Here is a 454,137-nt window from a genome sequence, read left to right on the forward strand (position 1 = left end):
TTGGCGTTGCTCCTCGACGTGATCTCGACAACGAGCAGCGCTTCGGCGGCGTCCACGGGGTCGCTGGTGTCGGGGTCGGCCGCAGCGATGAGCGACTTCGGCATGACGACCAGATCGGGAACGTACAGCTTGCCCAGGGGGGCAATGTGGATGCCGAGGGTCTGGTAGATGCCCAGATCCTCGGCGAGTGTCCGGTACAGGACGCGCTGGATGGATTCCGCGATGCCGTTGTGATGTGCGTGTGGCGGCGGTACCAAGGCGATCTGCCCTCCGTCGATCTCGGCGCGCCACCCCTCGGGCACGTCCAGCTCCCGCCAGGCCCGCAGCAGGTCGTCCCACGGACGACGGTGCGGCATCCGGTCGTTCTCGGCCATCGCGGCGGTCATCGCGACTCCCTTCTTCGGTGGCCCGACGGGGCGAGCGTAGATCGACAGCGGTGGCCGGTCGCACCGCTTTGCTCAGCGTCCCACGAACGAGTGAGCGCCGCAGCAACCCTGACCCGGCAGGTCAGGCGGTCTCCGTCGCCACTGCTTCCGCTGCCTTCGCTTCCGCTGCCGGGGCGAGGTCCGAGGAGCGGGCCACTACCCGCGACTGGGACCTGTGCAGCCGCAGTGAGGCCGTCACCGCGATGATCGCCACCACTGTCATGGCCGCGCCCGCCCACGCCGTAGCCGCGAAGCCGAAGCCTCCGCTGATCACCGCGCCGCCCAGCCAGGGGCCGCCCGCGTTGCCCAGGTTGAAGGAGGCCGTGGTGGTGGCGCCCGCCAGGGTGGGGGCCGCGCCCGCCACGTTGAACATGCGGGCGTTCAGCGCCGGGGCCGTGTAGAAGGCCGAAGTCCCCAGCAGGAACGAGAGGACCACCGCAGCGGCCGGGTTGTGGGCCAGCAGGGCCAGGGCCACCAGGAAGACCGTCGAAGCCGCGATGCCGGTCAGCAGGACACCGAAGAGGTGCGCGTCCGCGACCCGGCCGCCCACCGTCGTACCGACCAGCGCACCCACGCCGAAGAGCGCCAGCACCGTCGGGACCCAGCTGTCGGCCAGCCCCGCCACGTCCGTGAGCAGCGGTGCCAGATAGCTGAACGCGCAGAAGACACCGCCGGCGGCGAGCGCCGTAATGACGATGGACAGCCAGACCTGGCGGTCGCGGTAGATGCTCAGCTCGGTACGGAGCCGGGGCCGTTCGGCGGGCAGCGGGATCCGGGGGATCAGCGTGGCCACCCCGACGAGGGCGATGGCCGATGCCAGGCCCACCGCCCAGAACGCCGAGCGCCAGCCCAGGTGCTCGCCGAGGAACGCGCCGGCGGGGACCCCGAGGACGTTCGCGATGGACAGGCCGCCGATCATCACCGCCATGGCGCGGGCGCGGGCGTTCACCGGCACCATCGCGATGGCCACCGCCGCGCCGACGGCCCAGAAGCCCGCGCAGGCGAAGGCGCTGATGACGCGCGAGGCGAACAGCAGCGCGTAGTTCGGGGCGAGCGCGCCCGCCACCTGGCCCAGGCCGAAGACGGTGATGAGGGAGATCAGGGTGGTGCGGCGGGGCAGCCGCAGGGTGGCGACGGCGAGCAGCGGGGCGCCGACCACCATGCCGATCGCGAAGGCCGATATCAGCAGGCCGGCCTGCGGGATGGACACGTTCATGTCGTCGGCTATGTCGGGCAGCAGCCCGGACAGCATGAACTCACTGGTGCCCAGCGCAAAGACCGCGAGCCCCAGGATGTGGACGGCGAGCGGCATACGGGCACGTTCGGTGGTAGCGGGCATACCAGGTGGCAACGACGGCGTAAGAGATCACATTCCCGCGCCGGGGGCCCACGCCGGGGCGGTGCGAGGCCCGCGCCCGGGGCGGGTTCGTGACGCCTTGTGAGCGTGGTGCGGGCGGGGCCGCTGGAGCGGGGGACGGGCTCCGGTGTGGCCGGATGGTGTGGCTGAGTGGTGCAGGTCTGGTGTTCCCAGGTGGTGCGGGTGGGTGGTGCATGGTCACGCTGTGCATGTCACGGGGGAGTTGGGGGAGGAGCACAGGCATGACGGTGAGCACAGAAGCCCAGGAGGCGGACGACGGGCCGGTGAACGGCGCGTACGTCATGGACACCCGGCATGGCCAGGTCGGCGAGGTCATCGGGCACGGTGCCGGGTTCGTAAGGCTGCGGCCGCCGGCGGGCGGCGCCGAGTGGGAGTGCCCCGAGGACGCACTCCGGGCGGTCACCGCACGTGAGCAGCTGATCGCCCGCACCGCGCTGGCCAACGCGCGCAGCCGGGGCGACGTCTGCCGGTGACCGGTTGACGTGGCTGACCCGGTTGGCCCCGGCTGGATCGGCTGCGTCAGGGCGTCAGAGCGTCAGCAGTTCCAGTTCCGTGGCCAGGTTCTGGCGTGCCCTCGGCTCCCACTGCGCCTGACCGTGGTCCGTGTGGAACAGTCTCGGCAGCCCGAGCAGTTCACGCAGGACCGCCGAGCGGCCCTCGCGGAAAGCCTGGTCCGGCACGAACGCGTACTCCTCCCGTACAGCCGCCGCGTACTGCCCGTACACGGCGGGGGTCGCCGCCAGGATCGCCAGGTCCGCGTCGGACAGCACCTCACCGTTGGTGTCGCCGGGCTGCGGATCGTGGCCGGCGGTCAGCCGGACCAGACGGGCCACCTCCGCCGTACGGGCCTCCGGCACCCCCGCCTCGGTGAGCGCCCGCTCGGCCAGTTGGGCGCTGCGCTCCTCGTTCTCCGAGCGGTCCGGCCGGTACACCGCGTCGTGGAACCAGGCGGCGAGCCGCACGGCCGCCGGGTCGGCCGCGTGCCCGGCGAGGGTGTCGATGTGATCCAGCACGGCAGTGAGATGGGCGGTCGTGTGGTACCGCCGGTGGGGCTCGGCCCAGCGCGCGAGCAGGTTCTCGGCGTACGGACCCGGATCGGGCGCCTCGGGCGCGGCGGAGCCTTCGCGGGCGGCGATGAGGGCCTGGTGCCAGCGGGTGGCGAGGTCGTGGGGCGCGTCCTGGGGCATGGGGCCATTGTGCCGGTGCCGGGCATGGTCCTGTACGTCCTTGGTACGGCCTTGGCGCCGCCTCGTACGTCCTCGGCACCGCCCTGTGGAGCCGGATCCGGGCTGCGGAGGCATGGGGCCGGGCCGTAGGGTGTCCACTGGACTAGACCTGTAGCCCGAAGCCCGAAGCCCGAAGCCCGCGAAGATGGGGAATTGATGAGCAACCGTGCAGTTCTGGAGGTGATCGCGCTCTCAGTCGAGGACGCGATCGCCGCCCAGGCCGGTGGTGCCGACCGCCTTGAACTCGTCACCGACATGGCGGCCGACGGACTGACACCGTCCCGTGAGACGTTCGCGGCGATCCGCGCGGCCGTCGACATCCCGCTGCGCGTGATGCTGCGGCTCGCCGACGGGTTCGCTGCCGGTGACATCGACGCGCTCGTGGCGGTGGCACGGAACCTGCGGGCCGAGGGCGCCGACCAGTTCGTGCTCGGTTTCCTGGACGCCGACGGCAACCCCGACCTGGTGGCGGTCGAGCGGATCGTCGCCGAGATCGAGGGCTGCCCGTGGACGTTCCACCGGGCGATCGACCGCGCGGCCGACCGCGACGCGCTCCGCAAGGAGCTCGCCGACCTGCCGGGGCTCGACACCTTCCTCACGGCGGGCTCGCCCACCGGGGTCTCCGACGGGATGCCGACCCTGCTCGCCGAGGCGGCGCGCAGCGGTCAGCCGGGGTACGAGGCGCAGATCCTGGTCGGTGGCGGGCTGCAGCTCGAACACCTTCCGCGGCTGCTGGGCGCGGGGGTCGACGCCGTACACATCGGGGGCGCGGCCCGGCCGGGTGGCTGGGAGCTGCCGGTCGACGCGAGTGCGGTGCGGGAGTGGCGGGGCGCGCTGGACGCCGGCTGAGGCTGTCCGGGGCTCCGGCCCGGACCCCCGCTCGGGGCTCCGGCCCGAATCCCGCGCCGGACCCGCTCCGGACCCCGCCCGGCCCCCGCTCCCGGCGCTCCGCCCGCGAGGCCGGCGCCGCCTCAGCCCAGTTGCTCCGGCAGCGGCAGTGCGTGCGTCACGACCAGGCCCGACACCGCCCTGGTGAGCGCAACGTACAGGCGGCGCAGGCCCGTTCGTACGTCGGGTTCGCCCGCCACCACCGCCGCCGGTTCGTCCAGGACCACGTAGTCGTACTCCAGGCCCTTGGCGAGCGAGGCCGGTACCAGCGTCAGCCGGGAATCGGCGCTGGTCTCCTGCCCCGGTTCCAGATGCGCGAGGCCCGCCGCCGTCAGTGCCGCCGACAGGGCGGGGATGCGGGCGTCGGCCGCGATCAGGCCCGTCGAGCCCTCGTGGCGCAGCGAGTCCCGGCAGGCGGTGACGGCCGCCGCGTCCAGGCCGTCGGGGTCCGGGACCGTCCGTACCTCCAGCGAGCCCGGGTTCTCCCGTACGGAGGAGACGGGCGCCAGCCCCGGTGACATGTGCGGCAGCAGCCGGGACGCGTACGCGATGACCTCGCGCGGTACGCGGAAACCGGCCGTCAGCTCCTCCACGTGCGCGTCGCCCTTGCCCAGGTGGTGCAGCGCCTCGGCCCAGCCGGACGTCGCCCAGGGCGTGGTGCCCTGCGCCAGGTCGCCGAGGATCGTCGCCGATCCGGTCGTGCAGCGGCGGCCGACCGCGCGGTACTGCATCGGGGAGAGGTCCTGCGCCTCGTCGAGGACGACATGGCCGAGCGAGTGCGTACGGGCGACCAGATCGCCCGCCTCGTCGATCAGTACGGCGTCCGCCAGGGACCACTTGGCGGACTTCACCGATCTGGCCGGCTTCGCCCACAGGATCGTCCGCTGCTCGTCGCCGGTCAGGATGCCCTCCGCGTGCACGGCGAGGAACTCCGCGTCGCAGAGCAGCCGCAGCACCAGCTTGTCCGGATCGACCTGCGGCCAGGCCGCCTTGACCACGGCCTTCACCGCGGGGTTGCGGGCCACCGCGTCCTGTACCCGGTCGTCGGGCGCCTCGCCCGCCTGTTCCATCCGGACCAGGACGGCGTGCGCGATGCGCTGCGGGAGCGCGTCGCGGGCGGCGCCGTAGCGGATGTCGCGGGCCAGCAACTCGTTGACGATCTCCTCCAGTTCGTACGCCGGGATCCGCCAGCGGCGCGAGCCCCGTACGACCATCGTGGGCTCGGTGGGCAGCGTCACATGCGAGCGCAGGGCCCGGCGCAGCACCTCCGCCATCCGGGCGTCGCCCTTGATGACGGCGGCCTCGGCGGTGTCGGTGCCCCTGATCTCGACGCCCGCGACCAGATCGTCGACCGTGGCCTGCTTGACCTCCAACTCGCCCAGGGCGGGCAGGACTTGCTCGATGTAGTGCAGGAAGGACCGGTTCGGCCCGATGACCAGGGTGCCGGTGCGGGCCAGCCGCTCGCGGTGCGCGTACAGGAGGTACGCGACCCGGTGCAGCCCCACGGCGGTCTTCCCGGTGCCGGGGCCGCCCTGGACACACACGGTGCCGCCGAGGTCGGACCGTACGATCTCGTCCTGCTCGGGCTGGATGGTCGCCACGATGTCCCGCATCGGTCCGACGCGGGGCCGCTCGATCTCGGCCTGGAGCAGCTTGCTGGTGGTGTGCTGGTCGGACGCGGCCGGGGAGGTCAGATGCTCGTCCTCGTACGCGGTCAGCTCACCGCCGGTGTAGCCGAAGCGGCGGCGCAGCCCGATGTCCATCGGGTTCTTGGTGGACGCCCGGTAGAACGGCTGCGAGACGGGGGCGCGCCAGTCGATGACCATCGGGTCGCCCTCGGCGTCGTGCACATGGCGGCGCCCGATGTAGAAGCGCTCGCCCTCGCCGCCCTCGGCGAGGTCCGCGCCGGGAGCGTGCTGGTAGTCGAGCCGGCCGAAGAAGAGCGGGGTGTGCGAGAGGTCGGCGAGCGCCTTGATGCGGTCGTCGATCTGCGCCTGCAGGACAGCGGCGTTGACCCAGTTCGCGGTGACGTCGCGGATGTCGAGCCCCTCGACGTCCTCGCGCATCGCGCGCAGGGCCGCGCGGGAGCCGGAGAGGTGCGCCCGTTCCCGGCCGAGCGGGTCGGCGGCCGTCTCGTCGAGTACGTCGTCGAGTACGTCGTCGGGAATGTCCTCGGGAATGTCCTGCGTGACGTGCGTGGGCACGGTGTGGCCTCCGGGCGGGTACGGCTGAGCGCGGCGTGACAGCCTCCGGTACCGGCCGGACGGCGACGCTCCCTGGGGGAGGCGGGGAAGCGACGATTGTAGTCACCTGGTGAGGGCGGGGGCCAACGGTTTTTTAGGGGCCTTTCTACGGATCGACGGAGGTCCCTTTCCGGAGACCGCTGTACGGGGACCGCTTCACGGGGACCCACGGCGATCCACGGGGACCGCGCCCCCGCACGGGAGGCTCAGCCGTGGGCCTGCTGGGCGTGCTGGGGCAGCAGGCCCACCAGCAGCAGTGTCAGGAGGCCCAGACCGGCGGTGATGCCGAAGACCAGTTCGGCGGCGGCGAGGCAGGAAGGGAGGGACAGCTGTCCGGCGCGGGCGAAGAACACCGTGCCGAGGGCGGCGACGCCGATGGCGCCGGCGAACTGCTGGACGGCGTTGAGCAGGCCCGCGCCGGTGCCGACTTCCTCGGCGGTGGCATCGCCGATGATGAAGTCGACCAGTGGGACGAACACCAGCCCGGAGCCGAAGCCGGTGAACAGCAGCGCGGGCGCCAGGTTCCAGACGGTGATGCCGGCGCCCCAGTGAGCGACGGACCACCACAGGGCCAGCAGGCCGATGACGGCGATGGACAGCCCCAGGTGCAGGGTGGTGCGTCCCAGCTTCTCGGCGAGCACGGCGCCCGCGAGCAGGACGGCGACGGCGGTGCCGAGGGCCCAGGGGATCAGGGTGAGGCCGGTGCGCAGCGGCGTCCAGTGCAGGCCCTGCTGCAGCAGCAGGTTGATGACCAGGACGAACGCGCTCAGTGACGCGTAGAACCCGGCCACGATCACCAGGCCGACGACGAAGCTGCGCTTGCGGAACAGCGACGGTGTGATGACCGGGTGCTCGCTGTGCCGTTGGGAGACGACGAACAGTCCGAGCAGGACGACCGCGGCGGCCATCATGACGTAGGTCCAGGCGGGCCAGCCGAGGTCGCGCCCCTGGATGAGCGGGACGATGAGCAGGGCCGAGGCCGCGGTGAGCAGGCCGACGCCGGTGAGGTCGAGGCGGGCCGCCGGATCCTCCCCGCCGCGGTGCGGCAGGACGCGCCAGGCGAGCGCGCCGGCGACGGTGCCGAGCGGGACGTTGATCAGGAAGATGGAGCGCCACTGGCTGCCGAACAGGTCCAGGTGGAGCAGCCAGCCCGCCAGGATGGGCCCGGCCACCATGGTCAGGCCCATCAGCGGGCCGACCGGGGTCAGCGCCTTGCGCAGGTGCCGGGGCGGGAAGACGACCTTCACCAGGGCCAGCCCCTGCGGGATCATGACCGACCCGCACAGGCCCTGGAGTGTGCGGGCGACGATCAGGAAGACCACGTGGGGGGCGAGACCGCAGGCCAGTGAGGCCAGGGTGAAGCCGGTCATGCCGAGCAGGAAGAGCCGCCGGCGACCGAGCAGGTCTCCGAGCCGCCCCGAGGTGACCAGGCCGAGTGCGAAGGCCGCGGTGTAGGCGCTGAGCACCCACTGCACCGTCACCTGGCCGCCGCCGAGGTCGGCGCGGATGGACGGGCCGGCGAGGTTGGCGACGCTGGAGTCGATCAGATCCATGAGGTCGGCCGTGACCACGACGATCAGGACGAGCCATGCGGTGCGCATCGGCAGTTCGGTGGGGGCGGGCGCTTGGGATGTGCGTTCGGTAATGGACACGAACACTGTTCTACAGTGGATCGGTGTTCCTGCCAATACGAACACTGTTCTTTGTGTTGTGGAACACCGTTCCCCGGCTCGCTAGACTTGCCCGTATGTCACCGACCCCGCAGCAACGGCGCGCAGCGCGGCACCAGCTCGGCACCGGCTCCGGCGCACCCGCGGCCCGACGTGGACCGTCCGGCGGGCGCAAGAAGCCGATCACGGTCGATGCCATCATCAGCACCGCGTTCGGCATCGTGGAGAGAGAGGGCTACGGAGCCCTGACGATGCGGCGCGTGGCCACCGAGCTGGAGACGGGACCGTCGTCGCTCTACGCCCACGTGGTCAACAAGGAAGACCTGGACGAGCTGCTCATCGGCCGTCTGTGCGCCGAGGTCGACCTGCCCGAGCCGGACCCCGCTGTCTGGCGTCGGCAGCTCATCGATGTCTGCACCCAGCTGCGCGACCAGTATCTGCGGTACCCGGGTATCTCCCAGGCGGCCTTCGCCGCCGCTCCGTCCAACCTGGACACGCTGCGCTTCAGCGAGGGAATGCTCGCCATTCTGCTCGCCGGGGGCATCGAACCGCAGGCTGCCGCCTGGGCGATCGACTCACTGTCGCTCTACGTCAACGCGTACAGCCTCGAAGTCTCCCTGGCCAGCAAGCGGCTCAGCAGCAGTGACGACAACTGGGTCGTCAGCCGCGACGAACTGCTGCGCCGATTCGCCGCGCTGCCCGACACCTTCCCCCAGACCAAGCGCTACGCCACCGAACTCACCGCCGGGACCATCCATGACCGCTTCGACTTCACTGTCGGCCTGATGATTGACGGGTTGCAGGGTTCACGGCGGGATCCGGACCCAGGGCCGGATCGGTCCGGATGACCGTACGACGACGTCTGGGCGGGCCGTGAGGTCAATACGCCTGTGACAGAACGAAGACCTCGTGGAGGACCCCCTGTAACTCGGTGCGAGATAGAAATAGTTCAGACCGCACGCACCGCCCAACTGCCTGGGGAAACACCATGAAGTACACCCGCATCACTGCTCTCGCCGCCGTCAGCCTCGCCGCCACCCTCTCGCTCACCGCCTGTGGCAGCGACAACTCCGCGCAGGGCTCGGTATCCAAGGACTCCTCGTCCACCGCGGGCTCCTCCTCCTCGGACAACCAGTCGTCCTCGGACACCGGCTCGAAGTCGCAGAGCAGCTCCGGCTCCGACGGCTCGCAGGCCGACAACGCGAAGTCGGGCTCCGGCCAGGACACCGCGGCAGAGACAACCTCGAACGGCACGGCGGCCGGCGGCAAGACCACGTTCTGCAAGACCAAGGACCTGGCCATAGACGCCGCGCCCGACTCGGCGGACCCCGGCAGGGTCAACATCACCATGATGAACCGGGGGGCGACCACCTGCTCGGCAACAGGCTTCGCGGGCGTCGACATCAAGGACGCCGACCACACTTCGAACCCCATCGAGCGCGGCCACGCCCAGCCCCGTATCACCACCCTCAAGCCCGGCGACGCCGCTGTCTTCGACATCGCCTACACCGCCGACAACAGCGGCAACAGCCTCTCCTCCCCGACCAACATCCTGGTCACACCCCCGAACGAGACCCACACCGTGACCCTGAACTGGCCCACCGGCGCAGGAGACATCAAGGGCGCCTACACCGACGTCCAGGTCTACCCCACCCACACCGTCAACTAGGGGTGAGGGGTGCGGTCGGCCCGCGTGGCCCATTGCCGTACGCGGCCCGGGACTTGACCGTCCCAGGGCAGTTGATCGATCACCGCTTCGCCGCCCGAGAGCGTGCGCACAACCGGTCCAGTGCCGACCGGCTGTCATCATCTGCCGCGCGGTAGATCACCAACCGCTGATCAGGATCCTGAAGTGGCATCAGCACTTCGAAGTCCACCGCGATCACGCCGACGTCAGGATGCCGCATCACCTTGTGCCCGCGGCCGTTGACCTTGATGTCCCGCTCGGCCCACATACGCGCGAATTCCTCGTCACGAGCGATGAATTCGGCGATGAGGTCGGTCAACGCCCGGTCCTCCGGATGCGCGGCCCACGCGGCGCGCAGGTGGGCAATCCCCTCCCTTACGACCCGTTCGCGGTCGACATAGAGCTCACGCACCTCCGGATGCATCAGGCACAGCCACATCGCATTGCGCTGCGACGGCGGCAGGGTGTCGAAATCCAGTAGCAGCCCTGCCATTTCGCCGTTCCAGGCCAGGATGTCGTACCGGTGGTTCATCAGCATGGCCGGCAGCGGCGACAGGCCGGCGACCAGCCTGGCCAGCGGCGGCGCGGCAGTGGAGGCGAGCTTGTCGGCGTTGCGGGGGCGCTGCTGGGCCAGGTTGAAGAGGTAGGCGCGTTCGTCGGGGGCCAGGCGCAGCGCCCGCGACAGCGCCTCCACCACGTCCGCTGAGGGCCGCAGCCCGCGGCCCTGTTCCAGCCGCACGACGTAGTCGGTGCTGACCCCGGCCAGCTCGGCGACCTCTTCGCGGCGCAGTCCCGGGGTCCGCCGGGCCTGCCGACGCGATGGCAGATCGAAATCGTCCGGGTCCAGGCGTTCGCGCCGGGCCCGCAGGAACGTGGCCAACTCCTGTGTCGTGTCCACGGTTGTTGTGTCCACGGTTCGGGTCATCACGCTCGATCAACAGCCGGGGTAGGACTGGCATTCCCAGGAACTTCTCTCCCTTATCCCGGGCTCGCGGCGGTCACAGACTTGTCTCCGGCAACGGATCACAAGCACAGGAGGACACGATGTCTCTCACCCTCGACACCTACCGGCTGCTGGGACGCTCAGGTCTGCGGGTCTCACCGCTGGCGCTGGGCGCTGCGACCTTCGGTACCGAATGGGGCTGGGGCGCCGAACGGGACGAGGCGCGCAAGCTGTTCGACCTCTACGTGGAGCGCGGCGGCAATTTCATCGACACCGCCAGCACCTACACCCATGGCAGTTCCGAGCGCCTGCTGGGCGAATTCACCCGCGACAACCGCGAGAGCCTGGTGCTCTCGACGAAATACTCGACGCTGCGCCGGCCCGGCGATCCGAATTCCGGGGGAAGCCACCGCAAGAGCCTGTTCGCTTCGGTGGAATCCAGTCTGCGACAGCTGAATACGGACTACATCGATCTGCTCTACCTGCACATGTGGGATTCCACGACGCCGGTCGATGAGATCCTGCGCGGCATGGACGATCTGGTCCGGCAGGGCAAGGTCCTGTACGTGGCGATCTCCAACGCCCCGGCCTGGCAGGTGTCGCGTATGCAGGCGATCGCCGAGCTGCGCGGCTGGTCGCCGCTGGTCGCGCTGCAGATCGAATACAGCCTGATCGAGCGCGCCGCGGAACGTGACCTGATCCCCATGGCACGCGAGATGGGCCTCGGGGTGGCCCCGTGGTCACCGCTGGCCGGCGGGGTGCTCACCGGCAAGTACAGCCGCGACGACCTGACCGCGGCGAACGCCGCATCCGGCGACGGCACCCGCAAGAGCGTCACCATCGCCAACGGCACGCTCACCGAACGCAACCTCGCCATCGTGGACGTCGTGAAGGAGGTCGCCACGGAACTGGGCCGCACAGCCGCCCAGGTCGGGCTGGCCTGGACCCTGCAGAACCCGGGCGTGACCGCACCGACCATCGGCGCCCGTACACCGGCGCAGCTGGAGGACAACCTGGGCGCCCTGGAGGTCGACTTCACCGCCGCCCAGCTGGCCCGCCTCGACGAGGCCAGCGCGATCGAACTCGGCTTCCCGCACGACCTGCTCGCCAGTGACCTGGCCCGCACGCTGATCCACGGCGGCATGAAGGTCGAAACCCGCCGCTGAGTCACCCCGCCGATGCCCGGCCGGGCGCCGGGGTGTTCGCCGGGGTGTTGGCGGAGGGTCAGCCCAGCACTCCGGTGAGGGCGCGGGTGAGCACGGTGGCGAACCGGTCGCCGGGGACGCCGCCTTCGGGCCGGGCGGCGGCGAGCAACGTGGAGATACGGGGGTGGGTCCCGGCGCCGGCCACGTGACGCAGATACGAGGTCTGGCGCTGGGCACCGGGGTCTGCGGCAGCCAGTTCGTTCTGGACGAACAGCGCGGTCAGAGCGTTCAGTACGGCGAACGCCTCCAGTTTGTGGGCGGGTTCGGCGGGATGGCCGGCGAGCACGTCGAGCAGATGCTCCAGCAGGTCGGTCCCGTGCGGGCCGAGGACGGGGCGCGTGACGACCAGGGGCGGCAGCCACGGGTGGCGGCGCATGATCCGCCGGGCCTGGTGGGCGATTTCCAGCAGGTCCGCCTGCCAGTCGCCACTGGGGGCGGGCAGGCGGTATTCGGCGGCGGTGCTGTCGGTCATCAGGTCGAGCAGGTCGTCGCGGGTGGCCACATAGCGGTAGAGCGAGGCGGCTCCCGTGCCCAGGGCCGCGGCGAGGCGGCGCATGGAGACGGCGTCCAGGCCCTCCCGGTCGGCCAGTTCCACTGCCGCGGCGGTGATTTCGGCACGGCTGCGCTCGGCCCGGCGCCCGACCGCTGCCTGTTCCGGCCGCAGCCAGATCGACGGTTCTCGCTGTGCTGCCACTGCCACCTCCCGCGTTGCCGCCACTCTACCTTTCTGGGTACGGTGTTCGCGAACGACGTTCGCAATCGACGGGATGAGAGAGAGCCGCCATGCCGCGCTCCGCGCACCACGACGGAATCCGGATCGCCTTCGAAGACCTCGGCGGAGCGGGCGGCGACCCGCTGCTGCTGGTGATGGGGCTGGGGACCTCGCGGTTCTGGTGGCCGGACGGGCTGGTGGACGAACTGGTGCATCGCGGCTTCCACGTCGTGGCCTACGACCAGCGCGACGCCGGCCAGTCCACGCATCTGCCCGACCGGCGCGAGGGCTCGCCGTTCGCAGCCCTGCTGCGCCGCACGCCCCCGGCCTACAGCGCCGAGGATCTGGCCGACGACGCGGTCGCCGTTCTCGACGCGCTCGGCTGGGAACGCGCCCACCTCTTCGGCCACTCCCTGGGCGGGCTCGTGGCGCAGCGCGTCGCGATCCGCCACCCGGAACGCGTACGGACTCTCACCACGTCCTCAGCCGTACCCAGCGACGCGAAGGGCCTGAGCGTCCTGCGCTATCTGCGCCTGACATCCCTGATCCGGTTCGCCAGGCTGCACCACCCCGAGACCCCGCAGGGCAACCTGGCCCTGGCTCTGGCCGCCGCCCGCATCCTGGCCGCGCCCGGCCGGCATATCGACGAGCACGACGTGCGTGAGCTGGTGGACAAAGAGGCCGCGCACCAGGTCACCAGCTTCCGCGATCAGAAAGCGCAGAGCCGCCAGATCGGTGCGAAGTGGCACGGCGGCCCGCTCGCCGCGATCACCGCGCCGACCCTGGTGCTGCACGGATCGGGGGACCCGTTGCTCCGTGTATCGGCCGCACGCGACATCGCCGCCGCCGTCCCCGGCGCCCGCCTGCGCGTCCTGCCGGGTGTCGGGCACTTCCTCACCGGCGACGTCCGGGCCACGTACGCCGACGAACTCCGTACGCTCGCCGACCGTGCCGCCGAACTCCGTACGCTCGCCGACCGTGCCGCCGAACTCCGTACGCTCGCCGACCGTGCCGCCCAGCAGCCACGCACCGTCGGTGAAGACTGATCCGGTGCGGTGGCGTGCCGTTGCACCGAACGGGTGCGTGGGTGGTGTGGCTGACGTCCTTCCCGAGGAAGGCTGCTGATCCTGATGTCTGTCAGGGCGTCCAGCTGAAGGGGCAAGCCGTTGCAGGTCGAATTCGTCACGAGCATCGCGCCGATCGTGCGGGACCGCGAGGCTGCGCGAGCGTTCTATCAGGGCGCTCTGAACCTGACCTTCGAAGGCGGTGAAGGCGACTACGTCTTCACCCACAGGCTGGGCGGCGTCAAGCACTTCGGGCTGTGGCCGCTGGCCGAGGCCGCTCGCGCCTGCTTCGGAACCGAGGAGTGGCCGACAGATGTTCCCATCCCTCAAGCCAGTGTGGAGTTCGAGGTCCTGGACGTCGCCGGGGCGGCCGAGGAACTGAAGCAGCGCGGCTACCGGCTGATCCACGAGGCCCGGACGGAGCCGTGGACACAGGTGACCGCGCGACTGCTTAGCCCGGAGGGGCTTCTCATCGCTGTCTGCTACACACCCCAGTTCCACGAAGGTGCGGACCGGCAGACCGACGGGGGCTGATCCGGCCCCGTCAGGTGCACACCTAGGAGCTCGCCCGGGCGAGGGTGTCGGCCACCGTGGTGCAGGTGAGGGCAACTACAGAGCGCAGTTGCGACTCCGAAGCGCCGGTACGGCTCAGTACGGCCAGCGACTGGTTCACGGCGACAACGAACTCGGCCAGTTCATCGATCGCTTGGGCCCCGGCCGAGGAGCCCGCCAGGGCCCCGCGCACCCGCCGGCGCTGGGTGTCGAGCATGTCACGCACCCGGGTGCTGTTCTCCTCGTTCAGGGTCAGCGACTGCGCGGCGGACTGGGCGACGAGGCAGCCTGTGGGAACCGATGGGTCGGCGATGCGCGCCAGGACGACGTCGAAGAATGCCTTCACCGCGCGCACCGGATCGCCGGGGGCTGCCGCGAGCGCTTGCTCGTACTGCGCGCCATAGATCGATGCATAGCGGTCGAGGCACTGGCGGAACAGGGCGTCCTTGTTGCCGAAGGTGCCGTAGAGGGAGCCGCGGCCGAGGCCGGTGGCGGTACCGAGCGCATCGAGCGAGGTGTCCGCATACCCGCGTTGCCAGAACACTCGCATCGCCTGGTCCAGGGCCGCACTGACGTCGAACTGCTTCCGACCCGACATGCCGTGCACCTCCCGTTCTCATGCCCTCTGCTGCGATCCTACCCGCATCTTGGAACGATCGGTCATGTTATCTTTTACCGATCGATCCAAGATGGTTGCGTGGCGCCGCGCGGTTCTCGCACCGGAAAGTCCCGCAGGCCATCGGCCGGGATGTCGCGCCCCCTCAAGCCCGTCTCAAGCCCGTGAAAAGGGGCGCTCGTCATCCGCACCGCGCTCGTCCTGCCCCCACTCGGGCGGAGCGCCGAACCAGCACACCTGACACCGATGGAGGAACCCCGTGAGTGACTTTGCGACCAGCGTCGGCGATGTCTCCGAAAGCAACCCCGTCCCCGGCCTGCCCCTGCACGATCTGGCCGGATTCACTCACCGCTGGGTCGACGCGGACGGTGTCCGGCTTCATGCCGTTGAAGGCGGCCGGCCGAGCGGCCCGACTGTTGTCCTGCTCGCGGGATTCCCACAGACCTGGTGGGCTTGGCGAAAGGTGATGCCCAGCCTCACCGCCCGGTTCCACGTCATCGCGATCGACCTGCCGGGTCAGGGCCACTCCGAGCGTCCGGAGCGCGGCTACGACACACACACGGTCGCCGCGCACGTCCACGCCGCCGTGAAGGCTCTCGGAGTGTCGACTTACTGGCTGGTCGCCCACGACATCGGCGCCTGGGTCGCTTTCTCCCTGGCCCTCAACTTCGAGAGCCGGCTGCGCGGGGTCGCTCTGCTCGACGCCGGAATCCCCGGCATCACTCTCCCGGAAGCGATTCCCACCGATCCGGACCGGGCGTGGAAGACCTGGCATTTCGCGTTCCACACGGTGCCCGACCTGCCCGAGATGCTGCTGGCCGGCCGCGAACGGGAGTACGTCGGCTGGTTCCTGAAGGTGAAGGCGTCCTCTCCCGACACGTTCGACAACGCCGAGCTGGACCACTATGCAGCGGCTGTCGCCGCCGACGGTGGCCTGCGCGCCTCGCTCGCCTACTACCGAGCCGCCACCGAGTCGGCGCGCAAGAACCAAGAAGCGGCCAACCGGCAGCACCTGACCGTGCCCGTCCTCGGAATCTCCAGCAGCCACGGCTCCATTCCGGACATGGCGGCCTCCATCAGCCCATGGGCCGACAACGTCACCGGAGTCGTCGTGCCCGACGCCGGGCACTTCATCCCGGACGAGCAGCCCGAAGCCGTCGCTGCCGCTATAGCCGACTTCATCGTCGACGGCGACTGAGGCCGGCCCCGCTCACGCACAGTGGCCGAAAGGTCACCCGCGGATATTATTGATCTGCGCGGGGCTGCGCGGGGCCGAGGCCCCTATCCGTCACTGAGGAGCCGCTATGCACGCCAGTAAGGGTGACCGACTTGTCGTCCACGGCCGGGTCGTGGGCCAGGAAGACCACGTCGTGGAGATTGTGGAGGTGCTCGGCCCGGACGGGACACCGCCCTACCGGGTGCGCGCCGAGAACGGCCACGAGACGGTTATGTCGCCCGGACCTGATTCGGTCGTCACGCACCACAAGGCTTCCGGCCGCTGAACTCGGGCGGGGCCGGCGCAGGGCCGCGTGTGCTCGCGCCCTGACGCGTGAGCGGGAAGTATGCCTCTCCGGCTCACGCGTCAGTCCGGTTCGGGGACGGTCAGACGGTGCCGAACTCTCCGGCTTTGACACCCGCCACGAAGGCGGCGAAGGAGCTGGTGCGGAAGTCCAGGACCGGGCCGCTCGGGTTCTTGGAGTCACGGACGGGGACGACGCCGCGCGGGGCGATGAGATTGGCCGCGACCTCGATGCACTGGCCGCCGTTGTTGCTGTACGAGGACTTGAACCAACGGGGGGATTCGGTCGTGGTCGTCACGGGGTGCCCTTTCGTACCTGTTCGATCATGGCCACGGATGCCGCCTGGGAAGGCGATTCGGCCTGTAGCTGATGGTAGGCCGTCAACATGGGAAGTACCGCAGTGCTTTCTCGTTCAAGATGACCCCGCTGGGAAGATTCGGCGTAGGACATCAGCGAGCGGTCCGGCATCGTCAGCACTGTTACCGGCAGGTCGAACGGTCGGTGCGCCCCCAAGCCGAACGGGGCGACCTGAAGCATGGTGTTCGGCTGCCCGGCGAACTCGATCAACCGCGTCAACTGCGCTTCCATGGCGGCAGCATCACCGATGGACCTGCGGATACAGCTCTCGTCCAACACCACCATGAGCAGCGGCAGGGTCGGCCGGACGAGCGCAGCTTGCCGATCCGCCACGAGCGTGATCCGTTCGTCAGCCTGCTCGGGCGTGATAGCTCCACGTCGCACGGCGTTCGCGGCGAGTGCCGATGCGTACTCGGGTGTCTGGAGCAGGCCGGGGACGATGCCAACTTCGTACAACCGGACTTCCACGGCCCGACCTTCGTGCCCGATGTACTCCGGGAACCCTTCCAACAGCGAGCCATGCCGGATGTCGCGCCACTCGCGCTCGAACGAGTCGGCGGACCCGGTGAGGCCGAGGGCAAGGTCGATCTTGCGCGAGAAGGGAAGGGTTGGCGGTTTCCGACAAGTTTCAACAGCCGAAACATGCTGGCTTGAACACCCGAGGTTCTGCGCCAGATCTTCCTGGCTCCAGCCACGTTTCTCCCGCAACCTGCGGATACGGGCCCCGTAGGCCGCTCTGGGGCCGCTCTCGGGGTTTAACTCTTTGCGATTGACCATGCGGTCACCTCAACTCATCCTTCGTTTCTGATTACTTGAAGGTCTCCTGACTCTAGGTCACGCTGAGCCCGCTTGGTAGTGGAATGACTACGGAGAGGAGCGATGGTGGCTGCACAGAACAGCCCGAACGGGCAGGAACCCTCGTACGTCCCGGATCTCGGCACGCTCATGGTCGATACGGGGCACGGCAATCGGACCGGGGAGTTTCGCGGGCTGGCCGGCCCGTACTGGTCACTGCGACCAGTCAGCGGCGGCGCTGAATGGGAAGCCGTCCCCGAGCAGGTGCGGACCCCGACTCGCATAGAGCTTCTGGCCGCTGAGATCGCGCGGATCAACGCCCGGAGCCTGAGCCGCAGGAGGCTGGGATCGTGACACCCACGACCGATGACGAACCATGCAGGCGGTGCGAGGAGTTCGACCTCGCCGAAGCAGTCGCCAAGGCCGAGGGTGACGCGAGCAGGGAAACCGACTGCCGGGTTCTGCGCAGGCGGCACCGGCAGGCCGAGCACGGAGGGCAGCAGCCGTGACGCTCCCACTGATCCGGCTGGTCTTCGCCGCAGGATCCGTACAGGCCCGCCTACGCCGGTACCTTCCTCGCATCATGCGCGTACTCGCCCCACAACGCCCCGGCCTGCCCGCCCTGTTCGCCGAACTGCAACGCATCGAGTCCGACCTCGCCTACCGCACCCGGTTCTTCGCCGGACTCAACGCCGCAGTCGCCGAGCGGAACGCGGAACGCATCGCTGAACTGGAAGCACTCCGAACTGCCGTCGACCAACTTCGGAACTTGGTCCATCCGGGCAACGGGGAGCGGACCGCGTGACTGACGCGGTCTGACGTGCCGCGACGCACCCTGAACGCGCGGGCTCACACCACGCAGAACTCGTTGCCCTCCAGGTCGGCCAGTACGCGCGGCCACTCCCCTTCCCAGGGGGTTTTACGGCCGCCGCCCGCCTGCACGCTCAGGTAATGGGATCGCCCTGTCGGTATCGCCCCATGTCACTTGGTGGCGCGCCCCCTCTCCCCTTCGATAGCGTCAAGTTCACTGTTGAGGACCGATATGGCGATACACGCCCTCGATGGGCGCCGTCGAGGCACCGGCACCCGGCTTTCTGCCGGTCCGACGCACCCCACCAGGCAAAGGAACGTTCAGATGCATAGCCGTGATCTCCGGAATGTCTCGCTCGCGCTCCTCGTGGTGATCACAGCCGCGGGGTGTTCCAGCAGGCCGGATTCAGTTCGTAAGCCCGAGCCGAAAGTGTCGGGCCCGAGCTATCACCAGGCCATGGACCTGATGTATCCCGATGCTCTCAAGGCCGTGAAGTCCTCCCTGCCGAAGGAAGAAGTCCAGGAAGTTCCGGGCGGGACCACCGAGTGCGGCGGATCCGATGTCGTCGACGGCAAGGACGCCAGCAAGCTCATCGCCACCAGTACGGTGCGTGTCGGCGCACGGCCGACGGAACAGCGGAAGCCGGCCGCGCTGGTGGGCCAGGTGGCCGCGCGGTTGCAGTCCACGGGATGGAAGCCCGAGAGCGGGAGGCCCACCACACCACCGGGCGAACCGGGCGGTGTGGAGCGGCAGATGAAGAAACCGGACGTGGACGGCACCGCGATCGTCTCGGCCGCGCCTATCCGGCTCACTTCCGGAAAGATCTCCCAGACCGTTGCCGTGCAGGTGGTGACGGGATGCCTGCGCAACCCGGCATGGCACAAGAGCTGATCCGTCGCCGTACGGGACGGATGACGGGACGTACGGGTCGGCTTGAGGGCTCTCTCATGGGACGGCTCCCGCGACGGGTACGGAACAGGTCCCGACCACCCCGGCGTCCTGGCTACTGCCCCTTCCCTGGGCCGTCCCCGCTCCGCTTTTCCTTCTCGGCCTTCTTGTCGATCTCCGCCGCGAAGGTGCCCAGCCTTCTTGAGCGCATGGCCAGCCCACCACGTACGTCGTGCGCGTTCGGTCCCGTCCACCGTTCGTCAGGTTTGGCATTTTTGTCGGAGGCGATGTCGACGGGCTGGTCGAGGAGCGACCTGGCATCCTCCGCAAGTTTGCGCAACTGACCGGCTTCAGTCGTTCCCATGCCAAGTCCCCCAGTCCACTGGTCCGTTTGTCGAATCGATCACCATGAAGGAGCGCGGGGTACTACGGTAATCGCACATGGGGATGGTTTTCGCGGATCCGGACATGCTTGACCGACTGGCCAAGTCGCTCGACAGCAAGGCCGGTGCAATCCCTCAACTCATGAGCAGGGCGACGGCACTCGGGGTGTCCGGCGAGGTGTCCGGTCTGACGGCGATCGGCAGCTGGCTGCGTGACACCGCACGCGATCTGCGCCGGCGCGCGACCATTCTCAGAACCCCGTCCGAATCCCCCTTCGATTCTCTCTCGGCCTTCGGACTGCCCACTGCTCTGGCCAAGTCACCCGGTGCGGGGAAGAATCTCGACGCCGCTCTGCAGAAGATTCTGGATGAGCATGCGCGTGATGCGCCGACGCAGCGCGCGCAAGCGATCAAGGACTACTTCGTGACATTGTCCCCGGAGCAGCAGGCGGCACTCGCTGCAGCCGACCCCAAAGCAGTTGGGAACCTCGACGGCGTTCCGGTCGATGTGCGGTTCGCGGCCAACCGGTTATCCATCCAGAAGGAATTCAACGAGGAGTCCAAGTTCCTGAAGGGACTCGCGCCGAACGACGCTGCGTACAAACGGACCAAAGACCGTGTGGACGCACTGAGGACCTTCCTCGATCCGCGTATCAAGTCCTTCGTCGACCCGAAGACCAACAAGGTGACACAGGTCGAGGTTCCACGACAGTTCCTCGTCTTCGACGCCCACTTCGGATCCACGGCCGACCCCAAGTCGTCACCTTTTCCCGACGGCCGGGTGGCAGAGGTGGTGGGCGATCTCGAACACTCCAAGAATGTCGCATTCCGTGTCCCCGGGATCACCAACCGCCTGGACAACTTCAACGGCTTCAGCAATGGCGGGTATGAACTCGCCCAGAACAGCCAGGGAATCGAGCAACCAGACACCGCAGTGGTGAGCTGGCTCGGCTACGACACTCCGGAAATCGGCGACTCCGTGGACCCTGCAAAGGCAGTCGTCGGAGGAAACGCGCTCAGTGCATTCGATCAGGGCATCTCGGTCAATCTGGAACCCGGCGCGACGAAGAACATTTTTGCTCACAGTTACGGCACCCTGGTGACGAGCAAGGCGCTCCAGAACGGACTGACCGACGCGGCCAATGTGACCTTCATGGGGAGTCCGGGGCTGGGACCCAACATCCATTCGGTGGCGGACTTCCATCTGCCGGACACCAAGTTCTACGCCATGCGCGCACCGAAAGACCCCGTTTCGTACACCCAGGGACTCGGGGACGATCCGGCCGATTTCAAGGACATAACCCGGTTGGGCACCACCGGATCCACCGGGCACTCCCAGTACTACAACCGGGGCACCGCCTCCCTGTCCAACATGCAGAGCCTTCTGTTCGGGGACACGAAACAGCTGACCTTCACCCACACCACGCTCGACGAGGAGATGACGGGTGCGGCGGAGATCCGGGAGCTGGTCGCGTTCTTGCATGAGCGGGTGCCCGCTGATGTGGTCAGCAGGATGGGCGGCGATCTCGACCCGATCGTTCAGAACTACCTCAACGGCAGATGCGGCCTCACCGACATCATCAGGCCCTTGAACAGCGTGCTCAACAAGCACAACATGCTGGACAAGGTGAAGCCGGAGGCTCTCGTCGGGGAGATCAAGAATCTGGCCGGTGACCTGGCATATAAGCAAGCCTTCAAGGAGGCCAAGGCGCATGGCGCTCCTGATGCCGTCGCTGAAGCCGCGGGCGTCACCGCGAAACTGGCCTCGAAACCGTTGCTCGACCTCACAACCTTCCCTGTACTCAAAGTACTGGAGTTCGACCGTCTCCAGAACAACGCACGGCAGTTGTTCGGAAATCTCGCGACGGGAGGAAAGGAGATGTTCCGGTCCGGTTCCGAAATGGCCACCGGGCTCAAGAAGGACGGTGGCAGGATTCTCGGAGACGGTCTGGATATCGGCGGCGATCTCCTGCACGGCGGCGGGAACGCCTTTTCCGAGCTCGGTGACACCCTTGTCCACCCGTCCCACACTTTGGGCAACGTGACCGACACCATCAAGTCGCTGGACGATTCCCGAGTCGGCACGGTCGAGAAGGGGGAGAGTATCCTTGGCTCGCTCAATAATGCGAAGAGCACCGTGCTGGACAAGGGTGGCGACGTGATCAGCAGTGGCCTGGACACTGGGAAGAAGACCCTCAGTAAGGGGAAGGGCGTCCTGGACTCGGCCGCCAACTTCGTTTTCTGAGTACAGATCTGTCCGAGTGTGTATTCCTCTGAATACATGTGTGAGGAGTCGGAGTGATGCGTGACCGGGGCGGCGACCAGCTCGCCGACGCAGTCGGGTCTGTGCTGGCCACCGTGCTGGCCGACCCGACGACGATGGGCCTCCCCTCCGTCGTGTCGACGGAGGCCGTGGCAGTGACCGCGTTCGACGCGGCCGACACCAGGACCGTGCGGGAGCTCACCGATGCGCTTGTCGAGCAATTGAAGAGCGCCGGTTGGACTGTCGACGATCGACGGCGGAACGACGCGGAACCGTCGCTCTATGCAGCGAAGCCCGATGTGGGCGGCGGCGCCTTCGGCGTCCAGGCCACCGCGATCTCGTTCAACGGCCTGGTGGACCGCAGATGACGGCCCGGACGCCGCATCACGGAGAAGACGGGCGAAGGATCTGTGCATGACTGTTGAGGAAGCCCGCCGTACGGTGTCGTCCGAACTGCGCGCCGCCATCAGGGCCGCTACCCCCAGGGCGGTCCATCCCGCCGACGACTTCGAGTCCTCTTCTGTGCGGATTGCGGGGTGGGACCCCGAAGAGCCGCAGTCCAACGACGCGTTGCTCCACCGAAGCACGGTATATCTGGCCGAGCACGGCTGGCAGATCCTCCCTGAGACCACCGACAGCGAGGACCGCTCCGCGTCCGTCTCCAGGGCCGGGCTGGTGGAGGGCCGCCTCTACGCGTCCAACCGGGGGCTGACGTTCACCGGCACCTTGACAGAGGAAGCCGGGCGCTAGAAGTCGGCCCGTCGCCGGGTGAAGTCGGTCCGGGCCGGCGCACGGGTCTGTTGGACGGCACTGAGGCGGACGGCCGCTGCGTTCGTGAACGCGCGGGCTCACACCACGCAGAACTCGTTGCCCTCCGGGTCGGCCATCACCAGATGGTCCGGTCTGCCCTGGAGGGTCTCCTCGCTCAGCACCGTCGCCCCGGCGGCGGTCAGCCGCTCGGCGGCGGCCAGTACGCGCGGCCACCGCACCTCCCAGGGAGTGTCACGGCCGCCACCGGCCTGTACGTCCAGGTGCAGCCGGTTCTTCACCACCTTGCCCTCCGGCACCTTCAGGAAGGACAGGCTTGGGGCGGTGCCGTCCGGGTGGGAGAGGTAGGCGCCGTCGTTCCACTCGTCCTCCGGGACGCCGTGGTCCAGGAGCCACTCCGGCCAGTTCGCGAACCCCTCGGGCGCGGGCCGCTCGACGTAGCCCAGCGCTTCCGCCCAGAACCGCGCCAGCGCCGCCGGGTCCGCGCAGTCGACGGTCAGACTCCACCGGGTCGTCATGTCTGTTCGTCTCGCTCTCGTCGCGTCCGGAACGCGGTCCGGTTCCGTCGCCGACCCCTGAATTCCTGATCTCCGTCCCGTAGGGGATCTCATGGTTCTTGAGTCGTACGCGCCCACGCCGCGCGTTCCGACCACAGCCTGACGCCTCAGGAGTGCCGGAAAACCATCATGGATACATGACCACAGCAAGCGCCACCGCGCCCCGTACCTCCGCGTCCCGTGCCCCCGCGGCCCACCCCGTCCGCAGCGCGGTCCGCGCGGTCGGGGCCTTCGCGTCCGCCGCCTTCAGCGTGATGATCCTCGGCGAACACGGCCGCCGCTGAGGGGGTCCCTCTCGTACTCGTGGCGGGGCCCCTCTCACAGCGGGCCTTTCTCCCGGCGCAGCCCGCTCAGGAAGCGTCCTGAGCCGTCCCGTCGTCGGTGTCCGAGTCCTTCTCCGCCAGCAGTTCGTCCGCGTCCACGATCCGGTACGCGTACCCCTGCTCGGCCAGGAACCGCTGCCGGTGCGCGGCGAAGTCCTGGTCGATCGTGTCCCGCGCCACCACCGAGTAGAACCGCGCCTCGTGCCCGTCCGCCTTCGGGCGCAGTACCCGGCCCAGCCGCTGCGCCTCCTCCTGACGTGAGCCGAAGGTCCCCGAGACCTGGATCGCGACCGTCGCCTCCGGAAGGTCGATCGAGAAGTTCGCGACCTTCGAGACGACCAGCACGCTGATCTCGCCCTCACGGAACGCCCCGAAGAGCTTCTCGCGCTGCGCATTCGTCGTCTCGCCCTTGATGACCGGCGCGTCCAGATGCTCGCCCAGCTCGTCGAGCTGGTCGATGTACTGGCCGATGACCAGCGTCTGCTCGCCCCGGTGCTTGCGGACCAGGGCCTCCGTGACCTTCCGCTTGGTGGCCGTCGTGGCGCAGTAGCGGTACTTCTCCTCCGCCTCCGCCGTGGCGTACGCGAGCCGTTCGGTCTCCGTCAGATTGACCCGGACCTCCACGCAGTCGGCGGGCGCGATGTAGCCCTGCGCCTCGATCTCCTTCCACGGTGCGTCGAACCGCTTGGGACCGATCAGCGAGAAGACGTCCGACTCGCGGCCGTCCTCCCGTACGAGCGTCGCGGTGAGCCCGAGCCGCCGCCGCGCCTGCAGGTCGGCGGTGAACTTGAAGACCGGCGCGGGCAGCAGATGCACCTCGTCGTAGATGACCAGGCCCCAGTCGCGCGAGTCGAAGAGCTCCAGGTGCGGGTAGATGCCCTTCCTGCGGGTCGTCAGCACCTGGTACGTGGCGATGGTGACCGGGCGGATCTCCTTCCGCGTACCGCTGTACTCGCCGATCTCCTCCTCCGTGAGGGAGGTACGTTTCATCAGCTCGTGCTTCCACTGCCGGGCCGAGACGGTATTGGTGACCAGGATCAGCGTCGTCGCCTTGGCCTCGGCCATCGCACCGGCCCCGACCAGCGTCTTTCCCGCGCCGCAGGGCAGCACGACCACACCGGAGCCGCCGTGCCAGAAGTTCTCCACGGCCTGCTGCTGGTACGGGCGGAGCGCCCAGCCGTCCTGGTCCAGATCGATCTGGTGCGCCTCGCCGTCGACGTACCCGGCGAGGTCCTCGGCGGGCCAGCCCAGCTTCAGCAGCGTCTGCTTGATCTGCCCCCGCTCGGAGGGGTGCACGGCCACCGTGTCGGGGTCGAGACGGGCGCCGACCAGCGGGGCGACCTTCTTCGACCGGAGGATCTCCTCCAGCACGGGCCGGTCGGTCGAGGTGAGCACCAGGCCGTGCACGGGGTGCTTGGAGAGCGTCAGCCGGCCGTACCTGGCCATGGTCTCGGCGACATCCACAAGGAGCGCGTGCGGCACGGGGTACCGGGAGAACTCGACCAGCGCGTCGACGACCTGCTCGGCGTCGTGCCCGGCGGCGCGCGCGTTCCACAGGCCGAGCGGGGTCAGCCGGTAGGTGTGGATGTGCTCGGGCGCGCGCTCCAGCTCCGCGAACGGTGCGATGGCGCGACGGCAGGCGTCCGCCTGCTCGTGGTCCACCTCCAGGAGCAGTGTCTTATCGCTCTGGACGATGAGAGGTCCATTCACGCCATGAGTCCCTTCGCGCCGTGAGGCCTTTCGGTACGGCCAAACCACCAGTGTCGCGCATTCCGGCCGGGGTACACGCTGCGTCATGGACTCCGAACCCCGGCTACAGCGTCGTACGTGGGCCTCGGCCGTTGCCCGCGCCCTTGTGTTACTGATCGGTTTCGTCTGCATGGTGGGCTTCGCCGTCGCCTTGGCCAAGGTGACGCTTGTGCCCTCCGCGGCCTCGGTGGACCTCACGCACACCAACCTCACACCCGGTCAGTCGATCCGGACGTACGCGGACCAGCCGGCCTTCCGGGACACGGTCAAGCAGCTCGGCGGCAATGTGCTGCTCGGGATGCCGTTCGGGGTGCTGCTGCCCGTGCTCATCCCCAAGGCGCGCGGGTTGCTGCGGGTCGTGCTGGTGACCGCTGTGGTGATGCTCCTCGTCGAGACCGCGCAGGGGCTGCTGATCACCGGGCGGGCGTTCGACATCGATGACGTGATCCTCAACACGACGGGCGCGCTGATCGGGTATCTGCTGATCGGGCGGCGGCTGGGGCGGGCGCTGCATCCGCGGCGCAGGCACTGGTGGCAGCGGGCGGACCGGGCACCGCGCCCGGACTCCGGGCGGTCGACGGACGGGAACTCCGGGCGGTCGACGGGCCCCTCGCGCAGGCCCGCGCTGCCGGGCGCACTGCTGCCGGGCGCACTGCGGACAAGGCCGGCGGAGAAGGAACCGCCGGGGAAGGCACCGCCGGGGAAGGCACCGGCCAAGAAGTCCTCCGCGAAGAAGGCCCTCGCGCAGAAGTCCTCGGCCAAGAAGGCCCCCGCCAAGAAGGCCCCCGCGAAGAAGACCTCCGCCAAGCAGACCTCCGCCAAGCAGACCTCCGCGAAGAAGGCCCCCGCCAAGCAGACCTCCGCCAAAAAGACGCCCGCCAAGCAGCCTCCCGCCAAGAAGTCGGCGTCGGGCGACCAGGGGGCCCGCTGGTGGTCTGCCGTCAGGCTGGGTCGTCGGTCAGTTCCGCGACGCCCGTGATGCGGTGCAGCGGATACGTGCGGACGTCGTCCGCCGTGTGGTCGTACGCCGTGACGAAGCCGCCCTCGACCCGTACCGGCGCGATCACGCGCCTGCTGGCCGCGCCGTCCGCGTTGACGTAGCCGATCCAGAGTGCCGCGCCCGTCATCGCCGCCGCCTGCACCGTGGCCAGCGTCTCGGCGGACGGGGTGCGCGGCAGGTCGCCGTGTTCCGGTACCGGCGCGTGGACCACCGTGGCCGCCGTGTCGCCCGCTCTGATCGCCCGCAGCGCCGCGCCCAGCAGGACGTCGTCGGGGACCGGCGGGCCCTCCGGGACCGGGGCGGGCGCGGTGCGCGGCGGGGTGCGGTAGGCGTGGGCGCGGGTGATCAGGACATCGCCGTCGGCGGACTCGGCGGCCGGGGCGAAGCCCATCGAGCGCAGCCCTTCGAGCAGCCCGGCCGGGTCGGCCATGGAGGCCAGCACCGTGGGCGCGAGGCGGCGCAGCCGCAGTGACTGGGAACGGGTGTCGGCCAGGATCTCGCTGAGGACCGCGTCGTCGTCGCAGCGTACGTACGAGGAGGCCGCGCCGACCCGGAGGTGGCCGTGCTTCCGTGCGACGTCGTCGATCAGATACGTGAGCGGTTGCGGCACCGGCGTACGGCTGTGGGCCGCGAGGAAGGCGTGCAGGTCGCCCGCGGTCTGTCCGGCGTCGAGCGCCCGGCGCACCGAGCCCGCCGTGAAGCGGTAGACGGTGGCGCCGCCCTTGGACTCGACGTCGGCTGCGACCCCGAGCAGCTCGGCGAGCGGGCGCTCCAGCGGGCCGGGGGCGACGGCCGTGAGGTCGGCCTGGAGCAGGACGTGGTCGAGCGGCTCCGGGATCAGCGGGGTGATCGCGTCGGCGGCGCGGGCGCGGGCGGCGGCCAGTTCGGCGGGGGACGGCGCCGGGCGCGGGCCGGTGCCCGGGGTGGTGCCCGGCGTGGTGTCTCCGAGCGGGCCGGTGCCCGGCGTGGTGTCGCCGATGAGCGCCCTGCCGTGCGTCGAGAGGGCGCCGCGGCCGGTGATGCCGAGGAGTTCGGTCTCGCTCAGCGTCCACTGGGCGATGCGCGACCGCAGATCGCCGACCGCGCTCGCGCCGTGGGTGTGGCGGGCCGTCGGGATGTCCGCCGTCGTGGCCGGACCCGAACTGCGGCCGGACGCGGTGCCGCGCACCGGGCGTTCCCAGCGCAGCCGGGTCAGCAGCGAATCCGGGTCGGGCGCCGTGCCTTCCGGCAGGGTCGCCATCAGGGCAAGGACCCTGCGGCGCACCTCGGGGGCGGCGGCGCGGTCCAGTTCCGGGCCCAGGGTGGACAGGGCGCGGCCCTTGGGGTCGAGGCCGCCGATGAGTCCCGGGGTACGGGTGGCGGTGAGCCAGGCCGTGACGAGGGCGGCCCAGCGGTTCTGGGCGGGCGATTCGAGCCAGGCGTCGTACGCGGGGGTGGCGGCGAACCGTTCGTCGGCCTCGCCGTCGGCCGCCAGCAGCCCTGCCGCGTAGGCGAGTTCGACCCAGAAGGAGGCCAGCTGTTCGCTCATGTCCAGTGCGGTGGCGGTCCGCTTGAGGTCGCGGACGCTGAGGCCGCCGGAGCGCAGCACGGCCGGGCCGCCCTCGTCCCAGTCCTTGAGCAGATCCTCGATGGTGGAGAGCGCGGTGAACGCCTGGCCGGCCGCCGCCGCGTCCACAGCCTGTGGACTGTATTCGCGGGCGGGCACCACGGCGGGCGGCCGCGGTTCCGCGCTCTGGTGCGCGCGCCCGGCGCGCAGATGCAGCGCGGCCTCCCGGGGGAGTACCACCGTGCGCGCGCTGGCGGGGAGCAGCAGCCCGTGGTCGCGTAGCCACTGCACGGGCCGGGTCGGTGCGGCGGCCACTTCGCCGTACGGCGGGCCCCAGACGAGCCTGCTCAGCACGTTCAGCGACTCGGTCGGCGCCTCGTCGAGCAGCGCAGACATCCGGGTCCGGTCGGTGAACAGCGAGGTCAGCGCGGCGACCGCGGAGACCGAGTCATGCGTACCGGCGAGGCCGACCGCGGCGACGATCTCCTGGACGCGGCCCGGGGACATCCCGACCGTCGCCTCCGCCACGGTCGGCCCGAGGCCGGTCGGCGAGGGGTGCGTGGGGGAGGGGGCGAGGAGTTCGCGGGCGGTGCGGACGAGGCGGAGCCGGTCGTCCGTGCCCCAGAGCAGCGCCTGTTCGCGGAGCCGCTCGACGGCGCCGGGCAGCGCGTCCGCGACCTCCGGATCGCACTCGTCACCGGCCATGAGGGCGAGGAGCGTCTCGTACGGCGCGGGGTCGGGCGCGACCGCGAGCGCCTCCGCGGTCTGGAGCGTGAACCGGTCGAGGTGTTCCAGCGCCCGGACGACCGAGGCGCGGGTGCCCGCCCGGGTCGCGAGCTGGCTGAGATCGCTGGGCACCGGCGTCAGCAGATCGGGCCGCGCCCGCAGCAGCCCGGTCAGAGATGCGTCGTCGCGGGTGCGCAGGGCCTCTGCGAGGGTGCGCGGTGGCGTGCTGCGTGTTCGTTCCGGCACGTGCGCCTCCCATAGAGCGGACGGGTCCCCATCCGGCCCACGTTACTGAGATTTGCGGGCAGATGGCGCACCGCCCCACGTTGGACCCGGTGACTTCGCTCCCGTACCGGCAGGCGGGGCAGGGGAAGGAGCGGTGGAAGGGGCGTGGGGAACGCCCTGGCGAGCGGCTGCGGAAGGGCCCGGGACAGGGGGCGTGCGGGGGCCGGGGAAGGGCTGCGGAGAGGGCCTGGCGAAGGGCCCGGGAAGGGCCCGGGAAGGGCCCGGGCAGGGTCCGGGAGGGGGGCGCGGGGAAAGGCTGGGGAAAAGGCCGGTGAAGGGGGCCCGGGGGTGCGGACGGTGCGCGGTGGGGGCGCTACGGTCGGTGCAGAGCGGCGTGAAGGGGTGCGAGTCCGTGGGGATCGAGAGCGATCAGCTCGTCTACGACTATCTGAGCCGGGTCGGTGACCTGGCCCAGCGGCAACTGACCTCGGCCGACCGGATGCGTCTGGTCTCCTCGCTGCGCGGCGAGATCGACCGGCAGCGCGCCGGGGCCGACGCGGGCGGCGAGGCCGCCGTGCGCCGCATCCTCGGCCGGCTCGGCACGCCGGCCGAGCAGGTGGCGGCGGCGACGGGCGGCGGACCACCGCCGGGCGCGGCGGAACCTGACCCCGACCCCGTACGGGACCGGGCGCGCCGGATGCCCCGTCCGCGGCGGAACGAGCCGGCGGGTACGGAGAAGGACGGCAGCGGTGGTTCCGGGCCCGGGCGTACCGGGCTGGGCAAGGTGGGACTGGACAAGGTGGGGCTCGGCAAGGCCGGGCCCGGCAGCGGCAGATGGGGGCTCGGCAGGGGCGAGAAGCCCGCGCCGCCGCCCCCGCGTTCGACGGCCGCCTCGCCGCCGCACCTCGCGGGCGAGGACGAACTGGGCCCGTCCGGCGCCGAACCCGACTGGTGGCGCATCGAGTCGGGGCCCTTCGGGGCCGGTGAAGGGGTGCCCGGCTTCACCGGCGGGGTGGAGATCCCCGAGATACTCAAACCGCCGCCCGGCGCGGAGTCCGGTGACGACGAGGACGGTCCGGACGCTGCCGGCGAAGCCGAAGAGGACGGAGCCGACGGTGAGTTCGTGGAGGCGCAGCCGCGCCGCGGGCGGTCGCTGCTCGGCCGCAGGCCGGGCGGCGGGGGCGGCGGCGGGGTGCGGGCCGTGGCCGGGGGCTTCTCCAGCCCGTTCCTGCTGCTCGCGGCGGCGCTGCTGGTCGTCGGCGCGGTCCTCGGTTCGCTGATCCCGCTCGGTGCCGGCTGGCTCCTCGCGTACGTCTCGCGCAGGCTCAGCCGCGCCGAGGCGAAGTGGGCGGTGCTCGGCCTGCCGGGACTGGCCCTGACAGGTGGGATCGTCTGGCTGTGGGGGCGCTCCAGCGGGCGCTGGGGCACGCCGATCCCGGCACACGGGATGGGCGACGCGATCTCCGGGGCGTGGCCGGTCGTCCTGCGGGTGGCGGCCGGTGCCTCGGCGCTGTACCTGGTGTGGCGGGCGCGGCGGCTGCCGTAACACCCCCGGTCGGGCCCCTCTTGGGCGGGCCCCGGTCGGGCCCCTCTGGGCGGGCCGATGTGGTGATGCCTCGCGCGTGGGCCGCCGCCGTGACGCCTCGCGGGTGGGCCCGGCGGCAGGCCCGGATTCGCTGCCCCGCCGCGTCCGCTGTGTCCCCGTTTAGGTCTGTAGCAGGCGTGTTGCTTTCCCGTGACGATCTTGGGTCGGTGCAGCGGGCAAGCTGTTCGCAGACAGGGGTTCGGCCGACTGACCGGCCGGACCGGGAGCTGAGAGAAGGAGAGCTGGCCATGGGTATGACTCGCAAGTTCGTCGTGACGGTCGCCGCCACTGCCCTGGCAGGAGCCGCCGGGGTGGGAGTCGCGCAGGCAGCCACCACGTCGCACGCGTCTGCCGCGACCGGTGTCAAGGTCTCTTCCTGCCGGCCCGCGAACCACACCGCGAAGATCACTCCGGACTCCTCCAGCGCCGGGCACCGCCACTACCGGGTCACGCTGACCGCCGCACCCGGCACGGAGTCCTGCAAGCTGGCCGGATCGCCCACCGGGGTGCGGTTCTACAACCACGGTTCCCTGGACGGCGTGACCGCGAAGGCGTACGGCAAGCAGAGCACTGCCGTGACTCTCAGCCCCGGCCACCCGGTCCACTTCGACATCCAGGTTCCCAGCAGCACCAAGGGCGCGTCGGCCAACGAGGTCTCGTTCACGCTCAGGACCCCCGGTGGCGGCACGATCCCCGGTGAGTCCTCCGCGAACGGTTCGCTCTCGGTCGACGCCGGCACCCAGATCGGTGCCATGCAGGCCGGAGCCTGAGGTACCCGCGTAACCCCTGTGCCGCCGTCCCCCCGAGGGGACGGCGGCACAGGGGTTACGCGGGGCGGCCCCGGCAAGGACTACCGCTTGGTGAGGTCCGTCTGCAGCTGGTCGAGGATCTTGTCGGCGGCCGTGTAGCCGATGCCCTGGATCCACAACTGGTCGTCGACGCCGAACGACTTGCCGTTCTTCACCGCCCTCAGGTTCTTCCACAGGCCGCTGCTGGTGGTCTGCGTCTCCTTGGCCTTCGCCGGGTCGCCGTACGTGGAGTGGAAGAGCACGTCCGCGTCGGCGAGGTCGATCCGCTCGGGGCTCACGTCGTACGAGAAGCCGTCCTTGGCCTTGTCGGCGATGGGCGGGCGGCCGACGCCGAGGTCCGCGAGGATCGTGCCGATGTAGTTCTTCCTGCCGTAGATCCGGATGTCGGCGCCCTCCACGAACCGCACCATGCCGACCTTCGTGGCGGCCGCCTTCGTGGGTCCGCCGAGCGCGGCCACGACCCGCCGGATGTGCGCGTCGTACGCGGTGACGGTCCTCGCCGCCTCGGCCTGCGTGCCGAGGGCGTCGGCGTGTACCTGGAAGTTCGCCTTCCACGGGTAGCCGGTGTTCTCCGTCATGACGGTGGGTGCGATGGCGCTGAGCTGGCTGTACTTGTCGCCGTGCCGGATCTTGCTGGTGAGGATCAGATCGGGCTTGAGCGCGGCGATGGCCTCCATGTTCGGCTGGAGCATCGCGCCGACGTCCTTTATCCCGGCGACCTTGTTCCTGGGCAGGTAGTCGAGGAACCCGGACTTCACATCGGCGTGCGTGGAGCCGACCGGTTTCACGCCGAGTGTGATGGCGGAGTCCAGTTCGGCGGTGTCCAGGACGACGACCCGCCGGGGATGGTCGGGGACCTTCACATCACCCATGGCGGTCTTCATGGTGTGGGTGGCGGCCGCCCCCGCGGACGGTTTGCCGCTGGTGTCGTCGGAGCCGCACGCGGTGAGAGCCAGCGCGCCGGTGAGCGCGAGAACGCCCGTGACCGCACGGTGGAGGTGGAGGTGGAGGTGGCGGCGGTGGTGTCGGTGGCCGTGGGGTGAGCGCTTCATGAGTCCCTTTCGACGGCGTTCCGTTCGGACGGCGTGCCAGCAGCGTCCCAGGCGTCAACTATGGTGTTTTCGGGCGGATTTCACTTGACTTCAGGGAAGGTCCGTGGACTTGGAACCATCCGCGTCCGTACCCGTATCCGCACCCCACGGCGCCCCCGCCACGACCAGTGGCGACCCGGTCACCGGGTCCGGTATGACGACCGATTCCAGGCCGAACACCTCCCGTACGAGCTCCGCCGTGACGATCTCCGTGGGGTGCCCCTCGGCGACGATCCGGCCGCCCTTCATGGCCACCAGATGGTCGGCGTACCTGGCCGCCTGGTTGAGGTCGTGCAGCACCGCGACGACGGTCCTGCCGCGCTCCTTGTTGAGCTGGCGCACCAGGTCCAGCACCTCCACCTGGTGGGCGATGTCGAGGTAGGTGGTGGGCTCGTCGAGCAGGAGCAGATCCGTCTCCTGGGCGAGCGCCATCGCGATCCAGACGCGCTGGCGCTGGCCGCCCGAGAGCTCGTCCACGGCCCGCTCCGCGAGCGCCGTGATGTCGGTGCGCTCCATGGCGCCGGTGACGGCGCGCTCGTCCTCGTCCGACCACTGCTGCCACCAGTGCTGGTGCGGCTGGCGGCCGCGTGCCACCAGGTCGGCGACGGTGATCGCCTCGGGCGCCGAAGGGGACTGCGGGAGCAGCCCGATCGACTGCGCGATCTTCCTGGTGGGGGTACGGGCCAGCTCGGCGCCGTCGAGGAGCACCGCGCCGCTGCGCGGCTTGAGCAGCCGTCCCAGGGCCCGCAGGGTGGTGGACTTCCCGCAGGCGTTGGGCCCGACGATGACGGTCACCTGCCCGTCCGGCACGGCCAGGTCGAGCCCTTCGACGACGGTGCGGTCGTCGTACGCGAGCGTCAGCTCACGCGCCGTCAGCCTGGCCGTCGCCGGACTGCTCCCCGCCTGGTTGCTCCCCGCCTGGTTGCTCTCTGCCAGGCTCCCCGCCGTCGGACTGCCCGCCGTCGGGCTGCTGGTCGTCGGCCTGCTGGTCATGGGTTGCCTCCACTACGGCCGCGGGCGCCGTGATTCTTCGCGATCAGCCAGATCAGATACGGGGCGCCGACCGCCGCCGTGAGGACGCCCACCGGCAGTTCGGTGGGCGAGAGGAGCTTGCGGCCGAGCAGATCGGCGAATACGACGATGAACGCGCCCATCAGAGCCGAGCAGAGCAGCGGGATCTGTGCGGTCCTGGTCATCCGGCGGGCGATCTGCGGGGCGAGCAGCGCGACGAAGTCGACGGGTCCGGCGGCCCCGGTCGCCACCGAGGCCAGCACCACGCCGAGCAGCACGAGACCGAGCCGCACCCGCCCGAGCCGGATACCGAGCGCGGTCGCGGTGTCGTCGTCCATGGAGACGGTGCGCTGGGCGTACGCGGCCCACAGCATCGCCGGTACGAGCGCGAGCAGCACCCAGCCGACCAGTTGGGCCTGGCTCCAGCCGCGGCCGTTCAGCGAACCGGTGAGCCAGATCTGCGCCTGCTGGGCGACCAGGTAGTCGCCCTTGGTCAGGAAGAGCTGGGTGACCGAGCCCAGCGCGATGGCGAAGCCGATGCCGATCAGGACGAACCGGGTGGCGTGCAGCCCGCCGCGCCAGGCGAAGGCGTACACCAGGGCGGCGGCGGTGATTCCGCCGATGACCGAGAGGTACGGCAGGACGGCGGTGGAGGTCACCCCGAGCGACATCGCGCCGACGGTGAGCGCGCCCGCGCCCTTGCTGATGCCGATGATGTCGGGGCTGGCCAGCGGGTTGCGTGCGACGGTCTGGATGAGCGCCCCGGACATGCCGAAGGCGGCGCCGACGAGCAGTCCGACGACCATGCGGGGCAGCCGCAGGGTGCCGACGACGAGTTCGTCGGGCGAGGGCCTGCCGAGGACGACCTTGACGACCTCGCCGGGTGCGATGAAGTCCTCACCGACGCAGAGGTACGCGACACAGGTGACGGCCAGCAGCACGGCGAGCGCCACGGCGACCACTGCCGCCCGCCGGTGCAGCAGGAACGTCCCGCGTCCGGCCCGTACGAGGGAGTACCCCGCGGGGCGCACACCGGCGGCGGGGGCCGTCGCGGTGGTTGTCGCAGCCGATGTCACGCCGGGACCGCCTTCCGGCGTACGAGGGTCACCAGGAACGGCACCCCGATCAGGGCCGTCATCACTCCGGCCGGCACCTCGCTGGGCGGGAAGACGACCCGGCCGATGGTGTCGGAGACCAGCAGCATCACCGGGCCGATGAGGGCCGCCATCGGCAGCACCCAGCGGTGGTCGCTGCCGACGATCGCGCGGGCGATGTGCGGCACCGCGAGTCCGATGAAGGCGATGGGTCCGGCGGCGGCCACGCCGACCCCGGTCAGTACGGTGGCGCCGATGCCGCCGACGATGCGTACCGTCGCGACTTTCTGGCCCAGCCCCTTCGCCATGTCGTCGCCCAGTGCCAGCGCGTCGAGTCCGCGCGCGACCGAGGCCACGAGCACCACGCCCACCAGCAGGAACGGCCAGATCTGGCCCACGATGTCGGTGTCCCGGCCGCCGATCGCGCCGACCTGCCAGAAGCGGAACTCGTCCAGCGCCGAAGCCTTGGTGGTCAGGACCGCCTGCACCACGGAGACGAGCAGCGCGTTGATCGCGGCGCCGCCGAGCGCGAGCTTCACCGGGGTCGCGCCGCCGCGCCCCCGGGAGGCGATGGCGTACACCGCGACGGACGCGGCCGCCGCCCCGGCGAAGGCGAACCAGACGTACCCGGTGAGGGTGTGGATCCCGGCGAAGGCGATGGCCAGCACCACGCCGACGGATGCGCCCTGGCTGATGCCGAGGATGCCGGGGTCGGCGATGGGGTTGCGGGTGATGCCCTGGAGCACGGTCCCGGCCAGGGCGAGCGCGGCGCCCACCATCAGGCCGATGAGGGTGCGCGGCACCCGCAGCCGGCGTACGACTTCGGCGGTGTTGCTGTCGCCGCCGTGCAGCAGCGCGTCGATCACCGCCGACGGTGCGATGGCCCGCGCCCCGACCGCGAGGCTGAGCAGGACCGCCAGCAGCAGGGCCACGACGGCGGCGGCCGTCCAGGCTGTGCGGCGGAGGGCCACGGGAGTTGCCATCAGGACATCAGACCCATTCCGAAGGTTGGTAAGGCTTGGCTAAGCCTAAGCTGAGCCCCTCCGGGGGAATCGGCCAGGTCGTGCGCGGGGGGAGGATGGAAGGCATGTCTTCACACCCCCTGACGGTCGGCTTCGACCTGGATATGACCCTGATCGACTCCCGGCGTGGGATCCACGCCGCCTACCAGGTACTTTCCGCCGAGACCGGGACGTACATCGACGCCGACCTCGTGGTCACCCGGCTCGGTCCGCCGCTGGAGACGGAGCTCGCGGAGTGGTTCCCGGAGGAGCAGATTCCGGCGATGCGCGACCGCTACCGTGAGATCTACCCCACACACGCGATCGAGCCGACCACGGCGATGGCGGGCGCCGCCGAAGCGGTGGCAGCGGTACGGCGGCTCGGCGGCCGGGCGATCGTCGTCACCGCCAAGAACCAGCCGGACGCCGTGCGCCACCTGGTCCACCTCGGCATCGAGCCGGACGCCGTCATCGGCTGGCTCTGGGCGGAGGCCAAGGCGGAGGCGCTGCGCGAGCACGGTGCGTCGGTGTACGTGGGCGACCACGTCGGCGATGTGCGCGGGGCGCTCACGGCGGGCGCGCTCTCCGTCGCCGTACCGACCGGTCCGATCGGCGCTGACGAACTGCGCGCGGCCGGAGCCGATGTGATCCTGACGGACCTCACCGAGTTCCCCGCGTGGCTGGAGGGCTACGCCGCCGGAGTCACCGCGGGCGCCTGACCCGCCATCGCGGCACGCGCCCGGCGGCGCTGGTCCGCGATGGAGCGCAGCAGCCCGGCCGCGGCGACGACGAAGCCGACGCCCATCAGCATGCACACGGCATACGCGATGGACGGGAACGGGTGCGTGCCGAGGAACAGCGGGGCCACCGTGACCAGTGTGGCCACGGCTCCGATGAAGAAGATGATCGCGCCGGCCTGGACAAGACGGTCACCGGCGCGGGTGTCGTCAGGGGCGCCGTCAGGGGCGTCGGCCGATTGGGTTTCATTGCTCACCCGGCCAGGGTAGTTCCCTGCCCGGAGGAACTACGCCTGACGTCTCGTTACTGGTCCCCGGACCGTGAGCCGGACCACTAGCCTGAGTCCTGGCGGGTCGAGCGACCCGCTGCAGTGCTATCCAGAGCCGTTTTCTACGACTACGAGGACGAGGACAGACGGTGCCCACCGGCAAGGTCAAATGGTTCAATTCGGAAAAAGGCTTCGGCTTTCTTTCCCGCGACGACGGGGGCGACGTCTTCGTCCACTCGTCGGTGCTCCCGTCCGGAGTCGACGCCCTGAAGCCGGGGCAGCGCGTGGAGTTCGGCGTCGTCGCGGGCCAGCGCGGCGACCAGGCGCTGACCGTGACCATCATCGATCCCACGCCGTCGGTAGCAGCGGCCCAGCGCCGCAAGCCCGACGAACTGGCCTCCATCGTGCAGGACCTGACGACGCTCCTGGAGAACATCACGCCGAGCCTGGAGCGCGGCCGCTATCCCGACAAGGCGGCCGGTGCGAAGATCGCCGGCCTGCTGCGGGCGGTCGCCGACCAGCTGGACGTCTGACCGTACGGACACGGTCTCCCGGTGGGCCGGGGCGGGGAGTTGACTCCCCGCCCCGGCCCACCGGTCTGTCTGCCCCCCCCTGTGCCCCCCTGTGCCCGCCCCTGTAGCCGTCACGGCCGGGGCCAGGGCTGCCCGATGATCGTCTCGATGCGGGTGTTGAAGCGCTCCAGGGCGGCCGCGAACGCGCCGGCCTCCTCGGGGCTCCAGTCGGCGAGCACCCGCTCCAGATTGGCGACAGCGTCCTCGCGGTCGGCGTGCAGCTTCTGCGCGCCCTCCTCCGTCATCCGGAACTTCCGGGCGAGACCGCCCTCCGGGTCCGGGATCCGCTCGACAAGACCGGCGCGGGTCATCGCCGCGGTCTGCCGGTTCAGCGTCGAGGTGTCGAGGCCCAGCGCTTCGACGAGCTGCCCGATGGAGAGCGGGCCGTCGACCTCGATCCGGCAGAGCAGGACATAGGCGCTGCGCTCCAGGCGGGTGGTCTGCGCCATGGCCATGTACCGGTACCTGGCCAGCAGTGTCATTTCCCGCTCGACCCGCTCGAAGTTGTCGCTCGCCTGACGCACGCGGCGTCTCCTCTCGCGCATTTCCCGGTGCCGGTTTGCCTGTATAGCACGCGCGTGTGCATCATGCATAAGGTGTGTATGCTGCACATCCGCCCCATCGGGCGCCCAGCCGAAGAGGAGTTCCCGTGAGACCGACCGCCACCGCGCCACCGCTCCCCAGGACCGGTCCCGTCGTCGCCGTCCTGGCGGGTGCGGGCATCGTCGCCGCCCTGATGCAGACCCTGGTCGTACCGCTCATCGCACAGCTCCCGCAACTGCTGCACACCACACAGGGCAACGCGTCCTGGGTCGTCACCGCGACCCTGCTCGCCGGTGCGGTCGCCACCCCGGTCACCGGCCGGCTCGGTGATCTGTACGGCAAGCGGCGGCTGATGCTGGTCTGCGTCGGGCTGCTGGTGGTGGGCTCGCTGGTCTGTGCGCTCGCTGGCTCGCTGGCCCCCATGGTCATCGGCCGCGCGCTCCAGGGCACCAGCATGGGCATCATCCCGCTCGGCATCAGCGTGATGCGCGACGTGCTGCCGCCGGAGCGCGTCGGTTCGTCCATCGCGCTGATGAGCTCCTCGCTCGGCATCGGCGGTGCGCTCGGCCTGCCCGTCGCGGCCGCGGTGGCGCAGAACACCGACTGGCACATGCTGTTCTGGGGCTCGGCCGGACTGAGCGCCGTACTCGGCGCTCTGATCCTGCTCTTCGTACCCGCGGCGCCGGTCCGCGCCGAAGGCCGCTTCGACTACGCCGGGGCCGTGGGCCTCGCCGCCGGTCTCGTCGCCCTCCTGCTGGCCGTCTCCAAGGGCGGCGACTGGGGCTGGGGCAGCGCGGACACCCTGGGGCTGCTGGCCGCCGCGGTCGTCATCCTGCTGGTCTGGGGCGCCTTCGAACTCCGTACCAGGGACCCGCTGGTCGATCTGCGCACCACCGGGCAGCGCCAGGTGCTGCTGACCAATCTGGCGTCCGTGGTGGTCGGCTTCGCGATGTACGCGCAGTCGCTCGTCGCGCCGCAGCTGCTCCAGCTCCCCGAGGCCACCGGCTACGGACTGGGCCAGTCGATGGTCGTGGCCGGCCTGTGGATGGCCCCGGCCGGGCTGGTGATGATGGCGGTCTCGCCGCTCGGCGCGAAGCTCTCGGCGGTCCGCGGCCCCAAGGTGTCGCTCCTCGCCGGCTCCGTGATCATCGCGATCGGCTACGGCCTGGCGACCGTCCTGATGGGGTCGGTCTGGGGCCTGGTGGTCTTCGGATGCGTGATCAGCGTGGGCGTCGCCTTCGCCTACGGGGCGATGCCCGCCCTGATCATGGGTGCGGTGCCGCTCTCCCAGACCGCGGCGGCCAACGGCTTCAACTCACTGGCCCGGTCGGTCGGTACGTCGGTCTCCAGCGCGGTCATGGGTGTGGTGCTGGCCCAGATGACCGTGTCATCAGGTGGCGTCACGATCCCGTCGGAGACGGGCTTCCGTACGGCGTTCGTGATCGGCGGCGCGGTGGCGCTGGTGGCCGCACTGGTGGTCCTGGCGATTCCCGGCCGCGGCGGGCCGAAGCCGCAGCCGGCCGCTCAGGCAGCGGTGGAGGCACCGGCGGAGACGGAAGCGGTCCAGGTCGCGGGGGATCCGAGCCCCTCGGGCAAGTGAGAGGCGAGCAGGGGAGGGGAGCTGAGTAGGGGGGAGTAGAGGGGGAGCAGAGGGGCGGCCACAGGGGGCGCCGCCCCTTCTGTGCCCGGCTCACTCCGCGGCGAACGCCAGCGCATCGGGCCGCAGCGCCGGTACGAGACCTTCCGCCGCCGCCCGCGTGAGCAGCCCGCGGACCGCCGCGTAGCCGTCCTCGCCGAGGTCCGCCGTGAACTCGTTCACGTACAGACCGATGTGCTGGTCGGCGACCGCCGGGTCCATCTCCTGCGCGTGGCCCAGCACATAGGGCCTGGACACCTCGGGGTCGTCCCAGGCCTGCCGGACCGACGCGCGGACCGTACGGGCCAGCTCCCGCAGCCGCTCATCGCCCAGCGAGCGCTTGGCGATGATCGCGCCCAGCGGGATCGGCAGGCCCGTCGTGGACTCCCAGTGCTGCCCCATGTCGGCCAGCGAGTGCAGCCCGTACTCCTGGTACGTGAACCGCGCCTCGTGGATGACCAGACCCGCGTCGACCTTGCCGTCGCGCACGGCCGGCATGATCTCGTTGAACGGCATCACGACGATCTCGCCGACCCCGCCGGGCACCACCTCGGCCGCCCACAGCCGGAACAGCAGATACGCCGTCGAGCGCTCGCTCGGCACGGCGACCGTCTTCCCGGTGAGGTCCACGCCGGGGCCCCGCGTGAGGACCAGCGGGCCGCAGCCGCGTCCGAGCGCCCCGCCGCACGGCAGCAGCGCGTACTCGTCGAGCACCCAGGGCAGCACCGCGTACGACACCTTCAGGATGTCGAACTCGCCGCGCTCGGCCATCCCGTTGGTGATGTCGATGTCCGCGAACGTCACGTCGATCCGGGGCGCCCCCGGCACCCGGCCGTGGGCCCAGGCGTCGAAAACGAACGTGTCGTTGGGGCAGGGCGAGAACGCGATCTTCAGCGCGTCGCTCTGCTGCGGAGCTCCGGCGGTCTGCGGGGCGTCGTCGGTCATATGCGGTTCCAACCTTCCAGTACGGGCGCGAGCTTCCCGAAAGCCGTGGTGAGCGCGGTCAGCGCGTCGCCGATGCGCCAGGCGTCGCGGTCGCGCGGGCCGACGGCATTGGAGACCGCCCGGATCTCCAGCACCGGCAACCCGGCCTGCGCGGCGGCCTCGGCCACCCCGAAACCCTCCATCGCCTCGGCCACGGCCGCGGGGTGGGCGGCCAGCAGCGCGGCGGCCCGCTCAGCGGTGCCGGTGACGGTGGAAGCGGTGAGTACGGTGCCGGGCGTCGCGCCGGTGGCGTCGGCCACGGCCCGTACGAGAGCGGCGGGCGGCCGGTGCTCCACCGTGCCGAAGCCGAGACCGGTGACGGACACGAACCCGTCGGGTGTCTCGGCGCCCAGATCCGCGGCGACGATCGCGTCGGCCACGAGAAGCGAGCCCGGCGCGGCGTGGAACCCGCCGCCGATGCCCGCCGAGACCACCAGGCCGTACGAGCCGCGCGCGAGGGCGGTCGCCGTCCCGGCGGCAGCGGCGGCCGGGCCGACACCGGCCGCGATCACGTCGTAACAGCCGGTCCCCGCGCCCTGGTCCGCGGTGCCCCCGAACGCGCGCGTGACCGCGTCCCGCTCAGCGGGGACCGCGGTCACGATGAGTACACGCAAGGCGTCAGGCGTCCTTCTTGAAGATGAACGACCAGAGCCCGAAGACCTTGGTGGTGCCGTCGCCTTCGGCGATGGCGACGGTCGACGCGTTGCCCTTGGCGCCGTACTGGGAGTTGAAGAAGACGTTGCCCGGGACCGTCGTGTAGGTCTTCTTGCTGACGCCGGTCAGCTGCTGGCCGTTGAGCAGCAGCACCCAGCCCTTGTCGGCGATCTTCGGGTCCACGCCGATCCGCACGGTCTTGTCCGGGTCCACCTTGATGGACTTGGTGCCCTTCTTCTGCGCGGCGCAGGCCTTGGACGCGGCCATGTCCAGGCTCTTGCCGTCGTTGTAGCAGGCGGCTTCGGAGTGCACCGAGTTCGTGCCGACCGTCACGGTCGCCAGCGGCGTCGGCTTGTCGCAGGCGGACAGGACGAGGAGTCCGGCGGACACGGCACCGAGAGCGGCGGCGGTGCGGCGGCCCTTACCAGTAAGAAGCGCAACGGTCATGGGCCGAAGGCTATCGCCCGGCGCAGGTCACGCCACGCGGGGGTGCGGTGAGCCGCGCCGCGCGGCCGTCAGGAGCCCCCGTACGGTCGTGATCGCACCCACCGCGACCAGCGCCGCACCCACCGATGCGCCCAGCGTGCCGTTCAGCGGCAGGGCCATCGCGATGGCGCCGCCCACCACCCAGGCCAGCTGGAGCACCGTCTCCGACCGCGCGAACGCCGAGGTCCGTACCGTCTCCGGCACATCCCGCTGGATCATCGCGTCCAGCGACAGCTTGGCCAGCGCCTGCGAGAAGCCGGCGACCGCCGCCAGCACCGTCACCAGGAAGGAGACGAAGAAGGCGGCCGTGAGGATCGCGGTGCCCAGCGCCACCCCGAGCAGGGTGGCGATCATGACCTCCGGTCCGCGCGAGCGCAGCAGCGCACCGACGGCCGTACCCAGCGCGTTGCCCCCGCCGGCCGCGACACCGACGATGGTCAGCGACACGGCGGCGTTCTGCCCGGCCATCGGGTGCTCGCGCAGCAGGAAGGCCAGGAAGAAGATCAGGAAGCCGGAGAGCGAGCGCAGCGCGGAGTTCGCCACCAGGCCGTTCAGCACGGAGGGGCCGACCGTGCGCAGCGACGGCTTGCGCTCGTCGGTCCGCTCCACCAGCCGGGCCTTGCCCTCGCCCTTCGCGGAGTCCACCTTGCGGGGCAGCGTCATCGCCAGGAACGCCCCGAACAGGAAGACTGCGGACGCCCCGTAGAGCGGCCAGGCGGAGCCGATCTTGTGCAGCCCGGCCCCGATGGGCGCTCCCACACCGGTGGCGAGCAGCCCCCCGAGCGTGACCCGGGAGTTGGCTTTGACCAGCGAGAACCGTGGCGGCAGCAGCCGTGGGACCACCGCGCTGCGCACCACGCCGTACGCCTTCGACGCCACCAGCACGCCGAGCGCCGCCGGATAGAGCTCGAGCCCGCCGGTGGCCACGGCCCCCGACATCACGAGCGCGAGGACCGCTCTGGCCAGCATCGCGCCGGCCATCGCGGCCCGGCGGCCGTGCGGCAGCCGGTCGAGCAGCGGGCCGATCACCGGGGCGAGCAGCGCGAACGGCGCCATGGTGACCAGGAGGTAGAGCGCGACCCGGCCGCGGGCCTGATCGGTCGGTACGGAGAAGAAGACGGTCGAGGCCAGCGCAACCGTGATCATCACGTCACCGGCGCTGTTCACGGCGTGCAGCTCGATCAGTTTGCCGAGGCCCGACTCGCCCGCCCCATGGGCGTTCGTCGCCCGTCTGATCCCCTTTGCGGTACCAGTGAACGGCCGATGGAGGGCATGACCGACGGCCCGCCCCACCCTGCGCGCCGGGCTGAATCCGTCGGACGACCTTGCGGTGGTCACCCCGTCATAGTGCCCCAACCCCGTACGACCCGAACCGGGATTCGGACGCGCAGGTGGGACGAGAGCCGGAGAAGGGGTAGCGTGCACGGAGGCTGCCGACCACTCCCGGGCGGGCCCGCGACGCCTGTCACCGCGCCTCGCTGCGATGTCGGAACCGCCCAGTGACTTCGGTTACGGGGGCGTTCTCCGCCTTGCGATGCACGGCGCCAGACGCCGCGGGCTCCTCCGCCCGGGTGTGGCCGGAAGCCTCCAGCGCGCCACCGGCGGTTGCCCTTGGCTGTGCGCCTCTCCGTTATCCCGCAGAATGGGTGGGAGAAGGCGCGCCCCCGGGCATGTCGGGCGCGGACGTTGACGCGGTCCTCCGGTCCGCTCCGCCCGTTGCTCGTACGCGAAGGTCGTCCGGCGCACCCGTGAGACGGCGTAGGAGAGAAGCGAGACCTGTGAGTGCTGCGACGACGAGAAGCCGTACCCCTGACCGCCTGTGCGCCGAGGCGGTCGGCCTTGCCCGCGAGGCGGCGGAGGAAGCTGCCTTCCCCGGGGTGGTCGGCGAACACGTCTCTGTGGTGGCCGAGGGTGACCGGGTGGTCACCCACTTCTTCGAGTGCAAGGAACCGGGCTACCGGGGCTGGCGCTGGGCGGTGACGGTCGCCCGGGCATCCCGGGCGAAGCTCGTCACGCTCGACGAGACGGTCCTGCTGCCGGGCTCCGACTCGCTGCTGGCCCCCGAGTGGGTGCCGTGGAGCGAGCGGCTGCGCCCCGGCGACATGGGGCCCGGTGACCTGCTGCCCACCGAGGCGGAGGATCTGCGCCTGGAGCCCGGCTTCTCGGGCGAGGACGCGCCGCCGCCCAACTCCGTGCTCTCCGACGAGCTGGCGGACCGGGTCGAGGCGGAGGACGCCGAGGTCACCGACCGCACGGCGGTCCCGGCCCGCGGCACGGTCGCCGCGGTCGCCGACGAGCTGGGGATGCGGCGGGCGCGGGTGCTGTCCCGCTACGGGCTGCACCAGGCGGCGGACCGCTGGGACGAGGAGTACGGGGCGAAGACCCCGATGGCCCAGGCGGCCCCGGCTTCCTGTGTGACGTGTGCGTTCCTGGTCCCGCTCTCCGGTTCGCTGCGGCAGGCCTTCGGGGTCTGCGGGAACGAGTTCGGTCCGGCGGACGGGCATGTGGTGTCGCTGTCGTACGGCTGCGGCGGCCACTCGGAGGCGGCGGTCATGCCGAAGCCGCTGCGGCCCGCGCCGCTGGTGCTCGACTCGACGGCCGCGGACCCGTTCGCGCTGCGGCCGGACCCGGAGGGCGGTTCCGTCTCGGCGCAGGCGGCGTCCGATGCGGACGATCTGGGGCATTCGTAGGGGCTGCTGAGGTTCTGAGGTGTGGGGGGTGCGGCACATGCCGCGCCCCCCACACCTGTCTCGGCACCTGTCGCGGGTACGGCCTGGTGCCGCGCCCTCCCACGATCTGTCCTGCGGTCAGGGCTTGACGAGGACCTTGAGGCTCTTGCGGTCGGCCATGTCCCGGTATCCGGCGGGCACGCCGTCGAGGCCGGTGGTGGCGTCGAAGACCTTTCCGGGTTCGATGGTGCCGTCCAGGATCGCGGGCATCAGTTCCTCGATGTAGGCGCGGACGGGGGCCGGGCCACCGGCGAGCCGGAGGTTGTGGCGGAAGAGGCTGCCGAAGCCGATCGGGGCCTCCTCGTACTGGGGGACGCCGACGCGGCTGATGACGCCGCCGGGTCGGACGATGCCGACGGCCTGCTCGTAGGCGGGCATGTGGCCGACGGCTTCGAGGACCACGTGTGTGCCGTTCCCTCCGGTGAGCTCGCGGACCGCCTCGATGCCTTCATCGCCGCGGGCGGATACGACATCGGTGGCGCCGAACTCGCGGCCGAGGTCGGTGCGTACCCGGTGGCGTCCCATCAGGACGATCCGCTCGGCGCCCAGCAGCCTGGCCGAGAGCACCGCCAGCAGGCCGACGGCGCCGTCGCCGATCACGGTGACGCTGGTGCGTGGGCCGACGCCGCCCATGACGGCGGCGTGGTGGCCGGTGCCGAACACGTCCGAGAGGGTCAGCAGGGACGGGATCAGGGCCGAGTCCGCTGCGACGGGGAGCTTGACGAGGGTGCCGTCGGCGAGCGGTACGCGGACCGCTTCGGCCTGCCCGCCCTCGTCGGGTTCGCCGTCCCAGAAGCCGGCCTGCGGGTGGGTGCAGGAGGTGTGCAGGCCCTCGCGGCAGAACTCACAGGTGTTGTCGGAGATCGCGAAGGGGGCTACGACCAGGTCGCCGCGCTTGACGGTGGTGACCTCGGGGCCGGTGTCCTCGACGATGCCGATGAACTCGTGGCCCATCCGGGCGGGCCCGTCCCCGGGCTTCATGGAGCCGTACGGATGCAGGTCGCTGCCGCAGACGCAGGAAGCGGTGATACGGACCAGGGCGTCGGTGGGGTGCTTGATGACGGGGTCCGGGACGTTCTCGACGCGGACGTCGCCGGCGCCGTACATGAGAGTCGCGCGCATCAGGGTTCTCCAGATCGGGTGGTGCCGGTTTCAGGCGGTGGTTTCAGGTGGTGCAGGAAGGAGGGGGCTGTCGTCCTAAGGGTTCGTGCCGGGTGCGGCCGGGGCACCTTCGGTGACCTGGACGGCGGATGCGGCCGCGCCGCGGCGCCGGACGATGGCGAGGGCGAGGGTGGTGATCACGGTCAGGGCGGCGATGACGGTGCCGACCACGGCGGGGCCGGTCGTGCCCAGGGACGAGCTCAGGGCGAGGCCCGCGATCCAGGAGCCGACGGCGGTGCCGAGGTTGAACCCGGAGACGCTGAGGGCGGAGCCCAGGGTCGGCGCCCGGCCCGCGTACCGGACGGCCAGGGAGATCAGCACCGGGTTGGCGCCGAGGCCGAAGAACCCCAGCAGGGTGACCAGGACGACGGTGACGATCGCGTGACCGGCGAGCAGACTGATCGCGAGGAGCAGCACGGTGGCTCCTGCGGCGGCCACGACCGTAGCCGTGTGCGGGCGCTTGTCGCCGATGCGGCCTCCGACGAGCGAGCCGGCCAGGGCGCCGACACCGAAGCCGACCAGGACCAGCGGCACCAGCGCGGAGGCGATGCCGCTGCGGTCGGTCAGCAGCGGGGAGATGTAGGAGTACGCGGCCAGAACACCGCCGGTCGTGGTCGCGCAGGCGGCCAGGGCCAGCCACAGCCGGCCCGAGCGCAGTGAGCTCAGCTCGGAGCGGATCGAGACTGCCTGCTGGTGGGGGCCGTCGTGCGGGACGGTGCGAGCGATGAGGGCGACGGCCGCTGCGGCGAGGACCGCGAGGGCCCAGAACGGTCCGCGCCAGCCCATGAGCTGCCCGGCGAACGCGCCGACGGGTACGCCGATGACGTTGGCGAGCATGCCTCCGGCGCCCACCAGGCCCAGGGCGCGGGAACTCGCGGCGGGCCCGGCGGCGCGGGCGGCGACGACGTTGGCCACCGCCCAGAACGCCCCGGTGGCCAGCGCCGTCACGAACCGGGCCGCCAGGACCAGCGCGAAGCTGGAGCTGAGCGCGACGACGATGTGTCCGGCCGCGAACAAGCCCAGGGCAAGCATCAGCGTCAGCCGGCGGGGCATCCGCAGCGTCAGCATCGACATCACCGGTGCGCCGATGATCATCCCGACCGCGAAGACCGTGATCATCAGGCCGGTCTGTGCCACGCCGACCCGCAGGTCGCCCGCGATCTGGGGCAGCAGCCCGGCCACCACGAACTCGGTGGTCGCCATCAGGAAGGTGCCCAGCGCCATCACGTGGACGACAAGCGGCAGCCGGGCGGACGACTGGTCACTCGTGACATCGGCGGGGGACTGGTCGGCCGTGGCATCGGCGGGGGACTGAAGGGTTCCTCCTCGCGTACTCAAGGTTCATCTCCGTTGGGGTCGGGATCGGGGTCGTGACCGGGGTCGTGACCGGGGTACGTGAACCAGGAAACCGGCGGCTCCGCACCTGAGGAAGGTCGGGTTTATGGGGGGTACAAGCTCGACCTCCCTGCCCGCGGGCCGGTGGCTACCGTGGAAGGCATGGACCCGCACCCCGACGACCGCACCGGCCACCGCACGGACGGCGGCGCCGACCACCGCACCGAGATCCGGGACTTTCTCGCCAGCCGGCGAGCGAAGATCACGCCGGAGCAGGTCGGGCTGCCCACCAGCGGCCGGCGCCGGGTACCGGGGCTGCGGCGCGAGGAAGTCGCCGTACTCGCGGGTGTGAGCACCGAGTGGTACACCCGGCTGGAGAAGGGCCACATCAGCGGCGTTTCCGACGATGTCGTCGACGCGGTCGCCCGAGCGCTGCGGCTGGACGACGACGAACGCACCTACCTGTTCGACCTGGCCCGCGCGGCCCGGCCCGCCCGCCGCACGCCGTCCCGTCGCAAGGACGTCGAGGTCCCGCCGCGAGTCCAGTGGCTGCTCGACTCGATGACGCTGTCCTCAGCCTTCGTACGCAACGGACGCCAGGACATCGTGGCCAGCAACCCCCTGGCCAGAGCGCTGCACGCGCCCGTGTTCGACAGCAGCACCACCGACGGACGGGGCCGCCCCAACATCGCCCGCTACATCTTCCTCGACCCCGGGGCCCAGGACTTCTTCCCCGACTGGGACGACGCCGCCGTCGCCACCGCCGCACTGCTGCGCGCGGAGGCCGGGCGCGAGCCCCACGACCGGGCCCTGCGCGAGCTGATCGGTGAACTGTCGACGCTCAGCCCCGAGTTCCGCAGCCAGTGGGCCGCCCACGACGTCCGTATCCGCCACGACGGCATCAAACGGCTCCAGCACCCCGAGGCCGGCCTCCTGGAACTGACCTACCAGTCCCTGGACCTGCCCGTCTCCCACCGGGCGGTCCACGACCTGACCCTCTACACCGCCGAGCCGGGCAGCACATCCGAAGACCGCCTCAAGCTCCTCGCCAGCCTGGCGGCAACCCGGTCCCGGGCGGCAACACCCACCGACCGACCGGGCTGAGCGGCCTGCTCCACACGCTGCACTGAATCGGTCTGTGCCATTCCTTCGTCTCCCCCGCGTTGCTGCCCGCAGGGTGTCGGGATCCGCAGGCGGTGTGGGGGCGAGCATTCCTGGCTGTGTCTCTGCCGAGAATGGAAAACAGCGATCAAGCGATCAGTCGTACGGCACGCTCGCCGTTGCCGGGGAGACCAGGTTCTGGAGCTGGTCGAGTGCGGTTCGGAGTGCTTCCAGCCCGGCGATGCGTGCTGCGTTCCGTTCGGCGACGGCGGCGTTGAGTCCCGCGAAGAACTGTGTGCGGTAGGCGAGGTCCGACTCGATGCGTTGGAGTTCGGCGAACAGGGTCGGCAGGCTGGGCTGTTGTGGGGTGAGCAGGCGCGTGAGGCGGGGCAGGTGCCGTCGTAAGCGGGCCTGTACGACGCCTGCGGCGAAGATGAGCCGGATCAGTGAGAGCGTTATGGCTGCTGCCCTCCGTGGTCGGCCTGCTGGTGGCGCCTGCGCAGCACTCGACAGTCGGTTTCCCGGCTGGCGTCGTGCCCGGCTTGGGCGACCGCCTCGGCGAGGTCGAACTCCTCGCACTCCCGGCAGTACTCGTGATCGCTCTCGTCGGGTGATGGTGAGGGTGTGCCGGTGGGGGTCACGATTCCAGCCTCCTGCGACTCCGGGCGTTGATCCGTGCGTTCTCGGCGGTAAGCCGTTCCGCGGGAGTCGGGGTTCGGACCTGCTCGGGGGCGGCCTCCCATTCGGAGCCACCGTTGACCGGTCGCAGTGACCAGTACGGGCCGGCGAGCCCCCGGAACTCCCCGGTCCGATTGCCGTGCCCCGTGTCCACCATGAGCGCGCCGAGATCCGGGACGTACGAGGATTCCTGCCCGTTCGGGCTGTTCTGAGCAGCCACCGCCACTCCTCTCCGTAGTCATTCCGCTACCAAGGCGGCTCAGCGTGGCCTACAGTCGAGACCATCTTCAACTTGCGTTGCCCGAGCGGAGAGTTAGGGATTCACGTGGTGAACCGGAAGGAACTGAATCCTGAAGCGTCGTTACGCGCGGCGTTCGGGGAACTCTTGCGCAGGCTGCGGGACGAACGCGGGTGGACGCAGGACGAGCTGGGCGAGCGCATGGGGTGCTCCGGGACGCATATTTCTGCCGTAGAAACGGGTCGCCGCCCTCCAACTAGCCGTTTTTCGGCTAGTGCTGACAGGGCGCTCGGTGCTGGGGGCAAGCTTCAACGCCAGAGCCGTGCTCTTCGGCACAGTGCGCTTTTGGAAGGGTTCCCGGAGTACGTCAGGCAAGAGGCGCGCGCGGCAGAGATCCGGCTCTATGAGGTGGGCGTTATCCCCGGTCTGCTTCAGACGCCGGATTACGCGGCGGCGCTGGAAGCAGATGCAGTGCGCCGGGAAGCCATCACCCCCGAACAAGCTGCTGAGCGTGTCGCATTGGTGGCGGAGCGTCAAGCCGCACTTGCTCGGTCTCCGTCACCCTTGATCTTCGCGGTGCTCGATGAAGGGTGTGTACTCCGGCCGATGGGCGATACATGCATCATGGATGCCCAGTTTGCACGGCTGTTGGAGTTCGCTGCGCTGCCGAACACCGTGCTTCAAATCGCCCCGTTCCGCATGGGGGCACGTCGGCCGTTCAGCCTGCCCATCACCGTACTTACGTTGCCCGACCGCTCGCTGATCTCGTATGCCGAGTCGGCTCAGCGAGGGCACTTGGAACGGGAAAGCCACTTCGTGCTGCCCATACTGACGGCCTACCATCAACTACAGGCCGAGGCGCTCTCCCAGGCGGCATCAGTGGCAATGATCGAGCAGGTACGAAAGGGCACTCCGTGACGACCGAAACCCCCCGTTGGTTCAAGACCTCGTACAGCGGCAACGGCGGCCAGTGCATCGAGGTAGCCGCCAACCTCATCGCCCCGCACGGCGTCGTCCCCGTCCGTGACTCCAAGAACCCGAACGGCCCGGTTCTGTCCGTCCGCGCCTGCGCGTTCGCCTCCTTCGTGGCAGGCGTCAAAGGCGGAGAGTTCGGCGCGGCCTGACCGCCCCCGGCCCGGCACGTACCGATCAGAGCCGCCCCGCCGTGCCTTGCATGGTGGGTGGTTCAGATCGGCAGGTCCCAGCCGGGCCCTTCCTCGGTGCCGAGCCACACACGCTGCCGGGCCGACGAGACCGTGATGCCGAAGTCCTCCTGGTGCGGTGCGCCTGCCGCCTGCCAGCTCCGTACTGCTGTTTCGACCTGATCCCACAGGCGGACAGGACCACGCTGTACGACTGTCCAGCCGCCGTCCGGCCCGGACGCCGTCCGCGACTGGGAACCTGTGGAGACGTCCCAGAGGATCTGTTCCGCCCCCGCCCCCATCCGCTCGGCCGAGGGCGCGGCGAGTTGGGCGACCCAGCTTCCGGTCCACGTACCGATGGTCTCGGGGTCGATCCGGCTATGGCGCTCCTCACCGGGCAGCAGGGCCAGCGCCGGGCGGGGCGGGCGGTCATGCGGGCGGGCCAGCATGAAGCTGGTGTACCCGGGCAGGAACCGCCCGGTAGCAGTGCCGGGGCCGGTCACCGTAAGCAGTGCCAGCCCGGATGCGTAGCTCCATCCGGAGAGGGTGACCAGCAGCTTTCCGCCTGGCTTCACCTGGTGCAGCCACGGCATCGGGATGTACCGGACCGAACAGGTGGCGATCAGGTGGTCATACGCTCCGCCCTCCGGGTCTCCCCGCAGGCCGTCCCCGGTAATCAGCCTGGGGGCGTACCCGGCGGCCTTGATGGTCGATTCTGCTGCGGCGCCGACCACCTGGTCGTACTCGACGCTGGTGAGGTTGGCGTCCCCAAGACGGTGTGCACCGAGGGCGGTCGAGTACCCGGTTCCGGTACCGATCTCCAGGACTCGCTGGCCTGGTCGGACGTCGAGCTGCTGCCACATACGCAGCACCAGGGACGGCAGCGTGGAAGACGATGAGGGGGAGCCCGCAACGGCCGTTCCGTCTGCGATGTCGTCCGGCCTGGTGCGGCCGTCGAGTTGGGTGATGAGCGTCCGGTCGGTGTAGATGCCTTGCAGCCACCCGGAGGCGCCTTGGCGGACGGGCCGGTAGCGGGTCGGGACGCTGTCCGGCACTTGTTCGAAGTAGGCGCCCACGAACAGTTCCCGGGGAACGATCTCAGTGGCTCTGCGCCACTTTGGATCGGTGAGCGCGCCGTCCTCGGTGAGAGCGTCCGCCAGGACGGCGCGCAGTTGAGCAGATGCGCTCACGTGTCAGAGCCTTTCTCCAGCTGATCAGCGATGGCGTGTGCAATCGAGTCGGTGGTCTCGGCCGGCTGCCATGCCCACTGGCCGTTGGGGTTGCACTCCAGGAAATACCAGGCGCTGTCGGCGGTCACGGCGAAGTCGAACGCGCCAAACGTCAGCCTGAAGTCCTTGAGATAGGTGGCAATGGAGCGCGCCACAGCTTCGGGAATTCCGATCGGTGTGCATCGCATGAGGTCCTGCCGGTAAAGCCAGTCGAGGTCGGGGCTGTCGATCCGGGACCCGAACAGAAGGCCGCCAACAGCCGTCACGCGCACGTCGAACGCCTTGTTCACCTTGGCTTGGAACATGTGTGGGCATACAGCCACGGCACTGGTGATCTCATCACCGTGCACCTCCCGCACCCACACACTGTGCGGCCGGTCGTCCACACGGTAGAGCGTGTTCCACACGGGTTTGAAGACCACTCCGCCACGCTCACGTGCCACGAAATCCCGCGCGTCGTTCTCGTTGTCGGTGATCAGTGTGTGAGGCACCAGGAATCCGCTCTGCCGGGCAGTCCCGAGTTGAGCGGGCTTGTACTCCGCCGCGCGGTTGCTCCACGGATGGTTGACGTAGTGCGCTCCCGGGAGGGACGCGAGGATCCCCCCTGCCCCCCAGTAGGACTGTTCTGCGGCGAACCTGCGGTCCTGCCCGTCCAGCCTCGGAGTGCCCTCGTACGGCGAGGGCCTGCGAACCCAGACGGACTGCACCCGCGTGAGATCGAGCTCCCGGCTCGGGGTACGCAGGGTGCCCCGCTGATCCTCCGTTCGGTACGTGGCGGTCAGGGAGGCACTCTCGTTCAGGTCGGCGCCGGGATCGAGACGGACCACGGAAACCCGGCGCTCGGCGAGCAGCCGCAGCACCACGTCTGCCGTCCCGTCGTAGGGGTTGGTCAGCACCAGCACCGACCCGCGTTGGTCGTTCATCAGCCAGAACTCTTGTCCTGGTCGTAGGACTCCTGCGAGTCGGCGTCCGTAGCCCCGCCGGGGCCGGAGCCATCGCCCGGGGTGGTCGTGGTGGGAGTCAGACCGCTGGTGCTGGTGCCGTGTCCAGCCATCGCAACCGTGCGCCCGTGCGCGTCCACGATCACCGCGATCTGCGTTTCTGGGTCGATAGCTGGTGGGATCTGCGGAACCGCCACAGTGGCCGCGTACGGCTCCATCCTGCCCGCGCCCCAAGGTGTGAACGTCTCAGTCATGAGGTCCATGGTGGTGCTGTGGGACGGCCGCCTCTAGCCTGTTTCCTGTTGCTGCAACAGCTCGTCGCGGATAGCCCCCAAAAGAGCGCGCATATCGTCACCTCGCAGTGCGTTGCGGGCGAATCCTTCGAACTTTCCTACGTACAGAGCAACGTCCCGAGGGTCTGTCACGACGACTTCCGCATGGACGGTTTCGACCGTCACCGCCCGGTCGTCGCGGATGACGAACGCATGGTTGGGTATGTCGCGCTGTCTGCCCGTCAGGGGAACGATTCGCACATCCAAATGGGGAAGTCGGGACAGACTGACGAGCCGATCGAGCTGTCCGGCCATGACCAGCGGGGGGATGATGAGCCAGCGCAGTACGGGTTCGGTGACCACAAAGCGGAGCGTCTTGCTTGCGTCGTACAGGACGGTCTGTCGCTCAAGCCGTGCGCTGACCGTCTCACGGAGAGTCGCTTCGCTCAGATCCTCGTGCCGGGAGAGGACCGCCCGCATGTACTCGGGAGTCTGCAGCAGTCCAGGTACCAGGGCCGGCTGGAAGAGACGCAACAGGTTCATCCGGGCTTCCACGGCACTGAGTTGCCGTTGGGCCTTGTGCAGTCCGGCTCGCTGAATCAGCCGCCATGCGGTGGCTTCGGTCGCCATGGCCCGAGCGGCTTCCAGGTACTCCGACTTCACATCCTCTGATACGCCAATGGCGGTCAGGATGCGGTCCACATCGTCCGCACTCGGGCCGAGCTTGCCCGTTTCAATCTTGCTGAGCTTGCTGGCAGACATGACGGCGCCGCGGGCGACTGCTTTGGCTTCCCGGCCGGAAGCGCTCCGCAGGGCTCGCAGCGCTGCGCCCAATTCCGAACGGTTCACTCGCCGTGCTTCGCCCACCACTCCGCGAAGGGCACAGAGTGGGTGAGAGCGGCGTCACGGTAGGCGACGAACTGAGCAGCCCGGTCTTCGGGAAGTACCTCAGCCCCCGCGAACTTCCCACCCTCCACGTAGCGCATCAGTGCGGCGACGACTGAGTCGAAGAGCCAGAAGTCCCCCACATCATCCGGCAGAGGGCTGGACCGGTCGGTCAGGTCAAGGACGAAGAACTCTTCACCGGCCGCGGCGTTTGTGACGTACCCCCACCCCAGCTCGAACCGCAGATACGGAGTCAACGGCCGAGTCAGTACGTGGACGCGGTAGAGGCGGCGCCCGGAAGCGACATGTGACCGCACCTCTGCCAGCCATTCGGCGTTGTAGTCCGTCGGCTGAGGGTGCCCGTCCACAAAGGCGCGGTAGGCGTCCGTGTTGCCCGAACCGCTGTAGTCGCTCAGGGTCTCCAGCCGGAATGCCTCATGGACGAAGTCGTCGAACAGGTCCCCGAAAGACTTAGCCAAGCTGATCACCGAACGCCTTCAGGATCAGTTCCATGGGGATTTCCACCAGGGTCTCGTGCGCGGGAATCTCCAGACCGTGATCGGTCGGCGTCTCGCCCTGTACGAGAATCGTGCCCCGGTCGGTTCGGTAGATGGTGGGGCAGTCCTTCTTGTCGCACGTCGTCGCCAACATGGTCGGCTTCACAGGCGTTCCCCTTCCGCGGTTGGCGGGTCTCGCTGCTGATCCTGGCGTGGGCGGAGCGCAGGGGGCAAGTAGCCGGACTTTCCAGAACGGGAAATCGGTCCCGGACGAGACCGGCGCCGCACCCGATGGGAGTCACTGGGGATATGGGCCCAGGAAATGATCGACACTTGGGCTCAGGACGTCGCGCTCGGCCGCGCCGCCTCGGATCCACGGGCGGGGTGAGGGGGGTCTCGGCTGCCTCCCCCGACGGGAATTGGGGAATGCCATCAGTCAAGCAGCGCGTCCGCCGTCGCCAGGACGGACCAGGCCGCGAAGCTGGTCGAGTGCGGTTCGGAGTGCTTCCAGTTCGGCGATGCGTGCTGCGTTCCGTTCGGCGACGGCGGCGTTGAGTCCCGCGAAGAACTGTGTGCGGTAGGCGAGGTCCGACTCGATGCGTTGGAGTTCGGTGAACAGGGTCGGCAGGCTGGGCTGTTGTGGGGTGAGCAGGCGCGTGAGGCGGGGCAGGTGCCGTCGTAAGCGGGCCTGTACGACGCCTGCGGCGAAGATGAGCCGGATCAGTGAGAGCGTTATGGCTGCTGCCCTCCGTGGTCGGCCTGCTGGTGGCGCCTGCGCAGCACTCGGCAGTCGGTAGGAGCGTTGGGCGCTTAGTGCCGCCGTCCGTGGGGAGTTGAACGAACCGTGAGCACCAGCGAGCCGAACACGAGCCTGGAGCGGCTGTACCGCGAGACGGGTTGGACGCTGCGGCAGTGTGCGCAAGCCATCAATCGAATCGGAACCGAGCAAGGCACGCCGGCCCGGTACCGTCCGCCCTCCGTGCACCAATGGCTGAACGGCAGCCTGCCGCGCGATGGAGCGCGCCCACTGATCCTGGAAGCATTCGCTCGCAAGCTCGGGAGACCCGTCACACCACTTGAGGCGGGCTTCCCAGCCCCCGACACCGGGGCGGAGGCAGCGACGAACAACACGGTTGACGGCATCATTGATCTCGGAAGGACAGACATGGACCCTTCCCGCCGGAGTGTCCTCAACGCTGCTCTCTTTTCGGTCGCCCTCTCCGTGCCGGACTGGCCTGATGTGGTGGGACGCATGGAATCCGCTCAGCGAGGGGCCAGAACTCGCCTAGGTATGTCCGACGTGGCGACGGTCGCTGCCATGACGGAACAACTCTCGTCCATGGATGACCAATTCGGGGGCCGTACTGCCAGGCCACTCGCCGCAGCGTTTCTTGTGAACACCGTTGCTGTGTTCCTTCGGACGGACGGTCCTGATGACGTACGCAGGGCGATGATGTCGGCAGCGTCCGATCTCTGCTACCTCACCGGGTACATGGCTGTGGGCGAGGGCTTGCACGGACTCGCGCAGCGGTATTACCTGAAGGCTCTGGAACTCGCGGGGGCTTCAGAGGATCACCTCACCTTCTGCACCACACTTCGCGGTATGAGCGTGCAGGCGGTCGACCTCGGACAGGGCCCCATCGCTATGCGCCTCGCCGATGCGGCCGCAGCTTCTTCCCCCGGAGCCGGGCCCCGGATGCGCGCCTTCCTCTCCGGGCAACAGGCCCATGCAGCTGCACAGATCGGTGACCACCGTTCTGCCCGCATGTACTTGACCGAAGCCGAAGCGGCGATGGAACGTGCGGAGTCACGCGGTAAGGCCTTCGGCTCGTACTCTCCCTCCTCGCTCAATTACCACACAAGCCAAGTTCGCTTTGAAATGGGAGACTTGAATGGTGCGGTAGCCGCCATGCAGGAATCGGACAGGCTGCGATACAGCATCTATCGCCGGACCCGCGTCAAGGAACGCGCGATTCTCGCAGAACGGCAACTGGCCATCGGTCATCTTGAGGCGGCGTGCAGTTCGTGGGGGCTCGCGCTGGACGACTATCCGCAAGTGAACTCGGGCCGCATCGACAAGCGCATGGCCGACATGTTCCACCTCATTGCCCCGCACCTCAAGAACCGCGACGCACAGGCGCTGAACGAGCGCGCGCGGACCATCGTTCGCCCTGGCCTGGTACCTGCTCTCTCCGCTTCTGACGCAGGCCGACGCCGACGGTGATGACACCTCCGCGGGCTTCGGTGAGCAGGCCCCTGTGGGACCGCTACGACCTCGAACCTGCCTGGATCACTTGGAAGGCGCTCAGTTGATGCCCCGGTCGAACTGGGTACTGACGACACCGCCCGTACCGGGGAACGACTTCTCCCCCGTCAGGTAAGGCTCGTACTGCGTCCGGCCGAGCAGGTGGTCGGAGAAGTAGGCGTTCACGTAATCCATGGTGATCCGGCGCTGCTGCTGCTCCGAGAGTTCCTTCTGGTCGGTCTGGGGGGTGGTGGCTCCGGGGAACTGGGACTTGCAGGTGCCCGGCTTGCTGCCGGGAACGGCGTCGTCGTGTGCGCTGACTTGGCCGCTGCTGGGCGACCACTGCTTGTTGTAGAAGTCGTGGACACCGCCGCGCACCGTGTACTGGCCTATGGGTGCGCTGTTGTCCTTCTTGTTCCAGTCGAAGAACTGCCCGGTGTTCACCTGGTCACACGTGCCCCACATCACCGCGAACGATGTCTTGGTGATGGGATCGACGTCCCAGGTGGCGGTGGGCGCGAGTCCGAACGCGGCCTTGATGGACACGCCTTCGGGCCATGTGTGGCGGTTTTTGTCGGCGATCTCCTGCATCACTCCGCCGCCGCCCATGGAATGCCCCATGAGCCCCACGTTCCGCAAGTCCACATGGTTCTTGAAGTTCACCGGCGACGGACGTCCGGACGTGGCGTCCTTGAAGCTGCCGCGCAGCGGGCCCTTGCCCGTCGAAGACAACTGCTGCCACATGCTCAACTGGGCGTTGATCAGTGCCGCGCGCTCCTGATACACCGTGTCAGCCTGGCCGGAGGACGTTGAGTTGATGCCGTTCGCCCCGATGGAGACAACGATGAACCCCCGGCTTGCCAGATCTCGGCCCAGGTAGTCGTATCCGAGATAGCTGGGGATCTGCCGCACCCCAGGTGCGCACGGCCAAGCCGACAGCCGGTCCGAGGCGGCCTTGATGATCGCTTCCTGCTTCGCCGCGTCGGCCTTGTCACCACTCTGCTCGTCCTTCGCCAGCGCGGCCTGCGCCGCGGTGAGTGACGTGGAGGCTTCGGCGTCGGCGCAGGTATCCCAGAATCCGTGCTCGATCATGATCAGCGGGTGGGTGCCGGAGGAGATGTCGTCGGGGTAGTAGACGGCCCCGTCCAGCTCGTTGCTGCCCACGTATCCGAGCGACTTGGGCGGCGGGAAAGCCTTGTCGCCCAGGTTGTAGTGCACCTCGCTGACTCCCTGCCGCGCAGGGGGAGTTCCGGACCCACCGGTGGCGAGCGCCGCGGTCGAGGTGAACCAAACGGCACAGGCTGTTATGGGCGCGGCAAGCAGCAACTTCGCGCGCCCAGTGAGGGGTGGCCGACGGGACGGTCGTGGGAGGTATCGCATGGGGTGGAGGGTACGGAGACAGTGTCAGGAAACTGTCAAAGTGGTGTTCTCAGCTGATGCAGGGCCGGGCGGCGTGTCCGGGAAACCGGTCCCGAACGAGACCGGCCTCGTACGCGACGGGCGTCAGCGGGGTCCGACCGGTCCGACCGGTGTGCAGGGCAGGCGAAACAAGCCAGTCGCGGGTGCCCCCGCCCCACCCGTACCCGGGCCCGTCCCCTTCACGCGGTACCTTCACCCGGGACCGGGACGGTCCTCCGTACCCCCGCCCCACAGAGGAGCACAAGCCGTGATCGTGGAAGCGACAGACGCCGCCGACCCCTTCGGGACGGCCCGCCTGAGGCGTGGCGTGCTCGATGCCTGGGCCACCGCACCCGCCCGTTTCCGCGAGGATGCCAACGCCGAGGAGGACCTCGCGCTGGGCGGTTACCGTGACCGCCTCGTCGTCGAGCTCGCCCAGAACGCCGCCGACGCGGCGGCCCGCGCCGGTGTGCCGGGCCGGTTCCGGCTCACGCTGCGGCCGGGCGAGGGCGACGGCCCCGCCGTGCTCGTGGCCGCCAACACCGGCGCCCCGCTGGACGCCACCGGCGTCGAGTCGCTGAGTACGCTGCGCGCATCGGCCAAGCGACCCGGCTCCGAAACAGCCGACCCGCACGCGGCTGTCGGCCGTTTCGGTGTCGGATTCGCCGCCGTCCTCGCGGTGAGCGACGAGCCGGCGGTCGTCGGCCGGCACGGCGGCGTCCGGTGGTCCCTCGCCGAGGCCCGCGAACTGGCAGCGGCAGCGGCTCGTACCGCCCCGGACCCCCGGACACCGGCTGACGGCCTCGCCGACGAGTTGCGGCGGCGCGAGGGGCACGTACCGCTGCTGCGTCTCCCGCTGCCCGCCGAAGGCACCGCCCCCGACGGGTACGACACCGTCGTCATCCTGCCGCTGCGCGACGCCGGGGCCGAGGACCTGGCCCGGCGCCTGGTCGCCGCGATCGACGACGCCCTGCTGCTGACCCTGCCCGGCCTGGCCGAGATCGTCGTCGAGACCCCGGACGGCATCCGCACCCTGACCCGCTCCGAGCACGGGGCGTACGTCCACATCGACGACAGCGCCGCCGGTGGCGGGATCCACCGCTGGCGCACCGTCGCCCACCACGGCCCGCTGGAGCGCGCCCTGCTCGCGGACCGGCCCGTCGAGGAGCGGCTGCGCCCGCACTGGTCGGTCACCTGGGCCGTCCCGGTCGACGGCGACGGCGCCCCCGTACGCCCTGCCACCGCGCCCGTCGTGCACGCGCCGACCCCGACCGACGAACCGCTCGGCGTGCCCGCGCTGCTCATCGCCTCGCTGCCGCTCGACCCCACCCGCCGCCACCCCGCGCCCGGGCCGCTCACGGACTTCCTGGTGCAGCGGGCCGCCGACGCGTACGCGGAGCTGCTCGGCGGCTGGGAGCCCGTCTCGGTCGCCACCATCGACCTGGTGCCCGGCCCGCTCGGCAAGGGCGAACTCGACGGCGCGCTGCGGGCCGCGATTCTGGAGGGGCTGGCCCGGGTGGCGTTCCTCGCCCCCGCCGCGCCGCTGGAGGACACCGGCGACGGAGCAGGCGGCGAGGCCGGCGAGGAGGGCGGCGAACCGCGCCACGCCCTGCGCCCCTTCGAGGCCGAAGTCGTCGAGGGCGCGGGCGAGGACACCGTACGGGTACTGGCCGAAGTACTGCCGACGCTGCTGCCCGCCGGTCTGGAACGCCGCGCCGAGCTGCGCACGCTGGGCGTCGGCCGGCTGCCGCTCGGCGACGCCATCGACCGCATCGGCGGTGCCGAACGCGCGCCGTCCTGGTGGCGGCGGCTGTACGAGACCCTGGCCGGGGTCGACCCGGACCGGCTCTCCGGGCTGCCCGTGCCGCTCGCGTCGGGCCGCACCGCCGTCGGTCCCCGGCAGGTCCTGCTGCCGCTCGCCGAGACCCCCGCCGAGCTGGCCCGCCTCGGTCTGAAGGTCGCCCACCCGGACGCCGCGCACCCGCTCCTGGAGAAGCTGGGCGCCCTGCCCGCGACCCCGCGTGCGGTCCTGACGACCCCCCAGGTGCGGGCGGCCGTCGCCGCTTCGATGGACGCCGGGGAGATCTGGTACGACGAGGACGACGAAGGCGCGCTGGACGCCGACGAGCTCGCCGATGTCGTGCTCGCGCTGGTACGCGAGGCGGAGCTGGAGCCCGGCGACGAGCCCTGGCTCGCGGCGCTCGCCCTCCCCGACGAGGACGGCGAGACCGTACCGGCCGGTGAACTGGTTCTGCCCGGCAGCCCGTTCGCCGCGATCATGCGCGACGGCGAACTGGCCCTGTGCGACGGCGAACTGGCCGAGCGCTGGGGCGAGCAGCCGCTGACCGCCTGCGGTGTGCTCGCCACGTTCGCCCTGGTCCGCGCCACGGACGTGGTCCTGGACCCTGACGAACTCGAACCGCGCGAGGGCGACTTCGCCGAGCCGGACGACGCCGGGCTGCTCGACGCGGTGGACGTCTGGTGCGAGGACGTACTCGATCAGCTGCCGCAGGGCCCGGTGCCGCCGGTCGCGACCGAGATCGTCGCCGTACGGGATCTGGAACTGGTCGACGACGACAGCTGGCCGCAGGCCCTCGCACTGCTCTCCCGGCCGCCGCTGCGGGACGCCCTGACCCAGCCGGTGCGGGTGCTGCTGCCGGACGGTACGACCGAATCCGTACGCCCGTACACCGCATGGTGGCTGCGCGGTCACCCGGTGCTCGACGGCCGGCGCCCGGCCGGGCTGCGGGCCGCGGGCGGTGACCCGCTGCTGGCCGGTCTCTACGACGAGGCGGACGCGACCGGTTTTGACGACGAGCAGGTGCTGCGCGCCCTGGGCGTACGGACGTCCGTGGCCGCCCTGCTGGACGAGCCCGGCGGCGCGGCCGAGCTGCTGAACCGGCTCGGCGACCCGGACCGCGAGGTCTCGGCACGTCAACTACACGCCCTGTACGGGGAGTTGGCCCGGCTCGACCCGGAGCAGGTGACGCTGCCCGATGAGTTGCGGGCTGTGGTGGACGGCGAGGTACGGGTGGTGGACGCCGCCGACGCGCTGGTCGCCGACGCCCCCGACCTGCTCCCGCTGACGTCCGGCGCCGCGCTGCTCCCGGTCGCCCCCGACCGGGCCGCCGAGCTGGCCGAGCTGCTCCAGGTCGGGCGGCTGAGCGAGAGCGTGGAGGCCGAGGTGACCACGGCGGGGGAGGAGCACCAGGTCCCGGAAGCGGTCCGCGCGCTGCTCGGGGCCGGCACCCCGCGTACGTATGTCGAGCACGAGGAACTGCTCGCGAACGGCGTCGAACTGGACTGGCACCGGACCCGCGACGGGGTGCTGCACGCGGCCACGCTGGAGGGGGTCGCGGCGGGACTCGCCTGGGCGGCGGGGCAGTGGCCGCGCCGTTTCGAGGTGGCGGCGCTGATCGAGGATCCGTCGCGTACGGAGGAGTTGGAGCGGGACCGCTGGTTCGACTGAGGGGGCGGGGCCGGGTCCCGGCCCCGGCTCCGGCCCCGGCGGCGCGGTTGCGCCAGAGAGTTTCAAAATCTTCACATCATGCACAACCTTTCCCCCAGGTCGCTTGTCTGGTCTGTGAAGTCACCAGACTTCACAGACCACATGGGCCACGCGGATGGACGAAACCTCCGCCGGTCCCCTTCTCCACATGGGGAACAAAATATGCGTATACGTGCCACAGTGGCCGCCGTCACCGGTGCCCTGGCTCTCTCCGCTTTCATCGTTCCGGCCGCCGCCCAGGCGGACGGGGCTCCCGGAGCGGGTGCCGTGGAGGCCCCCCGCTCCGTGTTCAAGACCGCGCCCCACGGCGTGCAGGCCCACGTCAGCCGGGCCGCCGTCGACACCCGGATCAGCAGCGTGACCGTGAACGGCGGCAAGGACGTCGTCCTCGGCACCACGGTCGCGAAGACCATCACGGCGAGCGTCACGGCCACCGACAACTCCGGTATCCAGGACGCCATGATCTTCCTCTGGCACGGCAGCAACATCGACTCCGACGTCGACGGCTACCTGGGCCCGAAGGTGGACGACAACACCACGCAGGTCTCCAAGTGCACCAAGGTGAACGCCACCACGTCCACCTGCAAGGTCTCCTTCAAGGTGGACCCGCGCTCGCAGAACGACCTGTACAAGAACAGCCTCGCCGGCACGTGGAAGGTCTATGCCTCCGCACTGGCCAAGGACGGGCAGTGGGTCGAGTACAACGCCTACAAGTCCCAGCACGTCCAGCGGGCTTCGACCCAGACGGTCAACGCGGCCCCCGAGCCCGTGAAGAAGGGCAAGACCATCACGGTCACGGGCAAGCTGGCCCGCGCCAACTGGGAGACGTACAAGTACGCGGGCTACGTCGGCCAGCCGGTGAAGCTGCAGTTCCGTAAGAAGAACAGCAACACGTACACCACCGTCAAGACGCTGAAGACGAACGGCACCGGCAACCTCTCGACCACCGTCAAGGCGGTCGAGGACGGCTACTGGCGCTACAACTTCGCGGGGACGACCACGACTCCGGCGGCCATCGCCACCGGTGACTTCGTCGACGTGAAGTAGGACCGGGACAGGTCCGCCCGCCGGGTCCGTCCGCCGGGCCCGTCCGCAGTGGCAGCCGGCCCCTGCGGGCGGGCCCGGTCCCGTATCCGCCCCGTGTCACCCCGGGTATCGGCGGTCGACCCAACGCCACACCACCTCGATCCCCGCCGACGCGACCACCGCGATCCCCACGCCCATCCACGGTATGGCCGCCCCCACCAGCTTCAGCGCGAAGAAGTGCTGGAGCGCGGGGACCACCATGACCAGCAGGAACGCCCCGGCCATCGCCAGCACCAGGCAGACCCGCCACCAGGTGTAGGGGCGGGCGATGATCGCCAGCACCCACATCGAGACCAGGAACAGGGTCAGGGTCGCGACGCTCGTCTCGGCGTCCAGGGACCCGGACCCCACGTAGTAGTGCCGGGCGATCATGTACGCCACGAAGGTGGCGACCGCCGCGATGATGCCGCACGGGACCGAGTACCGCAGCACCCGCCGTACGAAGTGCGGTTTCGCGCGCTCCTTGTTCGGGGCCAGGGCCAGGAAGAAGGCCGGGATGCCGATCGTCAGCGTGGAGAGCATGGTCAAGTGCCGTGGCAGGAACGGGTACTGGATCTGGAAGCAGGACACCAGAATGGCCAGCAGCACCGAGTAGACCGTCTTGACCAGGAAGAGCGTCGCCACCCGGGTGACGTTCCCGATCACCCGGCGGCCCTCGGCGACGACCGAGGGCAGCGTCGCGAAGCTGTTGTTGAGCAGCACGATCTGCGCGACCGCCCGCGTCGCCTCCGAGCCCGAGCCCATGCTCACGCCGATGTCGGCGTCCTTCAGGGCCAGTACGTCGTTGACGCCGTCCCCGGTCATCGCGACCGTGTGGCCGCGCGACTGGAGCGCCGCCACCATGTCGCGCTTCTGCTGCGGCGAGACCCGGCCGAAGACCGAGTGCGAGTCCAGCGAATCCGCCATCTCCTCCTGGTCGGTGGGGAGCCGGCGGGCGTCGATGGTGTCCGTGGCGCCGGCCAGGCCCAGCTTCGCGGCCACCGCGCCCACCGACACCGCGTTGTCACCGGAGATCACTTTGGCGGCGACGTCCTGCTCGGCGAAGTACGCCAGGGTGTCGGCCGCCTCGGGCCGCAGCCGCTGTTCGAGCACCACCAGCGCGGTGGGCCGCGCCCCGGCCACCACATCGCCCCGGTCACTGCCGCCGTCCGCTTCCGCGCGTACGGGTCCGTCGTCCTCCGCGCGTCCGTCGCCGTCGTCGAGGCTGCCTGCCGCCCGTGCGAGGAGCAGCACCCGCAGCCCCTCCTCGTTGAGCCTGCCGACCTCCTGGAGCGCCGGGTCCCGCTCGGGCAGCAGCACATCGGGCGCCCCGAGCAGCCACGCCGAGGTCTCGCCGTCCCCCTCGGCGAAGGCGGCCCCGCTGTACTTGCGGGCCGACGAGAAGGGCAGCGCGCGGGTGCAGCGCCAGCCCGAAGTGTCCGGGTAGGCGTCGACGATCGCCTGGAGGCTGGCGTTGGGCCGCGGGTCGGACGCACCGAACGCGCCGAGCACCTGCCGTACGTACGCCTCGTCCGCCTCGCCGTCCCCGTCCAGCATCCGCAGCCCGGTGACGTTCATCCCGCCCTCGGTGAGCGTGCCGGTCTTGTCCAGGCAGACCACGTCGACCCTGGCCAGCCCCTCGATGGCGGGGAGTTCCTGTACGAGGCACTGCTTGCGGCCGAGCCGGATGACGCCGATGGCGAAGGCGATGGAGGTGAGCAGGACGAGCCCCTCGGGGATCATCGGGGTGATGCCGCCGACGGTCCGGGCGATGGAGTCCTTGAGGTCGTGCCGCTCGTGCACCAGCTGGCTGACGATGAGCCCGGCCGCGGTCGGGACCATCATCCAGGTCACGTACTTGAGGATGGTGGAGATACCGCTGCGCAGCTCGGAGTGGACGAGCGTGAAGCGGGACGCCTCGTCGGCGAGCTGCGCCGCGTACGCCTCCCGGCCGACCCGGGTGGCGGTGAACGCCCCGCCGCCCGCGACGACGAAACTCCCCGACATCATCGGGTCGCCCGGCTTCTTGTGCACCGGGTCGGCCTCGCCGGTCAGCAGCGACTCGTCGATCTCCAGGCCGTCGGCCTCGACGGTCTCGCCGTCCACGACGACCTTGTCGCCGGGGCCCAGTTCGATGAGATCGCCGAGTACCAGGTCGGAGGTGGAGACCTCACCCGCTGTTCCGTCGCGCCGTACGGTCGGCTTGGCCTCGCCGATCACCGCGAGTCCGTCGAGGGTCTTCTTGGCGCGGTGCTCCTGGATGATGCCGATACCGGTGTTGGCGATGATCACGTAGCCGAAGAGGCTGTCCTGGAACGGTGCGACGAACAGCATGATCAGCCAGAGCACGCCGATGATCGCGTTGAACCGGGTGAAGACGTTGCCCCGGACGATGTCGACGGTGGACCGGCTGGACCGCACGGGCACATCGTTGACCTCGCCCCTGGCCACCCGCTCGGCCACTTCGGCGGTGGACAGCCCGGTGGCGCGGGCCGGATGCGGCAGCTCGACGGGGTGGACGGGGTCCAGCTCGGACCCCGCGTCGATATACGGCCCTTGCGTCATGGATCCGACGTTAAGGCCAGAACCACACGTTTACCCGGTGAGATACCGGAAGATCCGACCGCGGGAGGAGACGGGACGGGACGGCCTCGTCCTACGGCCGTACGGACCCGGACCCGACCTGGACGTGGTGGCGACGCGGTGGGGCTACGCCTGGCCGGACGGGGCGCCCGGCTCCTGGCCGCCGGTCTCCGGCCGGGCCGCAGCCGCGCGTTTGAGCGCAGCGTCGCGCCCTCGTACGTACCAGATCCCGACCAGCCCGAGAGCGCCGCCGGCCGCGCAGGTCCAGAGCCACCACAGGTGCCCGTGGTCGGAGAACCAGCCGTAGAAGGGCAGCTGCACCAGGAAGAGGACGAACCAGATGATGGTGCCGCCGGTGACGGTGGCGACGACGGGCCCCTCCAGGGGCTCGGGTGCCTCATGTACTGGTGTCCACTTCGCCATGGCCGACAGTCTATGCGGGGGAGCGGGAGGCGGCGCCGGGCCAGGTGGCCCAAGGCTCTACGCGCGGAGATAGCGATCTTCGACTTATGTATTCATACTGAAACGGCTCTCGATTGGCTCGTTCTTTTCGTTTAAACGTCCAAATATGGCCGTTTCTCACCACATGACACTTGAGGTCGCGCGCATGTCATCCTCGGCCACCGCTCCGGTCGACGCTGTTCCACCATCGCCATCCGGCGGCCCGCAGAATGGCTTCGACCGCTATTTCAAGATCACTGAGCGCGGCTCCAGCGTCGCCCGTGAGATCCGTGGCGGTTTCGCGACCTTCTTCGCGATGGCCTACATCATCGTGCTGAACCCGATCATCCTCGGCAGCGCGCACGACATGAACGGGCACCAGCTCAACGGCGGCCAGCTGGTCACCGCCACCGTGCTGACCGCCGCCTTCTCCACGCTGCTCATGGGTGTCATCGGCAATGTGCCGATCGCGCTGGCGGCCGGACTCGGTGTGAACACCGTCGTCGCCCTCCAGCTCGCGCCCCGGATGACCTGGCCGGACGCGATGGGCATGGTCGTCCTGGCGGGCATCGTCGTGATGCTCCTCGTCGCCACGGGGCTGCGGGAACGCGTGATGAACGCCGTACCGCTCAGCCTGCGCAAGGGCATCGCGATCGGCATCGGCTTCTTCATCCTGCTGATCGGCCTGGTCGACTCGGGCTTCGTCTCCCGCGTCCCGGACGCCGCGCACACCACCGTCCCGCTCCAGCTCGGCTCCGACGGTCATCTGCACGGCTGGCCGGTCCTGATCTTCGTGATCGGTGTCCTGCTGACGCTGGCGCTGATCGTCCGCAAGGTGTCCGGCGCGATCCTGATCTCCATCGTCGCGATGACGGTCGCCGCGATGATCGTGGACGCCGTCGCCACGGTGCCCAGCTGGGGTCTGACCTCCCCGCACTGGCCGGGCAACCCGGTGGCATCGCCGGACTTCGGCCTGGTCGGTCAGGTCAGCCTGTTCGGCGGATTCCACAAGGTCGGCGTGCTGACCGGCGTCCTCTTCGTCTTCACCGTGCTGCTCTCGTCGTTCTTCGACGCCATGGGCACCATCCTCGGTGTCGGCGACGAGGCGAAGCTGACGAAGCCGGACGGCACCTTCCCCGGCATCAACCGGGTGCTGTTCGTGGACGGCATCGCGGTCGCCGCGGGCGGTGTGACCTCGTCCTCCGCCAACACCTGCTTCGTGGAGTCCACGGCAGGCGTCGGCGAGGGTGCCCGTACGGGTCTGGCGAGCATCGTGTCGGGCCTGCTCTTCACGGTGGCGCTGTTCCTCACGCCGGTGGCGACCATGGTCCCCTCGCAGGCGGCCACTCCGGCGCTGGTCGCGGTGGGCTTCCTGATCCTGGCGGGCTCGGTCAGGGACATCGACTGGTCCGACTTCACCGTCGCGATCCCGGCGTTCCTGGCGATGGTGATGATGCCGTTCACCTACTCGATCACCAACGGCATCGGGATCGGCTTCGTCTCCTTCACCGTCCTGCGGATCGCCGTCGGGCGCTGGCGCCAGGTGCCCGTGGCGATGTACATCGTGTCGCTGGTCTTCGTCTTCTACTACGCGATGCCGGCTCTCGGCCTCACGTAATAGCGGCCAATAGCGGCCCGTCCCCGGGTGGCTGACCCGGCGGGCCGGCTCCGGGCTACGTACGCCCGTAGAACTTCTCCGTCTCGTCGACGGCCGATTGGAACCGTTCGTCGAAGTCGTCGCGAATGAGCGTCCGGACCACATAGTCCTGGACGCTCATTCCGCGTTTGGCCGCGTGGTTCCGGAGACGGGTGAGCAGTTCCCCGTCTATGCGCAGGCTGAGCACGGTCGATCCCATACCTGACAGCGTCGGGGGACCGGACGTCGCCGCGCGTCACTTTCGCGCCTTGCCTCACTCGTATGGGTGATGTCGCTCACCGGATGGCATACCGGGTTGGTCTTTAGCATAGGTAATGAGTTACGCTAACGAACATGCCTGACCTTTCGCCCGCCGACAAGGCTGCCGCCGTCGACTCACTGCGCTCCACCGTGATGCGCCTGAGCCGCAGGCTCAAGCACCAGCGCGTCGACGAGTCCCTGAGCCCGACCGAGATGTCGGTGCTGGGTACCCTCGCCCGCTGCGGCTCCGCCACCCCCGGTGAGCTGGCCCGCAAGGAGCATGTGCAGCCGCCATCGATGACCCGCATCGTGGCGCTTCTGGAGGCCAAGGGCCTGGTCAGGCTGGAACCGCACCCCGACGACCGCAGACAGAAGGTCGTCAGCCAGACCGAGGAGGCGCAGGAGATGCTCGTGGAGAGCCGGCGCCGCCGCAACGTCTGGCTGGCCGAGCTGGCCGAAGGGCTGAACGAGGACGACTGGGTGAAGCTGCGCGCTGCCGCCCCCGTCCTGGAAAAACTCGCCCAGCTCTGACCTGCCTGTACGAGGCCCCCGCCGGGTGGTCTCGTCCCGCCCTTCCACAACTGTCCACACTGTCTACGCCCAGGAGGCGACCCCTGTTGAGTTCGGGACCCGGAGCAGACTCCGCCCCCGCACCGCAAGAAACTGCTACCCGGACTTCGATGTTCAGCTCGTTGAAGGTCCGTAATTACCGGCTGTTCGCCACCGGTGCCGTCGTATCCAACACAGGCACCTGGATGGCACGCATCACCCAGGACTGGCTGGTCCTGAGCATCACGGGATCGTCAGCGGCCGTCGGTATCACGACGGCCATGCAGTTCCTGCCGATGCTGCTCTTCGGCCTGTACGGCGGAGTCATAGCCGACCGCTTCCCGAAGCGGAAGCTGCTGTTCTGCACCCAGGGCGCGATGAGCATCGGCGGTCTCTTCCTCGCCGCGATGACCCTCACGGGCAACGTCGAGGTCTGGCACGTCTATGTGACCGCCTTCTTCACCGGCCTCGTCACCGTCATCGACAACCCGACCCGGCAGTCCTTCGTCTCCGAGATGGTGGGCCCGGACCAGGTCCGCAACGCCGTCAGCCTGAACTCGGCCAACTTCCAGTCCGCCCGGCTCATCGGCCCCGCCGTCGCGAGTGGACTCACCGCGGCCGTCGGCCCCGGCTGGGCGTTCCTCGCCAACGGCCTCTCCTTCCTCGCCCCGCTCACCGGACTGCTGCTGATGCGCAGCAGCGAACTGCACCACACGCAGCGCACCCCGCGCGGCAAGGGGCAGCTCCGCGAGGGCCTCAACTACGTTTCCAAGAACCCCGATCTGATCTGGCCGATCGTCCTGGTCGGCTTCGTGGGCACCTTCGGCTTCAACTTCCCGATCTGGCTCAGCGCGTTCGCCAACAACACGTTCCACGGCGGCGTCGGGATGTACGGCCTCTTCAACACCCTGATGGCCATCGGCTCGCTGGTCGGAGCCCTGCTCGCGGCCCGGCGCGGCACATCCCGGCTGCGCATCCTGGTCGGGGCCGCGATCGCCTTCGGCGCCCTCCAGGTCATCACGGCCTGGTCGCCGTCGATCTGGATGTTCGTCCCGCTGATCACCGTGATCGGCATCCTCGGCCTGACGGTCAACGTCACCGCCAACTCCTCGGTGCAGATGGGCACCGAACCGGAGATGCGGGGCCGGGTGATGAGCCTGTTCATGATGGTCTTCACCGGCGGTACCCCGCTGGGCGGCCCGCTCTTCGGCTGGCTCACCGACTCGTACGGGGTCCGCGTGAGCTTCACGCTCGGCGGCGCGATCTGCGCGGTGGCGGCGATGGGCGTGGGCCTGATGCTGGCCCGCGCGGCCAACCTCCGCCTGGAGGTCGACCTCAGGCGCGGCCGGCGCCACGTGGGCTTCGTCCCGCGCGAACAGCTCGCCACGGCAGCGTGAGCACGGACGGCGTGAGCAAGAACGGCGTGAACAAGGACGCGTGAGCAAGGACGGCGTGAGCACGGACGCCGTCAGCACGGACGGTTCCGCGAACGGGCCGGGGCGGACAGCCCCGGCCCGTTCGCGGAACCGGGGCCACCGGATGAGGGCCTGTCCCGGGTTGTGATCAGTCTTCGGGTATGCCCTGCTGGTCCTCCACCCGCTGCACGTGGCGGTAGAGGGCGGGGAGCGCGGCCAGGCAGCAGACCGAGCCGATGATCACCCAGAGCGCGGGGGCGTAGACCGTCAGGTCGGAGGTCGCCCACGTCATCAGGACCGGGGTGGTGCCGGCGAAGAGGACAGCCGCGATGTTGTAGCTGACGGAGAGCCCGGTGGAACGGACCGCTACGGGGAACGCCCGGGGCAGAACGGCGGAGACGACGCCGGAGAACCCTGACACCGTGGCACAGAGCACCGCGTGGACGATCAGCAGCACGGGGAGTCGAGGCTGTGCGTGCAGCCACATGAGGCACGGCATCGGCACGATGATCATCGCTGTCGCGCTCCCCACCAGCAGCGGCCGGGTCCCCACCCGGTCGGCCAGCCGCCCCGCCGTCAGACAGCCGCCGATCACGACGATGTTGCCGAGGAGTGAGGCGAGGAACGCCTGCCGGGAGGTGAAGCCCAGGCCGATCCCGGACTGCTCGTAGTACGTCGGAAGGTAGATCAGGAAGGCATAGACGCAGACGGTCCACAGCATCGAGACGAGTACGGCGGTGCCGAGCGTGCCCCGGTGCTCTGCCAGCAGCGTGCGCAGCGGACCGCGGGCGCCTGCCGTGGCCGCGGCCGGGGGCGCGGCCGTGCCCTCGGCACCGGCGGTGGCGCCCCGCTCGGTGAACGCCTCGGTCTCCGGCAGCCGGCGGCGGATGTACAGGCCGACCGGGATGATCAGCAGGCCGAGGACGAACGGGATCCGCCACGCCCAGTCCTGCACGGCCGACTCCGGGAGGACCGAGGTGATGACGAAGCCGACGAGGGCGGCGAGCAGGTTGGAGATGCCCATCGATGCCTGCAGCCACGACGAGTACAGCGCGCGGCGGTCGGCCGGGGCGCTCTCCACCAGGAACGCCGCGGCCCCGCCTATCTCGCCGCCGGTGGAGAAGCCCTGGAACAGGCGGGCGATCAGCAGCAGGATCGGAGCGCCCGCTCCGATCAGCGTGGCCGACGGCGTCACCGCGAGGATCAGCGTGCCGATGCCCATCGCCCCGATGGAGAGCATCAGGGCGGCCTTGCGGCCGATCCGGTCCGCGTAGCTGCCGCCGATCACCGCGCCCAGAGGCCGGGTCACGAACCCGGCGCCGAAGACCACGAAGGTACTCACCAACGCGGACGTCGCGTCGCCGTCCCGGAAGAAGTTATGGGCGATGTAGCCGGCGAAGAAGGCGTAGACGGAGAAGTCGTACCACTCCATCGCATGGCCGAAGGCCGCCGCAGCCACCGACCGCCGGGCGACCGCGCGCTGTTCGCCATCGGTCTTCACCGGGAGCGCGTCCTCGCCGGACGCCCGACTCGTCGTCACCATGGTGCGGGTCTCCTCCTGCTGTCGGGTGGATCTGCTGGCTGCTGGGCGGGTGTGGCTACGGGGCGGGTGTGGCAACTGGACGGGTGTACGGGTGTGATGACGCGGCGGGTGCGACTACTGGATCGAGGCCGGCTGCTCGCGGCCGTCGAGACCGACGAGGGTGGCGGCCAGCACATGCGCGCCGCGCGCGATGTCCGCGACCTCGGTCAGCTCCTCAGGGCAGTGGCTGCGGCCTCCGGCGGACGGGACGAAGACCATGCCCATCGGGCCGAGCCGGGCCAGGTGGGCCGCGTCGTGCCCGGCGCCGGAGGGGACCGCCTTCCAGCCCAGGCCGAGCCCGCCGGCTGCTTCGGCGATCACGTCCTGCACCAACTCGTGGGTGGGGACCGGGTCCTGGTCGGTCAGCCACTCGAAGTCCACGTCCACGCCGCGCTGCTGCGCCTCCGCGGCGATCTCGCCGACGATCTGCTTCTGTGTTGCGCGCAGCCAGTTCCCGTCGATGCTGCGGATCTCCGCCCACAGCCTGGCCTGGTCAGTGATCACGCCCATCGACCGCGGCGAGGAGTCGATGCTGCCGAGGGTGGCGACCCCGTGCACCGGAGCGCCGCAGCCGGCCCGCTCGACGGTGAGGACCGCGGCCGCCGCCGAGACCAGTGCGTCGTGCCGGTCCTCCATCGGCGTGGTGCCGGAGTGCCCGGTCTGCCCTGCGAAGTGCACCAGCAGCCGGTCGATGCCGGCGATCGCGGAGACCACGCCGATGCCATGGCCGCTGCGTTCCAGCAACGGGCCCTGCTCGACGTGGAGTTCGACGTACGCGTGGACGTCCTTCGTCCGCCAGCCGGAGCTGAGCGCGGCCTGCGGGGCGAGCCCGAAGCGTTCCATGGCGTCGCCGAGCCGGGTGCCGGTGCCGTCGGTGCGCTCCAGGTGCTCCGGCGCGAGGATGCCGGCGATCGAGCGCGAGCCGATGCAGGAGATGCCGAACTCGTTGGCCTCCTCGCCGAGGAAGTCCACCACCAGCAGGTCGCGTTCCAGCCGGGTGCCGGTCTCGCGCAGCCGCTGGGCGACCTCGATCCCGCCGAGGACGCCGACGATGCCGTCGAACCGGCCGCCCTGCCGCACGGTGTCCGTGTGCGAGCCGGTGACCAGGGCCGGGGCAGACGGGTCCTTGCCCGGAAGGCGCCCGATGATGTTGCCGGCCGGGTCCACCACCGTTTCGAGACCGGCCTCGGTCATCTGGGCGCGCACCCACGCACGGGAGGCGCGGTACGGCTCGGAGAAGACCTCCCGGCTCCAGCCGGGGTGCTCGGGGTCATGAAAAGCCGCGAGCTCGTCGAGGCGCCGGCTCAGGCGATCGGGTTCCGGTGCGAGGCGGTTCAGGTCGATGCGGGTGGTCATGGTGATCCTCGGTTCTCCTGGGCGGGCGGAGGTGCGGGTTGGTGGTGGGGGCGACGTACGGGACCGGGCGGCCGGGAGCGCGCGGGGGTACGGGGCCGGGCCGGCCGGGGTGCCGGTGTTTCGCGGTGCGTCGGCCGACGCACCGCGCGGACGGGATGAGCCGACGCACCGTGCGGATGGAGCTGACCCACCGCACGGACGGGATGGAGCGATGCCAGAAGCGCGGCTACTCGGAGGCCGGATCCTGCTGCTCGTCGGTTCCTTCGGACACCGCGTCCGGCGGGACCCAGGCCGCGGGCAGATCGCGCGGCAGCCGGGCGGCCAGCTCCCCCGCCGCCTGCCGCAGCAGCGGCAGCAGCCGCAGGGGAACGGCGGGGTCGGCCAGCGCGTTGTCCGCCGCGACCAGCGACAGCGCGCACAGGCACCGGCCGCCGACCACCACCGGCACACCGACCGCCGACATGCCGGGGGTGAGCCACCCGCGGGTGACGTGGTACCCCTGACGCCGGATCAGCTCCAGTTCCCGGCGGAGCTGGGCGGCGTCCGGCGTGGCGGCGGTGTACCGGTGCAGCCGTCCTTCGATCACCTGCCGGCGCACCGCCGCCGGGGCCATCGCCAGCAGGGGTGTGGCGCTCGCCCCGGAGTACAGGGTGTGCACCTGGCCGGGGTGGAAGGCCACGCTGCCGGTGCCGCTGCGCCGCGAGGCGAGGCAGAGCGCCGCCCCGTGCACCCGTACCGACAGGGCGGCGGTCAGCCCGGTGGCCTCCCGCAGCCGGACGAGCATGGGCCGGGCGACATCCACCAGGTGGTCGGGGTGGTCCGAAGAGCGGTCGGTGAGCCGTTCGCCCGGCAGCAGCCGGTCGCCGACCTCGACCAGGAACCCGGAGCGCTTGAGCCGCTGGACGTACCGGTAGGCGGTCGAGAGCGGGATGTCCAGCCCGGCGGCGATCTCCGCGACGTCGACCTGACCGCGGTCCTGGACGAACGTCAGTACCCGCAGCCCACGGTCGAGGGAGCTGAGTCCGCCCTGTGCCCGCTCGGGATTCCGGTCCGTGGCCATCGCGGTCAGCTCCGGCGCACCTGAGCGCCCCGGCCCGCCGCTCCGGCCAGCCCCTTGCCGGCGTCCCAGACGACGTCGCCGCGGCTGATCGTAAGGGTGACCCGGGCCCCCGGGGCGTGCCCGTCGTACGGGCTCCATCCGGCGTTCGAGTGCAGCTCGGACGCCTCGATCTGCCAGTCGGGGGAAGGGGTGAGAACCATGATGTCCGCATCGTAACCGGGGGCGAGCCGACCCTTGCGGCCGCCGAATCCGTACCGGTCCGCCGGGTTCTCAGTGAGCGCCGCCACCGTGCGGGAGAACTCCTTGCCCGCGCCGTAGCGGCGCAGACAGGCGCCGAGCGTGGTCGAGACCAGGGTCTCGGTGCCCGGGGTGCCGGAGCTGTTGTCGAGGATCCGCTCGTGGTCCTTGAGCGAGCTGGGCCACGGGGCGTGGTCGGAGGAGATGACCGATGCGGTGCCGGAGATGACCGCCTGCCACATGGCCTCGCGGTCGGCGGAGCCGCGCAGCGGCGGGTTGATCTTCAGCCGGCCGCGCTGCCGCACCATGTCCTCCTCGGTGAGCAGCAGATAGTGCGGGCAGGTCTCGAAGGTGACGTCGACGCCCTGGCCGCGGTACCACGCCACCAGGTCGGCGGACCGGCCGGTCGAGAGGTGGCACAGGTGGAGTGCGTTGCCGCGGTCGGCGGCGATCTCCATGGCGGTGAGCACTCCGAGCGTCTCCGACACCGGCGGGCGGGTGCGTCCGTGCACCCGCGGGTCGGTGGAGGCCTGGTTCGAGCCGTCGGCCAGCAGCGCCTTGATGATCTCGTTGTTCTCGGCGTGCGTGCACAGCGTGGACCCGGCCTCGCCCACCGCTGCGGCCACATCGAGCAGTTCGGCGTCGTCGATCCTGGGAAAGCGGAACGGGTCGGTGTCGAAGAGCGAGACCTTGAACCCGACCACGCCGCCCTCGACCAGCTCGCCGGCCCGGCGCCACCCGCCGCCGGGCTCCAGCGTCCCGAGGACGGCGACATCGATGACCGCCTCGTCGGCGACCTTCGCCAGCTTCGCCTCCAGCCGCTCCCGGCTGTTGACCGGTCCCGTCCCGTCGAACGGCATCTCGACGATGGTGGTCACACCGCCGGCCGCCGCCGCGGAGGTGGCGGCCCGCAGCCCCTCCCCGGCGTGGGAGTACGAGTGCACGTGGGCGTCCACGGCACCGGGCAGGACGAAGGACTCGCCGACATCGATCACCCGGGCACCGCCGGGGCAAGCACCGTCTCCGGGTGCGACATCGCCGGGAACGACGGCACTCACCGTGCCGCCCTGGATGAGGACCCGTCCGTGCTCGAAGGTGCCCTCAGCTGTCTCTACAAGGCCGGCGACCACCGTCGTCCGGAATGCCTGTTCGGAACCGATCATGCGGCGCAGACTATGGAGCGGTTTCCGTACCGGGACAGCGGATTCTCGCGGAATGGGAATCCGGTCGGGGGCCCCGCCGGCCCCGGTGAGCGACAACCGCAATCCGGCTCGGCGGCTGGGCAGCTCGGCGGCTGGGCAGCTCGGCGGCTCGGCAGCCCGAACGACGTGACCCTGGCCGGTCACGTCGTTCCCCGTTCCCCTCCCGCCGAGGACGACGATGCGTCGCTGATTCAGTGACCGCCTCGGGGCGCGCCGCGCAAGCCCCAGAGCGTCGGGGACGGCCGCACCATGTCGCTCAGGCCGTCGTCCGCCAACCACTCCCGCACCCGGTCCAGCGTCTCGCGCGGCGGGACGGCGAGCTCGTTCCCCACTGCGCGGTCGCCCGGCTTCGCTGTCGCGTCCATGCCGACCTTCGTCACGGTGCCGTCCTGCTGCATGGGCACGTTGCGGTCGCACGGAACGGCCGGCACGAGGACGAGGTCCCTCTCCCAGCGCATTCGGCTGGTGCGGGCCCAATGGACGTGTTCGGCATCCCAGACGTCGATGTCGGAGTCGACGACGGTGACCTGTTTGATCATGCTCACGGTGGCGAAGCAGCCGAAGATCGCGCGTTTGGCCTGCCTCCGCTGTTCCGGCGGGAGGGCGACGACGACGTCCACCCGCCCGCCCCCGGAGAGGGTCACCGCGAGATCGGTGGCCCGACAGCCGAAACCGCGCAGCGCATGGCGCAGACCGGCGGCGATCGGCAGCGCACCGAGAAAGGAGTGCTCGGCGGCGAAGCCCGGGAGGACCACCTGGACCGAGGCATCGGCCCGCCTGGTCACCGCGGTGACCTCAAGCGTGCACCCGTCGCCGTAGTCCTCGTACATGCCGTGGTATTCGCTCACCAGCCCCTCGTGGACCGGCCGGTCGACCCGGAGTACACCTTCTACGACCACCTCCGCGTCGGCGGGTACGAGCACCTCGCTCGTCGTGGCCTTGACGACTCGTACGGGTTCACCCAGCAGTCGACCCGCATGTTCCAGTTCGTCGTCCCCGAGGCCGAGATAGAAGCAGGCTGCCAACTGGATGGCCGGGTGGCTGCCCAGCGTGACCGCAACGGGCAGGCCACGCGCCGCGGTTGCCGCCGAGCGGGCGAGGGCGCTCAGGTGGTGGTTGGGGGCGATTCCGACGAACCCGGTCGTCTGTTCCAGCGGCTTGATCCGGGCGTAGGAGGCATTACGGGATCCGGTGACCGGATCGTGAGCGACGATCATCCCCGCGGTGATGTACCCGCCGGAGTCCTTTTCGAAGAACGTGGGCGTGACGACCTCGCGCCAGACGTCCGCCGCAGGAAAGCGGAGCTCCTGGCAGGGGGCAACCGTGACCTCCTCGGTCGGCTGCCGGGAAGCGATGGCGTCGGACAGCGCGTCGAGGATGCCGGCCTTCGGCACCCCCAGCGCGGCCGCGATCCGGTCACGGTCGGTCAGCAGATTGCCGACGACGGGCAGTGCTGAGCCCGTGACGTTGTTGAACCGCACCGCGGGGCCCCGGTCGAGGAGCGTGAGCACGCTGCCGAGTTCGAACCGGGCGTCGACCGGCCGGTCGATGTCGACGAGTTCCCCGCGGCGCGCAAGGGTTTCGAACAGGCCGCGCATCGACTGGTCGCCGTCATGCCGTGAGCCGGCCCGGTCCGGGGTGTCCGGACTTGTCGAATCGTCTCCCATGACCGCGTCCTCCGAAAATCGTCCATACCGCGCGCAAGCCGGTCGATCCGGCCCGACCAGCGTTGCGATTCTCAGTCTCGGAGACGAACCATTCCACTGGATTCCTGATCTACGGGAATCAGGTTGCCGCGCCGTCGGCAGGGTGCCACCTCTGCGTGCCACGGAAGCGCCGGACGGTCACCCATCAGGGCAGAGACCATCGCAGTACCAGCAGGATTCAGTCGCGGGGGAAGTCGCCGGTCTCCAGGGTGAGGCCGACGGCGGTGCCGGTGAGGTCGATGGGGTAGCCGAAGTCCAGGGTCACCGTGCCGTGGTACTCGTCGTCCTTGGGCAGTGTGTGCAGATGCCACCTGCCGGTGTACGGATCGGCGATGACGTACACCGGAACGCCGGCGGTGGCGTATGCGGCCTTCTTCGGCCCGTAGTCGTTGGCGGCGGTGTTCTTGGAGATCACCTCGGCGACGAACTCGATGTCCTGGTAGCGCCAGTGCCCCTTCTCGTCTTTCACGGCGCCCTCCACGAGAGCGACGACGTCCGAGGCGAAGCCGTTCAGTAGCCCCGGGAAGTCGATGCGTACATCGGACTTCACCCGCTGACGCGGGTACACGGCACGCAGCTGCTCGACGATGTCCAGGATGATGTCCCAGTGCGTGTCCCGCTGCGGTGACATGAAGATGTTCCCCCCGACGATCTCGACCTTGAATCCCTCGGGGGTCGGCTCAAGCCACTCGAACATCATGTCCAGAGTGCGCTCGTCGCTGGTGTCGGCCATCTCGATCCTGTCGTCGACGACGGTCATCGTGGCGCTCCGTCCCACTGCCGCAGGGTGCGGGCAGTCGCGCGGTACAACGATACGCACGGTGACCGGGATACGCCGGGAACGGACAGCCAGACGGACGGACAGACGGACGGACAGACGGACAGCCAGACGGACGGACAGTCGGCCGGACAGATGGACAGATGGACAGATGGACAGACGGACAGACGGACAGACGGACAGACGGACAGACGGCCAGGTCCCGTTCCACCACCCCACCCGGGACACTGGTTCGCATGAGGCTCTTCGCGGCACTGCTGCCCCCGCACGAGGCGGCCCGTCAGCTCGGGGCGCTGGTCGACCGGGCGCGGGTGCTGCCCGGCGCCGGACGGCTGCGCTGGACCGAACCGCCCGGCTGGCACTTCACGCTCGCCTTCCTGGGTGAGGTGGACGACGACCTCGTCCCCGCCCTGGAAGCACGGCTCGCGCTGACCGCCCGGGACCACGCGCCCTTCGCGCTGCGCATCACCGGTGGCGGCCGGTTCGGGGACCGGGCGCTGTGGGCGGGCGCCGCCGGGGGCGTGGACGCGATGGGGCGGCTGGCCGCCGGGGTGGAGGCGGCGGTGCGGGAGGCGGGCGCACCCATGGAGCGCGAGCACCCGTACGTGCCCCATCTCACCCTCGCCCGCGGCGACGGCCTGACCGCCCTCGGTCCGTACGCGGAGGCCCTGGCCGGCTTCGCCGGCAGCCCGTGGACCGTGCGGGAGCTGGTCCTCGTACGGAGCGGGCGGGAGCCCCGGTACGAGGTGGTCGCCGCCTGGCCGCTGGGGCCCGGCAAGTAACCTCGGAGCGTGGACCCGAAAACCAGGAACCGGATCATGGCCGGTGCGCTTGTGCTGATGTTCGTCGTCGTCGCCGTGGCGGCCGCCGTCGGACAGTGACGGCGGCCGTCGCCGGCTGACGTGCGCCACGCCCGCCCGAGGGGTGCGCCTACCAGGCGAACGGAGGGTGTGCGCCTACCAGGCGAACGCCTCCGGTGACGGGCCAGGACCCGGGAAGATCTCCTCGACCCCGGACACCACGGCCTCCGGCAGCTCCAGCTCGACCGCGCGCAGCGCCGAATCCAGCTGTGCCGCCGTGCGCGGGCCGACGATCGGACCCGTCACGCCCGGCCGGGTCAGCAGCCAGGCCAGACCCACCTCGCCGGGCTCCAGGCCGTGCTTGTCGAGCAGGTCCTCGTACGCCTGGATCTTCGCCCGTACGGCCTGGTCGGCGAGCGCGTCCGCCGAGCGGCCCGACGCGCTGCGCCCGGTGCCGCCGTCCCGCTCCTTGCGGATCACTCCGCCGAGCAGCCCGCCGTGCAGCGGCGACCACGGGATGACACCCAGGCCGTACTCCTGCGCGGCCGGGATGACCTCCATCTCCGCGCGGCGCTCCATCAGGTTGTAGATGCACTGCTCGCTGACGAGGCCGACCGAGCCGCGGCGGGCGGCCAGCTCGTTCGCCTGCGCGATCTTGTAGCCGGGGAAGTTCGACGAGCCCGCGTAGAGGATCTTGCCCTGCTGGATCAGGACGTCGATCGCCTGCCAGATCTCCTCGAACGGGGTGTTCCGGTCGACGTGGTGGAACTGGTACAGGTCGATGTGATCCGTCTGGAGCCGCTTGAGCGAAGCCTCGACGGAACGGCGGATGTTGACCGCCGAGAGCTTGTCGTGGTTGGGCCATGCCTCGCCGTCGGCACCCATGTTCCCGTACATCTTGGTGGCGAGCACGACCTTGTCGCGCCGCTCGCCGCCCTTGGCGAACCAGGTACCGAGGATCTCCTCGGTACGGCCCTTGTTCTCGCCCCAGCCGTAGACATTGGCGGTGTCGAAGAAGTTGACACCCGCGGCGAGCGCGGAATCCATGATCGTGTGGCTGTCGGCCTCGGTGGTCTGCGGCCCGAAGTTCATCGTGCCGAGGACCAGTCGGCTGACCTTGAGTCCGGTGCGTCCAAGCTGCGTGTACTTCATGAGCCTCAGCCAACCGCTTGGAGCGCGCTCGAATCAAGAAGGTGCGGGCCATGTTGGCGTCGGAACCGGTGCCTTGGCCCACCGGATTCTTCAGGCGGGCGTCAGTCGGCGGCGATTTCACCGCCCACTGGACATCAGCACAGCCCACTGGGCATCAGCCAGTGGGCACCGGGTCCCGCTGCGTGGGCCGACGGCCTGCGGCGCTACGCCGTGGCCGCGGCGTCCTCCTCTTCGGTCACCGCCCGCTGGGCCGTGTGCTCGGTCGCCGGGGCGGCCTCGGACATGACGCGCCGGGCGTTCTCCTCCGCGGCGACCTCGTAACGGTCGGACGGGTCGGAGACCTTCAGCCCGTTGCCGTTGTCCGTACCCGCGACGGGGCCCTGCCGCTGCTGGACGACATGCGTGAGTTCGTGCGCGAGCGTGTGACTGTCGCCGCCGCCCTCACCGATGACGATGTGGCTGCCGGAGGTGTAGGCGCGGGCCCCCATCTCCTGCGCCGACTTCTTCGCGATCGCGTTGTCATGGATCCGTACGTCGCTGAAGTCGACGCCGCCGAACCGCGCCTCCATGTCCTGCAGCTGATCGCTGGGAAGGGGCTGGCCGGGCGTGCCCAGTACGTCGTGTGCGGCCATCCGGCGCTGCACCGGAGCCTCTTCCTCCGGCGCGGCTTCCTGGTGACCGCAGGATGCCCCGTGAGCGTGCCGCTGCACCTCCAGCATGTGGGCGACCGCGGCGTTGCCCACGGAACGCTGGAGGGCCATGACGGCCTCCGGCGACTGCCCGCCCGACAGTTGCCCGGCCAGGGCGGCCGCCGCCCCGCGGCTCTCGGGACGCTGCAACGCGGCGGGCCTGCGCTGCTCGCTCCCCTGCCGCTGCGCAGCGTTCACATCCTGCTTCCGCTCGTGCACCACTCACTCCTTCGGTACTTCACGCCGCATGTCAGCTCCCTGTCTAGGCGACATCGGTGTCGGAGGACAAGGGGCGGAAGGGCGTACCGCACGTCCTTGGGGGTACGTCAGGTGGTCCCGCCGGGCAGTTCGTCCTCCGGCCGCCTCAGTTCGGGGGCTGCGAAGGCGCGGTCCGCAGCACCTCCCGCGCGTGGGTGTTCCACTCGCGGAGGATGTCGGACATGGGTATGGAGCCGGGCATGAGCAGGGAGTTGCGGCGGTAGAGCACCGTCTTCCCCTCCGGCTCGCGGTACCGGTTCTGCCAGCGCACCAGTTCGTCCCGGCCGATGGCTGTCTGCGCCGGGTCGGTGTTCAGGAGCCGCTCGACCTGCCCCGCGAGTCGGAGGAACTCGTGGTAGAGCGTGCTGCGCTCTGCGGCCTTCCCCATGTCTTCCTCACAGTTGAGTCAGCGAACTCGCATTCCATTCACAATATCCGCACATGGGTTCGGCGCTCCAGCCGGGCGTCCCCGACCGTCGAGATTGCTGTGCCCGGCCGTCGGAATGAGGCACCGCAATGAGGCATCGCCAGCGCACGCGCGAGAACGCGACATCACTGTCGTCACCGGCTGTTGGTGTCGCGAACCTGCCGGACGCCGCTGGACTCCGTTGCTGGACTGGCACTCACAGGGCGTGTGTTGCTCACCGGCCGCGCACCAGCCGCGCACCGGTTTGCCCACCGGTTTGTCCCCCCCCAGCCTTCCCACCAGTTTTCCCACCACAGGACGGGATTCATGTCCACAGCCGCCAGTACCGAGCCCGACCGGCACGACTCGTCGGATCCTGCGCGCTCGCAGCTCACGCCCCCGCAGTTCACGCCCTCACAGCTCACGCCCCCGCCGTTCACACGCTCGCCGTTCATGGCGTGGCTCGCTGTGTTCTCGGTGACGATGGGGATCTTCGCCATCGTCACGACCGAGATCCTGCCGATCGGGCTGCTGCCGTCGATCGGCTCCAGCTTCACCATCTCGGACGGCATGGCCGGGCTGACGATGGCCCTGCCCGGATTTCTCGCCGCCCTCTCCGCGCCCCTGGTCACCGCCATGAGCGGCCGCACCGACCGCCGGCTGCTCCTGTGCGCGTTCATGCTCCTGCTGACGCTGGCCGACTTCCTGATGGCGGCGGCGCCCGCCTACTGGCTGGTTCTGGTTTCCCGGGTACTCGTCGGCGTCACCATCGGTGGATTCTGGTCGATCAGCGCCGGCCTCGCGGGACGGCTGGTGCCGACCGGGTCCGTGCGAAGGGCAACCGCGGTGATCTTCGCGTCGGTTCCGCTGGGTTCCGTCCTCGGAGTCCCCCTCGGCACGTGGACCGGGCACCACGCGGGCTGGCGGACGGCGTTCGTCGCGATGGGCGTACTCGCGGCCGGGGTACTCGTCATGCTGATCGCCGTGGTCCCGCCGCTGCCGGCCGCCCAGGGCGTACGGATGGACGTACTCGCCGGACTGGCCCGGCAGCCCCGCACCCTTGCCGCACTGGCCATGACCGTCCTCGTGGTGCTGGCCCACTTCGGCGCCTACACGTACGTCGCTCCCTTCCTGTCGACGGTCACCCACGCAGGACCCGGAACGATCACCCTCTTCCTGCTGGCCTACGGTGCGGCGGGAATCGTCGGGAACTTCGCGGGCGGATCGACCGTGGGACGCCATCCACGCGCCACCTTCGCAGCCGCCGCGGCACTGATCTCGGTGGCGACGCTGCTGCTTCCCGTTCTCGGGAGGTGGGACCTGGCGGCGCTCGGCCTGCTGTGTGTCTGGGGCGCTGCTTACGGAGCCGTGCCGGTCTGCTCGCAGACGTGGTTCGCGCTGGCCGTTCCTGATTCGCCGGAGGCGTCCTCCGTACTCTTCACCGCTTCGTTCCAGGCCACCCTGTCCATCGGGGCGCTGACCGGTGGCCTGGTCGTCGACCGTTCCTCGCTGTCGGCGGTCATGACACTCGGTGGGTCAACTGCGGCCCTGATGGTGCTGATGGTCGGCTTCCAGCGACTGCGACCCCGACTGCGGCCCCGACTGTGACGGTGTTTGCGGCGATGTCGATGTGAAGCCCGGCCGACCGCGGCTCCACTGCTTTCGAAGCAGGTCGGGGGCGTGTGCGTCCCTGGGCATCTCCCGGGCAGGGCCCTCCGGAGGTGCCCGGCAGCCGCTGGACTCCGAGGACGTGGACAACGCTCGGCGACCTCGGCCAGGCCGCCTTCTACAGCCGAGCTGACACGTGCAGTGCCGCCGAACGGCGAGGTGTTGACCTCAAGTGCGGTTGAGGCGAAAGGATCGGCGCATGACGAGCCAGTCGGATCACCTCGACATCAGCACTCTCATCAGCCGTCTCTTCCGCACCTTGGACGAGCGGGAGTTCCCGGAGGACTGGGCCCGTGCCTACGTCACTGACGACGTACGGACCGTGACCCCGCTGGGTACTTCCGAGGGCATCGACGCCATGTGGCACACGCAGGAAGCGGTCGAGCGCTACGCCCGTACGCAGCACATGTCCTCCGACGTGCTGGTCCACACCGATGCCGCTTCGGGCAGAACCACAGCGTCGTGGAACGCACTGATGACGCACGTGCACCACGGCTCGACCCTGCGAACGCTCGGCCCGGACACCCTCCCCACCTTCACCGTGGGCGGGGTCTACCGGGCCGAACTGCGCCGGACACCGGACGGCTGGCGCATCGCGCGCATGGAGATCGAGGCAGTCTGGACGACGGGCACGCCACCCCACCTTCCGACGGCCCCTCGGATGCCGGCGTCGTGAGATGCCTCCGCCCTTCGACGTGGATGCCTTCCTCGGCCGGCCGCTCACCGCGCGCGTGGCGACGGACGGACCGACCGTGCGGCCGGTGTGGTTCCTGTGGGAGGAAGGCGCCTTCTGGATCCTGACCGGGCCGTGGACCAAGCTCTTTCACCGAGTGGGCGCCGATCCGCGGATCGCTCTTGTGGTGGACGTGTGCGACGTCGCCACGGGCCTGGTCCGCCAGGTCATCGCCCGTGGCCGGGCTGAACTCGTTCCCTTCGATGTGGCCCGCGGACGCCGGAAGCTGGTCCGCTATCTGGGCCCGGACGAGTCCCGGTGGGACCCGCGCTTCGTCCACTACCTGCACGATGACCCAGCGGAACGCGGCACGGTGTGGCTGCGGCTGACGCCTTCGTCCCTGACGGCGAACGATCTGAGCTATGCGGTCCTGGAGGATGCGGAATCCACACCCCCGCGGCGCGGCGAATGAGTGTCTCCAGCGTGCTCGTTGCCAGGAGAACCACGGTCCGTTGAGACCCGCGTGAGGCCCGTGACGTCAGGACGGTGTCTGAGGCTTGAGCGTCTGGCTACCGCTGTTGGTGTCGTCGTCGCCGACGTACCACTTCCCGTCGATCTTGTTGGCTTTCGCCTTGAACGTGAAGGTCTTCGGGTCCACGTTGTGCGAGCGGGACAGCATGATCGAGCGCAGCGACTTTCCGTCGATCATGATCTTGGCCGCCGGGACGACCGCCTGGTTGCCCTGCGGGGTGGGCACGTTGACCTTCACCGTCGGCCGGCCGGTGGCGTTCTTCGGTGTGAACGCCTTGCTCATGGACGGCAGGCCGACGTTCATCTCCTTCGTGGTCGACGGGTCGTTGCACATCTGCGAGGTCGTGGCCTTCGGCGGAGCCGAGCCGGTGCCCGGCACGGAGGTGAGCTTGCAGACCCGCTTCGCGTCCTTCTCGATGACCGCGTCCACCCAGGCGCCGACCGCGGAGGACACAGTGGACTGGTCGTCCGCCTGTGCGCCGGAGCCGCCGTCCGACGACGCGCCGGAGTTGTCCGATGCGCCCGTCGAGGGGGAGGGGCTGCTGTCCTGCGAGGCGGAAGACGAGTGCGAGTGCGAACCGCCCGAGCACGCCGCCATGAACGGCGCCGCCGCCAGCAGGGTGGCCGCTGCGGCCCAGCCCATGACCCTCTTGTCGGACTCTGGTCGTGCCATAGTTTTTCTACTTCCTTACGCGCGTGGTGTCCTGGTCAGCTCATTGCGGCTATTGCCCCTTCGAGTGGCTGGCACGCAGCTGAGAGCTGAAACGAACGAATATTCAAGACGCTACATCGCCGACTTGAGCGATTTTCAATGCGATCAAGGGCATCTCCCTGCCTTCCTCGGCAACGCCACTCGGCGGTCACGCAAGCCTCACTTGAGCGGCACGAGCGGAACGTAAATGCGTCGACAGCGTCTCTCGGTACCGGCAAAATGGCCGCCTGTGACGAGTAGTGAACTGTGGACCCGTGCGACCGCCGACCGCTACGACGCCGAGGAGGCAGAAACGTCCTCACCCGCCTTTCTCGGACCGACTCTCACCTTTCTGGCAGACCTCGCCGGAGATGGCCGGGCATTGGAATTCGCCATCGGAACCGGACGGGTGGGCGTCCCACTGCGGGAACATGGCGTGCCGGTAGCGGGCATCGAACTGTCCGAGCACATGACAGCGGTACTCCGGCGCAAAATCGACGAGGACAGGCTCCCGGTATCCATCGGGGATATGGCCACCACCGTCGTCCCTGGCCAATTCACCCTGGTCTACCTCGTGTACAACACCATCTCGAACTTGCTCACGCAGGACGAGCAGGTCGAGTGCTTCCGTAACGCCGCACGCCATCTGGAGCCCGGCGGCCGTTTCGTCATCGAGCTGGGTGTGCCGCCGCTGCGATTCCTGCCACCCGGCCAGGTCGCGGTGCCGTTCGACGTCTCTGAGCGCCATCTCGGTTTCGACACCCTCGACTTGGTCGAGCAGCTTCTCGTCTCGCACCACTTCACCCGCGACGGCGACGACGGCCGCTACCGCCGTGGCAGCTCACGGCACCGGTACGCCTGGCCGGCCGAGCTCGACTTGATGGCACGGATCGCCGGGCTCGAACTGGAACGCCGTGTCGCGGACTGGGACGGGGTGCCGTTCACCCAGGACTCCATGAAGCACATCTCCGTGTGGCGCAAGCCGGCCTGAGGCCGAGTCCGAAGTCGTGCTCGGTGCCCCGGCACGCGCCTGACCGTGTTGGAATGCAGGGGGTGGTGGCCCCGGTTCCGACGGGGCCACCACTCTCTGTCCTGTCAGCCCAGTCCTGTCAGGCCGGTCCTGTCGGGCCGGTCCTGTCGGGCCGGGTCAGCGGTAGCAGGTGGTCACGAGGACCGTGTCACCCGCGTTGAGGACCGTCGGGGCGTGCGGCGAGAGCGAGATCACCGCGTCCTCCGGCTGCGGGCAGTCGGCCTTCTTGACCCGGGTGAACTTGGGCGTGAGACCGAAGTGGACAAGCCCCACCCTGGCCCTTGTCGAGGGCGCGCCGGCCAGCGTTTCCCTGGCGATCGTGCCGTCGCTGGTGCGGACGAGGAAGGTGGTGCTGTCGGCGGCGGATGCGGCGGCCGATGCGGTCGGCTTCGAGGTGTGCGAGCTGCTGCCGACGTTGCCGACGGCCAGGGCGGTGCCCGCGCCGGCTACGACGAGGGCGGTGGCGATGCCCGCTATGGCCGTGGTCCGCTTACGGCGGGCGCCGCGCGCGATGGCGGCGGAGTCGAAGGCCGGCGTATCGGTGGTGCGTGCGAAGTCGTTCATGGCGTTCACCAGTTCCTGCTCGAAGGGTGTGCAGCCGGAAGGCTGTGAACCGTGTGAATTCATCAGATTCCCTCCGTGGGCTGCTGTGGTGAAGGGTCGGAGAGTGCGGGGAACTGGCCTCTGAGCTTGTCGATGCCGCGAGCGAGCTGGGACCGCACGGTGCTCGGTGAGATCCTCAGGTCGGCGGCGATCTCGGCATCCGACAGATCGTGGAAGTACCGAAGCACCACGACCGTCCGCATACGCATCGGCAGACCCTGGAGGGCCCGTACCAACTGGTCCCTCGTGTCCACCTGCCCGTACTGGTCCCCGGATGCGGCGCGGTCGTCGCCGTCCTGGTGCGGGACCGTGCGGCGGAATCTCCGCCACCGGTCGTTGGCCAGGTTCACCATGATCCGCCGCACATAGGCGTCCGGAGCGTCCTTGGCGGCGATGGTGCGCCACTTGCGGCAGGCCCGCTCCAGGGTCTCCTGGACCAGGTCCTCCGCTGTCTCGCGGTTTCCCGTCAAGACGAGGGCCCCGCGGAACAGTACGGCCGACCGGGCGACGACGAAGTCATGGAAGTCGTTCTCGGACTCCGACTCCGTCGGTCTGGGTTCGCTGCGTCCGGCGGTACGGAAACCGTGCTCGGTTGCCAGGTCCACATCCCCTCCCTTCCTGTCACCCCTCCTTGACGGGAAAGCGGTCGCGACTGCTGCACGCGCATGGTGAGACCTGGGTCACAGTCCGGGGCGGCTGGAGAGAACAGGCCCGGCCCGTGGGCTGATGCGGACCCAGTCCCAGCAGCGCCCGACCGCGGTGCCCGGGCCGCCGGGGCCTGACACCGGACGGGCAGGGGCCGTGGGTTCTCCACCGCTGTCAGCAGCGCTTCCCCGTCACCGACTTACGCGGCGACCTGGAAGCCACCCATCTCCAGCACCTTGACCAAACCGATCCGCAACAGCACCGAGTCCTCGGCGATCACCACTCGCACGGCAACTCGGCCGCGATGGTCGTCGGTCCCCCGACGGGGCTGCTGACGCGGAAGGTCCCGTCGACGGAGCCGACCCGCTTGGCCAGCCCGCTCAGCCCCGTACCGGCGGAGGCGTCGGCACCACCCAGCCCGTCGTCGGTGACATTCACCCGCAACACCTTCCCGACCCGCCTGACGGTCACCTCGGCACGTGTCGCGTGAGCGTGCTTGGTCACGTTGGCCAGCGCCTCGGATATCACGAAGTACGCGACCGACTCCACAGCGGGCACCACCCGCTCCTCGAGATCGACCCGCAGGCGCACCGGAAGTGGTACCCGGGCGGCCAACCCGGACAACGCCGCGTCCAGCCCTCGGTCTTCGAGGACGGCCGGGTGCAACCCGCGTACCAGATCGTTGAGTTCGGCGATCGCCTCCTTCGCCTCGAGGTGCGCCTCCGCGATCACCTCGCGGTCCTCACCCAGCAGGTCGGGGCGCGCGGCCATGGCCAGGCCCAGGTTGACCGCGAGGGAGACCAGCCGCTGCTGGGTGCCGTCGTGCAGGTCACGCTCGATCCGGCGGCGCTCGGCGTCGACTGCCTCGATCAGGGCGGTGCGACTCCCGGCCAGGTACTCGACCCGCTCCTGGAGCCGCTGGGCCCGGCTGGGCCCGAGCAGCACCAACGCGAATCGCGACTCCACCCGGGCCACCGCCCCCGCCATCCAGGGCACGACACACAGGAGCGCGATGCCGGCCACCGTGTAGCACGGCGTCTGCGTCGCGTAACCGAACCAGTCCTGGCGGACCCCCACCGGCAGCGCCCATATCCAGCCGTAGGCAATGGCGCCCGCAAGGCCCGCAGTCGCCGCCGCGAGCACCAACAGCTCCAGCGCTGCCACCAGCGGGCCCAGGAGAAGGTGGTATCCGAGCTGGCGCCAGACGCGCGTGGAGGAAAGCCGTCGGGCGACTGCCGCCCACGACCACCGCTCCGGCGTGGGCGTCGGCCGAGGGATGTCCACTCCGAGGAGTGCCCGGTGGCGGTACCGCTGAACGGCCGTCAGCACCGGGACACCGAGCAGGATCAGGGCGACCGACGGGGTGAGCGCCAAAGCCCAGTTCCCCGTCTCGGCGGCGGTCGTCGCGCCCCAGGACCACACGGGCACCAGGGCCAGGTGCGGCATGACGCCGGCGGCCAGGAAGCCGGTGTCCCGCCGCGCCCGAAGCGCCGAGCGCCTCAGCACGGGTGGAATCAACATGATCCGACACTAGGACGCCTCGACGGGGGTCTGCCATGAGCCTGGTACCCGAATCCATGGTGGCACCAGTGCCACCGTTGCTGATTCTGTAGTCGGACAAGAGAGGCGCTGGGCCGCTTCTCTCCGATCGTCGGATCGTTGCTCCGGCCGTGCCGTTGGCTGACGCGTACTGGGCGCGAACAGAGCCGTTGTTGCCGGATCGGACGCCGAGCGGGGTGGGCGGTGATTCCACAGCCCGTCGACCAGATCGCCAACCGCAAGCGCAAAGGCCGGCTCGGAGGCCGCCCGCCCGCCTTCGATCGCGAGGCCTACAAGCAGCGCAACACCGGCATAGGCGGATCGGACACCAGAGGCCCCGCTACGGCGGCAGCCGAAGTGCCCCACTCCCATGCGCGCAGGGCTCAGGCTGTTGCGTGCTCCGTCGTGAGGTGGGGGAGGAAGGCGGCCCAGGTGGTGGGGGAGACGGTGAGGGCGGGGCGGGTGATGTCCTTGGAGTCACGGATGTGGATGGCTGCGGGGGCGGTGGCTATCTCTACGCACTCGCCGCCCTGGTCGCCGCTATAGGTTGACTTGGTCCACTGGGTGGCGACCTCTACACATTCGCCCTGCTCGGCGTTCGCGGTGCATGTATTTCCTGTTGCCTCCGCGAACTGCCGCCGCGTACCGGTGGGGTGGCGGGGTGCGGGCGCTCACGCGGCATTCGGGGTGGACGGCGTTCGTCGGGGTTCCCGCGCTGGAGGGGTTCACCTGGCCGCTGGACTGGCAGTCCCGGCCGACGCTCGAAACACCGTTCGTGGAACCGGACTTGTTGCATGAAATGGTCGGACGCGTCCTGGATGCTGTACGGTGACCGCGTCATCACGCTACGTAGAGGCGTGGCGGTCCCCGGAAGTGCTACCAACACCACCGAGGACCTTCACCACCGAATGGATCGAGAGTCCACCGGGATGCTCAGGCATGCTATCGCGCCCATGCGGCGCTTCACCAAGGCTTCGCACGACGTCGTACGGCACCAGGTGCTGAACAGCGACGCGAAGATCCTCCTGCTGTACGTACAGGGCCTGCCGGAGAGCGAGCTCGGCCGCCCGCTGGGTGCGTACGCGCTCAAGCTGGGCATCAAGGGCCGCGCGTACCAGCGGGTCAAGCAATCCCTCACCGCCTGCGGCTACTTGCACGAGTGGCGGTGGCAGGGCGAGCGCGGGCGCTGGGTGACGGAGCAGCTGCTCACGAACGTCGCACTGACGCCGGAGGAGGCGGGCGGCGTACGGGATGGGGCGGACGGCGTACGGGGCGGGTCGCCTTCGCCGGGCCCAGGTGATCCGCCGGACCCGGGCGGCCCGTCGGGCCCGGCGCACACCGAGTCGCCGAGTGTGCGGGCTCCGGTCGCCGGTGAGCCGGAGCGCCGGAAGGTCGGCGGCTCTTACCGGGAAGAACAACTACTCAAGAAGAACCTTCCCCACCCCCCACCCGAAGCGCTGGCCGATCCGACACCGGAACTGCTTGCAGCAGAAAGGGTGTTGCTCTCGCTGCGCTCGACCAGCCGTGAGCTGCATCTCGGCGTAGGGGAGGCGCGCCAGCTCGCGGAGACGGCGGCCGAGTGGTTACGGCGGGGCGTGTCGGCGGGGGAGTTGCGTACCGCGCTGACTGCGGGGCTGCCTTCGGCCGGGATCCGCTCGGCGGTCGGTTTCCTGCGGCACCGGCTGGTGGCGAAGCTTCCCGCGGAGGCCGTTCCCGTATCCGGGCCGGGAGTGGAGGCCGGGGCGGCCGGTCTTGTCGTATGCCGGGGGCCCGGTGACGAGCACGTGTTCCGGCCGGTGGCGGGCGAAACGCACTGCCGCCGGTGCCGGACCGGGGACGCGAACCGCACGGCGGAACAGGCGGTGTCGGTCACGCCCTGGCGGGTGCGGGTGGCGGCGCTCAGTGGTCCGTTCCGGAACTCCTTGGGGGGGGGGGGATCAGGCCGCCAGGACGACGGAGAATTCTTGGTGTCGGGGGACTGTACCCGGTCGCCGAACTCCGGATCCCTGCGGATGAACAGACCGGGCCGGGTGTGGTCGTCATGGCCAGGCGCCCCGTCTGAGGACCCCAGCTCCCGGGGGCGGCACTCTCTGGACCGCACCTGCGCCCTCTGCCTCCCGGCTCCCGACATCTGACGAGCCCTGCACGACGCCGCCTCCGGAGTCAACCCCTGAAGGACCTCCGGAGGCGACCGCCTGGCTGTGATCCCGTTACCGTGTGGCCATGCCACCAGCCTCCGTCCTTCTCGTCATCGACATGCAGAACTCAACTGTGGCGATCGCTCATCGGGCAGCCGAGACCGTCACCGTGATCGCCGGGCTTCGCGAACGGGCCCTGGCGGCCAGTGCGCCGGTCGTGATGATTCAGGACCAGGGCGAGGGGATGGAGCCCGGCACCGATGGATGGAAGATGGCGCCCGAACTATTGCCGAACAGCGGCGAGTTGGTGGTCCATAAGACCAGCCCGGACAGCTTTCTGGGCACGGGACTCGACGCGGCCCTGAAGGCTGTGGGCGCCACCGAGGTGGTGGTCACCGGTTTCGCGACCGAGATGTGTGTGGACACCACGGCGCGGCAGGCGCTGAGCCACGGGTACGACGTGGTGCTGGTCGCTGATGGCCACACCACCTCCATACGGCCCGAGTCCGAGTCCGAGTCCGAGTCCGAGTCTGATTCCCGGGCGTTCGCCCCGCCGGACCGGTCGATCGCGCACCATAACGAGATCTTCCGGAACATCCGATTCCCGGGGCGGCGCGTACGTGTGCTGCCCGCGGCCGAGGTGGAGTTCAGCTGGACTCCGTAACCCGTGACCCGTAACCCGGCCGCCGGAGGGGTGGGGACGGCCGGCTGGCCGGGCGCTGTGAAAACCGGCTGCGGGCGTCGGCCACGTCGCCTACCGTCAGGGGGATTTCCGCCAAGAAGCCTGAGACGTTGGGGATGATGGTGCGATACCGCACAGTGGGACGCAGTGGACTGTCCGTGTCCGAGATCGGTTACGGCGCCTGGGGTATCGGTGAGAGCAGCTGGGTGGGGGCCACGGAGGACGAGTCCGTGCGTGCTCTGCACCGGGCCGTCGACCTCGGTGTGAACTTCATCGATACCGCCCGCCTCTACGGCGAGAGCGAGCGGATCGTCGGACGTGTGGTCCGCGAGCGGGCCGGTGACGAGGTGCTCGTCGCGACCAAGGTGGGCCCCATGAACCGGGTCTGGCCGCCGCCTTTCGGTCTTGACCCGGACGAGGCGTTCCCGGGTGAGCACATCCGTAAGACCCTGGAGACCAGTCTGCGGGCCGGCGGGCTGGACCACTTCGATGTGCTGCAGTTCCATGTGTGGAGCGACGACTGGGTCGGCCGGGGCGACTGGCTGGAGACGATCGCCGCGCTGAAGCAGGAGGGGAAGATCCGCCTGTTCGGTGTCTCCATCAACGACCACGAGCCGGACAACGCGCTCGCGCTCGTACGCAGCGGGGCGGTGGACAGCGTGCAGGTCATCTACAACATCTTCGACCAGTCGCCCGCCGACGCACTGCTGCCGGCCTGCGAGGAGCACGGCGTCGGGGTCATCGTGCGGGTGGCGCTGGACGAGGGCGGTCTCACCGGCCGTATCACCGCGGACAGTACGTTCCCGGAAGGCGACTGGCGCCACCGGTACTTCCGCGACGACCGCCCGGCGCAGGTCGAACAGCGGGTCGCCGCGATCGTCGCCGACCTCGGTATCGCGCCGGACGAGATCGCGGAGACCGCGCTGCGTTTCGTACTGAGTTCGCCGGCGGTCTCCACCGTCATCCCCGGGATGCGGACCGTACGCAATGTGGAGCGCAACACGGCGCTGAGCGACGGGCGAGTGCTCACCGCGGAGCAGCTCGCCGTACTGGCGAAGCACCGGTGGCAGCGGAACTTCTACGCCTGATGTCTATGACGCCTGACGCCTGATGCCCGCTGGGTGGCGGCGGGGCGGCGGGTCGTCGGGGCGCTGTTGTCAGACCCGGCTGGCAGGCTATGGATCATGACGAGTACTGAACGACCGATGCCGCCCCTGAACGCGGACGAGCGTATGACCCTGGAGAGTTGGCTCGACTTCTACCGGGCCACGCTGGCCATGAAGTGCGAGGGCCTCACGGAGGAGCAGCTGCGCACGGCCTCCGTGTCGCCCTCGGCTCTGACGCTGCTGGGGCTTGTCCAGCACATGGCGGAGGTTGAGCGGAACTGGTTCCGCCGCGTGCTGACGGGCGAGGACGTGCCCGCCATCCATGGCCAGCAGCCCGGCCCGGAGGGGCACGACGCAGGATTCGACCTCGCCGATGAAGCCTCGTTCGAGACGGCGCGGAACACCTGGGAGGACGAAATCACCTGGGCCCGCGCCAACTGCGCGTCGCGTGCGCTGGATGACACCGCGCCGTTCATGGGCAGTGAGGTGAGCCTGCGGTGGATTTACACGCACATGATCGGCGAGTACGCCCGGCACAACGGGCACGCCGACTTGGTCCGCGAGCGGATCGACGGCAGCACGGGAGTCTGAGGGTCTGAGGGCCTGAGTCTGTGGGCCTGAGAGCCCTTCCCGAATCCGGTGATCGTGTGGTGATTCGTGGGTTCGGGAAGGGTTCCGAGAGGTGCGACTTCGCGGACGGCCCAGTACGCAAGCTTCCCTGCCCCGGCCGGAGCGACGGGGTTGTCAGGTCAGCGCTGCAGCCGCTCAGGCAGCGCCACCCAGCGGCGCGGGGTTCCCCGGTCCACCGCTTCCCGGCCGTCACTGATCCGCAGGCCGGCCGCATCACAGGCGTACGCAAGGATGTTGGCGCCGAAAGGGAAGGAGCGCTCGGTCTGCCAGAAACGGAAGTTCCAGTACGCGGCCGGGTCCGACTCCTGTGGGGAGAGCCCGATCTCCTCGTACGCGACGGCCTTCCCGTCATGGGCCAGGGTGCCGAACGTCCCGCCCTTGGGGTTGAAATACACCCCGTAGGCGGTGGTGCCCGCCGATATCGCTTTCAGCACGGCTTCGTCGCTCGGCATGTACCCGTCCTGGGTGATCACGCATCCGCCGGGCTCACCGTGCACCTTCGTCACACCCACATGGCGAAGGCACTCGTCGTGCTCCATCTCGTCGAAGGGGGCTTGATCGAGGTCCGCTCTCGGGCACTGCGCGGGGTCGGCGCCGAGCCGCCGGATCAGTTCGTCCTCGCTCAGGCCACGTACGAAGGCGATGCCGAGCCCGTCGGTCCAGAGATTATGCTCGCCGAAAGCCGTGATGAGCGCATCCGCCGCCTGCACGGCGGCGGCCTCGTCGGCGGGCAGCTCCACCGCGCCCGGCAGTTCCGCGACGAGCGGTGCGAGCGGCGTGGTCAGCAGCAGCCGGCCCGGTGACCAGGGGCCCGACTGAGGCGTCCACACATCCGCCCCGGCATCGATCAGCACACGGGTACTGCCCTCGTCCACGCTCCGGGCGGCGTACCACAACGGTGTGTGCCCGTCCTGGTCCCGTGCGTCGGCCTCCACCTCGTACGTCAGGAGTGCCGCGACCGCATCCGCCGCCCCCGCCTCGGCCGCCCTGTGCAGCGGTGTGGCTCCGAACGGCCCGATCTCGGAGCCGGGCGGCGCGCCTCCCTCCAGCCGGGCCCGGACCAGGGCCGTGTCCGCCCAGTCCCGGTGTCCCATCCGCTCCCAGTCGGCCCGCGGTACGTAACGCTGCCGGGCCTCCTCCTCCCGATGTGCCGTCTCCAGTTGGGAGCCCGTCAGGGGTGGAGCCAGGAACGACGGTGGTCCGCCCGTCTCCACATACATGAACTTACCCGGCTGCCCCGCCGGATCCGGTGGCTCAAGCCCCGGCCAGACCTCAAGCACCCGCTCCGACGCGGCGTGGAGCGCCCCCACTTCGACCGGGGTGCGGGTCTCGGCGATCTCCTCGTCCGGCCACTCGACAACCAACTGCGTTTCCCCTGGGGGCGGGAGCTCCGCCAGATGGAGGTCGACATCAGTCTTGAACAACGACCGGTGGGACGCGTGCAGGCCCGGATCGACCGGGATCAGCCCGACCGCTTGCTGCTGCGCCGCACCTATCGACTGCCCCAGCGGCCCGGTGAACGAGGTGCGCCGCTGCGTCGTACCGTCCAGCGAGGTCACCCGGCGGCCGTCGGAGAGCAGCAGGCCCACCCGGAGCCCGGACTGACGCCGCGAATCGTCGTTCTCCCTACGGACCTTGCGGAACACCGCCAGGTGCAAGGTGAACGAACGCGGCCACACCGACCATCCCGTCAGCAGCACCCGGACATCCGGACCGGCACCGACCACGTCGAGCTGCGGCAGCACCACGGGCGCGAACCGGTCGACGGGTGGCGTGTACCGCCCGTCGTCCTCACCCGGCGGCCCTAACCGGATCATCACGGGCCGCTCGCCGGCCGGCTCTTCCGGCATCACCAGATCATCGAAGAATCCCATGCACCGAGCGTGACATGAGGGTCTGACAACGCCCCGGAATCTCCGCGCGGACCGGTCAACTCCACCGGTCAACTGCCCTCAGAGACCGCCCGCCGTCCGCCGCCCGCCGCCCGCCGCTCAGGAATCCTGCAGGGCACGGAACGAGTCGTACCAGACGGTGGTCTTCCCGACCCTTCCGTTTTCCTCCCTGACCGTACGGTTCGCGTACAGCGGGTTGATGATCCACGGCATCTTGTCGGGGCCCCAGCCCGTCTGCATGGATTCGATCTGCACCGCCCCGTAGGTGGCCACCGCGAGCTTGCCGGTCTCCCGGAACATCTGCACCTGCCGCGTCAGATAGTCCTTGTTGGGTGCGAACCACGGACTCATCGTGAGGAAGTCGTCCCACCGCTCCTGGGGGAAGGGCTTCTTGATCGCGTTGCCGATCACCTGCCACACGCGGGTGTTCGGGGGCACCTTGTACTTCTCGGCGTAGGCCGTCGGGATCGGGTCGTGCATGTGTTTCTGCCAGAGCAGTACCAGGGAGAACTCCGTGGCGAGGAACTTCTTGCCCTTGTCCAGGCGGGACACGACGTACTGGACGTACTGGCCGGCCGCTTGCAGGGAGTCGACGTGCGGATGGATGTCGAGACCTTCGATCTCCGGCTTCCTGTTGACGAAGGCGACCCACCGCTCGGTGGCCTGCGTGCGCTCTTCCTTCCGGTCGAGGTGGTTGAGCGCCCCCATGTACAGACGGGTCCTGCAGCCCTGCGGGAATTCCCTCTTGCGGTAGGCGATGACGTGTTCGGCGATGTACTCGTAGAACACATTGAGCCGCGCGTCGCGTTCGTCCTTCATGGTTTCGAGGAACGGCTCGTTGCCGATGGTGAGGATGTCCGTCTTCCCCATGACAGCGGCCAACACCCGGTCCACGCGCTTCAGCTGAGCTTCCATCTCCGGGCTGCCCACCTTGGGCAGCGGCCGCGCGTGGGTCTGGAAGGGGAACTTCATCGAGAGGATCGTCCGGAAGCCGTTACCGCTCGCGTCGAGCAGCTTGACGACCGCCCGCTGCTGGGGCGCGCCGAGCGTGTCGAGTTCGTCCGTCATCGGGACGAACCCGCGCACCCACTTCGCCGAAAGGGCCTTCATCTCGGTGAAGTCCAGGTCGGACGGGTCCTCGTTGAAGTTCACCCCGAGCGCACCGTCCGGCGCCTCGGCCGTGGGTGCGCTGCTGCCCTTCGGGTCCGGCTGCTTACTCGCTTTTCCACCCGGCTGCCTACCCGTGGCACTGCACGCCGCGGTGAGAAGGGCCGCGCCGGACACTCCCAGCAGCCGGCGGCGCGATGTCGGCCTCGCGAGGGAGGGCGTACCGGTGGAGGGCGTACCGGACGCGTCGGTCCGTGCGGACGACTCGTACCGCATTGCTGTTCTCCGATTCTGGTGACGTCGTCGCCGGCCGTCGTCCCCGACCGGCGGCGTCCAACGTAGTTGATCGGCCTGAGCACGGGTTGGTCTCCCCCTGGCAGACCGCACTGGGTTACCGCCGAACAACCCGCTGTGGGCTACGTTTCGAGTACATCGCGGAGCCGGCACGGGGACCGGGAGGACGGGGAAGTCAGCGGGGGGCGGGGGAGCACAGGGGTCCGACCGGAGGGTTTCGGCCATGGTGGTGGACCGTCGATGCCCATGACTCTGACCTACTTCGAAACTGGCTTCCCCGCCATCGCCCCCAAGGGTGACGAGGAGGACGGTCCGCCGATCCCCCAGCCCTGGTGCAGTGCGTCCGCGAAGGCGCCTGCCAGTTTCCGTTCACCGCTCTCGTTCGGGTGCGTGCCGTCGTACGTGTCGGTGTGGATGTCGTACGTCTCGGGCCGCGAGGCCAGCAGAAGCGGTGAGCGTGGTTCGTCCAGGTCCGCCAGGGTCTTCGCCAGCAGTACGTTGAAGTGGGCGACCTGCGCCGCGAACGGTGCGTCCGTCTCGGCGCGGATGTTCGGGATCACCGGGAGGAGCACCGCGCGGATGCGCGGGTTCGCCTCGCGCGCCTCGGTCAGGAAGCGGTGGGCGTGGAGCGCGGTCTGTTCGGCGTCCGTGTAGAAGCCGAGGTCTATCAGACCGAGGGAGACGAGCAGCAGGTCCGCCCGGTGCGCGGCCACCGTCCCGCGGATCACCGGGGCCATGTGCTGCCAGCCCTCGCCCCAGCCCGACAGATGGCGGCGGGCCCCGGCAGGGAAGGCGGGGTCCGCGTACGCCGTGCTCGACTCGTACAGCCCGGTGCGCGGCCCGACGATCTCGCAGCTGTGGCCCAGGTGCTGCCACATGCGGTAGCGCCAGGTGTAGTCGCCGGCACGGCCTATGGTCATCGAGTCGCCGACGAACATCATCCTCAGACGCATCCCGTCATCATCGCCGATGGCGCGGGGGTGGCAGTCTTGGGGGCATGCGTTCGCTTCAGTATGTCGCCGGGGCTGCGGCCACCGTCCTGCTCGCCCTCGTCCCGGCCGGGCAGGCGGCCGCGGACGACGGCGGCTTCACGATCAAGGATCCCCGGATCAAGGAGTCCAGCGGTCTGGCCGCGAGCCGGCTCCACCCCGGTATCTACTGGACCCACAACGACAGCGGCGACGGCCCGTACATCTACGCCGTGGACTCGAAGACCGGGCAGACCGTGGCCCGGGTCACGATGCGCGGTGTCGGGGCGCCGCGCGATGTCGAGGCGATCTCGATCGGGCCCGACGGTGACATCTACGTCGGGGACATCGGCGACAACCTGGACGGGAGCTGGGACCACGTCTGGATCTACCGGTTTCCCGAGCCGAAGCAGCTGAAGAAGGAAGAGACGGTCCACGCCACCCAGTTCACCGTCAAGTACGCCGACGGGCCGCGCAACGCGGAGGCGTTGATGGTCCACCCGAAGACGGGCCGCGTCTACATCGCGTCGAAGAACCAGACCAAGGGCGGGCTCTACGTGGGGCCCACGAAGCTGTCGGCGTCGAAGACCAACGTGTTCCGGCGAATCGACGACGTGCCGTGGGTGACCGACGGCGCGTTCTCCCCGGACGGCAAGCAGCTGACACTGCGGGGCTATCTGGGGGCGGAGTCGTACGACTGGAAACCCGGCGGTGGACTCGGCACCGAACACCAACTGGGCGTGCCGTTCCAGGGCCAGGCCGAGTCGGTGACGTACACGCCGGACGGATCCGCGCTGATGATGGGCTCCGAGGGGGCGCAGAGCAGGGTGCTGCGCTTCCCGGTGGAGAAGCCGAAGGGGTCGGACGGTGGCTCCAAGTCATCGTCCGGGGGCGGGAGTTCATCCGATGCGGGGGGCGACGGGGCCGGTGGCTCCGGGGCGTCTGCGACGGCGTGGGGCATCGGTGTGTTCGCTGTGCTGTTCTTGCTGTTCATGGGGGTGAAGCGGCTGTTCGGCGGGGGGCGGAGGTGAGGTTGGGGGTGTGAGGTGGGGCCGGGGGGCGTGAGGTGGGGTCCGTGACATGGAGTCCGTCCTCTTGCGCGCCCAGTGGTCCAGGCCGGGTCAGTCCTTGGCGCGGACGGTTGCCCCGGCCTGAAGGACTGCGGCGACATCGAGGGTGACGTCACCGCCGATCGAGGCGGGGAGCGGAGCTTGCTGGCCCGCGGCGAAGATCTGGTGACTGGCGTAGTCACTGCCGACCGGCTCGGTGAGGACGTGGACGCGGTTGTGCTTGCGGTTCACGATCACGTAGACGGGGATGTCGGCCTCGGCGTACACGGACACCTTGGCGCGCAGATCCTGGTCCTGCTGAGAGGAAGGGGACCATGAGCGTGGTCAGTACTTCCGCGTGTGGGCCGTCCGGGGGCGGGGTCACGGTGAGGATGCCTCCGATGATCTCAACGCGGTAGCCGGGCAGCTGCTCCATGAGGAGGTCGGCCTCTTCGAGCAGGGTCGGCGGCTCGCCGTCACAGGGGTGCTCGACTGCTGCGGCAGACATGAGGGCCTCCTGGTGGCTGGTGTCGAGAACATCATGGTAGGCCGGGCCGGGCTGCTGAGCGGGCTTGCGAAACGGCCGCCCGGACGGGTGAACACGGTGTACGGGGTTGCCGGATGTGCCGGTTGCCTGACCCGGGCACGAAGACCTCCCAGCGCGCCCGATTCCGCTGCCGGCGCCGGTCACCAGCCCGGCTGTGTCCGCGTAGTCGCTCATGCCGGCGGCTCGTGGTTGGCCCAGATCGCCTTGTACGGGTAACGGCCCTGCCAGCGCTTGATGAGGTCGAGAGCCCCGGGCATCGTGAAGGTCGCATTCAGGGCATCGAGGTCGGCCACGCGACTGCTCGCGTGGGCGCAGGACGACCGCCGCCGTCTGGTCGCCTCCTTCGTCGCCGCCGCCGTGAGCGCCGCAGGGGCGATGTGAGGGTATGCGGGCGCACAGACATTCATGAGACGCTCCGTCTGTACTCCGGTGCTGTCTCGATCACGACGATGACCGGGCTGCCCAGTGGTCCGGTCTGGTCAGTGACGGGGGGAGCCTGGTCGTCGCGTTGCCCTTGGCCGCGTTCAGCTGGGGCTGGGTGAGGAAGAAGCAGCCGGTGAGGTCCGCGCCGGTGAGGTCGGCGTCGCGCAGGTCGGCGCCGATGAGGTCGGTCAGGCGGAGGTCCGCGCCCGTCAGGTCGGCGGCAATCAGGCAGGCCCCGCGCAGCGTGGCGCCGTGCAGGTCCGCGCCCCGGAGGCGGGCGCCCATGAGGTCCGCGCCGCGGTGGTTCTTCTTCGCCTGGCTCTTCTTCGCCTGATTCTTCGTCGAGTGGTTCTTCTGTGCCTGGTTCGTTTTCGGCTGGTTCGTCTTCGGGCTGTCCGTCCGGTACGCCGTCGCGCGGACCAGGTCGCTGGTGCGGAGCAGCAGCTCGTTGACCTTCTGGCGGTGGGCCCCGACGTCCAGGGCGGCCAGTTCGTCCGGGCCGAGCAGCGTGAGTGCCTCGGTGGCTTCGAGGAGGTCGCGGAGGCCGGGGTGGACCGGGGCGGCCGGGGCCAGGGTGAGTGCCTCGGTCAGGTACCAGAGCAGTTCGTGGAGCTGGCGCACGACGGGGAACGTGTCGAACATACGCTGCGCGGTCTCCGGCGCCTGCCGCCAGTCCCGGCCGCCGAAGGTGACCTGCGAGACCTGCTGGCCCGCGCCGAAGCAGTCGTACACGGTGCAGCCCTGGAACCCCTTGTCGCGCAGCCGGGTGTGAATGCCGCACCGGAAGTCCGACTGGAGGTTGGTGCAGGGCTTGCCCGCGCTTTTGCTGACCGCGAAGTCGGCGGAGGCGGGGAAGGGGAGCGCGACGCAGCACAGCCCGAAGCAGTTCGCGCAGTCGCCTTGCAGGCGCGGGCGCAGCCGTATGTCGTCGGGCACGGGGAGGGGGCCTCCGGGGCGGGGTGGGGTGGGCGGGGCTGTGCAGGTGCGGGTGGGTGATTCATTTTATGCGGTGCGGGCGGGGGCCTGCCTGTGCGTACTCTCGCCGGATGCGCACCCCGATGGACGGCCCGATGAATGGCTCACTGAACGGCCCGAGCGCCGTTCCTGCCGCTGGTTCCTCCGCTGGTTCCGCCGTTGGTTCCGCCGTTGGTCCGACGGCCGTGCACACCGCCGCTCCGCCGGCCCTGCGCACCGCGCGGCTCGATCTGCTGCCGCTCCGCGTGCCGGATGCCGAGGAGATGGCTGTCGTGCTGTCCGATCCCGGCCTGTACGCGTTCATCGGCGGCAGCCCCCTGGGCGCCGACGAGCTGCGGGGCCGGTACGGGCGTCAGGTCGCCGGGTCGCCCGATCCTGCGGTGGTCTGGTGGAACTGGGTGATCCGGTTGCGTACGGAGGAGTGCCTGGCCGGGACCGTGCAGGCCACCGTCGAAGGGCCGGTCGCCGAGGTCGCGTGGGTGGTGGGGGCGCCGTGGCAGGGGCAGGGGATCGCCAGGGAGGCGGCGGCCGCGCTGGTGGCGTGGTGCGGAGAGTCGGGCGGTGTACGGGAGGTGGTCGCGCACATCCATCCGGATCACGCGGCATCCGCCGCTGTGGCCACGGCAGTTGGGCTGACCCCCACCGAGGAGTGGCAGGACGGCGAGGTGCGGTGGCGGCTGGTGCTGCCGCCGGTGCCGCAGCGTGAGGGCCTTTCGTTCGGCTGACCTTCCAGAGGGCTTCCCATCGGGGGTGCACAGGCGTTTACCCTGGGGGTGAACACCTGTGCACCCCCGACGTCACGCACGGGTCCCACGCCGCACCGCGAGCCCGACGGAGAGCCATGCCCCCAGCCATACCCGGACCCGAAGCCCCTGCCGGCGTACCCGGCGTACCCGGCGTACCCGGCGCACCCGTCGAAGCCGACCAGGCACCCCACCCCCGCATGTTCGTCGGTGTCCTCGCCTTCTGCGGTGTCGTCGTCGCCGTCATGCAGACCCTCGTCGTGCCGCTGCTGCCGCACGTGCCCGCGCTCACCGGGTCCACCCCCGCCGCCGCCAGCTGGCTCGTCACCGTCACGCTGCTGACCGGGGCCGTCTGTACGCCCGTGCTGGGGCGGATCGGGGACATGTACGGGAAGCGGCGGGTGCTCGTCGCCGCGCTCGGGGTGCTCGTCGTCGGGTCCGTGCTCTGTGCGGCCAGCTCCGACATCGGGGTGCTGATCACCGGGCGCGCGCTCCAGGGTGCCGCGCTCGCCGTCGTACCGCTGGGGATCAGCATCATGCGGGACGAACTGCCGCCCGCCAGGGTGCTGTCGTCCGTCGCCCTGATGAGTTCGACGCTGGGGATCGGTGCGGCCGTCGGGCTGCCCGTCGCCGCGCTCGTGGTCGAGCACTACGACTGGCACACCATGTTCTGGGCCTCGGGCGCGCTCGGGGTGCTGGACATCGTGCTGGTGCTGTCCTTCGTCCCCGAGTCCTCGCTGCGGACGCGCGGCCGGTTCGACGCGCTGGGCGCGCTCGGGCTGAGCGGGGCGCTGGTCTGTCTGCTGCTCGCCACCACCCAGGGCGGCGAGTGGGGCTGGGGCTCCGCCCGCGTCGTCGGGCTGTTCGCCGGCGCCGTCGTGATCGGGCTCGTCTGGGGCCGATACGAGCTGCGCGTCGCCTCGCCCATGGTCGACCTGCGGGTCTCGGCCCGGCCCGCGGTGCTGTTCGCCAACCTCGCCGCGCTGCTCATCGGCTTCGCCTTCTACGCCAACTCCCTCTCCACCGCCCAGATGGTGCAGGAGCCGAAGAGCACCGGATACGGTCTCGGCGCCTCGATCGTGGTGGGCGGGCTCTGCGTGCTGCCCGGCGGGCTCGCCATGGTGGCGCTCTCCCCGGTCTCCGCACGGATCTCGGCCCGGTACGGGCCCAAGGTCACGCTGGCGCTCGCCTCGGGCGTACTGGCCGTCGGTTACGTGGTGCGCTTCTTCACCAGCCACAGCCTCTGGCTGATCATCGTGGGCGCCACCGTGGTGGCCTCCGGTACCGCCCTCGCGTACTCCGCGCTGCCCTCGCTCGTGATGCGCGCGGTCCCGGTGAGCGAGACCGGGGCGGCCAACGGGCTCAACACCCTGATGCGCTCGGTCGGACAGGCCTTCTGCTCCGCCGTGGTCGCCGCCGTACTGGCCAACGTCACCTTCCGGGTCGGCGGCCGCACCGCGCCCACCCTGCACGCGTATCTGCTGGTCTTCCTGATCGCGGCGGGTGCCTCACTCGCCGCGCTGGTCGTCACGCTGTGCATCCCGGGCAGGCAGGCGGTCCCGGCCGGTAGCGTCGGAGAGCGAGGTTCGCTGGTGCCTGTCCGGGAGGATGCATGACCGTTGGCGGTACGGACGCGGGTACGGGGATGGGTGTGGGTACGGGGACGGCTACGGGTACAGGTACGGCTGCGGCTACGGGTGCCGACGCGGGGACCAGCGGCCGGGATGCCATCCTGCTCGCCGCCCGGCGCGCGTTCACCCGGCGCCCGTACGCCGAGGTGACCATGCGCGGGATCGCCGCCGACGCGGGGGTGAGCGCCTCGCTGATCGTGAAGCGGTTCGGCACGAAGGAGGAGCTGTTCAACACGGTCACCGACTTCGGGTCGGCCGCCGACGAGCTGTTCGACGCACCCCTCGGTTCGCTCGGCCGGCACATGGTGCTCGCTCTGGTGCGGAGCCGGCGCGCCCAGCAGGCCGACCCGCTGCTGCGCGTCGTGTTCTCCCTCGGCAACCGTGACGAGCGCTCCCTGATCAATGAGCGCTTCCGCGACCAGGTCACGTCTCGGCTGGCCGCCCGCCTCACCGGCGAGGAGCGCGAACTGCGCGCGGAACTGATCGCCGGGCAGCTGCTGGGGATCGGTGCGGCGCTCAGCCTGCACCGGCCCGGCGCCGGTGAACTGGCCACGCCCGAGCGGCTGGCCGACCTCTGCGGGCCCTCGCTCCAGCGGCTGATCGACGCGTGAGATGACGTGACGTGACGTGACGTGAGATGGGTGTACGGGAACGGGGAAGGCCCGTACGCCGGGTGCCGGCGTACGGGCCTTCCTGGTGCGGTACGGGGTGTGGCGTAACCGCTAGAGCTGCTCGATCACGTAGTCGATGCAGGCCGTCAGCGCCTCGACGTCCTTCGGGTCGATCGCCGGGAACATCGCCACCCGCAACTGGTTGCGGCCCAGCTTGCGGTACGGCTCGGTGTCCACGATGCCGTTGGCGCGCAGCGCCTTCGCGACCGCGGTCGCGTCGACCTCGTCGGCGAAGTCGATCGTGCCGATGACCTGCGAGCGCTTCGCGGGGTCGGTGACGAACGGGGTCGCGTACTTGGACTGCTCGGCCCAGCCGTACAGGGCGCGCGCGGACGCGGCCGTGCGGCCGACCGTCCAGTCCAGGCCGCCCTGGGTGTTCATCCACGTCAGCTGCTCGTTCAGGAGGAACAGCGTGGCGAGGGCCGGGGTGTTGTAGGTCTGGTTCTTGAGCGAGTTGTCGATCGCCGTCGGCAGGCTGAAGAACTCCGGGATGTGCCGGCCCGACGCGTGGACGCGCGCCGCGCGCTCCAGCGCTGCCGGGGAGAACACGCCGATCCACAGGCCGCCGTCGGATGCGAAGGACTTCTGCGGGGCGAAGTAGTAGACGTCGGTCTCGGTGATGTCGACCGGCAGGCCGCCAGCGCCCGATGTGGCGTCGACCAGGACGAGGGAGCCCTCGTCGGCGCCGGTGACGCGCTTGATCGGGGCCGCGACGCCCGTCGACGTCTCGTTGTGCGTCAGCGCGTACACGTCGACGCCCGCTTCGGCCTTCGGGTCCGGGTGGGTGCCCGGGTCGGAGGCGATCACGGTCGGCTCGGCCAGCCACGGGGCCAGCTTGGAGGCCTTGGCGAACTTGGACGAGAACTCACCGAAGTTGAGGTGCTGCGACTTGGACTCGATGAGTCCGTGGGTCGCGACGTCCCAGAAGGCGGTGGACCCGCCGTTGCCCAGGATCACTTCGTAGCCCTCGGGGAGCTGGAAGAGGTCGCGTACGCCTGAGCGCACCGCGCCGACCAGGTTCTTCACCGGGGCTTGGCGATGGGAGGTGCCCATCAGGGAAGTACCGGTCGCGGCGAGGGCGTCCAGCGCCTCCGTACGCACCTTGGAGGGGCCCGCGCCGAAACGGCCGTCGGCGGGCTTGATGTCAGCGGGAATCCGGATCTCAGCCACGGGCCGGAGCGTAGCCGGTTCCGGGCGTTTGCGGACAGAGGGTCCGGCCGGTGAGACAGAAGCCACGGTGCGGGACAACACGGAAGCGGGACGGCACGGAAGGAGGACAACACAGAAGTGGGACGGCGCATCCCGGGCGGTGCCGTCCCGCTTCCCGTACTTTCGGCCGCCGGTCGGCCGCCGGTCAGCCTGCCGGGTCGGCCGCCGGTTCAGCCGCCGAGCTTCACCGGGAGGTCGAAGAGGTCGTTCTGGGTGACCACCGGCTTGTTGCGCAGCTCCGTCGCGGGGACCGCCAGATGCAGTTCGGGGAAGCGCGCGAACAGCGCGGGCAGCGCGACGCCCGCCTCGAGCCGGGAGAGCGCGGCGCCCGGGCAGACATGCGGGCCGTGGCCGAACGAGATGTGGCGGTTCGGGGTGCGGGTGATGTCGAAGTCGCCGGCCGTCGGGCCGTGCGCCTCCTCGTCGCGGCCGATCGCGCCGAACGAGACGATCAGCCCCTCGCCCTTCGGCAGGACCGCGCCGCCCACCTCGATGTCCTCGGACGCGAAGCGGATCAGGACGTGCGAGGTCGGGGTCGACCAGCGCAGCGTCTCCTCGACGACGTTCTCCCACGGCACCTCGCCCGCGAGCGCCATCCTGCGCTGCTCGGGGTGGGCCTGGAGGGCGACGACCGCGTTCACGATCAGGCTGATCGTCGTCTCGTGGCCGGCGGCGATCATCAGCTGGAGGGTGTTGGTGATCTCCTCGGTGGTGAGCTGGTCACCGTTCTCGGACGCCGCGAGCAGCGCGCTCGTCAGGTCGTCGCCCGGGTTGGCCCGCTTCGACTCGACGATCTTCGAGAAGAGGGTGCCGAGGTCCGCCATCATCTGCGGGACCTCCTCCGGCGGCGTCTGCGTCGAGAAGAACTTCTCGAAGAGGGTCTTCAGCCGGGGGTGGTCGACGGCGTCGACCCCCATCAGCTCGCTGACCACGTTCATCGGCAGCGGGTACGCGAACTCCGCCTTCAGGTCGACCGTCTCCCCGGCCGGCACCTCCGCCAGCCGGTCCAGCATCCCGGTGGTGAGCTTCTCGATACCGGCGCGCAGCCGCTCCACCCGGCGCACGGTCAGCGCCTGCGCGACGAGCGTACGGAGCCTGCGGTGCTCGGGGCCGTCGACCGTCAGCATCGAGCGGCCCGGATTGGCCAGCCCGATCAGCGGCCAGTCCAGCGGGATCTCACCGCGCTGCCAGGCGCCCCAGACGTTGATGTCCTTCACCAGACGGGAGTCGGTGAGCAGCTGCCTGGCCTCGGCGTGCCGCGTCACCGCGTAGCAGGCCACCCCGCCCGGCAGCACCACACGGGCCAGCGGGCCCGCCGCGCGCAGGGCGGCGCTCTCGCCGTTCAGGTCCTGGACGAACGGGTCCAGGGCGATGCTCTCGGCGTGGCTTCCGTGGTCGACCGGGCAACTCATCTGTGCCTCCTGGGGCGGGAACAGCCGCACTGCGGGGGTCTTCGAATCACAGGGCGGGAACCGGAGTGAAGGTGACGGGCAGGGTGGACAGGCCGCGCAGCCAGGGAGAAGGGCGCCGGGTGAGGCTCTCCCCGGGGGTCGCGAGGTCGACGTCGGGAAGGCGGTCGAGGATGACCTCGATCCCCGTACGCGCGATGACCTCCGCGATCTCCTGGGCCGGGAACGGGCAGCGGTGCTCGCCGTGGCCGAAGGAGAAGAAGGCGTTGTTGCCGCCGGTCAGCGCCGAACCGTCGGTGCGGACCTGCGGGTCGGCGTTGGCGGCGGCGATCCCGAGCAGCAGCATGTCGCCGCTCTGGATGTGCCGGCCGCCGAGGTGGGTGTCGCGCGAGGCCCAGCGGCCCGCGACGTTCTGGGTGGGGGTGTCCTCCCAGAGGACCTCGTTCATCGCCTCGGCGACACTGTGCCGGCCGCCCGAGAGCGAGGCGGCGAACCGGTCGTCGGTCAGCATCAGCCGCAGCGAGTTGCCGATCCAGTCGGCGGTGGGCTGGTGGCCCGCGGCCATCATGACCATCAGGTCCTGGGCGATCTCCTCGACGGTGAAGCCCGACTCGTTGCCCAGCATGTGCGAGGCCACGTCCTCGGCGGGCGACGCCTGCCGGGCGGCGAGCAGGTTCATCATCGACTGCGCGAGGTACTGCTGTCCCGCCAGGGCGAGTTCGCGGCCGTCGATCATGTCGTTCATCGCCTTGACCAGGGCCGGGCCCTCGTCGTCTGGGAAGCCGTACAGCCGGGCGAGCACCCGGACCGGCAGCAGCATCGCGTACTGGCCGATGATCTCCGTATCGCCCCTGCCGCAGAAGGAGTTGATCAGCTCGTCGGCGAACTGCTCGGCGATGCGCCGCAGCTCGAACGGGTCGACCGACTCCAGCGCGTCGCCGATCATCGCGGCGCGCTCGCGGTGCCGCTGGCCCACGGTGTAGAGGATCGACGGCTGCTTACGGCCGATCATCGGCAGCATCGGCCAGTCGTCCGGGATGCGGTCCCACTGGTTCCACAGGTCGGAGTCCCGGCTGAACAGCACCGGATCGGCGGTGACCTGGTGCAGCTCGCGGTAGTCGAGGACCAGCCAGGCCGGTACGTCGCCGTCGAGCAGCACCGGCGCCACCGCGCCGTGTTCGCGCCGCATCTCCCGGTAGAGCTGGGTGGGGTCCGTCTGGAATCGCGGGCCGCTCAGCGGAGTGGGCGGAGCGGGCGGGGTGTCGGTGCTCATGTGGTGCTTGGCTCCCGTGCGGACGTCGCGGCAGTCGTGGAGGTCGAGGAGGACGCTGAAGTGGCTGAGGACGCTGAGGACAGGGCGTGCAGGTGCTGGAGGAGCGTGATCAGTACGTACTTGCTCGACGTACGGTCCCGGGCGTCGCAGTCGATCAGCGGGATCTCGGGGGAGAGGTCCAGCGCCTCACGGAGCTGCTCCAGGGAGTGCACCGGGCCGCCGAAGTCGTTGCAGGCGACGATGAACGGCGTCCCGTGGTGCTCCAGGCGGTCGATGGCGTACCAGGAGTCGGCGAGTCTGCGGGTGTCGACCAGGACCACGGCGCCGAGCGTGCCGGAGAACAGCCGGTCCCAGAGGAACCAGAAGCGCTCCTGGCCGGGCGCGCCGAAGAGGTAGAGGATCGTCCGCTCGTCGATGCTGATGCGGCCGAAGTCGAAGGCGACGGTGGTGGTGGTCTTGGCGTGGACCCCTTCGAGGTTGTCGACGGCCGCTCCCGCCTGCGTCATCGTCTCCTCGGTGTTCAGCGGACGAATCTCGCTGACCGACCGGACCATGGTGGTCTTCCCTGCGCCGAACCCGCCGACGATGACGATCTTGAGACCGTTGTCGGCGGTGCCGGCCAGGGCGTTCTGGTTAGAGGTTGCGGAGTCCAACGAGCACCTGCTCCAGGATGTGAGGGTCGGGAAGGCTGTCGGCGCCGCGTGCGGTGCGCGGGTGGCGTGCGCTGATCCGGCCCGTGTCGAGCAGGTCGCAGAGCAGGATCCGGGTGATGGACACGGGCAGCTTCAGCCCGGCCGCGATCTCGACGACGGCCGTGGGGCTGCCGCACATCCGCAGGATCGTGGCGTGCTCGGACTGCATTCCGGGCGTCGGGTCGCACTCGCCGACGACCAGGGTCACCAGGTCGAAGGCGGTGGCGTCGGACCTGCTGCGCCCACCGGTGACGGTGTAGAGGCGGTCGGGGTCGTCGTCCCGGCCGGGCCTGGGCCTGGGCACCGGGGCGGTCACGCGCGTGGCTCCGCGCTGAGGTGTTCGCCCAGCTGCTCGACCAGTTCGCTCATGTTGTGCCCGAGGAGGCCGACGTCGGCGGACTCGTCGGCGACGACGGAGAGGTGGGCGCCGTCGCCCGCCTCGACGATGAACAGCACGCCGCCGTAGAACTCGGCCATCGCGGTCCGTACGCCGCCGGTGCCGTCGCCGAACTCGATGGAGGCGCCGTGCGACAGGGACTGGATACCGGCCGAGATGGCGGCCAGCTGGTCGGCCTGGTCGACGGAGAGCGCTGACGTACGGCAGAGCTTGAGGCCGTCACGGGAGAGAACCAGGGCGTGCCGGGCGCCCGGGGTGCGCTCAAGGAGGCTCTCCAGGAGCCAGTTGAGCTTCTCGTCGGTGGTGGTCGTGCTCATGAGCTGCTGCCTTCCGGGTTCGGGGAATCGCCACGTACGGCCTGGCGGAACGTGCTGAACCTGGCGGCGGATGTCGTGGAGGAGGTCGAGTCGACGGGCTTGGAAGAAGATCCGGGGATCGTGCCTTCCGGATGCGCCGCCGCCATGGTCTGGCCGCGCCGCCGCTGGGGCAGGCCGCTCGCGCCCAACTCGGGCGTGGAGTGAGCGGGTTCCGGCTCGGGGGTGGCGGTGGGCTGTTCTGCGGGGGTGGGCTCCGCCCCCGCTGCCGCTGCCGCGGGTGCGGCTGAGGCAGCGGGTGTGCGCACGGGCAGCGGGGCCGGTGCGGCCTCGGCGGTCCGCGGGGCCTCGGCGGCCTGCGCGGCCTCGGCGGTCCGCTGGGTGAGCAGGGCCTCGGTGGCCGACGGGGACAGCGCGGCCGCCGGCCGGGTGTGCTGCGCCGGGGTGGCCAGGGGCGCCGGTACGGACGGCCGGGGCGTACGGGTGATCAGCTCGTGGGGGAGCAGCACCAGGACACCCGTGCCGCCGCGCGCCGACGGGCGGAAGGACACGGTCAGTCCGTGCTTGCGGGCCAGCCGCCCGACCACCGCGAGGCCGAGCCTGGTCCCGGAGAGACCGGCGAGGTCGGTCTGCTGGGTGGTCTCGGCCGTGACGGCCCGTTCGGCGCGGCGCAGCTGGACGTCGCTCATGACCAGGCCGCTGTCCTCGATGGTGATGATGACGCCGGCCGGGACTTCCTCGACGTACACATGCACTTCGGCGGTGGGCGGCGAGAAGTTCGCCGCGTTGTCCAGGAGTTCGGCGAGCGCGTGCATGATGCCCTCGGCCGCGTGGCCCGCGATGGCGATCTCGCTGGTCGAGTGGAGGCGTACCCGCTGGTATCCGGCGATCCGGCCCATCGCGCCGCGCAGGATCGACTCCATGACGATCGGCTTCGCCCAGCGGCGCCCGGAGCGCGCACCGGCCAGGACGGCGATGGAGTCGGCCAGCCGGCCCGCCTGGGCCGTGCGGTGGTCGAGGTGCAGCAGATCGGTGAGTACGTCCTCGTCGGTGTGCCGGTGCTCCATCTCCCGCAGGTCGGCGAGCATGCCGGTGGCCAGGGCCTGCATCCGGCCGGCGGCGTTGGAGGCCGCCGACAGGGCGGCGGAGCGCACGGACTCGGCGCGGCTGATCCGGGCGTTCAGCTGGGCGGTCCTCGCGTTGTACTCGCCGGTGAGTCCGGCGGCGGTGGCTTCACGCTGCCCGATCAGCTCGGCTTCCCTCGCCTCGTGGGTGGCCGTGAGCTGGGTGATCCGGGCCTCGTACTCGGCGGTGAGGCGGGCGGTCCGCGCGCCGAACTGCGAGTTTTCCCCCGTGAGTTGATCGATCCGGGCGCGGAGGTCCCGCGATGTTCTGGTGGCGTACGTCACCGCGTGGACGGCGGTGGCGACGGCGGCACTGAACAGCAGGGCTGCCCCGGCCGAGCACCAGGCGAGTGGGGTGCGTATGTGGTCGGGGGCTGCGGCCACCGCCCATACGCACAGCAGGCCCGAAGCGATCACGGAGATCAGCAGAGCCAGCGCGGTCGGGCGGAGCGGGGGGCGCTCTGTCATCTGGCGGAGTCCTCATGGACGGATAGGTCAGAAGGGGCGAGAGTGGGGTAAAGCGGTCATTGATGTGTTAAAGGGACGTGGGTATTCCTGCGTAACACCTGTCAACTATATGAGGGTTGGTGATCGGTTTGGGAAGTTGCAGGTGCGGAAATTGTTGACTCGGGTACACACTGTGCACAGGGGCATGCTGGAGCCATGGGCGAGCACCGGGACGGACAGCGGGACGGGCGACAGGACGGCCAACGGGACGGGCCGGCCGACGGTCTGAGTGGCGGTCGGGGCAGCATTCCGAGCGGCGGTCCGGGCAGCGGGCCGGGCAGCAACGGTCCTGGCAGCGGTCCGGCCAACGGTCCCGGCAGCAGCGGTCCGGGAAGCAACGAGCTGGAGCGCGCGCTGCGCCGTCAGGGCGTGCGCGGAGACATCGAATTCGGGGTCACAGCCCGCTCCCTGATGACCATGGACGCCTCCAACTACCGCCGTGTTCCGCTCGGTGTCGTCGCCCCGCGCGACGCCGACGACGTGTCAGCCGTGCTCGACGTCTGCCGCGCCCACGGGGTGCCCGTGGTGCCGCGCGGCGGAGGTACGTCCATCGCGGGACAGGCCACCGGCACCGGCGTCGTCCTCGACTTCACCCGGCACATGCGCGCGATCGTCTCGCTGGACGCACAGGCCAGGACCGCCGTGGTCCAGCCCGGGGTGATCCTCGACGACCTGCGGGCGGCGGCGGGCGCGTACGGCCTGACCTTCGGCCCCGACCCGTCCACGCATGGCCGCTGCACGCTCGGCGGGATGATCGGCAACAACTCCTGCGGCTCGCACTCGGTCGCCTGGGGTACCACCGCCGACAACGTCACCGCCCTGACCACCGCCGCCTACCAGGGCGGCACCCACCGGCTCGGCCAGGGCTGGGAGGGCGCACCGCCCGGCCTGCGCGAACTCGTCGGATCCCATCTGGCGCTGCTGCGCACCGGCTACCCGGCCGGTCTGCCGCGCCGGATCTCCGGGTACGCGATCGACGCCCTGCTGCCCGAGAACGGCACCGATCTGGCCCGCGCCTTCTGCGGCAGCGAAGGCACGCTCGGGGTGCTGACCGAGGCGACCGTACGGCTGGTCGACGCGCCCCGTGCGCGGGCGCTCGCGATCCTCGGCTACGCCCACGAGGGCGACGCGGCCGACGCGGCGGCCGGGCTGCTCCCGCACCATCCACTGACCGTCGAGGGCATGGCCGCCGACCTGGTGCGCGAGCCCGCCGGGCTGCCACGCGGCGGCGCCTGGCTCTTCGTCGAGACGGGCGGCACCGACCGCGCCGAGGCCCGCGCGCGGGCCGACCGGATCGCGCGGGCGGCCGACGCGCTGGACACCCTGGTCATCGACGACCCGGCGGCCCAGCGCGCCCTGTGGCGCATCCGTGAGGACGCGAGCGGCACCGCGACCCGCACGATGGACGGCTCGGAGGCCTGGCCCGGCTGGGAGGACTGCGCGGTGCCGCCGGCCCGGCTCGGCGGGTATCTGCGGGAGTTCCGCGTGCTGCTCGCGGAGCACGGGCTGCGGGGCACGCCGTACGGCCACTTCGGGGACGGCTGCATCCACGTACGGATCGACTTCGACCTCCTCACCCCGGGCGGCGTCGCACGCTTCCGTACCTTCTCCGAGGAACTGGCCGCGCTGGTCGTCGCGCACGGCGGCTCGCTCTCCGGCGAACACGGCGACGGGCAGGCCCGCGCCGAACTGCTCCCGAAGATGTACGGGAACGAACTCGTCTCCCTCTTCGGGCAGTTCAAGGACGTCTGGGACCCGGCCGGCGGGATGAACCCCGGAATGCTCGCCAGGCCGCACCGGCTGGACGAGAACCTCCGCTTCGCGGTACTGCCGTCGAAGCCGGTGGACGTGGAGTTCGGCTACCCGCACGACAAGGGGGACTTCTCAGCCGCCGTACGCCGCTGTGTGGGCGTCGCCAAGTGCCGTACGGAGACGGCGTCAGGGGCCGATGTCATGTGCCCGTCGTTCCGCGCCACCGGCGACGAGCAGCACTCCACACGCGGGCGCGCCCGGCTGCTGCACGAGATGCTGGCGGGCGAGGTCGTCACGGACGGCTGGCGCTCGGAAGAGGTGCGCGACGCCCTCGACCTCTGCCTCTCCTGCAAGGGCTGCCGCAGCGACTGCCCGGTCGGCGTCGACATGGCCACGTACAAGGCGGAGTTCCTGCACCACCACTACGCGGGCCGCCGCAGGCCCGCCGCGCACTACGCGATGGGCCGACTGCCCCGCTGGCTGCGCGCGGCGGCTCCGTACGCCCGCGCGGTGAACGCGCTGGCCGGGGTGGGGCCGCTGGCCTCCCTCGCCAAACGCATCGGCGGGATCGCCCCCGAGCGGACCATCCCGGCGCTCGCACCGCAGACGTTCCGGCGGTGGTTCGGCACCCGGGTGCAGCCGCCCGCGCGGGTCGTGCTGTGGCCCGACACCTTCACCGACCACCTGTCCCCGCAGGTGGGGCGGGCGGCGGTGCGGGTCCTGGAGTCGGCGGGGCTCGGTATCGCACTGCCACCGGACGGGGTGTGCTGCGGGCTGACCTATGTCACGACCGGGCAGCTGGACCAGGCCCGCGCGGTGCTGCGCCGCACACTCGACCGGGTGGAGCCGCTGCTCGACGCGGACCTGCCCGTCGTCGTACTGGAACCGAGCTGCGCGGCAGCGCTCAGGACCGACCTGCCGGAGCTGCTCGGCGACGACCCGCGCGCGCACCGGCTGGCCGCGTCGGTACGGACCTTCGCACAGGCCCTGGAGGAGGAGGCCCCTCAGTGGCAGCCGCCGGTGCTGAACCGCGAGGTGGCGGGCCAGACCCACTGCCACCAGCACGCGGTCCTCGGCGACGCGGCCGAACGCAGGCTGCGCGACAGGGCGGGCCTGACGGGCGAACTGAGCGGCGGCTGCTGCGGTCTCGCCGGCAACTTCGGCTTCGAACGCGGCCACTACGACGTCTCGGTCGCCTGCGCCGATGAGCAGCTGCTGCCTTCGGTACGGGCGGCGGGCCCCGGCGCGGAGATCCTGGCGGACGGCTTCTCCTGCCGCACACAGCTGGCCCAACTGGCCGGGCTGGGCGGACGGCCGGGAAGGCACTTGGCGGAGGTACTGGCGGAGGGGCTGGGAGAGGCGCTGGCGGAGGGGCCGTACGGTGCGAATGCCCCGGCAGCGGGGGAGCAGCGGGCGGACGGGAGCAGCCGGGAACCGTAACGGGAACCGTAAGAGGAAGCTACCGCTCCGGGCCCTTACTGTGGTCGGCATGGATCCGATCGCCCCTGCCGACGCCAAGGCCCTCGACGCCGCGCTGACCGACCCCTCCGCCACGACGGACGCCGTCCCGGTCACCGCCGGGGCTCCGGTCACCGCAGGCGGCTTCGGCGAGCCCCGGGCCAACGGGGCCACCGGGCTGCGCGGTCGGCTGGGTCCGCTCGGTCTGGTGCTGGCCGGCGGGATATCGGTGCAGTTCGGGGCGGCCGTGGCCGTCTGGCTGATGCCCAGGGCGGGGGCGCTCGGCGTCGTCTCGCTGCGGCTCTCCGTCGCCGCGATCGTGCTGCTCATCGTGTGCCGGCCCCGGGTGCGCGGGCTGTCGCGGACGGACTGGGGCACGGTCCTGGTCTTCGGGATCGCGATGGCCGGCATGAACGGCCTCTTCTACCAGGCGGCCGACCGCATCCCGCTGGGCGCGGCCGTGACCCTGGAGGTGCTGGGCCCGCTCGCCCTCTCGGTGATCGCCTCACGCAGGCTGGTGAACCTGCTGTGGGCCGGGCTCGCCCTCTGCGGAGTGGGACTGCTGAGCGGCGGCGGCTTCGGCGGTCTGGACCTGGCCGGTGTGGCGTTCGCGCTCGGTGCGGGCGGGATGTGGGCCGCGTACATCATCTTCAGCGCCCGCACCGGCGCCCGCTTCCCGCGCGCGGACGGACTGGCCCTGGCGATGGCGGTGGGCGCCCTGCTGATGCTGCCGCTGGGCATCGCGGACGCGGGCTCGAAACTGCTCGTCCCGAGCACGCTGGGTCTGGGCGCGGCGGTGGCGGTGCTGTCGTCCGTACTCCCGTACACGCTTGAACTGCTCGCCCTGCGCCGGCTCCCCGCGTCGACCTTCGCGGTCCTGATGAGCCTGGAGCCGGCCATCGCGGCGACGGCCGGCTTCCTCGTCCTGCACCAGGCGCTGTCCGGGGTGGACGCGCTGGCGATAGCGCTGGTGATCGTGGCGAGCATGGGAGCGGTACGGACACAGATCACGGGGAAGTGACGCGGGGGCGGCTCGGGAGGCGCCGGGGCAACCGGTGTCGGGGGCAGCCGGTGAGGGCGGTCATCCGGTGAACGGGATCTGGGGTCAGCCGGTGACGGGGCCATCCGCGCGGGTCATCCGGCGGCCGGGTCGCGGGGAAGCTTCCGGAAGAAGGTCCTGATGTCGTCCACCAGGGGGCCCGGCTGTTCCATCGCGGCGAAGTGGCCGCCCCTGTCGTGCTCCGTCCACTGCACGATGTTGTTCGTCCGCTCCGCGATGTGCCGCAGCGGTACGAAGTTCTCCTGCGGGAAGTCGGCCAGCGCGGTGGGCGTTGCTGACGGCTCGGGCGGGGCGCCCCAGTAGTCGGCGTGCGCCCGCTCGTAGTAGATACGGGCCGACGAACCGGCGGTGCCGGTCAGCCAGTAGAGCATCACGTTGGTGAGCAGCTGGTCGCGGTCGACGGCGTCCTCCGGGCGGTCCCGGGAGTCGGTCCACTCCTTGAACTTCTCCGCGATCCAGGCCAGTTGGCCCACCGGTGAGTCGGTCAGCCCGTACGCGAGCGTCTGCGGCCGGGTGGACTGGATGTCGGCGTACCCCTGCCGGTCGCGCGCCCATCGCCGGTTGCGTTCCCAGGACGCCAGGGTGCGGGCGCGTTCCGCCGGGCTCAGCGGGGCCAGCTCGTCGTCGGTCGGCTCTTCCGTCGCGGCCGAGCCCGGCAGCAGGTTGAGATGGACGCCGATGACCCGGTCCGGACGGACGCGGCCCAGCTCACGGGAGATGGCCGCACCCCAGTCGCCGCCCTGGGCGCCGAACCGCCGGTAGCCGAGGCGCTCCATGAGTTCGGCGAAGGCGGCGGCCACCCGGCGGTACTCCCAGCCCGGCTCGGTGGTCGGCCCGGACAGCCCGAACCCGGGAATGCCCGGCAGGACCAGGTGGAACGCGTCGGCGGGGTCGCCGCCGTGCGCCCGTGAGTCGGTCAGGGGGCCGGCGACCCGGGCGAACTCCACGATCGACCCGGGCCAGCCGTGCGTCATGATCAGCGGGGTCGCGTCCGGTTCGGGCGACCGGATGTGGGCGAAGTGGATGTTCGCGCCGTCGATGGTGGTGGTGAACTGCGGCCACGCGTTCAACCCGGCTTCCGCTGCCCGCCAGTCGTACTCGTGCCGCCAGTAGTCCGCGAGCTCCCGCAGATAGCCGCGCGGAACGCCGTAGGCCCAGCCCACGCCGGGCAGTTCGTCGGGCCACCGAGTGCGGTCCAGGCGCTCGTGCAGATCATCGAGCTCGCTCTGCGGGACGCTGATGCGGAATGCCTGTAGTGCCCGGAGGCTCTCGGCGGAGATCGTCATGCTGCTGGATGTTAGGGCCTTTCGTTTGGATCAGGCCGGTTCATGGGGGCGAACGAGATACGGGGCGACGTGCTGGGGCGGTGCGCTCCGGATGGAGCGGTGGCGCGGACGGTGGCCGCCGGGGGAGCGCGGGGAGGGAACTCCCGCCGCCCCGGCGGCGGGTGCGCAGCTCGGCTCGGCGGAGGCAGGCGCGCTGCCACTCCGTAATCGGCATGTGCGCGCAGCGTCGGCGAGAGCCTTCGCGGACGCCGGTTTCCACCAACTGTCTTGCCAAGGTTATGCATGGAAGCTTTCATGAAGCCTATTGAGTGAATAGATTTAGTCGAGAGGGGGATCCGTGCCCACCAGCGCCCCCGCCGTGCCGGGCGCGTACGAGATCGCCCGCTGCGGGCGGTCAGTCACCCTGGCCGGCGCGCTGACGGCCGCCGGCCGTTGATCCACCCCCTCACCGACTGCTGACCGATTCGAGAGGATTCCATGCCTGCCCACGAGATCGTGGCTGTCACCTTGGGTGAGGAGCCGATCACTATTGAGCAGTTCGTTGCCGTCGCCCGTTACGGCGCCCGGGTCGAGTTCGATGCGGCCTATGTTGACCGGGTGCGCAAGTCGCGCGCGTTGGTGGAGCGCTTCCTGGCTGAGAACCGCCTTGTGTACGGGGTGACCACCGGCTTCGGCGACAACGTCACCGAGGTGATCGACCCGGCGGATGCCGAAGAACTGCAGCGCAATATTGTGCGCTCACACGCCGTGTCGGTCGGCGAACCGCTGCCCACCGAGATCGTCCGCGCGATCGCGCTGATGGAGCTGGTCGGCCTCGGCGAAGGCTATTCCGGTATCCGCATCGAGACCCTGGAACTGATCCGGCGGATGCTCAACGCCGGGGTCACGCCGCACGTACCGGGCGAGGGCTCCGTTGGCTATCTGGCCCCTGAGGCGCACATGGCTCTGGTGCTGCTGGGAGAGGGCCGGGCCTGGTGCGGCGGCGAGCTGCTGCCCGGGGCAGAGGCGCTGACCCGGATCGGAGAGCAGCCGACCCGGCTCGGCTGCAAGGAGGGGCTGTCGCTCACCAATGGGACGCACTCCGTCACCGCGATCGCCGTCCTGGCCACCTATGACGCCAACCTCGTAGCGACCACAGCTGACGTCGCGGCGAGCGTGTCGGTGCAGGCGCTCAAGGGAAGCGTCCGTGCCTATGACGCTCGGTTGCAGGAGCGGAAGCGACACCCCGAGCAGGGCGCCGTGGCCGAGAACCTGCGGCGGCTGACGGATGCGAGCGAGATCAGCACCGAGTTCCTCGATCACCGGCTCCAGGACAGCTTGTGCATCCGCGGGATCCCGCAGATGCACGGCGGTGCGAAGCGGACCCTCGCGCAGGCCCGGGAGGTCGTCATCGAGGAGCTGCACTCGGTGGGCGACAACCCGGTCATCCACCCCGAGGGTGAGGACGGGGTGGCGCTGATGGGGGCGAACTGCGACAGCACGTTCGTCGGCCTCCAGGCCGACGCGATGGTCAATGCGATGACCGTGCTGGCCAAGATGTCCGAGCGCCGCACCGACCGCATGGTCAACAGCAACCTCAGCGAGCTGCCCGCGTTCCTGGCGCCCCGGCCGGGGCTCAACAGCGGTTACATGATCGTGCAGTACACGGCCGCCGCGCTGACCATGGAGCTGCGCGGTATGGCGGTGCCCGCCTCCGCGGACTCCGTCCCCACCTCGGCCCATCAGGAGGACTCGGTCAGCAACGCCTACCTGGCAGCGCTGAAGGCCTACAGGGCGACGCGCAAGCTCGGCTATGTCATAGCGATCGAGATGATGTGCGCCGTGCAGGCGCTCGACCTGCTCGCGCCGCACGCGCCCTCGCCGGCCGCGGAGGCGCTGCGGGCCCGGATCCGGGAAACCGTGCCGACCGTCAGTGAGGACCGGGTATTCCACGCAGACATGGAGCACATCGCGGAGCTCGTGCGCAGCGGGAAGGCGCTGCGGGTCGTCGAGGACGTGATTGGCCCGCTCCGCTGAGGTGGGGCTACGGTCCTGCCGGGCCCGTCCTGCGCCGGCACGGCCGGCGGCACCCGCCCTCCCGCGGCAGGACGCCGGCCCTGTCGGCTGCTCCGTACGGGCCCGGTGGTGCCGGGCCCGTACGGCGGGCCTTACCCCGCGCCTGACCTGTGGCGCCAGGCGTGAGGTGCGTCACAGGGGTGTGAGGGGGTGCGTCCGTACGTTCAGGGCTCGGTGCCGGTAACGGCCCGCTCCTGTCGGCCGATCCGGGCCCGTCCCGTCGGTGGGCCGGGCTGTGTGTCGTGCCGGGCCGCTCCGGGGCGACTTAGGTCACCCTTCCCTGACGCGGTGGGCGACTGGTACAGATGGTGAGAATCTGCCCGTACATCGGAAGTCTCGCCATGAACCCGGACAACGCCACCGACCTCACCCCCTTCACCATCGACCTGACCTCCGACGAGGTCCGGCGACGGGCCGAGGTCGTGGCTGCGCTCGGGTCCGACTGGGACCCGGTGGCGGCCCTCCGGGGTGAGGACGAGGCGTACGCCCTGCTCTATTCGGGCCTGGACGCGGAGCAGCAGCGCACCTACGACATGCTGGTCGCGGCCGGTGTCCTGCCGGGGGAGGAGCCGGGCCGTGCGGCTGCCCATTGATCCGCAGGCCGACTCCAGCCGTCGCGCCTGGGTGGACTGCCCCGTCTGCGACGACGCCCGCCACTGCGCGACCTGCGCCAGTCGCCGCAACTGCTTCGAGCACTGGCGCTATCTGATCTCCAACAAGGGGCCGGTCGTCCACCTGCAGTGCCCGCGGTGCACGCACATGTGGTCATGGGACACCCGGCCCGGTGTCACCGGCCGCGGCGACGGCGCTGCCCCCTCCTGACGCGCGGGGTCCTCGCTGCGCCGGGGCTTCTGAGCTCCCGTGCTCCCGCGCCGTGATGGCGCTACTCGCAGAACACCTGCACTTTCCCGGTCGGGTCGTCGACGTCGATGCTGACGTCGTCGAGCTGCTCGATGAGCTCCTCAAGGTGCTGCGGCTTGAGCTCGGTCAGGTCGATCGGCACCCCTGACTTCTTCAGCTCCGCGTTGACCTTGGTGAGCGCCTGCGGAGGGACGAGGCTCGCGAGCCGGACCCCGGCGCGCAACAGCTGCAGCGGGATCTGGATGTTGACCCGGCTCGGCCCTTCGCCTTCGCCGTCGTCCTCCGAATTCACCACCACGCGCAGGTGCTTGGGCCGGGATGCCGGGCGGGGCGCGGCTTCCGACGGTGATTCGGGCTGGTCTCGTTCGACGGCATCGATCAGCCGCTCGGCCTCGTCCGCGGTGATCTTGCCCTCGGCCAGCATCTGGAGGATCTGGCGGCGTTGCTCGTTCATCATTGCTCTCCCTCTCCGACTTATCCGGCTCGTCCGGCTCGTCTGATCTGGTTCATCTGATGCTCACGAGCACGGCCGTCCGGCCCTGCTCCAGTTCGAACCGGGTGCCGGGCAGTGCCCAGAGCAGGTGCCCGACGCCGCGCAGCGCGCCCACCGGGCGCACCCGGAAGACCAGGCATGCGATCAGTCCGGCCGCCACGGCGAGCAGCAACAACGGGGACAGCACCAGCAGTACCGGCAGGACAGGGGCGTAGAACCGCCGCAAGCGCCCATCGGGGCGGCGGTAGCGCACCGTCAGCAGCTGCGGCATCATCGGGGCCTCTCCAGCTCGGCCAGCGCCTCCTCGGCGCTGATCTCCCCCCGCTGCAGCCGGTCGACGACGTCGGCGCTGGTGGGTGCAGGGTCGGTGTCGACGAAGTCGAGGTGCTCCGCGATCCGTTTCAGACGGGACTTGATCGTCGGGTAGCTCACCCCGAAGGTCCGCTCCATCCCCTTGATCGAACCGTGCGACCGTACGAACGCCGCAACGAACACCTGGTCCTCCACGCTGAGTTGTGCCAGCTGCGGCGGCTCGAACCGACCCTCGACCGCGACGCCGCTGTCGACGAGCCTGACCCGCTCGACCATGAACGGCCGCCCCTGCGTCAGATCCGTCAGTTCTTGCCAGTCCACGTCGGCTCCCTCGTCCTCGGTTGCTCTCGGTGTGCTCTCGGTGACCCGCCCGCCATTTATTTGTAGTTTGAGTTTTTTAAGTAGTCAACGCAAAAACCTTAAGTTTTCTAAGTGAGTCATTAATGTTCCGGATCGCTCGGCGCTCGGTATCCGTGATCCGCGAGCCGGTCGCAATTCCGTTGGCCCGCCGGGCCCGCTCCGCGGCGCCGGGGCCGTCAGTAACTGATTTATGATTCAGTAGCGCACTCGTTGACAGGGCCGCTCACGCCTCCCGATACTGACTGGCGGTTCAGTAAATCGCTTCTGCTGCCGTCTCTGTCTGGAGGCACCATGTCCGAGCTGCCCGCCGAACTGGTCCCGCTCACTCTCGATCAGCGCGACATCGTCGAACTCACCCGGACCTTCGCGCGCGAGGAGATCCGGCCGAGGGCGCGCGCCGTGGACGAAGCCGATGTCGAGACTCCCTGGGATCTGTGGCGCAAGGCCGCCAAGGTCGGGATCACCGGCTTCATGCTGCCCGAGGAGTACGGGGGCGGCGGATTCACGGATGTGTTCACGCAGTGCCTGGTCCAGGAGGAGCTGTGCGTCGGCGACCTGGGCATCGGCAACCTGCTCTGCTCCAACGGCTTCTTCGCCGACCCGCTCCTCGCCCTCGGCACCGAGGAACAGCAGCGCGCCTGGCTCACCCCGCTGGCCGGTCCGGACACCCCGATGACCTCGCTGGCCGTCACCGAGCCGGGCTCCGGGTCCGACGCGGCGTCCATCGCGACGACGGCGACGCGCACCGAGGGCGGGTATCTGCTGAACGGCCAGAAGGCGTGGATCTCCAACGCCGGAGAGGCCGAGCAGTACGTCGTGTTCGCCAAGACCGACCCGGCTCAGCGCTCCCGGGGCGTCACCGCCTTCCTCCTCCGCAAGGACACCGCAGGGGTCAGCTTCGGCGAACCGATGCGGAAGATGGGCCAGCGCGCCATCGTCTGCCGGGAGATCTTCTTCAGCGACGCGTTCGTGCCCGATGCGGACCGGCTCGGCGCGGAGGGGCAGGGCTTCCACGGGCTCATGCGCACCTTCGACATCTCCCGCACCGTGCTGGGCGCCGCCGCGACCGGTGTGGCCAGGGCCGCGTACGAGTACGCACGTGACTACGCGAAGACCCGGCAGCAGTTCGGCAAGCCGGTCATCGAGCACCAGGCGGTGGCCTTCCGCCTCGCGGACATGCGGACACGCGTCGAGCAGGCGCGGCTCATGACCTGGCGGGCGGCGAAGCGGCTCGACGCCGGCCTGGACGCCACGGCCGAGGCGGCCATGGCCAAGCTGACGGCCTCGGAGACCGCCGCGTACTGCACCTGGGCGGCGGTCCAGACGCTCGGCGGCTGGGGTTACTCCCGCGAGTACCCGGTGGAGCAGTGGATGCGCGACGCCAAGCTGGAGGAGATCGAGGAAGGCACATCGGACATCATGCGCCTCGTGATCTCGCGGGGGATGTGAGATGGGCGAGCACGGCGCACCCCGCACGGGCGAGCACGGCGCACCGCGCATCTCCGGCGGTGCGGGTGGCATTGACCGCACCGGCCGCCCCGACTGCCTCAACCGCCCCGATGCTCGCGGGCGTTACGGCCCCGAGTCGGCGATGTCCGGAGGCGAGGCGATCGTCAGATCCCTCGCCGCGCACGGCGTACGGGAGGTCTTCGGCATCCCCGGTACCCACAACCTGGAGATCTACCGGTATCTGCGGCTGTACGACATCGGGAACGTGACGCCCCGTCATGAACAGGGCGCGGGCTACGCGGCGGACGCGTACGCCCGGGTGAGCGGCCGGCCAGGCGTCGCGATCACCACCACCGGGCCCGCGTTGCTGAACATCGCGGCCGCAGTCGGGCAGGCGTACTCGGACAGCGTGCCGCTGCTCGTCGTCTCGCCCGGTATGCCGCTGCGGCATCCCCGGCTGTCCAACGGGCTGCTGCACGAAATGCGCAGCCAGACCGACGCGATGCGCGGTGTCGCTGCCTTCAGCCACCGGGTGTCGTCGGTCGACGAGATCGGTGCGGCCGTGGCGCGGGCGTTCGCGCTGTTCACCTCGGGCCGGCCGAGGCCGGCGCACATCGAGATACCGCTCGACCTGCTGGAGGCCGCCGAACCGGTGAGCGCGATCCGGCTCACCCCGCCCGCCGCGCCGGTGGTTCCACCGCACGCCGAAGTGGACAGGGTGGCGGACGCGTTGCGCGCGGCGCGGCACCCGGCGATCGTGCTGGGCGGCGGTGCACGCGGCGCCGCCGAGGAGTGTCTGGCGCTCGCCGAGCAGCTGGGCGCCCCGGTGGTGACCACCGCCAACGGCAAGGGAATCGTCGCGGAGACGCATCCCCTGTCGATGGGGGTTTCGCTGCACAGCCCGGCCGTCCAGAAGTGGCTGGCGGACCGCGATGCCGTCGTCGCCGTCGGTACGGAGCTGGCGGAGTCCGACCTGTGGTCCGCTCCCCTGGGACTGAACGGCACCCTGATCCGGATCGACGTGGACCCGGCCCAGATGTACGCGGAACCGGCCGCCGACCACCCCCTGGTGGGCGACGCCCGCGCGACCGTGGGCGCTGTGATCGACGCGCTGCGGGCGGGCGGTGGTGCTGGATCTGGTCCTGGTGCAGGTTCCGTTGGTACCGCCGCGACCGCCCCCGAGCGGTTCCTGTCGTCCGTGCCCGAGGAAGGGAGCGCGGCCCGCGCCGTCGCCGCCCTGCGTGCCGCCCGGGACGACGAGACCCGCGTACGGGATGCCCGCTGGGTGCCCTATCTGCGGGCCGTCCGCCGGGTGCTCGCCCCCGACGCCGTCATCACATCCGACAGTGCCCAGTGCTGCTACTACGGTGCGCTGCCGCATCTGCCCGTCGGTCCCGGGGGCCGGTATCTGCATCCCACCGGGTTCGGCACGCTCGGCTATGCCCTGCCGGCCGCGATCGGCGCGAAGACCGCCTGCCCGGGCCGGCAGGTAGTCGCCCTCAGCGGCGACGGCGGCCTGCAGTTCTCCGTCCAGGAGCTGGCCACCGCCGCGCAACTGCGGATCCCGCTGCCCGTCGTGGTGTTCGACAACGGCGGTTACGGCGAGATCCGCGACGAGATGACCGCCCGTGGCGACACCCCCACCGCCGTCGACCTCCCGTGCGTCGACCTGCCCGCCCTCGCCCGCGCCTACGGCGGTTACGGCGAGCAGGCCCACTCGCCCGAGGAGCTGGCCGACGCCCTGACCCGAGCACTGACCGCGCCGGGCCCGACCCTGATCACCGTTCCGGAGGAGACCCCCCGATGACCACCCAGCCGAGCGCCGCCCCCGCTACCGCCCCCACCCCCTCTTCCACCCCGCTGATTTCGCTGACCTGGACCGACCATGTCACCGGCCGCACCGGCCACTTGGTGGTCGACCGGCTGGTGCGCGGTGTGTCCAGTGGTGGCCTGCGGATGCGGGAGGGCTGCACTCTCGACGAGGTCGCCGGGCTGGCCCGGGGCATGACGATGAAGGAGGCCCTGCACTTCAACGGCGATGACCCCACGGCCCGTTACATCCCGCTGGGCGGGGCCAAGGGCGGCATCGACTGCGATCCGCGGAGCCCCGACGCGTACGGGATCCTGGTGCGGTACCTGCAAGCCATGCGGCCGTACATCGAGAGGTTCTGGACCACCGGCGAGGATCTGGGGCTGAGCCAGGACATCGTGGACAAGGCCGCCGCCGAGGCGGGCCTCTTCTCCTCCATCCAGGCCGTCTATCCGCTCCTCGACGACGAGTCGACGGCCCGGCAGCGGCTGGCGGACGCCTTCGCGGTCGAGGTGGCGGGCATCGGCCTCGACGAACTGGCGGGCGGCTGCGGCGTGGCCGAGTCGGTGCTCGCGGTGCTGGACCGCGCGGGCGTCCCGTACGAGGGCACCCGGGTTTCCGTACAGGGACTCGGCACGATGGGCGGGGCCACCGCCCGTTTCCTCGCCGGGGCCGGTCTGCGGATCGTGGCCGTGGCCGACGTCAAGGGCACCATCGCCAACCCCGACGGGCTCGACGTGGAGGCGCTGCTGCGCGCGCGGGACTCGTACGGGGCAGTCGACCGTACCGCCCTCGGCCCCGGTGATACGGAGCTGCCGGGCAGCGACGCCTGGCTCTCCGTGGACGCCGAGGTGCTCGTACCGGCTGCCGTTTCCTACGCCGTCGACACCGTCAACCAGGCCCGTATCACGGCGCGTTGGATCGTCGAGGCCGCCAATATGCCCGTACTGCCCGATGCGGAGGCACTGCTCGCGGAGCGCGGCATCGCCGTACTGCCCGACGTGGTCGTCAACTCCGCCACGAACGCGTGGTGGTGGTGGACGCTGTTCGGCGACATCGGCGCCGACGCCGACGAGGCGTTCGCCCACATCCGGCGGTCGATGCGGGCCCTCATCGACCAGATGCTGGCCCGGTCGGAGGCCGACGGAACGACTCCGCGCGCTGCCGCCCACGCGATCGTCGCGGACCGGCTGCCGGTGATCGCCGAGCGCTTCGGGTGGTACGGATGACCACAGAACGCATGGAGCACGGTGGGCCGGCCGACGCTCTCCGTGTGCTGTTCGACCCGGAGTCCGTCGCCGTCGTCGGGGCCTCCGGAAACCCGGAGAAGTGGGGCTACTGGCTCGCGTCCGGTGCGCTCGCCGGGCGCCACCGCCGCACTGTCCATCTGGTCAACCGGCGCGGTGGCAGCCTCGACGGAGTGCCGTTCCTGCCCGGTCTCGCGGCCCTGCCCGCCGCCCCCGAGCACATCGTGGTGGCCGTGCCGCCCCAGCATGTGCGGCCGGTCGTGGACGAGGGGCTGTCCATCGGAGCCCGCTGCTTCACGGTGATCACCTCCGGGGGGACAGGAGCCGGTGCACCCGGGGCCTCCGGCACAGCGGCCGATGCGGAGCGCGGACTCGCCTCTCTCGTCACCGCGCACGGCGCCCGGCTGCTCGGTCCCAACTGCATGGGTGTGGTCGACACCACGAGCGAACTCCGCCTCAGCTGGGGCGACTTCCCGTCAGGGCAGGTCGGCCTGGTCTCGCAGAGCGGCAATCTCGCCCTGGAGATCGGCCGGCTGCTGGCCCGCGCGGGACAGGGCTTCTCCCGCTTCGTCTCGCTCGGGAACCAGCGGGACATCGACGCGGCGGACGCGCTCGACTCCCTGATCGCGCACGACGCGACCCGGGTGATCGCCGCGTACGTGGAGGACTTCCGCGACGGCCGCCGGCTCGCCCGCACCCTCGCCGCCGCCCACGCGGCCGGCAAACCGGTGCTGCTGCTGACCGTCGGCCGCAGCGAGGCATCCGGCCGTGCCGCGGCCTCGCACACCGGCGCCCTGGTCAGCGCCCGTGCGGTGGTGGCGGCGGTGTGCCGGGACTCGGGTGCGCTCCTGCTCGACACGGCGGGGGAACTGGTCGACGTCGCACTGTGCCTGCTGGCCGCGCAGGTCCGGCAAGGGGCCGGAGGGCCGGTCTCCGGAGCGGCGAGCCGGATAGCCGTGGTCGGGGACAGCGGAGGGCAAGGGGCCCTGGCCGCCGACGCGTTGACCGCGAGCGGCCTTGAGGTGCCCGTGCTGTCCGCCGCGACACAGGCGGCCGTCAGTACGTATCTGCCCCCGGGCGTCGGCTGCGGAAATCCAGTCGACCTGGCGGGGGCCGGTGAGGCGGACATCGGCAACTATGCCCGCATCGCGCGGGCCCTGCTCGTCGCGGGCGAGGCCGACGCCACTGTCCTCACCGGCTACTTCGGCGACTACGCCACCGCCAACCCCGCCCAGACGGCGAGCGAGTGCGACGTCGCCCGCGAACTGGCCGCTGCGGTACGGGAGTCCGGCCGTACGCTCGTCGTGCACACCATGGCCCGCGACACACCGGCCCTCGCCGTCCTGCGGCAGCACGGCGTCCCCGTGTACGAGCGGATCGAGCAGGCGGCGACCGCGCTGGCGGCCACGGACCGGCTGCGACGGACCGTACCGCCACAGCCCCCGTTCCCACCCGGGCCCCCGTCCCCACCACCGATCGCCACCGCTCCGCAGCGGGTCCCCGACGGGGGGTACCGGACCGTCCGCGCGCTGCTCTGCTCGTACGGCATGGTCTTCCCGGCGGCGGAGTTCGTCAGCACGGCGGACGAGGCAGCCGACGCGGCCCACCGCACCGGATATCCGCTCGTGCTGAAGGCGATGGGACTGGCGCACAAGACCGAGGCGGGCGGGGTGGCCCTCGGCCTGGCCGACGAAGCGGCGCTGCGCAGGGCGTTCGGCCGGATGCGGGAGGCGACCGGCGTCGACCACTACGTCGTGGAGGCGATGGCCCGTCCTCCGTACGCCGTCGAGCTCATCGCGGGCGTGCGCCGCGATCCGGCCTTCGGGCCCGTTGCCATGGTCGGCATCGGCGGGGTCACCGCCGAACTGCTCGCCGACACCGCCCTCGCCCTGGCGCCCCTCACCCCCGGGCGGGCGCGCGAACTGCTGCTCGCGCTGCGGCACGCACCTCTGCTCACCGGCTGGCGGGGCGCCCCCGCCGTCCATCTGGACGCGGCCGCCGGTGCGCTCTGCGCGCTCGCGCGGGCCGCGGTCGAACACCCCGAGCTCGCCGAGCTCGAAGTCAATCCGCTGCTCGTCCACCCGGGCGGCGCGGTCGCCCTCGACGCACATGGAGTCCTGGCATGAGTCCTGGCATGAGTTCTGGTACGAGCCCCGAGCCCGCGCGGCGCGAACACCCCGTAGAAGCAGGTGAGTTCGCCGGCCGCACCTACGTCGTGACCGGTGGCGGCAGTGGCATCGGGCGTGCCGTCGCGCTGGCCCTGAGCGGCCGGGGCGCGCAGGTCGTCGTCGCGGGCCGCACGCCGGAACGGCTGGCCGAGACCGTCGCCCTCGCGGAGAAGAAGGGCGGCCGGGCTCTCGCCGTACCGACGGACGTCCGGGACCCGGAGGCCGTCGACGCCCTCGTGGCCGCCGCCGTCGACCACTTCGGCCAGGTGGACGGCCTGGTCAACAACGCGGCCGGGAACTTCGTGGTGCCCGGCATCGACATGAGCCCGAACGGCTGGCGGGCGGTCGTCGACATCGTCCTCAACGGTTCGTACTACTGCACGCGCGCCGTCGCCCGCCGACTGCGCGAGCAGGGCACCGGGGGATCGGTGCTGTCGGTGATCGCCAGTTACGCCTGGCACGGGCACCCGGGGACCGTCCACTCGGCCGCGGCGAAGGCCGGCGTGCTGGCCATGACGCGCACCCTGGCGGTCGAGCTCGCACCGCTGGGCATCCGCCTCAACTGCGTCGCGCCCGGCCCGACCGAGACGGAGGGCGCGGGCGCGGCGCTGTGGGCGACGGACGAGGCGCGGGCCGGGGTGCTGGAGACGGTCCCGGCGGGCCGGTTCGCCGACCCGGCGGAGATCGCGGAGGCGGCCCTGTTCCTGCTGGGCGACAAGGCCGCGTACGTCACCGGCGAGTGCCTGACGCTGGACGGTGGCCAGTGGCTCGGCAAGCAGGTGTACGGCCGCACATCGGCTTAGGGGGTGTACCGAAGCGGGATGTGCTCAGCCGGCGGGCGTCTTGCCGGCCAGCACCTGCTCGGTGCGGTCGACCTGGGTGGCCGCGAATTTCTGAAGGTCCTCCGGGTGGGCACTGGCCTGGTCGAGGGATACCTCCGCGACGACGGTGCCCAAGCGGAAGAGAATGACCCGGTCCGTGCCGCCATCGGCGGTGTGCGTGAAGTACTGCGACTCATTGCCGATGGCCGGGCCCGACGTCCTGACGTACCCCTCGCCGCCCGCGGCGGCCTTGGTGAAGGCGCTCTGTGCGTGGGCCTTGGTGTCGTACGCCTGGACGCGATCGTACGCCGGTGCCTCGCCCGCGTCCCTGTATTCGCCGTAACCGGTGAACTTCGCTCCGCGAAGATGCCGAAACAGCATGAACCTTTGCAACGCCCTCCGGGCAGGGCGCAGTGTCGTCGGTGCAGGCCACACCGTCAGCCGCAGAAGGGCCGTGCCCATGAACAGCACCACCGACTCCGCCGTCTTCTGGGAGAGCCACTACGCGAAGCTTCCGGCGCATTGGGGCACCCGGCCCAACGCGGTCCTGGCGGAACTCGTCACCGCCCTCGCGCCCACTCCGGGCACGGCGCTGGACCTGGGCTGCGGGCACGGCGGCGACGCGCTCTGGCTCGCCGCGCGCGGCTGGGACGTCACCGCGGTCGATGTGTCCGCCACGGCCCTGGACCGGGTCGCAGCCGGGGCCGGGGCAGCCGGTGCGGCCGACCGTGTCCACCCGGCCCGGCACGACCTGGCCACGACCTTCCCGGAAGGCTCCTTCGACCTGGTCAGCGCCAGTTACTTCCACACGCCGGTGGAGATCCCGCGTGCGGAGGTGCTGCGCAGGGCCGCCGGCGCGGTGGCGCCGGGCGGGCTGCTGCTCGTGGTGGAGCACGCCTCGGTGGCGCCCTGGTCCTGGCAGGCCGGTGAGGACGTGCGCTTCCCCGCCCCTGAGGAGGTGCTGGCGTCCCTGCGGCTCGACGACGGCTGGCACGCCGAGCGGTGTGACGCGCCCAGCCGGACCGCCACCGGGCCGGAGGGCCGGACCGCTATCGTCACCGACAACGTCATCGCGGTACGGCGCGTGCTCTGAGCGGATCGTCCTGAGTCCTTATCCCTCATCCCTTATCCCTTTGCCCGGCGGGTCTTCGTTCCCAGTGCGTAGAAGACCACCCCGACAACCAGGAACAGCACGATGGGCACCGTCTGGGTCAGCGTGTACGCGAGGCGCTGGCCCGCGAAGGACGGGGGCAGTGAGCCGGACGGTGAGCCCGAAGTGCCGAACCAGCCGACGCCGAAGCCCGGCCAGATGAGCACGATCACGGTGAACGCGACCAGACCGGTGGAGAGCACCGTCACCGTCCACGCGCCGACGCGTCCGCCCGGCACGGAGTAGGGGCGCGGGGCTTCGGGGTACTTGCGGCGCAGCGCCAGCAGGCTGGGGAAGGTGATCACGTACGAGATGAACGTCGTGGAGATCGTCAGGCTCAGCCCCGCCGCGAAGTACTTCTCGCCGTTGCCGCCGGTGAGGTTGAGCGCCACCACGAAGAGGACCGAAGCGAGCACGGCGGAGAGCAGGTTGACCCGGACCGGAGTGCCGTGCTTCTCGGAGATGGTGCCGAGCCAGGCAGGCCCGGCCCCGTCCGCGCAGGCCACCGCCTGGGCGCGGTGGGCCCCCATCGCCCAGGTGACGCCGGAGGTGAGCAACCCGATGATGAGGCCCGCCGCGGCGATTCCGCCGAAGACGGCACCCGCGCCGGTGAGGGTGACGGTGCCGTCGGCCGCGATGTGGCCGCCGTACACCGTGAACACGGCCTTGCAGGCGTCGATGAAACCGCCGAGGCTGCCGATCTCCTTGCCCGGCAGGACAAAGAGGATGCCGAGGATGGGGCCGCCGTAGAGGACGAGGGAGGCGAGCCCGGAGCGGAGGATGGCGAGGGGGATGTCGCGGCGCGGGTTCGTCATCTCCTCGGCGGCGGAGCTGGGCAGTTCGAAGCCGACGTAGTTGAAGATGAGTACGGGGACGAGGGCGACGAACCCCGTGTACGTGGGGGTGAACTGCCCTGCGGGCAGGCCGTGCAGGCCGTTCTCGGCGGCGAACACGACCACCGAGACCAGGAAGAAGCCGAGCAGCACGATCCGGGCCACGGCTCCGGCGATGGGCACCCATTTGCCCACCCGCACGGACTGGACGATGGCGAGGGTGCCGCCCCAGATGAAGACGAGGCCGGCCGCGTACTTCCAGATGCCGGGCAGCGGCGTGAAGAACTCCTCCCACGTCGTCAGGGCGATGATGCAGAGGCTGCCGCCCACCCAGACGGGGTTGGACATCCAGTAGAGGATCTGGTTGACACCCGCTGTCAGCCGTCCGAAGGCGAGCCGGGTCCACACATAGGGGCCACCCTGGACCGGGAAGGCCGAGCCGAGTTCGGCGACGAGCAGTCCGTACGGGAGGAAGAAGGCGAGCGCGAGGATGGCCATCCAGGTCAGCCCCTGCGGTCCCTGGGCGGCGACCGAGCCGATCGTGTCCAGGCCGACGAGGGTGCAGATGAGGAAGAACAGGACGTCGAGGCGGCGAAGGTCCTTGCGCAGCCGGCCCCGTTGTTCGCCCCAGCCGGTGGACAGGTCGGGGGTCTGCGACGGGGCGGGCTGAGAGGCCGCGGTGGGCGGTGCTTGGGTCACGGAGGGACTCCTACGGCGGTACGAAGCGTACTGGCGCGCACATGTAACTGACTGAATGGCCAGTCAGTAGAGAGACTGTGTCCCCAGCCGTGTACCGGTGTCAATACTCCGTCGGCCCCTGTCTGGACTGCCCGTTGGGCCCGGTCGCGTGCAGGACGTGCGGATACCCGCCGCGCCGGGAATTAGGGTGACGGCATGGCAAGAGTGCGGTTGAGCGTGGAGGAGCGGCGCGGGGAGATGCTGCGCGCCGCCGTCGAGCAGATCGAGGCGCGGGGCGTCCCCGCCGTGCGGATCGCCGATGTGGCCTCGGCTCTCGGGGTGAGCAACGCGCTGGTGCTCTACCACTTCTCGACCAAGGAGAAGCTCGTGGCGGCCGCGTTCCACCACGCCGCCGAAGGAGACCTCGCCCAGCTGCGGAAACTGCTCGGGCGCCGCACACCGGCGGTGCACCGGCTGCGTACGGCGGTGCGCTGGTACGCGCCGACGGGGCAGGCCAAGGGCTGGCGGCTGTGGATCGAGGGCTGGTCGGCGGCGCTGCGGGACCCGGCCCTGCGGGAGGTGACCCGGGACCTCGACCAGCAGTGGAAGGCCGCGCTGACCGAGGTCATCGCGGAGGGCGTCGAGGCGGGAGAGTTCTCCTGTGCGGATCCGGCGGCCGCGGCGTGGCGGCTGACGGCGCTGCTCGACGGGCTCGCGGTGCAGATGACGTCGTACACCGGGTACGCCGGGTCGCTCACCCGCGCCGCGATGCTGGAGTGGACGGACGACGCGCTGGCGCGCGAACTCGGTATCGACCGCGCGGCGCTCACGGGGGCGAGGGCGGGTACGGGCAAGGGGACGGGCGCCGGTCAGGGGGGCTGAGACCCGGCCCCGCCCCGTACTGCTTCGTTACGGCGCGGACACCGCGGCCGGGATCCTCCCCGCGCTGCCGCTCTCGCCATCCGTGTCGGCCCTGTCGGTGTTGACGGTCTTGTCGTCCTTGTCGTCCTTGTCGTCCTTGACGAGCGAGTCGAGGATGGCGTGGACCGTCTCCTCGGTGATGCCGGGGTGGAGGAACGCGAGCCGGGCGACCGTTTCCCCCTCCCAGACGCTCGGGGTGATGAAGGCGACGCCCGACGCCAGAAGCTCCTTGGACCAGGCGTAGTAGTCCTCGGGCTGCCAGCCGGTGCGACGGATGAGGACGACGGTCAGTTCGGGCTCGCGGAGCAGCTCCAGGCCGTCGTACTGCTCGACCAGGCGGGCCGTGCGCCGCGCGATGGCCGCGCCGTGGGCGACCGCGTCGCGGTAGGCGTCCGTGCCGTGGACGGCGAGGGAGAACCACATCGGCAGGCCGCGTGGGCGGCGGGTCAGGTGGTAGGCGTAGTCGCTCGGATTCCACTCGCCGCCGTCGTCGTCCCCGTGGATGGCGTCCAGGTACGAGGCGTCCTGTGTGTGCACGGCGCGCGCCGTCCTCGGGTCGCGGTAGAGCAGGGCGCCGCAGTCGAACGGCGCGAACATCCACTTGTGCGGGTCGACCACGAGGGAGTCGGCGTGCTCGATGCCGTGCAGGCGCTCCCGCAGTTCGGGGACGAAGAGCGCCGCGCCGCCGTACGCGGCGTCGATGTGCAGCCACAGATCGCGGGCGCGTGTCTGCCCGGCCACCCCCGCGAGGTCGTCGATGATCCCGGCGTTGGTGGTGCCCGCGGTCGCGACGACGGCGACGACGGGGGCTCCGCCGTCCCGCTGCGCCGCGTCCAGGGCCGTGGCGAGCGCCTCTCCGGTCAGCCGGTGGTCCGTGGTGGGTACGACGAGCGCTTCGACTCCCAGGATGCGCAGGGTGTTGCCGACCGAGGAATGGACCTGGTCGCTCACCGCGATCCGTACCGGGGCGCGTTCGTCGAGGCCGAGGCGGGCGCGGCCGGTGTCGCGGGCGACGACGAGGGCCGAGAGATTACCGGCCGATCCGCCGCTGACGAAGCAGCCGCCGGCCTCGGCGGGCAGGCCTGCCAGATCGGCGAACAGGCGCAGTACGGAGTTCTCGGCGGCGACCGCGCCGGAGGCCTCCAGCCAGGAGACGCCATGCAGGGACGAGGCCGAGACCACCATGTCGAACAGGGCGGCGGCCTTGGTCGGGGCGCCGGGTATGAAGGCGAGGAAGGCCGGGTGGTCGCAGGAGACGACGGTCGGTTCGAGGTCCTCGGTGTAGGTGCGGAGCACATCGGCGGGGTCCCTCGGGGCCGCCCCGATGGTGTCCTTCAGGGCCAGGGTCAGCTCCTGGTGGTCGCCGAGGCGGCCGAGCGGCGGCGGGTCGAGCCGGAGCCGGTGCAGGAGGTGGTCCATGACCTGCTGGGTGAGGTCCTCGTCGTAAGAGTGCACGGGGCGTCTCTCCTGTCGCGCGCTGCCGGTGGATATGCGAAGCGTTCTCATGGGATCTCTCATGGCATCTCTCACGGGATCCCTAATTGGGTCTCGACTGGACCCAATTAGGAGGAGCGTAAAGGCCGCGCCCGTTCGCGTCAATCACGTCGATCACGTCGATCGGGTCTCACTGAGAGGCGTGGCGTGGCCCGGTGGGTCAGTCGTCCGAGGCGAACTGGCCCAGCAGGGCCAGGAACTGGCGGTGCGAGGCCCGCAGATGTTCCAGCATCCGGGCTTCCGCGGCATCACCGTCACCCGACAGCACAGCGAGCGCCACACCCTCGTGCTCCTCGCGGAAGGCGCAGCCGAAGTCCCGGCCCGCCGGGTACACCCGAGTCCAGTCCGAGCCCAGCCACAGGGCGTTGCCGCCCACGAACATCTCGGTCCTGGCCCGGGTCACCGCCTCCGCCAGCACCTCGTTGTCGCCGGTGGTGGCGATGCCGAGGTGGAAGGCGGTGTCGACGCGGTGGTACGCGCCGAGGTCCGTCACCTCGGTGTCGAGCAGCGCCACGAGTTCACGGCGGGCGGTGCCCGACCCGCGCTCCGCGGCCAGCCGCGCGGCGAACGGCTCGATCGCCTGCCGGTACTCCATGTAGTCGCGCAGCGAGGCCCGGATGCCGGCCGTGACGGTGGCGCGCGCCCGCTCCCGGCCCGGCTTCACGGCCTCGACCCGGGTGCCGCCCGAGCGTCCCAAGGTGGTGCTGACCAGCCCTTCTTCGGTCAGCTCGCGCAGTGCCTGCCGTACGGTGTTGCGGCCCACGCCGAAGACTCCGGCCAGTTCGCGCTCGGTGGGCAGCCGGTCGCCGGGAGCGAAACCGCCGAGGGCGATGCGCTGGCGCAATGCCTCGGCCACCACCGTGTGCGAGGCCGCCTGCTTCGCGACGGCCGCCCGATCGCCCCGATTTCCGCTGCTGCTCACGTGCCCTCTCCCCGGTCGCGGGCCGTGCGCCTGCCGCCGTGCCCCTGGGATCCATGTTATTGGACTCGACGCGGATCCTATTGACACTCCGATCGCAGCGCCTTAGCGTCGCCCCATCGTTTTTGGGTCTCACGCAAGCCCAATGGTCGGCCATCATGAGCCGCCCGTGAAGGAGTACGCGCATGAGCACAGCCCCTCGTGCCGGGACGGCACCCCTGAGCAGGTCCAACCCGTGGAAAATCGCCGGGGCCTCGATGATCGGGACCAGCGTCGAGTGGTACGACTTCGGCATCTACGCGACGGCCGCCGCGCTGGTGTTCCCCGAGCTGTTCTTCCCGGAGATGAACCGGGCGCTGGGCACCCTCATGTCGTTCACGACGCTGTTCGTCGGATCCCTGGGGCGCCCGCTCGGAGCCATTGTCTTCGGGCACATCGGTGACCGCTTCGGCCGCAAGAGGGCTCTCATCTGGTCAATGACCCTGATGGGCGGGGCCACCGTCTGCGTCGGCCTGCTTCCCGGCTACGCGTCCATCGGTGTCGCCGCGCCGATCCTGCTCGTACTGATCCGCATGATCCAGTCCCTCGCGGTCGGCGGCGAGTGGGGCGGTGCGGTGCTGTTCGCCGTCGAGCACGCCCCGCCGAAGCGCAAGGCGTTCTTCGGATCCTTCCCCCAAGTCGGCGACGGCGTCGGGTACTTCCTCTCCACCGGCGTCTTCGCCCTGATGGCCCTCATCGGCCACCGGGCGCTGGTCGACTGGGGCTGGCGCGTTCCCTTCCTGCTGTCCGCCGTACTGGTCCTCGTCGGCCTGGTCATCCGCAGCAGCATGGAGGAGTCACCCGAGTTCGAAGCGGCCCGGCTGGCCGAAGAGGCCGAGGAGAAGCAGGCGGCGCCGTTCATCGCCGTCGTCCGCGACGCCTGGAAGACCTGGCTGCTGGCCTCGGGCGCCTTCCTCATCACGGTCGCGGGCTACTACATCGTCGTCACCTTCATGTCGACGTACGCCGTCTCCGACCTGGGCTTCACGGACTCCCAGGCAGCGGGCGCCGGTACGGCGGCCTCGGTCGTCGTCATCATCTGCACCCCGCTGGCCGCCCTGTGTGCCGACCGCTACGGGCTCCGCAAAGTGACCCTCACCGGGATCCTGCTCCATGTGCTGGTCGCCTTCCCGATGTTCTGGCTCGTCGACACCCACTCGGTGGCCGGGCTGTGGCTGGCGATGTGCCTGCCGATGCTGGCCAGCACGATCGCGTACGCCTCGATCGGCACACTCGTCTCCGGCTGGTTCGCACCACGGGTCCGCTACACGGGCCTCTCCATGAGCTTCCAGACGGCCGGCCTGGTCGGCACCCTGGCCCCGGCCGCGGTGACCTGGCTGTACAGCGACTTCGGCAACTCCTGGACCCCGGTCGCCCTGACCTTCGTGGCCATGGCACTCGTCAGCGCGGTCTGCCTGATCGCGTGCAACCCGGGGCGTGCGGCGGGCAGTTCGGATGGGAGCGCCGGCGGGATCGCTGCCGGGATCGTTACGGAGAGGGGGGACGGGGCGGAGACACGGGCGGCCGGTGAAGCAGTCGGCATGTGACGGGCCGCCTCCCGCCTCCGGGTACCGCGACAGGTCTGACGTCTCCAGCAGCCCAATGGGCCGGGATACCCGTATCCCGGTCAGCGGGAAGAATCCCTGTCGTTTCCGGAACCGTGACGGATACGGTCCCCGCACCTCACGGCGACGGCCGAGAGGGACGTCCACCCTCGTTTCCCGCTGTGGGAGACGGGGCCTCTCCTGGGCGGTCACCCAGGTCGCGACCGTTCCCGGAGAACCATTCCCGAACGAACCAGGAAGGCACGCCGGCATGTCCGCGAACCTCGACGTACGCCGGGTCACCGACCTGTTCCATGTCTACGCCGATGCCCTGGACCGCCGCAGCTGGGCCGTGTTGGACGAGGTCTTCCTGGAGGACGTGCGCGCCGACTACAACGCGACTGAGGTCGTCGAGGGGCGGGCGGCGCTCATCGGGATGATCCGCGGCTATCTCGACGGCTGCGGTCCCACCCAACACCTCATGGGCAACGCGCGTGTCGTGGTGGACGGCGACCAGGCCGAGGCGTCGGTCAAGATGCGGGTCCACCATGTCGGCGCGGCCGAACGCGCGCAGCTCACCTACGAGTGTTTCGGCTGGTATCACGCCGAACTGGTCCGGACCGCGGGCGGCTGGCGTGTCGCTTCCTGGTGCCAGGAGGTCACGCACCAGCTGGGCACCGCCGAGGTGTTCGCCCGCATCTGAACCCGACCGAGCCGCCTGAACCCGACCGAGCCGCCTGAACCCGACCGAGCCGTCTGAACCCGACCGAGCGTCTGGACCCGATCGAGCCGTCCGAACCGACCAAGCCCCATGAGCCGAAGCCCCATGAAGGGAGCGCGACATGCTCGACAGCCTGCCCGACTTCGCCCAGCGGTACGGGCCGACGGCGCTGATCACCGGTGCATCCGAAGGGACCGGTGCCGCCTTTGCCCGGCACATCGCCGCTCAGGGCATCGACCTCGTACTGCTGGCACGCCGTCCCGATCCGCTCCGGACACTGGCCAAGGAGATCGAGTCGACGTCTGCCGTGCAGGTGCGGACGGTCGCCGCCGATCTCACCTCCCCGACCCTGCTCGATGACATCGCGGATGCCACCGACGGCCTCGACATCGGCCTGCTGATCCACAACGCCGGCGCATCGGTCGGCAACGGCCTGTTCGCGGACCGCCCGCCGAGCGACGCGCTGCACCTGCTCGATCTGAACTGCCGGAGCACGGTCACGCTGGCCCATCGCTACGGCCGCCTGATGATCGATCGCCGCCGTGGCGGAATCGTGCTGATGACCTCGCTGTCCTCGGTGGCCGGGAACGGCTACAACGCGGCGTACAGCGCATCCAAGGCATTCGAGCGGGTGCTCGCGGAGGCCCTGTGGATGGAGTACGGACAAGCCGGGGTCGACGTACTCGGGGTGGTCGCCGGTCTCACGGACACGCCGGCTGCCCGGCGTGAGGGACTGGTCAAGCCGGACGGTACGGCCCTCGGCGGATTCACCCCCATGCCCAGCGACGATGTCGTACGGGAGGCCCTGGCCGCCCTGGGCAACGGTTCGCCGCTGCACACGCCCGGCAAGGCCAACAGGGCCGCCGCGCAGGCCATGTGGCCGGTGCCCCGGCGCGACCTCGTGATGACGATGACGGACAGCAACGCGGACCTGTACGGACTCGACCGACTGACCGCGCCGCAGCCACGGTGACACCCCCCGAAGACGCCGCGGTGGCCGGCCGCGGCGACTGGTTTTGGCAGGCCGATTCTCGTCATCAGTCGCTTGCCCTGAGCACTGCACACCGGGTGTCGGGACACTGCCGTTCAGGTGGTGTACTCCAACTCGGTCATGGCGGCCTGCCGCACAGCCACGGCCACCTGGGTGATATCCAGCCCCGCCAGGTACTGGACCAGTGCGTCACGGGTGCCCAGGAGCTGCCGGCCCAGCTCGACGCCCTCCAGTTGTCCGGGGCGGATGACGTGGCGGAATCGCTCCTTTTCAATGGCGCCGGCCACCAGCTTTTCGGCCAGCCACAGTGGTGTGCGTTCCCTGATCGCGAAGGTCAGGTGCACGCTGGGTTCGTCGGAATCGAGCACGTGGGGGTTGTGGACCCATCCTCTCGGGAGCAGGAGAGACTGGCCGGCTCTGAGATCGATCTCCATGTCGGGACCGGCAGCTTCCCATGCCGGGATGTAATCGTCCTTCCACACCCGGAAGCTCTCGTTGAACTCCCGCATCGGGGCCTCCAAGGGGGGCCGCCACAGCGGCCGGCGCTTGACGCCCGCGGGTCTGCACGATCACAGCCATCTGCTGATCCCAGTGGTGGCGCAGGCCCTGACTGTCGGGTGGAGTGAGAAACGCGTGTACGTAATTCGAGTAGCCCGTCTCTTCCTGGATGCAGCGGGAGACTCGGGCCATGTACGGCACGACCCGCTGAAGGTTGCCCAGACGGATCGTGTGCCCACTGTCGTGCAGCCGCCTCAGCTTGGCCGCGTCGGTCCGCCCGTCCGTCATGAAGGCGCCTCGGTTCAAGGACGGGTCGGGTGACTTGACGACAGCGATCTCCTCCGCCGGGGCACAGCCGGTGAATAGGTAGTCCTTGAGGAAGTCCGTAGTGATCGTCTCGTCCAGGGCCGTCTTCCCGCGCTCGTAGACGCGGGGCTCGTCCGGCCACGTGAGCAGAAGATCGGATACGCCTTCTTCGGGCAGTAAGAGACGCAGCGACATGCCGGTCTCCTCTCCTAGCTACGAGGGTGGCAGCGGGCAGGAGATTTCTGGATGGAACCTGTTCGGGCAGCACGCGATGGAGAACGAGATCAGGCTTTTCGACGGCGTGTAGTACACCCAGCTCACATCGACACCGCGGGGCAGCACGTCGGTGGCGTACTCAAGCTTGGTGTCGAGGCTGCTGTATGCCTGGAGGCCATCGGTCCGTTCGAACGGGGGGTTCGCCTCGTACTGCTTTGTCAGCCAGGCAAGCGTGATCCCGAGGTCGGCCGAGGTGCGCTCGGCCGAGATCTGGCTCTTCTTGAGAAGCCAGTATCCGGTCATCGTGGGCGGTACATTGCCCGTGGCGAACTCCGCGGCGGCTTCGCGGTACCGGTCGAGGACTTCCTGCTGCTTCTTGTCCTCGAGGTTCAGCACCGAGGGCGGACCATTGGGGTGCGGCGGCCGTCGGCCGCCCTCCTTGCCGTACGCAGCCGATGGCCCGATCCATGGTCCGTATCCGTGCCAGTGCCCTGACCAGCTCATCTGTGCCCTTCTGGAGGTGTGGGGCCGCCCTGCCGGGGGAGGGCGGCCCGTCTTGTCCCGGGTGGAGGAAGCGCCAGACTAGAGCGCCAGCCCCTGCTTCTTGACCCAGCCGATGGCGAAGTCGTTGAGCTCCGCCTCCGTGAACCTCAGTTCGAGCCCAGCCCCCTCGGGCTTACTGTCACGGAGAGCGAACGCGGAGACCATGCCGGGGATGGGGCCCACGTCGACACACGACTCGTGCTCGCCGTTGAGTTGCCGCCACAGAAGTTCTCGAACTCTGTGCCCTCGGCAAGAAGGTTGTAGAGGTTCTTCATGGATGGTCCTCCTGGTGCCCAGATCTCACGGAGATGCGTTCTCCGTACCGTCGTGCACGGCCCTGATCCGCGGGGCTTGGCAGAAACCTAGAGGCGCCACGGGCCAACTCCCAAGCAAATTGCGCGAGTTTGCGGCAAGGTGGTTGACTAGGGGTGAAGGGGGGATCAACCATCGGGCGTCGCGCAAAACTGCGCAAGGCGGCGAACGGGAGAACGACCATGAGGCTTAGGTTCCTTGGTAAGAACTCCACCCCCGGAGACAGTCCGACCCCTGTACGCCAGCGACCAGGACAGCTACGTCGTCCAAGGCTGGAAGGTCCTCGCGAACGACCTGCTGATGCGGCTCGATGTCCCTGTCGGTCACACGGTCGTCGAGGTTCCCACCGAGCTTTTCGAGCACCTGACCAAAGACGGACTGCCGTCCGGCGAGATCAAGAGGTTCGAGGTACCGATCATGCTCGTCACCGAACAGGGCACGTGCATCGTGCAGGGTCCGGAGATGCGCGACGCCGAGGCCCTGAGCCAGATGCGCTTGCCTGACTATGAGGACTGCATCGAGGTAGATCCCGAGTCTGTGGCCGAGTGCATCCGTGTCAGGGATCTGCTCTGGGCCTCCGCCATTCACCACACCGATTACAAGTTCTGACTCTTCAGTGAGCAAGCAGGCACAAGAAGCGCGCGCAGCGCTCGGCGCCCGGTTGCGAGGGTTTCGCAAGGATGCGGGATTCTCCAGCGGCCGGGCATTCGCTGCTGCCACCGGGTGGCAGGAGTCGAAGGTCTCCCGGATCGAGAACGGCCGACAGCGCGCAAGTGAAGCCGACATCCGTACCTGGTGCGAGAGGACGAACACCCAAGGCCAGATCGCTGATCTGATTGCCACGGCCCGGCACATCGACGAACTGTGGTTGGAGTGGCGCCGGCAGTTCCAGGACGGGGCCGTGAAGCGACAGGCCAAGGCTCTGCCTGTGTACTCCAGAACCAAGGTTTTTCGGATCTGGCACCCAACCCTCATATGGGGGACGCTCCAGACCGCGGAGTACGCCGCTGAGACGTTCAAGCAAGTCATCGACTTCTTCGAAATCCCGGACGATGCCGAAGCAGCTACGGCCAAGAGGCTCGAAAGACAGAGGTACCTGACCCAGGGCAACCGCATCTTCAACGTACTACTCGCGGAGCAGGCCCTGTACTCCAACTTCGGCGGCCGGGAGGTCATGCGAGGGCAGTTGGACCGACTTCTGGCAGTGATGGGACTCCCGCGGCTCAGCCTGGGCTTCGTTCCACGGTCTGCCCCTCTGCACATCTGGCCCGGTAACTCGTTTTCGATGTTCGACGACAAACTTGTACTCGTCGAAACATATTCAGCGGAGTTTTCAGTGACTCAGCCCCGGGAGATCGAGCTGTACGGGAGGGCATTCGCTTCGCTGAAGCGATCGGCGGTCTACGGCAAGGCCGCAAGAGATCTGATACTGAATGCTATCCACCACTTTGAGCAGATATCACCCGACCAGAGTCGATGAGGACCGTAAGCCGGCGGCGCCATGCCCGGCCGGTGAGGCGAGAGTGCCGAACTGGACCTCCTCGTAGCGGAGTTGGGTAGTGGTCAGTGGGCGCTTGCCGCACCGGAGACCTTCGTGGACGACGGTGCGGAGGAGGGTGCGGGGGCTCGATGTGCCCGCTGAGAAGTTCCGGGTCGGGCTGACCGCGCCTGGCGGGGGAGCTCTGGAAGTACGCCAACGCCTACCTGGGTGGCGCCGGAATCACCGCGTGCCTGCGGGGGCGGGGCCGATGGGACGGCCACGGAGGCGGCGGGTGAAGTGGTCGGCCGGTGACGGCCGTTTGCCCGGGGGGATCGTGTGCCGGTGTCGGCCGCATGGCCCGCCAGGGGGAGCGAGCCGGTGCAGTTCTGGCTGTCCGGGCTGGTACCGGAACCGCACGCGCCCGTAGAACTGCCTGCGCACACTGGGCCGTTGGATACCGGCGTGACCGTGTACCACCGCCAGGCGCCCGGTTCACCCCCGCGAGCGCTCCGTCAAAAGGTTGATTCCACGTCAAATCCATTGTTGGCGGCGTCACTCGGGTGGGTTAATCCGGATACCTGCTTCATTGGGCAGTGATCCACGGCGCGCGTGAGCAAGCCCCTTGATCGTGGCCAGTTGGCACCTCATCGGGAAGCGCGTCCGATGCCCTCGTGAGTGATCCAGCGGTGCGGCCCCGCACCGAAATCCGAGTAGGTCACGAGGCCATCGAACAACCACCTGCCAGTGGTCGTGAGACATCGGTCTGCGTCGGTTCAGGACGTCCGTGGATCTGAACGCCCCAGTCGCTGCCCGGAACACTACCCATTCCGGGCGAGAGGAATACCTCATGCCAATCAGTCCGAACCAAGGCCCAAGTGGCGGCGGAACTCTCGTCACCATCACGGGCACCAACTTAAGCGGCACCACCGCCGTTCACTTCGGCACCCGCTCGGCGACCTCCGTCACCAACGTCTCACCCACCGAGGTCACCGCGGTCTCTCCCTCGGGCAGCGGAGTGGCCGGCGTCACCGTCACCACGCCAGGCGGGACGAGCAACCCGCTTCCGTTCTTCTACGTCGGTGCGCCGTTCAAGCAGTCCCTCAGCCCGGACTCCGGGTCGACAGCGGGCGGCGAGACGATCACCATCAACGGCACCGGCCTGTCCACGGCCTCCAACGTCGCCTTCGGCGCCAACAACGCGACGCCGACGGTGGTCTCGGACAGCCAGATCACCGTCACCGCTCCGGCCGGCGCCGCCGGCGCCGTCGGCATCACCGTCACCACCGCGGGCGGGTCGAACAACGGGCTCACCTACACCTACATCGCGGACCCGACGCTGACCTCGATCACTCCCACCTCGGGGCCGACATCGGGCGGCACCTCGGTGACCCTCACCGGCACCAGCTTCGCCTCCACCACGGGGGTCACCTTCGACGGCAACCCCGCGTCCTTCACTGTGCTGTCCGCCACCTCGGTGTCGGCCGTCACGCCGCCGGGGACCGCGGGCGCGGTCGACGTCGTCGTGACCAATGACGCGGGCAGCGCCACCCTCGCGGGTGGGTACACCTACGTGGCCGGTCCGGGCATCTGACGGGCCTCTACGGAGCGCAGTCCTGCGCAGTCCTGCACTGTCCTGCGCTGTTCCACCGGAAGCGGAAGCGGATGCCGCCCTCCAGGACGCCCGTCCGCTTCCCGCGGCCCCCGGCCCGGATCCCCTGGGCCGGGGGCCGTCCACCCGCCTCGCTGTCGTTCGTACGCCGGCGACGGCCCGGCCGGTCCGCCCGACGCACACTCGTGGAGGGGCCGCGGCAACAGAGCCCCGGCCAGCCGCTCACGGCCCAGCCGGACTTACCACCACCCATGGAGTCACCGTGGCCCTTCCCGTTCTCAATTCGGTCGTACCCAACACGGGTCCGGCGGCGGGCACCAATACCGTGGCCTTGAACGGCAGCCAGTTCACCGGCGCCACCGCTGTCACCTTCGGTTCCGCGGCCGCCCTCTCGTACACGGTAAGCTCGCCCTCGGCGATCAGCGCGCAGGTCCCGCCCGGGACCGGCGCCGTCAACGTCACCGTCAGGACTCCCGGCGGGCTCAGCAACGCGGTCACCTATACCTACGCGCCCACTCCGACGCTCACCTCGATCGCGCCAGGTCAGGGCCCGGTGTCCGGCGGGACCACCGTGATCCTCACGGGCACCGGCCTCACCGGGGCCACCGCGGTCACTTTCGGCAGCACACCCGCCACTTCCTTCACCGTCAACTCGGCCACCCGGATCACCGCCGTCACACCCGCGGGCACCGGCGCGGTCCCGGTGACCGTGACCACCGTCGGAGGCACCTCGGGGCCGGTGTACTTCTTCTACCTGAGCGCGCCCGCACTGCTGGCTGTCTCACCCACTCAGGGTCCGGTGTCCGGCGGGACCACCGTGACCTTTACGGGTACCGACCTCACCGGGGCCACCGCGGTCACTTTCGGCAGCACACCCGCCACTTCCTTCACCGTCAACTCCAACACCCAGATCACCGCGGTCACACCCGCCGGCACCGGTTCCGTCTCCTGCACCGTCACCACTCCCGGCGGCACCAGCAACTCGGTCATCTACACCTATGTGCCGGCCCCGGCTCTCACCGCGATCTCCCCTTCGCAGGGACCGACGGACACGGGCTTCGACGTCACCCTCACCGGCACCGGCCTGACCACGGTGAACGCCGTGCGTTTCAATGGCGCACCGGCGGCGTTCACCGTGGTGTCGGACACGACCGTGGTCGCGGTCGCCCCGGCGGGGGCGGCGGGCTCGGTGCTCGTGAACGTGACGACGTCGGGGGGTACCAGCAACTCCCTCAGCTATCTGCGGGTGGCCGCTCCCACGATCTAGCCCCGGCCAATCCAGGACCGCTCCACTGCCCGGCCCATCCGAGCGAGCTCATGACCCATGCGGGTCGATCGGGCTCGTGCCTCCCCGAAAGCTGTGAGCCGAACTCTAAGGTTGCGCTCCGATCGATCACGGCGAACCCCCGCCTGACGGTCCAATCGAGGAGATGAATCAGTGAAACTTTGGCGTGAAAGAAATGCCGGGCTCATGGTCGCCTTCGCCGCTGCGGCCGCCTTGGTGTCCATCGCTCCGGCGGCGGCCGCCGCCGACCCGTCGTCGACCTCGGTCACGGCATCGCCCTCATCGGCGGCGGTCGGACAGTCGGTGTCACTGGACGCGACGGTGACGTGCAGCTCGGACCCCAGCACCGGGCTCGGCGTGACATTTTTCGACGGACCGGACATCCTCGCGACCGCGCCTGTATCGACTGACGGGCACTCCACTCTGACGACCTCTTTCACGGCCACCGGCAGCCACACGATCACCGCCGCCTACAACGGCGACGACAACTGCAGTGCTTCGAGCGCCACTACCACTGTCACCGTGTCCGATGCCAAGCCCCCGAATCCGGGCGGCACCCCGGGTTGCCTGCTGTGCGGCCTGGTCAATTTCCATGTCGGCGATATCCACAATGAGGTCAACATCCGCAAGTGAGCGCGGGTGTTGTACCGCGGAGGGGTGGGGGCGCCGATCCAGCACCAGGGCTCCGGTGCCTGCCCGGCTCGTTCGGTCCAGAGCGGATTGAGCGTGGCGGTCGGGCCCGGAGCCGGGCGGACATCGGGCAGGCGCGGTTGGCACGGGGGGGAATGGGCTCTGCCGGCGGATGACGTGGGCCGCTCCTGTCGCGAGGTGAGAACCCCGCACTACAAATAATGCAAGCACGCTTGCTTGTTTTCTCGGTCGCTGCCATGCTCCCGGACACGAAGCCGTGCCCCGGAGGGAGCGTTCCGTGTCCGATGGTTCTGTGTCCGATGCAGGTGCCGTACTGGACGATCTGGTCGGCGAAAGCGCCGAACTGGACCTCCTCGTAGCGCAGTTGGGCAGTAGCCAGTGGGCGCTTGCCACCCCCGCGCCCCGGTGGACCGTCGCCCATCAGATCGCCCATCTGGCCTGGACCGACCGGGCCGCGCTGCTGGCCGTCACCGAGCCCGACGCCTTCGGTGCGGAGGTCGAGAAGGCGCTCGCCGCACCGGAGACCTTCGTGGACGACGGTGCGGAGGAGGGCGCGGGGCTCGACCCGGCAGTGCTGCTCGCGCGCTGGCGTGACGGCCGCGAACAGCTTCAGCGAGCGCTGCGGACCGCCGCGTCCGGCGCGCGCTTCCCCTGGTACGGGCCGCCGATGAGTACCGCGTCCATGGCCACCGGGCGGCTGATGGAGACCTGGGCGCACGGCCAGGACGTGGCGGACGCGCTTGGCGTGGAGCGTGAACCGACCGCCCGGCTGCGGCATGTGGCGCGGATCGGTGTGCGGGCGCGGGACTTCGCCTTCGGGGCGCGGGGGCTCGATGTGCCCGGTGAGGAGTTCCGGGTCGAGCTGACCGCGCCGGGCGGGGAGCTCTGGGAGTACGGGCCCGCCGACGCCGTCCAACGGGTGACCGGGCCCGCGCTCGACTTCTGCCTGCTGGTCACCCAGCGCGCGCACCGCGACGACCTGGCCCTGCGCGCCACCGGCGCCGACGCCGACCGATGGCTCGGGATCGCGCAGGCCTTCGCCGGACCTCCCGGGGCAGGACGCGCGCCGAAGGGCGCATCTCCCGGCCCGGGGCACGCCTTGGGGCACGCCCCGGGGCACGCGCCGAAGGGCGCCGCGTGAGGCCGCTGCGCGTCGGCAACGCATCCGGCTTCTACGGCGACCGGTCCGGCGCGATGAAGGAGATGCTCACCGGCGGCCGGCTGGATGTGCTGACCGGGGACTACCTCGCCGAGCTGACCATGCTCATCCTCGGCCGCGACCGCCTCAAGGACCCCCGCACCGGCTACGCCAGGACGTTTCTGCGCCAGCTGGAGGAGTGCCTCGGCGAGGCGCACGACCGGGGGGTGCGGATCGTCAGCAACGCGGGCGGCCTCAACCCCGCCGGACTCGCCGACGCCGTACGGGAGTTGAGCGAGCGGGTGGGAGTCCCGGTACGGGTCGCATACGTCGAGGGCGATGCCCTGCCGCTGCCGGACGGCGCGCTGACCGCCAACGCCTACCTGGGCGGCGCCGGAATCACCGCGTGCCTGCGGGGCGGGGCCGATGTGGTGGTCACGGGCCGGGTGACGGACGCGGCGCTGGTCACCGGTCCCGCCGCCTGGCACTTCGGCTGGGGGCCCGGCGATCTCGACCAGTTGGCCGGCGCGGTGGCCGCCGGGCACGTACTGGAGTGCGGGACTCAGGCGACCGGCGGCAACTACTCCTTCTTCACCGCGCACGACATACGCCACCCCGGCTTCCCGGTCGCGGAGATCGCCGCCGACGGTTCGGCCGTGATCACCAAGCACGACGGTACGGGCGGGGTGGTCGACATCGGGACGGTGACCGCGCAGCTGCTGTACGAGACGGGCGGTGCGCGGTACGCGGGTCCCGATGTCACGACCCGGCTCGACACCGTACGGCTGACGCAGGACGGGCCCGACCGGGTACGGATCTCGGGCGTACGGGGGGAGGAGCCGCCCCCGACGCTCAAGGCCGGGGTGACCCGGATCGGCGGCTGGCGCAACGAGGTCGTGTTCGTACTCACCGGCCTCGACATCGACGCCAAGGCCGCATTGGTCCGCGACCAGGTGGAGGACGCCTTCGGGGCAGCGGCAGATGAGCGGGGCACGTCCCGCCCGGCAGACGTGCGGTGGGAGCTGGTGCGTACGGATCGCGCCGATGCCGACAGCGAGGAGTGCGCGAGCGCGCTGCTCCGCCTCGTGGTGCGCGACAGCGACCGGGAGGCGGTGGGACGTGTGGTGAGCGGGGCCGCGATCGAGCTGGCGCTCGGCAGCTACCCCGGATTCCATGTGACCGCGCCACCCGGGAAGGGCGCGCCCTACGGGGTGTTCGACGCGGTGTACGTGGACCGGGGCGCGGTGGAGCAGGTCGCCGTACTCCCGGACGGGGAACGGGTGGTGGTAGCGGACCCGCCCCGTACGGCCGTGCCTGCGGCGGTAGTTGGGCCCGCGCTGCCCGATCCGCTTCCCGGGAACGGCGCCGTACGGCGAATCCCGCTCGGCCGTGTCGCCGGGGCGCGCAGCGGGGACAAGGGCGGCGACGTGAACGTGGGCGTGTGGGTGCGGACCGGCACCGCGTGGCGGTGGCTGGCCCACGAGCTCACCGTCGAGCGGTTCCAGGAGCTGCTGCCCGAGACACAGGGCCTGGTCGTCTCGCGCCATGTGCTGCCGAATCTGCGGGCGTTGAACTTCGTGGTGGAGGGCCTGCTGGGGGAGGGCGTCGCGGCGCAGGAACGGTTCGACCCGCAGGGGAAGGGGGTGGGGGAGTGGCTCCGGAGCCGCCACGTCGACGTGCCGGCGGAGGTCGGAAGGCTGAGCCCGTACGGCAGTTGAGGACGCCGAGCCCTCCCCCGCACGCACGCAGGCCCGCACGGACGCCCCCGCCCCCACTCCAGGAGCCCCCGATGACCACCCTCCGTACCGCCCTCGACCCCGCGTCCCCCGAATACACCGCCCACCGCGAGTCCATGCTCACCAAACTCGCCGACCTGGAGGCCGAGCACACCAAGGCGCTCGCGGGCGGCGGTGAGAAGTACGTCGACCGGCACCGCAAACGCGGCAAGCTCCTCGCCCGCGAACGCATCGAGCTGCTGCTCGACCCCGACACGCCCTTCCTCGAACTGTCCCCGCTCGCCGCCTGGGGCACCGACTACCCCCTCGGCGCCTCCATGATCACCGGCATTGGCACGGTCGAGGGCGTCGAGTGCCTGATCACCGCCAACGACCCCACGGTGCGCGGCGGCGCCAGCAACCCCTGGACGCTGAAGAAGGCCTTCCGGGCCAACGAGATCGCGTACGCCAACCGCCTCCCCTGCATCAGCCTCGTCGAGTCCGGTGGCGCCGACCTCCCCTCCCAGAAGGAGATCTTCATACCCGGCGGCGCGCTCTTCCGGGACATCACCCGGCTCTCCGCCGCCGGGATCCCCACCGTCGCCGTGGTCTTCGGCAACTCGACGGCGGGTGGCGCGTATGTGCCGGGCATGTCCGACCACGTCATCATGATCAAGGAGCGGTCGAAGGTCTTCCTCGGCGGACCGCCGCTGGTCAGGATGGCGACCGGTGAGGAGTCCGACGACGAGTCGCTCGGCGGCGCCGAGATGCACGCCCGTGTCTCCGGACTCGCCGACTACCTGGCGCTGGACGAACCCGACGCGCTGCGCCAGGCCCGCCGCGTCGTCGCCCGCCTCAACTGGCACAAGGCGCAGCCGGATCCGCCGGGCCCCGCCGTACCGCCCCGGTACGACGAGGAGGAGCTGCTCGGGATCGTGCCCGGCGATCTGAAGACCCCGTTCGACCCGCACGAGGTCATCGCGCGCATCACCGACGGCTCGGACTTCGACGCGTTCAAGCCGCTCTACGGGCCGAGCCTGGTCACCGGCTGGGCCGAACTGCACGGCTACCCCATCGGCATCCTCGCCAACGCGCAGGGCGTCCTCTTCTCCGAGGAGTCCCAGAAGGCCGCCCAGTTCATCCAGCTGGCCAACCAGCGCGACATCCCGCTGCTCTTCCTGCACAACACCACCGGCTACATGGTCGGCAAGGAGTACGAGCAGGGCGGCATCATCAAACACGGCGCGATGATGATCAACGCCGTCTCGAACTCGAAGGTCCCCCACCTCTCCGTCCTGATGGGCGCCTCCTACGGCGCGGGCCACTACGGCATGTGCGGGCGTGCTTACGACCCCCGGTTCCTGTTCGCCTGGCCCAGTGCCAAGTCCGCCGTCATGGGCCCGCAGCAGCTGGCGGGCGTGCTGTCGATCGTCGCCCGCGCCTCCGCGCAGGCCAAGGGGCAGCCGTACGACGACGAGGCGGACGCGGCGCTCCGCGCCATGGTCGAGCAGCAGATCGAGTCGGAGTCGCTGCCGATGTTCCTGTCCGGGCGGCTGTACGACGACGGGGTCATCGACCCGCGTGACACCAGGACCGTGCTGGGCCTGTGCCTGTCCGCCATCCACAACGCACCGGTCGAGGGCGCCCGCGGCGGCTTCGGCATCTTCCGGATGTGAGGACGAAGAAGAAGATGACGCCGAAGATGATCACCTCCCTCCTTGTCGCCAACCGCGGTGAGATCGCCTGCCGGGTCTTCCGTACCTGCCGCGCCCTGGGCATCGCGACCGTGGCCGTCTTCTCCGACGCGGACGCGGACGCACTGCACGTACGGGAGGCGGACACCGCCGTACGGCTGCCGGGGTCGGCCCCCGCCGACACCTATCTCCGTGCCGACCTCGTCGTCGCGGCGGCGCTCGCCGCGGGCGCGGACGCCGTACACCCGGGTTACGGCTTCCTCTCCGAGAACGCCGCGTTCGCCCGCGCGGTCACCGACGCCGGGCTCATCTGGGTCGGCCCGTCCGCCGACGCCATCGAGGCGATGGCGTCGAAGACCCGGGCCAAGAAGCTCATGGCCGGGGCCGGTGTCCCCCTGCTGGCCCCCGTCGACCCGGACGCCGCCACCGCCGCCGATCTGCCGCTGCTGCTCAAGGCGGCGGCGGGCGGCGGCGGGCGCGGGATGCGCGTCGTACGCGAACTCGGTGATGTGGAGGGCGAGATGAGGGCGGCCGTCGCCGAGGCGCGGTCCGCCTTCGGGGACGGCGAGGTCTTCGCCGAGCCGTATGTGGAGCGCGGGCGCCATGTCGAGGTGCAGATCATGGCCGACGCGCACGGCACGGTCTGGCCGCTCGGCACCCGGGACTGCTCCCTCCAGCGACGCCACCAGAAGGTCATCGAGGAGGCCCCGGCCCCCGGTCTCCCTGACGCCCTGCGCGCCACGCTCCACGAGGCCGCCGCCGCCGCTGCCCGGGCGGTGGAGTACCAGGGGGCGGGGACCGTGGAGTTCCTCGTCCCGGAGAGCGGCGACCGGGCGTACTTCCTGGAGATGAACACCCGCCTTCAGGTCGAACACCCCGTCACCGAAGCGGTGTTCGGGCTCGACCTGGTCGCGCTCCAGCTCCGTGTCGCCGAGGGCGAACCGCTCCCGCCGGACGGCCCCCCGCAGCCGCACGGCCACGCCGTGGAGGCCCGCCTCTACGCGGAGGACCCGGCCGCCGGATGGGCCCCGCAGACCGGCACCCTGCACCGCCTCGACGTGCCGGGCGCCACTTCCGGAACCGGCGCCTCCCACACCGGCGGTGGTGCTGCCGGGACCACCGTCCGGCTGGACACCGGCTACACCGGCGGCGACACCATCGGCATCCACTACGACCCGATGCTCGCCAAGGTCATCGCCCACGCCCCCACCCGTACCGAGGCGGTGCGCACCCTCGCGTACGCCCTCGAACGCGCCCGTATCCACGGCCCGGTCACCAACCGCGAGCTGCTCGTACGCTCCCTGCGCCACCCGGACTTCACCGCCGCCCGGCTCGACACCGGCTTCTACGACCGCCACCTCCCCGCACTCACCGCCCCCGCCCCCGATCCGCTCGCCGCGCTCGCCGCCGCCCTCGCGGACGCGGCGACCGGACCGGGGGTCCGGACCGGCGGCTGGCGGAACGTACCGTCCCAGCCGCAGACCAAGACCTACCGCTCCGAGCCGGACGGCGAGGTGTACGAGATCCGCTACCGCCTCACCCGGGACGGGCTGCGCGCCGACGGCTTCCCCGGCGTACGGCTGCACGCCGCCACTCCCCGGCGCGCCTCGCTCGAAGCCGACGGGGTACTGCGCCACTTCGACGTCGAGGTGCACGGTGACCGCGCCCACGTCGGCCCGCACACCCTCACCCGGCTGCCCCGCTTCCCCGACCCGGCCGCCCGCACGGTGCCGGGTTCGCTGCTCGCGCCGATGCCCGGCACGGTCGTACGGGTCGCCGACGGGCTCGCGGCCGGGGACACCGTCACCGCCGGGCAGCCGCTGATCTGGCTGGAGGCCATGAAGATGGAGCACCGCATCACCGCTCCGGCATCCGGCACCCTCACCGCACTCCACGCCGCCCCGGGCCGCCAGGTCGAGGTCGGCGCACTGCTCGCCGTCGTACAGACCGCACAGCCGGACACGCATCCGGACACGCAGTCGGACCCACAGCCGGACACGCATTCAGACACACAGGAGGCCCTGGAGTCATGAGCACTGGCACAAGCACCAGCAGCATCACCGGGAACACCCCCGTCGACACCGAGGAGCGCGCCGCCCTGCGCGCCGCCGTGGCGGCCCTCGGCAAGCGTCACGCCGGCACCAGCCACCGCGACTACGACCGGCAGGAGCTCTGGGCCGCCGCGGCGAAGCTCGGCTATCTCGGCGTCAGCCTCCCCGAGGAGTACGGCGGCGGGGGCGGCGGCATCGCGGAACTGTCCATAGTCCTTGAGGAGTTGGGTGCGGCCGGCTGCCCGCTCCTGATGATGGTCGTCTCGCCCGCCATCTGCGGCACGGTCATCGCCCGCTTCGGTACGGACGCGCAGAAGCAGCAGTGGCTCCCCGGCCTCGCGGACGGATCGCTCACGCTCGCCTTCGGCATCACCGAGCCGGACGCCGGGTCCAACTCCCACCGCATCACCACCACCGCCCGCCGCGAGAGCGGGGGAGACTGGCTGCTCACCGGCCGGAAGGTCTTCATATCCGGTGTCGACATGGCCGACGCGACCCTGATCGTGGGCCGCACCGAGGACGCCCGCACCGGACGCCTCAAGCCCTGCCTCTTTCTCGTACCCCGGGACGCCCCCGGGTTCCGGCGCACTCAGATCGACATGGAGATCCAGGCGCCGGAGAAGCAGTTCGAGCTGGTCCTCGACGACGTACGGCTGCCCGCCGACGCCCTGGTCGGCAGCGAGGACGCCGGGCTGCTCCAGCTCTTCGCCGGGCTCAACCCCGAGCGGATCATGACGGCCGCCTTCGCGATCGGCATGGGCCGCTACGCCCTCGCGAAGGCTGTCGACTACGCGAAGACCCGGCAGGTCTGGAAGGAGCCCATCGGCTCCCACCAGGCCATCGCGCACCCTCTCGCTCAGTCCCACATCGAACTCGAACTCGCCCGGCTGATGATGCAGAAGGCCGCCGCGCTCTACGACGCGGGCGACGACCTGGGCGCGGGCGAGGCGGCCAACATGGCCAAGTACGCGGCGGGCGAGGCCTGTGTGAAGGCCGTCGACCAGTCCGTGCACACCCTCGGCGGCAACGGCCTCACGCGGGAGTACGGCCTGGCGGGGCTCATCACCGCGTCCAGGGTGGCCCGGATCGCGCCGGTCAGCCGGGAAATGATCCTGAACTTCGTGTCCCACCAGTCCCTGGGTCTCCCCAAGTCCTACTGAAAGGCGCGATTCTGGGCCGACCACCTGGGCCCCGTCCGCACCGGGCCCAGGCACACGTCGCGCGTCGAAGGGGACTGGCATGGTGTTCCACAGCGAGATCGTGTTCCACAGCGAGTACGAGGATGTAGCGGTTCTCAACCAGCCCATCCACGAAGCCGTACTCGGCCGGGCGCCCGAGTACGGCGACGCCCCCGCGCTGATCGACGCGGTGGACGGCACCACCGTCAGCTACCGCCAACTGGAAGGCCAGCACCGGTCGGTGGCCGCCGGGCTGATCGCCGCCGGTGTGGTCAGGGGTGACGTCGTAGCCCTGCACAGCCCCAACAGCATCGCCTACCCGGCCGTCTTCCACGGCGCGAGCCGGGCGGGCGCCACGGTCACCACCGTGCACCCGCTCGCCACCCCGGAGGAGTTCGCCAAACAGATACGGGACTGCGCCGCGCGGTGGATCATCACCGTGTCACGGCTTCTCGACGTGGCCCGCCGGGCGGCCGAACTGGTCGGCGGGATCGAGGAGATCTTCGTCTGCGACCGGGCCGAAGGACACCGCTCGGTGCTCGGCCTGCCGGGGGGAATGGACCCTGCCCACGGTATGGCCGTCCCGATCGACCCCGCCGAGGACATCGCCGTCCTGCCGTACTCCTCGGGCACCACCGGCACCCCCAAGGGCGTCATGCTCACCCACCGGTCGATCTCCACCAACCTGGCCCAGCTGCACCCGTTCGCCCCGATGGGACCCGGTGAGCGGATCCTCGCCGTGCTGCCCTTCTTCCACATCTACGGACTCACCGCGCTGCTCAACGCACCGCTGCGGTACGGCGCGACGGTGGTGGTGCTGCCCCGGTTCGAGCTGGGCCAGTTCCTGGCCGCCATCGAGAAGTACCGCATCAACGGTCTCTACGTGGCCCCGCCGATCGTCCTCGCCCTGGCCAAGCACCCGTCCGTCACGCGCTACGACCTGTCGTCGCTGGAGTACATCGTCAGCGCCGCCGCCCCGCTCGACTCCGGTCTCGCCGCCGCCTGTTCGGCCCGGCTCGGGCTGCCGCCGGTGCGCCAGGCGTACGGCATGACGGAGCTGTCACCCGGCACACACGTCGTCCCGCTCGACGCGGAGAACCCGCCGCCGGGAGCGGTCGGGAAGCTGTTCCCCAGCACGGAGATGCGCATCCTCTCGCTGGAGGGGCCCGCACATGATCTCGGCGCGGGCGAGGAGGGCGAGGTCGCCATCCGCGGGCCGCAGGTCATGAAGGGCTACCTCGGCCGGCCCGAAGCCACCGCCGGGATGATCGACCGGGACGGCTGGGTGCACACCGGTGACGTCGGCCGGGTGGACGAGGACGGCTGGCTCTTCATCGTCGACCGGGTCAAGGAACTCATCAAGTACAAGGGCTTCCAGGTGGCCCCCGCCGAACTGGAGGCGCTGCTCCTCACCCACTCCGAGATCGCGGACGCGGCGGTCATCGGCGTGTACGACGAGGACGGCAACGAGGTGCCGAAGGCGTTCGCCGTCCGGCAGGCGGGTGCGCACCTCACGGAGGAGGGGCTGATGGCGTACGTCGCGGAGCGCGTCGCCCCGTACAAGAAGATCCGCCGGGTCGAATTCATCGGCGCCGTCCCGCGTGCCACCTCGGGGAAGATCCTCCGGCGTGAACTGCGCGACCGGGAACGGCGGAACAGCGCCCGCCAGGAGCAGCCCTGGGGCAGTGGCAGGGAGACAAGGGAGCAGAGGACATGACGTCGTCCGTACGCAGCGTGATCGGGACCGCCCACGACCGGGGGATCACCACCCTGACGCTGGACGCACCGCAGAGCCGCAACGCGCTCTCCGCGCAGCTGGTGGCGGAGCTGGGGGAGGCCCTGTCGGCGGCAGCCGGTGACGACTCCGTACGCGCGGTGGTCCTCACGCACACCGGGAACACCTTCTGCGCGGGCGCGGATCTCAAGGGGCCGCCGGACCCGGCCGCGTTCGTGGGGCTGATGCGGGCGATCGTCGTGCACCCCCGGCCCGTGGTCGCCCGCGTCACCGGCCATGTCCGGGCCGGCGGGCTCGGGCTGCTCGGCTCCTGCGACATCGCGATGGCGGGTCCTGGGTCCTCCTTCGCTTTCACCGAGTCCCGGCTCGGCCTGGCCCCCGCCGTCATCTCGATGCCGCTGCTGCCGCGCATGGACGCGCGGGCGGCGGCCCGCTACTACCTCACGGGCGAGCGGTTCGACGCCGCCGAAGCAGCCCGTACGGGACTGATCACCGGCGCGGCCGACGATGTGGACGCGGCGCTCGCCCCGGTCGTGGACGGACTGCGCAGGGCCTCCCCGCAGGGCCTGACCGCATCGAAGTCCCTGGTCACCGCTACGGTGCTGGAGAACTTCGACCGCAAAACGGAGGACCTCATCGCCCACTCGGCGGCCCTCTTCGCGTCGGCCCAGGCGCACGAGGGCGTACAGGCCTTCCTCGAACGACGGGATCCCGCATGGGTGTTGTGACGGACCGGGACGGCGGCACGGCGCGTACTGGCAATCCGGACAGTACGGGCCGGGGCCCCAAGCAGGACCGCAGCCGCGCCACCCGGCAGCGCCTGCTGGAAGCGGCGGTCTCCTGCCTGGCCGAACACGGCTGGGCAGGCTCCACCGTCTCAGCCGTCGCGGAACGCGCGGGCGTCTCCCGGGGCGCGGCGCAGCACCACTTCCCGACCCGCGAGGACCTGTTCACGGCGGCGGTCGAGTACGTGGCCGAGGAACGCTCCACCGCCCTGCGCACCCTGCCCCCGCAGGACCGCCGCACCGTGGTGGCGGCCCTGGTCGGCCTCTACACCGGCCCGCTGTTCCGGGCCGCACTGCACCTGTGGGTGGCCGCGTCCAACGAACCCCAACTGCACGCCCGCGTCACGGAACTGGAGGCCAGGGTGGGCCGCGAGTCGCACCGGATCGCCGTACAGCTGCTGCGGGCGGACGAGTCCGTGCCCGGAGTACGGGAGACGGTGCAGGGCCTCCTCGACATGGCACGGGGGCTGGGCCTGGCGAACCTGCTCACGGACGACGCGGAGCGCCGGGAGCGCGTGGTGGAGCAGTGGGGCGAGCTGGTGGAGGGGGCGCTGGGGGGCCGGGGGAGCGGTCGGGGCTGAAGACCGGTAGTCGTCCTTCCGCGCCGCGAGATACCGCCCCCGGCCCCTACTGCCCGAACGTGATCGCCGGTCAGACCGGGTGCGTTTGATCAGGCCCGGGTCACCGGTGCCTGAAGTTCCGTCACCCAGTCGTCAACGTCCTCGGGACATTCCAGGCTGACCTCGCGGGGGTAGCCGTCCGACCGGTAGCCGTTGGTGTCAGTCCAGCGGGCCAGGAGCTGGGCGGTGGGAAGCACGGTGTCCATCGAACCCCGGTGCACGATGGTCGCCGCCTGGGCGAGGGAGGGCAGATCGAGGATGCGGAAGATGCCCTCCTGAAGAGGGGCGGAGACCTGGACGGCGGCGTGGACGCGGATCCTGCCCTTGCCCTCCGGTGCGTCCTCGTAGTACGCGACGCCGGGGCCGGTGGGGGTGATACCCGCTTCGCCCAGGCACCGGAGCAGCTCGTCGTAGAGCGGCCCAATGACCGGACTGATGTGTTCAGGCTCGAAACTCGCTGCGGTCGCGGTCAGTTCCGCCACCCGGACAGCAGGGACTGTCTTGATGACAACGTCGTTCGTGGGCATGTGCCCCTCACTTTCGATCGCTCGGAGCCTCGCCTCGACCTGGACCAGCCGTGCTCTTGCGGCGGCCATCGTGGCCTCCAGCTCTGCCCGCCGCAGCCGCAGCATGCCGCGCAGTTCCTCGACGCTGACTTTCTCGTCCACGATGTCCTGGACCTGCTGAAGGATGAACCCGAGGTCCTTGAGGGCGATGATCCGGTTGAGGCGGGCGAGCTGAGCAGCGGTGTAGTAGCGGTAGCCGCTCGCAGGGGCGACGTGGGTCGGCCGCAACAGGCCGGTAGCGTCGTAGTGACGCAGCATCCGGACTGAGACGCGGCCGTGCCGGGCGAATTCTCCGATGGTGAACATGATGTCTAGGAGCTGACCGCCTGACATGGTGTGAGGGTCAAGAAGCTAATTGACGGCCGAAGGTGCAGGATCCCCTCCGGCCCGAACGCGGAGCGGCCCACTCCCGTCGCAACGGGGAGCGGGCCGCTTTCACCCGTTTCCGGGTCCGTAAAGGAGAGAGGCTAGTTGAGCGCGCCGGACCGCAGTGCGCCGATCAGCACACCGAGTGCGCCGTAGGAGAGCAACATCGCAGGGCCGTGCGGGTTCTTGCTGTCCCGTACGGCGACGATCTGTTCGTCGTGGTCGACTACGCCGCACTCGACACAGTCGCTCTGCGCCTGCGATCCAGTCGCCTTCCACCACACGACGGGCAGTACCGACGAGTCGGCAACATGTTTCATTTCTTGTCCCTTGCTTCTGTGATCAGGGCGAGTGATTGCTCGACCGGGAGCGCGGCAGCACGCAGACGTTCGAAGGCCTGTGTGTACAGGGATACCTGAGGTGCATCCTCGACGTAGATCGCGTTCGTCAGGCTCTCCAGGTGGACCACGTCGAGGTCCTTGTGTGCGCCAAAGCCGAGATGCGTAAAACTGCCGGTTTGGCCGACGTTCGGAGGCGCGGTGGAGGGAAGCACCTGGATGTTGATGTTGGGCAGCTCAGCCATGCGGGCGAGGCGTGCCAACTGCTCATGTATCACTGACGGATCGGTGGTCTTCGTGCGCAGCGCGGGCTCTCCGATGATGGCCCAAAGCCGCAGCGGCTCCTCACGGTTCGTGAGTACGGACTGCCGTGCGAGTCTGATCTCGACGAGCGCCGACACTCGTTCCGCGATGGCTGCGTCCATGGCGGTGCTGGTGATCGTTTCGCGGGCGTACTCGGCAGTCTGGAGCAGCCCTGGAACGGTGGCCACCTGCCACGCCTGCATGGTGGTTGCTTCCGCCTCCAGCGAGATCAAGTCTTCGTAGACCGGGGACAGAACACCACGGTACGAGTGCCACCACCCGCGCTGTGCCCCTTCGCGCGTAAGTGCGAGCAGAGCGGCACGAAGCTCGTCGTCCACCGACTCCTCGCCTATCGCTCCGTACAGGTCGAGCAGAGTCTCAACGTCCGCCGCCTTGGCCGCGCTCTTCGCCAGTTCCATGCGAGACAGCTTGGAGAGCCAAGGTGTCTGCGAATTCGCATTCTTCGATGTCTTGCTATTGCACGCAGTGGAGTCGATAGAGCACTCTGGGTTGCGTAACGCTGATCCGTGTCCGTGCTGGTGCGCCATGAGTGTGTGCTGGCCAGCACATGCATCTGAGGGGATAGCGCGATGGTCCTGCTGGGGTCGCTATCGGCCTGGCAGGAGGCGCGGTTGCTGTCTTCGGGGCGGTCGTTCTGCTTTTGGGGCCGGTCTCGTCGCTGCTCGCAGGTGACACGGTCGGGAGTCTTCACGGCAAAGAGAAGACGGCCACTATCCCCTTGAGACCGTTGCCCGCGGACCTGCCGCCGACGGCTCAACGGATCACCCCAGCTATGACGATGCGAGACAGTCGACGACCGTCTCGATGTATCGACGGAGCCGAGACGACCCGATGAAGCTGGACGACATTCTGTTCATCGCATAGCCGATCGTGACACCGCGGTCCGCATCGGCGATGACGGCCGACCCGCCCCATCCGGTCCAGTAGCACGTACGGCCTTCGGGTACATAGGGCATCGCGCTCGATCCTGACAGCGCGAATCCGATCCCGAACCGCAAAGGCACGCCAAGCACGAGATCAGAGCCCTCACTCTGCTCGTGGAAAACGAGGTCGATCGTGTCGCGGGACAGCAGGCGCTCGCCGCCCACGACCCCCTCACCCGAAATCACCCGGAGCGAGCGGACCAGCGAGCGAGCATTCCCGTGTCCGTTCATCGCACCGAGCCGAGCCCGCCTCCACCAAGCGGTGTTCGCGGCTTCCGCCAGGAGGACCGGTGCGCTGAACGTCCGGAAGGCCGGGCTGTCCGGAGAGACCGCACTGAGATCGGCCTTCACCGGTGGTGGTGGAACGATCGGAGCGACCCGCGTCCAGTCCGTCTCCCGCGCTCCCAGCTGAATGTCGGCATCCAGGGCAACGGCGAGGTCGCGCGTGATGAGATCGTTCAGCGGCGCGCCAGTCACACGGCGTACCAGCTCATCGATCAGGGTGCCGTAGGTTGCGGCGTGGTAGCCGGAAGCAGTGCCCGGCTCCCACCACGGGGCCTGCCGGGCTAGCGCCGATGCCGCGCTGGTGTGGTCGGCGAGATCCTCGATCGTGAAGGGCGGATCCCAGCCGGAGACCCCGGACGTGTGGCTGAGGATGTGTCGGACCTCGATGCCCTCCTTGTCGTTGACCCCGAACTCCGGCCAGTACGTGGCCACACGCTCGTAGGGGTCGAGCAGGCCACGATCGATGAGGAACAACGCGGCGAGTGCGGTCACCGTCTTCGTGGTCGACCACAGGTTCGTGATCGTGTTCTCCTCCCAGGGTGCCGTGTGCTCCGGGTCACAGAACCCACCCCAGAGATCGAGGACGCTGTGCCCACCGACGTCGACGGCAAGGCTCGCGCCGAGCTCCTCGCCCGACGCGACCGCCTCTGCGAACACTTCACGGACCGCCGAGAAGCGCGCGTCGCATGTTCCAGATACGTTGGATCGTTCTTCACGGTTAAAGCCCATAGCGCGCCTTCCGCTCTCGCGTCGCTTTGATGCCCTGCTGCGAGGGCAGGCACAGGCTAACCATCGCGCTCACGGAGCACCGGATTCTCATGCCGAAACGGCAACACCCAGTACGCGATCACGCCGGACCGCGTACCGCACGCGGATGGGTGTTTCCTATGCAGTCGGTGTCGACGACCGTGGAACGAGTGAGGGCCGCGCCCTTCTCGACGGACAGAGACGCATCGCGTTCCTGACCAATAGGACTCCGTTAGTACTCCAGTGCGGCTTCGTGAGCTGTCCGGTGGGTTCGTCGACGGTCCGTCGTCGGTAGTGGTCGAGTCCGACCTGGCCCTTGGCGGCCTGGAAGCGCTCCTCGACGCTCCAGCGGACACCGGCGACGGGGACGACTTCGGAAAGGGGCACCTCGGTGGGTGACCAGCACAGGTAGAAGGCGAGTTCGCCCCGTGGACCGGTTGCGTCGGACGAGTAGGTGCCGGTGGCTTCCGGTGCCGATGTGGATCCAGGCCCAGTCGTAGTACCGCGGGCCCTTCGCGCCGTTTCCAGCGCTCTGACGTTGCCAGGCCGTGGCGGGCAGGCGCCCGGCGACGGTGTCCGAACTGGCCGGGCTGCCCTTGCGCATCTTCGAGTTCGATGAACCGCCGCGCGGCTTTCCCGGGTGTTCTTGACCGGAGCGAATCTGAGCCGTGCCGACCTGCGCGGCACTGATCTGAGCCACGCGATCGTCAACGGCGCTGATTTGCGGAAGGCGTGGCTCGCGGGGGCCCGCCTCGATCGCGCGGCTCTTGCGAAGGCCGATCTGCGGGGAGCACTCTTCGCCGACCCGGCGCTGCCGTCGTGGCCCGCCCTTAAGGCTTTCGCGGCCGGCGTGTCCGGCCGATCGCCCGCTCGGCGCCGGAGGCCAGCGTGGCCACGAGTTCGGCCGCCGGCCGCAGACGTCCAGCGCACGCCGGGCCTCATCCATGTCGGTGGCCTGCACGATCAGCAGACTCCCGGCGTCTCGGACGCGAGCGGCGTACGGGGTGGGGTCACCGTAGGAGAGCAGTACGGCCCGCGGTCCGTGGGCCAGCGCCTGATCGATGGCCTGCGGACCGATGGCCCGGGTCAGGAACCCGATACCCCAGGGCTTGGCAGTCTCCTCGGTGACGCCAACTCCCGTTCCAGCCAGCTGGGTTCATCCCGGCCCCCGCCGATCAGGCCGCGTCCACCGGCATTCGGTACGGCTGCTGTCAGGGCTCCCTCGACGATCCCGCCCATGAGCGCGAGGGCGAGCGGGTGCTCCAGGCTACGAGTTCGGTGAACGCGGTGCTGAAGGTCATGGGCCCAGCATGACCCGGGCGCGCCTCCTATGAGCCACGCGGGCACGCGGAAGTCAGACTGCTGAAGTCGGCTTGAGCGGGCCGGTGACAACTGGCGGGTCAGGGGCGGCCGAGGGCGCGGACGGTCCATCCGGCTTCGCGCCAACGGGCGGCGTCGAGTGTGCCGCGGCCGTCGATGACTGTCGGGCTCGCTGCGCGGGTGGCGAGACGGCGGGGGTCGACGTGGCCGTACTGCGGCCACTCGGTCAGGTGCAGCAGCAGGACCGCGTCCTGGACTGCGGCGACCGGGTCGTCGGTGTAGTCGAGCCGGGGGTGCGTCTTTCGGGCGTTGTCGAGGGCCTTGGGGTCGGTGACGGTGACCGTGGCGCCGAGCTCGCGGAGGTTCTGGGCCACGGTGAGGGCGGGAGAGTCGCGGACATCGTCGGTGTCGGGTTTGAAGGCGGCGCCCCAGACGGCGATGCGTTTGCCCATGACGTTGCCGCCGAGCTGTTCTCGGGCGAGGCCGACGATCCGTTCGCGGCGGCGGTTGTTGATGGCGTCGACCTCGCGGAGGAATGTCAGGGCCTGGTCGGCGCCGAGTTCGCCCGCGCGGGCCATGAAGCCGCGGATGTCCTTGGGCAGGCAGCCGCCGCCGAATCCGAGTCCGGGACGCATCCCGCTGCGGCCGATGCGGGCGTCGTGTCCGAGGATGTCGGCGAGCTGGTGAACGTCCGCACCCGAGGTCTCGCAGACCTCGGCCATCGCGTTGATGAACGAGATCTTCGTGGCAAGGAACGAGTTCGCGGACGCCTTCGCGAGCTCGGCGGTGGCCCAGTCGGTGACGATTGTCGGCGTCCCGTATTCGATGGTCTTCGCGAAGCACTGCCGCAGTACGGCTTCCGCCCAGGACTGTTCGGTGTTGAAGCCGAAGACGAGCCGGTCGGGGCGGAGGGTGTCCTCGACGGCGGACGACTCGCGCAGGAACTCCGGGTTCCAGGCGACCTCGACCTTCTCGCCCGCAGGGGCGAACTCGTGCAGGATCTCCGCGATGCGCGGTGCTGTGCCGACCGGGACGGTCGACTTGACCGCGACGACGGCCGGGCCGTGCAGCCGCGGGGCGAGCCGGCGGACGGCACCGAACAGGTGGCCGAGGTCGTAGGCGTTCTCCCCGGCACGTTGCGGGGTGCCGACCCCGATGAAGTGCAGGTCGCCGTGGGCGGCGGCCTCCGCGTAGGAGGCGGTGAACTTCAGACGGCCCGATGCGGTGTGCTTGGCCAGCAGGTCGTCGAGGTCGCGTTCGAAGAACGGGGCTCTGCCGGAGTTGAGGAGATGGACCTTGTCCGTGTCGGTATCCAGGCCGACCACGTCGTGGCCGAGTTCGGCCATGCAGGCCGCGTGGGTGGCGCCCAGGTAGCCGCAGCCGATGACGGTGAGTTTCACGGTCGGGTGTCCTTTCAGGTGGGGCCGCCGCCCGGCTGTCCCGTGGAGGGCATGGCCAGGCGGGGCCGGGCGATCAGGCGGAGGCCTGAACCCTCATCACAGCGGTCGCCCGGAATCCGGGGGAGGGCTCGCGAGGGGGCTCACAACTCGCGTACGCGGCCGGCTGCGAGCCCGGAGGCAATACCCTCGGTGGCCCACCATGCGGTGATCGCGTACGACTCTTCGTGGCTCGGATCAGTACGGCTTCGTGTGCGCACCGCCCAAGTAACCGGTCAGGGGGACGCCGTGGCATCGGCCGTCCGCCGGAGCCGTCCGCCCAACGCGGACCTGGCCCGGCTCATCGAAGCCTGCGGTGCCAGCCGCAAATCCCTGGCCCACCGGATCAACCAGCTGGCCCGGCAGGCCGGGATCGGGACGGACTACTCGCATACCTCGGTGGCGAACTGGTGCCGGCGCGGGATGACGCCGAAGTGGCCGGTCCCCAAGCTGCTCGCCCAGGCGATCGGCGAACGGCTGGGGCGGCCCGTCGGCCTCGCCGAAATCGGTATGGGCGAGGCGGAGACACCGGACGCGACCATGGGGTTGGATTTCCCGCGGGATCCCGCTGACGCTGTCCGCGTCGCCACTTCGTTCTGGAGCTCCGTGAACCGCCGTGACTTCCTCACCACGGGCGCGTCCGGCTTCGCCGTGTCCGCGTTCGCCACTCCGGTCACCCGCTGGCTGGTCACCCCTGCCGACGAAACCGCCGAACACGACGGCGGCCACCAGGTCGGCCGGGCCGACCTGGATGAACTGCGCGAGGCCGCCGACGACGCACGGCGCTGGGACTCCAAATACGGCGGCGGGAACTGGAAAGCCAACTCCGTCACCGTCTGTCTCCAGGGGCGAGCGGCCCAGCTGCTTCGGGGCTCCTTCGCCGACGACGTCGGCCGCGAGCTGTTCTCGGTGACCGGGGAACTCTCAAGGCTGGCCGGGTGGACGGCCTTTGACGTCGGAGAGCACGATGTCGCCCAACGGCACTTCATCCAGGCTCTCCGGCTGGCCAGGGCGGGCGGGAACGTGCAACTGGGCTGCTACGTCCTGACCACGATGGCCATGCAGTCGCTCCTGCGCGGGTTCACCGGCGAGGCCGTCGACATGGCCCAGGGCGCATTCGAGCGGGCCAAGGGGCAGGCCGTGCCGCGGGTACTGGCGTTCACGAAGCTGATCGAGGCGCGGGCCCATGCCCGTGAGAACGATCCCAGGGCCGCATCGCGGGCGCTGGCCTCCTCGGAGGACCTGCTGGAGCGGGCGAGCCGGGACAGCGGCGACGAGCCGGCGTGGATCGACTTCTATCACCACTCACGGCTCTCGGCGGACGCCGCCGAGGTGTTCCGCGACCTGAAGAACCCCAGGGCGGCCCTGGCCTGGAACCAGCGGGCCGCCGCGATGCCGTCCGGGCCTTCACGCGCTCCGTCGGCATGCGCCTGGCCATCGTGGGAACGGCCCACCTCCAGGCCCGCGACCTCGACCACGGTCTCGAACTCGGCAACCGGTCCGTCGACATCCTCGCCCGCGTCAGGTCGTCCCGGGCCCTGGACTACATCCGCGAGTTCAACACGGCCCTGGCTCCCTGGCGACGCGAGCCGGCGGCGCGCGAGTTCGTCCAGCGGACCCGCGAGGAACTCGGCGTCGCCCCGTGAAACTCCCTGGGCTCGACATCGAGACGCTTCAGGGCAGACCGATGGACCGGTTCTCCTCCAGGACCCGGTATCCGGCGCTCGTGTACAGGTTCATCGCCACCTCGTTGCCGCCCCACACGGTGAACATCAGCGCCGAGTCGCCGCCCGCGAGCGTGGCCTGTTCACCGGCCGCCATCGCGGCCCGCCCGTAACCCTTGCCGCGGTGCTGTTCGTGGATGTGCAGCGAGTAGCCGTAGGTGACGCCGGGGAGGAAGCCGTGCTTCAGCCAGCCGGTGCCGAGCTGGTCCTCGCCCGCCGCTTCGAGTACCAGCAACGTGTGGTCGGGCGTCGCCAGGCCATCGGGGAGCAGCTCCACGAAGTCCCGGTCGGACTTGCGTACGGCCTCTTCGGGGCTCAGGGCGCCCGCCCGGACGATGTCACCGACGTAGGAGGCCTTCTCTGCCGCCAGCCACCCGGGATACTCGGCCTCCGTCATCGGCCGGGCCGTGACGCCGTCGAGGGGTGCGGGCGGGGAACTGATGGGGCGCATCCTGGTCTGGCCCAGGACGGAGTAGCCGTCGAACACCTCGTCCGCGGGCTCGGTGAGCCGTACGCTCAGCCGGGTCGCGCCGCGCTCCGCGCACCATGCCTCGGCCCAGGCGCGGGCCGCCTGCTCATGCCCCCGGCCGGCGCTGAGTGCGTCGACCCGGAGGTCGCCTATGAGGCCCGCGGGCGTGCCGTTGTCGTCGGCCACGGATACGGCGACGTATCCCACCCGGGTCCCGGCGTCCGTGATCCCGGTGACTGTCCAGTCGCCGATCCGGCCACGGATGCCTTCCAGCCGACGCTCCGCCGCAGCCGCACCGAGCCCGGCGGCGGCGTACGAGGCGAGAAGCCGCCGCTCGAAGTCCTGCTGCCATTCCGCGCTGTCCACGAGGGTGCTGAATTCCGTCACTTGATCACACCAATTACGTTGTCATGGGCCGGGGCCCGGGATGTCAGTTGCCCCGGAGTTCCGGTTCGTCGTCCGGCGAAGGGGTGGGGGCCGCCTGCCTGTACGCGTAGTTGAGCGCACCGCCCGCCGCTGCGGCGAGCGTGGTGTGGAGGTTCTCCAGCCGGATGCGCCGGTCCATGTACACCAGGCCGAGGGTCAGGGGCGTCAACGGTGCCCTGAGCGTCGCGGCGGTCACAGCGGCGAGTACGACGACGGTGGCCGGAAGGATGAGGCCGGCGGGTGACAGCCGGAACGGCTGACCGCTCTGGGCACTGTCGAGGAGGCCCGAGGGCGCGAGCTGCACCGCGATGGTCCCCGTCAGAGTGGTGATCAGCTGGGTGGCCGCGTAGCCGATCATCCGGGCCAGGTACGCGATGCCCATACTGCGCCACCAGGCTCCGTGGCTGAGCGTCCAGGCGCGTCGCATCGCGGCGGCCGGACGCTGCTTCTCCAGGACTGTCACCGGTACCGCGAGGATGAGCCGGCCTCCCGTGTAGAGAGCGCCGACAAGGCCCGGGATGAGCAGGAGCAGACCGAACGCCGCGGCGGTGGCGCTGTGCAGGATGACGCCGAGCAGGATGCCCGGCAGCGCGGAGGCGAGCAGGATGCCCACGGTGGTCAGGCTGGTCAGAAGCTGGGTGCCCAGCACCCGCCACAGGTGGCGCCGGGCCTCCGCCCAGGCCCGGCGGGCTGTCACGGGCGGGCGGCCCAGTACGGCGTAGCGGCCCAGCACCGTGATGCTGACTGCCGCGGAGGCGGCGTAGGCGAGGGTGGCGAGGATCAGCAGCGGGAGCGCGACCACCGCGATGGCCGCGCCCACGTCCAGCAGGTGATGCGTGGTCATCCGGGCACCGGACGCGGGCAGTGGCGTGACCAGGGCCCAGGCGGCGAAGGCGCAGCCGCTGAGCAGCACGGTGAAGCCGAGAGCGAGGACGAGCAGGGGGAGGTAGATCGGCTTGGCATAGCGCCCGATGGTGGAGAAGGTGCCTCGTACGATGTCACCGGCGTCCAGCCGGCGCAGGGGCACGGTGCCGGGTTGGGGCGCGGAGGGTGCGTACGCCCAGCCTGTCGGCGTGAAGGCGCCGACGGGTAGGCCGCCGGGCCCCGCTGCCCACTGTCCCCCGTCGAGTGTCATGGCCCGCCCTCCCTGCGTGCGACAGCACACTGCTTCGAGAGTAAGTGCATGAAGTTCCCTTTGACAGCGGGCAGTTGCGTTCTGTCGTGATGGGCGGGCGGGGCGCGGGCAGTTCCCTTCAATTCCGCGGCGGCAGTGCCTCCAACTGCGCCATGACCGGCCGCAGTTCCCGCTTGACCAGGCGGCCCAAGGTCAATGCGAACGGCATCCGCAGCGCCGTCGGGTCGAAGCGGGTGAAGGTGGCCTCCCAGCCCGGGTCGAACACCACCACGCCTTTGAGGACGAAGTCCCAGCGCAGCCGTTTCCGGCCGCCGTTGAGCCAGACCTCCCAGCGGGGGCGCGTGGGGCGGACGGGCAGCGGATAGTCCGGCAGCGCGGGCAGCGGCGGCCATGCGGTGCCGGATGGCTGTGGCTCGGTCCGCGAGCGCCGCTCGTACTCCACGGCGACCGCCTCGCGGAAGCTCTCGTAGGTGGCGGCATCGCAGTAGATCAGCACGACCAGCCGGGTGGACGGTTGCAGGAGGCGCACCGCTTCCGTGAACTCCCAGACCGTTCCCGGACCGAGGCCCGCCGCCATCAGCACCATCTGCGCCCCCTCGATCAGCGAGCTGACGGTGCCCTGCCAGTCGTCGAGGGGTAACTGCCCGCGCACCGCACCGATAGGAGGAAGGTGCTCGCCGGGCCTGCCGACCGCGATGACGCGGCCGAAGAGCCCGAAGCGGTGCACCAGCTTCTCCTCGTGGGTCAGCCCCGAGAGGAAGAACAACAGCGGCGGCTGCGCCCCGCCGCCCTGGATGTCGGTGTCCAGCGCGGCCATGGCGGCATCATTCGAGAACGGGCGCAGATACAACACGTAGCGGGTCCCTGCCAGGACATCGAACGCGTCGATCACATCGGCCGTGTACCGCTTGCCCTGTACGACGAGGCGTCGGCCGGCCCCGAATATCCTCAGGCCGACAGCGGCCGCCACCAGGCCCGCCAGCCCGCGCAGCCACCAGGCCGGGTGGAGCATCCCCGACAGCTGATCGCTGGTCCATCCTGATCTGAAGACCAGCCAGCCGGTGACGCCCAGCACCCCTCCCGCCAGCCTCAGGGCCCACCCGGCAGCCACGAGCCGGCGCCCCTTGGGCCAGCGCTCGTCCACGGGGGACAACAGCTTTCCGGTACGCATAAGTCCTCCGTACTCCGGTACGACTCTGCCCGGCGCCCCTCGCGCGAGTACGCCCCCGCGCTCAGCCGGTGATGCTGTCGTACCCCTCGATCTCGCGGGGATCACGCGTTCCGGGCCCCACGTATCGTGCCGAAGGCCGCACCAGCCGCCCCGTGCGCTTCTGTTCCAGGATGTGCGCGCTCCAGCCCGCCGTACGGGCGCACGTGAACATCGACGTGAACATGTGCGCCGGGACCTCCGCGAAGTCCAGCATGATCGCCGCCCAGAACTCCACGTTCGTGGCCAGCACCCGGTTGGGGCGCCTGGCGTGCAACTCCTCCAGGGCCGCCTTCTCCAGCGCCTCGGCGACCTCGAAGCGGGGCGCGGCCAGCTCCTTGGCCGTACGGCGCAGCACCCGGGCCCGCGGGTCCTCGGCGCGGTAGACGCGGTGGCCGAAACCCATCAGCCGCTCGCCCTGGTCCAGCGCCCGCTTCACATACGCGCTCGCGTCGCCCGTCCGCTCGATCTCCTCGATCATCCCGAGGACCCGCGACGGCGCCCCGCCGTGCAGCGGCCCGGACATCGCACCCACCGCACCCGAGAGGGCGGCGGAGACATCCGCGCCGGTCGACGCGATGACCCGGGCGGTGAAGGTGGAGGCGTTCATTCCGTGTTCGGCCGCCGACGTCCAGTACGCGTCAACTGCCTTGACGTGCTTGGGATCCGGCTCACCGCGCCAGCGGATCATAAAGCGCTCGACGACCGAATCCGCCTTGTCGATCTCGCTCTGCGGAACCATCGGGCTGCCCTGGCCGCGCGCCGACTGGGCGACGTACGAGAGGGCCATCACCGCCGCACGCGCCAGATCGTCGCGCGCGGTGCGCTCATCGATGTCGAGCAGCGGTTTCAGGCCCCAGACGGGTGCGAGCATCGCCAGCGCGGACTGCACGTCGACCCGGACGTCACCGGAGTGCACCGGGATCGGGAACGGCTCGGCGGGCGGCAGCCCGGGATTGAACGCGCCGTCGACCAGCAGACCCCAGACGTTCCCGAAGGACACCTGGCCGACCAGATCCTCGATGTCGACGCCGCGGTACCGCAGCGCGCCGCCCTCCTTGTCCGGTTCGGCGATCTCGGTCTCGAATGCGACGACTCCTTCGAGTCCGGGTACGAAAGCGGCAGCGGCGTCAGACATCAGGCGGCTCCTCGTGATGCGTTCGACCTGTGTGCGGAGGGACGAGTCTGACGGCTCCCGCCGGTGCGGGGAAGCGTGACATCCGGCACACATCGCCTTTGCGGCAGGATGGTCCCGTGCCGAACCCTGATCTGAATCCCGCCGTGATGCGCGAGCAGTACCGTTCCTCCGTCCTCGCGGAGGCGGACCTCGCCGCCGCTCCGATGGACCAGTTCGCCCGCTGGTTCGCCGACGCCGTCGCAGGCGGCCTGCACGAACCGAACGCGATGGTCGTCTCGACCGCGACCCCGCAGGGCAGCCCCTCCGCCCGTACGGTGCTGCTCAAGCGATTCGACGCGGACGGCTTCGTCTTCTTCACCAACTACGGCTCCCGCAAGGGCCGTGAACTGGCCGCCAACCCGCAGGTCTCGCTGCTCTTCCCCTGGCACCGGATCGCCCGCCAGATCATGGTCACCGGCACGGCGTCCCGTATTGCCCGCGAGGAGACGGTGGCGTACTTCCGCACCCGCCCGCACGGCTCGCAGCTCGGCGCGTGGGCGAGCGCCCAGTCGTCGGTGATCGCCTCACGCGAGGAACTGACCAGCCGTTACGAGGAGTTGGCGGCCCGCTATCCGGAGGGCACCGAGGTCCCGGTGCCGGAGGGCTGGGGCGGTTACCGGGTGGCTCCCGACACGGCCGAATTCTGGCAGGGCCACGAGAACCGGCTGCACGACCGGCTGCGGTACGTACGCGCGGAGAGCGGCGGGACGGATTCGGCGTGGCGGGTGGAGCGGCTCTGCCCGTGAGGGCACAGGGCGTGCGCCCGTGTCTGTGAACGCAGAAACCCGCGGGCTCTGGTTCCTCCTTGCGGAGGAGCCGGCCGGACTTACCGGCGAGCCCGCGGGTCGGTGACTGCTTGGGATTTCGGCCGGCGGTCTGCCGGCACTGCACAGAGTGCGACGACGGGCCGTCAGCCCGCAGCCACCTCGCAAGTCCGAGAAGAAATCACTTCCGGAACACCTCCCTTCTAGCGTGCCGCCGACTTTAGGAGCCCCTCCGGGCCCGATCAACCGAATTAATCAGCGGTCAGCGGGGGCCGGCCGGGGGAGAACGGCCGGAACCTGGCGCCCCCGGCCGGCGTATGGATTTGCCATGGCCGGAACTTATTTCCGTAAGTCGGGTGTGGGCTGCGTCACGTTCGCGTTGAATGATCTGACGTGCGGTACATGCAGTACATGCGGCGGACGCGTCCTGTTGGGGGTGCCGGATGAGTGGTTCCCGGATCGAGGCAGCCAGTGCGCTGGGGCCCGATGAGCCCGAGCCCGGTGGGGAGTCGGGGGCTGGAGGGATTCCTCGTCCCGGTGCTCCGCAGGGCTCTCCCGACGGCGCCGGTGGTTCCGACGGCACCGGCGGTGGGTCCGGTGCCCCGGGCAGTCCGGGCTCCGATCTGCTGGCCGCGCTGCTGGACGGGATGGATGCCGCGCTCTGCGCGTTCGACGCGGACGGGGTGGTCACGCACTGGAACCGCGAGGCCGAGCGGATTCTCGGCTGGTCCCCCGACGAGGCCGTCGGGCGTACCGGCTTCGCGGGCTGGGCGGTACGGGCCGCGGACGCCGGCGAGGTGCAGGACCGGCTGATGGCGGTGATGCGCCTGCCGGGCCGCCAGGTCAACGAGTTCGCGCTGCTGCGCAAGGACGGCGGGCGGGTGCTCGTACGGACCCAGTCGTCCGGGGTGCGCGGCCCGGACGGCACACCGGCCGGGGTGTACTGCGCGTTCAGCGAGGTCCATGCGCAGATCGATCTGGAACGGGCGATCGCGCTCAGCGAGGCCATGTTCGACGACGCGTCCTGGGGGGTCGTCCTGGTCGATGTCGATCTGCGGCCGACCGTCGTCAACGCCCATGCCGCGCGGGCACTCTCGACGGGGCGCACCACGCTGCTCGGGCGTCCGCTGGGCGACCTGATCGTGCAGGGCGCCGAGGAACTGGAGGGTGCGCTCCAGCATGTACTGGCCGAAGGGGCGCTCCCGGCACCCGCCGAGCTGTGGGTGACGCTGCGCACCGCGGAGGGCGAGCGGCGGCGCTGCTGGCGCAACGGGTTCGTGCGGCTGGCCTCACCGCTTGCGGAGGAGCCAGTTCCGCTCGGGGTCGGCTGGCTGTTCCGCGACATCACCGAGGCCAAGCAGGCCGAGCAGGAGGCGAGCCGGCTCCGTTTCCGGGGCAACCAGCTGCACCGCGCCTCGCGGGCGGCCGCCGAGTGCGAGGACCCGATGGAGGCGGCGACGTCGTATCTGGACTTCGCGCTGGCCGGGTTCGCCGACCATGCGCTGATCGACCTCATCGACCCCATCGACAGCACCGATATATCCGGCGATGCGTCCGCCCGCCCCTCCGGGTTCTCCTCGGCGGAGGCGCCCGCAGAGCGGCTCGTACGGGTGGCCGAGACGCCGTCCGCAGGCGCGTCCGGGCCGTGCCTGCCGGTGGCGGGCGCCGCCCTGCCGGTGCGCTACCGGGCGGGCCATCCCGCCCTCCAGGCGGTGGCCAGGACCGGGGCGGTACGGACCAGCGCGGCGGCCGCGTCCCGGCCGGCACCGGCAGCCGGAGACGCGTCGGCTCCGGCGGCAGGAACGGCCGGGGACGCATCCGCCGCGTGGGCGTCGGAGCGGCAGTGGCCGCCGGGCACCGTGCACGGGCTGTGCACGGTGCTGCGGAGCCGGGGGAGGACGCTGGGGGTCGTGACGTTCCTGCGCGGGGCGAGCCGCCTCGCCTTCGAACGGCCCGACGCGGTGTACGCGGAGAGCGTCGCCGTACGAGTGGCTTCCGCCATCGACCTGGCACGGGCGCTGGGGGACCGGGGGCGGAACACCTAGCCTCCCCTGCCGGTCGGTCTTGGTCGGTCTTATCCCGCCACCGGCTCCCTGGTCAGCCGCCGGGCCGCCAGTTCCGCGTACACCGCGGCGCCGTCGGCCAGGACCGCGTCGTCGAACTCGGCGAGCGGGGAGTGGTTGTTGGCGCTGCGTTCCGGGTCGGCGCCGGCCGGCGGGGCGCCCAGCGTCAGCATCGCGCCCGGTACCTCGGCCAGCACCCGCGAGAAGTCCTCCGAGCCGTGCAGCGGCTGCCGCAGCGCCACATAGCGTTCCTCGCCCAGCGCGTCACGCACCACGTCCGCCACGAAGTCCGCCTCGGCGTGGTCGTTGACGGTCACCGGATACAGCTCGGCGAAGTCCGCGTCCACGCCCACCCCGAACGCCGCCGCGATGCCACGGCACACCTCCACCGAGCCGTCCTTGATCCGTGCCTGCGCCTGAGGCGAGAAGCTGCGCACCGTCGCCTCGAAGACCGCCGTGTCGGGAATGACGTTCTGCTTGGTCCCGGCGTGGAAGGAGCCGACCGTGAGGATCACCGGGTCGAAGACGTCGAAGGTACGGGTGATCCACACCTGAAGGGCGCTGACCATCGCACACGCCGCCTGGATCGGGTCCTTGGCGCGGTGCGGCATCGAACCGTGCCCGCCCTCGCCGCGTACGGTCACCCGCAGCACGTTGGACGCGGCCAGCGCCGGACCGCCGCGGGTGCCGAAGACGCCGCTCGGCAGCCCCGCCGACATCACATGGATCGCGTACGCCGCGTCCGGCCGCCGGCCCGACGTCTCCAACAGCCCCTCGGCGAGCATGTGCCGGGCCCCGTCGAAGCCCTCCTCGCCCGGCTGGAACATGAACAGCACATCGCCCGCCAGCCGGTCACGGTGCGCGCTGAGCAGCTTGGCGGCGCCGGTGAGCATCGTGGTGTGCAGGTCGTGGCCGCAGGCGTGCATCCGGCCGGTGTCCGCCGCGAAGTCCAGACCGGTCCGCTCGGCGACCGGCAGCGCGTCCATGTCGCCGCGCAGCAGCACCGTCGGGCCCGGCTGCGCGCCGTGCAGCACCGCCGTCACCGAGCTCAGCCCGTCGCCCGTCCGCACCTCCAGCGGCAGACCGTCCAGCTCGGCCAGTACCGCTTCCTGGGTACGGGGCAGCTCCAGCCCCACTTCGGGGATGCGGTGCAGCGAGCGTCGCAGCCGTACGAGGTCGTCGGACAGGGCGCGGGCGTCGTCACGCAGGTTCATGGAAGCTCCTTCGGAGGGGGAGGTGACGGGGGAGGGGAAGTGAACGGGGAGGGGGGCTCAGCCGGTGGGCTCGGTGGGCCCGGCGGGCCCGGTGCGATCCGGGAAGCGGATCAGGAGCGTGCCCAGGAGGGAGACGACCGCGGCGCCGGCGGCCCACCAGGGCACCATCGTCAAGTGGCCTGCCCTGCCCAGGGCTTGGGCCAGCAGCGGGAACGTACCGCCGAAGAGCCCGGTGGCCACCGTGTACGGCACGCCCATCGCCACCACCCGTACCGGTACCGGGAACAGCTGCGCGAACAGCACGTTCGTCAGGCCGATCGGTGCCGCGATCAGCAGCAGATAGACGACCGTCACCACCCACATCGGCAGCACCCGGTGCGCCAGCGCCATCATCAGCGGCACCGTCGCCAGCGCCAGCAGCGCCAGCCCCGTACGCAGCGTGCGCAACGGTCCCAGCCGGTCGGCGAGCTTGCCGACGCCGACCATCGCCGCGATCAGCAGGAGCAGTGGCAGCAGCATCGACGCCGACGAGGCGGTGTCCGACGAGACGCCCAACTGCTGGGCGTACTGGGGGAGATACGTGGTGCCGAAGTAGTAGCCGATGGTCGCGCCGACGCTGATCAGGAAGACGGCGGCGATATTGCGGGCACTGGCGCGGTACAGGGCGCGGCGCCCGGCCGCCGTACTGCCGGATCCGGCCGCCGCCTGCTCGGTGAACTCCTCGCTCTCCTCGGCGCTGCGCCGGATCCACAGAGCCAGCAGTCCGAGCCCGGCCGCCACCAGGAAGCCGATCCGCCAGCCGCCGCCGCTCACCCCGTGCTTGCCCAGAGTGGCCAGCAGCAGCGTCAGGACCCCGAAGGACAGGATGTTGCCGATGACGACACCGGAGTACGAGATCGAGCTGTAGAGGAAGCGCAGCCGACGGGGCGCGGTCTCGGTGACGTACGCGGCGGCACTCGGGTTCTCGCCGCCCATCGACACGCCCTGGACCAGCCGCAGCAGCACCAGCAGCACCGGCGTCGCCGCCCCGGCCACGGCGGCCGTCGGCAGTACCGCGATCAGTACGCTCGCCGCCGAGATGACCGCCATGCTCAGCGTCAGCCCGAAGCGGCGGCCGCGCGAATCGCTGATCCGGCCCATGACGTACGAGCCGAAGGGCCTGACGACGAAGCCGACCGCGAAGCCCAGATAGGCGCCGATCAGCGCGGTGGCCGGGTCGTCGCCTGGGAACAGCTGGGTGGCGAAGAACGGCGCCAGGACGGCGTAGATCGTCCAGTCGAAGGATTCGACCACGCCGCCGACGGTGGCGGCGAGCAGCGCCTTGCGGCCGGCCGCACCGGCCCGCCGCGCCTCACTCCGCGCGGCTGTGTCCGTTGTGGCTGTGTCCGCCGTGAGTATGTCCGCCGTGGGTATGTCCGTCGTGCCTGCTTCCGCGACGGTGCCGGTGGCCGTACTCAGACCTGGGCCTGTGCCGTGGTCGTCGCCCGCCGCGCTGTCTGCGACCGCTGAAGTCATCGCCAACCTCTTCCCGATGGGCCCGGTGAATCCGGTGTCCGGCGGTGCCTGGATGGGACGACATGCTGCTCAGTGCCGCTGCCGGGGAAAACGGAATACGCTGGGAACGCAGGAAAGCCTCAGCAAGGCGGACGTCATGCAGGATTCCGGTGTCATCGCGGGGCTCGACGCGCAGCTGGTCCACGCGCTGCAGATCGCCCCGCGCGCGTCCTGGCAGACCCTCGCCCCGGTCCTCGGTATCGACCCGGTCACCGCGGCCCGCCGCTGGAAGGGGCTGCAGGGCGCGGGGCTGGCCTGGGTCACCGGCTATCCCGGCCGCCGCCTCATCGAGCGGCTGTGCACCGCCTTCGTCGAGGTCGACTGCCGGGCGGGCAGCGTCGAATCCGTCGCCGACACGCTCGTCGTGCTGCCGCAAGTCGCCACCGTCGAGCACATGGCCGGCGGGCGCGACCTGCTGATCACGGTCTTCGTCCCCGGCCTGGGCGAGCTCTCCGAGCTGCTGCTGCGCCGGATCGCCGCGCTGCCAGGTGTCACCTCCACCCGTGCCTCCATCGGCACCCGCCTCTACGGGGAGGGCAGCCGCTGGCGGCTGCGCGCGCTGACCACCCTGCAGAGCGAACGCCTGCGCCTGACCTCGCCGCCCCCGCGCACCGGCTCACCGGCGGGGCTCGACGGCCCTGACCGCGCGCTGCTGCCGGAACTGTCCCGCAACGGCCGCGAGAACGCCGTGGAACTGGGCCGGGCCGTCGGCCTCAGCGCCCCCACCGTCCGTCGCCGGGTGGGCCGGCTGGTCGCCGACCACGATCTGGCGCTGCGCTGCGAGGTGGCCCGTGAGCTGACCGAATGGCCGGTGTCGGCGACGCTGTGGGCGGGCATCCCCGCGGACCGTCTGCCGGAGGCGGTCCGTGTCCTGCTCACCCTTCCCGAGGTACGGCTGTGCGCGTCGGTGACCGGGCCGCAGAACCTGCTGTTCACGGTCTGGCTGCACTCCATCCAGGACGTACAGCGGCTGGAGACCCAGCTCGGCGAGCGGCTGCCGCAGCTCCGGCTCAAGGACCGGTCGATCGTGCTGCGGCAGACCAAGCTGATGGGGCGCCTGCTGGACGGCAGGGGACGCGCGGCGGGCGCGGTTCCGGTCGACCCTTGGGCACCGGTGATGCCGGTGACGCCAGTAGCTCCGCTACGCCGGTGACTCCGTGACGCCAGTGACTCCGCTCCGACGCCGGTGGCTCCGTGACGCCAGTGGCTCCGTTCCGACGCCGGTGGCTCCGTGACGCCAGTGACTCCGCTCCTCCGCCGGTGGCTCCTGCTACGTCACGTGGCTCCTGCTATGTCAGTGATGCCTGCTGTGCCCGTGACGCCTGCTCGATGATGAGGTTGCCGTCCGTGTCCAGGCGGGCGACGGACAGGAGCCCCTCGCCCCTCGCGTACACCTTCTGCACCCGGCAGTCGAACCCGGGCGGCAGGTGTTCGACCGGCGCACGGTGCAGTGGTGTTCCTCCGATCTGCATCACCCGCAGACTGGACAGATCCTCTGCCGCGCCGGGCAGGGCGTCCAGCCACTGCGCGGCGATGGCCGGTACGACGGACGTGAACGTCACGCGTTCGCTTTCGATGGCGCGGAAGGCCGCTGCGGGGCCCGGGTCCTCGGTCAGGACGACCGTTCCTCCGGCGGCGAGAGTGCCGACGATGCCGGGGCAGCCGAAGGCGAAGTTGGACTCCGCCGGCAGAGCCGCCAGATACACGTCCTCCCGGGTGAGCCCGAGGAGTTCGCCGGTGGCGCGGGTCTGGTACGCGTAGTCGTCATGGGTACGCGGGATCAGCTCGGGCAGCGCGGTCGCTCCCGGCGTGGCCCCTCCGCCGGACGACAGGAAACCTAACGACGACGGGAAGCCGGACGACAGGAAACCGGGCAACAGGAAGAAGGCCACCGATCCGGCGTCGAGCGGCGGGTCCGGCTCGGGCGGGGCGTCGATGGAACTCAGCGGGAAGGACAGGCACCCGTCCGACGAAACGGAGAAGCCACCGGCCGGCGTACCGGTCCCGGACCAGGTGAAGACGCGCCGCAGGAGGGGGAATTCGGCGGAGATGCGGGAGGCCGTTCCGGCGTGGTCGAAGCCGCGGTAGGAATCGGGACCGACATAGCCGACAGCCCCGGTCCCGCGGACGAGACGGCTGATCTCGGCAGCACGGTGAGCGACGGGGCAGAACACCGGAATCGCCCCGGTGCGGAAGAGCGCGAACACCGAGACGACGAACTCGGGCACATTCGGCAGCTGCACCACCACCCGGTCTCCCGGACGGATGCCGCGCAGCCGGAGACCGGCGGCCATGCGGTCCACCCGCCGGTTCAGATTCGCGTACGTCATACGGCTGCCGCCGTGCACCAGGGCGGTCCGCGTGCTGTGTTCACGGGCCCAGTCCCGCAGCAGACCGCCGAGCGTGCGGCCCTGCCAGTACCCGGCCCGCCGGTAGCGTGCCGCTTCCTCGTCGGGCCAGGGGGTGAAGCCGTCAAGCATGGTTCCTGTCCTCCTGCGGGAGCGGGTGCGGAGACCCCGGCAGCCGGACACACCGCGGTGTCGGTCTCGGCGCGAACCTATGGCCGGACCACGGTGTACTCAATGAGAGTTCCGGTCGATATGTGCGCAACTCGGCTGGATGAAACCACAGTCGAGGGTTCCGGGTGCTCCCGCGCCGGGGGACAGGGGGGGCGTCCGCCCTCAGTGCTGGTAGAAGATCCGGTCGCCGTACTCCGCCAGCACGCGGCCGTTCCACTCGGGCCCGCCGTCGACATTGCCCGAGCGCAGCAGCGGTGGCTCGATGCCGCGGTGGGCCAGTTCGCCCGCCGCCGAGGCCATCATCGCCTGCATCAGCGCGCTGGTGACGACGGTCGACGCGGGCGCGAAGGGCGCCTCGACGCCCTCGGCGGTGAGCTCCGCGTCGCCCACCGCGATCCGGCTGTCCAGCACGATGTCGCAGTGGTCCTTGAGATACGTACCGGACGAGTGCCGTGACGTGGTCTCTTTCGTGTACGCCACCGACGTCACGCCGATGACCTTCAGGCCCAGGGCGCGGGCGCTCATCGCCATCTCCACGGGGAGCGCGTTGCGCCCGGAGAGCGAGATGACCACGAGGACGTCGCCCGCCGCGGCCGGACTGGAGTCGAGCACGGCACTCGCGAGACCGTCGACCCGCTCCAGGGCCGAGCCGAGCGTGGCCGGCCTGACGTCGACGCCGAGGGTGCCGGGGACAGCGAGCAGGTTCATCAGCGCGAGGCCGCCCGCGCGGTAGACCACGTCCTGAGCGGCGAGCGAGGAGTGGCCCGCGCCGAAGGCGAAGAGGCGGCCGCCCGCCTGCACGGTGTCGGCCATCGCCGAACCGGCCGCCGCCACGTTCTGTGACTCCTCGTCCCGCACCTGCCGCAGCAGGCCGATCGCGGCGTCGAAGAACTTGCCGGCAAGGCCGCTGCTCCCGCTGTTCTCGCTGCTCATGCGCATCACGGTGCGGTCCGTACCAGGGCGGTGTCAATACCGCCCCCGTCCTGCGCGGGCCGGTTGTCGGAGGTATGCGTCAGTATTGGATGAGGGCCATAGCGGTAGCGGAACATAGGGGCACGTATGAGTGGGCTGATCGACACTACGGAGATGTACCTCCGCACCATCCTTGAGCTGGAGGAGGAAGGTGTGGTCCCCATGCGGGCCCGCATCGCGGAGCGGCTCGACCAGAGCGGGCCGACGGTCAGCCAGACCGTGGCGCGCATGGAGCGTGACAGCCTGGTGGCCGTCGCGAGCGACCGGCACCTGGAGCTGACGGATGAGGGCCGCCGGCTGGCGACGCGCGTCATGCGCAAGCACCGGCTGGCCGAGTGCCTCCTCGTCGACGTGATCGGCCTGGAGTGGGAGCAGGTGCACGCCGAGGCCTGCCGCTGGGAGCACGTGATGAGCGAGGCGGTGGAGCGGCGGGTGCTGGAGCTGCTGCGCCACCCCACGGAGTCGCCGTACGGCAATCCGATCCCGGGCCTGGAGGAGCTGGGCGAGAAGGCCGAGGCGGATCCCTTCCTCGACGAGGGCCTGCTGAGCCTGGCCGACCTCGATCCGGGCGCCGACGGGAAGAACGTGGTGGTGCGCCGGATCGGCGAGCCCATCCAGACCGACGCCCAGCTGATGTACACACTGCGTCGCGCGGGGGTGCAGCCCGGCTCGGTGGTGAGCGTCACGGAGTCGCCCGGCGGGGTCCTGGTGGGTAGCGGCGGCGAGGCCGCCGAGCTCAACCCCGTGGTCGCTTCGCACGTCTTTGTGGCCAAGCAGTAGCCGGAGCGACAGCAGCAGCGACAGCAGTGGTGCAGAAGCACGGGGCCACCCTGCGCCGGGCGGACGGCTGCGGTCGGCCCGCGCAATGGTGCGGGAACGGCCCCGGCCGCACGTAACCCGTGCGAGGCTGGCGCCTATACCTGACGACGGTGCCAGGTCCGGACCTGACGCGGCCCGAAGCGGCCCGTCCGGTAGGGAGGGGAGCAGGTGCATGCGTCTGTCGCGGACTCGCCGGGTCCCACAGCGGGTCCCGTGCCGGGCCCCGCAGGGGGTCCCGCACCAGGAGGTCCCACACGCAGAGGGCCCCGGCGCTCGGAAGCGCCGGGGCCTGACCTCCCCGCGCCGACCTGGAGCCCCGAGCTCTCAAGGTCGGCCTGACCGGACCCTCATCCCCGAGTGGTCCGCCCCCCGCACAAAATCTCCCCCGGGCAGCAACCCTCAACCCTGGGGAGTTGTCACTCGAAGGTGGGGTGTTGAGGAAGGGAACCGCATTTTCGAATGCGAGTTCGATAGCCTGTGTGACGCGACATGGATCTACGGACGTGGATCCATGGACACGGATCCATGGACACGGATCCACGAGTCCATGGACACGGTCTGCGGATCTGCGGATTCATGGACACGGATCTACCACTGAGCGGCCTGCGGCAGGTGCGGACCGACCACCCGGGGGACTGAAGGGGGTGCCAGAACATGGTGCAGCGCATCGACGTGACCGGACCCGACGGCGTATGCCTTGCTGCCTGGGAGTTCGCCGACCCGCCCAAGGAGACCGACGGGGACGCCGAGCGCCCTCCCGGCGTCTTACTGCTGCACGGGCTGATGGGCCGCGCCTCGCACTGGGCCTCCACCGCCCGCTGGCTCTCCGAGCGGCACCGCGCGGTCGCCCTCGACCAGCGCGGCCACGGACGCAGCGACAAGCCCGCCGAAGGCCCGTACACCCGTGACGCCTACGTGGCCGACGCGGAGGCCGCGGTCATCCAGCTGGGGCTCGCTCCCGTGACCCTCATCGGCCACTCGATGGGCGCCCTCACTGCCTGGCAGCTCGCGGCCAAACGGCCGGACCTGGTCCGGGCCGTGATCATCTGCGACATGCGGGCCTCCGCCCTGGGGATAGCCTCCCAGCGCGAATGGGAGGACTGGTTCACGTCCTGGCCCGTCCCCTTCGCGACACTCGCCGACGTACGGAAGTGGTTCGGCGAGGACGACCCGTGGGTGGAGCGCCCGAATCCGTCCCGCGGTGAGTTCTTCGCCGAGGTGATGGCGGAGAGCGCCGACGGCTGGCGGCCGGTCTTCTCCCGCCGCCAGATGCTGAGGTCCCGCGAGACCTGGGTCTTCGAGGCGCACTGGGAGGAGCTGGCCCAGGTGCAGTGCCCGGCGCTGGTGGTCCGCGGCCTGGACGGCGAGCTGGGGCGGGCGGAGTCGCAGGAGATGGTCCGGGTGCTGCCCCGCGGTGAGTACGCGGAAGTGGCCGACGCGGCCCATCTGGTCCACTACGACCAGCCCGAGGCGTGGCGGGCGGCGATAGAACCGTTCCTGGACGCGGTGGTCGCGCAGTAGGGAGAAGCCGGCGGGCAGCCCCCGGCCCACCCCCCCCCCACACACACAGCTCACCCCTTGCTGACCGCCAGGAGGATCTCCGGCAGCCGGCCGGCCGCCTGGGGTGCGGCCGCGCGCAGGCCGCCCCAGGCCGCCGCCGCCCCGTACAGCGCGCCCAGCGGCAGCAGGATCCACAGATACGGCTCGTTGCCGGTGACATGCAGCGCGATCAGCAGGGCGATCACCGGTGAGCAGAGCAGGGCCGCCGAGACCATGCCGCCGAAGATGGAGATCCAGGCGAGCCCCGCCTGGCCCGGGGCGATGTTCTTGTGGGCGTTGTCCTGCGGGATGGAGTACGGGAAGCGGGCCGAGGTCACGGCGCCCGTCCCCAGCATCGCGCCGAGCAGTGCGAACGCCAGCCCCATCGCCTCGGGCAGCGCGCCCCAGTCGCTGAGCAGCCCGGCCGTGACCACCGTGACCAGCGCCGTGTACGGGACGGTGATCAGGGCGAGTGCCAGGGCGCGCGACCGCAGTTCGGCGTACGCGTCCCCGGGCGACGAGATGGTCTGCGCGACCATCCAGAACGCCGAGGTGTCCTGGCCGAACTGGTTGTACATCTGGATGCCGAGCATCCCCGCGGCGAAGCACGAGAAGTAGATGGAACCGCTGCCCTGCACCGCGTTGAGCAGCGGCACGATCAGCCCGATCGCGAGCGAGGCGATCCACGCGGCCTTGGTCTTCGGGTCGCGCCAGATATAGCGCAGGGTCCTGAGCATCACCGTGCCCGTACGGCCTTCGGGCAGCAGCCGCGAGAAGCCCCCCGCCGACTCCTTGCGGCCCGGCCCGGCCGCCGCGAGTGTCGAGCCGTCCGGCGAGGTCATCAGCCGGACGAGGGTGCGCCGCCAGGCACGGAGCATGATCACCAGGAAGGCCGCGGCGATGGCGAGTTGGGCCACGGCCGTTCCGTACGAGCCGGCGCTCGCCGAGTGGACCGCGCCGATCGCGGAGGCCGGCGGCAGCCACCGCACCACGTCCCCGGTCGGGTCGAGCGCGGAGAGCCCGCCGGCCCTGCCGAGCCGCTGCGCCCCGAAGTTGACCGCCTGGATACCGATCGCGATCACCAGACCGCTCAGTACGGCGAGATCGCGGCCCTTGCGCGAGGTGAGCAGCCGGACGTTGGCGGCGGCCACCGCCCGCGCCAGCGCCACACAGCTCAGCACGGTGAGCGGAACGGCGATGACGGCGGCCACCGCGGCCGCCGCGTTCGTCGCCACCGCGAAGGCGGAACCGACCGCCAGGCAGAGCGTGAACAGCGGTCCGATGCCCACCAGCGAGGCGGCGAGCAGGGCCCGTACGAGCGGTTCCGGACGCAGCGGCAGCATCACCAGACGGCTCGGGTCCAGCGTCTCGTCCCCGCCGGGGAAGAACAGCGGCATCGCCGCCCATCCCACCGCGAGCACCAGCGTGAGGATGACGGTCAGCGTGCCCGCGTGCGCGCGGCCGTGCAGCAGGACGAGGCCGAGGAGCAGCAGCACCGCGAAGAACAGGGAGACGGCGACCGACGCGATGTACGCGGCTCTGCGGCCCGACGACTGGCGCAGGCCGTTGCGGAGCAGGGAGAGCTTCAGCCGGATGAAGACGGCGGTGAGGGAGGGGGCGGGCCGCCGGGTGTCCGGGGCGGCGGCGGTCGTCGCGGTCATCGCGGGCTCCCGCCCAGCCAGTCGAGGCTGTCCCCGGCGTGCCTGCCGTGCGCGCCGACCAGTTCGAGGAAGGCCTCCTGGAGGGAGGGTGCCGTTCCGCGTACCTCCGCGAGCGGGCCCTGTGCGCGGATCCGGCCGCCCGCCATCACCGCCACCCAGTCGCAGAGCGACTCGACCAGTTCCATCACATGGCTGGAGAAGACGACCGTCGCGCCGGAGCGGGTGTAGCGCTCCAGCACACCGCGGATCGTCTGAGCGGAGACCGGGTCGACACCCTCGAACGGCTCGTCCAGGAAGAGCACTTCGGGGTTGTGCAGCAGCGCGGCGGCCAGCCCGATCTTCTTGCGCATCCCGGTCGAGTAGTCGACCACCAGTTTGTGCTGGGCGCCCGCCAGGTCGAGTACGTCCAGGAGCTGGGTGGCCCGTTTGTCGACCTCGGTGCCGGGCAGTCCGCGCAGCCGCCCGCTGTACGCGAGGAGTTCACGCCCCGACAGCCGCTCGAACAGCCGCAGTCCCTCGGGCAGTACGCCGATCCGGGACTTGACCGCTACGGGGTCCTGCCAGACGTCGTGGCCCGCCACTTCGACGGTGCCCTGGTCCGGCCTGAGCAGGCCCGTCACCATGGACAGGGTGGTGGTCTTGCCCGCGCCGTTGGGGCCTACCAGGCCGATGAACTGGCCCGCGGGCAGATCGAGATCGATCCCGGCGACCGCGATCTGCTCCCCGAACCGCTTCCACAGTCCCTTTACCCGTACGGCTGCCTGGTCCGGCATGGTGCAGCGCCTTTCGGAGTCCCAGCTCTTGCGCCCACCCTACGGTCGCTTGCCGCCAGGCCGGGCCCCGCACCGGGACCCGGTTTCCGGCCGCCCGCCGTACTCGACCCGCTGTCGGCGTCCCGGGCCCGACTCCCTACCGGCTACCGGTGGTCCGGGTTTCCTGGCCGCAGGCGTACGCGAGGGAGCCGGCCAGCTCGTCCGCGTCGGGCAGCCAGCGGTTGGCGGCCGTCGGCCGCCGCGCCCACTGCACGGCCCCGGCGGCCCCGACCCGGGTGGGCGGCGCCGCGACGTAGTCGCCCTTGCCACGGACCGCCAGATCGATCGTGGACGGCGCCCACCCCAGCCTCCGTACCAGATCAGGCACTTTGGCCCCGGCGCCCGGCAGTACGAAGAAGAGCATCCGGCGGTGGGGCGTGCAGGTCACCGGGCCGAGTGTGACGTCCATCCGCTCCATCCGGGCCAGCGCGAGGAAGCCCGCGGTCTCGGGCACGTCGATGGCGTCGAAGGTCCGCCCGGTCGGCAGCAGGATCGAGGCCCGCGGCTGCTTGGACCACAGGGCGCGGGCGGCGGTGGCGCTGCCGGTGGCCTCGGCCGCCCAGTCGGGGCGCGTGGGGTGTGCGCCGGGCGCGAAGCACGCGGCGTCCCCGCAGGAGCAGCGCTCGACACCGCCCCTCGCCTCCAGCCAGGTGCCGGGGAGCACGTTCCAGTGCCGCTCCTCCGCGTACCGTACGGCGCTGTCCAGCAGCAGTTCTGTGCGCTGCTGGGGGATCTGTGCGGCCTGCGTGCCCGTGCTGGTCTCTTTCACGAACAGCTCAACTCCCGCCGCCACCTGGGGTTACGGGGCCAACACGCCCGGGAGAGCGGTACTTTGACGGCATACGGGGCGCATGGAGGCATGGGCGGGGGCGCGCAGGCGAATGCACCCCCTGGAGGGGGTATCCCTCAGCAGGATGCAAGAAGAATGCCGGGATTACTCCCGTCTTTCACCGCATTCTCCCGACATTTCCCGGGCAGTGATCAACCCGACCGGATCAGTGATCGCCGCACGTATCAGGGGGTATTCATGGCCGCCAGGCCTCTCGTCGCCCGTCAGCCCAATGAACGGCTGCAGGCACTCATCCAGGAAGCCGGCTGCTCCAACGCCGGTCTCGCCCGTCGCGTGAACATGGTGGGGGCGGAGCGCGGTGTCGATCTCCGCTACGACAAGACGTCCGTCGCGCGATGGCTGCGCGGGCAGCAGCCGCGTGGCCGGGCGCCGGGCATCATCGCCGAGGCGCTGGGCCGCAAGCTCGGCCGTACGGTCACGATCGACGAGATCGGGATGGCCGACGGAAAGAACCTGGCCTCCGGGGTCGGGCTGCAGTTCTCGCCGACCGTGCTCGGCGCGATCGAGCAGGTCTGCGAGCTGTGGCGCAGCGACGTCGGGCGCCGCGACTTCCTCTCCGGATCCACGGTCGCCGCGTCCGCGCTGGTAGAGCCCAGCCGGGACTGGCTGATCACCGGAGCGGACCCGCAGGTGGCGCGGGCCGCCGGGGCGCGGGTCGGGCCGTCCGACGTCCAGGCGGTACGGGCGACGACCGCCGCGCTCACCGAGCTCGACCACCGGTTCGGCAGCGGCCATGTCCGGCCGATCGTCGTGCACTACCTGAACAGCGTGGTGTCCGGGCTGCTGGCCGGTTCGTACCGCGACGGGGTGGGCCGCGAGCTGTTCGCCGCCGTCGCCAGGCTGACCGAACTCGCCGGGTACATGGCGGTCGACACCGGTCAGCCGGGACTCGCCCAGCGCTACTACATCCAGGCCCTGCGGCTGGCCCAGGCGGCGGGCGACCGCGGCTACGGCGGGTATGTGCTGGCCGCTTCGATGAGCCACCTCGCGGCTGAGCTGGGCACCCCGCGCGAGATCGCGCAGCTCGCGCGGGCGGCCCAGGAAGGCGCGCGCGGGCGGGTCACGCCGCGCGCCGAGTCGATGTTCTACGCGGCGGAGGCGCGCGGCCACGCGCTGATGGGCGACGCACGGGCCACCGAGGCGGTGGCGGGCCGGGCCCTGGCGGCGATGGACCGCGCGGAGTCCGGTACGGACGCGGGCGACGACCCGGAGTGGATCGCCCACTTCGACGGCGCGTATCTGGCGGACGAGCTGGCGCACTGCCACCGCGACCTGGGCCAGGGCGCGGCGGGCGAGAGCCGCGCCGAGGAGGCCCTGGCCGGCCTGCCGGAGACGAAGGCCCGCCGCCGGGGGATCGGTCTGGTCCTGCTGGCCACGGCGCAGCTCCAGCAGCGAGAGGTGGAACAGGCCTGCCGGACGGGGACCCGCGCGGTGGAACTGCTGGGCACGGTGCGGTCGGGCCGGGGGGCGGACTATCTGGACGACCTGCGGGGGCGGCTGGAGCCGTTCGGGGAGGAGACGGTGGTCCGGGAACTGGGGGCGCGGATGGACATCCTGGCGGCGTAGTGGCCCGGGCGCCGGGGCGAAGTCGCCGAGGGAAGACGCCGAGGGAAGACGCCGGGGGAAGGGGAAGCGGAAGGAGGCGGCGGCGGGCCGGTGCCCGGGATCAGGAGGCTGTGCACCGCCCCGGCCCGTCCTGTGTGCGGGCTGTGGCAACCCGCGTACGGCAGGGGCGAGAACAAGCCAACCGGTCCGTGCGCGCACCTCCGCCGCCCCAGAAACAGCGCCGGGTGCCCCGCATGTGTTACATCGCACACCCCCATCCACCGCCCCGTGGCAGACGCGTCGGTTCACCCGGTAGCGTGAACCGACGATTCCGTAGGTCCACGTGCAGTAGGAGTCCCGGTGACGCAGAACGGACAGGGCGACGAGCCGCAGCTTCCAGCTGTGCGGCGCGCGCACGAAGGTGTCGTACTGCCGTCCGACGGGAGTGGTCCGTGGATCCCGGAAGTCGCGGGCGAGCACACGATCCCGGCCGGTGGCCAGCCGTGGGGCCAGCCCTGGGGGCCGCAGGACGGCGGACCCCAGCCGCCCCAGCAGCAGCCTCCGCACATACCGCAGCAGCCGCACCAGCAGCAGCTGCCCCCGCCGCCCCAGCAGCAGCTTCCGCAGCCGTACCAGCAGCAGGCGCAGCAGCAACCGCAGCCCCAGCAGCCGCAGTTCCCGCAGCACATGCCGCCGCAGCAACGGCCGTACGAGCAGCCGTACCAGCAGCAGCCGCCGGCGTCGCAGCCGCTGCCCCCCGCCGCGCAGCAGTATCCGTCGCACGGGCAGCAGCAGAACATGGCGCAGAACCCGGCACAGAGCCCGCAGATGCCGGCGCACAACCCGGCGCACAATCCCGCGCACGGTGCACCGCAAACCCCTTCGTTCGCACAGCCGTTGCCCCCCGAGGCCGTTCCGGGCGCAGGCGACAGCGATGCGACGCAGTTCATCGCCCCCGTCCCCGCGCCGCCCGGGAACCCGGCGGAGTCCACCCAGTACCTGGGCTACCACCAGCAGTCCGGGCCCGCTCCGGCAGCCGCTGGGTCCGACGCGGACCCCACGCAGTTCCTGCCGCCGGTCCCGCCCGCCCCCTCCAGCGCTCCCTACGGCATCAGACCCGGAGCCCCCGAGGACCGGCAGCCGCCCGCCGAGTTCGACAATCTCTTCCGTACGGACAACGCGGCAGGTCCGCAAGCAGCCGGTGAGACGCAGCAGTTGCCGCGCTTCGACCCCCAGCCTCCCTACGGCAACGCTCCGTACGGCGGCGGCGCCCCGCACAACGCGCCGCCCGGCAACGACCCGTACGGCCGGCCGCAGCAACCCGGCGCGCAGCAGCCGCAGTACGCCCCGGAGCCGCCCTCCCGGGCCGACGCCGGAACAGCCAGGCGCAAGTCCCGTACGCCGGTCATCGCCGCTGTCGTCGTCGGCTGCGCCGTCATCGGCCTCGGCGCCGGTGCGCTGCTCAGCGGAGGCGGCTCCGACAAGAAGGACGACCAGCAGCCCGCGGGCGCCACATCGACCACCGGCTCGAAGGCGGCCCCCGAGGCCGCGAAGGACCCGGCGCAGCCGCAGGCCGTCGCGCTCGACAAACTGCTCGCCGACAGCAACAACAGCCGCTCAGCGGTGATCGCGGCGGTCGGCAGCATCCGCTCCTGCCAGAACCTGCCGAAGGCGGCGTCGGACCTGCGTGGCGCGGCCAAGCAGCGCCACGCGCTGGTGACCCGGCTCGGCACGCTCTCGGTCGACAAGCTGCCGGACCACGCCAAGCTGACCGCAGCGCTGACCACGGGGTGGAACGCCTCGGCGACCGCCGACGAGCAGTACGCGGACTGGGCCCACGCCGTCGCGGCGAATGGCAAGAAGGAGTGCAAGCACGGCCATGCCAAGCGCACTCCGGCGGCCGGCCGCGGGGACGCGGCCAGCGGTCAGGCCACCGCGGCGAAGAAGGAGGCGTCGACCCTGTGGAACGCCATCGCGGACAAGTACAGCCTGACGCAGCGCAGGGGCGACCAGCTCTGACGGCCGGGGGACGACGGCGGGGACGGCCGCGCAGGCAGTCTCCGCCTCGCTTGACGCCTGGCTTGGCGAAGAACACAAAGGGCACAGGGGCGGGGCGCCCCCCGCCTGTCTCACTCCGACAGTGACGCCTTCTCCAGCGTCGGCCCCACATCCACGGCGCCCTTCCGCAGTGCCACCAGCCGCCCCCCGCGCACCACTTGGCAGGTCACCCGGTGGTTCACCAGCCGGGGGAAGTCCCGCGACGCCAGCATGTCCTGGAAGCGCCACCGCAGGGTGGGGGTGAGCCCCCCGGTCCGCACGGCGAGCCCGCCGTCGAGCGCCCCGGTCAGGTCGTCCGCCGTGACGTGGTCCTTGCCGAGCGACTCGATGACCTCCTTCAGCGCGGTGTACGCGATCCAGGTGGTCTCCACGCCGGCGTCGGCCGGGTCGACCCTGTTGTCGTTGAAGGCGTACTTGTCGATCACGTCGCGCATCGGCTGCCAGCGCGGATCCCCCGCCACCGGGTACCAGCCGGTGATGTACGCGCCCTCGTACGGCCCGTCCTTGCCGCCCGTGCTGTCGACCAGGCCCTGCCCGACGCTGCCCAGCACCGAGGCGATCCGCACCTGCCGGCCCGGCCCCTCCGGCGGGCCGGACCCCTCCTGCCGTCGGAACGAGTCGACGAACGTCTGCGTACGGTCGCCGAGCACCGCACTCACACACCCCGTGCCGGTCCCGCTGCCGGTCGTCCCGCCATCGGTCGTCCCGCTGCCGGAGGACAGCGCGCCCGGCGTGCCGGCCCCCGTGCCAACGGCTCTGAGCGCCTCGGCGGCCTGCGCGCCGTACTCACTCGCGTCCTCGGTGGTGGGGATGTCCTCGGCCGGGCCCCGGCCGCCCTCCCCGAGACCGGTGTCGAGGAGGTTCGGCAGCTCGTCGCCGTCGACGGTCTCGGGCCTGACCAGCGCGACCCGGTCGCAGTCCCGGGCGAGCTGCCGCCCGCTGCCCGCGAGCAGGGACGCCTGGCCGCCGTTGACCGGGTAGGAGAGCGCGGAGCGGAACTCCTCGCTGGAGACGCCGTATCCGCCGATGTACGGGATGCCCGCCGCTTCGAGCGGCGGCATGAACGACTGGCCGTAGAGGCTGTACGAGCCGACGACCGCGACCACGCCCTCCTTGACCGCCCGCTCGGCGCAGTTCCCGGCGCCTATCAGGTCGTTGTGGTCGTTGCAGGTGAGGACGCGGAGCCGGTGGCCGTCGATACCGCCCCTGGCGTTGACCCAGCGGGCGTAGGCGGCGGCCATGGCCGGCATCCCCGGCATATTGGTCGCCCGGGTGGACTCGGGGGCCCAGGTCATGACGGTGACGGTGTCCCTGGACCCGCCCTGCTCCCCGGGCAGCGACCCGCAGCCGGCGACCAGCGAGGAGGAGGCCCCGGCTGCGGTGCAGAGCGCGAGGACGGTGAGGGAGCGTCGCCAACCGGTCATGGTCGGAAACCCTGCCGCCCCGCGGGTAACGCGGCGGTGGCCCGACCTCAACGCTGGGTGACGGCGGAGTGAATTACGGGGGTCCGGCAGACTCCGTCCGGCGGGAACGTACGATCGAAATTGTGCAAGGTTCCCCGAACGCTTCCCGCCGCGCCCGTCGCTCCACCACCATGGACGGCATGCCGTTGACTGACATGCCGTGGTGGCGCTGGCGCGCCAATGTGCGCTCCGCGCTGCATATGCTCTCCGATCCGGCCTTCCACCAGGAGTGCTGGCTGGCGGGCCGGGAGGAGTACGGGGACATCACCGACGCCGTGTACCGGCTGGTCGAGGACACCTGGCTCGACAACTGGTCCGCCGAGAAGTACGTCGGGACGGTCTTCCGGGACTCCGGTGAGGCCGCACTCGTGGACGTGGCCGTGCTCCGCGTGCTGCGCATCATGCACCAGGTCGGGGCAGATGCTCCCGTATCGGTCTATATGGAGCACCACGGCTGGCCGGAGGCGGTACGGGCCGCGCGCGAGGCCCATATCCGACTGGCGGCTGCCGACGGTGACGACCCCGATGTGGCGCCGCGCACCCTGGAAGTGCTCCGCATCGTGACCAGGGCGGCCTGACGGCCGACGGTTGTGGCACCCTGCTGTCATGACCGACCAGTACGTCCTCACGCTTTCCTGCCCGGACAAACAGGGCATTGTGCATGCCGTGTCGAGCTACCTGTTCATCACGGGATGCAACATCGAGGACAGCCAGCAGTTCGGGGACCGGGACACCGGCCTCTTCTTCATGCGGGTGCACTTCGCTGCCGAGCAGCCGGTGTCCCTGGAGAAGCTCCGTGCGAGTTTCGCCGCCGTCGGTGACGCCTTCGACATGGACTGGCAGCTGCACCGCGCCGAGGACCGGATGCGGATCGTCCTGATGGTCAGCAAGTTCGGCCACTGCCTGAACGACCTGCTCTTCCGCTCCCGTACGGGCGCGCTGCCCGTCGAGATCGCCGCTGTGGTCTCCAACCACCAGGACTTCGCCGAGCTGGTCGGCTCGTACGGCATCCCCTTCCACCACATCCCGGTGACGAAGGACAACAAGGCGGCGGCCGAGGCCGAGCTGCTCGACCTGGTCCGCAGGGAGAACGTCGAGCTGGTGGTGCTCGCCCGCTATATGCAGGTCATCTCCGACGACCTCTGCAAGGCGCTGAACGGCCGGATCATCAACATCCATCACTCCTTCCTGCCGAGCTTCAAGGGCGCGAAGCCGTACCACCAGGCACATGCGCGGGGCGTGAAGGTGATCGGGGCGACGGCGCACTATGTGACGGCCGACCTCGACGAGGGGCCGATCATCGAGCAGGAGGTCGAGCGGGTGGGCCACGAGGTCACCCCCGACCAGCTGGTCGCGATCGGGCGGGACGTGGAGTGCCAGGCGCTGGCGCGGGCGGTGAAGTGGCATGCGGAGCACCGGATCCTGCTGAACGGGCACCGCACGGTGGTGTTCACGTAGGCGCGTGGCCGCCGTTCGTTGGGCCGAGCGGACTTCGGAAGGAACGAAGTCCCGGAGAACGCACTCCGGAGAACCCTCCGGAGGGACGCACTTCAGAAGAACGCACTCCAGTAAGGAAGTTCCGCCATTCCCATCGAGGCACTGCAGATTCCCACCCCCGACGGCCGGGCCGACGCTTTCGCCGCCTTCCCCGACGACGGCGAGCGGCACCCGGGCGTCCTGATGTACGCGGACGCCTTCGGCATCCGCCCCGTGATCCGGGAGTTGGCCCGCGAACTGGCCGGGCACGGGTACTACGTGCTCGTCCCCAACTTCTTCTACCGGCACGGCCCGACACCGCTGTTCGACCTTCCCGAGCGCATCGGTGAAGAGGCCAGGACCGGGCTCATCGCCCAGCTGATGCCCTTGATCAAGGCGCACACCGCCGAACGCGTCCTGAGCGACGCCGACGCCTACCTCACGTTCCTCACCGGCCGGCCCGAGGTCGCCGCCGGACCGGTCGCGGTGACCGGCTACTGCATCGGCGGCCTCCTGGCGATGCGTACCGCCGCGGCCCACCCCGGCCAGGTGGCCGCCGTCGCCGGATTCCACGGCCCCGTGGGCACCGACGCGTCCGACAGGCAGCAGCTCCTGTCCACGCTCACCGCCCAGGTCCACCTCGGCCACGCCGCAACCGACTTGACGCCCGAGACCCTCGGCGAGCTCAACCAGGCCCTGGACGCCGCGGGTGTCGACTACACCTCGGAGATCTACCCCGGCACCATCCACGGCTTCACCATGTCCGACACCGACGCCTTCAGCCCCGCCGGACTGCGACTGCACTGGGAGCGCCTGCTCCCCCTGCTCGGCCGCACCCTGGCCAACGGCTGAGCCCGGCTGCCGCGCTGCATCACCCTGCCGCGCTGCATCCTGAAGCGCTACATCCGGCTGAGCGACGCCGCGGCGAACAGCACGTCCCGGATGGCCTCGCGGTCGCCCTCCTGCCCGGCGACCGCCTCCTCCGGCTCCACGTGTCCCGCCGCCAGTTGGCAGAACTCCACGCCGTCCAGGGCGACATGTGCCACCGCGTGGTCCGGTGAGCCCTTCGTGGCGGGGGAGTCCAGGGCGATGTACCAGTCGCCGCCGCCCGCGCCCTCGATCTCCAGTCGCAGCGAACGGCCCGGCTTCCCTTCCGGCACCGGCCCGCGGGCCGGGCTCGCCAGTCCGGAGCGGCGGCGGCCCGCCAGCGTGGTGGGCAGCATCCGGGCCGCCAGGTCGATCATGAGGTGGAGATGGGACGAGGCCGGCGGGTCGTACGGATAGTCCACGGCGTCCGCGATGTCCCCGGCGTGCAGCCAGCACTCGAAGGCCCGGTCCAGGAGCGAGTCCCGCAGCGGCAGGCTGAACTCCCCGTACGGTACGGAGACCTCCGGGACGTCCTGGCCCGCGAAGGAGACCGTACGGATCAGGGCGTGGCTCCGCTCGCGCCACGGCTCGCGGATCGTACGGCCCGGGGGAGCGGCGAGCGCCCGCCAGTACCGCTCGGTGCGCTCCGCGGGGGAACGCGGCGGCTCGCTGCCCGGGATCCCGTCCAGTCCGTCGTCGAGGCCGAGCGCGGTCGAGACCAGGCCGTCGACGGTCAGCAGATGGCCGATGACACCGGCGACGGTCGTCCGCCGGGAGGTGGCGTGGTCCTCCTCGTACCACTTCAGCCGTACCGGGGCGTGCCACTCGGCGCCGCCGAAGTCGTTCAGCAGGGCGTCCAGCCTGGCGGTCTCCGCGTCGTACGGCGCCGCCCACCCCGGGACCGGGATCCGGGCCGGCCTGCGGCCCAGGCAGCCCTGGAGCACCCGTGACCGCAGCAGCGGGTCGAGGTCGAGGTTCCGTTCGGTGTGCAGCAGCGCCACGGCGTCCCGCAGCCGCAGCGCCTCGTCCGCACAGGGCGCGCAGTCGGTGAGGTGGTCCTCGACCGCCTCGGTCTCCTCGGGGGAGCAGGCCGCCAGCGCCCAGGCGCCGAGCAGCGACTTCAGGACCTTGTGCGAGAGCTTCACCGGCGGCGTCGGGACAGGAGGCGTCGGAAGGAAGGCCAGGTCGTCGGCGGCCTCGCGCGGTCCCGGTATCCGAGACGGCAGGTCCTCGTCGGGGCGTCCGGCCGGCTCCTCGGCGGCGCCCGTCACAGGGCACGGCCGTATCCGGGCGGGGAGGCCCCTTCGGCGGGCCGGGTGTTGGCCGTGGAGAGCAGCTGGAGCCCGAGCCTGAGCCGCCGCCGTGCCTCGTCCTCGGTGACTCCGAGGTCGGCCGCGGTCTGGCGGTAGTCCCTGCGCTGGAAGTACGCGAGCTCCAGCGCGGCGCGCAGCGGCGCGGGCATGGACGTCACGATGTAGTCGGCGCGGGCCGCAGCCGACGCCTTGCGCACCTTCTGCTCAAGCTCTTCCGTCTCCTCAGTGGTGGATTCACCGCGGGCGGCGAGAGAGGCGGTCTCGGCCTGGCGCAGCCGCCTGACGGCCTGGCGGTGGGCGAGGGTGGCCACCCAGGAGCGCATGGAACCGTGCTTCGGCTCGTACTCCTCCGGGTTCTCCCAGACGTGCACGAAGACCTCACGCGTGACGCGGTCGGCCGCGTCGTCGTCGTCCAGCACGCGGTGGGCCAGGCTGTGTACGAGGGAGGCGAAGCGGTCGTACAGCTCGCCCAGCGCGGCTGCCTCACCCCGCGCGAGCCGCTGCTGCATCCTGCGGTCCCACCGGGGTGGTGCGTCCTTCGGCATGAGTCCCCCAAACATCTGCCCCTCGTCCCTTTCGACAGTAACCGCAGGGCCTGCGGAGTGCGCCTGTTTGTACCAAGTGCGGTCGCGGAGCGGTCCGGGGTGATAGTGAGGCCCCGCGGTTCACACACCTGTCCGGCCATTTGACCGGCCACGTCGATGGTGACTTGGTGTGATCTCTTCTGTGCGGAATCGTCCGCGTGTTTATGGTGGGGACGGTGTTTCATGAGCGGTCGGTGGGGCAGCCGCCCGTGTGGAACGCAAACTTCCGGATCTTACCGGACCGGCAGACCGACAGCGGAGAGGTCCAGTCCCGTGATGCTGAACGTGATCGAAGCCGAACGCGGTGTATGGCTCGTCCTGCGCATATCGGGCGAAATGGACCTGGTGAGCTCCCCCGAGGTCCGGCAGCGGGTCCATGACGCGGTGGCCGTGGGCTGCCACGACGTGGTGCTCGACCTGTCGGACGTGGTGTTCTGCGACTCCAGCGGCGTCGGTGTACTGATCGCGGCCCGCAGACTGATGCGCTCCTGCCAGGGCCGGCTGCGCCTGATCCTGCCCGGCGGCGGCGAAGTGGACGGCCTGTCGGGCCAGGGCGGCGCCGCACATGTGAACAAGGTGCTGGCGGCGCTGGGCGTCCGGCGGCTCTTCGAGGTGTACGCGGACGTGTCCGACGCCACGGCGGACGACGCGCAGCCGATCTCGGCGTAGCGGGGCCCGGACCTGCCCCGGTCGTGGCCCGGCGGCGCCGGGTGATCACGCCGGGTTCGCGCCCGGAGTGCGCTTGATCCCGCGCCGCACGAGCAGCTCGCGACGGGTGACCGGGGTGACCGGGCGGTGCCCCACCACCGGTACCGCCGACCGCACTTGAGTGACGGAGCGTGTGAGTACGAGGTCCGTATCCGTGGCCGTCCTGGCGGGGATTTTCGCACAGTGCCATCTACGCACAGGTGCTGAGAGACCGGCTGGACCGAACGGGTGTGCGCTCGGCCTGTTGTGCATGACACAGCGGGAACTGGGTCACTGATCGGGTCAGGACCGAGGACTTCCGAGAAGGGTGTGTGCGGTGGGCCGTGCGCTGATTGTCGTCGATGTGCAGAAGGACTTCTGTGAGGGTGGCAGCGTCCCGGTGAAGGGCGGTGCGGACCGGGCCGCCGCCATCGCCGAACTCGTACGGGCCTCGGCGGGCAGCCAGTACGAGCAGATCGTCGCGACCCGGGACCACCACTACGACCCGGGCAGTCACTTCTCCGACCATCCGGACTACAAGAACTCCTTCCCCGTGCACTGCGTGGCCGGCAGCGAGGGAAGCGACTTCCACCCCGGCTTCGCGTCCACTGCGGACTCGGACGTGGTCGACGAGGTCTTCTTCAAGGGCGCCCACTCCGCGTCGAAGAGCGGCTTCGAAGGCGCGACCGAGAACGGCACACGGCTGGCCGACTGGCTCCGCGCCCAGAACATCACCGATGTCGACGTGGTCGGTATCGCCACCGACCACTGTGTGAAGGCCACCGCCATGGACGCCGTCAAAGCGGGGTTCGCCGCACGTGTCCTGCTCGACTACACCGCGGGCGTCGCCCCCGACACCACCGCCGAGGCCCTGACCGAGATGCGGAGCGCGGGCATCGAACTCACCGGTCAGCCCGTCGTCCACAGCTGAGGTCCGGCCGGGGCCCCGGCCTGCTGCGGGGCCCGGTCTACGTCGGACTGCCGTACAGGGTCATCTCGGCGATGCCGGCGATGGTCTGGCCGCCGCCTCCGGTGACGTCGGTGATCACGGCGCGGACGGAGCGTATGCCGGTGGCGGTGAACGTTTCGGGGAGGGTGGTCTGGCCGCTGCGGGTGAGCTGGTTCAGGACAGTGGTCCAGGAGCTGCCGTCGGTGGAGACCTGCAGGTCGTAGGTGTAGGTGCTGCTGTCCTTGCCCCAGTGGACGCGGACACCGGCCAGTGTGAAAGGGACGGCCAGTTCGGCGGTGAGGGTCTGCGGGGTGGAGGGGCCGGAAGCACTCCAGCCGGTGCCGAACGTGGTGTTGCCGTCGAAGGCCTTGTCCGGTTCGAAGCCGGGAGCGTAGCTGGAGGCGGTCACGGTCGTGATCCGGTCACGGGCGATCTCCGGGCCCGGGGCGACCGGGGGCGCACCGCCCGTGGTGCCGGGGGGTATCGCGCGGAACTCCCGGATGCCGGGAATGTGCCCGGCCGCGGAGCGGATGTCGACCCGGACATGGCGTGTTGTGGTGTGCACGCTGTGGGTGACCGTGCCGGCCCTGGTGGTGTTGGTGGTCTCGTCGACCGCGGTGGTCCAGGTCTTCGCGTCGTCGGAGGTGAGAATCGAGTACTGGCAGGCGTCCAGCGCTGTGGCCCAGACGATTTGGAAGCCGTCGAGGGGGAACCGCTGGTCCAGGTCGACCTGCCACCACGCCGTGCCGGTTCCGGCGGCGAGCCATTGGGTGGTCTCGTCGTCGTCCACGGCATTGCCGGGCATGTTGCCCGTGCCCTGCGCCGTACTCGACGCGGTGGTCTTTTTGAACAGTGCCGGGTTCTGGGTTCCCTGGTCCTCCAGGGTGGCGATGTCCTGCCACGCGCTGTGGTGTCCGTCGGCGACGGCTGGTGCGGTACTGGGCCGGGTCTGCAGCGTGTGATGGGCGGCGCGCAGGCCGTCGGCGGTGACCGTGACGGTGACCGGGCCGCTGCGGGTGCCGGTGGCGATCAGCGCGTAGCCGATTCCGGCCTGCACCTTCTGGGTCTCCACGGCGATCCGCGGGATGCCCGCGCCGACCAGGTTGCCATGGCCGGCGACGCTGACCGCGACGGTGTGAGCGGAGTCCGGGACCACGGTGCCGTGTTCGTCGACGACCTTGATGAAGACGGGCATCAGGTCACGGCCGTCGGCCACCGGCTGGATGCGGGACAGCGCCTGGGTGTAGGTGCGGAGCGTCTGTACCCAGGCGGTGGGGAGCGGGCTGCCGCGCAGCATCCCCAGGTGGCGGACAAGTGACGGCAGTTGGTCCGGGCTGATCCGGTCGAGCAGCGGGGCGACGTCGTCCGGTCCGGCCGCCCCGCCCAGGCAGTGGGTCAGCAGTTCGGTCAGCGCGTCGCGCACTCCCGCGTCGTCGGGTTCGATCTCTATGTGGTGAGCGGCACCGGGCGTGCGCACGGTGTGGGTGGCGATCCGCTTGCCGTGGAGGTAGCCCTCGGCGGTGAGTTCACCCGCCCGGAAGGACGGCAGGTCGAAGAGGTAGTACGGGCTGCCGCCCTTGGCAGCGACATGCGGCGCGGTCGCGGCGTTCTCGGCCCGGGTCCTGGCTGCCAGCAGTTTGCCGTCCCGGTAGAGCCGCACGGTGTCGGCGTTGCTGAAGACCATGACCTTCCGGCTGGACGACGCGGTGTAGGCACTGGCGATGTGGACCACGGGTCCGAGGCCCGTGATGTCTTCGGCCGGCCGCATCGATTTGAGCCAGTGGTAACAGAACTTGGGGTAGCGGTCGATGTCGACCACGCCGGACTTCTGGTAGACGTCGTTGGTTCCGTAGTCCTCGAAGACCCAGAGGAAGTAGCCGCCGATACGGTCGTTGGCGTCCAGACCGCCCCAGTCCCAGTAGCCGTCGCCGTTGAGATAGCGCTGCCGGATCTCCACCTGCTGTATCAGGGCGCTCTCACCGTCGTCCCGGCCGGCTCGGGACGGGTCCTCCCAGTCGCCCCATTCGCGGGTCAGGAACGGCTTCGTGGGGGCCGGGTCGGAGCCGTCGGGGTTGACGACCTTGTAGTTCACGTCGTAGTGCTGCCGGCCCCACTCACCGAAGTCGGCGGCGGTGAACATCTGGTCGGACGGCATCTCCGCGTGGGCGATGGCGGTGGCCTGCCGGGCCCAGGACTCCGGTACCGCGGTCTCGTTGAGCGCGGTCTCCCACAGGATGACCGAGGGGTGGTTGCGGTCCCGGCGGATCATACGGGCGATGTCCGCGTGCGTGCGGTCGACGAACGTCGGGTCGCCGTTCCAGTACTGCCAGCCGGGCTCGCAGGCCACCACCAGCAGTCCGAGTTCGTCGGCCGCGTCGAGGAACGCGGGGGCGTGCGGGTAGTGCGCGGCCCGTACCGCGTTGAAGCCGCCCAGTTTGAGCCGCAGGGCCTCGCGGTACTGGAGTGAGGCCGGTGCCGCGTCGCCGATGTAGGCATAGTTCTGATGGCAGTTGGCGCCGCGCAGATAGAGCCGTTCGCCATTGAGCCAGAAGCCGTCCGCCCGGTAGTCGATACGGCGGATGCCGGTCATCGTGGTCAGCGAGTCGGTGGGGTGGCCCTCGCACGAGACCCGGCTGTCCAGCCGGTACAGGTGCGGGTGGTCGGGGTGCCACAGTTCGGGCCTGCGGACGGTGAGGTTCTGGACGAAGTCGTGTCCCTCGCCCGACGCGGTGTTCGCCGTCGCGGTGGCGTCGGCAACAGCCGTACCGTCCGGCGCGAACAGGGTGGATGTCAGCGTCACGTGGCGGTCCGCGCGGGTGCCGTTGCGTACGTGTGTCCTCACCTCGAGGCGCGCGGATTCGGTGCTCGCTGCGAGGCAGGTGACGAACACACCACCGCCCGCGACCCGGTCCTCCTGCAGCGGGTCCGTGATCCGGACCTGATCGGTGACCCGCAGTGTGACGTCCCGGTAGATCCCGCCGTAGGTGAGGAACCCCAGCTCGTCACGGGGCTTGCCCGGCGGCGTCAGCGGATCGTCCGCGTTCGACACCCGCACCGCGAGGACGTTGTCCCGGTCGAAGAGGGCGCAGTCACTGATGTCCACGCCGAAACCGATGTACCCACCGTGGTTCCCGGCCAGTCGCACGCCGTTGAGGTAGACGTCGCAGTCGGTCTGCACGCCTTCGAACCGCAAGGTCAGCCGCTTGCCCTGGTCGTGCGGATCGATCCGGAAGTACCTCCGGTACCAGCCGACACCCGCGAACACCCCGTACGCGGAGGGGCTTTTGCTCTCCAGCCGCATCGTGTGCGGGACCGACACCGCCGCCCACCGGGAGTCGTCGAACCGGCCGCCCTGGGCTCCTTCCGCGTCCTCGCGCCAGAAGGCCCAGTCGGTGTTGAGGCTGAGTTCGCGGCGCTCCTGGGGCCGGGAGCGGTCGACAGCACCGGCCGGGCTGCCGGACACCAGGGCCACACCGATGCCGGCAAGTCCCCCGAGAAGTGCGTGCCTACGGCTGATGTCGAGTGAGGATCTGTCCATGGTGCCGCCACTCCCCGTCTGTGCGTTGAGGGTTTCCGGAGCAGTCCAGGGCAGGGTTCGGTACCGCCGGGTGTGACGTCGGCGATGCAAAGGGCATGCGTGACTCTGTTTGGTACTGCTCAACATCGCGCAGATTCGCGCAAGTTCAGACGGGCTGTCAAGGGAGTTGACACAAGAACCAACACCGTCCAGAAGAAGCGCCAGGGAGCGGAGAGCCGGGCGTCACGTCAGCCGTACAACTCCCGCAGCTTGTACTTGAGTACCTTCCGCAGCGCGTCGTTGCGCGGCAGGGCGTCCACCAGCTCCAGCTGCTCCGGCAGTTTGTGCACGGAGAGGCCCTCGCCGCGCAGGAACACCGACATGGCGGCCAGCGTCAGGTCATCGGCGCCCGGCCGCCGCTCGACCACCGCGCACACCCGCTCGCCGCGCTCCTGGTCAGGGAGTCCGACGACCGCCGCGTCCGCGACCGCCGGGTGCTGGTGCAGCAGGTCCTCGATCTCCTTGGCCGAGATGTTCTCGCCCTTGCGGATGATGATGTCCTTCATCCGCCCGGTCAGCACCAGATGGCCGGTCTCCCTGAGATGGCCCACATCGCCGGTGACCAGGAAGCCGTCGGCGTCGAAGACACCCGTTGCCTGGGCCGGGTCCGAGTACCCCTGGCAGACCGCCTCGCCGCGCAGCCGCACCTCGCCGTCGACCCCCGCGGGCACCGGTTTGCCCTCCGGGTCCACGATGCGGATCTCCATCCCGGCCGGTGGACGGCCCTCCGTGGTGGCGAGGTTCTCGGCCGTGTCGTCGGGGGCGCCCATGGTGATCATGGGGACCTCCGTCATGCCGTAGCCGTGCGTGAGCTGGACGCCCATCTCCCGTACCACCGCGTGGTAGATCTCCGGCGGCTTCGGCGCACCGCCGCCGGCCAGCAGCCGCAGGGTGGGGACCAGCCGCTGTCCGGGTGCCTTGCGCTGCTCGGTGAGGAACATCGAGTAGAACGCGGTGGAGCCGCCCGCGACCGTCACCCCGTGCCGGCGGTACTCGGGCAGTGCCGTGTCCATCGCGAAGTGCTCGAACAGCACGGCGGGGAAGCCGTACAGGAGCAGCATCACCGTGTAGTCCGGGCCGCCGATGTGTGCGAAGGGGAAGGCCATTGAGCCGACGTCGTCCGCCGTGAGGTGCAGGGCGTGGGCGAGGCAGGAGCCGCCCGCGATCAGTGAACGGTCGGTGTGCAGCACGCCCTTGGGGTCGGACGTGGTGCCGGACGTCCAGTAGATCCAGCGGACCGCCGTGCCGTCGGCGGGCGGCGGCGGGAGTACGCCGGGATCGCCGTCCGGGAGCGTGCCGTACGCCTCGAAGACGCCCCGGGCGCCGAGCCGTTCGGCCATGGCCGTGTGGTCGTGGCCGCGCCAGGTGCCCGGTACGGCGAAGAAGTCCGCCCGGGACTCGCGGAGCGCGAAGCCGACCTCGCGGTCCCGGTAGAACGGGATCACCGGCGACTGGACGGCGCCGAGCCTGGCCAGTGCGAACGAGAGCAGCACCGTCTCGATCCGGGTAGGCAGCTGCCAGGCGACCACACTGCCCGGCCGCACCCCCGTCCCGTACAGACCGGCGGCGACGCGCTCGGCGCCGTCCCGCAGCTCTCCGAACGTCAGGGTGCGGTCGCCCTGGAGCAGGACGGGCCGGTCCGGGGTCAGTCCGGCGCGGCGGTCGACCAGCTCCCACAGCGTGCGGGATGCGCCCAGTGCGTGTGCGGTCTCGTCCATGCCCCGAACTCCCATGCCCCGAACTCCCTCACGCCCACGAGCTAGCTGACGGGTAGTCAGATCGTGTCGAGAGCGTAGGGCTCCGCGCCTTGTCGGTCCAGGGGGCCGGGGCTAGCCTGTCATCTGACGGCCCATCAGGTGCCCCGTCGGATACCCGGCAGATGTCCCGTCGGGTATCCGGTCCGGCGGATGTCGGGCCACCGGACAGCCGGAAGGGACACCCTGATGGACCTCAGGTACACGGAGGACGAGGAGGTCTTCCGCGGGCAGCTCAAGGAGTGGCTCGCGAAGGCACTCCCCGCGCTGCCGCCCGCGCCGGACCCGCTGGACTGGCCGGGCCGGCGCGCGTACGACACGGCGTGGCAGCGAATGCTGTACGAGGCCGGGTACGCGGGGCTGCACTGGCCCGCCGACGCGGGCGGGCGCGGTGCCACCCCCACCCAGCACCTGATCTTCCTGGAGGAGACGGAGCGGGCCGGGGCCCCGTATGTCGGGGCGAACTTCGTCGGGCTGCTGCACGCGGGCCCGACGATCGCCGCCGAGGGGACGGCGGAGCAACGGGCCCGCTGGCTGCCGCCGGTGCTGCGCGGGGACGAGGTCTGGTGCCAGGGGTTCAGCGAGCCCGGCGCCGGTTCGGACCTGGCGTCGCTGCGGACCAGGGCGGTACGGGACGGCGATCACTATGTGGTCAGCGGATCCAAGATCTGGACCTCGCACGCCGAGGTCGCCGACTGGTGCGAGCTGCTGGTCCGTACGGAACCGGTCAGCGACGCGGTGCCCAAGCACCGCGGGATCACCTGGCTCGCGATGCGGATGGACGCCCCCGGCGTGACCGTACGGCCGCTGCGGACGCTCGCCGGGTCCACCGAGTTCGCCGAGATGTTCCTCGACGACGTACGGATCCCGGTCACCGACCGGGTCGGCGCCGAGAACGACGGCTGGCGCGTCACGATGGTCACCCTCTCCTTCGAACGCGGCACCGCGTTCGTCGGCGAGGTCGTCGCCTGCCGCCGCACCCTGGGCGAACTGGCCCGTACGGCACGGGAGAACGGCCGCTGGGACGACCCGGTGCTGCGCCGCCGGCTGGGCCGGCTCGGCGCCGAGTTCGCCGCGCTGTGGCGGCTCACCCAGTGGAACGTGAGCGAGTCGCAGGGCGGGGGCGGCGGGGGCGGTTTCGGGGTGCCCGGGATCGGCGGCTCGGTCTTCAAGCTCCGATACTCGCAGGCCCGCCAGGAGCTGTACGAGGCGGCCGGCGAGGTGCTGGGCCCCGACGCCCTCGACCTCGGGCACCCCTGGAACCAGGACCGGCTGTCCTCGCTCTCGTACACGATCGCCGCGGGCACCTCGCAGATCCAGCAGAACATCGTCGCCGAGCGGATCCTCGGCCTCCCCAAGGAGCGCTGATGGAGTTCCGGCTCACCGACGACCAACTGGCCCTGCGTACCGGCTTCCGTGCGCTGCTGGACGGCCGCTTCGGCCGGGAGGCGCTGCGGGCCGCCGTGGAGCGGCCGGTCATCGACCGCGCCCTGTGGCGGGAGCTGGGCGACGCCGGGCTGTTCTCGCTCCGGCTGCCCGAGGCGGACGGCGGGGTCGGGCTCGGGCTGCCCGAGGCCGTCCTCGTCTTCGAGGAGGCGGGGCGGGCACTGCTGCCGGGCCCGCTGGTCGCCACGCATCTCGCGGCGGGCACGGTGCCGGGCGCCGACACCGGGCGGACCGTCGTGGCGGCTTCCGACGGGGCGCTGGTGGAGTGGCTCGCGGAGGCCGACGAGGTGGTGGGGGATGCCGCTGATGCCCGGCCCGTACGGTCGGTGGATCCGCTGACACCGCTGCACCGGGTGTCCGGCGACCGCGGACATCCCGGCCGGTCCGCCGCCGCCCTGCTCACGGCGGCACTTCAGCTCGGCAGCGCGGCGCGCACCACCGAACTGGCTGTCCAGTACGCCAAGGAGCGGGAGCAGTTCGGCCGGCCGATCGGCGGCTTCCAGGCGGTCAAGCACCTCTGCGCCCGGATGCTCGTACGGACCGAGCTCGCCAGGGTCGCGGTGTACGCGGCGGCGGTGACCGCCGAGGCGGGCGGGGACGGTACGGGGGGCGGCGGGGGTGCACCGGACACCGGAGTCGCGGGGGCCAAGCTGCTCGCCGACGACGCGGCCGTCCGCAACGCCCGGGACTGCGTCCAGGTACACGGCGGCATGGGATTCACCTGGGAGTCAGATGTTCATCTTCATCTGAAACGGGCCTGGGTGAGGGCCGGCCAGTGGATCACCGGGGCTGAGGCCGAAGAGCTGATCGCTGCCGCACTGTGAGGCCTCCCGTGTGGGTTACCCGGCGGTCACCGAGCGTTGATACCTGGTTGTGTCCTTCGACAGGGCCGTCACGGGCCGGAGTCGGCGGCCCGCTCCGGTACGCTCCGTGAGATGCGAATGACCGTGTTGCATGGATGCCCCGTTGGCACCTCTGAGGTGGCGGCGAGTCGGGGAATGCGCGCCGTTCGCACCGTACGTGGGTGCGAGAGGCGCCTTCGTTCGACTGTCCGCAGCAGGCGTCGCACAGTATGCACCACGCCTACTCCTTCGCGCTGGAATATGCCCGAAGCGCTTGTTGCGGTGACTGTACGTCAACCATGCTGTCTCTCACGGGAATCACGTTCCGTGATCCCTGAGAGGCGCTAGGCGATGTTCCCCCGGTGCGCGGAAAGCCCTGGGGGGTACCCCCGGCCGGTTCGGATGGTGTGAGCGGTGCAGGTGCTTCAGGTTCAGCTGGAGGTCGGACCCGATCCCGCGGAGGTGGGGCGGGCCCGCAGATGGGCGCGGTCCAGGCTTGTCGGGTCCGGGATAAGGGTTGACGAGCCACTCGCCGAGACGCTGATTCTGCTGATCTCGGAACTGGTGACCAACGCCGTGGTGCACACGGGGTGTCCGGCGGTGCTGCGGATGCTGTTCGGTCCGTCCGAGGAGGCCGGCACGGTCCGGGTGGAGGTCGCTGACACCAGCGCCTGCCCGCCCCGGCCCCGGCACGCGGAGGGCGAGGACACCAACGGCCGCGGTCTCGAACTGGTTGACGGGCTCGCCGACCGTTGGGGCTGGCAGCCCGAGGGGCACGGCAAGTCGATCTGGTGCGAGGTCGACCGGGGCGACTGTCAGGCCGATCAGGGCGGATGCGAAGCCGGTCCGGGGGCGTGCGAGGGCGATCCGGGTGTGCGCGAGACGGACCGGGGCGTGCGCCAGAGGGAGCGGAGTGTGCGCGAGATCGCGGGAAGTGCGCCGGAGCGCATGGAGGTTGTTCGCGAGCCCGGGGCATATGACCCCTCGCGCGCCGTCACATTTCGGGTGTAACTCGCAAAGCCCTGCCCTGGTGTTGACGCGGAGTGGTGACCTGATCACTCTTGCAGGAGCGATCCACCTGTCGGGGGACGGGACGCCGGGGATGCCGGGGAGTGTGGGGGCCCGGATCTCGGTGCGTACGGATCGCGTTCGGCGCCGGCCTCTCTCGGGCAGGGAGGGGCGGGTGCCCGCGCCGTTCCGGGTGGCGGCTGTCGTGACGCCGCCACCCGGAACTACGGCCTTTCGGCGGGGCAGGTCCAGCCGGCTCAGAGGAGCGCCACCGGTGCGACCGGTGCTCCCGTGCCACCCTTGAAGGGTTCGGGCGTCGCGGAGAGCAGGAAGCTGTACTGGCCCGCTTCCGCACAGGCTGTGGACAACTCCTCAAGATTCCAGTTCTGCCCCTGCGGCATCCCCATCTCGACCAGATGCAGGGCGTGTACGGGCATCCACAGGTCCTCGTTCTCGGGCGGGAAGATCTCGAAGGTCACGGTGTCGTTGGCGACCGCCGCCACATCCCTGGCGTGGAACCACTCCGGGGTGTGGATCGAGAGCCCGGGCGACGGATACGTGTAGCCGTTCCGGTCGCCGCTGAAATACAGCTGGATCTGCCCGGTCCGTACGAGCACGATGTCCCCGGCGCGTACCTCCGTACCCGCGAGTTCCTGTGCCGCCTCCAGGTCGTCCGGTGTCACCGCCCGGCCGCCCTCGAGGCGGTCCACGTCCCTGGCGCGCGCCACGTCGAGCAGCACCCCCCGCGACACGATGTGCCGCACCGTGCTGATCCCGCTGAACTCGGCGCCGCCGTGGGCCGTGATCGATTCCGCCGGGCGGCCGTTGTAGAGCTTCCCGGAGTGCGACGCGTGGGTGAGCGCGTCCCAGTGGGTGCCCGTCTGCAGGCTCATGGTCACGAAGTCGTCGCTGGTGGCCACCGTGCCGGGACCGAAGAGCTCCTGGTTGATCTGCACCATCGCGTGCAGCGGATTCACCCGCCCCGGGATCATCCCGGTCTGTACGCCGTCCTGTTCCAGGGCTATCGCCAGCGGGACCCGGAGGCCGCTCCGCACGGTCGCCGCGGCCTCCCGTACGACCTTGTCGGTGATGAGGTTCAGGGTGCCGATCTCGTCGTCGGCGCCCCAGCGGCCCCAGTTGTTCACGCGTGTGGCGATGTCGTGGAATGCGGCCGGCAGTGACATCGGGGCCTCCGGGGGTCTTGTGCTCGGCTGTCGGGCTACCCGTAAAATCTAACGGACCGTCAGAAACCGCGGGAAGGGGCCGGACATGGGGAACTTCTTGGCAGGCAAAGTCATCGCCGTGACAGGCGCAGGGCGTGGCATCGGCAGGGCGGTCGCCCTCGCGGCCGCGGCCGAGGGCGCCCGGGTCGTCGTCAACGACTACGGCGTTCCGATCGAAGGCGGTGCACCCGAGAGCGAAGTCGCGGCGTCCGTCGTCAAGGAGATCGTCGCGGCGGGCGGCCAGGCGGTCGCCGTCGCCGACGACATCTCGACGATGGCGGGCGGACAGCGGATCGTCGATGTCGCGCTGGCGCAGTACGGGCGGATCGACGGCGTCGTCTGCGTCGCCGGGATCCTCCGGGAGCGGATGCTCTTCAACATGTCCGAGGAGGAGTGGGACCCGGTGGTCGCCACCCATCTGAAGGGCACCTTCACCGTCTTCCGGGCGGCGTCGGCGGTGATGCGCAAACAGGGCAGCGGCACACTGATCGGGTTCACCAGCGGCAACCACCAGGGCAGCGTCGCGCAGGCCAACTACAGCGCGGCCAAGGGCGGCATCATCTCGCTGGTGCGCAGCGCCGCGCTCGGTCTCAACAAGTACGGCGTGACGGCGAACGCGGTGGCCCCGGTGGCCAGGACCCGGATGTCCGCGAACGTCCCCATGGAGCTGAAGGAGATCGGCGAACCGGAGGACGTGGCCGCGCTCGTCACGTACCTGCTCTCCGACCGCGCCCGCAAGGAGAAGATCACCGGCCAGGTGTACACGATCGCGGGACCGAAGATCGCGGTCTGGGCCCAGCCGAGGGAGCTGCGCGCCGGGTACGCGGAGGGCGCCGCGTGGACACCCGAGCGGATCGCCGACTTCCTGCCGGGAACGGTGGGGGTCGACCCGATGCCGATGCTGGCGCAGCTGGAGGAGATGGCACGGGCGGCGGCGGCCAAGGAACGGCCCAATGGATGAGTACGGGGCGGCAGTTGGCGCCGTCCGGCACAGCTCCGTCCCGCACCTGGGGGAGGCGCGGCGTGGACTTCTCTCCCGGGCCTGACGACGCCGCGTTCCGGGCCGAGGCGCGGGACTGGCTGGCGGACCACTTCACCGGCGAGTTCGCCACCGCCGAAGCCACCGGCGGCCCCGGCAGCGAACACGAGGGCGCCGAGCTGCGCCGGGCCTGGGAGCGGGAGCTGGGCAGCGGCGGCTGGATCGGCATCGGCTGGCAGGGCGACTTCGGCAACCGCCGGGCCACCCTGACCCAGCAGGTCGTCTGGGCCGAGGAGTACGCGGCGGCCCGCGCCCCAGGACGGGTGGGCCACATCGGCGAGAACCTCCTCGCGCCCACCCTCATCGCCTTCGGCGACGACGAGCAGCAGGCCCGCTTCCTGCCGCCGATCGCGCGGGGTGAGGCGCTCTGGTGCCAGGGGTACAGCGAGCCGGGCGCCGGCTCCGACCTGGCGGCGGTGCGCACCGCCGCCGTGCGCGACAGCGACGGCACGTACCGCGTCACCGGCCAGAAGATCTGGACCTCGCTGGCCAGGGAGGCCGACTGGTGCTTCGTGCTGGCCCGTACGGAACCGGGCACGCGCGGCCACCACGGGCTGTCCTTCCTGCTGGTCCCGATGGACCAGCGGGGCCGGATCGACGTCCGGCCGATCCGCCAGATGTCGGGCACCAGCGAGTTCAACGAGGTCTTCTTCGACGGCGCGCGGGCCGCGTGCGTGGTCGGCGGCGAGGGCAACGGCTGGCAGGTCGCCATGGGCCTGCTCGCCCTGGAACGCGGGGTGTCGACCCTGGTCCAGCAGATCGGCTTCGCCCGCGAGCTGACGGAGGTGGTCGGCGCGGCGGTCGCGTCGGGCGCCACCGCCGACCCGGTGCTGCGCGACCGGCTGGTACGCCAGTGGGCCGAGCTGCGCACCATGCGGTGGAACGCGCTGCGCACCCTGGGACGTACGGACGACGCGGGCGCCCCGAGCGTCGCCAAGCTGCTCTGGGGCGGCTGGCACCAGCGGCTCGGGGAGCTGGCGGTGCAGGTGCGCGGGGCGGACGGCGCGGTCGGGCCGGCCGACTGGGCGCCCGGGAACCCGTACGAACTCGACGCGCAGCAACGGCAGTTCCTGTTCAGCCGGGCCGACACGATCTACGGCGGCTCCGACGAGATCCAGCGCACCATCATCGCCGAGCGGGTGCTCGGCCTACCGAGGGAGCCGAGATGAGGGGTGTCGTCTTCGACGGCAAGCAGGCCCAGGTGGTCGACGACCTGGAGATACGTGATCCCGGACCGGGCGAGGTCCTGGTGGACGTCGCGGCGGCCGGTCTCTGCCACAGCGATCTGTCGGTGATCGACGGGACGATTCCGTTTCCCGTGCCGGTCGTGCTCGGCCATGAGGGCGCCGGGGTGGTCGAGGCCGTCGGGGCGGGGGTCAGGCATGTGGCCCCGGGCGACCATGTGGCGCTCTCCACGCTCGCCAACTGCGGGGCGTGCGCCGACTGCGACCGGGGCAGGCCGACGATGTGCCGCAAGGCGATCGGGATGCCGGGCCGGCCCTTCTCACGGGGCGGGAATCCGCTCTACCAGTTCGCGTCCAACTCGGCCTTCGCCGAACGCACCGTCGTCAAGGCGGTGCAGGCCGTGAAGATCCCCGCGGACATCCCGCTCACCTCGGCAGCGCTGATCGGGTGCGGGGTGCTGACGGGGGTCGGAGCGGTACTGAACCGGGCGAAGGTCGACCGCGGCGACTCGGTGGTCGTCATCGGCACGGGCGGCATCGGCCTCAACGTCCTGCAGGGCGCGCGGATCGCGGGTGCGGCGGTGATCGTGGCGGTGGACGCGAACCCGGAGAAGGAGGCGGTGGCCCGGCAGTTCGGGGCGACCCACTTCCTCACGTCGGCGGAGGGCGTCCGGGACATCCTCCCGAAGGGCGCCGACCACGCCTTCGAGTGCGTGGGCCGGGTGGAGCTGATCCGCCAGGCCATCGACCTCCTGGACCGTCACGGCCAGGCGATCCTGCTCGGCACCCCGCCCGCGACGGCAGAGGCGTCGTTCCTGGTGTCCTCGATGTTCCTGGACAAGTCCATCCTGGGCTGCCGGTACGGGGCTTCGCGGCCGCAGCGGGACATTCCGCTGTACGCGGGGCTGTACGCGCGGGGGGCGCTGCTGCTGGACGAGCTGGTGACACGGACGTATCCGGTGGAGGACTTCGAGGGGGCGGTGGCCGATGCGGAAGGGGGGAAGGTGGCGCGGGGTGTGCTGACGTTCTGACGTCTGGATGCACGTCTGGATGCACGTCTGTATGCACGGCTGTATGCACCTCTGTGTGCAGGGGGCTCCGCCCGGGGGGACGGGGGCGGAGCCCCGTGCGAAAGGGGGGTCAGCCCTCCTCGGCCGGCGCGCGCAGCGTCCGCACCTGGGGTGACAGCAGCGCCCCGCACGTGGCGAGAACCGTAGCCCCCGCGCACCCCGCGAGCGCCGCCCTGGTGCCCACGGCCGCCGCGATCGGCCCCGCCACCAGCAGCCCCAGCGGCGCCAGTGCGAGGGAGCCGAACCAGTCGTAGGAGCTGACCCGGGACAGGACCTCCTCGGGGATCTCCCGCTGCATCGTGGTCTCCCAGAGCGCCCCGAACACGTCGCTGGACAGGCCCGAGCAGAACATCGCCAGGCAGATCACCCAGACCGGCGCACGGGCGGCGAGCAGCGCCATCGGCAGCGCCACCGGGAAGATCGCGACGACGGCGACGAGAAGGGGGCGGCGCACCCGGATCCGTACCGCGAAGGACGCCCCCGCGACGGTGCCCACCGCCTGCGCGGCGACGATCGCGGACCAGGCACCGGCCCCGCCGAGGTGCTCCGTCGCCTCCAGCGGTCCGAGTACCCCGGCTGTCGAGGCGACCGCGGCCACCATGACCGCGGCCTGGCAGACCACGACCCACAGCCACTGCCGGGAGGCGAACTCCTGCCAGCCATGCCGGAGATCGGCCCAGCCGGACGACGCGGCCCGCACGGCCGTCGTCAGCCGCAGCCCCCGGATGAGCCCCGCGCTCACCAGGAAGGACGCCGCGTTCAGGGCGAGCGCCCAGCCCGCGCCGACCCCCGCGACGGTCACACCGGAGAGTGCGAGCCCGAGCACCATCGAACCGTTCATGCCGACCCGCAGCAGGGCGTTGGCCTTCTGGAACTGCGCGGCCGGGACGATTTGCGGGACGACGCCGGACATCGCAGGGGCGAACAGCGCGCCGGCCGTTCCGGCCACCACCGCCAGCAGGCACATGGCCGTCAGCGGCGCATGCCCGGTGAGCACCATCGCGGCGAGACCCCCGTACGCGGCGACCCCCAGGCAGTCCGAGATCATCATCAGCAGGGAGCGCGACATCCGGTCCGCGATGACCCCGCCGACCAGGATGAGGACCAGCTGCGGCAGCGCCTGGCAGGCGAGCACCAGCGACAGCCGTCCTGGGGTGGCGCCGGGCAGCGAGAGCACCGCGAACGCCAGCGCCACCCGGGCGAAGCCGTTGCCCAGGACCGAGATGGTCCGCGCGGACCAGAGCAGCACGAACCGCCGGTCGTGCCAGAGCGACGGCAGCGGCCCGGCCCCCGGCGAGGTGACCGCGGGACCGGGCACGGGGCCGGTCCCGGAGTCGGCGCCGCCGCAGGTGGGGGCCGGGATCGTGCCGGAGCCGGCCGTGCCGGGAGCGGGGGCAGCGACCGCGCCGGAGCCGGCAAAGGCGCTTGCGGGGGACTCGGCAGCCGAGCCGGCAGCGGTGCCCGCGAACGAGCCCGCGGGGGAGCCGGCGGCAGGGCCGGCAGTGGAGTGCGCAACAGGGTCCGCGGTCGAGCCCGCGGCGGTGCCCGCGGTCGATTCTGAAGCGTCAGGGGGAAGGGCCATGGGCGGTCACCTTACGAGAGCCGGGCGGCCCGGGCGTCCCTTCCCGCTGCCCATTCGGGCCAACTTTCCCGCTCGTACGGAGTAGTCGCTATCCGGCCGGAATTCAGCTTGCCGCCACCGCCCGGACCCCGTACGAGCCAGTTGCCCCAAGGGCTCTGACGCGATGTCGCGCCTGCGGTCCGACGCTTCCGGCAACGGTCATGCGCGCGATGCGTGGCGTTCAGCCCCCCGGCCACCTCGCCCTGTGAACCTCAAGCGCGACAAGAGACCCCACAGCAGCCAGGGAGTCAATCCGTATGTCCGCAGACGACGCAGCACGCTCCTCTCTCACCGGCCGCCGCAGGTTCCTCGCAGGATCGGCCGCCGCGCTCGGCGCGGCCGCCGCCGCTCAGCTTCCGCTCTCCGGCAGCGCGTCCGCCGCAACACCCGCATCGGCCGGCACCGCCGTGTCCACCGGATCCGCCGCGACCCCGAAACTTCCTGACGGACTGTTCGGACTCGGCGTCGGATCGGGCGATCCGCTGCCGGACGCGGTCGTGCTGTGGACCCGGCTCGCGCCCGACCCCCTGAACGGCGGGGGTATGCCCGACGCCCCGGTCACCGTCGAGTGGCAGATCGCGGACGACGCGAAGTTCACCAGGATCGTCCGGACCGGCACCGAGCAGGCCGTGCCCGCGCTGGCCCACAGCGTGCACGCCGACGCCAAGGGCCTGCGGCCCGGCCGCCGGTACTGGTACCGCTTCCGCTGCGATGGCCAGATCTCGCCCATCGGCCGGACCCACACCGCGCCGTCGCCGCTCTCGGCCGGCGGCAGCCTCCGTATCGCACTCGCCTCCTGCCAGAACTGGCAGCACGGCTACTTCACCCCGTACGCCGACATGCGCGCGCAGGACCCCGACCTGGTCCTCTTCGTCGGCGACTACATCTACGAGTCCGCCCCGGCGGCCGGTTCCGTACGGCTCCACACCGGTCACGACGAGCCGTACACCCTGGTCGATTACCGCAACCGCTACGCCCAGTACCGCACCGACCCCGACCTCCAGGCCATGCAGGCGCACGCGCCCTGGGTGGTGACCTTCGACGACCACGAGGTCGACAACGACTTCGCGGGCGAGGTGCCGCAGGACCCGGCGAAGCAGTCGCACACCGCGTTCGTCGCCCGGCTGACCGCCGCGTACCAGGCGTACTACGAGCACATGCCGGTCCGGGCCACGTCGGTGCCGCACGGCCCGCACATCCAGATGTACCGGCGCTTCGACTACGGGCGGCTCGTCCGGCTGAACGTCCTGGACACCCGGCAGTTCCGCACCGACCAGGCAGCGACACAGGCGGGTGCCGAGGACCCGTCCCGCACGATGCTGGGCGCGGCGCAGAAGGAGTGGCTGCTGAAGGGGCTGACCCGGTCACCGGCCCGCTGGAACGTCATCGCCTCCCAGATCATGATGGCCGAAACCGATCTCATGCCCGGCAAGGGCAAGCTCTGGTACTACGACGCGTGGGACGGCTACCAGGTCGAACGGAACGCCCTCATGCGGCAGTTCCAGTCGGTGCGCAACCCGGTGGTGCTCTCCGGCGACCGCCATCTGACGATGATCAGTGACCTGAAGAAGGACTTCGCCAATCCGAAGTCCGCTGTGGTCGGGGCGGAGTTCGTGGGTACGTCGATCTCCAGCAACGGGGACCAGGACCAGGCTGTCTTCCACGAGCAGTGGGACCCGCTGAAGGCGGACAACCCGCACTGGAAGGTCATCGACGCGCACCGCGGCTACCACCTCTTCGACATCGGGGAGTCGTCGGTGGACGCCCAGGTCCGGGTGGTGGACACGGTCCTCAGCAAGAAGGCGAAGGCCAGCACGCTCGCCCGGCTCCAGGTGCGGTCGGGGCGGCCGGGGGTGCGGGTGGTGGGTTAGGGCCTTTCGTCCGACCCGAGCAGGCCCGGCGTATGAGAGCCCCGCCGGTCGGTGATGCCGACGGGGGCCGTGGCTATGTGTAGCCGCCGCGGAGTGGCAGGCCGTGTTCTTCGCGCAGCATCTCCTCCGTGGTGACCGGCACCCCCCGCTGCCTGTGCAGGGCGGTGGAGGTCTCGTTGCCGGTGACGGTCGCCGCCTCCTCGTCGCCGACGTTCCGGATGTTGATGCCGTGCATGTTGTGCTGCGCGTGGATCAGCTCGTGCCCGTAGACCAGGAAGGCAGGCGAGACGGCCTCGCCCTCGTGCGCACCCTCGCTGTCCCGCATGCCGTGCGGCACGGCGACGACGCTGCTGCTGCCCCTGCCGGGGGCGTTGGGGGCGGACGCGAGCCCTTCGGGCGTGTCGACGGCAGCCTCCGCGCCGACCACGCTGTTGCCGCCCATGAACTCGACCTGCTCGGGGTGGAAGGGCACCACGCCCACCATGGCCGCGCCGGCGCCCGCGACCCCGGAGTTCAGACCGCCGACCAGGTTCCGGCCGTGCTGCCGGGAGAGCAACCGGGCGTGGTGGGAGAGCATCTGGTTCTCGAAACCCGGCAGCCGCTGGGGCGTACGGTCCTCGCCGAACGGCCGCGGGGTCGACGAGGTCCTGATGCCCTGCCCGCCGACCACCCGCGACCAGGTGTTCGACAGCTGCGCCAGGCCCGCGGTGTCCTGGGGATCGATGTCGGCGCCGACGGGACGCAGGTTGAACCGGCGCAGGATGCCCACGTACTCGATGTGCCGCTGCTGGATCTCGTCGAGCAGGGCCTTCAGCGCGCCGGTGCGCGGGTTGGCCGTCCGGCCGGCCGGGCCGTCGGCGCGGAACTGCCGGTAGACCATGTGTTCGGCGGTGTCCAGAGACGTGCCGAGGTGGTCGCAGTGCTTCTGCTGGCCCTCCCTGCCCCGCAGCCGGAACCCGAGCCCCTGGGCCGTGGCGATCAAGGACCGGGCGGTCCCCAGCATCTCCTCCACCGCGTCGACGATGGGCTGGATCTCCGGGTCGGCCGTCATGGTCCGCTGCACCGTCGCGCCGGGGTCCCGGAGCCGCTGGACCATCAGGCCCACCGCTTCGTTGCCGGCGGTCCGCTGGAGGTTGCGAACGCTCGCGGGGCTCAGGTCCCGCACGGGCGGCCGGGCGGCCGCCGCTCCGGGCCGCTGCCGCCCGGCCCTGGTCTCCTCGACCGAGACGGGCCGTGTCTGCGCGCGCATGCCACTTCTCCTTCATGTCCGCCAGGGCAGAGAAGGCGAGTCTTCCACCCTGGCTGCTCGCGGGGAAGGGCCGGGGGGCCAAGCCCAGGGGCAGACAGTGGAGGTACACGGGCGCACGTCCGGGGCCGCTCAGGTGTGCTCACCGTGCCGGGACGGGCCGTGCCCGTCGTGGGACACACGCCTCACCGGACGGGCACCGCGCGGCAGGTCAGTGCCGCCCCAGCGCCCGGCTCGTACCCGCGACAGCCGACCCGGCGGACCGCGCGGGGCCGTCCGGTCGGCCCCTTCGCGTCACGCGGCGGCCCGCGCCCGGAACGTGCGCCGGTAGACCGTCGGGGGAACCCCCAGCGTCGCCTGCAGGTGCTGGCGCATGGACTGGGCCGTGCCGAAACCCGCGTCCCTGGCCACCTGGTCGACCGACAGGTCCGAGGACTCCAGAAGGTACCTGGCCCGTTCGACCCGTTGCCGGGTGAGCCACTGGCCCGGGCTGATGCCGGCCTCCTCGCGGAAGCGGCGGGTGAAGGTGCGTACGGACATCGACTCCTGCTCGGCCATGTCCCGCAGCTGGATCGGTTCGTGCAGCCGGGCGAGCGCCCAGGCGCGGGCGGCGGCCGTCGTGGCCGACCGGTCGTCGGGCAGCGGGCGTTCGATGTACTGGGCCTGGCCGCCGTCCCGGTGCGGCGGCACGACCGTCCTGCGCGCCACGTCGTTCGCCACCGCCGTTCCGTGGTCGCGGCGCACGATGTGCAGGCAGAGGTCTATGCCCGCCGCCACGCCGGCCGATGTCAGGACGTCCCCGTCGTCGATGAACAGCACGTCCGGGTCGACCAGGACAGCGGGGAACAGCTGCTGGAAGTGCGCGGCGGACGACCAGTGCGTGGTGGCGGGCCGGCCGTCCAGATATCCGGCGGCGGCCAGTACGTAGCCGCCGGTGCAGATGGAGACCAGCCGGGTGCCGGGCCGTATATGGGCGAGTGCGGCGGCCAGTTCGTCCGTCAGCCTGCCCTCCTCGTGCACCGGGCCCAGTTCGTACGAGGCGGGAACGATGACGGTGTCGGCGCCGGCCAGCTCCTCCGGCCCGTACTCGGCGAGTATCGAGAAGTCGGCGTCCGTACGGACCGGGCCGGGCGGGCGCACCGAGCAGGTCACCACCTCGTACAGCGGGCGGCCCGCCGGGTCGCGGGGGCGGCTGAAGATGCGGTGCGGAATGCCGAGTTCGAAGGGGAGCAGCCCGTCCAGGGCGAGCACGACGACGCGGTGCGGACGCGGGTTCTGACGTGCCACGGGTGCCTCCCTGGGGCAGAGCGGGCGGCGCTGGACCGACTTGTCCTGGCCATGGCCCGATCGTAGCGAAGGCTGTCCATCGGGCCACTCGTGCGGCCGGTTCCGTCCGGCGATGCTGGCGGCGTGACCCAGATATCGGAACCACCCGTCCCGCAGCCCGTGCGGAAGGAGCAACGGCAGCAGCAACTGCCGCAGGATCAGGGGCTGTTGCCGCCGTCGCAGCCCGGCGGGCGCCGGCCGCGCCTGCACCGCGCCTGGTTCGTGGCCGCGGTCACCTTTGTGACGATCGTCGGCGCAGCGGCCTTCGCCTCGCTGCCGGGGCTGCTGATCGACCCGCTGCACGAGGAGTTCCACTGGTCACGCGCCACGATCGGCCTCGCGGTCTCGGTGAACCTCGCGCTGTACGGGCTGACGGCGCCGTTCGCGGCGGCGCTGATGGACCGCTTCGGGATCCGCCGTGTGGTGGCCGTCGCGCTCACGGTCATCTCGGTGGGCTCGGTGCTCACGGTGTGGATGACCACCGCGTGGCAACTGGTCCTCTACTGGGGCGTGCTGGTCGGCATGGGCAGCGGGTCGATGGCGCTGGCGTTCGCGGCGACGGTGACCAACCGCTGGTTCGTCGCCAAGCGGGGGCTGGTCACCGGCGTCCTCACGGCGGCGAGCGCCTCCGGCCAGCTGGTCTTCCTGCCGGTCCTCTCCTGGCTGGTCGTGCACCACGGCTGGCGCCCCGCGGCGATCACCGTGGCACTCGCCGCGCTTGCCGTGGTGCCGCTGGTGTGGCTGCTGCTGCGTGACCATCCGGCGGACGTGGGCCAGTCGGCTTACGGGGCAACGGAGTTCGAGCCGAAGCCGCCTCCGCGTACGGGCGCGGCCCGGCGGGCGGTCGGGGTGCTCACCAGAGCTGCCAGGACCGGCCCGTTCTGGCTGCTCGCCGGGACGTTCGCGATCTGCGGGGCGTCCACCAACGGCCTGGTGAAGACCCACTTCGTACCGGCGGAGCACGACCACGGGATGCCGGTCACCGCCGCCGCCTCGCTGCTCGCGGTGATCGGGGTCTTCGACGTCGTGGGGACGGTCGCGTCCGGCTGGTTCACGGACCGTTTCGAGCCGCGCCGCCTGCTGGCGGTCTACTACGCGCTGCGCGGCATCTCACTGCTCTTCCTGCCGATGCTGCTCGCGCCGTCCGTGCACCCGCCGATGATCCTGTTCATCGTCTTCTACGGCCTGGACTGGGTCGCCACGGTGCCCCCGACGATCGCCCTGTGCCGCGAGCACTACGGCGAGGACAGCGCGATCGTCTTCGGCTGGGTACTCGCCTCCCACCAGGTGGGCGCGGCCCTGGTCGCGTACCTGGGCGGTGTGGTGCGGGATGTCTTCGGCTCGTACGACGTGATCTGGTACGCGTCGGGCGGGATGTGCGCGGCGGCGGCGCTGATGGCCCTGGTGCTGAGGCCCCGGGCGGCGGGGGTGGCGGTTCCGGCGGGCGCTGGGGGCTGAACGTCCGGCCGTGGTGCCTGATGCCCCCAGGGGCGCTCAGGCCGTGAAGCGGCCGAACGCTCCCCGGTGGAACAGCAGCGGTTCACCCTCGGCCGCGCCGCCCAGGGTCTCCACCCGGCCGACCACGATCAGGTGGTCGCCGCCGGTGTGCACGGCGTGGATGCGGCAGTCGATCCACGCCGGTACGCCGGTGAGCAGCGGCGCACCGGTCGCGGGGGCCGGTTCGTGGGACACCCCCGCGAACTTGTCGGCGCCGCTCACCGCGAAGGCGCGGCACAGTCCGTCCTGATCCGCGCCGAGGATGTTGACGCAGAAGGACCCGGCTTGGGCGATTCGCGGCCAGGTCGTCGACGTACGGGCCACCATGAACACGACCAGCGGCGGCTCCAGTGAGAGCGACGCGAAGGACTGGCAGGCGAAGCCGGCCGGGCCCTCGTCGTCCTGTGCGGTGATGACGGTGACGCCGCTCGCGAAGTGGCCCAGGACGCGGCGGAATTCGCCCGGGTCGACCGGCATCCGTTCGTCGTCGGCCACCGCCCGAAGGTCCGGGCGTGGGAGTGGGTCGACCGGCCCGGTGGCCGTCGGGGCGCCTACCGACCTGAGGTATCGGACGGCGGTGGCCGCCATCCCTGCGTGTCCCATCATCACTTCATTGAAGCTGACGGAGCGTCAGATGGAAAGGGTTCGGTGCCGCTCCGCTCAGCCGGTGGGCCGGAACGTGCGTTGGGTGGCGGCATTGGCCAGCAGCCGACCGGCCAAGGCCTGTGGCCCCAGGTGCATCAATGGCCTCACCACGCTTGTCCGGTGTCCGAAGGCCCACATGGTGTCGGCCGGGGTCCGGAACGGCGTGACACTGATGCCGGCCGTGGTGAAGAGATCCGGGTCGAGGTATCTCATGCCGCCGGTCCCGCACAGGTACGACCCTGCGCCGGTTGCGGAGGCCAGATCGGCGAGCCGTTGTGAGCGTCCCGGCCTGGAAGGCAGCCGGCTGCTGCGGAGAACCTGGCCTCGCCAGCCGAGCAGGTCCAGCAATATACGAGTGGAGACTTCGGCCACGTCGGCAATCCTGCCTGTGCTGAATCGTTCGAGCACCAGAGTCATGGCCGCGTCGAGGACAGGCCAGTACGGGCTTGCCGCGTAGTGCTGCCGCAGCATGGATCCGGTCCGCAGCCGGGACCGGACCGGATCGACGATCAGAGCGTCCCGGATGGCGGTCCGGCGACCGTGGGGCAGATGGGTCGGAATCGTGAGCCACTGGCACCGCTGCGGGTCGTTCAGGAGTGCCAGACGGGCCCGGTGCTGGTAGTCGCGGCGGGTGAACTGCACGTCGTCCAGCACGATCCAGGAACTGAACGGTCTGCCCGACGTCTACACCCGAACCATGGTTGGCGATCACGTGACCCGTTACCAGACGACCGGCCACTACTTCTATCTGGCGAACGGTGGGAACGCCGTCAACTTTCTGCACGGTGCCAGCGTTGGACCGTTCATCTTCCTGATTCAGGCCGAGATCCTCGCCGGGATCAGGATGCTCACCCGTGGCGACCTCGACCCCGGGATGCACGAGGTCAGTTCGGCCGACCGAGCCGCTGTCGCGGCGACCTGGCTCTCCTACTTCAACAGGTGATCAACTTGCCCATCACAGCCGACCACATCCGCGCCACCCTGACGGCCTACCGCAGCGAGTATCCCGGGTCCGAGCCCGAACTCGATGCTGTCGTCGGTCTTCTCGACGACGGCGACGACCTCACCAGCCGCACAACATCTCCCGGCCACGCCACGGCGGGCGCGATCCTCGTCGGCCCGGACGACCGTGTCCTGCACATCCGCCACGTCGCCACCGGCAAATGGCTTCTTCCTGGCGGCCACCTGGAACGGGCTGACAACAGCCTCCTGCAAGCCGCCGCCCGCGAGCTCTTCGAGGAAACCGGTATCCCCTCCCAAGTGATCACCCCGCAGGGCGAGGGCCCCCTTCACATCGATCTGCACTCCATCGACGCGAACCCGGCCAAGGACGAACCAGCCCACCAGCACTTCGACTTCCGGTTCCTCTTCCGTACCACCGCGGACATCGGTGAGCTCCAGACCGAGGAGGTCTCCGACGCTGTCTGGCGCAACGTCGACGAGATCACCAACCCCCGGCTACGGCTGCGCATCGCCACGGCCCTCCAAAGTGACAGCGACGGGGCGATGAGCTGCCGGGCCGGCCTCGCCGACCATTGGCCGGGTACAGGCGACTGAGGCCGGAGGGTGGGCCCCGCCTACCGCCCCCGGTACTCCGGCGTCCGCCGCTCCACGAAGGCAGCCACGCCCTCCTGCGCGTCGGCCGTCGTCATGTTGATCTCCTGGGCGGCGGCCTCGGCAGCGAAGGCCGTGGTGCGGTCCGACTCCAGTGAGGCGTTCACCAGTTGCTTGGTGAGGGCCAGGGCGCGGGTGGGGCCCTGGGCCAGGCGGGTGGCCCACTCCTGGGCTGTTTTCTGCAGGTCCTCGTCCGGGACCGCCCGGTTGACCAGGCCGATGCGTTCGGCGTCCGGCGCGGGGAGCGCGTCGCCGAAGAACATCAGCTCCTTGGCGCGGTGCGGGCCGATCAGGCGGGGCAGCAGATACGCGCCGCCGCCGTCGGGGACGAGGCCGCGGCGGGCGAAGACCTCGATGAACCTGGCCGATTCGGCGGCCAGTACGAGATCGCAGGCGAGGGCGAGTTGGGCGCCCAGGCCGGCCGCGGTGCCGTTGACCGCGGCGATCACGGGTTTCTCGCAGTCCAGGACGGCCGCGATGAGGCGCTGCGCGCCGAGCCGGATCGTGCGGGCCACGTCGCCGGTGACGCGCTCGGCCGGGGCTTGCGGGCCGCCGCCCCGCAGGTCCGCGCCCGCGCAGAAGCCGCGGCCGGTGGCGGTGAGGACCACCGCGCGGATGTCGGGGTCGGCCGACGCGGTGGCCAGCAGGTCGATGACGCGTTCTCGCTGGGCCCAGGTGAGCGCGTTCATCGCGGCCGGGCGGTTGAGGGTGATCGTGGAGACGCCGTCGGCCGTGGTGTGGAGGATTTCTTCCTCGGGGGAGGCAGAGGGAGAGGGGGGCATGGGTCGCCTTTCGGGGAGTCGGAGGTGAGGGTCGGGCCAGAGGGCACCCCTCAGCGGCAGACCGCCAGCGCGTCCAGCGCCACCGCGCCCTGTCCGCGGCCCAGGACCATCAGGGGGTTCACATCCAGCTCCGCCAGCTCGTCGCCCAGTTCCAGGGCCATCCGCTGGATCCGCAGCACCACCTCCACCAGCGCGTCCACATCCGCCGGGGGCGCGCCCCGGACTCCGCCCTCCAGCAGGGCGTGGCCCCGGAGTTCGGCCAGCATCGCGCGGGCCTGGTCCTCGCCGAAGGGCGGTACGCGTACGGCCGTGTCGGCCAGGAGCTCCACCAGGACCCCGCCGAGCCCCACCGTCACCGTCGGGCCGAAGAGCGCGTCGGTGGTGACGCCGACGACCATCTCCACACCCCGCTCCACCATCTGGCAGACCAGGATGCCGTCCAGATCGACCGACTCGTAACGGGCGATGTCGGTCAGCTCCCGGTACGCGTCCCGCACCTGGCTCGCCGAGGTCAGGCCGACCTTCACCAGGCCCAGTTCGGTCTTGTGCCCGAGCTGGGCGCCGGACGCCTTCATGACGACCGGGTAGCCGACCTGCCCCGCTGCCCGGACCGCCGCTGCCGCGCTGGTCACCAGCTGTTCGCGCGGGACGCGGATCCCGTACGCCCGCAGCAGCTGCTTCGCCGCGTGCTCGCTCAGCTGCTGGTGCGGGCGCATCAGGGCCTGGGCCTTGCGGAACGAAGGGGACGGGGTCCGGGGGGCCTCGTCGAAGGGGGAGCGGTAGCCGGTGGTGAAGCGGTGGTGGTCCAGGTACGCCTTGACCGCAGTGACGCAGTTGCCGAACGTACGGAAGGTGGCCACCCGCGACGAGCCGAGCAGCGTCGTGCGGTACGCCTCCTCCGTGCCCACCGGCGACCCCCACACCACACACACCAGCTTGTCCGTGGTCTCCGCCGCGTCCACCAGGTCCTGGGCCAGCTTGTCGCTCATCGGCGGGAAGGGCCCGGTGATCGGACAGATCAGGACCCCCACATCGGGGTCCGCCAGAATCGCGTCGATGATCTTGCGGCCGCGCCAGTCGCCCACCGGGTGGCCGCCGTTGTCGACGGGGTTCGCGACGTTCAGGTACTCCGGTATCCAGGTGTGCAGTTCGGCCTGCTTCGCCTCGGAGAGGACCGGCAGCCCGATCCCGGCCGCCGTCGCCAGATCCGCGAAGTGCGCCCCCGTGCCCCCTGAGATCGAGTACACCACCACGCCCTCGGCCTGTGGTTTCCGCGCGCGGGCCAACAGGGCTGAGGTGTCCTGGAGTTCGTCCAGGCCGTTCACCCGGATCACCCCGTACTGCCGCATGGCCGCGTCGACCACCCGGTCGGCGCCGGTGAGCTTCCCGGTGTGCGAGGCGGCTGACCTGGCGCCCGTCTCCGTACGGCCCACCTTCACCGCCACGACCGGCACCCCGGCCCGCGCCGCACGGTCCGCGGCGAGCAGGAAGGAGCGGCCGTCCTTGAGGCCCTCGACGTAGCAGGCGATCGCGCCGACCTCGGGGCGCTCGGCGAAGTACGAGATGAAGTCGGAGGTCTCCAGGTCGGCCTCGTTGCCCGTGGGGGCCCAGTGCGAGAGCCGGATGCCCAGCTCCTGCATGGCAAAGACCGGGCGGCCCTGGTGGCCGGACTGGGTGATCAGGGCGACCGCCGGGCCCTCCAGGTCGTCGCGGAACTTCTCGAAGGCGTTCAGGTTGGTGTTCGGGCCGAGCATCCGGAGCCCGGAGCGTTCGACCGCCGCAGTCAGCCGGGTCTGGGCGTCCGCGCCCTGCTCGCCCGTCTCGGCGAAGCCCGAGGCGAAGGCCACTGCGAACTTCACCTTGGCGTCGGCCAGTTGGGGGATCAGCGGCAGTGGGTCCGCGACCAGGAGTACGGCGAGGTCGACCGGTTCGGGCAGGTCGGCCACGGTGGGGGAGCAGGGGAGACCGAAGACGGCCGTACGGGTCGGATGCACCGGGTGCAGGGTCGCGCCGACCCGCTCCGACCAGGCGATCAGCTGGCGGGTGATCCCGGTGTTCGGGCGGCCGTCGGCGTCGGACGCGCCGATGACAGCGACCGATCCGGGCCGGAAGAACCGGTCGAGGTCCGGTACGGAGGAGTGGACCGGGCGTCCGCTGACGTCCAGGTCGCCTTCCGCTGCCGCTGTTCCGTGAACGGCGACGGGTGGCTGCTCCCCGCAGGCCACCACGCGCGCATGGAAGTCGGTGGTGAGGGTGCCGTGAGTCGATCCAAGCATCGTTTCCGCCCGCTCCTGCTCGATGGCCGAAGTACCTGATGGATAGTCAGATTACTGAACTGACGCTCCGTCAGGAACAGTGCTGCAAGCAAATACTCGCGGTAACTCGCGAGAGGACGCTGCCCGCTGTGCCACCGACCGATGCCGCCGCATGGCCTCCTCGGCCGGTTCTCGCCTACTCCGCACCGGCCTCCGCGTCGGCCGGGGCCGCGCGCCGGCGACCCCGCAGGGCGTGCAGGCCGGCCGCTGCGGTGCCGACGCAGAGGGCGGCGGCGCTGAAGCCCAGGGACGTGTGGACGCCGATCACGGCGCCCAGCAGGCCGACGGTGAAACCGCTGCCCGCGCGCAGCCCGTTGGCGGACATCGCGTAGACGCCGAGGACCCGGCCGCGGTCGGCGGCGGGGGCGATCAGCTGCACGACGGTCTGGCCGATCGACATCGAGGCGAGGTTGGCGACGCCGCCGACGAGCAGCAGTCCGAGTGCCAGCGGGTAACTGGTGGTGAGGGCGAAGGACAGGCTGGTCAGGCCGTACACTGCCGTACTGATGACGGCGGCGGGCACATGCGGTTTGACCCACCCGGTGGCCTCCAGCACGATGCCGCCGACGACCCCGCCCGCGCCGTTGGCGAACAGCAGTACCCCGTACGCGGTTCCGGCGCTGCCCGCGCCGAGGTCATGGGCGAAGATCGGCATCGAGGTCTGGAGTGAGGAGCCCACGAAGAACGAGCCGAGACCGCCCAGGACGATCATGCTGACCAGGGTGCGGTTGGTGCCGATCTCCCGCAGCACGCGCACCGATTCCAGCACGCCCACTCGTGGCCTGCTGTGGCGGTCGCGGGTGTGGCCGGTGAACCGGGTGCGGAAGAGGAAGAGCGTCAGCGGCAGGTAGAAGGCGATGTTGGCGAAAATACCCGCTGTGGGGCCGAGCCCCAGCAGCAGCGCGGACCCGACCACCGGACCGAAGAGGACGCCCAGGCTGCGGAAGGTGGCGTTCAGGCGTACGGCGCTGGGCAGTTCGGCCGGGCCGACGAAGTCGTGCAGCATCAGCTGCTCGCCGGGGCCCCACAGCGACCCGGCCAGACCGTGCAGGACGAGCAGGACGCACGCCTCCCACATATGCAGCGAGTCGGTCAGGAACAGGACGCCCCAGGTCGCGGAGACGGCCATGAACAGGACCTGTGCGGCCTGGATGATGCGGCGGCAGTCGTAGCGGTCGGCCAGGGAGCCGAACCACATCGAGAGCAGCAGGAACGGCACCCAGTGGCTGATGACCTGGAATCCGGTCAGGGCCGGGGAGTGGAAGGTCTGCCACAGCACCCAGTAGGTGATGACGTGTTCGACGTTGTCGGCCATCATCGCCAGGGCCGCCCCGAACAGGTACGGACGGCTGTCGCGGTTGCGCAGCGCGGCGAACCTCGGGGGCGGCGGAGCGACGGGCGGGGCACCGGACGTGCCGGTGGCGGGGCCGGTGGGTGGGCCGGTGGGTGGGTCGGTGGCCGGGGGTGCGGGCTGCGCCTCGGTGGGTGCGAGTGCTTCGGCGTCGGCCAGGTGAGTGGGTATGCCGCAGGCTGCGCACATCCTTGATCTCCCCCTCTTCGGTACGGCCGGGCCGGGGGATTCGGGTCGGGGAGAACCCGGCCCCCGGCCCGCTTGCGGTGAGCTGTGAGTCCGCGCGGTGAGTGGTGAGTACTGACTCCGCGCGGTGAGCCGTGATTCCGTTCGTTGATTCGTTGATTCGTTGATTCGTTGATTCGTTGAGTAGAGGCCGCGGTGCACGCTTCCGTGAGCCGTGACCCTGCCCACGGAAGTGTGCACCGCGGGCCGCGTGGTTCAGGGCCCGGGTCGTGATCGGGCTTGTGGTGTGACCGGCCTGTGTCGTGACTGGCGTCGTGTCGTGCTCAGAGGCGGCAGCTGATCTCCATGCCGTCCTCGACGGGGAAGGGCACGCTCCGGTAGCCGTTCGCCGGGGTGCGTACGTACTCCAGGTACGGGAGCAGGCTGCTGAGGTTCACGTCGTCGGCCACCACGAGTGTGCCCGGCGCCAGCCTCGGTTCGAGCAGGCGCAGTACGGGCAGGCACAGGTCCTTCCAGCCGTCGAGCAGGACGAAGTCCGCGGGGGCGTCGAGGGTGGCGAGCGTCTCCCGGGCGTCTCCCTCCAGCACGGTGATCACATCGTCCAGGCCGGTCTCGATGAAGGTGCGGCGGGCCGCGACCGCTTTGTCCTTGTTCAGCTCCGTGGTGACGACACGTCCGGTGCCGTTGTCCCGCACGGCGGCCGCCAGATACAGCGTGGAGATACCGAAGGACATGCCGAACTCCACGACGGTGGCGGGCCGGGTGGCCCGCACCAGGTTGTAGAGCAACTCGCCGCCCGCTGCGGAGATCGGCATGTAGATCTCGGCAGCGGCGTCGGCCAGCTCCTGCGGTGTCATCGGCTCGGGGCGCTCGGGGCGCTCGGCCCGGGTGCGGGCCGAGGTGGCGTCGTCGAGCGCGGCAAGGGCGAACATCCGGCTGAGCGTGGTCTCGACCCGGGGGTCGGCGAGCGTGTGGGTGAAGGTCATGGCGTCTAGAGTAGACGCACCGTTGCGTCCAGTCTAGAGCGGCTGACTATCCTGAGGGCAGAGGGAGGCACCATGGGAGCTGAGGCGGGAACCGCCGGGGAAGGGGCCGTCGGCGTGCCTGGCCGGAGTCACCACGGAAACCGGCACGGGCGCAGCGAAAAGGCCCGGTTCGCGGTGCTGGAGGCAGCCGATGACCTGCTCGCCGAGAAGGGCTTCGCGGGCGTCACGATGGAAGGCATCGCGACGCGGGCGGGTGTGGCCAAGCAGACCATCTACCGCTGGTGGAGCACGAAGACCGACGTTCTGATGGATGCCTTCCTGCAGGACGTGGCCGAGGAGCCGCCGTCCCCCGACCACGGCGATGTGGCGCGCGACCTGAGCGACCACCTGGGCCGGCTGGGCCACTTCCTCAGCGGGACGGACCCCGGAGCCGTCTTCAAGGCGCTGATGGCCCAGACCCAGCACGATCCGGCGTTCGCCAAGGACTTCCGGGCCAGGTACCTCGACGAGCAGCGCCGCCGCGACCAGTTGCCACTGGAGCGAGCCGTCCGGCGGGGGGAGCTGCCTGCGGACCTGGACGTGGCGGCCGAGACCGACCAGATCGTGGGACCGCTCTACTACCGGGTCCTGGTGACGGGCGAGCCGATCAGCCGGGACTTCACCGACCGGCTCGTGCGGTCCTTCCTGCGCCGCCTGGGCTGACGCGCTGTGCTCACTGCTGTGTGCACTGCCGTGCTTACTGACGTGCTCACTGCGGCGCTCACGGCCGCGTTCATCGCTGTGCTCGCTGCCGCGCTCACTGCCGTGCGATCACCGCCGCGATCTTGCGCGCGTCGATCGCCAGCTCGCGGAACATCCCGCTGATGGGGTTGGTGAACCCCGTGAAGAACAGTCCCGGCGCCTGCGCGGGCGTGCGACCGCCGTGCACCACGGGCCTGCCCCGCGCGTCCAGCACGTCCAGATGTCCCACCAGCGGCTCCAGCGCCCGCCGGTAGCCGGTCGCCGCGATCACCGCGTCCGGTGAGATCCGGGTGCCGTCGGCCAGTACGACCTTGCCGTCGTCGAAGGAGTCCACCGCCGCGACCGGTTGGACCCGGCCAGTGCGGACCGCGTCGATCAGACCCACGTCCTGTACGGGGATCGCGCCCTCGCGCACCCGGGAGTAGAGGCCCGTGTCGGGGCGCGGCAGGCCCTGCGCGGAGAGGTCGGGCACGGAGATCCTGCACAGCGTCTCGCCGGCCCGGTCCACCAGCCGGGTCGGCAGCCTGCGGACCAGGATCCCGGTGCGCTGGGCGGGCCAGCCCGCCGTGGAGCGCCGGATGATGTGCGGGACGGTACGGATCGCGATGCGCACCCGCCCGGCGCCGCCCTCGACCAGGTCGACGGCGATCTCGGCACCGGTGTTGCCGGCCCCGACGACGAGCACGTCCCGGCCCGCGTACGGGGCGGCGTCGCGGTACTCGCCCGCGTGCACCAGGTCCCCGTGGAAGGTCTCCCTACCGGCCCAGTCGGGCAGCCTGGGCGTGTGGTTGTACCCCGTGGCCACGACCACCGCGCTTCCGGTCAGCTCCCGGCCGCCGGTCGCGTGCAGCAGCCAACCGGGGCCGTCAGCACGGGTGATGCGGGTGACCTCGACCCCGGTGACGATCTCCAGGCCGTGGTACTCCGCGTACTTCTCCAGGTACCGCACCACGTTGTCCCGCGACACCCAGCGCCCGAAGGAGCGCGGCATCGGCAGCCCCGGCAGTGCCGAGAGGCGCCGGGTGGTGTGCAGATGCAGACGGTCGTAGTGGCGGTGCCAGGAGGTGCCGACGTCGGTGGACTTCTCCAGGATGACGGCCCGTACGCCCCGCCCGCGCAGCGCGGCGGCAGCGGCCAGTCCGCCCGGTCCCGCACCGATGACGTAGACGGGCCGGTCGTCCTTCGTGTCGTCCATGAAGCGGAGCGTAATGGCCTGTTCGCTTGATGGGGCCCGGTCAAGGACAGAAGCGATTGCGAATTGATCACGCATGCACGCCTCTTGCGCACAGCACCTTCCATCCGCTGAACTGACGTACCGTCAGAAAGTATAGGGAGCAGCGAGCGAGGGGACCCGATGCATTCGATCTGGCTCAGTGGCGCCGAGTGGCTCGCCGTCCTCCGTATCGGGCTCGGCCTGTGGTGGCTGGAGAGCTGGCGCCACAAGGACAAGAAGGCCTGGTTCGAGCGCGGTACGGGCATCACCTGGGCGGCTGACGTGGCAGGCAAGCACAAGTGGCCGGTGGTGAAGCGCGGCTTCGAGCGGTTCGTGGCGCCCCGGCCCCGGGTCATGGCCCATGTCGTCGTCTACGCCGAACTCGCCCTCGGCCTCGGCCTGGTGGTCGGATTCCTGACCCCGGTGGCGCTGATCGCCGGGCTCCTGCTCAACCTCCTCTACTTCGTGCTGATGATCCACGACTGGGCCGAGCAGGGGCAGAACGCGATGATGGCGCTGATCTCCCTGGCCGCCTTCGGCGCGATGGCCTGGCAGACCTGGTCACTCGACCACGCGATCGGACTCTTCCTGTGACAGACCGCGCACCCGCACCCGCCGCTACTGCCCCTGCCTCCGCCGTGTCCCCGCGGTTCGATCTGCCGGAACCGGACGCCTTCACCGCGCCCTACTGGGCCGCTGCCGCCGAGGGCCGGCTGCTGATCAGGCGCTGCGGGGGGTGCGGAAAGCCGCACCACTACCCGCGCGAGTTCTGCCCGCACTGCTGGAGCGACGACGTCACCTGGGAACAGGCGAGCGGCCGGGCCACGCTCTACACCTGGTCGGTGGTGCACCGGAACGATCTGCCGCCCTTCGGGAAGCGAGTCCCGTACGTCGCGGCGGTGGTGGATCTGGCCGAGGGGCCGCGCCTGATGACCGAGATCGTCGACTGCCCGGCGGACGGGCTCCGTATCGGGATGGCGCTCGGCGTCACGTTCCGCGAACTGACCCCCGGAGTCAGCGTGCCGGTGTTCCGCGCCGACGGCTGAACCGCACGCTCCCGCCCAGCCGGTCAACGGCCGCCGCCCCCGGGTACTGAACCGGCCGACTGCCTGACCGTCCCGCCGTACGGAGGGGTCGGGATCGCGTACGGAGCGGGCGGGATTGCCGTGGCCGTGCGGGCGGGATTGCCGTAACCGTGCGTGCGGGATTGCCGTAACCGTGCGGGCGGGATCGCCGTACCGTGCGGGCGGGATCGCCATGCGGCGCCCCGCCCGCGGACGCCCCCCGGGTACCCCCGCGACCCCCCGCGTGTTGAATAGCCGCATGACCGACATACGGACCCAGCCGGAGGTGCACGGCCTCGGCCTGAGCCTGCGCCCCTGGGACGCCGCCGACGCCGATGTGCTGCTGCGCGGTGTCACCGACCCCGAATACCTGCGCTGGAACACCCCGCTGCGTCCCGTCACCGACCTGGCGGACGCCCGCGCCACGATCAGCAACCGCAGTGCCGGATGGCAGCGCGGGGAGCTCGTCCAGTACGCCGTCACCGAGGGCGGCGAGATCGTCGGCGGAGTCGGGCTCTCCGGCATCAACCGCCACATGTGCCAGGCAGCGGTGGGCTACTGGGTGCTGCCCGGACTGCGCGGCCGGGGCATCGCCACCCGCGCGGTGGAACTCTGCACCCGCTGGGCCTTCGAGCAGGAGGGCATCCACCGCATCGAACTGCGCCACGCCGTGGACCACATCGCGTCCTGCCGCGTCGCGGAGCGCTGCGGTTACGCGTACGAGGGCACCCGGCGCGACGGGATGCACCAGGCCCAGCGGCCCGGCACCTACCGCGACGCGCATCAGCACGCCCGGCTGGCCACGGACCCGTACCCCAGCCCCGATCCCAGCCCCGACCCCACAGGCCGGTGACCGGACGGCGGCAGCCCGTACCCGCCGGGTAACGAAACGCGGGGGTCCGTACGCAGGAAATGATGACGAAGGGGGTCCGGTATGGGCGCTGGGCGTGGACTGACGGTGACTGGGTGGGTATTGGGCAGTCTGGGCGTCGTGCTCCTGGCCGCCGGCGCCCTCTGGGGCTTCCGTGGGTACGAGTCGGTCAGCGTGAACGACGACTCGATGGCCCCGGCGTACGCCAAGGGCGACCGGGTGGCCATCGAGAAGAGCGACGGCGGCGGCCTGCACCACGGTGAAGTGGTGCTCTACCGCACCCGGGACCGCTACGACGGCGCCGACGTCTTCCAGCGCGTCATCGCGCTCGGCGGCGACCACCTCGTCTTCGACGGGAAGCAACTGGTGCTCAACGGCGAACCGCTGGACGAGCCGTACCTCGACGGCGGCGACGAGGGCACGTCGGACGCGTACGACGTCCTGGTGCCGCACGGCCGGATGTTCACCCTCGGCGACAACCGCGCCGACGCGCTGGACTCCCGGAACTTTCTCGCCGACCAGGCGGGCACCCTGCCGGTGAAGGTGGTCCGGGGCCGGCTCATCGACAACCCGGCGATGCCGCTGCTGCTCGAAGTGAGCGTCCTGGCCGGCACGCTGCTGGCGCTGGCGGGCGCCGGGTTCGGGCTGGCGGGCCGCGTGGTCCGCCGCCGCAGGCTGGCCGCGCTCACGCTCTACGGCCAGAGCAGTTCACGCGCCCAGTCCCGGCTCTCCGTACGCCGGTAGCGCAGCCGGACATGGCGGCGGCGCGCGTCGCCCTGGAAGAACTCCACCTCGGCCGGGTCCAGGACATAGCGCGTCCAGCTCGTCACGGGCGCCGCCGGATCGGCCTGCGCACGCTCCCACGCGGCAGCCGACGCCTCCTCCAGCTCGCCCAGCGAACCCAGCACTTCACTCATCCGCCCGGTGAGCGCGGCCGCCAGCGCCCCGGTCGAGCGGGCGTGCAGATCGGCCTGCCCCTCGGCGGCGGGCGCGGCGGTCACCGTCCCGCGCACCCGGACCTGCCGGGCCTGCGCCGCCCAGTAGAATCCGAGCGCGGCCTCCGGACACCCGGCCAGCTGGCGGCCCTTGGCACTCCCGGAGTGCGAGGCGAAGTGCCAGCCGCGCGCATCCGCACCGTGCAGCATGAGTGTCCGTACGTCGGGCCGCCCGGCGGCGTCGACGGTGGCGAGCGTCATGGTGTGCGGCTCGGGCTGACCGGCGGCAGCCGCGGAACGCAGCCACTCCCGGAAGAGCGGGAGGGGATCCGCGGGGGCGGTGTCCGGGTCGAACTCCGGCAGCTCGGGCAGGTCCCAGACCCGCAGGGTGTGCAGGAACTCGGTGAAGTCGTCCATGCGGCCCATTGTCGGCCGTGCCCCCGGCTGTGCGCCCGACCCCACGCCTACTCAGGCTCGCGGCAGAGCTGCGCCGTGACCACCGCGTGGAGCAGTTCCGGGTCGACGAACTTCCCCTCCATGGGCGGATCGCAGCGCCAGTGCAGCGGATAGGTGTTGCCGTCCGGCGCGGGAATCCCGACGTACTGGTCCCGGGCGGACGGCCCGTAGCAGGTCACCCCAGGCGGCCAGTCGAACTCGTGCGATGCCCCCGGCGGGATCAGGAAGTACGTCCACCGTCCCCCGGCCACCTCCCGTACGACGGGTCCCGGCGCCCCGTCGGTGAGCGTGCCGAGATGGTGCAGTACGGCCTCGCCGCGCACCCCTCGGACGCGGATGGCATCGAAGTGCACGCCGGTGAGACGGAGTTGGTGCCCCGATGCCGGTACCCAATCGGGGAGATTTTCAGTCGTCATGCCTACGAGCATCGGCACGAATGCGTAGCGTGACCAGAGGGATGGGGTGCACATCGGGACGATGTGGAAAGGCAGGGTGATCTTGTGGTAGCCAGTAAGCCGTGTGAATCGAACGCGGCGCAGCCGTCACCGGCACGGCGGCACGTAGGGGACCTGATCAGGAACTTCCGCTCACGGGCAGGCCTGACGAGACAGGACGTGGGGGACCGGCTGCTCATCTCGGAGTCGCTGGCCGGGGCGTACGAAGGGGGCGAGCGCATCCCGACGACCAGCTTCCTCAAGGACGCCGACACGGTGCTGGACGCGCGGGGAGCACTCAAGTCCTGCATCCCGCTGATGGACGACGAGAAGTACCCGCGCACGTTCGTGGGGTGGGTACGGCTGGAGAAGATCGCGTCCAGCGTCAGTGCGTACGAGAACATGTTCTTCCCGGGGCTGTTGCAGACCGAGGAGTACATCCAGGCGCTGTACGAGGAGCGCGTCCCGCAGTTCGCGGAGGCGGAGATCCAGAAGCATGTCGAGGCGCGACTGGAACGGCAGGCGGTGCTCAGCCGGGACCCGCTGCCGATCGTGGCGTACGTCATCGAGGAGTCGGTGCTGCAACGGCCCATCGGTGGGCGGACGGTGCTCCGTAATCAGATGCTGCATCTGCTGAAGTGCACGCAGTCGATGAATCATTTGATGGTGCAGGTGATGCCGACGGCGCGGAATGCACACGCGGGACTGAACGGCCCGATCAAGTTGCTCAGTGCGCCGGACGGCCGCAACTGGGCATACGAAGACGGTCAGTGCGGAGGTACGTTGATCTCGAAGCCGCAGCAGGTCAACCAGCTCATCGACCGCTTCGGAATGTTGCGGGCGCAGGCGCTCACGCCCTGGGAGTCCGCGGAACTGATCGAGAGGATGGCGGACCAGCTATGAGTACGGAACTGGCGTGGTTCAAGAGCAGTTACAGCAACAACGAGGGCGGTGAATGCCTCGAAGTCTCCTACGACTGGCGCAAGTCGAGCTATAGCGGCAACGAGGGTGGCAACTGCGTAGAGGTGGCAGCCCACCCCCGTGCCGTCCACCTCCGTGACTCCAAGGTCCCGGACGGCCCGACCTTCACGGTCGCTCCGGCCGCTTGGACGGCCTTTGTGGAGCAGCTCCCGGCCTGAGTGATGGGTACGAGGTGGTGATCTCTCCGTGTCGTGGCCGCCCGGCGGCACGGAGACACCGCCCGCGCCACGGTGTTCACGGGCTCCGGTGGCTAACCGCTCAGGCAGTCACGGGCCGACGTGCGGAATGCGGCCACCAGCCGGGCGCGGTCCCCCTCCCGGGTTGCCACGACGACGTGGCCCGGTTCGACGCCGTGCAGCGGGACCGTGGTGAGGTCGGGGCGTACGCCGGCCGCGTACAGGGCGGCCGGGACGATGGCCACGGCCTGACCGGCGGCGATGTATTCGAGCTTGTCCTCGATGGTCTCGGCAGGAGGGCCGTCGGGCGCCGGGCGGCCTCCCGGGCGCGGGTCGATGCGCCAGTACGCGTCGAACTGCGGATCCGGGAAGCGGGGGATCGGCTCCTCGTCGATGTCGTCGAGGGTGACCGACTCCTTGTCCGCCAGCCGGTGCCCGAGCGGTACGAGCAGCAGCTTCGGCTCGTCGTAGAGGACCGTCACGTGCAGGCCGTCGGTGTGCAGGGGCAGCCGCGTGATCGCCGCGTCGACGCGGCGGTCGAGCAGGGCGTCGCGCGGCTCGTTCCACTCCAGGTGCAGCGTGCGTACGTCGGCGTCGGGGTGCTTGTGCCGCAGGTTCTGGACCGCCGGGGTGACGATCAGGCCCGCCGTGTAGCCGACGGTGATCCGGGTGGGCCGTGCGGCGGTCCGGGCGGCGGCCGTGGCCTGCTCGGACGAGCGCAGCAGTTCATGGGCGAGGGGGAGGAACGCCTCTCCCGCTTCGGTGAGCCGGGTGCCCTGCCGCGTGCGGTCCAGAAGCCGCGAGCCCACCTGGGCCTCAAGCTGGCTGATCTGCCGGCTGAGCGACGGCTGTGCGATGTGCAGCTCTGCTGCGGCGCGGCCGTAGTGCAGGTGTGCGGCGACGGCCGTGAAGTAGCGCACCAGCCGCAGGTCGAGGTCCGTCATATCCGAACCGTAATGCCTGAACTGTATGACGTGATCCGTAACAGGTCTTTGATCACCGAGGGTGTGCGTCCCTACCGTGAGTTTCATGCCCACTGACAATGAGACCGCGGTCCGGCGCTTCTACGAGGCCCTCGGCACCGGTGACACAGCGTTGATCGACGAGGCCCTCGCCGCCGACTGGGAGGCCGTCCCGGCCATGCGCACCGGGGCCGGGCCGGACGGGTGGAAGAAGACCATCGAGTACCTTCGCAGCGTGTTCCCCGGCCTGACCGTCACGATCGAGCAGGTCGTCGAGTCCGGCGGCATGGTCGCCGTGCGTTCGGTCGGCCGCGGTGTGCACGCCGGGGAGCTGCTCGGCGTCGAAGGCACGGGCCGCGAGGTCGAGTTCCGGGCGTCGGACTTCCACCAGGTGGTCGACGGCCGGATCGTGCGGACGTGGCACCTGGAGGACTACTTCGGGATCGCGCGCCAGATCGGCCTGGAGTTCACCCGTGGCGCTTGACGGAAAGACGGCGGTGGTGACCGGGGCGGCGCGGGGCATCGGGTACGCGTACTGCCGACGGCTCGCCGCGGACGGCGCGAACGTGGTGGCTGTCGATATCGACGATCCGGCCGACGGCGTAAAGGAGTTGAAGGGCGACGGCGACAAGCTGGGGCTGGTGTGCGACATCAGCGAGCCGTCGCAGGTCGACGCCGTGGTCGGCACGGTCCTGGGCCGGTACGGGCGCTGCGACATCCTCGTCAACAACGCCGGCATCTTCCCGGTCACCGACCTCGACCACATGACGGTCGAACTGTGGCGCACGGTGCAGGCGGTCAATGTCGAGCCGATCTTGCTCTTCGCCCGGGCGTTCGCGCCGGGGATGCGCGCCGCCGGGTGGGGGCGCATCGTCAACACCGGCTCGGGCATCACCATGACGCAGAACCGCGACCTCGCGTACCTGACCAGCAAGGGCACCGTGCACGCGCTGACCAGGGCACTCGCCAACGAGCTGGGCGAGAGCGGCATCACGGTCAACGCGATCGCTCCCGGACTGGTGGCGACCGATGGCTTCCTGGGCCGCAGCCGGCCCAACGGCCCGACCGCCGAGCAGGTGTTCGCGCGGGTGACGGCCATGCAGACCATCAAGCGCCGGTCGGTCCCCGCGGACCTCGGCAACGCCCTCGCCTTCCTGGTCTCGGACGACGCCGACTTCATCACCGGCCAGATCCTGCACGTCGACGGCGGCGTGACGCGGACAGGGGCGTGACCGTGCTCGACGCGATCGCCGACCGTTTCAGCACCTCGCCGCGCTCGCCGGTCGGCATGTGACTGAGGTTCGCCCGCAGGTTGTTGCCCCACGTCATGGTCCGCCGGCCAGTACGGCTGAAGGGGCCGGACTATCCGTTGTGTGCTTCGAGCTCGGTCGCCGGCGTCTGCTGGGGGGGACGCCCACGACGCCAGGAGCGCTGGATTGTCAGCGGTCGGCGTGCCCGCGGGTGCGGTGTAGACGATGAGATGCAGGCCGGGTTCGGCGGGCAGTTCCAGGGACTCGACGTCCAAGTCGAGCCGGCCCACGATCGGATGGCGCAGATCCATCGTGGCCATCCCCTCACCGTAAGCCCGTCCCGCGATCTAAGGGGTACCCGATGCGGTCGTCGCGATGCCGCCGTCCACCGGGATGACGGTGCCCGTGAGGTAGGACCCAGCCCGGCCGGCGAGAAACACGGCGATACCCGCCATGTCGTCGTCGCGGCCGAGCCGGTGCAGAGGGGTCGCCGCCGCGATCGTGTCGCCGATGGCATCGAGCGTGGACGCCATCATCTGCGACGGGAACACTCCCGGTGCTACCGCGTTCACCGTGATGTGCTGTGGGCCCAGCTCTCTGGCAAGCACTCTGGTGAGTTGGTGGAGTGCCGCTTTGCTGCTGGCGTACGAGTAGTTGGGTGCCTGGGCGACGTGGATGGCGGCGATACTGCCGATGTTGATGATCCGCGCGGGATCATCGGCGGTGCCTGCCTCGCGAAGTGCGGGGAGCAGCGCCTGCACCAGCCAGAACGGCGACTTGAGGTTGAGGTCGATCACTGTGTCCCAGGCCTCGTCCGGGAACGTCTCCAGCGGCTCGCGCCACATGGCTCCCGCGTTGTTGACGAGGATGTCCAGGCGTTCCGAGTCGGCCTTGACAAGATCAGCGAGGCGCTGACACTCGTCGTGCCTGGACAGGTCGGCGGGGATTGCTCGAACATCGCCGAATTCGGACAGCGAACGCTGTGCCTCCGCGCAGGTGTCGGCATTGCGTGAGCTGATGACGACGCGGGCGCCCGCCTGGAGAAGGCCGCGCGCGATCATCAACCCAATTCCCCTGGTGCCGCCAGTGACAAGGGCGTACTTCCCACTCAGATCGAAAAGCTCTGTGTGGGTGGTGAATTGGTTGTCCGCCATTGGTCTCCGTCCCTTCTGCCGTGGAGGAATGCGCCGACACGATCGCGCATTCGGGGCAGCTGAATTGAACTGATGGGGGTAAAGCTGCAGCGCGTGTCGCGTGTCCATGGAGTGTTGTCGGCGCTGTCGACTCGACCAGGTTGACAGGCGTTTTGGACGTCTGGGAGACCCTGCCGATACAGGTACTGGGAGAGCCCCCTTGCCTGATGCGCCGACTCACTCGGCTGAGGCCCACTGGCATCCGCACGAAGCCCACGGCGACGTGACAGGTGGTGCCGACGACACCTCCGCCAGGAAGAGCCGACCGGGCGGGCAGAACCTAGGCGGTCCCGGGTGCGCGAAGGGCCAGGCGGATGGCGTCGCGGAGCCAGCGGTGGGCTCCGTCGGCTGCGTGGCGGGGGTGCCAGGCCATGCCGATGGTCAACGGCGGCAGTGGCAGCGGGATATCGAGGACGTTCAGGCCGAGGACGGTGGCGGCGTCGGTGAGGGGTGAGGGAGCCGCGCCGGGGAGTGCCGTGGGGACGAGGCAGACGACGTCGCTGCGGGCGGCCAGCATCATCGCGGCCAGGTGGCTGGGGAGGACAGCCGTGACCCGCCGACGGAGGCCGTGCTCGGCCAGGGCGGTGTCCAGGGGCCCGGTGAAACGGCCGCGACGGCTGACCGTGACGTGCTCGGCGGCAGCGAGCCGGGCCGGGGTCAGGCTCTGCTCGGTCAGCGGATGGCCGGGCCGGACAGCCGCCGCCATCCGGAAGGTGACCAGCTCCTCGACGTGGGTCTCGGGGTCGACATGGCCGATGGATCCGATCTCCAGGTCGATCCGGCCGTCTCGCAGGGCCGGTCCTGCCTCCATCTCTTCGGCCCGGATCCGCAGCGAGATGCCCGGCGCGTCCTGCCGGGCCAGTCGCAGCAGTTCCGGGGTCAGCGCCGCACCGACCAGGTCGGCCATCTGAAGGGTGAAGGTGGTGCGCAGGGTGGCGAGATCGGCGCCGGCGCCCGGAGCGAGCAGCGCTCCCAGGCGGCTTACCACTGCGGCGACTTCCTCACGGAGGGCCTGAGCCCGGGGGGTGGGGACCATGGTCTGTCCGGCCCGGACCAGGAGGGGGTCCTGGAGGGTACGGCGGAGGCGGGCGAGGGTGCGGCTCATGGCGGCGGGGGAGGTGTGCAGACGCGCGGCGGCGCGGGTGACGCTCTGCTCGGTCAGCAGGGCGTCCAGTGCGACGGCGAGATTGGCGTCGATGAGCGGATCCGGACTGTTCAGGCTGCTCAGGCTGTTCACCAGCGTCATTCCATTTCAGGCAATGATCCCTTGCCGAAGTTCCTCTTGTGGCAACTCCGTGGTCCTCCGCAGGATGACAGACGTACTCATCCACCGGCCACACCCAAGAGGACCTCATGATCGTCATCACCGCACCCACCGGGAACATCGGCCGCCAACTGCTGTCCCTGCTGCTGGAGTCCGCCCCTGCCCACGGTGAGGAACTGCGCGTCATCGTGCGCGACCCCGCCCGGCTCCCCGACACGGTGCGCGAGCGCGTCGAGGTGGTCACCGGTTCGCACGGTGACGCCGAGGTGGTCGAGCGGGGCTTCGAAGGCGCGGACGCCGTGTTCTGGCTCGTCCCCCCGGACTCCTCGCTCACCCCGGAGGAGGCTTACACCGGCTTCAGCCGCCCCGCACTCAAGGCGCTCGCCGCGCACGGCGTCGGCCACGTCGTGGGCGTCTCCGCGCTCGGCCGCGGCACCCCGGCCGCCGACCGCGCCGGACTCGTCACCGCGTCCCTCGCCCTGGACGACCTGCTCGCGGGCACCGGCGCCGCCTACCGCGCCCTGGCCAATCCGTCCTTCTTCGACAACCTCCTGGAGGAGGCCGACTCGATCCGTGAGAAGGGCGTCTTCACCGACGCCGTCGACGCCGACCGCAAGGCCCCGCTCGTCGCCGTCGCCGACATCGCGGCCGTCGCCGCCGGTCTGCTCCTCGACCGCTCGTGGACCGGCGCCGACAGCGTCCCGGTGCTCGGGCCGGAGGACCTGTCCCCCAGCGACCTGGCCCGCATCATGACCGAGCAGCTCGGCCGCCCTGTCCGCTACGAACGGCAGCCGCTCGGCGAGCTGTCCGCCACGCTCGTCGGCTACGGCCTCAACGAGGCGTTCGTCCAGGGCATCGCCGACATGAAGCAGGCCAAGGACAACGGCCTGGACGCGGGTGTCGCCCGCACCCCGGAGAGCGCCACACCGACCACCTTCGAGCAGTGGTGCGCTCGGACCCTGAAGCCCGCCGTCCTGCGGTGAGGAACGACCGCCCAGGCCACCCCGTCACCCAGTCCACACCTGCCACCCCGGAGGCACCAGTCATGCCCGCTGTCCTGTCCGCTGAGGAAACCGCACCGCCGGTGACCGCCTTCATGCTCATCAAGACCATGCCCGAGTGGCTCGCCATGACCCCGGAGGAACGGGTGAACGCCTTCGTCACCCAGGTCGTGCCCGCGATCAAGGCCAAGACCACCGGTGTGCGCTCACGCTTCTACGACACGGAGTTCTACTCCACCCGCGTCACCGACGTCTGGGTCTGGGAAGCCGACGACCACACGGCCTACCAGCTCCTCATCGACGCACTGCGCGAAACCCCTTTCTGGGAGCGCTACTTCGAGGTCGTCGACCTGCTCGTCGGCACCGAGAACGGCTACGCCCGTACGTACGGCACCGAGGCGGTCACCACCATCAGCACATGACGCACCACCCGGGCCCGCAGGATGCCGGCTGCCCTGCGGGCGGACGGCACCGGCCCGGGGCAGTGCCTGGGATGTCAGACCTCGGGCGGGTCGGGGAAGGACAGCGCTGGTGTTGAATACAGCCCCATGAGTGAGAGTGCGCGTGATGCCAGCAGGACAGCGGTGCTGGTCTGCCAGGGGCGGGCCGCTGCGGACGGCAGGGCCGCTGCCGGTGGATCCGCTGACAGCCGGTTCGCGGACCCGGTGGCAGCGCGGCTGCTGCGTGGCACGGAGCGTGCGCCGGTGGACCAGGTGCGCGCGGGTACTCCGCCGCAGGGCTGGCAGGCGCGGACCATGTACGAGGGTGTGCGGGCGTGCGCCGAGGTGGTCGTGCCCCGGACGGTCGCGATCGACGAGGCCCTGCGCGCCCGCGCGACCGGTCAGCTCGTCATCCTCGGCGCCGGTCTGGACACGCGGGCCTGGCGTCTGCCCGGACTCGCACAGACAGATGTCTGGGAGGTCGACCACCCCGCCTCCCAGCAGGACAAGCGCGCCCGCCTCACCGAGGCCGCCCACGAGGCCCATGGGTCCGAGGAGACCCCGAGGCCGGAGGATGACGCCGGACTGCCCGCCCTCGCGCGGTCCGTACGGTTCACGCCGGCCGACTTCGCCGTCGACGACCTCGGCGAGGTGCTGGACGCCGCCGGGCACAACCCCTCCGCGCCGACGACATGGCTGTGGGAGGGCGTCGTCCCGTACCTCACACGCGACCAGGTACGCACCACCGTGGCCGCACTCGCCACCCGGACGGCCCCGGGCAGCGCGCTCATCGTCAACTATCAGGCGCCGTCGGTGAAAGCGTCGGCAGGACGGCTGCTGACCCGCGTGCTGGGCAAGTCCGTCACGGCGGGCGAGCCGTGGCGCTCACTGTGGAAGCCGCAGCAGATGGCCGCACTGCTCGCGGAGTACAACCTGCGGGTGGTCTCGGACGACGACCTCCTCGCCCTCACCCACACCCTCGCTGGCCCGGCGAGGGGACGGGCATCGCTGCGCTCGGGGCGCGTCGCCGTCGCGGAGACCGACTGACGCGGGGGTGGGCGGTACGGCCGGGCCCACGTCTCGCGAGTACATCGAGAACCGTCGCCCCCGGTCCGATCTGTCGCACAGCTGTCGCACTCACCCCCGCCCCAGCACCACCGTCCCCGAGGAGCAGAACCAGCCGCCCGTCCCCGAAGCGACCGCCAGCTCCGGCAGGCGGCCGCCCGCCTTGTGGACCTGGCGGCCGTCGCCCGCTTCGCCGCGTAGCTGCCGTACCGCCTCGACCAGCAGGAACAGGCCGCGCATCCCGGGGTGGCAGGCGGAGAGGCCGCCGCCGTCGGTATTGACGGGGAGTTCGCCGTCGCGCAGCAGCCGGCCCTTCTCCACGAACGCGCCGCCCTCGCCCTTCGCGCAGAACCCCAGGTCCTCCAGTGTCACCAGCGTCATATAGGTGAAGGCGTCGTAGATCTCGGCGATGTCGATCTCCGCCGGGCTGACCCCCGCCCGCTCGAAGGCCAGCCGGCCGCTGACCGCCGCCGGGGAGACCGTGAAGTCGTCCCACTCCGACATCGTGGTGTGCGAGACGTGCTCCCCGGCGCCCAGTACCCACACGGGGGCCTTCGCGCAGTCCGGTACGTAGTCCTCGGCCACCAGCAGCACCGCGCAGCCGCCGTCGCTGCGGATGCAGCAGTGCAGCTTGGTGAACGGGTCCGCGATCATCGGGCCGCCCAGCACCTCGTCCACGGTGACCGGGTCGCGGTACAGGGCGTCCGGGTTGGTCGCCGCGTTCGCCCGTGCCTGGACCGCCACCGATGCCAGCTGCTCCAGTGTCGTGCCGTACTCGTGCATGTGGCGGCGGGCGGCCATCGCGTACTTGGCGATGAGCGAGTGGCCGTACGGGACCTCGAACTGGAGCGGGCCGCGTGCGCCGAAGGAGAGGTTCGACGTACGGCGCCGCGCCTTGATGTCGGCGCGGGCCGTGGAGCCGTACACCAGCAGTACGGCGTTGGCGTGGCCCGCCGCGATGGCGTCGGCGGCGTGGGCGGCCATGACCTCCCAGGTGGAGCCGCCGACGGAGGTGGAGTCCACCCAGGTGGGTTTCAGGCCCAGGTACTCGGCGACCTCCACCGGGGCGAGGGTGCCGAGGCCCGCCGAGCCGAAGCCGTCGATCACCTCGCGGCCGAGGCCCGAGTCGGCGAGCGCGCGGCGCGCGGCCTGGGCGTGCAGGGCGTACGGGGTGGCGTCGTCGACCTTGCCGCAGTCCGACAGGGCGACACCGGCGACGGCGACCCGCCGCCGCGGCCGGGCAGATATGACAGAGGATGACATGAATCTGACGGTACATCAGATCCGGTGCTGGACAATGGCCCGGACGTCTCCCGTACCGGCTCTGTGCATCTGGATCGGCGCGCTCTACTATGACGCGCCGTCAGATCAGGAGAGGGGCCCGCCCATGGATGCCGCCTTCACAGCGGAGCAGGACGAGATCCGCCGTACCCTGCGCGAACTGCTCACCAAACGCTGCGGCCCGGACGGGGTCAGAGCCGCAGCGGCCACCCCGGCCGGGTACGACCAGGAGCTCTGGCGCACCCTCGCCGGACAGCTCGGGCTGCCCGGCCTCGCGATCCCCACGGAGTACGGGGGTGTGGGGTGCGGCCCCGCCGAGCTGGTGCTCGCCTGCGAGGAGACGGGGCGGGCGCTGCTGCCGTCCCCGCTGTTCGCCACGGCGGCGCTCGCCGCGCCGCTGATCACCGCGCTCGGCACGGAGGCCCAGCGCGCTGAGCTGCTCCCGGGCATCGCACGCGGCGAGCTGACCGCCACCCTGGCGGCGCCGTTGGGGCCCGCACTCGGGCTGCTCGGTGACAACGCGGGCGACTGGGCGGGCGGCGGCCGGGCCGGTGGCGTCCAGGCGCGGCCCACCGACGAGGGATGGCGGCTGTACGGGCAGGCCGACCAAGTGCTCGACGGCCACAGCGCGGGGGTGCTGCTGGTCGCCGCGCACACCGGGGGATTCGCCCGCAGCCGCACGCTGCTCTTTCTCGTACGGGCCGACGCCGCCGGGATGTCCCGGGTGCGGCAGACCGCGCTGGACGCGACCCGGCCGCAGGCCCGTATCGAACTGCGCGACACCGCAGCGGAGTTGCTCGGTGAGAGCGCCGAAGAAGGCGCTGATGTGCCGGGGGTGCTGGCCCGTACCGGGTGTGCGGCGGCTGCCGTGCTGGCCGCCGAAGCGGTCGGTGCGGCGGACCGGGCGCTGGAGCGTACGGTCGAACACGTCCGGCAGCGTGAGCAGTTCGGGCGCCCCATCGGCTCGTTCCAGGCCGTGAAGCACCGCCTGGCCGGGCTCTACGTACAGGTGCAGGCGGCCAGGTCGGCGGCGTACTTCGCGGCCTGGGACCCGGCGGCTGGCGGGCTCGCGCTGGCGCAGGGCCTGGAAGCGCTGCGGAGCGCCGCGTCCGAGGCGGTCCAGCTGCACGGCGGGATCGGCTTCACCTGGGAGCACGACATCCAGCTGTACTTCAAGCGGGCGTCGTCGGACGAGCTGCTGTTCGGGCCGGTGCACGGGCTGCGCGCGCACGCGGCGGAGCGCGCGGGGCTCTTCACCGGACGAGCGGCGGTCGCGGTCTGATGCTGCCCGGAACCCGGTTGGTGCAGAAGGTGTCGTCCACCCGTACGTTCGCCAGGATCGCGCCGCACGTCGTACCGGCGATGGACCGTACGGTGCATCGGCTGACCCGGGGGAGAGTGCTGCTCAGTGCGCAGATGCTGCCTGGGGTGACCCTCACGGCGACGGGCGCGAGAAGCGGTCTGCCGCGCGTTACGCCATTGGCGTGCATGCCGGAGAAGACGGCGGCGGGGGCGGCGACGGCTGGGGACGGGGCCGGGGGCGAGCCGTGGCCGCGCAGCTGGATCCTCGTCGGGTCGAACTTCGGGCGGCCGGGCCATCCCGCGTGGACGGCGAACCTGCTGGCGCACCCGGACGTCGAGGTGAACTGGAAGGGCCAGGACATCCAGGTCAGGGCGCGGCTCCTGGAGGGGGCGGAGCGGGCGGAGGTGTGGGCCACGGCGCTGGCGTTCTGGCCGCCTTACGCCGCGTACCAGGCGAGGGTGGACCGGGAGATCCGGCTGTTCCGCCTGGAGCGCCGCTGACACTCGCGTGCTGCGTGCTGCGGCTGGGCTCGGTGTTGCGTGCTGTGCTCCGTGTTGCGTGTGGCGGGTACGCGGACGGCGGACCACCTCGGTGGTCCGCCGTCTGCGCGACAGGACGAATGACGTGGTGGCGCCCCGCGGTTACTTTGTCGGCTTCTTGCCGGTGATGCCCAGGTGGACCAGAAGTGCGAGGTTCGGGCGGAGTTCAGCCTGTTTGACACCCCAGGTCTGGAAGCCCTTCTGGTGCGCGGCCACCGCGGCCAGCATGGCGACCAGGGAGCCGGCCATCGCCGCGGGGCTGACGTCCTTGTCGACCCTGCCCTTGGCCTGCAGCTCCTTGACCGAATCCGTCAGGGAGTTGGTGACGGAGGTCAGGATCTTCATGCGGATCTTGTAGAACCGCTTGTCCCCCTCCGCCGCGCCGAGGTCGACGACGCGGAGGATCGCGTCGTGTCTGCGCCAGAAGTCGAGGAATCCCTCGACGAGTTCTTCGGCCGTCTGCCAGCCGGCCTTGCCGGTCCAGGGGCGTCCGGAGACCAACTCGGTGAGCCCCGCACCCTCCTTGGCCATTTCCTCGGCGATTTCGAGGACCGCGCCCTCGACGTCCGGGAAGTACTGATAGAAGGTCGCGGGCGAAGTCCCCGCCTTCCGGGCCACGTCGATGACCTTGACGTCCCGGTACGGCGAGGAGCTGAGCATCTCGCTGAGGCAGTCGAGCAGCTTCTGCCGCGTCGCCTGGCCTCGTCGACCGGCCACGCGGCCGTCGACGGTGCGTACTTGTCCTGTCATGCCGTCAGCTTACCGAGGGGTGATCGGAGCGCGATTCGGCCGACTGCAAATGGGGTTCGGGCTGGTAATGGAGCGGCTCGCCGGAAGGGGAGGGGCTGGGGAAGGATTGATATTGTTATCAACAGGCTGTGGATAACTTCCGTGGACAACTCACCTAGACGCCTTCCGACCGTGACGGGCACCACATTCGGCCCTGCGCGGCGCCCTGTCCAGCCCTCTGCGGCGCCATGTGCCGGCCCCCTGTGGGTGCTCTATCAGATCCTGTGTGGGCGCCATGTCCGTATCGCGGTGAGACACCCCGATCCGCCCCCGGGTTCGCAACGAGCACGTCAGCCAGGAACAATCAGGGTGCGCACCGCCGGGTGGTGCCCAGTGGTGAGACCCTGAACTCAGCTGTATTTCGCGGACCCCCTTCCCCGGGGCCCGTACGGGGAGGTGGCAGGCGCGTGGTGGAGCAGCTGACGCAGCACGATCCGAGGCGGATCGGCCCGTTCGAGGTGCTCGGGCGGCTCGGGGCCGGCGGTATGGGGCTTGTCTATCTGGCGCGCTCGGCCTCGGGCCGGCGCGTGGCGATCAAGACCGTACGGACCGAACTCGCCGAGGACCAGCTGTTCCGTGTCCGCTTCTCCCGCGAGGTGGAGGCCGCCCGGGCCGTCAGCGGCTTCTACACGGCCGCCGTGGTCGATGCCGACGCCCGTGCCGCCGTGCCGTGGCTGGCGACCGCGTACGTCCCCGCGCCCTCCCTCGAAGAAATAGTGAATGAGTGCGGGCCGATGCCGGCCCAGGCGGTGCGCTGGCTCGCCGCCGGGATCGCCGAGGCCCTGCAGTCGATCCACGGCGCCGGTCTGGTCCACCGGGACCTCAAGCCGTCCAATGTGCTGGTGGTGGAGGACGGGCCGCGCGTCATCGACTTCGGTATCGCGTCCGGTGTCTCCAACACCCGGCTGACCATGACGAACGTCGCCGTGGGTACCCCCGCGTACATGTCACCCGAACAGGCCAAGGACTCGCGCAATGTGAAGGGCGCGAGCGATGTGTTCTCGCTCGGCTCGACGCTGGTGTTCGCGGCGACCGGCCATCCGCCGTTCCACGGGGCGAACCCGGTCGAGACGGTGTTCATGCTGCTGCGCGAGGGCCCCAACCTGACGGGCCTGCCCGATGAACTGCGGCCCCTGATCGACGCGTGTATGCAGCAGGAGTTCACCCAGCGGCCCAGCCCGGAGGACCTCCAGGCGCAGCTGGCACCCCATCTCTTCGCGTCGGGCGGCGACGACAGCGGCACCGCGTCCGCCTGGCTGCCGGCCAGGGCGACCGCGATGATCGAGACCCGGCGCGGCGGCCGTCCGCCCGCGGTGCCGAGGCCCGCGAACCCCTCGCCGCCGCCGAGGCCGGCCTACGAGCCGCCGCAGCCGCCGCCCCAGCAGCCCCGGGCCCAGCCGCAGCCCGGCCACCAGCAGCCGCAGCAGGCCCTCGCGCAGCAGAGCCAGGCCCAGCCGCATCCGCAGTCGCAGGCGCATATCCAGCCCCAGCCTCAGCAGCGGCCCGGGTGGCGGGACGAGGCCGTGCGGCTGCCCGGCGCCCAGGTGCCGATCGGTCCCGGACCGCGGGTCGCGGAGGCCCGTGCCCACGCCGCAGCGCCCGCCGGGCCCGCGACGGGCTGGGTGCGTGCGCCGGGAGGCCGGCGCACGTCGGAGGCGGCGCCCCCGACGGCCGCCCCGCCCGCTCCCCGGGCCCCCGATGAGGCCGCCCGCTGGCGCCCGTGGCGATTCCGTATGTCGAACGACGTCTGGGGGACCCCGGCCGTCGACGGCGATCTGCTGTACGTCACCTCGTTCGAGGTGCACGCCCTCGATGTGGGCAGCGGACGGCGCCAGTTCAAGACCAAGGACGTGGCGTGGGCGATGGCCGTATCGGACGGCCGGATCCACGCGTCCGACGGGCCGACGCTGTACGCGCTGGACGGCACCGACGGCACCGACCGGTGGCGGCTGTCCACGGAGGCGTGGGTCTACTCGCTCCAGGCCGAGCACGGCACGGTCGTCACCGGCACCCGGGGCGGCGGCGTCCAGGCGTGGGAGGCGTCCAACGGCGAGAAGCTGTGGGAGCTGAGAGGGGCCCAGACGGATTTCGAGACGCCGGAGTCCGGGCCCGCGATCCACGGGGACACGGTGTACGTCTGGAAGGATGCCCGCCTCTTCGCGCTCGATCCCCGTACCGGCGCCGAGCGCTGGTCGTACCCGGTGGGCGACGCGGCCGCGTGCGGGGGAGTACCCGTCCGGGTGACGTCGGCCGACGACGGCTGTGTGTACATCGCGGCCGGGACCCGCGTCCTGTCGATCGACCGCTCGTCCGGCCTGGTCCGCTGGCACTTCGAGGCCCCCGCGGTCTTCCTGTCGGCCCCGTCCTTCGCGCCGGGGCCCGCGGTGGCCGGGGGAGGCGTCTACCTCGCCGACTACCTCGGCACGGTGTACGCCATCGACTCCGCGACCGGTAAGGACCGCTGGCGCATCGCCACCGAGTCCCGGCAGTCACTCCACCCGCTCCTTGTCGCACAGGGCAACATCCATGTGGGCAGCGGGAGCGCGCTCTACACGCTGGACGCGGTGACGGGCACCCCCAAGTGGCGCTTCGCGGCAGGCGGCGAGGTGGTCGGAGCGCCGGTGGTGGCGGACGGCAGAATCCACTTCGGCTCGGCGGACCACTGCCTCTACACGCTGGACGCGGTCGGCGGCCAGCTCCGCTGGAAGCTGGCCACGGGCGGCGAGATCACCGGATCCCCGGTGGTCCGCGCGGGAGTTGTCTACGCCTGCAGCAAGGACCGCTGCGTGTACGCGCTGGACGCCATCAAGGGAACGGGCACAGGCCGGGCGAGCTGAGCGCCGGCCAAGGCGTTCACTCGCCCGACGGCCGAGCCCGTGTGGCCCCGCCACCCGGCGCGCCCCGCTCCCCCGGCTCCTCAGGAGCCGTCAGCTCCGCAGGCAGATCAGCCGAGCTGAAGGACAACGTGTCGTGCTCGGCCCCCGGCTCGTAGGGCTGGTCGATCGGCTGCCCCACCGCAGGCGGCGCGTACGGCGGCGCGGCCGGATGGGCCCCCGTACCCCATGCCTCGGGCCCAGGCCCGGGCACCGGCTCGGGCTGAGGCGCAGGCGCGACCGCCCGCACCCGCCGCCCCCGCATCAGAGCCGCCCCCAGCAGCATCAGCACCCCGCCGACCATCGCGTACGCGACACCGAGCCCCAGCCCGCTGCCGTTGGAGCTGAGCACCAGGCTGTGCTGCGCGATGCCGACGCGGACCATCCACAGCACGGTGAAGCCGATGGTGATCAGGCCCGCCAGCGTCACCAGCAGGCGTGAGCGCAGCAGAATGCCGATCACGGTGATCAGTGCCGCGAAGGCGAGCGGGATCAGGATGGAGCCGCCCGCGTCGCCGGGCTTGGTCGCCGTGATGCCGTTGAACAGGTCCTGGATCCGGTACTCGCTGCCGTGGCGGCCGTCGTACCAGTTACGGAAGGGGCTGTATACGGCGGCCGCCGCTCCGAGGAGAGCGACGAGGGAGCCAAGGACATTGCGGATCATCTTCGGTCTCCTCCGCCGGATCTCGATTTCGACGCTACGCCGGGCGCCCGGCACCTGCCACCACAGGCGGGCCGGCTGCTACCGTTTCCGCCGAACGGGGGAGATGACATGACCATGCGACGTTTGAGGTTCGGTGCCGTCCTGGTGGGGGTGGTCCTCGCGCTGACGGGCTTCTCGCGCCACAGCAGCCACAGCCACGGTCACAGTTCCAGCGGCGGCGGCTGCTCCAGCAGCAAGAGCCACAGCAGTTCCACCACGAGCCACCACCACTACTACAACGACCACACCACTGGTTCGTCGAGCGGCTCCACGAGCGGTTCGGGCAGCAGCACGTCTTCGTCCGCGCCCTCGGCCACCGGCACCGTGGTGACCTGTGCGAAGAAGGGTGCGACCGCCGCCACCGTACGGGTGTCGGCCAGGTCGGCGAGCGGTAGCCACAGCTACGAGGTCACCATGAGCTTCCTCGACGCGGGCGGCTCCGTCGTCGACACGGGCAGCGCGGCCGTCCTGGTGCGCGGCAGCTCCAGTGCGACGGTGAAGGTGCCGATGTCGGCCCCGTCCGACGCCGGCTCCGTCACGAGGTGCCGAGTCGACTCGGTGCTCGCCCAGTACTGACGGGCACCCCGCCACCGACCGCACCCGGAATCCCGCTACCGCACCCGGAACCCGCCACCACTCTTCCTGGCGCCGAACAGCGCCGACTGCCGGTCCGGCGGCAGATTGCCGAGCGCCACCAGGTGGGGGGCCTGCGCCAGAGCCTGCGCGCGGGCCCCCTCCTTCGCGGCCCACACCGCCCGTACCGTCCCCTGCACCGCATCCGTCGGATACGAGGCGATGGTCTCGGCGCACCCGACCGCGGCCGCCAGCTCGTCGCCGGGCGGCGTCACCTCGCTGACGAAGCCGGTCTCGTACGCCCGCCGCGCCGAGATCCGCTCGGCCGTCCCCATCAGCGCCATCCGTGCGACCTCGCCGAACGGCATCCGCTGGGCGAGGTAGATGGTCTCGTAGGCGCTGACCATGCCGTACGAGGTGTGCGGGTCGAAGAAGGTGGCGTCGTCGGCCGCGATCACGAACTCCGCCTCGCCCAGCAGGTAGAACGCGCCGCCGCACGCCATCCCGCGCACCGCCGCGATCACGGGCTTCCAGAGGTCGTTGGCCTTCGGGCCGATCGCGACCAGCGGGTCGTCGACGGAGTACGGGGACGCCGGCTGCGGCACCTCGGCCGAGCGGTCGATTCCGGTGCAGAAGGCCCGGGTCCCCGCGCCGGTCACGACGACCGCCCGTACCGAGGTGTCGAAGCGGAACTCCCGCCAGGTGGCGGAGAGTTCACCTGCGGTCTCCAGGTCGACGGCGTTCAGCCGGCCGGGCCGGTCGAGCGTGACGACCGCGATGCCGGTCTGCGGGTTCCTCTCGACGCGCAGGCTCATGGCCGCTCCAGCAGCCAGCGCGGCAGGGTCATCCCGTCGGACTCGGTGAAGGCGACCTGCACCCGGGCGCCGATCCGCAGCCGCTCGGGTGCCACCGAGTTCAGCGGTGCGTCCGGCGCGGCGACCACATTGCCGACGAGCCGGATGTGCGGGGCGTCGGCCAGCTCCACCACCACGGTGTTGTACGGGGCCTGAGCCGCGTAGTCGGGCAGCAGCGGCGGGTGCGGGAAGACATACGACCAGATGCGGCCGCGCCCGGACATGAGCTGCCACTCACTGTCGAAGGACTGGCACTGCGGGCAGCAGGGCCGGGGCGGGAAACGCAGCGTGGCGCACTCCGCGCAGGACTGGACGCGCAGTTCGTGCCGGGCGGTGTACTCCCAGAAGGGCGCGCCGTCCTCGTCGGTGACTGGCTGGAGCATCGGGACTCAACTCCTCAGCAGGATCGCGGATGTGGGGACGCACTCGCCCGCCGTGACCAGGCAGGTACTGGCGTCGGGTACCTGGGCGGTGGAGGTGCCGCGCAGCTGTTTGACGCCTTCGGTGATGAGGTTGAAGCCGTGCACGTACGCCTCGCTCAGCCCGCCGCCGCCCGTGTTCAGGGGCAGCCTGCCGCCGATCTCCAGCGCGCCGCCCTCGGTGAACCCGGCGCCCTCGCCGCGCCCGCAGAAGCCGTACCCCTCGAGGGAGAGCGGGACGAGCGGGGTGAAGGCGTCGTAGATCTGCGCCACGTCGACGTCGTCGGGGCCGAAGTCGGCGTGCTTCCACAGATGCCGGGCCGCGGTCCAGGAGGGGCCGGTCAGCGGGTCGTCGTTCCAGTAATTGACCATGCCGTGGTGCTGGGCGGGCAGGCCCTGGGCGGCCGCGTGCACGTACACGGGCTTGCGCCGGCAGTCGCGGGCGCGGTCGGCGGAGACGATGACGACGGCCAGCGCGCCGTCCGTCTCCAGGCAGTTGTCGAAGAGGCAGAGCGGCTCGCTGATCCACCGCGAGGTCATATACATGTCGCGGGTCAGCGGGCGGTCGTACATGATCGCGGCCGGGTTCTGGTTGGCGCGGTTGCGGCAGGCGAGCGCGACATTGAAGAGGTGGTCGCGGGTGGCGCCGTACTCGTGCATGTACCGCCGGGCCAGCATGCCGATCTCGTCGGCGGGCCGCAGCAGGCCGAAGGGGCGGCTCCACTGGGCGGGGGCCGGCAGCTGGACCGCCGTGTTCTTCCAGGGGCGCGGGCCGCTGCCGCGTTTGCGCGCGCGCCAGGCGACTCCGACGTTGGCCTGTCCGGTCGCGACGGCCGCCGCGAGGTGCGCGACGGTCGCGCAGGAGCCGCCGCCTCCGTAGCCGATCTTCGAGAAGAAGGTCACGTCGCCGGCCCCGACGGCCTTGGCGACCTCGACCTCGTCGGCGTCCTCCATCGTGTACGAGGAGAACGCGTCCACCTCGGACGGCGCGATCCCGGCGTCGTCCAGCGCGGCGATGATCGCCCGGCAGGCCAGCGCCTTCTCGGATTCGGGGAGTTGCTTGGCGAACGCGGTCTGGCCTATCCCGACTATCGCCGTTGCGTCTTTGAGCGTCGCCACTGCCATCGCCACCTCCGGGGACGTCATGACTGCTGACAGCGGGGAAGGCTACAGCTAATCTGACGGATAGTCAGCTACGGGATGACCAGCTACTGGTTGCGGGAGGCATTCGATGCGCGGGGACGTGGAGTGGGGCAGTATTCCGGCGCTGGTGCGGTCCGCTGCCGAACGGTACGGCGAACGGGAGGCGGTCGTCGACGGCCGTACCCGGATCTCCTACACGGAGTTGGGCGAGCGGGTCGAGCGGGCGGCCGCCGCGTGCATCGCGTCGGGGGTGAACGCCGGTGACCGGGTCGCGGTCTGGGCGCCCAACACCGTCGACTGGATCGTCTCCGCGCTGGGCGCGGTGACGGCGGGCGCGGTCCTGGTCCCGCTGAACACCCGCTTCAAGGGCGCGGAGGCGGCGTACGTACTGGAACGCAGCGGCGCCAGGCTGCTCTTCGTGACCGGCACCTTCCTCGGTGCCTCGTACGTGGCGTCGCTGCGGCGCGCGGCCGGCACCGGGAGCGGATCCGGTCCGCTGCCCGCGCTGCCGCGGCTGGAGCAGGTCGTGGTCCTGTCGGAGGACGCCCCGGAGTCCTTCCGCACCTGGAAGGACTTCCTGGCCGGCGGCGAGCAGGTGTCCGGCGCCGAGGTGCGGGCCCGCGCGGACGCGGTCGACTCGTCGGCGCTCTCGGACATCATCTTCACCTCGGGCACCACGGGCCGCCCCAAGGGCGCCGTCATCACCCATGCGCAGACGCTGCGCTGCTACGACATCTGGTGCGAACTGGCCGGGCTGCGCGAGGGCGACCGCTACCTCATCGTGAACCCGTTCTTCCACACCTTCGGCTACAAGGCGGGCGTCATCGCCTGTCTGATGCGGGGCGCGACGATGGTGCCGCAGCCGGTCTTCAACGTGGACACCGTGCTCGCCAACGTCGCCGCCGAACGCATCTCCGTACTGCCGGGCCCGCCCACCCTCCACCAGTCCCTGCTCGACCACCCGGCCCGCGACCAGCACGACCTGAGCGCGCTGCGGCTGGTCGTGACGGGCGCCGCGGTCGTCCCGCTCCAGCTGGTCGAACGGCTCCGCTCGGAGCTGCGCATCGCGACGGTGATCACCGCGTACGGCCTCTCCGAGGCGAGCGGCATCGTCACGATGTGCCGCGGGGGCGACAGCGCCGAGGTGGTGGCGACGACATCGGGCCGTGCGATCCCGGACACCGAGGTACGGGTGTCGGCCCCGCCGGGCGAGCCGGGGGAGGTGCTGGTGCGCGGCTTCAACGTCATGCGGGAGTACTTCGAGGCCCCGGAGGCGACGGCGGAGGCGTTCACGCCCGACGGCTGGCTGCGCACCGGCGATGTGGGCGTCCTGGACGCGGCGGGCAATCTGCGGATCACCGACCGGATCAAGGACATGTTCATCGTCGGCGGCTTCAACGCGTACCCGGCGGAGATAGAGCAACTGCTCGGCCTGCACCCGGACATCGCGGACGTGGCGGTCGTGGGCATCCCGGACGGCCGCCTGGGCGAGGTCGGCAAGGCGTACGCGGTCCGGCGCCCGGACACGACGCTGACGGCGGACGACCTGATCGCGTGGTCCCGCCGGGAGATGGCCAACTACAAGGTCCCGCGCGAGGTCGAGTTCGTGACGGAACTCCCGCGCAACGCGAGCGGGAAGGTGATGAAGGGGGAGCTGCGAGGGCGGGGCGGCGCGGGAGCGTGACCGGGCTGCGGCCCCCAGGTCCGGGTGCGGTCCGTCTGATGGCTGTGGTGGGGCCGGCGGCGGTGCTGCCGGCCCCACCACAGGCGGCCCAGGGGTCTCCGGCGGGCCGCCGCGCGACTACAGCGGGGCCGACGTGATGTGCCCGTTGTCCGGGCTCACCGTGGCGGCCCGGACGTGGGCGGTGGCGGGATCGGAGCCCGTCACATGGCCGTTGGCCAGGGCCGGTGTCGCGGACGCCGCCGCGGTGGCTATCACTAAGGCGGCGGTGGCGAACAGCTTCTTCGTCAGTGTCATGGCAGCTCTTTCGTTACGGGTGGGTCGGCGGATGGGTGCGGACATACGGCAGCGGCCGTGGTGGCTCCCCCTCCGGGCCACCACGGCCACTGTTCCCCCGATTCCCCCGTGCCCCGTCGTGAAGGTCTCAGATCACGCGGGTTTGTCGGTGACGTGTGCGTTGTCGGGCGCCACCGCGGTCGGCTTGTCCGTGACGTGCGCGTTGGCGGGCTTCACGGCCGTGGGCTTGTCCGTGACGTGAGCGTTGTCCGGGTCGACTGTGGCGTCCTTCTGCGGCTCTGTGGCCATGGTGGTCAACTCCCCTGTGAGTGAAGGTCTGTGGTGCTGAAGCCCGTCCGGCTGCTCCCCCGAGCGCTGCCGGACGGACGTTCCGCAGGCCGCTCACCTTAGTTCGCCGGTGCGGGGCCCTCCTGACGACCGCCTGCCCCCCGATGCGACGGGTCGTCGTGGAATGAGAATGTCGGGTCGCGATAAACAAACGATGAACGCCCGCTGCGGGGCCGGGACCGGCCATCGGGGGCGCGGCTTCAGGCCGCCGCCAGCGGTGTCAGCAGCTCCCGTACCTCGTCCGCCTCCGGTGACTTGAGCTCCTCGTAGATGGCCAGTGCCTCCAGCCAGCAGACCCGGGCGCGGCCCGACTGCCCTATGCCGTTCAGGGCGCGGCCCAGCACGGTGAGGACGTTGCCGCGCCGCCACTCGCCGCCGATGCCGCGCAGGACGGTCAGCGCCATCTCCGCCCCGGCCGCCGCCTGGGCGCAGCGGTCAGCGGCGATGTCGACCTCGGCCAGCCGGAAGAGGGCCATGCCCTCCCAGAGCCGCTGGCGGCTGTCGCGGAAGACCTCAAGGGCCTCCCGCAGCCGGTCCGCGGCGGCGGTGAGCTCACCGCTCTTGGTCAGCGCGAGCCCCAGCGCGTAACGGCCGTTGGCGCCCTTGAGGGCATGGCCCATGCGGTCGTACATCTCCGTGCCCTGCCGGGAGAGCGCCACCGCCTTGTCGACGTCACCGGTGACGAGGTGGAGCCGCGACAGGTTGCACAGCGCGCTCGCCTCGCCCGCCATGTCCTCGCAGTCCCGGAACCCCTCGACGGCCCGGCTGAGATGCGCCTGCGCCGTCCCGACGTCGAAGTGGCCCTGGTAGAACTCCAGGATGCCGCGGAGATTGGCCGCCCAGCACGCGGACAGCCGGTCCCCGGTCCGTACGGCGATCCGGTCCGCCTCCTCGGCGTCCTGCCCGGCCTGGTCGAACCGGCCCGCCACATGGTGCACATAGGTCAGGGTGATGGCCGCCCGGCCCTCGGCGTGCTCGTCCCGTGCGGCGCGCGCGGCGTCCCGCAGGAGGCCGGCCGCGTAGCTGTACTCCTTCGAGTTCGCCCCCGACTCCGCCAGGTCGAGCGCGGCCCACAGCAGGTCGACCGCCCGCCGCAGCGTGCCGGTCGCGGCGGCCGACTGGCGGACGCACGCCAGCAGCGACATCGCCTCCGCGTACAGCCAGTCCTGGGCGTCGTGCCGGTCCGTGAAGGCCAGGCCCTCGTACGTCGTCGGCTCCAGGTGGTCGACCAGCCGGTCGCCGGGGCGCTCGATCGCGTACACCCGGGCCGCCGTCGCCAGATAGAAGTCGAGCAGCCGGGACAGCGCCAGCTCCCGTTCCACCGGCGGCTGTTCGTCGCGTTCGGCGCAGGAACGCGCGTAGAGCCTGACCAGGTCGTGGTAGCGGTACCTGCCGGGCGCGGCCGACTCCAGGAGCGAGGTGTCGACCAGCGACTCCAGCAGGTCCTCCGCCTCCCGGGCCGGCACGTTCAGTACGGCGGCGGCCGCGGCCAGTGAGAGGTCCGGGCCCTCCGCCAGGCCCAGCAGCCGGAACGCCCTTGCCTGCTGCGGCTCCAGCTGCCCGTACCCCAGCTCGAAGGTGGCCTTCACCGCCAGGTCGCCCGCCTGCAGCTCGTCCAGGCGGCGGCGCTCGTCGGCGAGCTTCGCGGCCAGCACCGAGACCGTCCAGGTGCGGCGGGCGGCGAGGCGCGACGCCGCGATACGGATCGCCAGCGGCAGGAAGCCGCAGGCCGCCACCACGTCCAGGGACGCCTGGCGTTCGCTGCCGACCCGCTCCTCGCCGACGATCTTCGTGAAGAGCTGGAGGGCCTCCTCCGGCGACATCACATCCAGGTCCACCAGATGCGCGCCCGCCAGATCGACCATCCGGGCGCGGCTGGTCACCAGGGCCGCCGACCCGGCGGTGCCGGGCAGCAGCGGGCGGATCTGCGCGGCGTCGCGCGCGTTGTCGAGCAGCACCAGGACCCGGCGCCCGTCGAGCGCCGTCCGGTAGAGCGCGGCGCGCTCGTCGAGCGATTCGGGGATGGCCGAGTCGGCCGTACCGAGCGCGCGCAGGAACGCGCCGAGCACGGTCTCGGGCTCCGCGGCCCGCGACCCCGCGCCCTGGAGGTCGATGTACAGCTGCCCGTCGGGGAAGTGCGACCGGGCCGCGTGCGCCACATGCACGGCGAGCGTCGTCTTGCCCACCCCGCCGATACCGGCCAGCGCCGACACGGCCATCACCGAGCCCTCGGCGGTGCCGAGACGGTCGCTCAGCTCCCGTACGAAGGCAGTACGCCCGGTGAAGTCAGGCACGGTGGCCGGTAGTTGCGCAGGCCGTACGGCGGTGGGTGAGGCGGGTGCCGACTCCTCGGCCGGCCGGGCCAGTTCCGCGTCCGCCTGGAGGATCCGCTGCTGGAGCCTGGCCAGTTCGGGCCGGGGGTCCACCCCCAGCTCGTCGGCGAGCAGCTTGCGCGTATCGGCGTACACGGCCAGCGCCTCGGCCTGCCGCCCGCTGCGGTACAGCGCCAGCATCAGCAGCTCGCGCAGTCGCTCGCGCAGCGGATGGGCGGCGGTCAGCGAGGTCAGCTCGGATACCGCCTCCGCGTGGCAGCCGACCTCCAGGTCCATGTCGAGCCGCGACTCGGTCAGCTGCAGACGCCACTCCTCAAGGGCGGCCCGCTGGGTCTCGGCGTACGGTCCGGGGACGTTCGCCAGGGGCTCGCCGTCCCACAGCTCCAGCGCCTCGTCGATCAGGGCGCGCGCCGTGGTGCGGTCGCCCTTACCGGCGGCCTTCTCGGCGTTCGCGGCCAGTTGCTGCGCGCGGTGGAGGTCGACGGCCTCGGCCCGTATCCGGATCGCGTACCCGCCCGACTCGCTGACCAGGACCTCCGGGTCCAGGACCTTGCGCAGCCTGGAGGCGTACGTGCGTACCGCGGCCAGTGCCTGGGAGGGCGGGTCGTCGCCCCAGATCGCGTCGATCAGCTCACCCGCGGTGGCCATGCGGCCGTCGCGGGTCAGCAGCGCGGCCAGCAGTGCGCGCTGCTGCGGCGATCCGGACGGCAGCGCCTCACCGTCACGCCAGGCGCGCACCGGTCCGAGCACGCTGAACGTGAGCCTGCCGTCCCGGCTCTGCTGCGGAGTCCGCTGCCCCGGTACACGCGGCCCGCTGTCACGGTCCATAGCTGCCTCTGCCTCCTGCCCGTGCCTGCTGCTTCAGGTGGTCGTCCGGTCCGCACCTGCCGCACCTGTCCGCACCTGTTCGCACCAGTAAGTCCCCGTCCGCACCCGTCCGCTCGTATCGCACAGGCCAGTTTGCCTTGTTCATGGCGAGTACGTCAGCTCTGGGGGTGCCTCTCCACAAGCTCTCCGCCAACCGGCGCGCCGGACCGTTGCCGCATCTTTCGGCAGGGAGAGTCGGCCCAGTAGCCGACCGAGTAGCTGACGGTTCGTCAGATCGGCGCTACGGTGGAGAGCATGGAGAATTTCCCGAAGATCATCTCGGTGGACGACCACACCGTGGAACCTCCCCATGTCTGGCAGGACCGGCTCCCGTCCAAATACCGGGACATCGGTCCGCGCATCGTCCGTGCGCCCCTCAAGTCCATGTCCTTCATGGGCGGAAAGTTCGCCCCGGTCATGGGCGCCAAGGGCGATGACGGGCCGATCGGCGACTGGTGGATCTACGAGGACCTGCACCGGCCGCTGACCCGTCTCGACACATCGGTCGGCTACGACAGGGACGACATCAAGCTCGAAGTCATCACCTACGAACAGATGCGGCCCGGCTCCTTCTCGGTGCCCGACCGCCTCGCCGACATGGACGTCAACCACGTCCAGTCCGCACTCTGCTTCCCGACCTTCCCGCGGTTCTGCGGCCAGACCTTCACCGAGGCGAAGGACCGCGAACTGGCCCTGCTCGGCGTCCGCGCGTACAACGACTGGATGGTGGAGGAGTGGTGCGGCCCCGAGGCGCACGGCCGCCTCATCCCGCTGCCGATCGTCCCGCTGTGGGACGCGCGGCTCGCGGCGGACGAAGTCCGGCGCAACGCCGCACGCGGGGTGCGCGCGGTCGCGTTCTCGGAGATACCCCCGTTCCTGGGGCTGCCGTCCATCCACACCGACGACTGGGACCCGTTCCTCGCCGCGTGCGACGAGACCGGCACGGTCATCGGGATGCACATCGGCTCGTCGTCGAAGATGCCGTCCACATCGGCCGACGCACCGCCGGCGGTCGGTTCCACGATCACCTTCGCCAACTGCTGCTTCTCGATGGTCGACTGGCTGATGAGCGGCAAGTTCGAGCGCTTCCCGAACCTGAAGATCATGTACGCGGAGGGCCAGATCGGCTGGATCCCGTACATCCTGGAACGCGCCGACGTGGTCTGGGAGGAGAACCGCGGCTGGGGCGGGGTGGCGGACAAGGTCCACCGGCCGCCGTCGGAGCTCTTCACCGACCATGTGTACGGCTGCTTCTTCGACGACGCCTTCGGGCTGAAGAACCTCGACTCGATCGGGGTGGGGAACGTGCTCTACGAGACGGACTACCCGCACTCCGACTCCACCTGGCCCAAGTCCCGTGAGGTCGGCGAGGCCCAGATGGGACACCTGGCCCCGGACGTGGTGGACCGCATCGTGCGCGGCAACGCGATCGAGCTCCTCGGCCTCACGGAGGACGGCCTCTGGGCGGGGTGACCGGCCCGGACAGTCAGGTCGTGTCGTCGCCCGCAACCGGAGAAACCGACTCACGAGGGGTGTACCCATGGCACGGGTCTTTCCCGAAGGGCAGCTCGTCTACGGGATGCAGCTGCCCATCCAGTCCCAGAGCACCATCTACGCGGAGGCATGGGAGGCCGCCGCCACTCCGCACGACCTCGCGGAGATCGCCCGCACCGCCGACCGCACCGGCTTCGCGTACATCGCGGGCTGCGACCACGTGGCCATCCCGCGGCGGCTCGCCGAGGCCATGGGCACCGTCTGGTACGACCCGGTCGCCACCCTCGGCTTCCTGGCCGGGATCACCCGGCGGGTACGGCTGATGAGCCATGTCGCCGTCCTCGGGCTGCGGCACCCGCTGCTCACCGCCAAGCAGTACGCGACCCTGGACCACCTCAGCGGCGGGCGGCTGATCCTCGGGGTAGGGGCGGGGCACGTGCCGGAGGAGTTCGAGGCCGTCGGGGCCGACTTCGCGGGGCGCGGATCCGTACTGAACGAGTCCATCGACGCTCTCCGGGCCGCACTCGGGTCCGATGAGTACCCCGAACACCACGGCGACCTCTACGACTTCGACGGCCTTTCCCAGCTGCCCAGACCGGCTCAGCACCAGGTGCCCGTCTGGGTGGGCGGGTCATCGCCCGCGGCTGTGCGCCGGGCCGCCGAACGGGCCGACGGCTGGCTGCCGCAGGGTGACCCGCGCGACCGGCTGCCCGCGCAGATCGCCCGGCTGCGCGCGCTCAGGGAGGCGGCCGGGGTGACGGACCCGATCGAGATCGGGGCCATCACCGAGCCGCTGTACGTGGGGGAGCCCGGCCGGCCGGTCGGCCGCCGCACCCTCACCGGCAAGCCCGACGCCATCGCCGAGTCGCTGCGGGAGTACGCGGCGATGGGCGTCGACCAGATCCAGGTGCGGTTCCGCAGCCGGAGCCGTACCGAACTCACCGACCAGATGGCGGCCTTCGCGGCCGACGTCGCTCCGCACCTCAACCAGTAGTCCGTACGCAAACACCAGTAGTCCGCACCTCAATCAGCAGTCCGCACCTCAAGCAGTGACGTTGCTCCGCACCTCAATCAGTAGGGAGAGCGGTATGGGCAAGCTCGACGGGCGGGTCGTCGTCATCACCGGCGCGGCACGCGGCCAGGGCGAACAGGAGGCGCGGCTCTTCGTGGCCGAAGGGGCGAAGGTTCTGCTCGGCGATGTGCTGGACGAGCAGGGATCCGCGCTCGCCAAGGAGTTGGGGGAGTCCGCCGCGTACGTACGGCTCGACGTGACCCAGGAGGCGGACTGGAACGCCGCCGTCCAGGTGGCCAAGGAGACCTTCGGCAAGATCGACGGGCTGGTCAACAACGCCGGGATCCTGCGCTTCAACGAGCTGGTGACGACCCCGCTCGACGAGTTCCAGCAGGTCGTGCAGGTCAACCAGGTCGGCGCCTTCCTCGGCATCCGGACGGTCGCGCCGGAGATCGGGGCGGCGGGCGGCGGGACCATCGTCAACACCGCCTCGTACACCGCGCTGACCGGAATGGCGTTCGTCGGCTCGTACGCGGCGACCAAGGCCGCGATCGTCGGGCTGACCAGGGTGGCCGCGATGGAGCTGGCGGCAAAGGGCATCCGGGTCAACGCGATGTGCCCCGGCGCCATCGACACCCCCATGAGCAACCCCGCCCAGCTCGACCCGGACGCGGATCCGGCGGAGTCGTCCGCGGCCCTGGACGAGCTCTACAAGAAGCTGGTGCCGCTGGGGCGGGTGGGCAGGCCCGAGGAGGTCGCCAGGCTGGCGCTCTTCCTCTCGGGCGAGGACTCCTCGTACATCACCGGGCAGCCGTTCGTCATCGACGGCGGCTGGCTGGCCGGGGTCAGCATCTTCTGACCCGCAGCACCTCCGACGTACAGACCCGCGCGCCGGCATCCGGACGGACCTGACTGCCCGTCAGGTATTGACGGTCCCCGCGTGCGGTGCCACAGTCGACTTCACCGCGATCTGACGATGTGTCAGAAAAGCGGCAGAGACCTAGGGACGGTGAACCCCTTTGGAATTCGGGCTCTTTGTACAGGGATACGTACCGAAGAAGCGCGCCCAGGCCGATCCCGAGGCCGAGCACAAGGCGCTGATGGAAGAGACCGAGTACGTCATCCAGGCGGACAAGTCCAACTTCAAGTACGCCTGGGCCTCCGAGCACCACTTCCTGGAGGAGTACTCGCACCTCTCCGCCAATGACGTGTTCCTCGGCTACCTCGCGCACGCGACGGACCGCATCCACCTCGGATCCGGCATCTTCAACCCGCTGGCACCGGTCAACCACCCCGTCAAGGTCGCCGAGAAGGTGGCCATGATGGACCACCTCTCGGAGGGCCGCTTCGAGTTCGGCTCGGGGCGCGGTGCGGGCACCCACGAGATCCTCGGGTTCATGCCGGGCATCACGGACATGAACCACACCAAGGAGATCTGGGAAGAGACCATCGGCGAGTTTCCCAAGATGTGGCTCCAGGACGAGTACGTCGGCTTCCAGGGCAAGCACTGGTCCCTGCCGCCGCGCAAGATCCTGCCCAAGCCGTACGGGAAGTCGCACCCGGGCATGTGGTACGCCGCCGGATCCCCCTCCTCGTACGCCATGGCCGGCAAGAAGGGCCTCGGGGTGCTGGGGTTCAGCGTCCAGAAGGTCTCGGACATGGAGTGGGTCGTCGAGTCGTACAAGAACGCGGTGAAGGAGGCCGAGCCGATCGGCGCCTTCGTCAACGACAACGTCATGGTGACCTCGACCGCGATCTGCGCCGAGACCCACGACAAGGCGGTCGAGATCGCTGTCAGCGGCGGCCTCAACTACCTCCAGTCGCTGCTGTTCCGCTACCACGACACGTTCCCCAGGCCCGAGGGCATACCCCAGTGGCCCGAGCTGCTGCCCGAGTACAGCAAGGAGATCATCGAGCTGCTCATCGCGGAGGAGCTGATGATCTGCGGTGACCCCGGCGAGGTGCTCCAGCAGTGCAAGCGGTGGGAGCAGGCGGGGGCGGACCAGCTGTCGTTCGGGCTGCCGATCGGGATCTCGCCCGAGGACACGCTCAACACCATCAAGCTCATCGGTGAGCACGTGATTCCGCAGATCGACACGGACCCGGTCCACCGGACGACCCGTTTCCGGCAGGCCGGCGCGTAGGGCCTCTCGGCCGGATCAGGCCGGACCCCCACCTCGGGGCGGACGGCGGCTCCATCCCGGACGGCTGCCGTCCGGTTCCGGCCGGTGCGTACGGGGGAGCGGCCTTCCCGTACACACCGGCCGGAGCCATGCGCCCTTTCGAGCCCGTCCGGCCGCCCCGCCGCCCCCGCTCGCGCAGAAGACACAGAAGAGAAGGGACCAGACCACATGCTCGACCACCTCATCCGCGGAGCGACAGTCGTGGACGGCACCGGTGCCCCCTCGTACGTCGCAGACCTGGGCATCCGCGCCGGCCGCATAGCCGTCATCGCGAAGCCCGGCACCGTCACCGAACCCGCCGCGACCACCGAGGACGCGACGGGACTCGTGCTCGCACCCGGCTTCGTCGACCCGCACACCCACTACGACGCACAGCTCTTCTGGGACCCGTACGCCACCCCGTCCATGAACCACGGCGTGACCACCGTCGCGGGCGGCAACTGCGGCTTCACCCTCGCCCCGCTCAACCCGGACCACCCCGACGACGCCGACTACACCCGCCGCATGATGTCCAAGGTCGAGGGCATGTCGCTGGTCGCGCTCGAAGAGGGCGCCCCCTGGAACTGGTCGACCTTCGCCGAGTACCTGGACGCCCTGGACGGCCGTACCGCCGTCAACGCCGGTTTCATGGTGGGCCACTGCGCCCTGCGCCGGCACGTCATGGGCGCCGACGCCATCGGCGGACAGCCCACCGCCGAACAGCTCGCCGAGATGCTGCGGATCTTCCACGAGGCGATGGATGCGGGCGCCTGGGGGTTCTCCACCACCCAGTCGTCCACCCACTCCGACGGCGACGGCGAACCGGTCGCCTCCCGGCACGCCGGCCCCGCCGAACTGCTCGCCCTGTCCCAGGCGGTCGGTGAGCACGAGGGCACCCAGATCGAGGCGATCGTGGCCGGCTGCCTCGACCAGTTCAGCGACGAGGAGGTCGACCTCTTCGTAGGGATGAGCGCGGCAGCGGGCCGCCCGCTCAACTGGAACGTCCTGACCATCGACGCCGCCGTCCCCGAACGCGTACCGCGCCAGCTCAGCGCCAGCGACCGCGCGCGCAAGGAGGGCGCCCGGATCGTCGCCCTCACGATGCCCATCCTCACCCCGATGAACATGTCGCTCGGCACGTTCTGCGCGCTGAACCTGATACCCGGCTGGGGCGACATCCTGGGGCTCCCGGTGCCCGAGCGGATCGCGAAGCTGCGCGACCCCGACGTACGGGCGGAGATGCTGCGGCGCGCCGGCAGCAAGGAAGCGGGCGTCTTCCGGCGGCTCGCCAACTTCGGGCGGTACGTCATCGGCGACACCTACTCCGAGGCCAACGAGGGGCTCAGCGGCCGGGTGGTGAAGGACATCGCGGCCGAGCGCGGACAGGAGCCGTTCCACTGCCTGGTGGAGATCTGCGCCAACGACGAGCTGCGCACGGTGCTCTGGCCGATGCCGACCGACAACGATCCGGACTCCTGGGAGCTGCGGCGCAAGACCTGGGAGCACGAGGACGTGATGCTGGGCGGCTCCGACGCGGGCGCGCACCTGGACCGGATGTGCGGGGCCCCGTACACGACGCGCTTCATCGGCGACTGCCTGCGCGGGCGCAAGCTGGTCGGCCTCGAAGCGGCGGTGAAGATGCTGACCGACGACCCCGCCCAGCTCTTCGGGCTGCGCGAGCGCGGCCGGATCGAGGAGGGCTTCCACGCCGACCTGGTGCTGTTCGACCCGGAGCGGATCGCGGCGGGCCCGGCGACGCTCGTGCACGACCTGCCGGGCGACAGCCCCCGTCTCGACTCACGGGCGATCGGCATCGTGTCGGTACGGGTCAACGGCATCGAGACCATCCGGGACGACGAGATCACCGGCGCGGTGCCGGGCACGGTGCTGCGGTCCGGCCGCGACACCAGGACGGTGGCGACCCGTTGAACGCAGGCCAGGAGCAGCGGGTGAACGCACGGCAGGACCAGGGGCTGTTCATCGACGGCGAGTGGGTCGCGCCGGACGGCGGGCACTACGACGTGATCAACCCGGCCACCGAGGAGAGCGTGGGGCCCGCACCCGAAGCGAGCCGCGAGCAGGTGTACGCGGCGGCCGCCGCCGCCCGCGCGGCCTTCGCGGGCTGGTCGCGGACGGCGCCGGAGGAGCGCTCCGCGATCCTCGGCCGGGCCGCCGACATCATGCAGCGGGAGTTCCTGCCGTACGCGGCGCTCGCCCAGGCGGAGAGCGGCGCCACCACGGGGACCGCGCGCGGTATGCAGGTCGGTGTGGGGGTGGCACGTTTCCGGCGCTATGCGAAGGGCGCTCTGGAACCGGTCGAGCAGGGCCTGCCGCCGCAGATCAACGAGGCGGGCCCGATGGGCAGGGCGGGCGTCTTCGGGGCGCTCGCCGCCCGCCGGCCGGTGGGCGTGGTCACCTGCATCACCTCGTACAACAACCCCTGGGCCAACCCGGCGGGCAAGATCGCGCCCGCGCTCGCCATGGGCAACACCGTGGTGGTCAAACCCGCCCCGCAGGACCCCCTTTCCGTCTTCCGGATGGCGGAGGCGCTGGCCGAGGCGGGCGTGCCGCGCGGGGTGGTGAACGTGGTGAGCGGGACGGGTACGGAGGTGGGCGAGGCGGCCGTCGACTCACCGGACGTCGACATGGTCAGCTTCACCGGCTCCACGGTGGTCGGCAGGCGCATCGGCGAGGTCTGCGGCCGTGGCATGAAACGGCAGCTGATGGAGCTGGGCGGCAAGGGCGCGGCACTGGTCTTCGACGACGCGGACCTGGAATCGGCGGTGTCCGGGATCGGCACGACCTTCTCCTTCTACAGCGGCCAGATCTGCACGGCGCCCACCCGGGTACTGGCCCAGCGCGGGATCCATGACCGTCTGGTCTCCCAACTGGCCGCCTACCTGGGGCACTTGAAGGTGGGTGACCCGGGCGAGCGGGGCACGGTGGTCGGACCGGTGATCTCGGCGGCCCACCGGGACCGGATCGAGTCGTACGTGGAACTCGGCCGCAAGGAGGGCGCGACGGTGGTCGCGGGCGGCGAACGGCCGTCGTTCGAGAAGGGTTTCTACACCGCGCCCACGCTGCTGGCCGACTGCACCAACGACATGCGCGTCGTCCGCGAGGAGATCTTCGGCCCGGTCGTCGTGGTGGTCCCCTTCGACGACGAGGAGGAGGGCGTAGCCCTGGCCAACGACAGCGACTACGGCCTGCTCGACTACGTCTGGTCCGGCGACGTGGCACGGGCGTTCCGGGTGGCGGCGCAACTGCGGGCCGGCGGGGTGGGGGTGAACACCATCGGCCGGAACATGGAGGCGCCGTTCGGGGGCTTCAAGCAGAGCGGAGTGGGCCGGGACGTCGGCTCGTACGCCCTGCACGCGTACAGCGAAATGCAGTCGATCGTCTGGCCGGGATGAGTACTCGTACTGATCGTCCTGGCGGCGCTCGCCTCCTGAGCCGCCTACGACCCGGCCGAGACCGTCCCGACCCGCAGGTACTTCGCGAACTTGATGTCGGTGAGGGGTGCGTAGGTGCCAGTGGTGTCGCCCGGCGGCTTCGATCCGTACTCGGACATGAAGCTGAACGCTTCGGCGTTCTTGACGTCGAAAGCGCCGTACTCCTGCAGCGCCTTCGCGATCGTCTGCTCGTACGGCTTGAGCGTGGTGTCGGCGTCGATGTCGTACGCGGGGTCGAGCCAGATGAACTGCCCCTCGCGCCAACGGCCTTTCTCCCGGCCGTCGCTGCCCACCGCCGGGAAGACGTACCGGCCGTCGTTGTCAGGTGCGCCGAAGCTCAGGGCGTGATCGATACGGCCGGCCTTCCAGTCCTCGCGGGTGATCATTCCCGCGAGCCGGGACAGGCCGCTGCCAGTGGCCTGGCCCGTCTCGACGACGGACCCGTGGCGGCTGTCGGACACGGCTCCCCACTCACAACTCGGCCTGCCGGCCCGCACCTTGATCCCTAAACACTCCACGGCCCGCCCGTTCGGTGCGATCACCACCGTCCATTCGCGCTTCGGCGCCTTCCACGACGCGTCCCAGGGGAAGCCGATGCCTTTGAACGGGTCGGGCCCCCAGCTGCCGACGTGCTCGCGCGGGGTGACCTCGTAGGTCGGGGTGCTGGAGGTGGCCCAGTACACCGGAAAGCCGGCAGTGCCGGTTGACAACTGCACCGGGCCCGGGGCGAGCAGATCGTTGACCAACTCTGCTGATGCTGAGTCGAGTTGATGGTGCCGATGCCGCTGATTGAAGACGTCGTCATCGGCGAAGAAGCGGGAGGCCGCGGCAACGCCCGAGGGCGGCGGCTTGTGCCCCGGCCGATTCGCGAGTACGGCTCCGGAGACCACCAACGCGAGCGCGCCGACGCCGGCAGCGGCAACGACCACCCACCGCCGCCCCGGCGTCGGTGCCGGTGCCGGTGTGGTGACGACCTCGGCCCTCGCCGCTCGCCACCGCCGTTCCCACTCCGCGCGGTCCCCGTCGCAAGCTTCGGCGTAGGCCAGAGCGACATCCAGGGACGGCAGTTGCCCGCCCTGCACGGCCGCGGACAAGGCGCTGGACGGCTGTCCCGTACGTGCGGACATCTGACGGTAGGTCGGGCCACCTGCCGAGTGGCGGAGGGCCCGCAACTCGGAGGCGAACCGCTCTGCCGGATCATCCGCCGGATCGCCCGACGGGTGTGATGAGGTCGCGGTCACCTGCTCGCCCTCCAAGCCATGGCCCGTGATCGCCCCCCGGGGTGACGCGCGGGCGACTCCTCCGAGTCTAGGCGTGTGGTCCGGCACTCCGCGTGGCCTCGTTCATCCTCCTGCTCAGTGAGCCGTGTTCGTTCCGCCGGCCACGCGCCGAGAGACCGCCGGACACACGCCGGGAGACCGCCGGATCCGCGGAAATGGCCCCGCGCGGCGGCCCGCCGCAGAAGGATGGACGCATGGACCAGGGATGGGCAGCCCTCGCGGGGGCCGGGGTGGGCGTACTCGGCACTCTGTGCACCGCGTGGCTGACGTCCACGGCGGCCCGGCGTCTGGCGCGCGACCAGGGAACGGCCGATCACGGCCGGGAGCTGAGGAGCGAACGCCGCGAGGTGTACCTCGCCTTCATGGAGGCCGCGGAGCCGGTCGACGCCGTACTGCACCGCATCGCCCACCAGGACGGCGTACCGGCCGCGGTCCGGGACGCCCCGCCTCCGCCCCCCGCGCTGAGCGAGACCGTCGAGGAACTCGGTACCGCGGTACACACCCTCTACAAGGCCCAGGCACGGCTCGACCTCATGGGGCCGGAGGCCGTGGCCATGGAGGCCGTGAACGTGTGGTCGGACGTGCGGTCCCTGCGGACGTACCTGGAGCGGGTGCTCCAGGGGGAGTTACCGGACGACGGGTACCGCACCGGCCTCGAACGCGCGGTGGACGCGGTGGAGGTGAGCCGGGAGAAGTTCGCCCGGCGCGCACGCGCGGTGATGGAGGCTGCGCCATGAGGCGGCCCGGAAGGCCGGGGCTTCAGGAACCCGACTCTCCTCCTTCCCGGGGGGAAGGCGGCCCCCGCACCCTTCACCTCCCCAGGAACACCGGATTGGTCAGCGCGGCCAGCGCCCCCGGCAGCCCGGCCGCCGCCGGAGCGTGCCGGACCTCCGCGCGTACATAGGCGGCGTACGCCGGTGTCGTCTGCCATTCCACCGTGCCCGCGCCCGACTTGGGCAGGGACGCCGTGTACAGCGTGCCCTGGTCGGTGACGAAGTTCGCCGTGCAGCCGGGGGCGCCGGTGACATCGAGGCGGACGGTCACCGGGGTGTCGGCGGCCACCCGGAGGCGGTCGCCGATGCCCGCGTGGGCCGCGCGGCCGCCCGTGGCGCCGAAGGTGAGCGAGATGGCCGAGGACTCGGTGATGTACGAGTGGCCCGCCCGGATGCCCGCCAGGATGGCGGCCCTGCTGAGGTCGTCGGCCAGTACGACCGTCTGCGGGGTACCGATCCGGTCCGGGTCCTTGTGCGCGTCGCTGTTGCCCATCGCCGGGGTCCAGCCCGCGCCGCTGACCAGGGTGTTGTCCCAGTCCGCCACGGACACCTCGTCGTCCAGGGTGTAGGGCCCGTTCCACACCTCCACCGCGTCCGCCTCGCCGAAGCCGAACTTCCAGTTGCAGCCGATGCAGGTCGCGTGCGGGTGGGCCGGGACGACCAGGCCGCCCGTGCGGCGGATCTCGCGGGCGTAGTGGCCGAAGCGGTTGTCCCGGGCGCGGTAGCGCCAGTCGACCCAGGTGCCGTGGTCGGTGGAGATGCCCAGCACATGGCCGTTGCGCGTGGTGATCTCCTCGCCGGTCAGGATGAGCAGGTCGTCGCCCCACAGCCCGTCCCACGCGCGGTGCCCGGAACTCGTGTTGTGCTCACTGGTGTTGATGAAGTCCAGCCCCGCCGCCCGGGCCAGCGCGGCGATCTCGGCCGGGGTGCGCTTGCCGTCCGAGTGCACGGAGTGGATGTGGCAGTCGCCCCGGTACCAGGCGCGCCCGCGCCCCTTCGCGCGTACCGGCGGATACACCGGCTTCGGCGTCCCGGGCGTCGGCCCGAAGCGTAGGGTGATGGTGACGGTGTACGGGAGTCCGTCGGGGGCCGTGGTGTACGGGCCGAGCGCGATGTTCCACCGTCCCGCGCGGACCGGGCCCGGCAGATAGCCGGGGGTCGCCGTGTCGCCGCGGATGAAGAACTCGCTGCGCGCGCCGCCCGACCAGCCGCGGAACCCCGCCCCGCCCAGGTCGGTACCGCGCTCGTCGAAGATGCCGATGTCCAGGGCGTTGCCCTGGGTTCCCGCGGGCACGACCGGCTTCTCGTACGTGTACGAGACCGCCAGCTCGCAGACCCCTTCCGGAACGTCCACCGGCAGATAGACGTAGTCCGGTGAGCCCGGCGGCAGAGTGCCCTGCACGGTCCTCGTCCGGTCCGGTGGCGTGCCTCCTGCCGGTGCCGTGCCGCCCGGGGGGCTGTCCTGCGGTGCGCCGCCACCGCCGTCCGCCGCGTTCGCGAAGCTCACGCTTCCCAACGTAAGCGCGGCGGCCGCTCCCGTCACCAGCAGTCCGCGCCGGCCCAGCTCGCCGGGGGTCGGGTCTCCAGGGTTCATGCCAACGGCTCCAGGGGTCGTGGGGGACACAAGGGGGGGCAACTGAACCCTGGTATTCAGCCGTGAACCGGGCGAGAAGGGAAGAGGGCGGGACGGAGACCGTGACACGGCGCTCGGATTTTCGCCCCGTACGTCATAACCTCCGGCCACGGCACGGATAACGGCACGGATACCTGAAGGCGAATGAAAGCGAATGAGGGCGGATGTCATGCGGCTGAGCACCACGATCTTTCTGACCGACCGGACCGTCACCCCTGTACGGCTGGCACGGGAGCTGGAGCAGCGCGGGTTCGCCGGGCTGTATCTGCCCGAGCACACGCACATCCCGGTCGAGCGGGCCACGCCGTACCCGATGGGAGGTGAACTGCCCGCCGAGTACAGCAGGACGCTCGACCCCTTCGTCGCGCTCGGGCAGGCCGCAGCGGTGACGGACACCCTGACCCTGGGCACGGGCATCACACTCATCGCCCAGCACGACCCGATCGACCTGGCCAAGCAGATCGCGACCCTCGACCATCTCTCGGGCAGCCGCTTCACGCTCGGTCTCGGCTTCGGCTGGAACAAGGAGGAGGCCGCCGACCACGGGGTGGAGTGGACCCGCCGCCGCGAGCTGGGCCGGGACCGGATGGCGCTGATGCGCGCCCTCTGGGCGGCCGAACCCACGTCGTACGAGGGTGAGTTCGGCTCGGTGCGGGCCAGCGAGGCCCATCCGAAACCGCGGGGCGGCAGCGTACGCACCCTGATCGGCGGGGCTGCCGGGCCGAAGCTCTTCGGGCACATCACGGAGTACGCGGACGGCTGGATGCCGATCGGGGGCCGGGGGCTCGGTGAGTCGATGCCGGTACTGCGCCAGGTCTGGCAGGACGCGGGCCGCGATCCGGCGGCGCTCCACGTCGTCCCGTACGCGGTGCTGCCGACCCCCGGCAAACTGGCGCACTACGCGGAGCTGGGCATCCAGGAGGCCGTACTCCAACTGCCGTCAGCGGACGAGGCGTCGGTACTGAAGGTGCTGGACGAGTACGCGCCGTATCTGGACGCCTGAGCGCCTTCTCCTCCGTGCCGGGCGCGCGTACGGGGACGGGGGCGGCGGGCTCCCCGACGTGCGGTGGCGGGCGGCCGGGCGGAAGCTGGTTGGTGTGCTCCAGGAACCGAAGTACAACGGCCAGGCGGTCCTGGTCGTCCACAGTCACGTCCTGCCTGTGGCGGCCACGCTCGCCTTCTCCGCGCACGGCTGCTCGGGCGTCCTGCGCACGCAGATCGTCTCCGACGACGACCTGGATCTCCCCGCGGAGCCGGTGCCGCTCACGCTCCTGCAGGAGCCGAAGGGCGAGGTCTGGGGCACGGTCTCGGTCTGCCGCCGGACGCCCGAGGGCGCTGTGTCGATGAAGTTCGAGGGCGTCTGAAGCTGTTTCTCATGAGGGCGTCCGAGCCGCTTCTGCCGAGTTCTGTCGAGTCCTGCCGAGCCGTGCCTGGCTCTGCCGATTTCCTTCGAGAGCATGGATAACCTTCCTGATAGCCTCTAACCAGCCGTGCGGCCGTACGGCCGTAGCCGTAAAGGCGCGAAAAGGTACGAGAGGTGGCAGGTCGGTGGCGGTACCGGACCCGACGACCCCGCGCGAGCGCTACCGCGCCCAGGTCCGCGCGGAGATCAAGCAGCACGCGTGGGAGCAGATCGCCTCGGCGGGGACCTCCGCGCTCTCGCTCAACGCGATCGCCAAGCAGATGGGCATGAGCGGACCCGCGCTCTACCGGTACTTCGCCGGGCGCGACGAGCTGATCACCGAGTTGATCAGGGAGGCGTACCGGAGCCTCGCGGACGCCGTCCGTGCCGCTTCCGGGTCCGGGCCCGACCTCGCCGCGGCGGCGCATGCGATGCGCGCCTGGGCCCTGGACGACCCGCACCGCTACTTCCTCGTGTACGGCACCCCCGTCCCCGGCTACCACGCGCCCGACGACATCACCGCCATCGCCTCCGAGATCATGGCCGCTCTGCTCGACGCCTGCGCCGCGCTGCCCTCCGACCACCCGCCGACACCGTTCGAGACCCACCTCGAAGACCACCGGGAGTGGGCGCACGGCCACCCCGCCCCGCCGGCGGCCCTCCACCGGGCCCTGACCGTCTGGACCCGGCTGCACGGCGTCCTGTCCCTGGAACTCGCCGGCCACTTCACCGGGATGGGAATCGACCCCGGGCAGCTCTTCGCCGCCGAACTGCACGACCTGCTGGCGCAGCACTGACGGTGCCACGCCCCCGGCGAGGAGCCCAGGGCGGACGCCAGGGCGGACACCGGTCTCCCGGGGTGCCGGAACGGCGGAGCGGGAGCACGCTGGAGCTATGAAGATGCCGGTCATTGTCTACCCGCCGGACCCGTCAGGCGGACGTCGCGTGCGAGCCGGTACGGAGACCCTCGGAGTGGCCCACAGCCGGCGGGATGTCGCCGAGCTGCTGCGCGGGGCCGGGCTGGAAGGCGTCGACGAAGCAGAGATCCCGACCACGTCGCTCATCGAGTGGCACGGCGGCGGTCCCGACCTGTGGCCGGCGCCCGGGTGACCCGCGCCCTGGTGATCCGCGCCCGGGCCATCCGCGACCGGGGGATGCGCGCCCGGGAGATCCGCGCCCGGGCCGGTACGCGCCGTGCTGCCGGGATCCGCAGTGGCTGATCAGCCGGGCAGGCTCGCTCCGATGCTGGCCAGCGAGGTCCCGGCGCCCAGCGACCTCGGCGGCTGGGCGGCGGAGGTCAAGTGGGACGGAATGCGCCTCATCGCACACATCGGCGCGCGCGGTGAGATGGCGGTGCGGGCCCGGTCGGGCGCGGACGCCACCGCCCGATACCCGGAACTCACCTCGCCGGCCGGGCTCGTGGCTGACGCGCCCCTGGTCCTGGACGGGGAGGTCGTTGCCCTGGATCCGGCGGGTCTGCCGTCCTTCAGCAGGCTCCAGCAGCGGATGACGCTCGCAGAACCGGCGCGGATCAGGGCCGCACGCGTACAGACCCCCGTCACCCTCATGCTCTTCGACGTCCTGGTGCACCATGGCACGACGGTGACCGGCCTCCCGTACCTGGAACGCCGCCGGCTGCTGGAGAGCCTCGACCTCCCCGGCGACGGCACGGTCGTCGTACCGCCCGCGTGGCTCGACGACCCGTCGGCCGGGATCCGCTGGACCCGTGACCGGCAGCTGGAAGGCGTCATCCTCAAGCGCCTGACCTCCCGCTACCAGCCCGGCCGCCGGTCGCCGGACTGGATCAAGGTGAAGTTCCGCCCGTCGGCCGACGTCGTGATCGGCGGCTGGCTGGCCGACACCCGCGGTGAGCCCCGCTCCCTGCTCGTCGGCATACCCGGGCCCGGAGGACTGCGCTACGCCGGCTCCGTCGGCTCCGGCCTGTCCACCGACCAACGGCGCTTCCTGCTGCCGCTCCTCACGGCCGCCGCCGCCGACACCTCCCCTTTCGAGGCACCCGGGGCTTCCGGGGATTCGGGGGCAGGTGCACCCCAGCCCCAGCCCCCGCCCCAGCAATTGGCCGGGGTCCACTGGGTGCTGCCCCTCCTGGAGGGCGAGGTGCGGTACGCGGAGCTGACCCGCGACGGGATCCTCCGGCAGCCTTCGTGGAAGGGGGTGCGGGGGATCGCCGGGGAGCAGCCGGGGGAGTAGCTGAAGGTCCGGGCACCCCCGATGCTGTGCCCCCCGAGATCAAGTCGGCTGTGGTTCCGCGGGTATCGAGCCCGCATGCCCGAAGGTATTTTCCTTGATGAAGTAACCACGGCCCGCGCACCGGGAGGTGCATGAAGTGCCCTCACCGTACCTGGGCCGCCTGCGGCTGATCACCCGAATTATCGGGAGCACGTGCGGAGTTGGGGGCCGGGCGGTCAGGCCCCCCGCCCGGGTCCGCCGCGCGTTACCGGGCGTAACAGCACGTCATCGCTTGCCGGGCGCCGCAGACAGTGCGAAATCGCGCTCGTATGCTCGGTCCATGACTGATCCGCAGCCCGCAGCACCCACCGCAAATGCCATGCGCCGCGCGCTCAGGCGGGCCAGGGACGGGGTGGCCCTCGACACGGCCGAGGCTGCCGTGCTCCTCCAGGCGCGCGGCGACGACCTGCGCGACCTCGCCGCATCGGCGGCACGCGTGCGGGACGCCGGTCTGGAAGCGGCCGGGCGGCCCGGAGTCATCACGTACTCCCGCAAGGTGTTCATCCCGCTGACCCGGCTCTGCCGGGACAAGTGCCACTACTGCACATTCGTGACCGTGCCCGGCAAGCTCAGGCGCGCGGGCCACGGCATGTACCTGTCGCCCGACGAGGTGCTGGAGATCGCCCGCCAGGGCGCCGAACTCGGCTGCAAGGAAGCGCTGTTCACGCTCGGCGACCGCCCGGAGGAGCGCTGGCCCGAGGCGCGCGAGTGGCTGGAGGCCGAAGGGTACGACGACACGCTGGCCTACGTACGCGCCATGGCCATCCGGGTCCTGGAGGAGACCGGCCTGCTGCCGCACCTCAACCCGGGCGTCATGTCCTGGACCGACCTTCAGCGGCTCAAGCCGGTCGCCCCGTCGATGGGCATGATGCTGGAGACCACGGCGACCCGGCTGTGGAGCGAGCCGGGCGGCCCGCACCACGGCTCGCCCGACAAGGAGCCCGCCGTACGGCTGCGCGTCCTGGAGGACGCCGGACGCTCCAACGTGCCCTTCACCACCGGGGTGCTGATCGGGATCGGCGAGTCGTACGAGGAGCGCGCCGACGCCTTCTTCGAGCTGCGCAGGGTCGCCCGCTCCTACCACGGCATCCAGGAAGTCATCGTCCAGAACTTCCGCGCCAAGCCCGACACGGCGATGCGCGCGATGCCCGACGCCGAGCTGGAGGAGCTGGCCGCCGCCATCGCGGTGGCCCGGCACCTCCTCGGCCCGTCCGCCCGCATCCAGGCCCCGCCGAACCTGGTCGACGCGGAGTACGCGCTGCTCATCGGCGCCGGGATCGACGACTGGGGCGGGGTGTCCCCGCTGACGCCCGACCACGTCAACCCCGAGCGCCCCTGGCCGCACATCGACGAGCTGGCCGAACGGACCGCGGGCGCGGGCTTCCAGCTGCGTGAACGGCTCACGATCTACCCGGAGTTCATCCAGCGCGGCGAGCCCTGGCTCGACCCACGGCTGGTGCCGCACGTCCGGGCGCTCGCCGACCCGGAGACCGGTCTGGCCCGCGAGGGCGCCAAGCCGTCCGGGCTGCCCTGGCAGGAGCCCGACGAGGGCTTCACCGCCACCGGCCGCACCGATCTGCACACCACCATCGACACCGAGGGCCGCACGTCCGACCGCCGGGACGACTTCGACGAGGTGTACGGGGACTGGGACGCCCTGCGCGAGCAGGCGGCCCCCGGCATGGTCCCGTCCCGTATCGACACCGACGTCAAGCAGGCCCTCGACCAGGCGGCTGCGGACCCGACGCGGCTCACCGACGACGAGGCGCTCGCCCTGCTGCACGCGGACGGCCCGGCGCTGGACGCGCTCACCCGGATCGCCGACGGCCTGCGGCGGGACGTGGTCGGTGACGACGTCACGTACATCGTCACCAGGAACATCAACTTCACCAATGTCTGCTACACCGGCTGCCGCTTCTGCGCCTTCGCCCAGCGCCGCACGGACGCCGACGCGTACACGCTCTCGCTGGACCAGGTCGCCGACCGCGCCGCCCAGGCGTGGGACGTCGGCGCGGTCGAGGTCTGCATGCAGGGCGGCATCCACCCGGACCTGCCCGGCACGGCGTACTTCGACATCGCGCGGGCCGTCCGCGAGCGCGTCCCGGGGATGCATGTGCACGCGTTCTCCCCGATGGAGGTGGTGAACGGCGCGACCCGCACCGGCCTGTCCATCCGCGAGTGGCTCACCGCCGCGAAGGAGGCAGGACTCGGCTCGATCCCCGGCACGGCGGCGGAGATCCTGGACGACGAGGTCCGCTGGGTCCTCACCAAGGGCAAGCTGCCGACGGCCACCTGGACCGAGGTCATCACGACCGCCCACGAACTGGGCATCCGCTCCTCGTCCACGATGATGTACGGCCATGTCGACCAGCCCAGGCACTGGCTCGGCCACTTCCGCACCCTGGCGGAGATCCAGCAGACCGCGCTGGCCAAGGGGGTCGAGGGCTTCACGGAGTTCGTGACGCTGCCCTTCATCCACACCAACGCTCCGGTGTATCTGGCCGGGATCGCCCGCCCAGGACCGACGGCCCGCGACAACCGCGCGGTCACGGCGATGGCCCGGTTGCTGCTCCACCCGTACATCCCCAACATCCAGACCAGCTGGGTGAAACTGGGTGCGGAGGGGGCGGCCGAGATGCTGCGCTCCGGTGCGAACGACCTGGGCGGCACGCTGATGGAGGAGACCATCTCCCGTATGGCGGGCTCCAGTTACGGTTCGTACCGCTCGATCCAGGACCTCATCGCCATCGCGGACCTGGCGGGCCGCCCGGCCCGCGCCCGGAACACGCTGTACGGGCCGGTGCCGGAGGAACGGATGCAGGCGGCCCGCGCCTCGGACGGGCATCTGCCGGAGCTGCTGCCGGTGCTGGACTGAGGCGGGGCCTGGAGGGGAGAGAGTGCGGGCCGGGCCCGGCCCGCATCTGGCCGTGGGCGCCTGCGGTACCGGGAGGGGTGGGGGAGGAGGAGAACCCACTCCTTTCCCTTTCTAACGTATAGCGCACCGGGGGCCTTGCGGCAAGGCCCTGGTCATGGCGCAGAATCGCCGCTCGAAGCCAGAACCGGGGATCCGGCTTCGAGGAATTCAACGTGGGCGAATTGGGGTTCTGATGATCGATGTGATCGTTGCCGGTGGTGGACCGACCGGCATGATGCTCGCCGCCGAGTTGCGGCTGCACGGCGTGCAGGTGCTCGTGCTGGAGAAGGAGCCGGAGCCGGTCAGGTACGTTCGCGCGCTCGGCCTGCACGCGCGCAGCATCGAGGTGATGGACCAGCGCGGTCTGCTGGAGCGGTTCCTCGCGGAGGGTAAGAAGTACCCGCTCGGCGGCTTCTTCGCCGCCATCAGGAAGCCGGCGCCCAGCCGGCTGGACACCGCCCACGGGTTTGTCCTCGGGATCCCGCAGCCTGTCACCGACCGCCTGCTGGCCGAGCACGCCACCGAGCTCGGCGCCGAGATCCGGCGGGGCTGCGAGGTGGTCACGCTGAGCCAGTCCGGGGACGGGGACGGGGGCGGTGATGGGGGCGGTGACGGTGACGGGGGTGGCGTGACCGTCGGGCTGGGCGACGGTTCACAGCTGCGTGCGCGCTACGTGGTGGGCTGTGACGGCGGCCGCAGCACGGTGCGCAAACTGCTCGGCATCGGCTTCCCCGGTGAGCCCAGCAGGGTCGAGACACTGCTCGGCGAGATGGAGGTGACCGCTCCGCAGGAGACGGTGGACACGGTGATGGCCGAGGTCCGCAAGACCCAGTTCCGGTTCGGGCTGGGGCCTGTCGGGGACGGGGTGTACCGCGTCGTCGTACCCGCCGACGGGCTGGCCGAGGACCGCACCCCGCCGACTCTCGACGAGTTCAAGCAGCAGCTGCGGGCCACCGCGGGCACCGACTTCGGCGCGCACTCACCGCGCTGGCTCTCCCGCTTCGGCGACGCCACCCGGCTGGCCGATCGCTTCCGGACCGGCCGCGTGCTGCTGGCCGGGGACGCGGCGCACATCCACCCGCCGACCGGCGGGCAGGGCCTCAACCTCGGCATCCAGGACGCGTTCAACCTCGGCTGGAAACTGGCCGCCGCGGTCAACGGCTGGGCGCCCGACGGGTTGCTCGACAGCTACCAGGCCGAGCGGCGCCCGGTGGCCGCCGACGTACTGGACAACACCCGCGCCCAGATGGAGCTGATGTCCACCGAGCCGGGCGCCCGCGCGGTACGCCGACTGGTGTCGGAACTGATGGACTTCGACGACGTCAACCGGCTCCTGACCGAGAAGCTCATCGCGACGGCGATCCGCTACGACTTCGGCGAGGGCCACGAACTGCTCGGACGCCGCCTGCGCGACGTGCAGTTGAAGCGCGGCCACCTGTACGGGCTGACGCACGCGGGCCGTGGCCTGCTGCTCGACCAGACCGGCCGGCTCTCGGTGGAGGGCTGGGCGGACCGGGTCGACCACATCGCCGACGTCAGCGAGGAACTGGACGCCCCCGCGGTGCTGCTGCGGCCGGACGGCCATGTGGCCTGGGCCGGCGAGGACCAGCAGGAGCTGATCGGCGCACTGCCGAAGTGGTTCGGCGCCGCGGCCGGCTGAGCGGGCGGCGGAAGTGCCTCCGGCCACTGGCGCGTTGACGGCCCCGGGCCTCCGCGGCCGTCAACGCGTGTGTGTGGCTGTGGTGTTCAGCGCCTGGGGCGAACCCCACGAAGGCGGTCCTGCGGGGTGAAGGTCAGGACGCCGGAGTGAGCATCCCCTGGGCCACTGCCGCGTCCCTGATCTCCTGGTAGAGGGCGGTGAGGGTCTCGCTCACCTGGATGCGCGGCAGTTGGAGCCGGTCCAGTGCCTCCGCGTCGGCGCCGACGTCCTGCCAGCCCTGACCGGTCAGGAACCGCATCAGCGCGGGGTTGAGCCGGTCCACCCCGCGTACGATCCGGGCCTCGGGCGTCTGCCCTTCCTCGTACTCGTGCCACAGGGCGAGGAACTCGGTGCCGAGCCCGGCCGGGAGTGGTGCGAACCGGCGCTGGGCGACCTCCTCCTCGATCCGGGCCTTGTCCGTGTTGTGCTGGGCCAGCCAGGCCGACGGGTCACCCGCGTCGATTTCCACGAGGTCGTGCATCAGGCACAACTTGAGCATTTTCTCCAGATCAAGGGCATGGCCGCATTCTCTTTCGAACTCGCGGTGCAGGATCCAGCTGACCAACGCCAGGTGCCACGAATGTTCGGCCACGCTCTCCTTCCTGGCCGAGGTGGCATTGTTGTGCCGGTCAACTTCCCGCAGGCGGGCGGTGAAGGCGATGAAGTCGAATACTTCTCGAAGGTTGCCGTCCATGCATCTGCCTTATTTTTTCGTGACTTCACGATACTTCGTGACATTGATGTTCGAGGCCATGCGGACTTTAGCATCGGCGATGTTCGGGGGTGCATTTTTCGGCCAGCGAATTGCCTCCCGATCTGGCCCGGAGGAGCTGCTGGAACCGGTTGAAACTGTCCAAAAGTAATCGTTGACCGGGCGTCAGGCACAGTTCTAGTTTGCTGTTTGGCATAGCCATCGACCAACGAGGAGAGTTCTCATGGCGAAATTCTACGCGGAGTCGGAACTTGACGGGGCATTGTCGGGGTTCCGCTCGCGAGGCCCCGCGACGCTGAAGGAATGCCTGGAGCCGGGCACGCTGTGGCAGCCGGTATTCCAGGTCACGATCATGGCGAATTCTGAGAACGGCCCCAGTGTGCTGACCGGAACGCGCAGGGCCGAAAGCAACCCCACCCACCCCAATGTCATCAGCACGCCGACCAGCATGCTGCCATTAGAATTCGCCCGATGTTACGTCGAGAGTGTCACGGCTTCGGCGACGGAACTGACGCCGGTCCACCTCACGGACCTGCGGGCCGACGACCTGAGGACCGTGGCCCGTTTTCCCGAGGCGGAGCAGGGGGCTGTGGTCCCCGACCCGTCAGCTGCGCTGCCGTACCTGGTGGGTGACCTGCTCGCCCGCAAACTCGGCTGCGAGAGCGCCATGGAGGCCGCCTCCCGGGAGAAGCCGCTGGGTGAGTGCCGTATGTCCATGATCGGGGCCGGCTTCAGCTATGTCGCGGACCGCCCCACGGAAGATCCCGGGACGGTCGAGCCGCTCTACGAGCCGCTGTTGATGTTCGGCGCGATCCTGGAACTCAAGGACCCGGCCGTCATTCCGGAGCACACCTCCTCGTACAAGGATCTGTGCTGGACGGCGCCCGAGGACTTCGCCGAGGGCGTCCGCACCAAGCGCATCGAGAGCTTCAACCCGAAGTTCCTCGACGAGGCCGACCGGGCGGACAGCGACAGCGTCACCGTGTGCGCCCGTGGACTGTGTCTGCAGACCACCAACATGGTGCTGGCAGATCTCGCTGCCGGTGCCCCCGGCGGTGCGTCGGCATGAGGGCCACGGACACGGCCCCGGTGCTGGATCTGGCCCGGATCCGCTCCGACTTCCCGATCCTGCGCCGGAGCGTCGAAGGGCAGCGGCTGGTCTACCTCGACTCCGGCGCGACCTCCCAGCGGCCCGTACAGGTGCTGGACGCGGAGCGGACCTTCTCGGAGACATCGAACGCGGCAGCGCACCGGGGAGCGCACCAGCTCTCCGAGGAGGCGACCGCGGCCTACGAGCAAGCGCGCACCCAGGTCGCGGACTTCATCGGCGCGGACCCTGGAGAAGTGGTGTTCACCAAGAACGCCACCGAGGGCATCAACCTCGTCGCGTACGCGATGAGCAACGCCACCACGTCGGGCGACGAGTCCGCGCGGTTCCGGGTCGGGCCGGGCGACGAAATCGTGGTGACCGAGATGGAACACCACGCCAACCTGGTCCCCTGGCAGGAGTTGTGCCGACGCACCGGCGCGACGCTGCGCTGGCTCCGGGTCACCGACGACGGCCGGCTCGACCTGTCCGACCTGGACGACGTGGTGACGGCGCGCACCCGGCTGGTCGCCTTCTCCCACCAGTCGAATGTGCTCGGCACGGTCAATCCGGTGCGGCGGATCGCCGCCAGGGCCGCGGAGGTGGGCGCGCTCACCCTGCTGGACGCCTGCCAGTCCGTACCGCACATCGGAGTCGACTTCCACGACTACGGAGTCGACTTCGCGGTCTTCAGCGGGCACAAGATGCTCGGGCCGTTCGGAATCGGTGTCCTGTACGGACGGCGTGGACTGCTGGAGTCCATGCCGCCGTTCCTCACCGGCGGTTCGATGATCGAGATCGTCGAGATGACGGGGTCCACCTACGCTCCGCCGCCCCAGCGGTTCGAGCCCGGTGTCCCGATGGCCTCCCAGGCGGTCGGGCTGGCCGCAGCGGTGCGTTACCTGACAGCCGTGGGCATGGACCGCATCGCCGCCCACGAGCACGAGCTCACCGGAGCCGCGCTCGCCACCCTGGGCGGTATGGAAGGCGTACGTGTACTCGGCCCCACCGCGCTGACCGATCGTGGCAGCGCGGTGTCCTTCACCGTCGAGGGCGTACACCCGCACGATGTCGGCCAGGTCCTGGACGCGCGAGGCGTGGCCGTCCGGGTCGGCCACCACTGCGCCTGGCCGCTCCACCGCAGGCTGGGCGTTCCGGCCAGTGTGCGCGCCAGCTTCTACCTCTACAACGGGCTCGCGGACATCGAGACGCTGGCCGATGGGGTCAGGGAGGCGCAGTCGCTCTTCGGGGCCGGTGCGCCGGGCGCGGTGACGGTCGGGGGGCTGTGACGTGCGCCTGACGAAAGAAGACCAGGCGATCATCCTCGCCCACTACCGGGCTCCGCACCACAGCGGGCTCCGGGAGCCGTACGACCTGGAGGTCAGGCAGTTCAACCCGATGTGCGGGGACGATCTGACCCTGCGCGTCAGCCTGACAGGGGAAGGGGACGGCGCCGCCATCGACGACGTCTCCTACGAAGTGCAGGGCTGCTCGATCAGCCAGGCGTCGGTCTCGGTGATGACGGATCTGGTCATCGGCCGTGGTGTGCGGGAAGCAGCCGAACTGCACACGCAGTTCGCGACTCTGCTGCGTGGACGGGCACAGGAACAGGACGCCTGGCCGCCGCAGCTGGCCGATGCGGCCGCCTTCCGTGACGTGTCCCAGCACCCGGCGCGGATCAAATGCGCGCTGCTGTCCTGGACGGCACTACGGAAGGCGCTGCCCGTGAGCCGGCTCGGCGGCCCGGACGGCGTCTGAGGAAGGCTCAGCGCCGCCGGCTGGCTACCGCGCTTCCTCCCGTACGGCCTGGACGAACGCCGTCCAGGCCGTACCGGGGAAGATGAGTGTGGGGCCGGTCGGGTCGGTTGGAGGTGGCGGCCTTGCTGTCGCGTAGGGGGACAGCGCCAGGGCGTCAGGCCCGGTCAGGGCTCGCCTGCCGGGTCAGCGCCGTGTTGGCCGTGTTCAGGATGTTGCGGAACGTTCCGGTGATCACCGGGCGCGCCACGTGGCGGGTGAGGAAGGCGCCGATCAGCGGGACCGGGATCTCCGCCCGGGTCGTCCAGCACACCCGGGTGCCGCCTTCGACTTCGGTGAACGTCATACGGCCGAGTTCGTGCCGGGACGGCGGCAGGCTGCGCTCGACCACGTACTCGGTGCTGTACGGCCGGTCGTACTGGGTGATGCGCTCCCTGAACCAGCCGATCAGCCACAGGTGGTTGCGTACCGCGCCGACCCCGTACGGCGCGGACTCGCCGTGCCGGGCCAGGCGGCAGCGCACGATCAGCGGGGAGCGCGTGTAGTGGGTGGTCGTGGTGAGCCAGGCGAACACCTCATCGGCCGGGGCGTCGATGACACGTTCAACTGTCATGGTTTCCATGGCTGGTGGCCTCCTCTGTCGAGTGGGAGCACTGTCTCGGCGCGGTGCAGCTTGTCCGGGTTGCGGATGCCGTACAGGCCGGTGATCCGTCCGTCGTGGATCTCGAACGCGGCCAGCCAGTCGAGTTCACCGTCGTTGATGAACCGTGCCGCGGGCATCCCGTTGTACGTGGCGTGCTCGACGCGGGTCGCGGCGGTGGTGGCGGTGCGGAGCACGCCGAGGACGAACCGGGCGACGTCGGCGCTGCCGGTGATCGGGCGGTGGGCGGCGACGACCTTCCCGCCGCCGTCCGAGATCTGCACGACATCGGGCGCCAACAGGTCCATCAGCGCCTGGACTTCACCGGTCGCCGCCGCGCGCAGGAACCTCTGGACGACCTCCCGGCCGGTCTCCGAGTCGGGTTCGGAACGGCGGCGCCGGGCGTGGACGTGCCGCCGTGCGCGGTGGGCGATCTGCCGGACGGTGGCCTCGGGCCTGCCGATCGAGGCGCCGATCTCGCCGTGGCTGTAGCCGAACACGTCGTGCAGCACGAACACCGCGCGCTCGGTCGGGTTCAGGGTCTCCAGGACGAGCATCATGGCCATCGAAACCGACTCGGCCAGGATCGCGTCCTCGCTCACATCGGGCGCGGTACGGATCGGCTCGGGCAGCCAGGTGCCGACGTACTCCTCGCGCCGTGCCCGTACCGCGCGCAGGTGGTTGAGGGCCTGCCGGGTCACCGTGCGGACCAGGTAGGCGCGCGGATGCCCGACCGTGGCCGGGTCGACCGCGCTCCACCGCAGATAGCTCTCCTGCAGTACGTCCTCGGCGTCGGCGGCGCTGCCCAGCATCTCGTACGCGATGGTGAACAGCAGCGGGCGGTGCTCGGTGAAGGCGTCCTCAGCCACGGCCCGCCCCTGCCTCCACCACGAGCATGTGCCGGCTCATCGGCTTCACACCTGCCCCTCTCGTCGGGTGCCCGTCCCGTCTTCGTCTTCTCGTCGGATGCCCATCGAGACACTCCGGGCCGGGGAACCGTGACAGTCCGCCGATGTGATCCGCTTCACATGGGCGGACTGTCAGCCGAGGCCGCCCGTTGCCCGGATGTTCTGGCCGGTGATCCAGCGTCCGTCGGGGCCCACGAGGAAGGCGACGACGTCGGCGACATCGGACGGCTGCCCCAGCCGGCCGAGGGGAGTGATACCGGCGACCGACTGCAGCGCATCGGCCGAGTTGGACTCACGGAGCAGATCGGTGTCCGTCGCGCCGGGCGAGACGGTGTTGACCGTGATGCCGCGTGCTCCGAGTTCCCGGGCGGCGACCGCGGTCAGTTGCTCGACCGCACCCTTGCTGGCTGCGTACGGCGCGATGCCGGGGACGGGGCGCGTGGTGTTGAGGGTGGAGATGTTCACGATCCGGCCGCCGTCGCGCATCCGCCTGGCCGCGTAACGCGACGTCAGGAAGACGGACCTGCTGTTGACGGCCATGACTCTGTCGAAGACCGCTGTGTCTGTCTCGGCGAGCGGGGTCGGGCTGAAGGCCAGCGCGGCGTTGTTCACCAGGATGTCCAGGCCGCCGAGGTGCTCTTCAGCGGCTTCCATCAGCCGCTCCGCGCCGTCCGGCCCGGCCAGGTCCAGGCAGATGGCCTTGGCCGTACCGGCCTCGTTCTTCCTTACGCCGCGCACGACTTCGGCTGCGGCTTCATCACTGGTGGCGTAGTTGAACACGACATCTGCGCCGTCCCGGCACAGGCGCTCGACGATGGCCCGGCCGATCCCCCGGGACCCTCCCGTCACCACCGCGGTCCTGCCTTCCAGCATGATCACTCCACTCCCGCACGCCGACGCGGTGCCGCGTCGGTGCTTGTTGATGTCCGGTGCGTCCGAACGTACTGGCCGTACGGAGCACGCGCGCCGGCTTTCGTACGGAGTGCCTCGCCCAACGTGCTGCGCGGCGCGCTCCGTAAGGTTCTCGCCATGCACGACGTACGAGTGGTGTTGATCGGTGGGACCTCGAACGTCGGGAAGTCGACCGTCGGCCGAGCGGTCGCGGAGAGGCTCGGGTTCGCGTATCTGTCGACGGACGGTCTGGCGCGCCATCCGGGGCGGCCCTGGCGGACGCCGGAGCGGGAGGTGCCGGACCATGTCGCCGAGCACTACCGGTCGCTCACCGTCGACCAGTTGGTCTCGTCCGTCACCGAGCACTACGAACGTCTCTGGCCCCGCATCCGGGAGCTGATCACGGAGTACGCGGCCGGTGACGGGCCCGAAGCGGGCCTGGTGCTTGAGGGGTCGGCGCTGTTGCCCGCGCGGGTCGCGGGCCTGACAGTTCCCCGTACGGCCGCCATGTGGCTGACCGCGAGTGAGGCTGTCATCCGTGGCCGGGTGCGGGAGGCCGGCAACTACCGGGAGGCCGCGGACGGGGAACGGCTCCTGATGGACAAGTTCCTGGCCCGCACCCTCCGCTACCAGGAGCTCATACGGGAGGACGTCGACCGGCTGGCACTTGACCGTGTCGACCTGTGCGGCAGCCCGCGCCCCGAAATGTCGGCCGAGGTCGTGCTCATGCTGGTCGACCAGTCCGCGTTCGGCCGGTGCAACGGATCTGGCTCCTGAGCGGCCGGCCGTGGCCGCGCGTGGGGCTGGTGGGACGGGCGGTGCTGGTGGCGCACAGGTGTGACGACTGTCACTCCCGGTAACCCTGACCGCAGACCCACCCGCGCGGGTCTCTAATATTACGTTCCGTGTTCCCGGCGGACGCTGAACGCCCGCTCGGTCATGCCAGCCGCTCAAACGCCCGACACGACACGACACGACGGCGTCCACCGCATGGCGATGGAATCGAGCATCGAGCATCGAGGAGAGGAACGTTCATGCGCGCCCGGAGCATCGCCGCCGCCACCGCAACAGCATTGGCGCTGGTGGCAGCCCGCGACCTCGTCCAGAAGAAGCACGCACTGCTCCGGAACTTCCCGGTGGTCGGGCACGCCCGGTACCTGCTGGAGACGATCGGGCCGGAGCTGCGGCAGTACATCGTGACCTCCAACGACGAAGAGCGTCCTTTCAGCCGTGACCAGCGCACCTGGATCTACGCGTCGGCGAAGGAGGAGAACAGCTACTTCGGGTTCGGAACCGACAATGACGTCGAGCACACGCAGGGGCACGCCTACGTGAAGCAGCGCACGTTCGCCGGCGCGCTGCCCGACGCGCACGACCCGCAGGCCCCACTGCCCTCGGCCAAGGTGCTGGGCGGGCCGCGCGGCCGTGCCAAGGCGTTCCGGCCGGCCAGCGTGGTGAACATCTCGGCGATGAGCTTCGGATCGCTCTCCGGCGCGGCGATCACGGCCCTCAACAAGGGGGCGGCGCTGGCGGGCACGATGCAGAACACGGGAGAGGGCGGCCTCTCGCCGTACCACCGCAATGGCGGCGACCTCATCCTCCAGCTCGGTACGGCGTACTTCGGCTGCCGCAACGAGGACGGCAGCTTCAACCTCGACAAGCTCAAGGCAGTTGTCGCGGGCGCCCCGGTCAAGGCGATAGAGATCAAGCTCTCCCAGGGCGCCAAGCCGGGCCTTGGCGGGATGCTGCCGGGCGCGAAGGTGACGCCGGAGATCGCCGAGATCCGCGGCATCCCGCTCGGCCAGGACTGCGCATCCCCTTCGCGGCACACCGCGTTCAGCGATGTCGACTCGATGCTCGACTTCGTCGAACTGCTCGCCACCGAGACCGGTCTGCCGGTCGGGGTCAAGAGCGCGGTGGGCGAGATGGACTTCTGGCAGGAGCTGGCCACGCTGATGGCGCGTGGTGACCGCGGTGTCGACTTCGTGACCATCGACGGGGGCGAGGGCGGCACCGGGGCGGCGCCGCTGACCTTCGCCGACTCGGTGTCGCTGCCGTTCCGGATGGGGTTCTCCCGGGTCTACGGCACCTTCGCCGAGCTGGGGCTCACCGACGACCTGACCTTCATCTGCTCCGGCAAGCTCGGCCTGCCCGAGAACGCCGCGGTCGCCTTCGCCCTGGGTGCCGACATGATCAATGTGGCACGTGAGGCGATGCTGTCGATCGGTTGCATCCAGTCGCAGAAGTGCCACACTGACAAGTGCCCCACCGGCATCGCGACCCAGAACCAGCGGCTGGCCCGCGGCATCGACCCGACCTCGAAGGCCAACCGGGCCGCTGTCTACCTGCGCGCCCTGCGCAAGGAGCTGATCAAGGTCTCGTCGGCCGTCGGCGTCGCCCATCCGGCACTCATCACGGCCAACGACATCGAGATCATGAACGGCGACTACGAGGCCCGCACGCTGGCCGGCGTCTACGGCTACAAGGACGGCTGGGGCGAACTGGGTCCGCACCTCGCCGCTGAGATCACCGCCCTGCTCACGGCCGGGCGGCCGGGCTCCGGGCAGAGCCCCGCCGTCTGACGGGACCCGTTGCCCTGCCCCTCTCCGCGTACAGCCCCTGCCTAGGTGATCACCGCATGTCCGAAAAAGTGAGATTCCCCAGCGTCGTCGGCCCCGAACTGGCCGGATCGATCGAACTGCCCGAGGGCGAGGTCCGGGGCTGGGGGCTCTTCGTGCACGGATTCACCCTCGGCAAGGACTCACCGGCCGCCTCGCGCGTCAGCAAGCAGCTGGCGCGCGAGGGGATCGGAATGCTGCGCTACGACAACCTCGGGATCGGCGAATCGGACGGGGACTGGGGGGACGGTTCCTTCACCGTCAAGGTCCAGGACACGGTCCGCGCGGCGGCCCTGATGGCGGAGCGGGGCACCCCCGTGGACCTGCTGGTGGGGCACTCATGGGGAGGCGCCGCCGCCCTGGCCGCTTCGGCCGAGGTGCCCGGCGTCCGTGCGCTCGCCACCATCGGGGCGCCCGTCGACCCCAGCCATGTCGAGCGGCAGTACGACGCGGTCATGGACCGTGTGCTCAGCGACGGGGCGCACGAGTGGTTCGTCGGCGGGCGGACCCTGGTCCTCAAGCGCGCCTTCGTCGAAGACGTCCGCCGCGCTCACCTGCGCGACCGGATAGGCGAGTTGAACCTGCCGCTGCTCGTCCTGCACTCGCCCACCGACGACACCGTCCACATCGACAACGCCGGGGAGATCTTCCGCGAGGCACGGCACCCGCGGAGTTTCGTCTCGCTCGAAGGAGCAGACCATCTCCTGACCGCACGGGGACAGGCGCAGCGGGCCGCCCACATCATCAGCGCCTGGGCCGACCAGTACATCGACGGCTGACGGTCCGGCCGACCGGGCCACTCCGGAACCGATTCAATTAGAGTGCTTCGCCATGAGCGCATCAACCACTCCCCTCTGGGGCCGCACCGAGCAGCAGGACTTCCGCAGCCGCGTGCGCGGATGCCTGCTGGGCGGTGCGCTCGGCGATGCGCTCGGGGCGGGGGTCGCGGGGCAGGGGCTCGACGCGATACGCGAGACCCATGGCGCCGGGGGCCTCACCGACTTCGTCGAGATGTACGGCAGGCGCGGGGCGGTCACGGCCGCGACCCAGCTCTCGCTGTTCACCGTCGACGGTCTGATACGGGCGCAGGTCCGCCGGGACACGGGCGCCTGGCATCCGCCCACCGACGTGTACCGGGCCCATCTGCGATGGGCGGCGACCCAGCACGAGTGGGGGCCCGACGAACGCCGCAAGGACAACGGCTGGCTCGCCTGCGAGGAGTGGCTGTACGCGCGCCGCGACCCCGCACGGAGCTGTCTGGCCGGGTTCGGCGATGAGGTGATGGGCACCCTGGACAAGCCCAGGAACCCGGAGGCGCGTGACGCTTCGGCCGTCAGCCGTTCCGCGCCCTTCGGGCTGCTCGTCGGCTGGGAGCCCGGCCTGGTCTTCCAACTGGCCGTCGAATGCGCCGCGCAGACCCACGGCCACCCCACCGGCTACCTCAGCGCCGGGGCGCACGCCGTCATCGTGCACGGGCTCGCGCGCGGTGAGAGCCTCGACGCGGCGGTGCAGCACGCGCTGGGGCAGCTGACCCCGCGCCCCGGCCACCAGCCGGTCACCGACGCGCTCCAGCACGCGCTGGGCGCCGTACGCCAGGGGATGCCCAGCCCCACGCGCGTCGAGTCGCTGGGCGGCGGCGAACTGGCCGATGAGGCACTCGCGATCGGGGTGTACTGCGCGCTCGTCGGCGAGGACGTACGCCACGGTCTGCGCCTCGCCGTGAACCACAGCGGCCCGTCCCAGGCCACCGGCGCCATCTGCGGCAGTCTGCTGGGCGCCCTGCACGGCGAGACCGCGCTGCCGCCGGGCTGGCTCGCGGAGCTGGAGGGGCGCGCGACGGTGCTCCAGCTCGCCGACGACTTCTCGATGGAGATGACCCAGGGCCCGGCGCTGCACAGCCCGGCACTCACCACACCGGCCTGGCTGACCCGCTACCCGAGAGGCTGACGGGCGGGGCACACGGGCGGGGCCCGCCCCTTTCCGGGACGGACCCCGTAACCGCGTACGTACGCCCGTGTCCGCGTACGTAAGTCCAACAAGCGCACGCCGCCAGCCGTCAGCGGCCAGCCGTCAGCCGTCAGCGCCCTCGCGCCCCAGCGCCTGCGCGTCGGCCGCGCCGCCCTGCGCCGGTACGGAAGCGGCCGCCCCACCGTGGCCGGCACCGTCGTCACCGCCGTCCATGTTGACCTTGGCGATGATCGCGTCGCGCTCCGGTGTGTCCTCCGGCTTGACGAAGCCGATGAGGATGTACAGCACCAGCGAGACCGCCAGCGGCAGCGAGACCTGCCACTCCAGGGCGACATCCGTGTTGGCGGACCCGTCCAGGTGGTAGTTGGTGAAGTAGAACGCGAGCAGCCCGGCGGCCCAGCTGACCAGCGCCGCCGTCGGCCCGGACTTCCGGAACGGGCGCAGCAGGCCGAGCATGAACGGGATCGCGATCGGGCCCATCAGACCGGCCACCCACTTGATGACGACCGAGATGATGTCCTTGAACGTGGGCGAGTTGATCTGGGTCGCCAGCGCCATCGACAGGGCCAGGAAGCCGAGCGTCGAGATCCGCGCGGCCAGCAGACCGGTGCGGCTGCTCCACTCGCGGGCGGTCCGGGACATCGCCGGGGCGATGTCCCGGGTGAAGACGGCGGAGATGGCGTTGGCGTCCGACGAGCACATGGCCATCGTGTGCGAGAAGAAGCCGACGACGACCAGACCGAGCAGCCCGTGCGGCAGCAGCGACTCGGTCATCAGCGCGTACGCGTCCGACGCGTCCGGCTTCTGCGCGTGCACCAGCAGCGGCGCGCACCACATGGGGAAGAAGAGGACAGCGGGCCAGATCAGCCAGAGGAGGGAGGAGAGCGTGGCCGAACGGGTCGCGGAGCGTGCGGAGTCGGTGGCCATGTAGCGCTGGGCCTGGTTCCACATACCGCCGTTGTACTCGAAGGTCTTGATGAACAGATACGCCAGCAGGAAGGTCATTGTGTACGGGCCGGCCGTCGGGTCCGAGTGGCCGCTGGGCAGCTTGTCCCAGATCGTCCACAGGGCGCTGAAGCCGCCGAGCTTGCCCATGGCGGCGACCAGCATCGCGACACCGGCGATCAGCTGGATGATGAACTGCCCCAGCTCGGTGAGCGCGTCGGCCCAAAGTCCGCCGACCGTGCAGTAGATGGCGGTGATCACGCCGGTGATGAAGATGCCCTGGGTGATGGTGATGCCCGTGAAGACGGAGAGCAGGGTGGAGATGGCCGCCCACTTGGCGCCGACGTCCACGATCTTCAGCAGCAGCCCGGACCAGGCCAGCGCCTGCTGGGTCTGGATGTTGTAGCGGTCCTTCAGGTATTCGAGCGGTGAGGCCACGTGCAGCCGGGAGCGCAGCCGGTTCAGCCGGGGTGCGAAGAGCTTCGCGCCGATCCCGATGCCGATGGCGATCGGGAGCGACCAGGTGACCATGGATGTGAGTCCGTACTGGTACGAGATTCCGGCGTACCCGGTGAACATCACCGCGCTGTAGCCGGACATGTGGTGGGAGATGCCCGACAGCCACCACGGCATTCTGCCGCCGGCGGTGAAGAAGTCGCTCACGTTGTCCACACGCTTGTGGGACCACCAGCCGATCGCGATCATCACGCCGAAGTAACCGATGAGCACGGTCCAGTCGAGACTGTTCATGTGCCCCCTCCAGGGGTCCGCCTGTACTGAGTTCATCTCGATGAACCGCGATGGAACCTCGATGAACGGGAAACGCTTCGCCAGTACGTCGATCGGGCGGTGCTCCCGTGCGGGACCGGGGGCTTCACGGATTGAACCCTCTGTGCCAAGGGCCGGTCAAGGGTTCAGCGATCACAAATATGAACGCAGATCAGTAAGCAGAACGATTTTACGTCCTCTTGACCCTCGAACCCGTTGCTCTCGGAGTGACGGGGGCCACACCATGAGCGGGCACTTCGCCAGCGGCAGCCCAACGGAGGCAGAACGGCAGGACCGCACGGGATGCGGGTCCCGTGCGGTCGAGAAGAGGAGGTCCAACTGAACCGTTCAGCGCATCAGTTCACCGGCGTTGACCAGCAGCGACTGGCCGGTGATGGCCCGCGCGCGGTCGGAGGCCAGGAAGATCGCGGCGTCCGCCACGTCGCCGTCCGTCGCCAGCTCGGGCAGGGCCATCCGGTCGGTCAGCCGGCTGAGCACCTCCGCCTCGGGGATGCCTTCGGTGTGTGCGGTGAACTGGACGAACGCCTGCACCGGCGGCCCCCACATCCAGCCGGGCAGCACGGTGTTCACCCGGATCCGGTGCGGCCCCAGCTCGCGCGCCATGGAGTACATGGCCGAGGTGAGCGCACCTTTCGACGCCGCGTACGCGGCCTGGTGCACCTCTGACGGTGCGGCCACCGCCGACTGCGTCCCGATGATGACGACCGCCCCGCCCCGCGCCTTGAGGCCGGGCAGGCAGGCCCGGGTCATCCGCAGCGTACCGAGCAGGTTGACGTCGATGACGCGCTGCCAGCTGGCGAAGTCGGCGTCCTGGAGCCCGCCGAAGTAGCCGTCCATGGCGGCCACATGAACCACCGCGTCGATCCCGCCGAACCGCTCGACCGCCAGCGCGGCGAGCGCGTCGCACTGCGACTCGTCGCCGATGTCCGTGGACAGAAGGGCGGTACGGGTGCCCGTGGGGTCGATCTCAGCGGCGGCCTTCACGAGGTTCGCCTCGGTGCGCGCGCCGAGTACGGCGTTGCCTCCGTCCCGTACGACGGCCGCGGCCACCTGATGGCCGAGCCCGGCCCCGACGCCGGACACGACGACGGTCCTCCCCGCGAGCGCCCCGTCGCGCGCTTCCCCGAGCTGGGACTCCGTGGGGCGGGACTCCGTGGGACGGCTTTCCATGGTGGGACCCTCCGGACTCTGGCAGTTTTCCTGACGGAACGTCAGAGTAGGTCCGTCCAGCGGTCGAAGGAAGAGGAAGGACGGGGCGCGGGTGAGTGAGAAGTCACGCAGTGAAAGCGGGAGTACGGCAGCCGGCGGCGGCAGTACGGGAAGCGACACCCGGAGCGAGGTGTACGGCGAGCTGGCTTCGGTCGGGCCGTACGGGGTGCGGCCCGGCCACGCCCTGATCACCATGGTGGAGCCCCATCCGGGCCACGAGTACGCGTACAACCGGTGGTACGAGGACGACCACTTCTACGCCGGTGCCATGGCGATGCCCTGGATGTACTCGGGCCGCCGCTGGGTCGCCACCCGGGAACTCCAGGAACTGCGGTATCCGGAGAAGTCGGCGGTCGCCCAGCCGGTGACGGCCGGTTGCTACATCACGACGTACTGGGTGACCGAGGGCCGCTACGACGAGCACATGAAGTGGACCGTCGGCATCAACAAGCGGCTGAACCGGGACGGCCGGGTCTACCAGGACCGTACGCATGTCTTCACGTCGTTCCAGGACCACGAGGCGACGGTCTACCGGGACGGGGCCGCCGGGCCGCGCGACTTCCACGCGCTCGACCATCCGTACAAGGGTCTGGTCGTCGAGGTGATCGACGCCGAAGGACCCGAGCAGCGGGCCGAGTTGCTGGAGTGGCTGCGGGCGAAGCATCTGCCGAAGCGGCTCGCGGGCGGGCCGGCGGCGATGGTGACGATCTTCCGGCCGACGCCGCTGCCGAGCGACCGGATGGCCTATGTGAAGCAGGTGGAGGGGGTCGACACCCGGCTCACGCTGCTCTGGTTCCTGGAGTCCGACCCGAGGGAGGCCTGGGAACAGTGCTTCACCGGGCTCGACGGGGACCTGGTCGAGCGCGGCCTGGGGCGGGTGGAGCTGGTGGCGCCTTTCCTGCCGACCGTGCCGGGCACCGACCGCTACGTCGATCAGCTGCGCTGATCTGGGCGGGTGTGACGGCTGTTCAGGGCCGAGCCCCCTCGGCCGGGACGGCGATCCAGTCGAGAGGGCTCTTGGTCGTGATGGTTCACGGTCGGGGTGATCACGGGCCGGGGGTCAGTCGAGAGTGAACGCGCCCTGGCCCACTTCGCTCACGAAGCTGTTCCACGAACCGGGAACAAAGGTGATCGACGGGCCGTCGGCGACTTTTGAGTCCCGCACGGCGATGGCCTGAGTAAGCGGTGACTTGACCTCGACGCATGCACCGTTTCCAGTGGAATACGAAGACTTGGTCCAGTTCTCGGTCGCACCCTGCTGAATTGCCATGTTCGCTCCGGTATGCAGTGGTCGTGTGCGCCGCCGTTCTCGGTGGCGTGATCGACGCTACTCGCGAACTCCTCTGTCCGAGACGGCCGTTCACCCGACCGGATGGCTTATGCCGGTTCAGTCTTCCGCTCCGGGGCGGCTGGGGTGTACCGTGCCGACCCTGAATTCAGGAATCGGACATAGTCGGCTCTTCAGCGTGCGTAGCCCTTGGCGATATCCATGATGAACTGCCGCGTCTGGTCCACATTGAGGGCCTGCGCGCGCAAGTGCTCGTACATCACGCTGTACTTCTGCACATCGTGCGCTTTCTCCAGATAGAGATCACTGGTGACGCCCTCGATGTAGACCACGCTGGAGTCCGCCGCGTCCGGGAATTCCAGAATGGCGTACTGGCCGTTGATGCCGGGGTGCGCTCCCACGGCGAACGGCAGTACCTGCACGGTGACATGGGGGAGCTGGGACAACTCGACGAGGTGTTCCAGCTGGGCGATCATCAGCTGCTTGTCGCCGATGACCCGGAGCAGCGCCGACTCGTCGATCACGACCCAGAGCCGCAGCGGGGACTCGTCGGCGCTGACCCGCTCCTGGCGGCGCAGCCGGACCTGGACGCGCTTCTCGATGTCGGTCACGGCGGTCTCCGGCAGCGCGCCGGCGATGAGGGCCTCGGCGTACTGCTTGGTCTGCAGCAGCCCCGGGACGACCTGCGGGTCGTACACGCGCAGGCTGGCCGCGTCGGTCTCCAGACCGATGTAGACGCTGTACGGGATGTCGCCGAAGGCGTGCCACCAGCCCTGCTGGCGCGAGTCCTTGGCCATCTGCATCAGTGAATCGACGATCCGGTGGTCCTCGACCTCGTACACACCGCAGAGGTCGCGGACATCGCGCTGGCTGATGGAGCGGCGGCCGTTCTCCAGGCGACTGATCTTCGACTGGGAGACGAGCAGGCGCTCGGCGACCTCTTCGGCCGTCATGCCCTTGAGCTCACGGAGTCTGCGCAGCTCCTGACCGAGCCGGCGCCGCCTGACAGTGGGATTGACGTTGGACGCCACGGGAACTGCACCTCCGGCATTGAACGTACTGAGCCCTACCGCGATGCGCCCGGTAGGTCTTACTGCTCAGCAGATTGCCATCAATGCAACGCGCTGCGCTGGGAAATGGCCAGAGAGTGAGCGCGCGGGGCCGGCGACGTGCCGGCCCCGCGCGCTCGTGCTGCGGCTCCCGAACCGGGTCTTGGGGACGTCGGCGCGGCGGCTCTGATGCTCATGCTGGTACGCGTACTGCGGTTGAGCTCACCCGGTGCGGCTGGGCTCAGTGCGCCGCCACGCGGGCCATGGGCCCGTGGTGCGACTGCATCGGCGCGGCGTTGCCCGGTGCCGGTGCTGCCCGGCGCGGCTGTGCCACCGCACCGTTCTGGACGTCCATGACCGCGTGCGCCACGAGACCGCCCATGGGGTCGTGCCTGATCAAGTCCCGGAGGCGGGAGCGTGATGAACGCCCCTCGTTGCCGGGGTAGAGGTGCTTGCCGAGCCCCACTGCGTGAGCGAGCGCGGCGAGCGCCGCGGTCCGCGGGTCCGGCGGTACGCCGGTGCGGATCGCACTGTCCAGCCGGGCCCTGATATCCCGGCTGATCGCTGTCTCCGTCGCCTGGTAGCGAGTCGTCGGCAGCACTCCGCACATCTGGCCCGCCACGGCATGCACCATGCCGCACCGCTCCAGATGAGCGAGGTAAATCTGACGGAGCCCCAGCCGGGGTCCGCCGATCCAGTGGACTGCCCGGACCGGGCTGCCGCGCCTGCGCAGCAGTTCCAGTGCGGAGTCCAGTGTTGGATCTCCTGTCGGCCGTGCCATCACCACGGCGATACGATCCCCGTCCGGGGCTATCCGTCCTGCCAGAGCCAGCTCCACTAGCTGGGCTCCGGCCAGGCCGAGGTCGAGCGACTGCGGCTGCGCTGTGGTACCCGTGGTCGGGTCCAGAGCGAGCAGTAGAAGCTCTTCCGGAATCGTTCTGCGGCTCCTGCCCATCCATGCCTCCCCGCGTGGATGAGTGACAGGGTGACCCCTCTCACATTGGTCTGTCGAGGGCGCCTGGGTGTTTTGTACCGGAATCTAGATGTATGTCGTTCTCGTCCAGTGCAGCGGTTAAGCGCCCACACAGGACACTGGTAGATGGTTCGGACAGGCGGGAAATCCCGCGCGGCGTATCCAGGAGGCATCGGTGGCGGGCGAGTCCCCCGACAAGTCGGAGCAGCGGAAGTCGTCAGAGGGAACGGCTCCCGGTACGAGCGATCCGAGGCTTGCGGTCTTCCGCTCGGTGCCGGATCCGGAAGCGAGCGCGGTGTCCGGGTCGCAGTCGGGCGACGCACGGCTGCGTGAGGCGGTGGCCGCGTGGGTCGCGGCAGCGGACGACCCTGCGGATGGGCAGGCGGACGGGCAGGATCGGGCGGACGCGGGCGGTGCGGCCGACGCGGGTCACGCGTCCGGGGCGGCCGGCGCGGCCGGCGGGTCCGGTGAGGGCGGTGCTGCGGACTCTTCGGCAACCCATGTGAAGCTCGGGACTCCCGGCGACACGCCCGAAACGGCCGACGAGAGTGACGCAGATTCGGACGCGGGATCGACGGGTGAGGGCGCTCAGGGCGCCTCCGGGGCCGTATCCGCGCCCGACGCACCCAAGGGTGCCCCGGAGAGCGCGGAGGCGCGCACGGACGCTTCAGGCGGTGCGAGCGGCCCCGCCGAGGTGGACGGCGACGTGTCCTCCGGCGATGCGCCGGAGGACACGGCGACCGGAACGGGCGGAACGGGCACGGACACCACGGCGGGCACCACGGACGCGAAGTCGTCCGATGGTGCTGGTTCCGGCTCCGACGCGGAGGCCGGTACGGGCGAGGACGAGGGCAGCGGCAAGGGTGACGCCAAGGCTGAGCCGAAGGCCGAGTCCAAGGCCGACGCGGAATCCGGCGCTGCTGCGGACGGGGATGCGGAAGACGCCGAAGCGGAGGCCGGAGCCGACAAGCCGGAGCCGAAGCCGGAAGCCAAGCGCGACACCAAGTCCGACGTCGCGAACGCAAAGCCTGCCCCGAAGGGTGACGCGAAGAGCGACGCGAAGGAGGGCGACGCGGAGCCTGCCCCGAAGGGTGACGCGAAGGCCGACGAGAAGCCCGCCGCGAAGGCCGGCAGTGAGCCCGTCGATCAGCCCACCGGTATCTTCCGCGTCCCTTCCCGCCCGGTCGACCAGCCCACCACCACGCTGAAGCGCAGCACCTTCGTGCCGCTGCGGCCCGACGACGTACCCGGCGAGCGTAAAAAGCCCGCTCCGGTCCCGTCACCCGCCAAGCCCCCGGCCGAGGTTCCGGCCGCGAGCAGTGGCACCGGTGCGGCCGGTGCGGCCGGCGGTGCTGGTGGCGCTGGTGCGGTCGGCGGCGCCGGTGGCACGCTGCCTGGCATCGTCGAGCCGACCCGGCAGCAGCCGCTGCCGCCCAAGCCGCCGCTCGACCTGCTCGCCGAGCTGACCAACAAGCCGGCCCCGCCGGAGACCCCGGCGCGCACCGTCGTCCGCCGGTTCAAGATCTGGACACCGCTGGTGGTCCTGCTGCTGATCGTCTTTGCAGTCGTACAGGCAGTCCGGCCGCTCCCCGACCCGACGCTCACCCTGACCGCCGCGCCGTCGTACTCCTTCGGCGGGTCCAAGGTCTCGCTGCCCTGGCCGGGCGAGGGCCAGGGAATGATCTCCGTGGCGGGGCTCGGCACCGTGGACAGCTTCGGGGCCGAGAAGCCCGTGCCGATCGCGAGTATGGCCAAGTCGATGACGGCCTACCTGATCATGCAGGACCACCCGATGAAGCCCGGTGCGAAGGGCGCGTCGATTCCGGTCGACGCCACGGCGGAGAAGGAAGGCCACTACGACAAGACCGGTGGCGAGTCGACTCTCAACACCATCAAGAAGGGCGACGTCCTCTCCGAGAAGGACGCGCTCAGCGCGATCATGATCCCGTCGGCGAACAACGTCGCGCGGCTGCTCGCCCGCTGGGACTCGGGCTCGGAAGCGGTGTTCGTGAAGAAGATGAACGACACCGCCAAGAAGCTCGGCATGACGCACACGAAGTACACCGACCCCTCGGGGCTGACCGCCTCCACCGTCAGCACGGCGGCCGACCAGGTGAAGCTGGGCCAGGAACTCGTGAAGATGCCGGCGCTGATGGACATCACGAGGCTCCCGAGCTGGACCGACCCGTCGGGCAAGACCTGGGGCAACTACAACCGGCTGGTCCCCTACAACGGTTCGCTCGGCATCAAGACCGGCTCCACCACCAACGCCGGTGCCAGCCTGCTCTTCGCCGCGGAGCAGAAGGTCGGCGGCACGACGCAGTACATCGTCGGAGCGATCCTCTCGCAGCACAAGACGCCGATCATCGACACGGTGAACGCGGTCAGCAAGACAGCGCTGCTGGCCACCGAGTCGGCACTCACCGCGCAGAACGTGGTCAAGAAGGGGCAGGTCGTCGGGTACGTCGATGACGGGCTCGGTGGGCAGACCCCGGTCGTCGCCACCAAGAACTTCGAGGCGGCGGGCTGGGCCAGTCTGAAGGTCGACATCAAGATCGGCTCCGGCAAGACGATTCCGCACTCGGCGAAGGCCGGGACGGTCGTCGGCGAGCTGACCGTCGGCTCCGGCCCGGGCAAGGTCTCCGCCCCGGTCGCGCTCCAGAAGGATCTCCCCGAGCCGGGCTTCGGAGCGAAGCTGACCCGCGTCGGCTGAGCACCCGGCCGGGCACCCGGCCGGGCAGCCGGCCGGGTGCCCGATCGGACGCCTGCTCAGGCGTCCGGCCCGGCGTCCGAGTGAGTATCAGGGCTGCCGTCGCCGGCCTTCACGACCGGCGGCGGTAGCCCATTTCGTACGTGTTAGCGTCGCTGGGCAACTCTGGGCGCGGGGACTGCGTCCTCCTTCGCAGGAGAGCGAGCCTTGGTGACCACTGCAGATCCGACACGTGAAGAAGGCAGAGGGAGCCCCCGTGCCGGGGGCCGCGCCGGCCTGCTCTCACGGGGCGACGGGCCGGGGCAGCGGCCCTCAGACCGGATGCCGTGGACCTGGCTGACCGCCCACCCCGTCATCACCGCGACCGCCGTGGCAGCCGTCGCGCACATCCTCTGGTTCTTCTTCTTCGCCAACAGCGGCGGCGACCTCGCGGCGCAGGACGCCTGGGCCGAGTTCGTCGGGCGCCACCCGGCGTCCGCGTACAACCTCGCCTGGTACGGCGGGATGCACCCCGTCTCGTACAGCGTGGTCTCGCCGTATCTGATGTCCGTGCTCGGTGTCCGTACGACGATGATGATCGCCGGGACGGTCTCGGCCGCGCTGACCGCGCTGATCCTGGTGCGGCTGCGCGCCGTCCGCAACCCGCTGCTGTGCGCGCTCGCCGCGGACTTCGCGTTCCTCTGCAACGCCCTGTCCGGCCGGGTCACGTTCGGCCTCGGCACGATGTTCGCGCTGGGCGCGGTGGCCGCGGTCTTCTGCTGGCCGTACCGCTGGCGCACCCGCCGCTGGGCGAAAGCCTGGGTCGCCGCCCCGCTCGCCGGCATCGCCACCGCGAGCAGTCCCGTGGCCGGGCTCTTCCTGGGCGTGGTGGCCGCCGCGCTCTTCCTCAACAAGCGGCGGCCCGGCGCCTACGCGCTGGGACTCGCGCCGGTCGCCGTGGTCGCGCTGTCCGCCTGGCTCTTCCCGTTCTCCGGCACCCAGCCGATGTCGGTGGGGACGGCTTCGCTCCCCCTCCTGTACGGGGTGTTCGTCCTCTTCCTGGTCCCGAAGGAGTGGCGCACGGTCCGTACGGGCGCGGCCGTGTACGCGCTGGGCGTGGTGCTCACCTGGCTGATCAACTCGGAGATCGGCTCGAACATCTCCCGGCTGCCGATGCTCTTCGCGGGCGTGGTGCTGCTCGCGGCGCTGCCGTACACGGTGCCGAAGTCGCGCAAGTGGTACGCGGTGGTGATCGCCTTCATCGGCCTCAATGTGTGGATCGGCTTCAAGAGCGTCGACGACGTGGTGCGCACCGCCCCCGCCGCCTCCTGGACCCGGGAGCTCGCCCCGCTGGTCAACCAGCTCCAGAAGAGGGGTGCGGACAAGGGCCGGGTCGAGGTCGTCCCGGCCAAGAGCCACCGGGAGGCCTCCGCGCTCTCCCCGTACGTCGATCTCGCCCGCGGCTGGAACCGCCAGGCCGACATGGAGCGCAACCCGCTCTTCTACGACGACAGCCTCGACTCCGTCAACTACCGGGCCTGGCTGGCCCGCTGGGCGGTGGGGTACGTCGTACTGCCCGCGGGCGCGCCCGACACCGGGGCCGGCCAGGAGGCGAAGCTCGTCCAGGACGGGCTGCCGTATCTGAAGCGGCTCTGGGCCGACGACAACTGGCAGCTGTTCGCCGTCGACCGGCCGACGCCGATGGCCGACCCGCCGGGCACCGTGGAGCGCGCCGAGGAGGTCGGGGTGACCGTCCGGGTACGGGAGCGGGGCCGGGTGCTGATCCGGGTCCCGTACTCGCCGTGGCTGGGCCTGGTCGATGCCAAGGGCAAGAGCGTCGAGGCGCCGCAGGAGACGGAGGCGTCCAAGGGACGTGGCGAGGGCGAGCCGAAGGTCTTCGCCAACACGAACGGCTGCCTGGTGAAGGCGGACAAGGACGCGGACGGCGACGAGTGGACGGAGCTGCTGGCCCCGAAGGCCGGTGTCTACCACCTGGCCTCGCCCTACCAGCTGCCGCGCGGGACCCCGTGCCCGGACGAACTGAAGGACACGCTCCCCGCGGGCGGCCCGGGCCAGAAGCTGACTCCGGGCCGCCCCGACTCGGGGCATCCCTGACACCGGGCCGCCCCTCCCGTCCGCCGTCCGTGCCTCAGATCCCTCAGATCCGCTTCGCGCTGCGCAGCGTCGCCGCGTAGTAGCCGTTGCCGTCGAGGCGGGAGGTGCCGCCCTTGTCGCCGATGGTCGGGCCGTTCACCTCTTCGCGGCTGGAGACGAAGATCAGATGGCCGTCCGTGTCGTGGCCCATGTACATGCCGATGTGGTCGAGCCGCTGCCCGGTCCGCTGGTCGAGCTTGAAGAACACCAGGTCGCCCGGTTGTAGGACATCTATCGAGGTGGGCCGGTCCGCAGGCGTGATGCCCTTGAGCGGGATGACGTCGGCGCCGAGCTTGGAGCGGCCGATGCCGTTCGCGGTACGGGGCAGACCGTCACCCTGGCCGTCCAGCGGGGCGAGCGGGTAGCGCGCGCGGTAGCCGAAGATCGTCCGCATGAAGCCGGAGCAGTCGATCGCCCGGTACCGCGGCTTCTGCGGCTGGCGGGTGACACCGTTGCGGAAGGTGTACGGGATGCCCAGGTAGTCGAAGAAGTCCGACTGTTCGAGGCGCAGGTCGTTGCCCTCGCTGCCCTCCGGGTTGATCGGCCCGAAGTTGGCGTCGCCCGCGTACGGGACCCCCTCGTCGTCCTTCTTGACCGGCGCCCCTTCCACGTACTGGAAGGCGAACGCGAAGAGGTCGTCCTCCTCGCTGCCGTAGTACTTCTTGAACCAGTCCTGGAACCACTGCTGCTTCTCGGCGCCCTTCTTCCACTTCTCGGGCATCAGCCGCACCCAACTCTCCGTGACCACACGGGACTTGGTGTTGGCGGGCTCCGCGAAGGTGCGGGACGGGCCGGTGAGCGTCGCGGTGCGGGCCGCGTCGGTGAAGGTGGCGAGCACCTTGCCGTCGGCGTCGCGCAGGACAGTACGGGCGGGCGAGTTGAGCCGTTCCCAGGTCTTGCCGGTCTTCAGCGAGTCGCCCGCCGTCCGTAGCCCCGGCTTGTCGGTGACGGCCTGGACGGTGGGCGCCTTGGCCTGTTCGTCCTGGCGCAGCTCCACCGTGAAGTACGCGCTGCCCGCGAGCAGAGCGACGACGGTGGTGGCGTGCAGGACCTTGCGGCTGCGCTTCGACTGCTTGGTACGCGGAGCGGTCATGGGATCACCTCAGGCAGACGGGAGGGCGCCGAGCAGGATGCCGGCGGTCAGGACGACATAGGCGAGGAGCGAGACCGAGCCGGTGGCCAGCAGCGTCGCCCCCTTGGGCTGGCGGACCAGCTGGTAGGCGATGAGGCCGGGAACGATGAAGCCGAGCGTCTGGTTCGCGTACATCAGCGGGAACTCCACCTGGAGCACGATCATCACCGTCGCCTGGAGGATCACCCCGGTCAGCACCACGGCGGAGAAGAGCCGCTTGCCGTAGAGGATGACGACCTTCTGGAGCATCAGCACGGAGACGTACGTGAGGACGGTGACCCCGACGACCATCGCGGCCCGCTGCAGGTCCTCGACGAGCGTCAGCGCGAGCCAGCCGGGTGTGATCATGCCGCCGGGGGAGAGGTTGGTCGTCAGATAGCAGACCAGGGAGAACATCAGGCCGAGCGCGATACCGATGGCGGCGATCTCGGGCGTCAGGACGGTGGGGATCAACGGGGGTCTCCTGCGCTGTTCTGCCGGTTCTGCTGGTGCGGGTCGTGCGACGGGTGTGACGGGTGCGGCTGGTGCTGCGGGGGCTGGTACGGGACCGGGTACTGCGGCTCCGGGTACGCCTGGTCCGCGTACGCCTGGTCCTGGTGCGCCCGCTCCGGGTACACGGCCGGTTCGAACATGCCGCGTGGCTGAGGCTGTTGCTCATCCTGCTGGTGCGGCTGCTGGTACGACTGGTGGTGCGGCTGGTGGTGCGGCTGGTAACGCGTCTCGTACGCCTCCGGGTACGGCGCGTACGGGTCCAGATGCGGCCGGTACTGCTGCCCCAGCGTCTCGTCGTGCCGGGGGTGCTGCGCGTGCTGCGGACCGCGCTGCTGCGGTATGGCGGGCTCCGTGGCGGGGGGCGTCTCGTCCGGGGTCTCATCGGGCGGGAGTTCGGCGAGGTGCTCCAGGAGCAGTTCGCCCTGGCCGTGGATGTTGCCGATGGCGATGAGCGAGGAGTCGGGGCCGAGCTGCCCGAGCAGCGCTCCCATGAACTCGTCCGGGTCGCGCCGGTCGCCGCCGAGGTCGACCGCACGGTCGCGCCACTCGGCGGGTATCGCGTCGATGGCGCTCTTCGCGGGGTGACCGATGACGAAGACCTTGTCGGGCCGGAGATCGGGGATGATCTCGCCCATCTGGCCGTTGCGCTCGACGCGGTCGGGACGGCAGTTGATGACGACGTGCAGCGGGCGGTGCACGGCGCCCAGGTCGAGGAGCTGGTTGACGTTCATCAGCGTCGACTCGGGGTCGTTGGCCGCGAAGACGTTCGCGAACCTGAGCTTCTTGCCGTCCGGCGTCAGATAGCGCTCGACGGAGAGGACACCCGGGTCCGGCGGGGCGTCGTACATCCCCTTGAGGGCCGTCTCCCGCTCCACGCCGAGGAGTTCGGCGACCTTCAGCGCGATGGCCACGTTCTCCTTGAACGTGAACCAGCTGAACCCGCGCAGCTCCTCGTCGCTGACCGTCTCCGGATCGGCGTAGACCAGCTCGCAGTCCCGGGCGTCGGCCTCCTCCTGGAGGATCGCGAACCGGTCGACCTCGGCGGTGACACAGATACCGCCCTCCGGCATGGAGCGGCAGAGCGAGCGCGCCACGTCGTCCAGGGTCGGGCCCATCTCGGCCAGATGGTCCTCGCGTACGTTGCAGAGCACGCCGATCGTGGAGCGGATCAGCTTGGACTGGTTGATCTCCTGGAGCGCGGGCATCACCGCCATGCACTCGATGACCAGCGCCTGCGGGTCGTAGGAGGCGGCGCGGCGCACGATGCCGATCTGCTCGACCACGTTGGCGAGGCCGAACTTCCGGTAGACCGGCTCCTCGGTGGCGTCGGGGTGGATGAACCGGGCGGCGGTGCCCGTGGTCTTGGCGACGGTCACCAGATCCCCGCCGCGCAGTGCTCCCGCGCAGAGCCGGGTGATGGAGGACTTGCCACGGATGCCGTTCACCAGGACCCGGGCGGGAATCCGCTCCAGGTTGATGAAGTGGCGGCGCTGCTCGACGATGCCCGCAACCAGCAGGATCGCGCAGCAGACCACCAGCACGGTGTAGAGGAACAGCACGTCCGGTCAGGTCCTTTCGGCGTGGGCCGCGGGCGCCGCGGGTGCGCTCGGCGCCGTGGGCGCGGTGTCGCGCTTCGGCTGCGCCGGGAGCTGCTGGCGTACGAGCTCCAGGGAGCGGGTGACGGCGCCGACCTCGTCGTGGTGGCGCGGGTACAGGACGGTGCGGCGGTCTCCGTCGGCGAGCGCCTCGGCCTGGTCGGCGAGTGCCCGCAGCGGGCGTACGACGACGATGTGCAGCCAGCCGAGGCAGGCGGCGACGGCGGCCATCCCGAGCAGCCCGCCGAGCACGGTGAGGTTCTGCCTGCGGTACTCGGGGATGGCCAGGGAGCGTGCGGGCTGCTCGCTGACGACGGTCCAGCCGAGGGTCTTCGCCGCTCCGCCGCCGACGAACGGCGCCGCCGCCGCGATCTGCACGGAGCCGCCGTCGCGGTAGAGGATGCCGCTGGGGTGCGGGCTCATACCGGTCTTCTGGTTGGTCCCCGCGACGAGGGTTCTGAGACGCTCGCTCGGGAGCCGGTGGAAGGCCCGGTAGCCGGTGTTGCCGCCGATGACCCGCTGGTCGGCGTCCACGACCCGGACCTCGCCGAGGCCGGGCCGCTTGAGCAGCCCGTTCAGGAACTCGATCCGGAACTCCCCGATCACGGTGGCGCCGCTGCGGCTGGGGATCCCGGCGTACCCGACGATGAGCGGCTTCTTGCCCGAGTGGTTGAGCACCCGGATCGGATGGCCGGCCTTGGCCCGGCTCACCGGCTGGTGGGGGGTGTCGCCCGCGTGGGCGACGACCTTCCCGGACGGGTCGACGACGTAGAGCGACTGGTAGCGGTCATGCTCCAGACGGGTGCGTTCCAGGACGGTGTGCATGGCGGTGGGCGAGGTGTCGCTGCCGATCAGTGTGGCCACCGACAACAGGTCGGCCTGGCCCTCGTTGAGGGCGCGGCGCACCCGGTCGGTGAGGGTGTCGGTGCGCTCGCGCTGGTCGTTGACGAGCTGTTGCGGTACGACGGCGGTGTCGTCGGCGCGGTTGAGGATGAGCAGCATCGGCGCGCACCAGACGAGCAGCAGCGCGCCGCAGACCAGGACGAGCCCGCGGCTGCCGAATCCGCCGGTGCGCGCGAACCTGCCGCGGCGCGGGGGAGTGGTCGCCCCCGCGGGTTCGCCGAGCAGCTGGCGGCGCAGCCGCTCCAGCGCGCGTCCGATCCTGGCGGCCTCCCCGTACGAGGGGGAGCTGACCGGGCGGGTCAGGTCGCCGCGGGTCAGCCTCCGGCTCTCCAGGAAGAGCCGGAGCAGCGGGCGTTGGACGGTGCCGAGCAGCAGCGCGACGGCGAGGGCCCCGATGACGGTCAGCGCCCCGGCCGCGATCAGGCCGAAGAGCGGCCCGGCGACGGCGGTGGGGTTCTCCGAGACCGGGACCATGGCCACGACGCTGAGGCCGAGACCGGTGGCGATGGTCGGCTCACCTGGCTGCGGCCCGGCGAGCGAGGCGTACCCGGCGATGCTCCGGTCGCCCGTGTGGACGGCGCCCACCAGGCTCCCGCTGACACCGGGGAACCCGCCCGAGCCGGGTTCCCTGGCCGAGATGGGGTTACGGCGGACCTTGACCGATGCTGTCTTCGCGAAGCTCTTGAGCTGCTTCTCGGCGCGTCTGGCGTCGGCGCGCTGGGTGTCGGTGCGGACCTGCTCGGGCTCGGGGATGCCGTCGCTGGACAGGATCTCCGCGTCGTCGTCGATGACGGCGATGGAGCGGAACTGGCCCAGGCTGATGCCGGGGAAACGCAGGTTGCTGGAGGCGACCAGGAGTTGCTGCGGGGTGCCGGGCCACGACAGCACGGCGAAGGAGAGCAGCCGGGTCTCGCCGTTGGCGAGCCGCACCATGCGCGGGCTGAGTCCGTCCTTGGCGCTGAGCTTGGCGGTGTCGACGGCGGTGAGGGGGACGTTCTCGCCGCGGGCCGCCAGCAGCTTGCCGGATGAGATCTGGACGACGGCCGTGCCGGTCCACTTCTGGTAGACGCTGCTGACCTTGTCGAGCACGGCGTCGGGGGACGCGGGCGCGCCGGCGTTGAAGAGGTTCGCGGTCCGGCCCAGGTCGGTGAAGCTCTCGTCGATCGAGGCGCGCAGCGCGATGGCGCCGTCCTCGGCGAACTGCTGCTGCGAGGTCAGCACCGCCTTGGGGACGGGGTCCTGCACCGTACGCCCGAGGTTGAGGGCCGTGATCCCGGCCAGGGAGAGCAGCAGGACCGAGAGGACCGCGATGGGCGGTCGTATGCCACCCAGCAGCGACATGTCGGCCCGGCGGCGGACCTTGTGTCGCCGCTTCGCAGGCGTGGCGGCCATGAGCGTTCCCTTTCTGGGACTTCTCCCGGGACTTCATCCGGGGACTTCTTCTGGGACTTGGGGGTGCTGCCGGGTGGAGCGGGGTGGAGCTGCGTGGCGCGGGGCCGCGCCGCCGGGAACTGTGAGTGACCGGAACGGGGTCGCGGAAATGCATGACACGTTCGAATTGGGAACGGTTGTAGGGAAAGGGAAGGGTGTGACGCAGGGCACACAGGTGGTTCACAGGATTCGCCGGGCCGGCCCGCGCCGCCGTCACCCGGGGGTGTCGCCCCAGTAACCGATGCGTCTCCCGGACGTCCCCACCCGTTCACCCGCGGACCGCTGCCGAGCGGTCCGCACCGCAGGTCAGCCGGGCAGACTCTCCAGCGGCTTCAGCCCGTCCTGCTCCGCCCCGCGGTTCAGCATCGTGCCCTCGGTGCGCTCGAACGCCAGCCGGTAGCGGGCCTTTTCCTCCGCGGTCAGCTTCCCGCCGTCGCGCAGCGCCGCCGCCACATCGATGAGCCGGTGGTCCCGCACCGCGTCGGCGGCCGGAGGGTTCGCCGCGTCGGACTCCGGCGGGATGGAGACGAGCGTGGGTACGTAGCGTGCCCGGACCTCCCACCTGCCGCCCCGCTTCTGGAAGTCGAACCAGCCGATGATGCCCTCCTCGGTCAGCCCGGACGGCACCTCGTGCCGTGCGACCTGATTGCCGAGCCCGTAAGCGATCCAGGTCCCGTCGACCTTCTCCATCGGCTGGACGACATGGGCGTGATGGCCGATGACCAGATCGATGCCGGTCTCACGGGCGATCCGGCGGGCCAGCCCGATCTGCCCCGAACTCGGCTCGGGATGGTGCTCGCGGCCCCAGTGGATGCTGAGGATCACCACATCGGCGCCGGCTTCACGGGCGCGCTGCTCGGCCTTCTTGATCCGGTCGAAGGCCGTCTGGTTGGCGAGCCAGGGCTTGTCCGCCGGGACCTCGCGCCCGTTGAACCCGAAGGCGTACGAGATCTGCGCGACCTTGACGCCCTTCACGTCCATGATCAGCGGCCGGTCTGCCTCCGCGCGGCTGCGCGCCGAACCGGTGTGCTTGAGCCCGGCCTTGTCGAGTGCGTCGAGCGTGCGCTTCACGCCGGCCGCGCCGTGGTCGAGGGTGTGGTTCGAGGCGGTGGAGCAGGTGTCGTACCCGATCTTCTTGACGGCAGTGGTGATCTGCGGGGGCACCAGGAAGTCAGGGAAGCTGCGGAAGGGGCCGTTGGGCTCGCCCACCACCGGCTCGAAGTGACAGATCGCCAGATCGGCCCGGGAGATGACGGGCTGCACACCGGCCATCAGCCGGTAGAAGTCGAGCCCCTGCTTGCCTTCGGCCTTGGCGTCCTTGCGGGCCTGCTCGGTGAGTGGCGGATGGATGAGGATGTCACCGGCCGCGGCCACGGTGAACGACTGCCCGTCGCCCTTGCCCGATCCGTCCCTGCCCGATGTGCCCTTGCCCGACGCGTCCGACGAACCGCCGCCGTTCAGGAGCGAGCACCCCATCGCGGTCAGCGCGAGGAGGGCCGTCGCTGCGGCGCGCGTGGTGAAGGAGGCGTAAGGGTGTCGTGTCACCCGTGTATTTTTACTTCAATATGACGAGTTCTTGGGCCGGGAAAACGGTGATCTTTGCAATATCGCTGGTCACGGCGTTGGTAGTGGTGGCTGTGGTGCTCGTCACGTCCGGCGGGGGAGAGGGTTCCGTCAAGGGCGGGCCGCAGCGTGCCCGGCCCCAGGAGCAGGTCGACCTCGCCGCACGGATCGACGACTTCACCCGGCAGACGATCCGCCGCAGCGCCTTCCGCCCGCCCACGGCCCTGGAGCGCCGCGCGGTCGCCGACGGCGTCGGTCTGTATCTGGACGGCCGCCGCGCGGAGGCCGAGAGGCGCCTGGCCGAGGTCGACTTCGGCGTCTCGGCCTTCAACGACACGGCCACCGGCCGCCCGTTCGCCGAAATCGCGGACCGGGCACGGGAGTCCACCCGGGGATGGGGACGGGTGTACGTGGACCTGCCGCAGAACCTGTCGGACGGGGCTGCAGGTGGTGACCGGCCGGACGGGGCCGCAGGTGGCGCGGCCGGTGAACCGGTGCGGCGGCCTGCGGCGACGTGGTCCGTGCAGGTTCCGCACCCGGTCGCCGATGCCGACAGCGAGAAACTGGGTGTAGGGGCATGGCGCGCCACACCCGGTGGGGTGCTGGTGCTGGCGGGCGCCCACCGCAGGGCGGGCAAGGACGGTGCGGCGGACGTGGCCCACCGCCGCGACACGGTTTTCCACGCGGTCTGCGCCGAACTGGTCGCCCGCCGGCTGCCGGGCATCCAGGTGCACGGCTTCGCCGACTCCACCGAGCCCGACTACGACGTGATCGTCTCCACCGGCCGGGGCGACCACGGCCGCACCTGGGGCGAAGGCCTGGCGTCAGCGCTGTCCCGGCAGGGCTTCGACGTCTGCCGGGTCTGGGTGCGCCGCTGCGCGCTCGAAGGCCGTACGAATGTCCAGGGACGGGCCGCCGCCGACGCCGAACTCCCTTTCCTGCATGTGGAGTTCAGCCGTACGGTACGCGAGTCTCCGGCGCGGATCGCCCGCGCGGTGAAGGCGATCAGGGAGGCGGCGGGGCTGGCCGGCGGGACTGCGCGGCCGGGGAGCAGTGCGCGTACGGGGGCGGGTGCGGGGGCAGGCGTGAGTGCGGATGCGAGCGCGGGCGCGGTGGTGGCGTAGTCGCGTTGAGTGGCAGGATCCCCGTATGTGAGCCACGACCGCAGCGCGTTCATGACCATCGCGAGGACCGCAGCCCCGCTCTACGTCACCACCCTGGCGGCGTCGGCGGGTTCGCTCGTCGACACGGTGCTGCTGGGCCGGCACGCGACCGCCTCGCTGGCCGCGTTCGCCGTGGCGGTGGCGGTCTTCGCGCCGGCCACCGCGACCGTGGCCGGCGCGCTGCGCGGGGTGATGCCGTTCATCACGCCCCACCGTGAGAACCCGGACGAACTGCTGCCGCTGGTACGGAGCGGGATGTGGCTGGCGTTCGCGGTGGGCGGGGTGTGCGCGGCCGTGGTCGCCGCTGTTCCGCTCATCGGCGGACTCTGGGGCGTACAGCCCGGCGTACTCCACCAACTGGGGCTGCTGCCCTGGCTGCTGGCGGGCAGCGTGCTGCTGATGGCCGTCGGCGGATCGGCGACATCGGTCCTGGTCGCGCTGGGCCACTCCGCGCAGGTGATGCGTTCCGGCCTGGTGGGCACCGCCGTGTCCGTCACGCTGTCGATCCTGCTGGTCGGCGGCCCGGGACCGCTCCCGAGCCATGGACTGACCGGCGCGGGCGCGGCCATGCTCGCCTCCAGCCTGATCAGCACCGGCCTCAACCAACTCGCCCTGCGTCGGCGCACGGTACTGGCGGGACGGCCGCTGCGCCCCGGCCGGCCCGATCCGCGGCGTGTGCTGCGGCTGGCCGCGGTGGGCATCCCGCTCGGCGGCACGGTCCTGGTGAAGTTCTCGGTGCTGGGTGTGCTGACGTTCGCGGCGGCCCGGATCAGTACGGACGCGGCGGCCGTGCACGGCGTCTCGGAGTCGCTGGTGAACGTCATCTTCACCGCGGCGGTCGCGGTCGGCCAGTCCACGGTCCCGCTGATCGCCGACTACGCGTCCAGGCACGACCTCAGGAGGATCCGCCGCAGTGTGGGGGCGGGGGCCGGGGTGGCCCTGAGCGCGGTCACCGTGCTGGGGGCCGCGCTGCTGGCACTGCGCGGCCCCGTGGTGGGCCTGTTCACGACGGACGCGTCGCTCAGCCACCAGGTGAGGGGGCTGCTTCCCCTGGTCCTCGCGGTGGTGGTCGCGGACGCACTGCAGGCGGTGGCGGGCTTCGCGCTGGTCGGCCTGAGGCGGACGGGCCCGAGCCTTGTCTCAACGGTGGTGTGGTTCGGGGTACTTGCCGCACTTGCGGTCCCGGTGGCTGACACGTACGGCCTGAGGGGCCTGTGGGCGGCGCTTGCGTGCGCGAACCTCCTGCAGGCCGGAACCAAGACGTACTCGTTCCTGCGGCACAGCTCCCGCCTGAGTGCGCAGGGGGATCCCCGCAAGGACCCCTTAGCCCGTACGGGTGGCACCAGCGAGTCCGCAGGACGCACCGCGCCCGAGGCACAAGGCTGAGCGGTGAGCCGAGGAGTGACCCATGGCGCTGAAACCGCCGCAATGCCCCCACTGCCGCGACCCCCGTCCGCTGTGGAAGGACACCAGCACCACCGGGCCGAAGGTTCCGGACGGATGGCGCTGGTACTGCACAGGGTGCAGACAGGTCTGGGAACCCACGAACGACCACAGGGCGCGGTACCGGGCGGCGGCACCGGCCGTGCCGGGTGTCCGTGCGGGGATCCGCTGAACCGGTGCGTGCGCCGCTGCGTGCGTCGGCCTGCCGTGCTGTACTGACAAAGTGGAGCGAAAGCACTCATTGGCAGCGATTGCGCACCTGAGGCGCCCCGGCGGGGCGGCTTCGGACCGTGTGCGTGACCGGCGGGCCGAGAAGGTGCGTACCCGGGTCCGGCTCATGATCGAGATCACGGCGCGGGCAGGGGCGTACCGGAAAGGGCTGGTCGCGGCCGCCCGCCGGCTCAGCCCGGAGGAGGCGGCGATCCTTTCGGATCTGGAGCGCCACGGGCTGCAGGTGCCGCAGTTGCACGACGTGCTGTGCGGGGGCCATGTGCTGGTGGACGACCCGCAGTTGTACGAGGACTGGCGGTTCGCCAAGGTCAGCCACGAGCGGCTGTCCAGCCACCACCGTGACATCGACAAGACGCTCTACCCCGACATCGGAATGCGCGGGGACGTGGTGCGGGAGAAGCTGCACGGGCGCACCGCCCAGGGCACCTGGGTGCAGCTGGAGAAGACACCGGCCGCGTTCGGCGGGCGGAAGCTGCCCAGTGTGAGCGACCTCCGCCACCTCATGGACTACGTGGTCTACCGGATCACCCGCAGCAATGTCGGGCCCTGGGGCCTGTCACGGATGACCGAGCGGCGCCCGATGTATCTGGTGCCGTTCCTCGCTGTGCCGACGTCCCTGACGCCGCCGGTCGCGCGGCTGCTGACCCAGGCGCTGCGCCGGATCGAGGAGGCCGACGACGTCACTGCCGTTTCCGCGGACCTGGCGGCCCGGTTCCCGCCCCCGGACCGGCAGGACCTGGCCGGCGAGCTGGGGCAGTCACTGTCCGGCAGGGCGGGCCGTGGGCTGTTCGGCAACTCCGGGGTGTGGGTGACCGAGACCCTCTCACGCAGCGCCGCCGCGGTTCTCCGGGAGAGCCGTGTGCCGCCTGTGGTGGAACTGCTGCAGTCGGGAGAGCCGTCATGAGTGACGACCAGCGCGATGTTCCGCCGGTGACGCCGTCGGACGCGGGGACACCGTCTTCCGAGGGGACACCGTCGGACAGCGAAGGGGCGTCCGTCCCTTCGGGGCTGGTGTCGGCCGTGGTGAACCTGGTGAACACGGGGCCTGTGCTGCTCGGTGCGTACACCATCGCGGAGCTCACCGCCGTGGACGCGATCGTGGACTTCCTGGAGGCCAGGCCGTCGGACGACGTGATCGCCGAGGCCGTCCGCTCGCTGGCGGCACGCCAACTGCTGCTGGCGGGGGACACGGGCGAGCAGGTGCAGGTACAGGGCGACCTGGGCATCGCCGTGGCGTTCCAGCAGCGGGCCCGCATGGTGCTGGATGCCCGCACGACCGGGTCGGGTCCGGGCGAGCCGTGGCGGATCCTGTTGCTCCCCCAGCCCGAGCGGATCTGTCTCATGGTCCGCATCGACGCGCTCGGCGTCCACCAGTTGGGCCTGTACAAGCTGGACGAGGCCCTGAACATGCTCATCGAGTGGCTGCCGCGCGGCTCGTCGGCGGACCCCGACGAGGCGGCGGACACCGAGGCCGTCCTCGCCGCTTCGGAGCGCTCCGCGCTGATCACCGTGACCGACTACACGGCGCAGGGATCGGCCGAGACCGCGGGCAGCAGCAGGGACCTGGTGCTGGCCCGCAGCGGCGGACGGCTGCACGCCCTCGCCCGGGACCCCGCCGACCGGGAGAAACTGGTGCCGCACCCGGAGACGCGCAAGGACACCGTCCACGAACGGCTCATCGATCTGCTGACGTAGCCAACTTCCGCCCCGGACACCGCTCGGCCCCGGACATCTCTCAGCCCCGGACACCGCTCACGCAAGCGGGCCCCGGACGAGGTCCGAGGCCGGCGGAGCCGCTCCCTGGGGGAGAAACCCCAGGCGAGCGCGGTAGTGCGTTGTGCCCCCGGCAGGATTCGAACCTGCGACACCCGCTTTAGGAGAGCGGTGCTCTATCCCCTGAGCTACGAAGGCGGGGATCTGTCGGAAAACGTGTCTGAAAGTTGGTCCAGGTAGACGCAATGATCCAGACGGTTTCCGACACAGGTGGGGGCCTGGCTGTGAGGCCGGGCCACCGCCGCCAGTGTAGCGGGTCGTCCTTGATCCGTATTCGGCTCCCTGCTTCATGGCTGCTCCCAGACCGATGCGCCAGGGGGCAGGGCGTCATTCCGCGGGAGTGGAATCGATCATGGCGCGTGTGACGGAGTTGCTCAGCCAGGCGTAACCGATGTAGATGAGCAGAGCGGCGTTCGCTCCGTAGGCGGGGACTCGCTTGTGCGGGTAGCTCTGGTCGAAGCGTGAGTGCTGGGATTCGCTGTCCTGACGGAAGCCCTTGAGCCGGCGGCCGGCGTGGTGTCCGGGGGAATCTGCCGCAGATGCTCAGTCCGGTTGAACCTCTGGCGCTGCGTCGACGGGTCGATCTGCCGGTCCTCGTCCGTCTCGTCGACCTGGATGTACTCCGTGTGGATTTTCTCTGGGCAGTGGATGGTGACGCGGTGGTAGTACCGGGCCTGCTTACCCGGCCGGTACTGGAGTTCCTGGACAGGCAGAGGGGTGTAGTGGGTAATGCCGTCTACGGTCATGCGCCGCTCGCAGACACGGCCTTCGGCGACATAGAGGTCGTGTCGGCACTTGTACTCGTCGTACTCGAGGCGCTTCAGTGACTCGGGAGCCAGTCCTCCGTGCTGGGTGGTGAAGACGACGAGGCCGTCGGCGATCAGCGGAGCACGGTGGACGCCCCGCAGGGCGGTGTCGTAGGTGATGGCGCGAAGGGCGAGAGCCTCGGCCAGGATGTGCCGGGTCAGCTTGATGAAGGCGGTGCCTTCGTCGTCGCGGAGGGGGTCACGTTGGCTGACTTATGCCGGATGGAGTCGATGCCCAGGATGACTCGGCTGTGCGGCGTGCTGGCGAGGCGTACTGCGGCAGAGAGGAATTTGTTTCCGTAGACGCGGGTGCCGCCGCCCTCGACCGTGTAGCTGGCGTCTGCGTCCACTCGGTGTTCGCGGACTTCGCCTGTCACTTTGTCCACGACTCTGCGGCGTTGTTGCGACGAAGGCGGGCATGCAACTGTGGCGTCCGCGTGGATGACTTGATGGCGTTGCGGGTAACTCCTGCTGACGCGCTTACCGTTCTCTTTCATCATTCCGTGATCGAGGGCCTGTTGGATCCACAGGTCGCGGCTGGCGTCACGAACCTCAGCGAAGACGGGCTTGAGCTTGTTGTGGAAGAAGTAATTCCACTGACCTCGGGTAGGTCCGGTCGACTGGAGGGTGTCCGCTGCTGCATCGCCCATGTGGGTGCGAATGCCCCGGCATACGACGTCCCACCACATCGCTTCTTCGAAGTGAGCCGCAGTGGCCCGAGCGGAGCCGAACAGGGAGATCGCGCAGAGGAAGATCAGGTAGGCGATCGGCGGGTGAAGAGCGGGCCGGCCCACCCGGCTAGGGGGAGGCAGAGCCTTCACCGCGGCGTACAGGTCGGGGTTGTTCAGGAGGTGCTCGAACCGTTTACTGATGGTCAGGGGCGGTGCCTCCGGGCCCTTGGGCGGGAGGGGGTCGGTTGCCGCTCCGAACGTGTCGTCGGGGACAGTGCCCATGACGTATTCGGGTGTCTTCTTCTCCTGTTTGCGCCTTCGGCGTCTCTTCGGGGCGGTCATGCGGCATCGCCTCGCGGGGGCGTGTTCCACTTCAGGTCGGCCAGTTCGGCGGCGACGTCGAGGGAAGAAAGCCCGAGGCGCCGGGCGGCTTCGGAGAGCTGCCCGGTCTCATTCAGGATCCGGCGAGCCACGTAGCGGGTGACATCTCGCGGTTCGACCTTGCGGGCCATGGTGGACAGACCGCTACGGCGTGCGATCTCGCTGAAGCCGGCGCCCACACTGGACTGCACAACGCTGGGGGCGGAGCCCGCGTTGGCCACCAGGCGGTGTGGTCCAGACCCCTTGCGCTCCAGATACGCGGCACGCAGGCTCAGGACGTGAACGGCCCAGCCGTCGAGCCCGCAGCGTCGGGCCACAGTGCGGGTCGCACCTCGAGTACTGACCGAGGCAGCGGTGAGGTCGAGATCGGCGGTGGACGCAGCGCCGACCTCGGCGCTGGAGAGCCCAGCGAGCAACAGGGCGAGGAGGGAGGCATTCCGGGTGGCGGGCATCCCGCGTTCGGAATGGAAACGAAGCTGGGCGATTTCTTCGGGCCGCAGTTCGGCGCTGGGCCGCCGGGGGCTACGGGGAATAGGCCGGGAGTCCACCAGTGGTGCGGCTCTGGTCAGCCCGAGCATCCGGGCCTGGCTGAACAGGGAGATGACCCCTGATCGCCGTTGCCGCTGGGTATTGTCTGCCGGGGTCTCAATGATCACCCCGCGTCGATCGCGCCCCGGGGCGTTGATGAATGCCTCCGCGAGTTCCGGAGTGATTTCGTCGAGGAGGAGGGCATGGTGAGCGCGGGCGTACCCCAGCAGTCGTTCGCCGACTTCGATGTACTCGTCGACGGTGTCCATGCTCAACGACCCGTCCAGCGCCAGCTGCTTCCAGACGCGACAAACCTGTACCAACGCCTCCCTGGCTGTTGTCCTAGCCATGGCGGCTCACCGCCCCACCCCTGCGCCGTGCGAGTGAATCCCACTCGCTGCATCGTGTGCGGGCGCTACGGTGGACAGCGCCCCTCTCCTTGTGTGAGGGCATGCCGAAGCCCCTTCCGCACGGCTACGCCGCGCTGGTCGATGGGTGGGGGAGGGGGTCCGGCAGCGCCAACCCGGCCAAGGGATGCGGGCGCTGCCGGACCGTTCTCGCGAACTCAGAAGACGGGACGCCCCCTGAGTTTGGCTGTCAGCGCGGCGAGGCCGCGGAGGTGGTCATGCAGGGCCATGACTTCGTCCTTGTCCAGACGGGCCAGATCTGCGAGCAGTACGGGCGGGCACAGAAGAGCTAGCAGGTCCACATCGGCATACGGGTCTGCGCTGGGTTCGCTCCTGGGCGGTGCGGAGGGCGCGTTTCGCGGGCTCGGCACGTGGGCGCCTTGCGCCGCGACTGCGCCTTCGGGGGGTGGCATGCGACGCGCATCGCGAGGCGATGGACCGGACAGCGGGTTGCTGTTCAACATCTCAAGGTCCTCCGGTAGGAGCGGGGCGGCCGAGTAGGGCCCCGGACGAGGAGGCAGCTGCGAAGCGTCGCTGGAACTAGCCCCTGACTCATCCGTCTGGTGGCAGGCGCCCTCGTGCCAGCTCATGTAGCCGTCCCCGTCGGGGATGACCATTCCGATGGCGACGAGCAGGTCGAGCAGGATCTCCGCCTGCCGCATGCGGTGTCTATCCGCATTTGCCTTTGTCAGAAGTCGAGCAACCAGCCCATCACGAGGTACTGGTCCGTAGCCAAGCCGTTCCTTTATGGCGCGGGCGAACCAGCGGCCCTTCCAGACGGAGCGAAGAGCCTCGAAACCGGCCTCCTCGCCCTTCTCCCAGGCGTCGGCGACCACGCGGCCCTTGCTGGTGGGCCGATACCGCGAAAAGTGGCCTCCGGCTGCCTCCAGTAGGCCGCTGCTGAACAGGAATGCCGGGACCAGCCCGCACTTCTTCTTGTCCAAACCTGTTGCTACAGCGAGCCGGGCCCCGTCGACGAACGAGTCGGTACTCGCGCATGCGGCCCGGAGCACGATGAGCTGCTCGTCGGAACGCATCTTTGGCGTGGGCAGCAGCCGCTCATCGTGTGCCAGCTGAGTCCGGCCGTGTGCCGTCACCGCTCACCTCCGTTGTGTGTGGTGGTCATGTCTTTGCGGCTCGGACCCGAACGACGGGGTCGGCCTGGGGACTGCACCATCCCATGCTGTTTAAGTAGCATGTGCGGTGTGAGTACGCATCCCGGTGGTCCATCCGCCAGACTGGCCAGGTGCCTGGAGGAACGAGACGTAACAAGAAGCCGTTCGAATACGCGCTCGACGCCCACTGGCCGTACGCGGTGATGGACGGCTACCGGCCTGCGCAGGTCGGCCAGGCAATCGCTCGGGCGCTGGCGGAAGCGATGGAGCGCAAGCGGGTGAGCGCCAATGTGCTCGCTGCCGAAGCCGGGATCAACCGACAGGTCATCGCCAACATCCTGGCGGGCAGGACCTGGCCCGACATGCTGACTGTGGCGAGCCTGGAGGCGGCGCTCGGCGAGATGCTCTGGCCGCAGCACATCGACTGGCCTGCGGACGGTACGGGTGTGCGACGCCAGCCGATTCCCTCTCAGGGCAGGCGAGACACGGAATAGGCCGCATCCGAGCGGACGTGGCTTCGGAAATTGCATGAGTGTTCGGCCTTCCGGGGTGGGGGAGTTAGCCGAACACCCTGCCCAGGGCATTATCTGCCGCTAGCGTCAGAGGTGGCGGCTAGCGCCGCGATGAGACCGCCGCCCTCCACACGGTGTGGCCTGGAAACTACGGCCGTGCACAGGGCGGCGGTCGCCTGTGTGCCCCGTGACTAGGCGGCCTCCCATGCGGCAGCGAGACGGTAAAAGGTCCGCTTGCCGTCTGGGCTGTAGATCTTTTCCACCACGGCTTGCTTGTGGAGACTCTCCAATAGGAAGCGTGTGCGCCGGTCCGCCCCTTTCGCTTCCCCTTCGAGCAGCCGCGCCACTTCCGTGTTCCTCCAGGCGCGGCACGGGTCCCCGCCGATAATCCGCATGACTGCAATGGAGCGGCTCCCATCGATGCGAATGGGGTCGGCCGCTGTAGCCGTCGGCTCACGGTCCAAGTCGGCCAAGGCGTCATTGTCCGGCGCAGGAACCAGTGGAGGGGGCACAATTCGTAGGCGGCTGGGCCCTTGCCCCTGGGAAGCTCGGAGCCCCGCTGCCTCATCGATCGCTGCGCGGAGCTTGAGCAGCACATGCTCGGCCTTTTCACGGGCGGCAACAGCCTGCCGGCGCTCCTCGGTTGCCCTGGCGATCTCGCTCTGCAGCGCCTTGACGGATTCTTCCAGCCGACGCAGCTGATCATCCTTGGCGGCGATCGAACCGTCGCACTCTCGGAGCATGGATTCCATGTCCAGTGCGACCCAGTCAGCGGACAGCATCGCTGTCGATCAGGCTCATGCGGAAACAGTAGGGGTGCTCTAAGGGATCCGTCTGCCCTTTGGGAGCTGTAGCGCATAGGTGATTGATCTTGACTGGAGTCGGCCAATCACGACCGAGTCTGTTCGGACGCTCGCTGGAACAGCCGACTCGATCTAGCTGTTTCAGTTCTGTCCGTTGGCCTGTCTCTCTGGAGCAGGGAGCTGTGACTCATAAGGCTTGCTCGCAGGCTTCCCGCGCGGCTGTCAGCGAGAATCCTCTCGGAGCGGCTCAGGCGAGGATAGTCGCCGCTCAGGGCCGTGATTTCCAACGGAGTTACGCGGCAGGGCTCAGCTGTGGCCAAGGGAAAGTAGTGCATAGATGTATTACCTGCCTTGCCCGCAGTGCGGGGTGACTGCCGGGTGCGTGTCTGTCAGCACGTTGCTGGAAGGTTCTGAGCGCTCTCTGAAGAGCGCTCAGCCAGGGGCCCCACCCAGTACCGCATGATCCAGGCGAGCGACGCATTCACTGAAACAGCGCGCAGTCATCTCAGCGGAGACAGCCCCCTCCTCGTGACACGACGGAGCCCGCCCTCTGTCGCCGACGCCCCGAACCGCCAGTAGGCAAACCACCCGACCGCAGCCACGACGAGCAATCCCACGGCCCAGGGCAGGAGTTCGTCACCGATCTCGGTGTGATTTTCCAACAGGGAGTTCTCCGGCACGCGATCCTGCAGTCACTCACCGGCATTTGTCGTCAGGGGCGCCGTGATCAGAAAGATCAGGGCGAGGGCCGGGAGGGCCACGCCGAATCGTCGCATGATCTGGGGCCACACGGCACAGACCACGAGGGCCAGCGCGCTGAGTGGTACTCGTACCACTCAGCGCGCTGAGTGGTACGAGTACCACTACGGCATGCACGAGCAGCACGTGTACCGGAACACCGTTAATCAGATGGAACCCCATTGGCCTACTCCCTAAGGTCCCTGTAGCCGGGCCCGCATTTCGACCCTGCCCATGTCGACGGTCTTGACGACGCGGCCTTCCTCGCCATGGACCTGGAACGGCTCGGAGCACCTGACGCCGCTGCGTACTTCCTCGCCCGGTACAGCGAGTACTCCGGTGACCACGCGCCCGCGTCCTTGCGCCATCACTACGTCGCCTACCGCGCCTTCGTCCGCGCCAAGGTCTCGCTGTTCCGGGAGCAGCAAGGCGTCGCCGCCGCGCGGTCCGATGCGGAACGCTTCGCGGACATCACGGTGCGCCACCTGCGGGCATCGGCGGTACGGCTCGTCCTGATCGGTGGCCCTCCCGCCAGCGGCAAGTCCACGCTGGCGGGAGGGCTCGCCGACCGGATCGGCCTCACTCTGCTGAGCAGTGACCGGATGCGCAAGGAACTGGCGGGCCTCCCGCCTGAGCGGTCCGCCCCCGCTGAGTACGAGAAGGGCATTTACACCCCCGAGTGGACACAGCGCACCTATGCGGAGCTGATCGAACGCGCCTCGGCACTGCTGTCCGCCGGGGAATCCGTGGTGGTCAACGCGACCTGGAATCTCAGAGCGTGGCGGAGTGCAGCCATGGAAGCGGCGCGGCGCCACGATGCGGACCTGGTCTGCGTACGCTGCCAGGTCCCCCCGCGATGTCGGCGCACAGCGACTCGCTGCCCGCCTGACGGGGCCGTCCGATGCCGGTCCCGCGGTGGGCGATGCCATGGGGGCGGCGTCGGACCCGTGGCCCGAGGCCGTCATGATCGACACCAGTGGGGCCTCGGCGGCGGCCGTCGCACGAGCGGTCGCGGCGGTGTGTCCTGACGCCGCCGAGCGTACGAGGGTCTTTCGGCGGCCATTCATGGCACCTGACTGAGCTCTCCACCAGGGGACCGCACACCACTCGGGACCTTTCGGCCCCCGAGGCGGCCCCGACGGCCCTCGCCGCGTCTGAACCAGCCTGGGCACCGTAGGAGCAGGAGAGAGGGCACTCCCCCTCAGGGGCTATCGGAGCAGGAGGCAGAGCCATGAACGGCAGCGCGACGGACAGCGGCACGACGGACGGAACGCTCGATGCGCGGACAGTCCCACCCGTGGTGGTCGGAACCGACGGTTCGGACCATTCCACACGGGCGGTGCTCTGGGCCGCCGACGAGGCTGCCTCGCGGAACCGGCCATTGATCATCGTTTATGCCATAGGCGGCCTCCAGGTTCCGTCCCTTGACGTCGACAGCATCGACGTCGTTCTCCGTACGGGCCGCGAAGCTCTGGACGCGGCGGCGGCACGTGTGGCAGGGGAGCACGCGGACATGCGTGTCTCCACGGTGCTGAGCCGTGATGAGGCCACTGAGAGCCTGCTGGAGGCCGCAGGCGACCACGGGACCATCGTGGTGGGCTCCCGTGGGCTGGGCGGATTCTCCGCCCTGCTCGTGGGCTCGGTCGGACTCCGTACCGCCGCGCGCGCGAAGGGCCCGGTGGTCGTGGTGCGTCGTGTCGCAGAGAACGCCGGCCGTGTGGTGACAGCCGCCGTCCGGGACGACAGCGACAGGAACGCTCTGATGCACGCGGCACGGACCGCGCAGCTGCACGGCGCGTCTCTCCGGGTGGTCAGCGTCTGGTTGTTCTACCAGAACGTGGGGTCCATGGCGACGGTGTTCGACGACCCCAGCAGCTTGGTGGCCGAAGCGGAGAGCAAGGCCACCGCGCGCATGGTCGACCCTGTCCGGGAGGCGTTCCCGGACCTCGCGATCACCGTGGAAACCGTCCGGGCGGCCTCTGTCGCCGGAGCCCTGCTGGAGGCGGCCACGGACGCGGAGCTGCTCGTGGTGGGTGCCCACAAGCCCGCGCACCGCATCGGCCATCCGCTGGGTCAGGTCACGCACGCAGTCCTGCACCACGCACCCTGCCCCGTCGCCGTGATCCCGCGCGGCTGACGTCACAAGGACGGATCGGCTATCACAGCGAAGTGATCGGAGTGACCGCCGGATCCGGCGGTCACTCCGATCACTTCGCTGTTACCGCTGGAGCCTGCGGTAACAGGTATCGGCGGTCACAGGAGCGGATCGGCCGGCCCGGTCAAGTCCACGATGTCGTCCGCGGCGACATCGTGGAGACGCACCGCTAGGTCCTCCAGAGCACGGCTCGCGGCCAGTTCGTCGCCGATCTCGGGGACCGGCCGGTCGATCGGATTCCGGCGGGCGACCCCTCGGCCCACCACGTGTGCGGTGTCGTCCCGCCAGGAGTCCTGGGTGGTCAGGACCGCGCGAGCCCGGGTCTCGTCGCCATCCTCGGTGAGGGAAATCTGCGCGGTCCACTGCTTGGCCTTCATGAGCGCTCCCCTTCGGCACAGCCCTTTTTTCACGTTGTTTCCTGATGCCCCGGATGCGCACTGCCGGACGGTTCCGGGACGACCGCAACGGGGCACGGGGCATGGTGCAGCATCGCGTGATTGACCCGCCCGAGCTGCAACCCGATGGCAGCATGCCGGCGTTTCGCACCCACCACCAGCAGCTCAGCGCCGGCCGCCTCCTCCAAGAGCATCTGGTGCGCGGTGCCTGCGACGAGTTTGCGCTCGACGGCCACCTCGGGGTAATCGCCGGCGACGACTCCCAGGACCCGGTCTGCGGTTTCTTCCGCCTGCTGCCGGTACATTCCTGCCTGGTCGCCTCCGACCAACGGGTAGGGCATGTTCTCGCTCGGTGGGAAACTCCAGGCGCGCACCGCGACGAGTTCACAGCCTCTGGACCGCGCCTGTTCGAAGGCGAACCGTGCGGCGGCCGTGCTGCCGGTGGTCGACCCGATACCGAGAACGACCCGTCCGCCTGTGGGCCTGTGCAGCGGTTCTCCCCGCGTCACGACCACCGGGCAGCGTGCACGTGCCGCGACGGCCAGACTCACGGATCCCAGCAGCATGGCTGCGATCGGACCGTGCCCACGAGGTCCGAGCACGAGAAGAGCTGCCTCGGTGCCCTCCTCCAGGAGCGCCGACACCGCCTCCTCCGCCCGCACTTCGGTGGAGACCTCGATGCCCGGCGCAAGGTGGGTAGCTCGCTTCTGTGCCGTGGCGACGAGGTTTTCGGCGAAGACCTGCTCGGAGGGGCGGTCCGCCGAGATTTCCGGCCGTATCCCTTCGTAGTGCTCCCACAGGGAGGCATGGACGATTCTCAGGGCCCGGTTGGACCGTTCGGCCTCTGCCGCCGCCCAGTCGACCGCCTGAAGACTTCCTTTTGATCCGTCCACTCCCACGACCACGGGAAGTTCCATCGCTCCCACCGCCTTCTCTCTCGAAGCTGTGATCATCGGCCGTCAGTCTTCGACCGTCAGTACGTCCGCGACGGGGCGGCGCGGTGTTTCCGGCCCAGGTGGGCCGTATCCCAGCCGCACCACCATCTGGACCTGCCCGGTGCCCGAGAGCGGGTCGCGCAGTACCCAGCGCAGTTCGGGCCATTCGAGGGCCTGGGTGGCGAAGGAGCTGCTCAGCCCGTGGAGCGTGGCGATGAGCAGGACGCGTTGCAGGGCTTGGCCCGCGTGCAGCCAGTCGGCCGGTTCATCGCGTGCGGTGCTCAGCAGTGCCAGTTGGGGGCGGTCCTCGAAGTTCGCCCGAGGACGTCCGCCGGCCGGTGTGGGGCCGGCGAAGTCCCGTGCGGGAGCTGAGCCGCCGCGCTTGAGCGGCCCGAAGGCGTACCTCGGTACACCGTCCACGGCTGCCTCATCATCGGTGTTCCGTGTCCACTGTTCCGTCTCGGCCTCCCTGGCCGCGTCCATGTGGTCGTACCCCTCGGCGTCATTGATGAGGTCGAGCACGGTCTGCAGGTGGGGCCCGGCCGGGAGGGCCAGGGTCGCGCCTTCCTGGTGCGCGGCCTCACCGAGCGCCTGTCGGACCTCTTCCGGGATACGCCGGTCGGTGAAGGGGGCCCGGCTCGTGCGACGCTCGTGGATCGCCGGGTACAGAAGAGCAAGTCCGTCCGTCCGGTCATCGGGCTCGTCGAGTCGTACGGTCGCCAGGAGCTCGGGGACGGCCGGGTCGGGAAACAGGCGGGTGACTGGCCGCAGGCCGACGTGGGACGCCGCTACCCGAAGGTTGAACAGGGCCGCACCACAGCCGATGTGCAGCCCGCGGGTCGTGGGGTCGGAGTGCGGCATGGCGCGCGTCAGATCGGCGAAGAGGCTGAAGATGGCGTTGCTTCGCGCGTACTGGAAGCGCCAGGGCTGTGCGTTGTGCATGGACGGCGCAGCCGTCGCGTCAAGGACGAGCTGGGCTGCGACCACCTCGTCCGGAGTGTGTGCGGACACCAGGTCCTCCAAGGCATGTCGGTTTCTTTCACCAGCGTTGCCGGAGGAAGCGGCTCATGGCAGGGGCCGGTAGGGCCCTGCCATGAGCCTCACGGCCCCCATTCGGCTTCCCGCCGCGGGCCTTCCCGGCCGTTCGGGAGGGACCGGGTGGCTCCTGCCGCCGGACGGCAGCGAGCCGCACCCTTGAGAGGTGGCCGCGGTCAGGCGATCGCGGTGGAAGGGAGCGAGGTCATGGATCACCGCAGGATCAGCGAACTGATGAGCCGCGATGTGGTCAGCGTGCGGATCGATACCCCGTTCAAGGAGATCGCCCGGACACTCGCGGAACATGACCTCAGCGCGGTACCGGTGCTTGACAGCTCAGGCCGTCCGGTCGGCATCGTCTCGGAGGCGGATCTGCTGCGCAAGGCGGCCGACCGCTCCGACCTGTCCGGCAGGACACCACTGCCACACCTTGAGGCGTGGGAGCGTGCCAGGGCGGAGGGGCACAACGCGGAAGAGATCATGTCCGCTCCGGCGGTGTGCGCGCATCCGGAGTGGACGGTCGTGGAGGCTGCCCGGCTGATGGCTGTGCACAACGTCAAGCGCCTGCCCGTGGTCGATGAAACCGACACCCTGCTGGGCATCGTCAGCCGCGCTGACCTGCTCCGGGTCTTTCTGCGGCAGGACCGCGCCATCCAGGAGGAGATCGTGCACGACGTACTCGCGACGACCCTGGGTTTCGCGCCGTCCGACGTCACCGTCGAGGTCGACGAGGGACAGGTCATTCTGCGCGGCACGGTCGAGGACAGCAGTCTGGTCCCCGTACTGATGCGGCTGTGCACCAGCGTGGACGGAGTCGTCTCGGTCTCCGAGCGGCTGAAATACCGGACGGATCCCGAACGTGCGGGGAAGGGAGAGATGTCATGAAGCCGGTCGTCACTGTGGGGCTGGACGGCACCCCCGAGTCGCTGTCCGCCGCGCTCTGGGCAGCTCAGGAGGCATCGGCACGCGGTGCGACACTGCGGCTGCTGCACGCCTGGGTACTGCTCTCGACGGAAACGGCCGAGCGGCAGCCGGAGGGAGACCCCAACTACTGGGCCAAGCGGATCGTGTCCGACGCATGCGACGCAATCGAGGAGCGATTCCCCGACCTGCCGGTCTATGAGGACCTGATCGCTGCGGCTCCTGTGGACGCCCTGCTGGAAGCGGCCGCGGAGTCGCAGACGCTGGTCCTCGGTTCGCGCGCACTGAGTTCCCTGTCCGGGTATTTCCTCGGCGACATAGGCATGCACGTCCTCGCGCGCGCCGGGGTTCCGACGGTCCTCGTTCGGGCCAGGGAGGACGCCGCCCCGATCACCGAGGACGGTGACGTGGTGCTGGGACTGAGCTTGCGCCATCCATGCGACAAACTCATCGAGTACGCCTTCGAAGCGGCGGTCCGGCGAGGCTCGACCCTGAGGGCAGTGCACGGCAGGAGTCTGCCGCCGTCGGCCTACAACCGGGGTGGACTCGACCCGTACCTCACCCACGAGCTGACCCGTGAGGCACAACGGGACCTCACCAGGACGTTGAGCCCGTGGCGCGACCGGTTCCCTGACGTGATGGTCGTGGAGCGTGTGCAGATGGAGAGCCCAGCGCGCGCTGTCGTTGGCGACATCGCCGGTACGGGCCTCCTCGTTGTCGGCCGTCGGGAGAAGCGTCCAGTGCTCTCCCCCCGTATTGGGCACGTGCTGTCGGCAGCCGCGCACCACGCTCCGTGTCCCGTGGCCGTGGTCCCTCACGACTGACCCGCCCGGAGGCGCGGCACCACGACGCGGACGCACCACGGTGAAGACAACTCCACGCCCGACGCCGCCGTTGTTGTCAGGAGGTATACGCCATGAAGGCACAGGTTTTTCACGGACCCGGACAGGTCTCATGGGACGAGGTTCCGGATCCGGGTATCAAGGACGCTGCGGACGCGATCGTCCGCGTCGACGCCGTCACGATCTGCGGCACCGATCTGCACATCCTCAAGGGAGATGTCCCGGAGGTGGCGCCGGGTACGGTCCTCGGCCACGAGGCCGTCGGTGAGATCGTGGAGGTGGGCGGGGACGTGCGGTCCGTACGTCCCGGCGACCGGGTACTGGTCTCCTGCATCTGCGCATGCGGACGCTGCCGCTACTGCAGGGAGTCCCGCTACGGCCAGTGCCTGGGGGGCGGGGGCTGGGTGCTGGGGCATCTGATCGACGGGACCCAGGCCGACTACGTACGGGTTCCCTTCGCGGACCTCTCCGTCCACCCGCTGCCCGCCGCTCTCGCCGATGAGGACGCAGTACTGCTCGCCGATATCTTCCCCACCGCCTATGAGGTGGGTGTGCTGAACGGGCGAGTCCGACCGGGCGACACCGTGGTCGTGGTGGGCGCAGGCCCCATCGGACTGGCCGTGATCGCCACGGCAGGGCTGTTCGGGCCGGGCCGGATCATCGCCGTCGACCAGGACCCGTCCCGGCTTGAGGCGGCACGCGGGCTCGGGGCCGACGCGGTGGTGCGCGCGTCGGAGGATCCCGCGCGGCTGGTCGCGGATCTGACCGAGGGGCACGGGGCGGATGTGGCCGTGGAGGCCGTGGGCGTGCCGGAGACCTTCGAACTGTGCACCCGCGTGGTACGTCCGGGCGGTCACCTCGCCAATATCGGGGTGCACGGCAAACCCGCGCTGCTGCACCTGGAAGACCTGTGGATCAAGGATGTGACCATCACGACGGGGCTGGTGGACACCGTATCGACCCCGATGCTGCTGCGGATGGCGACGGCGGACCGGCTGCCCACGGGCCCGCTGGTCACGCACCGCTTCGGACTTGACCGGATGGCAGAGGCATACGGCGTGTTCTCGGGGGCCGCCGACAACGGGGCGCTCAAGGTCGTGCTGGAGAGGGCCATCACCTGAACAGGGTCGTTCGCCTCGGCCACGAGATGCCGTGACGCCGTTCGCCGCTACGGTGGAGAGAGGCAGCCCGGCTCGGCACGGCTCGGCGGAGGACACGGTGACCGAGGACGGCGGACAAGCGGACGGCGCGCCGAGCGACCCGGAGGCGCTGTCGCCGGAGTTGCAGGAGCGGTTGGCCGCCGTCGAGCGAGGTACCAGGGAATCGATGCGGAGCCTGCTCGAGGCTGTGCTCTCGGTCGGCCGTGGGCTGGAGCTTCCCCAGGTGTTGCGGCACATCGTGGAAGCGGCGGCGGTTCTGGTGGACGCCGAATACGGTGCGCTGGGCGTCGTCGGAAAGGACACGAATCTCTCGCGATTCCTGACCACCGGAGTGAGCCAGGAGCGAGCCGCGTCGATCGGATCGTTCCCGTCCGGCAGGGGAATCCTCGGTGAGCTGATCCGGCACCCTCATTCCCTGCGGCTGTCGGAACTTTCCGAGCATCCGGCGTCATACGGATTTCCGCCGGGCCACCCGCCGATGCACTCGTTCCTCGGAGTGCCGATCAAGATCGGTGACGAGGTATTCGGCAACCTGTACCTCACCGAGAAGCGGGGCGGCGCGGAGTTCGACGACAAGGACGAGGCCGTGTTGCTGACGCTTGCCATGGCGGCGGGAACGGCCATCGAGAACGCGCGAATGTACGAGATGTCCCGCGACCGGCAGCGCTGGCTGAAGGCTAACGCGGAGATCATTGCCGGGCTGCTGTCGGGCGCGGACGAGGACGAGGTCCTGAGCCTGGTCGTCGACCGGGCGCGCAGTATCCTCTCGGCCGATCTGGGCGCGCTGGCACTGCCGGCCGAGAGCGGCGAGAGCCTGCGGGTGGCACTGGCCTCCGGTGTGGACGCCGGATTGCACAACGGGCTGGTCCTGCCCCGTGAGGGTTCCTTCGTCGGCGCCGCACTCCAGGCCGGTGAACCGATCATCAGCCTGGATGTGGCGCAGGACCCGCGCATCTCCGCTGGTCCACCCAGGTGGGAAGGGCTGGAATCCGCCGTCGCGGTGCCCCTGATCGCCGGCGAGACGGTACGAGGTGTCCTCCTGCTGGCACGAAGCCGTGGACGGGAACCCTTCGCCGACGCCGGAACGGTCCCGCTCCTGGCCTTCGCCGGGCAGGCTGCGCTCGCCATGGAGCTGGCCGAGCGGCGGCGTTCTGCCGAACAGCTCGCTCTGCTGGAGGACCGGGACCGTATCGCTCGCGATCTGCACGACCTCGCCATCCAGCGGCTTTTCGCGACCGGGATGACCCTGCAGAGCGCTGTACGGTTCGTCGATCACCCCGAGGCACGCGAGCGACTGATGCGGGCCGTGGACGACCTGGACGAGACCATCAGGATCATCCGTTCGACGATCTTCGGACTACGGGCCCCGGCGACGGAACGCACCCGCCGCGGGTTGCGGGCGCGAATCATGACCGTGGTCGAACAGGGCGCACATGCTCTGGGGTTCACTCCCGCCGTAAGGATGGAGGGCCTCATCGACACCGACGTCCCAGCGGAGCCCGGGGAACAGGTCGTCGTTGTCCTGGGTGAGGCACTGAGCAATGTCGCGCGGCACGCGCACGCCGACGCCGCCGAGATCTCTCTCGTGGTCCGTGGTGGCCTGCTGACCTTGACTGTCTCGGACAACGGCACCGGTATCGCACCGAAGAGCCATCGCAGTGGGCTCGACAACCTCGCCCGCCGAGCAGAGGATCTCGGCGGTGAGCTGACCCTGGAGACACCCGAGCACGGCGGTACCCGGCTGGTGTGGACCGTGCCGCTCATCCACGGCTGAGCCGCCCGAGAGGGGTCAGCGGTATCCGTGATCAGTGTCGGCAGGGTGTGAGGAAGCCTGGGTGGCCAGCACGGCTGCTTGCACGCGCCGCACGACGCCCAGCTTGGCCAGCAGACGCGAGATGTGGTTCTTGACGGTTTTCTCCGACAGGTACAGACGCTTGCCGATCTCCTGATTCGTCAGTCCATCCCCGATCAGGACGAGAATCTCCCTCTCCCTGGGTGACAGCCGAGACACCGCGTCCGCCTCAGGATCAGTGTCGTCCTGTTCGCCGCGCAGGCTGCTCATCAGCCGGGTCGTGGTCGCCGGGTCGAGCATGGACTGGCCGGTGGCCACCGTCCGCACGGCTGCGACGAGGTCCGCACCCTTGATGTCCTTCAGTACGTAGCCGGCGGCCCCGGCCATGATCGCGTCGAAGAGTGCGTCGTCGTCGTCGAAGGAGGCGAGCATCAGACACGCGAGCTCAGGCATGTGCGCACGCAGATCCCGGCAGACCGTGATCCCGTCGCCGTCCGGCAGCCGGACGTCGAGCACGGCCACGTCCGGACGCAGAGCAGGGCCCCGGGCGAGAGCGTGGTCGACCGTCGCTGCGTCGCCCACGACGTCGATGTCGGGCTCCGCGTCGAGCAGATCGCACAATCCGCGCCGGACGACCTCGTGATCGTCGAGGAGGAAGACCCGGATCGGGCTCTGCGGTGAGAACCGGCGTACGTTGCTCATGTCTCTCCCTGGGCGCTCGTGGACCAGCGACCTTCCTTCCATCCTCACCCCGGCGGGCAGGCGGGCCAGTGCCGAACGGCTCCGTCCGCGCGAATGCTCTGCTCCGGTCAGCCCCGCCCGGTACCGCTGCCCTGTGGTCCGTACAGGTCCAGCAGACGGGTGCGGCTGCCCCGCAGCCGGTCCGCCACCACCTCGGCGACACTCCGGTACATCGCACGGCCGAACACCGGGTCGGCTTCGCACAGGGCCCGTACGACCGTCGCGTCGTACTGCTCGGCGTCGACGGTGCGGACGGCCCCAGCACCCAGGTGCCAGACGTACGGGGGGAGCAGCCAGGACCAGCCGAGCAACTCACCCGGCCGCACTGTGTCGACCACGGCCGCCTGCCGTCCTGGAACATGCAGATCCAGCTCCACCTGGCCGCTCCGTACAACCCAGAACCGGTCGGCCCGCCGGCCCTCTTCGAAGATGCGGGTGCCGCCGGGGAACAACACGTCCGACACGACTTCCCGGAGCCGCTCGCGCCGGTCGGAAGGCAGTCCGTCGAACATGTCCCGTGTGGCTGTCATTGTCGTCGCACCTCATTCCGAAGCATGTGCGCGCCTGCCCGTGAGACGGTTCACCACCGCCACCACTCCATTGACCCGCGCCGTCATCCGTACCGCGACGGATCTGTCCTTGTCGTGCTCAAGGTGGCCGCTCAGGGTCACCACGCCGTCCTGGACCGACACGATCGGCAGGGTGTGATTCAGGAACAAGGCGCGGACCATCACGTCGTCGAGGATTTCGTCCCGGAGGTCGGAGTCGGCGCGGACGAAGACCCGCAGCAGATCGCGCCGGGTGATGATGCCGATGAGCCGGGCCTCCTCGTCCACCACAGGAAGTCGGCCGACACCTCCGCGAGCCATGGTGCGGCCGGTCAGAGCGACGGTGTCTATCGCGCGGACCGTGACTGCCGGGGTGGACATCAGCTCTCCGGTGGTATGCCGCCCGGACGGCGTCACCGGTCCGCGGGAGCCGGGGAAGCCCGGCCCAGCACCGTATCGCCTCAGGTCGGCCCGGGAGACGACCCCCACCACCCGGTCGTCGTCGTCCACAACCGGCAGTCCGCCGATCCCATGCACCACGAGCGACCGGGCCGCATCGCCGACCGGGGTGGCGTACCCCACGCTGACGACGTCGCTCGTCATCACATCGCCTGCCGTACGGAATCTCATCTCGCGCCTTTCGGTCGATCGGCGGAGTACTGGCTTTCACCATCGCCCTCCGGTCAGGTGGTGCGCTGGGGCTGGCCGGTGCCCTCGTCGGGGCCGTCCGGCCCTCAGGCAGGACCCTTCGGCGCGTGGCGGAGGCGGCCGGGCGCGGTGACGGTTGAGAAGAGACGCGAGGCTGGTGGACCACCGCCTCAGCAGATGGTCCGGAGATCCGGAGGAAGCCATGCCCGATACGAGCGCGGCTGCTGATCAGTCCCTGGCTTCGTGCCTGCGCTCCGTACGGGCCGTGGTCCTCGACACGGACGGTGTCATCATCGAGACCGCCGGAGCCCATGCGAAAGCGTGGAAGGGCGCGTTCGACGCCTGCCTGGCGGCTGCCGGAGCCGACCGGACCTTCGACCAGGAGGATGACTACCGCTGCTATGTGGACGGCAGATCCCGCCAGGACGGAGCAGCCGCCTTTCTCGCCGCGTGCGGGTTGTCCCTGCCCCTCGGTGACCCGGACGACGGGCCCGGAACCGGGACCGTGCTGGCCGTCGCCGCCCGCAAGGAGCAGCTGTTCAACGCGTGGCTGCACGATCACCCGGTCCCTGCGTGGCCCGGCACCGTACGCCTGCTCCACACGCTGCGCCGTGCACACGTTCCCCGTGCGGCCGTTTCGGCGTCCCGGCACGCGACCGACCTGCTGACCTCGGCCGGAGTCCTCGATCTCCTCCTGACCGTCGTGGACGGGAACGAGGCCCGCCGCCTCGGGCTCCCGGGAAAACCCGATCCGGCGCTCTTCCTGGAAGCCGCCAGGCGTCTCGGCGTACCGGAGTTCGACAGCGCCGTCATAGAGGACGCGCCCGCCGGCGTCGAAGCCGGCCGGCGCGGCGGTTTCGGCCTGGTGATCGGCGTGGACCGTTCGCCGGACCGTACCGGTGTCGCCCTGCTGCGCCGGTCCGGCGCCGATCTGGTGGTGACCGACCCCGGCGAGCTGCTGACCGGCGAGGAGGAATGACCGTGCACGCCTGGACCTGGACGTACGAGGGCTACGACCCGGAGACGGAGCGCCTGCGCGAGACGCTGTGCACGCTCGGCAACGGTCTCTTCGCCACCCGCGGCGCCGCCTCCGAGACGGACGCCGGGCCGACGCACTACCCCGGAACGTACGCGGCCGGCTGCTACGACCGGCTCACCTCCACCGTGGCGGGACACCGGACCGAGAACGAAGACATGGTCAACCTGCCCAACTGGCTTCCGCTGCGCTACCGCGTACGCCCCGCGGGAGCGCCACCCGGCCCATGGCTCTCACCCGGCAGCGCCGAACTCGCCGAGCACCGCCAGACGCTCCACCTGCGGCACGGCACACTCACTCGCCGGTCGGTATACGCGCTGGACGGAGGGGGCCGTCGGCTGCACGTCGCCGAGCAACGGATCGTTCACATGGGGGACCCCCACCTGGCGGCCCAGCGCACCTCGTTCACCGCCGAGGGATGGGCAGGAGAGGTGGAGGTGGAATCGGGCCTGGACGGTGATGTGCGGAACACCGGGGTCGCGCGCTACCACGACCTCGCCGACCGGCACCTGGCCGACTGGCGCACCGGGCAGGAGGCGGACGACACGGTGTGGCTGCGCTGCCGCACCATCAGTTCCGACATCCGCGTCGCGGTGGCGGCTCGTACCCGGGCCGTCGGCCACCGCGCGGTTCCCTCGCGCATATCGCTCACCGAGCAGTGGGCGTCACGCACGCTGACGGTCCCGGTGGCGGACGGGGAGACGGTGACCGTGGACAAGACGGTCGCCCTGCACACCTCGCGCGACCCGGCGATCAGCGGCCCCCGGCAGGCGGCTGTCGCAGCGGTTCGCAGGGCTGCCGGCTTCCCCCGGCTGCTCGCCTCGCACCACCGGGCCTGGGAGCGCCTGTGGCGGCGGGCGGAACTGGACGTGCCAGGAGAAGCGGGCCGCATCCTGCGCCTGCACCTGTTCCACGTCCTTCAGACGCTCTCCCCGCACACGGCCGAACTGGATGTCGGAGTCCCCGCCAGGGGACTCCACGGGGAGGCATACCGGGGACATGTCTTCTGGGACGAACTGTTCGTCCTCCCCTACCTGAACCTGCACTTCCCGGAGGTCTCCCGCGCCCTGCTCACCTACCGTCACCGGCGGCTGCCCGCGGCCTGCCGGGCAGCACGGGAGGCGGGCCGGGCGGGGGCGATGTACCCGTGGCAGAGCGGCAGCGACGGCCGCGAGGAGACGCAGGAACTCCACCTCAACCCCCGATCCGGCCGCTGGCTCCCCGACCACTCCAGGCTCCAGCACCACGTAGGTTCGGCGATCGCATACAACGTGTGGCAGTACTGCCGGGCCAGCGGGGACATGGACTTCCTCCACGGCAAGGGCGCCGAGACACTCCTCCAGATCGCGCGCTTCTGGGCGGACAGCGCGGTCTGGGACACGTCACTCGCCAGGTACCGCCTACGAGGCGTCGTCGGGCCCGACGAATACCACGACAGTTACCCGGGAGCCGCCGCACCGGGCCTTGACGACAACACCTACACGAACGTCACCGCCGCCTGGGTGCTGATGAGAGCGCTCGACGTGTGCCGGGTCCTGCCCGACTCCCGGCGGCACGAGCTGTACGAGCACCTCCGGATCGCGAGCAGCGAACCGGAGCGCTGGGAGCACGTCGCTCACAACCTCCACGTTCCCTATCACCGCGGAACCATCAGCCAGTTCACCGGATACGGGGAGCTGACGGAACTCGACTGGGCGGGATACCGCGAACGGTACGGCGACATCCGCAGGCTGGACCGCATCCTGGAGGCCGAGGGTGACACGGTCAACCGCTACCAGGCGTCGAAACAGGCAGACGTGCTGATGCTGGGCTACCTCTTCTCGCCCCAGGAACTCGCTGGACTCTTCCGGCAACTCGGCCACCGCCTCGACGACGACATGTGGCGGAACACCGTCGACTACTACCTGCGCCGCACCTCCCACGGCTCCACTCTCAGCGCGCTGGTCCACTCATGGGTGCTGGCCCGGGCCCGCCGGAGCGAGGCATGGGCATTCGCAGAAGAGGCCCTGACAGGGGACGTGGCAGACATTCAGGGCGGTACCACGCCGGAAGGCATTCACCTCGGTGCGATGGCCGGCACCCTGGACCTCGTGCAACGCGGTCTGACCGGCTTGGAGACCGGCGGCGACGCCCTGCGGCTGGATCCCTCGCCCCTGCCGCAGTTGTCGAAGTTCCGGGTGGGTATCCGTTACCGCGGCCACTGGGACGTGGACCTGCGGTTCCGGGCCGAGCGCGTGCGAGTGGGTGTCCCGGCTTCCGACGAGGACCCCATACGTGTGTCTCTTGGAGGCCGGACGACCACGGTTGCTCCCGGAACGGCCCGTTGGCTCGATCTGCCCGGCCCGGGGCCGAAGCAACCCCCTGCCCCGGCCACTCGGGGAGGGCCGGAGTGACGACCCTCCCCGGGGACGCCGTGCCGGGCGTACAGCCCCGCAGGTCAGGGCCGACGACTGGCCGGCGGTGATTCTGCCCGCCGGGTTGCCGCCGGCCCGACGAGCCTGCAGTCGACGTCCACCACCCCTTCGACCGCCCGCGCGAGGCGGGTGGCGATCGGTACGAGGGCGGTGTCGCGGATCGTGCCGCTGAGCGTGACCACACCTTCCTCGACAGTGACCTGAACACTCTCTCGGGGTATCAGGAAGAGACGCTGCACAACCTCTCGGCGCACCTCTTCCACGATGTCCTCGTCGGACCGCAAGAACACCTTCAACAGGTCGGATCGGCTGACGACGCCCCGGAGCATGCCTGCGGCATCGACTACCGGCAGGCGCTTCACTTTGCGCACTGCCATGGTCCGCGCGGCCTGCGCCAGGGTGGCGTCCTCGTGGACGGTGACTGCGGGAACGCTCATCACGTCCTCGGCCGTCAGTGCTCCCGCCTTACGGAGGTCGGTGAGGCGGTCCCTCTGCTCGGACCGGCTCGGATCCGCATCCCTGAACTCTTCCTTGGGCAGCAGGTCGGCCTCGGAGACCACCCCGGCCACCCGCCCGTCACCCACCAGAACCGGCAGTGCGCTCACCTTCCACTGCCCCATGGTCTCGACCATCTCCTTGAAACCGGCATCGAGGCTGACGGCGACCACGGGCCGCGTCATCACATCACTCACAAGGTGGGGGGTGTGCATGATCCCTCCTGGACGAGAAGCTGTTCCACCAAAAGCCTGAGTTCGCGGCGCGGAGCGTGCAAGGGCCGACCGGCCCCGACTCCGGGCCGGACCGGCAGGCAGAGGGGGAGTGGGCGCTATTCCAGCCCGGCCGCGTGATCGGGGACGTACGTCTGCAGGTCCCGGGGCGGCCGCTGGTAGCCGGTGGCCGGCGGCCGGGGAGGCAGCGTGAGGGCCGCCGGGGTGGCGTCGTAATAGGGCATGGTGGACAGCAGATGGGCGATCATGTTCAGCCGGGCCCGGCGTTTGTCATCGCTTTCCACGACGTACCACGGTGACTCCGAGATGTCCGTGTGCACGAACATCTCGTCCTTGGCGCGCGAGTAGTCCTCCCACCGGGTCAGCGACTCGAGGTCGATGGGGGAGAGCTTCCAGCGGCGGGTCGGGTCTTTGAGCCGGCGCCGGAAGCGCTGCTCCTGCACCTCGTCGCTCACCGAGAACCAGTATTTGCGCAACAGGATCCCGTCCTCCACCAGCATCCGCTCGAAAGCCGGGCATTGGCGCAGAAACAGTTGGTACTCGGAGGGGGTGCAGAAGCCCATGACCCTTTCGACGCCGGCCCGGTTGTACCAGCTGCGGTCGAACAGGACCATCTCGCCCGCCGCGGGCAGGTGCTCGGTGTAGCGCTGGAAGTACCACTGAGTCCGCTCACGCTCGGTCGGCCGGGGAAGTGCCACGATTCGGGCCACCCGGGGATTGAGATACCGGGTGACGCGTTTGATCGCGCTCCCCTTGCCGGCCGCGTCGCGCCCCTCGAAGACCACCACGAGCCGGGCGCCCTCGGCACGCACCCACTCCTGTAGCTGTACCAGCTCAGTCTGAAGCCGGTGCAGCTCCCGCTCGTATACGGGTCGCGGCACACTTGCACGATTCCCGCTGCCCGGTGACTCCGCCATAGGACGACCGTACGAAGGATTGCCGTCCCTGGCTCAGGCAGGAGGGCCGAACGGGGCCCGTGAAAGATCACCTTCATGAGGTTCCGACACCACCCGCCCCGTTTGCGCCCGGCCGGCAGCCACCGCACGGTTGAGATATGACGTTCGCCGCCTCCTCCGCAGAGGTACAGCGTGGCTGGACCGTTGAGACTCCGGGGCCGATCAGCGGTGGTCCTCTGGTCCGCAGCCGAAAGCCGGTACCCGTCCCGGGCCCAGGTGATCTGCTGCTGCGGGTGGAGGCCTGCGGGGTCTGCCGAACGGACCTTCATCTGGCCGAGGGGGACCTCTCGCCGCGCCGGCCATCGACCGTGCCCGGCCATGAAATCGTTGGACGGGTAGTCGCGGTGGGGGAAGCAGTGACCTCGTTCCGCACCGGTGACCGAGCGGGCGGGGCGTGGCTTCGTGGCACATGCCAGCGGTGCCGCTACTGCCGGTCCGACCGGGAGAACCTGTGTCCCAGGTCGATCTACACCGGGTGGGACGCGGACGGCGGTTTCGCCGAGCTGGCCCTGGTGCCGGCAGCCTTCGCCTACTCCCTCCCGGAAGCTCCGGATGCCACTTCGCTGGCACCGCTCCTGTGCGCCGGGATCATCGGATATCGTGCGCTTCGTCGCAGTGCACTGCCCCAGGGCGGGCGGTTGGGAATCTACGGCTTCGGGGCATCGGCCCATCTGGCGGCCCAGGTGGCCATGGCCGAGGGGGCCACCGTCCATGTGCTGACGCGGTCGGCGCAGGCACGCACGCTTGCGCGGGAACTCGGTGCAGCTTCCGCGGGCGAGGCGTACGACCTCCCTCCCGAGCCTCTTGACTCAGCGATCCTGTTCGCCCCGGTGGGCGACCTGGTGCCGGTGGCGCTGGAGGCGCTGGACCGCTCCGGCACGCTTGCGATCGCAGGGATCCACCTCACCGACGTTCCGGTACTCAACTACCAGCGCCACCTCTTCCAGGAGCGGAATCTGCGCAGTGTCACGTCCAACACCCGTCAGGACGGTCGTGACTTCCTGGCCCTGGCCGAACGTATCGGTATCCAGGTCACCGTGAGCCCCTACCCGCTGAGCCAGGCAGATCTGGCGCTCGCCGACCTGGCGGCCGACCGTGTCCACGGTGCCGCCGTGCTCGTACCCGACTGAGTCGGCTTCCGGGCAGATCGACCCACGAGGCGCTGCCCGGTGGGTGGTGAACCGGTGGTCCCCCAGCATCACCCGAGGACCCTGTGACCGACGTTCCCCAGCTGCCCGACGGTCTGCGCATGCCGGGAATGTCCGCCGATCACCAACAATCCGGCCTCCCGACTGGCTTCCGTGAGGACATCGCCCGCCAGCCCCTCCACCGCATAGCTACGGACCGGGACGCCTTCGTGGCGCCCGACGGCCTCAGCGACCGACTCGTCCAGCCACTGCTGAGCCCGACGGCGACGGGCGTCGCGCGCCTCGTCGTACTGTCCGGTGTGAGCTGTGGCGCTCTCATTTCGCGGGCAGATCCACGCATGCACCACCGCCACACCGCTGTCCCGCCGGCGCGCCTCGTCGAAGGCGTAGTCCAGTACCTGGGGGGACGCGGTGCTGTGCCCCAGGCCGACCACGATCCAAGCCTGTCCGTCCTGCCGGTGCCGTCGGACCACCGTGATGGGGCACTTCGCCCGGGCTGCCACGGCTCCGCTGACCGAGCCGAGCAAGAGCCCCGCCGTCGCCCCGTGGCCCCGGCCGCCGACAACGACGAGACCGGCGGAGTCGCTCGCCGAAACCAGGCACTCCACTGGGGCCTCATCGAAGATGCCGGCACGGACGGTAAGTCCTGGACAGACCTCCCGCGCTCGCTCCTCGGCCTGCGCGACAATCCTTCGGGCATCCCCGACGGGCCCTGGGGGCAGCCACTCGGCTGTCTGGATCCCGCCCACATGCGCATGCCTCAAGGCGTGCACGATGTGCAGAGGGAGCGCCCAGCGGTCCGCTTCGAGTGCTGCCCACTCCACCGCGTTCATGGCCTCAGCCGAACCATCGGCCCCTACGATCACCGGCCCGTCCATCGTCCTCACCTACTGATTGCCTTCTCATTAACGCCGTTGCGACCGTTCATAAGCAACGCGCGATGATCTGCCCGGGTGCTGGCGCCGCAACGGCACCTCATCGCTCGGGAACCACGATGACCGGAGCCTGCGCGTGGTGCATGACCGCGTGGGCCACGTGCCCCAACTGTGGCCCGACCAGGCCGTGTCGACCCTCGCGGCGGCCCACCACGAGCAGCGAGGCCTGATGGGAAACGTGAACCAGATGATCAGCAGGGCGACCGAGATGGGCATCCTTGATCACCTTCACCTCGGGGAATTTCTCGGCCCACGAGTGGATGATGTCGTCGAGCCATTCCTCTTCCTCGTGGATCAGGTCCGCCTTGCGGTCGTCTCTCAGGACACCGCTGTCCACCGCAGCGATACCGTGCGGTCTCCAGCAGTGAACGACACGTACTGCCAGTCCGCGCTGGGTGGCCTCGTGGAAGGCGACGGTGAGCGGGCCGTCGATGCCGGCAGAGTGGTCGATGCCCAGGACTATTTCGCGGCGCTCGGCGAGCGGTGTCGGGGAGAGACCCGCCTCGCTGCTGTCCGAGGGATGAGTCGGCGCCCTGACGAGCGCCACCGGCCGGTCGCTGCGCGCGGCCACGGACTGGGCGACGGACCCCACCAGAAAACCGTGCGTGCCGCTGAGGGCCCTTGAGCCGAGCACCACCATCTCGCTGTCCCGGGAGTGAGCGACGAGAGCTTCCGCCGGGGGGCCGGCGATACGCTCCCCTGTCACCGTGAGGCCTCTGTAGCGCTTCGCAAGCTTCGATGCCGCCTGGCGAGGGAGGCCCTCCACCCACCGTCTCTCCGTCTTGGCGTCTGTGAGAGCGAGAGAGTAGGGCGACCACTCCCACGCGTAGACGACGTGCAGAGCGTGATCCTCCCTTACGGACTTCTCCGCTGCCCAGGCAGCGGCGGCCTCGCTCTCAGGAGAGCCGTCATACCCGAGAGTGACCACGCCCATGACCGCCACCTCCGCGACCCCGAACTCCTACTGCCTGCCTCCCACCCTGCCGAGCAGCGCCTCACCCGTAGTAGGGCCGGACAGGGCGGGACCGTGGGCCGACCGGCCCGGCCGGAGCCACGGAAATGTCTGGTCTGGTCGCATTGCGCGAGAAGCTCGACATACGCAGGATCGTGCACCGTTGGCACGATGGCAGGGCCGAGACGACGAGAGTCGGCCAACCTTGCCCGGCGCTGTCCACCAAGGCCCTCGACCGATAACTGTCGCCCGCACCACGACCAGATCGTGAAGTAGTTGGCCCCAGAGAAATCGTCTTCGTCATCGCTCTGAGAGGCGGCGTGGCAGAAGCGGGCCCTCCCCGTGCCTGGTAGGGACAGGCAGAGCGACGGTGAGCTAGGGGCCAGGTTTTCGGCTGATAGTGGTGGGGCGGCAGTTACTTTCTGAGATTTAAAAATCTCCGGGTAGTTGGCTGAAAACTCGGTCTGGCTAATTTCTGCTCAACTGGCACACTCGCCTCGTGAATTCAACTACCGCTCGTTTTGTGCTTTCTCCGATCACTAGCTTGAAGGCGATGCGCATGATTCAGAAATCAGGATGGGTTCTATCGTTTGACGTGGCCTGGAGGGCTTCCCGGGTTGCAATCTGCCCGGACGAGCTTGGATACCGTAACCACGGACATCGTGCCCATCCGATGCACAGGCCCCCGACTCCCCACTCGCTGCCCCCGTCTCGTGAGTCACATTAGTTCACTTCAGTCGCGCTATTCTCGCGGGCCGGGCTGCGCGGTCGAAATCATTTATTAATTTCCGCCTGTGAGTCGGCTAGGTGTGGTCTGAATTCAGTCACAGTCAGCCAAATCGGGGTGCGGTGCGACTCTTCGGCGATATGAATGGTGGCTCCGCTCCCCGATCCAGTGATCCGTGTCGAAGAAGGGGAATGACATGCCAGATGCCCTGGACCTGTCCATGGTTGCCAGCAGTGCGCTTCCAGCGGTCTTCACTTTTCTCTGCCAGCGCCTGGATGCTGTCTTGCCGCATCGTTCCTCGGCCAAGACCGGTAGGGCCGGGGGCGAGCCCGAAGTTCCCGCACAGTTGGTCGGCGAGTTGCAGCTGCCACTGCGAGTCGACCCTGGCCGGCTCGAGGTACGCCTCGCGGCGGTGGAGGCTCTGGCTCTGGGCATGGAGCACTACCAGCGTGACCCTGTGCAGATCAGTGCCAATGATCCATTGCTGATGCAGACCCTCGGGCGGGTGCGCGAGGCGCTGGAAGACATCTACGGGCAGCGGTTCACCTTCCAGGGTGAGAATCGTGCGCAATCCGGACCGTTCAGCGAACAGTGCTACGGCACTGTGGCAGGCGAGGTAACCGGCATGGAGGCGCAGGAGGCAATCCGCGGTTCCGTCACGAGCACGATCCGGGCGAGGGATGTGGAGCCCGGAGGGAAGATCGTCGGGATGAAGGCGCGCGTCATCGACGGCCGCGGCTGACTGGCCCCCGCCGCTGATTCTTGCCCGCCCATCAGTCAATAGGAGTCCGCGCATGACCGAGCCCGCTCCCGATAGCCGCACCGAGTCCTTGATTGAGACCTCGCCGGACGAGAAAGGTTCAGCCGGTGTATCGCCGCCGGCGTCGGTCCCCACCGGGGGGCGCGACGGCGTGACCGTGCCCCTTCCCGGTCCGAGGGAATCGGATGAGTCCCGAGACCTGCCAGTGCCAGACGCCGGTGCCCAAGTGGCAACTGAGGGGGGCAACCGAGTCTGCCGGGCCGTCCACGACACCCGATCGTCTGCTCCGTGAAGCTGCAGGCGACCGATGCTGCCGGTCGCAGGGGTGGCTACTCCAGCGTCCATGCGGACACCAACCACGGCACGATGATCGGCCAGTGGTTTGAGGCAGTGAGGCGCCACAGCGGTGCAGCTCTGCCACCTGAGTGGGTGGCGCGGGAACTCGCGGACTACTCGCCAATCGAGAACGAGGAGGAGGCTGCCTTGCTCCTCAAAGCCAACCAGGTCATCGTGCTCGTTGCAGACAACCTTGGCAGCGGGCGCTGGACCGCGGCATTGCGCCTACTCACGACTGCTCCGGGAGAGCTTCGGACCTTGCGTCGGGTCCGCCGGGAGACCGGCGAGGCTTTCAGCATGGAAGGGCTCCAGGGCAAAAAACGCACCGGGTGGATTCTGGACCTGCGCGAGACCGAAGAGGGTCTCCCCGCAAGCTGTGACTTCGGCCTTGAACTCCACCAAGTCGGGGACCTGCGCGATGATGACTCCTACCTTGCCGTGCTCGTGGGCACGGAGTTGTGGGAACGGATCGGACATGGCGCCGGCGAACTTGTATTGACACCCAAGCCCCCCGACTCAGGCACGCTCTTCACGGCCTTGCTGCGGTCAGCCGGCGTCACCCACCCAGAGGCATGGGCCGGCGACCACCGGTTCCAGAAGCTATTGCCGCAGCTGCTGCCCGGGCAGGTCTGGGACTGGGCCCGAATTCTGGTCCAGAGCGACTCTGAATATCGGGCCTCCACCGGTCGAGGGACCGAGCCGGGAACCGACGGGTTCGAAGAAGTTGCCAAAGCTGCGGGAAACGCCGTCTCGGGCTGGATGGACGTACTGGCTACATGGCACTCGCGCCCTGGACGCACCAGCTACGACCGTAACTATCTGCTTCTGGCTGCCGTTAACGACGGGGCACCAATCGACAACGTCCACCTGCAAATTGACTCACTGTCCCAGGAGTTCGGCGAGAAGGACGAACGATCGGCGCCGTTGGCAGGACAGCAGGGACCGGGCTTGATCCAGCTCGCTCGCCAAATCGAAGCGGTGCCGCGGGCTGACGGCCACCTGATCTTCCCCGGACCCGGCTTCGCTGAAGCCGTAGTGCGGTATTTCTGGCAGGACCGGCCCGAGCTCACAGATCCGTTCACCAAGTGGACTGCCCAACTGTGCCTGAAGCTCAAGCACCCTCAGGGGACACTGCTCGCGCAGCGAATGGCCCCATGGATCCTGCATCACGCCCAGGCCACTCGGTCCACACGGTTGCTACGCCTGGTGGCTAAAGACTGGTCCGAAAACGGAAACCTTGCCCCGCACGCACACGATCTCCTGGTCGCGGCCATCCTGGACCCGGAGATCGGCCAGCGCGTGCGGAACGCAACTGGAACGTGGGCCGTGGGCGAGGACACCCCCGCTCCTCTCCTGCAGACGCTGGCCCGGGTCTTCCAAAGCCTTACCCCCGCGCACCCCAAGCAGATGCTCCGTCGCCTCGGAGAACTGGCCAACTCACAGAAAGACGGCGTTGCAGACGCGGTGGGTGAGGCCATCAACGCCCTGTGGAGCGATGACGAACTCGGTACCCAGGTTCACAGCACACTGAACTCCTGGTTCGACAGCGACCAAGAGACCCTGCAGCGCACTGCCAGCAGCGCCTTCATGCACCTGGCGCTGCGACGCGACCTGGGAGGCGAACCCACATTGCTGGCTGGCCCCCACGGCGAGACCCCCGACTGGGTGGTCCGCGGCTGGCGCACCGCACTGGAGGCTGCTGAGCCCGGCCTACTGGCTCGCCGCGCATGTATTGCCTGGTTGGACGCGGCAGCGACGCAGAAATCCAACACAGCCCCGATCATCACCGTGTTGGTACGCGCAGTCCATGAAACCCCTACCGACCACCTGCGGGGTCAGCGCTTCTTGAACCTTGTCCGGCTCGCCGAGTACTGGCTGCTCCAGGGGGAAGCGCTGGATGCTGAAGCGCGCAACGTGTTCCGGGCCGAACTGTTGCGACGCACCCAGCTTGCGGACCCGCGCCAGCCCAGCGCACAGAAGGATGGCGAGCCGTCGGGTGATTAGACGCTGGTCTCGGCCATCGCGCAGAGGCCCATTCCAAGTGGACTTCACCGCGGCGAGCTCGGACGAGGACTTCCGCTTCGAGATCCACGCGGACGGCGAATGGCGCAGGAGGCGCCGTCACCATCATGACCCAGCCGCCGTCGCGTCCTGTCACGTGATCGACGAGGTCACACGGATAGCTGCCACCTGCACGATCCTCGCCCCCGCTGAACTAGAGCACCGCACAAACACGCTGTTGGGGCAGGCTGCGGACCTGCTGGACGCTGGAGTACGTGTGACCTGGGCTACCGCGCACATCCATGTCGGCCCAGAAGATCTGCACACTGCCCAGACCCGCATGCGACTTCTGGCCCGTGCACGTACGGAGTGGGAGATCAATCAACTGCGCCTATCCCAGGCAGTAACGTACCGCAACCAATTGCGCGAGGATCCCACGCTCGTCCTCGCGCAGCTGCTTCTTGAGTCTCCCGAGGCGATCACCCAGGAGACGGTGAACATCATCCCGTCGGTTGCTGAGAAGGTAGCCGCCTACGCGCCGGGTACCGCGTGGGTAGAGACCGCGCACCTGCTGGAAGAGTCATTCGGGAAGCTGGCGCCGGATGCCAAGCAGTTTGTCATCGACCGCCTGTGCACTGCGTTGACTGAGTTCGGCGCAGAAGCGGCAACGCGGCGGTTGAAGGAGGCCCATGGCGGCACCCCGCTAGGCACCCAGCCCGCTGGGTCGGTCGGGCTCCCTGGTGAATTCGTGACGTCTACGGACTGCGCGGGACCTGTTCCGCCACCAGCAGCTCGTCACGACAACTCAAGCGGGCCCTCCGGGAGCCAACCCTCGGTGTAGCCGGCGGTGAGGAGCACGATTCCTTCAGGGAAGACCTCACGACGCCGTCGACGTAGCTCCGGGAGGGCCCACAGCGCGTGTCCATCGCTTATGCGCTGCATTGCCGCCGACTCCTCATTCGTGACCCGCACGATGAAGACGCGGGAAGCCGTCATCCTGTCGGCCTCCCACTGGTCCTCGCGCCGCGACAGATGCAGCCCGTAGAGGTCGGAGAAGCGCGGGCTTCGCAAGCCGAAATGCTCCTTCAGGAAGCGCGTGGCCTGTTCGACGTAGTCGGCGCCCGAATCCAGGCGGACCTGGGGCATCGTCCACCCCCGGCAGCATGCCCCGCACAGAAGCAGGCGACGTTGGTCATCAATGAGGAGCAGGAACGCCCGCCGGTCGAACCGGGGCCACGGTACGTAGACGTCGGCTATGGCCACACTCTCCTATCTTGCTATTTAAATAGCAAGAAGCCGCGCCTATGACTGCTCCCAGGCAGGTCCTGACGTGGGTGTCTGAAGCGACTCAGAGCTCGGGGGAGGGCTCGTCCACTTGCAAGTGGGGTGGTCCGCAGCGGGGCTCCGGAACTCTTCGCCCGCAGTGGGACCCTGCTCGCCATCCCGCGCGTAACAGGGGGTGGGGCGTTTTGAAATGCGGGGGAGGGCGTTCTGGGGCTCTTTGCGCTGAGGCTCTGACCTGGGCCTTGGGGGTTTTCGACACGTCCCACGAAGGCGAGCCGTCGGCCACTGACCGACCCCGACAGGGTACCGGATGGGGACTCGGCGGGTCTTGTGCGGTGCGTGGTGCGCCAGGTGGCCGGGGTTTGTGTGGCCGACCGGCGTGCCACGCACCGCTGGGTGGATCGTCGGTGCGGGTTACTCCTCCACCAGCATTCCGTTGCGCAGGCTCTTCAGGATGCGCGACAGGAGGCGGGACACGTGCATCTGGGAGATGCCCAGCTTCTCGCCGATCTGGGACTGGGTCAGCTCCTCGCCGAAGCGCAGCTCCACGATGCGGCGTTCGCGGGTGTTCAGCTTGCTCAGCAGCGGTGCCAGGGCGTGCAGGTCCTCGACCGTCTCCATCGCCGGGTCGGCCTCGCCCAGGACGTCGGCGAAGGTGCGGCCGCTCTTGGTGGCCTGGCCGTCGCCGGTCGACTCGTTGGGCATGTCCAGCGAGCCGGCGGTGTAGCCGTTGCTCGCGACGATGCCCTCGACGATCTCCTCCTCGGTGAGCTGGAGGTGCGCGGCGAGTTCGGCGACGGTCGGGTCGCGGTCGAGCTCGACCGCCAGGTGTTCCTTCCCCTTGGCGATCTCGACCCGCAACTCCTGGAGCCTGCGCGGGACATGGACGGCCCAGCTGGTGTCACGGAAGAAGCGCTTGATCTCGCCGACGATGTAAGGAACGGCAAATGTAGTGAATTCAACTTCGCGAGACAGGTCGAACCGGTCGATGGCCTTGATGAGACCGATGGTGCCGACCTGGTTGATGTCTTCCATCTCGCCGCTGCCACGGTGACGGAAGCGGCTCGCCGCGAACCTCACCAGCGAAAGGTTCATTTCAATAAGGGTATTGCGGGCGTACTGGTATTCGTGCGTGCCCTCTTCGAGGACCTGGAGCTGGTCGAAAAAGATTTTGGAAAGCGCTCGCGCGTCCTTCGGTGCGACCTTCCCCGCGTCCTCGATCCAGGGCAGATCTCCCACCTCCGGCGGTGCCGGTGCGGCAGCGGTGAGCGCCGACTCGGCAGATACCGGTTCAGTAGGTGCCGACTCAGTCGTGGCGGCATACGCGGACGTCTGCGTCATGTCTTTCAGCCTCCCCAAGTAGCGGACCCCGTTCAATGTCCGCTCCTGCCCGGAGGTCGAGGCTTCAATCCCCTCAATGCAATTGAAAGGATGGATGGGGCTTTTGTGGTGATTTCTCCCCTTCACTGGGGGGCTCGATCCTCCTCGTGGCTCGTGGCTCGTGGCTCGTGGCCTGGCGGCCTTGTGGCCTCGTGGTCTCGTGGTCTTCCTCGGGTGTGTGGCCTGCTGGGGTTTCTGGTGCCCTGCCCTTTCTGATTCATGTTCTGGTTCCTGCGTCTTCTTGACCCGGTGCAGATGCGGGCATAGCGTCCCAGAGGACTGAGCAAGCGCTTAGAGAGGGTCTTCCGTGCCGCAGACCGAGCCCCCCACCGCCGCTTCCCCCGACCCCGCCGCCCAGGCCGCCCCCGCTCCCGCTTCCATCCCCGACCCCGCCGTCGAAGCCGCGCTGAGCGCCCCCGGCGCTCCCTTCGCCGTGGTCGCCGCGGAGGACGGTTCTCCGGTGTACGCGAGCGGGCCTCGCACCCTGCGGGAGTTCGTCGAAGCCGTCTGGGCCTTCGGGGATCAGCCGTTCCTCGTCGCCGAGAGCCGTACGTACACCTATGGCGAGTTCTTCGCCGCCGCATCCGCGCTCGCCCGGCGGTTCGTGGAGGTGTACGGGCTCGCGCCCGGTGACCGTGCGGTGGTCGCGATGCGGAACCACCCCGAGTGGCAGATCGCCTTCTGGGCCGCCGAGTTGGCCGGGCTCGTCGCCGTACCGCTCAACGCCTGGTGGACCGAGGACGAGTTCGCGTACGCCCTGGACGACTGCCGGCCCCGCGTGCTGCTGGTCGACGGTGAGCGGCTGGGGCGTGTCCTGCCGTGGGCCGGGCGGCTGGCGGAGCCGGACGGGGGCTCGCGGCCGTGGATCGTCGCCTTCCACTACGACGACCCGTCCCGTAGCCAGATCCCGTACCAGATCCCGTACGAGCGTTTTGAGCGCTACGACGAGCTGCCCGCCGCCGATCCCGCGCTCGGCCCGCCCGATGTGGAGATCCGCCCCGAGGACGACGCCACGATCATCTACACCTCGGGCACCACGGGCCGTCCCAAGGGTGCGGTGGCGACGCATCTCGCGCAGGTCGGCGCCATGATGAACCCCCTTTACCACGCTGCCGCCTCCGCCCTGGCGCGTGGCGCTGTCCCCGGTCAGGGGCCCGCGCCCGTGGCGCTGATGACCTTCCCCTTCTTCCACGTGGCCGCCTTCACCAGCGTTTATGCGGCGATGTCCGCGGGCGGCACCCTCGTCCTGATGCGGAAGTGGGACGCGGAGAAGGCCCTGGCGGTCATCCGTACGCACGGCGTCACGCACTACGCGGGCGTGCCCGCCACCGCGCTGCAGCTGCTCGAAGCGGCCGAGCGCAGCGGCGACGGCCTGGAGAGTCTGGCCATGCTCAGCACCGGAGGCGCCGCCGCTCCGCCCGACCTCGTACGCACTGTCCTGGCCCGGCACAGCGGGCGGATCGAGCCCCGGAACGGATACGGGCTGACCGAGACGAGCGGCGGCGTACTGGCGAACTTCGGCGCGGAGTACCGCGCCCACCCCGGGAGTGTCGGCCGCCCGACGCCCGCCACCGAGGTGCGCATCGCGGACCCGGCGGGCCGGGCGGTGGCCGACGGGGACGTCGGCGAGCTGTGGCTGCGCGGGCAGGCGCTCGTCCGCGGGTACTGGAACGCCCCCGAGGCCACCGCGGCCGCCTTCCGGGACGGCTGGTTCAGGACCGGGGATCTCGCGACCGTCCACGAGGGGCGGGTCAGCATCGTGGACCGGATCAAGGACGTGGTCGTACGGGGCGGCGAGAACGTGTACTGCGTCGAGGTGGAGGCCGCTCTGCACGCGCATCCCGATGTGCTCGACGCGGCCGTGCTCGGGGTCGCGCACCCGGTCCTCGGCGAGGAGGTCGCCGCCGTGGTGCAGCTGCGGGACGGCAGCGAGGCCACGCCCGACGCGCTCCGGGCGCATGTCGGGGAGTCGCTGGCCGCCTTCAAGGTCCCCGCGTACGTCTTCGTACGGGCGGAGCCGCTGCCCCGCAACGCGACGGGCAAGGTGCTCAAGCGCGAGCTGCGCGGGCCCGTACAGGAGCAGGTGTCGCAGGCCGGCTGATCCGCGCAGGCCGGCTGATCCGTCAGCTGATCCGTCGGCTGATCCGCCGGGAGGGCTTCCACCGGGGTGGCCGGCCGGCAGGGGCTGTCGTGTCGTGGGGGACTGGCCGATGGGGACGGGGGCCAGCGCCTCAGGCCGGCTCGCCTCAGGAGCGGGTGATGCGTACCCGGTAGTCCCCGGACTTGTCCTTGCCGGTGATGTTGATGATGATCCCGTGCGCCGCGTCGGTGAAGGTCTGGCCCACCGTGTACGGGGCGTCCGACAGTTCCGCCTGCACATTGGCGCGCAGGGTGCAGCCGCCGCTGTCCGGGGTGCTGTCCCGGACGGAGACCGGGCCCTGGCCGGTGTCGACGTCGCCGTCGACGCGGTAGACGAGCACCCCCGGGCGGCACACCGCGTCGTCGTTGCCCGCCCGGGTCCGGACCTCGACCACATAGGCGGCGGACTCGGACATCGGGATCACCGCGAGTTTGGTGCCGCCGCGCGTCTCCAGCGGGGAGAGCGCCGCCTCGTGGGTGCCGGGCGTCGGCGCGCAGCTGACCTGGCTGTCGTCCAGCCAGCCGAGCTTCCACTTGTGCCACCCCAGCATGTCGTTGTTGGCCCCCCAGTCCTCGGACATGATGTCCCAGTGCCCGACCGAGCCGCCGCCGCTGGAGGTGTAGAGGTCGGGGAGGCCGAAGGTGTGGCCGTTCTCGTGCGGCAGGACGCGGTAGCCGGTGTGGCGGTACGAACCCGATCCGTCGTCCTGGCGGCTGTAGATGAACGACATGTTGGAGAGCTTGACGCCGTCCGCGACGGGCGCCTCGTCGTTGCCGGAGAACGTCACCGAGAGCACGGTGTCCAGCGCGGAGGGGCCCGCGTTCGGCGTGGCCAGCACGTTGATGATGTCGTACTTGCGGAAATCCACCTGCTGGTCGGCGGCCTTCACGATGTCCTGGGCGAGCCGCCGGTAGCCCGGCTGGTACGGGGAGCCCCGCTGTATTCCGTACGAGCTGAACGGCGACGGCATCCGCAGCCAGCGCTTGACGGGGGCCTCGGGGCGGTAGTCGAGCCGCCCGTAGGAGCTGGTGCGGTACCAGTTCGAGGTCTGCGGGAAGAACTCGCCGTACCGCTTCATCGCGGGCTCGGACCCGTGCGCGTCCGGGAAGTCGATCATGAGGGTGAGGGCGTGGACGGAGCCGGTCGAGTGGGCGTAGCCCGGTGCGGTGGGCAGCCCCTCGGACATCTGCACCCCCAGCGCGCCGCCGATCCGGCACGGGCCGAGCGATACGGCGGAGCCGCCGTGGTCGGCGCGTACGGAGAGCCGGCCGGTGGTGGCCGCGGGACCTCCCGGCGGGGTCCGCTGGATCAGGGTGGTGCTGCCCGATGTCAGCGCGGCCAGTGCCAGCGTGGCCAGGGTGACGATGGCCAGCGGGCGGCGGGGGGAACGTATCCGGCAGCGGGGGGTCCGTGAACGGCCGGAGGGGCTGCCGCTCGACCTGGGGCGGGTCTGATGCATGCCTTCGCCTTCGGGCCGCGGCAGCCGACGGTTCCGAGCTGCACTCGTTCGATCACCCTGTGTCGGGTGAGGCGGGTGCGCGCGCTGGGTGGGCCGATCGTGAACATTCCGGGCACTTGGGGCGTGACGCAGGTCACATGTGGCTGGGGAAATAACCGGGGACCGTTTCCCCGTTTGAACCGGTGTTACAGCGAACCGGGGAGACCCTCCCCGGTTACGGGAACCAGAACTGTCCGGGAACGAACCGGAACCAGATCGGGAATGAGAAGGGAAGCGCCGTGGAAACCGCCACCGCCGTCCGGCCGCGCATCAGGGCCGACGCCCTGCGCAACCGGGAGCGGATCGTGTCGGCCGCGCGTGAGATGTTCGTGGAGTACGGGCCGGATGTGCCGCTCGACGAGATCGCCCGCCGGGCCGGCGTCGGCAACGCCACGCTCTACCGCAACTTCCCGGACCGGATCGAACTCTTCCGGCATGTGGTTCTCTCCGTCATGGCCCGCCTCGCGGACCAGGTGGAGGCGGCCATCGCCGAAGAGCCCAGCAGTTTCGCCGCTCTCCGCCGTTTTGTGCACGCGGCCGCCGAGGAGAAGATCGGTGCGCTGTGCCCGATGCTCTCCGATGGCTTCGACCGCGCGGACACGGAGATCATGGCGGCGCGCGACCGGCTCGCGGAGTCCGTGGAGGACCTCATGGGCCGTGCGCGCGAGGAAGGGCAACTGCGCTCCGACGTCGCCGTCGGGGATCTGTTCGTCGCCCTCTCCCAGCTCACCCGGCCACTGCCGGGCGCGGGCTGCCTGGGTCTCGACCGCTTCGTCCACCGGCATCTGCAGCTGTTCCTCGACGGGCTTCAGGCCTCCGCGCGGACGGTACTTCCTGGGTCACCGGCGACTCTTGAAGACCTGCGCCGTCCGTCGTAACGCAGCCGTAATGCCCCAGCTCCACGCTTGAACTCGCCCGGCTCCACGCTTGAACACACCGAAGCCTGCACGCCGTTGCACGCCGTTTGAATGTGAACACGATGCTCGATCTCGACGTTTGATCACGACGCCTGAACAGGACGCCCGATGCACGCCTGACCTCGATGCCTGACGCCCGCGTACGCGCCTGAAGTGCGCGCCCGGAGCGCACACCGCTGACGCACGCCCGCGAGACGCACGCCCGCGGGTTCTCCCGACTTCCGTTCTGACCTCTCCGCACCCTTAGGTGGCTACCGCCATGTCAACATCCATGTCTACATCCATGTCGAAAAACACCGACATATCACCCCCTGATCCGAATCGCTGGAAGGCACTCGTCTTCATCGCCCTGGCGCAGCTGATGGTGGTGCTCGACGCGACGATCGTGAACATCGCGCTGCCGCACGCCCAGGTCGACCTGGGCATCTCGGACGCCAATAAGCAGTGGGTCATCACGGCCTACGCCCTCGCCTTCGGCGGGCTCCTGCTCTTCGGTGGCCGCATCGGCGACCTGTGGGGCCGTAAGCGGGCCTTCGTCATCGGGCTGCTCGGCTTCGCCGCGGCGTCCGCTGTCGGCGGTGCCGCCGCGAACGAGGCGATGCTGCTCACCTCCCGGGCCGCGCAGGGCGTCTTCGGCGCGCTGCTCGCACCGGCCGCGCTGTCGCTGCTTGCCGTGACCTTCACCGATGCCAAGGAGCGCGCCAAGGCGTTCGGCATCTTCGGAGCCATCGCCGGTGGTGGCGGCGCCGTGGGCCTGCTGCTCGGCGGATTCCTCACCGAGTACCTGGACTGGCGCTGGACGTTCTTCGTCAACATCCCGTTCGCTGCCGTCGCCGCGCTCGGTGCGTACTTCGTGATCCGTGAGCCCGCGGGCGGCCGCAACCGTTCGCCGCTGGACATCCCCGGTGTCCTGCTCTCCACGTCGGGTCTGGTCTCGCTGGTGTACGGCTTCACCCGCGCCGCGTCCAACGGCTGGTCCGACCCGGTCACGATCGGCCTGTTCGTCGCCACCGTCGTCCTGCTCGGAGCGTTCGTTGCCGTCGAGTCGAGGGTCAAGGCCCCGCTGCTGCCGCTGCGCGTGGTCGCCGACCGCAACCGCGGTGGCATCTACGCCTCGCTCGGCCTGGCCATCATCGGGATGTTCGGTCTCTTCCTCTTCCTGACGTACTACCTCCAGGTCGTGCAGGGCTACTCCTCGGTCAGGACCGGCTTCGCCTTCCTGCCGATGGTCGCCGCCATGATCACGGGCTCCACGCAGATCGGCGCCCGGCTGATGACCCGGGTGCCCGCCCGGTTCCTGATGGGTCCCGGCTTCGCCGTCGCGGCCGTCGGGATGCTGCTGCTGACCCGTATCGAGGTCGGTTCCTCGTACGCCACGGTGATCCTGCCGGGCGTGGTGCTGCTGGGCCTCGGCATGGGTACGGCGTTCATGCCCGCCATGTCACTCGCCACGCACGGCATAGCACCGCGCGACGCGGGTGTCGCCTCGGCGATGGTCAACACCTCGCAGCAGGTGGGCGGCGCGATCGGTACGGCGCTGCTGAACACGATCGCCGCCTCCGCCACCACCGCGTACCTCGTGGGGCACGCGGCGGCCGGCGGCAACCCGAAGCTGGTCCAGGCCCAGGCGCTGGTGCACGGCTACACGAACGCGATCTGGGTGGCGGTCGGCATCCTCGCGATCGCCTCGGCGATCGCGCTGACGTTCATCAACGCCGGTCGTCCGTCGGTCACTCCGACGGCCTCGGGCTCCGGTTCCGGGGACTCCGACGCGGTCGAGGACGAGGTGCGGATCCCGGTGATCGCGCACTGAGCCAGGTCGCCACGGCACGGAAGGTCTGACCGGGCACGGAGGATCTGACCGGTTGCGGAGGTCTGACCGCGTACAGAAGGTCGGCCGGTTACGGAAAGTCTGACCGGTTACGGAAGTTCTGCCCTGGTTTCGCAGGGACGTCTCAGCAGTGGAGGCGTCAGCGGAGCCAGGGCAGATCCGCGTCCTCATCCTGTGGCTGGAGCCCCTCGGCCATCACGCGCATGATCTCGCCGAGCTGGCCGATCTGTTCGGGCGAGAGCCGGTCGAACAGTGCCTGCCGTACGGCATCGACATGGCCGGGCGCGGTCCGCTCCAGCACCTTCGTGCCGGCGGGCGTCAGGACCGCGTTCTGGCCGCGCTTGTCGGACGGGCAGTCCTCGCGGCGCACCCAGCCGTTCCGCTCGAGCCGCGCTATCGCGTGCGAGAGCCGGGAGCGGGTGATCTTCGCGTCCATCGCCAGCTCGGTCATCCGCATCCGCCGCCGGGGCGCCTGGGAGAGCTTCACGAGCAGCCCGTAGTAGATGTGCGGCATCCCGGCGTCCCGCTGCAACTGGCGGTCGAGGTGATCCTCCAGGAGCGTGGTGGCATGGAGGTACGCGCGCCAGATGCGCTGCTCGTCGTCGTTGAGCCAGCGCGGTTCGTCAGGGGGCGGTGCCGAGGTCATGTGCTCCACTGTACGACTCTTTCTTGAATATTAAACTAGATGCGGCTAAGGTCTGATCCTGAGTAGATGCTTGAGGATTCAAGTAATGGAGTTGTCGCCCATGACCGCCATCGCCCCCGAACGCATGCCCGCCCTCTATCTCTCCCATGGCGCACCCCCGCTCGCCGACGATCCGGTCTGGCCGGGCCAGCTCGCCGACTGGTCCGCCGGTCTGCCACGCCCCAAGGCCATTCTGATGGTCTCCGCGCACTGGGAGGATGCCCCGCTGGCGCTCGGTGCGACCGAGACCGTCCCGCTGGTTCATGACTTCTGGGGTTTTCCTGAGCGGTACTACGGGGTGCGGTACGACGCCCCCGGTGCGCGCCCTTGCTGGCCGAGAGCGTACGGAAGCTGCTGCGCGGCGCGGGTCATCCGGTCCAGGACGTCCCCGACCGGGGCCTCGACCACGGTGCGTACGTCCCGCTGGTCGAGATGTTCCCGGACGCCGGTATACCCGTACTCCAGATCTCCATGCCGACGCTCGACCCGCGGAAGCTGATGGAGATCGGGCGCAGGCTCGCCCCGCTGCGGGACGAAGGCGTGCTGATCGTCGGCAGCGGCTTCTTCACCCACAACCTGGCCGCGCTGCGGCACGAGGGCATCCCCGGCTGGTCCGCCGAGTTCGACGCCTGGGGGCGGGAGGCGCTGGAGGCGCAGGACATCGACGGGCTGCTCGACTTCGAGAACAAGTCCCCGTCCGGGCGGCTCGCCCACCCCCGTACCGAGCACTTCGCGCCGCTGTTCGTGACGCTCGGGGCGGCGGGGGACGGGCTGGAGAGCCGGCGAGACGTGATCGACGGCTTCTGGATGGGGCTGGCGAAGCGCTCGGTGCAGTTCGGGTAGGGGCGGGCCGGGTCTTGCCCGCCGGGCTGCTGTCCGTTCCTGCTGGGCTGCCGCCGGGCTTCTGCCGGAGTGCTTCCTGCTGGGCTGCTTCCTGCCGGATTGCCGCTCGGTGGGCTGCTTCCTCCTGGGCTACTCCTCGCCGAGCTTCTTCTCGTACCAGGCGACGTCGTGGTAGACGCCGAACTTCCGTCCCACCTCGCGGTACGTGCCCACCGGCGTGAAGCCGAAGCGTGCGTGCAGTGCGGCGGATGCCTCGTTGGGCATGGTGATACCGGCGTACGCCCGGTGGACGTCCTCGTCGCTCAGCGCCTCGAACAGCGCCTTGTAGAGCATCGTGCCGATCCCGCGCCCCGCCACGCCGGGGGCGCAGTACACGGTCACCTCGACGGACGTGGCGTACGCGGCCTTCGGCCGGAACGCGCTGCTGGTTGCGTACCCCAGAATCCGGGCAGACGGTACCTCCTGCGCAACCAGTAGCCGGTGTGGGCCGTCTTCAGGGTGGGAGAGCAGCCACGGACGGCGTTCCTCGGGGGTGAAGACATTCGTGTCGAATGTGATCGCAGTCTCACGGACGTAGTGGTTGTAGAGGTCGGTGAGGTCCTGGAGATCCGCCTCCTCGCCGGGCCTGACCTGCATTTCCGTACGCTGCGAAGGCATCCGCTCTCCCTTGGTGGCCGGACAGGGTACTGCATGATCACTAAAAACAGAGCGGGTCATGGGAATTCTGTCCGGATTCCAGTCGTTGTTTCCATCAGACGCAGGACACCGGCGAGGGTGTTCTGCGCCACACCAAGTCACTGAACGCCAGGTGGCTGAACACCAAGTCACTGACCAAGCCACCGATTCGCGACCTCATCACGTTACTCACGTTAGGGAGCACGCATGGCAACCCGTGCCGTCGCCCGTCGATCCGACAGGGCAAGCAGCGTTCGCGCCGTAGGCGGGGAGATCGCCGACCGCGACCTGGTCGGCATGTACCTCGACGAAATAGCACGTACGCCACTGCTCGACGCCGAAAAGGAGGTCGAGCTGTCCCAGACCATCGAGGCCGGGGTGTACGCCCAGCGGATCCTCGACGGTTCCGTGGACAGTAAGGCGGGTGGGGCCTCGCGTGACGAGCTGGAGGCGCTGATTGCCGCCGGGGAGCGCGCCAAGGACGTCTTCATCCGGTCCAACCTGCGCCTGGTCGTCGCTGTGGCCCGCCGCTATCCGCGAGCGGGTCTGCCGCTGCTCGACCTGATCCAGGAGGGCAACGCGGGTCTGGTGCGCGCGGTCGAGAAGTTCGACTACGCCAAGGGCTTCAAGTTCTCCACGTATGCGACCTGGTGGATCCGGCAGGCCATCACCCGGTCGATAGCCGATCAGTCGCGCACCATCCGGCTCCCTGTCCACCTGGTGGAGGAGCTGGGCCGGATCCGCCGTGTCCAGCGCGAATTCAACCGCGAGCACGGCCGTGACCCGGAGCACGAGGAGATCGCCGCCGAGCTGGACACCAAGCCGGCGCGTGTGAGCGATGTGCTGGACTGGGCCCGTGACCCGGTCAGCCTGAACATGCCGGTGGACGACCAGGGCGAGACCCAGTTCGGCGACCTCCTGGAGGACACGTCGGCGGTGTCGCCCGAGCAGTCCGTGATGACGCTGCTGCGCAGTGAGGAGCTCGACGAACTGATCGGCAGGCTCGATCACCGCACGGCTTCGATCATCAAGATGCGCTTCGGCATCGACGACGGCCGGGAGCGGACGCTGACCGAGGTCGGCAAGGAACACGGGCTGACGCGTGAGCGGATCCGCCAGATCGAGAAGCACGCGCTGCTCGAACTGAAGAAGATGGCCGACGACGTGGGCTTCGACGCGGCGGCGTGAGCTGCCCGCACGGTCATCCGGTTACTCGGTCCTCAACCGCTCGGTCACCAGTCACTCGATACCTGGCTGCTCGGTCACCAGTCACTCGATACCCGGTTGCTCGGTGGTCCCGTCGGCCCGTCACTACGCGGCCCTCTTCGGCCCTGTACCGACCGGCCCCCGTACCGACCCCGCTTGCCGGGACTCCGACGGCCAGACCCCCGACCGCCAGAGCCCCGACCGCCGGACGGTGCCTGCTGAGGCGCCGTCCGGCGATTGTTTGACAGGGGTCTCGGCTGGGTCCCGGCTCAGGCCGGCGGCCGTTCGTTCAGACGCCGCTGAGGGCTGGTTCCCGGGGCGTCTCGCCCGCGTCGGGGTCCCCTTCGACGCCCATGTCGATGTCCGTGTCGGCGCCCATGTCGATATCCCTGTCGATGGCCGCGTCCGCCTCGCTGCCCGCGGGCGCCCGCTTCGGCAGGGCGAACATCAGCAGGAAGATCACGCCGAGCACCCCGGCCACCCACCACAGCGAGTCCATGAACGCGTGGACGAAGGCGGGCCCGGTCGCGCTCGGTGCCAGCCGGTCGCTGATCGACCCGAAGAACACCACGGACACCAGGCCGAGCCCCAGCGCATTGCCCATCTGCTGCACGGTGTTGATCAGCCCGGAGGCCGACCCGGCGTGCTCCTTCGGGACGTCCGCGAGTACCTCGTCCGTCAGAGGCGCGACGATCAGCCCCATGCCGATCCCCATGACCACCAGCGGCAGCGCCATCTGCCAGGACGCGATCGCCGTCCCGTACCGGTCCGCCTCCCAGATGTAGAGCAGCAGCCCGGCCGCCATCAGCAGCGCGCCCGTCTGGAGCACCTTGCGGCCGAAGCGCGGCACCAGCTTCTGTACGGAGATACCGGCGGCCGCCGAGACCGCGACCGAGAACGGGATCCCCGTGGTCCCGGCCCGCAGCGCGCTCCAGCCGAGGCCGATCTGCATGTACAGCGTCCAGACCAGGAAGAAGATGCCCAGCGCCACACCGAACGTGGCCTGCACGGCGATACCGGCCGCGAAGCTCTTCACCTTGAACAGCTCCAGCTCGACCAGCGGCGAACCGTCCTTCCGCGCCTTCAGCCGCTCGTACGCGACGAGCCCTCCGAACACCACGACGCTGCCCGCCATCGAGACGTAACCCCAGACCGGCCAGCCCAGCTCACGGCCGCGCGTCAGCGGGTAGAGCAGCATCAGCAGACCCACCACGACGAGCAGCACACCGACGATGTCCAGCCGGAGGGCCTTGGGAGCCTTGGACTCGGTGATGAACCTGCGTCCGAGCAACAGCCCGACCAGCCCGACCGGCAGGTTGATCAGGAAGATCGGGCGCCACTCCAGACCGGCGATGTTCCACTCGGTGAGCAGCGCGCCGAGCAGCGGGCCGGAGACCGCGCCAAGACCGACGATCGCGCCGAACAGCCCGAAGACCTTGCCGCGCTCCTGCGCCGGGAAGGTGGCGTGCACGATCGAGAGAACCTGCGGCACCATCAGCGCGGCCATCGCGCCCTGCAGGATGCGTGAGGCGACCAGCATCTCGGGGTTGGCCGCGAAGCCGCACAGCGCGGATGCCAGCGTGAAGCCGCCTATCCCGATGAGGAAGAGCTTCTTGCGGCCGTGGATGTCGCCGAGCCGGCCGCCCGTGATCAGCCCGGCGGCGAAGGCGAGTGCGTAACCGGCGGTGATCCACTGGATCTGGCCGAACGAGGCGCCGGTGTCCTTCTGGATGGACGGGATCGCGATGTTCACGATCGTGACGTCGACGAGGTCCATGAAGGCCGCGGTCATCACGATGGCGAGAGCCAGCCATCTGCGGCGGTCCGCCCTGGTCGCGGCTTGTGCGGTCTGTGCGGTCTGTGCATCCAGCGTGGTGGGCTGGGGTGTTGAGATCATGCGGGGAAGTTAACTTGCATATAGGTCAACCTATGTCCCACTTCCCGGGCATCCTGACTGTCATGACGGACACTCCGGTACGGCTGCTGCACCTTCTCTCGCTGCTCCAGACTCCGCGCGAATGGCCCGGTGGTGAACTCGCCGAGCGCCTCGACGTCAGCAGGCGCACGGTCCGGCGCGACATCGACCGGCTGCGCGACCTCGGCTATCCCGTCCAGGCCACGATGGGGGCCGAGGGCGGCTACCGGCTGGTGGCGGGCAAGGCGATGCCCCCGCTGGTCCTCGACGACGAAGAGGCGGTGGCCATCGCGGTCGGGCTGCGCGCCGGGGCCGGGCACGCGGTCGAGGGCATCGAGGAGGCCTCCGTACGGGCCCTGGCCAAGCTGGAACAGGTGCTGCCGTCCAGGCTGCGCCACCGGGTCGCCACACTCCAGGCCGCCACGATCCCGCTGACCAGCGGCGACGGTGCGACGGTCGCCCCGGACACGCTGACGGTGATCGCGGGCGCGGCCACCGGTCCCGAGCGGCTGCGCTTCGGCTACCGCGCCGGGAACGGTACGGAGACGAAGCGGCTGGTCGAGCCGTACCGGCTGGTCTCCACCGGGCGCCGCTGGTATCTCGTGGCGTACGACATCGACCGCGAGGACTGGCGTACGTTCCGGGTCGACCGGGTGAGCCGGCCGTTCGCGACCGGGGCGCGGTTCGTCCCGCGTGAGCTGCCCGTGGGTGATGCGGCGGAGTTCGTCAGCCGGTCGCTTTCGCGACGCCAGCCCTCGGTGGATCTCGACGTCACCTTCGAGGCCCCGGCGGAGTTCGTGGCGGCCCGGCTGCCGAACGGGATGGGCACGCCCGAGGTGCTGGGCGAACGCCGCTGCCGGCTCAGGGCGCCGGTGGCGGACTCGCTGGAGTGGCTGGGGCTGCGACTCGCGGTGGTGGACGCGGAGTTCACCGTGCACCACCCGCCCGAGCTGGTGGAGTACCTGGCGGAACTGGGGGCCCGACTGGGCCGCGCGGCGGGAGCAGGGGGCCGGCCGACCGCCCGATGACGGGCCAGCGGGCGCCGAGGGGCTGGGTCCTGCGGCGCGTGAAGCCCTACGGTGCTGGGCCTCGCGGGGCACGAAGGGCTACGGGGGAGGGCCACGGGGTGGGGCTACGGGACGGGGCTACGGGGTGGGGCTCAGCGCACGCGGGCGCGGAGCTCCATCGCCGTGCGGGCCTCGCTCTGTGACGTGTACACCTCGCACATATGGCGTCCGTCGGGCGTCGCGGTGTGCTCGACCTCCCAGAGGCTGATCTCCTGGCCGTCGAGCAGCAGGAAGGCGTGCTCGTAGAGGGTGAAGGCCGCGGGGCCGACGCTCTCGAAGCGGCACTGGCTGCCGAGGGCCTGGCTGATCTGATGGGCGAACGCGGAACGCAGCAGCCGGGCGGTGTCCTCACCGGGGCAGTCCGGATTCTCCGCACGGCGCAGCACCCGGCGGGCGTGGTCGGCCGACCGGTCGGCCGCATACGTCCTGGCCACTGCGGGCGGCGGCGCCGACTGGAGCGCCGTCAGGATCCCGAGGTCGTCCTCCGGGTCGTCGTCGGGGAACATCGCGGCGGCATCCGCCCCGCGGATCCGGGTCACGGCGAGTCTGGCCTCCGCCTCGCCCGGATACAGCTCGTACTGCGGGCCCGCACCCGTACCCGTCTCGTACACCAGCTCCCACAGCGCCAGATCGGTGCCGTCGGCGAGGAGGAACGTGTGCCGGTACGTCTCGCGGTGCAGCCCGGCGCCCGAGCTGTGGTGCGAGGAGTGCAGCGCTGTGCTGTGCGCCAGCGCGAAGCCGAGCCGCTCGACGGTGGCGTCGGGCAGCTCGAAAGCGTTCAGGGCGCGGCCGAGGAGTCGCGCGAGGTGCTCCTCGGTCGTCTCATGCGAATGGCTCAAGGTCTCTCCAGGCCGTCGCGGCAAGTCATGAGGTTGGGACTCAACGTAGTCCCTGGGTCTGACAACGTGGCCTTCGTTCGGCAAAACGAAGGGGGCGTGCGGAAAATTCCCGGGCGCCCCACCAACTCACGTGTCGGGTAAGTCAGTAGATGCCGTGTCAGTTCGCACCGGTTCCTGCTCCCGTCCCGTACAGATCGCGGTGGGCCGGGAACCACCCGCCGGGTCCCTCCACCGACTCCGCCGCCCGGACGGCGCGCACCACGGCCCGGCTCAGTGCGTCGGCACCCGCGGCCAGTACTTCGTTGAGGACGCTCAGGTCGGGGCGGTGCCCCGTGCCGGTGGCAAGTGCGAAGACGGTATCGCCGTCATGCAGGAGATGGACGGGCCGCACCGCACGCGCGAGGCCGTCGTGCGCGGTTCCGGCCAGCTTCTGCGCCTGGGCGCGGGTGAGTTCGGCGTCGGTGGCCACGACGGCGATGGTGGTGTTCAGCGGGGGGCGCGCATTGCGCCCGCGCGCCAGAGTCAGCTGCCGCTGCGCCTTCTCATGGACAGCGGCGGCGGGGTATTCGGGCCGGCCCTGGCCGTACTCGCCGTAGAGCACCCCCGTCAGCGGATCGATCGGTGAGCCCGCCGCGTTCACCACGGCGAGGGCCCCCACGGTGACGCCGGACGGGAGCGTGATGCTCGCCGAGCCGACGCCGCCCTTGAGCCCGCCGGCCACCGCGCCCGTACCGGCGCCGACGCTGCCCTGTTGGACCGGTGTGCCCGGCGCCGTTTCCGCCGCGGCTTCCACGGCCGCGCGCCCGGTCGATGCGTCCGGCCTGGCCCGCCAGTCGCCGCCGCGGCCCAGATCGAAGACGCACGCGGCGGGGACGACCGGTACGACCTGGGAGGGGTCGGGCCCGACCTGGAAGCCGCGGCCCTGTTCCTCCAGCCAGGCCATCACGCCGGAAGCGGAGTCCAGCCCGTACGCGCTGCCGCCCGTCAGGACGATGGCGTCGACGCGCTGCACCAGGTTGCGTGGATCGAGGGCGTCCGTCTCCCGGGTGCCAGGGCCGCCGCCGCGTACGTCCACGGCGGCGACCGCACCGCCGGGCGGAGCCAGGACGACAGTGGTGCCACTCAGCGCACGTTCGCCGGGAACCTGCGCGTGTCCGACCCGGAGTCCGTCCACGTCGGTGAGCGAGTCCGAGCCTGAGCTGTCCGAGCCTGAGCTGCCCGAGCCCGAGCCCGAGCCCGAGCCGGCACCGGTGTCGGTGGGTGAGTGTGCGGGTGTGGTCTGCGAGCCGGCTGTGCGGGCCGTGTCCTCGGGGCGCTCTGACGGGGTGTCTGCTGCGGTCATGCCCCCATGGGACCACTGCTGCCTGTGATGTGGCGCCCTTGCCCTCCTCTTGCCCTCCTGGTCCTGATCCTGGACCTGGCCCGGCCCCCTGTCCGTGTCCCGTTGTGTTCTCTCCGCCCCACGATGGCCGGTTCGGCATCTGAATGAAGCTCACCCATCTGCGGCGCAGAAAACGCATAAAACGGATATTGCCGACTACGGTGACGCAGTGACCGAGCCGCCTTCCACCCCCGCCGCTCCGCCGCACCCCAACCCCGTACGCCCGGTCCCCGTACGCCCCGTCTCCGTACACACGGTCTCCGTACGCGCGACGACCGCGGGCACCGTGGTCTCGCTCCTGCTCATCGTGGCCATCGTGCTGGGCAGCCGCTTCCTGCACGACTTCGACTCGGCCCTGCTGCCGTACGCCGTCGCCAGCGTCTTCCTCGCCTTCGGCGTCGCCTACCGGTACACCGTCTGGGTCTCCGCACCCGGCGCCCGCAGACTCTTCAACAAGGGCTGGAGCAGCTTCTTCTCGCGCGCCAACGTCCGCAGGGCGCCCACGGCCCTGCCGAAGATGATCGTCACCTACCTCGGCTTCCAGAAGTTCCTCGGCGCCCGGTCGCACGCCCGCTGGGCCGCCCACCAGTTGATCTTCTGGGGCTGCATCCTCGCTGCGCTGATCACCTTCCCACTTACCTGGGGCTGGTTCACCTTCACATCGGGCAGCGGCTCGGGGCCCGGGTACGAGATGCGGATCTGGGGCTTCAAGATCCTCGGGTTCGACTCGCTGAACATCCTGGGCTGGCTGATGTTCCACGGCCTCGATGTCGCGGCCGTTCTGGTCATCCCCGGGGCCTCGTACTTCCTGTGGCGACGGATGAAGGACCGGGGCGCGATGACGGGACAGCGCTTTGCCTACGACCTGGTACCGCTGCTCGCACTGATCGTCATCTCTGTGACAGGCCTCCTCCTCACCTTCTCGTCGGTCTTCCTGCACGGCGGGGGCTATGAGTTCCTCGCCGTTCTGCACATGGTCTCGGTGATCTTCACTCTCATCTACATCCCGTTCGGCAAGTTCTTCCACATCGTGCAGCGGCCCGCCGCCGTCGGGATGCAGCTGTTCAAGTACACCGCCCGCCAGGACGACCAGGTCTTCACCTGCCGCCGCTGCCACGAGCCGATCGACACCGGCCCGTATGTCGACAACCTCCGTGCCACCATGCGCGACCTGGATCTGAGCTTCGACGCCTGGGCCGAGTACTGCCCCCGCTGCAAGCGGGTACTGCGCGGCAACGCCTACCTCAGCCAAGTGAAGAAGGGCTTCAAGTGAGCACCCCGCACGCCCCGGCTGAACCGCACGGCCCCGCTGTCCCGCTCGACCCGGCCATCGCGCCGCCCGGCACCCGCAACTTCCGTGACGCGGGCGGCATCCCCGCCGACCAGTGGCGCGCCGACCAGGGCGGCGAGACGCTCGTCCCGACCCACTGCTGCTTCTGCGGGGTGCAGTGCGGCATGTACCTCCGGGTCGACAAGGGAGGCAAGGTCTTCGGAGTCGAGCCCCGCAACCACGACATCAACCGGATGCGGCTCTGCCCCAAGGGCATCAACGCCTATCAGCAGGTCAACCACCCGGACAGGCTCACCGCTCCGCTGATGCGGCGCTCCCGCGACGAGCCCTTCAGGGAGGCCTCCTGGGAGGAGGCGCTCGACTTCACCGTCTCCGAGATCCGCCGCATCCAGGGGCAGTACGGCAACGACGCCTTCGGGCTGCTCGGCGGGGCCAGCCTCTTCTCCGAGAAGACCTATCTGGTCGGCAAGTTCGCCCGGGTCGCGCTCAAGACCCGCCATGTCGACTACAACGGCAGACTCTGCATGGTCAGCGCGGCCGGTGCCAACAAACTCGCCTTCGGCATCGACCGGGCGGGCAACCCCTTCTCCGACATCCTCCTCACCGACTGCCTGCTCATCGCCGGATCGAACGTCGGGGAGTGCTTCCCCGTGATGACGCAGTACCTGTGGGGCGCCAGGGACCGAGGTGCCTCCCTCATCGTCATCGACCCGCGCGAGACGGCCATCGCCCGCACCGCCGACATCCATGTCGCGCTCAAGCCGGGCACCGACTCGGCCTTCTTCAACGCCGTGCTGAACGTGGTGATCCGCGAGGGACTCGACGACAAGGCCTTCGTCGAGGCACACGCCACCGGCTGGGAAGAGGTCCGCGCCAAGGTCGCCGAGTACACCCCGGAACGCGCCGCCGAAATCTGCGGAATCCCCGCCGGACAAGTCGTCCAGGTCGCCCGCACCTTCGCCGGTGCCGAGAGGGCGATGGCCTGGCACGCCCGGGGCATCGAGCACCACTCCCAGGGCGTCGAGAACTGCCTCTCCGTCATCAACCTCTGCGCCGCCACCGGCCACATCGGCCGCCCCGGTGCCGGCTACGGCACCATCACCGGCCAGGGCAACGGGCAGGGCGGCCGCGAACACGGTCAGAAGTCCGACCTCCTCCCCGGTGGCCGCTCGATCACGAACCCGGAGCACCGCAGGCAGATCTGCGAGATCTGGGGCATCGAGGAGCCCGAACTCCCGCCCGCGGGAACCTCGATGATGGAAATGGTCTGGCAGATGCAGCGCCAGGAGATCCGCGGGCTCATCGGCATCTGCAACAACCCCTTCGTCTCCCTCCCCAACTACCGGGTCGTCAAGGAGGGTTATGACGCGACCGAGTTCCACGCGCAGTTCGACTTCTTCCTCTCCGAGACCGCGGCCAACGCGCATGTGGTCTTCCCCGTCACCACCTGGGCCGAGGACGACGGCGTGATGGCCAATGCCGAGGCCCGGGTCGTCAAGCACAACAAGGCGCAGGACCCGCCTCCCGGTGTACGGACCGACACCTGGGTGATCTCGCAGCTCGCCCAGCGCCTCGGCGTGGGCGGCAAGTTCACCTACGCGGGCTCCCGCGAGGTCTTCGAGGAGCTGCGCATCGCATCGGCCGGCACGGTCAACGACTACTACGGCATCACCTACGAACGTCTCGAAGAGACCGGCGGTATCGCCTGGCCCTGCCCCTCCACCGATCACCCCGGCACCCCCCGGCTGTTCGAGGACGGCACGACGTACCACCCCGACGGCAAGATCCATCTGCAAGTCGTCGAATGGCACCCGCCGATGGACCCGTACGACGACGAGCACCCCATGTCGCTCACCACGGGCCGCACGGTCGCCCACTTCCTCTCCGGCAACCAGACCCGCAGGCTCGGCGCACTGGTCGAGCAGACACCGCGCCCCTGGGTGGAGGTGCACCCGTCCCACGGCTTCGCCTCCGGCGATCCGGTGCGGGTCGTCACCCGGCGCGGCAGCGAGGTCTTTCCCGCGCTGGTCACCGAGGCCATCCGGCCCGACACCGTCTTCATCCCGTACCACTGGCCCGTTCCCACTGCCGCCAATGCCCTCACCATCGATGCTCTCGACCCCCGTTCCAAGATTCCCGAGTACAAGGTCTGCGCCTGCCGTATCGAGGCTGCCGAGCGGGTCGACGAGGTCCCCGCACCGCCTGTCGCGCCCGGTGGCACGGCCTATCCGGAGACGCAGATCTCCCGCACCGACCCCCTGCCGCCCTCGGCCCCGCAGGGGCGTGGCACGGCGGAGAGGAGCTGAGTCCCGCCATGATGGGCAGAACGATCTTTATCGATCCCGGGCGCTGCATCGGCTGCCAGGCCTGTGTCTCCGCGTGCCGTGAGTGCGATTCGCACCGGGGCAAGTCGATGATCCACCTCGACTACACCGATCCCGGCCAGTCCGTCGCCTCCCTTCCCACGGTCTGTATGCACTGCGAGGACCCGGTCGCTCCCTGCGCCGAGGTCTGTCCGGCCGACGCGATCCTGGTGACCGCCGACGGTGTGGTGCAGCAGGCCGACACCACCCGCTGCATCGGCTGTTCCAACTGCGTCAATGCCTGCCCCTTCGGCGTACCGAAGATCGACCTTCAGGCGAAGCTCCAGCTGAAGTGCAACCTCTGCTACGACCGCACCGCGTACGGTCTCGCCCCCATGTGCGCCACGGTCTGCCCGACCGGGGCGCTGTTCTACGGAACGCTGGAGGAGCTCCAGGCGGAGCGCCCCGGTGTCCAGGTGGCCGACTCCTTCGCGTTCGGCGATGTCGTGGTCAAGACCGGTGTCGCGATGGTGGTCCCCGCCGAGAAGGTCCAGTGGCCGGTGCCGGGCGGGCTTCCTGTTGTCGAGGTCAATGGAGTCGATGTGAGAGAGACACCGGGTGTCGGTGGCTCCGGTGGTGCCCGTGGGGTCATGGGGTCCAGTCCTGTTTGTGGGGTTGTCGGTTCCAGTGGTTCTGATGGTGTCGGTGGTTCGGGCGGGTCCGACGGTGCCGGTGGCGCGGGGAGCGGGGACGGCGGGCGATGAGCGTCACCCAGCAGCCGCCCGGTCAGCAGCCGCCGGGCCAGTCATCGTCGGGCGGTGACTCGATGGACAACGGCGGGGCCCGTGAGGCGCTGCACGACCGGATCAGCGCGGACTCGCTCACCACGCGCCGCGACTATCTGCGGATCGTCACCACTGTCTCCGGGGGCCTCGCCGTCGGTGGCCTCGGTGCCGCCGGGGGAGTGCTGAAGCGGCACGGCGACAGCGGGACCGCTCCCACCCCCAAGAAGGTCACCGACCAGTTGCAGCCAGGAGAGTCCGTCGCCTTCCGCTTTCCCGGCGACGAGGACCGCGCCGTGGCCGTACGTCTCGCGGACGGCACCCTCGCCGGGTACTCCGCCGTCTGCACCCACCTCGCCTGCGCCGTTCTGTGGCGCAAGGACCGCGGTGCCGAGGGCGAGCTCTACTGCCCCTGCCACGAGGGCATCTTCGACGCCCGGACCGGCGAGGTCACCGCCGGTCCGCCTCCTCGGGGACTGCCCCGGGTGCTGCTCGTGGAGAGAGACGACGGCAGTGTATGGGCTCTTGCCACGGCCCGCTCCGGCGAGGACATCAAGCACGCGGTGTGCCGGCAGTTCAAGGACTCGGAGCCGGAGTCGACCGCGCGGATCGGCTGTCCCGGTGCGACGGGTGCCACACGTGAGCGTGGGGAGCAGACATGAGCGACCAGGCACCGCAGCCCGAACCACCGCAGTCCAAACCAGCGCAGTCCGACCCACGACAGCCCGGCTCACCGCAGCCCGACTCACCACAGCCCGAGCCGCCCCGCCCCGAGTACCGGCCGGGCAGTGCTCAGCCCCGCCTCAACCGGCCGCTCGCCGAACGCTATCCGCAGATCCGCGCCACCAGCGGGTACGGCGACCCGCGGATCCGGCACACCGGCCCCGGCCCCGGCGCGGGGAGCGAACAGGAGCCTGAACGCTCCTCCAAGCTGACCGCCCGGCTCGTCCTGGCGATGACGGTCGTGATCGGCCAGCTCTGGGCGCTCACGATCACCGTCAACGAGTGGATGGAGGGAAACACGGGCACCGCCTGGTGGGGCGCCGGTTTCCTCTGTCTGTCGTTTCTGGTGGTGCTCGGGCTCTGGCGCCTCGACCCGAAGGACCGGTGAAGGGCAAGGCGGGCGACGGGCCACACGTGGCGTAGGCCCTGGTGGGGGCAGGCGGAGCCGCACGACGGCCGGGCGCCGTACCCTTGCGCTATGACCACTGCCCCCGCTTCCGGCCCCGGCCCCCGTGACGACGAGGACCGCGACCCTGCGGCCCCCTCCGGCGCGACGCCGCCGGAGTCCGGGCCGAAGCCCACGTCCAAGCCGGTGTCCAAGCCCACGCCCAAGCCGGTGTCCAAGCTGGTCTTCGACGATCCGCTCGACCAGCAGTCCCCGGACGACACGGACCACGGCTGGGGCGACCAGCCGTCCGCCGGGAGCAGTGCCTCGGATCTGGCCCGCTTCCTCGACGAGAAGCCGCCGCACCACATCTGATTCAGCACAGGGTCACCGCCAGTTCCGACGTGGCTCCGGCGCCTGCCAGCGCGGTCGCCGTCGAGCGGGGCACAGCGAGGACGACGAGCGCTCCGGCGTCGGGGGAAGCGTCGCCCGGGGCGCTCGCATCCGGCACGTCCTTCACCCGGACCCCCGTCGCGACCACCCGCGCCGCCCGGGCCCTTCCCGGCGGACCCGACCCCGCCGAAGCGCCGTCGGGTGAGGCATCACCGGCCGAGGCATCACCGATCGCGATGACATCCACGTGGTCGCCCGGGGCCAGCAGCCGTACGGTCGCCGCGTCGGCAATCCGTACCGGCGCGTACACCGGCGTGGACACCGGAGCTGCGCGGTCCGAGGCCGCAGCGGCGCCCGGCGCACGGGCCCGGACGTCCGCTGCCTCGTCTGCCGTCCCGTCCGCCGCCCCGTGCTGCTCGGCGCCGGCCCGGACGCCGGCCGGGGGCTCCGCGCCCCCGGCGTCGCGTGGCGCCCAGGCAGCCAGGGCGGCAGCCGCGAGAACCAGCCCCGCCACCACCGTCCGGCGCCATCGCCCCAGAGCCCGCCGGATACGGTGCCGTCCCGGGCGCACCCGCAGCGGGGCGAACGTCGGCACTCCGCGCGGCTCGGGCGCGGACACGACCGGTACGGGCATGGGGATCAAGGCAACCACCGCCTGGTGAAGAGGAGTCTGGGGCGAACTCCTCCCACGATCCGGCGTTCCGCGACATCCTGCTGAGAGCTGTGGATTACCCGCGAGTTGTGGACAACCCACTCACCCGCGGTCCCCCACAAGCCAACCCGCCCCACCCCTCAGGACCCGCCCCACCCCTCAGGACCCGCCCCGCCCCTCAGGACCCGCCCACCCCTCAGGACCCGCCCGCCCCTCAGCTCCGAACCTCGCCGCCCCTCGGGCCAGCTGGGTTCAGTACCCACCCCTCAGGGCAGCTTGATCCCCGGGTCGACGCCGTCCAGCGCACGCGCACAGTGACACTCCTCCGACTGCTCCGCAGGCAACCCGGCCACCGCGTCGAAGAGCACCGTGCGCAGCCGGTCCACATTGGCGGCGAAGACCGTCAGCACCTCGTCGTGGGAGACGCCATCTCCTGCCTCGGCCCCCGCGTCCAGGTCCGTGACCAGCGTCATCGACGTGTAGCAGAGCCCCAGTTCGCGGGCGAGGGCCGCCTCGGGGTGCCCGGTCATGCCCACGACGGACCAGCCCATCGCCGCATGCCAGCGCGACTCGGCCCTGGTCGAGAACCGCGGCCCCTCGATGACGACCAGAGTCCCGCCGTCCACCGGCTCCCACTCCTGCCCGCGCGCCGCCGCGAGGGCGGCCTTGCGGCCGACACGGCAGTACGGGTCGGCCAGCGACACGTGCACCACGTTCGGAATGCTGCCGTCCGGCAGGGCCTGACCGTCGTAGTACGTCTGCGGGCGCGCCTTCGTACGGTCCACCATCTGGTCCGGTACGAGCAGCGTCCCCGGCCCGTACTCCGGCCGCAGCCCGCCCACCGCACACGGGCCGAGCACCTGCCGTACGCCCACGGACCGCAACGCCCAGAGGTTCGCCCGGTAGTTGATGAGGTGCGGGGGCAGATGGTGGCCGCGCCCGTGCCGGGGGAGGAACGCCACCCGGCGCCCGGCGATCTCACCGAGGAACAGGGAGTCGCTCGGCTTCCCGTACGGGGTGTCCACCGCGACCTCGGTCACGTCCTCCAGGAAGGAGTAGAAGCCGGAGCCGCCGATGACCCCGATGTCCGCTGTGGGGGCCGCGGTGTCTCCCGCGGTTGCCTGGTCTGCCGAGTTCGCCACATTCACCATGCCGGTCACACTATCCGGGGGACCGGACGTGCCCCGGACACACCGGAATCCCCACCGTCGGACGACGGCAGGGTTTCCGGGAAAACCGGTATCAGGCGGCCGAGCTGCCGCTGGAGGAGCTGCTCGACGACGAAGCCGACGATGCCGAGCCGGCCGACTTCGAGGCACCCGCCTTCGCGTCGGAGCCCGAAGAGCCGGACGAACTCGAAGAGCCCGAGGACGAGTCCGACGAGGACGACGACGAACCGGTGGGCTTGGAAGACGCCGCCGTGCTGCTCGACGAGGAGCCGCGGCTGTCGTTCCGGTAGAAACCCGAGCCCTTGAAGACGATGCCGACCGCCGAGAACACCTTTTTCAGGCGTCCATCACAGCTTGGGCATACGGTCAGGGCGTCATCGGTGAACTTCTGCACCGCCTCGAGGCCCTCGCTGCATTCGGTGCACTGATACTGATAGGTCGGCACTTGCTCCTCCTGGCACTCTCACTCAGTGAGTGCTAACGACGTTCTATAGTGACGTATTCCGCTGGATCAGTCCACTGAGACCGGCACTCGGTGACCCATCCCACGCCCTGTGCCGCGCTTGATGCCGCGCCGTATGCCGCGGCCGGCGTCCCGCGCGGTGTCGTATTCCGCGCCTTCCGGACCACCTTCCCGGCCTTCCGGACCACCTTCCCGCCCTTCCGGACGGCCGTCCCTGTCGACGGTGCTCACTGCTCCGACGGCCGATTCCACGCCCTGCTCCGAGCCCTGCTCCGAGCCCGGTTCCGAGTCGTGTCCCGCGCCCTGCTTCGCCCCCGGTCCCGCGTCGCGCGGCGTCAGCCGCGACCGCAGGGCCAGCAGGGTGAGCAGCGCCAGTACGGTGCCGCCCATCGGCACCAGGAACCCGGCGCTGGAGCTGAACGCGTCGGTCAGCTCGCCCGCCACCGAGACGGCCGCGGCCTGTCCCAGTGCCACCGAACCGGTCAGCCAGGTGAAGGCCTCGGTGCGCGCCGAATTCGGCACCAGCGTGTCCACCAGGGTGTATCCGCTGATCAGCGCGGGTGCGATGCAGAGTCCGACCAGCAGTCCGAGTCCCGCGATGAGCGGCACCGTGTGCATCGCCCAGAGCCCGGAAGCGGTGACGGCCAGCGCGGTGTACGCCACCAGCAGCCGGGACTTCGGCCCGATCTTCCAGGCGACGGCCCCGCAGACGATGCCCGCGAGCATGTTGCCCGCGGCGAAGACCCCGTACAGCACACCGTTCACACCGGGCCGGCCGATCTCCTCGGCGAACGCGGTCAGCGAGACCTGCATACCGCCGAACACCGCGCCGATCCCGAGGAACGCCACGGCGAGCACCCGTACGCCCGGCACCGACAGCGCGGAGACGTGCCGCTCGGAAGTCCGGCCGTTGGCACGTACCCGGACGGCGGGCTGGGTCCGGCGCTGCGCCGCGAAGACGAGGCCGCCGATCAGGGTCAGCGCGGCTTCGGTGATCAGCCCGGCCGCCGGGTGGATACCGGTGCACAGCGCGGTCGTCAGCACCGGGCCGATGACGAAGGTGAACTCGTCCGTCACGGATTCGAAGGCGGCCGCCGTCGACATGAGGGGCGAGCCCTCCAGCTTCGCGGCCCAGCGGGCCCGGACCATCGGGCCGACCTGCGGTACCGAAGCACCGGTCGGCACAGCGGCGATGAACAGCGCCCACAGCGGGGCGCCCGCCAGCGCGAGCACCGTCAGGGTCACCACCGAAGCGGCGTGCACGAGGACACCGGGGAAGAGCACCGCGCGCTGGCCGAGCCGGTCGGCGAGCTTGCCGCTCTGCGGCGCGAACAGCGCCATGGAGACACCCGTCACAGCGGCGACGATGCCGGCGTTGCCGTACGACCCCGTCGTGTGCTGCACCAGCAGCACGATGCCGATGGTCAGCATCGCGAAGGGCTGCCGCGCGGCGAAACCGGGCAGCAGGAACGTCCATGCGCCAGGTGTGCGCAACAACTGCCCGTACCCCGGACGGGTCTCGGAGACCGTGGACACCACGGCCTGGCCTTTCTGCCGCCTGGTAGCGCTCCCCTTGTCGTACGGGCATACGGAGGCATGCGTACGGGAGCTGCCGAGAGCTGTCCTCTTGCGCGGAACTGCGGTAGGCCGGGCCGTTTCGTCGTGCGGAACACCTGCGCGGATACCGCGCACGCACCGCGACGGGGGTGCCTCGACCGCCATACGGTCGCGCCAGCTCTGCATCAGGCAGAGTTGGTCGATCAGGTCAATCAAGTCAATCGGGTCGAGCCGGCAAGCCAGCCGGGTCAAGCCGATCGGTTCATGGTACCGCTACTCGCGAGCCATCCCGCCAGCTTTCCGCCCTGGCCGATCGCCCGCAGCCGTGCCTCGGCCGCGTCGCGCACCGGATCGGTCGCCACCACGAGCAGTTCGTCCCCGCGCCGCAGCACCGTCGAGGGCAGCGGTACGAAGCTCGTGCCGTCCCGGACGACCAGGGTGACGGCGGCGCCCTTGGGCAGCCGCAGCTCGCCGACCTCGACGCCGTGCATCCGGGACTTCGCCGGGATCGCCACGGACAGCAGATGCCCGCGCAGCCGCTCAAGGGGCGCCGACTCGATGCCCAGGTCCGCCGCGGCGTCGGCGCCCTCGCCGAGACTGAGCTTCCTGGCCAGCCAGGGGAGCGTCGGCCCCTGCACCAGTGTGTAGACGACGACGAGCACGAAGACGATGTTGAAGACCCGGGAGCTGCCGTCGATACCGGACACCATCGGGATGGTCGCCAGGATGACGGGGACGGCTCCGCGCAGCCCGGCCCACGACATCAGGGTCTGCTCCTGCCAGGGCACCCGGAACGGCGCCAGGCTCAGCAGTACGGAGACCGGCCGCGCCACCATCGTCAGGACCAGGCCCACGATCACCGCGGGCCAGAAGTCGCTGCCCAGCTCGTGCGGGCTCACCAGCAGGCCGAGCAGGACGAACATGCCGATCTGGGCGATCCAGCCGAGCCCCTCGGCGAACCCGCGGGTGGCCGGCCAGTGCGGCAGCTTGGCGTTGCCGAGCAGCATCGCGGCGAGGTAGACGGCGAGGAATCCACTGCCGTGCGCGATGGCACCGGCCGCGTACGCCGTGATCGCGATGGCCATCACGGCGATCGGGTAGAGGCCGGAGGCGGGCAGCGCGACATGGCGCAGCCCCCACGACCCGAGCCAGCCGACGGCGAGGCCGATCGAGGCACCGATCGCCAGCTCCAGGGCGATCTCGCCGATCAGTACGTACCAGTGCTCGACAGGTCCGGCCGTCGAGAACGCGATGACCAGGATCACCACTGGGGCGTCGTTGAAGCCGGACTCGGCCTCCAGTACACCCGTGATCCGGGCCGGCAGGGGCACCTTGCGCAGGACGGAGAAGACCGCGGCGGCGTCGGTGGACGACACCACGGCGCCGATGATCAGGGCCTGGCGCCAGTCGAGACCGACCAGGTAGTGCGCGCCGGCGGCGGTGATCCCCACGCTCACCGCGACGCCGGCCGTCGACAGCACGACGGCCATCGGCAGGACCGGCTTGATCTCTTTCCACTTGGTGCCGAGCCCGCCCTCGGCCAGGATCACGACCAGCGCGGCGTAGCCGATCACCTGGGTCATCTCGACGTTGTCGAACTTGACGTTGAAGATGCCGTCCTGGCCTATCGCCATCCCGATGCCGAGATACAGCAGCAGGCTGGGGAGGCCGCTGCGCGACGAGATGCGTACGGCGGCCACGGCGATCAGCAGGACGAGTGAGCAGATCAGCAGGAGATCGTTGAGATGGTGGACAGTCAGTGGCCCGTTCCTTCCCTCGTACGCCTGCAGTTACTTCGTTACCCTACCTAATCCTTGACGGTTCCTTGACGCTTCGCTTACGTGTGCGATGCAGCTGGGGATACCGCGTCCTTGATGCACAGGCGCTGCGCCTATGGTTGCTCCAGCGCTCCGTCGGACCTACAGACCACCCTGCCCCTCGAAGGACAGCGATGCCCGCCGCCACCACCACAGCCGCCCCTTCCGGCACGAAATCCGGCACGAATTCCCGTAAGAAGAAAGGGCATCGCGCCAGGCTGATCGTGATCGTCGTGGTGCTGGCGCTCGTCGCGGGCATCGGGTACGGGGCGTACTGGGGTGTGAGCACCGTGCGGGCGTCCCTTCCGCAGACGACCGGTGAGATCAAGGTCCCCGGCCTCTCCGGCAACGTCGACGTCAAGCGGGACAGTTACGGCGTACCGCAGATCTACGCGGACACCGACGCCGACCTGTTCCGCGCGCAGGGCTACGTACAGGCCCAGGACCGCTTCTACGAGATGGACGTCCGGCGCCACATGACGTCCGGCCGGCTCTCCGAGATGTTCGGATCGGGCCAGGTCAAGACCGACTCCTTCCTGCGCACGCTCGGCTGGCACCGGGTCGCGCAGCAGGAGTACGACACCAAGCTGTCGCCGGAGACGAAGAAGAACCTCCAGGCGTACTCGGCCGGGGTCAACGCGTATCTGAAGGGCAAGGACGGCAAGCAGATCTCCGTCGAGTACGCGGCCCTGAACCTCACCAACGACTACAAGCCCGACGCCTGGACGCCGGTCGACTCGGTGGCCTGGCTCAAGGCGATGGCCTGGGACCTGCGCGGCAATATGCAGGACGAGATCGACCGTTCGCTGATGACCTCGCGGCTGAGCTCCCAGCAGATCAGCGACCTGTACCCGTCCTACCCGTACAGCCGGAACAAGCCGATCGTGCAGCAGGGCGGCATCGACCCGGTCACCGGGAAGTTCGACCAGAACGCGAAGCCGGGCGGCGCCGTGGGTGGTTCGGACACCGCGGGCGGCGCGGTGCAGGGCATGCAGTCGCAGCTCTCCTCGCTCTCGGACACCCTGGACAAGATCCCGACGCTGCTCGGCCCGAGCGGCAGCGGCATCGGCTCCAACTCCTGGGTCGTCTCCGGCGATCTGACGACCACGGGCAAACCGCTGCTGGCCAACGACCCGCACCTGGCGCCGCAACTGCCGTCCCTCTGGTACCAGATGGGCCTGCACTGCCGGACCGTCTCCAGCAGCTGCCACTACGACGCCGCTGGCTACACCTTCTCCGGTATGCCCGGCGTGGTCATCGGCCACAACCAGAACATCTCCTGGGGCTTCACCAACCTCGGCGCCGATGTCACCGACCTCTACCTGGAGAAGGTCAGCGGCAACGGCTATCTGTACAACGGCGAGGAGAAGCCCTTCAGGACCCGCGAGGAGACCATCAAGGTCGCCGGCGGCACGTCGCGGAAGATCGTCGTACGGGAGACGAACAACGGCCCGCTGGTCTCCGACCGGGACACCGAACTGGCGACGGTCGGCCAGAAGGCGCCCGTGACCTCGGCGGCCCCGGACCGCGGCGACGGCTACGCGGTGGCCCTCAAGTGGACCGCGCTCCAGCCGGGCAACTCGATGGACGCGGTCTTCGACCTGGACAAGGCCAAGGACTGGACCGGCTTCCGGGCCGCCGCCAAGAACTTCGACGTCCCCTCGCAGAACCTGATCTACGCCGACACCAAGGGCAACATCGGCTACCAGGCGCCCGGCTCCATCCCGATCCGCTCCAAGGGCGACGACGGCACGATGCCCGCTCCGGGCTGGGACCCCAAGTACGCCTGGAAGGGCACGATCCCCTTCGATCAGCTGCCCTACGAGTACAACCCGAAGCGCGGCTACATCGTCACCGCCAACCAGGCCGTGATCGACCCGAAGAAGTACCCGTACCTGATCACCGATGACTGGGGCTACGGCACCCGCAGCCGGCGGATCACCGACCTCATCGAGTCGAAGACCAAGGACGGCGGGAAGATCTCGACCGAGGACATGCAGAAGATGCAGCTGGACAACAGCAGCGAGATCGCCAAGCTGCTGACCCCGCTGCTGCTGAAGCTGAACATCAAGGACCCGTACGTCCGCCAGGCGCAGAAGCTTCTCGAAGGCTGGGACTACACCCAGGAGTCGGACTCGGCGGCGGCCGCGTACTTCAACGCGGTCTGGCGCAACGTCCTCAAGCTGGCCTTCGGCGACAAGCTGCCCAAGGAGCTGCGGGTGGAGGGCCAGTGCCTCAATGTGCCGCCCGCCGACAGCGCTGCGGGTCCCGCCGACAAACAGGACAATCTGGCACGGGAGTGCGGTGAGCGGTCGGCCGACTCGGCGCAGCCGGACGGCGGCGACCGCTGGTTCGAGGTCGTGCGCAAGCTGATCGACAAGCCGGACAGTGACTGGTGGAAGACGCCGAAGACCCGTCTCGACAAGGCCACCCACAACCGTGACGAGCTGCTCGGGCGGGCCATGAAGGACGCCCGCTGGGAGCTGACCGCCAAGCTCGGCAAGGACGTCGACACCTGGAACTGGGGCCGGCTGCACCAGCTGATGCTCAACAACCAGACGCTCGGCACCGACGGCCCCGACATCCTCAAGCGGGTGCTCAACCGCGGCCCGTTCAACCTGGGCGGCGGCGAGGCGGCGGTCGACGCCACCGGCTGGAACGCGGCCGGCGGGTACGGCGTCGTCTGGGTCCCCTCGATGCGGATGGTCGTGAACCTCAAGGACCTCGACAAGTCGCAGTGGATCAACCTGACCGGGGAGTCGGGGCACGCGTTCAGCGCGCACTACACCGACCAGACGGACAAGTGGGCCAACGGCGACCTGCTCAACTGGTCGTTCAGCAAGGGCGCCGTGGACAGGAGCACGGTCGACACCCTGGTGCTCAAGCCGTAGGCGGGGCGCCGGGCGCGATGCGAGTGGCCTGAGCCAGGGGGTCAGCCGCTGAACCGGCGGATCCCCTCCGGGGTCACCACCGCGTGTACGGGGTGGTCGTGCGGTTCCTCCGGGACCCGTGCGACCACCTCGTCGCCGTACAGCAGCACCACCAGGGCGGGGTGCGCGTCCGCCCGTGCGAGCCGGGCGAGCACCCGGTCGTAGCTGCCGCCGCCGCGGCCCAGCCGCATCCCGCGCCCGTCGACGGCCAGCCCGGGCAGGAGTACGGCGTCGGCATCGAGCACCGCGTGTACGCCGAGCCGTGCGCCGCCCGGCTCGCGGAGCCCGCGCCCGGCGGGCACCAGTGAGTCCGCGCCCTCGTACGCGCCCCAGTCGAGGTCGTTGTCGGGCAGCAGCACCGGCAGCAGCACCCGGACCCCGCGGGCGCGCAGCGCGTCCAGGAGCGGGCGGGTGCCCGGCTCGCGGCCGACCGAGACGTACGCCGCGACGGTGCGCGCCCGCGCGAGCTCCGGGAGTGCGACGGCGTGCCCGGCGATCACCGCGGCGGCCGATTGCGCGTCATCGGGGGACAGGAGGGCGCGTGCGGCCAGGAGTTGCCGCCGGAGAGATGCTTTGTCGAAGTTTGCGGGCACCATGGGAAGTTCGCAATCCTCTCGTTACCTCAGGTATGAGGATCTATTAACCGGAGCATCATCTTCCGCCTTGAAGTCAGCGGATATGGTGCTACGTATGACTCAGTTGCCACCCAGGATCAGCAAGGCTGTCATTCCGGCAGCAGGCCTCGGAACCCGGTTCCTGCCGGCCACCAAGGCCACTCCCAAAGAGATGCTGCCCGTGGTGGACAAGCCGGCCATCCAGTACGTCGTCGAGGAGGCCGTCTCGGCCGGTCTCTCTGACGTGCTCATGATCACCGGTCGTAACAAGCGTCCGCTGGAGGACCACTTCGACCGCAACTACGAGCTGGAGTCGGCGCTCACCCGCAAGGGCGACGCCGAGAAGCTCGCCAGGGTCCAGGAGTCCAGCGACCTCGCGACCATGCACTACGTCCGCCAGGGCGACCCCAGGGGACTGGGCCACGCCGTCCTGTGCGCGGCCCCGCACGTCGGCGACCAGCCCTTCGCGGTCCTGCTCGGCGACGACCTGATCGACCCGCGCGACCCGCTGCTGGCACGCATGGTGGAGGTCCAGGAGCGCGAGGGCGGCAGCGTGGTCGCCCTCATGGAGGTCGAGCCGGCCCAGATCCATCTGTACGGCTGCGCTGCCGTCGAGCCGACCGGGGAGTCGGACGTGGTCAAGGTCACCGACCTGGTGGAGAAGCCCGCGGTGGCCGACGCCCCCAGCAACCTCGCGATCATCGGCCGCTACGTCCTCGACCCCGCCGTCTTCGACATACTGCGCAAGACCGAGCCCGGCCGCGGCAACGAGATCCAGCTCACCGACGCCCTCCAGCACCTCGCCCACGACGAGAAGGCCGGCGGCCCGGTGCACGGTGTCGTCTTCAAGGGCCGCCGCTATGACACCGGCGACCGGGGCGACTATCTGCGTGCCATTGTCAGACTCGCATGCGAACGTGAGGACCTGGGCCCGGACTTCAAGGCCTGGCTTCGCCGTTATGTCACCGAGGAGATGTAGCACGTGAGCAACACCCCGATCTGGTCGGTGGACGAGCATCTGGCCGACATCCTCGCTGCGGTCCGCCCCCTCGAACCGATCGAGCTGCAACTGCCGGACGCACAGGGCTGCGTCCTCGTCGAGGACGTGGTGGTCGAGGTCTCGCTGCCGCCCTTCGACAACAGCTCGATGGACGGGTACGCGGTCCGCACGGTCGATGTCGAGGGTGCGAGCGAGGAGTTCCCCGCTGTCCTCACGGTCATCGGGGACGTGGCGGCCGGAATGGCCGAACTGCCCACGGTGGGGCCGGGCGAGGCCGCCCGCATCATGACGGGCGCCCCGCTGCCGCCCGGCGCGCAGGCCGTCGTACCGGTCGAGTGGACCGACGGCGGCACCGGCGGGGGAGCGGCCACCACCATGCGGGCCGCGAGCGGCGCACCCGAGGGCGCGAGCGGCGAGGTCCGCGTGCACCGCCCGGCCGAGCCGGGCGCACACGTCCGCGAGCGCGGCAGCGACGTCCGCTCCGGCGACCTCGCGCTCGAAGCGGGTACGGTGCTCGGCCCGCCGCAGATCGGGCTGCTCGCCGCGGTCGGCCGGGGCTCGGTGCGGGTCCGCCCGCGCCCGCGCGTCGTCGTGATGTCGACCGGCAGCGAGCTGACCCAGCCCGGCGAGGTGCTCGCCGAGGGCCAGATCTACGACTCCAACAGCTTCGCCCTGGCCGCCGCGGCCCGGGACGCGGGCGCCATCTCGTACCGCGTCGGAGCGGTCACCGACGACGCCGACGCACTGCGCGCCACCATCGAGGACCAGCTGGTCAGGGCCGACCTGCTGGTCACCACGGGGGGCGTCAGCGTCGGCGCGTACGACGTGGTGAAGGAGGCCCTGTCGTCCGTCGGCGACGAGGACGAGCACGGCAGCGGTATCGACTTCCGCAAGCTGGCGATGCAGCCGGGCAAGCCCCAGGGCTTCGGCTCGATCGGACCCGACCACACCCCGCTGCTCGCGCTCCCGGGCAACCCGGTCTCCAGCTATGTCTCGTTCGAGTTGTTCGTGCGCCCCGCGATCCGGGCCCTGATGGGCATAAGGGACGTCCGCCGTCCGACGGTCCGCGCCACTCTGGAGACCGCCGATGCGATCAGCTCGCCGGCCGGACGGCGCCAGTTCCTGCGCGGCCGGTACGACGCGGAGAAGAGGACCGTCGCCACCGTCGGGGGCTCCGGTTCGCATCTGATCGCGGCTCTCGCCCATGCCGACTGCCTGCTCGTGATCCCCGAGGAGACCGCCGTGGTCGAGTCCGGCACGGAGGTCGAAGTGGTCCTCCTGGGCTGAGGACGGCGCTGTGGCGGTACCGTGTCTGACCACACAGGCCTGACCGGGAGCACCACAGCAATGAGTACGCAGCAAGGGCTCACGCACATCGACGAGGTGGGTGCGGCCCGCATGGTCGACGTCTCGGAGAAGGACGTCACCGCACGCACCGCACGCGCCGCCGGACGGGTTCTCGTCTCGCCGCGCGTCGTGGAACTGCTCAGGGGCGAGGGCGTTCCCAAGGGAGACGCCCTGGCCACCGCCCGGATCGCGGGCATCATGGGCGCCAAGCGCACCCCCGATCTGATCCCGCTCTGCCACCCGCTGGCGGTCTCCGGGGTGAAGCTCGACCTGACCGTCGCCGACGACGCGGTCGAGATCCTCGCCACCGTGAAGACCACCGACAGGACCGGCGTCGAGATGGAGGCGCTGACCGCCGTCACCGTCGCCGCGCTCACCGTGATCGACATGGTGAAGGCGGTCGACAAGGGAGCGGTCATCACCGACGTCCGGGTCGAGGAGAAGACGGGCGGCAAGTCCGGCACGTACCGCCGCCTGGACCCGGAGGAGACCGGAGCATGACGACGCCGACCACCCCGCCCACGGCACGGGCGTACACCGCGCTCGTCGTGACGGCGTCGAACCGCGCGTCGGCCGGGGTCTACGCGGACCGGGGCGGCCCGCTCATCGCCGAGGCACTCACCGGACTCGGCTTCACGGTCGAAGGACCGCGGGTCGTCCCGGACGGCGACCCGGTCGAGCAGGCGCTGCGCGACGGGGTCGCGGCGGCGTACGACGTCATCGTCACCACCGGCGGTACGGGCATCTCGCCCACCGACCGCACCCCCGACGCGACCCTGCGCGTCCTCGACCGCGAGATCCCGGGCATCCCGGAGGCGATCCGGGCCGAGGGCCTGGCCAAGGTCCCGACCGCGGCACTCTCACGGGGCGTTGCCGGGCTGGCCGGCACGACCCTCGTCGTCAACCTCCCCGGCTCGACCGGCGGGGTCCGCGACGGACTCGCCGTGCTCGGCCGGCTGCTGGTGCACGCCGTGGACCAGATCCGGGGCGGCGACCACCCCAGACCCGCCGGGAGCATGAGCTGAACCTCTCACCGTGGCCCGTGGAACTGGCAGAAGGCCCCGTCGCCCTGCGCCCCATAAAACTGCGGGACCAGAAGGTCTGGCGCGAGGTGAACCGGCGCAACCGCGACTGGCTGCGCCCCTGGGAGGCGACCGTTCCGCCGCCCGCACCCGGCGGCCCGGTCGCACAGCGCCCCACCTACCGGCAGATGGTCCGCCACCTTCGCTCGGAGGCGCACGCCGGGCGGATGCTGCCCTTCGTGATCGAGTACCAGGGGCGGCTGGTCGGGCAGCTCACCGTGGCCGGGATCACCTGGGGCTCGATGTGCTCGGGCCACGTCGGTTACTGGGTCGACCGGGAGGTCGCCGGGCGGGGCGTCATGCCGACCGCGGTGGCGCTCGCCGTCGACCACTGTTTCCGTACCGTCGGCATGCACCGCATGGAGGTCTGCATTCGCCCGGAGAACGAACCGAGCCGGCGGGTCGTGGAGAAACTCGGATTCCGCGAGGAGGGGCTGCGCCCGCGTTATCTGCACATCGACGGGGGCTGGCGTGACCATCTGGTCTTCGCGCTGACCGCCGAAGAAGTCCCTGACGGCCTGCTCAACAGATGGCGCCGGGCGCGTCCGGGGACGACACCGAAGCTGCCGTGAGGCTGTTCGCGAGCTGCCCCCGGGGTGCCCGGAGGAGTGTTCAGGGAGTGTTCGGGGCGCGGTCCGGAAGCCGTCGGAAGACCCGGTAAATAAAATAAGTGTTCGAAATAGGTGCCCAATCGGGCATCATCCGAAGTGAACACGCCCACATTCGGAGACTGTTGATCCGAACAATCACAAAAAAAGTTCGAGATATCAGCCGGATCGTGCGACACACCGGGCGAATTGGCAGATGGCCCCATGCGGACCCCTCTACGGTGTGAGGGTGAGCAGTAGTGGCCTCATCTACGCAGTCATCGTCGGGGCCTGGGCCGCCTACTTGGTGCCGATGTGGCTCCGCAGGCAGGACGAGCTGAACGAGGCCCGTCCTACGGAACGCTTCAGCACTGCCATCCGGTTGCTGTCCGGACGGGCGGGAATGGAGCGCCGGTACGCCAGGGAGCTTCAGGAGCGCGCAGCCGGTGAAGGTGTTCCCGACGATGCGGTGCCGGACAGTGCGACGGACTCCCCGAGTTCCGTCGACGTCCGGTCCTTCGCCATGTCCTCCGATGACCCGGTCGGCCCGGCGGCCCGCCAGGAGCGGCCCGCCCGGAAGGCGCGCCGTGCCGGACCCGCCGACGGCCCGGCCGCCGAGCGCGCCCGGCGCCTGAAGGTACTCGCGCGCCGCAGACGCACCACCGTGCTGCTCTTCGTGGCGTTCACCCTCGGCGCGATCGTCGCCGCGGTCGGCGGCCTGGGCTTCCTCTGGGCGCCCGCCGCGCCCGCGGTGCTGCTGAGCACGTACATCGTGTACCTGAGGACCCATGAGCGGCGCCGCTTCGCCTTCACGATGGACCGGCGCAGGGCCGAGGCCGCCGCGCAGCGGCTGCGCGAGAACCGACCCCGCCGCCCCGGCGCGGGTGCGGCCGAGCAGCGCGCGGACACCAGCGCGCGCCACCCCGAGCCCGAGCCCGCCCCGGCCGTCTCCGCGCAGGAGGCCGGCCGCCGGGCCCTGGTCGAGCAGACGGATCACGCGGAGTGGGTCGACCAGCAGCGCGAGCGCGGCCGGGGCCGGGGTGACAGCTGGGAGCCCGTCCCGGTGCCGCTGCCGACGTACGTCACCGCCCCGGTCGCGCCCCGTGCGCCGGGCAGTATCGACCTCGGAGCCCCCGACACATGGAGCTCGGCCCGCTCGTCCAGCGTGCCCGAGCCGGCAGCCGACGATCCCCAGGACCCTGCCGCCGACCCGGCCCCCGCCCGGGACCGGCAGAACCCGGCGGCCCGCCGTCCCCGCGAGCGCGGGCGCACGCCGCTCTTCGACCAGTACGAGGACGAGGACCGGCCGCGCGCGGCCAATGAGTGACCGGCCGGGACGGGCATCCGTGACCAGCGGGGGAGCGGATTTCCGAGCACCCCGGCAGGGGTGCTAAAGTTTCACTCGTTGCAAGGGCCTGTGGCGCAGTCTGGTAGCGCACCTCGTTCGCATCGAGGGGGTCTGGGGTTCAAATCCCCACAGGTCCACCGCAAGGGCCGTCTCCGGGTTCGTCCCGGAACGGTTCATGAAATCCCGGTCAGACGGTTTCCGTCCGGCCGGGATTTCGTCGTTTGTGGCGCCGGTCGGGTCAGAGCGCTGGGCTCATTCGCCACGGTCTTCCATGATTTTGCTGATCTCTGCCAACTGGCTGGGCGACAGAGGCCCGTGCGCCATGGCGCCGGCGTTCTCCTGGGCCTGGGCCACGGTGCGGAAGCCCGGGATCGGGATGGTGTACGGGCTGCGCGCCCACAGCCAGCCGAGCGCGCCCTGGGCCAGGGTGCGACCGCCGCTGGTGAGCACCTCGCGCACCTCGCGCAGCACCGCGGCAGTTCCGGGTGCCGCGTCACCGATGTGCAGCTGGTAAAGGTCGAGGTAGTCGGTGCCCAGGCGGCGCAGCGAAGCGGTGAGCGCGGTGCGCACGTACTCCGGCGAGGTGTCGGTACCGGTGAGCGTGCGGGGTGGCCTCGTCGTAGGTGTTGCCCCACTTCGAGGCGAGTACCACCCGGTCACGCCGGCCGGCGACCGCGCGGCCGAGGACGCGCTCGCTGTGCCCGGTCCCGTACAGGTCGGCTGTGTCGAAGAAGGTCACCCCCAGCTCGACAGCACGCCGGATCGCGCGCACGGACTCCTCGTCGTCGACCTTGCCCCATCCCAACGGGCTGCCGCCGCCATCCTGGAACTCTCCGCCGATCGCCCAGCAGCCAAAACCGAGCGCGCTGACCTCGGTCCCGCCACCTGCCATGACCCGCTTCATCAAGATCTCGCTCCTGTCTCCGTCAGATGTGGCGCCGACGATAAGAGTTGGAGCGCACGTGAGGTCAAGCACGCGGACCCGCGCACCGACTCCGCTGATGGCCTCCGGCCACAGCGGTGCGGTGAACGGGCCGTGCTGCGAGGCGAGTCCGGGGAGTTCGTCGGCGGTGGGGCGGCCCTCGGGGTCCTTGCCGAGGCAGGCCGCAACCGTCCCGGTTTCGGGTGAACTCGCTGCGCTTCCACTGGCGTTGACAGAGTCGCCGGCCCTCGGCCCGGTCGTCGGTGTCGCCCGCCGCCGGCTCGCGGGCATCGGCGACGTCGATCTCGACGAGACCGCTACGACTGCTGACGGGGCGCGCCGCCGGGCGGTCCCGACTACCGTGGGGGCCAAGCGATCCCAGCGATCCCAGTGACTCGAACATCCGAGGAGCGTTCCTTGACCGCCGACAGTGACAAGCCTCTGATCGACACCAGCAGGCCGCACCCGGCGCGCGTCTACGACTGGCTCCTCGGCGGCAAGGACAACTACCCGGTCGATCAGCAGGTCGGCGAGAAACTGCCGCCGGAGGCGCGTGCCAACGCGGCGCGGAACCGGGCCTTCATGCACCGTGCGGCCGGGTGGCTGGCGCGGAACGGGGTGGACCAGTTCCTCGACGTCGGTACGGGCATTCCGACCGCGCCCAATCTGCACCAGGTGGTCCAGGCGGTCAGGCCCGCCGCCCGTGTCGTCTACGCGGACAATGACCCGATCGTGCTGCGCCACGCGGAGGCCCTGCTGATCAGCAGCCCGGAGGGCGCCACCGACTACATCCACGCCGATGTGCGCGAGCCGGAGCTGATTCTCGGCCGCGCCCGTGAACTGCTGGACTTCGAGCGGCCGGTCGCCCTGTCGCTCATCGCGCTGATGCACTTCCTGCCCGACGACCAGGATCCGTACGGCATCACCCGCACCCTGGTGGACGCCCTGCCGTCCGGCAGCTCCCTGGTCCTCTCGCACGGTACGGCGGACCAGCATCCGGAGCTGGAGGACGAGACCAGGACTGCGTACCGCAACGGCGCCATCCCGCTGCGGATGCGCACCCGGGCGGAGGTCGAGCCGTTCTTCGACGGGCTCGGTCTCGTCGCGCCGGGGCTGGTGACCGCGACCGAGTGGTACCAGGACGGGCCCGCGCCCGAGAAGGAGCGGAGCGGGTTCTATGTGGGGGTCGCCCGGAAGCACTGAGCGCCGGCCGGCCGGTTCCGTATGGGGCGCGGGTCACCCGGAGGTACGGGTCACCACTGGGGTGCGGTTCACCACGGGGTTGCGGTTCACCCGGCGGGCGGGGTGAGCGGCTTCGCGAAGCAGCGGCTGTTCTCGTACTCCCGGTAGTGGCCGAAGCCCGGGCAGGGCGTGTAGCCGCTCGACGTGTACAGCGCTATCGCCTCGGGCTGCCGGTTGCCGGTCTCCAGCACCATGCGGGTCCGGCCGGCCGCACGGGCGCTCTCCTCCAGGGCGGCGAGGATCCGGCGGGCCAGACCCAGCCCCCGCGCCTCGCGGACCACGTACATCCGCTTCAGCTCTGCGTCGCCTGTCGAGTACCCCTCGGCACCGGCCGCGTCCTGGTTGCGCCAGCCGCCGCTGGCCACCGGGCCGTCGTTCTCGTCGTACGCCAGGAGGTAGAGCCCGGCGGGCGGGTCGAACATCGTGGCGTCGAGCGGGGTGACGTCGCCGTCGTCGCCGTAGCGCTCGGCGTATTCGAGCTGGACCTGGTCGTTGAGCTTGACCGCGTCGGGGTGGTCGTAACGGACCGGCCGGATATTCATGCGGAGAATGGTACATCTATACGGCAATAAGGGTCGAAGACCGGGGGTCGGTAAAGTGCCCTGATGCTCACTGTGACAACCGTAAACGTGAACGGGCTGCGCGCCGCCGCCAGGAAGGGCTTCGTCGAGTGGCTGGCGCAGACCGACGCCGATGTGATCTGCCTCCAGGAGGTACGGGCCGAGCCCGGCCAGCTGACCCAGGAGGTCCGCGAGCCGGAGGGCTGGTTCACCGTGCACGCCCCGGCGGCCGCCAAGGGGCGTGCGGGTGTCTCGCTGTACTCCCGGCGTGAGCCGGAGCGGGTACAGATCGGATTCGGCAGCACCGAGTTCGACGGCAGCGGACGGTACGCCGAGATCGACCTGCCCGGTGTGACGGTCGCGAGTCTCTATCTGCCGTCCGGCGAGGTCGGCACGGAGCGGCAGGACGAGAAGCTGCGGTTCATGGCGGAGTTCCTGCCGTACCTCCAGGGGCTCAGGGAGCGGGCGGCGGCCGACGGCCGCGAGGTCGTGGTCTGCGGGGACTGGAACATCGCCCACCAGGAGGCCGACCTCAAGAACTGGAAGGGCAACAAGAAGAACTCCGGCTTCCTGCCCGAGGAGCGGGAGTGGCTGACGAGCGTCTTCGCCGGGGACGGCGCGGGCTACGTCGACGTGGTGCGCGGGCTGCACCCGGACGTGGAGGGCCCCTACTCGTGGTGGTCCTACCGGGGGCGGGCCTTCGACAACGACTCGGGCTGGCGCATCGACTACCAGGTGGCGACCCCCGGGCTGGCCGCGAAGGCGGTCAAGGCGTGGGTCGAGCGTGCCGCCACGCACGACGAGCGCTGGAGTGACCACGCGCCGGTGACGGCCGTCTTCGACCTGTAGGGCGCAGCGGCCGCGAGCCCTGCCCGCCTGCCGTCCGGGCGGACGGCAGGCGGGCAGGGCCGGGGCCTCAGTCCTGATGAACGACGTTCGTGCCGGAGCCGCCCGAGAGGGTGTCCTTGCCGGGGCCGCCGTACAGCTCGTCGTTGCCGCTGTTGCCGTACAGGGTGTCGTCCCCGCTGTTGCCGTACAGGATGTCGTCGCCCTTGCCGCCGTACAGGAAGTCGTTCCCCGTGCCGCCGTAGAGCCGGTCGTTCCCGTCGTCGCCCGAGAGATTCTGGCTGCCCGCGCCGCCGTGGATCACGTCGTTGCCGGCGCCGCCCGTCACGGAGCTACCGTCGCCGTCCGCGTAGACCGTGTCGTCGCCCGCACCGCCCTGTACGACGGCCCCGCCGCCCGTGGCGTGCACCGTGTCGGCGCCGTCGCCGCCCAGAACCACCGCGTCGGCGCCCACAGTGAGGTCGTCGTCGCCCGCGCCGCCGAGGACGGAGTTGCCGTCGACGCCACCGGTGTCGGTCAGCTTGTCCGCACCATCCCCGAGGTCGACCGAGGCGAAGTTGTAGGTCTGGCCGGTGGCGTTGTCGTAGGTGAGGACATCGTTGCCGTCGCCGAGTTCGATCTTCAGGCTCGCGTACGGGTCCTGGCTGTCCACGGTGGTGACCGTGCAGCGGACCTTCGTCCGGTCCGCGCTGTCCGGGTACGCGCATCCGGTCCCGGCGTCGATCGGGACGGCGTCGTCGATGACGTAGGTGATGTCGGCCGAGCCGGCGGCCTTCGACGCGGTGACGGCCGCCTTGTTGGTCTGGCCCGCGGCGGCGGCGTAACGGACGGTCCGCCCGGTGTCGTCGAGTCCTGCGCTCGCCGCCGGGGTGGCGGCACCGGCCGGACCGGCGAGGAGCAGGGGAGCGGTGAGGCCGGCGCCGATGGCCAGCGTCAGCGCCGACGCGGCGCGTATCGTCCGGCGGCCGGTGAGGCGGGTGGGCCGGGTTGGCTGAGTGGGCATGGTGTGACCTCCGTGCGCGGTATGTGATCCGACATCCACAGGTGACGGGCCGGGCAGCCCGATGGTTGTCCTGCGCGAAGGAGGCCGAATCGGCCGCTCACATGCCATCTGGCCTGCGGCGATGGGGAGTTGGATCACAGGCGTACAGCTGGGCGTCGAACATCCGTCGATGGAAGTTCATGCCGTGCGGGAGCTTCGGCGGGCGCTACTCCGCCTCCGGGCCGTCGTTCTTCTCCGCCCGGATCCGCCGGTCCACCGACATCGAGAGCTCCGCCTCCACCACGTCCTTCGCCAGCGGACGTACCCGCTCCAGCGCGCTCGCGAAGTCCTCGTCCTTCAGATGGGTGTGGACCAGGGCGGAGAACAGCTCCGTGAGGGCCTCGGTGTGCTTGCGGACCTCGTGGCCCGCCGCCAGGACCGAGGCCAGCGGGACGCCCTGGCGCACCAGGGCCGCGGACACGTCCAGCAGGCGGCGGCTGATGTGGATGATGTCGTCGCCGTCCGTGGCGAGATAGCCGAGGTCCAGGGCCGCCGCGAGGTTCTCCGCCGTGACCTCGCCCTCGAAGTAGTCCGCGAGCTGCTCCGGAGTGAGCCGGACCGGCTCCTCCTCCGTCCAGGCCGGCGGCTCGGTGGCGGCCAGGCCGAGCAACTGGCCGACGTCCCGGCCGCTTTCGAAGGCCGTGGCGAGATCCGCGATGCCGCTGAGTGTGTGGCCGCGCTCCAGCAGGGCCGAGATCGTGCGCAGCCGGGCCAGGTGGTGCTCGTCGTACCAGGCGATACGGCCCTCGCGGCGCGGTGGCGGGATCAGCTTGCGTTCGCGGTAGAAGCGCAGGGTGCGCACGGTGATCCCGGCCGCTTCGGCCAGCTCCTCCATGCGGTACTCGCGCCCCGTTCTTTCCTCTGCCACGGCGGAAGCCTATGCCGTACCGGCGCGAACTTTCCGGTGCCTGCCCCCTACCCATGAGTACGAAGCTGCTCTACTCTCCAACGGTGCCAGTGATTACTGGCAGAGTCCGGGGTACTGCGGGAGGCGGCAGCATGGCCCAGCACGAGCATGTACGAGTGGCGGTGATCGGATCCGGATTCGGAGGCCTGGGGGCCGCTGTCCGGCTGAGCCGCGAGGGGATAACCGACTTCGTCGTCCTGGAGCGGGCCGGTTCGGTCGGCGGGACCTGGCGCGACAACAGCTATCCGGGGTGCGCCTGCGACGTACCGTCCCACCTCTACTCGTTCTCCTTCGCCCCCAACCCCGACTGGCCGCGCACCTTCTCCGGCCAGCCGCACATCCGGGCCTATCTGGAGAACGTCGCGGACACCTTCGGGCTGCGGCCGCACATCCGCCTCGACCACGAGGTCCGGAAGATGCACTGGGATGCCGGTGAGCTGCGCTGGGAGATCGAGACCGCGCAGGGGACGCTGACCGCCGATGTGGTCGTCTCCGCGACCGGGCCGCTCTCCGACCCGAAGCTGCCGGACGTCCCGGGGCTCGACTCGTTCGACGGCAAGGTCTTCCACTCCGCGCAGTGGGACCACGGCTACGACCTGCGTGGCAAGCGCGTCGCGATGATCGGGACCGGGGCGTCCGCGATCCAGATCGTGCCCGCGATCCAGCCCGAGGCCGGGCGGCTCACCCTCTTCCAGCGCACCCCGCCGTGGGTGATGCCCCGGATGGACCGCGCCATAAGCGGTGCCGAGCGGTGGCTGCACGGGAAGGTGCCCTTCACCGCCGCCGCCCGCAGGCGGCTGCTGTGGAGCATACGAGAGCTCCAGGTCAGCGCCTTCACCAAGCACCCCAACGAGCTGGGCCTGATCGAGTCGATAGGCAGGGCCAACATCGGCCGGTCCATCAAGGACCCGGGACTGCGCGCCAAACTGACGCCCTCGTACCGGATCGGGTGCAAGCGCATCCTGCTCTCCAGCTCGTACTACCCGGCGCTCGCGCAGCCCAATGTGGACGTCGTGGCGTCCGGGCTCAGGGAGATCAGGGGAAATACGCTGGTGGCGTCCGACGGAACCGAGACCGAGGCGGATGTCATCATCTTCGGGACCGGATTCCATGTGACGGACATGCCGATCGCGGACCGGGTGGTGGGCGCCGGCGGCGCCACGCTCGCCGAGACGTGGAAGGACGGCATGCGGTCGCTGCGCGGCGCGACGGCAGCGGGGTTCCCCAACTGGATGACGATCATCGGCCCGAACACCGGTCTCGGGAACTCCTCGATGATCCTGATGATCGAGTCCCAGCTGAGCTATCTCGCCGACTACATGCGCCAGTTGAACGTCCTGGGCGGACGTGTCGCGCTCGACCCCCGGCCGGCGGCGGTGGACGCGTGGAACGTGCGCGTCCAGGAGCGGATGAAGCGGACCGTCTGGAACACCGGCGGCTGCACCAGCTGGTACCTCGACGCCAACGGGCGCAACACCACGATCTGGCCGGGCACGACCGCCGAGTTCCGCAAGGCCACGCGCGGGGTGGATCTCGGCGAGTACGAGGTCGTACGGGCGGGGGCCGACCGCCCGCTGGTACGCCAGCGGACCGGTGACCACGACCGCGTCACCGAACGGGACCGCGGGCAGGCCGGGGGCCAGGGCCGCGCCGCTGACCGGGAGTCGGTGTGAGCGGCGTCGGAGCGCGGGAGCTGACCGCGGTCTCCGCTGACGGCGCGCGGATCCATGTCGAGGTGTACGGGTCCGACGACGCCCCCGCCGTGGTGCTCTCACACGGCTGGACCTGCTCGACCCGGTTCTGGGACGCCCAGATCAGCGAGCTCGCGGCGGACCACCGGGTGGTGGTCTATGACCAGCGCGGGCACGGGCGTACGCCCGGCGCGAACCCGCGCGGCTACACCACGGACATCCTGGCCGACGACATGGAAGCGGTACTCGCCGCCACGCTCGCCCCGGGTGAACGGGCCGTGCTCGGCGGCCACTCCATGGGCGGGATGACCATGATGGCCGCAGCGGGGCGGCCCCGGTTCCGGGAGCACGCGGCGGCGGTGCTGCTGTGCAGTACGGGCAGCTCGCGGCTGATCGCCGAGTCGACGGTGCTGCCGCTGCGGGCCGGACGGCTGCGGACCCGGCTGACGGGCGCGGTACTCGGGGCGCGCGCCCCGCTCGGGCCGGTCACGCCCGTATCGAAGCGGATCCTCAAGTACGCGACGATGGGCCCCGGTTCGGCCCCGGACCGGGTGGCCGCCTGTGCGCGCATCGTGCACGCCTGCCCCCGGGCGGCACGGGTGGCCTGGTCGCATGTGCTCGCCGGGCTCGATCTGGACGCGGGTGTACGGGAGTTGGCCGTACCCACCGCGGTGGTCGCCGGGACGGCCGACCGGCTCACCCCGGTGGCGCACGCACGGGCGCTGGCCGCCGCGCTGCCGCACTGCACCGGCCTCACCGAACTGGTGGGCGTCGGGCACATGACCCCGGTGGAGGCCCCCGAGGCGGTCGGCGCGCTGCTGCGTGAACTGGCCGCCGCACATGTACCGGTGGACCTGGCCGCCGGCCGGCGAACGGACAAGGAGGAGGCCGTATGAGCAGGAACAGCCTGGAGGGCCAGGTCGCGGTCGTCACGGGAGCCGCGCGCGGGGTCGGTGAGCTGCTGGCCCGCAAGCTCTCGGCGCGCGGTGCGAAGGTGGCGCTCGTCGGCCTGGAGCCGGACGAGCTGAAGGCGGTCGCCGGGCGGCTGCACACCGAGAGCGCGCACTGGTACGCCGATGTCACCGACCATACGGCGATGGCGGCCGTCGCGCGGGAGGTCAAGGCGCACTTCGGCAAGGTCGACATCGTCGTGGCCAACGCCGGGGTGGCGTCCGGCGGCCCCTTCGCGGACTCGGACCCCGAGGCATGGCGGCGGGTCATCGAGGTCAACCTGGTCGGCGGGGCGGTGACCGCGCGGGCGTTCCTGCCGGTGCTGACCGAGAGCCGCGGGTACTTCCTGCAGATCGCGTCGCTGGCCGCGATCACGCCCGCGCCGATGATGTCGGCGTACTGCGCCTCCAAGTCGGGCGTCGAGGCCTTCGCGCACTGCCTGCGGGCCGAGGTCGGCTACAAGGGCGTACGGGTGGGCGTCGGCTATCTGTCCTGGACGGACACGGACATGGTGCGCGGCGCGGACGAGGACGACGTGATGCGGGAGTTGCGGCAGCGGCTGCCGTGGCCGAGCAACCGCACCTATCCGCTGGGCCCGGCCGTCGACCGGATCGTGGCCGGGGTCGAGCGACGGTCCTCGCATGTGTACGCGCAGTGGTGGCTGCGCGGGATGCAGTCCGTACGAGGGTATCTGCCCGCGCTGATCGGCACGGTCGGCCAGCGAGAGATGCGGCGCTTCGAGCCGCGGCTCGCCGGGATCCGTACGGGTCTGGTCGGCGCGGGCGGGGTGGCGGACGAGAAGGCGCGCACGGAGCGTAACTGATCGAAATGCGGCGAATGTCCCCTCGTGTAAGTCTGGTCGAGGCCTGGAGGGCACAGCCCTCCACCCCCCTCACACTTCACTTGGGAGTGAATCTCATGGGTATGAAGGACCAGTTCAAGGACAAGGCGCAGAAGCTCGCCGATCAGGGCAAGCAGCCGATGGGCGGTGCGAAGGACGAGGCTTCGGAGCGGATGGCTCGGCCTGAGGACGAGGCCCGTGCGGGCGAGCGCGGCGGGAACATGACGGACCGGGCGCGGGAGCGGGGCCAGGGCGCGGCGGACCAGGTCCGGGACCAGTTCGACTCCTGACGCCGAGTCGTGAGAGGGCGCGTCTCCCTTCTGGGGGGGGCGCGCCCTTTCGCGGTGCGGTGCGGTGCGGTGTGTGATGCGGGCGTCGCGTGCACAGGGGCGCTGACCCCGGACCCCTGGTCCTCAAACTCCCCCAGGGCGGGATTCAACTGCGTGGCGGCAGCTCCGGCCGCCTCTTGTCCGGGGCCTCCGAGTAGTCCGGGGGTTCCGCCGCCGGCCTGGCCGCCAGTAGGTCGAGTGCTGTCCAGACCGCGTCGTCCAGTTGGCCGTGGCGGCCCTCCGCCCAGTTCAGTGGGGTGCGCAGCGCCTCGATGTCCGGGTCCACGCCGTGGTTCTCGACCGACCAGCCGTATGTGTCGAACCAGGCCGCGTTCATCGGGACCGTGATCACCGTGCCGTCGCCGAGGCGGTGCCGGCCGGTCATGCCGACCACGCCGCCCCAGGTGCGCTGGCCGACCACCGGGCCCATGCCGAGCAGCCGGAACGCCGCCGTGATCATGTCGCCGTCGGACGAGGTGGCCTCGTCGGCGAGGGCGACCACCGGGCCCCGGGGCGCGTTCGACGCGTACGAGACGGGCTGGGCGTCGCGGGTGAGGTCCCAGCCGAGGATCGTACGGGTGAGCTTCTCGACCACCAGCTCGCTGATGTGGCCGCCCGCGTTGCCCCGTACGTCCACGATCAGCGCGGGGCGGGACACCTCAAGGCGCAGATCGCGGTTGAACTGGGCCCAGCCCGAACCGCCCATGTCGGGGATGTGCAGATAGCCGCACCGGCCGTCGCTCAACTCCCTGACGACGGCACGCCGTTTGGCGACCCAGTCCTGGTAGCGCAGCGGGCGTTCGTCGACCAGTGGGACCACCGCGACCCGGCGCGATCCGCCCTCCCGGCCGGCCGGGAGGAACGTCAGCTCGACCGTCGTGCCGCCCGCCGCGGCGAGCAGCGGGTAGGGGCCCGTGAGCGGGTCCACCTGGCGGCCGTCGACATGGGTGAGTACGGCGCCCTCGCGGATGCCCGTACCGGCCAGCGGGGAGCGCGCCTTGGAGTCCGACGAGTCGCCGGGCAGGATGCGCTTGACCACCCAGGCGCCGTCCCGGCACACCAGGTTCGCGCCCAGCAGGCCCATCACCCGCTGGTAGTGCGGCGGTCCCTCGTTGCGGCGGGCGGCGGTGACGTACGCGTGCGAGGTGCCCAGCTCGCCGAGGACCTCGCGGAGCAGATCGGCGAACTCGTCGGGGGACGCGACCCGTTCGACCAGCGGGCGGTACTGCGCCAGGATCGCCGACCAGTCGATGCCGCACATCTGCGGTTCCCAGAAGTAGGCGCGGATGATGCGCCCCGCCTCGTCGAACGCCCCGCGCCACTCCGACGGCGGGTCGACATCGTGCAGGATGCGGCGCGGGTCGAGATAGACCGTGGTGTCGCCTTCGCCGGACTCGGTGGCGGGGACCGCGCGCAGCTCGCCCAGGTCCATGACCACCAGCCTGCTGCCGTCGCCGCTGACCGCGAACCAGTCGAGGTGGTCGACCAGTTCGGCCTTGCGGGCCCTGGCGATGGCGAAGTGTTCGAGAGTGGGGCGGCCCGAGGTGTCGGCCGGGTTGACGAAGGTCTCGCCGAGCGCGCCCGAGATGGGCCAGCGCAGCCAGACGAGGCCGCCGCCGCTGACCGGGCAGAGCGAGGAGTACTTCGACGCGGGCACCGGGAACGGCGTGACCCGGCTCTCCAGGCCCTCGATCTCGACCAGCACCTTGCTGCCGTCCGGGCTGTCCTCGCCCAGATCGTCGTCCGGGTCGAGACCGCCGGCCGCCGGGCGCCCGGCGGGGGAGAGCGCGAAGGGCGAGGGCGTCGTGGAGGTGAGCGGCACCAGATACGGGCGGCAGCCCAGCGGGAACGACAGGTCGCCGGTGTGGACGTCGTACACCGGGTCGAAACCGCGCCAGGACAGGAACGCCAGATAGCGGCCGTCGCTGGTGAAGACTGGGTTCTCGTCCTCGAAGCGACCGTTGGTGACATCGACGACGGTGGGTGCCATCGGCCCGGCGATCTTCGCCATCTTGATCTGCCGCAGGGAGCGGCCGACCCCGGGGTGCGACCAGGTCAGCCAGGTGCCGTCGGGGGAGAAGGCCAGATCGCGCACCGGGCCGTTGAGGGAGCGGATCAGCTCGGTGACCGCACCGGCACCCGGCTGGTCCGCCGCTCTGCCGTCCGCCGCCGCATCCTTCGCCTCGGCGTCCCCCGCCGCTGCGGCCTTCCCCTCTGCGTCCTCCGCCGCCTCACCTCCTGCCCCTCCACCGCTTGCCGCCTCGTCCGGCAGGTCGTCGCCCACCGTGAGCAGCAGCAGCCGCCCGTCGTGCGAGGCGATGGCCAGCTGCTCACCTGCGGGGTCCGAGACCATCTCCTGTACGCGGCCCAGCTCGCCCGCTGCGTACCGCCGGGGCGGCCGGTCGCCGGTGGCGCGCGGCATGTACGCGATCTCGACCGCGTCCTCGCCCTCCGCGTCCGTGACGTACGCGATCCGTCCCGCGCTGCCGAGCATTTCGGGGAGGCGGACCCGTACCCCCGGGGTGTCCGTGATGGTGCGGGCCGGGCCGTCGCGGTGGGTGAGCCAGTACAGGCTGCCGCGCACGACGACCGCACTCGCCCGGCCCGTCTCGTCCACGGACACGCCGTCGACGTTGGTGGACGCCGGGATCTGGTAGGCGCGCCGCCCGGTGCGCGGGCTGCCGATGCGGACCTCCAGCTTGCGCGGCACCGCGCCGGGCGACAGGTCGTCGGCCAGCCAGATGTCGCCCGCGCACTGGTAGACCACCCGGTGGCCGTCGGTGGACGCGTTCCTCGCGTACCAGCTGTCGTGGTCGGTGTGGCGGCGCAGGTCCGTGCCGTCCGGCAGACAGGAGTAGAGGTTGCCGATGCCCTCGTGGTCGGAGAGGAAGGCGACCCGGCCGTCCACCAGCATCGGGCAGGCCAGATGTCCCTCGATCCCCGCGAGCAGCCGCTTGCCGTGCAGCCAGAGGCGGCCGGTGGCGCCGCCGCGGTAGCGCTTCCAGGCGGCCGGTTCGTGCGGTGGTGTGCCGGTGAGCAGGAGCGTGCGGCGCTCGCCGGCCACGTCACCGATGGCGATGTCGTGGACCGGGCCCCAGGGCAGCTTGGCTCCCGGTGAGCCATCGGTGGCCACCGTGTAGGCCCAGCTGAAGTGCGAGAACGGCTGGTTGTGCGAGGCCACGGCCAGGATGTCGCCCTCCGGCGTCCAGCCGCGCACCCGGGTGTCGAGCGAGCCCCAGTACGTCAGCCGCCGGGACGGGCCGCCGTCCACGGGGGCCAGATGGATCTCCGGGTCGAGGCTGCGCCAGGACGTGTACGCGATGTGCCCGCCGTCGGGGGAGAACCGCGGCTGGCCCACCCGGGTCCGGTCGGCGGTGATCCGCCAGGCCCGCTCGGGGCGCCCGGCCCCGCCGTCGAGGGGCGCGACCCAGAGGTCGTCCTCGGTCACGAAGCACAGCAGGTCGCCATGGAGGTTCGGGAAGCGGAGGTACGCGGCGTCTCCCGCATCGGCTTGGCTCACCCCTCAATGCTTTCCGCGCTGCGGAGGCCCGGCAACTCGTGGCGCCGGCCCGCTCCGGTCACCGGCACCTCCCGGGCGGTCACCGGCACCTGTCTCGCCGCTTCCTGTGCCGCTTCTTATGCCGGTCCGACAACCGTGATCGAGTCCACATGCGAAACGTTGTCGTTTCGCTCGGGCGCGGCGTACCGTCGTGGTGTACGAAACCGTTTCGCTCGGGAAGGCCGGGGATGGCTAGCAGACTGACGCCGGAGCGCGAGGGTGAGCTGTACGCGGCCACACTCGATCTGCTGCGTGAGGTCGGCTACGAAGCCCTGACCATGGACGCCGTCGCCGCTCGTACGCGGTCCAGCAAGGCCACCCTCTACCGCCAGTGGGGGAGCAAGCCGGAGCTGGTCGTCAGGGCGCTGCGGAACAACAAACCTGTCCGTATGGACGAGGTCGACACCGGTTCACTGCGCGGAGACCTCCGGGCCCTGATGGCGCGCGAGGGCGACTGCGAGATGGAGCGGAACTCCGCCCTGATACGGGGTCTGATGCATGCCGTGCATGAGAACCCGGATCTCTTCCAGGCCCTGCGCGAGCTGCTGATCGAACCCGAGGTGACCGGGCTCAAGCGCATGTTGCAGCGCGCTGTGGAGCGTGGCGAGGTCAGTGCGGACAACCCTGGGCTGAGCTTTGTCCCGCACATGGTGGTCGGCGCCTTCGTCGCCCGCCAGCTGCTGGAGGAGAAGCCTGCCGACCGGGCTTTCCTCTCCCGTTATCTGGACGCCGTGGTACTCCCCGCTCTCGGCGCCCAGCCACCGGTCACCACCTGATCAACGGCTGGTCACCGCCGTGACCACCACCGTGATCACTGTCCGAACCACCGCCTGACACACCTGAACATCTCTCCACCTGACACGCCGCTCTCGTCGTCGGGCTGGTTCCTCACGCCCTTTTCCACCCGACCTGACCGGGAGACGCCCTCGTGGCCACGTACCTCTACAAGCTCGGACGGTTCGCCTTCCGGCGCCGCCGTTATGTCGCCCTGGTGTGGGTGGCGCTGCTGGCGCTCGCCGGCTTCGGCGCCTCCTCGGCCGCCACCGCGACCGCAAGCTCCTTCTCGATACCCGGCACGGAGGCCCAGAAGGCCTTCGACCTGCTGGGGCAGCGGTTCCCCGGCGCGAGCGCCGACGGTGCCACCGCCCGGGTCGTCTTCAAGGCCCCGTCCGGCGAGAAGATGACATCCGCGGCGAACAAGGCCGAGGTCAAGAAGGTCGAGGGGGAGCTGAGCTCCGGCTCGCACCAGATCTCGTCGGTGACGGATCCCTACCAGGCGAAGGCCGTCTCCAAGGACGGCAGCACGGTCTACGTGCAGGTCTCCTACAAGGTCAGCTCGATGGAGCTGACCGACCAGAGCAAGAACTCGCTCCAGGACACCGCGGACAAGGCGCAGCACAACGGGTACACGGTGGAGATCGGCGGTGACGCGCTCCAGGCCATGCCGGAGACCGGCTCCGGCGAGATCATCGGTGTCGTGCTCGCCGCGATCGTGCTCATCGTGACGTTCGGCTCGCTGATCGCCGCCGGGCTCCCGCTGCTGACCGCCCTCATCGGCGTCGGTATCGGCGTCTCGACGATCACGGCGCTGGCCAATGTGCTGGACCTGGGCAACACCACATCGACGCTGGCGATGATGATCGGCCTGGCGGTCGGTATCGACTACGCGCTGTTCATCGTCTCCCGCTTCCGGGCGGAACTCGCCGAGGGCAGGGAACCGCAGGAGGCCGCGGGACGGGCGGTCGGAACGGCCGGCTCGGCTGTGGTCTTCGCCGGACTCACCGTGGTCATCGCTCTGGTCGGCCTGGCCGTCGTGAACATCCCGATGCTCTCCAAGATGGGCTTCGCGGCGGCCGGTACGGTCGTGATCGCCGTCCTCATCGCGCTCACCCTCATCCCCGCGCTGCTCGGCTTCGCCGGAAAGCGTGTGGTGGGACGCAAGGCCCGCAAGAACCCGCCGGTGCCGGGCGCCGAGGCCAAGGCCAACGGCGGCACCCGCTGGGCGCGCATCGTCCTGCGCCGCCCCATTCTGGTGCTGCTCGTCGGCGTGATCGGCCTGGGCGCCATCGCCATCCCGGCCGCTTCCCTGCAGATGGGCCTGCCCGACGACGGGGCGCAGCCCACCAACACCACCCAGCGCCGTGCGTACGACCTGCTCTCCGACGGCTTCGGCCCCGGGTTCAACGGTCCGCTGACGACGGTCGTCGACGTCAAGGGCGTCAGCGACGGCAAGGCCGCGGTCGACGAGGTGCACCAGAAGATCGCCGGGCTCGACGGCGTGGTCTCGGTGGCGCAGCCGTTCTACAACAAGGCGCACGACACCGCGACGATCAGCGTCATCCCCAAGGACCGGCCCTCGTCGGTCAAGACCGAGAACCTGGTCCACTCCATCCGTGACGCGGGTGCGCAGGTCAAGTCCGACACCGGTGCCACGGTGCTGGTCACCGGCGCGACCGCGATGAACATCGACTTCTCGCAGAAGATGAACGACGCGCTGGTCCCGTATCTGGCGCTCGTCGTCGGGCTCGCGTTCCTGCTCCTGATGGTGGTCTTCCGCTCGGTGCTGGTGCCGCTCAAGGCGGCGCTCGGCTTCCTGCTCTCGGTGGTCGCCGCCCTGGGCGCGGTCGTCGCGGTCTTCCAGTGGGGCTGGCTCGGCTCGCTCTTCGGCGTCCAGCAGACCGGCCCGATCATGTCGATGATGCCGATCTTCATGGTGGGTGTGGTCTTCGGTCTCGCGATGGACTACGAGGTCTTCCTGGTCACCCGGATGCGGGAGGCGTATGTGCACGGGGAGAGCCCGGGACAGGCCGTCGTCACCGGCTTCAAGCACGGGGCGCGCGTGGTCACCGCGGCCGCAGTCATCATGATCGCGGTCTTCTCCGGCTTCATCGGAGCCAGTGACTCGATGATCAAGATGATCGGCTTCGGCCTCGCCATCGCGGTCTTCTTCGACGCCTTCGTCGTACGGATGGCCATCGTGCCCGCCGTCCTGGCGCTGCTCGGTAAGCGGGCGTGGTGGCTGCCGCGCTGGCTGGACCGGGCGCTGCCGAACGTGGACGTCGAGGGCGAGGGCCTGAACAAGCACATCGAGGACCGGACACAGCGGGAGCTGATCGACGCCTGACCGGACAGCCGGACGGTCCTGTCCGGCTCAGGTCCGCAGCGGCCCTCCATGCCCCACGGCATGGGGGGCTTCCTGCTGCTCCAGGGGCGCGTCCTCGCGGAGCGCTTCCCTGCGGGCGGCCCTCTCGGCATGTTCGGTTTCCTGGGGGACGGCCGCATGGGTCCTGCGCAGGAACCGGATCAGCGGCGCGTTGTCGAACTGCACCACCGTCACACCGTCCGGCGAGTAGAACTCAAGGACCACCTGGGCCCGCCCGCACGGCCAGATCCCGATGTCGCCGGAGCGCCGGGGCGTCCGCAGCCCCGCTTCGAGCAGGTCCCTGGCGAAGACCCACTCGCCGCCACCGCCGGGGAAGAGGAAGCGCACGGCGCCGGGGTCACCCTCGGGGTCGTACTGGAGCGCGATGTGGACCACCGACCACTGGCCGGGGACGTCCGTCACCACATGACCTCGTACAGGCACCTCGACGGCGGGGGACATGTGCGCTCCCTTGATCAGTGGTCCGGTGATCCGGCGGTATCCACAGATGAGCCGGAACCCTATGGGGTTATTTGTCATCCAATGTCCCATATTTTGACAGGGATGCCACCGCTCGGCCACCGCTACCGCGCCGCAGCTGGGGCCGAGGCGCTCTTGCGAACCATTCGCAACAAGGCTCTATCATCGAACGGTTCACCACCGCCGGTGCGCCATCGCGAGGAGAGAGTCACCACATGCATGTCCCCGACGGATTCATCAACGCCCCCGTATCGGCGGTGACCGGTGTAATCGCCGCGGGCGCGATCGCCGTGAGCCTCCGGGGCGCGCGCCGTGAGCTGGACGAGCGCACCGCGCCGTTGGCCGGCCTGGTCGCGGCCTTCATCTTCTCCGTGCAGATGCTGAACTTCCCCGTCGCCGCCGGCACCAGCGGCCATCTGCTGGGTGGCGCACTCGCCGCGATCCTGGTCGGCCCGTACACCGGGGTGCTCTGCGTTTCCGTCGTCCTGCTGATGCAGGGCATCCTCTTCGCCGACGGCGGGCTCACGGCCCTCGGGGTCAACATCACGGACATGGCCATCGTGACGACCGTCGTCGCGTATGCCGTCTTCCGCGGCCTGGTCAAGGTGCTGCCCCGCCGCCGCAGCTCGATCACCGCCGCCTCCTTCGTCGCCGCGCTGCTCTCCGTGCCGTGCGCCGCGCTCGCCTTCACCGCGATGTACGCGCTCGGCGGCACCACCGACGTCCCGGTCGGCAAGGTGCTGACCGCGATGGTCGGCGTCCATGTCCTCATCGGCATCGGCGAGGCCGCGATCACCGCACTCACCGTGGGCGCCGTGATCGCCGTCCGCCCCGACCTGGTGTACGGCGCCCGCGGGCTGACCGCCCCGCTCAAGCTCCGGGTGGGCGGCGAACTCATCGACGCGCCCGCCGCCGAGCCGGTCCCGGCCGCCGCCCGCTCCGCCCGGTCGACCCGCAAGATCTGGGGCATCGGGCTGATCACCGCCCTCGTACTGGCCGGGTTCGTCTCCTTCTACGCGTCCGCCAGCCCCGACGGCCTGGAGAAGGTCGCCCACGACAAGGGCATCGACGCCAAGGAGCAGCCGCACCACACCGGGGACTCCCCGCTCGCCGGGTACGGCGTCAAGGACATCTCCGACGCCCGGCTCTCCGGCGGTCTCGCCGGGCTGATCGGCGTCGGCGCCACGGTCGTCGTGGGCAGCGGTGTCTTCTGGGCGGTCCGCCGCCGCCGTACGCAGGCCGCCCCGGCCGGCCCGAACGCGGGAGCCGTCTGACATGGGCGCCGGTCACGCGCACAAGCTCTACCGGCACGGCCACTCCCCGGTCCACGACCTGCCGCCGCACTGCAAACTCGCCGCCGTGTTCACCTTCGTGATCGTGGTGGTCTCCACCCCGCGCGAGGCGATGTGGGCGTTCGCGCTGTACGCGGTGCTGCTCGCGGGGGTGACCGCGGTGGCCCGCATCCCGGCCGGGTTCCTGCTCAAGCGGCTGCTCATCGAGATCCCGTTCGTGGCCTTCGCGGTGCTCATGCCGTTCGTCGTCCCCGGCGACCAGGTCCACGTGCTGGGCCTCTCGGTCAGCGAGCCCGGACTCTGGGGCGCCTGGAACGTACTGGCCAAGGGCACGCTCGGCGTCGCCGCTTCCGTACTCCTGGCGTCCACCACCGAACTGCGCGCGCTGCTTCTCGGGCTCCAGCGGCTGAAACTCCCGCCGATGCTGGTGCAGATCGCGTCCTTCATGATCCGGTACGGCGACGTGATCACCGACGAGATGCGCCGGATGTCGATCGCCCGCCGCTCACGCGGCTTCGAGGCGCGCGGCGTACGGCAGTGGGGGGTGCTCGGCAAGTCGGCCGGGGCGCTCTTCATCCGCTCCTACGAACGGGGCGAGCGCGTACATCTGGCCATGGTCAGCCGGGGATACACCGGGACCATGCCGGTCATCGACGAAGTGACGGCGTCGGGAGCGCAGTGGCGGTCCGCCGCGGCACTCCCCGTCGCCGCGCTCTGCGTCTGTCTGCTGGGATGGACCTTGTGACTACGACCCCCACCGCCCCGCCCTCCCTGGAGATCGCCGGCCTCGCGTACGCCTACCCCGACGGCCACCAGGCGCTCTTCGGGGTCGACCTGGCCGTCGAACGCGGCCAGCGGGTCGCCCTGCTCGGGCCCAACGGCGCGGGCAAGACCACACTCGTCCTGCACCTCAACGGCATCCTCACCGGCGGCGCCGGCACGGTCTCGGTGGCCGGGCTGCCGGTCGCCAAGGCCAACCTCGCGGAGATCCGGCGCCGCGTCGGCATCGTCTTCCAGGACCCCGACGACCAGCTGTTCATGCCGACGGTCCGCGAGGACGTCGCGTTCGGCCCGGCCGCCGCCGGGCTGCGCGGCCCGGAGCTGGAGGCGCGGGTCGTCGCGGCGCTCACCCAGGTCGGGATGGAGTCCTACGCGGACCGCCCCCCGCACCACCTCTCGTACGGCCAGCGCCGCCGTGTCGCGGTCGCGACCGTCCTCGCGATGGAGCCGGAGATCCTGGTCCTGGACGAGCCGTCCTCCAACCTCGACCCGGCATCCCGCCGTGAACTCGCCGACATCCTGCGGTCGTTGGAGGTGACGGTGCTGATGGTGACGCACGACCTGCCGTACGCGCTGGAACTGTGCCCGCGCGCCGTGGTGCTCAGCGACGGCGTGATCGTCGGCGACGGGCCGACCGGGGACATCCTGGCGGACGAGGCGCTGATGCAGGCGCACCGGCTTGAGCTGCCGTTCGGCTTCAACCCGCGCGCGGCGGTCTGAGCCGGCGCCTTCGGGCTTCCCGCGCGCGGCGGTCTGAGCGGCACCCCGGCCGTACCCGGTCAGGCGCCTGCGCCCTTCCTCGTGCGGCCGGCCGCCAGGCTCACCAGTACGGCGAGGGCCAGCAGCGCCACCGCGCAGCTGAACACCTCTCCGGCGGGCCGCAGGCTGGTGGCGTGGATCAGTACGCCGACGCCGATCGAGGGGACGGCGAGCATCGTGTACAGGATCGCGAAGAACGTCGACACCGCGGCGCCCCGGTGCTCCGGATCGCTGCGGGTGGTGATGGTGCCGAGTCCGTAGCCGATGGCGATACCGGTCGCCAGGCCGTTCACCGCGGCGCCGACGATCAGCGCGGCCAGGGTCTCGGTCACCATGGCGGTCGCGATGAGCGCCGCCGCGCCGATCAGCCCCGCACAGGCCACGGTCAGCGCCGCCCCGGACCCGAGCCGGCGGATCAGCAGCTGGCCCAGCGCGGTGCAGACGAACGCGGTGAAGACGACGGCCCCGGTGAGCGTGTGATTCGTGTCGTGCAGCACGCCGCCGACGAACAGCCCGGTCACGGCGGTGAGCACCCCGAGCACCGCGAACCCGGTCCCGGTGACCATCGCCGACCGCAGGAAGTCCGAGCGGATCTCCGCCGGGACGTGCAGCGGCTGGAGCCGGAAGGTGAATCCGGTGCGGTGGCGCACGGTCTCCGGGGTGGCCGCGAGACCGGCGACGGCGAGCGCCGTGAGGACCAGCGAGACGGCCCACGGTGTACGCAGCGGGGCGGGCGCCGTATCGGCCAGGACCCCGGCGAGCAGCGGGCCACAGGCCAGTCCGCCCATATTGGCGAAGAGCGCCACCGTGGCGGGGCGCACCCTGCCGTCCTGCGGCATCAGCTCGGTGAGCGCCGCCGTGCCGGCGCCGGTCACCAGCGCCGCGGAGAAGCCGGACAGCACACGGCCGAACAGCAGGACCGGCACATCCCCTGCGACCAGGAAGACCACGGCGGCGCAGACGGACAGCACGGTCGCGGCCACCAGCACCGGACGGCGCCCGATCTGGTCCGACAGGCGCCCGAAGGTCAGCAGCCCGACGACTACCCCGATCGCGTAGACGGCGAAGATCACGGTGACCGTGAGGGGCGAGAAGCCGAATGCGTTCTCGTACAGCGGGTAGAGGGGCGTGGGCACGGTGGTCCCCACCATCGTGATCCAGAAGGCGAAGGCCACCACGGGCGCCGCGAACCGCCGGTTGCCGCCCGGCTTCCCCGCCGGGGAGGCCACACGGTCGGATGGGGTCGGCATGGCGGGACCTGCTTTCTCCTGTCCGGGGCTTCTCTGTCCGGGGCCCGTACGGTCATTCGTCAGATCGTGGGGACTCAGCGGACTCTAGGCTGTCTCCCCCCGCCACACGGGAGACCCACCCCTCCGGGTCACACGGAAGACCCACCCCCCCGGCACTCACCGGCAGTGCCGCACCGCACCATGGACCCTGTACGCCAGTCCGGGCGTACAGGTAGATGTGGGAGCGCGACGTGGTGGACGTCCAGGGCACAGTGGCGGACGGATTCGAGGCGGTCCGGGACGCCTTCGTACGGAACTTCACGCACCGTGCGGAGCGCGGCGCCGCCGTCACCGTCTACCGCGACGGTCACAAGGTCGTCGACCTCTGGGCCGGTACGAAGGACGTGGACGGTGCCGAGCCCTGGGCCCTGGACACCGCCCAGGTCGTCAGGTCCGCGACCAAGGGGGTGGCCGCCGCCGTCCCGCTGCTCCTGCACCAGCGCGGCCAGCTGGACCTCGACGCCCCCGTCTCCACGTACTGGCCGGAGTTCAAGGCGGGCGGCAAGGAACGCGCCCTCGTCCGGCACTTCCTGGCCCACCGCACCGGGGTACCCCTCATCGACCACCCCCTCACCCCCGCCGAGGCCATCGACGGGGTGTCGGGCCCACGCGCCGTCGCCGCCCAGCAGGCCGTCTGGGAGCCCGGCACCGAGCACGGCTACCACGCGCAGACGTACAGCTGGCTGCTGAGCGAACTCGTCCGGCGGGTCACCGGCCGCACCATCGGCCGCTGGATCGCCGAGGAGATCGCCCGTCCCCTCGACATCGACTTCTGGGTCGGCCTGCCCGCCGAGGAGGCGCACCGCGTCGGCCGGATCGGCACCGTCGCCGCGCCGCCGGTCGGCAGCGGCCTCAAGCTCAAGCCGAAGCGGTCCGTCAGCGACGCGTACCAGGACCCCTCCTCGCTGACCAGCCGCGCCTTCGGTGCCATCGAGCCGTTCCCGGACGAGAACGACCCGGCCTACCGCGCCGCCGAACTCCCGGGCTCCGGCGGCATTTCCACTGCCCGCGCCCTGGCCCGCGTCTACGCCGCGATGATCGGCCGCGTCGACAACGGCAGCCGCCTCTTCGCCCCCGCCACCCTCGCCCTGGCCCGCAGCGAGGAGTCGTCGGGCCCGGACCGCGTACTCGTCGTCAGCACCCGCTTCGGCCTCGGCTTCATGCTGCACGGCCCGTCGGCCCCGCTGCTCGGCCCCGGCTCGTTCGGCCACCCGGGCCGGGGCGGCTCGCTCGGCTTCGCGGATCCGGAGTCGGGGGTCGCGCTGGGGTATGTGACCAACGCGCTCCAGAAGGGCGTCACCGCCGATCCGCGCGCCCAGGCCCTGGTCAGGGCGGTGCGCTCGGCGACATGATCGCCGTATGGATATCACGAGGCGGTTCGAGGGTTACGCGGTCCTGATCACCGGCGCCGGCAGGGGAATCGGCGCGGCCACCGCCCGCCGCTTCACCGACGAGGGCGCCCGCGTCCTGGTCACCGATCTGGACGGGGACCGCGCGGAGAAGACGGCGGCGGCGCTGCCGGGCGCGCTGCCGTTCACCTGCGATGTCACCGACCGGTCCGCCGTCGATGCGGCGGTGGCGTACGCGGTGGCCGAGTTCGGCGCACTCGACGTCCTGGTCAACAACGCGTACGCCTGCTCGCCGGACGCCCCGCTCTTCGAGGACGAGGACGACGAGTCCTGGCACCGGGACCTGGACGCCACGCTGAGCGGCGCCTTCCGTGTCTCGCGCGCCGCCATGCCGCATCTCGCGGCGGCGGGCGGCCGGGGCGCGATCGTCAGTGTCGGCTCGGTCAACGGCGCCCAGGACTTCGGCAACCACGCGTACAGCGCGGCGAAGGCGGGCCTGACCAGCCTGACCCGGACCCTCGCGGGCCACGCGGCGCCGCGCGGGGTCCGGGTCAACCTGGTGGCGCCGGGCACGATCCACACGGACGTGTGGGCGTCGCGCGGTGTGGAGTCGCCCCTCGAACAGGCCGCGAAACAGTACCCGTTGGGCCGGGTGGGAGTGCCGGATGACATCGCGGCGGCGATCGCGTTCCTGGCGTCGCGGGACGCCGCGTGGATCACCGGGGTGACGCTGCCGGTGGACGGTGGCCTGCTGGGCAGCAACCTGGGGCTGCGCAACTCGCTGCGCTGACGACAGGCTCAGGGGCCGGGCATGACAGCGGACCCGGACCGGGGTTGCCGGTCCGGGCCCGCTGCGTTCGCGGTGCGGTGGTCACGTCGCCGTGGTCACCGCGTCGCCCCCGTGGGCGTGTTGAGCCGGGGGTACGGGTTACTTGGTGAAGGCCGCGGTGCCGTTCGGCGTACCGAGACCGGTCGGGCCGTCGTAGCCCTGGCCCGCCTTGCACAGGTAGTCGCTGCACGACCCGTTGGCCCCGGTGGTGACGTCGTTGAGGGAGCCGGTGTGGGCGTACGGGTACGACGCGGGGGTGTCACTCGCGCCGGGGGTGCCGGCGAGAGCGTAGACGGCCGCGATGAACGGCGACGCGGCGCTGGTGCCGCCGTAGACGTTCCAGCCGTCTGCCTGGTAGGTGTCGTAGACCGCGAGGCCGGTGGCCGGGTCGGCGACGGACGACACGTCCGCGACGGCGCGCTTGGCGCAGTCGGCGTCCTTCTGCCAGGACGGCTTCGCGTCGTACTGGGAGCAGCCGGAGCCTGCTCCCTCGCCGCCCGCGCTGGTGCCCCAGACGGACTCGGACCAGCCGCGCGTGCTGCTGTCCTTCTTGAGCGAGGTGCCGCCGACCGAGGTGACGTACTGGGAGGCGGCCGGGTACTCCACGCCGTAGCCGCTGTCACCGGAGCTCACGGTGATGGCGACGCCGGGGTGGTTGAAGTACTGGTCGTCCGCCTGCGTGTCGCTGGGGTCCTCGCTGCCGCCGTAGCTGTTGGAGACGTACTTGGCACCCTGCTTGACGGCCTGGTTCACGGCCGCGCCGAGGTCGTCCATGCTGGCGGAATTGGCCTCGACGAGCAGGATGTGGCACTGGGGGCAGGCCGCGCTGACCATGTCGACGTCGAGGGAGATCTCTCCGGCCCAGCCGGCGTCAGGCGCCGGGTAGCTGGAGCCGCCGTCCTGGTCGATCTTCTTGAAGCAGCCGTTGTCGGTGGTGCAGTCGGGCAGGCCGTACTGGGACCGGTAACTCGCCAGGTCCTGCTCGGCGTTGGGGTCGTCGTTGGCGTCGACGATCGCGACCGTCTGGCCCGCGCCGCTGTCCGCGGGGAGGTTGTAGGCGGCCTGCAGGTCGCTGGGGCCGAAGCCGGAGGGGGCGGCGTTGCGGCCGAGCGACTTCTGCTGCTTGATGTCGGTGCGGGCCACCGCGTTGCACGCCATGTAGCCGGGCTTGGACGGTTGTGAGCAGAGCCGGTGCGTGTGCACCGTGGATGCGGCCGGTGCCGCGGAGCCCGTCGACGCGAACGCGGACGCCTGCGAGGCGGCAACGAGGCCGCCGGATATGAGTGCCACTGCTGACAGCAGGGCCGGTGCGCCGCGGCGCAGCAGGCCGATTCTGCGGTGTGATTGCAAGGAACTGCCCTCCGTGGGGGGTGGGTGTCCGGGCGGACATCCGGCATTCATGTCAAGTGCATGACAACGCACACAACAAGGAATTGATCCGGACAGAACGCCGTGGAGCCTGAGGGTGGCGCTGTTCACTCGACTGGTGCCACCCCGATGAGTGGTGGCTAAAAAGAAAGCTATTCAATCGCCTGCCCAACTGGCTACCTGGCGTTGGTAAAGCCTTCCTCTCGACTCTCGCCACCCGGCATATACCTTGTGTTGCCATGGAGTTGGAAGAAGGACCGATCAGCGATCTGGTGGCGCTCGGCCTCGCGCGGTACGAGGCACGTGTCTATCTCGCTCTCATCAGGCGTGATTCGTACACGGCCGCCGAGGCGGCCCGCGAGGCGGACGTACCGCGCCAGCGGGTCTACGACGTCCTGGACGCACTGGTACGGCGTCGGCTCGCCACCACCCACCCCGGGCGGGTCGCCACATATTCCGCCGTCACCCCGGAGCTGGCCGTGGCCCGCCTGATGGCTCTTCAACGCGAGTCCGTGGACCGGTTGGAGCGGGTCTCGGAGGGGCTGGCCGCCGTGCTGCAGCCGCTCTGGTCCGACGGGCGGGTGCACACCGATCCGCTGGACTACATCGAGATCCTGCGCGACCCGAAGGCGATCGCCGAACGCTTCGCCGACATCCAGCAGCAGGCCCAGCACGAGCTGTTGACCTTCTGCAAGCCCCCGTTCGTCGCCCCCGAGGAGAACACCGAAGGCATCAAGGCCGTCCGCCGGCTGCACCGGGCGGGCGGCGCGGTCCGTGCCATCTACCTCGACGACGCGCTGGACAACCCCGGGACCGTGGAGCACATACGACGCTTCGCCGACGCGGGGGAGCAGGCCCGCTTCACCCCCGGACTGCCGCTGAAGCTGGTTGTCGCCGACTCCTCTCTGGTGCTGTGCGACATGCCCGACCCGGTGGCCGGCGCGGGCTCCACCACCACCTTGTTCATCGAGCACCCGGCGCTCGCGGGATGCCTGCGACTGGCGTTTCTGACGGTCTGGGAGGGCGCCACGGAGCACGGCCGGGCGGCGTGAAGCTGTGCTGACCGTGGCCCCGTCGGGTCAGGCGGCCGAGGGCGAGGACGGGGCCGCCGTCGGGGTGCCCGTCGGGGTGGCCTCGCCCTCCACCGGCGGCGGGTTGAGCCGTGCCGACACGACGTGGCAGACCACCACTGCCACGATCACCAGCGGCATGACAGTGACGCCGTCATGTCCCAGCAGCAGCGTGGCCAGCATGACGGAGGTCAGCGGCAGCCGGAGCAGCGCCACCGCCAGCGCGCCCATCCCCATCGCGGCAGCGGAGACGAACGGCAGCCCCGGGAGATGCGACAGTGCGATCCCGCCCGCCGCGCCGAGGAACAGCGCCGGGAAGATCGGGCCGCCGCGGAAGGCAGCCAGCGACACGCAGTACGCGAGGCTCTTGCAGACGAGGAGCAGCACCAGTGCGCCGAGGGAGTACGAGCTGGTGCTGAGCAGGAGGTGCGGCAGCGCGCTCTGCCCGGAGAACAGCACGTCGGACGCCGCCTTCCCGGACCCTTCGGCGTAGGCGATGGCCAGCCCCGCCACGGCCAGGCCGATCACCGGTGTCCACACCATCCGCCGCCGGTTCACTCCAGGTTGCAGCCGCAGCGCCATGCGGTGGACCCCCGTACCGAGGAGCGCGGCGGCGATTCCGATGACCAGCGCGTATCCGAACTGGGCGACGTCGGGGCGTCCCGCGTGGGGCAGGTTCGGGATGGCCAGCGTTCCGGCGCCGACACCCGTCCAGGTGCCGAGCCCGGTGAAGATCAGCGAGCCGATCCCGGCGGCCAGCAGCCCGGGGACGAGCACGATCCCGAGCATCGGCCCGGCCAGCCCGGAGGCCTCCATCAGCAGAAAGGCCCCCACCAGCGGCGAACCCAGCAGCGCACTGATGGCGGCGAAGCTGCCGGCCGCCGCCACGAGTCCCTGTTCCGTCGCGGTGGAGCCGGGCCGCAGGAGCCGGAACCCGTACAGGGCGACACCGCCGCCCAGCGCGATCATGGGCGCCTCCGGCCCGATGACCGCACCGAACGCGAGGGAGGCGACGGCGGCGAGCAGGATGCCGGGCAGCTCGGCGGCGGAGGCGGTCCCCTTGGTCTTGAGCCCTTCGGCGGGCTGGTGGCCGCCGTTGCCCGGCAGATACCGCACGGTCAAGGCGACCAGCACCCCGGCGATGGCGAGCATGGGCACCGGCCACCAGACAGGAACGCTGTCAAGCCCGAGCCCGTGGGGCAGGTCGGTGAAGACGGCCTCCTGGAGGTAGTGGACGGCTTCCAGAAAACCGTAGGCACCGGCGGAGAGGACCACACCGAAGAGCGCGGTGAGGACGAGGAGCTTGAGATATCCCCTGCTCCGCAACGGCCCGAACGGATCGGCGAGCAGGGCGGCTTGCTGGTCTGCGGCTGGCTCGTCCGCTGACATCAGAGCGTCTCCTCAGGGCTGCTGCCCGGGCTCTCCGGGACGGATCGACTGCCTGACGATAATGCCAGCAATGCGGATATTTGCGGGTATTAACGGGCCGTCTGGCCGAGCGGCTCGGCGCGCGCATCCCTAGGATCGGATCCATGAAGCGACCTGAACGTGTTGCTGTCATCGGAGTGGGCATCCTCGGAGCCTGCGTGGGCTGGAACCTGTCCCGGCAGGGCGTCAGGGTGGTCTTCATCGACGCGGGCCGGCCGGGCGAATCCGTCACCAACTGGTCTTTCTCGTGGGTCAACGCCAGCAACAAGACCGCGCGCAGGTCCTACTTCGACCTGAACGTCGCGGGCATGGCGGCGTACCGGGAGCTTGCCAGGACCATCGGGCCGGACTCGTGGTGGCATCCCAGCGGCCACCTGCGCTGGGCGGACGATGCCGCAGCGGAGACGACGCTCCTGAAAACAGCTGAACTACTGACCGGCTGGGACTACCGGGTCGAGGTGTGCACGGGGGCAGAGGTGCGCCGCCGCCTCGAACCTGCTCTCACGCTGCCCGACGAGGTTCTGGTCGTTTTCTACCCCGACGAAGCCTGGGTGCACGGCCGTCATCTCGTCGGCCACCTGGTCGGCCGGGCCGTCGCATCGGGCGCCGAGCTCCGGTCCGGCACGGCCGTCCGTGACATCGGCACCGGCGCCGACGGGAGCGTCAGGACAGTCGCTCTGTCCGACGGGAGCTGTCTCGACGTCGACGCCGTCGTAAACGCGGCAGGTCCCCGCGCCTCCCACGTCGCCGGGTTCGTCGCACGGGACTTGCCGATGCGCCACGAACCCGGCGCCGTCACCCGGATCAGCTGTGCCCAAGTCCCGGTCCGCCGGGCCATGCACGCGCCGCACATCGAGATCCGTCCCGACGGAGACGCTTCGGTGGTCCTCCACAGCCGCGAGATCGACGCACTCATCGACACCGGCGAGGAGCCGGCGGAACTCGCCCGGCTGCTCCACGAATCGGCGCGGCACGTCGTTCCCGAGCTGGGCAACTCCCGCATCACCGAGACCCGGATCTCCAACCGGCCCATCCCGGCCGACGGATTCCCCTCAGTGGGAGCCGTACCGTCCGTGCCGGGCTACTACGAGGCCGTCACCCACAGCGGCATCACGCTCGGCCCGATCATCGGCCGACTGCTCGCTTCGGAGATCGCCAGCGGGAAGAGAGAGGCGATGCTGGCGGACTTCCGCCCGGAGCGGTTTTCCCTGTGACGGCCCAGCTGATTTTCAGAAGCGGAAGATCGTTGAGAGGGGCGGGATTTCACCGGTCACCTCGAACATGCCGACGTAGACGTTCTTGGCATCGATGGGGTCGTGCGAGGCGAACGTGCGGGCGTTGCGCCAGAAGCGGTCGAGCCGGTACGCGTTCGAGGTGCTGCGTGCTCCGGTCACCTCGTGCATACTTCCGGCTGCCTCAAGGGACGCTTCCACGCAGGCGACCTTGGCGCGGAAGCACTCCACCGAAATAACGGCAACGTTGTCGTCGGCGGCGGCCTCGATCCGGTCGGCCGCGGCGAACAGCAGCGCACGGGATGCGGCCAGCCGGCTCGACAGATCGCCGACCCTCCGCAGGATCAGGGGGTCATCGGCCGCGGTGGCGTACTGGGGGAGCGCGCCGCGCTTCATCGTGCGGACGTACTGGATCAGGGCGTCGAGGGCGCCGTCGCCGATGCCCTGCATCAGGCCGGAGTGCAGGAGCATCACCGCGCCGAGGAATGCCGGGGACGGCGTGTGCGCGGCATAGTGCCAGCCGTCGGGTACGAAGACGTCGTGATAGGTGATGGTCTGGCTGCGGGTACCGCGCTGGCCCATATTGTCCCAGTCGCCGTGCAGTTCGACGTCGGGGTGGCCCAGTTCCACCAGCACGTGATGCCGGCCGGGCTGCTCTCCTTGCAGGACGCATCCGACGTTGGCGATACCGAGGCCGCCACTGTTGGTGTTGAAGGACTTGGTCCCGCTGAGGATCACGCCGCCGTCCACGGGCCGGGCGGTGACCTTGCCGTTCACACCCGTCTCGGCGTTGGACGCGACGAGCCTCAGGCCCTTGTTCAGCAGCCGGTCGGCCAGCTCCTTGCGGGTCTCCTCGGGCAGGGCGCTGCTCTCGTCGAAGATCTCGCGGCTGACGAGTCCGGTGGTGGCCCAGTTCTGACCGGTGGGGCCGTCCCCGGCGCTGATCTCAGCGATGGCACGGGTGAAAGCGCCGATGCCACCGAGTGCCGTCCCGTCCCACAGACCGCCGTAGGCGGCGGGTACGAGTATGCGGGCGGCGCCCAACTCGGAGAGGAGCGCCAGGTTGTCCGAGGGATCGGTGTTGTCCCGGTCGCTTCGGAGCCCGGTGTCGGCGAGTTCCTGGCGTCGTGCGCCGATGGCTGAGAGGAGCGTGGGTATGTCGTGGGGCGCGGTGGATTCGGCGGTCGTCATGTATGCACCTCTCCGGGAGGGAACAGAGCAAGCCCGAACGCCCTGACAACCGGGTCCCGGCCAGAGCTGTTCGCGTTACGGGGTGATGCGCCCAGTCTTCACCGCGGAGACGAACGCGGTCCAGCCGTCGGCCCGGAAAGTGAGGGCCGGGCCGTGGGGGTTCTTGGAGTCGCGGACGGGGATGTCGGCGTAACCGTCGGCCACTTCGAGGCAGTCGCCGTTGCCGCCGCCGCTGTAACTGGACTTGCGCCACCTGCACATACCCGTTGCTTCGGCTATGCCAAGCTCACTGCTGGTCACGTTCATGCTCCCTTGATACCGCCCTGATCAGCGCCACTGACTCCTTGAATGAGAGCGCATCGCCCAGGACAAGATCGTAGGCCGCCCGGCACTCGCTCACCAGTGCGGGATCGTCCATCAAGCTGCCCGTGCACAGTCCCTCGACGTAGGCCACCGGCGCGGCGTCAGCGAAACTCATCAGGGACACCATGCCCTCCATGAGCGCGTGCTCCCCGGCGCCGAATGGCACCACATGCACACGCAGGCGGCCGGTCTCCGCCATGTCCGCGATCTTGCGTAGCTGGGCGGCCATGGCTGCCGGGCCACCAACCCGACGCCGCAGTACTGCCTCGTCCAGGAGGGTCCAGATTACGGGGTCCACCGGATCAGCGAGGATTCGCGCGCGCTCAACGCGATTGACTACGAGCTGGTCAAGTTCTTCCGCCTTGTAGTTCGGGCGGTACGCGCGGAGGACCGCTTGGGCGTAGGCCTCTGTCTGAAGCAAACCAGGTACGAGTGAAGCCCCGTACTGCTTGATTTCTTGCGCCAGCTTCTCCAACTCGGCTGCGGCAGCGAAGTGTTCCGCGTACTTCGAATCGAGGTCCTTCAGCCATCGGGCGAAGAACCCGTCCGTCCCCAGGACCAGGTCCAGGCGCTGCGCGTCGTCGGGGGTGGGCAGGCGGCGCCCCGCTTCGTAGTGACTGATCAGTGTCGGGGAGCAGACCACCCCCTCGCTCACCGCCTCCTGCGTCAGCCCGGCAGCGATGCGCCGGATTCTCAGTTCCTCGCCGTACTTCTGCCGGATCGAGCGCGACTTGGGTGCTCCGGACACGGGACCAACTCCTGTACTTGAAGCTCGCGTTGTCAGGTCGAAACCCCTAGAAGCGTAGCGACGCAAGCCACAGGCTGTGAGTTATTCGTCACAGTGCGACAGGAACGCACGGGACCCCCGCGACCGCAGCAACGGTCCGGGGGCGTGGCCAACGCCCACCAGAACCAGGAGCGTCAACATGCCCAAGTTTATTGCCCGTCTCGTCGCCCCGGTGGCCCGATTGCTCAACCGGGCGGCGGGGCGGCGGCCCGCCCCGCCGCCCCCGATCGTGGTCCGTCGCCGCCGTCTCCTCGTATGCCGGGCGTATCTGCCGCTGGGGCACCGGCTCCGGCCCAATCTGGGCTCGTTCTCCGCGCTGGCGTACGAGCGGCTGGAGTACAGCCGGATCGCGTGGTTCGACCTGCACGGCGTCGAGGTCGGGCCGCCCTGCCCGCTGCACGGTGTGGTGGTGCGGTGATGGAGCGGATCGCCGAGAGTGCGGTCGTACGGCGGTGGAGCCGGCACCCCGCCTGTGTCGCTCGGGCGCGTACGGAACTCCGTACCGCACTGGAGGGCTGGGGCCTCGCACCGCTCACGGACGCGGCTTCGCTCGTCCTCTCCGAGCTGCTGACCAATGCCGGGCGGCATGCCGTGGTCTCGCCGGGGCGGGAGATCGAGACCCGCTTCCTGCTGGACGGGCGCGGACGCGGTATCCGTATCGAGGTGCACGACGCGTCGTCCGTGCCTCCCCGCATGGCCGATCCGGACGAGGACGCGGTCGGCGGGCGGGGCCTGCACCTGGTGGACGCGGTCGCCGATGCCTGGGGATTCGGTGAACGGGTCGGGCCCGGCAAGGTCGTCTGGGCGGAGTGCGCACTGCGGGAGGAAGGGGTGTGCCGCTGAGTTCCCGCTGGTCATGGACTCCACGGCGAGGCACCCACCGTAAGGCGTCCGCCTTAATGGTGGGTGTACGTTGGTGAGGCAGTCGCCTTACTTCTGGGCACGCGAAGGAGCGAACCATGTCCCGTACCTATCTGGTCACCGGAGCCTCCTCCGGCATAGGCAAGGCCACCGCGGCCCTCCTGCGGACGCGGGGGCACACCGTCATCGGGGCTGATCTCAAGGACAGCGATATCTCCGCCGACCTGTCCACGGACGACGGCCGGGCCGTACTCGTCAGCCGGGCCCGGGAGCTGAGCGGCGGACGGCTCGACGCCGTCGTCGCCTGCGCCGGTATCGCACAGTTCGATCCGCTCACCATCAAGGTCAACCACTTCGGCGCCGTGGCCACGCTGGAGGGGCTGCGCCCGCTGCTGGCCGCCGGTACCGATCCGCGGGCCCTGGTCATCAGCTCGATCGACTCCGTCCACCCGACCGACTCCGCGATCGTGGACGCCGCACTCGCCGGTGACGAGGAGGCGGCGGTGGCCGCTTCCCGGGCGGCCGTCGACCGGGGGGAAGGGCAGCTCGTCTACGCCTCGTCCAAGGCCGCGATCTCCCGCTGGATCCGGCGCGCGGCCATCACCGACGACTGGGCCGGGGCGGGCATCCCGCTCAACGCCGTCGGCCCCGGCGTGATCACCACGCCCATGACCCAGTCGATGCTGGACGACCCGGAGATGCGGAAGGTCGTCGAGCAGGCCGTGCCGATGCCGTTGCACGGCCATGCCCGCCCCGAACAGATCACCCCGCTCATCGCCTGGCTGACCTCGCCGGAGAACACCCATGTGACCGGACAGGTCGTCTTCGCCGACGGCGGTGCCGACGCGGTCCTGCGCGGTGACCGCACATGGTGATCGCCCGTGATGAGGAGACGTCCATGAAACCGCGGACGTTGGAGCGTTCCACCGTGCTCGCGGCCACTCCCGACCAAGTGTGGGCCGCCATCAGTGACTTCGGCGGCCTCGCCGACTGGCACCCGTACATACAGCCGTCCACCATGGAGGACGGCGCCGACCCCGGAGTCCCCGGTGCCGTACGGGTCTTCACGGTCGATGGCGAGATCGTCGCCCGTGAGCGCCTGGTGGACCGCGACGCGGAAGCCCGGTGGTACCGCTACGCCCTCCTGCCCCCGGTGATGCTGCCGGTCGCCGAGTTCGTGGCGACGCTCGCCGTGCACCCGCACGCCGACGGCGCCGAGGTCCGGTGGTCCGCCGTCTACCAGGGTGCGGACGAGGTGGTGCCGCAGGTGGAGTCGATCTTCGGCGACGGCACCTATGGCGCTGGTCTGGACGCCCTGCGGAAGCGCTTCTCCGAGGGCTGAGCCGGTCGGTCGCTCCCACTCACCGCGGCGTGCGCGTACGGAGCACGGAGGGCGCGCCGCGGAGAGTGCTTTCCCCTTCGTCGGCAAACCCTCACCGGCACGCCGAGTTGGCTTCTCGATATAGGCCATGACGTGACCGCTATGAGCTCTAACTTGGTCCTTGGCCGAAGGAACAGGGACAACTGAAGGCAGGGCACCATGACCGTCAACGAGCCGACCAACCAGCAGAACCCGGCAGAGGCGACCGGGGAGACTGCCGACCTGCTGGAGGCGCTTGCCAAGCAGCGGCACTTCCTGCGCTTCACCACCCGCGACCTCACGGACGAGCAGGCCGGGTTGAGCCCCACCGCGAGCGAGCTGTGCCTGGGCGGCCTCATCAAGCACGTCACCTCGGTCGAGCGGAGCTGGGCGACCTTCATCCTGGAAGGCCCTTCGTCGATGCCCGACTTCACGAAGATGACCGAGGCCGACTGGGCCCGGCGGTCCGACGAGTTCAGCATGCTGCCCGGTGAGACGCTGGCCGGTGTCCTGGCCGGGTACGCCGATGTGGCGGACCGGACCGACGAGCTGGTCGCCAAGCTGCCCGACCTGAACGTCAGCCACCCGCTGCCGAAGGCTCCGTGGTTCGAAGCCAGTGCGCGGTGGTCGGCTCGCCGGGTGCTGCTCCACATCATCGCCGAGACCGCCCAGCACGCCGGTCACGCCGACATCATCCGCGAATCCCTGGACGGCGCGAAGAGCATGGGCTGATCAGGGGCGCGTGCCTCACTGGGCGCGCACCCCCACTGGCTGCGCACCCCACTGGCCGCTCTGCCGCCGGTCGCCGGATCAGGCGGCCGGCGCCGGGCTCGTCCGGGACACAGATTTGGCGGAAGAAGCCGCCTTGACCTGCATCAACGGGCAACCTGCCGGGCACTGGCCGCGTCTGACAAGAAAACGCCTGTCGTAGGGATCGTAGGGAGAAGGACGCTGTGGACGAGTTCCTGGTGAGGACATTCGGGTGGCTCGGCCGTGGTGTGGGACTTTCCCTCGACTACCTGAGCCAGCGCCCCGGCCTGGGGGCGCTCTCCGGCATGTTCCGACGCGGCCGCCAGAACCCTTAGCAGCAGGCCTGTTTCAGGTACGTGCCGTCCGGCCCCGGTGTCAGAACCGGATCCTGTGAGCCATCGGCGCATTTCAGAGGGGCACCCGCGCTGTTTTGTTCTGCCAGCGGCGAATCTGCCAGCGGCGAACCCCGGCCCGACCGGACTCGACGATCACTACGGTCCAGTCTCATGACGACGATTACCACGCGCACAGTCGAGTACCCGGCCGACGGTTTGACGATGATCGGGCACCTCGCGCTCCCGGCCGGTGCCGACCGCCGGCCCGCGGTGCTGCTCGGACCGGAGGGCATGGGGCTCAGCGACGTTGAGCGCCGCCGGGCCGATGCTCTCGCCGAGCTGGGATATGTAGCGCTGGCCTTCGATCTTCACGGCGGGCGCTATTTGGGTGACCCCGAGGAAATGCTGGCCCGTTGCATGCCGCTGCTCGCCGACCCCGACCGGATGCGGGGTATCGGCCATGCGGCGCTCGACGTGTTGCGCGCCGAACCGCGGACCGACCCCGACCGGATCGCCGCCGTCGGCTACGGCACCGGGGGCGCCATTGGGCTGGAACTCGGGCGCGGCGGCGTCAGCCTGCGCGTGATCGGGACAGTCAACGCACTGACCACAGGCCGGCCGGGCGAGGCGGCGCGCATTCGCTGCCCGGTGTGGGCCGGGGTCGGGTCGGAAGACCCGATCATGCCGCCCGCGCAGCGGGACGCGTTCACCGCCGAGATGCAGGCCGCGGGCGTCGACTGGCGCCTCGTGGTCTATGGCGGCGCCTTGCACGCCTTCCACCACCCGCCGGTCGACCATCCCATGGTCCCCGGCGTCGGCTACCACCCACGGCACGCGCAGCGAGCCTGGCGCGACGTCGTCGACCTGCTCGCCGAGTGCCTGCCCGTGACGGAGTGATCTGGTCAGTCCAAGCTCAGCCCCGAAGGATCTACGGAGCCGACAGCTAAGCCGTATGCAGCATCAGCCCGATGCCGACCACCATCAGGCCGGCCGCCGCGATCCTCGGGGCCCCGAACTTCTCCTTGAAGAAGAGCGCGCCGATCGCCGCGCCCACGATGATCGACGACTCCCGCAGCGCGGCGATCGGGGCGAGCGGGGCGCGAGTCTGGGCCCACAGGACCAGCCCGTACGCGACCACCGACATCGCACCGCCGACCAGCCCGGTGGTGGCGTACGGGCGCACCTGGGAGGCCAGTTGGCCACGGCGCCGGTACAGCGCGTACGCCGGGATGGCGATGCCCTCCAGGATCATCAGCCAGGCGATATAGCCCAGCGATGAGCCCGAGTCGCGGACGCCGACTCCGTCGACCGTGGTGTACGAGGCGATGGCCAGGCCGGTGGCGAGCGCCGCGGTGATCGCCGGCCACTGCGGGCGGGACCCCTTCAGGCCCCAGAGGGCCACGCCGACAAGCCCGGCGCAGGCCACCGCCACCCCCGCCAGCTGCCAGCCGTTCGGGATCTCATGGACGAAGGCCGCGGCCAGCACGGTCACCACGAGCGGCGCGGTGCCGCGCGCGATCGGGTACATCTGGCCGAAGTCGCCGAGGGTGAACGACCGCATCAGCAGCAGCATGTACGTGACGTGCAGCGCGGCCGAGACCAGCAGGAACGGCCACGCGGCGGCGGCAGGGAAGGGGACGAACAGCGCGCCCGCCACGCCGACCAGCAGCCCGCCCCCGGAGATCAGCGTGAAGGAGACCAGCTGATCCTTGATGTGGTGGGCGATGGCGTTCCAACTGGCGTGCGTTATCGCCGCGATGACGACGGCGAGGATGACCACGGGGGTCACGCGGCGGGCTCCAGGACATCGGCCGGGGCGGCGCCCGCGTACTCGACCACCGGCTTCGGTTCACGCAGCGCCTCGGCGAACCGGGGACCGGCAGGAGGTTCGGAAGTGCTCATGGCCCGTAACGCTAACGTCCGGTGTACGTACCACGCGAACTCGCGGTGCTCAGGACGGGTGTCCTGGTCGCGAGGCGTCCGCCGGGTCACGGCGATGACGGTCGCGCTGGAGCCTCCGTCCGGTTCATGCCGTCGATCGTCTGCCACAGCCGCAGCGCCCGCCCGTGGTGTCGGCGTGCCAGGTCATGGAGGCCGGCGGCGGCGTCCAGGTCGCCGATCAGCTGCCAGCACGCGGCCTCGTCCTGACGGTCGCCGTGCCGGTGGAACAGGTCCGCCGCGCGCTCCAGCGCCGGGCTTGCCTGGGCCCGGTCGTGCCGACCGGCGTACACGCGGCCGACTTCCAGCAGCGTGTACGCGGCGCATCGCTCGTCGGCCAGTTCCTCGAAGGTGGCCAACGCCTGCCACAGGCAGCGCAGCGCCTTGTCCGGATCACCGCGCCGATCGTGCAGCCGGCTGAACCGCCGTAGCACGACCGCCACCCGATGTCCGTCGTCGAGCGCTCTGGCCTGGTGCAATGCCCTGTCGAACCAGGTCTGCGCCTCGTCCAGTTCACCCTGCATGAGCCGCATCACGGCTATCGAACAGGACAGTTGCGCTTCGAGGTGCCGGTCGCCCTCACCGACCGCGATCGCCAGCGCCTGCTCGACCTGCTCGACGGCCTCGTTGTAACGGCCTTGTACCCGGCTGACCGTGCCCAGCATCGCCACCGACAGCGCTTCGCCGTTCTTGTCCCCGGTGTCCTGGCACAGCCCGGCGGAGGACTCCAGGGCACGGGTCGCCCCGTCGAACTCGTCCCGGTAGATGTGCAGCTGGCCAAGACCGCGTAGCAGCACCGATGCGCCGCGCATGTTGCCGGCGGCCTCGGCCGCGTCCAGCGCGAGCCGGTGCCCGTGCTCCCAGTCCTGATACAGGCACCGGTGGTCGTAGTAGGTCAGCGGTCCTGCCGCCAGCTCCCAGGCCAACTCGTCCAGTCCCCAGTCCACGGCCAGTTTCACCGCGCCGAGCAGGTTGTCGCGTTCCGCGTCGAACCAGCCGGCGGGGTCGGCCAGCAGCCGGTCCACGACCGCGTCGGGAAGCGACCGTCGTGGCGCCGAACCGGGCGCGGCAGCCAGCAGCCCGGCCGGCAGCCGATCGGTGGCGCGCCCGGTCAGATCGAGCCAGGCGGACAGCACCCGGATGATCGCGTCCCGCTTGTCCGTCGCCGGCAGCGGGGCGGCGATCTCCACGGCACAGGTCCTGATCAGGTCGTGCAGCCGGTAGCGCGGCTGGCCGATGGCGTCGGTGGAGGTCAGCCGCACCAGGCTGGCATCGACGAGGGTGTCCAGTACCTCCTCGGCATCCGAGCGGTCCAGCAGCGGGCCAACCACCCAGCCGGGCAGGGTGTAGGCGCCGAGCAGACCCAGCAGGCTCAGCGCGCGCACCGCGTCGGCCGGGAGCAGCCGTAAGCTCAGTTCGACGCTGGCTCGCACGCTGAGGTCCCCGATCCTCAGCTCGGCCAGCCGCCGGGATTCGTCCTCGATCCGTTCCCGCAGCACCCGCAACGACCAGGCTGGGCGGCCGGTGAGCTTGGCGCTGGCGATCCGGATCGCCAGCGGCAGATTGCCGCAGCAGTCGAGGATCGCCCCGGCCTCCGCCGGTTCCCGCTCGACTCGCCGCCGTCCGACAATTCCGGTGAACATTTCCCGCGCCTCGGCCGTGCTCAGCACGTCCAGGTCGATGTGCCGGGCCCCGGGAAGCTGCGTCAGCAGAGTGCGGCTGGTGATCAACACCGCGCAGCCCTCGGCCCCGGGCAGCAACGGCAGCACCTGATCGGCGCGACCGGCATCGTCCAGCACTACCAGCATCCGGCGGTCCGCCAGCAACGACCGGTACAGCGCTGCCCGTTCGGACAGGCTGTCCGGGATCGCACTGCCGGCGATCGAGAGCGCGCGCAGCGCCTCGGCCAGCATCAGCCCCGGATTCCGGGGCTCGTCCGATGTGGCCGCGAGGTTGAGGTAGAGCTGGCCGTCGGGGAAGGCGGCGCTCGCCAGCCGTGCGGCGTGCGTCACCAGACAGGACTTGCCGATACCGGGGCCGCCCACGATGACGGCCACCGGAGCCCGGTTCGACGCCGGGACGTCGAGCAGTCCGGCGAGCTCGGCCAGCGCTTCCGCCCGGCCCACGAAGTCGGGTACGTCGAGCGGCAGTTGGCGCACCGGCAGTGCCATGACCGGCCCGGTGGCTGCCGCGTCGGGGCTCTCCGGTGGCGTGTCCGGTGGAACGCTTGCCGGGGCCGGAGCCGACAGGGCGGGATCGGCGGTCAGGATGCGCCGATGAAGCGCCTGGGCCGACGGGGTGGGATCGACGCCGAGTTCGTCGGCCAGTGTCCGGCGCAGCCGCTCGTACACCTGCAGCGCCTCGCCCTGTCGTCTGCACCGGTAGAGGGCGGTCATCAGGTGTTCGGCAACCTGCTCGTCGTAGGGGTGCTCGCGGAGCAGGGCGGTCAGCCCCTCGATGACCTCACGATGACGCCCCAGGCCGAGTTCGATGCCCAGGCACTGTTTGTGCGTGGCCGCGCGCTTCTCGTTCAGCCGTGCCGCATCGGCCTCCAGGGCCCGGCTGGAGATGTCGGCCAGGGCGTTACCGCGCCAGCAGGCCAGCGCCCTCCGTAACGCGACAGCTGTCTCGAACGGGGCAGTGTGCCGTTCGGCGAGGTCCCGCGCGTGGTCGAACTCCAGCAGGTCGAGCTGATCCGGGGCCAGGCGGATCTGGTAGCCGCCACGCCGCCTACTGATCAAGGAGCCGGGTGCTCCGCACGCGATGAGGTTGCGGCGCAGCCCGGAGAGAGCGTCCTGGACCTGACGGACCGCAGTAGCGGGCACTTTCCCGTCCCACATCACGGCGACGAGCCGTTCCATGGCGACGGTCTTGTTCACGTCGATCAGAAGCGCGGCCAGCATCTTGGCCTGCCGCGGTCCGTCCAACCGGACCTCGCGTCCGGTGATCTGGGCGTGTAACGGCCCCAGCACGCCGAATCTCATGCGCCCCCCAGCACTTGACGATCGGCGCCGATCCCCGTTCCCCCGGCTGACCTCGCACTAGGACGAATCTAGGACGGCCGACGGATCCGTGTCCATAGCGTCCCCTTCGTCAGGCCACACGGCGATCGCGGCCATCGTGCCCGCGACACCGTCACGCGATCAGGAGGAAGTCATGCGTATGGGCAAGAAGCTGGCTGCGACCACGGCGCTGGTCGGCCCATAGCCACGGCCGGGGTGGGCCGCCACCCCGGCGAGCGCGGATGTGGGTATCCGGCTGAGTACCAGTCACATAGTGGGTGTGTACGGGGACTACGGCGTGATCAACAACAACGACAAGGTCGCCAAGGACCTCGACCCCACCAAGCATGACGGGATCGACGTCGACTGCTACAGCACCCGGGGGAAGGACCTGGGTTTCGGGACCATCTGGTACCACACCATCGCCGAGTACCACAACGACCTCGGGTTCTCGGAGCACGTGTACGGGTGGACCTACGCTCCCTACGTGGACAACAGCGCCGCCAAGGGCAGTCTTCCCGACTGCAACTACTGATCTCCACGGGTTCCGAGCGGGGGCGGGGACTGGCGCGGTGGCTGTGCCCTGTGTCCAGTCCTCGTCGCGTCAACCCGGTGGCTCCCCAACCCTGTCAGGAGCCCGCTGCCAGCACCGCCGCGACCACCGGACCCGCGGCGTCCCCGCCGTGGCCGCCGGACTGGACGACCGCTGCCGCGGCCAGGTCGTTGCTGAACCCGGCGAACCAGCTGTTGGACTTGCCCTGCGCGTCGACCTCGGCCGAGCCGGTCTTGGCGCCCTTGTACCCGCCGACCCCGGACATCGCCACGGTGCCCGTCCCGTAGCCCGCCGTCGCCGTCGTGTGCATCATGTCGCGCACCTGCTGGGCGGTGTTGGCGGGCAGCGGTTGTGCGGTGGCCGTGCCCCCGTCGCGCAGTGACCCGGGCACGATCACCGGCTGGTGGAACGCCCCGCTGCGGGCGGTCGCGGTGACGGACGCCATGTTGAGCGGGTTCATCTGGACGAGCCCCTGGCCGATCATCGCCGCGGCGGTGTTGGGGCCGGTGGTCTGCGGCACGCTGCCGTCGAAGGTCGGGATGCCGACGTTCCAGACCGATCCGATGCCGAAGTACTTCTTCGCGGTGTCCGGCAGGGCCGTGTCCGCGATACCGCGGTCGTGCAACGTGCCCACCGGCTTGATGAAAGCGGTGTTGCAGGAGCGGGCGAAGCTCTGCTCCATGGTGCCGTTCGCGATGGAGAAGTTGTCCAGATTGTGGAAGGTCTGGCCCTGCCAGAGGACCGACTCCGGGCAGAGGATGGGGCTCTTCTCCGCGGCCAGACCGTTGTTGATGAGCATCGTGGCGGTCATGATCTTCATCGTGGAGCCGGGCGCGAGCTTGCCCTGCGTCGCCGCGTTGAAGGCGTCAGCACGGTTGTTGGCGATCGCGCGTATCTCACCGGTGCTCGCCTTGACCGCCACCACCGACGACTCGCTGAACTTCTTCACCGCCGTCTCGGCCGCCGCCTGCGCTCCCGCGTCGAGCGTGGTGTGCAGCAGCGCGGGGGTGCCCTTGGAGAGAGTCAGCAGGGTCTTGGCGGGGGCGGCGCTGTCCGCGGATCCGGTGGCCCCTATGTACGTCTCGATGCCCGGCTTGCCGCCCGCCTTGTCGCCGTACTTCTGCCGCAGCGCGTCCAGGACCGGCCCGAGCGAGGGGTACTTCGCCTTTGTCAGCTCGGCGCCGTTGTGGTCGACGGCCTTGATGGGCGCGGACTCCGCCTCACCGGTGGTGAGCGTCTCGCCCTTCTTCAGGTCCGGGTGGATCACCGACGGGTCCCACTCCACCAGCGCCCGGCCGCTCGTCACCCCCCGTACGACACTCAGCGACGACGTGTACGACCAGGGCTTGGTCTTCCCCTCGTACGAGATGGTGGCCCGCACCGTGAACGGCACCTTCGCACCGGAGGCCGTGCCGGGCGTCAGGGTCACCTTCGTGACGTGCGCGTCCTCTCGGTAACCGGCCAGCAGCGGCTGCGAGTCCGCTGCGTCGTTGGTCAGCTGCGACGCCTTGTCCGCGTCGCCCTTCGCCCAGGCGGCGAGGAAGTCCTTCGCCGCACCGCTGATCTCGTCCGTGGTCGGCGGGCCGGTGCGGGCGGGCGCGGCCTGGGTCGTCCCGGTGGGGTCGCCTCCGGCGTGCGCACCGTCCAGCGCGTTCCAGATGTTGTACGCGCCGTAGCCGACCCCGCCGGCCACCACCGCGAAGGCCCCGCCCACGATGCCTATCTTTACCCCGTTACGCACTGCTGCGTCCCCTCCCCAGGAGCCTCTTCGGACATGCCTCTTTGAACATGTTCAAGAGAGTTACATCAAGCAGCGTACGGGACCCGGGTGGCGCCCGGGGCGTCGTTACCCGACCGGAACCATGGGCCGCACCACAGGCGGAAGTTCCAGGAAACGGGCGTCCGGTCCCGGCGGCGAGTCCAGGTGTCCAGATCCGGGTGTCCAGATCCAGGTGTTCAGCCACATCCGGTTGTTCCACTGGCTCAGCGGGATCGCGTCCCCGGCGCAGCCGAACCGCCGCACAGGCGATGACCTGCCACGCCGAGCCGGGCTCGTCGGACATGGCGGCGCCGACCTGGCTGAGAGCTACCGCGGAGCTGCGCACTCGGTCTACCGGTTCGCGGCTTCGCGAGCGGTGATCCGGTTCGTGCGACCGACCGCGCGGCCCACCGCGTTGCGCACCGCGAGGCCCGGCCGGGTGCGGGGCACCATGAGCCTGGAGAGCAGGCCGACGCGTCGCTGCCGCGGGCTTACCTCACGGCGGAGCCGCGACTCGTAGGCGGCGAAGGCGCGGGTGTGATCACCGGGATGGGTGGCGAGCTCTTCTGCGAGGGCGTACGCGCCCGCCATCGCCATGCTGGACCCGTCACCCAGCAGGGCTGTCGCCGCCGCCGCGTCCCCGAGCAGTACGATCCGTCCGCGGGACCACGAGGGCACCCGGATGGTGGTCAGGGGGTCGAAGTACGGAGCCGGGTGGTCGAGGAACGCCGCCACGAGTTCCGGTGCCCGCCACCGCACGTCGGCGTAGGCGTCGGCCACGGTCTGCTTGTGAAGGGCGATGTTCTTGCGGTCGTGGGGCGCCGGCTGCGCGGCCCGGAAGGTGAAGATCGCGAGCGGAGTGGTCCGCGAGGGGTGGACTACCAGCATCCGGTTCGGCACAGTCAGCATCGTCATCTCGCTCGGGTCCTCGACGGCGTCGGGTTCCAGCGGCACGGTCGCGCCGTACAGGCCCAGGTCGCTCGCGAACTGCCGCTCGGGTCCGAATACCAGGCGCCGTACGGTGGAGTGGATCCCGTCGGCACCGACTACCAAGTCGAAGCGCCGTGGCGCGGACCGCCGGAAGGTGACGTCGACCCCACCTCCGTCCTGGTCGAGAGCGGTGACCGTGTCGTCGAACAAGAACTCGGCCTCGGTCTGCGCCGACCGGTGGAGCACCTCGGACAGGTCGGCTCGGGTCACCTCGACCGTCGGTGCCTCGTCCGAGGTGAGCGGGAGTTGCAGGATTCGCCTGCCGCGGGGGTCGAGCAGGGTCAGTGACCGATTGCGGGTGGCGAGCCCGCGGAGCTGCGGGAGGATGCCCATGCGGTCGGCGACCGGGATCGCGGGCCCCTTCACGACGATCGCGCTACCACCGGAGCGCAGCTGCCGGGCATGTTCGACGACCGTCGGCCGGTAGCCATTCCGGGAGAGCCAGTGCGCGAGCGCGGGCCCTGCGATTCCGGCACCGACTATCAGCACCTCGGGCTTCTTCATGGCGATGACCTCTCGGAGTGTCGATGACCAGGTCCCCGGCGAGTGCCGGGGCCGGGTCTCAGGGCGTGGCGGCACTGGGCAGCGCAATCGGATCAAGGTACAAAAAATTTGGTACCTCAGTGGAGCACATCTTTCAGGTACAATTCAAGTCGTACCTGAAGGGGGTGCCGCGTGACCGGGAAGAACCTGGTAGGCCCGGAGGCCGATGCACTCGATCTGGGTGCGGTGATCCGCGCCCTCGCCGACGAGCACCGTCGTTCGGTGGTGACGCAGTTGGCCGTCGACCGCAGCGACAACGAGCGGGGCTGCAACTCGTTCGATCTTCCGATCTCGAAGCAGGCCCAGACCCACCACTTCCGCGTCCTGCGCGAGGCAGGTCTCATTGACGAGATCGACTACGGCAACCGCAAGGGCGTCCGTCTACGACGCGCGGACATCGAGAAGAGATTCCCCGGGCTGCTCGCCCTCCTGGGAGCAGAGTCTCCGGGTGATATGTCGTAACTCCACCAAGCGCTCGCAGGGCACCCACCAAAAGCTCAGCGTGGATCATGCAGGCGGCGGAGCCCCGGCCGCTGAGGTCCTCGGAGGGCGGTGGTGGAGTGCCTTGTGGCCCCAGAGTGCGACCTCAAGGTCCTCCAGCAGCGCCTTCTGCTGTCACGCGGCGGGCCGCGTCCAGTCGCCGCCAGCAGATGAGCGCGCACCCAAGGGCGGGCAGGGCTTCGTGAATGTCGTCCCGGATCTCCCAGCGGATCCGCAGACGGCGGAACCCGTGCAGGCGGGTGAACGCCCGCTCCACAAACCAGCGTTGGGCGCCTCCGTCCGACGGTGACCGACGACAACCACTTACGACCGACAGCGACCACGAGGGCTCGGCAGTCCGCCGAGCCTTCCCGACATGTCTGCCCAGCTAGATCCAGGTGTTCAGCCACATCCGGTTGTTCCACTGGCTCAGCGGGATCGCGTCCCCGGTGAACAGCGGCCAGAAATAGATGAAGTTCCACACGATCAGCAGCACCAGCACACCCGCGCCGATCGCACCCACCGCTCTGCGCCGCTCGCTCGACCCGGGTGGTCCCAGGATCGCGCCGATCATCATGGCGACGGCCAGACACAGGAAGGGTACGAAGACGACCGCGTAGAAGAAGAAGATCGTCCGCTGCTGGTACATGAACCAGGGCAGATACCCGGCCGCGATCCCGCACGCGATGGCCCCCGCCCGCCAGTCCCGGCGGAAGGCCCAGCGCCACAGGATGTACAGGACAGCGAAGCACGCCGCCCACCAGAGCAGCGGGGTGCCCATCGCCAGCACCTCGCGGGCGCAGCTCTCGGTGCCCTGCGGGCAGCCGTCCGTACCCGGCTTCGGGGACTCGTAGAAGTACGAGACGGGGCGGCCCACCACGAGCCAGCTCCACGGGTTCGACTGGTACTGGTGCCCCTCGGTCAGATTGACGTGGAAGCTGTAGACCTCGGCCTCGTAGTGCCAGAAGCTGCGCAGCGACGCCGGGACCCAGCTCATGTCGAACTGCGGCAGATGGACCGTGCCGAGCACCGGCAGCTTGACGTGGTCGGGGGAGAGCCCGGCGCGCTGGTTCGCCCAGTCGCGGAAGTACCCGCCCTTGGTCACGAACCAGCCGGTCCAGGAGAGCATGTACGTCACCACGGCGACCGGCACCGTCGAGACGAAGGCCGGCAGTACGTCGTGGCGCAGGACGGCCCGGTACGGGCGGACGGCGCCGGCCGTGCGGCGGGCGCCCACGTCCCAGAGCACCGACATCACCGCGAAGAAGACCAGGACGTAGAGGCCGTTCCACTTGGTCGCGGCGGACAGGCCGAGCAGCACACCGGCGGCGATCCGCCAGGGCCGCAGCCCCAGTCGCAGCGTGCTCGCGACATCGCTGTCCGGCCGCAGCCCGCCCTCCTCGCCCTCCGGCAGGGCGGCGGCGAGGCGGGCCCGGCTTCTGTCCCGGTCGATCAGCAGCGCCCCGAAGGCCGCCACCACGAAGAACATCACGATCAGGTCGAGCAGCGAGGTGCGGCTCATCACGAAATGCAGCCCGTCGACCGTCAGCAGCGCGCCCGCCAGGCACCCCAGGAACGTCGAGCGCAGCAGCCGCCTGCCGATCCGGCAGATCATCAGCACCGAGAGCGTGCCGAGCAGCGCGGTCATGAAGCGCCAGCCGAACGGCGTGAACCCGAAGAAGTGCTCGCCGATCCCGATGAGCCACTTGCCCATCGGAGGGTGCACCACATAGCCGGGGTCGGACGGCACCGAGACGTGCGAGGGGTTGGCCAGGATCGCGTTGTTGATGTTGTCCGGCCAGTGGCCCTCGTACCCCTGGTGGATCAGCGCCCAGGCGTCCTTCGCGTAATACGTCTCATCGAATATCACGGCGTGCGGGCTGCCGAGATGCCAGAACCGCAGCAGCCCGGCGACCAGCGTGACCAGCAGCGGACCGCCCCAGGCCGACCAGCGCAGCAGCCGCTCCGCGAAGGCGGGGGAGAGGCCGAGCACGGTCCACAGCTGCGGCCCCGGCGAGGCGTACGGCGGCACCAGTCGCTCGCGCAGCCCCGTCTCGCGGGGGCCCGCGTACCCGAACCGGCGCAGCCTGCGCCCCCAGGTGGGCGGCTGTTCCCCGGCGTCTTGGCCCTTCAGGGCTTGAGGCGCTGTACTCGTCACCGCGCCATCGTAGGGAACCCGACTGTGAGAGTGGTGTGCACGGGGCTGGGAGAATGGAGTCGTGACAGGAATGCTGGTACTCGCAGGGACCCCCATCGGTGACGTGTCGGACGCGCCGCCCCGGCTCGCCGAGGAACTGGCGACGGCCGACGTCGTCGCCGCCGAGGACACCCGGCGGCTGCGCCGGCTGACCCAGGCGCTCGGCGTCCAGACCACGGGACGCGTCGTCTCGTACTTCGAGGGCAATGAGACGGCCCGCACCCCGGAGCTGGTCGAGGCGCTGACCGGCGGCGCGCGGGTGCTGCTGGTCACGGACGCGGGGATGCCGTCGGTCTCCGACCCCGGCTACCGGCTGGTGGCCGCGTGCGTGGAGCAGGACATCAAGGTCACGGCGGTTCCCGGCCCGTCCGCCGTGCTGACCGCGCTGGCGCTCTCCGGGCTGCCCGTGGACCGCTTCTGCTTCGAGGGCTTCCTGCCGCGCAAGGCGGGCGAGCGGCTCGGCAGGCTCCGCGAGGTCGCGGCCGAACGCAGGACGCTCGTGTACTTCGAGGCCCCGCACCGGCTGGACGACACCCTCGCCGCGATGGCCGAGGTCTTCGGCGACGACCGCAGGGCGGCGGTCTGCCGTGAGCTGACCAAGACGTACGAGGAAGTGAAGCGCGGGCCGCTCAAGGCACTCGCGGAGTGGGCGGCGGAGGGCGTACGGGGCGAGATCACGGTCGTGGTCGAGGGCGCCCCCGACACCGGGCCGCAGGAGCTCGACCCCGCTGAGCTGGTGCGCAGGGTGCAGGTGCGCGAGGAGGCGGGGGAGCGGCGCAAGGAGGCCATCGCCGCGGTCGCCGCCGACGCGGGGCTGCCCAAGCGGGAGGTGTTCGACGCGGTGGTCGCGGCCAAGAACGCGGCCAAGAACGCGGCGAAGGGCGTGGCCAAGGACGAGGCGAAGGGCGCGGTCCCGAACGAGAGGCCGTAGGTGGCCGGCGGTCACGTCGCGGCGGCGGACGGTGGCCCTGTGCCACCGGGAGGCAAAGGACCCGCGCGATTGGCAAAGCGGGCAACGTGATCACGGGCCCTTTGGCCACGAGCAGGCCAAATCCGGTCCAATAGTAGGCAGCACCTGATGCATTCCGGGAGCCGGAGGCGTCCACTGGGAAGTGGGACGAAATCGCCCCCCGGAAGGCTTGTCCGCGGACAAGAGGAGCTGGCATGAGTGAGATAGTTGAAAGCACCGCCCATGAGGCGTATTCCTTCGCCTGTATGCGGTGTGGCCATGGCTGGGAGCAGGCGTACGAGATCGAGCACCACGTCGGCGCTTCCGGTGAGGCCTTTGTCGTATACCGGGCCGACGGCGAACGGGTACCCTCGCCCCTTTCCAATCCGAACTGTATGAACTGCGGCGGTCACGTCGTACGCATCATGAGGTCCGGGCGCGTCTCATCGGTGCAGAATCTGCTCCATTACTCGGACAGCCTCACGTCCGTGCCGGCCGGGGCGGGCAGGGACACCACCGCGCACCGGGGGGCCGGGTCCGCGGCAGCCGCCGCACCCGTGGGCGGGGCGACCCCCGCACCCGGCGAGCGCCACCACTGGCAGCTCCGGGACCTGCTGCACCCCTTCCACCGCGGCGAGTAGGCAGCTGCCACCGCGGACCGGTCCTGCGCGTGGCGGCCCTCCCCGGCCCCAGGGGCCGGGAGGCGCACCCATAGGATCGGGCGCCATGAGCAAGGACTCCGCGCCGCCGCTGCCCGCACCGCTCGCCGTGCCGGTGGCCGACTCGCACACCCATCTGGATATGCAGGACACCACCGTGGACGAGGCCCTGACCAGGGCCTCATCGGTCGGAGTGACCACCGTGATCCAGGTGGGGTGCGACCTGAAGGGCTCCCGCTGGGCGGCCGAGACGGCCGCCGCGTACGAGAACGTGCACGCGGCGGTCGCCCTGCACCCGAACGAAGCGCCTCGCATCGTGCTGGGGGACGAGGAAGGCTGGTCGCGGCAGGGGGCGCGTGCTGCCGGCGGTGACAGCGCCCTGGACGACGCGCTCGGTGAGATCGACCGGCTGGCCGGGCTCCCGCACGTGCGGGCCGTCGGCGAGACCGGTCTCGACTACTTCCGGACGGGGCCGGAGGGTGTGGCTGCGCAGGAACGCTCGTTCCGGGCGCACATCGAGATGGCGAAAAGGCACGGCAAGGCGCTGGTTATTCACGACCGTGAGGCGCACGCCGACGTACTCCGCATTCTGGCGGAGGAAGGTGCTCCGGACCGCACCGTATTCCACTGCTATTCCGGTGACGCCGAAATGGCCGAAGTCTGCGCGGCCCATGGCTATTTCATGTCCTTCGCGGGAAACATGACGTTCAAGAACGCCCAGCCGCTGCGCGACGCACTGGCCGTCGCCCCGCTGGAACTCGTCCTTGTCGAAACGGACGCGCCTTTTCTTACCCCCGCCCCCTATCGGGGACGGCCGAATGCGCCGTATCTCATTCCGGTGACGGTACGGGCGATGGCGGCGGTGCGGGACATCGGCGAGGACGAACTGGCCGCCGCGATCATGGCCAACACGGTCCGGGCGTTCGGCCTGGACGGCGACACCGTGTGAGACCCGGCGCGAGCGGGTGGGAGCCCGGCGCGAGCGGGGCACGAGCGGGGTGCGCGCCCAGCGCGCGCCCCGGGCTCTCCGCGCGGCCGTAGGCTTGACGGGTGAGCAGCACTGAACCCGAGGTATCCGAATCCGCGGCCTCCGAAGTCTCCGACGCCCTTCTGGGCCCCGCCGACATCCGCGAACTGGCCACCGCGCTCGGCGTACGCCCGACCAAGCAGCGCGGCCAGAACTTCGTCATCGACGCCAACACGGTGCGCAGGATCGTCCGGACCGCCGAGGTGACCCGGGACGACGTCGTCGTGGAGGTCGGCCCCGGCCTCGGTTCGCTGACCCTGGCGCTCCTCGAAGCGGCCGACCGGCTGGTCGCCGTCGAGATCGACGACGTACTGGCGGGTGCGCTGCCCGCGACGGTCGAGGCCAGGCTGCCCGCCCGCGCCGACCGCTTCACGCTCGTCCACTCCGACGCGATGCAGGTCACCGAGCTCCCCGGCCCGCCGCCCACGGCGCTGGTCGCGAACCTCCCGTACAACGTGGCGGTCCCGGTCCTGCTGACGATGCTGGCCCGGTTCCCCTCGATCGAGCGGACGCTGGTGATGGTCCAGGCGGAGGTCGCCGACCGGCTCGCGGCCGAACCCGGCAGCAAGGTGTACGGGGTGCCATCGGTCAAGGCCAACTGGTACGCGCACGTCAAGCGGGCCGGATCCATCGGCCGCAATGTGTTCTGGCCGGCACCGAACGTGGACTCGGGCCTGGTGTCGATGGTCCGGCGCGCCGAGCCGGTCGCGACCACGGCCACCAAGGAAGAGGTCTTCGCGGTCGTCGACGCGGCGTTCGCGCAGCGCCGCAAGACCCTCCGCGCCGCGCTGGCCGGCTGGGCGGGGTCGGCGCCGGCGGCCGAGGCGGCGCTGGTCGCTGCCGGGATCTCGCCGCAGGCGCGCGGGGAGTCGCTGACGGTGGAGGAGTTCGCCCGGATCGCGGAGGGCAAGGCAGCCGCGGAGGGCAAGGCGTGACGGTCCACGAAGGCACGGCCCACGAAGGCACGGCTGACAGCGGTACGGAGCACACCGCAGGTGTCACCGTCCGCGTCCCCGCCAAGGTCAACGTCCAGCTCGCGGTGGGCGGCGCGCGCCCCGACGGCTTCCACGACCTGGCCAATGTCTTCCTCGCGGTGTCGCTCTACGACGAGGTCACCGTCACCCCCGCCGACACCCTGCGCATCACCTGCACCGGCCCCGGCGCCGACCTGGTCCCGCTGGACCGTACGAACCTGGCGGCGCGTGCGGCCGAACTGCTCGCGGGCCGGCGCGGTATCGAGCCACGCGTACACATCCACATCGACAAGGACATCCCCGTAGCGGGCGGCATGGCAGGCGGCAGCGCGGACGGCGCAGGCGCCCTGCTGGCCTGTGACGCACTCTGGTCCACAGGCGCATCGCGCGACGAGCTCCTCGGCCTCTGCGCCGAGTTGGGCAGTGATGTGCCGTTCAGCCTGGTCGGCGGAGCGGCGCTCGGCACCGGCCGGGGCGAGCGGCTGACACCGCTGGAGCTGGGCGGCGCGTTCCACTGGGTGTTCGCGATGGCCGACGGAGGGCTCTCCACCCCGAGGGTCTTCCGCGAGTTCGACCGCCTCACCCCCGACGCCGGCCCGCCGCAGGCGTCACCCGCGCTGATCGACGCGCTGCGCACCGGCGACACGGTGGCCCTGGCGGGCGCCCTGTCCAACGACCTCCAGCCGGCGGCGCTCTCCCTGCGCCCCTCCCTGGCGGACACGCTCGCAGCAGGCACGGCGGCCGGCGCGCTGGCCGCACTGGTCTCCGGCTCCGGCCCGACGACGGCGTTCCTGGCGAAGGACGCGGACGCGGCGGAGCGGATCGCGGCGGAGTTGCTGGAGTCGGGGACGTGCAGGTCAGCGCGGGTCGCGGCGTCGGGGGTCGCGGGGGCGACGGTCCTGCGGAGCGGTCCGGGTCAGCACCCGTAGTCGTAGCGGCAGGCGGCGATCCGGACCTCTTCGCCGGCCACCTTGTGGATCAGCCGGTGCTCTTCGGTGATGCGGCGGGACCAGTACCCGGGGGCTGCAAAGGCCCCGCCCGCAGCGCCGTACCCTGGGAGATCGATCCACCCCCGTCCCAGGAGCGTCAATGGCCGTCAACCTCGTCAATGTCGAGGCCGTCAGCAAGGTCTACGGCACCCGTGCCCTGCTGGACGGTGTCTCACTCGGCGTCTCCGAGGGCGACCGTATCGGCGTCGTCGGCCGCAACGGAGACGGCAAGACGACCCTCATCCGGATGCTGGCCCGGCTGGAGGAGCCCGACACCGGGCGGGTCACCCACAACGGCGGCCTGCGCAGCGGCGTCCTCACCCAGCACGACTCCCTCGACCCGCAGGCCACGATCCGGCACGAGGTCATCGGCGACCTCGCCGACCACGAGTGGGCGGGCAACGCCAAGATCAGGGACGTGCTGACCGGGCTCTTCGGCGGGCTCGACCTGCCCGGATTCGCCCAGGGCCTGGACACCGTCATCGCCCCGCTCTCCGGCGGTGAGCGCCGCCGCATCGCGCTGGCGAAGCTGCTCATCGCCGAGCAGGACCTGATCGTGCTCGACGAGCCCACCAACCACCTCGACGTCGAGGGCATCTCCTGGCTCGCCGGCCACCTCCGCGCCCGCCGCTCCGCGCTCGTCGTCGTCACCCACGACCGCTGGTTCCTGGACCAGGTGTGCACCCGGATGTGGGACGTCCAGCGCGGCGCCGTCCACGAGTACGAGGGCGGCTACAGCGACTACGTCTTCGCACGGGCCGAGCGCGAACGCATCGCCGCCACCGAGGAGTCCAAGCGGCAGAACCTGATGCGCAAGGAGCTGGCCTGGCTGCGGCGCGGCGCCCCCGCCCGTACGTCCAAGCCCCGCTACCGCATCGAGGCCGCCAACGAACTGATCGCCGACGTGCCGCCGCCGCGCGACACCTCCGAGCTGATGAAGTTCGCCAACGCCCGGCTCGGCAAGACCGTCTTCGAGCTGGAGGACGTCACCGTCCGGGCCGGGGACAAGCTGCTGCTCCAGCATCTGACCTGGCAGCTCGGCCCCGGCGACCGGATCGGTCTGGTCGGGGTGAACGGCGCGGGCAAGACCTCGCTGCTGCGCGCGCTGGCGGAGGCGGCCCGTACCCAGGGCGACGCTCAGCCCGCCGCCGGGAAGGTCGTCGTCGGGAAGACCGTCAAGCTCGCCTACCTCTCGCAGGAGGTCGCCGAACTCAAGCCCACCCTGCGGGTACTGGAGGCGGTGCAGCAGGTACGGGACCGGGTCGACCTCGGCAAGGGCCGCGAGATGACCGCGGGCCAGCTCTGCGAGCAGTTCGGTTTCTCCAAGGAGAAGCAGTGGACGCCGGTCGGTGACCTGTCCGGCGGTGAGCGGCGGCGCCTGCAGATCCTGCGGCTGCTGATGGACGAGCCCAACGTCCTGTTCCTCGACGAACCGACGAACGACCTGGACATCGAGACCCTGACCCAGCTGGAGGACCTCCTCGACGGCTGGCCGGGCTCGATGATCGTGATCTCGCACGACCGGTTCTTCATCGAGCGCACCACGGACCGCGTCTTCGCGCTGCTCGGCGACGCGAGCCTGCGGATGCTGCCGCGCGGTGTCGACGAGTACCTGGAGCGCCGCCGGAAGGTGATCGACGCGCAGACCCCGGCCGCCGTGCAGGCCGTGGCCAAGGAGGTTCCCGGTGTGGTGTCCGCCAAGGACGGCCGCGCCGCCAAGAAGGAACTCCAGAAGATCGAGCGGCAGTTGGACAAGTTCTCCGATCGGGAGAGCAAGCTGCACGCGCAGATCACCGAGAACGCCACGGACTTCGGGAAGGTGGCCGAACTGGACGCGGAGCTGAGGGAACTGGCGGGTCAGCGCGAAGAGTTGGAGATGCGCTGGCTGGAGCTCGCCGAGGACGCCTGAGGGCTGTCGTCCGGGCCCCCGGCCCCTCCGCGCAACTCGCATAACGAGGGCATCACAGCCCGGTTCTCCCTTGGGCACGGGGGCGGACCGGGCCCTCTCACGCCGTTCTCCGGGTGATAGAAAGAACTCCCGCTCGACTGACGTTGATGTGTGGGATCCACACCCGATTCGCTCCATTCCGACGGCTACGGCCGGCGGAATTGCGGGGGAGGCCGGTCGGGCAGTGGACCCCGCGTAAAGAGGTATGTGCTGATGACTCAGCCGCCCGACCAGCAGCCGCCGCGGGGCGGTTTCGGCGCCCCGCAGGACCCTCCGCCGGGTGGCTTCGGCGCTCCGCCGCCGCCCGCGCAGCCGCCGCAGATGCCGCCGCCGCCCCAGGCGCCGCCGGGGCAGCCGGCCGCACCGCCGCAGGGCCCGCCCCAGGGACCGCCGTCCGCACCGCCGCAGGGATCTCCGTCCGGGCCGCAGCCCGGTTACGGATATCCCCAGCAGGCCCCCCAGCAGCCGCAGTCCGGGCCCTACGGGTACCCGCAGCAGCAGCCCCAGCAGCCGGGTCCGTACGGCCAGCAGCCCCAGCAGCCCGGCCCCTACGGCCAGCAGCCGCCGCAGGGTCCGTACGGCCAGCAGCAGGGCCCCTACGGCTACCCGCAGCAGCAGTACCCGGGCGGGCCGGTCCCGCCGCAGGGCGGGGGCAAGAACCCCTTCAAGGGCAAGCCGGGCGTCATCATCGGCGCGGCCGTCGCGGCGCTGCTCGTCATCGGTGGCGGGGCCTACTTCGCCCTGAGCGGTAGCGACGGCGGCAAGAAGCCGGTCGCCAGTGACAGCAAGAACATCGACGGCAAGCCGACCGGGTCCCCGACCGTCGACCAGGGCGACGGCAGCGGCAACGGCCGCTCCGGCGACGACGATCTCAACGCCGGACGCAAGGCGGGCGAGGACAAGGTCCTCTGGCTCCAGACCAACAAGGTCGCGCTGCCGCAGGACGGCGCCGAGAACTACGGCATGTGGTTCAGCGGCGATGTCGTCGTGCGCGCGATGTACAAGAAGGTCACCGCGTACGGGGTGAACGACGGCAAGGAGAAGTGGAGCGTGCCGACGCCGCACGCGATCTGCGCGGCGCCCCACCAGACCACTCCCGACGACAAGATCGTCATCGCGTACAAGAGCAACGACACCGACCGGGCCGACTGCAACCAGATGCAGGTCATCGACCTGAAGTCGGGCAAGGCCGGCTGGCACAAGCCGATCCCGAAGGAGGGCGCCTTCGACATCATGAGCTCCCTGGAGCTGACGATCGCGGGCGACACCGTGACCGCCAGCCGGATGGGGCCCTCCAGCGCCTTCTCGGTCAGCGACGGGCACAAGATCTTCGGGAGTATGCAGGGCGCGTGCCAGCCCGACGCGTTCGCGGGCGGCGCCAAGCTGATCGCGATCGAGTCGTGCACCAAGAACAGCCAGCCGGACGCGACCGAGCAGGTGCAGGAGCTCGACCCGTCGACCGGCAAGTCCAAGTGGACGTTCCCGCTCCCCGCGGGCTGGCAGGTCAAGAAGGTCTACTCGCTGGACCCGCTGGTCATCTACTCGACCAACGAGAAGAAGAAGTCCTGGAACATCTCCGTCCTCAAGAGCGACGGAACGCGGCGCTCCCAGCTGACCACCAAGGACAGCTTCCAGCCCGAGTGCGGTCTGTCGATCATCGACCGTGACCTCCAGGGCTGTGTCGGCACGGCGGCCGACGCCAACACGCTGTATCTGCCGACCGAGGTGAAGAGCGGCGCGAACGACGTGGTCGCGTTCGACCTGAACACCGGCAAGGAGAAGTGGCGGGTGCCCGCGGGCAGCGACCGTACGATGCTGCCGCTGCGGATGGACGGCTCCAACCTCATCGCGTACAAGGAGCCCTCGTACGACGGTGGCGGCGCGGTCGTCAGCATCCCGTCGACGGGTGGCAAGGCGAGTGTGGTCCTCCAGAACCCGGAGTCGACGTCCAGCATCGAGAACTCGTTCTTCTCGAAGCTGGTCGCCTACCAGGACGGCCGGTTCTTCCTGATGTCGGGCCAGGTCAGGGGCAAGAGGGGCGACACCACCGAGAAGACGATGCTGGTCTTCGGCAAGTGAGCTGTCCCCGGATCCCCAACTCCCCCTCCACGAAGGCAGATCAATGACCCAGCCGCCACAGCCCCCACAGCCGCCCCAGCCACCCAACGGACCACCGCAGGGAGGGTACGGCGCATCCAAGGAGTCCCCGGCAGGCGGATACGGTGCCCCGACCCCGCCGGGCAGCACTCCGCCCGGCAGTACTCCGCCCGCCAACACCCCGCCGGTCCCGCCGCAGATGCCGCCCCAGGCTCCGCAGACCCCGCCGCCCGCGGGTCCGCCGCCCGCCGGTCCGCCGCCCGCGGGCCCGCCGCAGGCCGGGGCCCCGCAGGGCCCCGTGTACGGCTACCCGAACCCGCAGCAGCCGCCCGGCCAGCCCGGCTACGGCTATCCGCAGCAGCAGCCCGGCGGCCCCGGGTACGGCTTCCCGCAGCAACCGCACCAGCAACAACAACCGCAACAGCAGCTGCAGCAGCCCGGCTTCCCGCAGCAGCAGCCCGGCGTACCGGCGCAGCAGCAGTACGCGACGCAGCCCATGCAGCCGGCGCGCGGCAGCCTGGGAGGCGGCGCCGGTGGCGGCAGGTTCGGCATCGACGCGAAGATCATCACCTCTGCGGTCGTCGCGATCGTGCTGATCATCGGTGCGGGCTTCGTCTACTCGTCCAGCAAGGGCGACAAGGAGCCCAACGTGTCGAGCGCGGGCCCCACGGGCGGCGGCGACAAGACCGGCACGGACACCGCCAAGGGCGCCGGCGGCAAGGAGAAGGTGCCCGCCGACACCAACTCCAAGGTGCTCTTCCAGCTGCCGGCCCCGAAGGTCGGCGACGTCACCGGCGTCAACGGCTCCTGGGCCACCGACAAGCTGTACGTGAAGTCCGGCGTCAACGCGGTCTACGGCTATGACGCGGTCACGGGCTCCCAGGTCTGGAAGCTTCCGCTGCCGGGCCCGCTCTGCGCCGCGACGAGCCACGTCAGCAAGGACGACAAGACGGCCATCGCCTTCCAGCCGAAGGTGCCGACGAAGGCCAAGGAGTTCTGGGGCTGCTCGGAGGTCGCCGCGCTCGACCTCGACAAGGGCAAGCTCCTCTGGCAGAAGTCGTACAAGGACGGCGACAGCAAGGTCAGCGTCGACGAGGTCACCCTCGGCGGCGACACCGTCGCCACCGGCAGCACCAACGGCGGCGCCGCCTGGGGCCTGGAGAAGGGCGAGGTGCGCTGGCTGCCCAAGGTCAGCACCGACCAGTGCGAGGACGCCGGATACGGCGGCGGCGCCAGCACCCTGGTCGCCGTCCGCAGGTGCGGCGACTACGACAGCCCGCAGGTCAGCGTTCAGAACCTGAACCCGAAGACGGGCGCGCCGATCTCCTCGTACAAGATGCCGCCGGGTGTCCAGTACGCCCACATCGTCTCCACCGACCCGCTGGTCGTGGCCGCCGACGTCGGTGACACCGCGGGCGACGGCAGCGGCATCTCGGACTACTTCTCCGTCGACGCCAAGACCGGCAAGCTGCGCGCCCGGATCCCGGCCAACGCGGACAAGTACGCCGGCAAGTGCGACAGCACCGCGGTCGAGCAGTGCAACGACCTGGTCGTCGGCAACGACCGGCTGTACCTCCCGACGGAGCAGCACGACGGCGTCGGCGACGCGATCGGCCAGACCAACGAGATCGTCGCGTTCGACCTGGCCACCGGCAAGCCGGTCCCGGGCCGTGCAGACGCGGGTGCGGGCTACTCGGCCTACCCCGTACGGATGGACGGCTCCAACGTCATCGCGTACAAGACGGGCCCGTACAACAAGGGCGGCCAGGTCGTCTCGATCAACGGCTCCACCCTCAAGCAGACGCTGCTGATGACCAACCCGGGCCAGGAGTCGGTCCGCGGGGCCGAGTCCAGCTTCCTGGCGGACAGCGCCGAGATCCGGTTCACCAACGGCCGGCTGTATCTGGCCGACGACACCATCAGCGACTACACGTCCGACTCGGAGAAGCACTACCTGGCCATCGGGTTCGGCACCGGCTGACCGCAGGCCGGGTCTCTTCCCGGACATCCGATGGGGGCGCCACCCGGTGACGGGCGGCGCCCCCATCGCCGTTTCCGGGAGGAGCCCCGGGGGCAACAGCCCCTCGCACTATGCCCGTCGGGGGCGCGCGGGGCGTGACAAGCGTGTAACTTGCCGGGGCAGGAAAGCCGGGCCCGGGAGCGCTCCCGGCGCGGGGGAACAGGGGGACTGCTCCATGGGCGTGCGGCTCATGGTGGTCGACGACCACCGACTGCTCGCCGAGGCGCTCGCCTCGGCGCTGAGACTCCGCGGGCACCGGGTGCTCGCAGCGGCCGCGCCCACCGGGGGCGCGGCCGACCTCGTGGTGAGCCGGGCGCCCGACGTCTGCCTGTTCGGGACGGCCACGCCCGCCGAGCCCGGGGTCTTCGACCCGGTCGCACGGATCAGGAAGGAACGGCCTCAGGTGTCCGTGGTGGTGCTGGGCCCGGTGCCCAACTCGCCCGGTATCGCGGCCGCGTTCGCCGCCGGTGCCTCCGGTTACGTACGCCACGACGAGCGCATCGAGGGGGTCGAGCGGGCCATGGCGCAGGCGTGTGCGGGGGAGACGGCGGTCGCGCCGCAGCTGCTGCAGGCCGTCTTCACGGAATTGCTCAACCCGGTGGCACAGCCCGATGACGAGGGGCAGCGGCTGCTGGGTCTGCTCACCCCGCGCGAGGCCGAGGTGCTGGCCCGGGTCGCGGAGGGCGAGGACACCCGGCTGATCGCCGCCGGGATGCGGATCGCGCCGAGCACCGCCCGTACGCATGTGCAGCGGGTCCTGGTGAAACTCGGCGTCGGCTCCCGGCTGGAGGCGGCCGCGCTCGCCGCACGCACAGGGTTGCTCGATCACGCGGCCGCGCGGGGGCTGCTGACCGGCATCGGCCGGCCGGGGAAGCCGGAGGGGCCGGAGAAGCCGGAGGGGCCGGACTCACGGGAGTGAAGTCCGGCCCCTCGGGGAGCTGTTGCGGGATCTACGGCGTCTTCTGCCCGGCCGATGTCTCGTCCGGCGTGTCGTCCGCTGTGCGGTCCGCCGTGGCATCCGGCGTCGGCGGCGCCACCGGGCGCAGCCACAGCCAGACCAGGAAGAACAGGCCGAGCGCGAGCATCGCGAGCCCGGTCCAGAGGTTGATGTTGATCCCCTGGGCCTTCTTCAGGTCCGCGTCCGACGCGGTGAACCCGGCGATCGTCACGATGATCCCGTACACCACGAACAGTCCGCCGATGATGCGCCGGATGTCGAAGAGGCGGGCCGCCGTCGCGGACTTCTTCTCCAGTTCGGAGACTTCGTTCTGCAGTTCAGACATGGTGGGTGCCTCCGATCAGAGCGAGTAGGGCAGGTAGCAGAGGGCCGCGACGACGATCGCGCCCCAGCCGAGCAGGGCCGGCTTGCGGTACCAGGCGTCGTCGCCCTCGGCCGGCACCTCCGGAGCGTCCGGCGACTCCGTTCCGTATACGAGACCGGCCAGTTCGGCCACCGGCTTCGGTGCGGTGAAGAGCGTGACGAGCACCATGACGACCGCGCCGGCGACGAAGCCGACGATCGCCGATACGAAGTTGGCGCCCTGGTCGCTCGGGATGTCGATGATGCCCTGCTTGTAGATCCAGAAGTAGTTGACCATCGCGGCGCAGGTACCGGCGAGCAGGCCCCACACACCCGACTTCATCGAGGCGCGCTTCCAGAACATCCCGATGATGAAGACCACGAACAGCGGGACGTTGAAGAAGGAGAAGAGCGTCTGGAGATAGCTCATGATGTTGGAGAAGCTGGCGGCGATGAAGGCCGTGCCGATGGAGGCCAGCACGCCGATCGCCGTGATCATCCGGCCGAAGCGCAGGTAGTACGCGTCGGGCTTGTCCTTCTTCACGTACCGCGCCCAGATGTCCGTCGTGAAGACGGTGTTGAACGAGGAGACGTTGGCGGCCATACCGGCCATGAAGGCGGCCAGCAGACCGGTCACCGCGATACCGAGGACACCGTTGGGCAGCAGCTCCTGCATCAGCAGCGGGATCGCGTCGTTGTACGTCAGGTCCGAGCCGGGGGTACCGATCGTCGGGACGATGACGGCGGCGACCAGGCCGGGGATCATCACGAGGAAGACGATGAACATCTTCGGGATGGCGGCGATCAGCGGGGTGCGCTGGGCGGCGGAGAGGTTCTTCGCGGACAGCGCGCGCTGTACCTCGGCGAAGTTGGTCGTCCAGTAGCCGAAGGAGAGCACGAAGCCCAGGCCCAGGATGATCGTCAGCCAGTTCGCGCCGAGCGGGTTCGCGTGGCCGATCGAGGTGCCGCCCCAGGCGGTCATGAAGTCATGGCCGTGGCTCTTGGTCAGGGTGTGGGAGAGGCCGTCCCAGCCGCCGACCCGCTTGAGGCCGAGGATGGTGAGGGGGATCAGCGCGGCGAGGATGACGAAGAACTGCAGTACCTCGTTGTAGATCGCCGACGAGAGTCCGCCGATGGTGATGTAGACGAGCACGAAGAGGCCGGCGACGACGATCGCGACCCACTGCGGCCAGCCCAGCAGCGCCTCCACGACGATCGACAGGGCGTAGAGGTTCACGCCCGCGATGAGGATCGCCGAGAAGGCGAAGAGTATGGAGCTCAGCAGGTGCGCCGACTTGTCGAAGCGATGCAGCAGGAACTCCGGTACGGAGCGCACCTTCGACTTGTAGTAGAAGGGCATCATCACCAGGCCGAGGAAGACCATGGCGGGGATGGCGCCGATCCAGTACCAGTGGACGACGGCCACGCCGTACTGCGCGCCGGTCGCCGCCATGCCCAGGATCTCGGTCGCGCCGAGGTTCGCCGCGACAAAGGCCAGGCCAGTGACCCAGGCGGGCAGCGAACGGCCCGAGAGGAAGAAGTCCAGGCTCGTCTTCACGCTCGCTCTGGCGGCGAATCCGATGCCCAGGACCACGATGAAGTAGATCGCCAGAATCGTGTAGTCGAGCCCGTTCGTGGGGAGCCGGAGTCCGGCAGCCAGGTATTGCATGAGTACTCGCTTCGTTGCCAGAACTTTTCCGCTGCGGAACCTACGCTCCTGTGTTCAAAAAATGAACACTTCGCTGGTGTTCTTTGTTTGATTGTGATCGGGCTGGTTGGTATGTCCTGATGAAAGCGCTTGCTTCATTTCCATTGACTGTTCTGTTGACTTGTGGTTTGTTGTGTGCGGTTCTGTTTGGGTAGGTAGCAGTGGGCGAGGAGCGCCAGAGTGAAGAAGACATCGACCCGTCTCGCCGACGGTCGTGAGCTGCTCTACTACGACGGCCGGGACGACATGGTCCGCGACGCCGTGGACCGGCGCCCCCTCGGCCCTGTCGCCACCGCGTCCGAGATCCGCACCGACCCGCTGCTCGGTGACGCGGTCGCCATCTCCTCGCACCGCCAGGAGCGCCCCTACCACCCGCCGGCCGACGAGTGCCCGCTCTGCCCCTCCCGCGACGGACGGCTCAGCGAGGTCCCCGACGCGGACTACGACGTCGTCGTCTTCGAGAACCGCTTCCCCTCGCTCGCCGGGGACTCCGGCCGCTGCGAGGTCGTCTGCTTCACCTCCGACCACGACGCCTCCTTCGCCGACCTCACCCCCGAACAGGCCGCCCTGGTCCTGGATGCCTGGACCGACAGGACCGCCGAGCTGGCCGAACTCCCCGCGGTCAAGCAGGTGTTCTGCTTCGAGAACCGCGGCGCGGAGATCGGTGTGACCCTCGGCCACCCGCACGGCCAGATCTACGGCTACCCCTTCATCACCCCGCGCACCGCGCTGATGCTGCGCTCCGCCGACGCGTTCCAGGAGAGCAGCGGCGGCCGGAACCTCTTCGACGAGACCGTCGCACGCGAAGTGGCCGACGGCTCCCGGGTGGTACTGGAGGGCGCGCACTGGGTCGCGTTCGTCCCGTACGCCGCGCACTGGCCGTACGAGGTGCACCTCTACCCGAAGCAGCGCGTACCCGACCTGCGCTTCCTCGGCGACGAAGCGCGCACAGAGTTTCCACAGATGTATCTGGAACTGTTGAGGCGCTTCGACCGGATCTTCGACGGGCCGGGTGGCAGGAAGGAAGGGGCGGGCGAGCCTCCGACGCCGTACATCTCCGCCGTCCACCAGGCACCCTTCGGCGAGCTGGACGGATACGGCATCAACCGGGACGAATTCGCCCTGCATCTTGAGCTTTTCACCATTCGCCGTACTTCGGGCAAGCTGAAGTTCCTCGCGGGTTCCGAGTCGGGCATGAACGTCTTCGTGAATGATGTGCCGCCGGAGACCGCGGCCGAGCGACTGCGAGAGGTAGCGAGCAAGTGAGCAAGAAGTATCTGGTCACCGGTGGCGCGGGATACGTCGGCAGTGTGGTGGCCGCGCATCTCCTGGAGGCCGGTCACGAGGTGACCGTGCTCGACGACCTCTCCACCGGCTTCCGGGTGTCCGTCCCCGAGGGCGCCACGTTCATCGAGGGCCGCATCCAGGACGCCGCCAGGTGGCTCGACTCCTCGTACGACGGGGTGCTGCACTTCGCCGCGTCCTCGCAGGTCGGTGAGTCGGTCGTCAACCCCGAGAAGTACTGGCTGAACAACGTGGGCGGCACCACCGCGCTGCTCGCCGCGATGCGGTTCGCCGGCGTCCGCACGCTGGTGTTCTCCTCCACCGCCGCGACCTACGGCGAACCCGCCACCGTACCGATCAGGGAGAGCGCCCCCACCGCGCCGACCAACCCGTACGGCGCCACCAAGCTCGCCGTCGACCACATGATCAGCGGCGAGTGCGCGGCACACGGCCTGGCCGCGGCCAGCCTCCGGTACTTCAACGTCGCGGGCGCCTACAAGACGTACGGCGAGCGCCACGACCCCGAGTCGCACCTCATCCCGCTGGTCCTCCAGGTCGCCCAGGGCCGCCGCGACGCCATCTCGGTGTACGGCGACGACTACCCCACCCCGGACGGCACCTGCGTACGCGACTACATCCATGTCGCCGACCTCGCGGAGGCACACCTGCTCGCCCTGGACGCGGCCGCCTCCGGCGAGCACCTGATCTGCAACCTCGGCAACGGCAGCGGGTTCTCGGTCCGCGAGGTCATCGAGACCGTACGCAAGGTCACCGGCCACGCCGTCCCCGAGCAGGCCGCCGGCCGCCGCGCGGGCGACCCGGCCACGCTCGTCGCCTCCGCCGACACCGCACGCGAGCGGCTCGGCTGGGCCCCCTCGCGCTCCGATCTGGCCGGGATCGTCTCCGACGCCTGGGCCTTCGCACAGAACGCCCGCACATCCGACCGGACAGAGCCGTCCGCACACAGGGGAGTTGCTGAGGAATGAGTTTCGAGGAGCTGTACGGCTGTGCCCCCGAGGGCACCTGGGCCGCACCCGGCCGCGTCAACCTCATCGGTGAGTACACCGACTTCAATGAGGGCTTCGTCATGCCGCTCGCCCTGCCGCACACCGCCGTCGCGCAGGTGTCCCGGCGCACCGACGGCGTACTGAGGCTGTACTCGGCGGACATCGAGGGCGGCATCGTCCAGCTCCGCACCGACGAACTCGAACCGCTCACCAACACCAGCTGGGCCGCCTACCCGGCGGGCGTCGTCTGGGCGCTGCGCGAGGCGGGCCACCCGGTGACCGGCGCCGACATCCACCTCAGCTCCACGGTCCCCACCGGCGCCGGACTCTCCTCGTCCGCCGCCCTGGAGGTCGTCACCGCGCTCGCCCTCAACGACCTGTACGAACTGGGCCTGGACTGCAACCAGTTGGCGCTGATCGCGCAGCGCGCCGAGAACGCCTTCGTCGGCGTGCCCTGCGGCGTCATGGACCAGACAGCGTCGGCCTGCTGCGCCGACGGCCACGCGCTGCACCTCGACTGCCGGGACCACTCGATACGGCAGGTCCCCTTCGACCTGGCCGCACAGGGGCTGCGGCTGCTCGTCGTGGACACCAGGGTCAAGCACGCCCTGGGCGACGGCGCGTACGCCGAACGGCGCGCGGGCTGCGAGGAGGGCGCCCGGATCCTGGGCGTCCCCGCGCTCCGCGACGTGCCGTACGAGCAGCTGACCGAGGCGCTGGCGAAACTCACCGACCTCGCAGACCCGAAGGTGCGCGGCTACGTCCGCCATGTCGTCTCGGACAACCACCGGGTGGCGCGGACGGTCGCGCTGCTCGACGCGGGCGACGTACGCGGAGTCGGTCCGATCCTCACCGACGGCCACGCCTCGCTCCGCGACGACCTGCTGGTCTCCTGCGAGGAGCTGGACCTGGTGGTGGCATCGGCGAACGCGGGCGGCGCACTGGGCGCGCGGATGACCGGCGGCGGGTTCGGCGGTTCGGCGATCGTGCTGGTCGAGGAGGTGCACGCGGAGGCGGTGGCCAAGGCGGTGACGGAGGCGTTCGCCGAGGCCGGGTACACGGCGCCGCGGATCTTCACCGCCACGGCATCGGCGGGGGCGCGCCGGCTGAGCTGAGGTGTCACCGATGTCCGGCCATCAGCAGTGACGGTCACCGATGTCCGGCCGTCACCGGTGACCGCATAGCACTCCTGTCCGCCCATCGCCGGTGTTCCCCAATCACCGGACGAGCCCGGTGCGCGCCCGTACGCTGAATCACAGTCTCCGGTGGGGACCGGTGCGTGGGCGTGGGGGTTCCAGTGGGGCATATGGGTCATATCCGTGTTCTCGTCGTCGACGACCACCGCATCTTCGCCGAGTCGCTCGCCGCGGCCCTCGCCGCCGAACCCGACGTGGAGGTCACCGCCGCGGGCAGCGGACCGGCCGCGCTGCACTGCCTGGACCGGGCCTCGGCGGACGGGCGCCCATTCCATGTGCTGCTGGTCGACGCCGACCTCGGCGTCGCCGCGGGGTGGGGCGCCCGCCCGGCCGCCGTCCCCGCCGACGGGGAGAGCGCCCCGGCGGACGGCATCTCGCTGGCCGCCGCGGTGCGCGCGGCCCGGCCCGCGCTCCGCACCGTCGTACTCGCGGCGCGGGACGACTCGCGCCGGGCCGCGCTGGCCCTGCGGGCCGGGGCGTCGGGGTGGGTCGCCAAGGACAGCTCGCTCCAGCGCCTGCTGGCGGTGATCCGGGGTGTCCTGCGGGACGAGACGTATCTGCCGCCCGCCCTGCTCACCGGCGTCCTGCGGGAGCTGACCACGGCCCACCGGGACCGCTCCGAGAGCGAGCTGCTGGTCGAGGCGCTGACGCCCAGGGAGCGCGAGGTGCTGCGGTGCATGGTCGCGGGCCTGGGGCGCAAGGCGGTGGCGGAGCGGCTCTTCCTCTCCCCGCACACCGTCCGTACGCATATGCAGAACGTGCTGGGGAAGCTCGGTGTGCACTCCACGCTGGCCGCGGTCGCCCTGGCGAGACGCGCGGGGGTGGGGCCCGCCGACCTAACCGGGGATGTTGTCGAACGGGGCGGTCAACTGGCGTAGCAGACTGGCGAGTTCACCCCGCTGGGTGCGTGAGAGCTCGGCGAGCAGAGCGCGCTCCTGGGCGAGCAGCCCGGCCAGCGCCTGATCGGCCCGGTCGCGCCCCTCGGCGGTGAGCCGGACCAGTACCCCGCGCCGGTCGCTGGGGTCGGGCAGCCGCTCGACGAGTCCCTTGGTGGCGAGCCGGTCGATGCGGTTGGTCATGGTGCCCGACGTGACGAGGGTCTGGGTCAGCAGCTGCCCGGGGGAGAGCTGGTACGGGTCGCCCGCGCGGCGCAGCGACGTCAGGACGTCGAACTCCCACGGCTCCAGGTTGTGCTCGGAGAACGCGAGCCGACGGGCCCGGTCGAGATGGCGCGCCAGTCTGGACACCCGGCTCAGGACCTCAAGCGGTTCCACGTCGAGGTCGGGGCGCTCGCGGCGCCATGCAGCTACCAGCCGGTCGACCTCATCCTCCATGTGGATCAGTGTAGAGGGTCTGTCGACATGAAGTCTCTTGGTATCAACTATCTCGGCGGCAACTATCTCGGCGGCAACTATCTCGATAAGAACTATCTTGACATCGAGAGACTTTCGGGGGAATGCTGATTCCATGACCGCACCCACCTGGGATCCGCAGCAGTACCTGCGCCACGCGGACCATCGCACCCGCCCCTTCCGCGACCTCCTGAACCGCGTCCCCGGCACCCCGGCCACCATCGCCGACCTCGGCTGCGGCGCCGGAAACGTCACCGCCCTGCTCGCCGACCGCTGGCCGAACGCCCGGATCACCGGCTTCGACAACTCCCCGCAGATGCTGGCTCAGGCCCAGCAATACGCGGGCCCCCGGCTCGGCTTCGCCCACGCCGACGCCACCACCTGGACCCCCGCGGTCCCGTACGACCTGCTCGTCTCCAACGCCCTGCTCCAGTGGGTCCCCGGCCACACGGACCGCTTCCCCGACTGGCTGGACGCCCTCGCCCCCGGCGGAACCTTCGCCTTCCAGGTGCCCGGCAACTTCACCGCCCCCAGCCACACCCTCCTCGCCGCACTGCGCGAATCCCCGCGCTGGAAGTCCCGGCTCTCCGGCGTCGGCGACCGGGCCGGAGCCGTCCTGGAGCCCGCCGGATACCTCTCCCGCCTCACCGGCCTCGGCTGCACCACAGACGTCTGGGAGACCACCTACCTCCAGCTCCTCACTGGCGACGACCCGGTACTCGACTGGGTCAAGGGCACCGCCCTGCGCCCGGTCCTCACCGCACTCGCCGACGACGAGGAGGCGGCAGCCGCCTTCCTCACCGAATACCGCGACCTGCTCCGCGCGGCATACCCACCGGGCCCGCACGGCACGGTCTTCCCGTTCCGCCGCATCTTCGCCGTGGCCCGCAAGGAGATCCGGTGACCGACGCCGCTGCCCGCAGGAGGAATCGATGATCACCGCCGTCGACCACGTCCAGCTCGCCGCCCCGCCCGGCACGGAGGACGAACTCCGCGCGTACTACACGGGGGTGCTCGGCATGACGGAGATCCCCAAGCCCCCGGTGCTCGCCGCCCGGGGAGGCTGCTGGTTCCAGTCGGGCCCGGTCCAGCTGCACCTCGGCATGGAAGAGGGCCACCACCCCTCGGCGAAAGCCCACCCGGCGCTGCGCGTGACCGGCATCGAGGCGTACGGGCGACTGCTGGAATCCCGTGGCGCGAAAGTGGTCTGGGACGGCGACCTCCCCGGCCACCGCCGCTTCTACTCCTGGGACCCGGCCGGAAACCGCATCGAGTTCCTGGAGCCGGTGGGCTGACCTGGCACGCGTTTCGCCCGGCAGGCCGCCGCAGCACTCCATGGCCAGCGCTGGCGAGCGCGGCGGATGGGGGTCGTGGTCGCGGCCCTTTTGTCCTGACTCGGTAGTGTTAGCCTGAATATAGGCCTACGAGATGTGTGAGGGAGTTCAACCGCCGTAGCCGACTTCGGCGGAGCGAGAGTTCCGCCGCTGCCGACATCGACGGTCGGGCTGAGAGGCCGGAAGGTCATGACGATGACGACCGGAAGGCAACCCCTAATCACCTGATCCGGACAATGCCGGCGAAGGGAATCCGTCTCGTAGGTCGTTATTCGGTTCGGCAGTGCCTTCCCCGCAATGACGTCGCCCCGCCGGTGGGCTGACCCGGCCGGCCCGGGTCCGGGCGCCCGGCCGGCCGGGCAACTCAGCGACCTGCGACGCTCACTGGCCCGTGCGGCCCGGCGTGGGACCGACAGGGGTCTTCGACATGAGGGTCACCAGATCGAAGGCCACCGTGGCGGCCGCCAGACAGGTGATCTCGGCGTGGTCGTACGCCGGTGCGGTCTCGACCACGTCGCCTCCGATCATGTTCAGTCCCTGCAACCGACGCAGGAGGTGCAGCAGTTCGCGGCCGGTGAAGCCACCCATCTCCGGTGTGCCCGTGCCCGGCGCGAACGCGGGGTCGAGCACGTCTATGTCGACCGAAACGTAGACCGGCGTATCGCCCACCCGGCGGCGCACCGCTTCCGCCGCTCCGTCGATGCCGAGCACGTCCAGATCACCGGCGCGGATCACCCGGAATCCGAGCTTGGCGTCCTCGACGAGGTCGAGCCGGTCGTAGATGGGCCCGCGGATGCCGAGGTGGATCGACTTGTCCTGGGCGAGCAGGCCCTCCTCGGCGGCGCGACGGAACACCGTGCCGTGCGTCGTGGGCGCGTCGAAATAGGTGTCCCACGTGTCGAGGTGTGCGTCGAAGTGGACCAGGGCGATCGGTCCGTGCTGCTTGTGGGCGGCCCGGAGCAGCGGCAGAGCCACCGTATGGTCCCCGCCGAGCGCCACGATGCGCCGGTTCCTGTTCCCGGCGACGTCACGGGCGAAGCCCTCGATCGAGCGGAGGGCGGAGGTGGTGTCGTACGGGGTGCACGGCACGTCACCCGCGTCGACGACCTGGACCTGCTCCAGGGGGGCGACATCGAGGTCGACGTGGAACCGCGGCCGGAGATGCCGTGACGCCTGACGGATCCCCATCGGACCGAAGCGGGCACCGGGACGGTATGACGTACCGCCGTCGAACGGGACGCCCAGCAGAGCGATGTCGTAGTCGGAAACATCCCTGATCTCCGGGACGCGGGCGAAAGTTCCGCGACCCGCGAACCGGGGCACCTGCGTGGCGTCGAGCGCGCCCATGGGGGTGAAGTCGGTCATGCTGTCTTCTCCTGTCATGCCGGTGGAAGGGGTGGGTGGCTGCTGCGGGTCGCGCTAGTCCAGGGCCGCCAGTTCTACGTCCGTGTCGAAGGCGGGAGGCTCCTCCGCCGCGGATTTCCTGGCCTGGTACCGCTTCATCACGAGGTAGTAGACCGGTGACGTGACGACCAGGCCGACGAACCACGAGATGTCGACACCGCCGAGCTTCGCGCCGAGCGTGCCGGTGTACAGGGTCGTGACGAGGAACGGCACCTGCACCGCGGCCCCGACGAGGTAGCACAGGACCGCCGGCCAGTTGACCCGGCCGTAGCGGCCACCGTCGGCCTTGAAGAAGTCCTCGACCACGTAGTCGCCATGGCGCACCAGGTAGTAGTCGACGAGGTTCACGGCGGTCCACGGGACCAGGGCGCTGAGCAGCAGGACGATGAAGTTGTTGTAGCTCGCCAGGAAGCCCTTCTCACCGAGGAGGGCGATGGTCAGCGCGATGCCGCAGAGCAACGCGGCCACCACGGCGCGCTCGCGGGCCCGGGCGGACCAGCGGGGAAAGAAGGTCTGCGCGACGGTGATGGCCGACAGGGTGCTGCAGTAGAGATTCATGGCGTTGGTCGCCGCGATCCCCACCGTGAAGACGACCACGACCGGAACGGCGAAGACTCCGGTGAGCTTCGTGAGACCCGCGATCACATCCGAACCAGGCAGAGCAAGGCCGACGGAGGCACCGAGCAGCATCGGCAGAATGGAGCCGATCGTGCTGCCCCAGTAACTCATCCAGAAAGCCGGCTTCGCGCCGGTGCCGGCCGGCATGTAGCGCGAGTAGTCCGAGACATACGGCGCGTAGGCGATCTGCCACACGGCGGCTGCCGACACCGTGCCCATGAACCCCGCGAGCGTGGCTCCGCCGGTACCGAAGAAGCCGTGGGGCAGCGGGTGCACGAACAGGACCCACACGAGAGCGAGCGCCAGCATGGCTCCCGAAAGGTAGGTCATGATCCGGGTGTAGGCGTGGATGAGCCGGTAGCCGTAGATCGTCGCGGCCAGGCTCACCACCGCGATGATGGTGATGCCGCCCTGGGTGCTGACCGGTGTGATGGTCGCCAGGGACTGCCCGCCGAACACCAGGTTCGCGACGAACCAGCCGATGTACATCACAATGACGACCAGGATGATCAGCACGGACCCGTAGGAGCCGAACTGGCCCCGCGTCTGCACCATCTGCGGGATGCCGAGGGTCGGGCCCTGCGCGGAGTGCAGCGCCATGAAGACCGCGCCGATCAGGTTCCCGGCGACGACACCCAGCACCGCGGCCCAGAGCGGCTGGCCGAAGAGCGTGGTCGACAGGCCACCGGTGACGATGGAGAGCACCATGATGTTCGATCCGAACCAGATCGTGAACAGGTCGCGGTTCGTGCCGTGGCGCTCGCTGTCAGGGATCGGCTGGATGGTTGCTGACTCAATGGTCTTCGCCGAGTCGTGGTGAGGTTGCGATGGCTCACTCATTGCTCTGTCCTTCCGAAGCAAGGTCCATGACCTGCCGGCGCACCTGCCGAAAACTGGTGTGAGGAGCGGCCGTCGAGGTGTGCCGCGACCGGGAGCCCCTGGGTGCGCGCGGTGCGGATCACCCGAGCAGCGGGCGCAGGTGATCGTTGAGAAAGAGACCCCTGGGGTCGAACTGCTTGCGGATACCGATGAATCTGTCGAGCTCGGGAAACATCTGCTCCATACGGGCGCGCGTCGTGAAATGCAGCTTTCCCCAGTGGGGGCGGGCGTTGTACGGCTGCAGGACGGCATCGACGTCGGAGAGGTATCCCCAGTAGTCGGTGCCGGCCGTGACGGTGATGGTGATCACCGTGTTGTCCCGCTTGTACTGCTGTGAGAGATAGGCATCGTCGGCGGCCACCCAGCGCACCTCGACGGGGTAGGTCTCGTCGGGGTACTTGCGGCGGATCAGTTCGCGGATCTCGCGGAAGGCGTCCAGCCCCTGCTCACGCGGCACGAAGTACTCGAGCTCGTTGAAGATGCGCCCGAAGCCGTCGGGGTATATCCGGTAGGACCGGTCGGTACGGTGGCCCTCGGCGGTGTCGACGCCCTCCGGCTCACGGATCTCCGCGAGGTCGTACACCTTGGTGTACGCGCGGTCCGCCATCGGCCGGCCGGCCGGCGTGGGCAGCTCGAAGAGCTCGGCTCCGCCGTCCGTCGGACACCACAGGAACGAGAAGTGCCGGTGGGCGTCAGGGTTGACGTCCCAGCCGCTGATCAGCTCGTCGACGTGCGGATAGGTGATCGTCTCGCGCAGGTGGTACCTGGGCGAGACTTCGAGCTCCACCTCGATGACGACACCCAGCGATCCCAACGACACCTGTGCGGCGCGGAGCACGTCGAGGTCGTCCTCACCGATCTCCACCACATCGCCGTTTCCGTCGATGAGCCGGATGTAGCGGACCGCTCCCGAGAAACTCGCGAGAGCGGTTCCCGAGCCGTGGGTGCCCGTGGCGATCGCACCGGCGATGGTCTGCTTGTCGATGTCCCCCTGGTTGGACAGCGCAAGGCCGGCCTCCCAGAGCGCGTCGCCGAAGGCGCTGATCGGAGTACCGGCCAAGGCGCGGGCCCGCCGCCGGGTCACATCGGTGCCGGTCACGCCGGAGAGGTTCTTGAGGCTCAGCAGCAGGCCGCCGGTCTGCACCAGCGGTGTACTCGAGTGCCCGGTGCCGGCGACACGGATGCTGAGCCCCTCGGCGATCGCCCGGCGCACGACGGTCAGCAGCTCGGCCTCGCTCGAAGGCTCGGCGTACTGGGCCGGGCTGAAGACCTGGTTCTCTCCCCAGTTCTGCCAGACGATTCCGCGCTTGAGTCCGGTGCGGGTGCCGCTCATCGTGCGTCGGCCCCTTCGCGTCCATCGGCCGCCGGGGCTTGTGGGCGGGACCGGTTCACCATCACGTGCTTGGTGCGGGAGTAGTCGTCCAGTGCGTAAGCCGACAGGTCGCGGCCGTAGCCCGACGCCTTGAAGCCGCCCCAGGGCATCTCGGTCGCGAACGTCAGATGGTCGTTGACCCACACCGTGCCGAAGTCGAGCTGCCGCGGCAGGTCGGCGGCGCGTCGCGCGTTCTCCGTCCACACCGATGCCGACAGGCCGTACGGCGTCGCATTGGCCGCAGTGACCGCGGCCTGCTCATCGGTGAACGTCTCGACGGTGACGACGGGACCGAAGATCTCCTCCCTGGTGCACTCGGCGCCGGCCGGCACGTCCACGAGAACCGTCGGGGGGATGAACCAGCCCGGCCCCTCCGGGGCATGGCCGCCTATCGCCGGACGTGCGCCTTCCGCGATCGCGCGCTCCAAGAAGCCGAGAACGGTCCGGTGGTGCGCCTCGGAGACGAGGGGCCCCATTTCCACCTCGTCACCGGCAGCGGGGTCACCCACCACGAGCGTCCCGACCCGTTCGACGAGCGCGTCGACGAAGTCGGCCGCCACCGACTCATGGACCAGAACGCGGCAGGCGGCGCCACAGTCCTGGCCCGTGTTGCCGAAACCGGCGAAGCGCAGGGTCTCGGCCACCGCCGCGATGTCGGCGTCGGGGAAGACCACGACCGCGGCCTTGCCACCGAGCTCCAGGTGCACCCGCTTCAGCGAGTCGGAAGCGGCCCGTGCGACGGCCTGACCGCTGCCCACCGAGCCGGTGACCGAGATCATCGCGACCTGGGGGTGCCTGGCCAGCGCCTCGCCCACGACCGCCCCTTCGCCCGTGACGATGTTGAGCACTCCCGGAGGGAGTACGTCAGCGAGGAGTTCGGCGAGACGGAGAGAGGTCAGGGGCGTGGCCTCGGACGGCTTGAGCACGCAGGTGTTGCCGGCCGCCAGGATCGGCGCGATCTTCCAGAGGCCGGTCAGCAACGGGTAGTTCCACGGTGTGATGGCGGCGACCACGCCGACCGGCTCGCGGACAATCATCGAGGTCCGGCCCTCGGCGTACTCACCGGCACCGAGGCTGAGCTGCGCACGGACGGCGCCCGCCATGAACTGCACGGTGTCGATCGACGCGTCGACGTCCTCAAGCGCGAGCCACAGCGGCTTGCCGGTGTTCACCGATTCAAGGGCAGCGAGCTCATCGCGGTGCGTCTCCATCACCGAAGCGGCCTTGAGCAGCAGGCCCGCGCGGTCCTTGGGAGTCAGAGTCCGCCAGGCCCGGAAGGCGGCCTGGGCGGCTCGCACGGCGGCGTCGACGTCCTCAGCGGTGCCCCGGAGGACTTGGCTGATCGGGCGACCGGTGGCGGGGTTGTACACAGGGATGGCGTCGACACTTGCCCCCGAGGTGGGGACACCGTTGATGAAGTGCTTCCTGGGTGAAAGCAGTTCCGCGGGAACCAGCGCCGGAGCGTCCGGCGAGGGACGAACCAGACGCCCGTTCGTGGTGCGCAGAGCCGAAGGCATGGGAGAAACCTTTCTGCAGGTGCTGACCCCATCCGGCCGGTGAGGTCTTGCCCACGATGGTGCGCGCCTCCGCTCTCACGAGCTGTACTCAATCCGTCAAAGCGACGACATCGAATTTGTGCAGACGCACAATTTTCTCCGCCGGCCGCGCCTGCCAGTTCTGTACAAATAGGTGATAACGATCGGTGTGTGAACTACCGTCCTGGCATGACGATCACGGTTGCAGAACTACTGGAGATGCCGCACCTGCGGCTCCGTCTCCTGTCCGGCCGGGACGGGCTGCAACGGGAGGTCAGCTGGACGCACACCTCCGACCTGCCTGAGCCGTGGCAGTGGCTGACCGGCGGAGAGCTGCTGATGACCAACGGCATGTCGTTCCCGGAGTCGGCCCACGAGCAGGAGGAACTCCTGCGGCGGCTCATGGACGCGGGCGCCGGCGCTCTCGCTATCGGCGAGAAGATGTACTGCCCACCGCTCACCGCACGGTTCACCGAGGTCAGCGAGTCGCTTTCGCTTCCGGTGCTCCTGGTGGACTACCCGATGCCGTTCATCGCGATCTCGCGCGCGGTGGCGGCGGCCAACCTGCTGGAACAGTCGGACCGGCTGATTCGGACCGAGCGAATATATTACACACTGCAACGTTCGGTGACCGAGAAGCACAAGCCGTCCAAGCTGACCACCGCACTGTCGCAGCAGCTGGGCTGTGCGCTGCACGTGTGCCACCGCGAGTCCGCCGAACCGTGGTTTCCCGACAGCGCCGGACTCGACGAGAGACTTCGCCAGGCCCTGTCGCAGGCCCACCTCGGGTCCCGGCAGGTCAGCGCCGGTGCGTTCGTCACGTATCTGAGTGACGGCCGGGAGATGCGGCTGGCGGACATCCCCACCCAGCCCGGCGCCGTGCTCGTCCTGGTCTCCGACGGGCACAGCGTGCTCGACGCCATCCTCATGCAGCACGCCGCGACCGTGATCGCCCTCGAGATGTCCCAGGCACTGGTGGACCTGGAGCACCGCCGCCGACAAGGCGCGGAGTTCCTGGCCCGGCTCATGGACGGCAGCGCCGAACCCAGAGGCGGCCGCAGCCAACTCCTCGAAGCCGGGATCGATCCGTCGTCCGCGGTCCTGTACGCGGTCTCTTCCGACGACAGCGCCCGGCTGCGTGAACTGCACGTCGGGCTGTGGCGCAACGGGGTTCCGCATCTGGTCGTGCACCACTCCGGGGCTCTCTACCTGCTGGCGCACGACAAGGAGAGGGTGCTGCGCATCATCCATGCCAACGCCGGTCCCTCCGCGGCGGTGGGAGTGAGCAGCCCGGTCAAGACCATGGACCGCATCCCCGAGGCGGCACGGGAAGCACGCTGGGCAAACCAGTCGGCCGAGCACAACAAGACGCACACCTTCCGCTACGGGGAAGCCACGCCGTTCCTCGGCGTTTCGGGCATCGACGACGCGATGGCTCTCGTCGACCGGGTGCTCGGGCGGCTCCTGGAGCATGAGTCCAAGCACCGGGGCGAGCTCCTGCCCACCCTGCAGAGCTTCTTCGACCATCAGCGCTCCTGGCAGAAGACGGCGAACGCCCTGCATGTGCACCGGCAGACCGTGCTGTACCGGATCCGCAAGGTCGAGGACATCACCGGGCTCAACCTCGACCGCACCAGGGACATCGCCGAGCTGTGGCTTGCCCTGCAAGCGCGTTCGATGCTGCCGGGCGCCGCCGGACGGGAAGGCACCCGGCAGGACCGCACATCGCGCCCGGGAGAGCGATGACAGGCCCGGGGATCGCCGATGAGCCCGGAACGGCGGGCACTTGACGGCCGCCGTTCCGGGCTCGTATGTTCCTCGCGAGATCCGGCCCTCCGCCGACAACTCTCCGGCGGAGTCCGGAGAATCAGACGCTCAGGCGTCTCGCCCACAGTGCGTGGCCGCAGAGGCGCGGCGGAGGTCCCGGGACCGTCCGGCACGTGAGAAGTAACGAAAATGCCGTCGTCGGCCCGGTGCTCGCGTCCGTGGGCCGCACTGCACCACACCTCACTTCACCTGGCCTTTCGGTCGGGCCCGACAACTCAACATCGTGCCGTTCGAACCGAAGCGGGAGAGCCCTCGCCCATCCTTGGCGAGGCGCCGAAGGAGCAACCTTCCCCAGAATCTCTCAGGCCCAACTACCGCTCCGGCGAGGCAACTCTGGAAAGTCAGGACCTCGTGTCCTGCGCCCACGGTGCAAACCGCCGGACCCGGTGGTGAAGCTCTCAGGTACCGATGACAGAGCGGGGAGGTCACCCATCCATGGCGCCGTTTCCGCGGTGCCCTCATGAGGGAGCCTCCCGCCATGACCTCACCTGGACACTCCGCGTCCGGAGAGTTCGCCACCCGTCACATCGGTGTCAGCGAAACAGACCAGGCCAAGATGCTGGCCGAAGTCGGCTACCCGACGTCGGCCGGCCTCATGGACGCTGCCGTTCCGAGTGGCATCCGCAGCACCGCCGAACTGAACCTGCCCGCCGCCGCCACCGAGGCGGAGGCACGCGCCGAACTGCATGAACTCGCCGGCAGGAATACCGTGGCCGTGCCGATGATCGGCCTCGGCTACCACGCGACCACCACGCCTGCGGTGATCCGGCGCAATGTGCTGGAGGACCCGGCGTGGTACACCGCCTACACGCCGTACCAGCCGGAGATCAGCCAGGGCCGGCTGGAGGCGCTGATCAACTTCCAGACCATGGTCGGCGACCTCACCGGGCTGCCGACCGCCAACGCGTCGCTGCTCGACGAAGGCACCGCCGTCGCCGAGGCCGTCACCGTCATGCGCCGCGTCGTACGCGGCGGCCGCCCCCGCGTCCTGGTCGACGGCGACACCCTCCCGCAGACCCTCAGCGTCCTGCGCACGCGTGCCGCCGCGGTCGGCACCGAGGTCGTCGAGATCGATGTCGCCGAGCCGCTGCCCGAGGGGGACTTCTTCGGGGTGGTGCTGTCCTACCCCGGCTGCTCGGGCGCGGTCCGCGACCTGCGCGGGGTGACCGCTGCGGCACGGGCACGCGGGGCACTTGTCACCGTGACCGCCGACCTGCTGGCGCTCACCCTGCTCGTGCCGCCGGGTGAGTTCGGCGCCGACATCGTCGTGGGTTCGTCGCAGCGCTTCGGTGTACCCCTGTTCTACGGCGGACCGCACGCCGGGTACATCGCAGTCCGCGCAGGGCTGGAACGTCATATGCCCGGCCGGCTCGTGGGCGTGTCCGTGGACAGCGCAGGCCGGCCGGCGTACCGCCTGGCCCTGCAGACCCGCGAGCAGCACATCCGGCGCGACAAGGCGACTTCCAACATCTGTACGGCGCAGGTGCTGCTGGCCGTGGTCGCATCGATGTACGCCGTCCACCACGGCCCCGAAGGTCTGACCGAGATCGCCCGGCGAACACACCGGCACGCCGCACTCATCGCCGCGGGTCTGCGGAAGACCGGGGCCACGGTGGTGCACCGCGCGATCTTCGACACCCTGCTGGTGCGGGCCGATGGCCGCGCCGATGAGGTCGTCGCGGCCGCGCACGGCAAGGGCCTGCGGCTGCGGCTGGTGGACGGCGACCACGTCGGCGTCTCCTGCTCCGAGGTCACGACGGAGGACCACGTCCGGCTCGTACTCGAAGCCTTCGGCCGGTCCGGGGGCGACCTGGACGAGCCGGCGGCCGACGCTCCGGTGACGATTCCGCCGGGGCTGCGCCGTACCTCACCCTTCCTCACCCATCTCGTCTTCCATCAGCACCGTTCCGAGACCGCGATGCTGCGCTACCTGCGCAGGCTTTCCGGCCGTGACTTCGCGCTGGACCGCGGCATGATCCCGCTCGGGTCCTGCACGATGAAACTCAACGCGACCACGGAGATGGAACCGGTCAGCCTGCCCGGGTTCGCGGACCTGCACCCGTTCGCGCCGGTCGCCGACGCGGCCGGGTACCTGACCCTCATCGAGCAGCTTGAGACATGGCTGGCCGAGGTCACCGGTTACGCCAGGGTCTCCGTCCAGCCGAACGCCGGATCACAGGGCGAACTCGCGGGCCTGCTGGCGATCCGCGCGTACCACCGGAGCAACGGTCGGACCGGACGCGACGTGTGCCTGATACCGGCAAGCGCACACGGCACCAATGCCGCCTCCGCGGTCATGGCCGGGATGCGTGTGGTCGTGGTGGCCTCACGGCCCGACGGCACGGTCGACCTCGACGACCTCAGGGCGAAGTGCGCCGAGCACGCCGAGGCCCTGGCCGCGATCATGGTGACCTACCCCTCGACGCACGGTGTCTACGAGGCGGGCATCACCCGGCTGTGCGAGCTGGTGCACGAGCACGGCGGACAGGTGTACGTGGACGGCGCCAATCTCAACGCGCTGCTCGGGGTGGCCAAGCCCGGTGAGTTCGGTGGCGACGTGTCCCACCTCAACCTGCACAAGACGTTCTGCATCCCGCACGGCGGCGGCGGGCCGGGCGTCGGCCCGGTCGCCGTGGCCGAGCACCTCGCACCGTATCTGCCCACCCACCGGCTGCACCCCGACACAGGGAGCCGCGACGGGGCCGGACCGGTGAGCGCCGCACCGTTCGGCAGCGCCGGCATCCTGCCGATCCCGTGGGCCTACATCCGGATGATGGGCGGGGAAGGGCTGACCAGGGCGACGCGGACAGCCGTGCTCAGTGCCAACTACATCGCCCGCCGGCTCGCGCAGCACTTCCCCGTCCTGTACACCGGGGAAGCCGGCCTCGTCGCGCACGAGTGCATCCTCGACGTACGCCCGCTCACCGCTGCGACCGGTGTGACGGTCGACGACATCGCCAAGCGGCTCATCGACTACGGCTTCCACGCGCCGACGGTGAGCTTCCCCGTCGCCGGCACGCTGATGGTCGAGCCGACGGAGAGCGAGAGCCTCCAGGAACTTGACCGCTTCTGCGAGGCGATGATCGCGATCCGCGCCGAGATCGCCCTGGTCGACCAGGGCGTCTGGACCCTTGACGGGTCCCCGCTGCGACAGGCACCGCACACCGCGGCCGCGCTCGCCGGTCAGTGGACCCACGCCTACTCGCGTGAGCGGGCCGTCTTCCCGGCGGGCGTCACACCGGACAAGTACTGGCCGCCGGTCGGCCGGATCGACCAGGCCCACGGCGACCGGAACCTGGTCTGTTCCTGCCCGCCCCCCGAGTCGTTCGAGTCGATCTGACCGGTCACGGCCCGAGGGGAGAACACCATGTCCAAGAAGTCACCACTGCACGACGTCCACACCGAACTCGGTGCGCTGTTCACCGACTTCGCCGGCTGGTCCATGCCGCTGCGCTACGCCTCCGGACCGGCTGAGCACCACGCCGTACGGACCACCGCCGGAATCTTCGACCTCACCCACCTGGGCGAGATCGAACTGTCCGGCCCCGAGGCGGGCCGGGCCATCGACCACGCCCTGGCCGGCGAGCCGTCGAAGACCGCCGTCGGCAGCGCCCGCCACTCCATGCTGGTCCACGAGACCGGCTCAGTACTCGACGACCTCCTCGTCCACCGCCTGGCCGAGCAGCGATACCTCGTCGTTGCCAACGCCGCCAACGCCCTGATCGTGCTCTCCTGCCTGCGTGACCGGATCGACGGCTACGCCGCCACGGTCCGGGACGCGTCCGGCGACTGGGCACTGATCGCGGTCCAGGGCCCGAAGTCGCCTGCGATCGTCAGCGAACTGGCCGACATCGACGTGCCGTTGCTGAAGCCCTACGCGATCGAACCGGCACGGCTAGCGGACCACGACGTGCTGCTCGCCCGCACCGGCCGCATCGGAGAGGACGGCTTGGAGATCTACTGCCGTCCCGATGGCGCGGTGGCCCTCTGGCGGGCCGTCAGCGCGGCGGGCGCGGCACATGGCCTGGTCCCGTGCGGCCTGGCCTGCCGCGACAGGCTGCGTCTTGAGGCCGGCCTGCCGCTGTACGGCAGGGAACTCACCCTCCGCACCACACCGTTCGACTCGGGACCCGGCCGCCCTTCCACCACACCAACGTCTGACTCTTTCCGGAGGAAGCACTCATGAGCCTGCCCACCGAACTCATGTACACCAGCGATCACGAGTGGATCGCGACCGACGGCGACCTGTCGACCATCGGAGTCACCGCCCACGCCGCCGACGCGCTCGGCGACGTCGTCTACCTCGACCTGCCCGCCGTCGGTGCGACGCTCAAGGCCGGCGACTCCTGCGGAGAGATCGAGTCGACCAAGTCGGTGAGCGACCTGTACGCCCCAGCCGACGGCGAGGTCGTCGAGATCAACGAAGGCGCGGTCGCCGACCCCGGCCAGGTCAACGCCGCGCCCTTCGGGGCGGGCTGGCTGTTCCGGATGCGGATCACCGGCTCACCGGACCTGCTGGACGCCGCCGCGTACGCGGCCCTCACCGGAGGAGCCTGAGATGTCCGTACTGGACCTCGGCTCTCCCGCTTCGCCCGACGGCCGCAGGCTCCTGCGTCTTGAGGTGCGGAACAGCCGCACCCCCATCGAGCGCAAGCCCGAGTGGATCAGGACTCGCGCCAGGATGGGCCCCGAGTACACGAAGATGCAGGCCCTGGTGAAGTCCGAAGGGCTGCACACGGTCTGCCAGGAGGCGGGCTGTCCCAACATCTACGAATGCTGGGAGGACCGCGAGGCCACCTTCCTCATCGGCGGCGACCAGTGCACGCGGCGCTGCGACTTCTGTCAGATCGACACCGGCAAGCCCCAGTCCCTGGACCGGGACGAGCCGCGCCGGGTGGCGGAGTCCGTGGCCGCGATGGGGCTGAGGTACGCCACCATCACCGGGGTGGCCCGCGACGACCTGCCCGACGGGGGCGCCTGGCTGTACGCCGAGACGGTCCTCCGGATCCGCGCGCTGAACCCGGACACCGGCGTGGAGAACCTGGTCCCGGACTTCAACGGTGTCCCCGAACTCCTTACCCAGGTGTTCGAGTCCCGTCCGGACGTGCTGGCGCACAACGTGGAGACGGTGCCACGGATCTTCAAACGGATCCGGCCGGCGTTCCGCTACGACCGGTCGCTCGGTGTGCTCACCGCGGCAGGGGAGTCCGGGCTGGTCACCAAGTCGAACCTGATCCTGGGCATGGGCGAGACCCGGAAGGAGATCTCGACCGCGCTGCGGGACCTGCACGACGCCGGATGCGACCTGATCACCATCACCCAGTACCTGCGGCCCTCCGTACGGCACCACCCGGTGGACCGGTGGGTCAGACCCGAGGAGTTCGCCGAGCTCAGGGAAGAAGCCGAGGAGATCGGCTTCGCCGGAGTGATGTCCGGCCCCCTGGTGCGCTCCTCGTACCGGGCCGGACGGCTCTACCGGCAAGCACGCGACAGGAGGCCTCGTCAGGACCGGGACGACTGAACACACACCGCTGACGAAGCCGCGCACGAGAGCCCAGGCCCACGTCGCACATGCCGCCCCCTTCCCCCTCACTCCGCCCACCACGCAGATCTCAAGGGAGATTCCGCCATGCCCATCTCCGTCTTCGATCTCTTCTCCATCGGCATCGGCCCGTCCAGCTCACACACGGTGGGCCCGATGCGGGCCGCCCGGATGTTCGTCGGCCGGCTGAAGGAAGACGGCCTGCTCGCGCAGACGGCCACGGTGCGGGCGGAACTGTTCGGCTCGCTCGGCGCCACCGGCCACGGCCACGGCACACCCAAGGCCGTACTGCTGGGTCTGGAGGGCCATGAGCCGCACACCGTGAACGTGGACAGCGCCGACGACGAGATCATCCGGATCCGCACCAGCCGGCGCCTGCGGCTGCTGGGCACCGACCTCGGCGACGCCCACGAGATCGCCTTCGATCCCGACACCCAGCTGACGCTGCACCGCCGCCGCTCCCTGCCGTACCACGCCAACGGCATGACCCTGTCCTCCTACGACCACGGCGGGCTGCCGCTGGTCGAGAAGACCTACTACTCGGTCGGCGGCGGCTTCGTCGTCGACGAGAACGCGGCCGGCGAAAACCGCATCAAGCCCGACGACACCGTGCTCAAGCACCCCTTCCACACCGGCGACGAACTGCTGCGCCGCTCCCGCGAGACCGGGCTGTCGATCTCCGCGCTGATGCTGGAGAACGAGAAGGCCTGGCGAACCGAGGACGAGATCCGCACCGGCCTGCTGGAGATCTGGTGCGTCATGCAGGCCTGCGTGGCGCGCGGTCTGTCCCGCGAGGGCATCCTGCCCGGCGGGCTGAAGGTCCGCCGCCGTGCGGCCACCGCCGCCCGCGCCCTGCACGCCGAAGGCGACGCGGCCGGCCGGGCCATGGAGTGGGTCACCCTGTACGCGATGGCGGTCAACGAGGAGAACGCCGCCGGCGGCCGGGTGGTGACCGCCCCGACCAACGGCGCGGCCGGCATCATCCCGGCCGTCCTGCACTACTACCGGACCTTCGTGCCCGGCGCCGACGACGACGGCACCGTGCGGTTCCTGCTGGCCGCAGGGGCGATCGGAATGCTGTTCAAGGAGAACGCCTCGATCTCCGGGGCCGAGGTGGGCTGCCAGGGCGAGGTCGGCTCGGCCTGTTCGATGGCCGCCGGAGCCCTGGCCGAGGTACTCGGCGGCTCCCCGGAGCAAGTGGAGAACGCCGCGGAGATCGGCATGGAACACAATCTGGGGCTGACCTGCGACCCGGTGGGCGGGCTGGTCCAGATCCCCTGCATCGAGCGCAACGGAATGGCCGCGGTCAAGGCGATCACCGCCGCCCGGATGGCACTGCGCGGCGACGGCCGGCACCACGTGTCCCTGGACAAGGTCATCAAGACCATGAAGGAGACCGGCGCGGACATGAAGATCAAGTACAAGGAGACGGCGCGAGGCGGGCTCGCCGTGAACATCATCGACTGCTGACGAACCTTGCGGCTACAACTGCGTCAGAGCATCCGTCGTGATGTCGATGCCCAGGTCGTACGGAACGCCGGCCTTGAGCTGGTCGTGGTGGATACCGGTCAGTGCGTACGCCTTGGTCACCGGATCGAGCTCATACACCCGCACCACCGGATGCCGGCTCTCACCGGTCATCTCGACCAGCCAGAAGTGCTCGATGCCGGCGGCCGCGTACTTGCGCGGCTTCGTGTCCCGGTCGCGGGCCTCCGAGCCGGGGGAGACGACCTCGACGGCGAGCAGCACATCCGCGGCTTCGAAACTGATCTGCTCCGGTCCGGTGACGGCACTGGCCCGGATGACGGAGATATCGGGCTCGGGGCCATTGCGGCGGTCCAGGACGACCGTCATCTGGCGGACGACCTTCAGATGACCGGGCACTGTGCTGCGCATGCCGACAAGCAGCAGATCGGTCATCGTGCTGTGGAATTCCCGCTGTGGACTCGCGAAGACGAGACTCCCGTCGATCAGCTCGGTATGCGGCGGGAGACCGGGCAGCGTGAACAGATCGTCCGCGGTGTATCCGTCCGAGGACAGCGGCACGGGCCGACGGAAGCGGTGCCCGGCGAGCACGTCGGTGGTCATGGGCTCTGGCATAGGCGGAATTGTCGACCGGCGCCGCCACGGCGGAGACCCGGAAGCACGTGAGTCATCACAACGGGTGAGGTCACGGGCTGCGCCCAGGCGCCCTCAGCCCTTCCGGTGCCCGATCAGCCGCGGCTTCGGCTCCAGGCCGTCCAGGCCGTGCCACGCCAGGTTCACCAGATGCGCCGCCACCTCCGCCTTCGGCGGCTTGCGGACGTCCAGCCACCACTGGCCCGTCAGCGCCACCATGCCGACCAGCGCCTGCGCGTACAGCGGCGCCAGCTTCGGATCGAAGCCCCGCGCCTTGAACTCCAGCCCCAGGATGTCCTCCACCTGGGTGGCGATATCGCTGATCAGCGACGCGAACGTACCCGTCGACTGGGCCACCGGCGAATCCCGCACCAGGATGCGGAAACCGTCCGTGTACTCCTCGATGTAGTCCAGCAGCGCGAAAGCCGCCTGCTCGCACAGCTCACGCGGATGGCCGGCCGTCAGCGAACCCGTCACCAGATCCAGCAGCTGACGCATCTCCCGGTCGACCACCACCGCGTACAGGCCCTCCTTGCCGCCGAAGTGCTCGTACACCACCGGCTTGGAGACCCCGGCCTTCGCCGCGATCTCCTCCACCGACGTGCCCTCGAACCCCTTCTCGGCGAAGAGGGTGCGGCCGATGTCCAGCAGCTGCTCGCGGCGTTCCTTCCCGGTCATACGGACCCGGCGCGCACGCCGGGCCGCCGGCGGGCGGTTCTTGCCACCGCTGGTACTGCTGCCTTCGATCGCCACGTCTGCCATCATGCCGTCTCTGTGAGCTCGCTCTTGCGCCGTGCGTCGATCCGCGAAGCGGACGGCCAGCGCACATCGGTCGCCCAGCCCAGCTGCTCGCACCAGCGGATCAGACGCGCGCTGGAATCCAGCTGGCCCCGCAGGACACCGTGCCGGGCGGACGTCGGGTCCGCGTGGTGCAGGTTGTGCCAGGACTCCCCGCAGGACAGGACCGCCAGCCACCACACATTGCCCGAGCGGTCACGCGACTTGAACGGCCGCCGGCCCACCGCATGGCAGATCGAGTTGATCGACCAGGTCACATGGTGGAGCAGCGCCACCCGGACCAGCGAACCCCAGAAGAACGCCGTGAAAGCGCCCCACCACGACATCGTCACCAGACCGCCCACCAGCGGCGGAATCGCCAGCGACACAACCGTCCAGTAGATGAAGTTCCGCGAGATCCAGCGGATCGCCGGGTCCTTGACCAGATCCGGGGCGTACTTGTGCTGCGGAGTCTGCTCCTCGTCGAACATCCAGGCCATGTGCGCCCACCACAACCCCTTGAGCAGGGCCGAGAAGGTCTCGCCGTACCGCCAGGGAGAGTGCGGGTCGCCCTCCGCGTCGGAGAACTTGTGGTGCTTGCGGTGATCGGCCACCCAGCGCACCAGCGGCCCCTCGACCGCCAGCGAACCCATCATGGCCAGCACGATCCGCAGCGGACGCTTCGCCTTGAACGAGCCATGCGTGAAATACCGGTGGAAACCGATCGTGATGCCGTGGCAGCCGACGTAGTACATCACCACGAGCAGACCCAGATCGAGCCAGCTCACACCACCCCAGCGCCAGGCCAGCGGCACCGCCGCGACCAGAGCGAGAAACGGCACGATGATGAAGAGCAGCAGACCGAACTGCTCGACGGAACCCTTACTGTCCCCGCCCAGTGTGGCGCGCGGGACTACGGGTCCGGTCGGGGTCTGGGCGTCATCGATCAGATCGGGACCAATGGTCATAAGGGACGTCCCCCGTGGGGTGAGGAATGCGGCTGATACCCGGCTACGGTTCCGTAACCTACGGCCTCGTAAGTATGTCAGCGAGCAGCCTCGCGGCAAGAGGGCTGTGGACGCCCCGGCGAGCCGGACAACCGGACACCTATCCTGTGTGCGTGTCGTCGGACAGCGCGGTCCGTTCTGTGACTTCTGGGAATGACACCCAGACCCCTTTGCCAGTCGTGCCAACACTGCAAGGAGCCGCACCTGTGAGCAGTGCCGACCTGACCCCCACCCCGACCGCCAGCCCCGAGCTGCGCGCCGATATCCGCCGCCTCGGCGACCTGCTGGGCGAGACCCTCGTACGCCAGGAGGGCCCCGAGCTCCTCGAACTGGTCGAGCGCGTCCGCGCCCTCACCCGCGAGGACGGCGAAGCAGCCGCCGCGCTGCTCGGAGACACCGGCCTGGAGACCGCAGCCAAGCTGGTGCGCGCCTTCTCCACCTACTTCCACCTGGCGAACGTCACCGAGCAGGTGCACCGCGGCCGCGAGATGCGCGCCGTACGGGCCGCCGAGGGCGGCCTCCTCGCCCGCACCGCGGACCGGCTCAAGGACGCCGACCCCGACCATCTGCGCGAGACCGTACGCAACCTCAACGTACGGCCCGTCTTCACCGCACACCCCACCGAAGCCGCACGGCGCTCCGTACTCAACAAGCTGCGCCGCATCGCCGAGCTCCTGGAAACCCCCGTCATCGAGGCCGACCGGCGCCGCCACGACCTGCGGCTCGCCGAAAGCATCGACCTCATCTGGCAGACCGACGAACTGCGCGTCGTACGGCCCGAACCCGCGGACGAAGCGCGCAACGCGATCTACTACCTTGACGAACTGCACGCCGGAGCCGTCGGCGACGTCCTGGAGGACCTCGCAGCCGAACTGGAGCGCGTCGGCGTCGAACTGCCCGCCGGCACCCGCCCCCTCAGCTTCGGCACCTGGATCGGCGGCGACCGCGACGGCAACCCCAACGTCACCCCCGCCGTCACCTGGGACGTGCTGATCCTCCAGCACGAACACGGCATCACCGACGCCATCGACCTCATCGACTACCTCCGCGGCCTGCTCTCCAACTCCATCCGCTACACCGGCGCCACCCAGGAACTCCTGGACTCCCTCCAGCTCGACCTGGAGCGCCTCCCCGAGATCAGCCCCCGCTACAAGCGCCTCAACTCCGAGGAGCCCTACCGGCTCAAGGCCACCTGCATCCGGCAGAAGCTCGTCAACACCCGCGAACGCCTCGCCAAGGGCACCCCGCACCGGACCGGCCGCGACTACCTCGGCACCTCCGAACTCCTCAGCGACCTCACCCTCATCCAGGCCTCGCTCCGCGACCACCGCGGCGGACTCTTCGCCGACGGCCGGATGGACCGCACCATCCGCACCCTCGCCGCGTTCGGCCTCCAGCTCGCCACCATGGACGTACGCGAACACGCCGACGCCCACCACCACGCCCTCGGCCAGCTCTTCGACCGGCTCGGCGAAGAGTCCTGGCGCTACGCCGACATGCCCCGCGAATACCGCCAGAAGCTCCTCGCCAAGGAACTCAGGTCCCGGCGGCCCCTCGCCCCCAGCCCCGCCCCGCTCGACGCGGCGGGCGAGAAGACACTCGGCGTCTTCCACACCATCAAGCAGGCCTTCGAACGCTTCGGCCCCGAAGTCATCGAGTCCTACATCATCTCGATGTGCCAGGGCGCCGACGACGTCTTCGCCGCCGCCGTACTCGCCCGCGAAGCCGGACTCCTCGACCTGCACGGCGGCTGGGCCAAGATCGGCATCGTGCCGCTCCTGGAAACCACCGACGAACTGCGCGCGG

409 protein-coding genes, 2 tRNA genes, 14 pseudogenes and 1 riboswitch (2 of these 426 only partly in view) are annotated in these 454,137 nt (G+C 70.2%); of the genes and pseudogenes, 226 read left to right on the top strand and 199 right to left on the bottom strand.

Annotated elements, in window-relative coordinates; all coding sequences use genetic code 11:
* Together OG210_RS16895 and OG210_RS16900 are read right to left on the bottom strand one after the other, a co-directional pair.
* Positions 1–386: the 5' portion of a Uma2 family endonuclease gene (locus OG210_RS16895; RefSeq protein ID WP_328328152.1), read on the bottom strand. Its footprint begins 217 nt before the window's first position; the window shows 386 of its 603 coding nt (coding positions 1–386); the start codon lies at positions 384–386; its stop codon lies beyond the left edge, outside the window.
* Between the two features lie 121 nt (positions 387–507).
* A complete protein-coding gene (locus tag OG210_RS16900; RefSeq protein ID WP_328335486.1) occupies positions 508–1,737 on the bottom strand; it encodes a Cmx/CmrA family chloramphenicol efflux MFS transporter in 1,230 nt (409 codons plus the stop codon).
* A 287-nt stretch (positions 1,738–2,024) separates the two neighbouring features.
* On the opposite strand from OG210_RS16900, the gene OG210_RS16905 reads away from it, so the two are divergent.
* Positions 2,025–2,276, top strand: a complete 252-nt coding sequence (locus OG210_RS16905) for a hypothetical protein (protein ID WP_328328150.1) — start codon at positions 2,025–2,027, stop codon at positions 2,274–2,276.
* 54 nt (positions 2,277–2,330) lie between these two features.
* Here OG210_RS16905 and OG210_RS16910 read toward each other — a convergent pair whose 3' ends face one another.
* The gene (locus OG210_RS16910; protein ID WP_371537405.1) at positions 2,331–2,990 is read right to left on the bottom strand and encodes a hypothetical protein; all 660 of its coding nucleotides are present in this window, start codon (positions 2,988–2,990) and stop codon (positions 2,331–2,333) included.
* A gap of 195 nt (positions 2,991–3,185) precedes the next feature.
* Between OG210_RS16910 and OG210_RS16915 the strand changes: the two genes are divergently transcribed.
* Positions 3,186–3,878 carry a copper homeostasis protein CutC gene (locus OG210_RS16915; protein ID WP_328328146.1) on the top strand — a complete coding sequence of 231 codons (693 nt, stop codon included), beginning with the start codon at positions 3,186–3,188 and terminating at the stop codon, positions 3,876–3,878.
* Between the two features lie 122 nt (positions 3,879–4,000).
* On the opposite strand, the gene OG210_RS16920 is transcribed toward OG210_RS16915, so the two are convergent.
* Together OG210_RS16920 and OG210_RS16925 are read right to left on the bottom strand one after the other, a co-directional pair.
* Positions 4,001–6,085, bottom strand: coding sequence for a UvrD-helicase domain-containing protein (locus tag OG210_RS16920; RefSeq protein WP_328335485.1), 2,085 nt, complete (start codon positions 6,083–6,085; stop codon positions 4,001–4,003).
* Positions 6,086–6,366: 281 nt separating this feature from the next.
* Positions 6,367–7,812, bottom strand: coding sequence for a DHA2 family efflux MFS transporter permease subunit (locus OG210_RS16925; RefSeq protein ID WP_371537408.1), 1,446 nt, complete (start codon positions 7,810–7,812; stop codon positions 6,367–6,369).
* Between the two features lie 95 nt (positions 7,813–7,907).
* On the opposite strand from OG210_RS16925, the gene OG210_RS16930 reads away from it, so the two are divergent.
* Both OG210_RS16930 and OG210_RS16935 read left to right on the top strand, forming a co-directional pair.
* Entirely contained in the window at positions 7,908–8,678 is a 771-nt protein-coding gene (locus tag OG210_RS16930; protein ID WP_328328142.1) for a TetR/AcrR family transcriptional regulator, read from the top strand.
* A 140-nt stretch (positions 8,679–8,818) separates the two neighbouring features.
* The gene (locus OG210_RS16935) at positions 8,819–9,499 is read left to right on the top strand and encodes a DUF4232 domain-containing protein (protein ID WP_371537413.1); all 681 of its coding nucleotides are present in this window, start codon (positions 8,819–8,821) and stop codon (positions 9,497–9,499) included.
* A 79-nt stretch (positions 9,500–9,578) separates the two neighbouring features.
* Here the strand turns inward: OG210_RS16935 and OG210_RS16940 are convergent, their stop codons facing one another.
* Positions 9,579–10,415, bottom strand: a complete 837-nt coding sequence (locus OG210_RS16940) for a helix-turn-helix transcriptional regulator (protein WP_328328138.1) — start codon at positions 10,413–10,415, stop codon at positions 9,579–9,581.
* 146 nt (positions 10,416–10,561) lie between these two features.
* On the opposite strand from OG210_RS16940, the gene OG210_RS16945 reads away from it, so the two are divergent.
* Entirely contained in the window at positions 10,562–11,626 is a 1,065-nt protein-coding gene (locus OG210_RS16945) for an aldo/keto reductase (RefSeq protein ID WP_328328136.1), read from the top strand.
* 58 nt (positions 11,627–11,684) lie between these two features.
* Here the strand turns inward: OG210_RS16945 and OG210_RS16950 are convergent, their stop codons facing one another.
* On the bottom strand, positions 11,685–12,359 hold the full coding sequence (locus tag OG210_RS16950) for a TetR/AcrR family transcriptional regulator C-terminal domain-containing protein (RefSeq protein ID WP_328328134.1): 675 nt from the start codon (positions 12,357–12,359) through the stop codon (positions 11,685–11,687).
* Between the two features lie 89 nt (positions 12,360–12,448).
* Between OG210_RS16950 and OG210_RS16955 the strand changes: the two genes are divergently transcribed.
* Both OG210_RS16955 and OG210_RS16960 read left to right on the top strand, forming a co-directional pair.
* Positions 12,449–13,423, top strand: coding sequence for an alpha/beta fold hydrolase (locus tag OG210_RS16955; protein WP_371537417.1), 975 nt, complete (start codon positions 12,449–12,451; stop codon positions 13,421–13,423).
* Between the two features lie 120 nt (positions 13,424–13,543).
* Positions 13,544–13,975, top strand: coding sequence for a VOC family protein (locus tag OG210_RS16960; RefSeq protein ID WP_328328130.1), 432 nt, complete (start codon positions 13,544–13,546; stop codon positions 13,973–13,975).
* Between the two features lie 22 nt (positions 13,976–13,997).
* On the opposite strand, the gene OG210_RS16965 is transcribed toward OG210_RS16960, so the two are convergent.
* A complete protein-coding gene (locus tag OG210_RS16965) occupies positions 13,998–14,591 on the bottom strand; it encodes a TetR/AcrR family transcriptional regulator (protein WP_371537420.1) in 594 nt (197 codons plus the stop codon).
* Between the two features lie 277 nt (positions 14,592–14,868).
* On the opposite strand from OG210_RS16965, the gene OG210_RS16970 reads away from it, so the two are divergent.
* Entirely contained in the window at positions 14,869–15,807 is a 939-nt protein-coding gene (locus tag OG210_RS16970) for an alpha/beta hydrolase (protein ID WP_328328126.1), read from the top strand.
* A 106-nt stretch (positions 15,808–15,913) separates the two neighbouring features.
* Positions 15,914–16,111, top strand: coding sequence for a DUF1918 domain-containing protein (locus tag OG210_RS16975; protein WP_328328124.1), 198 nt, complete (start codon positions 15,914–15,916; stop codon positions 16,109–16,111).
* Between the two features lie 100 nt (positions 16,112–16,211).
* Here the strand turns inward: OG210_RS16975 and OG210_RS16980 are convergent, their stop codons facing one another.
* Positions 16,212–16,427, bottom strand: coding sequence for a DUF397 domain-containing protein (locus OG210_RS16980; protein ID WP_328328122.1), 216 nt, complete (start codon positions 16,425–16,427; stop codon positions 16,212–16,214).
* On the bottom strand, positions 16,424–17,263 hold the full coding sequence (locus OG210_RS16985) for a helix-turn-helix transcriptional regulator (protein WP_328328120.1): 840 nt from the start codon (positions 17,261–17,263) through the stop codon (positions 16,424–16,426). Before OG210_RS16985 ends, OG210_RS16980 begins: the two co-directional genes overlap by 4 nt.
* A gap of 102 nt (positions 17,264–17,365) precedes the next feature.
* Between OG210_RS16985 and OG210_RS16990 the strand changes: the two genes are divergently transcribed.
* From OG210_RS16990 to OG210_RS17005, 4 genes are all read left to right on the top strand, one after another.
* Complete coding sequence (locus OG210_RS16990; RefSeq protein ID WP_328328118.1) at positions 17,366–17,635, top strand: hypothetical protein; 270 nt, start codon at positions 17,366–17,368, stop codon at positions 17,633–17,635.
* Positions 17,632–17,790: a hypothetical protein gene (locus tag OG210_RS16995; protein ID WP_328328116.1), complete on the top strand. Its 159-nt coding sequence runs from the start codon at positions 17,632–17,634 to the stop codon at positions 17,788–17,790. Before OG210_RS16990 ends, OG210_RS16995 begins: the two co-directional genes overlap by 4 nt.
* The gene (locus OG210_RS17000) at positions 17,787–18,086 is read left to right on the top strand and encodes a hypothetical protein (RefSeq protein WP_371537425.1); all 300 of its coding nucleotides are present in this window, start codon (positions 17,787–17,789) and stop codon (positions 18,084–18,086) included. Before OG210_RS16995 ends, OG210_RS17000 begins: the two co-directional genes overlap by 4 nt.
* A 237-nt stretch (positions 18,087–18,323) precedes the next feature.
* Positions 18,324–18,983, top strand: a complete 660-nt coding sequence (locus OG210_RS17005) for a hypothetical protein (protein WP_371537428.1) — start codon at positions 18,324–18,326, stop codon at positions 18,981–18,983.
* Positions 18,984–19,095: 112 nt separating this feature from the next.
* On the opposite strand, the gene OG210_RS17010 is transcribed toward OG210_RS17005, so the two are convergent.
* Positions 19,096–19,344: a hypothetical protein gene (locus OG210_RS17010; RefSeq protein ID WP_371537431.1), complete on the bottom strand. Its 249-nt coding sequence runs from the start codon at positions 19,342–19,344 to the stop codon at positions 19,096–19,098.
* 77 nt (positions 19,345–19,421) lie between these two features.
* Between OG210_RS17010 and OG210_RS17015 the strand changes: the two genes are divergently transcribed.
* From OG210_RS17015 to OG210_RS17025, 3 genes are read left to right on the top strand one after another with little or no spacing between them, the layout of a single operon-like run.
* A complete protein-coding gene (locus OG210_RS17015; protein WP_371537433.1) occupies positions 19,422–21,608 on the top strand; it encodes an alpha/beta hydrolase in 2,187 nt (728 codons plus the stop codon).
* A gap of 56 nt (positions 21,609–21,664) precedes the next feature.
* A complete protein-coding gene (locus OG210_RS17020) occupies positions 21,665–21,994 on the top strand; it encodes a hypothetical protein (protein WP_371537436.1) in 330 nt (109 codons plus the stop codon).
* A gap of 46 nt (positions 21,995–22,040) precedes the next feature.
* Positions 22,041–22,376, top strand: coding sequence for a hypothetical protein (locus tag OG210_RS17025; RefSeq protein WP_328328104.1), 336 nt, complete (start codon positions 22,041–22,043; stop codon positions 22,374–22,376).
* Positions 22,377–22,474: 98 nt separating this feature from the next.
* Here the strand turns inward: OG210_RS17025 and OG210_RS17030 are convergent, their stop codons facing one another.
* On the bottom strand, positions 22,475–22,912 hold the full coding sequence (locus OG210_RS17030; protein WP_328328102.1) for a VOC family protein: 438 nt from the start codon (positions 22,910–22,912) through the stop codon (positions 22,475–22,477).
* A gap of 176 nt (positions 22,913–23,088) precedes the next feature.
* Between OG210_RS17030 and OG210_RS17035 the strand changes: the two genes are divergently transcribed.
* Positions 23,089–23,235 carry a hypothetical protein gene (locus tag OG210_RS17035; protein ID WP_328328100.1) on the top strand — a complete coding sequence of 49 codons (147 nt, stop codon included), beginning with the start codon at positions 23,089–23,091 and terminating at the stop codon, positions 23,233–23,235.
* A gap of 66 nt (positions 23,236–23,301) precedes the next feature.
* On the opposite strand, the gene OG210_RS17040 is transcribed toward OG210_RS17035, so the two are convergent.
* Positions 23,302–24,984: a DNA repair helicase XPB gene (locus OG210_RS17040; RefSeq protein ID WP_328328098.1), complete on the bottom strand. Its 1,683-nt coding sequence runs from the start codon at positions 24,982–24,984 to the stop codon at positions 23,302–23,304.
* 85 nt (positions 24,985–25,069) lie between these two features.
* On the opposite strand from OG210_RS17040, the gene OG210_RS17045 reads away from it, so the two are divergent.
* Entirely contained in the window at positions 25,070–26,002 is a 933-nt protein-coding gene (locus OG210_RS17045) for a VanZ family protein (RefSeq protein WP_371537441.1), read from the top strand.
* Here the strand turns inward: OG210_RS17045 and OG210_RS17050 are convergent.
* Positions 25,965–28,541: a helicase-associated domain-containing protein gene (locus OG210_RS17050; protein WP_371537443.1), complete on the bottom strand. Its 2,577-nt coding sequence runs from the start codon at positions 28,539–28,541 to the stop codon at positions 25,965–25,967. The genes OG210_RS17045 and OG210_RS17050 overlap by 38 nt on opposite strands.
* 391 nt (positions 28,542–28,932) lie before the next feature.
* On the opposite strand from OG210_RS17050, the gene OG210_RS17055 reads away from it, so the two are divergent.
* Entirely contained in the window at positions 28,933–30,066 is a 1,134-nt protein-coding gene (locus OG210_RS17055; protein ID WP_328328094.1) for a hypothetical protein, read from the top strand.
* Positions 30,067–30,353: 287 nt separating this feature from the next.
* Positions 30,354–30,875: a DUF4232 domain-containing protein gene (locus tag OG210_RS17060; RefSeq protein ID WP_328328092.1), complete on the top strand. Its 522-nt coding sequence runs from the start codon at positions 30,354–30,356 to the stop codon at positions 30,873–30,875.
* Between the two features lie 80 nt (positions 30,876–30,955).
* Here OG210_RS17060 and OG210_RS17065 read toward each other — a convergent pair whose 3' ends face one another.
* From OG210_RS17065 to OG210_RS17080, 4 genes are all read right to left on the bottom strand, one after another.
* A complete protein-coding gene (locus OG210_RS17065) occupies positions 30,956–31,966 on the bottom strand; it encodes an ABC transporter substrate-binding protein (protein WP_371537446.1) in 1,011 nt (336 codons plus the stop codon).
* A 90-nt stretch (positions 31,967–32,056) separates the two neighbouring features.
* Entirely contained in the window at positions 32,057–32,998 is a 942-nt protein-coding gene (locus tag OG210_RS17070; RefSeq protein WP_371537449.1) for an ABC transporter ATP-binding protein, read from the bottom strand.
* Positions 32,995–34,092: an iron ABC transporter permease gene (locus tag OG210_RS17075; protein ID WP_328328086.1), complete on the bottom strand. Its 1,098-nt coding sequence runs from the start codon at positions 34,090–34,092 to the stop codon at positions 32,995–32,997. The genes OG210_RS17070 and OG210_RS17075 overlap by 4 nt, the downstream gene beginning before the upstream one ends.
* Complete coding sequence (locus OG210_RS17080) at positions 34,089–35,093, bottom strand: iron ABC transporter permease (RefSeq protein WP_328328084.1); 1,005 nt, start codon at positions 35,091–35,093, stop codon at positions 34,089–34,091. The genes OG210_RS17075 and OG210_RS17080 overlap by 4 nt, the downstream gene beginning before the upstream one ends.
* A gap of 104 nt (positions 35,094–35,197) precedes the next feature.
* Between OG210_RS17080 and OG210_RS17085 the strand changes: the two genes are divergently transcribed.
* On the top strand, positions 35,198–35,830 hold the full coding sequence (locus OG210_RS17085) for an HAD hydrolase-like protein (RefSeq protein WP_328328082.1): 633 nt from the start codon (positions 35,198–35,200) through the stop codon (positions 35,828–35,830).
* On the opposite strand, the gene OG210_RS17090 is transcribed toward OG210_RS17085, so the two are convergent.
* On the bottom strand, positions 35,800–36,105 hold the full coding sequence (locus OG210_RS17090) for a hypothetical protein (RefSeq protein WP_328328080.1): 306 nt from the start codon (positions 36,103–36,105) through the stop codon (positions 35,800–35,802). The genes OG210_RS17085 and OG210_RS17090 overlap by 31 nt on opposite strands.
* 161 nt (positions 36,106–36,266) lie before the next feature.
* Between OG210_RS17090 and OG210_RS17095 the strand changes: the two genes are divergently transcribed.
* On the top strand, positions 36,267–36,650 hold the full coding sequence (locus OG210_RS17095; protein ID WP_323183791.1) for a cold-shock protein: 384 nt from the start codon (positions 36,267–36,269) through the stop codon (positions 36,648–36,650).
* Positions 36,651–36,760: 110 nt separating this feature from the next.
* On the opposite strand, the gene OG210_RS17100 is transcribed toward OG210_RS17095, so the two are convergent.
* The gene (locus tag OG210_RS17100; RefSeq protein ID WP_371540331.1) at positions 36,761–37,171 is read right to left on the bottom strand and encodes a MarR family winged helix-turn-helix transcriptional regulator; all 411 of its coding nucleotides are present in this window, start codon (positions 37,169–37,171) and stop codon (positions 36,761–36,763) included.
* A 254-nt stretch (positions 37,172–37,425) separates the two neighbouring features.
* Between OG210_RS17100 and OG210_RS17105 the strand changes: the two genes are divergently transcribed.
* Positions 37,426–38,832, top strand: coding sequence for an MFS transporter (locus tag OG210_RS17105; protein ID WP_371540333.1), 1,407 nt, complete (start codon positions 37,426–37,428; stop codon positions 38,830–38,832).
* 90 nt (positions 38,833–38,922) lie between these two features.
* Here OG210_RS17105 and OG210_RS17110 read toward each other — a convergent pair whose 3' ends face one another.
* From OG210_RS17110 to OG210_RS17125, 4 genes are read right to left on the bottom strand one after another with little or no spacing between them, the layout of a single operon-like run.
* Positions 38,923–39,813, bottom strand: a complete 891-nt coding sequence (locus OG210_RS17110) for a 1,4-dihydroxy-6-naphthoate synthase (protein WP_371537454.1) — start codon at positions 39,811–39,813, stop codon at positions 38,923–38,925.
* Positions 39,810–40,466 carry a futalosine hydrolase gene (locus OG210_RS17115; RefSeq protein ID WP_328328071.1) on the bottom strand — a complete coding sequence of 219 codons (657 nt, stop codon included), beginning with the start codon at positions 40,464–40,466 and terminating at the stop codon, positions 39,810–39,812. The genes OG210_RS17110 and OG210_RS17115 overlap by 4 nt, the downstream gene beginning before the upstream one ends.
* 4 nt (positions 40,467–40,470) lie before the next feature.
* On the bottom strand, positions 40,471–40,953 hold the full coding sequence (locus OG210_RS17120; protein WP_328328069.1) for a DUF2771 domain-containing protein: 483 nt from the start codon (positions 40,951–40,953) through the stop codon (positions 40,471–40,473).
* Positions 40,954–40,980: 27 nt separating this feature from the next.
* On the bottom strand, positions 40,981–42,330 hold the full coding sequence (locus OG210_RS17125) for an MFS transporter (RefSeq protein WP_328328067.1): 1,350 nt from the start codon (positions 42,328–42,330) through the stop codon (positions 40,981–40,983).
* A gap of 440 nt (positions 42,331–42,770) precedes the next feature.
* Here OG210_RS17125 and OG210_RS17130 point away from each other — a divergent pair, with 440 nt between their 5' ends.
* Entirely contained in the window at positions 42,771–43,682 is a 912-nt protein-coding gene (locus OG210_RS17130; protein WP_328328065.1) for a DUF3027 domain-containing protein, read from the top strand.
* 117 nt (positions 43,683–43,799) lie between these two features.
* Here the strand turns inward: OG210_RS17130 and OG210_RS17135 are convergent, their stop codons facing one another.
* Together OG210_RS17135 and OG210_RS17140 are read right to left on the bottom strand one after the other, a co-directional pair.
* Positions 43,800–44,843 (bottom strand): zinc-binding dehydrogenase, encoded by a 1,044-nt coding sequence (locus tag OG210_RS17135; RefSeq protein ID WP_328328063.1) that lies wholly within the window; start codon positions 44,841–44,843, stop codon positions 43,800–43,802.
* Positions 44,844–44,918: 75 nt separating this feature from the next.
* Positions 44,919–46,220 (bottom strand): MFS transporter, encoded by a 1,302-nt coding sequence (locus OG210_RS17140; RefSeq protein WP_328328061.1) that lies wholly within the window; start codon positions 46,218–46,220, stop codon positions 44,919–44,921.
* A gap of 159 nt (positions 46,221–46,379) precedes the next feature.
* On the opposite strand from OG210_RS17140, the gene OG210_RS17145 reads away from it, so the two are divergent.
* Entirely contained in the window at positions 46,380–47,321 is a 942-nt protein-coding gene (locus tag OG210_RS17145) for a helix-turn-helix transcriptional regulator (protein WP_328328059.1), read from the top strand.
* A 452-nt stretch (positions 47,322–47,773) separates the two neighbouring features.
* Here the strand turns inward: OG210_RS17145 and OG210_RS17150 are convergent, their stop codons facing one another.
* Both OG210_RS17150 and OG210_RS17155 read right to left on the bottom strand, forming a co-directional pair.
* Positions 47,774–47,959: a hypothetical protein gene (locus tag OG210_RS17150; RefSeq protein ID WP_328328056.1), complete on the bottom strand. Its 186-nt coding sequence runs from the start codon at positions 47,957–47,959 to the stop codon at positions 47,774–47,776.
* The gene (locus OG210_RS17155) at positions 47,956–48,153 is read right to left on the bottom strand and encodes a hypothetical protein (RefSeq protein WP_328335484.1); all 198 of its coding nucleotides are present in this window, start codon (positions 48,151–48,153) and stop codon (positions 47,956–47,958) included. The genes OG210_RS17150 and OG210_RS17155 overlap by 4 nt, the downstream gene beginning before the upstream one ends.
* A gap of 168 nt (positions 48,154–48,321) precedes the next feature.
* On the opposite strand from OG210_RS17155, the gene OG210_RS17160 reads away from it, so the two are divergent.
* Complete coding sequence (locus tag OG210_RS17160; RefSeq protein WP_328328054.1) at positions 48,322–49,152, top strand: helix-turn-helix transcriptional regulator; 831 nt, start codon at positions 48,322–48,324, stop codon at positions 49,150–49,152.
* A complete protein-coding gene (locus tag OG210_RS17165; RefSeq protein ID WP_328328052.1) occupies positions 49,149–49,358 on the top strand; it encodes a DUF397 domain-containing protein in 210 nt (69 codons plus the stop codon). The genes OG210_RS17160 and OG210_RS17165 overlap by 4 nt, the downstream gene beginning before the upstream one ends.
* A gap of 62 nt (positions 49,359–49,420) precedes the next feature.
* On the opposite strand, the gene tgmC is transcribed toward OG210_RS17165, so the two are convergent.
* Genes tgmC through OG210_RS17195 form a run of 6 tightly spaced genes read right to left on the bottom strand, consistent with a single transcriptional unit; the run spans position 49,421 to position 53,366 of the window.
* Positions 49,421–50,566, bottom strand: a complete 1,146-nt coding sequence (tgmC, locus tag OG210_RS17170) for an ATP-grasp peptide maturase system methyltransferase (protein ID WP_371537461.1) — start codon at positions 50,564–50,566, stop codon at positions 49,421–49,423.
* Positions 50,563–51,528 (bottom strand): ATP-grasp ribosomal peptide maturase, encoded by a 966-nt coding sequence (gene tgmB, locus OG210_RS17175; RefSeq protein WP_371537464.1) that lies wholly within the window; start codon positions 51,526–51,528, stop codon positions 50,563–50,565. The genes tgmC and tgmB overlap by 4 nt, the downstream gene beginning before the upstream one ends.
* Complete coding sequence (tgmA, locus tag OG210_RS17180; RefSeq protein ID WP_371537467.1) at positions 51,528–51,800, bottom strand: putative ATP-grasp-modified RiPP; 273 nt, start codon at positions 51,798–51,800, stop codon at positions 51,528–51,530. Before tgmA ends, tgmB begins: the two co-directional genes overlap by 1 nt.
* 33 nt (positions 51,801–51,833) lie before the next feature.
* Positions 51,834–52,667, bottom strand: a complete 834-nt coding sequence (locus OG210_RS17185) for a helix-turn-helix transcriptional regulator (RefSeq protein ID WP_328328044.1) — start codon at positions 52,665–52,667, stop codon at positions 51,834–51,836.
* On the bottom strand, positions 52,664–53,191 hold the full coding sequence (locus OG210_RS17190; RefSeq protein ID WP_371537471.1) for a DUF6879 family protein: 528 nt from the start codon (positions 53,189–53,191) through the stop codon (positions 52,664–52,666). Before OG210_RS17190 ends, OG210_RS17185 begins: the two co-directional genes overlap by 4 nt.
* Entirely contained in the window at positions 53,175–53,366 is a 192-nt protein-coding gene (locus OG210_RS17195; protein WP_328328040.1) for a hypothetical protein, read from the bottom strand. The genes OG210_RS17190 and OG210_RS17195 overlap by 17 nt, the downstream gene beginning before the upstream one ends.
* Before the next feature lie 678 nt (positions 53,367–54,044).
* On the opposite strand from OG210_RS17195, the gene OG210_RS17200 reads away from it, so the two are divergent.
* A complete protein-coding gene (locus OG210_RS17200) occupies positions 54,045–55,424 on the top strand; it encodes a tetratricopeptide repeat protein (RefSeq protein WP_328328036.1) in 1,380 nt (459 codons plus the stop codon).
* A gap of 81 nt (positions 55,425–55,505) precedes the next feature.
* On the opposite strand, the gene OG210_RS17205 is transcribed toward OG210_RS17200, so the two are convergent.
* Entirely contained in the window at positions 55,506–56,663 is a 1,158-nt protein-coding gene (locus tag OG210_RS17205; protein ID WP_371537475.1) for an alpha/beta hydrolase, read from the bottom strand.
* 454 nt (positions 56,664–57,117) lie between these two features.
* Here OG210_RS17205 and OG210_RS17210 point away from each other — a divergent pair, with 454 nt between their 5' ends.
* Together OG210_RS17210 and OG210_RS17215 are read left to right on the top strand one after the other, a co-directional pair.
* Positions 57,118–60,312 (top strand): sacsin N-terminal ATP-binding-like domain-containing protein, encoded by a 3,195-nt coding sequence (locus OG210_RS17210; protein ID WP_371537478.1) that lies wholly within the window; start codon positions 57,118–57,120, stop codon positions 60,310–60,312.
* 201 nt (positions 60,313–60,513) lie between these two features.
* Positions 60,514–61,398 carry a DUF5707 domain-containing protein gene (locus OG210_RS17215; protein WP_328328030.1) on the top strand — a complete coding sequence of 295 codons (885 nt, stop codon included), beginning with the start codon at positions 60,514–60,516 and terminating at the stop codon, positions 61,396–61,398.
* Between the two features lie 96 nt (positions 61,399–61,494).
* On the opposite strand, the gene OG210_RS17220 is transcribed toward OG210_RS17215, so the two are convergent.
* Both OG210_RS17220 and OG210_RS17225 read right to left on the bottom strand, forming a co-directional pair.
* Complete coding sequence (locus tag OG210_RS17220; protein WP_371537481.1) at positions 61,495–63,981, bottom strand: HAD-IC family P-type ATPase; 2,487 nt, start codon at positions 63,979–63,981, stop codon at positions 61,495–61,497.
* Positions 63,982–64,125: 144 nt separating this feature from the next.
* Entirely contained in the window at positions 64,126–64,422 is a 297-nt protein-coding gene (locus OG210_RS17225) for a DUF2530 domain-containing protein (RefSeq protein WP_371537484.1), read from the bottom strand.
* 184 nt (positions 64,423–64,606) lie between these two features.
* Between OG210_RS17225 and OG210_RS17230 the strand changes: the two genes are divergently transcribed.
* The gene (locus OG210_RS17230; RefSeq protein ID WP_371537487.1) at positions 64,607–66,058 is read left to right on the top strand and encodes an NCS2 family permease; all 1,452 of its coding nucleotides are present in this window, start codon (positions 64,607–64,609) and stop codon (positions 66,056–66,058) included.
* Between the two features lie 55 nt (positions 66,059–66,113).
* Here OG210_RS17230 and OG210_RS17235 read toward each other — a convergent pair whose 3' ends face one another.
* On the bottom strand, positions 66,114–66,296 hold the full coding sequence (locus tag OG210_RS17235) for a ribbon-helix-helix protein, CopG family (protein WP_328328022.1): 183 nt from the start codon (positions 66,294–66,296) through the stop codon (positions 66,114–66,116).
* A 134-nt stretch (positions 66,297–66,430) separates the two neighbouring features.
* On the opposite strand from OG210_RS17235, the gene OG210_RS17240 reads away from it, so the two are divergent.
* Positions 66,431–66,868, top strand: a complete 438-nt coding sequence (locus OG210_RS17240) for a MarR family transcriptional regulator (RefSeq protein WP_328328020.1) — start codon at positions 66,431–66,433, stop codon at positions 66,866–66,868.
* A gap of 86 nt (positions 66,869–66,954) precedes the next feature.
* Positions 66,955–68,283, top strand: a complete 1,329-nt coding sequence (locus OG210_RS17245; RefSeq protein WP_328328018.1) for an MFS transporter — start codon at positions 66,955–66,957, stop codon at positions 68,281–68,283.
* Between the two features lie 166 nt (positions 68,284–68,449).
* Here OG210_RS17245 and OG210_RS17250 read toward each other — a convergent pair whose 3' ends face one another.
* The 6 genes from OG210_RS17250 to OG210_RS17275 form a co-directional block, all read right to left on the bottom strand.
* Positions 68,450–69,844, bottom strand: coding sequence for an MFS transporter (locus OG210_RS17250; RefSeq protein WP_371537491.1), 1,395 nt, complete (start codon positions 69,842–69,844; stop codon positions 68,450–68,452).
* 114 nt (positions 69,845–69,958) lie between these two features.
* Positions 69,959–71,239, bottom strand: coding sequence for a M20 family metallo-hydrolase (locus OG210_RS17255; protein ID WP_328328014.1), 1,281 nt, complete (start codon positions 71,237–71,239; stop codon positions 69,959–69,961).
* Between the two features lie 226 nt (positions 71,240–71,465).
* Positions 71,466–72,299: an IclR family transcriptional regulator C-terminal domain-containing protein gene (locus tag OG210_RS17260; protein ID WP_328328012.1), complete on the bottom strand. Its 834-nt coding sequence runs from the start codon at positions 72,297–72,299 to the stop codon at positions 71,466–71,468.
* 5 nt (positions 72,300–72,304) lie between these two features.
* Entirely contained in the window at positions 72,305–73,699 is a 1,395-nt protein-coding gene (locus OG210_RS17265; RefSeq protein WP_371537495.1) for a dihydroorotase family protein, read from the bottom strand.
* Positions 73,700–73,929: 230 nt separating this feature from the next.
* Positions 73,930–75,405, bottom strand: a complete 1,476-nt coding sequence (locus OG210_RS17270; RefSeq protein ID WP_371537498.1) for a UbiD family decarboxylase domain-containing protein — start codon at positions 75,403–75,405, stop codon at positions 73,930–73,932.
* 217 nt (positions 75,406–75,622) lie between these two features.
* A complete protein-coding gene (locus OG210_RS17275) occupies positions 75,623–76,204 on the bottom strand; it encodes a Uma2 family endonuclease (protein ID WP_328328006.1) in 582 nt (193 codons plus the stop codon).
* A gap of 254 nt (positions 76,205–76,458) precedes the next feature.
* Here OG210_RS17275 and thpR point away from each other — a divergent pair, with 254 nt between their 5' ends.
* Positions 76,459–77,004 (top strand): RNA 2',3'-cyclic phosphodiesterase, encoded by a 546-nt coding sequence (gene thpR / locus OG210_RS17280; protein ID WP_328328004.1) that lies wholly within the window; start codon positions 76,459–76,461, stop codon positions 77,002–77,004.
* A gap of 174 nt (positions 77,005–77,178) precedes the next feature.
* Here thpR and OG210_RS17285 read toward each other — a convergent pair whose 3' ends face one another.
* The 3 genes from OG210_RS17285 to OG210_RS17295 form a co-directional block, all read right to left on the bottom strand.
* Positions 77,179–78,174, bottom strand: a complete 996-nt coding sequence (locus OG210_RS17285) for an aldo/keto reductase (RefSeq protein ID WP_328328002.1) — start codon at positions 78,172–78,174, stop codon at positions 77,179–77,181.
* 203 nt (positions 78,175–78,377) lie between these two features.
* Complete coding sequence (locus tag OG210_RS17290; protein ID WP_371537501.1) at positions 78,378–79,082, bottom strand: DUF4157 domain-containing protein; 705 nt, start codon at positions 79,080–79,082, stop codon at positions 78,378–78,380.
* Positions 79,083–79,227: 145 nt separating this feature from the next.
* Positions 79,228–79,509, bottom strand: coding sequence for a hypothetical protein (locus OG210_RS17295; RefSeq protein ID WP_371537504.1), 282 nt, complete (start codon positions 79,507–79,509; stop codon positions 79,228–79,230).
* Between the two features lie 471 nt (positions 79,510–79,980).
* Between OG210_RS17295 and OG210_RS17300 the strand changes: the two genes are divergently transcribed.
* From OG210_RS17300 to OG210_RS17310, 3 genes are all read left to right on the top strand, one after another.
* A complete protein-coding gene (locus OG210_RS17300; protein ID WP_371540335.1) occupies positions 79,981–81,135 on the top strand; it encodes an MFS transporter in 1,155 nt (384 codons plus the stop codon).
* 259 nt (positions 81,136–81,394) lie between these two features.
* Positions 81,395–81,871, top strand: coding sequence for a nuclear transport factor 2 family protein (locus OG210_RS17305; protein WP_371537507.1), 477 nt, complete (start codon positions 81,395–81,397; stop codon positions 81,869–81,871).
* Position 81,872: 1 nt separating this feature from the next.
* The gene (locus OG210_RS17310) at positions 81,873–82,340 is read left to right on the top strand and encodes a pyridoxamine 5'-phosphate oxidase family protein (RefSeq protein ID WP_371537511.1); all 468 of its coding nucleotides are present in this window, start codon (positions 81,873–81,875) and stop codon (positions 82,338–82,340) included.
* A 66-nt stretch (positions 82,341–82,406) separates the two neighbouring features.
* Here the strand turns inward: OG210_RS17310 and OG210_RS17315 are convergent, their stop codons facing one another.
* A complete protein-coding gene (locus OG210_RS17315; RefSeq protein ID WP_371537514.1) occupies positions 82,407–83,072 on the bottom strand; it encodes a hypothetical protein in 666 nt (221 codons plus the stop codon).
* A 268-nt stretch (positions 83,073–83,340) separates the two neighbouring features.
* Here OG210_RS17315 and OG210_RS17320 point away from each other — a divergent pair, with 268 nt between their 5' ends.
* Positions 83,341–84,081 (top strand): class I SAM-dependent methyltransferase, encoded by a 741-nt coding sequence (locus OG210_RS17320; RefSeq protein ID WP_328327993.1) that lies wholly within the window; start codon positions 83,341–83,343, stop codon positions 84,079–84,081.
* Between the two features lie 156 nt (positions 84,082–84,237).
* On the opposite strand, the gene OG210_RS17325 is transcribed toward OG210_RS17320, so the two are convergent.
* From OG210_RS17325 to OG210_RS17340, 4 genes and pseudogenes are all read right to left on the bottom strand, one after another.
* Positions 84,238–84,684, bottom strand: coding sequence for a hypothetical protein (locus OG210_RS17325; RefSeq protein ID WP_371537516.1), 447 nt, complete (start codon positions 84,682–84,684; stop codon positions 84,238–84,240).
* Positions 84,685–84,746: 62 nt separating this feature from the next.
* Positions 84,747–85,328, bottom strand: coding sequence for a SigE family RNA polymerase sigma factor (locus OG210_RS17330; protein WP_328327991.1), 582 nt, complete (start codon positions 85,326–85,328; stop codon positions 84,747–84,749).
* Between the two features lie 242 nt (positions 85,329–85,570).
* Positions 85,571–85,657 (bottom strand): annotated as a pseudogene (locus OG210_RS17335) (DNA-binding response regulator); the annotation flags it as partial.
* Entirely contained in the window at positions 85,645–86,889 is a 1,245-nt protein-coding gene (locus OG210_RS17340) for a sensor domain-containing protein (protein WP_371537519.1), read from the bottom strand. The pseudogene OG210_RS17335 and the gene OG210_RS17340, both read right to left, overlap by 13 nt.
* Positions 86,890–87,093: 204 nt before the next feature.
* Here OG210_RS17340 and OG210_RS17345 point away from each other — a divergent pair.
* Positions 87,094–87,213, top strand: a pseudogene (locus tag OG210_RS17345) (IS5/IS1182 family transposase); the annotation flags it as partial.
* A 77-nt stretch (positions 87,214–87,290) separates the two neighbouring features.
* On the opposite strand, the pseudogene OG210_RS17350 reads toward OG210_RS17345, so the two are convergent.
* Positions 87,291–87,500: pseudogene (locus tag OG210_RS17350) on the bottom strand (DUF397 domain-containing protein); the annotation flags it as partial.
* 336 nt (positions 87,501–87,836) lie between these two features.
* Between OG210_RS17350 and OG210_RS17355 the strand changes: the two are divergent.
* The 4 genes from OG210_RS17355 to OG210_RS17370 all read left to right on the top strand — a co-directional run bounded on the left by OG210_RS17355 (position 87,837) and on the right by OG210_RS17370 (position 91,424).
* On the top strand, positions 87,837–89,042 hold the full coding sequence (locus OG210_RS17355) for a hypothetical protein (RefSeq protein ID WP_371537522.1): 1,206 nt from the start codon (positions 87,837–87,839) through the stop codon (positions 89,040–89,042).
* A gap of 88 nt (positions 89,043–89,130) precedes the next feature.
* Positions 89,131–89,709: an isochorismatase family protein gene (locus tag OG210_RS17360; RefSeq protein ID WP_328327985.1), complete on the top strand. Its 579-nt coding sequence runs from the start codon at positions 89,131–89,133 to the stop codon at positions 89,707–89,709.
* Between the two features lie 140 nt (positions 89,710–89,849).
* Positions 89,850–90,815, top strand: coding sequence for an aldo/keto reductase (locus OG210_RS17365; RefSeq protein ID WP_328335482.1), 966 nt, complete (start codon positions 89,850–89,852; stop codon positions 90,813–90,815).
* A 96-nt stretch (positions 90,816–90,911) separates the two neighbouring features.
* Positions 90,912–91,424: a DinB family protein gene (locus OG210_RS17370; protein WP_328327983.1), complete on the top strand. Its 513-nt coding sequence runs from the start codon at positions 90,912–90,914 to the stop codon at positions 91,422–91,424.
* Positions 91,425–91,582: 158 nt separating this feature from the next.
* Here the strand turns inward: OG210_RS17370 and OG210_RS17375 are convergent, their stop codons facing one another.
* The 3 genes from OG210_RS17375 to OG210_RS17385 form a co-directional block, all read right to left on the bottom strand.
* The gene (locus tag OG210_RS17375) at positions 91,583–93,337 is read right to left on the bottom strand and encodes an ankyrin repeat domain-containing protein (protein WP_371537524.1); all 1,755 of its coding nucleotides are present in this window, start codon (positions 93,335–93,337) and stop codon (positions 91,583–91,585) included.
* A 117-nt stretch (positions 93,338–93,454) separates the two neighbouring features.
* A complete protein-coding gene (locus OG210_RS17380) occupies positions 93,455–94,738 on the bottom strand; it encodes a hypothetical protein (protein ID WP_328327979.1) in 1,284 nt (427 codons plus the stop codon).
* Between the two features lie 275 nt (positions 94,739–95,013).
* The gene (locus OG210_RS17385; RefSeq protein WP_371537527.1) at positions 95,014–95,709 is read right to left on the bottom strand and encodes a GDSL-type esterase/lipase family protein; all 696 of its coding nucleotides are present in this window, start codon (positions 95,707–95,709) and stop codon (positions 95,014–95,016) included.
* Positions 95,710–95,753: 44 nt separating this feature from the next.
* On the opposite strand from OG210_RS17385, the gene OG210_RS17390 reads away from it, so the two are divergent.
* Entirely contained in the window at positions 95,754–96,755 is a 1,002-nt protein-coding gene (locus tag OG210_RS17390) for a WD40 repeat domain-containing protein (RefSeq protein ID WP_328327975.1), read from the top strand.
* Positions 96,756–96,845: 90 nt separating this feature from the next.
* Here the strand turns inward: OG210_RS17390 and OG210_RS17395 are convergent.
* The 3 genes and pseudogenes from OG210_RS17395 to OG210_RS17405 all read right to left on the bottom strand — a co-directional run bounded on the left by OG210_RS17395 (position 96,846) and on the right by OG210_RS17405 (position 98,679).
* Positions 96,846–97,281 (bottom strand): annotated as a pseudogene (locus OG210_RS17395) (Uma2 family endonuclease).
* A gap of 209 nt (positions 97,282–97,490) precedes the next feature.
* A complete protein-coding gene (locus tag OG210_RS17400; RefSeq protein ID WP_328327973.1) occupies positions 97,491–97,727 on the bottom strand; it encodes a hypothetical protein in 237 nt (78 codons plus the stop codon).
* 34 nt (positions 97,728–97,761) lie between these two features.
* Positions 97,762–98,679: a pentapeptide repeat-containing protein gene (locus OG210_RS17405; RefSeq protein ID WP_371537529.1), complete on the bottom strand. Its 918-nt coding sequence runs from the start codon at positions 98,677–98,679 to the stop codon at positions 97,762–97,764.
* A 224-nt stretch (positions 98,680–98,903) separates the two neighbouring features.
* Here OG210_RS17405 and OG210_RS17410 point away from each other — a divergent pair, with 224 nt between their 5' ends.
* From OG210_RS17410 to OG210_RS17420, 3 genes are all read left to right on the top strand, one after another.
* Complete coding sequence (locus OG210_RS17410; protein ID WP_371537531.1) at positions 98,904–99,443, top strand: GNAT family N-acetyltransferase; 540 nt, start codon at positions 98,904–98,906, stop codon at positions 99,441–99,443.
* Between the two features lie 116 nt (positions 99,444–99,559).
* Positions 99,560–101,077 (top strand): MFS transporter, encoded by a 1,518-nt coding sequence (locus OG210_RS17415; protein ID WP_371537533.1) that lies wholly within the window; start codon positions 99,560–99,562, stop codon positions 101,075–101,077.
* Positions 101,074–101,703 (top strand): TetR family transcriptional regulator, encoded by a 630-nt coding sequence (locus OG210_RS17420; RefSeq protein WP_371537535.1) that lies wholly within the window; start codon positions 101,074–101,076, stop codon positions 101,701–101,703. Before OG210_RS17415 ends, OG210_RS17420 begins: the two co-directional genes overlap by 4 nt.
* Positions 101,704–101,814: 111 nt before the next feature.
* Here the strand turns inward: OG210_RS17420 and serC are convergent, their stop codons facing one another.
* The 7 genes from serC to OG210_RS17455 form a co-directional block, all read right to left on the bottom strand.
* The gene (serC, locus tag OG210_RS17425; protein WP_328327963.1) at positions 101,815–102,933 is read right to left on the bottom strand and encodes a phosphoserine transaminase; all 1,119 of its coding nucleotides are present in this window, start codon (positions 102,931–102,933) and stop codon (positions 101,815–101,817) included.
* A 209-nt stretch (positions 102,934–103,142) separates the two neighbouring features.
* A complete protein-coding gene (locus OG210_RS17430; RefSeq protein ID WP_328327961.1) occupies positions 103,143–104,384 on the bottom strand; it encodes a cytochrome P450 in 1,242 nt (413 codons plus the stop codon).
* A gap of 46 nt (positions 104,385–104,430) precedes the next feature.
* Positions 104,431–105,654 (bottom strand): cytochrome P450, encoded by a 1,224-nt coding sequence (locus tag OG210_RS17435; RefSeq protein ID WP_328327959.1) that lies wholly within the window; start codon positions 105,652–105,654, stop codon positions 104,431–104,433.
* Positions 105,651–106,307, bottom strand: coding sequence for an ATP/GTP-binding protein (locus OG210_RS17440; RefSeq protein WP_328327957.1), 657 nt, complete (start codon positions 106,305–106,307; stop codon positions 105,651–105,653). The genes OG210_RS17435 and OG210_RS17440 overlap by 4 nt, the downstream gene beginning before the upstream one ends.
* Positions 106,288–106,662: a DUF742 domain-containing protein gene (locus OG210_RS17445; RefSeq protein ID WP_328327955.1), complete on the bottom strand. Its 375-nt coding sequence runs from the start codon at positions 106,660–106,662 to the stop codon at positions 106,288–106,290. Before OG210_RS17445 ends, OG210_RS17440 begins: the two co-directional genes overlap by 20 nt.
* Positions 106,659–107,060 (bottom strand): roadblock/LC7 domain-containing protein, encoded by a 402-nt coding sequence (locus OG210_RS17450; RefSeq protein WP_328327953.1) that lies wholly within the window; start codon positions 107,058–107,060, stop codon positions 106,659–106,661. Before OG210_RS17450 ends, OG210_RS17445 begins: the two co-directional genes overlap by 4 nt.
* Positions 107,057–108,649, bottom strand: a complete 1,593-nt coding sequence (locus tag OG210_RS17455; protein WP_328327951.1) for an ATP-binding protein — start codon at positions 108,647–108,649, stop codon at positions 107,057–107,059. Before OG210_RS17455 ends, OG210_RS17450 begins: the two co-directional genes overlap by 4 nt.
* Before the next feature lie 195 nt (positions 108,650–108,844).
* Here OG210_RS17455 and OG210_RS17460 point away from each other — a divergent pair, with 195 nt between their 5' ends.
* Together OG210_RS17460 and OG210_RS17465 are read left to right on the top strand one after the other, a co-directional pair.
* Positions 108,845–111,880, top strand: a complete 3,036-nt coding sequence (locus OG210_RS17460; protein ID WP_371537542.1) for an FAD-binding and (Fe-S)-binding domain-containing protein — start codon at positions 108,845–108,847, stop codon at positions 111,878–111,880.
* Positions 111,881–111,929: 49 nt separating this feature from the next.
* The gene (locus OG210_RS17465; RefSeq protein WP_371537544.1) at positions 111,930–112,919 is read left to right on the top strand and encodes a DMT family transporter; all 990 of its coding nucleotides are present in this window, start codon (positions 111,930–111,932) and stop codon (positions 112,917–112,919) included.
* A gap of 113 nt (positions 112,920–113,032) precedes the next feature.
* Here the strand turns inward: OG210_RS17465 and OG210_RS17470 are convergent, their stop codons facing one another.
* Positions 113,033–114,244, bottom strand: a complete 1,212-nt coding sequence (locus tag OG210_RS17470) for an epoxide hydrolase family protein (protein ID WP_371537548.1) — start codon at positions 114,242–114,244, stop codon at positions 113,033–113,035.
* 477 nt (positions 114,245–114,721) lie between these two features.
* On the opposite strand from OG210_RS17470, the gene hutH reads away from it, so the two are divergent.
* From hutH to OG210_RS17485, 3 genes are all read left to right on the top strand, one after another.
* Complete coding sequence (gene hutH / locus OG210_RS17475) at positions 114,722–116,260, top strand: histidine ammonia-lyase (RefSeq protein ID WP_328327943.1); 1,539 nt, start codon at positions 114,722–114,724, stop codon at positions 116,258–116,260.
* A gap of 380 nt (positions 116,261–116,640) precedes the next feature.
* Positions 116,641–116,892 (top strand): DUF6400 family protein, encoded by a 252-nt coding sequence (locus tag OG210_RS17480; RefSeq protein ID WP_328335481.1) that lies wholly within the window; start codon positions 116,641–116,643, stop codon positions 116,890–116,892.
* The gene (locus OG210_RS17485; protein WP_328327941.1) at positions 116,876–117,121 is read left to right on the top strand and encodes a hypothetical protein; all 246 of its coding nucleotides are present in this window, start codon (positions 116,876–116,878) and stop codon (positions 117,119–117,121) included. Before OG210_RS17480 ends, OG210_RS17485 begins: the two co-directional genes overlap by 17 nt.
* A 61-nt stretch (positions 117,122–117,182) precedes the next feature.
* Here OG210_RS17485 and OG210_RS17490 read toward each other — a convergent pair whose 3' ends face one another.
* The 3 genes from OG210_RS17490 to OG210_RS17500 are packed head-to-tail and all read right to left on the bottom strand — an operon-like array spanning position 117,183 to position 118,286.
* Positions 117,183–117,614, bottom strand: a complete 432-nt coding sequence (locus tag OG210_RS17490) for a hypothetical protein (RefSeq protein ID WP_328327939.1) — start codon at positions 117,612–117,614, stop codon at positions 117,183–117,185.
* A gap of 52 nt (positions 117,615–117,666) precedes the next feature.
* A complete protein-coding gene (locus tag OG210_RS17495) occupies positions 117,667–117,927 on the bottom strand; it encodes a hypothetical protein (RefSeq protein ID WP_328327937.1) in 261 nt (86 codons plus the stop codon).
* Entirely contained in the window at positions 117,924–118,286 is a 363-nt protein-coding gene (locus OG210_RS17500; RefSeq protein ID WP_371537552.1) for a DUF2089 domain-containing protein, read from the bottom strand. Before OG210_RS17500 ends, OG210_RS17495 begins: the two co-directional genes overlap by 4 nt.
* Before the next feature lie 330 nt (positions 118,287–118,616).
* Between OG210_RS17500 and OG210_RS17505 the strand changes: the two genes are divergently transcribed.
* Genes OG210_RS17505 through OG210_RS17525 form a run of 5 tightly spaced genes read left to right on the top strand, consistent with a single transcriptional unit; the run spans position 118,617 to position 125,802 of the window.
* Positions 118,617–119,774, top strand: coding sequence for an acyl-CoA dehydrogenase family protein (locus OG210_RS17505; protein ID WP_328327933.1), 1,158 nt, complete (start codon positions 118,617–118,619; stop codon positions 119,772–119,774).
* A 1-nt stretch (position 119,775) separates the two neighbouring features.
* Positions 119,776–121,581, top strand: coding sequence for a thiamine pyrophosphate-binding protein (locus OG210_RS17510; RefSeq protein WP_371537555.1), 1,806 nt, complete (start codon positions 119,776–119,778; stop codon positions 121,579–121,581).
* Positions 121,578–122,813 (top strand): Glu/Leu/Phe/Val dehydrogenase dimerization domain-containing protein, encoded by a 1,236-nt coding sequence (locus OG210_RS17515; RefSeq protein WP_371537558.1) that lies wholly within the window; start codon positions 121,578–121,580, stop codon positions 122,811–122,813. Before OG210_RS17510 ends, OG210_RS17515 begins: the two co-directional genes overlap by 4 nt.
* Complete coding sequence (locus OG210_RS17520) at positions 122,810–124,957, top strand: acetate--CoA ligase family protein (protein ID WP_328327927.1); 2,148 nt, start codon at positions 122,810–122,812, stop codon at positions 124,955–124,957. The genes OG210_RS17515 and OG210_RS17520 overlap by 4 nt, the downstream gene beginning before the upstream one ends.
* Positions 124,958–124,965: 8 nt before the next feature.
* A complete protein-coding gene (locus tag OG210_RS17525; RefSeq protein ID WP_328327925.1) occupies positions 124,966–125,802 on the top strand; it encodes an SDR family oxidoreductase in 837 nt (278 codons plus the stop codon).
* A 24-nt stretch (positions 125,803–125,826) separates the two neighbouring features.
* Here the strand turns inward: OG210_RS17525 and OG210_RS17530 are convergent, their stop codons facing one another.
* Complete coding sequence (locus tag OG210_RS17530; protein ID WP_328327923.1) at positions 125,827–126,201, bottom strand: hypothetical protein; 375 nt, start codon at positions 126,199–126,201, stop codon at positions 125,827–125,829.
* Between the two features lie 79 nt (positions 126,202–126,280).
* On the opposite strand from OG210_RS17530, the gene OG210_RS17535 reads away from it, so the two are divergent.
* Positions 126,281–126,913, top strand: a complete 633-nt coding sequence (locus tag OG210_RS17535) for a methyltransferase domain-containing protein (RefSeq protein WP_328327921.1) — start codon at positions 126,281–126,283, stop codon at positions 126,911–126,913.
* Positions 126,914–126,945: 32 nt separating this feature from the next.
* Here the strand turns inward: OG210_RS17535 and OG210_RS17540 are convergent, their stop codons facing one another.
* The gene (locus tag OG210_RS17540) at positions 126,946–128,502 is read right to left on the bottom strand and encodes an APC family permease (RefSeq protein WP_328327919.1); all 1,557 of its coding nucleotides are present in this window, start codon (positions 128,500–128,502) and stop codon (positions 126,946–126,948) included.
* A 195-nt stretch (positions 128,503–128,697) separates the two neighbouring features.
* Here OG210_RS17540 and OG210_RS17545 point away from each other — a divergent pair, with 195 nt between their 5' ends.
* Complete coding sequence (locus tag OG210_RS17545; RefSeq protein WP_328327917.1) at positions 128,698–129,363, top strand: TetR/AcrR family transcriptional regulator; 666 nt, start codon at positions 128,698–128,700, stop codon at positions 129,361–129,363.
* Between the two features lie 27 nt (positions 129,364–129,390).
* Here the strand turns inward: OG210_RS17545 and OG210_RS17550 are convergent, their stop codons facing one another.
* Positions 129,391–130,857, bottom strand: coding sequence for an aspartate aminotransferase family protein (locus OG210_RS17550; protein ID WP_371537563.1), 1,467 nt, complete (start codon positions 130,855–130,857; stop codon positions 129,391–129,393).
* A 199-nt stretch (positions 130,858–131,056) separates the two neighbouring features.
* Positions 131,057–131,818, bottom strand: coding sequence for a FadR/GntR family transcriptional regulator (locus tag OG210_RS17555; protein WP_371537566.1), 762 nt, complete (start codon positions 131,816–131,818; stop codon positions 131,057–131,059).
* Between the two features lie 182 nt (positions 131,819–132,000).
* On the opposite strand from OG210_RS17555, the gene OG210_RS17560 reads away from it, so the two are divergent.
* The 3 genes from OG210_RS17560 to OG210_RS17570 all read left to right on the top strand — a co-directional run bounded on the left by OG210_RS17560 (position 132,001) and on the right by OG210_RS17570 (position 135,092).
* The gene (locus OG210_RS17560) at positions 132,001–133,401 is read left to right on the top strand and encodes an MFS transporter (protein ID WP_371537569.1); all 1,401 of its coding nucleotides are present in this window, start codon (positions 132,001–132,003) and stop codon (positions 133,399–133,401) included.
* Between the two features lie 268 nt (positions 133,402–133,669).
* Complete coding sequence (locus tag OG210_RS17565) at positions 133,670–134,101, top strand: nuclear transport factor 2 family protein (RefSeq protein WP_371537572.1); 432 nt, start codon at positions 133,670–133,672, stop codon at positions 134,099–134,101.
* A gap of 139 nt (positions 134,102–134,240) precedes the next feature.
* A complete protein-coding gene (locus OG210_RS17570; RefSeq protein WP_371537575.1) occupies positions 134,241–135,092 on the top strand; it encodes an SDR family NAD(P)-dependent oxidoreductase in 852 nt (283 codons plus the stop codon).
* Between the two features lie 113 nt (positions 135,093–135,205).
* On the opposite strand, the gene OG210_RS17575 is transcribed toward OG210_RS17570, so the two are convergent.
* The 3 genes from OG210_RS17575 to OG210_RS17585 all read right to left on the bottom strand — a co-directional run bounded on the left by OG210_RS17575 (position 135,206) and on the right by OG210_RS17585 (position 136,856).
* Positions 135,206–135,619, bottom strand: a complete 414-nt coding sequence (locus OG210_RS17575) for a hypothetical protein (RefSeq protein WP_328327904.1) — start codon at positions 135,617–135,619, stop codon at positions 135,206–135,208.
* Positions 135,620–136,127: 508 nt separating this feature from the next.
* Complete coding sequence (locus OG210_RS17580; protein ID WP_328327901.1) at positions 136,128–136,634, bottom strand: hypothetical protein; 507 nt, start codon at positions 136,632–136,634, stop codon at positions 136,128–136,130.
* A 78-nt stretch (positions 136,635–136,712) separates the two neighbouring features.
* Entirely contained in the window at positions 136,713–136,856 is a 144-nt protein-coding gene (locus tag OG210_RS17585; RefSeq protein ID WP_371537579.1) for a hypothetical protein, read from the bottom strand.
* Positions 136,857–137,285: 429 nt separating this feature from the next.
* Between OG210_RS17585 and OG210_RS17590 the strand changes: the two genes are divergently transcribed.
* From OG210_RS17590 to OG210_RS17650, 13 genes are all read left to right on the top strand, one after another.
* Positions 137,286–137,594, top strand: coding sequence for a hypothetical protein (locus OG210_RS17590; RefSeq protein WP_371537582.1), 309 nt, complete (start codon positions 137,286–137,288; stop codon positions 137,592–137,594).
* A 7-nt stretch (positions 137,595–137,601) separates the two neighbouring features.
* Positions 137,602–138,465, top strand: a complete 864-nt coding sequence (locus tag OG210_RS17595) for a helix-turn-helix transcriptional regulator (protein ID WP_328327895.1) — start codon at positions 137,602–137,604, stop codon at positions 138,463–138,465.
* An 847-nt stretch (positions 138,466–139,312) separates the two neighbouring features.
* Entirely contained in the window at positions 139,313–140,056 is a 744-nt protein-coding gene (locus OG210_RS17600; protein WP_328327893.1) for an IPT/TIG domain-containing protein, read from the top strand.
* 280 nt (positions 140,057–140,336) lie between these two features.
* Positions 140,337–141,341, top strand: a complete 1,005-nt coding sequence (locus OG210_RS17605; protein WP_328327891.1) for an IPT/TIG domain-containing protein — start codon at positions 140,337–140,339, stop codon at positions 141,339–141,341.
* 204 nt (positions 141,342–141,545) lie between these two features.
* Positions 141,546–141,992: an Ig-like domain-containing protein gene (locus OG210_RS17610; RefSeq protein ID WP_328327888.1), complete on the top strand. Its 447-nt coding sequence runs from the start codon at positions 141,546–141,548 to the stop codon at positions 141,990–141,992.
* Positions 141,993–142,302: 310 nt separating this feature from the next.
* Complete coding sequence (locus OG210_RS17615) at positions 142,303–143,151, top strand: TIGR03084 family metal-binding protein (protein WP_328327886.1); 849 nt, start codon at positions 142,303–142,305, stop codon at positions 143,149–143,151.
* Between the two features lie 53 nt (positions 143,152–143,204).
* A complete protein-coding gene (locus OG210_RS17620; RefSeq protein ID WP_371540338.1) occupies positions 143,205–144,866 on the top strand; it encodes an acyclic terpene utilization AtuA family protein in 1,662 nt (553 codons plus the stop codon).
* A gap of 71 nt (positions 144,867–144,937) precedes the next feature.
* Positions 144,938–146,539 carry a carboxyl transferase domain-containing protein gene (locus tag OG210_RS17625; RefSeq protein ID WP_328327882.1) on the top strand — a complete coding sequence of 534 codons (1,602 nt, stop codon included), beginning with the start codon at positions 144,938–144,940 and terminating at the stop codon, positions 146,537–146,539.
* Between the two features lie 26 nt (positions 146,540–146,565).
* Positions 146,566–148,590, top strand: a complete 2,025-nt coding sequence (locus tag OG210_RS17630; RefSeq protein WP_371540341.1) for a biotin carboxylase N-terminal domain-containing protein — start codon at positions 146,566–146,568, stop codon at positions 148,588–148,590.
* The gene (locus tag OG210_RS17635) at positions 148,587–149,768 is read left to right on the top strand and encodes an acyl-CoA dehydrogenase family protein (protein WP_371537588.1); all 1,182 of its coding nucleotides are present in this window, start codon (positions 148,587–148,589) and stop codon (positions 149,766–149,768) included. Before OG210_RS17630 ends, OG210_RS17635 begins: the two co-directional genes overlap by 4 nt.
* 97 nt (positions 149,769–149,865) lie before the next feature.
* Positions 149,866–151,503: a 4-coumarate--CoA ligase family protein gene (locus OG210_RS17640; protein WP_371540344.1), complete on the top strand. Its 1,638-nt coding sequence runs from the start codon at positions 149,866–149,868 to the stop codon at positions 151,501–151,503.
* Positions 151,500–152,249 (top strand): enoyl-CoA hydratase family protein, encoded by a 750-nt coding sequence (locus OG210_RS17645; RefSeq protein WP_328327878.1) that lies wholly within the window; start codon positions 151,500–151,502, stop codon positions 152,247–152,249. The genes OG210_RS17640 and OG210_RS17645 overlap by 4 nt, the downstream gene beginning before the upstream one ends.
* Positions 152,237–152,887 (top strand): TetR/AcrR family transcriptional regulator, encoded by a 651-nt coding sequence (locus OG210_RS17650; protein ID WP_328327876.1) that lies wholly within the window; start codon positions 152,237–152,239, stop codon positions 152,885–152,887. Before OG210_RS17645 ends, OG210_RS17650 begins: the two co-directional genes overlap by 13 nt.
* A gap of 89 nt (positions 152,888–152,976) precedes the next feature.
* Here the strand turns inward: OG210_RS17650 and OG210_RS17655 are convergent, their stop codons facing one another.
* The 4 genes from OG210_RS17655 to OG210_RS17670 all read right to left on the bottom strand — a co-directional run bounded on the left by OG210_RS17655 (position 152,977) and on the right by OG210_RS17670 (position 156,457).
* Entirely contained in the window at positions 152,977–153,798 is an 822-nt protein-coding gene (locus tag OG210_RS17655; RefSeq protein ID WP_328327874.1) for a MerR family transcriptional regulator, read from the bottom strand.
* A gap of 161 nt (positions 153,799–153,959) precedes the next feature.
* Entirely contained in the window at positions 153,960–154,178 is a 219-nt protein-coding gene (locus OG210_RS17660) for a DUF397 domain-containing protein (RefSeq protein ID WP_328327872.1), read from the bottom strand.
* A complete protein-coding gene (locus OG210_RS17665; RefSeq protein WP_328327870.1) occupies positions 154,175–154,918 on the bottom strand; it encodes a DUF5753 domain-containing protein in 744 nt (247 codons plus the stop codon). The genes OG210_RS17660 and OG210_RS17665 overlap by 4 nt, the downstream gene beginning before the upstream one ends.
* Before the next feature lie 372 nt (positions 154,919–155,290).
* The gene (locus tag OG210_RS17670) at positions 155,291–156,457 is read right to left on the bottom strand and encodes a serine hydrolase domain-containing protein (protein WP_328327868.1); all 1,167 of its coding nucleotides are present in this window, start codon (positions 156,455–156,457) and stop codon (positions 155,291–155,293) included.
* 261 nt (positions 156,458–156,718) lie between these two features.
* On the opposite strand from OG210_RS17670, the gene OG210_RS17675 reads away from it, so the two are divergent.
* The 3 genes and pseudogenes from OG210_RS17675 to OG210_RS17685 all read left to right on the top strand — a co-directional run bounded on the left by OG210_RS17675 (position 156,719) and on the right by OG210_RS17685 (position 157,757).
* Positions 156,719–156,874, top strand: a complete 156-nt coding sequence (locus tag OG210_RS17675; protein ID WP_328327866.1) for a hypothetical protein — start codon at positions 156,719–156,721, stop codon at positions 156,872–156,874.
* Between the two features lie 235 nt (positions 156,875–157,109).
* Positions 157,110–157,169 (top strand): annotated as a pseudogene (locus OG210_RS17680) (pentapeptide repeat-containing protein); the annotation flags it as partial.
* 27 nt (positions 157,170–157,196) lie between these two features.
* Positions 157,197–157,757: a hypothetical protein gene (locus OG210_RS17685; protein WP_371540346.1), complete on the top strand. Its 561-nt coding sequence runs from the start codon at positions 157,197–157,199 to the stop codon at positions 157,755–157,757.
* Between the two features lie 118 nt (positions 157,758–157,875).
* Here the strand turns inward: OG210_RS17685 and OG210_RS17690 are convergent, their stop codons facing one another.
* Positions 157,876–159,195 carry a UDP-glucose/GDP-mannose dehydrogenase family protein gene (locus OG210_RS17690; RefSeq protein WP_328327864.1) on the bottom strand — a complete coding sequence of 440 codons (1,320 nt, stop codon included), beginning with the start codon at positions 159,193–159,195 and terminating at the stop codon, positions 157,876–157,878.
* A 285-nt stretch (positions 159,196–159,480) separates the two neighbouring features.
* On the opposite strand from OG210_RS17690, the pseudogene OG210_RS17695 reads away from it, so the two are divergent.
* Positions 159,481–160,877, top strand: a pseudogene (locus OG210_RS17695) (sporulation protein).
* A 28-nt stretch (positions 160,878–160,905) separates the two neighbouring features.
* On the opposite strand, the gene OG210_RS17700 reads toward OG210_RS17695, so the two are convergent.
* The 4 genes from OG210_RS17700 to OG210_RS17715 all read right to left on the bottom strand — a co-directional run bounded on the left by OG210_RS17700 (position 160,906) and on the right by OG210_RS17715 (position 165,330).
* A complete protein-coding gene (locus OG210_RS17700) occupies positions 160,906–161,811 on the bottom strand; it encodes a GNAT family N-acetyltransferase (RefSeq protein WP_328327858.1) in 906 nt (301 codons plus the stop codon).
* A 43-nt stretch (positions 161,812–161,854) separates the two neighbouring features.
* Positions 161,855–162,985 carry a hypothetical protein gene (locus OG210_RS17705; protein ID WP_371537595.1) on the bottom strand — a complete coding sequence of 377 codons (1,131 nt, stop codon included), beginning with the start codon at positions 162,983–162,985 and terminating at the stop codon, positions 161,855–161,857.
* Between the two features lie 118 nt (positions 162,986–163,103).
* The gene (locus OG210_RS17710) at positions 163,104–164,156 is read right to left on the bottom strand and encodes a hypothetical protein (protein WP_328327854.1); all 1,053 of its coding nucleotides are present in this window, start codon (positions 164,154–164,156) and stop codon (positions 163,104–163,106) included.
* A 61-nt stretch (positions 164,157–164,217) separates the two neighbouring features.
* Positions 164,218–165,330, bottom strand: a complete 1,113-nt coding sequence (locus OG210_RS17715; RefSeq protein WP_328327852.1) for a citrate synthase 2 — start codon at positions 165,328–165,330, stop codon at positions 164,218–164,220.
* A 146-nt stretch (positions 165,331–165,476) separates the two neighbouring features.
* Between OG210_RS17715 and pdxH the strand changes: the two genes are divergently transcribed.
* The gene (gene pdxH / locus OG210_RS17720; RefSeq protein WP_328335478.1) at positions 165,477–166,115 is read left to right on the top strand and encodes a pyridoxamine 5'-phosphate oxidase; all 639 of its coding nucleotides are present in this window, start codon (positions 165,477–165,479) and stop codon (positions 166,113–166,115) included.
* 461 nt (positions 166,116–166,576) lie between these two features.
* Positions 166,577–168,178, top strand: a complete 1,602-nt coding sequence (locus OG210_RS17725; RefSeq protein WP_371537599.1) for a PAS domain-containing protein — start codon at positions 166,577–166,579, stop codon at positions 168,176–168,178.
* A gap of 29 nt (positions 168,179–168,207) precedes the next feature.
* Here the strand turns inward: OG210_RS17725 and OG210_RS17730 are convergent, their stop codons facing one another.
* Both OG210_RS17730 and OG210_RS17735 read right to left on the bottom strand, forming a co-directional pair.
* The gene (locus OG210_RS17730; RefSeq protein WP_328327850.1) at positions 168,208–169,410 is read right to left on the bottom strand and encodes a M20 family metallopeptidase; all 1,203 of its coding nucleotides are present in this window, start codon (positions 169,408–169,410) and stop codon (positions 168,208–168,210) included.
* Positions 169,411–169,467: 57 nt separating this feature from the next.
* Positions 169,468–170,925, bottom strand: coding sequence for an MFS transporter (locus tag OG210_RS17735; protein ID WP_328327848.1), 1,458 nt, complete (start codon positions 170,923–170,925; stop codon positions 169,468–169,470).
* Between the two features lie 136 nt (positions 170,926–171,061).
* Between OG210_RS17735 and OG210_RS17740 the strand changes: the two genes are divergently transcribed.
* Complete coding sequence (locus tag OG210_RS17740; protein ID WP_328327846.1) at positions 171,062–172,117, top strand: Lrp/AsnC family transcriptional regulator; 1,056 nt, start codon at positions 171,062–171,064, stop codon at positions 172,115–172,117.
* A 136-nt stretch (positions 172,118–172,253) separates the two neighbouring features.
* Here the strand turns inward: OG210_RS17740 and OG210_RS17745 are convergent, their stop codons facing one another.
* Entirely contained in the window at positions 172,254–173,444 is a 1,191-nt protein-coding gene (locus tag OG210_RS17745; protein ID WP_328327844.1) for an AMP-binding protein, read from the bottom strand.
* Positions 173,445–173,645: 201 nt separating this feature from the next.
* Positions 173,646–174,416, bottom strand: a complete 771-nt coding sequence (locus tag OG210_RS17750; RefSeq protein WP_328327842.1) for an SIS domain-containing protein — start codon at positions 174,414–174,416, stop codon at positions 173,646–173,648.
* Positions 174,417–174,542: 126 nt separating this feature from the next.
* On the opposite strand from OG210_RS17750, the gene OG210_RS17755 reads away from it, so the two are divergent.
* Both OG210_RS17755 and OG210_RS17760 read left to right on the top strand, forming a co-directional pair.
* Entirely contained in the window at positions 174,543–175,235 is a 693-nt protein-coding gene (locus OG210_RS17755; protein WP_328327840.1) for a metal-dependent transcriptional regulator, read from the top strand.
* Between the two features lie 693 nt (positions 175,236–175,928).
* Entirely contained in the window at positions 175,929–176,795 is an 867-nt protein-coding gene (locus OG210_RS17760; RefSeq protein ID WP_328327838.1) for an alpha/beta hydrolase, read from the top strand.
* 50 nt (positions 176,796–176,845) lie between these two features.
* On the opposite strand, the gene OG210_RS17765 is transcribed toward OG210_RS17760, so the two are convergent.
* The 3 genes from OG210_RS17765 to OG210_RS17775 form a co-directional block, all read right to left on the bottom strand.
* On the bottom strand, positions 176,846–178,474 hold the full coding sequence (locus tag OG210_RS17765) for a transporter (RefSeq protein WP_328327836.1): 1,629 nt from the start codon (positions 178,472–178,474) through the stop codon (positions 176,846–176,848).
* Positions 178,471–179,247, bottom strand: a complete 777-nt coding sequence (locus OG210_RS17770) for an ABC transporter ATP-binding protein (RefSeq protein ID WP_328327834.1) — start codon at positions 179,245–179,247, stop codon at positions 178,471–178,473. Before OG210_RS17770 ends, OG210_RS17765 begins: the two co-directional genes overlap by 4 nt.
* Before the next feature lie 136 nt (positions 179,248–179,383).
* Positions 179,384–180,055 (bottom strand): bifunctional DNA primase/polymerase, encoded by a 672-nt coding sequence (locus tag OG210_RS17775; RefSeq protein WP_328327832.1) that lies wholly within the window; start codon positions 180,053–180,055, stop codon positions 179,384–179,386.
* A gap of 258 nt (positions 180,056–180,313) precedes the next feature.
* Between OG210_RS17775 and OG210_RS17780 the strand changes: the two genes are divergently transcribed.
* Entirely contained in the window at positions 180,314–181,702 is a 1,389-nt protein-coding gene (locus OG210_RS17780; RefSeq protein ID WP_328327830.1) for a transcriptional regulator, read from the top strand.
* 339 nt (positions 181,703–182,041) lie between these two features.
* Positions 182,042–183,700, top strand: a complete 1,659-nt coding sequence (locus OG210_RS17785) for a hypothetical protein (RefSeq protein ID WP_328327828.1) — start codon at positions 182,042–182,044, stop codon at positions 183,698–183,700.
* A gap of 110 nt (positions 183,701–183,810) precedes the next feature.
* Here the strand turns inward: OG210_RS17785 and OG210_RS17790 are convergent, their stop codons facing one another.
* Positions 183,811–185,163: an ABC transporter substrate-binding protein gene (locus tag OG210_RS17790; protein ID WP_328327826.1), complete on the bottom strand. Its 1,353-nt coding sequence runs from the start codon at positions 185,161–185,163 to the stop codon at positions 183,811–183,813.
* Positions 185,164–185,333: 170 nt separating this feature from the next.
* Here OG210_RS17790 and OG210_RS17795 point away from each other — a divergent pair, with 170 nt between their 5' ends.
* The 3 genes from OG210_RS17795 to OG210_RS17805 all read left to right on the top strand — a co-directional run bounded on the left by OG210_RS17795 (position 185,334) and on the right by OG210_RS17805 (position 187,530).
* Complete coding sequence (locus tag OG210_RS17795; protein ID WP_328335476.1) at positions 185,334–185,780, top strand: hypothetical protein; 447 nt, start codon at positions 185,334–185,336, stop codon at positions 185,778–185,780.
* Positions 185,781–185,808: 28 nt separating this feature from the next.
* Positions 185,809–186,660: a formyltetrahydrofolate deformylase gene (gene purU, locus OG210_RS17800; protein ID WP_328327824.1), complete on the top strand. Its 852-nt coding sequence runs from the start codon at positions 185,809–185,811 to the stop codon at positions 186,658–186,660.
* 126 nt (positions 186,661–186,786) lie between these two features.
* Positions 186,787–187,530 (top strand): dienelactone hydrolase family protein, encoded by a 744-nt coding sequence (locus tag OG210_RS17805; protein ID WP_328335475.1) that lies wholly within the window; start codon positions 186,787–186,789, stop codon positions 187,528–187,530.
* 47 nt (positions 187,531–187,577) lie between these two features.
* On the opposite strand, the gene OG210_RS17810 is transcribed toward OG210_RS17805, so the two are convergent.
* Both OG210_RS17810 and OG210_RS17815 read right to left on the bottom strand, forming a co-directional pair.
* Entirely contained in the window at positions 187,578–188,816 is a 1,239-nt protein-coding gene (locus OG210_RS17810; RefSeq protein ID WP_371537607.1) for a maleylpyruvate isomerase N-terminal domain-containing protein, read from the bottom strand.
* Positions 188,813–189,403 carry a sigma-70 family RNA polymerase sigma factor gene (locus OG210_RS17815; RefSeq protein WP_328327822.1) on the bottom strand — a complete coding sequence of 197 codons (591 nt, stop codon included), beginning with the start codon at positions 189,401–189,403 and terminating at the stop codon, positions 188,813–188,815. The genes OG210_RS17810 and OG210_RS17815 overlap by 4 nt, the downstream gene beginning before the upstream one ends.
* Before the next feature lie 312 nt (positions 189,404–189,715).
* On the opposite strand from OG210_RS17815, the gene OG210_RS17820 reads away from it, so the two are divergent.
* Both OG210_RS17820 and OG210_RS17825 read left to right on the top strand, forming a co-directional pair.
* Complete coding sequence (locus tag OG210_RS17820) at positions 189,716–190,111, top strand: STAS domain-containing protein (RefSeq protein ID WP_328327820.1); 396 nt, start codon at positions 189,716–189,718, stop codon at positions 190,109–190,111.
* Between the two features lie 355 nt (positions 190,112–190,466).
* Entirely contained in the window at positions 190,467–191,060 is a 594-nt protein-coding gene (locus OG210_RS17825) for an isochorismatase family protein (RefSeq protein ID WP_328327818.1), read from the top strand.
* Positions 191,061–191,097: 37 nt separating this feature from the next.
* Here OG210_RS17825 and OG210_RS17830 read toward each other — a convergent pair whose 3' ends face one another.
* Both OG210_RS17830 and OG210_RS17835 read right to left on the bottom strand, forming a co-directional pair.
* The gene (locus OG210_RS17830; RefSeq protein ID WP_328327816.1) at positions 191,098–194,616 is read right to left on the bottom strand and encodes a discoidin domain-containing protein; all 3,519 of its coding nucleotides are present in this window, start codon (positions 194,614–194,616) and stop codon (positions 191,098–191,100) included.
* Positions 194,617–194,843: 227 nt separating this feature from the next.
* Complete coding sequence (locus OG210_RS17835) at positions 194,844–196,373, bottom strand: AMP-binding protein (RefSeq protein ID WP_328327814.1); 1,530 nt, start codon at positions 196,371–196,373, stop codon at positions 194,844–194,846.
* Between the two features lie 225 nt (positions 196,374–196,598).
* Here OG210_RS17835 and OG210_RS17840 point away from each other — a divergent pair, with 225 nt between their 5' ends.
* From OG210_RS17840 to OG210_RS17850, 3 genes are all read left to right on the top strand, one after another.
* On the top strand, positions 196,599–197,777 hold the full coding sequence (locus tag OG210_RS17840; RefSeq protein ID WP_328327812.1) for an acyl-CoA dehydrogenase family protein: 1,179 nt from the start codon (positions 196,599–196,601) through the stop codon (positions 197,775–197,777).
* On the top strand, positions 197,777–198,679 hold the full coding sequence (locus tag OG210_RS17845) for an acyl-CoA dehydrogenase family protein (RefSeq protein WP_328327810.1): 903 nt from the start codon (positions 197,777–197,779) through the stop codon (positions 198,677–198,679). The genes OG210_RS17840 and OG210_RS17845 overlap by 1 nt, the downstream gene beginning before the upstream one ends.
* Before the next feature lie 432 nt (positions 198,680–199,111).
* On the top strand, positions 199,112–199,708 hold the full coding sequence (locus OG210_RS17850) for an ATP-binding protein (protein ID WP_328327808.1): 597 nt from the start codon (positions 199,112–199,114) through the stop codon (positions 199,706–199,708).
* 254 nt (positions 199,709–199,962) lie between these two features.
* Here OG210_RS17850 and OG210_RS17855 read toward each other — a convergent pair whose 3' ends face one another.
* Positions 199,963–200,889, bottom strand: coding sequence for a cyclase family protein (locus OG210_RS17855; RefSeq protein ID WP_328327806.1), 927 nt, complete (start codon positions 200,887–200,889; stop codon positions 199,963–199,965).
* A gap of 85 nt (positions 200,890–200,974) precedes the next feature.
* On the opposite strand from OG210_RS17855, the gene OG210_RS17860 reads away from it, so the two are divergent.
* From OG210_RS17860 to OG210_RS17870, 3 genes are all read left to right on the top strand, one after another.
* A complete protein-coding gene (locus OG210_RS17860) occupies positions 200,975–201,889 on the top strand; it encodes an SDR family oxidoreductase (protein ID WP_328327804.1) in 915 nt (304 codons plus the stop codon).
* Positions 201,890–201,951: 62 nt separating this feature from the next.
* A complete protein-coding gene (locus tag OG210_RS17865; protein WP_328327802.1) occupies positions 201,952–203,136 on the top strand; it encodes an acyl-CoA dehydrogenase family protein in 1,185 nt (394 codons plus the stop codon).
* The gene (locus OG210_RS17870) at positions 203,133–204,182 is read left to right on the top strand and encodes a Zn-dependent alcohol dehydrogenase (protein ID WP_328327800.1); all 1,050 of its coding nucleotides are present in this window, start codon (positions 203,133–203,135) and stop codon (positions 204,180–204,182) included. The genes OG210_RS17865 and OG210_RS17870 overlap by 4 nt, the downstream gene beginning before the upstream one ends.
* A gap of 109 nt (positions 204,183–204,291) precedes the next feature.
* Here OG210_RS17870 and OG210_RS17875 read toward each other — a convergent pair whose 3' ends face one another.
* Complete coding sequence (locus OG210_RS17875; protein WP_371537615.1) at positions 204,292–205,803, bottom strand: MFS transporter; 1,512 nt, start codon at positions 205,801–205,803, stop codon at positions 204,292–204,294.
* A gap of 296 nt (positions 205,804–206,099) precedes the next feature.
* On the opposite strand from OG210_RS17875, the gene OG210_RS17880 reads away from it, so the two are divergent.
* The gene (locus OG210_RS17880; RefSeq protein WP_371537618.1) at positions 206,100–207,713 is read left to right on the top strand and encodes an alkaline phosphatase; all 1,614 of its coding nucleotides are present in this window, start codon (positions 206,100–206,102) and stop codon (positions 207,711–207,713) included.
* Positions 207,714–207,786: 73 nt separating this feature from the next.
* Here OG210_RS17880 and OG210_RS17885 read toward each other — a convergent pair whose 3' ends face one another.
* Both OG210_RS17885 and OG210_RS17890 read right to left on the bottom strand, forming a co-directional pair.
* On the bottom strand, positions 207,787–208,962 hold the full coding sequence (locus OG210_RS17885) for a M91 family zinc metallopeptidase (RefSeq protein ID WP_328327794.1): 1,176 nt from the start codon (positions 208,960–208,962) through the stop codon (positions 207,787–207,789).
* Between the two features lie 291 nt (positions 208,963–209,253).
* Positions 209,254–210,246 carry a helix-turn-helix domain-containing protein gene (locus OG210_RS17890; protein ID WP_328327792.1) on the bottom strand — a complete coding sequence of 331 codons (993 nt, stop codon included), beginning with the start codon at positions 210,244–210,246 and terminating at the stop codon, positions 209,254–209,256.
* A 204-nt stretch (positions 210,247–210,450) separates the two neighbouring features.
* Here OG210_RS17890 and OG210_RS17895 point away from each other — a divergent pair, with 204 nt between their 5' ends.
* On the top strand, positions 210,451–211,743 hold the full coding sequence (locus OG210_RS17895) for an MFS transporter (protein ID WP_328335473.1): 1,293 nt from the start codon (positions 210,451–210,453) through the stop codon (positions 211,741–211,743).
* Positions 211,744–211,779: 36 nt separating this feature from the next.
* Here OG210_RS17895 and OG210_RS17900 read toward each other — a convergent pair whose 3' ends face one another.
* On the bottom strand, positions 211,780–212,370 hold the full coding sequence (locus OG210_RS17900) for a flavin reductase family protein (RefSeq protein WP_328335472.1): 591 nt from the start codon (positions 212,368–212,370) through the stop codon (positions 211,780–211,782).
* A 72-nt stretch (positions 212,371–212,442) separates the two neighbouring features.
* Entirely contained in the window at positions 212,443–213,081 is a 639-nt protein-coding gene (locus OG210_RS17905; protein ID WP_328327790.1) for a WbqC family protein, read from the bottom strand.
* Positions 213,082–213,088: 7 nt separating this feature from the next.
* On the opposite strand from OG210_RS17905, the pseudogene OG210_RS17910 reads away from it, so the two are divergent.
* Positions 213,089–213,370: pseudogene (locus OG210_RS17910) on the top strand (adenosylhomocysteinase); the annotation flags it as partial.
* Entirely contained in the window at positions 213,367–213,984 is a 618-nt protein-coding gene (locus tag OG210_RS17915; RefSeq protein WP_328327788.1) for an NUDIX domain-containing protein, read from the top strand. The pseudogene OG210_RS17910 and the gene OG210_RS17915, both read left to right, overlap by 4 nt.
* A 20-nt stretch (positions 213,985–214,004) precedes the next feature.
* Here OG210_RS17915 and OG210_RS17920 read toward each other — a convergent pair whose 3' ends face one another.
* From OG210_RS17920 to OG210_RS17935, 4 genes are all read right to left on the bottom strand, one after another.
* Entirely contained in the window at positions 214,005–214,823 is an 819-nt protein-coding gene (locus OG210_RS17920) for an enoyl-CoA hydratase-related protein (protein WP_328327786.1), read from the bottom strand.
* Positions 214,824–214,873: 50 nt separating this feature from the next.
* Positions 214,874–217,099, bottom strand: a complete 2,226-nt coding sequence (locus tag OG210_RS17925) for an acetate--CoA ligase family protein (protein WP_328327784.1) — start codon at positions 217,097–217,099, stop codon at positions 214,874–214,876.
* 175 nt (positions 217,100–217,274) lie between these two features.
* Positions 217,275–218,678: an MFS transporter gene (locus OG210_RS17930; protein WP_371537621.1), complete on the bottom strand. Its 1,404-nt coding sequence runs from the start codon at positions 218,676–218,678 to the stop codon at positions 217,275–217,277.
* Positions 218,679–218,998: 320 nt separating this feature from the next.
* A complete protein-coding gene (locus OG210_RS17935) occupies positions 218,999–219,661 on the bottom strand; it encodes a class I SAM-dependent methyltransferase (protein WP_328327780.1) in 663 nt (220 codons plus the stop codon).
* Positions 219,662–219,733: 72 nt separating this feature from the next.
* Here OG210_RS17935 and OG210_RS17940 point away from each other — a divergent pair, with 72 nt between their 5' ends.
* On the top strand, positions 219,734–220,363 hold the full coding sequence (locus OG210_RS17940; protein WP_371537625.1) for a TetR/AcrR family transcriptional regulator: 630 nt from the start codon (positions 219,734–219,736) through the stop codon (positions 220,361–220,363).
* Between the two features lie 94 nt (positions 220,364–220,457).
* On the opposite strand, the gene OG210_RS17945 is transcribed toward OG210_RS17940, so the two are convergent.
* Positions 220,458–221,597 carry an NAD(P)/FAD-dependent oxidoreductase gene (locus OG210_RS17945; RefSeq protein ID WP_328327776.1) on the bottom strand — a complete coding sequence of 380 codons (1,140 nt, stop codon included), beginning with the start codon at positions 221,595–221,597 and terminating at the stop codon, positions 220,458–220,460.
* Between the two features lie 159 nt (positions 221,598–221,756).
* Here OG210_RS17945 and OG210_RS17950 point away from each other — a divergent pair, with 159 nt between their 5' ends.
* The 4 genes from OG210_RS17950 to lepB all read left to right on the top strand — a co-directional run bounded on the left by OG210_RS17950 (position 221,757) and on the right by lepB (position 224,294).
* Entirely contained in the window at positions 221,757–222,209 is a 453-nt protein-coding gene (locus tag OG210_RS17950; protein WP_328327774.1) for a DoxX family protein, read from the top strand.
* Complete coding sequence (locus OG210_RS17955) at positions 222,206–222,661, top strand: Zn-ribbon domain-containing OB-fold protein (RefSeq protein ID WP_371537630.1); 456 nt, start codon at positions 222,206–222,208, stop codon at positions 222,659–222,661. The genes OG210_RS17950 and OG210_RS17955 overlap by 4 nt, the downstream gene beginning before the upstream one ends.
* Before the next feature lie 277 nt (positions 222,662–222,938).
* Complete coding sequence (locus OG210_RS17960; RefSeq protein ID WP_328327772.1) at positions 222,939–223,532, top strand: GNAT family protein; 594 nt, start codon at positions 222,939–222,941, stop codon at positions 223,530–223,532.
* A 138-nt stretch (positions 223,533–223,670) separates the two neighbouring features.
* Complete coding sequence (gene lepB, locus OG210_RS17965; protein WP_371537633.1) at positions 223,671–224,294, top strand: signal peptidase I; 624 nt, start codon at positions 223,671–223,673, stop codon at positions 224,292–224,294.
* Here lepB and OG210_RS17970 read toward each other — a convergent pair.
* Both OG210_RS17970 and OG210_RS17975 read right to left on the bottom strand, forming a co-directional pair.
* Entirely contained in the window at positions 224,243–224,902 is a 660-nt protein-coding gene (locus tag OG210_RS17970; protein WP_371537635.1) for a pyridoxal 5'-phosphate synthase, read from the bottom strand. The genes lepB and OG210_RS17970 overlap by 52 nt on opposite strands.
* Before the next feature lie 47 nt (positions 224,903–224,949).
* Positions 224,950–225,357 carry a hypothetical protein gene (locus tag OG210_RS17975; protein WP_328327766.1) on the bottom strand — a complete coding sequence of 136 codons (408 nt, stop codon included), beginning with the start codon at positions 225,355–225,357 and terminating at the stop codon, positions 224,950–224,952.
* A gap of 84 nt (positions 225,358–225,441) precedes the next feature.
* Here OG210_RS17975 and OG210_RS17980 point away from each other — a divergent pair, with 84 nt between their 5' ends.
* Positions 225,442–226,278, top strand: a complete 837-nt coding sequence (locus tag OG210_RS17980) for a Scr1 family TA system antitoxin-like transcriptional regulator (protein ID WP_371537639.1) — start codon at positions 225,442–225,444, stop codon at positions 226,276–226,278.
* Positions 226,275–226,514, top strand: coding sequence for a DUF397 domain-containing protein (locus OG210_RS17985; protein ID WP_328327764.1), 240 nt, complete (start codon positions 226,275–226,277; stop codon positions 226,512–226,514). Before OG210_RS17980 ends, OG210_RS17985 begins: the two co-directional genes overlap by 4 nt.
* Positions 226,515–226,606: 92 nt before the next feature.
* On the opposite strand, the gene OG210_RS17990 is transcribed toward OG210_RS17985, so the two are convergent.
* Entirely contained in the window at positions 226,607–227,476 is an 870-nt protein-coding gene (locus OG210_RS17990; protein ID WP_371537642.1) for a LysR family transcriptional regulator, read from the bottom strand.
* 85 nt (positions 227,477–227,561) lie between these two features.
* On the opposite strand from OG210_RS17990, the gene OG210_RS17995 reads away from it, so the two are divergent.
* Both OG210_RS17995 and OG210_RS18000 read left to right on the top strand, forming a co-directional pair.
* The gene (locus OG210_RS17995) at positions 227,562–227,978 is read left to right on the top strand and encodes an ester cyclase (protein WP_371537644.1); all 417 of its coding nucleotides are present in this window, start codon (positions 227,562–227,564) and stop codon (positions 227,976–227,978) included.
* On the top strand, positions 227,968–228,726 hold the full coding sequence (locus tag OG210_RS18000) for an SDR family NAD(P)-dependent oxidoreductase (RefSeq protein WP_371537647.1): 759 nt from the start codon (positions 227,968–227,970) through the stop codon (positions 228,724–228,726). Before OG210_RS17995 ends, OG210_RS18000 begins: the two co-directional genes overlap by 11 nt.
* A gap of 263 nt (positions 228,727–228,989) precedes the next feature.
* On the opposite strand, the pseudogene OG210_RS18005 reads toward OG210_RS18000, so the two are convergent.
* The 3 genes and pseudogenes from OG210_RS18005 to OG210_RS18015 form a co-directional block, all read right to left on the bottom strand.
* Positions 228,990–229,064, bottom strand: a pseudogene (locus OG210_RS18005) (hypothetical protein); the annotation flags it as partial.
* A gap of 27 nt (positions 229,065–229,091) precedes the next feature.
* On the bottom strand, positions 229,092–229,898 hold the full coding sequence (locus tag OG210_RS18010; RefSeq protein WP_328327757.1) for an SDR family oxidoreductase: 807 nt from the start codon (positions 229,896–229,898) through the stop codon (positions 229,092–229,094).
* A 319-nt stretch (positions 229,899–230,217) separates the two neighbouring features.
* Positions 230,218–231,165, bottom strand: coding sequence for a LysR family transcriptional regulator (locus OG210_RS18015; protein ID WP_371540351.1), 948 nt, complete (start codon positions 231,163–231,165; stop codon positions 230,218–230,220).
* A gap of 125 nt (positions 231,166–231,290) precedes the next feature.
* Between OG210_RS18015 and OG210_RS18020 the strand changes: the two genes are divergently transcribed.
* The 3 genes from OG210_RS18020 to OG210_RS18030 all read left to right on the top strand — a co-directional run bounded on the left by OG210_RS18020 (position 231,291) and on the right by OG210_RS18030 (position 233,689).
* The gene (locus tag OG210_RS18020; protein ID WP_371537650.1) at positions 231,291–232,184 is read left to right on the top strand and encodes an NAD(P)H-binding protein; all 894 of its coding nucleotides are present in this window, start codon (positions 231,291–231,293) and stop codon (positions 232,182–232,184) included.
* 62 nt (positions 232,185–232,246) lie between these two features.
* The gene (locus OG210_RS18025; protein ID WP_328327751.1) at positions 232,247–232,624 is read left to right on the top strand and encodes a darcynin family protein; all 378 of its coding nucleotides are present in this window, start codon (positions 232,247–232,249) and stop codon (positions 232,622–232,624) included.
* Positions 232,625–232,750: 126 nt separating this feature from the next.
* Entirely contained in the window at positions 232,751–233,689 is a 939-nt protein-coding gene (locus tag OG210_RS18030) for a class I SAM-dependent methyltransferase (protein WP_328327749.1), read from the top strand.
* Positions 233,690–233,779: 90 nt separating this feature from the next.
* On the opposite strand, the gene OG210_RS18035 is transcribed toward OG210_RS18030, so the two are convergent.
* Entirely contained in the window at positions 233,780–234,970 is a 1,191-nt protein-coding gene (locus OG210_RS18035; protein WP_328327747.1) for an acetyl-CoA acetyltransferase, read from the bottom strand.
* A 124-nt stretch (positions 234,971–235,094) separates the two neighbouring features.
* Here OG210_RS18035 and OG210_RS18040 point away from each other — a divergent pair, with 124 nt between their 5' ends.
* Entirely contained in the window at positions 235,095–236,270 is a 1,176-nt protein-coding gene (locus OG210_RS18040; protein WP_328327745.1) for an acyl-CoA dehydrogenase family protein, read from the top strand.
* A gap of 2 nt (positions 236,271–236,272) precedes the next feature.
* Entirely contained in the window at positions 236,273–236,791 is a 519-nt protein-coding gene (locus tag OG210_RS18045) for a nitroreductase family deazaflavin-dependent oxidoreductase (RefSeq protein WP_371540354.1), read from the top strand.
* Positions 236,792–236,932: 141 nt separating this feature from the next.
* Here OG210_RS18045 and OG210_RS18050 read toward each other — a convergent pair whose 3' ends face one another.
* Positions 236,933–237,580 carry a TetR family transcriptional regulator gene (locus OG210_RS18050; protein WP_328327743.1) on the bottom strand — a complete coding sequence of 216 codons (648 nt, stop codon included), beginning with the start codon at positions 237,578–237,580 and terminating at the stop codon, positions 236,933–236,935.
* A 449-nt stretch (positions 237,581–238,029) separates the two neighbouring features.
* Between OG210_RS18050 and OG210_RS18055 the strand changes: the two genes are divergently transcribed.
* Positions 238,030–240,456, top strand: coding sequence for a PQQ-binding-like beta-propeller repeat protein (locus OG210_RS18055; RefSeq protein ID WP_328335469.1), 2,427 nt, complete (start codon positions 238,030–238,032; stop codon positions 240,454–240,456).
* A 16-nt stretch (positions 240,457–240,472) separates the two neighbouring features.
* Here the strand turns inward: OG210_RS18055 and OG210_RS18060 are convergent, their stop codons facing one another.
* Positions 240,473–241,156 carry a hypothetical protein gene (locus OG210_RS18060; protein ID WP_371537655.1) on the bottom strand — a complete coding sequence of 228 codons (684 nt, stop codon included), beginning with the start codon at positions 241,154–241,156 and terminating at the stop codon, positions 240,473–240,475.
* A gap of 108 nt (positions 241,157–241,264) precedes the next feature.
* On the opposite strand from OG210_RS18060, the gene OG210_RS18065 reads away from it, so the two are divergent.
* The gene (locus tag OG210_RS18065; protein ID WP_371537658.1) at positions 241,265–241,771 is read left to right on the top strand and encodes a hypothetical protein; all 507 of its coding nucleotides are present in this window, start codon (positions 241,265–241,267) and stop codon (positions 241,769–241,771) included.
* 35 nt (positions 241,772–241,806) lie between these two features.
* On the opposite strand, the gene OG210_RS18070 is transcribed toward OG210_RS18065, so the two are convergent.
* The 3 genes from OG210_RS18070 to OG210_RS18080 are packed head-to-tail and all read right to left on the bottom strand — an operon-like array spanning position 241,807 to position 244,187.
* Positions 241,807–242,583 (bottom strand): enoyl-CoA hydratase/isomerase family protein, encoded by a 777-nt coding sequence (locus OG210_RS18070; protein WP_328327737.1) that lies wholly within the window; start codon positions 242,581–242,583, stop codon positions 241,807–241,809.
* Positions 242,580–243,005 (bottom strand): OB-fold domain-containing protein, encoded by a 426-nt coding sequence (locus tag OG210_RS18075; RefSeq protein WP_328327735.1) that lies wholly within the window; start codon positions 243,003–243,005, stop codon positions 242,580–242,582. The genes OG210_RS18070 and OG210_RS18075 overlap by 4 nt, the downstream gene beginning before the upstream one ends.
* 6 nt (positions 243,006–243,011) lie before the next feature.
* Entirely contained in the window at positions 243,012–244,187 is a 1,176-nt protein-coding gene (locus tag OG210_RS18080) for a lipid-transfer protein (protein WP_371537662.1), read from the bottom strand.
* A gap of 85 nt (positions 244,188–244,272) precedes the next feature.
* On the opposite strand from OG210_RS18080, the gene OG210_RS18085 reads away from it, so the two are divergent.
* The gene (locus OG210_RS18085) at positions 244,273–245,868 is read left to right on the top strand and encodes a FadD3 family acyl-CoA ligase (protein ID WP_328327731.1); all 1,596 of its coding nucleotides are present in this window, start codon (positions 244,273–244,275) and stop codon (positions 245,866–245,868) included.
* A gap of 117 nt (positions 245,869–245,985) precedes the next feature.
* On the opposite strand, the gene OG210_RS18090 is transcribed toward OG210_RS18085, so the two are convergent.
* The 3 genes from OG210_RS18090 to OG210_RS18100 all read right to left on the bottom strand — a co-directional run bounded on the left by OG210_RS18090 (position 245,986) and on the right by OG210_RS18100 (position 249,650).
* Complete coding sequence (locus OG210_RS18090) at positions 245,986–246,162, bottom strand: hypothetical protein (protein ID WP_328327729.1); 177 nt, start codon at positions 246,160–246,162, stop codon at positions 245,986–245,988.
* 132 nt (positions 246,163–246,294) lie between these two features.
* A complete protein-coding gene (locus OG210_RS18095) occupies positions 246,295–246,450 on the bottom strand; it encodes a hypothetical protein (RefSeq protein WP_371537665.1) in 156 nt (51 codons plus the stop codon).
* A gap of 239 nt (positions 246,451–246,689) precedes the next feature.
* A complete protein-coding gene (locus OG210_RS18100; protein ID WP_328327724.1) occupies positions 246,690–249,650 on the bottom strand; it encodes a BTAD domain-containing putative transcriptional regulator in 2,961 nt (986 codons plus the stop codon).
* A 294-nt stretch (positions 249,651–249,944) separates the two neighbouring features.
* Between OG210_RS18100 and OG210_RS18105 the strand changes: the two genes are divergently transcribed.
* The 6 genes from OG210_RS18105 to OG210_RS18130 all read left to right on the top strand — a co-directional run bounded on the left by OG210_RS18105 (position 249,945) and on the right by OG210_RS18130 (position 257,770).
* Entirely contained in the window at positions 249,945–251,162 is a 1,218-nt protein-coding gene (locus tag OG210_RS18105) for an amidohydrolase family protein (protein ID WP_328327722.1), read from the top strand.
* Between the two features lie 67 nt (positions 251,163–251,229).
* Positions 251,230–252,177: a TIGR03619 family F420-dependent LLM class oxidoreductase gene (locus tag OG210_RS18110; protein ID WP_371537669.1), complete on the top strand. Its 948-nt coding sequence runs from the start codon at positions 251,230–251,232 to the stop codon at positions 252,175–252,177.
* 94 nt (positions 252,178–252,271) lie between these two features.
* Complete coding sequence (locus tag OG210_RS18115; protein WP_328327717.1) at positions 252,272–253,054, top strand: glucose 1-dehydrogenase; 783 nt, start codon at positions 252,272–252,274, stop codon at positions 253,052–253,054.
* A gap of 160 nt (positions 253,055–253,214) precedes the next feature.
* Complete coding sequence (locus OG210_RS18120; RefSeq protein WP_328327715.1) at positions 253,215–254,339, top strand: LLM class flavin-dependent oxidoreductase; 1,125 nt, start codon at positions 253,215–253,217, stop codon at positions 254,337–254,339.
* A gap of 207 nt (positions 254,340–254,546) precedes the next feature.
* Complete coding sequence (locus OG210_RS18125) at positions 254,547–256,286, top strand: amidohydrolase family protein (protein ID WP_371537673.1); 1,740 nt, start codon at positions 254,547–254,549, stop codon at positions 256,284–256,286.
* A gap of 20 nt (positions 256,287–256,306) precedes the next feature.
* Positions 256,307–257,770: an aldehyde dehydrogenase family protein gene (locus OG210_RS18130; RefSeq protein WP_371537676.1), complete on the top strand. Its 1,464-nt coding sequence runs from the start codon at positions 256,307–256,309 to the stop codon at positions 257,768–257,770.
* A gap of 44 nt (positions 257,771–257,814) precedes the next feature.
* Here OG210_RS18130 and OG210_RS18135 read toward each other — a convergent pair whose 3' ends face one another.
* Complete coding sequence (locus OG210_RS18135; protein ID WP_371537679.1) at positions 257,815–258,936, bottom strand: XRE family transcriptional regulator; 1,122 nt, start codon at positions 258,934–258,936, stop codon at positions 257,815–257,817.
* A gap of 347 nt (positions 258,937–259,283) precedes the next feature.
* On the opposite strand from OG210_RS18135, the gene OG210_RS18140 reads away from it, so the two are divergent.
* On the top strand, positions 259,284–259,826 hold the full coding sequence (locus OG210_RS18140) for a hypothetical protein (protein ID WP_371537682.1): 543 nt from the start codon (positions 259,284–259,286) through the stop codon (positions 259,824–259,826).
* A 73-nt stretch (positions 259,827–259,899) separates the two neighbouring features.
* Here OG210_RS18140 and OG210_RS18145 read toward each other — a convergent pair whose 3' ends face one another.
* Positions 259,900–261,456, bottom strand: coding sequence for a CehA/McbA family metallohydrolase (locus tag OG210_RS18145; protein WP_371537685.1), 1,557 nt, complete (start codon positions 261,454–261,456; stop codon positions 259,900–259,902).
* A gap of 208 nt (positions 261,457–261,664) precedes the next feature.
* Between OG210_RS18145 and OG210_RS18150 the strand changes: the two genes are divergently transcribed.
* From OG210_RS18150 to rox, 7 genes are all read left to right on the top strand, one after another.
* Positions 261,665–262,498, top strand: coding sequence for an LLM class F420-dependent oxidoreductase (locus OG210_RS18150; protein WP_328327703.1), 834 nt, complete (start codon positions 261,665–261,667; stop codon positions 262,496–262,498).
* Between the two features lie 94 nt (positions 262,499–262,592).
* Positions 262,593–262,859 (top strand): hypothetical protein, encoded by a 267-nt coding sequence (locus tag OG210_RS18155; protein ID WP_328327701.1) that lies wholly within the window; start codon positions 262,593–262,595, stop codon positions 262,857–262,859.
* 184 nt (positions 262,860–263,043) lie between these two features.
* Positions 263,044–263,694 carry a TetR/AcrR family transcriptional regulator gene (locus OG210_RS18160; RefSeq protein ID WP_328327699.1) on the top strand — a complete coding sequence of 217 codons (651 nt, stop codon included), beginning with the start codon at positions 263,044–263,046 and terminating at the stop codon, positions 263,692–263,694.
* Positions 263,695–263,791: 97 nt separating this feature from the next.
* A complete protein-coding gene (locus OG210_RS18165; protein ID WP_328327696.1) occupies positions 263,792–264,007 on the top strand; it encodes a hypothetical protein in 216 nt (71 codons plus the stop codon).
* Positions 264,008–264,109: 102 nt separating this feature from the next.
* The gene (locus tag OG210_RS18170) at positions 264,110–265,108 is read left to right on the top strand and encodes an ATP-dependent DNA ligase (protein ID WP_371537689.1); all 999 of its coding nucleotides are present in this window, start codon (positions 264,110–264,112) and stop codon (positions 265,106–265,108) included.
* Positions 265,109–265,427: 319 nt separating this feature from the next.
* A complete protein-coding gene (locus tag OG210_RS18175) occupies positions 265,428–268,022 on the top strand; it encodes a bifunctional FO biosynthesis protein CofGH (RefSeq protein ID WP_328327692.1) in 2,595 nt (864 codons plus the stop codon).
* Between the two features lie 232 nt (positions 268,023–268,254).
* Entirely contained in the window at positions 268,255–269,721 is a 1,467-nt protein-coding gene (gene rox, locus OG210_RS18180; protein ID WP_328327690.1) for a rifampin monooxygenase, read from the top strand.
* A gap of 133 nt (positions 269,722–269,854) precedes the next feature.
* Here the strand turns inward: rox and OG210_RS18185 are convergent, their stop codons facing one another.
* Positions 269,855–270,454, bottom strand: coding sequence for an HD domain-containing protein (locus OG210_RS18185; RefSeq protein WP_328327688.1), 600 nt, complete (start codon positions 270,452–270,454; stop codon positions 269,855–269,857).
* Positions 270,455–270,695: 241 nt separating this feature from the next.
* Between OG210_RS18185 and OG210_RS18190 the strand changes: the two genes are divergently transcribed.
* From OG210_RS18190 to sufU, 3 genes are read left to right on the top strand one after another with little or no spacing between them, the layout of a single operon-like run.
* Positions 270,696–271,541 carry a hypothetical protein gene (locus OG210_RS18190; protein ID WP_328327686.1) on the top strand — a complete coding sequence of 282 codons (846 nt, stop codon included), beginning with the start codon at positions 270,696–270,698 and terminating at the stop codon, positions 271,539–271,541.
* Positions 271,538–272,848, top strand: a complete 1,311-nt coding sequence (locus tag OG210_RS18195) for a cysteine desulfurase (protein ID WP_328327684.1) — start codon at positions 271,538–271,540, stop codon at positions 272,846–272,848. Before OG210_RS18190 ends, OG210_RS18195 begins: the two co-directional genes overlap by 4 nt.
* Before the next feature lies 1 nt (position 272,849).
* Positions 272,850–273,317 carry a Fe-S cluster assembly sulfur transfer protein SufU gene (sufU, locus tag OG210_RS18200; protein WP_328327682.1) on the top strand — a complete coding sequence of 156 codons (468 nt, stop codon included), beginning with the start codon at positions 272,850–272,852 and terminating at the stop codon, positions 273,315–273,317.
* 24 nt (positions 273,318–273,341) lie between these two features.
* On the opposite strand, the gene OG210_RS18205 is transcribed toward sufU, so the two are convergent.
* The 4 genes from OG210_RS18205 to OG210_RS18220 all read right to left on the bottom strand — a co-directional run bounded on the left by OG210_RS18205 (position 273,342) and on the right by OG210_RS18220 (position 275,735).
* On the bottom strand, positions 273,342–273,485 hold the full coding sequence (locus tag OG210_RS18205; protein ID WP_371540357.1) for a DUF397 domain-containing protein: 144 nt from the start codon (positions 273,483–273,485) through the stop codon (positions 273,342–273,344).
* A complete protein-coding gene (locus tag OG210_RS18210) occupies positions 273,472–273,936 on the bottom strand; it encodes an SRPBCC family protein (RefSeq protein WP_328327680.1) in 465 nt (154 codons plus the stop codon). Before OG210_RS18210 ends, OG210_RS18205 begins: the two co-directional genes overlap by 14 nt.
* Positions 273,924–274,823: an RNA polymerase sigma-70 factor gene (locus OG210_RS18215; protein ID WP_328327678.1), complete on the bottom strand. Its 900-nt coding sequence runs from the start codon at positions 274,821–274,823 to the stop codon at positions 273,924–273,926. Before OG210_RS18215 ends, OG210_RS18210 begins: the two co-directional genes overlap by 13 nt.
* 171 nt (positions 274,824–274,994) lie before the next feature.
* Complete coding sequence (locus tag OG210_RS18220) at positions 274,995–275,735, bottom strand: SDR family oxidoreductase (RefSeq protein WP_328327676.1); 741 nt, start codon at positions 275,733–275,735, stop codon at positions 274,995–274,997.
* 156 nt (positions 275,736–275,891) lie between these two features.
* On the opposite strand from OG210_RS18220, the gene OG210_RS18225 reads away from it, so the two are divergent.
* The 4 genes from OG210_RS18225 to OG210_RS18240 all read left to right on the top strand — a co-directional run bounded on the left by OG210_RS18225 (position 275,892) and on the right by OG210_RS18240 (position 280,318).
* Entirely contained in the window at positions 275,892–276,530 is a 639-nt protein-coding gene (locus OG210_RS18225; protein ID WP_328327674.1) for a hypothetical protein, read from the top strand.
* A gap of 257 nt (positions 276,531–276,787) precedes the next feature.
* Complete coding sequence (locus OG210_RS18230; RefSeq protein WP_328327672.1) at positions 276,788–278,335, top strand: FMN-binding glutamate synthase family protein; 1,548 nt, start codon at positions 276,788–276,790, stop codon at positions 278,333–278,335.
* A 56-nt stretch (positions 278,336–278,391) separates the two neighbouring features.
* Positions 278,392–279,150, top strand: a complete 759-nt coding sequence (locus OG210_RS18235) for an alpha/beta fold hydrolase (RefSeq protein ID WP_328327670.1) — start codon at positions 278,392–278,394, stop codon at positions 279,148–279,150.
* 52 nt (positions 279,151–279,202) lie between these two features.
* Positions 279,203–280,318 carry an ADP-ribosylglycohydrolase family protein gene (locus OG210_RS18240; RefSeq protein ID WP_328327668.1) on the top strand — a complete coding sequence of 372 codons (1,116 nt, stop codon included), beginning with the start codon at positions 279,203–279,205 and terminating at the stop codon, positions 280,316–280,318.
* A 123-nt stretch (positions 280,319–280,441) separates the two neighbouring features.
* Here the strand turns inward: OG210_RS18240 and OG210_RS18245 are convergent, their stop codons facing one another.
* Both OG210_RS18245 and OG210_RS18250 read right to left on the bottom strand, forming a co-directional pair.
* Positions 280,442–282,034: a sodium:solute symporter family protein gene (locus tag OG210_RS18245; RefSeq protein WP_328327666.1), complete on the bottom strand. Its 1,593-nt coding sequence runs from the start codon at positions 282,032–282,034 to the stop codon at positions 280,442–280,444.
* 366 nt (positions 282,035–282,400) lie between these two features.
* Positions 282,401–283,243, bottom strand: coding sequence for an SDR family oxidoreductase (locus tag OG210_RS18250; RefSeq protein ID WP_328327664.1), 843 nt, complete (start codon positions 283,241–283,243; stop codon positions 282,401–282,403).
* Between the two features lie 169 nt (positions 283,244–283,412).
* On the opposite strand from OG210_RS18250, the gene OG210_RS18255 reads away from it, so the two are divergent.
* Entirely contained in the window at positions 283,413–284,228 is an 816-nt protein-coding gene (locus OG210_RS18255) for a hypothetical protein (RefSeq protein ID WP_328335467.1), read from the top strand.
* 114 nt (positions 284,229–284,342) lie between these two features.
* Here the strand turns inward: OG210_RS18255 and OG210_RS18260 are convergent, their stop codons facing one another.
* From OG210_RS18260 to OG210_RS18270, 3 genes are all read right to left on the bottom strand, one after another.
* Complete coding sequence (locus OG210_RS18260; protein WP_328327662.1) at positions 284,343–284,552, bottom strand: DUF397 domain-containing protein; 210 nt, start codon at positions 284,550–284,552, stop codon at positions 284,343–284,345.
* A 191-nt stretch (positions 284,553–284,743) separates the two neighbouring features.
* The gene (locus OG210_RS18265) at positions 284,744–285,601 is read right to left on the bottom strand and encodes a helix-turn-helix transcriptional regulator (protein ID WP_327297050.1); all 858 of its coding nucleotides are present in this window, start codon (positions 285,599–285,601) and stop codon (positions 284,744–284,746) included.
* A gap of 259 nt (positions 285,602–285,860) precedes the next feature.
* Positions 285,861–286,574: a GPP34 family phosphoprotein gene (locus OG210_RS18270; RefSeq protein ID WP_327297051.1), complete on the bottom strand. Its 714-nt coding sequence runs from the start codon at positions 286,572–286,574 to the stop codon at positions 285,861–285,863.
* Between the two features lie 193 nt (positions 286,575–286,767).
* On the opposite strand from OG210_RS18270, the gene OG210_RS18275 reads away from it, so the two are divergent.
* Both OG210_RS18275 and OG210_RS18280 read left to right on the top strand, forming a co-directional pair.
* Positions 286,768–289,305, top strand: coding sequence for a D-alanyl-D-alanine carboxypeptidase (locus OG210_RS18275; RefSeq protein WP_328327659.1), 2,538 nt, complete (start codon positions 286,768–286,770; stop codon positions 289,303–289,305).
* Positions 289,306–289,512: 207 nt separating this feature from the next.
* Entirely contained in the window at positions 289,513–291,396 is a 1,884-nt protein-coding gene (locus tag OG210_RS18280; RefSeq protein WP_371537699.1) for an MFS transporter, read from the top strand.
* A 43-nt stretch (positions 291,397–291,439) separates the two neighbouring features.
* Here OG210_RS18280 and OG210_RS18285 read toward each other — a convergent pair whose 3' ends face one another.
* The 5 genes from OG210_RS18285 to OG210_RS18305 all read right to left on the bottom strand — a co-directional run bounded on the left by OG210_RS18285 (position 291,440) and on the right by OG210_RS18305 (position 298,464).
* Positions 291,440–292,528, bottom strand: a complete 1,089-nt coding sequence (locus OG210_RS18285) for an NlpC/P60 family protein (RefSeq protein ID WP_328327655.1) — start codon at positions 292,526–292,528, stop codon at positions 291,440–291,442.
* A gap of 9 nt (positions 292,529–292,537) precedes the next feature.
* Complete coding sequence (locus tag OG210_RS18290; protein WP_266855951.1) at positions 292,538–293,020, bottom strand: poly-gamma-glutamate biosynthesis protein PgsC/CapC; 483 nt, start codon at positions 293,018–293,020, stop codon at positions 292,538–292,540.
* Positions 293,017–294,618, bottom strand: coding sequence for a poly-gamma-glutamate synthase PgsB (pgsB, locus tag OG210_RS18295; protein WP_371537702.1), 1,602 nt, complete (start codon positions 294,616–294,618; stop codon positions 293,017–293,019). The genes OG210_RS18290 and pgsB overlap by 4 nt, the downstream gene beginning before the upstream one ends.
* 6 nt (positions 294,619–294,624) lie before the next feature.
* Positions 294,625–296,949 carry a HAMP domain-containing protein gene (locus tag OG210_RS18300; RefSeq protein ID WP_371537705.1) on the bottom strand — a complete coding sequence of 775 codons (2,325 nt, stop codon included), beginning with the start codon at positions 296,947–296,949 and terminating at the stop codon, positions 294,625–294,627.
* 345 nt (positions 296,950–297,294) lie between these two features.
* Complete coding sequence (locus OG210_RS18305) at positions 297,295–298,464, bottom strand: CapA family protein (protein ID WP_371540359.1); 1,170 nt, start codon at positions 298,462–298,464, stop codon at positions 297,295–297,297.
* A gap of 116 nt (positions 298,465–298,580) precedes the next feature.
* On the opposite strand from OG210_RS18305, the gene OG210_RS18310 reads away from it, so the two are divergent.
* The 4 genes from OG210_RS18310 to OG210_RS18325 all read left to right on the top strand — a co-directional run bounded on the left by OG210_RS18310 (position 298,581) and on the right by OG210_RS18325 (position 303,083).
* The gene (locus OG210_RS18310) at positions 298,581–299,675 is read left to right on the top strand and encodes a hypothetical protein (RefSeq protein WP_371537707.1); all 1,095 of its coding nucleotides are present in this window, start codon (positions 298,581–298,583) and stop codon (positions 299,673–299,675) included.
* Positions 299,676–299,702: 27 nt separating this feature from the next.
* Entirely contained in the window at positions 299,703–301,100 is a 1,398-nt protein-coding gene (locus OG210_RS18315; RefSeq protein WP_371537709.1) for an MATE family efflux transporter, read from the top strand.
* Positions 301,101–301,494: 394 nt separating this feature from the next.
* Entirely contained in the window at positions 301,495–302,292 is a 798-nt protein-coding gene (locus OG210_RS18320) for a hypothetical protein (RefSeq protein ID WP_328327638.1), read from the top strand.
* Complete coding sequence (locus OG210_RS18325; RefSeq protein WP_328327636.1) at positions 302,289–303,083, top strand: hypothetical protein; 795 nt, start codon at positions 302,289–302,291, stop codon at positions 303,081–303,083. Before OG210_RS18320 ends, OG210_RS18325 begins: the two co-directional genes overlap by 4 nt.
* A gap of 143 nt (positions 303,084–303,226) precedes the next feature.
* On the opposite strand, the gene OG210_RS18330 is transcribed toward OG210_RS18325, so the two are convergent.
* A tRNA-Arg gene (locus tag OG210_RS18330) sits at positions 303,227–303,299 on the bottom strand.
* Positions 303,300–303,700: 401 nt separating this feature from the next.
* Here OG210_RS18330 and OG210_RS18335 point away from each other — a divergent pair.
* Positions 303,701–303,988 (top strand): hypothetical protein, encoded by a 288-nt coding sequence (locus OG210_RS18335; protein WP_328327634.1) that lies wholly within the window; start codon positions 303,701–303,703, stop codon positions 303,986–303,988.
* 137 nt (positions 303,989–304,125) lie between these two features.
* On the opposite strand, the gene OG210_RS18340 is transcribed toward OG210_RS18335, so the two are convergent.
* The 3 genes from OG210_RS18340 to OG210_RS18350 form a co-directional block, all read right to left on the bottom strand.
* The gene (locus OG210_RS18340) at positions 304,126–304,980 is read right to left on the bottom strand and encodes a hypothetical protein (RefSeq protein ID WP_328327632.1); all 855 of its coding nucleotides are present in this window, start codon (positions 304,978–304,980) and stop codon (positions 304,126–304,128) included.
* The gene (locus tag OG210_RS18345) at positions 304,977–305,816 is read right to left on the bottom strand and encodes a hypothetical protein (protein ID WP_328327630.1); all 840 of its coding nucleotides are present in this window, start codon (positions 305,814–305,816) and stop codon (positions 304,977–304,979) included. Before OG210_RS18345 ends, OG210_RS18340 begins: the two co-directional genes overlap by 4 nt.
* Before the next feature lie 296 nt (positions 305,817–306,112).
* Positions 306,113–307,051, bottom strand: a complete 939-nt coding sequence (locus OG210_RS18350) for a hypothetical protein (protein WP_328327628.1) — start codon at positions 307,049–307,051, stop codon at positions 306,113–306,115.
* 149 nt (positions 307,052–307,200) lie between these two features.
* Between OG210_RS18350 and OG210_RS18355 the strand changes: the two genes are divergently transcribed.
* The gene (locus tag OG210_RS18355; RefSeq protein ID WP_328327626.1) at positions 307,201–307,563 is read left to right on the top strand and encodes a helix-turn-helix transcriptional regulator; all 363 of its coding nucleotides are present in this window, start codon (positions 307,201–307,203) and stop codon (positions 307,561–307,563) included.
* 209 nt (positions 307,564–307,772) lie between these two features.
* On the opposite strand, the gene OG210_RS18360 is transcribed toward OG210_RS18355, so the two are convergent.
* Complete coding sequence (locus OG210_RS18360) at positions 307,773–308,363, bottom strand: hypothetical protein (protein ID WP_328327624.1); 591 nt, start codon at positions 308,361–308,363, stop codon at positions 307,773–307,775.
* A 992-nt stretch (positions 308,364–309,355) separates the two neighbouring features.
* Here OG210_RS18360 and OG210_RS18365 point away from each other — a divergent pair.
* Positions 309,356–310,202, top strand: a pseudogene (locus OG210_RS18365) (AAA family ATPase); the annotation flags it as partial.
* A gap of 151 nt (positions 310,203–310,353) precedes the next feature.
* The gene (locus tag OG210_RS18370; RefSeq protein WP_328327622.1) at positions 310,354–311,259 is read left to right on the top strand and encodes a universal stress protein; all 906 of its coding nucleotides are present in this window, start codon (positions 310,354–310,356) and stop codon (positions 311,257–311,259) included.
* A 116-nt stretch (positions 311,260–311,375) separates the two neighbouring features.
* On the opposite strand, the gene OG210_RS18375 is transcribed toward OG210_RS18370, so the two are convergent.
* The 3 genes from OG210_RS18375 to OG210_RS18385 are packed head-to-tail and all read right to left on the bottom strand — an operon-like array spanning position 311,376 to position 313,618.
* Entirely contained in the window at positions 311,376–311,654 is a 279-nt protein-coding gene (locus OG210_RS18375; RefSeq protein WP_328327620.1) for a DUF1876 domain-containing protein, read from the bottom strand.
* 29 nt (positions 311,655–311,683) lie between these two features.
* Positions 311,684–312,589 carry a universal stress protein gene (locus OG210_RS18380; protein ID WP_328327618.1) on the bottom strand — a complete coding sequence of 302 codons (906 nt, stop codon included), beginning with the start codon at positions 312,587–312,589 and terminating at the stop codon, positions 311,684–311,686.
* A gap of 42 nt (positions 312,590–312,631) precedes the next feature.
* Positions 312,632–313,618 (bottom strand): nitroreductase family protein, encoded by a 987-nt coding sequence (locus tag OG210_RS18385; RefSeq protein WP_371537717.1) that lies wholly within the window; start codon positions 313,616–313,618, stop codon positions 312,632–312,634.
* A gap of 231 nt (positions 313,619–313,849) precedes the next feature.
* Between OG210_RS18385 and OG210_RS18390 the strand changes: the two genes are divergently transcribed.
* The 4 genes from OG210_RS18390 (at position 313,850) to OG210_RS18405 (ending at position 318,339) form a co-directional block, all read left to right on the top strand.
* Positions 313,850–314,527, top strand: a complete 678-nt coding sequence (locus tag OG210_RS18390; protein WP_328327616.1) for a CBS domain-containing protein — start codon at positions 313,850–313,852, stop codon at positions 314,525–314,527.
* Positions 314,524–315,387 (top strand): universal stress protein, encoded by an 864-nt coding sequence (locus tag OG210_RS18395; RefSeq protein ID WP_328327614.1) that lies wholly within the window; start codon positions 314,524–314,526, stop codon positions 315,385–315,387. The genes OG210_RS18390 and OG210_RS18395 overlap by 4 nt, the downstream gene beginning before the upstream one ends.
* 92 nt (positions 315,388–315,479) lie before the next feature.
* Complete coding sequence (locus OG210_RS18400) at positions 315,480–316,526, top strand: zinc-dependent alcohol dehydrogenase family protein (RefSeq protein WP_328327612.1); 1,047 nt, start codon at positions 315,480–315,482, stop codon at positions 316,524–316,526.
* Between the two features lie 97 nt (positions 316,527–316,623).
* Positions 316,624–318,339 (top strand): GAF domain-containing protein, encoded by a 1,716-nt coding sequence (locus OG210_RS18405; protein WP_328327610.1) that lies wholly within the window; start codon positions 316,624–316,626, stop codon positions 318,337–318,339.
* Positions 318,340–318,354: 15 nt separating this feature from the next.
* Here OG210_RS18405 and OG210_RS18410 read toward each other — a convergent pair whose 3' ends face one another.
* The 3 genes from OG210_RS18410 to OG210_RS18420 form a co-directional block, all read right to left on the bottom strand.
* Positions 318,355–319,059: a response regulator gene (locus OG210_RS18410; protein ID WP_371537722.1), complete on the bottom strand. Its 705-nt coding sequence runs from the start codon at positions 319,057–319,059 to the stop codon at positions 318,355–318,357.
* A 107-nt stretch (positions 319,060–319,166) separates the two neighbouring features.
* Positions 319,167–319,628, bottom strand: a complete 462-nt coding sequence (locus OG210_RS18415) for a cyclic nucleotide-binding domain-containing protein (protein ID WP_328327608.1) — start codon at positions 319,626–319,628, stop codon at positions 319,167–319,169.
* A 12-nt stretch (positions 319,629–319,640) separates the two neighbouring features.
* On the bottom strand, positions 319,641–320,276 hold the full coding sequence (locus tag OG210_RS18420) for a CBS domain-containing protein (RefSeq protein WP_328327605.1): 636 nt from the start codon (positions 320,274–320,276) through the stop codon (positions 319,641–319,643).
* 220 nt (positions 320,277–320,496) lie between these two features.
* Between OG210_RS18420 and OG210_RS18425 the strand changes: the two genes are divergently transcribed.
* Both OG210_RS18425 and OG210_RS18430 read left to right on the top strand, forming a co-directional pair.
* Positions 320,497–321,273: an HAD-IA family hydrolase gene (locus OG210_RS18425; RefSeq protein ID WP_328327603.1), complete on the top strand. Its 777-nt coding sequence runs from the start codon at positions 320,497–320,499 to the stop codon at positions 321,271–321,273.
* Positions 321,270–323,723, top strand: a complete 2,454-nt coding sequence (locus OG210_RS18430) for a glycoside hydrolase family 65 protein (RefSeq protein WP_371537725.1) — start codon at positions 321,270–321,272, stop codon at positions 323,721–323,723. Before OG210_RS18425 ends, OG210_RS18430 begins: the two co-directional genes overlap by 4 nt.
* A 44-nt stretch (positions 323,724–323,767) precedes the next feature.
* Here OG210_RS18430 and OG210_RS18435 read toward each other — a convergent pair whose 3' ends face one another.
* Both OG210_RS18435 and ppk2 read right to left on the bottom strand, forming a co-directional pair.
* Positions 323,768–324,454 (bottom strand): CBS domain-containing protein, encoded by a 687-nt coding sequence (locus OG210_RS18435; protein WP_328327599.1) that lies wholly within the window; start codon positions 324,452–324,454, stop codon positions 323,768–323,770.
* 116 nt (positions 324,455–324,570) lie between these two features.
* Positions 324,571–325,389: a polyphosphate kinase 2 gene (gene ppk2, locus OG210_RS18440; RefSeq protein WP_328327597.1), complete on the bottom strand. Its 819-nt coding sequence runs from the start codon at positions 325,387–325,389 to the stop codon at positions 324,571–324,573.
* Between the two features lie 137 nt (positions 325,390–325,526).
* Between ppk2 and OG210_RS18445 the strand changes: the two genes are divergently transcribed.
* The gene (locus tag OG210_RS18445; RefSeq protein WP_328327595.1) at positions 325,527–326,558 is read left to right on the top strand and encodes a zinc-dependent alcohol dehydrogenase family protein; all 1,032 of its coding nucleotides are present in this window, start codon (positions 325,527–325,529) and stop codon (positions 326,556–326,558) included.
* A 68-nt stretch (positions 326,559–326,626) separates the two neighbouring features.
* Here the strand turns inward: OG210_RS18445 and OG210_RS18450 are convergent, their stop codons facing one another.
* On the bottom strand, positions 326,627–327,454 hold the full coding sequence (locus OG210_RS18450; protein WP_371540362.1) for a universal stress protein: 828 nt from the start codon (positions 327,452–327,454) through the stop codon (positions 326,627–326,629).
* Between the two features lie 97 nt (positions 327,455–327,551).
* The gene (locus OG210_RS18455) at positions 327,552–328,445 is read right to left on the bottom strand and encodes a universal stress protein (protein ID WP_328327591.1); all 894 of its coding nucleotides are present in this window, start codon (positions 328,443–328,445) and stop codon (positions 327,552–327,554) included.
* A 941-nt stretch (positions 328,446–329,386) separates the two neighbouring features.
* On the opposite strand from OG210_RS18455, the gene OG210_RS18460 reads away from it, so the two are divergent.
* The 3 genes from OG210_RS18460 (at position 329,387) to OG210_RS18470 (ending at position 333,128) form a co-directional block, all read left to right on the top strand.
* The gene (locus OG210_RS18460) at positions 329,387–329,932 is read left to right on the top strand and encodes a hypothetical protein (protein ID WP_328327589.1); all 546 of its coding nucleotides are present in this window, start codon (positions 329,387–329,389) and stop codon (positions 329,930–329,932) included.
* Positions 329,933–330,238: 306 nt separating this feature from the next.
* Positions 330,239–332,290: a hypothetical protein gene (locus OG210_RS18465; RefSeq protein WP_371537730.1), complete on the top strand. Its 2,052-nt coding sequence runs from the start codon at positions 330,239–330,241 to the stop codon at positions 332,288–332,290.
* A gap of 37 nt (positions 332,291–332,327) precedes the next feature.
* The gene (locus OG210_RS18470; RefSeq protein ID WP_371537733.1) at positions 332,328–333,128 is read left to right on the top strand and encodes a hypothetical protein; all 801 of its coding nucleotides are present in this window, start codon (positions 332,328–332,330) and stop codon (positions 333,126–333,128) included.
* Here OG210_RS18470 and OG210_RS18475 read toward each other — a convergent pair.
* Both OG210_RS18475 and OG210_RS18480 read right to left on the bottom strand, forming a co-directional pair.
* Complete coding sequence (locus OG210_RS18475; protein ID WP_328327583.1) at positions 333,083–333,550, bottom strand: hypothetical protein; 468 nt, start codon at positions 333,548–333,550, stop codon at positions 333,083–333,085. The two genes, OG210_RS18470 and OG210_RS18475, sit on opposite strands and share 46 nt — an antisense overlap.
* Before the next feature lie 435 nt (positions 333,551–333,985).
* The gene (locus OG210_RS18480; RefSeq protein ID WP_328327581.1) at positions 333,986–334,912 is read right to left on the bottom strand and encodes an RNA polymerase sigma factor SigF; all 927 of its coding nucleotides are present in this window, start codon (positions 334,910–334,912) and stop codon (positions 333,986–333,988) included.
* 346 nt (positions 334,913–335,258) lie between these two features.
* Here OG210_RS18480 and OG210_RS18485 point away from each other — a divergent pair, with 346 nt between their 5' ends.
* Positions 335,259–337,052, top strand: coding sequence for a class I adenylate-forming enzyme family protein (locus OG210_RS18485; RefSeq protein WP_371537736.1), 1,794 nt, complete (start codon positions 335,259–335,261; stop codon positions 337,050–337,052).
* Between the two features lie 145 nt (positions 337,053–337,197).
* On the opposite strand, the gene OG210_RS18490 is transcribed toward OG210_RS18485, so the two are convergent.
* Entirely contained in the window at positions 337,198–338,550 is a 1,353-nt protein-coding gene (locus OG210_RS18490; RefSeq protein ID WP_328327579.1) for a M6 family metalloprotease domain-containing protein, read from the bottom strand.
* A gap of 278 nt (positions 338,551–338,828) precedes the next feature.
* Between OG210_RS18490 and OG210_RS18495 the strand changes: the two genes are divergently transcribed.
* Together OG210_RS18495 and OG210_RS18500 are read left to right on the top strand one after the other, a co-directional pair.
* Positions 338,829–339,467, top strand: coding sequence for a TetR/AcrR family transcriptional regulator (locus tag OG210_RS18495; RefSeq protein ID WP_371537739.1), 639 nt, complete (start codon positions 338,829–338,831; stop codon positions 339,465–339,467).
* Positions 339,468–339,789: 322 nt separating this feature from the next.
* Positions 339,790–341,319, top strand: a complete 1,530-nt coding sequence (locus OG210_RS18500; RefSeq protein ID WP_328327574.1) for an MFS transporter — start codon at positions 339,790–339,792, stop codon at positions 341,317–341,319.
* Between the two features lie 157 nt (positions 341,320–341,476).
* Here the strand turns inward: OG210_RS18500 and OG210_RS18505 are convergent, their stop codons facing one another.
* Entirely contained in the window at positions 341,477–341,983 is a 507-nt protein-coding gene (locus OG210_RS18505; protein WP_371537742.1) for a MarR family winged helix-turn-helix transcriptional regulator, read from the bottom strand.
* 100 nt (positions 341,984–342,083) lie between these two features.
* Between OG210_RS18505 and OG210_RS18510 the strand changes: the two are divergent.
* Positions 342,084–342,865: pseudogene (locus OG210_RS18510) on the top strand (dioxygenase).
* Positions 342,866–342,994: 129 nt separating this feature from the next.
* Here the strand turns inward: OG210_RS18510 and OG210_RS18515 are convergent.
* Positions 342,995–343,522, bottom strand: a complete 528-nt coding sequence (locus OG210_RS18515) for an N-acetyltransferase family protein (RefSeq protein ID WP_328327568.1) — start codon at positions 343,520–343,522, stop codon at positions 342,995–342,997.
* 225 nt (positions 343,523–343,747) lie between these two features.
* On the opposite strand from OG210_RS18515, the gene OG210_RS18520 reads away from it, so the two are divergent.
* Positions 343,748–344,728 carry a sigma-70 family RNA polymerase sigma factor gene (locus OG210_RS18520; protein ID WP_328327566.1) on the top strand — a complete coding sequence of 327 codons (981 nt, stop codon included), beginning with the start codon at positions 343,748–343,750 and terminating at the stop codon, positions 344,726–344,728.
* Between the two features lie 307 nt (positions 344,729–345,035).
* Here OG210_RS18520 and OG210_RS18525 read toward each other — a convergent pair whose 3' ends face one another.
* Entirely contained in the window at positions 345,036–346,643 is a 1,608-nt protein-coding gene (locus OG210_RS18525) for an MFS transporter (protein ID WP_371537745.1), read from the bottom strand.
* 62 nt (positions 346,644–346,705) lie between these two features.
* On the opposite strand from OG210_RS18525, the gene OG210_RS18530 reads away from it, so the two are divergent.
* Complete coding sequence (locus tag OG210_RS18530) at positions 346,706–347,689, top strand: helix-turn-helix transcriptional regulator (protein WP_371537748.1); 984 nt, start codon at positions 346,706–346,708, stop codon at positions 347,687–347,689.
* 131 nt (positions 347,690–347,820) lie between these two features.
* On the opposite strand, the gene OG210_RS18535 is transcribed toward OG210_RS18530, so the two are convergent.
* Both OG210_RS18535 and OG210_RS18540 read right to left on the bottom strand, forming a co-directional pair.
* Positions 347,821–348,567, bottom strand: coding sequence for a DUF6227 family protein (locus OG210_RS18535; protein ID WP_328327562.1), 747 nt, complete (start codon positions 348,565–348,567; stop codon positions 347,821–347,823).
* A 157-nt stretch (positions 348,568–348,724) separates the two neighbouring features.
* On the bottom strand, positions 348,725–349,909 hold the full coding sequence (locus tag OG210_RS18540) for a P1 family peptidase (protein ID WP_328327560.1): 1,185 nt from the start codon (positions 349,907–349,909) through the stop codon (positions 348,725–348,727).
* Between the two features lie 208 nt (positions 349,910–350,117).
* Between OG210_RS18540 and OG210_RS18545 the strand changes: the two genes are divergently transcribed.
* The 6 genes and pseudogenes from OG210_RS18545 to OG210_RS18570 all read left to right on the top strand — a co-directional run bounded on the left by OG210_RS18545 (position 350,118) and on the right by OG210_RS18570 (position 355,807).
* Positions 350,118–351,221, top strand: a complete 1,104-nt coding sequence (locus tag OG210_RS18545) for an MFS transporter (protein WP_371537751.1) — start codon at positions 350,118–350,120, stop codon at positions 351,219–351,221.
* Positions 351,218–353,545 carry a molybdopterin oxidoreductase family protein gene (locus tag OG210_RS18550; RefSeq protein WP_328327558.1) on the top strand — a complete coding sequence of 776 codons (2,328 nt, stop codon included), beginning with the start codon at positions 351,218–351,220 and terminating at the stop codon, positions 353,543–353,545. Before OG210_RS18545 ends, OG210_RS18550 begins: the two co-directional genes overlap by 4 nt.
* 8 nt (positions 353,546–353,553) lie before the next feature.
* Positions 353,554–354,150 (top strand): annotated as a pseudogene (locus OG210_RS18555) (4Fe-4S dicluster domain-containing protein); the annotation flags it as partial.
* A 152-nt stretch (positions 354,151–354,302) separates the two neighbouring features.
* Entirely contained in the window at positions 354,303–354,986 is a 684-nt protein-coding gene (locus OG210_RS18560) for a Rieske (2Fe-2S) protein (protein ID WP_328327556.1), read from the top strand.
* Positions 354,983–355,435 carry a DUF6755 family protein gene (locus tag OG210_RS18565; RefSeq protein ID WP_328327554.1) on the top strand — a complete coding sequence of 151 codons (453 nt, stop codon included), beginning with the start codon at positions 354,983–354,985 and terminating at the stop codon, positions 355,433–355,435. Before OG210_RS18560 ends, OG210_RS18565 begins: the two co-directional genes overlap by 4 nt.
* A gap of 90 nt (positions 355,436–355,525) precedes the next feature.
* Entirely contained in the window at positions 355,526–355,807 is a 282-nt protein-coding gene (locus tag OG210_RS18570) for a hypothetical protein (RefSeq protein WP_328327551.1), read from the top strand.
* A 1-nt stretch (position 355,808) separates the two neighbouring features.
* On the opposite strand, the gene OG210_RS18575 is transcribed toward OG210_RS18570, so the two are convergent.
* The 5 genes and pseudogenes from OG210_RS18575 to OG210_RS18595 all read right to left on the bottom strand — a co-directional run bounded on the left by OG210_RS18575 (position 355,809) and on the right by OG210_RS18595 (position 361,456).
* Positions 355,809–356,459, bottom strand: coding sequence for an RcpC/CpaB family pilus assembly protein (locus tag OG210_RS18575; RefSeq protein ID WP_328327549.1), 651 nt, complete (start codon positions 356,457–356,459; stop codon positions 355,809–355,811).
* Positions 356,460–356,743: 284 nt separating this feature from the next.
* Positions 356,744–357,628: an S-methyl-5'-thioadenosine phosphorylase gene (locus OG210_RS18580; protein ID WP_328327547.1), complete on the bottom strand. Its 885-nt coding sequence runs from the start codon at positions 357,626–357,628 to the stop codon at positions 356,744–356,746.
* A 91-nt stretch (positions 357,629–357,719) separates the two neighbouring features.
* On the bottom strand, positions 357,720–358,091 hold the full coding sequence (locus tag OG210_RS18585) for an FmdB family zinc ribbon protein (RefSeq protein WP_328327545.1): 372 nt from the start codon (positions 358,089–358,091) through the stop codon (positions 357,720–357,722).
* 309 nt (positions 358,092–358,400) lie between these two features.
* Positions 358,401–359,648 (bottom strand): annotated as a pseudogene (locus OG210_RS18590) (MFS transporter); the annotation flags it as partial.
* 266 nt (positions 359,649–359,914) lie between these two features.
* Positions 359,915–361,456 carry a potassium/proton antiporter gene (locus OG210_RS18595; RefSeq protein WP_328335462.1) on the bottom strand — a complete coding sequence of 514 codons (1,542 nt, stop codon included), beginning with the start codon at positions 361,454–361,456 and terminating at the stop codon, positions 359,915–359,917.
* 161 nt (positions 361,457–361,617) lie between these two features.
* On the opposite strand from OG210_RS18595, the gene OG210_RS18600 reads away from it, so the two are divergent.
* On the top strand, positions 361,618–364,374 hold the full coding sequence (locus OG210_RS18600) for a penicillin acylase family protein (RefSeq protein WP_328327543.1): 2,757 nt from the start codon (positions 361,618–361,620) through the stop codon (positions 364,372–364,374).
* A 41-nt stretch (positions 364,375–364,415) separates the two neighbouring features.
* Here the strand turns inward: OG210_RS18600 and OG210_RS18605 are convergent, their stop codons facing one another.
* Positions 364,416–365,009: a 5-formyltetrahydrofolate cyclo-ligase gene (locus OG210_RS18605; protein WP_328327541.1), complete on the bottom strand. Its 594-nt coding sequence runs from the start codon at positions 365,007–365,009 to the stop codon at positions 364,416–364,418.
* 94 nt (positions 365,010–365,103) lie between these two features.
* Between OG210_RS18605 and galU the strand changes: the two genes are divergently transcribed.
* The 7 genes from galU (at position 365,104) to OG210_RS18640 (ending at position 370,528) form a co-directional block, all read left to right on the top strand.
* Positions 365,104–366,006 (top strand): UTP--glucose-1-phosphate uridylyltransferase GalU, encoded by a 903-nt coding sequence (gene galU / locus OG210_RS18610; RefSeq protein WP_328327539.1) that lies wholly within the window; start codon positions 365,104–365,106, stop codon positions 366,004–366,006.
* A 3-nt stretch (positions 366,007–366,009) separates the two neighbouring features.
* On the top strand, positions 366,010–367,314 hold the full coding sequence (gene glp, locus OG210_RS18615) for a gephyrin-like molybdotransferase Glp (RefSeq protein WP_328327537.1): 1,305 nt from the start codon (positions 366,010–366,012) through the stop codon (positions 367,312–367,314).
* Positions 367,315–367,374: 60 nt separating this feature from the next.
* Positions 367,375–367,875, top strand: coding sequence for a cyclic pyranopterin monophosphate synthase MoaC (gene moaC, locus OG210_RS18620; protein WP_328327535.1), 501 nt, complete (start codon positions 367,375–367,377; stop codon positions 367,873–367,875).
* Positions 367,872–368,399, top strand: a complete 528-nt coding sequence (locus OG210_RS18625; protein ID WP_328327533.1) for a MogA/MoaB family molybdenum cofactor biosynthesis protein — start codon at positions 367,872–367,874, stop codon at positions 368,397–368,399. Before moaC ends, OG210_RS18625 begins: the two co-directional genes overlap by 4 nt.
* A 17-nt stretch (positions 368,400–368,416) precedes the next feature.
* A complete protein-coding gene (locus tag OG210_RS18630; protein WP_328327531.1) occupies positions 368,417–369,028 on the top strand; it encodes a GNAT family protein in 612 nt (203 codons plus the stop codon).
* A 265-nt stretch (positions 369,029–369,293) separates the two neighbouring features.
* A complete protein-coding gene (locus OG210_RS18635) occupies positions 369,294–370,370 on the top strand; it encodes a hypothetical protein (protein ID WP_371537761.1) in 1,077 nt (358 codons plus the stop codon).
* A gap of 84 nt (positions 370,371–370,454) precedes the next feature.
* A tRNA-Ala gene (locus tag OG210_RS18640) sits at positions 370,455–370,528 on the top strand.
* Positions 370,529–370,643: 115 nt separating this feature from the next.
* Here the strand turns inward: OG210_RS18640 and OG210_RS18645 are convergent.
* A pseudogene (locus tag OG210_RS18645) lies at positions 370,644–371,295 on the bottom strand (aldo/keto reductase).
* Positions 371,296–371,542: 247 nt separating this feature from the next.
* Between OG210_RS18645 and OG210_RS18650 the strand changes: the two are divergent.
* Entirely contained in the window at positions 371,543–371,707 is a 165-nt protein-coding gene (locus OG210_RS18650) for a hypothetical protein (RefSeq protein WP_371537764.1), read from the top strand.
* A gap of 23 nt (positions 371,708–371,730) precedes the next feature.
* Entirely contained in the window at positions 371,731–372,516 is a 786-nt protein-coding gene (locus tag OG210_RS18655; protein ID WP_328327527.1) for an SAM-dependent methyltransferase, read from the top strand.
* An 86-nt stretch (positions 372,517–372,602) separates the two neighbouring features.
* On the opposite strand, the gene OG210_RS18660 is transcribed toward OG210_RS18655, so the two are convergent.
* Positions 372,603–373,097: a GNAT family N-acetyltransferase gene (locus OG210_RS18660; RefSeq protein ID WP_328327525.1), complete on the bottom strand. Its 495-nt coding sequence runs from the start codon at positions 373,095–373,097 to the stop codon at positions 372,603–372,605.
* Between the two features lie 63 nt (positions 373,098–373,160).
* Between OG210_RS18660 and OG210_RS18665 the strand changes: the two genes are divergently transcribed.
* A complete protein-coding gene (locus tag OG210_RS18665; protein ID WP_328327523.1) occupies positions 373,161–373,964 on the top strand; it encodes an exodeoxyribonuclease III in 804 nt (267 codons plus the stop codon).
* Positions 373,965–374,031: 67 nt separating this feature from the next.
* On the opposite strand, the gene OG210_RS18670 is transcribed toward OG210_RS18665, so the two are convergent.
* Both OG210_RS18670 and OG210_RS18675 read right to left on the bottom strand, forming a co-directional pair.
* Entirely contained in the window at positions 374,032–374,964 is a 933-nt protein-coding gene (locus OG210_RS18670) for a calcium-binding protein (RefSeq protein ID WP_328327521.1), read from the bottom strand.
* Between the two features lie 205 nt (positions 374,965–375,169).
* Positions 375,170–375,838, bottom strand: a complete 669-nt coding sequence (locus OG210_RS18675; RefSeq protein WP_328335461.1) for a MerR family transcriptional regulator — start codon at positions 375,836–375,838, stop codon at positions 375,170–375,172.
* Positions 375,839–376,002: 164 nt separating this feature from the next.
* Here OG210_RS18675 and OG210_RS18680 point away from each other — a divergent pair, with 164 nt between their 5' ends.
* The 4 genes from OG210_RS18680 to OG210_RS18695 all read left to right on the top strand — a co-directional run bounded on the left by OG210_RS18680 (position 376,003) and on the right by OG210_RS18695 (position 379,683).
* Positions 376,003–377,583, top strand: a complete 1,581-nt coding sequence (locus OG210_RS18680; protein WP_371537767.1) for a flavin-containing monooxygenase — start codon at positions 376,003–376,005, stop codon at positions 377,581–377,583.
* Complete coding sequence (locus OG210_RS18685; RefSeq protein ID WP_371537770.1) at positions 377,580–378,497, top strand: alpha/beta fold hydrolase; 918 nt, start codon at positions 377,580–377,582, stop codon at positions 378,495–378,497. The genes OG210_RS18680 and OG210_RS18685 overlap by 4 nt, the downstream gene beginning before the upstream one ends.
* Positions 378,494–379,375: an SDR family oxidoreductase gene (locus OG210_RS18690; protein ID WP_371537773.1), complete on the top strand. Its 882-nt coding sequence runs from the start codon at positions 378,494–378,496 to the stop codon at positions 379,373–379,375. Before OG210_RS18685 ends, OG210_RS18690 begins: the two co-directional genes overlap by 4 nt.
* A 95-nt stretch (positions 379,376–379,470) precedes the next feature.
* Positions 379,471–379,683 (top strand): hypothetical protein, encoded by a 213-nt coding sequence (locus OG210_RS18695; protein ID WP_328327513.1) that lies wholly within the window; start codon positions 379,471–379,473, stop codon positions 379,681–379,683.
* Positions 379,684–379,828: 145 nt separating this feature from the next.
* Here the strand turns inward: OG210_RS18695 and OG210_RS18700 are convergent, their stop codons facing one another.
* Positions 379,829–383,242, bottom strand: coding sequence for a S41 family peptidase (locus OG210_RS18700; protein WP_371537776.1), 3,414 nt, complete (start codon positions 383,240–383,242; stop codon positions 379,829–379,831).
* Positions 383,243–383,469: 227 nt separating this feature from the next.
* Here OG210_RS18700 and OG210_RS18705 point away from each other — a divergent pair, with 227 nt between their 5' ends.
* Both OG210_RS18705 and OG210_RS18710 read left to right on the top strand, forming a co-directional pair.
* On the top strand, positions 383,470–384,057 hold the full coding sequence (locus OG210_RS18705; RefSeq protein ID WP_328327509.1) for a TetR/AcrR family transcriptional regulator: 588 nt from the start codon (positions 383,470–383,472) through the stop codon (positions 384,055–384,057).
* 152 nt (positions 384,058–384,209) lie between these two features.
* Positions 384,210–386,405 (top strand): MMPL family transporter, encoded by a 2,196-nt coding sequence (locus OG210_RS18710; RefSeq protein ID WP_328327507.1) that lies wholly within the window; start codon positions 384,210–384,212, stop codon positions 386,403–386,405.
* A gap of 27 nt (positions 386,406–386,432) precedes the next feature.
* Here OG210_RS18710 and OG210_RS18715 read toward each other — a convergent pair whose 3' ends face one another.
* Positions 386,433–386,885 (bottom strand): SsgA family sporulation/cell division regulator, encoded by a 453-nt coding sequence (locus tag OG210_RS18715; RefSeq protein ID WP_328327505.1) that lies wholly within the window; start codon positions 386,883–386,885, stop codon positions 386,433–386,435.
* Between the two features lie 233 nt (positions 386,886–387,118).
* Between OG210_RS18715 and OG210_RS18720 the strand changes: the two genes are divergently transcribed.
* The 3 genes from OG210_RS18720 to OG210_RS18730 are packed head-to-tail and all read left to right on the top strand — an operon-like array spanning position 387,119 to position 389,695.
* Positions 387,119–388,177 (top strand): energy-coupling factor ABC transporter permease, encoded by a 1,059-nt coding sequence (locus tag OG210_RS18720; protein WP_328327503.1) that lies wholly within the window; start codon positions 387,119–387,121, stop codon positions 388,175–388,177.
* 1 nt (position 388,178) lies between these two features.
* Positions 388,179–388,940, top strand: coding sequence for a cobalt ECF transporter T component CbiQ (cbiQ, locus tag OG210_RS18725; protein ID WP_328327501.1), 762 nt, complete (start codon positions 388,179–388,181; stop codon positions 388,938–388,940).
* Positions 388,928–389,695: an ABC transporter ATP-binding protein gene (locus tag OG210_RS18730; RefSeq protein ID WP_328327499.1), complete on the top strand. Its 768-nt coding sequence runs from the start codon at positions 388,928–388,930 to the stop codon at positions 389,693–389,695. Before cbiQ ends, OG210_RS18730 begins: the two co-directional genes overlap by 13 nt.
* Positions 389,696–389,754: 59 nt before the next feature.
* Here OG210_RS18730 and OG210_RS18735 read toward each other — a convergent pair whose 3' ends face one another.
* Positions 389,755–390,984 (bottom strand): MFS transporter, encoded by a 1,230-nt coding sequence (locus OG210_RS18735; RefSeq protein WP_328327497.1) that lies wholly within the window; start codon positions 390,982–390,984, stop codon positions 389,755–389,757.
* A 233-nt stretch (positions 390,985–391,217) separates the two neighbouring features.
* Between OG210_RS18735 and OG210_RS18740 the strand changes: the two genes are divergently transcribed.
* Positions 391,218–392,375 (top strand): serine hydrolase domain-containing protein, encoded by a 1,158-nt coding sequence (locus tag OG210_RS18740; protein WP_328335460.1) that lies wholly within the window; start codon positions 391,218–391,220, stop codon positions 392,373–392,375.
* Between the two features lie 7 nt (positions 392,376–392,382).
* Positions 392,383–393,162 carry an SDR family NAD(P)-dependent oxidoreductase gene (locus tag OG210_RS18745; RefSeq protein ID WP_371537781.1) on the top strand — a complete coding sequence of 260 codons (780 nt, stop codon included), beginning with the start codon at positions 392,383–392,385 and terminating at the stop codon, positions 393,160–393,162.
* A 138-nt stretch (positions 393,163–393,300) separates the two neighbouring features.
* Here the strand turns inward: OG210_RS18745 and OG210_RS18750 are convergent, their stop codons facing one another.
* The gene (locus tag OG210_RS18750) at positions 393,301–394,551 is read right to left on the bottom strand and encodes a S53 family peptidase (RefSeq protein ID WP_328327493.1); all 1,251 of its coding nucleotides are present in this window, start codon (positions 394,549–394,551) and stop codon (positions 393,301–393,303) included.
* A 257-nt stretch (positions 394,552–394,808) separates the two neighbouring features.
* Between OG210_RS18750 and OG210_RS18755 the strand changes: the two genes are divergently transcribed.
* Positions 394,809–395,621, top strand: a complete 813-nt coding sequence (locus OG210_RS18755) for a helix-turn-helix domain-containing protein (RefSeq protein ID WP_328327491.1) — start codon at positions 394,809–394,811, stop codon at positions 395,619–395,621.
* A 27-nt stretch (positions 395,622–395,648) separates the two neighbouring features.
* Here the strand turns inward: OG210_RS18755 and OG210_RS18760 are convergent, their stop codons facing one another.
* A complete protein-coding gene (locus OG210_RS18760) occupies positions 395,649–397,028 on the bottom strand; it encodes a chloride channel protein (RefSeq protein ID WP_371537784.1) in 1,380 nt (459 codons plus the stop codon).
* 143 nt (positions 397,029–397,171) lie between these two features.
* Here OG210_RS18760 and OG210_RS18765 point away from each other — a divergent pair, with 143 nt between their 5' ends.
* Entirely contained in the window at positions 397,172–398,281 is a 1,110-nt protein-coding gene (locus OG210_RS18765; RefSeq protein WP_371537787.1) for an NAD(P)/FAD-dependent oxidoreductase, read from the top strand.
* Positions 398,282–398,296: 15 nt separating this feature from the next.
* Here the strand turns inward: OG210_RS18765 and OG210_RS18770 are convergent, their stop codons facing one another.
* From OG210_RS18770 to OG210_RS18780, 3 genes are all read right to left on the bottom strand, one after another.
* Positions 398,297–399,490 (bottom strand): acyl-CoA dehydrogenase family protein, encoded by a 1,194-nt coding sequence (locus tag OG210_RS18770; protein WP_371537790.1) that lies wholly within the window; start codon positions 399,488–399,490, stop codon positions 398,297–398,299.
* Positions 399,491–399,565: 75 nt separating this feature from the next.
* Complete coding sequence (locus tag OG210_RS18775) at positions 399,566–399,796, bottom strand: DUF397 domain-containing protein (protein WP_328327483.1); 231 nt, start codon at positions 399,794–399,796, stop codon at positions 399,566–399,568.
* The gene (locus tag OG210_RS18780; RefSeq protein WP_328327481.1) at positions 399,777–400,601 is read right to left on the bottom strand and encodes a helix-turn-helix transcriptional regulator; all 825 of its coding nucleotides are present in this window, start codon (positions 400,599–400,601) and stop codon (positions 399,777–399,779) included. The genes OG210_RS18775 and OG210_RS18780 overlap by 20 nt, the downstream gene beginning before the upstream one ends.
* Positions 400,602–400,779: 178 nt before the next feature.
* Here OG210_RS18780 and OG210_RS18785 point away from each other — a divergent pair, with 178 nt between their 5' ends.
* The 6 genes from OG210_RS18785 to OG210_RS18810 all read left to right on the top strand — a co-directional run bounded on the left by OG210_RS18785 (position 400,780) and on the right by OG210_RS18810 (position 404,843).
* Positions 400,780–401,058: a hypothetical protein gene (locus tag OG210_RS18785; RefSeq protein WP_328327479.1), complete on the top strand. Its 279-nt coding sequence runs from the start codon at positions 400,780–400,782 to the stop codon at positions 401,056–401,058.
* Positions 401,058–401,483 (top strand): ATP-binding protein, encoded by a 426-nt coding sequence (locus tag OG210_RS18790; protein WP_328327477.1) that lies wholly within the window; start codon positions 401,058–401,060, stop codon positions 401,481–401,483. The genes OG210_RS18785 and OG210_RS18790 overlap by 1 nt, the downstream gene beginning before the upstream one ends.
* A gap of 116 nt (positions 401,484–401,599) precedes the next feature.
* Positions 401,600–402,376 (top strand): SDR family oxidoreductase, encoded by a 777-nt coding sequence (locus OG210_RS18795; RefSeq protein WP_328327475.1) that lies wholly within the window; start codon positions 401,600–401,602, stop codon positions 402,374–402,376.
* Positions 402,377–402,399: 23 nt separating this feature from the next.
* A complete protein-coding gene (locus OG210_RS18800; RefSeq protein WP_328327473.1) occupies positions 402,400–402,843 on the top strand; it encodes an SRPBCC family protein in 444 nt (147 codons plus the stop codon).
* A gap of 198 nt (positions 402,844–403,041) precedes the next feature.
* On the top strand, positions 403,042–403,593 hold the full coding sequence (locus tag OG210_RS18805) for a DinB family protein (protein ID WP_328327470.1): 552 nt from the start codon (positions 403,042–403,044) through the stop codon (positions 403,591–403,593).
* Between the two features lie 524 nt (positions 403,594–404,117).
* The gene (locus OG210_RS18810) at positions 404,118–404,843 is read left to right on the top strand and encodes a dienelactone hydrolase family protein (protein ID WP_328327468.1); all 726 of its coding nucleotides are present in this window, start codon (positions 404,118–404,120) and stop codon (positions 404,841–404,843) included.
* A gap of 46 nt (positions 404,844–404,889) precedes the next feature.
* On the opposite strand, the gene OG210_RS18815 is transcribed toward OG210_RS18810, so the two are convergent.
* Together OG210_RS18815 and OG210_RS18820 are read right to left on the bottom strand one after the other, a co-directional pair.
* Positions 404,890–405,735, bottom strand: coding sequence for an EamA family transporter (locus tag OG210_RS18815; RefSeq protein ID WP_328327466.1), 846 nt, complete (start codon positions 405,733–405,735; stop codon positions 404,890–404,892).
* Between the two features lie 199 nt (positions 405,736–405,934).
* Positions 405,935–408,856, bottom strand: a complete 2,922-nt coding sequence (locus OG210_RS18820) for a BTAD domain-containing putative transcriptional regulator (protein ID WP_371537797.1) — start codon at positions 408,854–408,856, stop codon at positions 405,935–405,937.
* 304 nt (positions 408,857–409,160) lie between these two features.
* Between OG210_RS18820 and OG210_RS18825 the strand changes: the two genes are divergently transcribed.
* Positions 409,161–409,421, top strand: a complete 261-nt coding sequence (locus OG210_RS18825; RefSeq protein WP_328327462.1) for a hypothetical protein — start codon at positions 409,161–409,163, stop codon at positions 409,419–409,421.
* Positions 409,422–409,515: 94 nt separating this feature from the next.
* Here OG210_RS18825 and OG210_RS18830 read toward each other — a convergent pair whose 3' ends face one another.
* Complete coding sequence (locus OG210_RS18830; protein WP_328327460.1) at positions 409,516–411,180, bottom strand: penicillin-binding transpeptidase domain-containing protein; 1,665 nt, start codon at positions 411,178–411,180, stop codon at positions 409,516–409,518.
* A 369-nt stretch (positions 411,181–411,549) separates the two neighbouring features.
* The gene (locus OG210_RS18835) at positions 411,550–412,692 is read right to left on the bottom strand and encodes an FAD-dependent monooxygenase (RefSeq protein WP_328327458.1); all 1,143 of its coding nucleotides are present in this window, start codon (positions 412,690–412,692) and stop codon (positions 411,550–411,552) included.
* 171 nt (positions 412,693–412,863) lie between these two features.
* Between OG210_RS18835 and OG210_RS18840 the strand changes: the two genes are divergently transcribed.
* Positions 412,864–413,193 carry an ArsR family transcriptional regulator gene (locus OG210_RS18840; RefSeq protein WP_328327456.1) on the top strand — a complete coding sequence of 110 codons (330 nt, stop codon included), beginning with the start codon at positions 412,864–412,866 and terminating at the stop codon, positions 413,191–413,193.
* A gap of 124 nt (positions 413,194–413,317) precedes the next feature.
* Here OG210_RS18840 and OG210_RS18845 read toward each other — a convergent pair.
* Positions 413,318–413,506: pseudogene (locus OG210_RS18845) on the bottom strand (hypothetical protein); the annotation flags it as partial.
* 93 nt (positions 413,507–413,599) lie between these two features.
* Positions 413,600–415,369, bottom strand: coding sequence for a phospholipid carrier-dependent glycosyltransferase (locus tag OG210_RS18850; RefSeq protein WP_328327454.1), 1,770 nt, complete (start codon positions 415,367–415,369; stop codon positions 413,600–413,602).
* Between the two features lie 61 nt (positions 415,370–415,430).
* Between OG210_RS18850 and rsmI the strand changes: the two genes are divergently transcribed.
* The 5 genes from rsmI to OG210_RS18875 all read left to right on the top strand — a co-directional run bounded on the left by rsmI (position 415,431) and on the right by OG210_RS18875 (position 419,946).
* The gene (rsmI, locus tag OG210_RS18855; RefSeq protein ID WP_371537802.1) at positions 415,431–416,339 is read left to right on the top strand and encodes a 16S rRNA (cytidine(1402)-2'-O)-methyltransferase; all 909 of its coding nucleotides are present in this window, start codon (positions 415,431–415,433) and stop codon (positions 416,337–416,339) included.
* A gap of 233 nt (positions 416,340–416,572) precedes the next feature.
* Positions 416,573–416,998 carry a hypothetical protein gene (locus OG210_RS18860; protein ID WP_328327449.1) on the top strand — a complete coding sequence of 142 codons (426 nt, stop codon included), beginning with the start codon at positions 416,573–416,575 and terminating at the stop codon, positions 416,996–416,998.
* Positions 416,999–417,083: 85 nt separating this feature from the next.
* Positions 417,084–417,965, top strand: a complete 882-nt coding sequence (locus OG210_RS18865) for a TatD family hydrolase (RefSeq protein WP_328327447.1) — start codon at positions 417,084–417,086, stop codon at positions 417,963–417,965.
* A gap of 101 nt (positions 417,966–418,066) precedes the next feature.
* Positions 418,067–418,978: a 16S rRNA (adenine(1518)-N(6)/adenine(1519)-N(6))-dimethyltransferase RsmA gene (rsmA, locus tag OG210_RS18870; RefSeq protein ID WP_328327445.1), complete on the top strand. Its 912-nt coding sequence runs from the start codon at positions 418,067–418,069 to the stop codon at positions 418,976–418,978.
* Positions 418,975–419,946 (top strand): 4-(cytidine 5'-diphospho)-2-C-methyl-D-erythritol kinase, encoded by a 972-nt coding sequence (locus OG210_RS18875; RefSeq protein WP_328327443.1) that lies wholly within the window; start codon positions 418,975–418,977, stop codon positions 419,944–419,946. Before rsmA ends, OG210_RS18875 begins: the two co-directional genes overlap by 4 nt.
* Here the strand turns inward: OG210_RS18875 and OG210_RS18880 are convergent.
* Complete coding sequence (locus OG210_RS18880; protein WP_328327441.1) at positions 419,934–420,107, bottom strand: type II toxin-antitoxin system YoeB family toxin; 174 nt, start codon at positions 420,105–420,107, stop codon at positions 419,934–419,936. The two genes, OG210_RS18875 and OG210_RS18880, sit on opposite strands and share 13 nt — an antisense overlap.
* Between OG210_RS18880 and OG210_RS18885 the strand changes: the two genes are divergently transcribed.
* The 4 genes from OG210_RS18885 to OG210_RS18900 all read left to right on the top strand — a co-directional run bounded on the left by OG210_RS18885 (position 420,107) and on the right by OG210_RS18900 (position 426,990).
* Positions 420,107–421,915 carry an ABC-F family ATP-binding cassette domain-containing protein gene (locus OG210_RS18885; protein WP_328327439.1) on the top strand — a complete coding sequence of 603 codons (1,809 nt, stop codon included), beginning with the start codon at positions 420,107–420,109 and terminating at the stop codon, positions 421,913–421,915. The two genes, OG210_RS18880 and OG210_RS18885, sit on opposite strands and share 1 nt — an antisense overlap.
* A gap of 252 nt (positions 421,916–422,167) precedes the next feature.
* The gene (locus tag OG210_RS18890; RefSeq protein ID WP_328327437.1) at positions 422,168–424,033 is read left to right on the top strand and encodes a PQQ-binding-like beta-propeller repeat protein; all 1,866 of its coding nucleotides are present in this window, start codon (positions 422,168–422,170) and stop codon (positions 424,031–424,033) included.
* A 43-nt stretch (positions 424,034–424,076) separates the two neighbouring features.
* Positions 424,077–426,032 (top strand): PQQ-binding-like beta-propeller repeat protein, encoded by a 1,956-nt coding sequence (locus OG210_RS18895; RefSeq protein ID WP_328327435.1) that lies wholly within the window; start codon positions 424,077–424,079, stop codon positions 426,030–426,032.
* Between the two features lie 214 nt (positions 426,033–426,246).
* Complete coding sequence (locus OG210_RS18900; RefSeq protein ID WP_371537809.1) at positions 426,247–426,990, top strand: response regulator transcription factor; 744 nt, start codon at positions 426,247–426,249, stop codon at positions 426,988–426,990.
* A 31-nt stretch (positions 426,991–427,021) separates the two neighbouring features.
* On the opposite strand, the gene OG210_RS18905 is transcribed toward OG210_RS18900, so the two are convergent.
* Together OG210_RS18905 and OG210_RS18910 are read right to left on the bottom strand one after the other, a co-directional pair.
* Positions 427,022–427,354 carry a hypothetical protein gene (locus tag OG210_RS18905; RefSeq protein WP_328327430.1) on the bottom strand — a complete coding sequence of 111 codons (333 nt, stop codon included), beginning with the start codon at positions 427,352–427,354 and terminating at the stop codon, positions 427,022–427,024.
* A 15-nt stretch (positions 427,355–427,369) separates the two neighbouring features.
* Positions 427,370–429,040, bottom strand: coding sequence for a sodium:solute symporter family protein (locus tag OG210_RS18910; protein ID WP_328327428.1), 1,671 nt, complete (start codon positions 429,038–429,040; stop codon positions 427,370–427,372).
* Between the two features lie 219 nt (positions 429,041–429,259).
* Here OG210_RS18910 and galT point away from each other — a divergent pair, with 219 nt between their 5' ends.
* From galT to OG210_RS18930, 4 genes are all read left to right on the top strand, one after another.
* Positions 429,260–430,345: a galactose-1-phosphate uridylyltransferase gene (gene galT, locus OG210_RS18915; RefSeq protein WP_328327426.1), complete on the top strand. Its 1,086-nt coding sequence runs from the start codon at positions 429,260–429,262 to the stop codon at positions 430,343–430,345.
* Positions 430,342–431,349 (top strand): UDP-glucose 4-epimerase GalE, encoded by a 1,008-nt coding sequence (galE, locus tag OG210_RS18920; protein WP_328327424.1) that lies wholly within the window; start codon positions 430,342–430,344, stop codon positions 431,347–431,349. Before galT ends, galE begins: the two co-directional genes overlap by 4 nt.
* Positions 431,346–432,485: a galactokinase gene (galK, locus tag OG210_RS18925; RefSeq protein ID WP_328327422.1), complete on the top strand. Its 1,140-nt coding sequence runs from the start codon at positions 431,346–431,348 to the stop codon at positions 432,483–432,485. Before galE ends, galK begins: the two co-directional genes overlap by 4 nt.
* Before the next feature lie 191 nt (positions 432,486–432,676).
* A complete protein-coding gene (locus tag OG210_RS18930) occupies positions 432,677–433,444 on the top strand; it encodes a response regulator transcription factor (protein ID WP_328327420.1) in 768 nt (255 codons plus the stop codon).
* On the opposite strand, the gene OG210_RS18935 is transcribed toward OG210_RS18930, so the two are convergent.
* The gene (locus OG210_RS18935; RefSeq protein WP_328327418.1) at positions 433,403–433,900 is read right to left on the bottom strand and encodes a MarR family transcriptional regulator; all 498 of its coding nucleotides are present in this window, start codon (positions 433,898–433,900) and stop codon (positions 433,403–433,405) included. The genes OG210_RS18930 and OG210_RS18935 overlap by 42 nt on opposite strands.
* A gap of 133 nt (positions 433,901–434,033) precedes the next feature.
* Between OG210_RS18935 and OG210_RS18940 the strand changes: the two genes are divergently transcribed.
* Both OG210_RS18940 and OG210_RS18945 read left to right on the top strand, forming a co-directional pair.
* Entirely contained in the window at positions 434,034–434,822 is a 789-nt protein-coding gene (locus OG210_RS18940; protein WP_328327416.1) for a trans-aconitate 2-methyltransferase, read from the top strand.
* A 28-nt stretch (positions 434,823–434,850) separates the two neighbouring features.
* The gene (locus OG210_RS18945) at positions 434,851–435,213 is read left to right on the top strand and encodes a glyoxalase (protein ID WP_328327414.1); all 363 of its coding nucleotides are present in this window, start codon (positions 434,851–434,853) and stop codon (positions 435,211–435,213) included.
* A 420-nt stretch (positions 435,214–435,633) separates the two neighbouring features.
* Here the strand turns inward: OG210_RS18945 and speB are convergent, their stop codons facing one another.
* The 4 genes from speB to OG210_RS18965 form a co-directional block, all read right to left on the bottom strand.
* On the bottom strand, positions 435,634–436,617 hold the full coding sequence (gene speB / locus OG210_RS18950) for an agmatinase (RefSeq protein WP_328327411.1): 984 nt from the start codon (positions 436,615–436,617) through the stop codon (positions 435,634–435,636).
* 54 nt (positions 436,618–436,671) lie between these two features.
* Entirely contained in the window at positions 436,672–438,114 is a 1,443-nt protein-coding gene (locus tag OG210_RS18955) for a cytosine permease (RefSeq protein WP_328327409.1), read from the bottom strand.
* A gap of 118 nt (positions 438,115–438,232) precedes the next feature.
* Positions 438,233–439,486, bottom strand: a complete 1,254-nt coding sequence (locus OG210_RS18960; protein WP_328327407.1) for a D-arabinono-1,4-lactone oxidase — start codon at positions 439,484–439,486, stop codon at positions 438,233–438,235.
* Entirely contained in the window at positions 439,483–441,042 is a 1,560-nt protein-coding gene (locus tag OG210_RS18965; RefSeq protein WP_328327404.1) for an aldehyde dehydrogenase family protein, read from the bottom strand. The genes OG210_RS18960 and OG210_RS18965 overlap by 4 nt, the downstream gene beginning before the upstream one ends.
* 207 nt (positions 441,043–441,249) lie before the next feature.
* On the opposite strand from OG210_RS18965, the gene OG210_RS18970 reads away from it, so the two are divergent.
* From OG210_RS18970 to OG210_RS18995, 6 genes are all read left to right on the top strand, one after another.
* Entirely contained in the window at positions 441,250–442,806 is a 1,557-nt protein-coding gene (locus OG210_RS18970; RefSeq protein ID WP_328327402.1) for a PucR family transcriptional regulator ligand-binding domain-containing protein, read from the top strand.
* A gap of 312 nt (positions 442,807–443,118) precedes the next feature.
* Positions 443,119–443,214: riboswitch (glycine riboswitch) on the top strand.
* 151 nt (positions 443,215–443,365) lie between these two features.
* Complete coding sequence (gcvP, locus tag OG210_RS18975; RefSeq protein ID WP_328327400.1) at positions 443,366–446,227, top strand: aminomethyl-transferring glycine dehydrogenase; 2,862 nt, start codon at positions 443,366–443,368, stop codon at positions 446,225–446,227.
* Positions 446,228–446,254: 27 nt separating this feature from the next.
* Positions 446,255–447,073, top strand: a complete 819-nt coding sequence (locus tag OG210_RS18980) for a hypothetical protein (RefSeq protein ID WP_371537819.1) — start codon at positions 446,255–446,257, stop codon at positions 447,071–447,073.
* Positions 447,070–447,444 carry a glycine cleavage system protein GcvH gene (gcvH, locus tag OG210_RS18985; protein ID WP_328327396.1) on the top strand — a complete coding sequence of 125 codons (375 nt, stop codon included), beginning with the start codon at positions 447,070–447,072 and terminating at the stop codon, positions 447,442–447,444. The genes OG210_RS18980 and gcvH overlap by 4 nt, the downstream gene beginning before the upstream one ends.
* A gap of 1 nt (position 447,445) precedes the next feature.
* A complete protein-coding gene (gene lipA / locus OG210_RS18990) occupies positions 447,446–448,408 on the top strand; it encodes a lipoyl synthase (RefSeq protein ID WP_328327394.1) in 963 nt (320 codons plus the stop codon).
* Positions 448,409–448,516: 108 nt separating this feature from the next.
* The gene (locus OG210_RS18995; protein ID WP_328327392.1) at positions 448,517–449,899 is read left to right on the top strand and encodes an L-serine ammonia-lyase; all 1,383 of its coding nucleotides are present in this window, start codon (positions 448,517–448,519) and stop codon (positions 449,897–449,899) included.
* Between the two features lie 12 nt (positions 449,900–449,911).
* On the opposite strand, the gene OG210_RS19000 is transcribed toward OG210_RS18995, so the two are convergent.
* From OG210_RS19000 to OG210_RS19010, 3 genes are all read right to left on the bottom strand, one after another.
* Entirely contained in the window at positions 449,912–450,517 is a 606-nt protein-coding gene (locus OG210_RS19000; protein ID WP_371540366.1) for a Uma2 family endonuclease, read from the bottom strand.
* 105 nt (positions 450,518–450,622) lie between these two features.
* Positions 450,623–451,312 carry a TetR/AcrR family transcriptional regulator gene (locus OG210_RS19005; RefSeq protein WP_328327388.1) on the bottom strand — a complete coding sequence of 230 codons (690 nt, stop codon included), beginning with the start codon at positions 451,310–451,312 and terminating at the stop codon, positions 450,623–450,625.
* The gene (locus OG210_RS19010) at positions 451,309–452,292 is read right to left on the bottom strand and encodes a fatty acid desaturase (RefSeq protein ID WP_328327386.1); all 984 of its coding nucleotides are present in this window, start codon (positions 452,290–452,292) and stop codon (positions 451,309–451,311) included. The genes OG210_RS19005 and OG210_RS19010 overlap by 4 nt, the downstream gene beginning before the upstream one ends.
* A gap of 245 nt (positions 452,293–452,537) precedes the next feature.
* Here OG210_RS19010 and ppc point away from each other — a divergent pair, with 245 nt between their 5' ends.
* Positions 452,538–454,137, top strand: the 5' portion of a protein-coding gene (ppc, locus tag OG210_RS19015) for a phosphoenolpyruvate carboxylase (RefSeq protein WP_328327384.1). The gene runs 1,136 nt beyond the window's last position; the window shows 1,600 of its 2,736 coding nt (coding positions 1–1,600); the start codon lies at positions 452,538–452,540; the stop codon falls past the right edge of the window.

It is taken from the genome of Streptomyces sp. NBC_00466 (assembly GCF_041433995.1).
Lineage (GTDB): Bacteria > Actinomycetota > Actinomycetes > Streptomycetales > Streptomycetaceae > Streptomyces.

Bases quoted from the DNA above. Each gene is read 5' to 3' on its own strand.
- OG210_RS17460 (WP_371537542.1), top strand. From the start codon at position 108,845: ATGGGCGAGCACCGGGACGGACAGCGGGACGGGCGACAGGACGGCCAA.
- OG210_RS17760 (WP_328327838.1), top strand. From the start codon at position 175,929: ATGGTGCAGCGCATCGACGTGACCGGACCCGACGGCGTATGCCTTGCT.
- OG210_RS17740 (WP_328327846.1), top strand. From the start codon at position 171,062: ATGCAGGATTCCGGTGTCATCGCGGGGCTCGACGCGCAGCTGGTCCAC.
- OG210_RS17925 (WP_328327784.1), bottom strand. From the start codon at position 217,099: ATGCTTGGATCGACTCACGGCACCCTCACCACCGACTTCCATGCGCGC.
- OG210_RS17660 (WP_328327872.1), bottom strand. From the start codon at position 154,178: ATGAAACATGTTGCCGACTCGTCGGTACTGCCCGTCGTGTGGTGGAAG.
- OG210_RS18060 (WP_371537655.1), bottom strand. From the start codon at position 241,156: ATGATCCGCAATGTCCTTGGCTCCCTCGTCGCTCTCCTCGGAGCGGCG.
- OG210_RS18335 (WP_328327634.1), top strand. From the start codon at position 303,701: ATGCTCAGTCCGGTTGAACCTCTGGCGCTGCGTCGACGGGTCGATCTG.
- OG210_RS17360 (WP_328327985.1), top strand. From the start codon at position 89,131: ATGCCACCAGCCTCCGTCCTTCTCGTCATCGACATGCAGAACTCAACT.
- OG210_RS18560 (WP_328327556.1), top strand. From the start codon at position 354,303: ATGAGCGTCACCCAGCAGCCGCCCGGTCAGCAGCCGCCGGGCCAGTCA.
- OG210_RS17270 (WP_371537498.1), bottom strand. From the start codon at position 75,405: ATGGGAGACGATTCGACAAGTCCGGACACCCCGGACCGGGCCGGCTCA.
- gcvP (WP_328327400.1), top strand. From the start codon at position 443,366: ATGACCTCACCTGGACACTCCGCGTCCGGAGAGTTCGCCACCCGTCAC.
- OG210_RS17930 (WP_371537621.1), bottom strand. From the start codon at position 218,678: ATGTGCGCAGCCTGCGGCATACCCACTCACCTGGCCGACGCCGAAGCA.
- OG210_RS18930 (WP_328327420.1), top strand. From the start codon at position 432,677: ATGGGTCATATCCGTGTTCTCGTCGTCGACGACCACCGCATCTTCGCC.
- OG210_RS17005 (WP_371537428.1), top strand. From the start codon at position 18,324: ATGGCGATACACGCCCTCGATGGGCGCCGTCGAGGCACCGGCACCCGG.
- OG210_RS18065 (WP_371537658.1), top strand. From the start codon at position 241,265: ATGACCATGCGACGTTTGAGGTTCGGTGCCGTCCTGGTGGGGGTGGTC.
- OG210_RS17505 (WP_328327933.1), top strand. From the start codon at position 118,617: ATGTCCGAGCTGCCCGCCGAACTGGTCCCGCTCACTCTCGATCAGCGC.
- OG210_RS18665 (WP_328327523.1), top strand. From the start codon at position 373,161: ATGCTCACTGTGACAACCGTAAACGTGAACGGGCTGCGCGCCGCCGCC.
- OG210_RS17650 (WP_328327876.1), top strand. From the start codon at position 152,237: ATGGGTGTTGTGACGGACCGGGACGGCGGCACGGCGCGTACTGGCAAT.
- OG210_RS18785 (WP_328327479.1), top strand. From the start codon at position 400,780: ATGCCCAAGTTTATTGCCCGTCTCGTCGCCCCGGTGGCCCGATTGCTC.
- OG210_RS17590 (WP_371537582.1), top strand. From the start codon at position 137,286: ATGCGGCTCGATGTCCCTGTCGGTCACACGGTCGTCGAGGTTCCCACC.
- OG210_RS18835 (WP_328327458.1), bottom strand. From the start codon at position 412,692: ATGAAGAAGCCCGAGGTGCTGATAGTCGGTGCCGGAATCGCAGGGCCC.
- OG210_RS18720 (WP_328327503.1), top strand. From the start codon at position 387,119: ATGCATGTCCCCGACGGATTCATCAACGCCCCCGTATCGGCGGTGACC.
- OG210_RS17880 (WP_371537618.1), top strand. From the start codon at position 206,100: ATGTCCGCAGACGACGCAGCACGCTCCTCTCTCACCGGCCGCCGCAGG.
- OG210_RS18020 (WP_371537650.1), top strand. From the start codon at position 231,291: ATGATCGTCATCACCGCACCCACCGGGAACATCGGCCGCCAACTGCTG.
- OG210_RS17250 (WP_371537491.1), bottom strand. From the start codon at position 69,844: ATGGTGACGACGAGTCGGGCGTCCGGCGAGGACGCGCTCCCGGTGAAG.
- OG210_RS17035 (WP_328328100.1), top strand. From the start codon at position 23,089: ATGACCACAGCAAGCGCCACCGCGCCCCGTACCTCCGCGTCCCGTGCC.
- OG210_RS18565 (WP_328327554.1), top strand. From the start codon at position 354,983: ATGAGCGACCAGGCACCGCAGCCCGAACCACCGCAGTCCAAACCAGCG.
- OG210_RS17355 (WP_371537522.1), top strand. From the start codon at position 87,837: ATGCTCAGGCATGCTATCGCGCCCATGCGGCGCTTCACCAAGGCTTCG.
- OG210_RS17145 (WP_328328059.1), top strand. From the start codon at position 46,380: ATGGACCCGCACCCCGACGACCGCACCGGCCACCGCACGGACGGCGGC.
- OG210_RS18905 (WP_328327430.1), bottom strand. From the start codon at position 427,354: ATGTCTGAACTGCAGAACGAAGTCTCCGAACTGGAGAAGAAGTCCGCG.
- OG210_RS18520 (WP_328327566.1), top strand. From the start codon at position 343,748: ATGGCAACCCGTGCCGTCGCCCGTCGATCCGACAGGGCAAGCAGCGTT.
- OG210_RS18770 (WP_371537790.1), bottom strand. From the start codon at position 399,490: ATGACGACCGCCGAATCCACCGCGCCCCACGACATACCCACGCTCCTC.
- OG210_RS18705 (WP_328327509.1), top strand. From the start codon at position 383,470: ATGGCTAGCAGACTGACGCCGGAGCGCGAGGGTGAGCTGTACGCGGCC.
- OG210_RS17470 (WP_371537548.1), bottom strand. From the start codon at position 114,244: ATGACGATCTCCGCCGAGAGCCTCCGGGCACTACAGGCATTCCGCATC.
- OG210_RS18390 (WP_328327616.1), top strand. From the start codon at position 313,850: ATGGATCACCGCAGGATCAGCGAACTGATGAGCCGCGATGTGGTCAGC.
- OG210_RS18325 (WP_328327636.1), top strand. From the start codon at position 302,289: ATGAGTGACGACCAGCGCGATGTTCCGCCGGTGACGCCGTCGGACGCG.
- OG210_RS17020 (WP_371537436.1), top strand. From the start codon at position 21,665: ATGCGTGACCGGGGCGGCGACCAGCTCGCCGACGCAGTCGGGTCTGTG.
- OG210_RS19010 (WP_328327386.1), bottom strand. From the start codon at position 452,292: ATGACCATTGGTCCCGATCTGATCGATGACGCCCAGACCCCGACCGGA.
- OG210_RS17565 (WP_371537572.1), top strand. From the start codon at position 133,670: ATGTCCGCGAACCTCGACGTACGCCGGGTCACCGACCTGTTCCATGTC.
- OG210_RS18940 (WP_328327416.1), top strand. From the start codon at position 434,034: ATGACCGCACCCACCTGGGATCCGCAGCAGTACCTGCGCCACGCGGAC.
- OG210_RS17105 (WP_371540333.1), top strand. From the start codon at position 37,426: ATGCAGACCCTGGTCGTACCGCTCATCGCACAGCTCCCGCAACTGCTG.
- OG210_RS17875 (WP_371537615.1), bottom strand. From the start codon at position 205,803: ATGGCCCTTCCCCCTGACGCTTCAGAATCGACCGCGGGCACCGCCGCG.
- OG210_RS17085 (WP_328328082.1), top strand. From the start codon at position 35,198: ATGTCTTCACACCCCCTGACGGTCGGCTTCGACCTGGATATGACCCTG.
- OG210_RS18730 (WP_328327499.1), top strand. From the start codon at position 388,928: ATGGACCTTGTGACTACGACCCCCACCGCCCCGCCCTCCCTGGAGATC.
- OG210_RS18885 (WP_328327439.1), top strand. From the start codon at position 420,107: ATGGCCGTCAACCTCGTCAATGTCGAGGCCGTCAGCAAGGTCTACGGC.
- OG210_RS18415 (WP_328327608.1), bottom strand. From the start codon at position 319,628: ATGACAGCCACACGGGACATGTTCGACGGACTGCCTTCCGACCGGCGC.
- OG210_RS17220 (WP_371537481.1), bottom strand. From the start codon at position 63,981: ATGACGCAAGGGCCGTATATCGACGCGGGGTCCGAGCTGGACCCCGTC.
- OG210_RS17635 (WP_371537588.1), top strand. From the start codon at position 148,587: ATGAGCACTGGCACAAGCACCAGCAGCATCACCGGGAACACCCCCGTC.
- OG210_RS18070 (WP_328327737.1), bottom strand. From the start codon at position 242,583: ATGAGCCTGCGCGTCGAGAGGAACCCGCAGACCGGCATCGCGGTCGTC.
- OG210_RS17305 (WP_371537507.1), top strand. From the start codon at position 81,395: ATGACGAGCCAGTCGGATCACCTCGACATCAGCACTCTCATCAGCCGT.
- OG210_RS17155 (WP_328335484.1), bottom strand. From the start codon at position 48,153: ATGGTGGACACGGGGCACGGCAATCGGACCGGGGAGTTCCGGGGGCTC.
- OG210_RS16935 (WP_371537413.1), top strand. From the start codon at position 8,819: ATGAAGTACACCCGCATCACTGCTCTCGCCGCCGTCAGCCTCGCCGCC.
- OG210_RS16905 (WP_328328150.1), top strand. From the start codon at position 2,025: ATGACGGTGAGCACAGAAGCCCAGGAGGCGGACGACGGGCCGGTGAAC.
- OG210_RS17535 (WP_328327921.1), top strand. From the start codon at position 126,281: ATGAACAGCACCACCGACTCCGCCGTCTTCTGGGAGAGCCACTACGCG.
- OG210_RS17780 (WP_328327830.1), top strand. From the start codon at position 180,314: ATGGCCGCCAGGCCTCTCGTCGCCCGTCAGCCCAATGAACGGCTGCAG.
- OG210_RS18050 (WP_328327743.1), bottom strand. From the start codon at position 237,580: ATGACAGGACAAGTACGCACCGTCGACGGCCGCGTGGCCGGTCGACGA.
- OG210_RS17455 (WP_328327951.1), bottom strand. From the start codon at position 108,649: ATGACAGAGCGCCCCCCGCTCCGCCCGACCGCGCTGGCTCTGCTGATC.
- galK (WP_328327422.1), top strand. From the start codon at position 431,346: ATGAGTTTCGAGGAGCTGTACGGCTGTGCCCCCGAGGGCACCTGGGCC.
- OG210_RS16955 (WP_371537417.1), top strand. From the start codon at position 12,449: ATGCCGCGCTCCGCGCACCACGACGGAATCCGGATCGCCTTCGAAGAC.
- gcvH (WP_328327396.1), top strand. From the start codon at position 447,070: ATGAGCCTGCCCACCGAACTCATGTACACCAGCGATCACGAGTGGATC.
- OG210_RS17260 (WP_328328012.1), bottom strand. From the start codon at position 72,299: ATGGCCACGGACCGGAATCCCGAGCGGGCACAGGGCGGACTCAGCTCC.
- OG210_RS19000 (WP_371540366.1), bottom strand. From the start codon at position 450,517: ATGACCACCGACGTGCTCGCCGGGCACCGCTTCCGTCGGCCCGTGCCG.
- OG210_RS18575 (WP_328327549.1), bottom strand. From the start codon at position 356,459: ATGCCCGTACCGGTCGTGTCCGCGCCCGAGCCGCGCGGAGTGCCGACG.
- OG210_RS18955 (WP_328327409.1), bottom strand. From the start codon at position 438,114: ATGAGTGAGCCATCGCAACCTCACCACGACTCGGCGAAGACCATTGAG.
- OG210_RS17325 (WP_371537516.1), bottom strand. From the start codon at position 84,684: ATGAACGACTTCGCACGCACCACCGATACGCCGGCCTTCGACTCCGCC.
- OG210_RS18010 (WP_328327757.1), bottom strand. From the start codon at position 229,898: ATGGCGGACAACCAATTCACCACCCACACAGAGCTTTTCGATCTGAGT.
- OG210_RS16930 (WP_328328142.1), top strand. From the start codon at position 7,908: ATGTCACCGACCCCGCAGCAACGGCGCGCAGCGCGGCACCAGCTCGGC.
- moaC (WP_328327535.1), top strand. From the start codon at position 367,375: ATGAGTACGCAGCAAGGGCTCACGCACATCGACGAGGTGGGTGCGGCC.
- OG210_RS17240 (WP_328328020.1), top strand. From the start codon at position 66,431: ATGCCTGACCTTTCGCCCGCCGACAAGGCTGCCGCCGTCGACTCACTG.
- OG210_RS18080 (WP_371537662.1), bottom strand. From the start codon at position 244,187: ATGACGTCCCCGGAGGTGGCGATGGCAGTGGCGACGCTCAAAGACGCA.
- OG210_RS19005 (WP_328327388.1), bottom strand. From the start codon at position 451,312: ATGATGGCAGACGTGGCGATCGAAGGCAGCAGTACCAGCGGTGGCAAG.
- OG210_RS18040 (WP_328327745.1), top strand. From the start codon at position 235,095: ATGGATGCCGCCTTCACAGCGGAGCAGGACGAGATCCGCCGTACCCTG.
- OG210_RS18945 (WP_328327414.1), top strand. From the start codon at position 434,851: ATGATCACCGCCGTCGACCACGTCCAGCTCGCCGCCCCGCCCGGCACG.
- OG210_RS17975 (WP_328327766.1), bottom strand. From the start codon at position 225,357: ATGACGACTGAAAATCTCCCCGATTGGGTACCGGCATCGGGGCACCAA.
- OG210_RS18375 (WP_328327620.1), bottom strand. From the start codon at position 311,654: ATGAAGGCCAAGCAGTGGACCGCGCAGATTTCCCTCACCGAGGATGGC.
- OG210_RS18715 (WP_328327505.1), bottom strand. From the start codon at position 386,885: ATGTCCCCCGCCGTCGAGGTGCCTGTACGAGGTCATGTGGTGACGGAC.
- OG210_RS17770 (WP_328327834.1), bottom strand. From the start codon at position 179,247: ATGCCGGACCAGGCAGCCGTACGGGTAAAGGGACTGTGGAAGCGGTTC.
- OG210_RS17285 (WP_328328002.1), bottom strand. From the start codon at position 78,174: ATGAAGTACACGCAGCTTGGACGCACCGGACTCAAGGTCAGCCGACTG.
- OG210_RS18150 (WP_328327703.1), top strand. From the start codon at position 261,665: ATGCGGCTGAGCACCACGATCTTTCTGACCGACCGGACCGTCACCCCT.
- OG210_RS17435 (WP_328327959.1), bottom strand. From the start codon at position 105,654: ATGAGCACCGACACCCCGCCCGCTCCGCCCACTCCGCTGAGCGGCCCG.
- OG210_RS17520 (WP_328327927.1), top strand. From the start codon at position 122,810: ATGACCACAGAACGCATGGAGCACGGTGGGCCGGCCGACGCTCTCCGT.
- OG210_RS18230 (WP_328327672.1), top strand. From the start codon at position 276,788: ATGCGCGCCCGGAGCATCGCCGCCGCCACCGCAACAGCATTGGCGCTG.
- OG210_RS18960 (WP_328327407.1), bottom strand. From the start codon at position 439,486: ATGAGCGGCACCCGCACCGGACTCAAGCGCGGAATCGTCTGGCAGAAC.
- OG210_RS16990 (WP_328328118.1), top strand. From the start codon at position 17,366: ATGGTGGCTGCACAGAACAGCCCGAACGGGCAGGAACCCTCGTACGTC.
- OG210_RS17420 (WP_371537535.1), top strand. From the start codon at position 101,074: ATGACCGTTGGCGGTACGGACGCGGGTACGGGGATGGGTGTGGGTACG.
- OG210_RS17100 (WP_371540331.1), bottom strand. From the start codon at position 37,171: ATGACACTGCTGGCCAGGTACCGGTACATGGCCATGGCGCAGACCACC.
- OG210_RS16975 (WP_328328124.1), top strand. From the start codon at position 15,914: ATGCACGCCAGTAAGGGTGACCGACTTGTCGTCCACGGCCGGGTCGTG.
- OG210_RS17705 (WP_371537595.1), bottom strand. From the start codon at position 162,985: ATGACACTCGACGGGGGACAGTGGGCAGCGGGGCCCGGCGGCCTACCC.
- OG210_RS17970 (WP_371537635.1), bottom strand. From the start codon at position 224,902: ATGGACGACTTCACCGAGTTCCTGCACACCCTGCGGGTCTGGGACCTG.
- OG210_RS18250 (WP_328327664.1), bottom strand. From the start codon at position 283,243: ATGGAAAGCCGTCCCACGGAGTCCCGCCCCACGGAGTCCCAGCTCGGG.
- OG210_RS18755 (WP_328327491.1), top strand. From the start codon at position 394,809: ATGGAGTTGGAAGAAGGACCGATCAGCGATCTGGTGGCGCTCGGCCTC.
- OG210_RS17390 (WP_328327975.1), top strand. From the start codon at position 95,754: ATGCGTTCGCTTCAGTATGTCGCCGGGGCTGCGGCCACCGTCCTGCTC.
- OG210_RS18210 (WP_328327680.1), bottom strand. From the start codon at position 273,936: ATGGAAACCATGACAGTTGAACGTGTCATCGACGCCCCGGCCGATGAG.
- OG210_RS17920 (WP_328327786.1), bottom strand. From the start codon at position 214,823: ATGCCCCCCTCTCCCTCTGCCTCCCCCGAGGAAGAAATCCTCCACACC.
- ppk2 (WP_328327597.1), bottom strand. From the start codon at position 325,389: ATGGCGGAGTCACCGGGCAGCGGGAATCGTGCAAGTGTGCCGCGACCC.
- OG210_RS18270 (WP_327297051.1), bottom strand. From the start codon at position 286,574: ATGGGCAGGAGCCGCAGAACGATTCCGGAAGAGCTTCTACTGCTCGCT.
- OG210_RS17025 (WP_328328104.1), top strand. From the start codon at position 22,041: ATGACTGTTGAGGAAGCCCGCCGTACGGTGTCGTCCGAACTGCGCGCC.
- OG210_RS16915 (WP_328328146.1), top strand. From the start codon at position 3,186: ATGAGCAACCGTGCAGTTCTGGAGGTGATCGCGCTCTCAGTCGAGGAC.
- OG210_RS16945 (WP_328328136.1), top strand. From the start codon at position 10,562: ATGTCTCTCACCCTCGACACCTACCGGCTGCTGGGACGCTCAGGTCTG.
- OG210_RS18240 (WP_328327668.1), top strand. From the start codon at position 279,203: ATGAGCGCATCAACCACTCCCCTCTGGGGCCGCACCGAGCAGCAGGAC.
- OG210_RS18410 (WP_371537722.1), bottom strand. From the start codon at position 319,059: ATGAGCAACGTACGCCGGTTCTCACCGCAGAGCCCGATCCGGGTCTTC.
- OG210_RS18515 (WP_328327568.1), bottom strand. From the start codon at position 343,522: ATGCCTTCGCAGCGTACGGAAATGCAGGTCAGGCCCGGCGAGGAGGCG.
- OG210_RS18580 (WP_328327547.1), bottom strand. From the start codon at position 357,628: ATGGTGAATGTGGCGAACTCGGCAGACCAGGCAACCGCGGGAGACACC.
- OG210_RS18890 (WP_328327437.1), top strand. From the start codon at position 422,168: ATGACTCAGCCGCCCGACCAGCAGCCGCCGCGGGGCGGTTTCGGCGCC.
- OG210_RS16900 (WP_328335486.1), bottom strand. From the start codon at position 1,737: ATGCCGCTCGCCGTCCACATCCTGGGGCTCGCGGTCTTTGCGCTGGGC.
- OG210_RS17510 (WP_371537555.1), top strand. From the start codon at position 119,776: ATGGGCGAGCACGGCGCACCCCGCACGGGCGAGCACGGCGCACCGCGC.
- OG210_RS17860 (WP_328327804.1), top strand. From the start codon at position 200,975: ATGGGGAACTTCTTGGCAGGCAAAGTCATCGCCGTGACAGGCGCAGGG.
- OG210_RS17300 (WP_371540335.1), top strand. From the start codon at position 79,981: ATGGCGTGGCTCGCTGTGTTCTCGGTGACGATGGGGATCTTCGCCATC.
- OG210_RS18995 (WP_328327392.1), top strand. From the start codon at position 448,517: ATGCCCATCTCCGTCTTCGATCTCTTCTCCATCGGCATCGGCCCGTCC.
- OG210_RS18450 (WP_371540362.1), bottom strand. From the start codon at position 327,454: ATGGACGGGCCGGTGATCGTAGGGGCCGATGGTTCGGCTGAGGCCATG.
- OG210_RS18540 (WP_328327560.1), bottom strand. From the start codon at position 349,909: ATGACCGCAGCAGACACCCCGTCAGAGCGCCCCGAGGACACGGCCCGC.
- OG210_RS17385 (WP_371537527.1), bottom strand. From the start codon at position 95,709: ATGCGTCTGAGGATGATGTTCGTCGGCGACTCGATGACCATAGGCCGT.
- thpR (WP_328328004.1), top strand. From the start codon at position 76,459: ATGAGGCTCTTCGCGGCACTGCTGCCCCCGCACGAGGCGGCCCGTCAG.
- OG210_RS18445 (WP_328327595.1), top strand. From the start codon at position 325,527: ATGACGTTCGCCGCCTCCTCCGCAGAGGTACAGCGTGGCTGGACCGTT.
- OG210_RS18965 (WP_328327404.1), bottom strand. From the start codon at position 441,042: ATGCCTTCGGCTCTGCGCACCACGAACGGGCGTCTGGTTCGTCCCTCG.
- OG210_RS18030 (WP_328327749.1), top strand. From the start codon at position 232,751: ATGAGTGAGAGTGCGCGTGATGCCAGCAGGACAGCGGTGCTGGTCTGC.
- OG210_RS18430 (WP_371537725.1), top strand. From the start codon at position 321,270: ATGACCGTGCACGCCTGGACCTGGACGTACGAGGGCTACGACCCGGAG.
- OG210_RS18085 (WP_328327731.1), top strand. From the start codon at position 244,273: ATGCGCGGGGACGTGGAGTGGGGCAGTATTCCGGCGCTGGTGCGGTCC.
- OG210_RS17065 (WP_371537446.1), bottom strand. From the start codon at position 31,966: ATGAAGCGCTCACCCCACGGCCACCGACACCACCGCCGCCACCTCCAC.
- OG210_RS18095 (WP_371537665.1), bottom strand. From the start codon at position 246,450: ATGGCCACAGAGCCGCAGAAGGACGCCACAGTCGACCCGGACAACGCT.
- OG210_RS18260 (WP_328327662.1), bottom strand. From the start codon at position 284,552: ATGGCAATTCAGCAGGGTGCGACCGAGAACTGGACCAAGTCTTCGTAT.
- OG210_RS18360 (WP_328327624.1), bottom strand. From the start codon at position 308,363: ATGCTGTCCGCTGACTGGGTCGCACTGGACATGGAATCCATGCTCCGA.
- OG210_RS18025 (WP_328327751.1), top strand. From the start codon at position 232,247: ATGCCCGCTGTCCTGTCCGCTGAGGAAACCGCACCGCCGGTGACCGCC.
- tgmA (WP_371537467.1), bottom strand. From the start codon at position 51,800: ATGACTGAGACGTTCACACCTTGGGGCGCGGGCAGGATGGAGCCGTAC.
- OG210_RS17030 (WP_328328102.1), bottom strand. From the start codon at position 22,912: ATGACGACCCGGTGGAGTCTGACCGTCGACTGCGCGGACCCGGCGGCG.
- OG210_RS17265 (WP_371537495.1), bottom strand. From the start codon at position 73,699: ATGATCGGTTCCGAACAGGCATTCCGGACGACGGTGGTCGCCGGCCTT.
- OG210_RS18480 (WP_328327581.1), bottom strand. From the start codon at position 334,912: ATGACGCAGACGTCCGCGTATGCCGCCACGACTGAGTCGGCACCTACT.
- hutH (WP_328327943.1), top strand. From the start codon at position 114,722: ATGCCTGCCCACGAGATCGTGGCTGTCACCTTGGGTGAGGAGCCGATC.
- OG210_RS17310 (WP_371537511.1), top strand. From the start codon at position 81,873: ATGCCTCCGCCCTTCGACGTGGATGCCTTCCTCGGCCGGCCGCTCACC.
- OG210_RS17580 (WP_328327901.1), bottom strand. From the start codon at position 136,634: ATGAGCTGGTCAGGGCACTGGCACGGATACGGACCATGGATCGGGCCA.
- OG210_RS17375 (WP_371537524.1), bottom strand. From the start codon at position 93,337: ATGGGATTCTTCGATGATCTGGTGATGCCGGAAGAGCCGGCCGGCGAG.
- OG210_RS18340 (WP_328327632.1), bottom strand. From the start codon at position 304,980: ATGACCGCCCCGAAGAGACGCCGAAGGCGCAAACAGGAGAAGAAGACA.
- OG210_RS18370 (WP_328327622.1), top strand. From the start codon at position 310,354: ATGAACGGCAGCGCGACGGACAGCGGCACGACGGACGGAACGCTCGAT.
- OG210_RS18865 (WP_328327447.1), top strand. From the start codon at position 417,084: ATGAGCAAGGACTCCGCGCCGCCGCTGCCCGCACCGCTCGCCGTGCCG.
- OG210_RS17745 (WP_328327844.1), bottom strand. From the start codon at position 173,444: ATGCTTGACGGCTTCACCCCCTGGCCCGACGAGGAAGCGGCACGCTAC.
- OG210_RS17835 (WP_328327814.1), bottom strand. From the start codon at position 196,373: ATGGACGAGACCGCACACGCACTGGGCGCATCCCGCACGCTGTGGGAG.
- OG210_RS17295 (WP_371537504.1), bottom strand. From the start codon at position 79,509: ATGGGGAAGGCCGCAGAGCGCAGCACGCTCTACCACGAGTTCCTCCGA.
- OG210_RS18345 (WP_328327630.1), bottom strand. From the start codon at position 305,816: ATGGACACCGTCGACGAGTACATCGAAGTCGGCGAACGACTGCTGGGG.
- OG210_RS18505 (WP_371537742.1), bottom strand. From the start codon at position 341,983: ATGACCTCGGCACCGCCCCCTGACGAACCGCGCTGGCTCAACGACGAC.
- OG210_RS18145 (WP_371537685.1), bottom strand. From the start codon at position 261,456: ATGAACCCTGGAGACCCGACCCCCGGCGAGCTGGGCCGGCGCGGACTG.
- OG210_RS18175 (WP_328327692.1), top strand. From the start codon at position 265,428: ATGACTGATCCGCAGCCCGCAGCACCCACCGCAAATGCCATGCGCCGC.
- OG210_RS17015 (WP_371537433.1), top strand. From the start codon at position 19,422: ATGGGGATGGTTTTCGCGGATCCGGACATGCTTGACCGACTGGCCAAG.
- OG210_RS17950 (WP_328327774.1), top strand. From the start codon at position 221,757: ATGCATTCGATCTGGCTCAGTGGCGCCGAGTGGCTCGCCGTCCTCCGT.
- OG210_RS18980 (WP_371537819.1), top strand. From the start codon at position 446,255: ATGTCCAAGAAGTCACCACTGCACGACGTCCACACCGAACTCGGTGCG.
- OG210_RS17620 (WP_371540338.1), top strand. From the start codon at position 143,205: ATGAAGGAGATGCTCACCGGCGGCCGGCTGGATGTGCTGACCGGGGAC.
- OG210_RS17630 (WP_371540341.1), top strand. From the start codon at position 146,566: ATGATCACCTCCCTCCTTGTCGCCAACCGCGGTGAGATCGCCTGCCGG.
- OG210_RS17600 (WP_328327893.1), top strand. From the start codon at position 139,313: ATGCCAATCAGTCCGAACCAAGGCCCAAGTGGCGGCGGAACTCTCGTC.
- cbiQ (WP_328327501.1), top strand. From the start codon at position 388,179: ATGGGCGCCGGTCACGCGCACAAGCTCTACCGGCACGGCCACTCCCCG.
- OG210_RS17430 (WP_328327961.1), bottom strand. From the start codon at position 104,384: ATGAGTTGCCCGGTCGACCACGGAAGCCACGCCGAGAGCATCGCCCTG.
- OG210_RS18745 (WP_371537781.1), top strand. From the start codon at position 392,383: ATGGATATCACGAGGCGGTTCGAGGGTTACGCGGTCCTGATCACCGGC.
- OG210_RS17230 (WP_371537487.1), top strand. From the start codon at position 64,607: ATGTCATCCTCGGCCACCGCTCCGGTCGACGCTGTTCCACCATCGCCA.
- OG210_RS18125 (WP_371537673.1), top strand. From the start codon at position 254,547: ATGCTCGACCACCTCATCCGCGGAGCGACAGTCGTGGACGGCACCGGT.
- OG210_RS17225 (WP_371537484.1), bottom strand. From the start codon at position 64,422: ATGGCGAAGTGGACACCAGTACATGAGGCACCCGAGCCCCTGGAGGGG.
- OG210_RS17735 (WP_328327848.1), bottom strand. From the start codon at position 170,925: ATGACTTCAGCGGTCGCAGACAGCGCGGCGGGCGACGACCACGGCACA.
- OG210_RS17480 (WP_328335481.1), top strand. From the start codon at position 116,641: ATGAACCCGGACAACGCCACCGACCTCACCCCCTTCACCATCGACCTG.
- OG210_RS18435 (WP_328327599.1), bottom strand. From the start codon at position 324,454: ATGCACACCCCCCACCTTGTGAGTGATGTGATGACGCGGCCCGTGGTC.
- OG210_RS17515 (WP_371537558.1), top strand. From the start codon at position 121,578: ATGACCACCCAGCCGAGCGCCGCCCCCGCTACCGCCCCCACCCCCTCT.
- OG210_RS17010 (WP_371537431.1), bottom strand. From the start codon at position 19,344: ATGGGAACGACTGAAGCCGGTCAGTTGCGCAAACTTGCGGAGGATGCC.
- OG210_RS18140 (WP_371537682.1), top strand. From the start codon at position 259,284: ATGGACCAGGGATGGGCAGCCCTCGCGGGGGCCGGGGTGGGCGTACTC.
- OG210_RS17400 (WP_328327973.1), bottom strand. From the start codon at position 97,727: ATGAATGTCTGTGCGCCCGCATACCCTCACATCGCCCCTGCGGCGCTC.
- tgmB (WP_371537464.1), bottom strand. From the start codon at position 51,528: ATGAACGACCAACGCGGGTCGGTGCTGGTGCTGACCAACCCCTACGAC.
- OG210_RS17655 (WP_328327874.1), bottom strand. From the start codon at position 153,798: ATGTTCACCATCGGAGAATTCGCCCGGCACGGCCGCGTCTCAGTCCGG.
- OG210_RS18380 (WP_328327618.1), bottom strand. From the start codon at position 312,589: ATGGAACTTCCCGTGGTCGTGGGAGTGGACGGATCAAAAGGAAGTCTT.
- OG210_RS17525 (WP_328327925.1), top strand. From the start codon at position 124,966: ATGAGTTCTGGTACGAGCCCCGAGCCCGCGCGGCGCGAACACCCCGTA.
- OG210_RS17215 (WP_328328030.1), top strand. From the start codon at position 60,514: ATGCGTATACGTGCCACAGTGGCCGCCGTCACCGGTGCCCTGGCTCTC.
- OG210_RS17935 (WP_328327780.1), bottom strand. From the start codon at position 219,661: ATGACCTTCACCCACACGCTCGCCGACCCCCGGGTCGAGACCACGCTC.
- OG210_RS17840 (WP_328327812.1), top strand. From the start codon at position 196,599: ATGGACCTCAGGTACACGGAGGACGAGGAGGTCTTCCGCGGGCAGCTC.
- OG210_RS18790 (WP_328327477.1), top strand. From the start codon at position 401,058: ATGGAGCGGATCGCCGAGAGTGCGGTCGTACGGCGGTGGAGCCGGCAC.
- OG210_RS17080 (WP_328328084.1), bottom strand. From the start codon at position 35,093: ATGGCAACTCCCGTGGCCCTCCGCCGCACAGCCTGGACGGCCGCCGCC.
- OG210_RS17985 (WP_328327764.1), top strand. From the start codon at position 226,275: ATGAGTACGGAACTGGCGTGGTTCAAGAGCAGTTACAGCAACAACGAG.
- OG210_RS17235 (WP_328328022.1), bottom strand. From the start codon at position 66,296: ATGGGATCGACCGTGCTCAGCCTGCGCATAGACGGGGAACTGCTCACC.
- OG210_RS18910 (WP_328327428.1), bottom strand. From the start codon at position 429,040: ATGCAATACCTGGCTGCCGGACTCCGGCTCCCCACGAACGGGCTCGAC.
- OG210_RS18455 (WP_328327591.1), bottom strand. From the start codon at position 328,445: ATGGGCGTGGTCACTCTCGGGTATGACGGCTCTCCTGAGAGCGAGGCC.
- OG210_RS18625 (WP_328327533.1), top strand. From the start codon at position 367,872: ATGACGACGCCGACCACCCCGCCCACGGCACGGGCGTACACCGCGCTC.
- OG210_RS18530 (WP_371537748.1), top strand. From the start codon at position 346,706: ATGACGGACACTCCGGTACGGCTGCTGCACCTTCTCTCGCTGCTCCAG.
- OG210_RS16910 (WP_371537405.1), bottom strand. From the start codon at position 2,990: ATGCCCCAGGACGCGCCCCACGACCTCGCCACCCGCTGGCACCAGGCC.
- OG210_RS18900 (WP_371537809.1), top strand. From the start codon at position 426,247: ATGGGCGTGCGGCTCATGGTGGTCGACGACCACCGACTGCTCGCCGAG.
- OG210_RS17120 (WP_328328069.1), bottom strand. From the start codon at position 40,953: ATGACCGTTGCGCTTCTTACTGGTAAGGGCCGCCGCACCGCCGCCGCT.
- OG210_RS17830 (WP_328327816.1), bottom strand. From the start codon at position 194,616: ATGGACAGATCCTCACTCGACATCAGCCGTAGGCACGCACTTCTCGGG.
- OG210_RS18300 (WP_371537705.1), bottom strand. From the start codon at position 296,949: ATGGCCGCCACGCCTGCGAAGCGGCGACACAAGGTCCGCCGCCGGGCC.
- OG210_RS18570 (WP_328327551.1), top strand. From the start codon at position 355,526: ATGACCACTGCCCCCGCTTCCGGCCCCGGCCCCCGTGACGACGAGGAC.
- OG210_RS17755 (WP_328327840.1), top strand. From the start codon at position 174,543: ATGAGTGGGCTGATCGACACTACGGAGATGTACCTCCGCACCATCCTT.
- OG210_RS17060 (WP_328328092.1), top strand. From the start codon at position 30,354: ATGGGTATGACTCGCAAGTTCGTCGTGACGGTCGCCGCCACTGCCCTG.
- OG210_RS18760 (WP_371537784.1), bottom strand. From the start codon at position 397,028: ATGTCAGCGGACGAGCCAGCCGCAGACCAGCAAGCCGCCCTGCTCGCC.
- OG210_RS17490 (WP_328327939.1), bottom strand. From the start codon at position 117,614: ATGAACGAGCAACGCCGCCAGATCCTCCAGATGCTGGCCGAGGGCAAG.
- OG210_RS17570 (WP_371537575.1), top strand. From the start codon at position 134,241: ATGCTCGACAGCCTGCCCGACTTCGCCCAGCGGTACGGGCCGACGGCG.
- OG210_RS18600 (WP_328327543.1), top strand. From the start codon at position 361,618: ATGCCCGCCGCCACCACCACAGCCGCCCCTTCCGGCACGAAATCCGGC.
- OG210_RS17370 (WP_328327983.1), top strand. From the start codon at position 90,912: ATGACGAGTACTGAACGACCGATGCCGCCCCTGAACGCGGACGAGCGT.
- rox (WP_328327690.1), top strand. From the start codon at position 268,255: ATGATCGATGTGATCGTTGCCGGTGGTGGACCGACCGGCATGATGCTC.
- OG210_RS18860 (WP_328327449.1), top strand. From the start codon at position 416,573: ATGAGTGAGATAGTTGAAAGCACCGCCCATGAGGCGTATTCCTTCGCC.
- OG210_RS18235 (WP_328327670.1), top strand. From the start codon at position 278,392: ATGTCCGAAAAAGTGAGATTCCCCAGCGTCGTCGGCCCCGAACTGGCC.
- OG210_RS17610 (WP_328327888.1), top strand. From the start codon at position 141,546: ATGGTCGCCTTCGCCGCTGCGGCCGCCTTGGTGTCCATCGCTCCGGCG.
- OG210_RS18690 (WP_371537773.1), top strand. From the start codon at position 378,494: ATGAGCAGGAACAGCCTGGAGGGCCAGGTCGCGGTCGTCACGGGAGCC.
- OG210_RS17940 (WP_371537625.1), top strand. From the start codon at position 219,734: ATGGGAGCTGAGGCGGGAACCGCCGGGGAAGGGGCCGTCGGCGTGCCT.
- OG210_RS16985 (WP_328328120.1), bottom strand. From the start codon at position 17,263: ATGGTCAATCGCAAAGAGTTAAACCCCGAGAGCGGCCCCAGAGCGGCC.
- OG210_RS18895 (WP_328327435.1), top strand. From the start codon at position 424,077: ATGACCCAGCCGCCACAGCCCCCACAGCCGCCCCAGCCACCCAACGGA.
- OG210_RS17670 (WP_328327868.1), bottom strand. From the start codon at position 156,457: ATGGGCTTTAACCGTGAAGAACGATCCAACGTATCTGGAACATGCGAC.
- OG210_RS18165 (WP_328327696.1), top strand. From the start codon at position 263,792: ATGAAGATGCCGGTCATTGTCTACCCGCCGGACCCGTCAGGCGGACGT.
- OG210_RS17275 (WP_328328006.1), bottom strand. From the start codon at position 76,204: ATGACCGTCGTCGACGACAGGATCGAGATGGCCGACACCAGCGACGAG.
- OG210_RS18675 (WP_328335461.1), bottom strand. From the start codon at position 375,838: ATGGAGGAGCTGGCCGAAGCGGCCGGGATCACCGTGCGCACCCTGCGC.
- OG210_RS18090 (WP_328327729.1), bottom strand. From the start codon at position 246,162: ATGACACTGACGAAGAAGCTGTTCGCCACCGCCGCCTTAGTGATAGCC.
- OG210_RS16965 (WP_371537420.1), bottom strand. From the start codon at position 14,591: ATGTCGGGTCGGAAGCAGTTCGACGTCAGTGCGGCCCTGGACCAGGCG.
- OG210_RS18320 (WP_328327638.1), top strand. From the start codon at position 301,495: ATGATCGAGATCACGGCGCGGGCAGGGGCGTACCGGAAAGGGCTGGTC.
- OG210_RS18670 (WP_328327521.1), bottom strand. From the start codon at position 374,964: ATGCCCACTCAGCCAACCCGGCCCACCCGCCTCACCGGCCGCCGGACG.
- OG210_RS18460 (WP_328327589.1), top strand. From the start codon at position 329,387: ATGCCAGATGCCCTGGACCTGTCCATGGTTGCCAGCAGTGCGCTTCCA.
- OG210_RS18795 (WP_328327475.1), top strand. From the start codon at position 401,600: ATGTCCCGTACCTATCTGGTCACCGGAGCCTCCTCCGGCATAGGCAAG.
- OG210_RS18970 (WP_328327402.1), top strand. From the start codon at position 441,250: ATGACGATCACGGTTGCAGAACTACTGGAGATGCCGCACCTGCGGCTC.
- OG210_RS17255 (WP_328328014.1), bottom strand. From the start codon at position 71,239: ATGACCACCCGCATCGACCTGAACCGCCTCGCACCGGAACCCGATCGC.
- OG210_RS18500 (WP_328327574.1), top strand. From the start codon at position 339,790: ATGTCGAAAAACACCGACATATCACCCCCTGATCCGAATCGCTGGAAG.
- OG210_RS17790 (WP_328327826.1), bottom strand. From the start codon at position 185,163: ATGACCGGTTGGCGACGCTCCCTCACCGTCCTCGCGCTCTGCACCGCA.
- OG210_RS17795 (WP_328335476.1), top strand. From the start codon at position 185,334: ATGGACGGCATGCCGTTGACTGACATGCCGTGGTGGCGCTGGCGCGCC.
- OG210_RS18735 (WP_328327497.1), bottom strand. From the start codon at position 390,984: ATGCCGACCCCATCCGACCGTGTGGCCTCCCCGGCGGGGAAGCCGGGC.
- OG210_RS18395 (WP_328327614.1), top strand. From the start codon at position 314,524: ATGAAGCCGGTCGTCACTGTGGGGCTGGACGGCACCCCCGAGTCGCTG.
- OG210_RS18775 (WP_328327483.1), bottom strand. From the start codon at position 399,796: ATGAACGTGACCAGCAGTGAGCTTGGCATAGCCGAAGCAACGGGTATG.
- OG210_RS17885 (WP_328327794.1), bottom strand. From the start codon at position 208,962: ATGCGCGCGCAGACACGGCCCGTCTCGGTCGAGGAGACCAGGGCCGGG.
- OG210_RS18935 (WP_328327418.1), bottom strand. From the start codon at position 433,900: ATGGAGGATGAGGTCGACCGGCTGGTAGCTGCATGGCGCCGCGAGCGC.
- galU (WP_328327539.1), top strand. From the start codon at position 365,104: ATGACTCAGTTGCCACCCAGGATCAGCAAGGCTGTCATTCCGGCAGCA.
- OG210_RS18605 (WP_328327541.1), bottom strand. From the start codon at position 365,009: ATGGTGCCCGCAAACTTCGACAAAGCATCTCTCCGGCGGCAACTCCTG.
- OG210_RS17945 (WP_328327776.1), bottom strand. From the start codon at position 221,597: ATGGACGACACGAAGGACGACCGGCCCGTCTACGTCATCGGTGCGGGA.
- OG210_RS17645 (WP_328327878.1), top strand. From the start codon at position 151,500: ATGACGTCGTCCGTACGCAGCGTGATCGGGACCGCCCACGACCGGGGG.
- OG210_RS18695 (WP_328327513.1), top strand. From the start codon at position 379,471: ATGGGTATGAAGGACCAGTTCAAGGACAAGGCGCAGAAGCTCGCCGAT.
- OG210_RS18285 (WP_328327655.1), bottom strand. From the start codon at position 292,528: ATGACCGCTCCGCGTACCAAGCAGTCGAAGCGCAGCCGCAAGGTCCTG.
- OG210_RS17340 (WP_371537519.1), bottom strand. From the start codon at position 86,889: ATGTTGATTCCACCCGTGCTGAGGCGCTCGGCGCTTCGGGCGCGGCGG.
- OG210_RS18805 (WP_328327470.1), top strand. From the start codon at position 403,042: ATGACCGTCAACGAGCCGACCAACCAGCAGAACCCGGCAGAGGCGACC.
- OG210_RS18105 (WP_328327722.1), top strand. From the start codon at position 249,945: ATGGAGAATTTCCCGAAGATCATCTCGGTGGACGACCACACCGTGGAA.
- OG210_RS18225 (WP_328327674.1), top strand. From the start codon at position 275,892: ATGCACGACGTACGAGTGGTGTTGATCGGTGGGACCTCGAACGTCGGG.
- OG210_RS17495 (WP_328327937.1), bottom strand. From the start codon at position 117,927: ATGATGCCGCAGCTGCTGACGGTGCGCTACCGCCGCCCCGATGGGCGC.
- OG210_RS17465 (WP_371537544.1), top strand. From the start codon at position 111,930: ATGGATCCGATCGCCCCTGCCGACGCCAAGGCCCTCGACGCCGCGCTG.
- OG210_RS17990 (WP_371537642.1), bottom strand. From the start codon at position 227,476: ATGACGGACCTCGACCTGCGGCTGGTGCGCTACTTCACGGCCGTCGCC.
- OG210_RS17415 (WP_371537533.1), top strand. From the start codon at position 99,560: ATGCCCCCAGCCATACCCGGACCCGAAGCCCCTGCCGGCGTACCCGGC.
- OG210_RS18075 (WP_328327735.1), bottom strand. From the start codon at position 243,005: ATGCTCCAGCCAGTCACCGACGAGGACGGCGCGCCCTTCTGGGAGTAC.
- OG210_RS18680 (WP_371537767.1), top strand. From the start codon at position 376,003: ATGGCCCAGCACGAGCATGTACGAGTGGCGGTGATCGGATCCGGATTC.
- OG210_RS18035 (WP_328327747.1), bottom strand. From the start codon at position 234,970: ATGTCATCCTCTGTCATATCTGCCCGGCCGCGGCGGCGGGTCGCCGTC.
- OG210_RS17900 (WP_328335472.1), bottom strand. From the start codon at position 212,370: ATGGCGGCCACCGCCGTCCGATACCTCAGGTCGGTAGGCGCCCCGACG.
- OG210_RS17545 (WP_328327917.1), top strand. From the start codon at position 128,698: ATGGCAAGAGTGCGGTTGAGCGTGGAGGAGCGGCGCGGGGAGATGCTG.
- OG210_RS18305 (WP_371540359.1), bottom strand. From the start codon at position 298,464: ATGGGGTGCTCGCTCCTGAACGGCGGCGGTTCGTCGGACGCGTCGGGC.
- OG210_RS18810 (WP_328327468.1), top strand. From the start codon at position 404,118: ATGACGACGATTACCACGCGCACAGTCGAGTACCCGGCCGACGGTTTG.
- OG210_RS17715 (WP_328327852.1), bottom strand. From the start codon at position 165,330: ATGTCTGACGCCGCTGCCGCTTTCGTACCCGGACTCGAAGGAGTCGTC.
- OG210_RS18110 (WP_371537669.1), top strand. From the start codon at position 251,230: ATGGCACGGGTCTTTCCCGAAGGGCAGCTCGTCTACGGGATGCAGCTG.
- OG210_RS17870 (WP_328327800.1), top strand. From the start codon at position 203,133: ATGAGGGGTGTCGTCTTCGACGGCAAGCAGGCCCAGGTGGTCGACGAC.
- OG210_RS18400 (WP_328327612.1), top strand. From the start codon at position 315,480: ATGAAGGCACAGGTTTTTCACGGACCCGGACAGGTCTCATGGGACGAG.
- purU (WP_328327824.1), top strand. From the start codon at position 185,809: ATGACCGACCAGTACGTCCTCACGCTTTCCTGCCCGGACAAACAGGGC.
- OG210_RS18525 (WP_371537745.1), bottom strand. From the start codon at position 346,643: ATGATCTCAACACCCCAGCCCACCACGCTGGATGCACAGACCGCACAG.
- OG210_RS17380 (WP_328327979.1), bottom strand. From the start codon at position 94,738: ATGCGGTACGAGTCGTCCGCACGGACCGACGCGTCCGGTACGCCCTCC.
- speB (WP_328327411.1), bottom strand. From the start codon at position 436,617: ATGACCGACTTCACCCCCATGGGCGCGCTCGACGCCACGCAGGTGCCC.
- OG210_RS17135 (WP_328328063.1), bottom strand. From the start codon at position 44,843: ATGCGCGCGACTCTCATGTACGGCGCCGGCGACGTCCGCGTCGAGAAC.
- OG210_RS18425 (WP_328327603.1), top strand. From the start codon at position 320,497: ATGCCCGATACGAGCGCGGCTGCTGATCAGTCCCTGGCTTCGTGCCTG.
- OG210_RS18115 (WP_328327717.1), top strand. From the start codon at position 252,272: ATGGGCAAGCTCGACGGGCGGGTCGTCGTCATCACCGGCGCGGCACGC.
- OG210_RS18220 (WP_328327676.1), bottom strand. From the start codon at position 275,735: ATGCTGGAAGGCAGGACCGCGGTGGTGACGGGAGGGTCCCGGGGGATC.
- OG210_RS17625 (WP_328327882.1), top strand. From the start codon at position 144,938: ATGACCACCCTCCGTACCGCCCTCGACCCCGCGTCCCCCGAATACACC.
- OG210_RS17665 (WP_328327870.1), bottom strand. From the start codon at position 154,918: ATGGAACTGGCGAAGAGCGCGGCCAAGGCGGCGGACGTTGAGACTCTG.
- OG210_RS18420 (WP_328327605.1), bottom strand. From the start codon at position 320,276: ATGAGATTCCGTACGGCAGGCGATGTGATGACGAGCGACGTCGTCAGC.
- OG210_RS18135 (WP_371537679.1), bottom strand. From the start codon at position 258,936: ATGTCCGCACGTACGGGACAGCCGTCCAGCGCCTTGTCCGCGGCCGTG.
- OG210_RS17450 (WP_328327953.1), bottom strand. From the start codon at position 107,060: ATGAGCACGACCACCACCGACGAGAAGCTCAACTGGCTCCTGGAGAGC.
- OG210_RS17315 (WP_371537514.1), bottom strand. From the start codon at position 83,072: ATGGCACGACCAGAGTCCGACAAGAGGGTCATGGGCTGGGCCGCAGCG.
- OG210_RS17765 (WP_328327836.1), bottom strand. From the start codon at position 178,474: ATGACCGCGACGACCGCCGCCGCCCCGGACACCCGGCGGCCCGCCCCC.
- OG210_RS17725 (WP_371537599.1), top strand. From the start codon at position 166,577: ATGAGTGGTTCCCGGATCGAGGCAGCCAGTGCGCTGGGGCCCGATGAG.
- OG210_RS17110 (WP_371537454.1), bottom strand. From the start codon at position 39,813: ATGACCGACGACGCCCCGCAGACCGCCGGAGCTCCGCAGCAGAGCGAC.
- OG210_RS17045 (WP_371537441.1), top strand. From the start codon at position 25,070: ATGGACTCCGAACCCCGGCTACAGCGTCGTACGTGGGCCTCGGCCGTT.
- OG210_RS18100 (WP_328327724.1), bottom strand. From the start codon at position 249,650: ATGGACCGTGACAGCGGGCCGCGTGTACCGGGGCAGCGGACTCCGCAG.
- pdxH (WP_328335478.1), top strand. From the start codon at position 165,477: ATGCGCGAGCAGTACCGTTCCTCCGTCCTCGCGGAGGCGGACCTCGCC.
- lipA (WP_328327394.1), top strand. From the start codon at position 447,446: ATGTCCGTACTGGACCTCGGCTCTCCCGCTTCGCCCGACGGCCGCAGG.
- OG210_RS17815 (WP_328327822.1), bottom strand. From the start codon at position 189,403: ATGCCGAAGGACGCACCACCCCGGTGGGACCGCAGGATGCAGCAGCGG.
- OG210_RS18245 (WP_328327666.1), bottom strand. From the start codon at position 282,034: ATGAACAGTCTCGACTGGACCGTGCTCATCGGTTACTTCGGCGTGATG.
- OG210_RS17995 (WP_371537644.1), top strand. From the start codon at position 227,562: ATGCCCACTGACAATGAGACCGCGGTCCGGCGCTTCTACGAGGCCCTC.
- OG210_RS18185 (WP_328327688.1), bottom strand. From the start codon at position 270,454: ATGGACGGCAACCTTCGAGAAGTATTCGACTTCATCGCCTTCACCGCC.
- OG210_RS17855 (WP_328327806.1), bottom strand. From the start codon at position 200,889: ATGTCACTGCCGGCCGCATTCCACGACATCGCCACACGCGTGAACAAC.
- OG210_RS17575 (WP_328327904.1), bottom strand. From the start codon at position 135,619: ATGCGGGAGTTCAACGAGAGCTTCCGGGTGTGGAAGGACGATTACATC.
- OG210_RS18490 (WP_328327579.1), bottom strand. From the start codon at position 338,550: ATGCATCAGACCCGCCCCAGGTCGAGCGGCAGCCCCTCCGGCCGTTCA.
- OG210_RS17960 (WP_328327772.1), top strand. From the start codon at position 222,939: ATGACCGACATACGGACCCAGCCGGAGGTGCACGGCCTCGGCCTGAGC.
- OG210_RS17710 (WP_328327854.1), bottom strand. From the start codon at position 164,156: ATGCGTACCGGAAAGCTGTTGTCCCCCGTGGACGAGCGCTGGCCCAAG.
- OG210_RS17070 (WP_371537449.1), bottom strand. From the start codon at position 32,998: ATGACCAGCAGGCCGACGACCAGCAGCCCGACGGCGGGCAGTCCGACG.
- OG210_RS18765 (WP_371537787.1), top strand. From the start codon at position 397,172: ATGAAGCGACCTGAACGTGTTGCTGTCATCGGAGTGGGCATCCTCGGA.
- OG210_RS18660 (WP_328327525.1), bottom strand. From the start codon at position 373,097: ATGAATATCCGGCCGGTCCGTTACGACCACCCCGACGCGGTCAAGCTC.
- OG210_RS18190 (WP_328327686.1), top strand. From the start codon at position 270,696: ATGGCGAAATTCTACGCGGAGTCGGAACTTGACGGGGCATTGTCGGGG.
- OG210_RS17845 (WP_328327810.1), top strand. From the start codon at position 197,777: ATGGAGTTCCGGCTCACCGACGACCAACTGGCCCTGCGTACCGGCTTC.
- OG210_RS18195 (WP_328327684.1), top strand. From the start codon at position 271,538: ATGAGGGCCACGGACACGGCCCCGGTGCTGGATCTGGCCCGGATCCGC.
- OG210_RS17730 (WP_328327850.1), bottom strand. From the start codon at position 169,410: ATGAACCTGCGTGACGACGCCCGCGCCCTGTCCGACGACCTCGTACGG.
- OG210_RS18800 (WP_328327473.1), top strand. From the start codon at position 402,400: ATGAAACCGCGGACGTTGGAGCGTTCCACCGTGCTCGCGGCCACTCCC.
- OG210_RS17560 (WP_371537569.1), top strand. From the start codon at position 132,001: ATGAGCACAGCCCCTCGTGCCGGGACGGCACCCCTGAGCAGGTCCAAC.
- OG210_RS17750 (WP_328327842.1), bottom strand. From the start codon at position 174,416: ATGAGCAGCGAGAACAGCGGGAGCAGCGGCCTTGCCGGCAAGTTCTTC.
- OG210_RS17530 (WP_328327923.1), bottom strand. From the start codon at position 126,201: ATGCTGTTTCGGCATCTTCGCGGAGCGAAGTTCACCGGTTACGGCGAA.